This window comes from Mycobacterium paraense (assembly GCF_002101815.1).
Classification (GTDB): Bacteria; Actinomycetota; Actinomycetes; order Mycobacteriales; family Mycobacteriaceae; genus Mycobacterium; species Mycobacterium paraense.
The window spans coordinates 1-365257 of record NZ_LQPM01000006.1 but is presented as its reverse complement, the minus strand read 5'-3'; the positions used below and the strand labels follow the sequence as shown (position 1 = coordinate 365257).

Below are 365257 nucleotides of genomic sequence, written 5' to 3'. Positions count from 1 at the left end.
ACTCGACGGCATCAGGGATGTTCATCGACGACGCCCACATCTTGCGAGCCTCGTCCTCAACGGTCTGAGCGTGGACCTCGAAACGGCCCGCCATCGCCCGCATCTCGTGCGGGTCGGTCATAAAACGTGTTGCCATGTTGCCTTTCTCCTTCTGAATTTAACTTCCTGGATTTCTCATTCAGGTTGGTCTGGATTGCGCGTGAAAACCTCAGCCCGCAGCCGGCGACGTCGGTACCACGCTGGTAGTGCGCGGCAGGTCGAAGCGGGGTTCCGCCTCGGCTTGCCACTCGCTCCACTCGGCCCACTCGTTCCACTCGTCCATGCCCTCGCCGGTCGCCTCCGGGTTGAGCCCGTCGGCCGCCTGCGCGGTGGCATCGGCGCCTTCTTCCGGCTCCGGTGCCCAATGGTCGTAATCGTCCGGGGGAACAGCCACCCCCCACTTCAGCGGAACCGATAAGCCGCCGAGCATCCCTGACTCGCCTCGCTTTGCCGACACCGCATCGTCCGGCAGCGGGGAACCAAGAGGCAAAAGCACGGTGCCCCCTTCCACAGCCGTTTCGTTCAGTTTCGAACCCGGCGGCGAATACAGCACCACCAGGCACTTCGCATCGTAAGTCAATTCTGAGGACAATATCCGGGATTCAGCGATTTCGCCTCTTTTAGAAACAGCGCAAGATCGTGGGCGAAAACCGATGACGGAATCCAGGTGAGAGCAGCATGCTCCGCTTGGCGCGACCGCAGTATGGCCACAGACCCGGGCCCTCGGGCCGCCGATTCGCGGCCCGGCTTATCACCTGCCCTTTCCGACGACCTATCCGACCCCGGTGCGCGGCACCACGCTGGGCCGCGACTGCACGACATGGGTGGGGCTGGCGCCGCCACGGCCCATCATGCCGCCGGGCATGCCCGCCCCGGCGCCCATGCCACCCATCGGCATCGGCATCATCGGCATGCCGCCGCCCATCGGTGCCCCGGCCGCCGCCGCGGCGCCGGCCGGCATCTCGCCCATGCCCGACATGGCCGCGCTGACCATCCGGGACGGCGCCGAGCCCTGCCAGGTCGGTGGCACCGACATCGCCCCGACCAGCCGGGCCTTGCCCAAACCGGCCTCCGCGGCACCCAGGCCGCCCATACCGCCGCCGCCAAGCCCCTTCGGGACGGCGCTGCTGACGAACTTCGCCGGATCGACGGCGCCCGCGGCACCCGTGGCTCCGGCCAGCGCCGCCGAATTCGACGCGCCCATTCCCGCCTGGGCGGCCATCATGATCGGCGACATCATCATGCTCACCGGCATCATGCCGACCTGGGCGACCGTCGACAGCGACGAAATCGGTGCGGCCGAGGCCAAAGCGGAGACCTGCGAAACCGCCGGCCCGGCCACCGCCACCGCGGAGGCCACCGGGGCCGTAATCGCGCCGCCCACAGACGACGCCAGTCCGACGGCCTGCGAGGTGACCCCGGCCAGCGGCGCCGACAACAGCCCGGTCAGACCCGCCAGGTTCACCGGCGGAACGCTGAACGCGGGCAGCGCCGCGGCCACGCCCATCGCCCCGCCGTGGTAGCCCACCATCGCGGCGACGTCCTGGGCCCACATTTCCATGTACTCGAACTCGGTCATGAAGATCGCCGGCGTGTTCTGGCCGAGGATGTTCGTCGCGATCAACGCCATCAGCTGGGCGCGGTTCGCGGCGATCGCGGGCGTGGGCACCGTCGCCGCCAGCGCGGACTCAAACGCCGTCGCGGCGGTGCGCGCCTGCAGGCCCGCCGACTCCGCCTGCCCGGCCGCCGCGCTCAACCACCCCACGTAGGGCGTCGCCGCGGCCGCCATGGCCATCGATGCCGGGCCCGCCCAGGGCCCGTCGGTCAACCCGGAAACCACCGATTGGAACGACGACGCGGCACCGGCGAGGTCCGTCGCCAGGGAGTCCCAAGCGGAGGCCGCCATGAACAGGGGCCCTGAACCCGCCCCGGCGAACATCAACGCCGAGTTGATCTCCGGCGGGAAGAACGTAAAAGCGGGAACCATCACACCCCCAAGCCAGCCAGCCGCATCAACGGCACAGTCCAACGATCAACAGACACCACGGGCCGATCCTAAGTCCATCGCCCATCAAAAATCCGGGGTTTCACCAAACCGTCTAACCCGTCTTGGCGCCGAATTTGCGTCCGAGACCGGTTCTCGTTACCCGCGGGGGCGTATTGGTGTCTTCGAACCCCTCGGGCGTGGGTAACACCGGGGCGTTACCCACGCCCTCGGACGGCTGCTCAGGCCCAGCTGGACCCGACGGCGCTGTCGGTGCTCGCCATGTTGCTGCCGGCGCTTTGCACCTTCTGGCCGTGGGCGTTGGCCTGCTCGTAAATCACCTGGAAGTTGCGACCCAACTGGGTGATGAACTCCTGGCAAGCCACCGAACCGGCGCCACCCCAGAAGTCACCCGCAGCCAACACATCGCGCACGATGGCCTGGTGCTCGGCCTCCAACGACGCCGCCTGCGCGCGAATCGTCGCGCCATGGGCGTCCACATCGCCAAACTGGTAGTTAATCGTCATCGCACAAATCTCCTAACGCCTGAAAGCCACTAACTGCTCAAAATCTGCTGAGAAGCCTGCTCTTGCTGCTCGTAGTTGTTCGCGTCGCGGATCAGCCCGTCGCGCACGCTCTGCAGCATGTTCACGATGTTGTGAAACGCCTGATTCATCTGCCCCATCGTGTTGTACGACGACGCCGAAGCCGCCCCACTCCAACCGGCGCCGGAAATGTTCTGCGACGACGCCCACATCAGGCGCGCCTCATCCGAAACCGTCTGTGCGTGCACGTCGAAACGACCTGCCATCGCCCGCATCGCATGCGGGTCGGTCATAAACCGAGTAGCCACCACGCCACTCCTTCCATCAGAAACCGAAATTTCAGTTAGACGCCGTTGCGGCGCCCACACGCAAGCCCCGACCTATCACCCCCGCCCTACCCCACTCCGACCCGCGGTACGACGCTGGGTCGTGACTGCACGACATTCGGGCTGGCCCCGCCGCGGCCCATCATCCCGCCGGGCATCCCGGCGCCGGCGCCCATGCCGCCCATCGGCATCGGCATGAACGGCATACCGCCGCCCATCGGCGCCCCCGCCGCCGCGGCGGCCGGCACCTCGCTGCCCAGCCCCGACATCGCCGCGCTGACCATCCGGGACGGCGTCGACCCCTGCCACGTGGGCGGCACCGACATCGCCCCGACCAGCCGCGCCTTCCCCATGTCCGCGGACGCGCCGCCCAGGCCGCCCACGCCGCCCAGGCCCTTCATCGCGGGAGCGGCCTCGCTGACGAACTTCGCCGCATCGGCGCCGCCGGCAGCGGCACCCGTCGCTCCGGCCAGCGCCGCCGAATTCGAGGCGCCCATTCCGGCTTGGGCCGCCATCATGATCGGCGACATCATCATGCTGACCGGCATGATCCCGAGCTGAGCGACCGTCGACAACGACGAAATCGGCAGGGACGAGGCCAGGCCCGACACCTGCTGCACGGCGGACCCGGCCACGGTCATCGCGCCCGTCAACCCGACCGCACCCGCCACCGACGACGCCAGCCCGGCGACCTGCGACGCCACGCCGGCCAGCGGCGCCGTCAGGCCCGCCAGGCTCAGCGGCGGCAGGCTGAAGGCCGGCAGCGCCGCGGCGACGCCCATCGCCCCGCCGTGGTAGCCCAGCATCGCGGCGACGTCCTGGGCCCACATCTCCATGTACTCGAACTCGGTCATGAAGATCGCCGGGGTGTTTTGGCCGAGGATGTTCGCCGCAATCAACTCCATCAACTGGGTGCGATTGGCCGCCACCGCCGCGGGAGCCACCGTCGCCGCCAACGCCGACTCAAACGCCGTCGCCGCCGCGCGGGCCTGAGCCGCCGCGGCCCCGGCCTGCCCCGCCGCCGAGTTCAACCACCCCACGTACGGCACCGCGGCCGCCGCCATGGCCGCCGCCGACGGACCGGTCCACGACCCGTCGGTGAGACCCGTCACCACCGAGTTGAACGACGACGCGGCCCCCGCCAGGTCCGACGCCAACCCGTCCCACGCCGACGCCGCCATAAAAAGGGGCCCCGAACCCACGCCTTCGAAGATTCGCGCCGAATTGATCTCGGGAGGCAACCAGGAAAAATCCAACACCATCACGACCCCCGCTCAGCGGCCCGCACCAGCGGCCTCGTCGCCCCCCGGAAATCAACACACACCACGGCCGGATCGTAAGACAAATACCGTGCAAAAGCCCTATTTTTTCCTAAACTTGAATCAATCGAGAACGCAAACTTGATTCAATCCGAAAACGACGGGGCGGACGACCGGCCAGGCGGTCGCGCGTGGCGCGCCAAGACGCCCCTCAGCAGCGCCGATCCGCCCGCACAGCAGAATGCGCGGCAACAAATGCGGTGGGGGCAATTTAATTACTCGACGCATTCAACCGATGACGCCGATTAAGCGAAGACGAATTGTGCGAATCGTTTGTGGCGCGGCGCCTAGCAGCCCTTCAGGCGGGCCGCCAGGTAATCGCCGACGGCGCCGATCGCGACCCGATCCTGCGTCATGGTGTCGCGCTCGCGCACGGTCACGGCGTCGTCCTCGAGCGAGTCGAAGTCGACGGTCACGCAGAACGGCGTGCCGACCTCGTCCTGGCGCCGATACCGGCGGCCGATGGCCCCGGCGTCGTCGAAATCGATGTTCCAGCACTTGCGCAGTTCGGCCGCGAGGTCGCGAGCCTTGGGGCTCAGGTCGGCGTGCCGGGACAGCGGCAGCACCGCCGCCTTGACCGGCGCCAGCCGCGGGTCGAGCCGCAGAACGGTCCGCTTTTCCATGGCGCCCTTGGCGTTGGGGGCTTCGTCCTCGCTGTAGGCGTCGACGAGAAACGCCATGAACGACCGCGTCAGGCCGGCCGCGGGCTCGATGACGTAGGGCGTGTACCGGGAGTCGGTGACCTGGTCGTAGAACGACAGGTCGGCCCCGGAATGCTTTGCGTGCGTTGACAAATCGAAGTCGGTGCGGTTGGCGACGCCTTCCAGCTCGCCCCACGGATTGCCGGCGAAGCCGAACTTGTACTCGATGTCGACGGTGCGGTCCGAGTAGTGCGACAGCTTGTCCTGCGGGTGCTCGTACAGGCGCAGGTTCTGCGGGTCGATGCCCAGATCGACATACCACTGCAGCCGCGTGTCGATCCAGTACTGATGCCAGTCCTTGGCGGTCGACGGCTCCACGAAGAACTCCATCTCCATCTGCTCGAACTCGCGGGTGCGGAAGATGAAGTTGCCCGGGGTGATCTCGTTGCGGAAGCTCTTGCCGATCTGCCCGATGCCGAACGGCGGCTTGCGACGCGCGGTCGTCACGACGTTGGCGAAGTTGACGAAGATGCCCTGCGCGGTCTCGGGACGCAGGTAGTGCAGCCCCTCCTCGGTCTCGATCGGGCCGAGGTACGTCTTGAGCATCATGTTGAACTCGCGGGGCTCGGTCCACTGCCCCTTGGTCCCGCAATCCGGGCAGACGATCTCGCTCATCGGGACCGAATCGGGGTCGGCGATGTTCTTCTTCGCCGCGTAGGCCTCCTGCATGTGGTCCTGGCGGTGCCGGTGGTGGCAGTTCAGGCACTCGACCAGCGGGTCGTGGAAGACCTCGACGTGGCCGGAGGCCACCCACACCTGCCGGGGCAGGATGATCGACGAGTCGAGCCCGACCACGTCGTCGCGGCCGGTAACCACCGCGCGCCACCACTGGCGCTTGATGTTCTCCTTGAGCTCCACGCCCAGCGGGCCGTAGTCCCACGCCGATTTGGTGCCCCCGTAGATCTCGCCCGAGGGAAAGACGAAGCCCCGCCGTTTGGCGAGGTTGACTACGGTGTCGATGACGGACGCCACGGGGCTGTGCACTCCTTCTCGAAGATCCAGGCAGACGGGGCGCCGCCGAGGCGCCGCTCGCAAAACATCAGCCATGGTATCGACCGGCGCGGCGAACTTTGACATGCGTCATTACGCATGTGACAGTGGAAAGCGCCGATCGCGATTCCCGCGGCGGGCCTCCCAGTTCTCGAGGTGATGACTCTCCCATGGCGACGTCCTCAACGTCTTCGGTGCCGGCCGCCGCCGGCGACGACATGGGATCCGAGCTGAGCGTGCTGCCCCACGAGCATGGCGGGGCCGGCCCGGGTGAGCACGCGGAGTTCCCCGAATACCCCGTCCCGCCGCCGCGGGAGATCCTCGATGCCGCGGGCGAGCTGTTGCGCGCGCTGGCCGCGCCCGTGCGGATCGCCATCGTCCTGCAGTTGCGCGAATCGCACCGCTGCGTACACGAACTGGTCGACGCGCTCGGCGTGCCGCAGCCGCTGGTCAGCCAGCATCTCAAGATCCTGAAGGCGGCGGGCGTGGTGGCCGGCGAACGGTCGGGCCGCGAGGTGCTCTATCGGCTGGCGGACCACCACCTGGCGCACATCGTCGTCGACGCGGTCGCCCACGCGAGCGAGGACACACCGTGACGGGCGCCAGCGTGCGCTCCACCCGCCAGCGGGCCGCGATCGCCACGCTGCTGGACACCCTGGACGAATTCCGCTCGGCCCAGGAGCTGCACGACGAGCTGCGCCGCCGCGGCGAGAACATCGGCCTGACCACGGTGTACCGGACGCTGCAGTCGATGGCGGCGACGGGCATGGTCGACACGCTGCGCACCGACACCGGCGAGTCGGTGTACCGCAGGTGCTCGGAACATCACCACCACCATCTGGTGTGCCGATGCTGCGGTTCCACCATCGAGGTGGGCGATCACGAGGTCGAGGAATGGGCGGCGCAGGTGGCCGCCAAGCACGGCTATTCCGACGTCAGCCACACCATCGAGATCTTCGGAACCTGCGCCCAGTGCCGCTCCTAGGCGCGCGGGAAAAAAGTTTCTGAAAAAAGTGTCCGACACGCGTCCGCCGCGTGCTCCTACCCATGAGTGGCCCACGGGCCGAGACAACACCTCAAGGGAAGTGAGCACACGATGCGCAAGGAACTATCGCCCCGTCTGCGGCCGGTCCGCGAGGTCGAGGCCCCGTCACTGCAATTCCGCACGATCCACGGGTACCGCCGTGCCTTCCGGATCGCGGGGTCGGGACCGGCCCTGCTGCTGATCCACGGCGTCGGCGACAACTCCAAGTCATGGGACACGGTGCACGCCAAGCTTGCGCAGCGGTTCACCGTCATCGCGCCGGACCTGCTGGGCCACGGCGAGTCCGACAAGCCGCACGCCGACTACTCCCTGCCGGCCTTCGCCAACGGCATGCGCGATTTGCTCGCCGTGCTCGGCATCGACCGCGTCACCGTCGTCGGGCATTCGTTCGGCGGCGGCGTCGCGATGCAATTCGCCTACCAATACCCCCAGCTGGTGGAGCGCATCGTGCTGGTGAGCGCCGGCGGCGTCGCGAAGGACGTGAGCCTGGCGTTGCGGTTGGCGGCGATGCCGCTGGGCGCCGAGGCGCTCGGCGTACTGCGCGCGCCCGGGGTGATGCCCACGATCCGGCGCGTCGGCCGCGCCGTGCAGTCCGCGCTGGGTTCCACCAGGTTCGGCCGCGATGCCGCCGAGGTCGTCGACCTGCTCGAGGGCTTCCTGGACCGCGACGGGCTGGCGGCGTTCGCGCGCACCCTGCGATCGGTGGTGGACGCGCGCGGTCAATACGTCACCATGCTGGACCGCAGCTATCTCGTGGAATCCGTTCCGGTGCAGATCATTTGGGGCGAGGACGATCTGATCATCCCGGTGGATCACGCGCACACCGCGCACGCCGCGATGCCCGGTTCCCGCATGGAGATCTTCGAGGACTCCGGACACATGCCGTTCCACGACCACCCCGACCGCTTCGTCGAGGTCATTGAGCGGTTCGTCGACTCGACCCGCCCGGCCGTTTACGACCCGAACACGATGCCGGCGCTGCTGCGCACCGGCGGCCGCGAGGAGACGCTCGAGGGCACGCCGACCCAGGCGGCGGTGTCCTAGCGGATCACCGAACGTCTTATCTCCGCGCCCGTGTCGAGCACCAGCAGGATCATGGTGCGCAGCGCGTCGTCGGTCAGGCCGCCGCCGGGAAAGTTGTAGCGCAGCATCACGTCCGCGGTCTTGGCCGCGGCCTTGCCGGAATTGCGTTGCACCGCCTTCTGATTGACCTTCTCGACCACCGTCACGCTGCCGAAGTTGCTGTCGTGCGCCTGCTTGGCGATCTGGTCGCTGATCTTCTTGGTCAGGGGCAGATCCCAGGCCAGGATCTGGGTCAGCGACACCAGGTCGAGGCCCTCGGCGATGTTGACCACCCGCAGCGAGGCCAGCGTGCCGTTGTGGCGCAGCGTCAGCGCGCCGTCGGGCTCCTCCTCGATCGGAAGGGCGTCCCGCAGTATCGAAGCCAGCCGCTCCTGCAGTGATGGCATCAGGCGCTCCCGAACCGTCGATTGCGGTCCGCGTACTCCTCGCAGGCCGCCCACAAGTCGCGGCGGTCGTAATCGGGCCACAGCTTGTCCTGAAAGATGTACTCCGCGTACGCCGCCTGCCACAACATGAAATTGCTGGACCGCTGCTCCCCCGACGTCCGCAGGAACAGGTCCACGTCGGGGATGTCGGGCCGCTGCATGTGCCGCGAGATCGTCGACTCGCTGATCCGGTCGGGCTTCAGCCTGCCCGCCTCCACCAAACGGGCTATCTCCCTTGCGGATTCGGTGATCTCGGCGCGGCCGCCGTAGTTCACGCAGTAATTGACGGTGATGACGTCGTTGCCGTCCGTCATCGCCTCGGCGATCGCCAATTCGTTGATCACGCTGCGCCACAGGCGGGGCCGCGAACCGACCCACCGGATCCGCACCCCGATCGTGTTGAGGTTGACCCGGCGCATGCGCACCACGTCGCGGTTGAATCCCATCAGGAAGCGGACCTCCTCGGGCGAACGCTTCCAGTTCTCGGTGGAAAACGCGTAAAGGCTCAACCACTTGATCCCGATTTCGATTGCGCCGCAGACGATGTCGATGACGACCGCCTCGCCCGCCCGATGGCCGTCGGTCCGGCTGAGACCGCGCTGGGTGGCCCAGCGGCCGTTGCCGTCCATCACAATGGCCACATGATTGGGCAATCGGTCGGCCGGAATCCGCGGCGCGGCCGCCTTGGAGGTGTGCTGCGGGGGGCGGCGCGGGCCGCCGCCGGGCGACGGCGGCAGCTCCGGGAAGGCGACGGGCCAGGTCGATTTGTCGGGAAAGACCGGGTAGTCGTCGGGCGCGGGGGGCAGCTGCGGGAAGTCGGTCGACTTCGGCTTGCGCTCAGCCACAGGCAGTATCCTGCCCGATCAGCGCTGCGCGCCGTTCGGCGATGGTGCGGTCGACCTGGTATGTCCGCTCTACCAGCGGCAACGTTTTGAGCTGCCGTTCCAGATGCCACTGCAAGTGCGCGGCCACCAGCCCGCTGACGTAGCCGCGGTGCGATTGCGGCGACGCCTCGGCGGCCTCCCAGTCCCCGTCGTGCAGCGCGGCCATCAGATCCAGCACACCCGGCGGCGGGGTGGTCGAGCCGGCCGGGCGGCAGTGCGGGCAGACGCTGCCCCCGGCGGCGACGTGAAACGCCCGATGCGGGCCGGGTGTGGCGCACCGGGCGCACTCGGACAGCGCGGGCGCCCATCCGGCGATTCCCATGGCGCGCAGCAGGTAGGCGTCCAGCAACAGGTCACGCGGCCGGCGTCCCTCGGCCACCGCGCGCAGCGCGCCCACCGTGAGCCGGTGCAGCGCCGGGGCGGGCGCCCGCTCCTCGCCGGCGAGGCGTTCGGCGGTTTCCAGCATCGCGCACCCGCAGGTGTACCGGCCGTAGTCGCTGACGATGTCGGTAGCGAACGCGTCGATGGAGACGACCTGGGTGACGATGTCGAGATTGCGGCCGGGGTGCAGCTGCGCGTCGATGTGGGCAAACGGCTCCAGCCGGGCACCGAATTTGCTGCGGGTGCGGCGCACGCCCTTGGCCACCGCGCGGACCAGGCCATGGTCGCGGGTCAGCAGGGTGACGATCCGGTCGGCTTCGCCGAGCTTGTGCTGGCGCAACACCACAGCTCGGTCTCGATATAGCCGCATCACCATAGTTTTGCACCCCGCCGCGACAATGCGGGTATCCGCGCCGTTAGTCTCGTACCCCGTGATCGGCGCTTCCGGGGCGGGCACCGGGTCCATTTCCGGATCCGGCGGTCAGCGCTTGCCTACACTGACTGACCTGCTATATCAGCTGGCCAGCCGCTCAGTGACGTCCACCACACTCGTGAGCCGTTCGCTGCACGCCATCCATTCCAGCCAGCCGACGCTGAACGCCTTCCGGGTGGTGCTGACCGAGTCGGCGCTGGCCGACGCGGCGGAGGCCGACCGGCGACGCGCCGCCGGGGACACCGCGCCGTTGCTGGGCATCCCGATCGCGGTCAAGGACGACGTCGACGTCGCCGGAGTGCCCACCGCCTTCGGCACCCAGGGGTACGTCGCGCCCGCGACCCAGGACGCCGAGGTGGTGCGCCGCCTGAAGGCTGCCGGCGCCGTGATCGTCGGCAAGACGAACACCTGCGAGCTGGGGCAATGGCCGTTCACCAGCGGGCCGGGCTTCGGCCACACCCGCAATCCCTGGTCGCGGCGGCACACCCCGGGCGGATCGTCGGGCGGTAGTGCGGCCGCCGTGGCGGCGGGCCTGGTCACCGCCGCCATCGGCTCCGACGGCGCCGGCAGCGTGCGCATCCCCGCGGCCTGGACGCACCTGGTCGGCATCAAGCCGCAGCGCGGCCGCATCTCCACCTGGCCGCTGCCCGAGGCGTTCAACGGCATCACGGTCAACGGCGTGCTGGCCCGCACCGTGGCCGACGCGGCGCTGGTGCTCGACGCCGCGTCAGGCAACGTCGAGGGCGACCGGCACAAGCCGCCCCCGATCACGGCGTCCGACTATGTCGGCAAGGCGCCCGGCCCGCTGAACATCGCGCTGTCGACCCGGTTCCCGTACAACGGTTTTCGGACCAAGCTGCACCCCGAGATCCTCGCGGCGACGCGGGCGATGGGCAAGCAACTCGAGCTGCTCGGGCACAAGGTGGTGCCCGGCAATCCCGACTACGGACTTCGGTTGTCGTGGAACTTCCTGGCCCGGTCCACCGCGGGCCTGCGGGATTGGGAGGAGCGGCTGGGCGACGGCGTGATCCTGGACCCCCGCACCGTGTCCAACCTGCGCCTCGGCCAGGTGCTCGGGCAGGCGATTCTGCGCAGCGCGCGCCGCCACGAGGCGGCCGACCAGCGCCGGGTCGGCTCCATCTTCGACATCGTCGACGTGGTGCTGGCCCCGACCACCGCCGAGCCGCCGCCGTTGGCGCGCGCGTTCGACCGGTTGGGCAGCTTCGGCACCGACCGCGCCATGATCGCCGCGTGCCCGTTGACCTGGCCGTGGAACCTGCTGGGGTGGCCTTCGATCAACGTGCCAGCGGGATTTACCTCCGAGGGTTTGCCGATCGGCGTGCAGCTGATGGGGCCAGCAAACAGTGAGGGCCTGCTGATCTCGCTGGCCGCCGAGTTGGAGGCCGTCTGCGGCTGGTCCACCAGGCAGCCGCCGGTGTGGTGGCACGCCGGTGCCGACACCCCGCCTGCCGGGGCGCCGCCGTCGCGTATGTGAGCCGCCGCGGCCGCGAGGCCGCGCTCTTAGCCCGCGACAACGCGGGTATCCCCATTGCATGGACCAATCTGACGCTCCCCTGCTGAATGCGGTCGCCGACTATCGGGAAAAGAACCGGTACGGGTTCACCCCACCGGGGCACCGGCAGGGCCGCGGGGCCGACAACCGGGTGCTGGCGGTGCTGGGCCGGGAACCGTTCCTCGATGACGTGCTGGCCAGCGGCGGGCTCGATGACCGCCGGACCAGCAACGGATACCTCAAGCACGCGGAGGACCTGATGGCGGACGCCGTGGGGGCCGACATCGCATGGTTTTCCACCTGCGGCAGCTCCCTGTCGGTGAAGGCCGCGATGATGGCCGTGGCCGGCGGCGACGGCAGCCTGCTGGTGAGCCGCGACAGCCACAAGTCCGTGGTGGCGGGCCTGATCTTCTCCGGCGTGCAGCCCCGTTGGATCACACCCCGCTGGGACGCCGAACGCCATTTCTCCCATCCGCCCTCCCCCGAGCAGGTCGAGGAGGCGTGGGCCAAGCACCCCGACGCCGCCGGCGCGCTCGTCGTGAGCCCCAGCCCTTACGGCACCTGCGCCGACATCGCCGGGATCGCCGAGGTGTGCCACGCGCGCGGCAAGCCGTTGATCATCGACGAGGCGTGGGGCGCTCATCTGCCCTTCCACGAGGACCTGCCGACCTGGGCGATGGACGCCGGCGCGGACATCTGCGTGGTCAGCGTGCACAAGATGGGCGCCGGTTTCGAACAAGGCTCGGTGTTCCACCTGCAGGGCGACCGGATCGACCAGGATCGCCTGTCGGCCTGCGCGGATCTGCTGATGACCACCAGCCCCAGCGTCCTGGTCTACGCCGCGATCGACGGCTGGCGCCGGCAGATGGTCGAGCACGGTCACGACTTGCTCGGTGCCGCATTGGATTTGGCGCACGAGCTGCGCCAGGACATCGAACTGATCCCGGACGTGGAGGTGCTGGACGACGAGCTGCTCGGGGTGGAGGCGTCCCACGACCTGGACCGGATGCAGGTGATGATGGACGTGTCGGCGACGGGCACCTCTGGATATCAGGCCGCCGACTGGCTGCGCTCGCACGCCCACATCGATATCGGGATGAGCGACCACCGCCGCATTTTGGCGACCCTGTCCATGGCCGACGACAAGACCACCGCCGGACGCCTCACCCAGGCGCTCGCCGAATGGCGCAGGGCCGCCAGCGATTTCGACCCTCCGCCGCGGATCGACCTGCCGTCACCCGAGGAACTGCAATTGGACAACGTGTGCCCGCCGCGCGACGCGTTCTTCGGGCGCTCCGAGGCGGTGCCCACCGACCGGGCCGCGGGGCGGATCTCCGCCGAACAGGTCACCCCCTATCCCCCCGGCATCCCCGCCGTCGTGCCCGGCGAGCGCCTCAACGACGCCGTGCTGGACTACCTGTGTTCCGGGGTGAAGGCGGGGATGAACGTTCCCGACGCGGCCGACCCGTCGCTGCAGACGATCCGGGTGCTGGCTTAGCCCGCTATCAGCCCCGCGGCATCGACATGACCCGGTTGCCAACGGCTTTGAGCTGATCGGGCAGCACGCGGTTCGCCATGCCCATCGCCTTGACCAGGACCGATCCCGCGACCACCTTCTGGTCGCCGCGCATCAAGGCCTCGAAGCCCTGCCGCGCGACCTTGGCGGGATCGTCCTTGGGGCCCTTGCCCATCAGCGAGTCGACCATTTTGGCGCGCCCGAAGAAGTTGGTGTCCGTCGGCCCGGGCATCAGAGCCGTGACAGTGATTGACGTGTCGCGCAATTCGTCACGAAGCGCCTCGGCGAACGACTGGACGAAGGACTTCGACGCGTTGTACACCGGCTGATAGGAGCCCGGCATCTGAGACGCGATGGACGACGTGAACAGCACTTTGCCCGTGTCGCGGTTGGCCATGTCGCGCAGCACCAGCTTGGCCAGATGCACCGTCGAGCGCACGTTGAGGTCGACGATGCTGAGGTCGTCGGCGAGCTCGCTCTTGAGGAACATCTCGCCGCGCCCGATGCCCGCATTGAGTGCCGCTGCGGCCAGCACGCGGTCGCCCTCGATCGTGCTCTGGTAGAGGTGCTCCACCCCTTCCGGGGTGCGCAGGTCCACCTGCACCGGCTGCACGGCGGCGCTCCACTGGGAAAGCTTTTCCGGCACGTCTTTGATGGCATCGTCTTCGGCGGCCACGACGAGGTCAAAGCCGTGCTGGGCGAACTGCTTGGCCAGTTCCAGCCCGATGCCGCTGGACGCGCCGGTCACGAGGGCTAACTGTGGTTGCGTCATACGCGACGGCTACCCGCTGCGAGCCGGAGAAAACCTTCTCCTAAAAGCCAAGCCGACCAAGCTGTTTGGGGTCGCTCTGCCAGTTCTTGGCGACCTTGACGCGCAGGTCGAGATAGACCTTGGTGCCCAGCAACTTCTCGATCTGGGCGCGGGCGGCGGTCCCCACTTCCCTCAGCCGCGCGCCGCCCTTGCCGATGACGATGCCCTTTTGGCTGTCCCGCTCGACGTAGAGGATCGCGTGCACGTCGATCAGGTCATCGCGGTCCTCGCGCGGATTGACCTCGTCGATCACCACCGCCAGCGAATGGGGCAGCTCGTCGCGGACCCCCTCGAGGGCGGCCTCGCGGATGAGCTCGGCCATCAGGACCTCTTCGGGCTCGTCGGTCAGCTCACCGTCGGGGTAGTAGGCCGGGCCGGCGGGCAGCGCCGCGGCCAGCACGTCGATCAGGATGTCGACCTGCGCGCCGGTCACCGCCGAGACCGGCACGATTTCGGCCGAGTCGCCGACCAGCTCGCTGACGGCGACCAGCTGCGCGGCCACCCGGTCTTTGGGCACCTTGTCGATCTTGGTGACGACGGCCACCAGCGCGGTCTTGGGAGCGACCGCGCGTATCTGCTCGACGATCCATCTGTCGCCCGGGCCGATCGGCTCGTCGGCCGGGATGCACAGCCCGATCACGTCGACCTCGGCGTAGGTGTCGCGGACCAGTTCGTTGAGCCTCTTGCCCAGCAGGGTCCGCGGCCGGTGCAGGCCGGGGGTGTCGACGAGGATGATCTGAAAATCCGGGCGGTGCACGATGCCGCGGATGGTGTGCCGGGTGGTCTGGGGCCGCGTCGAGGTGATCGCCACCTTCGTGCCGACCAGCGCGTTGGTCAGCGTGGACTTGCCGGTATTCGGCCGGCCCACCAGGCACACGAAACCCGAACGGAATTCAGTCATGGCTTCCCAACGCCGAGCGTGCACTCATGGCGAATTTCTGCGTCATTTTTCGCCGTGAGTGCACGTTCGGCGTCATCGCAGGTCCCCGTCGGTTTCCGCCGGGCTCACCAGAACGGTGTTGATCCGCACCCGGCCCCGGTGATCGGGGCCGCCCTCGGCGCGCAGGCGCAGCCCATGCGAGACCACCTCGGCCCCGGGCAGCGGCACTCGGCCCAATTCCAGGGCAACCAGGCCGCCGACGGTGTCGACGTCGAGGTCGTCGTCGAATTCGACGTCGTACAGTTCGCCGACATCTTCGATCGGCAGTCGCGCCGACACCCGGAATCGCTTGTCGCCCAACTCTTCTACGGGGGCGGTTTCCGCCTGGTCGTACTCGTCGGCGATCTCCCCGACAATCTCTTCCAGCACGTCCTCGATGCTGACCAGGCCGGCTATCGCGCCGTACTCGTCGACCAGCAGGGCCATGTGGTTGCGGTCGCGCTGCATCTCGCGCAGCAACGCGTCCAGCGGCTTGGAGTCCGGCACGAAGACCGCCGGGCGCATGACCTGCGACACCTTGGTGTCCCGGCCCCGATCGGGCGAGGAGAACGTCTGCTGGACAAGGTCTTTCAGGTAGACCACCCCGACGACGTCGTCGACGTTCTCGCCGATCACCGGAATCCGGGAGTGACCGCTGCGCACGGCCAGGTTCGTCGCCTGGCTGGCGGTTTTGTCGCTTTCGATCCAGATCATCTCGGTGCGCGGCACCATCACCTCACGGGCCGGGGTGTCACCGAGCTCGAAGACCGACTCGATCATCCGGCGCTCGTCGGCGGCCACCACGCCGCGCTGCTGGGCCAAGTCGACGACCTCGCGCAGTTCGATCTCGGAGGCGAACGGCCCGTTCCGCAGCCCCCGGCCGGGGGTGAGGGCGTTGCCCAGCACCACCAGCAACCGGCTCACCGGCATCAACAACCACGAAATCACCCGCAGCGGAAGGGCGGTCACCAAGGAAATCGAATAGGCGTGCTGGCGACCGAGCGTGCGCGGGCCGACGCCGATGACGACGAAGCTCGTCACCACCATGATGGTGGCCGCGCCGAACAGCCCCCACCTGATGCCCCAGTTGTCATAGAGGAACACCACCAACAAGACGGTCGCGGTGATCTCGCAGATGATGCGCAGCAGCACCATCAGGTTGATGTAGCGGGGCCGCTCGCTCATCACCGTGAACAGCGACACCGCGCCCGGCCGCTCCTCGCGCACCAATTCCTGCACCCGCGCCAGCGACACCGTGCTGATGGCGGCGTCGATCGCCGCGAAAAGCCCGCCCAGAGCGATCAGCGCGATCGCGCCCAGCAGCTGGGAAACGCCGGTCAATTGTCGAAATACCTTGACTTGTCCAGCAACCGGCGGTCGCGCTCCTCTTGGCGGTCTTTCTGGTAAACCTCGACCTGTTCGGCGACCCATTCCTCGAGCAGCCGGTCCTGAAGGGCGAACATCTCTTTTTCCTCGGCCGGCTCGCCGTGGTCGTAGCCGAGCAGGTGCAGCACGCCGTGAATTGTCAACAGCGCCAACTCATGTCCGAGGCTGTGGCCCGCCGCGGCCGCCTGTTCGGCGGCGAACTCCGGGCACAGCACGATGTCGCCCAGCATCGCGGGTCCCGGCTCGGGCGCGTCGGGGCGGCCGCCGGGCTCGAGCTCATCCATCGGGAAGCTCATCACGTCCGTCGGTCCCGGCAGGTCCATCCAGCGCATGTGCAGGTCGGCCATCGCCGCGGTGTCCAGCAGCACCATCGACAGCTCGGCGCTCGGGTTGACGTCCATCCGCGCGATCACGAACTTCGCGACGCTGACCAACTCCACCTCGGACACGTCGATGCCCGACTCGTTGGAGACCTCGATGCTCATCGGCGGCCGCGGCCGCCCGAGGCCCGCCGGGCCGCCCGGTTCATCCCCGAGCCCGGCTCCTCGTAGCGGGCATAGGCTTCGACGATCTCCGAGACCAGCCGGTGGCGCACCACGTCGACGCTGGTCAGCTCCGCGATGCAGATGTCGTCGACGCTATCGAGGATGTCGACCGCCGAGCGCAGGCCCGATCGTGCGCCGCCGGGCAGATCGATCTGCGTCATGTCCCCGGTGACGACCATCTTCGATCCGAAGCCCAGCCGGGTGAGGAACATCTTCATTTGTTCGGCGGTGGTGTTCTGGGCTTCGTCGAGGACGATGAACGCCGAATTCAAGCTTCTCCCACGCATGTATGCCAGCGGCGCCACCTCGATGACCCCGGCCGACATCAGCTTCGGGATCAGTTCGGCGTCCATCATGTCGTACAGCGCGTCGTACAGCGGCCGCAGGTACGGGTCGATCTTCTCGCTCAGCGTGCCGGGCAGAAACCCAAGGCGCTCACCGGCTTCCACCGCCGGCCGGGTCAGGATGATCCGGCTGACCTGCTTGGTCTGCAGCGCGTGGACGGCCTTGGCCATGGCCAGGTACGTCTTGCCGGTGCCCGCGGGGCCGACGCCGAAGACGATGGTGTGGGCGTCGATGGCGTCGACATAGCGCTTCTGGTTGAGCGTCTTGGGCCTGATCGTGTTGCCGCGCCAAGACAAGACGTCCAGCGTGAGGACCTCGGCCGGGGATTCGTTGCCGGTGCCGACCAGCATGGCGACGCTGTGGCGCACCACCTCCGGCGTCAACGGCTGGCCGCCCGCGACGATGGCGATCAGCTCGGAGACCGCCCGCTCGGCCAGCGCGACGTCGGCGGGCTCGCCGGAGATCGTGACGGCATTGCCGCGCACGTGTAGGTCGGCGCTCAGCGTGCGTTCGAGGGCGCGCAGGTTTTCGTCGGCGGAGCCGAGCAGGCCCACAACGAGGTCGGGCGGAACATTGATGCTGCTGCGAACTTGGGCAGAGCCCGAAGGTGCGCCGGCAGCGCTAGTTTCGCGGGGCGTCACGTGGTTTCCGATACCTGCTTCCTCGGCTTGTCAGGGGTTTGCTCAGCTGACTCAGTCTACGCCGGGGGCACCCGATGGTCAGCCTTCTAGTCACCGTCGCCTGCGGTAAGGGCCCGGATCAACCGATCGATGACCGCGCCGGCTTCCCGGCGTGCCATGTCATGGTCGTCCGCCCTCGCCACGTAGAGGGTCGCCTCACGCATGGCGCCAAGCATCGTCAGCGCGGTCGCGTCGACCGGTTGCGGCGGGATGCGCCCGCTTTCGATGGCGCTGGAGAGCAGCGTCCGCACCAACCCGATGTTGTAGCGGTTGCCGATCTCGGTCCACCGCGTCCAACCGAGCACCGCCGGCGCGTCCACCAGCGCGATGCGCTGGATTTCGGGATCGGAGCAGGCGTCCAGCCAGAAGGCGGCGCCCAACCGCATGACCTCTATGGGATCGGTTTCGCCGGTCGCCGCGATGGCCTCGCCCATCCGGGCGGCGACCTCCGCCTCGACCTGCTCGAAGACCGTCGCGAACAGCTCGGTCTTGTCGGCGAAGTGATGGTAGAGCGCGCCGCGGGTCACGCCCGCCGATCGCACGATCGCCTCCAGGGCCACCTCCGAGAAACCGTGGGCCGCGAACAAGGGCCGCGCCGCGGTCACCAGCGCCTCCCGTGTCTCCGCGGAGCGCTCCGCCTGGGTGCGGCGATCGTCGGTCAAATCGGTTGCCTTTCATACATACTGTATGTAGGTTCATACATACTGTATGAATCTCGCTCTCAAGATAGCAGCGGGACGGCCCCACCACGGAAAGGGACACGGTGCGATGAGTTCAGCGATACAGGCCGTCGAGGCGGACCGGGCGGCGCTGCTGGCGATTTTTCCGCTCCTCGAAGAATCCGCCTGGGCGCAGGCGAGCGGATGCCCGGGCTGGTCGGTGCGGGACGTCGTGTCCCACATGGCGTGCAGTTTCTGGCTGGCCGTCGACCCGTCGCGGCTGCCCGATCCCGCCGGACTGCCCGCCGAGCGGGCGGCCGACCTCTACGTCGAGTCGCGCCGCTCCATGAGCTCGCGGGAAATCGCCGACGATTACGAGTCGGTCAGCCTGAAGGGCCTCGAGGTCCTTGCCGCGGCGGACGGCCAGGACTTCGAGGTGCCGCTCGGGGATGTCGGGACCTATCCCGCGTCGGCGATACCGGCGGCGTTCGCCTTCGAGCATTACGTACACATCAGGCACGACCTGTTGCAGCCGCATGGCCCGCTGCGGGCCGAGCCGCCGGCCTCCGACGGATCGCGGCTGGAGCCGACCGTCGACTGGATCGAGGCAGCGCTGCCCCAGCAGAACGCCGCCCTGCTCGGGCGCATCGACGGCGCGGTGGAGGTTCGCCTGACCGGAGGTTGCGCGCGCACGCTGCGCTTCGGGGACGGGGACGTCACGGCCCAGATCACTTCCGACGCCGACGCATTCGTGCGATGGGTCAGTCAACGCGGAACGTGGGAAGCCCTCGGGGTGCAAGCGGAAGGGGACCGAGCGAACCTCGAGATCGTGCGTCAGCTCAGCGTTTTCTGACGCGGCGCCGCCGAGGCCTCACTGGCCGCCGTCCAAGCCGGCGGCGTCCCAGCGCGGCGTGAGCACGCCGAGCGCGCCCAGCGCCACCGCGGCGGCGGTCGACGTCCTCAGCACCTGAGGGCCCAGCCGGACCGCCACCGCGCCCGCCGCGGTCAACGCGTCGATCTCGTCGGGGGCGATGCCGCCCTCGGGCCCGATCACCAGCAGGACCGAATCCGCTTGGCCGACATGGTGATCCGCGAGCCGGTCGGTCGCCGACTCGTGCAGGGCCAGCACCGCCGACCCGGCCGCGACGTCGTCGCGCACCCGGTGGATCAGGGCCGCGGTGGACAGCACGCCCTCGACGGGCGGGATGTGCGCCCGGCGGGACTGCCGGGCCGCCGAGCGGGCGACGGCGCGCCACCGGCGCAGGCCCTTGTCCACACGGGCGCCCTCCCAGTGGGCCACGCAGCGGGCGGCCTGCCAGGCCAGGAACCCGTCGGCGCCGGCTTCGGTGGCCAACTCGATCGCCAACTCCGAGCGGTCGGACTTCGGCAGCGCCTGCACCACCGTCACCGCAGGGCGACCGGGCTCGACGCTCCAGCGCTCCAGCACCCGCGCCCGCAGCCCGTCGCGCCCGGCGTGCTCGACCTCGCATCGGGCGAGGCCGCCGGCGCCGTCGCCGAGCACCAGCCGCTCGCCGGGGCGGATCCGGCGGACCGTGGCGGCGTGGAAGCCCTCGTCGCCGTCGACGACCGCCAGCGCGCCGGTGTCGGGTAGTGCGTCAACGTAGAACAGCGTCGCCACCATGTGCGGGGCCCCGGCGACTTAGCGCCCGGTGAAGGTCTCGCGCAGCCGGCTGAACAGTCCGCCGCCGGCGTGGGTGGAGCGGACCTCGGCCACCTCACGGCTGCGGCGGTTCTTCAGCTCGCGCAGCAGTTCGGTGTCGTGGTGGTCGAGGCGGGTGGGCACCACGACCTCGACGTGGACGTGCAGGTTGCCCCGGGCGCCCGAACGCAGGTGCGGCATCCCGTGGCCGCGCAGCGTGATGATCGAACCCGGCTGTGTGCCAGGCGGAATGGTGATCTCGCTCTGACCGTCCAGGATGGCGTCGACGGTGACGGTCACGCCCAGCGCCGCGTCGACCATCGGCACCGAAACCGTGCAGTGCAGGTCGTCGCCCTCGCGGACGAAGATGTCGTGGGCCTGCTCGTGCACCTCGACGTACAGGTCACCGGCCGGCCCTCCCCCGGGCCCGACCTCGCCCTGGGCCGCCAGGCGGACGCGCATGCCGTCGCCGACACCGGCGGGAATCTTGACGCTGATCTCCCGGCGCGCGCGCACCCGCCCGTCGCCCATGCACTGGTGGCACGGGTCGGGGATGACGACGCCGACGCCGCGGCAGGTGGGGCACGGCCGGGACGTCATCATTTGGCCGAGCAGTGAGCGCTGCACGGTCTGCACCTCGCCGCGGCCGCCGCAGGTGTCGCAGGGGACGGGGACCGAGTCGCCGTTGGTGCCCTTGCCCTGGCACCGGTCACACAGCACCGCGGTGTCGACGGTGACCTGCTTGGTCACGCCGGTCGCGCACTCCTCGAGGTCCAGCCGCATCCGCAGCAGCGAGTCCGAACCGGGCCGGACGCGGCCGATGGGGCCGCGGGAGGCCCCGCCCCCGCTGAAGCCGCCGCCGAAGAAGGCCTCGAACACGTCGCCCAGGTTCCCGAAGCCGCCGAACCCGCCGCCGGCGGCGGCGTTCTCCAGCGGGTCCCCGCCCAGGTCGACGATGCGGCGCTTCTCCGGGTCGCTCAGCACCTCGTAGGCGACGCTGATTTCCTTGAACTTCGCCTGCGCGGCCTCGTCGGGGTTGACGTCGGGATGCAGCTCGCGCGCCAACTTGCGGTACGCGCGCTTGATCTCCGCATCGCTGGCGTTTCTGCTCACGCCGAGCAGCCCGTAATAGTCGCGTGCCACGCCCTGACCTTCCTTGTGCCGCCGTTATGCGGCCGTCAACAAACACCGGGGTGCGCGGTCATCGGGCACCCAGAACTTCGCCGATATAAAGAGCAACCGCTGCCACGCTGGCGATAGTTCCCGGATAGTCCATCCGGGTGGGGCCCAGCACACCCATACCGCCGTACACGGTATCGGAGGTGCCGTAGGCGGTGGTCACCATCGAGGTGCCCGCCATCTGCTCGACGGCGGTCTCGTGCCCGATACGGACCGTCACCTTGCCCGCTTCCTGCTGGGCCGCCAGCAACCGCAGCACCACCACCTGCTCCTCGAGGGCCTCCAGGATGGACCGCAGCGAACCCCCGAAATCCGCGGCGTTGCGGGTCAAGTTGGCGGTGCCGCCCATCAGCAGGCGCTCCTCGGTGTGCTCCACCAACGACTCCAGCAGCACCGTCGCCGAGCGGCCCACGGCGTCGCTGAGGTTGTTGGCCAGCCCGCTGCGCCCGTGCAGCTCACCGGCGAGGTCGGCGACGGCGGTGGACGCCGCCGCGAGCTTCTTGCCGACCAGGGCCTGGCCCAGCATCTCGCGCAGCTGGGACAGCTGATGGTCGTCGATGACGTCGCCGAGTTCGACGATGCGCTGGTCCACCCGGCCGGAGTCGGTGATGACCACCATCAGCAGCCGGGCCGGCGTCAGCCCGATCACCTCCAGGTGCCGAACGGTCGACGTCGACAGCGTCGGATACTGCACCACCGCCACCTGGCGGGTCAGTTGCGCCAACAGCCGCACGGCGCGGCGCAGCACGTCGTCGAGGTCGACGCCGGACTCCAGAAAGCTCTGGATCGCGCTCCGCTCGGCCGACGACAACGGCTTGACGTCGGCCAGCCGGTCCACGAACTCGCGGTAGCCCTTCTCGGTGGGCACCCGCCCGGAGCTGGTGTGCGGCTGGGTGATGTAGCCCTCGGCCTCCAGCACCGCCATGTCGTTGCGCACGGTGGCCGACGACACGCCCAGGTTGTGGCGCTCCACCAACGACTTGGAACCGATGGGTTCCTGGGTGGAGACGAAGTCGGCGACGATGGCACGCAGTACCTCGAAGCGGCGCTCCTCGGCGCTTCCCATCGGCTCCCACCTCCTTGATCGCGTCCATTTTACGGTGTGACGAGGCCCTGCCCGCCATTCGCGCGGTCTGGGGTGACTCGTCGGGAGCATGCCGTCAGTGGCGATCGCGAGCGCGGCGGAGCCGGGCGAAGCGGGTCGCCACCAGCAGCGCCAGTGGCGATCGCGAGCGCGGCGGAGCCGGGCGAAGCGGGTCGCCACCATCAGCGCCTGTGGCGATCGCGAGCGCGGCGGAGCCGGGCGAAGCGGGTCGCCGCCATCAGCGCCAGTGGCGATCGCGAGCGCGGCGGAGCCGGGCGAAGCGGGTCGCCACCAGGCCGACTAGCCTGTCCCCCATGTACTCGTCGGGCCCGGGGGATGCGTCAGAGACGATCCGCCAATGATTTTCAAGGGCGTGCGCGACGGCAAGCCGTACCCCGAGCACGGGCTGTCCTATAAGGATTGGTCCCAGATACCGCCGCAGCAGATCCGGCTGGACGAATTGGTCACGACCACAACCGTGCTGGCGCTGGACCGGCTGCTGTCGGAGGACTCCACCTTCTACGGCGATCTTTTCCCGCATGCGGTGCGGTGGCGGGGCATCACCTATCTCGAGGACGGCCTGCACCGCGCGGTGCGCGCGGCGCTGCGGAACCGCACCGTGCTGCACGCGCGGGTGTTCGACATGGACATGCCGCTGAGCCAGCAGACGTAATTTTTCTGGCGCGGTCACATTTCTGCGTCGCCGGGTGTCGACGTAGAAAGGACCACGTTCAAGGAGGACCGTCATGCCTCGCATTCAAGGAGTCTCCGACCGCGACGCCGGCCTCGGCGCCAAGATCGCCTTCTTCTTCACCAAGCGCAAGCTGGCGCAGATGGCCGGGCTGGAAACCGCGGGGATGCTCGAACCGCTGCGGATGTATGCGCACATCCCCCGATTGCTCAGCGCCTACGGCAAGCTCGAGCAGGCGGAGTCGAAGCTGGATGTGCTGAGCCCCCGCCACCGCGCGCTGGCGGAGCTGAAGTCGGCGACCACGGTGCGCTGCGAGTACTGCATCGACCTGGGTTCGCAGATCGCGCGCCAGTGGGGACTGACCGACGAGGAACTGCTGGCGATGTCCGATTACCGGCACGCGTCGTGCTTCTCCGAGCTGGACAAGCTGATCCTCGAGTACGCCACCGCGATGAGCCGCACCCCGGTCGAGGTGAGCGATGAGCTCTTCGACGCGCTGCGCGCCCACTTCGACGCCGCCCAGCTCGTCGCGCTGACCCACGTCATCACGCTGGGCAACATGCGCGCCCGGTTCAACATCGCGCTCGGCATCGGATCGTCCGGCTTCTCCGGTGGCCGGGTGTGCGCGCTACCCGAAAAGGACCGCGCGTGACGAGGCCGGACCAGCCGCAGGCCGCGCTGGCCGCGCGTTTCGAGGCGGCGCGGCCCCGGCTGGGCGCCATCGCCTATCGCATGCTGGGCTCGGTCGACGACGCGCAGGACGCCGTGCAGGAGGCGTGGCTGCGGCTCAGCGGCGCCGGCCAGGACATCGCGAACGTCGACGCCTGGCTGACCACGGTGGTGGCCCACATCTGCCTGAACACCCTGCGCGACCGCCACGGACGCGGGCGGGAGGAGCCGGTGGGGCACCTGCCGGACCCGATCGTCGACGCCGACGGGGAATTCGACCCCGAACACCGGGCGATGCTGGCCGACGCGGTGGGGATGGCGCTGTTCGTGGTGCTGGACACGCTGCCGCCCGCCGAGCGACTGGCCTTCGTCCTGCACGACGTGTTCGCCGTCCCCTTCGACGAGATCGCACCCATCGTCGAGCGCACCCCGGAGGCGACGCGCAAGCTGGCCAGCCGGGCGCGCCGGCGCATCGAGCGCGCCGACCCGGCCCCCGACGGGGGCGTCGCCGCGCAACGCGAGGCCGTCGACGCCTTCTTCGCCGCGGGCCGCGCGGGCGAATTCGACCGGCTGGTGTCGGTCCTGCATCCCGACGTCGTGCTGCGCGGCGACTTCGGCCGCGGCGCCGCGCCGTTCCGCGCGGAGGGCGCGGCCGCGGTGGCCAAACTCGCCCGGGGCTACGCGGCTCCGGAGCGCGAGGTGCGCCCCGCCATCGTCAACGGCGCCGCCGGCGCGGTCGTGTTCGTCGACGGGCGGCCCACGGCGATCATGGGATTCGTCGTGCGCGACGGGCGGGTGGCGGCCATCGATGTGCTGGCCGACCCCGACCGGATCGCCAAACTAGACCTGCGCGGCGTGCGCGCCGATCACTGACCGGCGGCCTGCAGCAACTCCATCGCCGAGGAGCGCGACAGCACCCAGCCGCCCTGGTTCACGAACGTGACGTTCTGGGTGACCGGCGACGTGAGCTTGGGACCCGAGACCGCCACGTCGGCCGTCGCGGACCCGGCCGCGGCCGGCTGCACGTTGGTGACGTTGAACGCCAGCGGCAGGTCGCCGTTCTTGGCGGCCTTCTGCAGCTTCTTGTCGGCGACGTGTGCCTCGAGGCCGCTGATGCCGCCTTCGACCAGGTTGCTCTTGTTCGCGAAGGGAACGCTCGGGTCGGCCAGGCTGGTCAGCAGGCCGGTCAGCTGATCGGCCGTCGGCACGTTCACCGCCTGCGGCGGATCCTGCGGCACCGGCGCGCCGACGGCGATCAGCCGCACCGAGGCCGACTCGGGCGCCACGACGGACGTGATTCCGGCCGCCGCTCCCCCGATGATGGCCAGCGCTGCCGCGCCGCCGGCGAAGAATTTGACGGTCTTCATGGTGGTCCCCCCTCAGGTGGGCACGCGTCGACGGACGGTGCCGGTGTGCGTCTTTCCACTTCTCTTTCGCATCTGCGCACCGTGACGTTACGACCACGCGATGTGAGCGGCCTGTGCGCCCACTGTGGGGTGCACAGGCTGCCCGGATTCGCTAGTTCGTCGCCGACGCGGCCTGGATGAGGGCGATCGCGGCGTCGTGCTGCAAGATCCAGTTGCCGCCCTGGTTGACGAAAGCGAGGTGCTTCTCGACCGGTCCGGCGAACCTCGGGCCGGAGATGGCGACGTCGGCCTGGGCCATGTTCGGTCCGGCCGGCGCAATGTTCGTCACGGCGAACGTCTCCGGGAAGTTGCCGTTGCGGTACGCCTTGCGCAGGTCGTGGTCGGCGACGTGGCCCTCGTCGGGGGCGATGCCGTTCTCGACCAGGTTGGTCTTGGTCGTGTACGACACACCGGGATCGGTGGCCTGGTTGCACAGGTTGGCCAACTGGTCCGGGGTCGGCAGCCCCGGCGCCGGCGGCGGATCCTGTGGCAACGGCGCCGCGGCGACGGGAGCGACGGACGTCACGCCGACGGCCGCTGCGCCCAGCGCTATCGCGCTGATGGCCAAGGATTTCAAGGGTTTCGTTCTCATGGTCAGGTCCTCCCCCTGGTGAGTTTGAGATGTGATTCTGCCCCCACCGCCCGCAGTTCTCGGTCTCGGACGGGTCACGGTACGGGCACGCTACGGCGCTGAGTCGGCCGCCATGGCCTCCCGCAGGGCCTTCGGCCGCAGGTCGGCCCAGTTCTCGTCGACGTAGTCCAGGCACGCCGACCGGCTCGCTTCGCCGTACGCCACGCGCCAGCCGGCCGGGACGTCGGCGAACGCCGGCCACAGGCTGTGCTGCTCCTCGGCGTTGACCAGCACGTAGAACGCGCCGCCGTCGTCATCGAAGGGGTTGGTGCTCATCGCTTCTCCTGATTGTTTTCTGCTTGACGGACAGTGCGGGCGAGCCCAGGACCCGGTCGGACAGCAGCCCCAGGCAGCTCAGGTTGGGGAAGCCGGGGCCCTGGGTGAGCCCGGACAGGTTGGGCAGGAACAGCTTTGGGGCGACATCGGTGACGGCCAGGTCGTAGCCGATCGCCTCCTGCAGGCCGTCGGCGGTGAGCGGGCCGCCCAGGCCGAGCTCGAGCAGGTCGAGCGCGTCCTGGCTGAACAGCGAGGTGAACCACAGCGGGTCGGCGCCGGAGCCGTCGATGACCAGATCGAAACCGTGCACGGTCTCGAGGTTTTCGCTGCCACGGTTGGTGGACAGGGTCAACCGGATCTGGCCGTCGCGGCCCACCGCGTGGGCCACCCGGCCGCGCAGGTGGCGGATCCGGTCATCGGACAGCAGCGCTTCCTGCACGTTGGCCGAGAACACCCCGCGGTCGGTGCGGGCCAGCGCGTCGCGGCGTTCGTCGAGGGTCAGCGCGGTCCAGTCGGTGGGATCGGAGAACAGCGAGTTCTCGAAGAAGCCCTCGCCGCGGGTGAACAGCGTCACCTGGGGCGAGATGACGGTGATCGTTGAAACCCGGTGCCGGAACAGCTCGTTGAGCATCGACGCGGCCGTCTCGCCGCCGCCGATCACCGCCACCCGCTCGGCGCTGATCCGGTCGTCGCCCGCGGCGCGGTCCCAGAATTGGGCGATCGACAGCATCCGCGGGTTGCCGGGCAGCAGCGACTTCTCGGCCTGCCCGGGGCCGGTGATCATCAAAGCTTCTGCGCGCACGGTGGTTTCGTGGGTCTGCAGCGCCCAGCGGTAACCGTCGACGGCGAGCCTTTCGACCTCGCCGTGCACCACGTCCAGGCCGACCTGGTCGGCCACCCAACCCAGGTACTGGCTCCACCGGCGATGCGTGGGCGCCGGCCGGCCGCGGTCGATCCATTCGGCGAACGACGCGGTGGCGATGAGGTAGGACTGCCAGCTGTAGCGGGTCATCCGCTCGTCGAGTTCGGCGTTGCGGCGCTGCACGAGCGCCGAGCGGTAGGGGAACCCGACGTCCTTTTCCGGGCTGGTGCCCAGCCGGTGCGCCCCATCGGTCCAGCCGCCGCTGGCCTGCCAGTTGCCCCCGACGCCGATGCGTTCGACCGCGACCACGTCGGGCACCTCGACGCCCATGTCGCGCAGCGCCGATGCCTTGGCCGCGACGGCGACCGCCTTGGCTCCGGCGCCCAGGATCGCAAGCGTGCTCATGTCGCCACCTTCCGGAGGTTGTCCGTCCACAGTTGTTGCAGCGCGGCCATATCGGCGTCGTCGAGGATGTCGGGCAGCGCGCGCCATTGGGTGGCCAGCATCCGCCGCTCCCCGACGGTGAGCACGACGGCGAGGATGGTGAGCTCGTGGCGCACCGCGAGGTCGGGCTCGGGCACCGGTGACACATCGGCGATCAGCCCGCGGTCGAGGCGCAGTGCGGTGCCGCCGATCGCGTGGGCGGCGCCGAGGTAGTTCAGCAGCAGCTGCGGCCCCGGGAAGCCGGCGAGCCGCGCGGCGGTGTCGGCGCGCAGGTAGCGCAGCAGCCCGTAGTCGATTCCGTCGCCGGGGATCTGGGCGAGCTGTTCGGCGACGGGGCGCGCCGGATCGACCCGCATCGGGTAGATGGAGCTGAGCAGCCCGACCGTGTCGCCGGTGTCGATCGCGGGTGCGCCCGGCTCGTCCAGCAGAGCGTCGGCGCGGCCGTGGGTTTCCAGCGCGAGCAGGGGCGGCGGCGTGGCCTGGCCCCGTGCCCGCCGCCAGTCCGTCAGCATCGCGGCGGTCGCGGCCACGAGCAGATTGGGCAGGGGCGCTGGGGAATTCAGCAGGCGGGCGCTCACGTCGGCGTCGACGACGGCGGTGCGGACGACCAGGTCGCGGGCGAGGTCCCGGCCCGGCCGGAGTCGCCGGGCGCCGATGTCGGGATCGTCGCCCTCGAGCTGGGCGCGCCAGAAGCCGACGGTGTCGAGGCGGCGGGCCCGCTCGGCGAGCGCCGCGGCCCAGCGCCGGTAGCTGGTGTGCTCGCGCACCGGCGCGGGTGGGCGGCCGGCGGCCAAAGCCCTGAGGGCGGCGTCCAATTCGCCGAGCACCACTCGCCACGACGCCGGGTCCATCGCCAGCACGTGGGCCGCCAGCAGCAGTACGCTTGCGCCGCTCGGCGGCCGTAGCCACACGGCGGCCAGCAGGGTTCCCCGCTCCGGGTCGAGTCGCTCGACGGCGGCGGCCGCCTGCGCGGTGACCGCCGCGTGCAGGTCCTCGACGTCGACCTCCGTGAGGATGTCGGCGGTCGGGGCTTCCACCAGCGTCATGGCGGCCCGGTCGAGCCGGGTGCGCAGCACCTCGTGGCCCTCGACGATGAGGTCTAGCGCGGCGCGCAGGTGTTCGCGCGTGACGGCGTCGGGCAGCCGGATGGCTTCGGTTTGCGCGAGCCGGCGCGGTTCGCCGTACTCGTAGAGCCAATGCGCGTTGGGTAACACCGGAATTGGGCCGGTCGCCTCGGGCGGCGCGAGCTGTTCGGCGTCGTCGTCGATCGCCGCGGCCAGCTCGCGAATGGTCTCGCACTCCATCATCAGCCGGGCCCGCAGCGGCACGCCGCGCCGGCGGGCGGCCTGGACGACGGAGAGGGCCACGATGCTGTCCACGCCGATCTCCAGAAAGCCGGCGCTGACGTCGACGTCGGCGATTTCCAGCACGTCGGTGAACGCGTCGGCCAGCGCCACCTCGGTCGGCGTCTCGGGCGCGACGGCGCTCTCAGGCGCGAGACCGGTTGCCGCCAGGGCATTTTCGTCGATCTTGCCGTGCGGTGTCAGCGGCAACTCGTCGAGAACGACGATGTGGTGGGGCACCAGGTAGCGCGGCAGCCGCTTGAGCAGCATCGAACGCAAGTCGGCGGCGGCGGGCGGAGGGGGGCCGCCCGCCACGTACGCCGTGAGCCGCGGGCCGTTGGCGTGGTTGCGGGCGGTCACGTGGGCGGCGCGCACCCCGTCGTGCGCGGTGAGCGCCGCGACGATCTCACCGGGCTCGACGCGGAAGCCGCGGATCTTGAGCTGATCGTCGCTGCGCCCGAGGAACTCCAGGCCACCATCGGGCATGCGGCGCACCACATCTCCGGTGCGGTACATCCGGCCACCGCGGCCGTGCGGGTCGGCGACGAAGCGCGCGGCGGTCTCGGCCGCGCGCCCGAGGTAACCGCGGGTCAGCTGGTCGCCGGCCAGGTACAGCTCCCCGGCGGCGCCGTCCGGCACCGGCCGCAACCAGGAGTCCAGCACGTAGGCGCGGGTGGTGCGGGTCGGGCGCCCGATGGTCGGTCGCGCGTGCTCGTCGATGGCGGCGACGACGGCCTCGACCGTGGTTTCGGTGGGCCCGTAGCAGTTGAAGGCGGTCATGGCCGTGCGGGCGCATTCCCGTTGGATCGCGTGCCAGGCCGCGCCGCCCAGCGCTTCGCCACCGAGCGCGAGGACCGCCAGGGGCACCCGACGCAGCAGCCCGGCGGCGTGCAGCTGGGCGAACATCGACGGCGTGGTGTCGATCATGTCCAGGCCGAACCGGTCGATCGCCGCGACCAGCGCCTCGGCGTCGCGTTGGCTTTCGCCGTCGATGATGTGGACCGCATGGCCGTCGAGCAACGCCGCCAACGGCTGCCACGCGGCGTCGAAGGTGAAGGACCAGGCGTGGGCGACGCGCAGCGGTCGCCCGAGTCGCGCGGCGGCCGGTCGCAGCACGCGCTCGATGTGGTCGTCGGCGTAGGCCGACAGCGCCCGGTGGGTTCCGACGACCCCCTTGGGCGCGCCGGTGGTGCCCGAGGTGAACACCGCGTAGGCCGCGTGGTCCGGCGGCACCGTGGCCGCCCGGTAGCCGGCCGGCGCAGGGTTTTCGGTGGCAACGGCGAACCGTTTCTCGTCGATCACGACCGGCGCCGACGTCTGGCGCAGGATGTCGGCCACCCGGTCGTCGGGCATCGCCGGATCCAGCGGCACGATGGTTCCGCCGGCCTTGAGGATTCCCAGCATCGCGGCGACGTAGCCGGGACCCCGGCGCATCATGATCGCGACCGGGGTCTCGCCGCCCCCGCCCTCCCGGGTCAGGGCGGCGGCCAGCCGGTCGGCGAGCGCGTCGAGTTCGGCGTAGGTCAGCTTGCCGGCGGCCCAGCTGACCGCCACCGAATCGGGTTGCGCCGCGGCGATTTCGGCGAACCGGATGTGCACCGCGTCCGGGCTCGCGGTTGTCGCCGGCGGGATCGGGCGGTGCTCGCCGTCGAGCAGGATGTCGACCTCGCGCAGCGGCCGGTCCCAGTTGTCCACCAACCGCTGCAGCGTCGCCAGCACCCGCCCGCCCAGGCCCTCGGGCGCCATCGGGCCCAGCGCGCCGTCGAGCACCTCCACCAGCGCGGTGAGCTCACCCCCACCCAGGTGCACGGCAATGGTCACCGGGAAGTGCGACACGCTCTCCAACGTCGCCGGGCGGAACGTCACCCCGTTCGCCGCGAATTCCGTGGCGCCGACCACGGCGCCGGGAGGGAAGTTCTCGTACACCAACAGGCTGTCGAACATCTCGCCGATGCCACCAAGGGAGCGCAACTCGGCGTGCCCCAGGTAGCTGTGGTCGCGCAACGCGGCGGATTCCCGTTGCAGGGCAGCGCATTGCGCCCCCACCGACTTGCGGGGATCAAGGCGCACCCGCAGCGGCACGGTGTTGATGAACAGGCCGACCATCGTCTCCACGCCCGACAGTTCGTCGGGCCGGCCGGACACCGTCACCCCGAAGGTCACATCGCTGCGGCCGGTCAGCACCGAAAGTATTGCCGCCCAGGCCATTTGCACCAGGGTGTTGAGGGTGACGCCGCGCGCGCGGGCGGCCTCGACCAGCGCGGCGGTGGCGTCCCGGTCGAGGCGCAGAGTGGTGCGCCGCGGGATGCCCGCCTGCGGCGGGATGGCGGTCAGGGCCGGCGACAGCAGGGTCGGCCCGTCGAGGCCGGCCAGGTGCTGGGCCCACAGCGCCCGGCTGGCCGCCTGGTCCCGGGCGGCCAGCCAGCCGATGTAGTCGCGATACGGCCGCGGCGACGGCGGCAGCGCGGCGCTGTCGCCGCCGGCGCGGTACAGGGCGAGCAGTTCGGAAACGAACAGCGGCAGCGACCACCCGTCGATCACGAGGTGATGCGCGACGATCACCAGATGCCAACGCTGATCCGGTAATTCGATGAGCAGAAACCGGATCAGCGGCCCGCGGTCCAGGTCGAAGCGGCGTCCGCGCTCTTCGGCCTCCAGGGCCTCGATGTCGTCGGGCGCGGCCCGGACCTGCCGCCAGGGCACCTCGACGGCGCTCGGGATGACCTGCACGGGGCGGCTGAGGTTGCCGTGCACGAAGCTCGCCCGCAGGTTCGGGTGGCGGGCCAGCATCGTCGCGGCGCAGTCGCGCAGCAGGGAGACGTCCAGCGGACCCGTCACGTCGGCGGCCATCGCGATGACATACGGGTCGCTGGCGCCGGGATCGGTCAGGGTCGCCATCGCGAACAGCCCCTGCTGCAGGGGGCTCAGCGCCATCACGTCCTCGATGGCCGGTCGCTGTTCGGCTCGCGTCACGGCTGACTACCCCACGACGAGGTGAGGGCCGCCAGTTCGTCGGCCGAGAGCCCCGAGGTGCTCATCGGCGCGTGATGCGTGTCGGGCGAGGCGATTTCGGCGCCCGACTTGGCGTCGAGCGCGGCCGCGAGCTCGTGCAGCACCGGGTGTTCGAACACCATCCGCGGGGTCAGCGCCAATCCGGCGTCGCGCGCCCGTGCGGCCACCCGCACCGCGAGGATGCTGTCGCCGCCGAGGTTGAAGAATTCGTCGTGGCGCCCGACCTGCGCGGCGTCGAGCACCTCGGCGAGGATGGCCGCCAGCGCGCGCTCGGTGGTGGTGGCGGGCGGTTCGGCCGGCCCGGTGGCGGGTGCGGCCGGCGCCGGCGGCGCAGCGTTGGCCACCAGCTCGAGTAGGCCGTCGTCGGTCCACACGCCGCGTTCGCCGCTGCGGTAGAGCCGCGAACCGGGTTGCGCCGCAAAGGGATCGGCGACCAAGCGGGTCGCGGTCAGCGACGGTGTTGCCAACCGGGCGATGACGGCGGGGCCGCCCCCGTAGTAGACGTCGCCCACCACGCCGGCCGGGACCGGGTTCAGCCACGCGTCCAGCACGTAGACCCTTGCCACCCCGTCACCCGCGTTGGACCGGTCCAGGATGCGTTGTCGCTCGTGTGCACCGGCGATCTCGATCTCGCGCAGCCGTCGATCGGGATGGTGGGCGAACGCCGCGACGACGCGGACCAGCCATCCGGCGAAGCGGCGGGCGGTGCCGCGTCGATAGAGCTCGGGCCGGAAGATGATGTGCCCGCGGTAGCCGTCCTCGGAGGCGAAGAAGTTGACCGACATGTCGGCGTGTGCGACGTCGAACGTCGGCTCCAGCGCGCTGAACGTGGTGTCGCCGGCCGGGCCGCTGTCGATGACGCTGTCTTGCGGCAGCCGGTCGCGAACGTGCACCACCACGTCGAACAGCGGGTTGCGCGACAGCGACCGCGCCGGGCTGACCGCATCGACCACTCGGTCGAACGGCAGGTCCTGGTGCGAGTACGCGGCCAGCGCCATGTCCCGGGTCCGCAGCAGCACCTCGCGCAGAGTCGGATCGCCCCGTAGGTCGTTGCGCAACACCAGGATGTTGATGAAAAACCCGATCAGCCGATCCAGCCCGGCCTCGTCGCGACCGGCGACCGGCGTGCCGATGGGGATGTCCGGGCTGCCGCCGGCCTTGTGCAGCACGACCGCGACGGCGGCTTGCAGCAGCATGAACTCGGTGATGCCGAGGTCGCGGGCCAGGGAGGTCACCTTGTCGCGGGTCTGCGCCCCGAGGCTGAACTCGACGGCGTCACCGGCGCCGCTGAGCGAGGCCGGGCGCGGGAAGTCCGGGCGCAGGCCGGTTTCGGCCGGCAGCCCTTCGAGTTGGCGAACCCAGTAATCGCGCTGCGGGCCTGCGATGGCCGCACCGTCGTCCAGCAGCGCCGCCTGCCACCTGCCGTAGTCCGCGTACTGCACGGGCAGCGGTTCCCACGACGGGCTCTGCCCCTCGCGGCGGGCCCGATAGGCGGTCAGCAGGTCGGCGAACAGCACCCCCGCGGACCAGTGGTCGCCGGCGATGTGGTGCACCACCAACGACAACACGTGCTGGCCCGGAACGCTGAGCACCGCCGCCCGGATCGGCAGGTCGCTTTCCAGGTCGAAGACGTGCCGCCGCTCGTCGTCCAGTTCGGCCTGCAGCCAGCGCTCGTCGGGTCCGTCGGCGCGCCGCACCGGCACCTCGGCGGGCGGGTGGATGATCTGGTATGGGACGCCGTCGATCTCGCGGTAGGTGGTGCGCAAGATCTCGTGCCGCGCCACGACGTCGGTGATGGCCGCCGCCAGCGCATCGGTGTCGCACGGGCCGCGCAACGCGGCGGCGAACGGAATGTTGTTGACGGCGTTGGGCCCGTCGAAGCGGTAGGTGGCCCAGCTTCGCAGCTGCGACGACGACAGCGGCACCGGACCGTCGTGTGGCGCGGGCGCCAGGCGCGGCCTCGCCGAGTCCCCGTCCCGAGTGTCGATCTGTGCGGCGATCCTGGCCACCGTCGACAGTTCGAAGATCTCGCGCACGCCGAGGTCGACCCCGAACGTATTGCGCACCGCGGCGACCAATTTGGTGGCGAGCAGGGAGTGGCCGCCGAGGTCGAAGAAGGAGTCGTCGGCGCCGACCCGCTCCCGGCCGAGCAGCTCGGCGAACAGCCCGGCAACGCCGCGTTCGGTGGCCGTGTCGGGTTCGCGGAACGCGCGGCCGGAACCGACGTCGGGTTCGGGAAGTGCGGCGCGGTCGATCTTGCCGTGCGCGGTGATCGGAATCTCGTCGAGCACAACGTATGCCGCCGGCACCATGTATTCGGGCAGTGCCGCCACGACTCGGGCCCGGATGCGGTCGAGGTCGACGCCGGACTTCGCGTCGTCGCCGGCCGCCGGGGTCACGTAACCCACCAGGCTCTTGCCCAGCCCCGGCAGGTCGCTGACCACCACGACGGCCTGTCCGACGGTGGGATCGACCGAGATGGCCGCCGCCACGTCCCCCAGCTCGATCCGGAAGCCGCGGATCTTGACCTGTTCGTCGGCGCGGCCCACGAACTCGACGTCGCCGTCGGCGTTGCGGCGCGCCAGGTCCCCCGATCGATACATCCGGGCCCCGGGATTGAACGGGTCGGCGACGAACCGCTCGGCGGTGAGCCGGGCGCGGCGATGATATCCGTGCGCCAGATGCGTTCCGCCAAGGTAGATCTCGCCGATCACGCCGACGGGCACCGGTTGCAGCGAATCGTCGAGGAGGTACATCGCGGTATTGATCTTGGGCCGGCCGATGGGCACGATGCGGGTGCCCTGCGGGCCCTCCACCATGTAGCGGCTGGCGTTGATCACGGTTTCGGTCGGGCCGTAGAAGTTGTGCAGCAGCGCGTCGAAGGTGGCGTGGAACTTGTCGGCCACCTCGCCCGGCAGCGGCTCGCCGCCGATCGGCACCCGCCGCAAGGTCCGCCACTGGTTGACGCCCGGCAGCGACAGGAACAGGCCCAGCAGGGACGGCACGAAATGCATTGCCGTGATGCCCTCGTCGCGCAGCAGGGCGGTGAGATAGCCGATGTCGCTGAGTCCCCCGGGGCGCGGGATCACCATCCGCGCGCCGCAGGCCAGCGTGCCGAAGATCTCGGCGATCGACACATCGAAGCTCGGGGAGGCGACCTGCAGCAGACGGTCCGTGTGGTCGACCCCGTACTCCCCCTTGAACCAGACGAAGTATTCGGCGACGGGGCGGTGAGGCACCGCGACGCCCTTGGGCAGCCCGGTGGTGCCCGAGGTATAGATCAAATAGGCGGTGTTGTCCGGCCGTAGCGGCCGGACCCGATCGGCGTCCGCCGGATCGTCGGCGCGGTATCCGGTCAGGTCGCCCACCGGCTCCCGCAGCACCAGCTTCGCGTCGCAGTCGTCGAGGATGAATTCCAGCCGGTCCGGCGGGTAGGTAGGGTCGACGGGCACATACACCGCACCGGACTTGGCGACGCCCAGCGCGGTGATGACCAGCTCCGGCGACTTGTCGAGCAGCACGGCGATCCGGTCCTCGCTGCCGATGCCCCGCTCGATCAGCCAGTGCGCCAAGCGGTTTGCCGCCTCGTTGACGGCGCGGTAGGTGAGCCGGTGGCCCTGGAAGACGACCGCGACCGCGTCGGGAGTGCGCGCGGCCTGCTCGGAGACCAGGTCGGCGAGGGCCTTGGGCGGGGTGTCGAACGCCGCACCGCGCGACACCGCGCGCAGCCACTCGGCGTCGGCGTCGCCGAGCAGCGCCAACCGGGCCAACGGCTTGTCCGGTCGGGCGAGGGCGTCATCGAGCAGGACGGCGAAGTGTTCCAGCATCTGTCGCGCCAGTGTGGGTTCCAGAATCTCCGGCAGGTGCTCGGCCTCGACCAGCGCGCCGGTGCTTTCGAATTCGACCATGAACCCCAGCGGCAGCTGGGTGAGGTTGCTGCGCAGGTCGTAACGCTCGCAGGCGATGCCGGGCGGGCAGAACCCGCCGCCGTCGGGCTCGCGGAAGCCGAATGACAGCCGGGTCATCCGTTCGGCGCCGTGCCGGCGGTCGGGATTCAGTTCGCGCACCACGCGGTCGAGGTTGACGCGCTGATGGGCGAACGCGCCGGTGGCGACGTCGCGGGTCGACTCCAGCAGCTCGCGGAAACTCATCGCCGGGCGCGGCCGCAGCCGCATCGCCACCGTGTTGCCGAAATACCCGATGGCATCGTCGGTTCCGGCGCCGCGGTTGAGCACCGGCGCGGCGACGAGGAAGTCGTCGCAGTGGGTGTAGCGGTGCACCAGCGCGCCGAATGCGGCCAGCAGCACCATGTAGGGGGTGCAGCCGGTGTCCCGCGCCGTCGCGGTCACCCGCCGGGTGGTGTCGGCGGACAGCCGCAGCGTCGTGCGGGCGGCGCGCCAGGTGGTCGGCACGCTGGTTCCGGCCGGGCCGGGAAGTTCCAGCGGCTCCGGCGGATCGGCCATGACGGCGCGCCAGTAGTCGAGGTCTGCCTCGCCGGTGTCCGGGCCCGACGCGACGGCCCGGCGATGGGGTTCGAGCTGGGCGCCCTGGTAGGCCCGGGTGAGGTCGGAGAAGAACACCCGCCAGGAGCCGTCGTCCCACGCGATGTGGTGGGCCACCAAGAGCAGCACATGCTCGGCGGCCGCCGTGCGCACGACGGTGATCCGCAACGGCGCGTCGGCGGAAAGGTCGAAGGGCGCGCCGAATTCGCGCTGGGCCAGCACTTCGAGGCGGAGCCGGCGGGCGTGCTCCGACAGGTCGGTCAGGTCGTGTTCGGTCCACCCCGGGCGGAGATCGTCGTGCACCGCGGGCCGCGGGTCGCCCTGGTCGCTGAGTGTGTAGGTGGTGCGCAGGATGCGATGACGGCGGGAGACCGCGTTGACGGCGTCGCGCAGCCGGGCGGGGTCGAGGTCCCCGGTGATCCGGTAGGAGACACAGACATTGAGCAGCGTGCCGCTCGGGTCGGCCGATTGCACGAACCACATGCGAGCCTGGCCGTCGGAGAGCCGGTCGTCGTCGGCGGCACGAAGTTCTTCGGCGTCACCGGCCAGACCGCGTTCGGCGAGCCTGCGCCGAAGCAGTTCGAGTCTGGCCGCATCGAGCCGGGCGCCGGTGTCGGCGATGTCAGTCACGCGAAATGTCCACTTTCTGTGCTGTTTCGGGGCGCTCGGCGGTGTTTCCGAGCTGTTCGATGAGTTCGTCGGCGGTGATTTCGCCCATCAGCGTCGCCAGGGACACCGTCCGGCCGATCATCCGTTTGAGGCGTTTGCGCAGCTCCAGCGCCAGCATGGAGTCGACGCCCAGATCGAAGAGCGATTCGGCGAGGTTCACTTCCCCGGGCCGCTCGATGCCGAGCACCGCCGCCAGCTGGCTGCGCACCGCATCGGCCACCGACACGTCGTGTGTGTGCGCAGCGGCTTCCGGCGCCGGCGGCCGGGACCGGCTGCGGTCCAAGAACATCCGCAACCGGGCCGCGTCCGCCGCGAACACCAGCGGGTCCTCGTCCCACTGGCGCAGGCTCGCCTCGATCGCCTCGCGCGGTGCCATCGGGCGCAGCCCGGACCTCTCGATGTCGGCGATCCCGGCCGAATCCGCGATGCTGCGGCCCGATGCGGTCGAGGCCTGCCACAGGCCCCATTTCACCGCGACGCAATGCCGGCCCGCGCCGCGCAGCCGGGCGGCGGCCACGTCCAGCAGTCGGTTGGCCGCCGAGTACGCCGCGTGTCCGCGACCGCCCCACACCCCGGACACCGAGGAAAACAACAGCATTCGCGCGTCGGCGCGCACGGGCCACACCTCGACCAGGTGGGCAAGGCCGCGGACCTTGGCGGCGAAGGTGTCCGCGACAGCGTCGGTCGCCAGCTCGCCCAGCGTGCCGAACGTGGCGCGGCCCGCGGCGTGCACGATCAGCGACGCGCCGGCTCCGCCGTATTCCGCTGCGATAGACGACAACTGGGCTCTATCGGTGAGATCGCAGGGCACCGACACCAGCTCGGTGCCGCAACGGGCGGTCAAGGTCTTCAGCACCTCGGGGTCCGCGGGGCGGCGGCTCAGGAGCACGATGCGCCGCGCGCCGCGCTCGGCGAGATAGCGGACGTAATGCATGCCGATCGCCCCGGCCCCGCCGGTGATCACCACGTCGTCGAGCGCGCCGGGGCCGAGCGGCTCGGGGGCGGGCGCATCGCGCAACGTGCGCTCGAACAACGCGTAGCCGCTTTCGGAGTCGCGCAGCACGGTTGCGCCGGAACCGGACAGCAATCCAGCCACGACCGCGCGCCCCGCGGCGGGCGTCAGCTCCCCGGACGGCAGGTCCAGGTGGGTGAAACTCAGTTCGGGATGGTCGAATCCGATGCTGCGGTGCATCGCGGCCAACGCCGCCTGGCCGGGCGACGGCGGCACGTCCCGATCTCCCACCCGCTCGGCGCCCACGGTGACCAGGCAGACGGTGTGGCAGTGCGGACCCAGTGCGCGCGCATAGCCGAGCTGACCGGACCCGATCAGGCCCGTGAGGTTCCCGGCGGCGTCGAGGTCGTCGAGCGCGGGAGCGACCGCCACGACGACCTCGGCGTCCCGCGGCGCGGCGAGGGTGCCCGCCGGGTGGGCCTCGATCGCCGCGCGCAGGAAACCGATGAGGACGCCGTCACCGCCGAGGCCGACCACCGCGATGCGCACCGGTGGTCCCGCGATCGGTGTGGGCGGCGGTGTTGGTTCCCAGCGCTCGACGGCAATGGTCAGTCCCTGCAACGCATCCAACGGTTCCGGGTGCGCCCACATCGGAATCGAGCGCATGGGCGCGTTCGGGAACCCGCGCGGGCCCACACCGCCGCCGTCGAGGTAGTCGCCCCAGCTGTAGCCGGGATCGGCGACCGCCGCGGTGACGATGTTCGCCGACAGGGCCTCGGCCAACGGCTCGTCGCGGTGCGCCGACCCGACCAGCACCGCCGGGTCCTCGCGGGACTCGAAGACCTGGCCGATCGAGAACAGCAGCGCGGGATGGGCCGACAGCTCGATGAACGAGCCCGCGCCACACCGGATCGCCGACTCGAATGCGCGGTCCAGCCGCACCGTGTTGCGCAGGTTGGCGTACCAGTAGTCGGCGAATCGCGCGCCGGGCGCCACCACGTCTCCGGTGGTGCCGCCGATGAATTGCACCGGGGCCTCGGCGAATTGCGCCGCGGGCAGGCGCCGGTGGAATTCGTCGCGCAGCCGCTCCAGCAGGCTGGTGTGCCCCGGAAAGCCGGCGGTGATCTCGCGCGCGAACCCGCCGCCCGAGCGAACGGCGTCGACGACGGCCAGCACCGCGTCGCGATCGCCCGAGACGGCGACACTCGAGGCGGAGTAGACCACGGACAGCTCGACCCAGCCGTCGGCGCCCGCGATCAGCGCCCCGGCCTCCCCCGCGCCGATGCCCAGCGTTGCCATCGCGTAGCGACCCGGGAGGCGGTCGACCACACCGGCGCGCGCCGCGATCACCGCGACCGCGTCCGGCACCGTGATGCTGCCGGCGACGGCGGCCGCGGCGACCTCACCGAGGCTCTGACCGATGGTGAGGTCGGGAACCACGCCGCACGAGCGCCACACCTGGGCCAGGGCGACCGCGTGGACGAATTGCGCTCCCTGGACCTCGATCTCGGAAAAGGTTCGCGAGTCGTCGCCGGCCGTCAGGTAGCGCAGCGGCGATTCGACGCCGGCGGCCTCGAACGCCGCACCGCAGCCATCGGCGGCGGCCCGGTAGCTGCCGAGCGCCCGGTAGGCGGCGGCGCCCATGCCCGGCCAGTGACCGCCCTGCCCGGGAAAGACGAACGCCTGCCGGGGCGCGGCGCTCAGCGCCGACCTGGCGACCAGCGGGTGCTCGCGCCCGGCGGCCAGCGCGTGCAAGCCGTCGACGAGCTCGGTCCGGTCCGCGGCGCGCACGACCGCGCGGAAGCTGCGGACCCGTCGGGTTGCGCGCAGCTGCCGGGCCACCTGTTCCACCGTCGTTTCCGGAAAGCGGTCGAGATAGTCGGCGATCGCCCGGGCGTCCGCGGGGACGAGTTCGTCGGCGTGGGCGCTGAGCAGCACCGGGATTCGCCCGTCGGGCAGGCGTCTGACGGCCATCAGGCGGCCCCGCGCCCGTCGGGCATCGAGACGATCAGGTGGGTGTTGGTGCCGCTCATCCCGAACGCGGACACCGCCGCGGTCCGCCACCCGTCGACGGCCCGCCACGGCGTGAGCTTGTCGGCCAGACGCAAACCCTGGCTCTCCCAATCTATTTCGCGGCTGGGCTCGTCGACGTGCAGGGTCGGGGGCACCGCGGCGTGTTCGGCGGACAGGATCACCTTGGCCAGGCCCAACGCGCCCGCCGCGGCCTGTGCGTGCCCGATGTTGGACTTGACCGATCCCAGCAGCGGCCCGCGCCCCGGCGGCGCGGTGCCGTAACTGGCCGCCATCGACATCAGCTCCGTGCGGTCGCCGAGCCGGGTTCCGGTGGCGTGGCCTTCGATCATCCCGACGTCGCCAGGCTCCATCCCGGCCCGCGCGAGGGCGCGCCGGAACAGCCGCAGCTGCGCGTCGCCGCTGGGGGCCATCAGCCCGGCGCTGCGCCCGTCCGAATTCAGGCAGCTGGCGCGCACTTCGGCGAGGATGCGACGCCCGTCGGCCAGCGCCCGGGAGCGGCGCTGCAGCACGAACATGGCCGCGCCCTCGGCCCAGACGGTCCCGCTGGCGAGCGCGCTGTAGGGCCGGCAGCGGCCGTCGTCGGACAGGGCGTGCTTCTTGGAGAACTCGACGAAATAGCCGGGGCTGCCCATCACGCACACGGCCCCGGCGATCGCGAGGTCGCAGTCGCCGGCCCGGATCGCGTGCACCGCGGTGTGGAAGGCCGCCAGCGCCGAGGAGCATGCGGTGTCGATCGTCAGCGCCGGGCCCGCGAGGTCCAGGACGTAGGCGATGCGCCCGGAGATGACGCCCAGCGACGTCCCGGTGATCAGATGCCCGCTGTGGTGCGAGAACTCGGAGAGCGGGGGGCCGTATTCGAGCGTGGAGGCGCCGACGTAGCAGCCGACGTCGTGACCGGCCAGGTCGTCGGGGTTGATCCCGCTGTTCTCCACGCTGCGCCACGCCACCCGCAGCCCAACCCGCTGCTGGGGGTCCATGGCCGTCGCTTCCCGCCGGGAGATGCCGAAGAACTCCGGATCGAATGTGGTTGCGCCCGAAAGGAATCCGCCGAGGTTGGGGATGGGCTTGAACCCGTCCCGCCGCGACCCGTCGAAGAGCTCGCGCAGCGCCCAGCCCCGATCGGCGGGGAAGGGGCCCAGCGCCTCCCGCTGCTCGGACAGCAGCGCCCAGAAGGCGTCCGGGGTCTCGATCCCGCCGGGCGCTTCCAGCGCGAGTCCGACGACGACGACCGGGTCGCTATCGGACATCGGCGCTCACCAGCCGGGCCACCGCGTCGAGGTGATCGTCGAGGTAGAAGTGGCCGCCCTCGAATTCATGCACCGTGAAGCGGCCGGATGTGTGGGTTTGCCAGCTGGCCAAGGTTTCTCGGTCGATCCGGTGGTCGCGGTCGCCACCGACCGCGTGGATGTCGGCGTTGATGCGCACGTCCGGGCCGCAGGAGTAGGCGTTCAGCGCGCGGTAGTCGGCCTGCACGGCGGTCACCAGGAGTTCGACGAATTCCTCGTCCTCCAGCAGCACCGGGTCGGTGCCGCCGAGATCCACCATGTCGGCCAGCACGCCGCTTTCGCTGGTCGGCAGCGGTCCATACGCGGCGACGGTCGACGGGGACTGCCCGGCCGAAGCCCACAGCGCGCGCACCGGCACTCCGTTGCTTTCGGCGACGCGGGCGAACTCGAACGCGACCACCGCCCCCATGCAATGCCCGAACAGGCTCAGCGGGGCCGCCGCGGCCCAGTCCCCCGCCTCGAAGAGCTCGCGCGCCAACGCGCCGATGCTTTCCGCCGCGGGGTGATTCCGCCGGTCGGCCCGCTGCGGGTACTGCACCACGAAAGCGTCAACCCCGTTGGCGGACAGCGCTTTGGCCAGCGATCGGTAGGCCGCGGCCGCGCCGCCGGCGTGCGGGAACACGACCGCCGAGCCGCGCGGGACGGCGCAGGTGAATCGCTTCACCCAGGGCTGGAACTCCCGCGGCGCCGGCGCGGCCGGTGTCTCCTGGAGCGCGGACAGCACGTCGACGCTCGACATGTCCGCGATCTCCAGGTACACCTCGGCGACCTGCTCGAGCCGGCCGCCGTCGGCTTCGCGGCCGACGAGCAACTCGGCCAGGGCGGCGACGGTTCGGGCCGCGAAAACGTCGGCGACCATCAGGCTCGGCGAGTCGAGCCACTGCCGGATGCCGGCGACGGCCTGCGTCGCGAGCACGGAATCGCCGCCGAGGGAAAAGAAGTCGTCGTGCACGCCCACGGCGTCGACGTCGCGGTTGAGCAGCTCGGCGACGAGGTGGCACAGCGCCCGCTGCAGCCGCGTGGCCGGCGCCTCGTAGGGCGCCGACGTGTCGCGCGACTGCTCCGCCACCGCCGCGGTCAGCAGCGCGGCGACGGCGCGCCGGTCGATCTTGCCGCCGTCGGTGAACGGGATGCGCTCGGCCACCGAGATGTGCGCCGGAATCATATGGGCGGGAACCAGATCGGCGAGGCCATCGCGAATCCGCCGGGCGTCCGGCTCGACCCCATCGAGGCAGACCTGCGCGGCCAGCACCTCGGCGCCGCCGGGCGCGGGCACCAGCGCGGCCACGGCAGCGCGCACCCCGGGCACCCGCCGCAGCGCGGCCTCGATCTCGCCGACCTCGACGCGATACCCGCTGACCTTGATCCGATGATCGGCGCGGCCGACGAACTCGAGGGTGCCGTCCTGCCAGTAGCGGGCCAGATCGCCGGTGCGGTACCAGGTTCGGCCCTCGTGGGCGACGAAGCGCTCGGCGGTCAGCTCGGGGCGCCCGCGGTAGCCGCGGGCGATGCCGCGGCCGGAGATCCAGAGTTCGCCGGCCACCCAGTCGGGGCAGTCGGCGCCGTCCTCGGCGACCACCCGGCAGGCGATGTTGGGAAACGGCTTGCCGTAGGGCACCGCGGTCCAGTGGTCGGGCAGGTCCGCGGTGACCTCGAAAATGGTTGCGTGGACGGCCGTTTCGGTGGCGCCGCCGAGGCCGGCGAACCGGACGCCGGGCGCCTGCGCCCGCAGCCGGCTGGCCAGGCCCGGGCGCACCCAGTCGCCGCCGGTGGGCACCACCCGCAGCGACGACAGCCTGCCGTCCCCGACCTCGACCAGCATCTCCAGCCAGCCGGGCAGGAAATTCAGCACGGTGACCCGGTGCGCGTCGATCAGCCGCGCCCAGGCGTCGGGATCGCGCCGCTGCGCCTCGTCGACCACCACGATCGCCCCACCGGCGCGCAGCGTGGCGAAGACGTCCAGCACCGACATGTCGCATTCCAGCGTGGACAGCGCCAGGCAGCGGTCGGCGGCGCCGATCTCGAAGTGGCGGGTGACGAATTCGACCGTGTTCATGGCGCCGTCGTGCGTCATCTCGACGCCCTTGGGCTCGCCCGTCGACCCCGAGGTGAACAGCACATAGGCGAGCGCGTCGGGATCCGTTCTGGCGGGCCGGATGTCGGGCGGCGCGCCGTGCAGCAGGTCGGCGATCACCAGCGCCGGCACCGGGCCCTCCAAAGCTGGAGACAGCGGCCGGCCGCCGCAGACCAGCGCCGCGCGCACCCCGCCGGTTTTCAGGATGCGCTCGGCCCGGTCGCGTGGCTGGTCGACGCCGATCGGCAGGTACACGCCGCCGGCGGCCAGGATCCCGAGCAGCGCGGGCACCTGTTCGGCGGTCTTCGGGCCCATCACCGCAACCGTGTCGCCGGCGCGGATCCCGGCCGCCCGCAACGCGGCGGCCACCGCCAGCGCCTGATCGCGCAGCTGCGCATAGGTGAGGTCGCCCGAGCTCGAAAAGACCGCCGGCGCGCCGGGTTGCCGCTCGGCCCGGCGGAAGAACCCGTCGTGCAAAGCCTCGCCGCTGGGCTCGGCGGTGCGGCCGTTGGCCGCCTCGCGCACCGCGCGCTGCGCCTCCGGCAGCGCCGGGGTGCCGGGCGCGTCCCACGCGTCGTCGGCGGCGGCCAGCCGCAGCAGCTCGTCGATGTGGTGGGCGAACATGGCGTCGATGACGCCGGGCGCGAACACCCCGTCGCGCACGTCCCAGTTCACCAGCACGCCGCCGCCGAACTCGGTGACCTGCGCGTCGAGCAGCACCTGCGGCCCCTGGGAGATGATCCAGGCGGGCGTGCCGAATTGCGTTGTGACGTCGGCACCGAACAGTTCCCCGAGGCCGAGCGCGCTGGTGAAGACCACCGGCGCCAGGACCTGGGTGCCGCGATGCCGGCTGAGGTCGCGCAGCACCGACAGCCCCGGGTAGGCGGAATGCGCGGCGGCGGTCCGCATGGCGTCCTGCACGGCGTGCGCGCGCGCCGTCGGGGTTTCGGCCCCAGTCAAGTCGATGTCGAGCAGCAGCGACGAGGTGAAGTCACCGACCAGGAGGTCGACGTCGGGGTGCAGCTCCTGGCGCCCGAACAGCGGGACGTTCAGCAGGAAGCGCGCGGTGGACCAGCGGGCCAGCGCGTTGGCGAACGCGGCGCCCAGCGCCATCGCCGGGGTGACGCCGCGGGCCCGGGCGCGGGCGAACAGCGCGTCGCGGGTGCCGGGGTCCAGCCAGTGCCAGCGCCGCGTGCTGCTGCGCGAGCCCCGGCCGCCGGTCGATGGCGGCGCCGGCGGGTCGGGCAGCTGCGGGATGCGCCCCGCCCACCAGTCCCGGTCGGCGTCGTGATCCGGCCGGGGCTGCGCCTCCTGGCGGGCGATCGCCTGGCGGTATTCCCGGTAGCTGTAACCCAATTCGGGTAGGTCGCGGCCCAGGTAGAGGGCGGCCAGGTCGCCCATCAGGGTGCGGTAGCTCATCGCGTCGGCGGCCTGCATGTCCAGATCGACGTGCAGCCGGGAGCGATCGCCGGGCAGCAGCGTCAGCGTCAGCTCGAACACCGCGCCGTCGAGCTGCTGGTGCGATTTGGCGTCCCGCACAGCGGCCAGCCGCTGCTCGGCGTTGGCGTCGTCGCGCAGGTCGAGCACCGCGACGGGGAAGTCGCCGCAGTCGTCGGTCGGGATGCGCTGCGTGCCGTCGGGCAGAAACCGGACCCGCAGCATGGGGTGGCGGTGCGCCAGCCGGGTGGCCGCCGCGCGCAGGCGATCCGGGTCGACCGGGCCGCCGTCGAACTCCACGTAGAGGTGCCCGGCCACCCCGCCGAACTGCTGATGGTCCTGGCGCCCGACCCACATCGCGTGCTGCATCGGGGCGAGGGGGAACGGGTCGCCGGCGTGCCCGGTCACGGCGGATGCCGGGGCCGGCTGACTGGCGGCGGACTCCTGCGCGCCGGCGGCCACCAGCTCGGACCACGCCTCGATCGTCGGGGCCGCGGCCAGCGCGGCGAAATCGACGGCGATGCCGTCGCGGCGCCAGCGACCGGCCAGCGTCATCATCCGGATGGAGTCGAGGCCTTGGCCGATCAGGTTGCCACCTGGGTCGATGGCGTCGGCGCGGACGCCGAGCAGCTCCGCCACCTCCGCGCGGATGTCCTCCGAGCACGCCGGGGCACGCACCACGAAATCCTCCCAGAATTAGCAAAGGCTGCCCTAAGTTGTTGGTTACCCTATCCTCGATACCTGCGTCGCCGCTACCACCCCCCAGCGAAGGAGTCCGATGGCCCCGAACACGCCGCGGCGCCCGGGGCCGGAGGGCTTCGTGCCGTTCCCGGCCGACCGGGCCGCGTCCTACCGGGCGGCGGGCTACTGGGCGGGACGGACGCTGGACACACTGCTGACCGACGCGGCGCTCCGCTGGCCAACGCGGATCGCGGTGGTCGACGCGCTGTCGGACGGCGGGTTGAGCTACGCCGAACTCGACGAGCGAGCCGACCGCGTCGCGGCCGGGCTGGGGCGGCTGGGCATCGGGCCGGGCGACCGGGTGCTGCTACAGCTGCCGAACGGCTGCCGGTTCGCGGTCGCGCTGTTCGGGTTGCTGCGTGCGGGGGCGATCCCGGTGATGTGCCTGCCCGGCCACCGGGCCGCCGAATTGGCGCACTTCGCCGCGGTCAGCGACGCGACGGCGCTGGTAATCCCCGACACGGCAAGCGGTTTCGACTACCGGGCGATGGCGCGCGGCCTGGTCGACGCACACCCCGGGTTGCGGCACGTCGTCGTGGACGGCGACCCCGCGGAGTTCACCCCGTGGGCGCGGCTGTGCGAGGAAAGCGCCGAGAAGCCCCCCGCGCCGCGGGCCGATCCGGAAACCCCTGCGCTGCTGCTGGTTTCGGGCGGCACCACCGGCACCCCCAAGCTGATTCCCCGCACCCACGAGGACTACCTCTTCAACGCGACGGCCAGCGCCGCGGTCTGCGGCCTGGGCGCCGACGACGTCTACCTGGCGGTGTTGCCCGCGGGCCACAACTTTCCGCTCGCCTGCCCCGGTCTGCTCGGGGCCATGGCGGTGGGCGCGACGACGGTGTTCGGCGCCGATCCCAGCCCGGAGGCCGCGTTCGCCGCGATCGCCCGCCACGGCGTCACCGTCACCGCCCTGGTCCCGGCGCTGGCCAAGCTGTGGGCGCAGGCCTGCGACTGGGAGCCGGTGACGCCAAAGTCGTTGCGGCTGCTGCAGGTTGGCGGGGCGCGCCTGGAGCCGGCGGACGCCCGCCTGGTGCGCGCCGCGCTGACGCCGGGCCTGCAGCAGGTGTTCGGGATGGCGGAGGGCCTGCTGAACTACACCCGCCCGGACGACCCGCCGGAGGTCGTCGAGAACACCCAGGGGCGGCCGCTGTGCACCGGCGACGAACTGCGCATCGTCGACGCAGCGGGCGAGCCGGTGGCGCCCGGTGCGGAGGGCGAGCTGCTGGTGCGCGGACCGTACACGATCAACGGCTACTTCCGCGCCGAGCGCGACAACGAACGCGCCTTCGACCCCGACGGCTTCTACCGCAGCGGCGACCTGGTCCGCCGCCGCGACGACGGCAACGTGGTGGTCACCGGCCGGGTAAAGGACGTCATCAGCCGCGGCGGCGAAACCGTCGCGGCGGCCGAGCTCGAGGAGCACCTGCTGAGCCATTCCGCGATCCGATCGGCGGCGGCGGTGGGTTTACCCGATCCCTATCTGGGCGAGAAGATTTGCGCGGCAGTGGTTTTCGCCGGAGAGCCGATCGAGCTCGCCGAGCTGAACGCGCACCTCGACGAGCGCGGCGTTGCCGCCCACGCCCGGCCCGACATGCTGGTCGCGGTGCCGGCGCTGCCCACCACGCCGATCGGCAAGGTCGACAAGAAGGCGCTCGCCCGCCGGCTCGGCGGTCCCTAGCCCGACGTCAGTGCTGCACCCGCACCGCGAGGTAGTAATCGTGCACTCGGGCGTTGTCGACGGTGTAGCTCACCGCCTTCGCGGCGGCATCGTGGTCGGAACTCAACCAACGCTCGGTGTGCTGGCGCTCAAACTCGGCCCACGATGCCACGGTGAACCTCTCCAGCATGAGCTGGGGGCTCTTGGTGCTGCGGTACAACCGCCAACTGTGGCCACCCGTGCGCAGGCGTGAAAGCCTGACGGCGCTCATCGCCTCGACGAAGCCCTTGAGGTTTTCGGCCGACACTCGGTATTGCACGGTCACCAGCACCGGCCCGTCGTTGGGGCGCGGCTCGAACATGAGCATCGGCGACGTCCAGCACGTGGAAATGTCGCGGCTCAGCAGCCCGGTGGCCGCCCGCAGCGGCAGCACGGTGACGCTGAGGGCGGCCACGGCGAGCAGCGCCGCCGAGCAGGTCAGCGCGATCTCGAGCCCCGCCTCCGTGGCGATGACGCCCCAGCAGTACGAGCCGATCGCCATCGAACCTGTGAAGACCAGCAGGTACACCGACAACCCGCGCGCCCGAACCCATTGCGGCAAGTGCAGCTGCGCCGCGGCGTTCAACGTCGACAGGGTGATCAGCCAGCACATCCCGGCCAACACCAGCACGGGCATCGCCGCCGCGAACGGCAGCCAGGCGACCGCCGCCGGTGCCAGTCCGTAGCCGGCGGCGCAGGCGGCCAGGATCGGGTTGGCCGACACCTTCCTGCGCAGCGGTGTGGCGATCTTCACCGCCAGCGTCGCGCCCAGGCCGATGGCCCCGAGCGTCAGGCCGTAGCCGCTGGCGCCCAGGTGCCACCGATGGTCGGCGGCGACGGGCAACAGGGCCAGCAGGGCGGACGCGGGAAAAAGGAAGAGGCTGGCGCGCAACAGGATTCTGAGAAAGATCGGGCTGTGGGCGACGTATTGCAGCCCGGTGCCGATGGCCTGGCTGATGCGTTCCCGCTCGATGGGGGCGACTTGCTTCGGCCGCCGCCAGCGCCGCAGGACAACGATGATCCCGGCAAACGAGACCGCGTTGATCGCGAAGACGGCGGCGGGGCCGGCCAGCGCCACGGCGACGCCGCCGATCGCGGGTCCCACCCCCTGGCCGACATTCACCGAGACGCTGGACAATGTGGCGGCGGCGGGGATCTGCTCGCGCGGGACGACCTCGGGCTGAATCGCCTGCCAGGCCGGTGCGGTCAGCGCTGACGCGCAGCCGATGGCCACGGTGAACAGCAACAGCGACGTCGGGGTGAGGTGCCCGGCGTAGGTCAGCGCCGCCAGGGCCAGCGCCACCACCACCGCATACGACTGCAGGAAGATCAGCAGCCGTCGCCGGTCGAACAGGTCTGCCAGCACCCCGGCGAACAGTCCGAGCAGCAGCGTCGGGCCCAGGCTGGCCGTCTGGACCAGCGACACGACGGTGGCGCTGCCGTGCTCCTCGACCAAGAACCATTGGGCCGCCACGCTTTGCATCCAGGTCCCGATGTTGGACACGAACTGCGCGATGAACAGGTTGCGGTACAGGCTATTGCGCAACGGCGAGGGCTGCCCGCCGTCGGCGCGCTCGGCGACCTGAGTCACCATCGAACCGATTGACGACGGCCCGCCGCCTCACCGGCAACGCCTTGCGCCTCGTGCACGGCTGAAAAGTCTAGGACACGCGTCCTGCCCGCGCAGCACGCGACAGGCGGCTAGAAGTTCAGCCCGGAGAACATCACCCGGCCGGGGTCGTACTTCTGCCGCACGGCGCTGAGCCGGGACAGGTTGGGGCCGAAGTAGCGCGATGGCGGCTGGTTGGCCTCGATGTAGTTCACGTAGCCGCCCACCGAATACGGTTGCACCGCTTGGTGTGCGGTGCTGAGCCAGTTGGTGGCCGCCGCGGGATCACCCGTTTCGACGTACCACTGCACCAGCGACGCCTGCCGGCGCCACGGAAACGCCGTGGCCCCCGGCGCCACGGTCGCCAGCGCCCCGTCGAGGGCGTGCATGATCGCCAACATGCGCCCCGCGCTCCGGGGAAAGGCGTCGACCGCGGAGGCGATTCCCTGGGCCGCGGCCGGGGTGAGCGTCGTGAACACGTCGGAGCCGCCGACGTAGCCGAGCGGCGCCGGGTTGAGGTTCCCGACCGCCAGATACCGCACCAGATCCATGTAATTGAACGTGTGGTTCTCGGTCCCGCTCGGTTGCAGTCCGACGGCCGAGGTGATCGCGTTCGCCACGCTGGGGCCCGACCCCGCCGGGCAGGTCGCCATGATCCGGCAGTGCGTGCCCATCGCGTCGACGGTGGCGTCGGCCAGTGCCCAGCTGTTTCGGTCGGCGGTGCGCAGCCAGCCCTGCCAACCGAGCAACACCTGGGCGAACGACTGCGGCGGGAAGTTCAGGTTGACCACGTCGACGTCACTGGTCGGAAAAGTGGCGAAGGTCAGCGAGGTCGTCACGCCGAAGTTGCCGCCACCGCCCCCGCGCAGCGCCCAGAACAGGTCCGGGTTGCTGGCGGCGGAGGCCGTGACCGCCTGGCCGCCGGGCAGCACCACCGACGCCGACGTCAACTGGTCGCACAGCAGGCCCGCGTGCCGGGACTGGGCGCCCAACCCGCCGCCCAGGGCGTGGCCCGCGGCACCGACCGACGGGCAGGTGCCCGTCGGGATGCCCCGGCCGGCGGCGGCCAGCGCCTGATGCATCGCGTACAGGGTCGTCGCCGGCGTCACTGTGATCTGGCCGGTGGCCGCGTCGTAATTGACTTCCCCCGGCAGCTGACGCAGGTCGAACACCATGGCCCCGTTGGCCGTGGACGCGCCGATGTAGGAGTGCCCGCCGCTGCGCGGTGCGACCTTGAGGTTGTTGGCGGCGGCAAACGCCATCGCCTTCTGCACGTCCGCCGCCGACGTCGGGGTGACGATCGCCGCCGGCGTGAAGCCGTTGTAGTTGGTGTTGAAAACCTGCTTGGCCGAGCCGAATTGGGGGCTGCCCGGCAACAGCACTTTGCCGCCCAGGACGCTGGAAAGGCCGTCCCAGCCGGACGCGGCCGGGGCGGCGGCGGCCCGGCCCGGCCCGATCCGGCCCGTCCCCAAAACGGCGCCGGCGGCCAACGCGCCGGCGGCGCGCCGCAGAAACGTGTGGCGGGAGATCTCACGCGCCAACGTAGGGCCCCCGCGTTTGCGTCATGCCCGCATTCTCGATGACGAGAAGCGCGGCGCGGCATGACGTGTCGGGGCGACGACCGAAACGTGCCCGAACCGTTACCCGGCCGAGCGCCTACCGTCCGCTGAGCGTCAGCGTCCCTTCGGTTTTGAGCACCCGGCTGGCGGTGATCCGCTCCGCCTTGCGGGCCTCCCGCTCGAGGTAGCGCTGCTTGGATTCGTCGAATTTGTCGCTGGCCACTTCGAGTTCCTTGATCAGCACGGCGAGGTCGTCGCGCATCCGGGCGGCCTCGCCGGTGAAGTCCTCGCGTTCGAAGATGCGCCACTTCTTGAGCACCGGCATGACGACCTCGTCGAGATGGATGCGCGGGTCGTAGACACCGCCGACGGCGATGATCACGGCCTTGCGCCGAAACTCCGGCACGGTGAAGCCGGGCATCTTGAAGTTGCGCAGGATTCGGTGCACCGACCTCATCGCCTGATTGGGCGCGATGTCCAGGCCCGCGGCGCTGACGTCGCGGTAGAAGATCATGTGCAGGTTCTCGTCGTGCGACACCCGCGCCATCAACTGCTCGGCGATGGTGTCGTCGGCGGCCCTGCCGGTGTTGCGGTGCGCGACGCGGGTGGCCAATTCCTGAAACGACACGTACATCACCGAGTCGAACAAGCTGTCAGCGAACATGTTCCCCTGGTGGTTCTGGCCCGGGCTGAACCCTCGCGTCATTTGCTCCATCCGCAGCTTCTCCAGCTCGACCGGGTCGACCGCGCGGGTGACCACCAGGTAGTCGCGCAGCGCCGTGCTGTGCCGGTTCTCCTCGGCGGTCCACCGATTCACCCACTGGCCCCACGGGCCGTCCATGGTGAAGTTCATCGCGATCTCGCGGTGATACGACGGCAGGTTGTCCTCGGTCAGCAGGTTTTGCACCATCGCGACCTGTGCGACGTCGGAAAGCCGGCTCTGTCCCGGCTCCCAGTCCTGCCCGTCCAGGCCGTAGAAGTTCTTGCCGTCCGACCACGGGACGTAGTCGTGCGGGTTCCATTCCTTGAACAACGAGAGGTGGCGGTTGAGCAGCTGCTCGACCACGGGCTCGAGTTCCTGGAGTAGCTGCAGGTTGGTCAAGCTGTCGGACACGGGGCCCTCCCAGTTATCTGTGTCTATCAGTACCTGTGTCATGCAGTTACATCAAGATGGCACGCCGGGGAGAGGGTCGACTAGGGCCAAAAGTCCTTACGGGCCGGGCGACGGGCCTGCTGCCGCGGCGAGATCGACGCCAGCGTGCAGCCCACTCGCACTTCTTCGCGCCGGCGTCGGTCTCGGCGAAACCCCCGGGCGCTAGGGCCGGGCGATCAGGTACGGCGCGAGCGTCGACAGCTTTTCGCAGGTCTCCTCGAATTCGCGCTCGGGCGCGGACTCTTCGATGATCCCGGCACCGGCCCGCAACCACGTCTTGCCGTCGCATTCGTAGGCCGCCCGCAGCGTTAGCGCCGCATCGAGGCCGCCGTCCGCCGAAAACATCACGACCGCACCCGAATACAGCCCGCGCGGGCCTTCATCGAGGCGCAGGATGGCCTCGACGGCGGCGGCCTTCGGGATGCCCGAGGCCGTGACGGCCGGAAAGAGCGCTTCCAGCGCGTCCATCCGGTCGCTCGACGGGTCCAGTCGCGCGGTGACCGTGGAACCCAGGTGCTGCACGCTCCCCCGCTCCCGCACCGTCATGAAGTCGCTGACCACCGCGGTTCCGGGTTCGGCGATCTCGGTGATCTCCTGCAACGAGCTGCGCACCGAAATAGCGTGCTCGACAATCTCTTTGGAGTTCGATTCCAGGTCTTCGCGGGCCTGGCGATCACGCGCCGCACCGCGGCCGAGCGCGCGTGTGCCGGCCAGCGGCTCGGTCACCACGGCGCCGTCGCGGCGCACGGCCGCCACGAGTTCGGGGCTGTAGCCGAGGGCGCGAATCCCGCCGAGCCGCAACAAGAACGACCGCACCGGGGTGTTGTGCCGCCGGCCCAGCCGGTAGGTGGCGGGGAAGTCCAGCGCGAAAGGGACTGCGACGCAACGGGACAGGATCACCTTGTGGTAGCGGCCGGTCGCGATCTCCCGGACGGCCGCGGCCACCCGGTCGCGGTAGCAGGACGGGTCGGCGCTCACGTCGACCGCGCGGGCGTCGGGCAAGCCGCCCACGCCGTCGCCCACCAAGCCGAGCACCGCCTCGGTGTGGCCGGCGTCGGCGCCGTGGACGCGAACCGCCTCGCGGGTCACCTCGATGCGGGTGCGGGGCCAAAACACCCGCGCCAGGGGTGTGCGGGGCGTCAGCCGCTCCTGCAACCCGTAGCGGTGGACGCCGAATTCGAAGGTGACCCAGCCGAAAAGCTGGTCGGTTTCGAGCAGCAGCCGGTCGATCGCTTCGGCCAGGACCGGGCCGGGCCGCCCGGACCATGGTTGCCTCTGGATGACGCCGTCGCGGATCACCCGCAGCTCGTCGCTGTCCAGCTCGACCATCGCCCGCACACCGCTGGCCAGTACCCATTGCCCGCCTTGCTCGTAGAGCAGGTACTCCTCGCCGAGGCGCTCCGGCAGCGCGCCGGCCAGCGCGGCGGCCAAATCGGCCGGATGGACGTCGGGGGGCAACGGAATCGGCGGTGACGTGGAGCCTGCGGGACTCGTCTCGACGCTGACCTCGGTCACGGTTAGTAAATGTAGCCTAACCTATCTAACTCCGCGCAACCCCTCCCCTCGCACCGCGGGACCGGTCTCGCCACGCCCGTGCCGCTCCCACACAGCGAATCACCAGAAAAGTCACAGTGGATTCACGTCAAGCCCAACACACACCGTCCGACCAGCGGCGCTGTGACCATAGGCTTTAGGGAAAATCCGCTCTTTCGATACGGCTGTGTAAAACATGGGCCTTTCGCGCTGTGTCCGAGTGGCGCACCCCTATCGGCGGGGTTAAGTTTTGCACCGGTTTCGGGATGGCGTGGTTGCCCCGGTTGTGCACGGTGCTTCCCCTGATCACCGCTTCAAAAAGAGAGGCACCCCAATGCTGCAAGAGTTCTGGCACAACTTCACCCACAACCTGTTCAAGCCACTCCTGCTGTTCTTTTACTTCGGCTTTTTGATCCCGATCCTGAAGGTGCGGTTCGAGTTCCCGTATGTGATCTATCAGGGCCTGACGATGTACCTGCTGCTGGCCATCGGCTGGCACGGCGGCGAGGAGCTCGCCAAGATCAAGCCCGAGGAGATAGGGACCATCACGGGTTTTGTGGTCCTGGGCTTCGTGCTGAACTTCGTGATCGGGGGGCTGGCGTACCTGCTGCTCGGCCGCATGAGTTCGATGCGACGAATCGACAAGGCGACGGTCGCCGGCTACTACGGGTCCGACTCCGCCGGCACCTTCGCCACCTGCGTGGCCGTGTTGACGGCGATCGGCATGGCGTTCAACGCCTACATGCCCGTGATGCTGGCCGTCATGGAGATCCCCGGCTGCCTGGTGGCTCTGTACCTGGTCGCGCGGCTGCGACACCGCGGCCTGAGCGAAGCCGGGTACATGCCCGACGAGCCCGGCTATGTTGCGCCGGTCAGGGTCGGCATCGGCCCCGGCACCGCCGCGCAACCCCCGCACGGGCAGAGCCTCGCGGACGAGCACGACCGCGGAGTCGAGGCGGAGCTCGAGCTCTCGATGGAAAAACTCGAGCACCCGAACTGGGAGCCGGATCAAACCCCGGCCATCGGTAAGCCCAAGCGGATGCCGATCTTCTCCCGCGAGCTGTTGCAGGAGGTTTTCCTCAACCCGGGGCTCGTCCTTCTGATGGGCGGCATCCTGATCGGCCTCATCAGTGGGCTGCAGGGGCAGAAGGTCGTAGCGGACGACGACAAGTTCTTCGTCCTGGCGTTCCAAGGCGTCCTGTGTCTGTTCCTGCTCGAAATGGGCATGACGGCGTCGCGCAAGCTGCGGGACCTGCGATCGGCCGGACCCGGTTTCATCTTCTTCGGTTTGCTTGCGCCGAATATCTTTGCCCCGCTTGGGATCTTGGTCGCCCATTCCTACGCCTACCTCACCCACAGCGACTTCAAGCCGGGGACCTACGTGCTGTTCGCGGTGCTGTGCGGCGCGGCCTCGTACATCGCCGTGCCGGCGGTGCAACGGCTGGCGATCCCCGAGGCCAGCCCCACCCTGCCGCTGGCGGCATCGCTGGGCTTGACGTTCTCCTACAACGTCACCATCGGAATCCCGCTCTACATCGAGATCAACCGCCTGATCGGGCACTGGTTCACCTAAAGGCTCGACGAGCCGGATCGCTCGCAAGGGCGTTTGCCGCGCACAAACAAGCACGCGCGCGTTGCCGCGGGGTTTGAGTGCGAACGCGTTACGCACTGTTAACGATTCGTAAAGAGGCCTTCACTCGATTGACTCAAGCCCCATGAGTCCCCAAGGTACTAATGATGTTTGTGGACTCCACGGCGTTGGCTGCTGCTTGCCGCACCGCCGAATTGATCGTCGGAGGCGCTAATGCTGCATGAGTTCTGGGAGAACTTCACCCACAATCTGTTCAAGCCGCTGTTGTTGTTCTTCTACTTCGGTTTTCTCATTCCGATCATGAAGGTGCGGTTCGAATTTCCGTACGTGATCTATCAGGGTTTGACCATGTACCTGCTGGTGTCGATCGGCTGGCAGGGCGGCGAAGAACTCGCCAAAATCCAGCCCGCCGACATCGACAACATCGCCGGCTTCGCGCTGATGGGTTTCGCGCTGAACTTCGTCATCGGGGTCCTGGCGTATGTGGTGCTGAAATACACGACGGCCATGCGCCGAGTCGACCGGGCGACGGTCGCCGGCTATTACGGCTCGGACTCCGCGGGAACCTTCGCCACCTGCGTGGCGGTCCTGTCGGGCGTGGGCATCGCGTTCAACGCGTACATGCCGGTGTTGCTGGCCATCATGGAGATTCCGGGCTGCCTGGTCGCGCTGTACCTGGTGATGCGGCTGCGCCACCGCGGTCTCAACGAATCGGGCTATATGCCGGACGAGCCCGGCTACGTCGCGCCGGTTCGGGTCGGGGTCGGCCCGGGCACCGCGGCGCGGCCCCTGCCCGGTGAGACGCTCAGCTCCGAGGACGGCGCCGAGCAGGCGCTGGAACTCTCGCTGGAAAAACTGGAGCATCCCAACTGGGAGCCCGATCAGAGCCCGCCCCGGGGCAAGGCCAAGCGGATGCCGATCTTCTCCCGCGAGCTCCTCCAGGAGGTCTTTCTCAACCCGGGTCTCATCCTTTTGGTCGGCGGCATCGTCATCGGTTTCGTCAGTGCGCTGCAGGGCCAAAAGGTCGTTCACGACCAGAACGAACTCTTCGTCGCGGCGTTTCAGGGTGTGCTGTGCCTGTTCCTGCTCGAGATGGGCATGACGGCGTCGCGCAAATTGCACGACCTCAAGCTCGCCGGGCGGGGTTTCATCCTCTTCGGCCTGCTGGCGCCCAACTTGTTTGCGGCGCTGGGGATCCTGGCCGCCTACACCTACGCCGACCTGACCGACACCCACTTCCAGCCCGGCACCTACGTGCTGTTCGCGGTGCTGTGCGGCGCGGCGTCCTACATCACGGTCCCCGCGGTGCAGCGGCTGGCGATCCCCGAGGCCAGCCCGACGCTGCCGCTGGCCGCGTCGCTGGGCTTGACGTTCTCCTACAACGTGACCATCGGGATTCCGCTCTACATCGAGTTCAATCGCCTTGTCGCGCATTGGTTCCCGGGCGTGTAGGAACTCATCCGAGCAGCGTGCGCACCACCCCGTCGGCCAGCAGCCGGCCGCGCGGCGTGAGCACCAGCCGCTCACCCTCGGCCACCAGCAGCCCGTCGGCCACGGCGGTCTGCGCGTTCTGACGTTCGGCGTCGCCCAGCCGGTCCAGCGGAAGTCCTTGTCTCAACCGGGTTTTCAACAGCACCTCCTCGGTGTGCAGCGCGTCGCCGTCGAGCTGCTCGAAACCCGAGACTGGAAGTGTGCCACCTGCCAGCAGTTCGGCATAGTTGTTGGGGTGCTTGACGTTCCACCAGCGCGTCGCGCCGACGTATCCGTGGGCCCCCGGCCCCGCACCCCACCACTGGCCGCCGTTCCAGTAGCCGAGGTTGTGCCGGCATTCGCCGCCGGGCCGGCTCCAGTTGGACACCTCATACCAGTTCAAGCCGGCCTCGGACAGCCGGGCGTCGACCAGCTCGTAGCGGTGCGCCAGCACGTCGTCGTCCGGCGCGGACAGCTCCCCGCGCCGGACCCGCCGGGCCAGCGCGGTGCCCTCCTCCACGACCAGGGCGTAGGCCGACACGTGGTCGACGCCGGTGCTGACCGCGGTGTCGACGGAGCTCAGCAGGTCGTCGTCGGACTCCCCCGGCGTGCCGTAGATCAGGTCGAGGCTGACGTGTTCGAAGCCCTCGGCCAGCGCCTCGCGGGCCGCGGCCGCCGACCGGTTCGGCGTGTGTATCCGGTCGAGGACCCCGAGCACCCGCGGGGACACCGACTGCATGCCCAGCGACACCCGCGTGTAGCCGGCGGCGCGGGTCGCCGCGAAGAAGTCCGGCCAGGCCGACTCCGGGTTGGCCTCGGTGGTGATCTCGGCGTCGGGTGCCAGGACGAAGTGGTCGCGCACCATGCCCAGCAGCCGGGCGATCCGCTCGCCACCCAGCAGCGACGGCGTCCCGCCGCCGACGAACACCGTGCTCACGGTCGGTCCGTCCAGCCGGGCGGCCGCCAGCCGAAGCTCCGCCCCGAGCGCCTCCATCCACGCGTCGGGGTTGACGCCGCCCAGTTCGGCCGGGGTATAGGTGTTGAAGTCGCAATAACCGCACCGCGTGAAGCAGAACGGGACGTGGACGTAGAGCCCGAAGGGCCGGCCGGGGGTCGGCTGCACGGCGGGCAGGTCGCCCGCGGCCTCGCGAAGTGGCATGCCAAATCCTCCCACGGCGGCCCGGCCGAGCCGTGCGGCGTCCGCGCCGGCGCGCAGATCGCCGCTGGTCACCGCCCATAAGCGCGTTCCAGGCGGGGCCCGCCCGGTTCCCAGGTGATTGGCGGCTCGGTGTGCCCGGGCGCCCAGGGTCGCCACCTACTTTGGGTCAGCGTGAGGAAAAATATGACCTGCTCGCAACCCCCGGCACGGGCCATGGCAGAATGGCCTCCGTGACCGCCAACCGCACCTTGCGCATCGCCCTCGTGGCGCGGCGGCACATTGATCTCAAGCGCGTTTGCAGCTGTTGCTGTCTGCCTTGATCTCGTAGACCCGCCCCCACCTGTACCTCCAGCTGGCTGCCGGATCTGCGCCGCCGGAATAAATCGGTGAACTGCGCTGTCTGACGCCCTTGAGATCCGTGAAGGAGAACCCCGCAATGACAACAGCCCCTCCCGCGAAGTCCCGCAACGAGGGCCAGTGGGCGCTGGGAAATCGCGAGGCCCTCAACCCCAACGAAGAGATGAAGCAGGCCGGCGCGCCGCTCGAGGTGCGGGACCGCATCGAGAACATCTACGCGCAGGGCGGATTCGACAGCATCGACAAGAGCGACCTGCGTGGCCGCTTCCGCTGGTGGGGCCTGTACACCCAGCGTGAACAGGGTTACGACGGGTCCTACACCGGCGACGAGAACGCCGAGTTGCTCGAGGCCAAGTACTTCATGATGCGAGTGCGCTGCGACGGCGGCGCGCTGTCGACGGCCGCGCTGCGCACGGTGGGCCAGATCTCGACCGAGTTCGGCCGGGACACCGCCGACATCTCCGACCGGCAGAACGTGCAGATGCACTGGATCGAGGTGGGCAACGTCCCCGAGATCTGGCGGCGGCTCGACGAGGTCGGGCTGCAGACCGCCGAGGCGTGCGGCGACTGCCCGCGCGTGATCCTGGGCTCGCCCCTCGCCGGCGAGTCCCTCGACGAGGTGCTCGACCCCACCTGGGCGATCGACGAGATCGTGCGTCGCTACATCGGCAAGCCGGACTTCGCCGACCTGCCCCGCAAGTACAAGACCGCGATCTCCGGCCTGCAGGACGTCGCGCACGAGATCAACGACATCGCCTTCATCGGCGTCAACCACCCGGAGCACGGCCCCGGCCTGGACCTCTGGGTCGGCGGGGGCCTGTCCACCAACCCGATGCTCGCCCAGCGCGTCGGCGCCTGGGTTCCGCTGGACGAGGTGCCCGAGGTGTGGGCGGCGGTGACCTCGATCTTCCGCGACTACGGCTACCGGCGCCTGCGGTCCAAGGCGCGGCTGAAGTTCCTGATCAAGGACTGGGGCATCGAAAAGTTCCGCGAGGTCCTCGAGACCGAGTACCTCAAGCGCCGGCTGATCGACGGCCCGGCCCCCGAGCCCGTCAAGCATCCGATCGACCACGTCGGGGTGCAGCGGCTCAAGAACGGGCTCAACTCCGTCGGGGTCGCCCCGATCGCGGGACGCGTGTCCGGCACCATCCTGTCGACGGTGGCCGACCTGGCCGAGCGCGCCGGCTCGAACCGGATCCGGTTCACGCCGTACCAGAAGCTGATCATCCTCGACGTGCCCGACGACAAGCTCGACGAGCTGATCGCCGGCGTGGAGGCGCTGGGTCTGCAGGCGCGCCCGTCGCAGTGGCGCCGAAACCTGATGGCCTGCACGGGGATCGAGTTCTGTAAGTTGTCTTTCGCCGAAACGCGGGGCAGGGCACAGGAATTGGTGCCCGAGCTGGAGCGTCGGCTCGAGGACCTCAACTCCCGGCTGAACGTGCCGATCACGGTCAACATCAACGGCTGCCCCAACTCGTGCGCGCGAATTCAGGTCGCCGACATCGGGTTCAAGGGCCAGATGGTCGACGACGGTCACGGCGGCTCGGTCGAGGGCTTCCAGGTGCACCTGGGCGGCAGCCTCGGCCTGGACAGCGGTTTCGGCCGAAAACTGCGTCAGCACAAGGTCACCAGCGACGAGCTGGGTGACTACATCGATCGGGTAGTGCGCAACTTCATCAAGCACCGGAGCGACGGCGAACGATTCGCGCAGTGGGTCGTTCGCGCCGAGGAAGGCGACTTGCGATGAGCATAGAAACGACCAGCCCCACGGAGGCCGACCTGCGTGAGCTGGCCGCCCGTGGCGCGGCGGAGCTCGAGGGCGCCAGCGCCACCGACCTGCTGCGCTGGACCGACGACCACTTCGGCGGCATCAACGGCCCCCGGGGCTGGGCGACCTGCAACTACGTGGTGGCGTCCAGCATGCAGGAGGCCGTGCTGATCGACCTGGCCGCGAAGGTGCGGCCCGGAGTGCCGGTGATGTTCCTGGACACCGGCTACCACTTCGTGGAGACCATCGGCACCCGCGACGCCATCGAGTCCGTCTACGACATCCGGGTGGTCAACGTCACGCCCGAGCACACCGTGGCCGAGCAGGACAGGCTGCTGGGCAAGGACCTCTTCGCGCGTGACCCCGGCGAGTGCTGCCGGCTGCGCAAGGTCGCCCCGCTCGGCAAGGCGCTGCGCGGCTACTCGGCGTGGGTCACCGGGCTGCGCCGTAGCGACTCACCGACTCGCGCGAACGCCCCGCTGGTCAGCTTCGACGAGGGCTACAAGCTGGTGAAGGTCAACCCGCTGGCGGCGTGGACCGACGAGGACATGCAGAACTACATCGACGAGCACGACGTGCTGGTCAATCCCCTTGTCTACGACGGCTATCCGTCGATCGGCTGCGCGCCCTGCACCGCCAAGCCGGCCGAGGGCGCCGACCCGCGCAGCGGGCGCTGGCAGGGGCACGCCAAGACGGAATGCGGGTTGCACGCGTCGTGACCGCGCCGCGCCGGCGACGATGCAGAGGGAAGCGATGAGGAGGAGCGGCGCCATGACCTTGGTGCTGACCGCGCACGGAAGCAAGGATCCACGGTCGGCGGCCAACGCCCGGGCCGTCGCCGGCGACCTCGCGCGCATGCGGCCCGGCCTGGACGTGCGGCCGGCCTTCTGCGAGCTGAACACGCCCAGCCTGGCCGACGTGCTGCGCGACCTGCCGGGCGGCGCGGTGGTCACCCCGTTGCTGTTGGCGAACGCCTACCACGCGCGCGTCGACATCCCGACCCAGATCGCCCGGTCGGGTGCCGAAGTTGCGCTGGCTCGCGTGCTCGGCGAGGATCCGCGGCTGGTTTCGCTGCTGCGGCAACGGGTTACGGACCTCGGCGTCTCCCGCCACGACGACCGGGTCGGCGTGCTGGTGGCGGCGATCGGTTCCTCCGACCCGCGCGCCAACGCGCGCACCCGGCAGGTGGCGCCCCAGCTGCTGGCGCGCACGAGTTGGGCGGGCGCGACGACGGCGTTCGTGACCCGTCCGGAACCGTCGCTGGCCGAGGCCGCCGGTCGGCTGCGCCGGCAGGGCGCGCGGCGGGTGGTCATCGCTCCGTGGTTCCTGGCGCCCGGCCTGCTGCCGGACCGCGTGCGCGAGTTCGCCGACGACGCCGGCATCGAGCTGGCGGAACCCCTGGGCGCGCACCGCTTGGTCGCCGAGACGGTGCTGGACCGCTTCGACCAGGCGCTGGCGTCTTCCGCCGGCCGCATCGCCGCCTGATTCGCTGGAGTTGCCAGTAAACTGCGTGTCTTGAACACGCCCCGGCGAATTGAAGCGCTGCTGGCCGCGCTGGCGGTGGGGCTGGCGGGGTGTGGCGGCAACCACCCGCCCCCGCCCCACGCGGCGGGTCCGTGCGAAATCGTGCCCAACGGCGCGCCCACGTCGCAGGCCGGCCCCGGTCTATCGTCGTCGAGAAACCTCTCGGCCAGTCCCGAGGCCGCGACCGGGTATCGCAGCGACATGACGGTGGTGCGCACGGCGCACTACGCGGTGGCCACCGCCAATCCGCTGTCCACGCAGGCGGCCTGCCGGGTGCTGCGTGACGGCGGCACCGCGGCCGACGCGATGGTGGTGGCCCAGGCGGTCCTGGGCCTGGTCGAGCCGCAGTCGTCGGGCCTGGGCGGCGGCGGATTCGCGGTGTACTACGACGCGGGCGCCGGCACGGTGCAGGCCTACGACGGCCGCGAAACCGCCCCCGCGGCCGCCACCGAGAACTACCTGCGCTGGCTAAGCGACACCGACCGCGGGGCACCCGTCCCCGACGCGCGCGCCTCGGGCCGATCGATCGGGGTCCCGGGCATTCCGCGGATGCTCGAACTCGTGCACAACGAGCACGGCCGCACGCCGTGGCGCGATCTCTTCAGCCCGGCAATCGCGTTGGCCGACAACGGCTTCGACATCAGCCCCAGGCTGGCCGCCGCCATCGTCGACTCGGCGGCACAGCTGCGGGTCGACCCGCACGCGCGCGCATACTTCCTGAACCCGGACGGCGGCCCGAAGGCCGCCGGCACCCGGCTGACCAACCCCGCCTACTCAAAGACCTTGTCCGCCATCGCTTCCTCCGGCGTCACCCCCTTCTACACCGGCGACATCGCCCGGGACATCCTCGCCGAAGCCGGCGACACCTCCGGCGGGCGCACCCCGAGCCTGATGACCAACGAGGACCTGGCGAGCTACGTCGCCAAGAAGCGTGACCCGCTGTGCACCACGTATCGCGGCCGGCAGGTCTGCGGCATGCCCGCCCCGTCGTCGGGCGGCGTCGCGGTGGCGGCCACGCTGGGAATCCTCGAGCGCTTCCCCATGGCCGACTATCCGCCCACCCAGATCGACCTCAACGGCGGCCGCCCCAGCGTGATGGGCGTTCACCTGGTCTCCGAGGCCGAGCGGCTGGCCTACGCCGACCGTGACAAGTACGTCGCCGACGCCGATTTCGTCGCGCCGCCCGGCGGATCGCTCGCCACGCTGATCGACCCGGGCTATCTGGCCGGGCGCGCCGCGCTGATCTCGCCGCAGCACAGCATGGGAACCGCCAAGCCCGGTGACTTCGGCCTGCCCGGCGGCGCGCCGCCCGGGCAAGAGCACGGCACCAGCCACGTCAGCATCATCGATTCCTACGGCAACGCGGCCGCGTTCACGACGACCGTCGAGTCGCCGTTCGGCTCGTTTCACATGGCCGACGGCTTCGTGCTCAACAACCAGCTCACCGACTTCGCCGCCAACCCCAACGCGGCCGACGGGTCGCCGGTGGCCAACCGCGTCCAACCCGGAAAGCGGCCCCGCAGCTCGATGGCGCCCACGCTGGTGTTCGACGCCGCGCCGGCGGGGCGCGGCCCGCTGTACGCGGTGACGGGCTCACCCGGCGGTTCGACAATCATCCAGTATGTCGTGAAAACCCTTGTCGCGATGCTGGATTGGGGGCTGAACCCGCAGCAGGCGGTGTCCCTGGTCGACTTCGGTGCGGACAACTCGCCGCAAACCAACGTCGGCGGCGAGGATCCGGAGATCAACCGGTCCGACAACGGCGACCACGATCCCCTGGTGCAGGGCCTGCGCGCGCTGGGGCATCAGGTGAATCTGACCGACCAGTCCAGCGGGCTTTCGGCGATCACCCGCAGCTCGGCTCAGTGGACCGGCGGCGCCGATCCCCGCCGGGAGGGTGCGGTGATGGGCGACACCGCCTAGCCCGAGCTCACGCGGACGTCAGCGTGCTGCGGTCCTCGTCGGCGCCCCCGCCGGCCGGGATCGCGACGTCGCTGGGCAGCGGTGGCACGCGGGTCGCCCGCACGTAGACGGTGTCGCCGTCGCGCAGGGCCAGCGCCTCGGCGTCGCCGCGGGTGATCTGCGCGGTGAAGGCGCCGCCGGTGGCCGCGCTGGTCATCTCGACGCGCACCTCGAACCCCAGCGCGACCACCCGGTCCACCGTCGCGCGCACCACGCCGATGGATTCCGCGGTGCCGTCCCCGCCGGCGACGGCCATGTCGGGCTTGCGGCCGACGCGGATGTCGTGCGGGCGCACCAACGCGCCGTTCAGCTCGGAAACCGCGCCCAAGAACGACATCACGAACGCGCTCGCCGGGGAGTCGTAGACCTCGGTGGGCGATCCGACCTGCTCGATGCGGCCCTTGTTCAGCACCGCGATCCGGTCGGCCACATCGAGCGCCTCGGCCTGGTCGTGGGTGACCAGCACCGTGGTGACGTGCACCTCGTCGTGCAGGCGCCGCAGCCACGCCCGCAGATCCTCGCGCACCTTGGCGTCCAGCGCCCCGAACGGCTCGTCGAGCAGCAGCACCTGCGGGTCCACGGCCAGCGCCCGGGCCAGCGCCATGCGCTGTCGCTGCCCGCCGGAAAGCTGGTTGGGATAGCGGGTTTGAAATCCGCTCAGCCCCACCACCTCCAGCAGGTTGTCGACCTTCTCCTTGATCTCGGCCTTGGGGCGCTTGCGAATCCGCAACCCGTAGGCGACGTTGTCCCGAACGGTCAGGTGCTTGAAGGCGGCGTAGTGCTGAAACACAAACCCGATGCCGCGGCGCTGGGGCGGCACCCCGGTGACGTCGCGGCCGTTGATCGTGACGGTTCCGCTGTCAGGCTGGTCCAGGCCGGCGATGGCCCGCAGCAGCGTCGACTTGCCCGAACCGCTGGGCCCCAGCAACGCCGTCAGCGAGCCCTTGGGCACCACGAAGTCCACGTGGTCCAGCGCGACGAAGTCGCCGTACTGTTTGTACGCGTCGTGCACGATGATCGCGTTGTCACCGCGCTCAACTCGGCTGTCGGTCATCACGAGTCTCCTTGTCGCGCTTACCTGGTCGCTCGCGCCCGGCGGGCGTCGAGAACCAGCTGGAAGATCAGGACCAACACGGCCACCCCCATCAGCAGCGTGGACAGCGCGTAGGCGCCGTACTCCGCCCCGCGGTTGTAGCGGTCGGCGACGAGCAACGTCAGGGTCTGCGACTTGCCGGGCAGGTTGGACGACACGATGATCACCGCGCCGAATTCGCCGAGGGTGCGCGCCACGGTGAGCACGACGCCGTAGGTCAAGCCCCACCGAATCGACGGCAACGTGATGCGCCAGAACGTCTGCCACCAGCCCGACCCGAGGGTGGCTGCCGCCTCCTCCTGGTCGGTGCCCAGCTCGTGCAGCACCGGCTCCACCTCGCGCACCACGAACGGCAGGGTGACGAAGATGCTGGCCAACACGATCCCGGGCAGCCCGAAGATGATCTTCAACCCGAGGTCGCGTTCGACGAAGCCGAAGGCGCCGCCCGCCCCCCACAGCAGGATCAACGCCACACCCACGATGACGGGCGACACCGCGAACGGCAGGTCGATGACCGCCTGCAGCACCCCCTTGCCGCGGAAACGGTTGCGCGCCAGCACAAGTGCGGTCGGAATGCCGAACACCACGTTGAGCGGCACCACGATCGCCACCACCAGCAGCGTCAGATTCAGCGCCGAGATGGCCGCCGGCGTGCTCACCCAGTCGAAGAACTGGCCGAGGCCGGGCCGGAAGGTCCGCCACAGGATTAGCGTCACCGGAACAACGAGTAACACGAAGATGTAGCCCAGCGCTACGAATCGGATCAGATAGCGAACCCGGGACGAGGACGTCATGCGGCGAGTTCCTGACGCTTGGCGGCCCGCCCGCCCACGATCCGCAAGACGAGCAGCACGAAAAAGGAGATCGCCAGCAGCACAATGGATATCGCGGCGGCACCGGTGCGGTCGTCGTTTTCGATCAGCGTCCGTATCCACTGCGACGACACCTCGGTCTTGCCGGGGACGGCGCCGCCGATCAGCACCACCGAGCCGAACTCGCCGATCGCTCGCGAGAACGCCAGCCCCGCACCGGATAGCAGGGCGGGCGTGAGGGACGGCAGCATGACCGAGGTGAAGACCTTCGGACCGCTGGCGCCCAGCGACGCCGCCGCCTCCTCGGTCTCCCGGTCCATTTCCAGCAGCACCGGCTGAACGGCGCGCACCACGAAGGGCAGCGTGACGAAGGCCAACGCCACCGCCACACCCCACGCGGTGTGCTGCAGGTGCAGCCCGACCGGGCTGTTGTTGCCGTACAGGGCCAGCATCACCAGGCTGGCCACGATGGTCGGCAGCGCGAAGGGGAGGTCGATGATCGCGTCGACGAGCCGCTTGCCGAAGAAGTCGTCGCGCACCAGTACCCACGCGATCAGCAGGCCGAACACCACGTTGACGGCCGTGACCCCGGCGGAGATGGTCAGCGTCACCCGGAACGACTCCAGGGCGGCGTTCGACGTGACCGCGAGCCAGAAGGCGTGCCAGCCACCGGCGGCGGCCTGCCACGCGATGGCGGCCAGCGGCAGCAGCACGATCACCGAAAGCCACAGCGTCGCAACGCCGACCCGCAGTGACGTCGTTCCGGATCCCCGCAGCCGCCAGGCGCCGGCCGGCGTCTGGTATTCGGGCGTGACAGTGGCCGTCATCCGGTGGCCTGCGTGTAGATCTTGGTGATGCTGCCGGTGTTCTTGTCGAACAGCTGCGGATCCGTTGTCCCCCAGCCGCCGAGGTCGGCGATGGTCCACAGTTTGGCCGGCGCCGGATACTGGTCGCGGAAGTCGGCGGCGACGGCCGGGTCGACGGGCCGGAACCCGGCCTGCGCCCACACCTTTTGCGCCGCGGCGGTGTACTGGAAGTTCTTGAAGGCGACGGCGGCATTGAGGTGGGAGCTGGTGCTCACCACCGCCACCGGGTTCTCGATCTTGAAGGTCTGTGACGGGTTGACGTGCTCGACGGGCTTGCCGGCCCGCTCGGTGGCGATCGCCTCGTTCTCGTAGCTGATCAACACGTCGCCACTGCCCTGGACGAAGACGTCGGTGGCCTCCCGGCCGGACCCGGGCCGCAGTTTGACGTGTTCGCGCACCAGCTTGCTGATGAAGTCGACACCCGCCTGGGCGTTGTTCCCGCCCTGGCTCTTGACGGCGTACGGCGCGAGCAGGTTCCACTTCGCCGAGCCCGAACTCAGCGGGCTGGGCGTGATGACCTCGACGCCGGGCCGCACCAGGTCGTCCCAGTCCCGGATGTTCTTCGGATTGCCCTTGCGCACAACCAGGGTCACCACCGACCCGAACGGGATCCCCTTGGTGGCGTCGGTGTTCCAGTCCTTGGACACCTTGCCGGCCTTGACCAATCGCGCGATGTCCGGCTCGACGGAGAAGTTCACCACGTCGGCCGGCTTACCGTCGACCACGCCGCGGGACTGGTCACCGGAGGCGCCGTACGAGGCGATCACCTGAACGCCCTTGCCCTCCTCCGAGGCGTTGAACGCGGGAATCACCTTGCTCCAGCCCGGTTCTGGGACCGAATAGGCGACCAGGGTGATGCTGGTGCGCGCGTTGCCCGGCCCGCCGCCCCCGACCACGTCGCTGGGGCCGCCCGCGCACGCGGCGGCGACACCGACGGTCAGCGCCAGCGCGCCGACGCACCGGAGAACCGGCCGGCGGCGGGCGCTGCCGATGTCGTTGAGCATTGGTGGCCTTTCGGTGCGGGACTTTGCATCGTGGTCCCGTTGCGGCGGAAAGGCGTTTGGCAAAGCAGGAGAATTCACGACTCCAGACCAGACCGCGCACGGGGTTTGGGAGTCAGCGACAACAGTGCACGAAGGCGGCGCATTCGAAAACACCGGACGCCTCACGCATGTCGCGAAGCCTAACAGGATCCGCCAAGGCCGTCTCGTCAGTGCGTCGCCAGCCACGCGACGATCACCAGCACGACGAGCGTGATCAAAATCAAGGTCACGTGTGACCGGGGCATGCGGGTTACCCGGGCGCCTCATCGGCGTGCCGGACCCGGCGCATCAACTTGATGCCCCGCCCGAGCAGGCCGTCGAGCACGGTCGCCGCGACGTAGGCCACCGCCAGCACGACGGGCATCACGATCAGGGCCTGCAGCACGAACGGCAGGCCGGAAAGCCACAGCTCGTTGCCGTCCCACCAATTCAGGAACGCGCTCACCCGGCTCACCCTATTCGCCCCGGCGCCGTCAAACCAACGTGGCGCGGCCCGCCGGCCGCCCGGCCGGCGTAAAAGTCACGGTGAGGGAAAAACGTCGACGTCGCGCCCGATCCCCGGGCGATGCCGCCGCCACCGGGCAAAACCCGACACCCGTGGCAAACATTGGACGCCGGGCAGGTTGACAGTCGATGATGTCGGGATGGTTCTGCACGCCCAACCCGCCGACCAGCCGGCCGACGGTGCTCCCGGGGAGCCCCCGCTGGAAGCGTTCGACACGGCTCCCGAAGCGGTGCTGCCCTCGCCGATCGATTTCAACGCGCCCGCGCCGCTCACGGCCAGCGCGTCGCTGCGGAACCCGTTTCCGCCGATCGCCGATTACGCGTTCCTGTCCGACTGGGAGACGACGTGCCTGATCTCGCCCGCGGGATCGGTGGAATGGCTGTGCGTGCCCCGGCCCGACTCGCCGAGCGTCTTCGGCGCGATCCTGGATCGCAGCGCGGGGCATTTCCGGCTCGGCCCGTACGGCGTCTCGGTGCCCTCGGCCCGCCGCTACCTGCCGGGCAGCCTGATCATGGAGACCACCTGGCAGACCCACACCGGGTGGCTGATCGTGCGCGACGCCCTGGTGATGGGCAAGTGGCACGACATCGAGCGGCGGTCGCGGACCCATCGCCGCACCCCGATGGACTGGGACGCCGAGCACATCCTGCTGCGCACCGTGCGCTGCGTCAGCGGCACCGTCGAGCTGATGATGAGCTGCGAGCCGGCGTTCGACTACCACCGCGTCGGGTCCACCTGGGAGTACTCGGCCAACGCGTACGGCGAGGCCATCGCCCGCGCCAGTAGGCAGCCGGACGCCCATCCCACGCTGCGGCTGACCACCAACCTGCGCATCGGGCTGGAGGGCCGGGAGGCGCGCGCCCGCACCCGGATGAAGGAGGGCGACGACATCTTCGTCGCCCTGAGCTGGACGAAGCATCCGGCGCCGCAGACCTACGAAGAGGCCGCCGACAAGATGTGGCAGACCACCGAGTGCTGGCGGCAGTGGATCAACATCGGCAACTTCCCCGACCACCCGTGGCGGGCCTACCTGCAGCGCAGCGCGCTCACGCTGAAAGGGTTGACCTACTCACCCACCGGCGCGCTGCTGGCGGCCAGCACCACGTCGCTTCCCGAGACGCCGCACGGAGAGCGCAACTGGGACTACCGCTACGCCTGGGTCCGCGACTCCACGTTCGCGTTGTGGGGCCTGTACACCCTGGGCCTGGACCGCGAGGCCGACGACTTCTTCGCCTTCATCGCCGACGTCTCCGGTGCCAACAGCAACGAGCGGCACCCGCTGCAGGTGATGTACGGCGTCGGCGGGGAGCGCAGCCTGGTCGAAGACGAGCTGCACCACCTGTCCGGCTACGACCACGCGCGCCCGGTGCGCATCGGCAACGGCGCCTACGACCAGGTCCAGCACGACATCTGGGGCTCGATCCTGGACTCGTTCTACCTGCATGCCAAGTCGCGCGAGCAGATCCCGGAGACGCTGTGGCCGGTGCTGAAGAAGCAGGTGGAAGAGGCGATCAAGCACTGGCGCGAGCCCGACCGCGGCATCTGGGAGGTGCGCGGCGAACCGCAGCACTTCACGTCGTCGAAGGTGATGTGCTGGGTGGCGCTCGACCGCGGCTCCAAGCTCGCCGAGCGGCAGGGTGAAAAGAGCTACGCCCAGCAGTGGCGGGCCATCGCCGAGGAGATCAAGGCCGACATCCTTGAGCACGGGGTGGACTCGCGCGGCGTGTTCACCCAGCGCTACGGCAGCGACGCGTTGGATGCCTCGCTGCTGCTGGTGGTGCTGACCCGGTTCCTGCCGCCGGACGACCCGCGCGTGCGCAACACCGTGCTGGCGATCGCCAACGAGCTCACCGAGGAGGGCCTGGTGCTGCGCTACCGGGTCGAGGAGACCGACGACGGGCTGTCCGGCGAGGAGGGCACGTTCACGATCTGCTCGTTCTGGCTGGTGTCGGCGCTGGTCGAGATCGGCGAGGTGGGCCGGGCCAAGCGGCTGTGCGAGCGGCTGCTGTCCTACGCCAGCCCGCTGCACCTCTACGCCGAGGAAATCGAGCCGCGCACCGGGCGGCACCTGGGCAACTTCCCGCAGGCGTTCACCCACCTGGCGTTGATCAACGCCGTGGTGCACGTCATCCGGGCCGAGGAGGAGGCGGACAGCACCGGGGGCTTCCAGCCCGCGAACGCGCCCATGTGACGCGGCGCGTCAGATCAGCGCGCCGACTCTGTCCATCATGGCGCGCGCGATCTCGACGGCGCTGTTGTTGATGCCGCCCGGCGCGTGCGCCGACGCCGACCGTCGTGCCGAGTTGAAGAAGTCCACCTCGACCTCGATGAGGCAATTGCCCCGCACCGCGATGGCGCGCCCCGCCGGGATGGACACCGAATCCTGGTCGGGTGACCGCCACCCCTCCCAAACCGTGGCCGCCACAACGGAATTCAACACCTGCACGTCGGTGATCTTGCCCTTGAGCCGGAACATGCCGCCCGGCAACGACGTCTGCGCGCCATCGCATTGCTGCCATTGCCGAGCAAACGTCGCGAACAACGCGTCGGCGTCGGCGGCGGTGGGCAGGCTGACCACGCCCTCCTTCACGTCCGTCACATCCGCGGGCCGGGTGGCGTGCCGCCACGCCGCGACCGCGACCTCTTCGACATCGCTGGATTCGTAGACGCCCTGCTGCAGCATCGCCGCGACGCCGAGACAGCCGTCGGGCAGAGCCGTTCCGGCGTCCTGCAGTTCCTCGGGGCCGCCGAACTGCGGCGGAAAGCGAAGGTCGAGGTCCAAGGGCTGCTTGAGGATGCGCGACAGCGTTTCATCGCCCAGCAACACATGGTCGACGGCCGGCCCGCCGAGCGATCGCGGCGCCAGGCCCGGCGCCGGCATCGCCTTGCCGCCGATGTGCGCCGCGCAGCCGCCGACGAGCAGCGCGATCGTCAGCGCGACGGCCAAGAATGAGCGGTGTTTCATGCGACCACATCGAGGTTGTCGTTAACCTTTTGTTCACCTTGATTTTAGACTTCGTTTCCCGATGACGGCCCGCGCCGCGCCGGAAACACAGGCCAGCCGCAGCGAGGTCTCAGGCTCTTTTCAGCGCCCGGCTCAGCCCAGGGCGTTGACCCTGTCCAGCATGGCGTGCGCGATGTCCACGGCGCTGGTGTCGACGTTGCCCGACCCCGGGTCGGACGAACGCCGCTCACCGAAGAAGACCACCTCGACCTCGACCAGGCAGTTGGACTGAACCCCGAGCGCTCGCGCCTGGGGCGTGGGCCGCAGGGGCGGCATGTTGGGCAGCGTCGAGGTCGCCGTATTGGTCGCGGCGACAACGGTATTCGAGGCGTCGGCCATCCGGACGTCGCTGATGGCGTTCGTCGTGCTGATGGGGCCGGTCTGTTCGGTCATCGTGGTGCCCGCGCACTGCTGCCACTGCTGCGAGAACTGCGCGAAGAGCGCGGCGGCCTGCGCGGCCGTGGGCAGCGTCACCACGCCCTCGATCACGGTGAGCACCTGCGCCGGCTCGCCGTTGTTCCACCACGACTCCGAGGCAACGTCTTTGACGTCGGCTGGCTGCGGGCCGGACAGGTACACGCTCTTCTGCAGCATCGCGGTCACGCCGAGGCAACCGGCCGGCGACACGGTCTCGTCCTTGTGGTAGAGCGTTTCCGGGCCGCCGAACTCGGGTGGGTTGCGGGCGACGAAGGGCTGGTTGAGCATCCGCGACAGCGTGGCCCCGTCGAGCAGCACCTGCTTGACGGTCGCACCGGAGAGCGGCCGCGGCTTGATATTCGGGGCCGGCTTGGCGGTGCCGCCCACCACCGTGCCGCAGCCCGCCGCCAACGTGGCGGCCAGCAGCAACGCCGTCGCCGACCCGATTCTGCGCACGGCTACTTCTTTCCCTTGTCGCCGGCCGCGTCGGTGGACAGCGCGGCGACGAACGCCTCCTGCGGCACCTCGACTCGGCCGATCGTCTTCATCCGCTTCTTGCCCTCCTTCTGCTTTTCCAGAAGTTTGCGTTTGCGGGTGATGTCACCGCCGTAGCACTTGGACAACACGTCCTTGCGGATCGCCCGGATGTTTTCGCGGGCAATGATTTTCGATCCGATCGCCGCCTGCACCGGCACCTCGAACTGCTGGCGCGGGATGAGCTCCTTGAGCTTGGTGGCCATCTTGTTGCCGTAGGCGTATGCCGAGTCCTTGTGCACGATCGCGCTGAACGCGTCGACGGCCTCGCCTTGCAGCAGGATGTCGACCTTGACCAGTTCGGCCTCTTGCTCGCCGGCCTCCTCGTAGTCGAGGCTGGCGTAGCCGCGGGTGCGCGACTTCAGGGAATCGAAGAAGTCGAAGATGATCTCGCCGAGCGGCATGGTGTAGCGCAGTTCCACCCTTTCGGGCGACAGATAATCCATGCCCCCGAGCTCCCCGCGCCGGGACTGGCACAGCTCCATGATCGTGCCGATGAACTCGCTGGGCGCGATGATGGTCGTCTTCACCACGGGCTCGTACACCGTGCGGATCTTGCCGTCCGGCCAGTCCGAGGGGTTGGTCACCCGCATTTCAGCGACCTCCTCGCCCCGGCCCTCCTTTACGACCCGATAGACGACGTTGGGCGAGGTGGAGATCAGGTCCAGGTCGAACTCGCGCTCCAGGCGCTCACGGGTGATCTCCATGTGCAGCAGGCCCAAAAAGCCGCAGCGGAATCCGAAGCCCAGCGCCACCGACGTCTCCGGCTCGTAGGTCAGGGCCGCGTCGTTCAACTGCAGCTTGTCCAGCGCGTCGCGCAGGTCCGGGTAGTCGGAGCCGTCGACGGGATAGAGCCCCGAGTACACCATCGGCTTGGGCTCGCGGTAGCCCGTCAGCGCCTCGGTCGCGCCGTGCCGGGCGGTCGTCACGGTGTCGCCGACCTTGGACTGGCGGACGTCCTTGACGCCGGTGATCAGGTAGCCCACCTCCCCCACGCCCAGGCCCTCGCTGGGCTTGGGTTCGGGCGAGACGATGCCGACCTCGAGCAATTCGTGGGTGGCGCCCGTCGACATCATCGCGATGCGCTCCCGCGGGGTGATCTTGCCGTCGACCACCCGGACGTAGGTCACCACGCCCCGATAGATGTCGTAGACCGAGTCGAAGATCATTGCGCGCGTGGGAGCGTCGGCGTCTCCCCGCGGCGACGGCACCTGGCGGACGACCTCGTCGAGCAGCTCGGGTACCCCCTCGCCGGTCTTGCCGGACACGCGCAGCACGTCGCTGGGCTCGCAGCCGATGATGTGGGCGATCTCGCCGGCGTAGCGGTCCGGGTCGGCGGCCGGCAGGTCGATCTTGTTGAGCACCGGGATGATCGTCAGGTCGCGGTCGAGCGCCAGGTAGAGGTTGGCCAGGGTCTGCGCCTCGATGCCCTGGGCCGCGTCGACCAGCAGGATGGCGCCCTCGCACGCCTCCAGCGCGCGCGACACCTCGTAGGTGAAGTCGACGTGACCGGGGGTGTCGATCAGGTGTAGGACGTACTGTTCGTCCCCGACCTTCCAGGGCAGCCGCACGTTCTGCGCCTTGATGGTGATCCCGCGCTCCCGCTCGATGTCCATCCGGTCGAGATACTGGGCGCGCATCGACCGCTCATCGACGACGCCGGTGAGTTGAAGCATCCGGTCCGCCAGCGTCGACTTGCCGTGGTCGATGTGAGCGATGATGCAGAAATTCCTGATCTGCGCCGGCGGGGTGAAGGTCTTGTCGGCGAAACTGCTGATGGGAATCTCCTGGTCTGGGCCCGCTCGAGGCCGGGTAGGCGGCGGTTCGCCGGTGTGTCCAGGGTATCCGTGCGGGGTCGTCGGGACCTACTTGGACACAATCGCACCCGGCCGCCCGCGTCTATGCTGCGACTATGGCGTCCCCCCGGAAATCCCAGTGGAAGACGTTGCAGCGGTTCGCCCGCAATGCGGTCATTTACGCGCAGACCGCCCAGGTCGTCGCGCGGGAACTTCAGCACGCCGTGAAAATCACCGCGGACGTCATCGCCGCGGCCGCCCCGCAACCGCCCGTGGCCATCACCGCCGGCCGGCCGGTGACCAGCGCCAGCTTCCCGACCGCTCAGCGGGCGCGCAAGCTGGTCTACGCCCCGAACCTCGACGGCCGCGCCGACCCCGGGGAGATCGTCTGGACGTGGGTGGTCTACGAGGACGATCCCAGCCGCGGCAAGGACCGGCCCGTCCTGGTGGTCGGCCGCGACCGCCGCGTCCTGCTGGGACTGGTGGTGTCCAGCCAGGAGCGGCACGCCAACGACCGGGATTGGGTCGGGATCGGCGCCGGCGCCTGGGATTACGAGGGCCGCGAAAGCTGGGTCCGCCTGGACCGGGTGCTCGACGTGCCCGAGGAGAGCATTCGCCGCGAGGGCGCCATCCTGGACCGCGAGATCTTCGACGTCATCGCCGCGCGGCTGCGCGCGGAATACGCGTGGAGCTAGCTAGCGCTTCGCCGAGCGTGCCACCACGGCGGCAAAACGGCGGAATTTCCGCCCTGAGAGCACGTACGGCGCAGCGGCGGGTCAGCCCTGCGTGATGTAGGACTGCAGCTGCTGCTGCTCGGCCTCGAGCTCTTCCATCCGGGTCTTCACCACGTCACCGATGCTGACGATGCCGATCAGCTTCTTGCCGTCCAACACCGGCACGTGACGCACCCGGTTCTTGGTCATCAGCACGCTCAACGAGTCGACCGTGTCGGATTTGGTGCAGGTGGCCACGTTGGCGGTCATGATCTTCGAGACCGGCCGGGACAGCACGCTGGCGCCGTGCGTGTGCAGTTGGCGCACGACGTCGCGCTCCGAGACGATGCCGACGACGCCGTCGTCGCCGACCACCACCATGGCACCGATGTTTTGCTCGGCGAGGCCGGCGAGCAACTCCTTGACCGTCGCCTCCGGGTTGATCGTCACCACCGCCGCGCCCTTGTTCCGCAAGACGTCCGCAATCCGCATCAGGCCTCCAGCCGGTTGTGATCCGCTTCACACCAGGCTACGGCTTACTCGCGCGCCGGGAAAGCCACCACGAGAACCGGAACCGGACGCTCCCATACCCTCCGATTCCGGGCCCAAACCCGGATCGGTCAATCGCCATTGCGCTCGGTCGCGGCTTGCGAGGATAGGACGATGATCGAGATCACTTTGCTGGGAACAGGAAGCCCGATTCCCGACCCCAACCGCGCCGGGCCGTCCACCCTGGTGCGCGCCGGCGGGCAGGTGTTCCTGATCGACTGCGGGCGGGGCGTGCTGCAGCGGGCGGCCGCGGTCGGCGTCGGCGCGGCCGGGCTGTCGGCGCTGCTGCTCACCCACCTGCACAGCGACCACATCGGCGACCTCGGCGACCTGCTCATCACCCGGTGGATCAGCACGTTCGCGCCCGACCCGGCGCCGCTGCCGATCATCGGACCGCCCGGGACCGCGGAGACGGTGGAGGCGACGCTGAAGGCGTTCGGCCATGACATCGGCTACCGGATCGCCCACCACGCCGACCTCAACGATCCGCCCGCGGTCGAGGTGCACGAATACACCGAGGGCCCGGCGTGGGACCGCGACGGGGTGTCGATCCGGGTGGCGCCGACCGATCACCGGCCGGTGGCGCCGACCGTCGGCTTCCGCATCGACTCCGGTGGCGCCTCGGTGGTGCTGGCCGGCGACACCGTGCCGTGCGACGGCCTGGACGAACTGGCCCGCGGCGCCGACGCGTTGGTGCACACCGTGATCCGCAAGGACATCGTCGTCAACATCCCGCAGCAGCGGCTACAGGACATCTGCGATTACCACTCGTCGGTGCAGGAGGCCGCGGCCACGGCGGCCCGGGCGGGCGTGGGCACCCTGGTGATGACGCACTACGTGCCGGCGCTGGTGCCCGGGCAGGAGGAACAGTGGCGCGCGCTGGCCGCCGCCGAGTTCGGCGGCCGGATCGAGTTGGGCGACGACCTACTTCGGGTCGAGGTCACCCCGCGGCCGTAGCCGTCTTGCGCCGAACGTCGGTGCGCCGCAACGGCAGCAGCGCACCGGCCACCACCAGCCACACCAACGCCGAGACCCGAGCTACGGGCAGGATCGGCCCCAACTGTGGCCACACCAACACGAACGTCGTCGATTCGGCGAGCGCGGCGATCGCCAGTCCGGCCCAGGCCAGCGGGCGCGGCGTCAATCCGAGGATGAGGCTGGGCACCGCCATGCCCGCCACCAGCAGGCCCAGTGCCACGATGTGACCGGGTCCGCCGACCAGGAACACCAGGTAGTAGACGGCGCGAACCAAAGTGGCGTCGGCGCTGACGTCCGGCCTCGACAGCGTCCAACCCAGCAACCCGGCCAGGCCCAGCGCGCCCGCGGCCAGGGTCCCGCCCGCGAGGGCGATCGTGGCGCCCGGGGCGGTGACGCCCAGCTGCCGCAGCCGGGCGCTGGCCGTCGCCGTATAGATCGCCAACGGCACCGACGACGCGAAGACCGCGGTGGCGATCACGTGCACCGCGACGGCCCGGGCGCGGACGTACGCCACGACCGCGGTCGCCGGCCCGTAGGGCAACGGCGGCATGCCGCCTAACGCGACGCCGATCGCAGTGCCGCCGAACAGCAATCCCAGACAAACCACGGAGAGCAACACCAACGGCGGTCCACCCTGCTCGCGGCGGGCGGCGACCGGCCGAGTTCCATCTGTCGGTGAATCGTTCATGACGTGAACGATATGCCGCAGATGTGGACTTTACAAGGCCCGAACGATTCACGCGAAGAATCATTCGCACCCGCTATGATGTGACGGTGTCATCCGCCGCAGGCGACCGTCCCGACGGAGTCGCCTTCCTCTTGGCTCAACTCGGTCATCACGCGGCGGCGCTGTTCGCCGACCAGGTGGCCACGATCGAGTTGACCCCTCCGCACGCCGGAATTCTGCGCGCCATCGCCGCCGAACCGGGCCGCAGTCAGCAGGCTCTGAGCGCTCAGTTGGGGATGTTGCCCAGCCGCGTCGTCGTCTACATCGACGAGCTCGAGGACCGCGGCTACATCGAGCGGCGCCGCAATCCCGACGACCGCAGGCTGCACGCCCTCTACCTCACGGCGGCCGGAAAGAGGTTGATGCGCAAGCTTTCCGAAATCGCGCGCCAGCACGAGCTGCGGTTCGCCTCCGCGCTCGACAGCGAACAATACGACACCCTGCGTGAACTCCTTGCCACGTTGGCGCAGCAGCAGGGCCTGACGCCGCACGTGCACCCCGGCTATGGCACGGTTCGCCCGGCTAGGCCAGCCGGGTGACCTCCACGATCACGTCCAGGTCCGTCGCCCCTTCCCCGGAGTAGATGCCCTTGAGCGGGGAGACGTCGGTGTAGTCGCGCCCGGCGCCCACGCTGACGTACTGCTCGGTGATCTCGGTGTCGTTGGTGGGGTCGAAATTCCACCAGCCCCCGGTCCAGGCCTGGATCCAGGCGTGGCTGCGCCCGTCGACGGTGTCCCCGACGACGGCGTTGCGTTTGGGATGCAGATAGCCGGACACGTAGCGCCCGGGAATTCCCATGCCGCGCAACACCATCAGCGACAGATGCACGAAGTCCTGGCAGACGCCCTTGCCCTCGTTCAGCGCGTCCAGCCCCGACGAGTGCACGCCGGTGGTGCCGGGCAGGTAGTCCAGCTCGTCGCGCACCCACTTGCCCGCCGCGACGACGGCCTCGGCGGGGTCGTAGGACTTGGCGAGCTTCTTGGCCAGGGACACAACGCGTTTGCTCGTCGGGGTGTGCGCGGTGGGGCGCAGCAGTTCGTCGAAGCGGTCGATCACGGCCGCGGAGTGCAGGTCGCTCCAGCTGACCTCCGACAGCGCCGGCTCCCCCCGCTCGGTCTCGACGACCGAGGAGGACGTCACCGTGAGATCGCTGTGCGGGGCGTGCAGGTCGAAAGCCGTGACGGCGGTGCCCCAATAGTCGATGTAGCGGTGCGAGCGCGTCGCGGGGATGGTCTCGACCCGGTTGAGGATCACGTTCTGCCGGGTGTCCGAGCGCGGGGTCAGGCGGGCTTCGTTGTACGAGGCGGTGACCGGCGACTGGTAGGCGTAGCCGGTGGTGTGCACCACCCGCAACCGCCACATCAGGGTTCGCCTTGGCGGGCGACCAGCCGGGCGCGCTGGCCGGCGTCCGACCATGCCACCCACGGGGTGACGTGAAAGTACTGCAGCGACAACGCTTCTCCGACGTCGCTGCAGGTGCGCTGCAGGCCGGCCAGGCGGTTCTCCAGCGACTCGAGCAGCACGCCGGGCTGCACGAATTCCAGTTCGCTGCGGGCCTTCCCGAGCAGGCGCTGCGCCTCGGCGGTGGAGCCGATGCGGCTCTGCGGGTTGTGCAGCAGCTCTTCGAGATTGTGTTCGGCCAGCCGCAGCGAGTAGAACACCGAGCGCGGAAACAGGCGGTCCAACAACATGAATTCGACCACCCGGCCGGCATCGAGCACGCCCCGGTAGGTGCGCAGGTAGGTGTCATGCGCGCCCGCCGAGCGCAACAGCGTGACCCACGCCGGGGACGACGCGCTGTCCCCGACCCGCGACAGTAGCAGCCGCACCGTCATGTCGACCCGCTCGATCGCGCGGCCCAGCAGCATGAAGCGGTATCCGTCGTCGCGCGACAGCGTCGAATCGGCCAGGCCGGCGAACATGGCGGCCCGGCCCTCGATGAACGACAGGAATTCATGGGGCCCAAGGCGTTTGGCGGCGCGTTCGCGTTCGGCTAGGGCGTGGTAGGTGGTGTTGAGGCATTCCCAGATCTCGATGGACGTCACCTCGCGGGCGGACTTCGCATTCTCCCGCGCCGCCGTGATGGCGTCGACGATCGAACAGCCGCCCGAGGCGTTGGTGCTGAAGGCCACCAGGTCGGTCAGCGACCAGACGTCGAGGTCGTGGTCCGGCGGGTCGATGCCCAGCACCCGCAACAGCAGCCGGGACGCCTGGTCCGGGTCGACGCTGGAATCCTCGAGCAGCTGGTGCAGCGCCACATCGAGGATCCGTGCGGTGTCGTCGGCGCGCTCGACGTAGCGACCGATCCAGTAGAGCGCCTCGGCGTTGCGGGCCAGCATCAGCGCATCCTCTGTTGTTGTTGCTGCTGCGGTTGCTCGTCGGGAATGCCCGTCGGCTGCGGCTGCTGCTGGGACAGCCGCGGCGCGCCGTCGAGCACCGGGTCCGGGATGGACTTCGGCAGCGACCGGACGACCTCGGCGGCGCCCAGCTCCCGGGCGCCGGGCGCGGCGCGCGGCGCCAGCACCCAGGTGTCTTTCGAGCCGCCGCCCTGGCTGGAGTTGACCACCCGCGAGCCCTCGACCAACGCGACCCGGGTCAACCCGCCGGGCAGGACCCACACGTCGTTGCCGTCGTTGACCGCGAACGGCCGCAGGTCGACGTAGCGGGGCGCCAGCGTGCTGCCGACCTGCGTCGGCACGGTGGACAGTTCCATCATCGGCTGCGCGATCCAGCTGCGCGGGTCGTCGCGGACCTTCTTGGCGACCGCGGCCAGCTCCTTGTCGGAGGCCTCCGGGCCGAACACGATGCCGTAGCCGCCCGACCCCTCGACCGGCTTGAGCACCAGCTCGTCGATCCGGTCCAGCACCTCTTCGCGTTCGTCGTCCAGCCAGCACCGGTAGGTCTCGACGTTGGCCAGCAGCGGTTTCTCGCCGAGGTAGTACTCGATCATCGTCGGCACGTAGGTGTAGACGAGCTTGTCGTCGCCCACGCCGTTGCCAATCGCGCTGGAGATGACGACGTTGCCGGCGCGGGCGGCGTTGACCAGGCCGGCCACGCCCAGCACGGAGTCGGCGCGGAATTGCAGCGGGTCCAGGAAGGCGTCGTCGATGCGCCGGTAGATGACGTCGACCTGGCGCTCGCCCTCGGTGGTGCGCATGTACACCTGGTTGTCGCGGCAGAACAGGTCGCGGCCCTCGACGAGCTCGACGCCCATCTGCCGGGCCAGCAGCGAATGCTCGAAGTAGGCCGAGTTCGCCACGCCCGGGGTCAGCACGACGACGGTCGGATCGGCCTCGTTGGTGGCCGCGGAGTTGCGCAGCGCGCGCAGCAGGTGCGACGCGTAGTCGTCCACGGCGCGCACCCGGTGGGTGGCGAACAGGTTGGGGAAGACCCGCGCCATGGTGCGCCGGTTCTCCATCACATAGGACACGCCCGACGGTGAGCGCAGGTTGTCCTCGAGGACGCGGAAGTTGCCCTTTTCGTCGCGGATCAGGTCGATGCCGGCGACGTGGATGCGGACGCCGTTGGGCGGGACGATGCCGAAGGCCTGCCGGTGGAAATGCTCGCAGGACGTGATCAGGCGGCGCGGGATGATGTCGTCGTTCAGGATTTCCTGGTCGCCGTAGATGTCGTCGAGGTACATCTCGAGGGCCTTGACCCGCTGGGTGATGCCGCGCTCCAGCCGGCTCCACTCGGCGGCCGAGATCACCCGGGGCACCAGGTCCAGCGGGAACGGCCGTTCCTGGCCCGACAGCGAGAACGTGATGCCCTGGTCGATGAACGCGCGGCCCAACGCCTCGGCGCGGGCCTTGAGCTCGGAGGCGTCGGAGGGCGCGAGCTCGGCGTAGATGCCCTTGTAGGGGCCGCGCACGGTGCCCTGGGCGTCGAACATCTCGTCGAAGGCCTTCGAGTAAACGCCGGCGTAGGCGTCCGACTCGTCGTAGCCGCCGAAGATGCGCTCGGCCCGCGCGTCCGGGCGCCCGGCAGCGCCGCGCGGGCCCCGCCTGGTTTCCTCAAGCTGGCTCGGAAGACTCACTTTGAAGATGCTGCCTCAAATCGACGTTCTGGCAGGCCACGGTTTCCCCTTTTGGGAGAAAACGTAACCGACTGCTAACCTGGGCAGTCGCGATCGGGTGTGGGGCGCCCGAGCAAAACACCGATCTTGAAGAAGGAACTGACGCGTGGCCAACATCAAGTCGCAGCAAAAGCGCATCAAGACCAACGAGCGCGCCCGTCTGCGTAACAAGGCGGTCAAGTCCTCGCTGCGCACCGCCGTGCGCGCGTTCCGCGAGGCCGCCCACTCCGGCGACAAGGAGAAGGCCGCCGAGCTGCTGGTGTCGACCAACCGCAAGCTGGACAAGGCGGCCAGCAAGGGCGTCATCCACAAGAACCAGGCGGCCAACAAGAAGTCGGCCCTGGCGCGGGCCCTCAACAAGATCTGAGCCGCCGCCCCGGCCCGTCAGCGGCCCCGGTCGGCCACCAACTCGGCAACCCGCCTGACCGCGGATTCCAGCGCGTAGTCCGCGTCGGCGACGGCCCCCTTGACGTTGGCGTTGAGCTCCGCCACGACCTTCATCGCGGTGGCCACCGTGTCCCGCGACCAGCGCCGGGCCTGTTTCTGGGCCTTCTGCACCCGCCACGGCGGCATGCCCAGTTGCCCGGCGAGGCGATAGGGGTCGCCGGATAGCGGACCCACCCGGCCGATGCTGTGCACGGCCTCGGCCAGCGCGTCGGCCAGCACCACCAGCGGTTCGCCGCGCAGCATCGCCCACCGCAGCGCCTCGGTGGCCCCCGCGACGTCGCCGGTCACCGCCTTGTCGGCGATATCGAAGCCCTTCACCTCCGCCTTGCCGCTGTGGTAGCGGCGCACCGCGGCGGCATCGACCTCACCGGCGGTGTCGGCGACCAGCTGTGAGCACGCGGCGGCCAGTTCGCGCACGTCGGAGCCGACGGCGTCGAGCAGTGCGGTCACGGTCTCCTCGTCGACCTTGACCCGCAGCTCGCGGAACTCCTTGCGGATGAAGTCGACGCGCTCGCTGAGCTTGGTGATCCGCGCGCAGGGATGGACCTCGGCGCCCAGCGACTGCAGCTGGCCGGCCAGCGCCTTGGCCCGCCCGCCGCCGGAGTGCACCACCACCAGCACCGTGCCCGTGGGGACGTCGGCGGCGGCCGCGGCGATCATCGCGGCCGCCTCCTTGCCCGCTTCGCCGGCCGCCTCCAGCACCACGATGCGCTCGTCGGCGAACAGCGACGGGCTCAGCAGTTCGGCGAGTTCGTAGGTGCTCACGTCGCCCGCCCTCATCCGGCTCACCGGGACGTCCGGGTTGTCGGAGGAGCCGGCGCGCTTGCGGGCCGACCGCAACACGTCGGCCACCGCCCGCTCGACCAGCAGCTCCTCGTCCCCCAACACCAGGTGCAGGTGGTGCACAGCCTCGCTCACCCCACGATGGTGTCACGTAGGTGCGACGAGGGTTGATGGTGGCGACCCGCCGCGCCCGGCTACGCCGCGCTCGCGATCGCCACGGGTCGATGGTGGCGACCCGCCGCGCCCGGCTACGCCGCGCTCGCGATCGCCACGAGGTCGGAGACCGACCAGGCCAGCCAGCACACGGCGAGCGCCGACCCGGCGAGCCCGAGCGCCCGGCGAAACCGGCGCCTCCGCCACAGCAGCGCCGCCGCCAGGAGCGCCAGCGTCGTGCCCGCGGCGACCAACACCACGCCGGGCACACCGGCCGGCACGGGCACCGTCGCCGCCGGCACCCCGGCCGACCACCGGGCCACGTGCAACACCCACCACAGTTCGGGCCCGCTGAACCGGATCAGCAGCTGCGCGCCGGCGGGCCAGAGCAGGCAGCCGACGGCCGCCGCGCTGCCCAGCACGGTGATCGGCGCGATCACGGGCGCCACCGCGAGGTTGGCCGCCGCGGCCACCAAGCTGACCCGGCCCGAGATCCCCGCGACCAGCGGGGCGGTCACCACGTGCGCGGCGCACGCGACGGCGATCGCGTCCGCCAACGGCTTGGGCCAGCCCCTGCCGGCCAGGCGCCGCGACCAGGCTGGGGCGATGACGACCAACGCGGCCGTTGCCAGCACCGACAGCGCAAAGCCGACGTCGACGGCCAGCTGCGGAGCGACCGCCAGCAGGATCAGCACCGTGGCCGACAGCGCCGGAATCGCTTGCCGCCGACGGGAAGACAGCATCGCGGTCAGCGCGATCGCGGCCATCACCGCGGCACGCAGGACGCTTGCCGTCGGCTGCACCACGATGACGAACGCCACCAGGGCGACGGCGGCCAGCACGACGGCGGCGCGCGGGCCGATCAACCGGGCCGAGAACAGCACCGCCGCGCACACGATCGTGACGTTGGCGCCCGACACCGCGGTCAGGTGCGTCATGCCCGCCGCCCGGAAATCGCGGCTGGTCTCCCCGGTGACCGCGGCGGTGTCGCCGAGGACCAGCGCGGGCAGCATCGCGGCCTGGTCCGCCGGCAGGGTGTCGCGGGCCGCGGCGGCGAACCGGCGGCGCACGTGGTGAGCGGCCCGCTGCACCGCGCCGGCGGTGCCCAGCGTCGGGCGGCCCGACGCGTTGAGCACCGCCACCGTCAGGTCACGGCGGGCCGGCCGGCTGATGCGGGCGGTGAAACGCACCGGCTGACCCACCATCAGGTCGCCGAAGTCCGACGCCCGGGCGAAGACCACCACCCGGCCGGACGCCGCGTCGTCGCGCAGCCGACGCAGGTTGGCACGAAACATCACCCGGCCGCTGCCGAGGGACAGCGCGGTCTCGGTGGGGCTGACCGTCACCGGGGCGGCCGTGCCGAAGGCCGCGGTGATCGGGTGGCGACCTACCGCGTCGGCACGCAGCCCGATCGCCAACCCGAATCCCGCCCCCACCACACCGGCCGCGACCACACCCGCGGCGAGCGCGGGTAGCCGCCGCCGGCCGGATCCGCGGGCCGCGCGCCGGGCCAGCGCGGCCGCGGCGACCAGCACGACGCAGCAGGCCGCCAGGGCCCGCCCGATCGGCCACCAGATCCCCGCGGCGGTCACCGCCCAGGCGGTGAGCGCGGGCGCCACCAGCCGCACATCGACGTCCGCGCCGGCCGACTCCTCGCCCGGTCGACGCACCGGCGTCAGACACGGACGAGGGGGCGCAGTTTCTCCAGCCGCGCCGGACCGATGCCGTCGACGTCGGCGAGCTGGTCGACGCTGGTGAACTTGCCGTTGGCCTGCCGCCACGCCACGATCGCGGCGGCGGTGACCGGTCCGACGCCGGGCAGCCCGTCCAGCTGCTCGACGGTCGCGGTGTTGAGGTCGAGCGCCTCGCCCGGCTTCGGCTTCACCGTCCCCGACGCCGGTCCCCGTGGCCCGGGCGCCGGCGAGGTGCCGGAGGCCACCGAACTGCCCAGCGCCGTCGGCTGTCCGGGCGCGGGAGCGAGCCCGACCACGATCTGCTCGCCGTCGCCGACCGGGCGGGCCATGTTCAACCCGATGGTGTCGGCGCCGTTCACCGCGCCGCCGGCGGCCTGCAGCGCGTCGGCGATGCGCGCGCCGGGCGCCAGCGTGACCAGCCCGGGCGCGTGCACCAGGCCGACCACGCTCACCACCACCGGTCGATCGCCACCGGCCGGCTGACCGGCGCCCGGGGTCGCCGAGGATCGCGGGCCGGCCGTCCCGGACTTCTCCACCGGCGGCAGCTTGGCCGACATCACCGGCGCGGGCCGGTCACGCATCAGGGTGAACACCGTGACCAGCACGGCCAGCGCGGCCACGATCGCCAACGCGATCGCGCCCGCGCGGCCGGGGTCGGCGCGCACCCTGGCCATCCAGCCGCGGCTCTCGGCGGTGTCCGGTAGCCACCGCGGCAGCAGCGAGTTCTGGTCGTCCTCGTCGGCGTCGCGGTCCGAGCCCGGTTCGTCCGCGGAGTGGGCGTGGGGGTCGGCGTCCGGGTCCGCGCCGAGCCGGCGCTGCAGCCGCTCGGCGGGCAGTTCTGTTCGCATGCGCCGACCGTAGGCGCGCCGACCGCCACCGCGGCCGCGCACGACGGCGCCGCCCGCCGGCATGTGGACCAATCCGGGGCTGTGCAAAAGCGGTCTCCCGGCGGCCTCCGCCAGGTTTGGCCTGCGCATGCGGGGGTAGCCAGCCGCTATGAGCACGGAGGCAAAGCCGACGTCCGACGCCTCGATGGGCGAGCTGATGAGTCAGCTTTCGGCACAACTGTCGCGCCTGGTTCGGGACGAAATGCACTTGGCACAAAAAGAACTCGAGCAATCGGCGAAACGCGCAGGTGTTGGCGCGGGGCTCTTCGGCGTGGCCGGAATACTCGCGCTAGCGGGGTTTGCCAGCCTGATCGCGTCGGGCATTGCCGCGGTGGCCCTGGCACTGCCGGTGTGGGCGGCCGCCCTGATCGTCGGCGCGGCGCTGTTCGCCGCCGCCGGGGCGGCGGCGCTGCTCAGTAAGCGCCAGGCCGACCACGTCGCACCGGCGGCGCCCCTCACCGTCGCCAACGTCAAGCAAGACGTCCAGAAAGTGAAAGACGCCCGCCATGACCGGAGTTGAACGGCCGCGGGGTCCCGGCACCCCGGCACTCGGTCCTGACGCCAGCGTCCATGACCTACAGGCCGACATCGAGCAGACTCGCGATCAACTCGGCGCCACCGTCGAGGCGATTTCGGGCAAGCTCAACGTCGCCGACAGAGCCCGGGCCGCCGCACCGCGGCTGGCGATGATCGGCGTACTTGCCGGCGCCGCGGTCATCGGCATTGTGTGGTGGCGGCGCCGACGGTGAGGGGGCGGCGCCGGCGCGGCCGGGCCCGGGTGCAGCCCCCGGCTAACGACTGACGGCGCTGTGCGCCTAACGTGCAAGTCAAGACTGCCGGCTCCCCGCCGCCCGCCGGTCGGCGACGCGGGGGTGCGCCCGATCGGCGGTCACCTCGACCAAAGGAGGCTGCCATGCAGTTGGCGCTGACACCGGAGGAAGCCGCGTTCCGCGATGAGCTTCGCACCTTCTACACCACGAAGATCCCCGAGGAGCTCCGCGAGCGGGTGCGCGCCGGGGCGGCGTCGGTGCGCCGCGAGGACATCGTCACCAGCCATAAGATCCTGCACGAGCACGGGCTGGCGGTGCCGAACTGGCCGGTGGAATGGGGCGGGAAGGACTGGACGCCCACCCAGCACCAGATCTGGGCCGACGAAATGCAACTGGCGTGCGTGCCCGAGCCGCTGAACTTCAACACCAAGATGGTCGGCCCGGTGATCGCCGAATTCGGTTCCGAGGAGATCAAACAACGCTTCCTGCCGCCGACGGCGAGCCTCGACATCTGGTGGTGCCAGGGATTCTCCGAGCCCGAGGCCGGCTCGGACCTGGCGTCGCTGCGCACCACCGCGGTCCGGGACGGCGACAGCTACGTCGTCAACGGGCAGAAGACCTGGACAACCCTCGGCCAGTACGCGGACTGGATCTTCTGCCTGGTGCGCACCGACCCTCAGGCGCCCAAGCGGCAGGCCGGCATCTCTTTCCTGCTCTTCGACATGAAGACGCCGGGCATCACGCTGCGACCCATCAAGACGATCGACGGCGGCCAGGAGATCAACGAACTGTTCTTCTCCGACGTCCGGGTGCCCGCCAATCAGCTTGTCGGGCAAGAGAATCAGGGCTGGACGTACGCGAAGTTCCTGCTGGGCAACGAGCGCACCGGCATCGCCGGGGTGGGCCGCACCAAGGTGCGCCTGGCCGAGGTGAAGAAGCGCGCCACCGAAACCGGCCTGCTCGACGACCCCCTGTTCGCGGCGCGCCTCGCGGAGGCCGAAAACGAGGTGCTGGCGCTGGAACTGACGCAGTCGCGGGTGGTCTCGGACTCCGCGGATGGGCAGCCCAACCCGGCGTCGTCGGTGCTCAAGTTGCGCGGCAGCCAACTGCAGCAGATCGCCACCGAGCTGCTGGTCGAGGTGGCCGGCCCGGACGCGCTGCCGGTCAACGGTGATGACATCGCGTCACCGGAGTGGGCGCAGCACAGCGCCCCCCACTACCTCAACTACCGCAAGACGTCGATCTACGGCGGCAGCAGCGAGGTGCAGCGCAACATCATCGCGTCCACCATTCTCGGATTGTGAGGCAGTCATGGACTTTCAGTTGAGCGACGAGCAGGCCCTGCTGCGCGACACGACCCGCGACCTGCTGTCGCGCACCTACGACCCGGAGAGCCGCAACAAGGTCATCGGCTCCGATCTCGGCTGGAGCCGCGAGGTGTGGAGTCAGCTCGCCGACACCGGGATCCTGGGCCTCGGGTTCGAACCGGAAGAGGCCGGCCAGATCGAGATCGCGGTGGTGCTCACGGAGGTGGGCCGCCGGTTGGCCCCCGAACCGATCCTGCACGGTGCGCTCGCGCCGGGTGCGCTGATCGCCGAGCTGGGCAGCGACGCGCAGAAACAACAGCTCGACGAGGTCGCCGCCGGGCAACGGCTGCTGGCCTTCGCCCATCTGGAACCCGGGCACCGCAACCCGACCGCCGCGGTCACCACTGCCGCTGTGCGGCAAGGCGATTCGTGGGCGCTCACCGGGCGCAAGAACCCGGTGCTCGCCGGTGACTGCGCCGACGCGCTGGTGGTCAGCGCCGCGCTGCCCGACGGCGGCACCGGCCTGTTCCTGGTCGACGCGGACGCCGTGCGGCGCCACCCCTACCCCACGTTCGACGGTCAGCGCGGCGCCCAGATCGATCTGGACGGCGCGGCCGCGGAACCGCTCGGCGAAGCGGGAGACGCCTCGCAGGCCATCCGCGACGCCATCGTGCGCATCCAATCGGCGTTGTGCGCCGAAGCCGTCGGGGCGATGGAGGAGGCGCTGCGCCTGACCACCGACTACCTCAAGACGCGCAAGCAATTCGGCGTCACGCTCAACAAGTTTCAAGCCCTCACCCAGCGGGCCGCGGACATGTACGTGTCGCTGGAACTGGCGCGCAGCATGAGCCTGTACGCCGCGATGTCGATCGCCGACGGCAACCTGGACCCGGTGGTCGCCTCGCGCGCCAAGGTCCAGATCGGCCGGTCCGGACGGCACATCGCGCAGGAGGCCATCCAGATGCACGGCGGGATCGGTGTGACGGCGGAATATCCGGTCAGCCACTACGCCGCGCGGCTCACCGCGATCGAGCACACGCTGGGCACCTCCGGAGACCACCTGCACAACCTGATCGACCGCCTCGGCGAATACGACCTGGCCCGGCTGTAGCCGATGGCCGGGCTGTCCGAGAAGGTCGTCCAGTTTCTGTCGGCCGGGACCCGCACCGGGATGCTGGGTTACGTCGCCGCGGACGGCCGGCCGCTGGTCGCCCCGGTGTGGTTCGTGGTCGACGACGGTCAGTTGGCGTTCAACACCGGCCGGGACACCTCGAAAGGCCGTGCCCTGGCGCGTGATTCACGGATCGTTATGTGCGTGGACGATCCCCACCCGCCGTACTCCTTCGTCCAGGTGCAGGGTCTGGCGTCGGTGAGCGAGGACCCGCAGGACGTGCTGGACATCGCGACGCGGACCGGCGCCCGCTACATGGGTGCCGACCGCGCCGACGAGTTCGGCCGCCGCAACGCCGTTCCCGGCGAATTGGTGGTGCGCCTACGACCCACCAAGGTCATCGCCGGATTCGATATCAGCGACTGACCCGCTCGCTTCAACCGGCTCCGGCGCCGCCACCGATTCCGGGCTCGGCGGTTCCGCGCTCGGCTCCTCCGGCGCCGCAACCGATTCCGCCTCGCCCGCGTCCGACTCGGGCTCCGGCAGCTGACCGGCGAGGTACTCGGCGAGGCCGCCGATCGTCGGGTAGTCGAACACCGCGGTTGCGTTGATCGTGAACGCGCCACCGAACTGGCTGTGCAGCCGGTTGCGGAGTTCGACCGCCATCAGCGAATCCGTACCGAGGTCGAGGAATCGGCTGGTTGCGGCGGGTGGTTGCGCAAGCCGCAGGAAACCCTGTACCTCACGCTGCAGGAATTCGGTGATGAAAGCGGCGCGCTGGGCGATCGGTATCTCCTGCAGTTGCCGCAGCAGCTCGCTGTCACCGGCGGTCTCCGAGGCGGCGCTGGGCAGCACCAGGTCGAGGATCGGTGGACGAGAACTACCCAGCACCTTCGCGGCACGCTGCCAGTTGGCCTTGATGACCGTTGCCTGCGCGGCTCCGTTGGCGACCGCCTCGGCGAGGGCGGCCAGCGCGGCCGAGGGCTCCAGCGGAATGAGGCCTTGCGCACCGATGTTGGCGCGTGCGGCCTCCGAGGACGCCATGCCGCCCTTGGCCCAGGGACCGAAGTTGACACCGGTCGCCGGCAAGCCCTGCGCCTGTCGCCGGGCGACCAGCCCGTCGAGCAGCGCGTTGGCCGTCGAGTAGTTGGCCTGCCCCGGTGAACCGAGCAGGCTGGACACCGAGGACGACACGATGAAGAAGTCCAGGTCGTCGCTCTTCGTCAACCGGTCCAGGTAGCAGGCACCGAACGCCTTGGGCGCCAGCGTCTTCCGGAAGCGCTCCAGGTTCTGCTGCGACAGCAACGCGTCGTCGAGCACGCCCGCCAGATGCACCACGCCGGCCAGCGGCGGCAACTCCGCGCGGATCCGCTCCAGCAGCTGTGCCACTTCGGATTCCTCGCCGACATCCGCGGCGATGGTGTGGACGCGGCACCGGTAGCGCTCGGTGATGTCCTCGATCGCGCGTCGCGCGTCGGCGTCGGGTTCGCGGCGGCTGGTCAACACGATGTCGCCGGCACCGAGCTGGGCCAGGTACGCCGCCGTGTGCAGGCCGACTGCGCCCAGCCCACCCGTGATCAGATAGCTCCGATCGCCGCGCGGCTGCAGCGGGTTCGGCATCTGCAGCACGATCTTCCCGACGTGCCGCGCCTGCTGCATCCGGCGAAACGCCGTCTTCGCCTCGGTCAGCGGATAGATCTCCGCGGGCAGCGGCGCCCACTGGCCCTCGGCCAGCCCGGCCGACACCTCACCCAACAAGCCGCGGATGCGCTCGGGCTCCTGGAAGGTCACCGTGTCGAGCGCGACGATCTCGTAGGCGATATCGGGACGGGCCGCCGCCATTTGCTCATGCGTCCAGATGTCCCGCTTCGCGATCTCGGCGAACCGCCCGTTCTGGGCGGTGGCCCGCACGGTCGCTTCGACGAAGCCCTCGTTCGTCAGGCTGTTGAGCACCACGTCGACGCCGGCGCCGTCGGTGTCGGCGAGGATCTGATCGGCGAAGTCCGTTGTGCGCGAGTCGTAGACGTGTTCGACTCCCAGCCTGCGCAGTGTCGCGCGCTTGTAGGTGCTGGCGGTGGCGAAGACGGTCGCGCCGTGCTGCTGGGCCATCTGGATGGCGGCCAGCCCGACGCCACCGCTGGCGGCGTGGATGAGCACCTTGTCGCCGGGCTGCAGCTGCGCCCAGTCGAAGGCGAGCCGGGCCGTGAGCGCCGCGGCGGGAATGGTCGCCGCCTCCACGGCGCTCACCCGAGCGGGAATCGGCGCCAGCAACAGGGCCGGCACGTTGAACCGGCTGGAGAACGCGCCCTGCATGAAGCCGTAGACGCGCTGTCCGACCTCGAGTCCGGTGACGCCGCCGCCCAATTGGGTGACCACGCCGGCGAAGTCGCCACCGATGGGGCCCGGATCGCCCGGGTAGAGGCCGAGCACGTTGAGCACGTCGCGGAAGTTCAGCCCGGCGGCCTCCACGCGCACCTGCACGTAACCGTCGTCCGGTGGCAACACGTCCTTCTCGGTCAGGCGCAGGTTGTCGATCGCGCCGCGTTCGGTGGGCGCCAGCACGTAATCGGTTGCCCGCGGTATCGCGAGGTGGCCGCTGCGCGACCACTGCAACAACCGGGACGCCAGGAACTTCCCTTGGCGCACAGCCAATTCCGGTTCGTCGAACGGTTCGCCGAGCAGACCGGCGAGCGAGCGTACGGCCTGCTCGGATCCGTCGCAATCGATCATCCTGCAGCGCAGGGCCGGTTCCTCGTTGACGATGGTGCGGCCGAGCCCCCACAGCGCAGCCTGCACCGGGTCGACGGCTTCGCCGGATTCGGTCGCGACGGCCCGCTCGGTGACGATCCACAACCCGCCCGGGAGTTTCAGCGCCCCATCGGCCTGCAGGGTGTGAACGGCGCTGAGCAGCTGCGAGATCTCGGTCTCCAGCCGGGTGACGGATTCGGCGGTCGATTCGTCCGCGCTCGGTCCGGTGGCGCGCCAGACGATGCCGGAGAACGGCATGCCGCGCTCCTGCGCCTGCGCCAGCACCTGCCCGAGGGACTCCGCGTCCGGGCCCCGGTCAACGGGGATGCAGCCCGGCACCTGGGCCGCCAGCTCCGCGAATCCGGCGATCAGCCAGGTGCCGATCCCGGCGCCGTCACCGCTCGGTGCCGGTGGCGGAACCTCGTGCCAGCCGAGGGCGTAGAGCAGCCGGGTGGCGTCGCCGCCGAGCCCGCGCAGCAGCGCCTCCCGGGGCGCGCGCTTGACCGTGAACTCGCGAATCCCGCCCAGGCGGCGCCCATCTCGATCGACGAAGTCCAGGTCGAACACCTGGGTTTCGCTGTCCAGGCCGCTGGTGTGCCACTTCGCGCGGCAGTAGAACCGCCGCGGCATCTTCTCCTGCAACTCCACCGCGCCGTAGCGCAGCGGCAAGAACAGCTCGCTCACGCCCTGCTCGGCCGCGAGAAGCGCCGGGAACGCCGGGAAGGCGACACCGGTGCACAGGTCGAGCAGCACCGGATGCATCGGCTCGGTTCCGAGATGTTCGGCGAGTTCGTCGCCGACGGTGATGTCGCCGATCGCCTCTCCCTCGCCGAGCCACAACGACTTCAACGAACCGGACCAGTTCGGCCCCCACGCCAGCTCCATGTCGGCGAAGGTCTCGAAGAGCTCCTGCGGGCGCATGCGGTTCATCCGCTCGATGGCCGCGTCGACGGGCTCCGCGGGGTCCGCCGGATCGGCCTCGACGCCGGTCACGACGGTGCCGTCGGCGTTCAGCGACCATTCGGCGTCGCGGGCGCCGTAGGGGCGGCTGTGCACCTGGAAGCTCCACGCCTCCCCATTTGGCGAGCCGTCCTCCTGGGGATGCAGCGTCAGCTGCACCTCACGAGAGGCCTTCTCCGGCAGGATGATCGGCTCGTAGAAGAAGACGTCCCGCACCCGTCCCGGCGGCCCGACGGCGGCCAGCGCCATGGCGGCGTACGTCGCCCCCGGGACGACGACGGTGCCATAGATGACGTGGTCGGAAAGCCACGGTTGCGACTTGACCGACAGCCGACTGGTGTAGACGCAGTCGCCCGAGGCGAGATCCTTTGCACTGCCCAGGATTCCGGACACGGAGGCGATCTGGCCGTCGAGGCCGGGAACACCGCCGGCCGTCTTGGGCCAGAAGCTGCGCCGCTGGAAGGGATAGGTGGGCAGCTCGAGCCGGCGGCGCGGTTGCCGATGCAGCGCCGCGAACTTCGGTCGATGGCCGCTGACGTACGCCCCGGCCAGCGCCTCGGCGATCTGGCGGCGGTCGGCGACGCCCTTGCGCAGCGAGACGATCGCGCGCGGCGCGGCCAGGTGTTCCGGCCAGACCTGCACCGCGGCACCGGTCAAAACCGGCTGCGGACCGATCTCCATCAACACCGAGCAGCCCAGCGCCGCCACGGTGCGCACGCTTTCGGCGAACTGCACCGGCTGGCGGGAATGCCGCCGCCAATACTGCGCGTCCAGCGGGGTGTCCGCGGTCAGCACCGCGCCGGTGCGGTTGCACACCAGCGGCAACGTCGGCACCGCGAACTGCAAGTGCTCTGCGTACGACTCGAATTCACCGAGCACCGGCTCCAGCAACTCCGAGTGGAAGGCGTGGCTGGTCTCCAGCCAGGTGCACCGGATCCCGTCGTTGCCGCCCCTCGCGACGATCTGTTCGAGGTCCTCCCCCGGCCCGGACAGCACCGTGTTGGGGCCGTTGTACGCGGCGACCGACACGCGCGGGAACTCGCCCGCGATCTCCTCGATGTACTTGGCGTCGGCGAACACCGCCACCATTCGCCCGCCGTCGGGCAGGCTGCCGAACAGCCGGCCGCGCTCGGCGATGAGCCGTGCGCCGTCCTCGAGGCTGAACACGCCGGCCACACACGCCGCCGCGTACTGGCCCACGCTGTGCCCCAGCACCACATCCGGCTCGACGCCCCAGGACTGCCACAGGCGGGCCAGGCCCATCTCGACGGCGAACAGGGCGGGCTGCGCAAAGGACGTGTGCCGCAACAGTTCCCCGGTTTCCCGGTCCGTCGCGAAAAGCACCTCGAGCAACGGCCGCGGCAGGATCGAATCCACCGCGTCCGCGCAGCGCGTCACGGTGTCCGCGAAAACCGGTTCGGCGTCGAACAACTCGCGGGCCATCGCCGGGTACTGGCTGCCCTGTCCGGTGAACAACCATGCCGTCGTGGGCCGGTCGGTGCACTCGCCGCGCACCACCCCCGGCCGCAGCCGGTTCTCGGCCAGCTCGGCCAGCAGCTCGCGGGCGCCCTGGACCGAATCCACCACCAGCGCGGCCCGGTGCTCGAAGTGTGAACGACCGACCCCGGCCGTGCCGCACACGTCGGCGATGTCCACCTTCGGGTGGGCGTTCAGCCATTCCTCGTACCGGTGCGCCAGCGCCACCAGCGCCTCCGGTGACCGCGCGGACAGCGGCAGCAGGCCGACCGTTTCCTCTTGAGCGTCCGATTCCGATGCCGCCGCGACCTCGGAGAAGGCGTCGCCCGTCGAGTATTCGTCGGGCGTCGCCGGCTGCGCCGGCGCCTCCTCGATCAGCACGTGCGCGTTCGTCCCGGTGAACCCGAACGAACTGATGCCGGCGCGCCGGGGTTTGCCGTTGGCCTGCCACGGAGTGGCCTTGTCCACCACGCGCACGGGCAGCGAGTCCCACGGGATGTGCGGTGACGGCTTCTCGAAATGCAGGCTCTGCGGCAGCATTTCGTGCTGCAGCGACAACACGACCTTGATCAGACCGGCGACCCCCGATGCCGATTCGAGGTGGCCGATGTTGGTCTTCACCGATCCCATCAGCAACGGCCGGTCGGCGTCGCGGGCGGCACCGTAGACGGCGGCCGCGGCCTGCACCTCGATCGGATCGCCCAGCGGGGTCCCCGTTCCGTGCGCCTCGAGGTAATCGACGTCCCCGCCGGCCAGACCGGCGCGGGCCAGCGCGGTGTTGATAAGCCGTTGCTGCGCACCGCCGTTGGGCACCGTCAATCCGCTGGACGCGCCGTCCTGGTTGACCGCGGTGCTCGGGATGACCGCGCAGACCCGATCGCCGTCGCGCACCGCATCGCTGAGCCGCTTGAGCACCAGGATCCCGCAGCCCTCGCTGCGGACATAGCCGTCGGCGGAGGCGTCGAAGGTCTTGCATCGCCCGACGGGGGACAGCATTCGGGCGCGGGACGCGGCGATGATGGTCACCGGACTCAGCAGGACGTTCACACCGCCGGCCAGCGCCAGATCGCAGTCACCAGAGTGCAATGCCTGGCAGGCCTGATGGACCGCCACCAGCGACGAGCTGCATGCCGTGTCGACCGCGACCGCCGGGCCCTCGAGCCCCAGCGCGAAGGCGACTCGACCCGAGATGGCATTGAGCGCGTTGCCGGTGATGAACTGCGGCTCGAGCTTGTCGACGGAGTCCGCGGACAGCAGATGCGAATACTCGTTGGCGCCCACCCCGACGAAGATGCCGGTTCGGCTGCCGCGCAAGGCGGACGGCGCGTACCCGGCCCTTTCCAGGCCCTCCCAAGCGGTTTCCAGCATCAGCCGCTGCTGCGGATCGATCCAGATCGCCTCGCGCGGCGAGATGCCGAAGAATTCGGGATCGAATCCGTCGACCTCGTCCAGGAATCCGCCGAAGCGGCTGTAGATCTTGCCCGGAGTCTCTGGATCCGGGTCGTAGAACTCGTCGATGTCGAATCGATCCTCGGGGACCTCCGAGATCGCATCGACCCCGCCGGACAACAACTCCCAGAAGGCTTCGGGATTGGTCGCGCCCGGGAAGTGGCACGCCACCGCGACGATCGCGATCGGTTCGTCGGTGCGCGTCGTGACCGCCGAGGCGAGCTGGAGCCCCGACTGCGCCGATGCCTCGCCGAGGCCGAGCACGTCGCCGAGCAGGTAATCCACCACATCGGACAGCCGCGGGTGGTCCATCGCCAGGGTGGCCGGCACCTCCTTGCCCACCGCTTGCTCGATGCGGCGCCGCAATTCGACGGCCATCAGCGAATCCATGCCCAGATCGAAGAACCCGGCGTCCTCGCGGATTTCCGCGACGTCGACGCGGGTCACCTCCGCCACCGCGTTTCGCAGGTGGTCGGTGAGCAGCTTTTTGCGCTGCTGCACCGGGGCGTTGGTCAGCTGTTCGACCAGCTGGGTCTTCCCGGATTGCGTTGGCGCGGGCGCAGAGTCGGGGAGCTCGCGCTCCAATTCCGCCAGGAACGCTCGCCGTCCGGCTTGCTGGTACAGCGGCAGGAACCGGTCCCAGCCGATCCGGGCCACCACCCCTTGGGTCGCGGAAGCCGCCATGAGGTCGGCCATCCCCGCCAGCGCATCGGCCGCGGACAGCGTCCGGACCCCGCGCTGATCGAGCCGGGCGCGGGCCTGCGCGTCCGCCATGCCCGCCGACCAGGGACCGAAGTTGACGCTGATGCCGGGCACGCCACGCTCGCGCAGCCGCCACGCCAGCCCGTCGAGGAAGGCGTTGGCCGCGGCGTAGGCGGTCTGACCGTATCCGCCCCACACGGAGGCGATCGAGGAGGTGCTCAGGAAGAAGTCCAGCCGCAAATCGGCGGCGGCCTCACTCAAATGCCAAGCGCCCCAGACCTTCCCGGCGAAAACGCGATCGACTTCCTCGTCGTCCAGGGTGCGCAGCGGGGTGGTTCCGATCTCGCCCGCGGCGTGGACGATGCCCGCCAGCGGCGGCAGTTCGGCGTGCACGGTGGCCAACAGGCGCTCGACCTCGTGCATGTCGCCGACATCGGCGGCCACGACCCGGACCTCGCAGCCGTGCTGTTCCCGGATGGCGGCGATGCGCCCCTGCGCGGCATCGCCCGGAGCGCGCCGGCTGGTCAGCACCAGATGCCGGGCGCCGTGCGCCGCCAGGTATCCGGCCATTTCCAGGCCGATCGAACCCAGCCCCCCGGTCACCAGGTACGTGGCGTCGTCGCGCAGCGCCGGCGGTGTGGCGACCGGCTGTTCGGTCCGCCGGACCAGCCGGGGCACATAGACGGCGCCATCACGCACGGCCAGTTGGTCCTCGCCGGCGGCGAAGCCGCGCGGCGCCGTCACGACCTGGTCGATCAACTGCGACCATTCGTCGACGGCCTTGTCCCGGCCGCCCGCCAAGTCCGCCAGCCCGCCCCACACCTGCGGGTGCTCGAGCGAGGCGGCGCGGCCAAATCCCCAGAGGCAGGCCTGATCCGGTGACACGACGTCCGCGTCGGTGACGCGTTGCGCGCCGCGGGTCACCACCCAGATGGGTATGCGCCGTTCGGCGGCGACGACCGCGCGGAAGAGTCGTCGCGTTCCGCCCAAGACTCGGTGCTGCATGCGCAGCAGCGACCGCATCGACGGTGCGGTGTCGGATTCGAGGGCCGCGACGAGCAGGATGCGCAGCGCCGCTTCGTCTTCCGCCGCTTCGCGCAGCGTGGCCTCGAGCCGTTGCTCGTCCGCGTCGGATACCGGCAGCCCGAGGATCCGGTGCTGGTGGCCGCGGGCGGTCAGCGCGTCGACCAATGGTGCGACCGCATCGGCGTCGTCGCCGATGAGCAGCCAGGTGGCCGCCGCGTCCGGCGCCTCCGAAACCCCGCCGCGCCCGGTGGACTGCTCCCAACGGATCTCGTAACGCGCATCCGCGATCGACTGCGTCTTGCGCTGCCGATTGTGCTGGGCTGCAAGCTTGGTCAGCACCCGCAGGGTCTGCTGGTCGGCGCTCTCGCCGTCGACCAGCGCGGCGAGTTCCTCGATCCGGCCGTCCTCGAGCAACTGGACGGCTTGGCTGCTCACGGCGGTGTGCTGTTGCTGGTTCGGGCGCTCCCGATTGTCCCGATACCAGTACTCGCGGTGCTGGAACGGATAGGTCGGTAGGTCGAGCTTGCGCGCGGGCCCGGAAACGACGGCGAAGTCGGGCAGGTGGCCAAGGACGTACGCGTCGGCGAGGGCTTCGGTGATCTGGCGGCGGTCGGCGGTGTTTCGGCGCAACGACGCGATCGCCCGCGGCGCGGCGACCGTGTCGGGCCATGCCCGCAGCGCCGCGGCCGTGAGCACCGGCTGCGGGCCGATCTCCAGCAACACCTTGCAACCCAGATCTGCCAGGGTGCGCACGCTCTTGGCGAATTCCACCGGTTGGCGCGCGTGGCGACGCCAATAGGCGCCATCGAGTTTCACGCTCCGGCCGAGCGCGGCGCCGGTGCGGTTGCACACCAACATCCGTTGCGGCGAGCCGAACTCGAACCGGTTCGCGTACGCCTCGAAGTCATCGAGAATCGGATCCAGCAGCGCCGAGTGGAACGCGTGGCTGGTGTCCAGCCAGTCACACCGGACACCGTCGGCCGTCAACCCGGCCACCGCCTGCTCCAGATCGTGCGCGGGTCCGGACAGGACGGTGTTGGCGCCGTTGTAGGCGGCCACCGACAGGCTCGGGAACTCGTCGGTCAGGCTCTCGACGCGCTCGGCGGCGGCGAAGACCGCCACCATCCGGCCGCCGGCCGGCAGGCTGCCGAACAGGCGGCCGCGCTCGGCCATCAGCAGCATCCCGTCCTCGAGGCTGAACACGCCCGCCACGCAGGCCGCCGCGTACTGGCCGACGCTGTGGCCCAGCACCACGCTCGGTTCGAAGCCCCACGACTGCCACAGCCGGGCCAGGCCCATCTCCACCGCGAACAGGGCCGGCTGGGCGTAGGCGGTCTGCCGCAGCGTCTCTTCGCCGTCCGGGCCGTCCGTGTCGAAAATCACGTCCAGCAAGGGCTTTTCGAGCCGGTCGGCGACCACCGCCGCGCACTGCGTCAACGTCTCGGCGAACACCGGCTCGGTCTCGAACAGCTCGCGGGCCATGCCCGCGTACTGGCTGCCTTGACCGGTGAACAGCCACGCCGTCTTCGGCGTGTCATCGGAGGTGCCGCGGACCAGACCGGGCGCGGGGCGGTCGTCCGCGAGCGCGCCGAGCAACTCGCCGGCGGATTCCTTCGAGTTGACCACCAGTGCGGCGCGGTGCTCGAAGTGCGCCCGCCCCACCCCAGCGGTGAAGCACACGTCGGCCAGCGTGGCCTCCGGGTGGGTGCTCAACCAGCTGCGGTACTGCTCGGCGATCTGCACCAGCGCGGCGGGCGTGCGCGCCGACAGCGGCAGGAGGCTGAACCGCCGGTCCTCGGACACCTCGACCGGTGTCGGGTCGATCTGACCCACCGCATCGGGCGCCTCTTCCAGGATGACGTGCGCGTTGGTCCCGGCGAACCCGAACGAGCTGACACCCGCGATGCGTCGCCGGCCGTTGCGCTCCCACGGTGTGGCCTCCTGCACGACCTGCAGCGCGAGCCGGTCCCACGGGATGTGCGGCGACGGATTGCGGAAGTGCAGGTGCGGCGGCAACAACTCGTGCTCGAGCGAGAGGATGACCTTGATCACGCCCGCGATCCCGGCGGCGGCCTCCAGATGCCCGATATTCGTTTTTGCCGACCCGATCAACAACGGCCGGCCCGGCTCGCGACCCTCACCGAGCACCGCGCCCGCGGCCTGGGCCTCGATCGGATCGCCCAGCGACGTCCCGGTCCCGTGCGCCTCGAGGTATCCGACCTCGCTGGGTGCGACGCCGGCGCGCTGCAGCGCCTCGGCGATAACCCGTTGCTGAGCAACACCGTTCGGCACCGTCAAACCGCCCGATGCGCCGTCCTGGTTGATCGCGCTGCCCCGGATCACGGCCCGGATGCGGTCGCCGTCGCGGAGCGCGTCCTCGAGCCGCTTGACGACGATGATGCCGCAACCCTCGCCGCGCACGTAGCCGTCCGCGGCCGCATCGAACGTCTTGCAGCGGCCGTCGGGCGCCAGCATGTGGGCGTGCGAGAAGGTGATCATGGTCGCCGGGGTGAGCATGACGTTCGCGCCGCCGGCCAGCGCGAGGTCACATTCCCCCAGCCGCAGCGCCTGGCAGGCCTGATGGATGGCCACCAACGACGAGCTGCACGCCGTGTCGACGGCGACCGATGGGCCCTGCAGCCCCAATCGGTAGCTGATCCGGCCCGCGGCGGCCGCGTTCGACGTCCCGATGGCCATGTAGGCCTCGATCTCGGGGAAAGTCAGTTCGCCCGATGCCATTCCCAGGTAGTCGTGGGTGGCCAGGCCGATGAACACGCCGGTGTTGGTGTTCGCCAAAGCCGTTGGCGCGGTGCCCGAATGCTCGACCGCGCGCCACGCCGTCTCCAGCAAGAGCCGGTGCTGCGGGTCCATCAGCCGGACCTCGCGCGTCGACATCCCGAAAAACGGCGCGTCGAAGCCCGTTACGTCATCGACGAAACCCGCGCGACGGGTCACCACCTTCCCGGGCGTGTCCGGATCCGGGTCGAAGAATTCCTCGGCGTCCCAGCGATCCTCGGGCACCTCCGATATCGCGTCCCTGCCGTCCCGCAGCACCTGCCAGAACTCGTTCGCGTCCGCCGCGCCCGGAAACCGGGCCGCGTAACCGACGATCGCGAAGCCCTCAGAACCCGATGCCCCCCGCACCGGATCTTCGGCGGATGTCATGCGGTTGTCCTCCCTGTGTCGATCGGAAGATTCGATGCCCGCGCCCTTGCGGCGCCGTGGTCGTGGTTGCTCCGAACCACGCGCTCGGCCGCTCACTGCACGCACCCAGGAACAGACCTGGCGGAAGTCCCCCCGGCGTACTGGCTCCAGCGACCGTCGTGGCGAATGTACACATGCCGAACCGGTTGCCGCAGCCGAATCACCTCCGACGGCAAGTATGCCAAGTGTGGCTGCTTCCGGCGGCGCATCGCGCAAGTATGGTCGGGGCGTGCCGACCGGCTCGTGTCCCACGCCGGGGCGGTCGTCACTACCGTGCCAGCTGCCTTCGCGGTACGGGACGCGTCCGCGCATACCGCCGACGGTGCCCGCCGAGAGGGTTATCTTGGGTGTCGCTAGCAGCGGCCGTACCAGCCGCGCCAACCGGGGAGAAAATATTGCGAATCGGGAAGATCACGATCGGCTCACTGGGCGATTGGGAGCCGATCCCAGGATCAGTCATCTCCTGGCACCCGACCACCACGGCCGCCGAGAAGGTCCGGCAGGCGCCGGTCAGTTTCGTGCCGGTCAGCTACATGCAGGGCCAGCATCTTCGTAATTACGTCGAGCGGACAGGCGCTGGGCTGGACTTCTCCCGGCAGATCATCGCCACCTGCGAAGTGCCCGGCCAGTGCGACATCTCCGCCATGGACCACGCCGTCAACGCCTACCTGCGCCGGCACGACACGTTCCGCAGCTGGTTCGAACACACCGGCGACGGAGAGTTCCTCAGGCACACCCTGACCGACCCCGCCGATATCGAATTCACGCCGATCGACCACGGCCCGATGGGCGTCGACGAAATACGCGCCCACGTCGTGGCCATACCGAACCCCTTGGAATGGGGCTGCTTCACCTTCGGCATCGTCCAAGGCGAAAAGCATTTCACTTTCTTCGCCGCCATGGATCACGTGCACGGGGACGCCACGCTGATCGGCACCACGATGCTCGAGGCCAACGGAATGTACGCGGCGCTCAGTGGCGGCGGCGAACCCCTCGCGTTGCCCGATGCCGGCAGCTTCAACGAATTCTGCGCCCGCGAACGCCAGTACACGTCGTCGTTGACGGTGGATTCGCCCGGGGTGCGCGCGTGGATCGATTTCGCCGAAAACAACAACGGCGGCTTTCCCGAATTTCCCCTCCCGCTGGGTGACCCGACCGAGCCGAGCGAGAGCAACCTGATCTCCGAATTCCTGATGGATCCGGCGCAGACGGAGCGGTTCGAAGCGGCCTGCGGAGCGGTCGGCGCACGCTTCGTCGGCGGCTTGTTCGCCTGCTTCGCCCTGGTCGAGCACGAATTCACGGGCGCCCTGACGTATTACGGCCTGACTCCGAGGGACACCCGCAGGACTTCCGACAACTTCATGACCCAGGGCTGGTTCACCGGCCTGGTCCCGATCACCGTGCCGATAGCCGCGGCCTCGTTCGGCGAGGCCGCATGGGCGGCGCAGTCGTCGTTCGATTCCGGTCTGCACCTGGCGAAGGTGCCGTATTACCGCGTGCTCGAGTTGGCGCCATGGCTGAACTGGCCGGAGCCGAACTTCCCGGTGTCCAACTTCTTGCACGGCGGCGCGGCTCCCCTCAACGCCGTCCTCGCGGCGGCCGACCTCGGTTATGCGAACAATCTCGGGATCTATTCCGACGGCCGGTATTCGTATCAGCTGACCATTTACGTATTCCGGTACGGCGAGGGCACCGCAATGGCGATCATGTATCCGGATAATCCGGTCGCCCAGAAATCAGTGACCCGCTATATGGAAGCGATGAAGTCCGTGTGCGCGCGGGTCGCGGCCAGCGGGCATTGGGGACGCGTTGCGTAGCGTGGGGTAATCCGGTGGCTCGTGGCGCGGAATTGCACGGTTCGAGGTGAAGGCGAAATGCGACGGCTAGCCGATTTTGTGGTGCGTTGGCCCTGGATGGTGATCGGCCTGTGGGTCGCGGTTGCGGTCGCCCTGCCGCTGACACTCCCATCGCTGAGCGAGATGGCCCAGAAGCATCCGCTCGCCATCCTGCCCAGCGATGCACCGTCGAACGTCACCGCCCGCAAGATGACCGAGGCGTTCCACGAATCGGGCTCCGAGGACCTGATGCTGGTGGTCCTGACCAACGACAAGGGGCTGGGGCCCGACGACGAAGCCGTGTACCGCAAACTCGTCGACGCGCTGCACCGGGACACGCGGGACGTCGTGATGATTCAGGACTTCATCACCACGCCACCGCTGCGTCAGGTCGTGACCAGCGCGGACCACAAAGCCTGGGTGCTGCCGGTCGGCGTCGCGGGCGAATTGGGCACGCCACGGTCCTACGACGCCTTCAACCGGATCAGCGACATCGTCAAACACACGGTCGCGGGAACGCCCCTGACGGCTAACGTCACCGGCCCGGCGGCGACGGTCGCCGACCTCACCGTCGCGGGCCAGCGGGACCGGCTTCCCATCGAGCTGGCGATCGGCGTCCTGGTGCTCATCGTGCTGCTGGTGGTCTACCGCAGCGCCGTCACCATGCTGCTGCCGCTGATAACGATCGGGTTGTCGCTGGTGATCGCGCAGGCGCTGGTGGCGGGATACTCGCAGCTGACGGGCTCGGGCGTGTCGAACCAGTCCATGGTGTTCCTCAGCGCCATCATGGCCGGCGCCGGAACGGACTACGCGGTCTTTCTCATCAGCCGCTATCACGACTATCGGCGGTCGGGCGCGGATTTCGATGACGCGGTCAGGCGGGCGATGAACTCGATCGGGAAAGTGATCGCCGCCTCGGCCAGCACCGTGGGGATCACCTTTCTGGTGATCAGCTTCGCCCGGATGGGAGTGTTCAAGACGGTCGGGGCGTCGTCGGCGATCGGCATCGGCGTGGCATTCCTCGCCGCGGTGACGCTGCTGCCGGCGATTTTGGTGCTCGCCGGGCCGCGCGGCTGGGTCAAGCCGCGGCGCGAACTGACCGCTCGGTTCTGGCGGCGCTCCGGGGTGCGCATCGTGCGCCGGCCCAGGGCCCACCTGGTCGCCAGCCTGCTCGTGTTGATCATCCTGGCCAGCTGTGCCGGCCTGGTGCGTTACAACTACGACGATCGCAAGGCCCTGCGGCCGTCGGCGCCCAGCTCCGTCGGGTACGCCGCGCTGGATCGCCATTTCAACGTGAACCAGTCCATCCCGGAGTACATCCTCGTCCAGTCACCGCGTGACCTTCGCAACCCGCAGGCCCTCGCGGACCTCGAGCAGATGGCGTCCCGCATCAGCCAGCTGCCGAACGTCGCCGCCGTCAGCGGCATCACCCGTCCCACCGGAAACGTCCCGGAGCAGTTCCGGGCCACCTATCAGGCCGGCGCCATCGGCACCATGCTGGCCGGCGGCTCCAACCTGATCAACGACCACACGAGCGACCTCAACCGGCTGGTCGACGGGGCCGGCACGCTGGCCAACAGCCTGCGCGAAGTCCGCGGCCAGGTCAGCCAGCTCACCGCCAGCGTGCAGGAGCTGGAGAACGCCTTCTCCTCGACGAAGAACCAGTACAGCGGCGACACGCTGGTCAAAGAGGTCGACCTGGCGGCCCAGCTCGTCGACCACGTCAACTCGCTCAGCAATGCCATGGGCTGGAACTTCACGGCCGCCAAGAACATGTTCGCCTGGATGGGTCCGGTGCTGACGGCGCTGCAGGGCAACCCGGTCTGCGATGCCGATCCGTCGTGCAGCGCCACCCGCGGCACGTTCGAGCAACTGACCGGCGGGCGCGACCAGGCAGACCTCGACGCGATCAACGACTTGTCCCACCAGCTGCAGGAATACCAGGACAAACGGGCTTTGAAGGCGTCGACGGACCGCCTGCGCGCCGCCCTGACGAAGCTCACCACCGTGCTGCGCTCCATGGGAATCGACCAGCCCGGGGGCCTGCAGGCGAACCTGAACAGCCTGCAAAACGGCGCCGACCGATTCGCCGGCGGCAGCCGGCAAATAGCCGACGCGGTGGCCCAGCTGGTCGACCAGGTCAAACAGCTCGGCGCGGGCCTCAGCGAGTCGGCGCAGTTCCTGTTGTCGCTGAAGCAGGACGCGGCGCAACCGGCGATGGCCGGCTTCAACATCCCCTCGCAGCTGCTGCATCTGAAGGAGTTTCAGCAGGCCGCCAAGGCGTTCATTTCGCCGGACGGCCACTCGGTGCGGTACCTGGTGCAGACCAAACTGAATCCGTTCAGCACCGAGGCCATGGATCAGGTCAACGCGATCAGCGCGACGGCCCGCGGTGCCCAACCGAACACCTCGCTGTCCGACGCCACCATCTCGATGGCGGGATACACCGTCGGCCTGAAAGACACGCGCGACTACTACCAGCACGACATCCGGTTCATCATCGCGGTGACCCTGCTCGTCGTGCTGCTGACCCTGATGGCGCTGCTTCGCGCGATCATCGCGCCGCTGTATCTGGTTGCGTCCGTGGTCATCTCGTTCTTGTCGGCGGTGGGAATCGGTGTCGTGGTTTTCCAGTTGCTGCTCGGCCAGCACCTGCATTGGAGCGTGCCGCCGTTGGCATTTGTGGTGTTGGTCGCGGTGGGAGCCGACTACAACATGCTGCTCGTCTCGCGCATGCGTGACGAATCGCCGCGCAGCGTGCGGTACGGCATCATTCGCACCCTGGGTTCGACGGGCGGGGTGATCACCGCCGCGGGGCTGATCTTCGCCGCGTCGATGGGCGGTCTGTTGTTCTCCAGCATCGGTACCGTGGTCCAGGGCGGCTTCGTGATCGGGGTGGGGATCCTGCTGGACACCTTCTTGGTGCGCACCATCACGGTTCCCGCCGTCGCCGCGCTGATCGGCCGGGCGAACTGGTGGCCGTCACGGGCGTCCGGCCGCAACCCGGTCGGGGCGCACCCATGACGTATGTGAGACTAGAGAAGCCGAGGGGTCAGGGGTAGGGATGAGGAAACTACTCGCAGGAGTGACGGCGCTGGTAACTGTCGGCGCCGCAGGGTGTTTCGGCGCCGGCCGGGTGTCCGCAGACGACACGCCGATCGGCGGACCGCCGACACCGGGCGCGCCGGGCGACCAGACCGCGTTCGCCCTCGGCGGCGCCCACGTGCTCGGCATCCCCTACGACGAATACATCCGCCAGGAGGGCGCCCAATGGTTCCCCGGCCAGCAGCGCGAGATCATCAACTACCCGGCGGGGCAGGTTCAGGGCCACGTGCTCGGGCGGCTCTTCCCGGGGATCGGCAAGTTCGGCGATGAGATCCTTCCCGGCCTGGGCCTGGACGGCCCCAGCGTCGGCGAGTCGGTCGACACGGGAGTGGACAACCTGGTCGGCGCGATCAAAACCGGGCGGCCGGGTACGGCGATCGGTTTGTCCGAGGGCGGGTTCGTGGTCGACGGCGCGCAGGCCCGCCTGGCGACGGACCCCACCGCTCCGCCGCCGAACACGCTGAACTTCGCCACGTTCGGCGACCCGATCGGGCATCACGCCTTCGGTCAGAGCTTTTTGACCGCCATGTTCCCGGTCGGCAGCACCGTTCCCGCGCTCGACTACACGATGCCGCCGCCCTACGAGAGCCAGTACGACACCGACAGATTCGTGGCCGCGTACGACTCCATCGCGGACTTCCCCGACCGGCCCGACAACATGTTCGCGTTCGCCAACACGCTGATGGGCCTGGCCACCGGTCACACCGCGGTGGCCTTCACGAACCGCAGCATGGTGCCGCCGCAGAACATCCGGACGACGATCAACTCCCGGGGCGCGAAAGACACCACGATCATGGTCCCGGAGAAGCACCTTCCGCTGGTCATGCCGCTGAAATACATCGGGATCCCGGAAGACACGCTGAACAAACTGGACGCGATCCTGATCCCCCGGGTCAACGCCGGCTATTCGCGAAACGACGACCCGGCGACCGCCCCGGTTCAGGTGGACCCGGTGCACGGCTTCGACCCGGCGGAAGTCACCGCGCCGGCCAACCAGGCGACCTTCGGCGGTGGCGCCGACCCCTTCTCCCAGATCCTCGCCGGTGCCATGTCCGTGTTGTCGCACGGCGCGGGACAGGCCGACCACTGACGCGATGCGACGCGTTGGACAAACCAGTACGGACGTAACGTGACACCACCGCCCCAGTCATCCGTGCTGTCGATGCTGCACGGGCGCGCCAGCCTGCGACCCGATGACATAGCGTTCACCTTCACCGATTACCACGGCGACTGGGCGGGCGTGCCCGAAAGCCTCACGTGGTCGCAGCTATCGCGCCGAACGCTCAATGTGGGGCGCGAACTCAGCCTGCACGGGTCCGCCGGGGACCGGGCGGTGATCCTGGCGCCCCAGGGCTTGCACTACATCGCGGCCTTCCTGGGATCGATGCAGGCCGGGCTCATCGCGGTTCCGCTGCCGCTGCCGCACCGCGGCGCGACAAACGAGCGGGTGGGCGCGGTGCTGGCCGACACGTCACCGACCGTCGTTCTCACCACGTCCGCGGTCGCGCAGGACATCGCCGAATACGTCGACCAAGCGGGCCTGGACACGGTTCCCGAGATCCTGGAAATCGATGCGCTGGATCTCGACGCCGACGGCGGAACCGGCCTTCGCACAGCCGATTTGCCGAGCACGGCGTATTTGCAGTACAGCTCGGGTTCCACCCGGCTGCCGACCGGGGTCATGATCTCGCACCGCAACCTGCAGGTGAATTTCGACCAGCTGATGCGCAGCTTCTTCGCGGAGTCCCAGATCAAGGTCCCCGCGGACGCCACGATCGTCTCGTGGTTGCCCTTCTACCACGACATGGGCTTGGTGCTGGGAGTCTGCGCCCCGATCCTGGGCGGCTTCCACGGCCAGCTGGCCAGCCCGGTCGCGTTTTTGGAGCGGCCGGCCAGATGGGTGCAGGAATTGGCGCGGAGTCCGCACGCGTTTTCCGCGGCGCCGAACTTCGCCTACGACCTGGCCGCCCGCAAGACGACCGAGGCCGACATGGCCGGGCTCGACCTCGGCGGGGTGCTGGGCATCATCAGCGGTGCCGAACGGGTCGAGCCGGCCACGCTGCAACGCTTCGTTGATCGGTTCGCCCACTTCAATTTCCGCGAGGACATGGTGCGCCCCTCGTACGGCCTGGCGGAGGCGACCGTCTTCGTGACGGCCGGCACCTGGAGCGATTCGTCCGGCGCGGTCCATTTCGACGCCGACGAGCTCTCCGCCGGCCGCGTCCAGCCGTGCGCGGAGGGCACCGGCACGGCGCTGGTCAAATACAAAGTGCCGCAATCACCCTCGCTGCGCATCGTCGACTCCGACACGGGCCGTGAGTGCCCGCCCGGCGTGGTCGGTGAGATCTGGCTGCATGGCCCCAATGTCGCCGACGGCTACTGGGCCAAGCCCCCGGAGGAACAACGCTGCTTTGGCGCGGTGCTCGTCGACCCGTCGCCGGGCACGCCCGACGGGCCGTGGCTGCGAACCGGCGACCTGGGTTTCATCTTCTCCGGCGAGCTGTTCATCGTCGGCCGCATCAAGGACCTGCTCATCATCCGCGGGCGCAATCACTATCCCGAGGACATCGAGGCGACGGTCCAAGAGATCACGGGCGGCCGGGTCGCGGCGATATCGGTCCCGGTGAACAGCACCGAGAAGCTGGTCACCGTCGTCGAGCTCAAGAAGCGGGGCGACTCCGCCGAGGACGCGACGCACTGGCTCACCGGCGTCAAGAGCGACGTCACCTCGGCGATATCCAACGTGCACGGGTTGCACGTCGGCGACCTCGTCCTGGTGCCGCCCGGGTCGATTCCCACCACCACGAGCGGCAAGATCCGCCGCGCCGCCTGCGTCGAGCAATACCGCCAGGACCAATTCACCCGACTGGACGCCTGAGCCCGGACCGCGGTTGAACATAATGGGTCCAACCGCACCGGCAAAGGAGCCATTCGATGAGCACAACCAGCGCAGACCGTCCGTTTCGCGTGATTCAGTGGACCACCGGCAACATCGGTCGCCGCTCGTTGCACGCCATCATCGGCCGGCCCGACATGGAGCTGGTCGGGGTGTACGCGCACGGCGCCGACAAGGTCGGGGTGGACGCCGCCGAGCTGTCCGGATGGCCGGAGCCGACCGGGGTCAAGGCCACCAACGACATCGACGCGCTGCTGGCACTGCGACCGGACGCGTGTTGCTATAACCCGTTGTGGCCCAACGTCGATGAACTCGTGCGGCTGCTGGAGTCGGGCGTCAACGTGTGCACCAGCGCCGCGTGGATCACCGGCGGCAAGCAGACACCGGCGGACCGCGAGCGCATCGTGGACGCCTGCGAGCGCGGCGGTTCGACGATCTTCGGCAGCGGGGCCCACCCCGGGATGACGAACATGGTCGGCATGGTGCTGTCGGCCTCCTGCGAGCGCGTCGACGAGATCCGCATCACCGAGTCGGTGGACTGCTCGACCTACGAGTCGGCCGAAACCCAGACGGCGATGGGCTTCTCGCAGGATCCCGAGACCCCGGGGCTGGCCGAGAGCGTGCGCCGAGAAAGCGAGGTCTTCGCCGAGTCCGCCGCCATGATGGCCGACGCGATCGGGGCGAAGCTGGACCGGATGACCTTCGACGTCACCTTCACCGCCGCCACCGCCGACACCGACCTGGGCTTCATGAAGATCCCCGCGGGGACGGTGGGCAGCGTCTACGGGTACCACCGCGGGTGGGAGGGCGATCGCAACGTCGTCAGCGTCGGATTCAACTGGACCATGGGCAATCACGTGGTGCCGCCCAAGCCGCTCGAGCACGGTCACGTCATTCAGGTGTTCGGCCTGCCCAACATGCGCACCGTGCTGCACTGCCTGCCGCCGAAGGACTGGACGGAGCCGGGATTCATGGGGCTGGGAATGATTTACACCGCGATGCCGGTGACCAACGCGGTCCCGGCCGTCGTCGCCGCGAAGCCCGGCATCGTCACGCTCGCCGACCTCCCGCCGGTCACGGGCCGGGTGGCCCGCTGACCGGCCGGTGTCGGTGATCACAAAGTCGCCACCCCGAGGAACGGTTACGTGCACTACCGTCTACGATGCTTAGCTGAGCAAATGTTCTGTCGACGACAGATGTTGTCACGCGCAGCGGTGAGTGGGAGGCGGTCAGGTGAGGGTTGAACCAAAGACCGGCGCCATAGCCCGCGCCGTCAAGCGGGCGTGGATACCGCTGTTGTTGCTGGTCGTTCTGGCGGTCTCGGGATTGGTCGTGTCGCGGCTGCACAAGATCTTCGGCTCGCAGGACCTCAACGCGAACGCGGGCGCCGGCATCGAGATCGTCCAGTTCAACCCGAAGGTCGTGGTCTACGAGGTCTCCGGTCCCCCCGGCAGCGTCGCGGACATCAACTACTGGGACGAGAACGCCAACACACACCAGGTCAATTCGGCACCGCTGCCGTGGTCGACGACGATCTCCACCACGCTGCCCTCGGTGAGCGCCAACATCATGGCGCAAACCGACGGCAGCCGGATCAGCTGCAAGATCACCGTGGACGGCGTCGTGCGCGAACAGCAGGCCTCCGATGGCCACAACGCCCAGACGTTCTGCCTGGTGAAGTCCGCATGAGCGAGGTGAACACCAGGGCCGTCGACGACACCGCGGACACCGGCCCGATCAAGGCGCAAGGCTCCCGCCGCCCGGAACGCGGCCACTGGCCCTACATCCCGCACATGATCCGCTGGTTCGCGGTGCCGATCATCCTGGTCTGGGTGTTCGTGACGGTGCTCGTCAACGTCATCGTCCCCACCCTCGAAAAAGTCGGCGAGGCGCACTCGGCCCCGATGACTCCGCTGGACGCGCCGTCGATGAAGGCGATGATGCGGATGGGCCATAACTTCCGCGAATTCGACTCCAACAGCACGGTGATGATCGTGCTGGAGGGCCAGCAACCCCTCGGCCCCGACGCACACCACTACTACGACAACCTGATTCGGCAGCTCCGCCAGGACCCCAAGCACATCCAGCACATCCAGGACTTCTGGGGCGACCGGCTGACGGCGGCGGGCGCGCAGAGCGCCGACGCCAAGGCCGCCTATGTGCAGATCAACCTCGCCGGTAATCAAGGCACCACGCTGGCCAACGAGTCCGTGGACGCGGTCCGCAAGGTGATCGACGAGAACAAGGCGCCGCCCGGCGTGAAGGCCTACGTCACCGGTCCCGCGGCGCTGTCCGACGACATGCACATCATCGGCAACGCCAGCCTGGCCAAGATCACGCTTTTCACCCTGGGCGCGATCGCGATCATGCTGCTGCTGGTCTACCGCTCCATCGTCACCACGCTGGTCCAGCTGTTCATGACCTTCGTCGCCCTGGCCTGCTCGCGCGGCGTCGTCGCGGTTTTGGCCTATCACAACGCATTCGGGCTCACCACGTTCGCCGCCAACATCCTGACCATGCTGGCGATCGCCGCGGGAACGGACTACGGCATCTTTCTCGTCGGCCGGTATCAAGAGGCCCTGCGCGCCGGCGAGGATCGAGAAACCGCGTACTACACCACGTTTAAGGGCGTGGCCCCCGTCGTCCTCGGGTCGGGCCTGACGATCGCCGGCGCCACCTACTGCCTGAGTTTCTCCCGGCTGCCGTGGTTCAACACCATGGGCGCACCCGTCGCGATCGGCATGCTGGTCGTGGTCCTGGCCGGCCTGACGCTCGGTCCGGCGGTGATCTTCGCCGGCAGCAAGTTCGGCCTTTTCGAGCGCAAGCGCGCCGCCAGGCAAGGGCGGCTGTGGCGCCGGGTCGGCACCGCCGTAGTGCGTTGGCCCGCACCGATTCTCGCGGTGAGCGCCGCCGTCGTCCTGGTCGGCATGGTCGCCCTGCCGAGCTATGTGACGAGCTACAACGACCGGCACTACTTGCCCGCCTCCGCCCCGTCCAACCAGGGGCAGGAGGCGGCGAACCGGCACTTCTCCGAGGCGCGGATGAACCCCGACCTGCTGATGGTCGAAGCCGACCACGACATGCGCAACACAGCCGACATGCTGGTGTTGGACCGGGTGGCCCGAAACGAGATGCGCACCCTCGGCATCGCCATGGTCCAGGACATCACCAGGCCGCTGGGCATTCCGATCCAGCACAGCTCGATACCGTTCCAGAACAGCATTCAAAGCCAGACCACCATGCAGAACATGGGCTTCCTCAAGGAGCGCATGAACGACATCCTCAAGATGGCCGATGACCTGCAGACCCAGATCGACACGACGCAGCGCCAGTACGAGGTTTCGCTGGACCTGGCCAACGCCGCCGACGACAGCGCCAAGACCACCGCGGTGACCTCGCAGATCACCGACAAGTTGCGCGACCACATCGCGGATTTCGACGACACCTTCAGGCCGATACGCAGCTACTTCTACTGGGAGCGGCACTGCTACGACATCCCGTTGTGCATCGGGATACGGTCCCTGTTCGACACCTTCGACGGGTTCGACCAGCTCGCCGAGCAGTTCCACTACCTCACCGCCGATATCGCGCACACCGCCAAGGCCACCCACGACCTGAATGCGCTGTTCCCGGTGTTGATTTCGACGCTGAAGAACACCAGGGGCATCACGCTGACGCTCTACCAGACGTTCAAGGCGATGATCGACCAGATGGAGGCGATGAGCAACACCGCGATCGTCATGGGGCAGAGCTTCGATGCGTCGAAGAACGACGACTTCTTCTACCTGCCGCCGGAGGCCTTCGACAACCCCGACTTCCAGACGGGGCTGCGCATGTTCCTGTCGCCGGACGGCAAATCGGCGCGGTTCTTCATCACCCACCAGGGCGATCCGATGACGCCCGAGGGCATTTCACGGGTCGAGGCCGAGCGCACCGCCGCGCAGGAGGCGCTCAAGCAGTCCTCGCTGTCGGACGCCAAGGTCTATCTCGGCGGCACCGCCGCCACCTTCAAGGACATGGCCGACGGCGAGAAGTACGACCTGATGATCGCGGTGGTCTCGGCGCTGACGCTGATCTTCATGATCATGTTGCTGCTGACCCGAAGCGTGGTCGCCGCGCTGGTGATCGTGGGCACGGCCGCGAGCTCGATCGCGGCGTCCTTCGGGCTCTCCGTGTTGATCTGGCAGGACCTGTTCGGCATCAAGATCCACTGGATCGTGGCGGCGCTGTCGGTGATCATCCTGTTGGCGGTGGGCTCCGACTACAACCTGCTGCTGGTGTCGCGGTTCCGGGAAGAGATACACGCCGGGCTCAAGACGGGGATCATCCGGTCGATGGCCGGCACGGGCGGGGTGGTGACGGCCGCCGGGTTGGTGTTCGCGTTCACGATGGCCTCCATGCTGGGCAGTGAGCTGCGCGTGCTCGGCCAATTCGGGTCGACCGTCTGCATCGGCCTGCTGCTCGACACGCTGATCGTGCGCACGCTGCTGATGCCGTCGATCGCCGTGTTGCTCGGGCGGTGGTTCTGGTGGCCACAGGTCGTGCACCCCCGCGGCGACAACGCCCTGCGGGCCGGGCGGTTCCTGCCCGCTTCGGCCTGAGGGAGCTAGGACTCGGGTAGTTCCAGGCAGACGGCGACGGCTCCCGCGCCGACATGCAACGCCAGCACCGGCCCCAGCGGGGTGAGGATCGCCGGCTCGCATGCCGGTAGCCGCTCGGCCAGGGCCGCCGCGACCTCCTTCGCGCCGTCCGGGTTGGCGACGTGGTGCACCGCCACGGCGGCGGGGGCGTCGCCGACGACCTCGCAGACCTTCTCGATCATCGCCGCCGTCGCGTGGGTGACGGTGCGAACCCGTTGGGCCAGAACGAGTTTCCCGTCATCGATGCGCAGCACCGGCTTGAGCGCCAGCGCGGTGCCCAGCCAGGCCGTGGCCCCGCCGATCCGCCCGCTGCGACGCAGGTTGTCCAGCCGGTGGACCACGACGAACGCCCGGCCGCGCGACACGGCCGACGTCGCCGCGCCCGCGACCGCGTCCAGGTCGCCGCCGGCGGCCGCGGCCCGGGCGGCGGCCAGCGCGACGAAACCGGTGCCCATCGCCGCGGATCGGGAGTCGACGACGCGGACGTTCGGGTCGAGGTCGGCCGCCGTCCGCTGGGCGGCGCCGCAGGTTCCCGACAGCGCCGACGAGATGTGCACCGCCACCACGCCGTCGCCCCCGCTGTCGGCCAGCGCCTGCTGGTAGGCGTTGGCCAATTCGGCGGGGGTGGCCGCCGCGGTGGTGGCGTGCCGCTGGTAGATGTCGTCGGGAACGTCGTCGATGCCGTCGCGCAGGTCCTCGCCGTCGAGCAGGATGTGCAGCGGAACCACTCGTATCGACCACTTTTCGAGCAGATCGGCGGGCAAGCGCGACGACGCGTCGGTCACCACCACGACACTCATGGCCCTACCCGCGCGGCTTCTCGTTCGGCGCTTCAGATTTTTGCAACGCTTCGGCCAGCGCCTTGAGCATCAGCTCCGCAACCGCCTGGTGGGCCTCGAAATTCCAGTGGATGCCGTCGGGATTGCCGCGGCCGCTCATCACCTGTTCGGCGACGGCGGCCTTGAGGTCCACCAGCGGAATGTCATGTTGCTGCGCCCATTCGGTGATCGCCGCCACCGTCCCGGGCCGGCCGTGATGCGCCTTGCCGTAGGTCTCGGCGATGTGCACCGACGGCAGCGACGCGACGATCGGGATGCCGGGGCGATTGAAATCGATTGCGGCGCGGGTCTGTTCGAGGTATTCGGCGGTCAAATGCGGCGGCAGGGCCGACCGCGCCACCGGCGAAAGCCGGGGCTGCAGCCAGCCGTAGCCGTCGCGGGCCCAGCGCCGCAGCCAGGGCGGCCGGACGTAGCGGATCAGCTCGCGCATCGCGGTCGGCAACACCGACGGCAGCGAATCCATCCCGCTCGTCGCGAAGATCACCGCCCCCGCCCTGGGCAGCGCCGCCCACGCCCGCGGGTCCTGCGTCGCCGCCCACCACACGTCGCGGCAGGTCCAGCCGATGCGGCCGATCAGCTCGACATCCCAGTCGAGCTGTGCCGCAACGATGTTGGGCCAGATGCGCGGGTCGTCGGCGGGCAGTCCGCCGGTCGGCCCGTAGTAGGACAGCGAGTCGGCGAAGATCAGCAGGGTGGGCCGGGGTTCCCGCCTGCTGGAAGGCTCAGAGGACATCGTTGGACACCTGCGCCGAAGCGTTCCACACATCCAGGCGCCAGCGGATGGCGTCGAAATCGGCGCCGGCGCCCCAATCCTCGGAGTGGCCCGACAGCTGCACCCAACTCGCGTTGCCCATGCCGCCCAGGATCGGCCAGTTGTCGACCGGAAGCCGCAGCAGCGCGGCCGACAGCGCGGCGATCAGCCCGCCGTGGGCGACCAGCACCACCGGTCGGTCCGGTTGGTTCGGGTCGCCCCATTCCGGCTCGCCGGATACCAGCTCGGCGATCAACGGCAGGCTGCGGGCGGCCACATCGACCCTGCTCTCCCCGCCGTGCGGCGCCCACGTCGCGTCCTCGCGCCAGGCCAGGCGGGCGCCCGGCGCCTCGACGTCGATCTGCGCGTGCGTCATGCCCTGCCAGTCGCCCAGATGCGTCTCCCGCAGGCGATCGTCCACCCAGACCTTCAGACCCGTCCGCTCCGCCAGCTTGAGCGCGGTGTCGTAGGCGCGCCGCAGATCCGACGACACGATCAGCAGCGGCTGCAGCTTGCCCAGCACCTCCGCGGCGGCCACGGCCTGCGCGCGGCCCAGTTCGCTGAGCTCGGTGTCCAGCTGGCCCTGCATGCGGCTGCCGAGATTGAAATCGGTCTGGCCGTGCCGCAACATCACCAGGCGTCGGGTTCTCATTGCGCGCTCGCCGAGTCGTCGGAGTCGCTTGCGTCCTCGTCGCGCTCATCCAGGTCCACCGGCACCACCGGGCAATCACCCCACAGGCGGTCCAGGGCGTAGAAGTTGCGGTCGTCCTGATGCTGGATGTGCACGACGATGTCGCGGTAGTCCAGCAGCGTCCAGCGCCCCTCCCGGGCGCCCTCGCGCCGCGCCGGCCGGTAGCCCGCTTTGCGCATTTTCTCCTCGACCTCGTCGACGATCGCGTTGACCTGCCGCTCGTTGGACGCCGAGGCGATGACGAAGCAGTCCGTGATCACCAGCTGGCCCGAGACGTCGATGACGAGCACGTCGTCGGCGAGTTTCGAGGCGGCCGCGCTGGCGGCGACGGTCGCCATGTCGATCGCTTCCTGCGTGGCGGTCACGGGTTGTTCCCCGTGGCCACGGTGGCTTGCTCGGCGCGGTACAGCCGGCGCTTGGAGACGTACTGCACGACGCCGTCGGGCATCAGGTACCACAGCGGGCGGCCCTGCTCGGCGCGCTGGCGGCAGTCGGTCGACGAGATCGCCAGCGCCGGGATCTCGACGAGGGTGAGCGCGTCCTCGGTCAGCTCGCCCAGCACGCCGGTGATGTGTTCGCGGCGCAGCTCGTACCCGGGGCGGCTGACGCCGATGAAGCGCGCCAGCCCGAACAGCTCCTCCCAGCCCTGCCAGGACAGGATGCTTTCCAGCGCGTCGGCGCCGGTGATGAAGTACAGCCGCGATTCGGGGTTGAGGGCGTGCAGGTCGCGCAGCGTGTCCCGGGTGTAGGTGGGCCCGCCGCGGTCGATGTCGACCCGGCTCACCGAGAAGCGGGGATTGGACGCGGTGGCGATCACCGTCATCAGGTAGCGGTCCTCGGCGGCGGAGACGTGCCGGCTCTTCTGCCACGGCTGGCCGCTGGGCACGAACACCACTTCGTCGAGGTCGAACAGGTCGGCAACCTCACTGGCGGCAACCAGGTGGCCGTAATGGATGGGGTCGAACGTCCCACCCATCACTCCCAACCTGCGAAGCTGCTTTTGCACGATGTGCCAGCTTACTTGAGCGCGCGACGCCGCCCCATTTCGTCACAGGGGCCACAGCAGCCTCCGCGGGGGACGGCACGTGTTGTGCCCGCCTCCGAGCGACAACGGTCGCGCCTCCCCCAGTTGTCGCTGTGAGGCGGGCACAGAGAGCACCGCCGCCGACGGGGACGCGTGTGGCCGGTGTGAAACGAGGCGACGCCCGCGCCCTCAGACCGGCAGCAGCTGGTCGATCACCGCGGCCAATTGCTTGGCGGACCGGCATTCGTGCATCGTGATGACCTCTTGGTAGCGCGGCACCGCCGAGTCGCCGCTGCCCCACAGGTGCTTGGGTTCGGGGTTGAGCCAGTGCGCGTGCCGGCTCGCGGTCACCATGTGGGCCAGCAGCTCGGTCTCCGGGTTGCGGTAATTGGTGCGGCCGTCGCCGAGCACCAGCAGCGACGCACGCGGCGATAGCACGTTCGGAAACGCCTGCGCGAACGACGCGAACGCGTTGCCGTAGTCGGAGTGCCCGTCGCGGCTGTAGACGCCCGCCTCCCGGGTGATCCGCTGGATCGCCACGGCCAGGTCGGCCTCGGGCCCGAACATGTGGGTCACCTCGTCGGTCGTGTCGATGAACGCGAACACCCGGACCCGCGAGAACTGTTGGCGCAGCGCGTGCACCAGCAGCAGCGTGAAGTGGCTGAAGCCCGCGACCGAACCCGAAACGTCGCACAGCACCACCAGTTCCGGCCGCGCCGGGCGGGGTTTGGCCAGCACCACGTCGATCGGCACGCCGCCTGTCGACATCGATTTGCGCAGCGTCTTGCGCAGGTCGATCACCCCGGCGCGCGACCGCCGCCGGCGGGCCGCCAGCCGGGTCGCCAGGGTGCGGGCCAGCGGCGCCACCACGCGCTGCATCTGGCGCAGTTGTTCACCCGAGGCGCGCAGGAACTCGACGTTCTCGGAAAGCTGCGGAATGCCGTACATCTGGACGTGGTCGCGGCCGAGCTGCTCGGCGGTGCGGCGCTTGGTCTCCGCGTCGACCAACTTGCGCAGCTGCGTGATCCGCTGCGCGGCAAGGGCTTTCGCGATCTGCTCCTGGGTGGGGGTGGGCTCGTCGCCGTACGGGGCGAGCAGGCCCGCCAGCAGCTTGCCCTCCAATTCGTCCAGCGCCATGGCCTTGAGCGCCTGATACGACGAGAACGACGGGCCGCGGCTGGAACTGTATTTGCCGTAGGCCTCGACGATCCGCGCGACCATCGCCACCAGGCGCTCGTCCATCTCCGCGAGGTCGGGGTTCTCGTTGAGCAGGTCCAGCAGCATCTGGCGCATCGCCTCGACGTCGTCGGCCGGCAGCGACTCGCCGCCCGACGCCTCGTCCGCCGCGTCGTCGGTGACCACCGCGCGCGCGCCCAGCGCCGCCGGGAACCACAGGTCGAACATGGCGTCGTAGGTGTCGCGGTGATCGGGGCGGCGCAGCACCGCGCAGGCGATGCCCTCGCGCAGCACCTCGCGATCGCTCAGGCCGAGCGTGGCCATCACCCGGCCGGCGTCCACGGTCTCCGAGGGCCCCACCGAAATGCCCACTCCGCGAAGCGCTTCCACGAACCCCACCAGGTGGCCCGGCAGCCCGTGCGGGGCGAGCGGGCGGGTGGGGCGGACGCGGCGGGCCATCAGTTGAGCCTGAGCTCCCCGGCCGCGCGCTGCTGGTCGGATTGGTGTTTGAGGACCACACCCAGGGTCTGGGCGACCACCGCGTCGTCGATGGTGTCCAGGCCGAGCGCCAGGAGCGTGCGGCCCCAGTCGATCGTCTCGGCGATGGAGGGCACCTTCTTCAGCTGCATCCCGCGCAGCACGCCGATGATGCGCACCAGCTCCTCGGCCAGGTGCGCGGGCAGCTCGGGGACCCGGGACAACAGGATGCGCCGCTCGAGGTCCGGGCTCGGGAAGTCGATGTGCAAGAACAGGCAGCGGCGCTTGAGCGCCTCCGACAACTCGCGGGTGGCGTTGGACGTCAGCACCACCAGCGGCGTGCGCTCGGCGGTGATCGTGCCCAGCTCGGGAACCGTCACCGCGAAGTCGGACAGCACCTCGAGCAGCAGGCCCTCGATCTCGATGTCGGCCTTGTCGGTCTCGTCGATCAGCAACACGGTCGGCTCGGTGCGCCGGATCGCGGTCAGCAGCGGGCGCTGCAGCAGGAACTCCTCGCTGAACACGTCGTCCTTGGTCTGATCCCAGTCGCCGGAGCCGGCCTGGATGCGCAGGATCTGCTTGGCGTGGTTCCACTCGTACAGCGCGCGCGCCTCGTCGACGCCCTCGTAGCACTGCAGGCGCACCAGGCCCGAGCCGGTGGCCTGCGCGACGGCGCGGGCCAGCTCCGTCTTGCCGACGCCGGCGGGACCCTCGACCAGCAGCGGCTTGCCGAGCCGGTCGGCCAGGAACACGGCGGTGGCGGTGGCGGTGTCGGGCAGGTAGCCGGTCTCGGCCAACCGCCGCGAGACGTCGTCGATGTCGGCGAACAGCGGCGCAGGCCGGGCGGGCACACTCACGATCTCAGTTCTCCTAAAGCTTTCTTCTCGGGGCGTCAGGCCGGGCGGGTCTGCCCGTCCCCCCACGCGATCCACTTGGTGGAGGTCAGTTCCGGCAATCCCATCGGTCCGCGCGCGTGCAGCTTCTGCGTGGAGATGCCGATCTCGGCGCCGAACCCGAACTGCTCGCCGTCGGTGAACGCGGTCGACGCGTTGACCATCACGGCGGCCGCGTCGACCCCGTCGGTAAAGCGTTGGGCCGCAGCCATGTTCGTGGTCACGATGGACTCGGTGTGCCCGGTGCCGTACTCGTTGATGTGCGCGATCGCGGCGTCGACGCCGTCGACGACGGCTACCGCGATGTCCATCGACAGGTATTCGCGGCGCAGGTCGGCCTCGTCCGCGTCCGCACCCCGGCCGCCGTGCACGGTCACGCCGGCGTCCTCCAGGGCGTCGATGAGCCGGGGCACCGCAACGCCCGCGATCGCGGCATCGACCAGCAGCGTCTCGGCGGCGTTGCAGACGCTGGGCCGCCGGGTCTTGGAGTTCAGCAGGATCCGCTCCGCCACGTCCAGGTCGGCCGCCTCGTGCACGTAGACGTGGCAGTTGCCGACGCCGGTCTCGATGGTGGGCACCCGGGCGTCGCGCACCACCGCGTCGATCAGGCTCGCTCCCCCGCGCGGGATCACCACGTCGACCAGGCCGCGGGCCTGGATCAGGTGGGTGACGGTCGACCGGTCGGCGGCCGACAGCAGCTGGACCGCGTCGGCGGGCAGGTCCTCGCTGATCAGCGACGCGCGCAGCACGTCGACGAGCGCCTGGTTGGACTTCGCCGCCGACGAGCTGCCGCGCAGCAGCACGGCGTTGCCGGACTTGAGCGCCAGGCCGAAGGCGTCCACGGTGACGTTGGGCCGGCCCTCGTAGATCATGCCGACGACGCCGAGGGGGACCCGCTGCTGGCGCAGGTGCAGGCCGTTGGGCAGGGTGTAGCCGCGCAGCACCTCGCCGACCGGGTCGGGCAGTCCGGCGACCTGTCGCAGGCCGGCGGCGATTCCGTCGACGCGCTTGGGGTTCAGCGCCAACCGGTCGAGCATCGCCTCCGGGGTGCCGGCGGCCCGGGCGGCCTCGAGGTCCTCGGCGTTGGCCGCCAGGATCGCCTCGGTGTGGGCGCCGAGCGCGGCGGCGGCGGACTGCAACGCAGCGTCTTTGGCGACCGTCGGCAACAGGGCCAGCGCGCGGGCGGCGACGCGGGCGCGGCGGGCGGCGTCGTGGACGTCCCGGCGCAAGTCAGGAAGCGATGGAGCTTGCAGACTCATTGAACCAGGGTATCGGGCCTTCGCCGACCAGGTCAGGCTGGCCCACGCGCAGCGCGGCTCACCCCACCCGTTCGCCGCGGCGGGCCTGGCGCACCTTGCTTTGCCGCTCTTCGAGGATGTGGCCGAAGTTCTGCAGCAGCAACGGTTCACGCATCACCAGGTGCTCGATGTGCTCCCGGTCGATCTCCAGCGCGGTCACTTCCTCGAGCGCGTAGGCGCTTGCCATGTTCGGCTGACGAGTCAGCGCGGTCAGTCCGAGGAACGAGCCCTCGACGAGCGTGCTGATCGGCACGATCGAACCGTCGTCGGCCATCGCGGTCAGTTGCACGCGCCCGGTGACCAAAAACGTCATCCCCCTGGGCACCTGGCCGGCGTACTCCACCGTTTCGTCGGCGCCGTACCGGACCAGCTGCGCGCAGGAATGCAGCGACCGCTGCTCGTCGGCGTTGAGCCGCAAAGCCGGCGCCACCACGGTCCGCAGCGCCTTCTCGACCCGTTCGGGGGTCGAGTAATCGTCGTCGCAGTTGTCCAGGTGCAGGCCCTCGCGCCGCGCGGCGTACCAGATCCAGCGCAGGAAGGTCGACTTCGCGGCGCCGTCGTCGGCGGGTGAGCTCAGCCCGAACGAGGTGCGGTATTCGCCGCCGCCAGCGGGCACCGAGCGGGGCACGCTGTCGGGCCTGAGCTGGGGCAGGCCCAGCGCGACGCGCGAGAGCATGGCGCAGACCCGGTCGGGCGCGTCGGCGGCCGCGAACGTCGTCGTGATCGCCAGCTTGTGGGTGCCGGGAGGGCGACTGAGGTTGGTGAACGCCGTCGTGGCCAGCACCGAGTTCGGCGTGACCCGCATCCCGCTGCCGGTGTCGATGTGCACCGCGCGCCAGTTCACCTCGACGACGCGTCCCCGCACCGTCCCGGTGTCCAGCCACTCGTTGATCCGGAACGGCTGCTCGAACAGCATGAACAGGCCCGACACGATCTGCCCGACGGAGTTCTGCAGCATCAGGCCGATCACGACCGAGGTGACACCCAGCGCGGTGAACAATCCGCCGACGCGGACGCCCCAGATGTAGGACAGGATCACGACCAGGCCCACGCCGATCAGCGCGAAGCGCGCGACGTCCAAGAAGATGGCCGGCATGCGGGCGCGCCAGCTCTCTTCCGGCGCGCCTTCGAACACCGTGGCGTTGAGCCCCGACAGCATGAGCACCAGCACCAGGAAGCCGAACACCGTGGTGAGCAGCCGCACCGGGACTTCCCCGGCCGGGATCTGCGAGGCCTTGACCAGCAACAGCAGCAGCGCGACGAGCGGCAGCAGGTAGTTGCGCAGCAGGCCCACCTGCCTGGCCACCCGGCTATTCCGGCGGACGAGCGTGTGGTGCAACTCCGTGAGGAAGATCAGCCCGACCGGGAACCCGATCGCGATCCCGATCGCCCAAAAGAACCACGAGGAGTGGAACGCATTCATCATCGCTCCGACAACCGGTACATCGCCTGATCGGTCCCGCCGACCGAGATCGTGCCGGCGGGGGTGAACTGCCGCACGTCGCGCATCGCCTCGTACACCGGGGCGCTGACGTAGATGCCGGGCTGCGGTGCGCCCCTGTGCATTTGGGAGGCCAGGCTCACCGCCGCGCCCCACATGTCGTAGACCAGGCTCGACCGGCCCACCAGCCCGCTGATGACGTTGCCGGTGTTGATGCCCACCCGCAGACCCAGGTCGTGACCGGTCTGATGGTTGAACCGCTCGATGATGCGGCGCATCTCGATAGCGAAGTCGACGGTTCGGTGGATGCTGTCCAATCGCGGCGTGATCACCCCACAGGTCGCGAGGTAGCCGTTGTGGAACGTGCGAATCCGCTCGACGCCAAGGGTTTCGGCCGCCGAGTCGAACTGCCGGAAGAGCTCGTCGACGATCCCCACCAGTTCGTCACCCGGAAGATCGTTGGAGAGCTCGTCGAGCCCGGCGATGTCGGCGAAGATGATCGCGACGTCCTGGTGCTTCTGCGCGATGGTCGCCTCACCCTCGCGATACCGCTGGACGAGCGACTCGGGCATCAACGCCAGCAGCAGGCGATTGTTTTCGTTGCGCTGCTCGTTGAGCAGCTCTTCCTTGATCGCCAGGTTGCGGCTCATCTCGTTGAAAGCGGCAGTGAGGTCGCCGATTTCGTCGCGCGCCATCACCGGAATGTTGACGTCGTAGTCGCCCGAGCTGATCTTGCGCGTGCCCTCCTCCAGGCGCCGCACCGGCCGCATCGCCGTCCCGGCGATGACCATCGAGGCGACGCTGATGACGAAAATCAGCGCGGTCACCGCGATGACGAGCGTCTTGCTGAACCTGCCCAGCCTGGCAAAAGCGTCCGAGTCGTCGCGCGTCGCGAATATCGACCAGTGCAGGTCGGAGTTGGGGATGTCCAGCGGGGCATAGGCTTCCAGCTCCTTATTGCCCAGGTAATCGGTGGCGCTGACGGTGCCGGTCTCCCCGCGCTGAGCGGCGCGAAAACCCGCGGTCTCGACCGGTTGCACCAGCGTCGTGCCACCCAGCCGGATCGCCTTTTCCGCGACGTCGGGCGGGGTGCCGGCGGATATCGCGTCGCGGCGGTATTCCTCTGGGTCTTCCAGGAATTCGCGCGAATCCGAACGCATCAGGCCGTCAGGTCCGGCCAGATACGTCTCGGTGGCGGCACCCATGCCGGCGGCCTGCCAGTGCTTGTTGGCCGTCATGATGTTGTTGATCTTGGCGATCGGCACCGGCAGGGCCATGACACCGCTCGTCTTGCCGTTCATGCCGACCGGCGAGACCACCCACGCCGTGGGCGTGTCGAGCGCCGGCTGATACGGCTGGAAGTCGGTGATCCACACGAAATCCACGTCGTTGGAGCGCAGCGCCTTCTGGTAGGCGTCCCTCAGATTCGATTCCCGGTACGGGCCGGTGAGGATGTTGGTCCCGAGGTCGGGCCCCTTCCTGACGGAGTAGACGACGTTGCCCTGCAGGTCCAGCAGCAGCGCGTCGCGATAATCGAAGCGGGTGACGATGTTGCGCATGTAGAAGTCGAACCGGGCATTGTCGGCGGACCATGCGCTGCCGTCGCCGGCGTTCTCGACGGGCAGCGAATCGGGGGTGGGCCGCGGCGGCGCCGTGTAGTACGCCTGCACGTATCGCTGCGCCGGGGAACTCGGCAGGACCGCGTTCAGATCGATGACATCGCCGGTCGCCCTTTTGATCGGCGCGATCATGTGGTTGTTGTAGTAGTTGACGAGCTCCTGCTCCTGCGCGGGGTTGATCGTCGCGTTGCCAAGTTGGTTGAACCCCGCCGTCAGCGCCGTGGTGGCCTCGTTGATGCTGAATCCGCCGCTGTAGACGATCAGCGAACTCGTCACCTCCCGGAACAGGGCCTGAATCTGTCTCTTCTGCGACTCGCGCAGCTCGATCAACCGCTCCGACTCGACCTGCCGCAACGCGTTGCGGCCGGAGATGGCCCCGATGAGCCCGATCACCCCGACGCCGAGGATGCCCGACAACAGCATTGCGATCAGGATCTTCGACTGGATACCGAAACGAAAACGGTGCCAGACCAGGGGACGGCGCGCACCCCTGCGCGGCTTTTCGGCCGGGTCGGATTCCGGCGTGGTTTCCGAGGCGTTTTCTGACGTATTTGCCTCGTCCGCTTTAGCGGCCGCTTCGGACCCGTTGAGCTGGGTCGATGTCAATGGCCTTTCCCTCCCTGTGACGGGATGCAGCACCGATCACGCTGCAGACTAACGCGCGGACGTCACGATATTGGGCATTGCCGAAAAAGGATCAGCGTCAATGTGCCGAGCACGGCCATTGTCGGTGTCCCAATTCGGCGCCGACTAACGTCGGCGGCATGGCACGGGTCTGCGTGGTCGGCAGCGTGAACATGGACCTGACCTTCGGCGTCGAGGCCCTGCCCCGCCCGGGCGAGACGGTGCTGGCGTCGTCGCTGACCTCGGCGCCCGGCGGCAAGGGCGGCAACCAGGCCGTGGCGGCGGCGCGCGCCGGAGCGCCCGTGCAGCTCGTCGGGGCCGTCGGCGACGACGCGGCCGCCGCACGCCTGCAGGCCCACCTGCGGGCCAACGGCGTGGGGCTCGAGGGGATGGTCACGGTGCCGGGGCCGAGCGGTACGGCGGTCATCGTGGTCGATGCCGACGCGGAAAACACCATCGTGGTGGCGCCGGGCGCCAACGGGCAGCTGACGCTGGGCGGCGCCGGCGCGCGCGGGGTGATCGCCGACTGCGACGTGCTGTTGACGCAGTTGGAGATTCCGGCGTCGACGGCGTTGGCGGCGGCCCGGGAGGCCCGCTCGGCGGGGGCGGCCGTGATCGTCAACGCCTCGCCCGCCGGCCGGCTCGACGCGGGCCTGGCCGAACTGGCGGCCGCCGCGGACGTGGTGATCGCCAACGAAGCCGAGGCGGAACGATGGCCGTGGCAGCCAACCCATTTGGTGGTGACCCTCGGCGCGCGTGGCGCCCGCTACCGCGGCGCCGACGGCGACTTCGCCGTGCCCGCACCGGCCGTCAAGGCGGTGGACACCGCCGGCGCCGGCGACGTGTTCGCCGGCGTGCTGGCGGCAGGCTGGCCGCGCGACCCGAGCGCGAGTCCCGCGGTCCGGGCCGAGCGGCTGACCGCGCTGCGGCGCGCCTGCGCCGCGGGGGCACTGGCCACCCTGGTGCCCGGCGCCGGCGACTGCGCACCGCGCGCCGCGGCGATCGACGCGGCTGTGCGGGAAGTGTTTGGGTGACCAGAAGCGGTGATGTACCCTCGCTGGCGATGACGGCGGTCATGGGAATACGCATGCCAGCGACAGCCGCTGCCGACATGGCCCTGGTGCTCTTCGCGATCTTCGGATTGCTCGGATTCGGCTGGCGCAACTGGCTGCAATATCGGCGCACCGGCTCCACGGGCTTTCGCGGCATCAAAGCCGGCGGCCCGCTGGAACGCCTCGCCGGCATCGGCTTCGTGGTAGCCCTGGCGGTGGCGGTGAGCGGGCCAATCCTGCAGGAGGCCAAGGTGGTTGGCCCGCTGCGGATGCTCAACGAGGTCTGCATCCAAACCCTCGGCATCGTGCTGGCCACGGCGGGCATCGCGGCGACGGTGTACGCGCAGCTCGAGATGGGCGATTCCTGGCGGATCGGCGTGGACAGCACGGAGACCACGACGCTGGTGCACACGGGCATGTTCGGCCGGATCCGCAACCCCATCTACGGCGCGATGTTCCTGTTCGGGATCGGTATCGTCCTGGTAACCCCGAACGTCGTTGCCTTCGCGGGCCTTATCCTGCTTGTCGCCACCATCCAGCTGCAGGTCCGTCGCGTCGAGGAACCGTACCTGTTACGGACGCACGGTGACGCCTATCGCGCGTATGCGGCCGGCGTGGGTCGGTTCGTCCCCGGGGTCGGACTCCTCCGCTAGCGCCTAACCGAGCAGGGCGTCGGTGAGCGCGCGGGCGAGGAACTCCCCGTAGCGTGCCGCGGACCAACCCCGTTCGACCACCAGCAGCTCGTAGAGCTCGGGGGCGTGGTAGGTCCACAGCACGTCGCGCGCCACGGCGGCGCTGACGCGTAGTTGTCCGGTTTTGGCCAGGTCGGCGGCGAACATCTTCATCGCGGTGAGGGTTTCTTGGCGGATCTGCGCCCAGACCGTTGCCGCGTCCGGGGAGGAGGCGGCTCCGTCGCGCGCGAGCAGCTGGACCGGGGCGCTGCGCGGCATGGTCGACGCCAGGTGCTTGGTGTAGATCGCGATCTTGCGGGCGGCCTCCGGCGCGTCGAGCACCTGCTGAATGACGTCTCGCTGGCTCATGGGGATGGGATCGTCGTCGCCGGCCACGGAGACGTCGAAGAGGGCTTTCAGCAGGCCCGCCTTGGTCGTGAACGTCTTGTACACCGTCTCCACCGACACGCCCGCGTCCCGGGCGATGTCGGCGATGGTCGTCGCCGCGTAGCCCTGGGCGAGGAAGCGTGCGCGGGCGGCCTGCAGCACCCGGTGCCGATTCTGCTGCGCCTGCTGACGGCGCTGCGCCGAGTTGTAGCGCCGCGGCTGCTTCTTGACAGATACCATAATTGAGTACATGCTCCTGTATCGATTACAGTTGACTGTATCAAATTGAGGGAGCCGCCATGACCACCGCCACCCAGACGCCCACCACCTTGTTCGACGGCCAGCGCCCGGCGGCGGTGGCGCGCACGCTCGCGCCCGAAATCACCCGGCGCGCCGACGAAGCCGAGGCGGTCGGGACGATGCCGCTCGATCTGGTCGGGCGGCTGCGGGCGTCGGGAATCTTCCGCGCGTTACAGCCGCGCTCGTTCGGCGGCTTCGAGGTGGCCCCAGGGGAGTTCATCGAGGCGATCGAAGAACTGGCGCGCGCCGACGGTTCGGCGGGCTGGATCGCGGCCATCGGTGCCGGCGCACCGGCATTCACGGCGTGGCTCGAGCCCGCCATCGCCACCCAGCTGTTCGGCTCGGACGCCGATTTCACGGCGGCCACCGTCTTCGCGCCCACCGGGCGGGCCGTGCCCGCCGGCGCCGGCCGCTTCGTCATCGATGGACGCTGGCCGTTCGCCAGCGGTTGCCGCCACGCCGAATGGTTCCTGGCCGGGGCGTTCGTCTTCGACGGCGACGCGCCGCGCCTGGATGCCGACCAGGGCCCGGACTGGCGGCTGGCGTTCTTCCCGGCCGCGAACGCCGAGATCGTCGACAACTGGGACGTCTTGGGGCTGCGCGCCACCGGCAGCAACGACATCGTCGCCCGCGGGCTCGGCGTCGCCGAAGAAAACACGATCAGCCCGTTCTTCGAACCGGCCCGGCACGACGGGCCGCTCTGGCGGCTGCCGTTTTTCACGCTGGTCGGTGCGGCCCTGGTGGGCGTCCCGCTGGGGATCGCGCGGCGCGCCCTCGACGAGTTCACCGACCTGGCGGCCACGAAGGTACGCGCAGGCACGTTCCAGCCGATCGCCCAGGACCCCGCCGCGCAGGTCGCTTTCGCCGGGGCCGAAGCCGATCTCCGGTCCGCACGGGCGTTCGTCCTCGATGAGGCCGGCGCACTGTGGTCCACGGCGTGCGCGGGCGACACGCCACCGCTGCAGCAGCGCGCCCGCTTCCAACTCGCCGCGCAGCACGCGATGCGGGCGGCGCGTCGCGCGGTCGACGTGGCGTTCGACCTGACGGGCGCAAGCGCCGTGCACGCCAGCCACCCCCTGCAGCGGTGCTTCCGGGATCTGCACACCGCCAACCAGCACGTGTACTTCAGTCCGGCCGCGCTGAAGCGCTACGCGAACGCCCGCTTCGGCATCGCCCAGCCGGCCCACCTGATGTGAGAGCCGCCGGCCGGGCCGGCCCTAGTCCTCGGGGACTTCGCGCTGGATCTCGTCGAGCCAGATGCGCGCGGACATGTCGGATGGGGCGCGCCAGTCGCCGCGCGGCGACAGCGCGCCGCCGTGCGACACCTTGGGGCCGTTGGGCAACGCGGACCGTTTGAACTGACTGAACGAGTAGAACCGCTGCACGAAGACGGCCAGCCAGTGCCGAATCTCTTTGAGCGAGTAAGACGGTCGCTTGTCCTCGGGGAATCCCGGGGGCCAGGTGCCCTGCTCGGGGTCGCTCCAGGCGTGCCACGCCAGGAACGCGATCTTCGACGGCCGGAATCCGAACCGCAGCACGTGGAACAGCGAGAAGTCTTGCAGGGCATAGGGTCCGACCTTGTCCTCGCTGCTCTGCAGTTCCTCCTCCTCGCCGCTCGGAACGAGCTCCGGGGAGATCTCGGTGTCCAGCACCGACTGCAGCACGTCGGTCACGTCGGATTCGAACTGCCCCGAGGAGATGACCCAGCGAATCAGGTGCTGAATGAGCGTCTTGGGGACACCGCCATTGACGTTGTAATGCGACATCTGGTCGCCCACCCCGTACGTCGACCAGCCCAGCCCCAGCTCGGACAGGTCGCCGGTCCCCAGCACGATCCCGCCGCGCTGGTTGGCCAGCCGGAACAGGTAGTCGGTGCGCAGGCCCGCCTGGACGTTTTCGAAGGTGACGTCGTAGACCTTCTCGCCGCGCCCGAACGGGTGGTCGATCTCCTTGAACATCAGCATTGCGGTCTCGGTGATGTCGATCTCGGAGAAGGTGACGCCGAGCGCGCGACACAGCTCGATCGCGTTGCGCTTGGTGCGATCTCCCGTCGCGAAGCCGGGCAGCGTGAACGCCAGAATGTCGCTGCGCGGCCGCTCCTCGCGGTCCATCGCCCGCGCGGCGACGATCAGCGCGTGCGTGGAGTCCAGCCCGCCGGAGATGCCGATGACCACCTTCGGGTAGTCCAGCGCGCGCAGCCGCTGCTCGAGCCCGGACACCTGGATGTTGTACGCCTCGTAGCAATCCTGTTCCAGGCGTTGCGGATCGGCCGGCACGAACGGGAAGCGCTCGATCTCGCGGCGCAGCCCGATGTCGCCGCCCGGCGGGTCGAGCCGGAACTCGATGCGCCGGAACGACTCCGCCGACGTCCGGTGGTGGCGCCGGTTGTCGTCGAAGGTCCCCATCCGCATCCGTTCGGAGCGAAGCAGATCGGTGTCGACGTCGGCGACGCTGCGCCGTTCCCCTTTGGGGAAGCGCTCGGACGAGGCGAGCAGGACGCCGTTCTCCCAGATCATGGTCTGCCCGTCCCAGGCCAGGTCGGTCGTCGACTCGCCCTCCCCCGCGGCAGCGTAGACGTAGGCGGCCAGACAGCGTGACGACGCTGAGCGGGCCAGCAGGCAACGGTCCTCGGCGCGGCCGATGGTGATCGGGCTGCCGGACAGGTTCGCCAGGACCGTGGCCCCGGCCAGTGCCGCCTCCGCGCTGGGCGGGATCGGCACGAACATGTCCTCGCAGATTTCGACGTGCAACACGAAGTCGGGTAGGTCGGACGCGGCGAACAGCAGGTCGGGACCGAAGGGGGCCGCCACGTCGCCGATGCGGATGATGCCGCGCTCGTCGTCACCGGGCGCGAGCTGGCGGCGCTCGTAGAACTCCCGATAGGTGGGCAGGTACGACTTGGGCGCCACACCGAGGACGGCGCCCCGGTGGATCACCACCGCGGCGTTGTAGATGCGGTGCCGGTGGCGCAGCGGGGCGCCGACGACCAACACGGGCAGCAGATCGGCCGACGCCGCGACGATGTCGGCGATGGCGTCTTCGACGTCGTCAAGCAGCACGTCCTGCAGCACGATGTCCTCGATGGAGTACCCGGACAGCGTCAGCTCCGGGAACACCGCCAGGCCGACGCCGTCGTCGTGGCAGTCGCGCGCCAACCGCAGGACGGACTCGGCGTTGGCCGCCGGATCGCCGATCGTGGTGTGGTGCGTGCACGCGGCCACCCGGACAAAGCCCTGGCTGTAGCTATTGTAGAAGTCCATCGCACCCCCATTGTCCCCTGAGCAGTGTCAACCCGTGCCCGTCGGGTATCCCCAACGGTATGAGCGATACCGCTGTCGTAGTGGTCGACATGATGAACACGTACCAGCATCCCGACGCTGAAGAACTCATACCCAATGTCGAGAAAATCATGGACCCGCTCGCCGACCTGGTCCGCCGCGCGCGTCAGGCCGACGGCGTCGACCTGGTCTACGTCAACGACAACTACGGCGATTTCACCGCTCAGTTCTCCGACATCGTCGGCTCCGCGCTCGACGGGGCGCGGCCGGATCTGGTCAAGCCGATCCTGCCGTCCGACGAGTGCCGCGTGATGACCAAGGTCCGTCACAGCGCGTTCTACGCGACGGCGTTGGCGTATCTGCTCGGCCGCCTGGAAACCAAGCGGTTGATCCTGACCGGGCAGGTCACCGAGCAGTGCATCCTCTACACGGCCCTCGACGCCTACGTGCGCCACTTCCCCGTCGTGATCCCCACCGACGCCGTCGCCCACATCGACGCGGACCTGGGCAAGGCGGCGCTGAAGATGATGGAGCAGAACATGTCCGCGGAGGTCACCACCGCGGCCGACTGCCTCGGCTAACTCGGTACCCTCGACTGGGTGACCGCCCGCGCCGCCCAATCGCCCGAACTCGTCGCGCTGCTGGCCGGCCGGCGGGTGGCGGTGCTGACCGGGGCCGGGATCTCCACCGACTCCGGCATTCCCGACTACCGCGGGCCCGATTCACCGCCGAGCAATCCCATGACCATCCGCCAGTTCACGTCGGATCCGGTCTTCCGGCAACGGTATTGGGCCCGCAACCACGTCGGCTGGCGGCACATGGACGACACCGCGCCCAACGCCGGGCACCGGGCGTTGGCCGCGCTGGAGCGCGCGTCGGTGGTGACCGGCGTGATCACCCAGAACGTCGACCTGCTGCACACCAAGGCCGGCAGCCGCACCGTCGTCAACCTGCACGGCACCTACGCGCGGGTGGTGTGCCTGGGCTGCGGCTACGCCCTGAGCCGCGCGGCGCTCGCCGACCAACTCGAGGCGCTCAACCCCGGATTCATCGAGCGCGCCGAGGCGGTCGGCGGGCTGGCGGTGGCCCCGGACGCCGACGCCGTCGTTTCCGACACCGCGTCGTTTCGCTACCTCGACTGCCCGCGCTGCGGCGGGATGCTCAAGCCGGACATCGTCTACTTCGGCGAGAGCGTGCCCAAAGACGTTGTGGCCGAGGCGTTCGCGGTGTTGGATCGGTCGGAGGCGCTGCTGGTCGCCGGCTCGTCGCTGACCGTGTTCTCCGGCTACCGATTCGTGCGCCACGCCGCGGCGCGGGGCATGCCGGTGGCGATCATCAACCGCGGGCCGACCCGCGGTGACGACCTGGCCACCGTGAAGGTCGACGGCGGGTGCTCCGAGTTGCTGGCGCTGCTCCTCGACGAGCTGGCGCCGCTGGCCGTCCGCTAGAACGTGCAGGGCATGCTGCGGACGGCGTGGATGAAATTGCCCGCCACGTAGGTCGGCTCGCCCGCCTGGATCTCCGGCAACTGACGCAGCAGCTCGCCGAAGATGGCGCGCAGCTGCGCCCGCGCCACGTGCGCACCGAGGCAGAAGTGCACCCCACCGCCGCCCATGCCCACGTGCGGGTTGGGGCTGCGGCTCAGGTCGAAACGCTCCGGATGGTCGAACGCCTCGGTGTCCCAGTTGCCCGACGAGTAGAACATCACCACCTTCTCCCCCGCCCGGATCTGCTGACCACTCAGCTCGAAATCCGTTGCGGCCGTGCGGCGGAAGGTCATCACGGGCGTGGCCCACCGGACGAACTCCTCAACCGCGGTGCCAATCCGGTTGTCGAAATCCTCGAGCAGCCACGCCCTTTGGTCGGGGAAGTCGGTGAGCGCCTTCATCGCGTGGCTGATGGTCTGCCGGGTGGTGTCGTTCCCGGCCACCGACAGCAACACGAAGAACGCCGCCACGTCCGCGTCGGTCAGCCGGTCGCCGTCCACCTCGGCGTTCACCAGGCTGCTGAACAGGTCGTCGCCGGGCCGTTCGCGGCGCTCCGCGGCCAGGGCGCCGGCCAGCTGGTGCAGATACATCTGGTTCTCGAGGAGGATCTCCATCGGGTGGCGCCCGGCCAGGTAGGCCGGGTCGGCCCAGGACACCATGGCGTCGGTCGCGTGCGCGACCCGCTGCCGCTCGGACTCCGGGATCCCCACCATGTCCGACAGCGTGCGGATGGGCAGCTCCTTGGCGCACAGGTCGACGAAATCGGCACCGCTGCCGGCGGCCCGCAGCTCTTCGACGATGGCCTTGGCGTTCGCCTGGATCGAGTCCTCGATGCGCCGGACCTGCCGGGGCGTGAAGGCGGCGTGGGCGAGCTTGCGCAACGTGGTGTGCCGCGGCGGGTCCATCGCCAGGAAGGACTGCGACGCCTCCAGCAGCTCCACGGGAATGCTTTCGAACATCACGCCCTTGCCGGACAGGAACACCTCGTTGTTGCGGCTGACCGCGACGATGTCCGAGCGCCGGGTGACGGCCCAGTAGCCCGGGTCGTCGGGATCGGACATCAGGGCGTCTTCCACCGGCGGGTGCCAGCTCACCGGGCGTTCGGCGCGCAGCACGGCGAACGACCGTTCCCGCTCGGCCGCGGTCGTGGCCCAGAACGCGCGCGACGACAGGTCGATCGGGTCGTAGGCGCGAGAACCGCCGGCTAAGCCCACCGTCACCGTCATCGTTGCTCCTCTCGGTTATGACCCCGGTCACACGTTGTGATCGACAATATGCCTAGACATGATGTCTAGTCAATGTGTTAACCCCTCGGCTATGCTGGGTAAATGCCGTCGGTCACCCGAAAGGCGCAGGCCAATCGCGAACACGGGCGCCAGCAGCGGCGAGAGCAACTCGAGCGCCGCCTGCTGGAGGCCACCGAGCGGCTGATGCGCGACGGCGCCAGCTTCACCGAGCTCAGCGTGGACCGGCTGTCGAGCGAGGCCGGCATCTCGCGGGCCAGCTTCTACATCTACTTCGAGGACAAGGGCCACCTGCTGCGCCGGCTGGCCGGCCAGGTGTTCGCCGACCTCGCCGACCGGGCGGACCGCTGGTGGAGTGTGGCGTGGCGGCACGACCCCGCCGACGTGCGCGCCGCGACCACGGGCCTCGTCGCCGGCTACCGGCGCCATCAACCGGTGCTCGTCGCGCTCAACGAGATGGCCGGCTACGACCCGGTGGTCGGGGCGACCTATCAGAACCTGCTGACCGCCATCACCGGGCGGGTGGCCCGCGTGATCGAGGACGGCCAGGCCGACGGCTCCATCCGCCCGGAGCTGCCCGCCACCGCCACGGCCAGCGCGTTGACCTGGATGGTCGAGCGGGCGTGCCACCAGAACCTTCCGAGCGCTCCAGACTCCTACGACGCGGAGCTGGCCGAGGCGCTGGCCCAAATCATTTGGGGCAGCTTGTATCTCAAGGCGATGCCGCCGGCGTGATCCGGAGGCACAGGCTTTGTGCCCGCTTCACAGCGACAAAGCGGGTGTTGGGCGTCACGCAACAGAGATGTCGCTATGAGGCGGGCACAAAGAGTGGTCGCCCGCACGGCGTGACTGCTGTGGCGAAACCGCTGTGACCAATGCAATATAGTTAGGGCGCTAATTATTAGCGTACGGTATAAATGTGACCGCAACGACCGCGCCGGACGTCGACCCGCTCGCCCTCGAGCAACAGGTCTGTTTCGCGCTGAGCGTCACCAACCGCGCCGTTCTGGCGGTCTACCGGCCGCTGTTGGAGCCGCTGGGGCTGACCCATCCCCAGTATCTGGTGATGCTGACGCTCTGGGATCATCACAAGACACCAGCGGGACGGCAGAAACCGCTGTCGGTCAAGGAGATCGCCGCCACGTTGCAGATGGATTCGGCCACGCTGTCACCGATGCTCAAGCGCCTGGAGGCGCTCGGGCTCATCACCCGCACCCGCAACACCGCCGATGAGCGCTCGACCGACGTCAAACTCACCGCCGGCGGCACCGCCCTACGCCGGCGCGCGCTGCAGATCCCGCCGGCCGTGGTCGCACGCCTGGGCGTCGACATGGACGAGCTGCGGCACCTGCACGAGGTGCTCACCCGGATCAACGCGGCAGCCCTGGCGGCCGGCGCGTTGCAGACCTGAAACCCCTTAGGAGCCATCATGACCAGCGCCAAACCCAACCCCTGGCAATACATCGCCTACTCGTACGGGCGGCAGCTGCCCGACTCGATGCGCGACTGGGTCGCCAACGACCTGGCCGGCAAGGGCGCCGTGCGCCGGCACATGATCCGGTGGGCCATCCCGCCGCTGTTCGTCCTCGCACCCTTCTGGCTGCTGCCCGCCTCGCTGTACGTGCACAGCGAGATGACGGTGCCGCTCTACATCTGGGCGCTGCTGATTTCGCTTGCGCTGAACAAGGTCTGGCGCCGCCACCGGCTGGCGCAGCACGGCCTCGACCCGAACCTGGTCGACGTGCTCAAAAACAAGAAGCAGGCCAAGATGCACGAGGATTACGCCCGCCGCTACGGGCCGCGTCCCGAATCGGCCGCGTGGCAGGACAACAGCAACCCGTTTACGTAAGCCGCCCTACACCGCAACCAGGTCGTCGGCGTGCACCGCGGGCCGGCGCAACTCGCCGGGCAGGTCGGACGTCGACCGGCCCATCATGGTGGCCAGCTCGGTGGCGTCGTAGGCGACCACGCCGCGCGCCACCATGGTCGCGTCGGGCCCGCGCAGCTCGACCACGTCGCCGGCGTAGAACCGCCCCGACACCGTGGTGATGCCCGCGGCCAGCAGCGAGCGGCGCTGCCGCAGCACCGCGCGCACCGCCCCCTCGTCGAGGGTCAGCGAACCGGCCGCCTCGGCGGCATAACGCACCCAGAACCGGCGGGCCGACATCCGCACCGGCCGGGCGGCGAACACCGTCCCGGTTGAGGCGTCGGTGAGCGCGGTGGCGGCGTCGGACGCGGCGGCCAGCAGCACCGGGACCCCGGCGTCGGCGGCCAGCAGCGCCGAGGACATTTTCGAGGCCATGCCGCCGGTGCCCAGGTCGCTGCCCGGGCCGGCGACCACGCCGTCGAGGTCCGCCGCGCCGGACACCTCGGGAACGAACGTGGCTCCCTTGGTCTTTCGGGGGTCGGAGTCGTAGAGCCCGTCGATGTCGGAGAGCAGCACCAAAGCCTCGGCACCGACCAGGTGGGCCACCAGCGCCGAGAGCCGGTCGTTGTCGCCGAACCGGATCTCGTTGGTGGCCACCGTGTCGTTCTCGTTGACGATCGCCACCGCGTGCAGCGCCCGCAGCCGGTCCAGGGTGCGCTGGGCGTTGGTGTGCGACGCCCGCACCGAGATGTCGTGCGCGGTCAGCAGCACCTGCCCGACCGTGCGCCCGTAGCGGGCGAACGCCGCGCTCCACGAGTTCACCAGCGCGACCTGCCCGACGCTGGCCGCGGCCTGCTTGGTGGCCAGATCCTGTGGGCGACGGGATAATCCGAGCGGCTCGATGCCGGCGGCGATCGCGCCGGACGACACGATGACGACGTCGGTGCCGGCTTTCATCCGCGCCTCGATCGCGTCGGCCAACCCGGCCAGCCGCCCGGCGTCGAACACCCCGGACGGCGTCGTCAGCGCGTTCGTTCCGACCTTGACCACCAGGCTGCGCGCGCTACGGATGGCTTCGCGGTGAGCGCTCACGACCGGTCACCGCGCTCGCGGCGTTGGCGGCGCGCGGCCTTGCGCTCGGCGGCGCCGGTCCGTTCGGTGCGCTCCAGCCGCGCGTCGGTGCCGCGCCCCGACAGCGCGACGTGCTGTCCCGCGGGGGTTTGCGGCTCCCAGTCAAACGTCATCTCCCCGATGGTTACGGCGCAGCCCGGCCGCGCCCCCAGCCGCAGCAGTTCCTCCTCGACGCCGAGGCGCGCCAGCCGGTCGGCCAGGTAGCCCACCGCCTCGTCGTTGTCGAAGTTGGTCTGGCCCACCCAGCGCTCGGGCCGCGCGCCGGTGACCACGAAGCCGCCCTCGCCGTCCGGCTCGACGGTGAAGCCGCTGTCGTCGACGGGCACCGGGCGGATCACCGGGCGCCGCGGCACGATCGGCGGCCGCGCGGCGTTGTACTCCGAAATCATCTGCCACAGCCCGAAAATCAAGGGCTGCAAGCCCTCCCGCGCGACGGTCGACACCAGAAACACCGGCCAGCCGCGCTCGGCGATCTCGTCGCGGACGAATTCGGCGAGCTCGCGGGCCTCGGGCACGTCGATCTTGTTGAGCACCACCGCGCGCGGCCGCTCGGCCAGGTCGCCCAGCGCCGCGTCCCCTTGCAGGGTCGGGGTGTACGTGGCCAGCTCGGCTTCCAGCGCGTCGATGTCGGAGATGGGGTCGCGGCCGGGTTCGGCGGTGGCGCAGTCGACGACGTGCACCAGCACGGCGCACCGCTCGATGTGCCGGAGGAACTCCAGGCCCAGCCCGCGGCCCTGCGACGCGCCCGGGATCAGGCCCGGCACGTCGGCGATCGTGAAGGTGTGCTCCCCCGCCGACACCACGCCGAGGTTGGGCACCAGCGTGGTGAACGGGTAGTCGGCGACCTTGGGTTTGGCCGCCGAGATCGCCGACACCAGCGAGGATTTGCCGGCCGAGGGAAACCCGATCAGCCCCACGTCCGCGACGGTCTTGAGCTCCAGCGTCAGGTCGCGGGACTGCCCCGGTTCCCCGAGCAGCGCGAAGCCGGGGGCCTTGCGGGCCCGCGATGCCAGCGCGGCGTTGCCCAGGCCGCCGCGGCCGCCGGCGGCCGCCTCGAATCGCGTGCCCGCGCCCACCAGATCGGCGAGCAGCCGGCCGTTTTCGTCCAGCACGACGGTGCCGTCGGGCACCTTGACCTCGAGGTCGGACCCCGCGGCGCCGTCGCGGTTGTTGCCCATCCCCTGCTTGCCCGACGGCGCGGTGACGTGCGGATGGAAATGGAAGTCCAGCAGGGTGTGCACTTGCGGGTCGACGACCAGGACGATGCTGCCGCCGCGGCCGCCGTTGCCCCCGTCGGGGCCGCCGAGCGGCTTGAATTTCTCGCGGTGGACCGACGCGCAGCCGTTACCGCCGGAACCCGCCCGAGCGTGGATGACGACGCGATCGACGAACCGAGGCATCGAGGGTCCTCTCAACTACCGCGGGCCGCGATGCGGGCCGCGCATCGGGCCCGGGTGCCGACGCCTAGTCGGTGGTCTGCCCGGCCGCGACGATGCTGACGGTCTTGCGCCCGCGCTTGACCCCGAACTCGACGGCTCCGGACTCCTTGGCGAACAGCGTGTCGTCGCCGCCACGGCCGACGCCCGCGCCGGGGTGGAATTTGGTGCCGCGCTGGCGGATCAGGATTTCGCCGGCCTTGACGACCTGGCCGCCGAACCGCTTCACACCCAGCCGCTGCGCGGCGGAGTCGCGGCCGTTGCGCGAGCTGGAAGCGCCCTTCTTGTGTGCCATGTCTTATCGCCTTTGCTACTTGATGCCCGTGACCTTCAGGACCGTCAGCTGCTGACGGTGTCCCTGACGCTTGTGGTAGCCGGTCTTGTTCTTGAACTTGTGGATGCGGATCTTGGGGCCCTTGGTGTGCTCGAGCACCTCGCCGGTCACCGCAACCTTGGCCAGGGCGGCCGCGTCGCTGGTGACCTTGGCACCGTCGACGACGAGGGCCACCGGCAGCGTCACGTTCGAACCCGGCTCGGAGTCCAGCTTCTCGACCTTGACCACGTCACCGACGGCGACCTTGTACTGCTTGCCGCCGGTCTTGACGATTGCGTAGGTCGCCATCGTTGCTCCTGCCTCTTTCTGCTAGCCGCGCGCGTGCCACCGGCCTGTGCGTGGTGGGTCTGGGGTGCGGGTCCGCCCCCGGTAGAAAACTCCGAGCCCGGTGGTCCCGCCCGCCGCCGGCCACAGTCTGGCCTGACGACAACTGTCCAAGGGTACTTGACCAGCGGCTACAGGGTCAAACCGGCCTCACACGACGGCCGGTGAACACCCCGGGTCGGCGCAGGTCAGTCCACGTGGATCGGCGGGCCGGCCGGCCGGCCCGCGGCGCGGCGGCGGCGCGGACGTCCGCCCGGGGACCCGCCGTTTCCGCCTTGCGCGGTGTCGTCGTCGGAATCCTCGTCGTCCAGATCGTCTTCGTCGTCGTCCAGCTCCAGGTCCTCGTCGTCGCCGAGGTCCTCGTCGTCGAGGTCGTCGTCGTCCTCGTCGTTGTCATTGTCATTGTCGAGGTCGAACTCGTCCTCGTCGTCGCTGTCGTTGTCCTCGAAGTCATCGGTGTCGGCGTCGTCCAGGTCGGCGGCGGGCCGATCTTCGGCCTCGCTGTCGGCCGTCGCGGTGAGCACCTCGCCGGACCCGTCGGATTCGTCCTCGCCCTGCTCGTCTTGGTCTCCCGCCCCGGACGCGCCGGCGGCCATCGCCTTGAACATCGGGTGCTCACCGGGGGCGTGCGCGGGCACCTTCGCCACGGTGGGCTGGTCGGTGGCCTCGTCGGACCCCTTCTTCTTCGAGCGCCTGCCCCGGCGACCACCGGACTCGGACTTGCGGCCGTTCGACGGGGCGGAATCGACCGGGTCGCTGTGCAGCAGGATGCCCCGGCCACCGCAGTGCGGGCACGACGACGAAAACGCCTCGATCAGCCCGGTGCCCAACCGCTTGCGGGTCAGCTGCACCAGGCCCAGGGACGTCACCTCCGACACCTGGTGGCGGGTGCGGTCGCGGGCCAGCGCCTCGGTCAGCCGCCGCAACACCAGGTCGCGGTTGGACTCCAGCACCATGTCGATGAAGTCGATGACCACGATGCCGCCGATGTCGCGCAGCCGCAGCTGGCGCACGATCTCCTCGGCCGCCTCGAGGTTGTTCTTGGTGACGGTCTGTTCGAGGTTGCCGCCGGATCCGGTGAACTTGCCGGTGTTGACGTCGACCACCGTCATGGCCTCGGTGCGGTCGATGACCAGCGTGCCGCCCGACGGCAGCCACACCTTGCGTTCCATCGCCTTGGCGAGTTGCTCGTCGATGCGGTGCACCGCGAACACGTCCGGGCCGCTCGTATCGTCCGGCCCGGAAGCGGGTTCGTACTTGGTCAGCTTCGAAACGAGCTCGGGGGCAACGGAATTCACGTACTCGTTGATCGTGTTCCAGGCCTCGTCGCCGGAGACGATGAGCCCGGCGAAGTCCTCGTTGAACAGGTCGCGAATGACCTTGACCAACACGTCGGGCTCTTCGTAGAGCGAGACCGCGGCGCCCGCCGCCTTCTGTTTGGTCTCGGCCGCCTTGGCCTCGATCTGCTGCCAGCGCTCCTGCAGCCGGGTGACGTCCTTGCGGATGTCTTCCTCTTTGACCCCTTCGGACGCGGTGCGGATGATCACCCCGGCGTCGGACGGCACTACCTCGCGCAGGATCTCCTTGAGCCGCTGCCGTTCGGTGTCGGGCAGCTTGCGGCTGATCCCGGTCGACGACGCGCCGGGCACATAAACCAGGTAGCGGCCGGCCAGCGACACCTGCGTGGTGAGCCGGGCGCCCTTGTGCCCGACCGGGTCCTTGCTGACCTGGACGACGACGTAGTCGCCGGGCTTGAGGGCCTGCTCGATCTTGCGGTCGGATCCACCCAATCCCGCGGCTTCCCAGTTGACTTCGCCGGCGTACAACACGCCGTTGCGGCCGCGACCGATGTCGACGAACGCGGCCTCCATCGAGGGCAGCACGTTCTGCACGATCCCGAGGTAGATGTTGCCCACCAGGGAGGCGGACGCGGCGGAGGTGACGAAATGCTCGACGAGGATGCCGTCCTCGAGCACCGCGATCTGGGTGTAGCGCGCGCCCGGGTGCGGCGGCTCGGTGCGGACCCGGTCGCGCACGACCATCATCCGTTCGACGGCCTCGCGGCGCGCCAGGAACTCGGCCTCGGTGAGCACCGGTGGGCGGCGCCGGCCGGCGTCGCGCCCGTCGCGCCGGCGCTGCCGCTTGGCCTCCAGCCGGGTGGAGCCGTCGATGCCCTTGATCTCGGCGTTGGAGCTCTCGCCGTTCTTGCCGCCGCGGGGCGGGCGCTCGTGCACCACGGTGTTGGGCGGGTCGTCGGGCGACAGGCCCTCGTCGTTGTCGTCGCCGGCCCCCGACTTGCGCCGCCGGCGCCGGCGGCGGCGCCGGGTGGCCCCGTCCGGGGAACCGTCCTCGTCGTCGCCGTCGGAGTCGTCGGACTCGTCGGAGTCGCTGTCCTCGTCGCCGGTGTCGTCGTCGCCGTCGGCTCCGCCCTGCTCGCCGCGACCGCGGCCGCGCCCCCGCCGGCCGCGGCGGCGCCGCCGGTTGGCCGTGCGATCGGGCTGGTCCTCGTCGTCGTCCTCGGAATCGTCGGCGTCGTCGGCCTCGTCGGCGTCGGCGCGGCCGCCAAGCTCCACCGGCTGCGGCGCCACGAACAGCGGCAGGTACTCGGCCGGCTCGGTGGAGCTGCGCAGCAGCAGTGGCTGCTGCTTGGCCGCTGCGTGGCTGAAGCCCGGGATGTTGGGCAGCGGCTTGGCGAAGATCAGGTCACGGACCCGCAGGGCGTCCTCCCGGTCGACGCCGGAATGCACGTTGCTCACCCGGCCGTCGAGCGCGGTGAGCGCCTCGAGCACTTCCCTGTTGGTGCTGCCCAGCGCCCGTGCCAGCTGATGCACCCTCAGGCGATCGGGCAGGTCCTCCCCCTGGACCGGCTCCTGCGGTGGGTTCGAAGGTGGCGCGCTGTCTACCACGTATTCTCCTTAAGCCCCCGGGCGCGTCGCTTCGACGCGGCCACGCGAGGGCTTCACTATGGGCCCGGGTCGCTTCTCCCAGGCTTGTGATGGTCTTGCCCCGAGCGGCTCAAGTAGAACTCGCTCGGCGCCGTGCTGAATGTCGGCCTGACATGCGGCGCAATATCGCGGCTGTGGCGATGGTCGCGCTTGTCTAAGTCTTCATTCGGGTGTCCGAAGCCGGTCCGGCGACGTTCACCCGCTGTCAGTATCCCACATCACCCGGCGTGCCCCGCCACACCCGAGATTCACGCGTCAGCAAACGCCGTCGGGGCCCGGTGCGGCCCCTATCCGGCCAGCGCTAAATCCCGGGAAACCAGAGGGCGATCTCGCGCTTCGCCGAATCGTCCGAGTCGGACCCGTGCACCAGGTTGAACTGCGTTTCCAGCCCGAAGTCGCCCCGGATGGTGCCCGGCGTGGCCTTCTCGACCGGGTCGGTACCGCCCGCGACCTGCCGAAACGCGGCGATCGCGCGCGGTCCCTCGACGACCGCGGCCACCACCGGCCCCGAGGTGATGAACTCCAGCAACGACCCGAAGAACGGCTTGCCCTCGTGTTCGGCGTAGTGCTGCCCGGCCAGCTCTTCGCTGACGTGCCGGAGCTCCAGCGCCGCGATGGTGAGGCCTTTTCGCTCGATGCGGCTGATGATCTCGCCTATCAGGTGCCGCTCGACGGCGTCAGGCTTGATCAGTACCAGGGTCCGTTCGGTCACGGCGGACAGCGTACAGAACCCTTTGCCGATTGGCCCTACTCCTGCCGGCGCCGCACCTCGGCGCGGAAGTAGGCGATCAGCCCCCACAACCCGGTGAACAGCACCCCGATGAATCCCACCCCCGGGTACACGGCGAAGCCGGCCAGCAGCACCACCTGGATGCCCAAGTTCGCCCAGATCGCCCAGGGCCGGCGCTGCAGCCCCGCCAGCACGACCAGCGCCACCGCCAGGCCGATCAGATAGGCCAGCGACGCGCCGGTCAGGCCGCCGCCGACCGCGCCCACCACCGGTATCGCCAGCAGCACCACGATCGCCTCGAGGATGAGCGTCGCGGCCATCACGGCGCCGAAGCTCTTCCACGGGTCGGCGGGCGGGGCCGTGTTGTTGTCGCTCATTGCGGATCACGACCGAACAGGCTGCGGGCGGCCCCGGCGGTGACGACGGAGCCGGTGACGACGATCCCCGTGCCCGAAAACGACTCTGCCGCATCGCTTTCCGTCGCCGCGTCATCGACCAGGGCGGTCGCGACGTCGATGGCGTCGCGCAGGTTCTCGGCGGTGGTGACGCGGTCGGGCCCGAACCGTTCGCCGGCGGCCAGCGCAAGCGACTCGACGTCCAGCGCCCGCGGCGAACCGTTGTGCGTCACGACGACGGAGTCGAACGCCGGCTCCAGCGCCGCGAGGATGCCGTCCACGTCCTTGTCGGCCATCACGCTGATCACCCCGACCAGGAACCGGAAGTCGAACTCGCCGGCGAGCGTCTGCGCCAGCGCGGCCGCACCGGCGGGATTGTGGGCGGCGTCGATGAACACCGTGGGGGCGCTGCGCATGCGCTCCAGCCTGCCCGGGCTGGTGACGGCGGCGAACCCGGCCCGGACGGCGTCGACGTCGAGCTGGCGCTGGGCGCCGGCGCCGAAAAACGCCTCGACCGCGGCCAGCGCCACCGCCGCGTTGTGCGCCTGGTGTTCGCCGTGCAGCGGCAGGTAGACGTCGGAGTACACCCCGCCTAGGCCCTGCAGCTGCAGCACCTGGCCGCCGATGGCGACCTGGCGGCCCAGGACCGCGAACTCCGAATCCTCGCGGGCGACCGCGGCGTCGGCGCGGACGGCCTGGGCCAGCAGCACCTCCATCGCCTCGGGCACCTGGCGCGCGATGACGGCGACGGTGTCGGGCGCGCCGTCGGCCGCCTCGGAGGCCCGAGTGATGATCCCGGCCTTCTCACCGGCGATCCCGGCGATGTCGTCGCCGAGGTAGTCGACGTGGTCGATGCCGATCGGGGTGATCACCGCTACCGGCGCGTTGACCACGTTGGTGGCGTCCCAGCGCCCGCCCATGCCGACCTCGACCACCGCGACGTCGACGGGCGCGTCGGCGAACGCGGCGAAGGCCATCGCCGTGAGCACCTCGAATTTGCTCATGGCGGGCCCACCACCGGCCTGCGACTGCGCGTCCACCATCTGCACGAACGGCTCGATCTCCCGGTAGGTCGCCACGTATTGGGCCGGGCTGATCGGCACGCCGTCGATCGCGATGCGTTCGACGGCCGATTGCAGGTGCGGGCTGGTGGTGCGGCCGGTGCGCCGGTGCAGCGCGGTCACCAGCGCGTCGACCATGCGCGCCACCGACGTCTTGCCGTTGGTGCCCGCGATGTGGATCGACGGATAGCCCAGCTGCGGCGACCCCAGCAGGTCCATCAGGGCACTGATCCGGGTCAGGCTCGGCTCGATCTTGGTTTCCGGCCAGCGCTGGTCGAGCAGGTGCTCGACCTGCAGCAGGGACGCGATCTCATCCGGTGTGGGGGCCGCGCTGGTGCCCGGTCCCCACTCGGGCGGCTCGAAAGTCATTGCAGCGCGGCCAGCCTGGCGTTGATCCGGTCGGTTTCCTCCTGGGCCACGCGCTGGCGGTCACGGATCTTGGCGACCACCTGTTCCGGCGCCTTGGCGAGGAAGTCGGCGTTGTTCAGCTTGGCCGCCGTCGACGCCAGCTCCTTGTGCGCCGCGGCCAGGTCCTTTTCCAGGCGGCGGCGCTCGGCGGCGACGTCGATGGTGCCCGACGTGTCCAGCTCGACGACGACGGTGCCACCGCTGAGGCGCACCTCCACCGACGCCGACGGCCGAAAATCCGGACCCGGCTCGGTGAGCCACGCCAGCGACGTCACCGCGCTGACCTGGCCGCCCAGGCCCGCGCCCTCGACGTCGCCCAGGCGGGCCGGCACCTTCTGCCGGTCCGCCAAGCCCTGTTCGCTGCGAAACCGGCGGACCTCGGTGACGAGCCGCTGCATGTCGCTGATCCGTTGCGCGGCAACCGGATCCAGCGAGATGCCGGACGATTGCGGCCATTCGGCGATCACCAGCGACTCCTGGCCGGTCAGGGCCTGCCACAGCGCCTCGGTGAGGAACGGGATGACCGGATGCAGCAGGCGCAGCAAGGTGTCGAGCACCGCCGCCAGCACGGCGGTGGTATGCGCGAGCCCGTCGGCGAGCTGGGTCTTGGCCAGTTCGACGTACCAGTCGCAGAATTCGTCCCACGCGAAGTGGTAGAGCGATTCGCAGGCCCGGCTGAACTCGTAGCCGTCGAAGGCCGAATCAACTTCGGCGCGAACCTCTTCCAACCGCCCGAGGATCCATCGGTCGGCGTCGGTGAGCGCGGTCTGGGCGGGCAGGGGCGCCAGGGCCGCGCCGTTCAGCAGCGCGTACCGGGTGGCGTTGAACAGCTTGGTGCCGAAGTTGCGTGAGGCCCGGACGGCGTCCTCACCGACGGACAGGTCGCTGCCGGGACTGGCGCCGCGGGCCAGGGTGAACCGCAGGGCGTCCGCGCCGAAGGTATCCATCCAGTCCAGCGGGTCGATCACGTTGCCCTTGGACTTGCTCATCTTGCGGCCGAACTCGTCGCGGATCAGACCGTGCAGGAAGACGTCGGTGAACGGCACCTGCGGGCCGCGCCGCCCGTCGAGGGTGATGGCGTCGTCACCGCCGACGAAGGTGCCGAACATCATCATCCGGGCCACCCAGAAGAACAGGATGTCGTAGCCGGTGACCAAAACGCTTGTCGGATAGAACTTTTCCAGCTCCGGCGTCTGCTCCGGCCAGCCCAGCGTGGAGAACGGCCACAGCCCCGAGGAGAACCAGGTGTCCAGCACGTCGTGGTCCTGCTCCCAGCCCTCGGGCGGCGTCTCGTCGGGCCCGACGCACACCTGTTCGCCGCCCGGCCCGTACCAGATCGGGATGCGGTGGCCCCACCACAGCTGGCGAGAGATGCACCAATCGTGCATGTCGTCGACCCAGGCGAACCAGCGCGGTTCCATGCTGGCGGGATGAATCACGGTGTCCCCGTTGCGAACCGCGTCGCCGGCGGCCTTGGCCAGCGATTCCACCCGGACCCACCACTGCAGCGACAGCCGCGGCTCGATCGGTTCGCCGCTGCGCTCGGAGTGCCCGACGCTGTGCAGGTAGGGTCGCTTTTCCGCGACGACCCGGCCCTGCGCCGCCAGTGCCTCCCGCACGGCGACCCGGGCCGCGAAGCGGTCCATGCCGTCGAATTGCGTTCCGGTGCCGGCGATTCGGCCCTTGGTGTCCATGATCGAGATCATCGGCAGCTCGTGGCGCAGCCCGATCTCGAAGTCGTTGGGGTCGTGCGCGGGCGTGACTTTGACTGCGCCCGTGCCGAATTCGGGGTCGACGTGCTCGTCGGCGACGATGACGAGTTCGCGGTCCAGAAAGGGGTGCGGCAGGGTGGTGCCGACCAGGTCGCGGTAGCGCTCGTCGTCGGGGTGCACCGCGATCGCGGTGTCGCCGAGCATCGTCTCGACCCGCGTGGTGGCGACCACGATGTGGGGTTGCGCGTCGTCGAGTGAGCCGTACCGGAAGGACACCAGCTCGCCCTCGACCTCCTCGTAGTTGACCTCGATGTCGGAGAGCGCGGTTTCGAGCACCGGCGACCAGTTGACCAGGCGCTCGGCCCGGTAGATCAGCCCGGCGTCGTAGAGCCGCTTGAAGATGGTGCGCACCGCGCGCGACAGGCCCTCGTCCATGGTGAAGCGGTCGCGGCTCCAGTCCACGCCGTCGCCGAGCCGGCGCATCTGCCCGCCGATGGCGCCGCCGGACTCACGCTTCCAGTCCCACACCTTGTCGACGAACAATTCCCGGCCGAAGTCCTCCTTGGTCTTGCCGTCGACGGCGAGCTGCTTTTCCACCACGCTCTGCGTCGCGATGCCGGCGTGGTCCATCCCCGGCTGCCACAGCACCTCGTAGCCCTGCATGCGCTTGCGGCGGGTCAGGGCGTCCATCATCGTGTGTTCCAGCGCGTGGCCCATGTGCAGGCTGCCGGTGACGTTCGGCGGCGGCAGCACGATCGAGTAGGCGGGCTTCGAGCTGCTCGCGTCCGCCTTGAAGTAGCCCGCATCTAGCCACTTCTGGTAGATCGCGCCCTCCATCGCGGCCGGTTCCCACGACTTGGGCAGGTCGGCGGCGGCTGAGGGGCTGGCGGTCACCGGTCAATTCTAGGGAGACTCGTTTGCCCGCGTGTAAGCGGCCGAATCCGCCTGGTCACACGGATTCGACCGCTACCACCGTCTCGATGATCAGGGAATGGTCAGCACTTGGCCGGGCTGAATCGAGTCCGGGTTGGGGATGCCGCTGGCGTCGGCGATCGCCTGGAATTTGCTTCCGTCGCCGTAGAAGCGCTCCGCGATGGCCCACAGGGTGTCGCCCGGCTCCACGGTGTAGGTCCGGACGGCGGGTTCCGGCGCCGGCTCCGGGGCGGCCTCGGGCACTTCCTCCGCGGCCGGTTCCGCGACGTCTTCCGAAGCGGCTTGCGGTTCGGCCTCCTCGGCGGCGGGCTCCGGGGGCGGCGCGTCGGTCTCGGTCTTGGTCGACCAGGCCGCCCCGTCGGCGGCGTAGAGCACCAGGTTGCGGTCGTCCTGGAGGACGAGCTTGACATCCTTCTTGCCCTGGGTGTCGGTGTGCCACACCGGCTTGTCCGCCGTGTACACAACGAAATTGCCGTCCGGTTGCACCTCCGCCCGCACCACATCCTGGCCGTCGGTCCCCGTGGCCCAGAGCGTCTGGCCGCGCGCGGCCAGCACCAGGTTGCCGTCGTCCTGCAGCGTGAGGGTGTAGGCGCCGTTATGCGAGGTGAGCGCCTCGCCCCGCACCAGCTTCTGTCCTGCGGTGAGTGTGTCCGACACTGCATTCCCCTCTCGTCGTCGCCGTCCGGCCGATGGGGGTCGGACGTTATTTCCCTTGTCCGATAAGGACAAACCTACTCATCTTGGTTCGCCGTAGGCAGCCCCGAATTCGACGGGATCGGAAGCATCGGCGAACTGGCCGTGAACAATCCGGGTCGACCCGAAAGGCCGCGGCGCTACCTCTTGCCGCCGAGCAGGCCACCGAGGAGATCTCCGAGGGCGCCCCCCTTGCCGCTCAACACGTTGCCGAGGATGCCGCCGAGGGATTTGTCGCCGGAGCCGCTCCCGAGGATGCTGCCCAGCACCTCACCGAGGCCGCCACCGGAGGCCGACTCCTTTTTCTGCGCCGCACCACTCTCGCCGCCGGAGCCCAGCTGTTTTCCGATGTATGCCAGCACGATTGGCAGCACGACCGGCAGCAACTGCCTGAGCAGCTCACGGTTGCCGCCCCCGCTCTCGGCAAGCGCCGAAGCGACGTGGTCGGCGTCGGCACCGCCGAAGAGCGCAGCTACCGCCTGGTGCCCGCTGTCTTCGCCGCCACCGGTGTCGAGCAGGCCGCGGGCGGCCTGGCCGGTCGCCATGGACTCGATCCTGCTCGCGTGCTCGGGATCTTGAGAGTTCTGCTGCAGTCCGCCAAGCAGGGCCGGCACCAGCGTGTGCACAGCGTTGTCGACTTCGCCTTCGTCGGCGCCCAGTCTGCTCGCGATTTCAGAAGTGGGAATTTGCGTATACAGATCATCGAGACCGGCCATCGGTGTCCACCTTCATCAAAAGGATGTAAAGCCAAGTCGATTACGACAGTAGTCCGATCCGGTCTCGGCCAACACCCTTCGGGCAAGGCGGATTTGGGGCCCGACGTCCCCCGCGTCAGTGCAGTCGTTCGGTTTCCAACGACACGCCGGCGGCGGGGAATCGCGCCAGCAACGCGTCGCCCATCGCCGTCGCGGGCGTCAGCACGCCGAGCAGGTCGGACAGTTTGTCCCGGTCCAGCGCGAGGGCCAGGCCGCACTCCCCCAGCAGCACCGCCGTCGCCTTGTAACCGGGGTCACCCTGCTGCGCCATGCGCGCCACGTAGCGGGCGCCGGTGGTCGTTGTGGTGTAGGTCTCGATGCGGTAGTGGCCGCGCTCGCGGGCCGCCTCGCTGGGACCGGTGCCCGGCTTGGGAAGGACCCGCTCGACCAGGCGGCGCGGCAGGAGCCGGAAGTAGCGGCTGCCCAGCCCGAACATCGCATTGCCGACCCCGCTCATCACGGCCGACGCCACCGGCGCGAGGGCCGACGATCCGACGCTCATGTTCTCGTCGTACCGGAACCGCCGGCCGTACGCCCAGTCCAGCAGCGCGTTGCTGCGCCGCACGATGCGGGTGTTGTAGGGCGCCATCAGGAATCCGGCGGTCCACATGCCGGACAGTTCGGGCGCGATCTGGCGCCCGCGGCGCCAGGGCAGGTCGGGCTGGCGGCCCAGTTCGGGCTCCGCGCCGCGGTCGGTGCTCAACGTGTAGGGGTCGAGGAGCTCGCGGCGCACCTCGGGGTGGCGCGATGCGGCGTCCATGATCTCCACGCCCGACGCGATGGTGCCGCCGGAGAGCCCACCCGCCAGGGAGCGCACCACCAGGTGCGTGTCCCCGAGCTCGCCGGCGCCGTCCCGCTGCGCCGCGCGGTACAACGCGTACACGCTCAGGTCCGACGGGACCGAATCGAACCCGCACGAGTGCACGATGCGGGCGCCGGTGTCGGCGGCCTGCTTGTGATGGAGGTCGATGCTCTCGCGAACGAACGTCGCCTCCCCGGTCAGGTCGGCGTAGTCGGTGCCCGCGGCCGCGCACGCGGCGACCAGCGGCAGTCCGTAGCGGCTGTAGGGCCCGACCGTGGTGACGACGACGCGGGTCCGGGCGGCCATCTCGTCCAGCGTCGACGGCTTCGCCGCGTCGGCCACCAGGACCGGCCAGTCTTGCGCGGCGTCGCCCAGGGTGTCGCGAACGGCCCGCAGCCGGTCCGGCGACCGGCCCGCCAGCGCGATCCGCGCGCCCGATCCGGCGCGGGCCAGGTATTCGGCGGTCAGCTTCCCGACGAAGCCGGTCGCCCCGTACAACACGATGTCGAACTCGCGAGGCGTTGCGGTCATCGGCCCGACGCTACCCGACCCCGAGACAAGTAATGCCGGGCCGCAAGGCCCGGCATTACTTACCCCTCAAGAGGTGCGTCTACGGGGATCAGCCGCGCCGACCGCAGACCGGCCACGCGCCGATGCCCTGCGTGTGCAGCACGTTCTCGGCCACCCGGATCTGCTCCTCGCGGCTCGCGCTGGCCGGCGACCCCGAGCCACCGTTGGCGTGCCAGGTGCTCGAGGTGAACTGCAGGCCACCGGAGAAGCCGTTACCGGTGCTGATCCCCCAGTTGCCACCCGACTCGCACTGCGCGATGGCGTCCCAGTTGACGCTGTACGCCTTGTGCACCGGCGGGGGCGGCGGGGCGTCCGGAGGCAGGTCAACGGGCGCCAGGGCGTCCGGCGCCGGCGGCGGCGGAACGTTCGGGTCGAAGCCGGCCGGAGCCGGCGCCGGGGCGTCCGGGGCCGGTGGCGGGGGTGCGTCGGGCGCAGCCCCGGCGGGGGGAACGTTCGGGTCAAAGCCCATCGGTTCCGCGGTGGCGGTGGCGGAAGGCACCGTCACCAGGGTGCCGGTGATCGCGGCGAGGATGAGCGTCTTGCGGACGTTCTTCAAATTTCTTCCTTTCGCGGTGCGCGCGCGCCAAAGCAGACCCACCGGGGTGGGCCGAAGGTCGTGATTGGTGCTCGAAGGTGCTCTGGGACGTGCCGTCTCGTTCAGGCACGCAGCGGCGGGCGTTCGATATGCCCGGCGGGGTAGAACCCCGGGCCGCGAGGCGGCCCTGCCGCCCGCAGCCCCGCTCACACGCGGGTCCGTGATTCGGTTGTCGATTACTTTTCCGTTAACCCGTTTTCGGGCTACCAGGGACCGTACGAAACCGGGCCGCGTTCGTCATCTTCGGAAAACGGATATCTCGGTTCGGTAACGAGCCGATCACGCCGCGGTCGCCTAACGATCTCCGCAGGTCAACCGCGCGTTTTCGAACGGTGCCCAGCCGGGGCCGGAACAATCAAATCGTGAGCCGAATCACGGCGATTTTGTGAGCTGGCACACGCGGTTTCGGCCACGGCCACGGCTCCTTACGGCGCGATGGGTATCGCACCGTGACGGCGAACCGGCGCACAATACAACAAGATACGTGCGGTTGCAGGGCGACACGCCCCCGCACGAGTGGCTCGGCATCTCTCCTTTGATCGAACGAAGCGGTGCTGCAAGGCCTTTCGTTCGACCCCGATGGGATGCTCGCCACTTCAATGGCTTTCACGTCGGACCGTCGATTTCCCGTCAGCCTGACGGCATTCCGTGGCGGGTGACCGCGGGGCTTCCCGGCGCGGCATCCGAATGTTGCTGCGCCTCAAGGGGATACGGGACGGGGCCAAAGCCGCTCAATCCACGGGTTGTCGGCCCATTTGAATGGCTTAAAAATAAGCCGCGCCAAATTGTTCGATGCCGAAACAATGGCAGCGAACGAATTACTTAATCGGACCGGGCAAATGAAGTGCGGGCGCGCGCCCTCAGGCGCCGGTCCGCACCACCGCGCGCAGTTCGGCGTCCGTGTTGACGTTGGTCAGCGGGCGCGAATCCGGCAGCACGATTTGCTGGGCGTCGGAGGCGTCGATCAGGGCGCTCATCTTGCGCTCGCCTGCGGCGACCAGCGCCTCGATCCGATCGGCCAGATCGGTGCGGTACACCGCCGCCAGGTAGTGGCTGCGACCGTCCCACGGCAACACCACCTCGGCGTCGGTCTCGGTGGCGAGGCGGACGAGATCGTCGATCACGTCGGCGTTCAGCAGCGGCATGTCGACGGCGCAGACGAACGCGTACCGCGCGCCCGCCTCCGCGGCCGCGCGCAGTCCCCGCCCGGTCGCCGGCAGCGGTCCCAGCCCGCGCACGTCGTCGCGGATGATGCGGGCCTGCAGCGCAGGCAACGGTTGTCCCGGGGCGGCCATCACGAACACCGGTTCGCAGCGCTGCGCCACGATGCCGACGACATACTCGGCCATCGTGGCGGCTCCCCCGGGGCCCGGCAAGGTGGCCTTGTCGCGGCCCATGCGCCGCGACTCTCCCCCAGCGACTATTACCCCGGCCAGTGACACTGCGTCGGGCATCTGCTCGGCCACGTCAGTCGACGGTCCAGGTGTCGCGCCCGGTCAGCAGCGACTGCAGGGCGGTGGAGTCGAACGGCTTCGATGCCTGCGCGGTGCGGACCTGGGAGCGGGCCGCGTCGTCGTAGGTGGGCCGGCTGATGTTGCGGAAGATGCCCAGCACGGTGTGGTCGAGGTTTTGGTCCGACAGCCTCGACAGCGCGAACGCGTAGGCCGAGTCGTCGGCGTGCGCGTCGTGCACGACGATCTCGTCGACGCTCACGTCGGCGGTCTTGGCCACCTCGAGGCTGAAGCCGGACTTCACCACGCAGTATTCGCCGTTGGCGCCGAACACAATTGGCTCGCCGTGGCGGACGTTGATCACCCGCTCCTCGGCGCCCTCCTTGCGCAGCGCGTCGAAGGAGCCGTCGTTGAAGATCGGGCAGTCCTGCAGGATTTCGACGACGGCGGCGCCGCGGTGTTCGGCGGCGGCGCGGAGCACCTCGGTCAGCCCGGCGCGGTCGGAGTCCAGCGCGCGACCGACGAAGGTGGCCTCGGCGCCCAGCGCCAGCGATACCGGGTTGAACGGCTGGTCGAGCGAACCCATCGGCGTCGACTTGGTGATCTTGCCGACCTCCGACGTCGGCGAGTACTGGCCCTTGGTCAGGCCGTAGATCCGGTTGTTGAACAGCAGGATGGTGATGTTGACGTTGCGGCGCAGCGCGTGGATCAGGTGGTTGCCCCCGATCGACAGCGCGTCACCGTCGCCGGTCACCACCCACACCGAAAGGTCCTCGCGGGCCAGCGCGAGGCCGGTGGCGATGGCCGGCGCGCGGCCGTGGATGGAATGGAAGCCGTAGGTCTCGAGGTAATACGGGAACCGGCTCGAGCAGCCGATGCCGCTGATGAAGACGATGTTCTCGCGGCGCAGCCCCAGCTCGGGCAGGAATTGGCGGATGGTGTTGAGGATGACGTAGTCACCGCAGCCCGGGCACCAACGCACCTCCTGGTCGCTGGTGAAGTCCTTGGCCTTCTGCGGCGGGTCCTCCGTGGACACCGTCGGGACCCCGTCGTTCTTGGTCAGCCTCGGGGTGACCCCGAGGTCCGCGCCAACCAGGTCGGTCATTCGCTAGCTCCCGCTCCAACCGTTGCTGCCGCCATTCTGGCGACCATCTTCTTGTCTTGCTCGATTTCGGCCAGTGTTCCGCCGAGCGCGGCGCGGATGAGGCGCCCGATCTCGTCGGCGAGGAACGCCACACCCTGCACCTTGGTGACCGATTGCACGTCGACCAGGTACTTGCCGCGCAGGATCAGCGCGAGCTGGCCCAGGTTCATTTCCGGGCACACCACCATCGGGTAGCGGCGCAGCACGTCGCCCAGGTTCGGCGGGAACGGGCTGAGGTGGCGCAGGTGGGCGTGGGCGACCTTGATGCCCTTGCGCCGCGCGCGCCGGCAGGCCTCGCCGATCGGGCCGTAGGAGCTCCCCCACCCGATCAGCAGCAGCTCGGCGTCCCCGGTCGGGTCGTCGACCTCCAGTTCGGGAACGGCGATGCCGTCGATCTTGGCCTGGCGGATGCGGACCATGAGGTCGTGGTTCACCGGCTCGTAGGAGATGTTGCCGGAGCCGTTGGCGGCCTCCAGGCCACCGATGCGGTGCTCGAGCCCCGGCGTGCCCGGGACGGCGAACTGCCGGGCCAGGGTCTCCGGGTCGCGGTTGTACGGCTGGAAGGGCTCGTCCGGCTTGGCGAAGGTGTGCGTGATCGGTTGCAGCGAGCCGACATCCGGGATGCGCCACGGCTCCGACCCGTTGGCGATCGCGCCGTCGGACAGCACGATCACCGGGGTGTGGTACGACACCGCGATGCGCACCGCCTCGATGGCGGTCTCGAAGCAGTCGGACGGCGATCGCGGCGCCACCACCGCCACCGGCGATTCGCCGTTGCGGCCGTACAGCGCCTGCAGCAGGTCGGCCTGCTCGGTCTTGGTGGGCAGCCCCGTCGACGGGCCGCCCCGCTGGACGTCGATGACCAGCAGCGGCAGCTCGGTCATCACCGCGAGGCCCAGCGCCTCGGACTTCAGCGAGATGCCGGGGCCGGACGTGCTGGTGACGCCGAGGGCGCCGCCGTAGGAGGCCCCGATCGCCGCGCAGATGCCGCCGATCTCGTCCTCGGCCTGGAAGGTGATCACGTTGAAGTTCTTGTGCTTGGACAGCTCGTGCAGGATGTCCGAGGCCGGCGTGATCGGGTAACTGCCGAGCACGACCTGGATGCCGGCCAGCTGGCCGGCGGTGACGATGCCGTACGCCAGCGCGGTGTTGCCGGAGATCTGGCGGTATTCGCCCGACGGCAGGGAGGCCCGGGACACCTCGTAGGTGGTGCCGAACGCCTCGGTGGTTTCGCCGTAGTTCCAGCCCGCCTTCAGCGCGAGCACGTTGGCCTCGGCGATGTCGGGCTTGCGGGCGAACTTCTCCCGGATGAACTTCTCGCTGGCCTCGATCGGCCGCCCGTACATCCACGACAACAGGCCGAGCGCGAACATGTTCTTGGCGCGCTGGCCATCCTTCTTCGAGGCGCCGATCGCCTCGACGGCCCCGAGCGTCAGCGTCGTCATCGCGACGGAATGCACGACGTAGTCGGACAACTCGTCGGACTCCAGCGGGTTGGTGATGTAGCCCACCTTCGTCAGGTTGCGCTTGGTGAACTCGTCGGAGTTCGCGATGACCATGCCGCCGCGCGGCAGGTCGCCGATGTTGGCCTTCAGCGCCGCGGGGTTCATGGCAACGAGGACGTCGGGGCGGTCGCCGGCGGTCAGGATGTCGTAGTCGGCGATCTGAATCTGGAAGGACGAGACCCCGGGCAAGGTGCCTGCGGGGGCGCGGATCTCGGCGGGGTAGTTCGGCTGGGTCGCGAGGTCGTTTCCGAAGAGCGCCGCCTCCGACGTGAACCGGTCGCCGGTCAGCTGCATCCCGTCGCCGGAGTCCCCGGCGAAGCGAATGACGACCTGTTCTATGCGCTGACGGTCGGATCCGTTCCGAGAGGAGCCATTACCAGAGTCAGACCCGGCTCCGCTGCCGTTCGGATCCACGTCTCCGCCTTCCATTCGTCATCCGGATAGGCACTCTGCTGGAGCTTTAGGGTACGCGCCAAATCAGGCGACTCCCGCGCCTCGAGCTGTGTGTCACTAGCAGTACCAATTATGGCACTTCTCTAAGGGCCGCATGAGCGTCTCGGCCACATTACACATAGCGGATTTTGTGTAAAAAGCCGTAGTCAGGGCGGGAATGGTGGGGCCAACGGGGCAAAACTGTGTTGTTGGTCACGTCGGCCGCCCTGACGTGGCGCGGAGCTTCGCCGGCGCGGTTTCCGGCATCGCGACGGCATACAGGACGAGGCCCGCGGCGGCCAGCGCGCCGAGGAACGCGAAGGCGGCGTTGTAGCCGCCCGCGACCACGATCGAGCCCGCGACCAGGTTCGACACCGAGGCGCCGATGCCCGTCGCGGCCGTCACCGCCCCCAGGCTGACGTTGAACCGGCCGGTCCCGTGCGTCACGTCCTGCACGACGAGGGGGAACAGCGCGCCGAACACCCCGGCTCCCACGCCGTCGAGCAGTTGGACGCCGACCAGCCAATAAGGGTTGCCCGACAACGTGTAGAGGAACCCGCGCGCCGCCAGCACCGCGAAGCCGGCCAGGAAGATCGGCTTGCGGCCCCAGGAATCGGCCTTGGCCCCGGCGAGGTAGGCGACCGGCACCATGACCACCTGCGCGGCCACGATGCAGCCCGCCATCAGCGCGGTCCCGACGTCCTTGTTGTGCAGCGCCAGCAACTGGCCGACCAGTGGAAGCATCGCCGCGTTGGCGAAATGGAAGGCGATGACCGTCGCGGCGAAAATCATCAGCCTGCGGTTGTGCAGCAGCACCGACAGCCGCGACGGTTGCCGGTGCGGCTCGCCGCGGGCGTGGTCCATGCCGCGCGCGACGTCGTGATCGATCGCGTCGCCCGGAATCCGCAGGGTCGCGAGCACGCTCCCGGCGGCCATCGCGGCAAGCACCCAGAACACCACCACGGGTCCGAAGAAGTAGGCCAGGCCGCCGGTGATTGCGGCGGCCGATGCATTGCCCGCGTGGTTGAACGCCTCGTTTCGCCCGACCCGCCGAGAGAAGAGCCGCGGGCCGACGACGCCGAGGGTGATCGCCGCCAGCGCCGGCGCGAACACCGAGCCGGCGATCCCGGTGAACGCCTGAAGGACTGAGATTGAGTAAAAGCCCGGGAACAACGGCATCGCCAGCGATCCGGCGGTGACCGTCAGCGCGCCGCCGATGATCACCGCCCGCTTGGCCGTCGTCCGGTCCACCAGCGCACCGGCCGGGGCCTGGGCCACGATCGCCCCGATGCCGCCGACCGCCATGACGAACCCGATCGACCTCTGGTCCCAATGGTGCGTCAGCAGAAGGTAAATGGAGAGGTACGGGCCCAACCCGTCGCGAACGTCGGCCAGCAGGAAGTTCAGTGTGTCCAGCGCGCGCGCCAGGCGACGGGGAACCGCGTCGGAGCTGTTCAAGCCTCAGGCGGCCGGGATCGAGAAAACGCTAGGCGGTCTTGTCGCGCCGCTCGCTGCGCGACGGCTTGCGCGGCACGATCGTCGGCAGCACGTTGTCCTGCACGGTCTCCTTGGTCACCACGACCTTGGCGACGTCGTCGCGGCTCGGGATGTCGTACATCACCGGCAGCAGGACTTCCTCCATGATCGCCCGCAGGCCGCGGGCGCCCGTGCCGCGGTGGATCGCCTGATCGGCGATCGCCTCCAGCGCGTCGTCGGTGAATTCCAGTTCCACGCCGTCCATTTCGAACAGCCGCGTGTACTGCTTGACGAGAGCGTTCTTCGGCTCCGACAGGATCTTGACCAACGACTCCATGTCCAGGTTGGTGACCGACGCGACGACCGGCAGCCGCCCGATGAATTCGGGGATCAAGCCGAACTTGATGAGGTCCTCGGGCATCACGTCGGCGAAGTGATCGGTGGTGTCGATCTCGGCCTTGGAGCGGACCTCGGCGCCGAAGCCCAGGCCGCGCTTGCCGACCCGCTCGTAGATGATCTTCTCCAGCCCGGCGAACGCACCCGCGACGATGAACAGCACGTTGGTGGTGTCGATCTGGATGAACTCCTGATGCGGGTGCTTGCGGCCGCCCTGCGGCGGGACCGACGCCTGGGTGCCCTCCAGGATCTTCAGCAGGGCCTGCTGCACGCCCTCCCCGGAAACGTCACGGGTGATCGACGGGTTCTCGCTCTTGCGCGCGATCTTGTCGACCTCGTCGATGTAGATGATGCCGGTCTCGGCGCGCTTGACGTCGTAGTCGGCGGCCTGGATGAGTTTGAGCAGGATGTTCTCGACGTCCTCGCCGACGTAGCCGGCCTCGGTCAGCGCCGTGGCGTCGGCGATCGCGAACGGCACGTTGAGCATCTTGGCCAGCGTCTGGGCCAGGTAGGTCTTGCCACAGCCGGTGGGCCCGAGCATCAAGATGTTGGACTTGGTCAGCTCCACCGGCTCGGACCGGGAGTCGCGGCCCTTCTCGCCGGCCTGGATGCGCTTGTAGTGGTTGTAGACCGCGACGGCCAGCGTGCGCTTGGCGGTGTCCTGCCCGATGACGTAGCCCTCCAGGAATTCCCGGATCTCGGCGGGCTTGGGCAGTTCGTCGAGCTTGACGTCGTCGGCGTCGGCGAGTTCCTCTTCGATGATCTCGTTGCAGAGGTCGATGCACTCATCGCAGATGTACACACCGGGACCAGCAATGAGTTTCTTGACCTGCTTTTGGCTCTTCCCGCAGAACGAGCACTTAAGCAGGTCGCCGCCGTCTCCGATGCGCGCCATGGTGCTGAGGGCCTACTTCCTGTTCGCCGTTCGTCGTGCTATCCCGCATGTATTCCCCGACGCTACCCGCTTGCTCGGGCCCCCCGCGACCATTACCGCCGAATCGCGTCTTTGATATTCGAGGGAGTTCGTGGGACGTTCATGCTCTTCCGTCTGAATGAAACATATAGCCAGACGGGCCCCCTCACTCGCCGAGACGCGCATTCCGTGCCTTTGGCGTGTCGCGGTCGTGACCCGAGCGAGTCCGGTCCGCGCCAACAACCCTACATTTACCGAGTGGGATCGGCAGTCGGGTTTTCCGGGCCCGGCGAGTCCGTACTGATCAGCGACGGCGGCCTGGCCACCGAGCTGGAGGCGCGCGGGCACGACCTGTCCGACCCGTTGTGGTCGGCCAGGCTGCTGGCCGACGCGCCGCACGAGATCGCCGCCGTCCACGCCGCGTACTTTCGCGCGGGCGCCGCGATCGCGACGACGGCGAGCTACCAGGCGTCGTTCGAGGGGTTCGCTGCGCGCGGAATCGACCGGCGCGCGGCGACGGCGTTGCTGCGCCGCAGCGTCGAACTCGCCGGGGCCGCCCGCGACGAAGCCGGCGCGCACGGCTTCGTCGTCGCCGCCTCGGTCGGCCCGTACGGCGCCGCGCTGGCCGACGGGTCGGAATATCGCGGGCGCTACGGCCTGTCGGTCGCGGCCCTGACGCGGTGGCACCGGCCCCGGCTGGAGATCCTGGCCGACGCCGGGGCCGACGTGCTGGCGTGTGAGACCGTGCCCGACGTCGACGAGGCCGAGGCGCTCGTCGCGCTGGTGCGCTCGGTCGGGGTGCCGGCGTGGCTGAGCTACACCGTCGACGGGACGCGGACCCGCGCCGGACAACCCCTGGCCGACGCGTTCGCCGTGGCGGCCGGGGTGCCCGAGATCGTCGCGATCGGCGTCAACTGCTGCGCGCCCGAGGACGTGGCGCCGGCGATCGAGGGCGCATCGGCCGTCGGCAAGCCGGTGATCGTCTACCCGAACAGCGGTGAGCGCTGGGACGGACGGGCGTGGGTCGGTCCGCGACGCTTCTCCGCGCGGCTGGCGGCGCAGTGGGTGGCGGCGGGCGCCCGCATCGTCGGCGGCTGCTGCCGGGTGGGCCCGGCCGACATCGCCGACGTCCGCCGAGCGTGCCGTCAGGGCGAATAATCGGCCAAAAGCGCGCCCTGAGGGCACGTTCGGCGAGAGGCGCCGAGGCTAAGCCGTCTGCGCCGACAGCTTGCGGTACTCGAGGACGGTGTCGATGATCCCGTAGTCCTTGGCCTCGTCGGCGGTCAGGATCTTGTCGCGGTCGGTGTCCTTGCGGATGACCGACGCGTCCTTGCCGGTGTGGCGGGCCAGCGTGGTCTCCATCAGCGTGCGCATCCGCTCGATCTCGGCCGCCTGGATCTCCAGATCCGAGAACTGGCCCTGGATCACACCCGACAGCGAGGGCTGGTGGATCAGCACGCGCGCGTTGGGCAGCGCCATCCGCTTGCCCGGCGTCCCGGCGGCCAGCAACACCGCCGCGGCCGAGGCGGCCTGGCCCAGGCACACCGTCTGGATGTCGGCGCGCACGTACTGCATGGTGTCGTAGATCGCCATCAGCGACGTGAAGCCGCCGCCGGGCGAGTTGATGTACATGGTGATGTCGCGGTCCGGGTCCAGCGACTCCAGCACGAGCAGCTGCGCCATGATGTCGTTCGCCGACGCGTCGTCGACCTGGACGCCGAGGAAGATGATGCGCTCCTCGAACAGCTTGTTGTAGGGGTTGGATTCCTTGACGCCGAAGCTGGAGTGCTCGATGAACGACGGAAGGATGTACCGCGCCTGGGGCTGGGTCTGGGGGTGCTGAGGGTTCACTGGGCTTCTCCGTTAACGATGTGGGCGGCGCGGGTGATGATGTGGTCGACGAATCCGTACTCCAGGGCCTCCTGGGCGGTGAACCAGCGGTCACGGTCGGAATCGGCCTCGATGCGCTCGATCGACTGGCCGGTGAATTCGGCGTTCAGCCGGAACATCTCCTTCTTGATGACCGTGAACTGCTCGGCCTGGATGGCGATGTCGGCCGCGCTTCCGGTCACCCCGCCCAGCGGCTGGTGCATCAGGATGCGGGCGTGCGGCAGCGCGTAGCGCTTGCCCTTGGTGCCGGCCGCCAACAGGAACTCGCCCATCGACGCGGCCATGCCCATCGCGTAGGTGGCGATGTCGCACGGCGCAAGCACCATGGTGTCGTAGATCGCCATCCCGGCGCTGATCGATCCGCCCGGCGAGTTGATGTACAGCGAGATGTCCTTGTCGGCGTCCTCGGCGGCGAGCAGCAGGATCTGAGCGCACAGCCGGTTGGCGACCTCGTCGTTGACCTCCGAACCCAGAAAGATGATGCGCTCGGAGAGCAAGCGCTCATAGACGGAGTCCGTGAGGTTGAGGCCCTGCGAGGGTGAACGCATGTCGGTCACGACTGGGTTACCTGCTTTCTCGAGTTCTTCTATGCTCCGACCCTAACCAACCGGCCCGCCGTGTGGCGGCCGCGCCGCCCCCGAAATGGCCGCGTTCGCTCACAGCGTCACGGCGGGTCATTCCGCTTCGTCGTCGGGGGCCTCGGCCCCCTCGGCCCCCTCGGCCTCGTCAGCCTGCGGGCGCTTGCCGAAGAACTCACTGGTGTCGATGGTGTTGCCGTCGGTGTCGGTGACCGTCGCCGCCTCGACCGCGGCGGCGATGGCCAGCCCGCGGCGCACGTCGGCGAACATCGCCGGCAGCTGGTTGTTCTCCTGCAGATACGCGAACAGCTGCTGCGGCTCGATGCCGTACTGCCGGGAGGTCATCACCAGCCGCTCGGTCAGGTCGTCCTGGCCGACCTTGATTTCCAGCTCATCGGCAAGCGCGTCCAGCAACAGCTGCTTCTTGACGTCGGACTCGGCGGCGTTGTGCGCGTCGACCTCGAACTGCTGGCGCGACTTGCCCTGCTCGTGCAGCGCCTCGGCGAGCTTGGCCTCGTCGTGGTCGAAGCCGTGCAGCGCGTTGTGCACGGCGCTGTCGACCTGGGCCTTGACGATGGCCTCCGGCAGCGGCACCTCGACCTGCTCGAGCAGCGCGTCGATCGTGGCGTCGCGGATCTGCTCCGCCTGCTGGGCGCGCTTGACGCGACCCACCTGCTCGCGCAGGTTGGACCGCAACTCGTCGATCGTGTCGAATTCGCTTGCCAATTGCGCGAACTCGTCGTCGGCCTCGGGAAGTTCGCGCTCCTTGATCGACCTCACGGTCACGGTGACCTGCGCGTCCTTGCCGGCGTGCTCGCCGGTCGCCAACTGCGCGGTGAATTCCTTCGACTCGTCGACGGACAGGCCGACCAGCGCGTCGTCCAGTCCGGCGATGAGCCGGCCGGAGCCGACCTCGTGGGAAAGTCCCTCCGCCGCCGCGCCCGGCACCTCCTCGCCGTCGACGGTGGCAGACAGATCGATGGAGACGAAGTCGCCGTCGGCCACCGGACGGTCGACGCCCTTGAGGGTGCCGAACCGGGCGCGCAGCGACTGCAGCTCGGCGTCGACGTCGTCGTCGCTGACCTCGATCGGGTCGACCGAGACCTGCAACGAGCTCAGGTCCGGGAGGTCGATCTTGGGGCGGATGTCGACTTCGGCGGTGAAGGCCAGCTCCTCGCCATACTCCTTCTTGGTGACCTCGATGCTGGGCTGGCCGAGCGGCTCGACTTCCGCCTCGGCGACCGCCTGGCCGTAGCGGGAGGGCAACGCCTCGTTGACGACCTGGTCGAGCATCGCCTCCCGGCCGAACCGGGCCTCGAGCAGCTTGGCCGGCGCCTTGCCGGGCCGGAACCCGGGCAGCCTGACCTGCTTGGCCAGCTCCTTGTAGGCCCGCTGGAAGTCGGGCTCGAGTTCGGTGAACGGCACCTCCACGTTGATGCGCACCCGGGTGGGGCTCAACTGCTCGACGCTGCTCTTCACGGGTGTGCTCCTCGGTGTTCGGTGGATCGGGCCAGTGTTGTCGGGGTGACAGGATTTGAACCTGCGGCCTTCCGCTCCCAAAGCGGATGCGCTACCAAGCTGCGCTACACCCCGCGCTGACCTGGAAATCCTACGGCCCGGGGGCATTGGCCTCGCAGGGGACCGTCAAGACGCCCGGGACCTCACGGAGGCATCACAGAACCGCTTCGATTAGATTTGAAGTTCGCCGCCAGATACAGTCTCGCTCGACTAAAGCTTGCGGGCGTAGCTCAATGGTAGAGCCCTAGTCTTCCAAACTAGCTACGCGGGTTCGATTCCCGTCGCCCGCTCGGGTAAACGCTGACGCGACGCAACAGGGGGGGCCATGAGCCACGCCGCCGTCCAGGGCTCCTGCGCGTCCCAGTTCGACGGGGTGCGCGACGCGTTCGAGCGCAACTTCGCGCAGGGCAAAGAGGTTGGCGCGGCCGTCGCGGTGTGGGTCGACGGAGACCTCGTGGTCAACCTCTGGGGCGGCTGGGCCAACGCCGCCGGCACCCGGCCCTGGCGACAGAACACCCTGACGACGGTGCTGTCCGGCACCAAGGGCCTGTCGGCCACCTGTATGCACCAGCTGGCCGACCGCGGGGAGGTCGATCTGCACGCGCCGGTGGCCCGCTACTGGCCCGAGTTCGGGCAGGCCGGCAAGGAAGCCATCACGCTGGCCATGGTGATGAGCCACCGCTCCGGCGTCATCGGACCGCGCACCCGGATGCGCTGGGAAGACGTCGCCGACTGGGATTTCGTCTGCGAGCAACTCGCCGCCGCCGAACCCTGGTGGGAGCCCGGCACCGCGCAGGGCTACCACATGACCACGTTCGGCTTCATCCTCGGCGAGGTGTTCCGCCGCGTCACCGGCCGCACCATCGGCCAATACCTGCGCACCGAGATGGCCGAACCGCTGGGCGCCGACGTCCACATCGGCCTGCCCCTCGCCGAGCAGCGCCGCTGCGCCGAGCGGGTGAACAAGCCGCACGCCCGGGACCTGCTGGCCGAGGCGCAGGCCCCCGGCTACCCGGCCAGCCTGGCCGAACACCCCAAGGCGGGGCTGTCCATCGCGATGGGATTCGCGCCCGACGACGAGCTGGGCTCGCACGACCTGCGGTTGTGGCGCGAGTTGGAGTTCCCGGGCACCAACGGCCAGGTGTCGGCGTTGGGGTTGGCGACCTTCTATAACGCGCTCGCGCAGGAGAAGCTCCTCAGCCGCGAGCACATGGAGCGGGTCCGGGTGTCGCAGGGCGGCTTCGACACCGATCTGGTGCTCGGGCCCCGGGTCGCCGACCACGGGTGGGGCCTGGGCTACATGCTCAACCAGCGCTGCGTCAACGGGCCCAACCCCCGGATCTTCGGCCACGGCGGGCTGGGCGGTTCGTTCGGGTTCGTCGACCTGGAGCACCGAATCGGCTACGCGTACGTGGCGAATCGTTTCGACGCCACCAAGGCCAACGCGGACCCGCGCAGCCTCGCGCTGAGCAACGAGGTCTACGCCGCGCTGGGCCTCATCGAACGCGCCCACGCATAAACCGCGCCCTGCCGAACGTTCGTCGGCAGGGCGCAGTTGTTTTGATACGGGTCAGTGATGGTCCCACCCGGGGCCGCCGGGGCCGCCGGGGCCACCCGGGCCGCCGGGACCCCAGCCGGGCCCACCCGGTCCCCGGTACGGCTCGGGGTGGGGGTTGGGACCCGGACCGCGCCAATTGTCGTGGCAATGCCCGCGGTCCCAGTTGTCACCCCAGCCCGGGTCCCAGAAGTCCCCGGGGCACCACTGCGGGAGCGGGCCGGGCTGCGCGTGCGCCTCGGTGGCGACGCCGAGGCCCCCCAGCCCGAGACCGACGAATATCGCGAAAACGGTTGCAACTAAACGTGGAAGAGGTTTCACGGTGGCTACCAATACCCGTGCCGAAGCCGCGCCCAAACAATAGACGCCAGCGTTTCTTGCTTAGGGTTTCCTGCCAGCCGCCGCCGGCCCCGCGGACCTGCGCGTTCCCCGGCCGGACGCGGCGGTGAGGTTGGTCACTTCTGGCATGCCGGGCACCAGAACACGTTTCGGCCCTCCAACACCTCCGTGCGCACCGGGCCCCCGCACACCCGGCACGCCTCCCCCGCCCGCCGGTAGACGTATGTCCGCGGTCGCCCGGGCCGGTAGGACGGCGGACCGTGGTCATGCTCGGGCAGCACCACGACGATCTTGCCGCGCCGCAGGCCGACCTTCATCAGCGCCACCAGATCGGTCCACGCCGCGTCGAACTCCGCCTCCCCCATCGCCCGGCCGGGCCGGAACGGGTCGATGCGGTGGCGGAACAACAGCTCGTTGCGGTAGACGTTGCCCACGCCGGCGATGACGGTCTGGTCCATCAACAGCGCGCCAATGGGCCTGCGCGACTTGCTTATTCGTGACCACGCCCACGCAGGGTCGGCGTCGCTGCGCAGCGGGTCGGGGCCGAGCCGCGCCAGCACGTCGCTGACCTGACCCTCGTCGATGACCTCGCACACCGTCGGGCCGCGCAGGTCGGTGCCGTAGCCATGCCCCACCATCCGCATCCGGACCTGCCCGACGGCTTCGGGTAACGGCGCGCCGTCGGGGCGCTCCCACTCGGTGAACGCGCCGTAGAGGCCCAGATGCACGTGCACGATCGGGCCGCCGTCATAGTGATGGAACAGGTGCTTGCCCCAGGCGCTGGTCCGCCGCAGCACCCGCCCGTCCACCAAATCCGCCGCGAACCGCCCCTGCGGGCTGGACACCGCGACCGGCGCCCGGCGGTATCGGCGCTGGTGCAACCGGGCCAGCCGGTGCAGGGTGTGCCCTTCGGGCACCGTCAGCCCTGGGCGCCGGGCACCGGCGGCGCCTGGTGGGTGCGTTCGTATTCGGCGAGGATGTCGATACGGCGTTGGTGGCGTTCGGCTTTCGACCACTGAGCGCTGAGGAAGGCGTCGACGATCGCCAGCGCCTCGGCCTCGGTGTGCATGCGGCCACCGATGCCGATCAGCTGAGCGTTGTTGTGCTCGCGGGCCAGCGTCGCGGTCTCGACGCTCCACGCCAGCGCGCAGCGCGCCCCCGGCACCTTGTTCGCCGCTATCTGCTCACCGTTGCCCGACCCGCCCAGCACGATGCCGAGGCTGTCCGGGTCTGCCACGGTGCGCGTCGCGGCGGCGATGCAGAACGCCGGGTAGTCGTCCTCGGCGTCGTAGGTGAAGGCGCCGCAATCGATCGGCTCGTGCCCGGCCTCTTTGAGGTGGGCGATGATGTGCTGCTTGAGCTCGAATCCGGCGTGGTCAGAGCCGAGGTAGACGCGCATGCCCGCAATCCTTACACGGGATGCCCGCTAATCGAATTCGGGCTTCTCCGTGCGGGTCCGCTTGAGTTCGAAGAAGTGCGGGTAGGACGCGAACGTCACCGACGCGTCCCACAGCTTGCCGGCTTCCTCGCCGCGCGGGATCTTCGACAGCACCGGCCCGAAGAACGCCACCCCGTTGACGTGGATGGTCGGGGTGCCGACGTCGTCGCCGACCGCGTCCATCCCGGCGTGGTGGCTCTTGCGCAGCGCCTCGTCGTAGGCCTCGCTGGTCGCCGCGTCGGCGAGTTCCGCCGGCAGGCCGGCGTCGGCCAGCGCCAGCTTGACGACCTCCTCGAGGTTCTTGTTGTCCTCGTTGTGGATCCGGGTGCCCATCGCGGTGTACAGCGGGTCCAGCACCTTGGCGCCGTGCGCCTGCTCGGCGGCGATGGCCACCCGCACCGGGCCCCACGCGTGCTTCATCATCTCGCGGTACTTGTCGGACAGGCCTTCGCGGTTCTCGTTGAGGATCGCGAGGCTCATGACGTGGAAGTGCACCTCGATGTCGCGGACCTTCTCGACCTCGAGGATCCACCGCGACGTGATCCAGCACCACGGGCACAGCGGATCGAACCAGAAGTCGGCTCGGTTCTTGTCGGGCATAGCGCAGTCCTTTCCTCGGTCAAGACACCTACAGGCACAACCGTAGGCCGCTCGCGGGTGTTCCCGCCCTGCTCGGCACGTAAGTTGGACGCGTGGTCCTTCCTAACCTCACCCGCGACCAGGCCGTCGAACGCGCCGCCCTGATCACCGTCGACGGCTATCAGATCAGTCTCGACGTCACCGACGGCGCCGGGGCGCCCGGCGAACGCACCTTCCGCTCCACCACCACCGTGGTGTTCGACGCGCTGCCCGGCGCCGACACGTACATCGACCTCTCCGCCGAGACGGTGCGCGGCGCCACGCTCAACGGCCGCGAGCTCGACGTGTCGGGGTACGACGAATCGATCGGCATCCCGCTGCGGGCGCTCGAGAGGCGAAACACCCTCGTCGTCGACGCCGACTGCCGCTACTCCAACACCGGCGAGGGGCTGCACCGCTTCGTCGACCCGGTGGACGACGAGACCTACCTGTATTCGCAATTCGAAACCGCCGACGCCAAACGCATGTTCGCCTGCTTCGACCAGCCCGACCTCAAAGCGACGTTCGACGTGCGGGTCGTCGCCCCCAAACACTGGAAGGTGATCTCCAACGGCGCCCCCGTGTCGGTGCGCGACGGGGTGCACACGTTTGCCACCACGCCGCGGATGAGCACCTACCTGGTGGCTCTGATCGCCGGCCCGTACGCCGAGTGGAAAGACTCCTACACCGACGAGCACGGCGAAATCCCGCTGGGCATCTATTGCCGCGCCTCGCTCGCCCCGCACATGGACGCCGAGCGGTTGTTCACCCAGACCAAGCAGGGATTCGGCTTCTACCACAAGAACTTTGGCCTGCCCTACGCGTTCGGCAAGTACGACCAGCTGTTCGTCCCGGAGTTCAACGCCGGCGCCATGGAAAACGCCGGGGCGGTGACCTTCCTCGAGGACTACGTGTTCCGCAGCAAGGTCACCCGCGCGTCCTACGAGCGGCGCGCCGAGACGGTGTTGCACGAGATGGCGCACATGTGGTTTGGCGACCTGGTGACCATGACGTGGTGGGACGACCTGTGGCTCAACGAGTCGTTCGCGACCTTCGCGTCGGTGTTGTGCCAAAGCGAGGCAACCGAATTCACCGAGGCCTGGACCACCTTCGCCACCGTCGAAAAGTCGTGGGCGTACCGTCAGGACCAGTTGCCGTCGACGCACCCGATCGCCGCGGAGATCCCGGACCTGGCCGCCGTCGAGGTGAACTTTGACGGAATCACCTACGCGAAGGGCGCTTCGGTGCTCAAGCAGCTGGTCGCCTACGTCGGGCTGGAGCAGTTCCTGGCCGGGCTGCGCGATTACTTCCGCGCGCACGCCTACGGCAACGCCACGTTCGACGATCTGATCGCGGCGCTGGAAAAGGCGTCCGGCCGCGACCTGTCCGACTGGGGCCGGCAGTGGCTGAAGACCACCGGTCTGAACACGCTGCGACCCGACTTCGACGTCGACGCCGACGGCAGGTTCACCCGATTCGCGGTGACCCAGAGCGGCGCCGAGCCGGGCGCGGGTGAGACGCGGGTGCACCGGCTGGCGGTGGGCATCTACGACGACGACGGCGCCGGCAAGCTGGTGCGGGTGCACCGCGAGGAGCTCGACGTCGAGGGCCCGAAGACGGAAGTCCCTGCGCTGGTTGGGGTTTCGCGAGGCCAGCTGATCCTGGTCAACGACGACGACCTGACCTATTGCTCGCTGCGGCTGGACGCGCGGTCGCTGCAGACCGCGCTGGAGCGCATCGCCGACATCGCCGAGCCGCTGCCCCGCTCGCTGGTGTGGTCGGCGGCATGGGAGATGACCCGCGAGGCCGAGCTGCGCGCCCGCGACTTCGTGGCGCTGGTCGCCGGCGGGGTGCAGGCCGAAACCGAGGTGGGTGTGGCGCAGCGGCTGCTGATGCAGGCCCAGACCGCGCTGACCTCCTACGCCGAGCCGGGGTGGGCGTGTGAGCAGGGCTGGCCGCAGTTCGCCGACCGGCTGCTGGAGCTGGCGCGCGCGGCGCAGCCCGGATCGGATCACCAGCTCGCGTTCGTCAACACGCTGTGCACGTCGGTGCTGTCGACCCGGCACGTCGTGGTGCTGGCCGACCTGCTCGACCACGACCCCGCCGACCTCGGCCTGGCGGGCCTGGAGATCGACACCGACCTGCGCTGGCGGCTGGTGACCGCGCTGGCCGCGGCCGGCGAGATCGACGCCGACGGGCCCGCGACACCGTTCATCGACGCCGAGGTGCAGCGCGACCCGACCGCCGCCGGGAAGCGGCACGGCGCGCAGGCGGCGGCCGCACGGCCCCAGCTTCAGGTCAAGGAGCAGGCCTGGACCACGGTGGTCGAGGACGACACCCTGGCCAACATCACCGCGCGCTCGATCATCGCCGGCATCGCGCCGCCCGGACAGCACGAGCTGCTCAAGCCGTTCACCGCGCGCTACTTCGACGCGATCGCCGGAGTGTGGGCGCGGCGATCCAGCGAGGTCGCGCAGACGGTGGTGATCGGGCTGTACCCGCACTGGGACATCGGCGAGGACGCCATCGCGGCCGCCGACCGGTTCCTCGCCGACCCGGACATCCCGCCGGCCCTGCGGCGCCTGGTGCTGGAAGGCCAGGCCGGCATCAAGCGGTCGCTGCGCGCCCGCCAGTTCGACGCGAGCGGCTAAGCGGGCGAGATCCCGGCGCTGAGCACGCGGATCGCGCTCACCAACCCGTCGACCAGGTGGCCCTGCTCGAACGCCGACGAGGCGGCGGCCACCCCGAGCGGGGCGGCCGACTCGGCGCCGCGGCCCCGTACCGCCGAGCCGTAGACCACCTCGATGACGCTCTGGTCGGGCGAGACCGCGAGCAACACCGCGTTGTCGGGCGTCGGCACCTTGGCCAGGATTTCGCGGGCCCGCGCCGCGGTGTCGCTGCCCAGGTCGCCCAGGTAGATGGCGAACCGCGCCCGCGACGCCCGCGAGCCGTACTTCAGCGCGTCGTCGATGGCGACCAGGTCCTTGGTCGGGAAGGGGTAGTGCACCGACAGCTCGCCGGGCTCGGTCACGCCCGAGACCCGTCCGCTGGTGGTGATCGCCGAGCCCTTGGGCAGTTCGCTGGGCTCGATCGTCGCAACCTCACCACGTGCCACTGGCGCCACCTCCAACCGAGAACTCCGCCGCGCCGTGCCCGCCGTGCGTCCGGCCGACGTCCTCGTCGGTCGCGGCCCACAGGATCGGCGGGTGGGTCCACTTCTCCGACATCTTGTAGGTCGCCGGGTGGGGTCCCTTATGCCGCCAGATCAGCAGGGACAGCACCAGAACCAGCGCCAGCGGGATTCCGATGAAGTACAGGTGAATCTCTCCAAGGCTCACGACGCAAACCGTATCCCACGGATGTTCAGGCCGCGCCCTCACCCAGGTAGCGAGCCCACGCCGGGTCCAGTTCCTTGACCGTCGACAGCAGCCGCCAGTGCTGCCCCGTCGGCGGCAGGGGCGCCCGGCGCAGGGCCCAACCCAGCTCGGCGAGCAGCTTGTCGCCCTTGCGGTGGTTGCAGGTCGAACAGCAGGCGACGCAGTTTTCCCACGAGTGGTCGCCGCCGCGGCTGCGGGGTACCACGTGGTCGACGGTGTCGGCCTTGGCCCCGCAGTAGGCGCAGCAGAAGCGGTCGCGGTGCATCAGCGCGGCGCGGGTCATCGGCACGCGGGCCCGGTACGGCACCCGCACGTAGGAGCGCAGCTGGATCACCGAGGGCACCACGATCGACCTGGTCGCGGAGTGGATGACCGGCCCTGCGGGGTCGTCGTGCACCACGTCGGCCTTGCCGCAGATCACCATGACGATGGCCCGCCGCATGGGCAGCGCGGTCAGCGGCTCGTACGTGGAATTCAGCAGCAGCACCCGCCGGCGGCTCCAGATCGAGGCGGCCTCGTGGCGGGTGGGCGGATGGGTTTCGACGCTATGCAGGCACGACGCGGTTGGGGGCCCGGTCAACCCTGCCGCGGCACCGGAACTGCGGTGGCTGCGGCGTCTCTTGCCATGCGCCATAGATCCTCCGCGGATAGTCCACCATGATTCGCCGCCAAACGCACCCTTATTGCAGGTGCGCGCCGTGTCAATCCGGTGAACACCAGGGTGGGCCCGGCATTGCCGCCGAGGCGATGCACCACAATGGTGGGCGATGGATCAGGTGAGCTTTTACGACGCCGTCGGCGGTGCCGAAACCTTCAATGCGATCGTGTCGCGGTTTTACGCGCAGGTCCCCGAGGACGAGATTCTCAGCCAGCTGTATCCCGCCGACGACCTCGCGGGCGCCGAGGAGCGGCTGCGGATGTTCCTCGAGCAGTACTGGGGCGGTCCGCGCACCTACTCCGAGCGGCGCGGGCATCCGCGGCTGCGGATGCGGCACGCCCCGTTCCGGATCACCCCCATCGAGCGCGACGCCTGGCTGCGGTGCATGCACACCGCCGTCGCCTCCATCGATTCGCAGACCCTGGACGACGAGCATCGGCGCGAGTTGCTCGACTACCTGGAGATGGCCGCCCACTCACTGGTCAATTCAACCTTCTGATTGCCAACCGAACGGAGCAGTATGAGCCACGAGCCGTGGTGGTCCAGCGCGGTCTTCTACCAGGTCTATCCGCGGTCGTTCGCCGACAGCAACGGTGACGGGATCGGCGACCTCGACGGGCTGACGGCCCGGCTCGATTACCTGACTTATCTGGGTGTCGACGCGATCTGGCTCAACCCCGTGACCGTCTCGCCGATGGCCGACCACGGCTACGACGTGGCGGACCCGCGCGACATCGACCCGGTGTTCGGCGGGATGGCCGCCATCGAGCGCCTGATCGCCGCGGCGCATCAGCGCGGCATCAAGATCACCATGGACGTGGTGCCCAACCACAGCAGCTCCCAGCACCCCTGGTTCCAGGCGGCGCTGGCCGCCGGGCCGGGCACCGACGCGAGGGAGCGCTACTACTTTCGCGACGGCCGCGGTCCCCTCGGCGAGCTGCCCCCGAACAACTGGACGTCGGTGTTCGGCGGGTCGGCGTGGACGCGGATCGTCGAACCGGACGGCAATCCCGGCCAGTGGTATCTGCACCTGTTCGACGCCGAGCAACCGGACCTGAACTGGGAGCATCCCGAGGTCTTCGACGACTTCGAGAAGACGCTGCGGTTCTGGCTGGAACGCGGCGTGGACGGCTTCCGCATCGACGTCGCGCACGGGATGGCCAAGCCGTCCGACCTGCCCGACGCGAAGGACGACATCAAGGTGCTGAGCCACAGCGATGACGATCCGCGCTTCAACCACCCGAGCGTGCACGAGATCCACCGCGGCATCCGCGCGATCGTCGACGACTATCCCGGGGCGGTGACCATCGGCGAGGTGTGGGTCATGGACAACGCCCGCTGGGCCGAGTATCTCCGGGCCGACGAGCTGCACCTGGGCTTCAACTTCCGGCTGACGAAGATCGGCTTCGACGCGACCGAAATCCACGACGCGATCGACAACTCGCTGGCCGCCACCGCCCTCGAGAACGCCACGCCGACGTGGACGCTGTCCAACCACGACGTGGGCCGCGAGGTCACCCGGTACGGCGGCGGCGAGGCCGGGCTGCGCCGGGCGCGGGCCATGGCGATGGTGATGCTGGCCCTGCCGGGCGCGGTATTCGTCTACAACGGAGAGGAATTGGGGCTGCCCGACGTCCTGGACCTGCCCGAGGAGGTGCTGCAGGACCCGACGTGGGAGCGCTCCGGGCATACCGAACGCGGCCGCGACAAGTGCCGTGTCCCGATGCCGTGGTCGGGCGAGGCGCCGCCGTTCGGGTTCTCCACCACCGCCGATACCTGGCTGCCGATGCCGCCGGACTGGGCTGCGCTCACCGTCGAAAAGCAACGCGACGACCCCGACTCGACGCTGTCGTTCTTCCGGCGGGCGCTGGAAATGCGCAGGAAGAGAACCGAATTCGCCGGTGACGGCCTGGATTGGCAGGCGGCGACGCGCGACAGCCTGATATTCCGGCGCCGCGGCGGCGGCCTGGTGTGCGCCCTGAACGCCGGCCGCCGCGCGATGGTGTTGCCGCCGGGAGAGCTCATCTTGTCCAGCGCCCCGTTGGTCGACGGCAAGCTGCCGCCCGACGCGGCGGCCTGGCTGGTCTGACCGCGGGCCCCGTCAGCGCAGCACCAGCGCCGCGTGGGCGCGGCGCCGGTACACCGAGCCGAACTTGGCGTCGACCCGCAGCCACGAAGGCTGGACCCGGACGCGCACCATCTCTTCGGCGCCGATGGCGTCAGGCGACGTCGGCAGGAAACCCATTGCGGTCAAGGCGAACACGCAGCGCATGGGCAGCCCGATGCTGGCTTCCGCCGAGCTGACCCGGATGACCTCCTGGTCGAGCAGCGAGACCGGCGGCCCGTGAGGACTGCCGTGTTCCTTGGCAAGTCGCGCCCCGCGCTGCGCCAGGTCCAGCATCACCCGGGCCGGCAGGTCTTCGATGTGGGTGAACCCGGATTCGGGGGGCAGCGCGCCGCGCCACGCCGAGTCCATCGCGAAGCCCGGATCGACATAACCCGAGGCGTCCGCCGCCGACAGGCCGCGCGCCAGCGCGTCCGCGGCCACCGACAGGTCGTCGGGCCGTACCCTGCCGACGACCACCCGGCTGGCCAGCACGTCGAAACCCGTTGCCACCCAGGCGGTCAGCAGGCCGGACGATCGCGCCCGCAGCCGGATGACCGCCGCGTCGTCGAGGCGCATCGCGTGATCGACGAACGTGGCCAGGTCGCCGCGGTGTGCGGCATCGCGCAACCACAGCCCGCGCTCGGCCGCTATTCCCTCAGCCATCGTTGCAAATACTCCCGGTGGTGCGGCGAGAGGCGCACCAGCCGCTGCTCCTCGATATGGACGGCGGCCAACTGCGTCTCGGCGATGACGGCCGGCTTCGACGCCGGGTCGGCGTTGACCGATCGCACCTCGTAGCCAAGCGTGAAGTCCACCGTGCGCACCTTTTTGCTCCAGATGGTCACCTGCAGAGGCGAATCGGTCAGCCGCAGCTGCCCCCGGTAGGTGACCCGCACGTCGGCGATCAGTAACCCGATGGTCGTGATATCGGCCGCGAACGGCTCCTGGAGGAACAGCACCCGCGCTTCCTCGAGGATGGTGACCATGGTGGCGTGGTTGATGTGCTGGTACATGTCGATGTCCGACCAGCGCACCGGCACCGGCGCGACGTACCCGACACTCAACTCGACGACCCTCGTCCGCTGGTGCGGGTCATGCGGCGAATCTGCCGGGCCGCCACCGACAGCGTCGCGAGATCCTTTGCGCCGCTTTCTTGAATCTCGCTGAGCGTGCGACGAGCCCGTTCCACTCGCGAGGCGCTCATCTGTTCCCACTCGCCGATCTTCTCCTCGCCGCTTTCGTCCGGCTCCCCGACCGCCAGCACGTCGAAGGTCAGCGACCGCAGCGAGGCGTAGATGTCGTCGCGAATTGCCAAGCGCGCCAGGGATTGCCAGCGGTCGTGCCGGGGCAGCTCGGAGATCGCGGTCAGCAGGCCGTCGGTGCCGAGCCGGTCCATCAGCGCGAAATAGGTGTCCGCGACGTCGGCGGTCTCGATCTCGGTGATGTCGCCGACGTCGATGATGTCGAGCAGGCTGAAGCGGTACAGGCCCGCGGCGACCATGTACGCGAGGTCTTCCGGGGTGCCCTGCGAGGCGAATTCCGCGGCTTCCTTCTCGACGATCGCCTTGTCGTCACCGCGCAGCCATTGCGACATGCGTGGGGTGAGTTCCTTGACCTTGGCGGCGAATCGGTTGATTTCGGCGCCCACGGCCAGCGGTTGCGGACGGTAGTTGAGCAGCCAGCGCCCGGCGCGGTCGATCAGCCGCCGGGTGTCCAGCGTGAGGCGGTCCGACAGCGCCACCGGGATGTCCGCCGCGCGGATCTGCCGCCAGATTTCGCTGACCCCGAAGATGGCGTCGGTGGCGACATAGCTGCGCACCGCGTCGATCGGCCCGACACCGACGTCCTCGGTGATCCGAAACGCGTAGCTGATGCCCGCGGCGTCGACCAGATCGTTGATCAGCATGGTGGTGACGATTTCCCGGCGCAGCTGGTGGGTCCGGATCTCCGGGGTGAACCGCTGGCGCAACGGTTTCGGGAAGTACAGCGGCAGCCGGGACGCGAAGACGTCCTGCTCGGGCAGCTCGGTGGTCAGCATGTCCTCTTTGAGGGCCAGCTTGACGTGGGCCATCAGGGTGCACAGCTCCGGGGAGGTCAGCCCGATGCCGACGTCGGTGCGCCGGTGGATCTCCTTCTCCGACGGCAGCGCCTCCAATTCCCGGTTCAGGCCGCGGTCTTCGAGGTATTTGATCTGCATCGCGTGCACCGGCAACAGGCTGGCCGCGTTGGCGCGGCTGGTGCCGATCAGGTCGTTCTGGTCCTCGTTGTCCTTGAGCACCAGCTGGGCGACCTCGTCGGTCATCGACTCGAGCAGCGCCTTGCGCTCCCCCGCCTCGACCTTGCCCTCGGTGACCAGCGAGTCGATCAGGATCTTGATGTTGACCTCGTGGTCGGAGCAGTCCACGCCGGCGGAGTTGTCCATCGCGTCGGTGTTGATGCGCCCGCCGGACAGGTCGAACTCGACGCGCCCGAGCGCGGTCACGCCGAGGTTGCCGCCCTCGCCGATCACCTTGGCGCGCACCTGGTTTGCGTTCACCCGCACCGGGTCGTTGGCGCGGTCGCCGACGTCGGCGTCGGACTCGGATTCGGCCTTGATGTAGGTGCCGATGCCGCCGTTGAACAACAGGTCGACCGGCGCCTGCAGGATCGCCTTGATCAGGTCGGGCGGCGACATTTCGGTGGCGTCGCCGTGGATGCCGAGGGCCTCGCGGACCTGCGGGCTGACCGGAATCGCCTTGTGCTCACGGCTGTACACCCCGCCGCCCTCGCTGATCAGCGACTTGTCGTAGTCGTCCCAGCTGGAGCGCGGCAGCTCGAACATCCGCTTGCGCTCGCGCCACGACGCGGCCGCGTCGGGGTCGGGGTCGAGGAAGATGTGCCGGTGGTCGAACGCGGCGAGCAGCCTGATGTGCTCGCTGAGCAGCATGCCGTTGCCGAACACGTCGCCGCTCATGTCGCCCACGCCGACGACGGTGAAGTCCTCGGTCTGGGTGTCGACGCCCATTTCCCGGAAGTGGCGTTTGACGGCCTCCCACGCGCCCTTGGCGGTGATGCCCATGGCCTTGTGGTCGTAGCCCACCGATCCGCCGGACGCGAACGCGTCGCCCAGCCAGAACCCGTAGGACTTGGCGACGTCGTTGGCGATGTCGGAGAACGTTGCGGTGCCCTTGTCGGCGGCCACCACCAGGTAGGCGTCGTCCCCGTCGCGGCGGATCACCTCCGGGGGCGGACTGACCTTTTTTGTTGCGTGGTCGACGTTGTCGGTGACGTCGAGGAGCCCCGAGATGAACAGCTGATAGCAGGCGACGCCCTCGGAGCGGCTCGCGTCCCGGTCGGCGGCGGCCTCACCGGAGGGCAGCGGCGGCCGCTTGACGACGAAGCCCCCCTTGGCCCCGACCGGCACGATGACGGCGTTCTTGACCGCTTGGGCCTTGACAAGGCCCAGGATCTCGGTGCGGAAATCGTCGCGGCGGTCCGACCACCGCAGACCCCCGCGCGCCACCGGACCGAAGCGCAGGTGCACGCCTTCCACCCGGGGCGAATACACGAAGATCTCGTACTTGGGCCGCGGCAGCGGAAGCTCGTCGATCAGCTGGGCATCGAGCTTGAGCGCCAACACATTACGGGCCCGGGCCGAACCCTCGAGGGTGACGAAGTAGTTGGTGCGCAAGGTGGCCTGCACCAGCGACGCGAAGGCGCGCAGGATGCGGTCGGTGTCCAGGCTCACCAGCGCATCGATGTCCGCGGCGACCGCGGCCGCGGCGGCCTGCGCGTCGCGGCTCGTCGGCGACCCGGATGCCCGGGGGTCGAACAGCGCCTCGAACAACGTGACCAGCGACCGCACCGTCGACGGGTGGTCGTTGAGCACCGATTCGATGTAGGACTGGCTGTACGGAAAACCCGCCTGCCGCAGGTATTTCGCGTAGGCGCGGATGAGCACGACCTGCTGCCAGGTCAGCCTCGCCCGCATCACCAGCTCGTTGAACCGGTCGATCTCGACGCGGCCCTGCCAGATGGCGGTGACGGCGTCGGCGAATCGCTCTGCGGTGGAATTACGTTCGGCCGCCGACGTGGCAAACGGGATGGTCGGGTGCGGCTGGATCTTGAACTGGTAGATCCACACCGGCAGCCCGTCCGGCCGGATGACGGTGAACGGCCGCTCCTCGAGCACGACCACGCCCATGCTTTGCAGCATCGGCAGCAGCTGGCTCAGCGACGCGGTGTGCCCACCGAGGAACCAGGTCAGCTGGGCGGCGCCGTCCTCGCCGCGGTCGGAGAACACCAGCTTGACCGAATCATCGGACAGCTCATTGATGATCGCGATGTGCTCGATGGCGTCCTCGGGCGGGACGGCCTGCTTGTACACCTCGGAGAAGGCGGCGGCGTAATGCTCGGCGTCGGCGTGCGAGACGGGCCCGCCAGGGATGTCGGCCGTGGCGGCGATCAGGCGGTCGCCCCAGGTTCGTGCGGCCTCGCTCAGCAGCCCCTGGATCCGCACGCGGGTGTCTTCCGAAACATCCACCGGCACCTCGGATTCGGGCAACCGGACCATGAAATGCATGAGCGCCCAGGGTGATTCGCTGACCCGGGCGGTGAATTCCAGCCGGGTGCCGCCGAACTCGCGGACCAGGATGTCCTCGATCTGCAACCGCACCGGCGTGGTGTAGCGGTCGCGGGGCACATAGACCAGGCACGAGACGAAGTATTGGAGGCGGTCGGCGCGCAGGAACAGCAACGCGCGCCGCTGGGATCCCAGATCCACCACCGCCTTGGCCATCGCCAGCAGCCGTTCGGCGCTGAGCGTGAACAGCTCCGAGCGCGGGACGGTCTGGATGACGTCGAGCAGCAGCTGGCCCGGGTGGATGGGGTCGCTGTCGGCCATCGTGAGCGCTTCGCGGACCCGGCGCGAGATCATCGGGATTTCCAGGACGTCGGCGTTCATGGCCGCCACCGTGAACAGCCCGACGAAGCGGTGCTCGATAACCGCGCCCCCGTCGCCGTTTTCGCGAATGGCGATCGCGTACGGGTAGGCGCCGTAGCGCAGGTAGCTGCCGACCACCGACTGCGCCAGGACCAGCAGGTGGTCGTCGTCGGTCAACCGGGGGCGCGAGCCGGTGCGCGTGCGCAGCACGCCGAGGCCGGGTGATCCGTCCGGGGAAACCATGCTGTCGTGCACGTGGCAGCGTTGGTAGCCCAGCAGCAGGAAGTTTCCGTTGCCCAGCCAGCGCAGCAGCTCCGCGACGTCCTCGCGGTCCGGCGCCGCGTAGCGGTCGTCGGCGTTGGCCTGGACGGCCGCCTCCACCTCGCCCAGGGCGGTGATCATCGCGGCGGCGTCGGTGGCGACCTGCTCGACGTCCGACAGCACCTTGGGCAGCAGCCGGTCCACCTCGGCGAGGGCCGCGCCGTCGACCGACGGCGACAGCGGGACGTAGATCCAGGCCTCGCCGTCGAATTGCGACGTGCCGGGGGCTTTGGGTTCGACGCTGAGCAGGTCACCGGTCGGGCTGCGGTGGACGTCGAAGACCGGGGCCATGATGCCGCCGTAGGCGACGCCGAGCCGGTGCAGCAGCACCGTGACGGAGTCCAGCAGCATGCTGCCGTGGGCGGTGACGACCTGCAGGGCGGGCCCGAATCCCTCGGGGTCGTCGGCCGGGTGGACGCACACGCAGCTTCCGCGTTCGGGTCGGCACTCGCCGAGCCGATAGTGTGCGCGCAGCATGGCCGGGGTCACCAGGGCGGCGGGGTCGACGCGATCGGATCCCGCGGCGCCCGGTTCGTCGCCGCGCGGACCGCGATAGCTCTCGATGTAGGCACTCGCGATCCAGTCGGGAACGTCGTCACTCTTGCTGAACGTGGTCCACGGCTTGAAATCCTGCTTGGCACCGGGATCGATCGCCATGCCGATTGCTCCCAACTCGCATCGTCGCGGGGCTGTGCGCCGGGTCGCCCCGCGGCTTAGCGGGGCAGCCCTGACATTAGTCGCGGGTCAGCTTGCGGTGGGTCACTCTGTGCGGCCTGGCGGCGTCGACGCCCAGCCGTTCCACCTTGTTTTCCTCGTACGCCCCGAAGTTGCCCTCGAACCAGAACCACTTGGCCTCGTTGTCGTCGTCGCCTTCCCACGCCAGGATGTGCGTACACGTGCGGTCGAGGAACCAGCGGTCGTGCGAAATCACCACGGCGCAACCGGGAAACTTCTCCAGCGCGTTCTCCAGCGAGCTCAGCGTCTCGACGTCCAGGTCGTTGGTCGGCTCGTCGAGCAGGATCAGGTTGCCGCCCACCTTCAGCGTGAGCGCGAGGTTCAGCCGGTTGCGCTCGCCGCCGGACAGGACACCGGCCGGCTTCTGCTGGTCGGGGCCCTTGAAGCCGAAAGCCGACACGTAGGCCCGCGACGGGATCTCGTTCTGGCCGACCTCGATGTAGTCCAGCCCGTCGGAGACCACCTCCCACACGGTTTTCTTCGGGTCGATGCCGGCGCGGGACTGGTCCACGTAGCTCAGCTTGACGGTCTCCCCGACCTTGACCGTGCCGCTGTCCGGCTGCTCGAGCCCGACGATGGTTTTGAACAGCGTGGTCTTGCCGACCCCGTTGGGGCCGATGACACCGACGATGCCGTTGCGCGGCAGCGTGAACGACAGGTCCTTGATCAGCGTGCGGCCGTCGAAACCCTTGTCGAGGTGTTCCACCTCGACCACCACGTTGCCCAGCCGCGGCCCCACCGGGATCTGGATTTCCTCGAAGTCGAGCTTGCGCGTCTTCTCCGCCTCGGCGGCCATCTCCTCGTAGCGCTGCAGGCGGGCCTTGCTCTTGGCCTGGCGCGCCTTGGCCCCCGACCGGACCCAGGCCAGCTCCTCGGTCAGCCGCTTCTGCAGCTTGGCGTCCTTGCGGCCCTGCACCGCCAACCGCTCGGCCTTCTTCTCCAGGTAGGTGGAGTAATTGCCCTCGTACGGGTAGGCGCGGCCACGGTCGAGCTCGAGGATCCACTCGGCGACGTTGTCCAGGAAGTACCGGTCGTGGGTCACCGCCAGGATGGCGCCCGGGTACGCGGCCAGGTGCTGTTCGAGCCACTGCACGCTTTCGGCGTCCAGGTGGTTGGTCGGCTCGTCGAGCAGCAGCAGGTCCGGCTTGGACAACAGCAGCTTGCACAGCGCCACGCGGCGGCGCTCCCCGCCGGACAGATTGGTGACCGGCTCGTCGGGCGGCGGGCAGCGCAGCGCGTCCATCGCCTGCTCCAGCTGGGAGTCGAGGTCCCACGCGTCGGCGTGGTCGAGTTCTTCCTGCAGCCGGCCCATCTCCTCCATCAGCTCGTCGGAGTAGTCGGTGGCCATCAATTCCGCGACCTCGTTGAAGCGGTCGAGCTTGACCTTGATGTCGCCCAGGCCCTCTTCCACGTTGCCGCGGACCGTCTTCTCCTCGTTCAGCGGCGGCTCCTGCTGCAGGATGCCGACGGTGGCCTCGGGGGCCAGGAAGGCCTCGCCGTTGTTGGGCTTGTCCAGACCGGCCATGATCCGCAAGACGCTCGACTTACCGGCGCCGTTGGGTCCGACGACACCGATCTTGGCGCCCGGGAAGAAGCTCAACGTGACGTCGTCCAGGATCACCTTGTCGCCGTGCGCCTTGCGGACCTTCTTCATCGTGTAGATGAACTCAGCCATGCCGCGGTTGTGCCTTTCTGGTCTTCGAGAGAGTTCTCGCGACCATCCTAGGCACCGCGCGGGGGCCCGGTTCCCGCAGCTAAGCCGACAGCGGCAGCGGCCCCGTTTCGGCGGACTCGCCGCCGTCGCCGGCGTCGGCCTCCTCACCAGCGGGGTCGGTCGCATCCGGCGCGGCCGCGGTGGCCTCACCGGCAGCCGGACCGGTATAGCCTGGCCGCTCGATCCGCACGATCGCGCGGGACACATCGGGCCCGACGGAGGTCGCCCGCATCTCCAGCGACGAACGGCGGTTGCCGTCACGGTCTTCGTACTCGCTGGTGTAGACGTGGCCCACCACGATCACCGGTGCACCCTTGCCCAGCGCGGCGCCCACGCCGGTGACCAGCTTGCCCCAGCAATTGACGTTGATGAACAGCGAGTTGCCCGGCTCCCAGCCGCCGTCGGCCGTGCGGCGCCGCGAATTGCTGGCGACGCGGAACTTGATGACCTCCTGGGTGCCGACCTGTCGGCGGTCGGGGTTGTTGACGATGTGGCCGACCACGGTAAGCGGGGTTTCGAACATGGGCTGATCCCTTCTCGGTTGCATTTCTCTCCTGTGGTGACCATTGACCTCGCCGCCACCGACGGACCCGGGTCAATACGGGACCCGACCACTGCCCCTGTGGAAAAAACAACGGCTGTGGATAGCTCCGGTTGGTGCGATGCGGGGTTTTCAAAGACGAAATACGAGATTGATGGGCAGGGACCGCCTGGCCGCGCGCGGCATCCGACATGGTGTGTCGTTTCCTTGGATTAAGCAGCGGGGCAATCGATGTCGCGGACCGCAGCCACCATTTTCGCGTGCATCTCGGGCCGTCCCTGTGTTTGTCCGGCCTGATCCAGCACTTCCAGGTTTACAGAAGTCGTTCACTTGGCGGACGCTCGCTGTCATGGATCGCATCTGGCAGTGGGCGTGGGATCGGTATGGGTCGCGATACTCGTGGGCGCTTTGGGCGATCGTGTTCCAATTCTTATTACCGGTCTACGTTGTTCCGTCGTTTGTCGTTGTCACGTTCGAGAAGTCGGATCGCTACCTCGAGGCGGCGGCCATCACCGCTGTCGGCCTGCTGGTGCCGGTGTATGTGACGCTACTTCCCGGCGTTGGAGACATCCGAATTGCGGAGCAGTGCGCCGGGGGCCTTGAGGTCGATCGAGCGAAAGCGCTGGAGGCCACGTACATCTGGGCTCGGCGCACGGTTGTCCGAGCATTGGCGAGCAATGCCGTTTCGCTCGCGGTGATATTGGTAGTTGTCGGTGCGATTGCGGGCGCGACATGGTCGCGATTGGTCCAGTACGGAATTCTGGGCGCGGCCTTCGGCGCTTGCATCCAGCTGATAGCTGTTCACAGCTTTGCAGAAGCCGCACTACGACCTGCCAGGATCGCGATCGCCGGTGACCTGAACATCGGTGATTCGCTGCCGCGCTCCCGCCCGACGTTCGCTGCGTGGTCGGACATGCTAGTGGTCGCAGTCGCATTCGTCTTCACGGTTGCGGGGGCGATGGTGGCCGCTGTGTTCGATCGGGTCAGTGAGGTCCCCATAGTCTGGGTCGCCATCGGATGCGCGTTCACACTTGTCTTCGGGCTGCCCATGACCGTCGGCGCCTCGTTCTCGCCGTCCCTGCGACCAATTCGTGAGCTCACCGAAGGAACGCAACGTGTTGCGGCGGGCGACTACGGCCAGCGGGTGCCGGTCGTGCAGGATGACGACCTCGGTGCGCTGGCGGCATCGTTCAACCGCATGCAGGCAGGTTTGGCTGAGCGACAACGCCTTCAGGCCGCGTTTGGCACCTACGTTGACCCCGCCCTCGCGGCGCGGCTGCTCAAACAGGGTGACGACGTGTTCACCGGTGAGCGCCGTGAGGTGACGGTGATGTTCGTTGACGTCCGCGACTTCACCCCGTTCGCCGAGGCGAACACCCCCGAGGACACTGTCTCTCGCCTCAACGCGCTGTTCGAGATCATGGTGCCGGCCGTCATGGACGCAGGGGGGCATGTCAATAAGTTCCTCGGTGATGGGGCTCTGGCGGTCTTCGCCGCCCCCACTGACCTCGCGAATCATGCCGACGCCGCAATGAGCGCCGCTGTCCTGATTCATCGTCTTGTCGCTGAGCGATTCGGCGGGGCCCTGCAGGTCGGCATCGGGATCAACACCGGCGCGGTGATCGCCGGCACTATTGGCGGCGGCGGCAAACTCGAGTTCACGCTGATCGGTGACACCGTCAACGTCGCCGCCCGCGTCGAGCAGCTCACGAAAATCACCGGAGACGCAACTCTTCTCACTCAGCACTGCGTCGACGCGTTGGTGTCTCGACCGCCCGGACTCATCGACCGTGGGTTCCATGTCCTGAAAGGAAAGTCAGCCGCTGTGCAGGTCTTCGGTCTCGACCGAGGCCATGACCGGCGCGGCTGATGTTGCTGCATCACCCGACCCCGGTTCGCGTGCCCTTACGCGCAGGCGGCAATCCCAATGAGGGCTGGTCGGTAGACCCCGCGGATTCGCGGCATATTGCTTGCGTGCTCTCGCCCGATCGGTCCGAGTGGTACCATATCTTGTACCACTAGCGAGGAGGCCCCCAGTGGCGATCACCGCGAGCGAGGCGCGCAAAAACCTGTTTCCTTTGATCGAGAAGGTGAACGCCGACCGGACGCCCGTTGAGATCACGTCCAAGGCCGGTCGCGCCGTCCTGATGTCCGCCGACGACTGGGAAGCGTGGCAGGAGACGGCGTACCTGTTCCAGTCCCCCGCGAACGCCCGCAGGCTCCTCGACGCCGCTGACGCCCTCGACCGGGGCCGCGGAATCAAGGCCGAACTCGCCGAGTGAATATCGTCTTCTCACCTCAGGCGTTGGAGGACTACCTGCATTGGCAGAGCGCCGACCGTGTGGTGCTCAAACGGATCAACAAGCTCATCGCCGCCGCCTGCCGGTCGCCGCAGGAAGGCATCGGTAAGCCGGAGCCGTTGAAATACGGGCTCGTCGGCGCCTGGTCTCGGCGGATCACGCTGGAGCACCGGCTGGTCTACCGCGTCGTCGGGGACGACCTGCAGATCCTTCAGGACCGGTATCACTACGCGTGACCCATTGCCGGCCGGTCGCCTATTTGCGCGGTTCCGGCGTTTCCCGCCGCGCCAGTTCGGCGAGCATCGCGTTGTAGGCCGTCAGCTCGGCGTCGTCGTCGAGTTCGGCCGCCCGGTCCAGCCGCCGGGCGGTGCGCCTGTCGCTGCGCGCCCACTGCACCAGCAGCGCGATCATCACGATCACCAACGGCACTTCGCCTGCGGCCCAGGCGATTCCGCCGCCCAAGTGCTGATCGCCGATCAGATCGGTGTGCCAGGTCAGGCCGAGCGAGCGGTAGTAGTCGCCGCCGAGCACCTTGCGCCAGCCCATCAGCACCACCCCGAAGAACGCGTGCAGCGGCAGCGACGCGAACACCACGCCGACCTTGGCCAGCGGCGGGATCGGGCGCGGCGTCGGGTCCACCCCGATGACGACCCAATAGAACAGGTAGCCGCTGAGCAGGAAGTGCACGTTCATCGCCAGATGCCCGGCGTGGCTGCTGACGGTGGTGTCGAAGAGGTCGGACAGATACAGCCCGTAGAAGCCGGCGACGAACAGCACGGTCGCGACCACCGGGTTGGTCAGGAACCGCGACAGACGGCTGTGCAGCGCGGCCAGCAGCCATTCCCGCATGCCCGGCGGCTCGCCGCGGCCGGCGGCGGGCAGCGCCCGCAACGCCAGGGTGACCGGGGCGCCCAGCACCAGCAGGATCGGAACCAGCATCGACAGCCCCATGTGCGCGACCATGTGCATGCTGAACATGGCCGGCATGTAGCGCCCGACGCCCGACGAGGTCACGAACAGCAACGCCAGGCAGCCCAGCAGCCAGGCCACGGTCCGCCCCGGCGGCCAGCGATCGCCGCGGCGGCGCAGCCGCACCACCCCCGCCGCGTACAGCGCGGCGAGGACGATGGCGGCGGTGCCGAAGATCAGGTCGAAGCGCCAGTCGAAGAGGATGCGCGCCACGGTGGGCGGCCCGTCGAAGTCGTAGCCGATCTCGGCTTCGGGGATCGTGGGCAGCCGGGCGGGTGGCGGCGGCGGCGGCGTCCGGCCCAGCCCGACGGCGATGCCGAAGGTGAGGCCGAAGACCGCGGCCTCGATGAGCGCCAGCCTGACCAGCGCCCTGCGCGCGACCGCCGGGCCGGCGTCGCCCTGCAACGCGGCCACCGCGGAGCGTCGCTGGCGCCATCCGAGCACGCCCAGCGTGCACAGCGCGATGAACTTGGCGACCACCAGCCGCCCATAGCCGGTCGTCAGCAGGTCGGACGGCAACACGCGCACCAGCGCGTTGACCGAGCCGCTGAGCGCCATCGCGACCCAGCACCAGAGCGCCACCATCGAGAACCGCCGCGCCGCCAGCCCGGTGTGGTCGCCGCTGCGCAGCGCGTGGGCGAGCAGCGCGAGCAGACCGCCCGCCCACAGGCTGGCGGCGACGAGGTGGATCAGCAGGCTGTTGGTCGCCAGGTCGTGCGAGCCCCCGGCCGACGAGTGACCGGTCAACCCGAGCGGCACCAGCGTCACCAGCGACGCGGCGACCAGCACCGGCGTCCAGGACCAGCGCAGCACCGACAGGCTCGCCAACGTGACCACCGCGGCCAGGATCGCGGTCCAGCGCCAGGCCGAGGCGGTGTTGACCAGGCCGGACAGCGACCAGATCGTGCCCGGCTCGAGGTCGGCCAGCCGGTGACCGGACACGTCGGAGATGGTCAGCGGCACCAGCAGCGCGGCACACACCGCCCACGCGCCCGAGGCGACCGTCCCGACGCGAAGCGCGCGGTAGCCGTCGGCGTCGAGGACCCCACTGGCCTGCGGCGGCACCAGGAACGCCGCGAACAGAAACGACCCGACGGCCAGGACCGCGGCGATCTCCCCCGCCGCCCGGACGAAGGGCAGCCCCAGCGTGGTCACCGGCCCCGGATCGGGCAACCCGGTCGCCGACAGGGCGTCCGCCAGCGACAGCGCGCCGATCCCCGCGGCCGTGCAACCGGCCAGCACCGCGACGCCGAGCAGCAGCGGCCACACGAACGCGCGGTGCGTGGCTACCTGCTGGTCGACCGTCATGCACCCAGCGTATTGGGCGCTTTACGCCTACCGACTCTGGCTGTCCAGCCGCGCCCTGGCCTCGCGAGCGACGAACTGGTTCCGCGCGATCCGACCGACGTAGTCGGAATCATGCAAGATGTCCCGCAATTCCCGGCGGAAGGCCGTGCGCCGGTCGGCGAGGTCGTCGGCGGGATCGATAAGATCCTGGTCGACCACCACCTGGTACGCGGTGGCGAACAGCAGCGTCGACACTGACTCACTGCTGCGGACCCGGGTCTGGGCGACGTGCTGCCGGCCCACCCCCAGCGCCATCGCCGTCAACTCCTTCTGCGCGACGCCGGCCGGCGCGTCGCGCAACACGTCGGCGACGATCTCGTACGCCTCGAAGAAGACCCGCAACATGGCGTCGGACATCAACGGACGCTTGGCGAACAGCATCGCCTCGATTTCGTCACCCCCGGCGGCGACGTGCGCCTCCCAGTCGTCGTGCCACGTCATCTCCTCGGCGATGTTGTCCCGGAACGTCGCGGAGTCGGCGAAATAGAAGTCGAACTTCAGCAGGTCGCGGAGCCGCATCGCCTGGGTCCAGAACGCCTCGACGCGGTCGCCCTCGGCCCGCTTGGCGTACGCGAGCGCGAGTTCGACGATGGAGGTCTCCAGAAAGGCGTGGATCACCGAGTTGCGGTAGAACGCCGCGGCGTGTTGCTCGTTGGGCCCGATGAGCCACACCGGCTCCCGGCCGCCGTCGACGCGGGTGATGGGGTGGCCGTTGGACAATGTGTCGACGGCGGCGAGCACGCCGTCGCGGGTGCGCAGCCGCAACGCGCTCGTCGACATCGGGTTGTGCTTGCGCTCGAGGTAGTCGAGCGAATCCTGCAAGGTGTGGTGCAGCTGGCCGAGCGTCAACGCCGCGCCGCGGGTGGTCAGCAGCAGCGCACACACCAAACCCGTCGCCGTCACCGGCGTCGCCTGCAGGATCCGCCACGCCACCTCGAACGACATCTTCTGCAGCGCAAGCCGTTTGGCGTCCGGGTCCTGCGCGAGCGGGCCGTGGGGCGGGCCGAGGTACTGCCGCATCGAGACCGCCTCGGGGAAGCGGACGTAGATCTTGCCGTAGTTGCGTTCGCCCTGCGCCCGGATGAAGTTGTAGAGCCAGACGACGCCTTCGGGTGTCTTCTCACCGCCGCGGGCGTAGGCCGCGTACTCGGCCGTCTCGTGCAGCTGGTCGAATCCGATCGACACCGGCTGCAGCAGGATGTCTTCGCTGCGGCCGTCCAGGTACGCGTCCGCCACATACGACAGCAGACCGAGCTTGGGCGGCAACATCTTTCCGGTCCGCGAGCGCGTCCCCTCGATGGACCAGCTCAGGTTGAAGCGTTTCTCGACGATGTAGCCGACGTACTCGCGCAGCACGTACTTGTAGAGCGGGTCGCTGCCGATGTTGCGGCGGATGAAGATGACGCCCGAGCGGCGCAGCAGCGGCCCCATCACCCCGAACGACAGGTTGATGCCGGCGAACACGTGCACCGGCGGGAGCCGGTTCTCCTGCATCGCCACCGGCACCACCGCGCCGTCGATGTAGGAGCGGTGCGAGAACAGCAGCACCGCGGGATGGGCTTCCAGCGCGGCGCGCATGGCCGCGATCTGATACTCGTCGTAGTCGAGGTCGGGGTCGAACCCTCGGCTGAGCGCCCGGCCGAGCACGCCGACGAGGTCGACGGACACCCGGCTCCAGCCGGTGGCGAGTTCGTCGAGCATCTTCGCGGCTTCCTCGACGGTGGCGCCCGGGATCCTTTTGAGGCCCGCGCGAAACCGCGTGGACGCCAGGATTTCCGGCTTGACCAGCCGCGGCGACTTGTATTGCGGTCCGAGGATTCGGTATTCGGCGCGTTCCAGCGCCAGGATGGCGCGCCGGGTGACGAAATGCGCGAAGTCGTGCTTGTCGTCGCCGACGGTGGTGTCGCGCCACTGCTGGCGAAGCTCGGAGACCTTCGCGGGTTCGCCGGCCACCACCCGCGCCCGTTGCGGGTCGTCGCGCACGATGTGTCGTTGCTGGCGTTGGTTGGGGTGGTAGGGATCCTGGCCGGGAAGCAACCCGGCCAACTGCGCGAGCCTGCCGCGCTGGGCCGGCGGCAGCCAGAACACGCGCACCGGCACGACCGACCGATCGTCGTTCGATTCGGACTCGAGCCGTTCGGCAAGCTCGGACAGCGCCGTCGGCGCCGCCCCGGGTTGCGGCAGCGACAACACCTCGAACGTGGCCTCCGGGTTGCCGGCGCGCTGCTGGCCCACCCAGGCCATGACCAGCTCCCTCTCGACCGGCGAGGTCATGGACGCCAATATCAGCGAATCTTGCGCGGCGAGGACGGCGCTGATATCGGCGACGGGTTTGGTCACGGCCGCCCTCGAGGCTGTTGTGCCTCACCGTCTTTCAACGCGACTTCGGACGCGTTCGGGCCGCCCTTCGCCGGCTTGGCCTTGGCTGTGGCCTTCTTCGCGGCCTTCTTGGCGGGCGCTTTCTTGGCGGGCGCCTTCTTGGCGGGGGCCTGCTTCGCGGGGGCTTTGGCCTTCTTCGCCGCCTTCTTCTCGGCGTACAGGTCGACCTCGGGCAGCTCGTCGACAGGCCAGTTGGCCAGCGTGTCCAGGTACAGCTGCCGCACCTCGGCGATGCGCTCGGGCAGGTTCTCAACCGTCCAGTCCCGCACCGAAATCGGCGGGAACACCGCGATGTCGACGGTACCGGGGTTGACGACGGTGGAGTTCCGGGCGGCGACGATCTCGGCGTTGCGGATGACGATCGGGACGATCGGGATTCCGGCCGCCATCGCGAGGCGGAACGGGCCCTTCTTGAACGGCCCGACTTCGGTGGTGTCGACGCGGGTGCCTTCCGGGGCGATCACGATCGACAGCCCCTTGCGGGCCCGGTCTTCGACCGCGTGCATCGTCTCCACCGCGGCGACGGGGTCGTCCCGGTCGATGAACACGCCGTCGAGCAGCTTGCCCAGCGTGCCCATGATCGGGTCCTTCTCCAGCTCCTTCTTGCCCACGCCGATCCAGTTGTCGCGCACCAGCGCGCCGGCGATGACGGGGTCAACCTGGTTGCGGTGATTGAAGATAAAGACCGCCGGGCGCTGCGCGGTGAGGTTCTCCTCGCCGATGACGTTGAGCTGCACCCCGGCGATCGCCAGCGACAGCTGGGAGAAGGTCGAGGTGAAGAAGTTCACGCCGCGGCGCCGGTTGCGGGTGAGCAGTCCGATCCCCACCGCGCCGGCGGCGACGGGGAACATCGAGCCGAAGCCGGCGAGCGTCCGGATCTGGCGCCGCAGGCCGAGGCGTCCGCGGCTGTCGAACCGCAGGATGGGCCAGCCGCGGCGCTTGGCCACGGCCGCCATCTTCCCCTCGGGGTTGGTCGGCCGCGGATTGCCGACCAGATACATCAGCGCGACGTCCTCGTCGCCGTCGGCGTAGAAGTAGCTGTCCTTGAGGTCGATGCCGTTCTCGGCCGCAAAGCGTTGCACGGCAGCGGCTTTGCCCGGCCCCCACAGGATCGGCTTCTGCACGCCGCCGGTGAGCATCCCGTCCTCGTTGACCTCGAACTTGTTGGTCAGCATGTTGGTGATGCCGAGGAAGCGCGCCACCGGGTTGACCTGGATGGTCAGCGCCGACGAGCTGAGCACCACGGTGTGGCCGCGGGCCACGTGGGCGCGGACCAGCTCGCGCATCTCCGGATAGATCCGCGACTCGATCCGTTGGACGAACAGCCGCTCGCCGATCTCCTCCAGGTCGTCGAGCAGCCGACCGGCCAGCGCCGCGGCGGCCTTGCCGATGAGGTCTTCGAATTCGATGCGGCCCAGCGTGTGGCTCAGGCCGGCCTGCACCATGCTGAGCAGCTCCCCCACCCCCATGTCGCGGCGAAGCAGCCGCTCCTGGGTCAGGATGACGGCGGTGAAGCCGGCGACCAGCGTCCCGTCCAGGTCGAAGAACGCACCGATCTTCGGTCCCGGTGGGCTGGCCATGATCTCGGCGACCGAGCCGGGCAGCCGCATGTCCTGCCCCGGCTTCGGGGCGCCGCGCTCTTCGGATGCGCTCACGAGCCCGCCGCCGATCGCGACGAAACGGCCGGTTCGGTGAACGAGGCGGGCACCGCGCGCGGGGCCGGGTCGCCGGCCAGCGCCAGGATCTCGTCGAAGCCCTCCAGCAGGCACTGGGCGAACAACGCCTCGTTGCGCACGGCCGCCCTGTCGTAGCGCACGGTGATCGTGCACCAGCCGCCGCGAGATATCAGCACCACCATCATCGCCACGCCGGGCAGCGGCCCGATCCCGTACTGCCGCAACACCTTTGCACCGGCGATGTAAGTGTCGCCGGGATAGACCGGGACGTTGCTGGCCTGCACGTCCGAGCCGATGACCGAGCCGGTGAGACCCTCCAGAACCGCCGTGGGCAACACACTCAGCACCGGGGCGATCGACCCGACGATGTTCATCGCCGGCTCGTCGCGCCGCTGCGTCATCTGGGCGCGGATCTTCTTCATCCGCGAGACGGGATCGGCGGTGCCCAGCGGCGCCGCCAGGTTGACGCCGGTGAACCGGTTGCCGCCGGCGGTGTCGGCGTCCGCACGCAGGCTCACCGGCACCGCCATCGGCAGGGTGCTGATCGGCACACCGAGCGCCGTGTGGTAGCGCCGCAGCGCGCCCGACAGGCCGGCGAGGTAGGCGTCGTTGATCGATCCGCCGCCCGCCTTGGCGGCCCGGTGCAGGTCGGCGAGCGGGATGTCGATCGCCTCGGTGCGGGAGGCCAGGCTGCGCCGGCGCAACAGCGGCGACGGCTCGGCGGCGCGGTTCATCACCCGCATGCCGGACATGGCGTAGCCGACGACGCCCCCGACCGTGGACACGGGATCGAGCACCGCCTTGCCGGCCGCGGACACTGCGCCCGCCACGGCGCCCACGACGCCGTTGACGATCGCGAAGGGCAGTCGGTTGATGCCTTGGCGCATCAGGTCGTTGGGCGTCAGGTCCTGCGGGATGGGTTGCGGCGGCGTCGGCCTGGGCGGCGGGTCGCGCTCGAGGTCGTAGATCTCGGCGAACATCTCGACGCCGCCGACGCCGTCGGTGACCGCGTGGCTGACGTGCAGCAGCGTCGCGGCCTTGCCGTCGGCCAGGCCCTCCACCAACGTGGCGGTCCACAGCGGCCGCGAAATGTCCATCGGCGACTGCAGGATCACCTCGGCGAGGTCGAACACCTCGCGCAGCGTGCCCGAGCCGGATACGCGCACCCGGCGCACGTGGAAGTCCAGGTTGAAGTCGGGATCGACCACCCAGCGCGGTGACGCCGTCGGCAGCGTCGGCACCACCACCTTCTGCCGTAGCCGCAGCACCCGCCGCGACGCGTTTTCGAAGCGGGTGCGAAACCGGTCCCAGTCGGGCGTCGAATCGAGGAGTTCGAGCGCCATGATCCCCGACCGGGTGCGGGGATTCGCTTCACCCCGATGCATCAGATAGTCGACGGGTCCGAGCTCGTCGGACAACTGAATGGCTCCGACGGACTCAGCCATGATGAACTCGACGCGCCAACGTTGTCACCGCCGACCAAGCCTCCTGCCTCGGGCCCACGAACCGGATTGCTCACCCAACGCTAGTCGGGATGCCCCGGCGGTGAAAGGCGCGATCCGCTGCGCGAAATTTGGCGCGCGCTCAGCTCGCGGAGGTTGCCGGCACCGGCACCGAGTCGGTCAGCGGGTAGGCGCGGCGGCCGTAGACGACGCCCAGGAAGTCGGCGACGGCGTCGGCGGCCAGCCGCGAGCGGACCGTCGGGGTGATGTCAAAGGCGTGGTGCGCGTTGGCGAGTTCGGCGTAGGCCACGGTGGCGGCCCCGGCGTCGCGCAGCGCCGCGCAGAAGGCGCGGGCCTGCCCGCTCGGCACCAGTTCGTCCTTCTCGCCGTGCAGCACGAAGAACGGTGGGGCCTGCTCGTGCACGTAGGCGATTGGCGACGCCGACCGGAACCGCTCGGGGTTTTCGCTGTAGCGGGTCTTCAGGACGAACTGCTCGAGGAACGGCAGCATCAACTCGTGCATGTTCTCGGCGTCGGTGAAGTCGTAGACGCCGTAGTACGGGGCGACGGCCTGGACCGTCGTGTCCGTGTGCTCGAAGCCGGGCTGAAACGCGGGGTCGTTGGGGGTGAGCGCGGCCAGCGATGCCAGGTGCCCGCCCGCCGACCCGCCGGTGATCGCGATGAAGCCGGGATCGCCGCCGTAGTCGGCGATGTTCTCGCGGACCCAGGCGATCGCCCGCTTCACGTCGATCAGGTGCGTCGGGAACGTGCAGCGCGGGCTCTTGCTGTAGTTGATCGAGACGCAGATCCAGCCGAGTTCGGCCATCCGGCTCATCAACGTGTAGGCCTGCACGCGCTTGTCGCCGATGGCCCAGGCGCCCCCGGGGACCTGGATCAGGACCGGGGCGCGGCGGCCGGGCGCCATGTCGTGGCGCCGCCAGATGTCGAGCAGGTGCTCGACGCCCCCCGGGCCGTAGGAGATGTCGGAGGTTTCCGCCGCGTAGCGGCGGTGCCGCCCGGGCCGGCGCAGCAGCCCCCCGCGCGAGGCGCACTCGGACTGGGCGCAGGCCGGGTGACGCACCAGGTCACGGAAGTCCGGCCCGAAGCACCCCTCCAGGGCGGCGGTGAGGGCCTGGTCGGCCTTCTGCGCGGCCCACGAGGTGCCGACGCGGCCGATGGAAGGCGGCGAGACCCGGGACAACGCGTGGCCGGTCACCACGTGCGGAGGAAATTCGGTGGACAGCCAGCCGGCGACCCAACCCACCGCCGACGGTGAGCCACGCAGCAACAACGCGCCGGCTCGGCAGGTGTCCCTCGCGTCGGCCGCCAGGCGCAGCGCCTGCGCACCCGCCTGCGAGCACCGCGAAGTCAAGTTCAAGGCCACGCTCATTAACGCACCCCTCGACGTTATGCACACGCTTCGTTGCGGTTAACGGCTGCTTATCAACCGGTGTTGTACGTGTGTCGAGGCTCACACGATAACCGATAAGCGCTCCGCTGGAAGACTTTTCGGGCGCGTCGCGCTCGGCGAGTCCTTCCGGCGTGTCGCGTTCGATAGACTGACCTGCACATTGCCTCCGTAGCTCAGGTGGATAGAGCAAGGGCCTTCTAATCCCTAGGTCGCACGTTCGAGTCGTGCCGGGGGCACTCGGTTTGTTGTGTGACCTCGGTTGATGTGTGACAGTTCGTCTTCGGCTGATGGGTGACAGTGTTTCGGCTGATGCGTGACAGTGGTTTTGGTTGATCCGCGACACTCCTTCTTTCGCAGGTCGCTTCTCAGGCAAAACCGCGGCATGGGAGCCGTTCGCTGACGCCCGTCATTGACAGCTGTCAGCGAGCGGGCGTAGCGTGCCGATCATGAAGTCGGTGGCTGAATCACCAGCCAAAAGCGCCCGCGAAGCGCGACGACTCGAAACGCGAGAGCGCCTGTTCGACGCCGCGCTGGACGAGATTTCGCGGCGCGGGCTGGCCGGCGCCGACGTCAGCGCCATCGCGACCGTGGCGGGCGTCGTGCGGGGAACGTTCTATTTCCACTTCCCGACCAAGGAACACGTGCTCATCGAACTGGAGCGCGACGAGGAAATTCGGATCGTCAACGACCTCGGCAAGGTCGAGGGCGACCTGGAATCCGTCCTGACCCGAGTGGTGCGCCACATCCTCGATGCGGAGCGGCGGCTCGGCGAAGTCGTGTTTCGCGACATGCTCGGATTGCACTTCTCCTCGAGTCGCCCCGTCGAAGAGGAGTTGGGACAACACCCGCTCGCGGAATTTGTTATCGGCGTGCTCACCCGCGCACAACAAACTGGGCAAGTTTCCTCGCACGCGAACCCGCAAGAGCTCGGCACCTTCTTCCTCACCGGCCTCTTCGCGCTGCTGGCCACCGGAGCGCACGACGCCGCGTTCCTGGACCGATACGTCACCACCATTGTCAAAGGGATGGAGAAACAATGAGGCGCACAGGAATAGAGGGCTACCGGGATTTCCTGGCCGAGCGTGACGGCGAGGCCGATCTGCTCAACCGGCGGCTGGCCAATCGCGAGAAGTTCTTCAACGAGCTCGAAGCGAACCCCATCCGGTCGGCCCATCCCGCCGACCGGGCGACCTTCCTTCGCAATCTGCGACGTAGGCGCCCCGAGCCAGGCTTGGACGACAAGATGTTGTTCCTCTTGGCGACGGCCAAACTGAACCAGGCGGAACGATTCGGCGTGGGGTTGGGCGAAACGTATGGGCGCAACAGCGATGAGAACCTGCCGCCCGAGAACGTCTACCTCGAGCTCGAGGAGCACTACCACACCAGGCTGCTGGCGTATGTGCTCGACGTGTTCGACCTGACCTTCCAGGTGGTCGCGCCGCCCTTTGTGATGCGGCAGTTCGTCAAGACGGGCGTATTTCTGCCCCAGCGACTCGGCTTCATGTTCGTCGGAGCCGCAGAGATGGCCGGCTGCATCATGTTTGACGAATTGCGTCGAGTCGGCATCAAACTGTTCGCCGATGAACCCGCGGTCGCCGAACGAATTGAATTGCTCTACAACGACATTCTCACCGACGAGATCGGCCACGTCGGCTACTGCGCCTCACGGTGTACATCCGCGGAACGGGCAATCATGCGTCGTATCTATCCGCTCATGGGACGACTCCTCGCGCGCCAAACCGCGGAAATCAGCCTCTTGATCGAGCCGAAAGAGTTGCACGCACGACTCGACCGCCCCTTCGACGTCGACGAACTCACCGCGGGGTTGGACAACGAAACCTATCTCGTCACGCATCCCTGACTTCGCCGCTCCCCTCATCCCTCAGCGGCGTCGGCGGCAGCGGCTAACGCGCCGCTCAGCATCCGCGCTTCGGCGGCGGTGATGACCGGAGTGCAGGCGCCGTCGATGATGATCTCGCGCTCAGCGCGCCCATCCGCATACTGCCGCCCGATAACGGACACCACGATGTCACCTGTATCGGCGCATCGCCCGTGGTTGGCAATCTGCTTGATTCGCCACTCCGGACCGTCGAACACTCTGAAGGCCGCCCCGGCGCTCTCCCATTCGTCGACCCAGATTGCCCCGCTGGGCGCGGCAAGGTCGAGTCGGATGGCCAGGTCGTTGACGCGATCCCCCGCGCGGGCTGTGGTCATGGTTAGGTTCTCCTTGCGTGGTGTAGTCACTTGACTACACCACATGCTCCGTAGTGTAGTCAACTGACTACACCGAGATCACCTCCGCAGCGCACGTGATTGTGCTCACGCCGCCGCGCGGGACGGGAGACAATGGCGGCCATGAACGAAACCGAGAACCTCGGCATCGATCTTTCGCTCTTCTGCCCGGCACAGCATCACGTCGGCAACCTCAGGCAGTTCGCCGCCGAGATCGGCTACCAGCCGAGGGGCGGGCAGCTCGGCGCGTGGCCGCCGCACCGGTCGGACTCGTGGTGGGAAGTCCGGTGCCCCGACGGCTGCCCCGGCGTGTTGGGCGGTGCCGTCGACCCCATCCGCCAAGAGGTGAAGAGGCTCGCCGACGACCCCAAACGGATGACTGCTCACTACACGCTGAAGCGCGTGGGCTGAACACGCCGGCGGCGGCCCCGGTCGGGTTTAACGCCCAATGAACCTCTTGGCAACATCGACGCCCGCCGTCTAGCACCGGCGGCGGCACCGTGGTTCGATCGAAATCGTAAGAGATGCAACGATTTCAGGAGAATTCATGGCAACTCTGCCAGTCCAGCGTCAGCCCAGGACCCTGGTCCCCGATCTCGCCGACCTCTTTGGCGGCACTCCCCTGCTGGCCGGCCTGCGTCCGCTGTTCGACCGCAATGTCCTGCGCGTCGAGGACGAGATAAACGACGGCCGCTACGAGGTGCGCGCCGAGATTCCCGGCGTCGACCCCGCGAAGGACATCGACATCACCGTGCACGACGGGATGCTCACCATCAAGGCGGTGCGCAGCCAGGCCGTCGAATCCCACGGCCGGTCCGAATTCAGCTATGGGGCCTTCGCGCGCTCGGTCCCGCTGCCCGCAGGGGCCGACGTCGACGACGTCCATGCCACCTACGAAAAGGGCATTCTGGCGATCTCGGTGCCGGTGCCCAACGGTGCGCCGGCGGCGAAACGTATCGAGGTCGAAACGCGGGACTGATTTCGCGGCCGCGCCGCCTCGTCAGGGTGGGGGCGGCGGAGGTTGGTCGCGCGGAATCGCCCCGTTGCAGCCGCCGGGCGGCGGCGGGCCCGGGAGAGGTTCGTCGCCGCCGACGCAGTCGTAGTAGAACTGAGGGCCGACGATCCAGGTCTTCATCCACTGGTGCCAAAACGACCCGTCGGGGTACTTGTCGCCGTCGCACACGGCCAAGTTGCCGTAACCCCATCGACCGCCCGGGCAGAAGCCCTTCGTCATGTCCGGCTGGTGCGGGTCGGGCGGGTCGGCGGTGGCAACCGCGGTGGAAAACACAGACACCGCAACACAACCCACGATCGCGGCGCCCAGACGGGTAAGCGTGAACCTCATTCCGACTCCCTTAAACCGTTGCACCAATACAGCCGAGATGCCGATGAGACGTAGTTGGATGGAGCTCCGCAAGGAAATCTAAAGTCCGCTTCGTTCCGATCAAGAGCCGACATTTATTCGTTAGCTGACGACAAAGTTTTCGATAGTTTACGACGCGGCGCATTGGCGATGTCAACTCGAAAACGTATGTGCTCAGAGTCGGTTGAGGTTGACGGCGTTATTTCGGTTGATCTTTGAGGGACAAAGGTGGTTCTCCGAAACCCACCGCCAGCGCCCGACTCGATAGCGTGTGGTCGAGACCGTCACCCGGTCGCCGGTTCAAAAAGGTCGCACAAAAAGTGTCTGTGTCAGACCCGTTCGCCGCTCCTACCCGTGAGCGCAGCCCGCCCGGGCGGCGCCCCGGAAGAAAAGGGAGCACAACATGAACACCACCCGCGGCCCCGACGTGATCGTTCCTGCGGCGCCACGACAACGGGCCACCGGGCGCCCGGCGCTGGTCGAACACCTGCGCCGCCTGCGCGAGAACGCCACGCTCTTCGCAAGCTTGGCGCGAGAGGCCGGCATCGACGCCCGCGACAGTGACGCCAACACGATCCCCTGCATCGTCGGCAGCTCGATCACCGCGCTGCGGCTGTCGGACGCTCTGCTGCGGCGCGGCATCTATGCCGACCCGGTCCTTTTCCCCGCCGTGGCGGAAGACCAAGCGCGTCTGCGGTTCTTTGTCACCAGCTGTCACTCGTTCGAACAGATCCGGATGATGGTCAACGCCCTGGCCGAGGAGCTGGAGTTGTTGAACGGCGTGCGCCGTGCCCTAGACCTAGAGCCTGCCGGCGACGAAGCCGGCGGCCTGATCCACCAGCCCGGAGCCGATGTATGAGGGCTGCAGGTGCGACGGCCAATTCGTCCCCCTGCCGCAGATAGGGTCGCCGGCGGCGCACTGGTCGATCGTCTTGCCGGCGAAGCCCGGGGCCAATCCGTGGGTGCCGTTGCCGAACAACGCGACGGCTGCGATGTGCTGATCCATACCGGGCGGCAGCCCGCCCCACATCGCGCGGTCCACCACCTCGGCGCCCAGTGAGTAGCCGCCCAGGACGATGCGGGTGTTCGGGCAACTCCTGGCCATCGATTCAACGTGTGTCCCTATGTCATTCGCGCCGCTGCCGGTGGTGATATTGGCGGGGTAATTGACCCCATACACGCCGATCGAATTCCGCGTCTTGCCGCGCAGCGAATTGACGAATGCGTCGCCGACCGCGCCGACGCCGGGGGGTTCCTCTCGCCCGCGGGCGAAAACCACTTCGGCGTCGGGGCAGGCCGCCGATGCCACGGGGATCGGCCCCCCGATCGTCGAGGGCGTCGCCGCCGGGCCAACGACCAATGCGGCCGCCAGCGGGGTGGCGGCCGCCAGGCTGATGACACGTTGCGCGCCCGGTCTAATCGCGACAAGCCGCATGACGCGATATTACGGACTGAGTATGTGAGGCGACTTTGACTTTTGAGTTTGCTGGCAGCCGCAGACATGCATCGGTTTTCAGACGGTCGGGGGTGTCGCTCCACCCACTCCGCGTGTCAGCATTGGGGCGTGAACACACACCGATTGGCCCGTTTGCTGGGTGCCGCCGTGATCACAAACTCGGCGGCGCTGCTGAGCGCAACAATGTTCATTGCCCCGGTCTCCGCCGCCCCGTGTCCTGATGCGGAGGTGACGTTCGCCCGGGGCACCGACGAGGCACCCGGTGTCGGCGCGGTCGGGCAGCAATTCATCGATGCGCTGCGCTCGCAGGTTGGGGGCAGATCCCTCGGGGTGTATGCGGTCAACTACCCGGCCGGCGACGATCTCGCCCCGTCCGCATCGGCCGGCGCGGTCGATACCCACGCTCACGTGCGGTCCATGGTCGCCACGTGTCCGAACACCAAACTGGTGCTGGGCGGATATTCCCAAGGGGCCGGTGCGATAGATCTGGCCACCATCGCCCGGGCGCCGGTTGCGGGCCTGGTGCCCGACATCCTCACGGCCGACGAGGCGGAACATGTCGCGGCACTCGCCCTCTTCGGGAATCCGACGGGCAGATTCTTGGGCGCGCCCGTGACGGAGCTCAGCCCCTGGTACGGGGCGAAGACCATCGACCTGTGCGCGCCGGGCGATCCGGTTTGTTCTCCGGGCGCGCTGTTGACGTTGCCGACGCATGACGAGCTGTTCTCCCCCGAGCACCTGTCCTATGCGCACAACGGGATGCCCGGTCAGGCAGCGACTTTCGTGGCGGGCCGCCTTTAACGCGTTCGTTGTGGGCCGCTACGGCGCGAGCCTGACAAAGCCCGGCGATGGATCCGGCTGAACGCCAACGCCGCCCCCGCCGGTGTTACCACCGCCGTTGCCGCCACCTCCGCCGCTAGCACCGCCGCTCCCGCCGCCGGCGCCACCCGGCTGCGGACCGGCCGCCGGAGGCGGCGGCGCTTGCGGCGGCGGCTCCGCCACCTGTCGCGGCGGCGGCGGCTTTTGGGCTGGAGGCGGCGGCTGTTTCGGGGGCGGCGGCGCCGCCACCGGCTGGCGCGGCGCCTGAATCTGCGCCGCGGGCGGTGGCGTCGGAATCTGCGGCGGGTTCGGATCGGTGATCTCGCCGGAGGGAACGACAACAATCCGGCGCGTCGACCCGTTCCATCCCGTGCGGTTGGCCCGGATCGACGCGATCTTGCCTTGGTTGTATGGGCAATACGCCCCCACCGCCGCGGTGATGAACCGGGCCTCGGTGCGCGCGAGGCGACCGGGGGCGTACTCGCGCTCGGCCGGGTCGATGCCAAACGCGTTGTTCACCATGGCGTCCACCAGTCCGGCGGCGGGCATGCCGGCGTCGAGTGTGCGACAAACGTCGTGGGCGGTCTCGATCAGGTTCGGCACCCCCTGCAGGGCAGGGATGCCCTCTTGATCGAGCAGCGCCAGGAACCGATCGTCTTGGTTGGGGTCGGCCGCTGCCGCCGCGCCGCGCAGAATTGCGGCGCCGGTGAGCAACGCAAGGGCCGTTATCAGGACACCGGAGCGGCCGGTGGTGCCGATGAACATGGAGGGGCATCCATTCTGAATCGGGCCGTCATCGACGGGCGAATTGGCATCTGAAACCACGCGTACGCCGCCCCTCCGGTTTCACGGCGCACTGCTACAGCTCGAATCCGTTTACCTTATGTTCATCTTTTGTTCATTATGAGTTTCCATCATAAATCAACACCATTCCGCGGTAAATAGCCGATTTCTCCGGCCACGCCGGCCCGCCCAAACGGACTGTGCCGCAGGAGAAAACGGGCGAGTAAGGCGGCGTACTACACCGTCAGTAGTCGATCTCCGCATGCAAATCGAATTCGGCGAACGCCGCCGAAACGTTCTCGCGCAGGTCTTCTTTGGTATTCGGCCGGTCGAGCAGGTAGGCAGAGATCCTGATGAACATCTTCCCCTGGCCGCGGCCCGAACCCAGGAACAGTTGCCCGCCCATGGCCTCGAGCGTGCTTTTCTTGATGTCCGGCTCGAGGTTTCTCAGGTAGGCATAGTCGGCATCGGTGCCGTCGGGCCGGTTCGCCGCCGGGGACAGGTCACCGACGTTGGAGCACGTGACGGGAAGGGTGGAACCGCCGGCCGCCATCCCCGCCACCTTGCGGGCCGCCCACACGGGTGTCAGCGCCGCGAGCGGCAGCGGCGCCAACCACTCGTTGTCGGGGTCCTCCATCGCGGCGAGGATTCCTTGGGTGATCTTGGCCTGCATGTCCCCGAGGTCTGTCGCCGCGCGCGTGGGGTCGACCGTGACGTCGACGCTCGTAAGCGCGTTGCCGCGGGTGTCGTCCTCGGTCCGCAGCGAGACCAGGAACCGCAGGGTGACCGTTCCGTCCTCCTGGACGCGTCCGACGCGCACCGCAAGCCGGCACGCGATGCCCGCCACGAGCGAGTTGCTGCTTGCGCCAAGGCTTTTCGCTCGGGCATCCCATTCCGCCAGGTCGACGTATGCGGTCAGGGCCGGCACCTCGACCGTCTGATCGCCATTCGACGTCCTCGGCGCTGGTGGCGCCGCCTTCATCGACGACCTGAGCTCCTGGCGGTCGCGCCGCGCCCGTCGAGCGACGGCCCCCAGCGCGTGCGCCACGTCGGGCAGGTCTTTGACGCTCTGCCGGAGGTCTTCGCGCAACGCCCGCCCCAGCGTGCGCGATCCGGCAGGCGGATAACCGAATTCGCGCACGCGGCCCTCGGCGGCATCCTCGATCGCCTGGCCGAACGCGATGGCGTCGACGATCGTGTGCGACGCGACCAGGGTGACCGCCGTTCCACCGTCCTCGAGCGGCAGCACCCCTAGATGCCAGGCGGGTCCCCACTCCGGGTCTAGGGGCAGGCGCGCCCGCTCGTCGGCCCACGCGTTCACCTCGGCGCGCGGACGCGGCGTCGCGGCGAAATCGATGTCGGCCGACTCCGGAGCCAGGACCCAGCGATCACGCGCGAACGGCAGCGCGGACCGTTCGATCCTGCGCCCCAGCAGGCCGCGTCCGAGGTTGCGGTGAAAACGCCGCAACCCCTCGACGTCGACGGGACGGTTGTAGATCCAGGTGACCTGAATCAGCGCGCCGTGCACCGCGCGCAGCGCGAGGAATGCCGCCTGGTCCAGATACGCGAGCCTATCGTCCACCGGCTCAACGCCATTCGTGCTGACCTGCGCCTCCGGGACCGCGGGCGCCGCACCGTCGGTGAGGAGGTCGGCCAGGTGGGACGCCAGCGCCGTGGGGCTCGGGTGGTCCAGCGCCAGGGTCGCGGGCAGGACGAGGCCGGTGCGCTGGTTGAGGGTGTTGCGCAGCTCCAGGGCGGTCAGCGAGTCGATGCCGAGGTCCTTGAAGGGGCGGTCGGGATCGAGCGCGGCCGGGTCGGGGTGCGCCAACACCGCCGCGGTGGTGGCCGTGACCATCGCGGTAAGCGTGTCGAGCCGTTGCCGCGGGGTCTCGGCGGCCAGCCGGGCGGCCAGGCTCCGGGGGCTGGCGGTGGCCGCTTGGCGGCGGACGTGGGTCAGCGCGGACAGGATGGGGTCCAGCGTGTTGTGCCGCGCCTGGCGCGTCAACGCGCCGATATTGAACGGGCTGGCAACCAGATTGGGCCGCTGACTGGTCAGCGCGGCGTCGAACAGGGCGAGGCCGTGCTCGCTGGTGATCGGGGTCAGGCCAGTGGCGGCCAGTCGGGTCAGGTCGCCGGTCGTCAGGTGGGCGGTCATCCCGGACCGGGTCTGCCAATAGCCCCACGCCACACTGGTGGCCGCGCGCTGGGTGTCGTGGCGGCGGCGGGCCAGCGCGTCCAGGAATGCGTTGGCGGCAGCGTAATTGGCCTGTCCGGGGCTGCCCAATATTCCGGCCGCCGAGGAGAACAACACGAACGCGGCCAGGTCGCGGTCGGCGGTGAGCCGATCCAGGTGCCAGGCCGCGTCGGCTTTGGCGGCCAAGACCGCGTCGAGCTGTTCGGGGCTGAGGTCGGTCACGACGGCGTCGTCGAGGACGCCGGCGGCGTGGATGACGGCGGTCAACGGGTGGCCGTCGGCGATGGTGTCGAGCGCCGCGGCCAGCTCGGTGGGATCGCCTGTGTCGCAGGCGATGATCGCAACCTGGGCGCCCAGCGCCGTCAGGCGCTCGTGCAGTTCGCCCGCGCCGGCAGCGTCGGGCCCGCTGCGCGACAGCAGCAGCAGGTGCCGGATGCCGTACCGGCTGACCAGATGCTCGGCGAACAGCGCGCCGAGCATCCCGGTGCCGCCGGTGATCAGCGCCGTGCCCTCGGGGTCCAGCACCGCCGGCGGGATCAGGACGATCTTCCCGGTATGGCGGGCCTGGCTCATGTCGCGGAAGGCCTGCGGCGCGTTCACCAGGCCGTAGCTGGTGGTGGGCAACGGCTTGAGCGCGCCGGCGGCAAACAGCTTGAGCAGGGCGGCCCACGCCGGTTGCAGGGATTCCGGTGGCGCACTGGACAAGTCGTAGACGCGGTAGTCAACTCCAGGATGGGCCGCGGCGATGTCGCCGGCCACCCGGATGTCGGTCTTGCCGATCTCGATGAAAGTGCCTCCGCGGGGCAGCAATTGCAGCGACGCGTCGACGAAATCCCCGGCCAGGCTGTTGAGCACGACATCCATGCCCTGCCCGTCGGTGGCCGCCTTGAAGGTGTCGACGAAGTCCAGCGTGCGCGACGACGCGATGTGCGACGGGTCGATCCCCAGCCCGGCGAGCACATGCTGCTTGTCGGGGTGCGCGGTCGCGAAAACCTCGGCACCGAGGTGGCGGGCGATCTGGATGGCGGCCTGGCCCACCCCGCCGGCGCCGGCGTGGATGAGCACACGCTGCCCGGCCGACAACCCGGCGATCTCGACCAGCGAGATGTAGGCGGTCAGATACACGATCGGCGCGGATGCGGCCTGGGTGAACGACCAGCCGGCCGGAACGGGCACCACCATGCGCTCGTCGGCGATCGCGGTGGGCGCGAACGCGTTGTGCGGGAACAGCCCCATCACCGCATCCCCGCGGCGCAGCGATGTCCCGGGCCCCGCTTCCAGCACCACCCCGGCGGCCTCGCTGCCCAGGCCGTCGTCGGCGATGGCGCCCAGCGCCACGACCACGTCGCGGAAGTTCAGCCCCGCCGCGCGGATCTGGACGCGAATCTGCCCTGGCGCCAGCGTGTTTGGCGGGTCGGAGGGCAGCAGTGTCAGGTTGGCCAGGTCGCCCTTGCGGGTGGTGCCCAACTGCCAGTCGGGCGCATCCGGCGGCGCGAGGATCGGGGTGCGGGCCAGGCGGGGAATGTGGACAGCGCCGTTGCGCACGGCCAGCTGCGGCTCGCCGGCCGGTCGCGCCGAGGCGATGGCCGCCAGCTTCTCCTCGGTGGCGGAGTCGTCGGTGTCGAGCAACGTGATGCGGTCGGGGTGCTCGTTCTGGGCGGTGTGGACCAGCGCCCAGGCGGCGGCGTGCGCCGGGTCGGGGACGCCGTCGTAAGCGCTGACGTTGACCGCATGGCGCGTGACGATCACGAGGTGGGCGTGGGCGGCGTCGGGCCGGACCAGCCAGCCCTGCAGCTGGGCCAACACATCGCCGGTCAGGGTGTGCGCGCGCCGCAGCGGATCGGTTTCGTCCGCGTGCGGTAGCGGCCAGATCACCAACTCCGGGGGTGCGGCCACCGAGGCGAGGTCCTTATCCACCCACGCCGGCGGTTGGCCGCCCGACGGGCCGGCCAGCTCGGGCGCCGACGGCCAGGTCAGCTCGAACAGGCTGTCCGACAGCCCCGCCATCGAGGGCCGGCCGATCTGGTCGGAGACTTCGCGCAACGTCAACGCGCCGATGGTGATCACCGGCGCGCCGGTGGGATCGGTGGCGCGCAGCTCGTACGTGTCCTCGCCGGTGCGGGTCAGCCGCACGTGCAGCTGGCTGGCGGCCGTCGCATACAGGGTCACCCCGGTGAACGCGTACGGCACCCGCAGCGACGCCTGGTCAGTGCCGTCGGTGCGCTCCAACACGGCGGCGAGCGGGTGCAGGGCGGCGTCGAGGAGGGCCGGGTGGATGCCGTAGCCGGCGACATCCGTCCCCGCGGGCAACGCCACCTCGGCTTGGACGACGTCGGGCCGGGCGGGGTCGGTCGCGATGCCCCGCACCGACCGGAACAGGCCGCCGTACTGGTAGCCCCGCTGGGCGAGCCCGTCGTAGAAGTCGTCCTGGTCGAGCGCCTCCACCGGCGGCGGTATGGCCGGGGCCCCGGCGACCGGCTCGTCGGCACTCAGCGTTCCGCTGGCGTGCAGCGTCCACGCGTCGCCAAGCTGACCGCCGGTGCGCGAGTGCACGGTGAACGGGCGCCGCCCCTGCTCGTCGAGCGGTTGCACCAGGATCTGCAGATCGGCCGGGGCCTGTTCCGACAGGATCAGGGCGGTATGCAGCACCAGCTCGTCGATCGCCGGGCAGCCCGCCAGCTCGCCCGCCCGCAGCAGCACCTCGACGAAACCCGTTGCGGGGAACAGCACGGTGTCGTTGACCCGATGGCCGGCCAGCCAGCCCTGGGTGCCGGTCGACAGCCGCCCGCTGACCATGACCTGGTCTTGGTCGGCGAGCCCGACGACGGCGCCCAGCAAGGGGTGTTCCGCGCGGTCCAGGCCGAGCCCGCCGGCGTCGCCGGTCGGGGTGGGGGCCAGCCAGTAGCGGCGGCGTTCGAAGGGGTAAGTGGGCAGGGCGACGGTATGGGCGTGGGGGTACAGCGCCGGCCATGTCGGGCTGTGGCCGTGGTTGTGCAGCTGCGCCAGCGCGGTGGCCAGGCTGTCCTGGTCGGGGCGGTCGCGGTGCAGCGTGATGACGACCGACGACTGGGTCCGCCCGACGGCCTGGGCCAAGGTGTCGGTGAGCGCCGGGGCCAACACCGGGTGCGGGGAGAGCTCCACGAACGTGCACTCGCCGGCGGCCAGGCGCTCCAGGACGCGGTCGTGGAATCCGACCGGCTCGCGCAGGTTGCGATACCAGTAGTCGGCGTCCATGGTGGTGGTGTCCAGCGGTTCGGACGAAACCGCTTGTCCCACGGTCGAATACAGCGGGATGCGCGCGGGTACCGGGACCAGGCCCGCCAGGCCGGCCAGGAGGCGCTCGCGTGCCGGTTCCACCTGGGCGGAGTGCGAGGCGTAATCGACCGCGATCTGGCGGACGTGCAGTCCGTCGCGCTCGCCGGCCGCGGTGAACTCGGCCAGCGCGGTGGGGTCGCCGCTGATGATGGTGTGCGAGGGGCCGTTGATCGCCGCGATGCTCAACGCGTCGCCCCACGGTTGCAGGCGCGGCTGCAGTTGTGCGGCGTCCAGCAACACCGAAGCCATGCCGCCGGTGCCGCGCAGGTCGCTCAGCGCCTGGCTGCGCAGCGCCACCACCTTGACGGCGTCGGGCAACGGAAGGACCCCGGCGATGTACGCCGCGGCGATCTCGCCCTGGGAGTGGCCGATCACCGCGTCGGGCACGATTCCGTAGCCGGCCAACACCTCGGCGAGCGAGACCATCATGGTGAACAGCACCGGCTGGACCACCTCGACGCGATCCAGCGCCGGCGCCGCCGGGTCCTGCAGTAGGACATCGCGCACGGACCAGTCGGCGAAGGGGCGCAACGCCTCGTCGCAGGCGTCCACGGTGGCGGCGAACACGCGGTGGCGTTCATAAAGCTCACGGCCCATGCCCGGGTACTGGGCGCCCTGGCCGGGCAACACGAACACGGTCTTGCTCCGCAGGTGGGCCAGGTAATGGTGGCCGGTCAGGTTCGGGTGGGGCTGGCCGTCGCGCAGCGCCTCCAGCGCCTCCAGCAGGTCCTCGCGCGGGTCGGCGCTCGACGCCGACGCCGTGATGACCGCCCGGTGCGAGTGGTGGGTGCGGGTGGCGCCCAGGCTGTAGGCCACGTCGGTCAGGTCCAGTCCGGGGTGGTCGAGCAGATGCTGGTGCAGCCGCTCGGCCTGCCCGGCCAGCGCCGCCGGGGTGCGTGCCGACACCGGCCACAGCCGCAGGTCGAACTCGGCACCCTCCTCGGTGGGCTCGGCCGCCTCTGGGGTCGGGGCTTGCTGCAGGATGACGTGCGCGTTGGTGCCGCTGATCCCGAAGGAGGACACCGCCGCGGTACGGGGATGGTCGGTGTGCGGCCATGGCACCGGCTCGGTGAGCAGGCGCACCGTGCCCGCCGACCAGTCCACGTGCGGGCTGGGGCGGTCGACGTTGAGCGTCGGGGGCAGGGTGTCGTGGTTGAGGGCCTCGATCATCTTGATCAGTCCGGCGACCCCGGCGGCGGCCTGGGTGTGGCCGATGTTGGATTTGATCGATCCCAACCACAGCGGGTGCTGCGCGTCGCGCGCGGTGCCGTAGGTGGCGATCAGCGCGCCCGCCTCGATCGGGTCGCCAAGGCTGGTGCCGGTGCCGTGGGCCTCGACCACGTCGACCTGATCGAGCGCGATGCCGGCGTTGGCCGCGGCCTGGGTGATCACGCGTTGCTGGGCGGGCCCGTTGGGGGCGGTCAGGCCGTTGGAGGCGCCGTCCTGGTTGATCGCGGAGCCCGCGATGACCGCCAGCACGGGGTGGTGGTGGCGCTGGGCGTCGCTGAGCCGCTCGAGCACCAGCACCGCGGCGCCCTCGCCCCAGCCGGTGCCATCGGCGTTGGCGGAGAACGCTTTACAGCGCCCGTCGGCGGCCAACCCGCGCTGCCGGGCGAACTCGGTGAACACCGACGGGGTGGTCATGACGGTGGCGCCACCGGCGAGGGCGAGGGACGACTCGCCGTTGCGCAGGGACTGACACGCCAAATGTGTGGCCACCAACGACGACGAGCACGCGGTGTCGATGGTGATGGCGGGGCCCTGCAAACCGAGGGCGTAGGCGACGCGGCCGGAAGCGACGCTGGTGGACAGGCCGGTCAGCGCGTAACCCTCCACGCCGTCGGAGCCGCCCGAGCCGTAGGACTGTGACCACGCCCCGACGAACACCCCGGTCTCCGAACGTGCGAGGCCGGCCGGGTCAATTCGCGCCGTTTCCAACGCTTCCCAGCACACCTCCAGCAGCAACCGCTGCTGCGGGTCCATCGTTTGGGCCTCGCGCGCCGAGATCCCGAAGAAGTCCGCGTCGAACTCGGCCGCCTCGGCCAGAAACCCGCCCACGCGGGTGTAGGTCTTGCCCACCGCATCGGGATCGGGATCGAACAGCTCCGCCAGGTTCCAGCCGCGGTCGGCCGGGAACTCCCCCAGCGCATCGACACCGCCGGCCACCAAATCCCACAGCGCCGCCGGCGAATCCACCCCGCCGGGGAACCGACAGGCCATGCCCACCACCGCAATCGGCTCGTCCGACTCCGCCCGCGACCCGACTTGCGGGGCCGCCGCGACCGATCCGCTCATCCGCAGGCCCAGGTGCGTGGCCAACTCGTCGGGGGTCGGGTAGTCGAACGCCAGCGTGGCCGGCAATTCGAGCTTGGTTTCGGTTTTGAGCCGGTCGAGCAACTCGGTCGCTTTCACCGAGTCGAACCCCAAGTCCTGGAACGGGCATTCGGGGTCGATGTCCTGGGGGCTTGCGTTGCCCAACACCGAAGCCACCTGCGAGCACACCACACCCAGCAGCAGGTCGTGCTGCTGCCGGCTCAGCGCGCGCAGGCGTTGCGTCCAATCCGCGTCGGGCTCCGCGCCGGTGTCCTCGGCGACACGCGGTTCCGGCCGGCGGGCCGGCTCGTCCCAGCGGGTGAATTCGTTGCGCAGGTACCGCTGCAGGGAATCCCGCCGCCTCACCTTGCCGCTGGTGGTGAGGGGAATCGAATGAGGCGGCACCAGAACGAGATCCGCCACGCTCAGTTCATGCGCCCTCGATATCGCGGCGGTGATCTCGCGCCTGACGGCGCGCAGCTTTTCTCCGGCCTCCTCGGGATCGCCGCCCGCCTTGAATTCGACGATGGTGACCAGCTTTTCGACGCCGTCGTCGTCCGGAACCGCGATCGCCACCACGCGGCCCGCGGTGATCTCCTGGATCGTCGCCTCGATGTCGTCGGGGGCGTGGTTGCGCCCGTAGACGATCAGGAGGTCCTTGATGCGCCCGACGATGAACATCTCGTCGTCGGAGAAGAAGCCGAGGTCTCCGGTTCTCAGCCACGGCGCTTCGGGTGTGCCGGCCGACGGATTGACAAGCGTTGCGCCGAAGGTGCGTTCGCTCTCTTCCGGTTTCTGCCAGTAGCCGGAACAGACGTTGTCGCCGTGCACCCAGATCTCGCCGACCGTTCCCGGCGCGCACTCGATGCTGGTCTCGGGGTCGACGATGCGCACCGTCTGCGTGTTCGGCATGCCGTAACTGACCAGCGGTATGCCTTCTCCGCCCGCGCATCGCCGCGCGTCACCGGCGGTCAGCTTTTCGGATTCGAAGTAGACGGTCGCCGGCGGTAGGCCGGTGTCCAGCGTGGCCACCAGGAGCGTGGCCTCGGCAAGGCCGTACGAGGGCCGCAACGCCTCGGGGCGAAGGTTGAAGCGGGCGAACCGCTCGGCGAAGCGCCGCAGCGTCGGGGGGTTGACGCGTTCGGCGCCATTGAGGATGTTGCGCACGCCGCCGAGGTCGAGCCCGGCCAGGTCGTCGTCCGACGTTTTCCGCGCGGCCAATTCGAACGCAATGTTCGGCCCGGCCGAAAACGCGTGCGGGTTGCTGGCCAGCAGCTGCATCCAGCGGGCCGGTCGCTGCAGGAACGCCGGCGGGCTGGTGAGCACGGTGCGGAACCCCGCCATGATCGGGAAGCAAATGCTCAGGACCAGGCCCATGTCGTGGAAGAACGGCAGCCACGACACCACGGTGGTGTCCGGCGGGGCGATCCCGTCCACGTAGTAGGAGGCCATGATCTGTTGGCAGTTGACCTGAATGTTCTTGTGCGAGACCACGACTCCCGCGGGCGTGCGGGTCGAGCCGGAGGTGTATTGCAGGTGCGCGACGCTCGGCAGATCCTCGGCGTCGACGGCGGATCCCGGCTCCGCGTCGAGGTCCAGCAGATCGACCTCGACGAGCGATGGCGCGCGCTCGCCGGGCTTCGACTGGATGTACTCGGCGATGTCGCCCGCGACGGGGGAGGTCGTGAGGATGGACGACGGCGACGCGTCCAGCAGGACGGAGCTGACGCGTTCGTCGCCGGCGCCCCGCAGTGGAAGCGGCAGCGGAACCGCGATCTGGCCGGCCTGCAGCGCGCCCAGGAAGGCGAGCAGGTACTCGAGTCCCTGTGGCGCCAAAATCACCGCGCGGTCGCCGTTGGATCCGCACGCCTTGAGCTCCCGCGCGACGTTGCGCGTTCGCCGGTACAGCTGCGACCACGTCAGGCTTTCCGCCACCCCCGCCGGGTCCTGCTCGTAGTCGACGTACGTAAACGCCGTCTCGTCGGGCCGCAGCAGGGCCCGCTCGCGCAGCACAGCGGGGATCGAAGTCTCGAGCACGGCTTGACGATACCGAGGAACGGACAGGGCGTCGCCGAAACCGGCGATTGGCCGCCATCCGCTGGTAATCAAACGCGTGTCGGACAAGCGCGGCAGGGTCGAAATAGTCTGGCGGGCAAGCGCATTGACGGCGATCGTCGGCCCGTGCCGGGGACCGCGACACTGAAAACAATCGTTCCCAGATTTCTTCGAGATCCGGTTGGGTAAACCGGCGGCGGAAGCGCGTTTGCCCTGGCAGTCGGGTCGCGCTCAGGACGCCTGCGCGTACTGCCAGACCACGGCCCCGCCGTCGGCCCCGGGGTTGCACCACATGGTGCGGCCGGCCGCGTCACGGATGGTGGCGTTGCGCACCGAGCAGGGGTGGCCGGCGGACGGGGTGTTGACATAGGCGACGCCCATCCCGAGCGCGACGAGGATGGCGGTAGCGGACGACACCATCGCCAACCGGAGGAATCCGAGTTTCCTGTTCGCCTTCTTCTCCGCCGCAGTGCGCATGGGCTGCTCCTCATGTCAGATGCCGGATCGGTGGTCGAGTCGAGCATCGGCAGGCGGCCTTGAGGGATTCTCAACGGATTCTTGACAGGCGTTCGCGCCGGTCAGCCCGCCAAGTACCCTTAGGTACCCATGACCCAGCCCGATCTCGTCCTGTTCAGCGTCGACGCGCACGTCGCGCTCATCACCGTCAACGACCCGGACCGGCGCAACGCCCTCACCGATGAGATGTCGGCGCTGCTGCGGTCGGCCGTGGAGCGGGCCGAGGCCGACCCCGACGTGCACGCCGTCGTGGTCACGGGCGCGGGCAAGGCGTTTTGCGCCGGCGCCGACCTCAGCGCGCTGGGCGCGGCCGGCGGCGGGGCGGCGGAGTCGGGGCTGCAGCGGCTCTACGACGGTTTCATGGCCGTCGGCAATTGCCGGCTGCCGACGATCGCCGCGGTCAACGGCGCGGCCGTCGGCGCGGGTCTGAACCTGGCGCTGGCCGCCGACGTGCGCATCGCCGGGCCGCACGCGCTGTTCGACCCCCGGTTCCAGAAGCTGGGGCTGCACCCGGGCGGGGGCGCGACGTGGATGCTGCAGCGCGCGGTCGGTCCGCAGGTGGCTCGGGCGGCGTTGCTGTTCGGGATGCGCTTCGACGCCGAATCCGCTGTGCGCCACGGCCTGGCACTGAGCATCGCCGACGATCCGGTCGCGGCTGCGCTGCAGCTGGCCGCAGGGCCCGCCGCGGCTCCGCGCGAGGTGGTGCTGGCGACCAAGGCGACGATGCGCGCCACCATCAACCCGGGCTCGCTGGACAGCGAGCAACACGACCTCGCCATGCGGACCGAACTCGGGCCGCAGGCGTCGTCCATCCAATCTCCGGAATTCGCAAGCAGACTGGCCGCGGCGCGGCGCAAGTAGCCGGCGCTACAGGTCGAGCACGGCGGTCTCGGGCGATTCGATCAGATCTCTCAGCTCGCAGAGGAACCGCGCCACCTGGGCGCCGTCGGCGACGCGGTGGTCGAACACGCACGTCAGCGCCATCGTCGAGCGCACCGCAACCTCGCCGCCGACGACCACCGGGCGGGGCCTGATCGCGCCCATGCCCAGGATCGCCGCCTCGGGGTGGTTGATCACCGGCACGCCGTCGTCCACGCCGAGCGCCCCGAAGTTCGACACGGTGAACGTGGAGCCCGTCAGCTCGGCCGGCGTCAGGGTGCCCTCGCGCGCGCCCTTGATCAACTCGGCGGTCCGGCCGGCCAACTCCCGCGTGGTCATCGTCTGCGCGTCGGCGATCACCGGCACCAGCAGCCCGCGTTCGGTGGCCACACCGAACCCCAGATGCACGCCCCGATGGAGGTGCACCTGCGGGCCTTCGGGCGAGTCAACCCATGTCGAGTTGAGAATCATGTTGTGGCGCAAGGCAATAATGAGCAGCCGAAGCGTGAGCACGAACGGCGTGATATCGGTGTGCGCGGCACGGTCGCTCAGCCGCAGCAACGCGGTGCAATCCACGTCGACGCCGGCCTTCGCCGCCGGGATCTCCCGGTGGGACAGCGCCATCTTCTCCGCCATCCGGGCGTGCACGCCGCGGACCGGCCGAACGTCGTCCGCCGCCCGGTGCGCGGCCGCCAGCACGTCGGCCCGCGTGATCACCTCATCCCCGTCGCGGCGCAGCGAGGCGAGATCGACCGCCAGCTCCTTGGCCAACTTGCGCACCGGCGGGGCGGCGAGCGGGCGCCCGGTCCGCCGGCTGGCGTCGATGCCCGCGTCGGCGCCGTAGCCGACGAGCGTCGGCACCGCGGCCTGCCCGGGTGCGGTGTCGATGCGGACCAGCACCGCGCCCACCTTGAGCACATCGCCTTCGGCGCCGTTGGTTTCGACGATCCGCCCGGCGTACGGGCTCGGGATCTCCACCTCGGCCTTGGCCGTCTCCACCGAGCACAACACCTGGTTGAGCTCGACCTCGGATCCGGCCTCGACGTACCAGCACGACACCGTCACCTCCTCGAGCCCCTCGCCAAGGTCGGGGACGCGGAATGACATCACCCGGTCGTCGGTGCTCATGGCATTGCCAGCGCGCGCTCGACGCAGTCCAGCAGCCGGTCGGGCCCCGGCAGCCACAGCCCCTCCAACCGCGCCGGCGGGTAGGGCGTGTCGAAACCGCAGGCGCGCAACACCGGCGCCTCCAGCTCGTAGAACATCTCCTCCTGGATGCGCGCGGCCAGGCCGGCCCCGTAGCCCAGGCTGCGCGGCCCCTCGTGCACCACCACGCAGCGCCCGGTCCGGTGGATCGACGCGGCGACGGTGTCGAAGTCCAGCGGGACCAGCGACCGCAGGTCGATGACCTCCAGGCTCCAATCACGTTGGTGCTGAGCCTCTTCCGCGGCGGCAACGGCGGTGTTCACCAGGCTGCCGTAGGTGACGACGGTGACGTCGCGGCCGGGCCGGCGCACCGCGGCCTGCCCGATGGGCGGTTCGGGCCGGGTGGTGTCGACCTCCCCGCGCCCCTGGTAGCGCCGCTTCGGCTCCAGGTACATCACCGGGTCGGGGCAGGCGATCGAGTGGCGCAGCAGCCAGTAGGCGTCGGCCGGGCTGGACGGCACCACCACCTTCAGGCCGGCCGTGTGCGCCCAATAGGACTCGGTGGAGTCCGAATGATGCTCGGCCGCACCGATTCCCCCGAACGAGGGGATCCGGACGGTGACCGGCATGTTGATTTCGCCGCGGGTGCGGGTGCGGTACTTCGCCAGATGGCTGACCACCTGGTCGAAGGCCGGGTAGGAGAACCCGTCGAACTGGATCTCGGGCACCGGCACGAAGCCGCGCAGCGCCAGGCCGATCGCGATGCCGATGATGGCGGATTCGGCCAGCGGCGTGTCGAAACACCTTGCCTCGCCGAATGTTTCGGCCAGGCCCTCGGTCACCCGGAACACCCCGCCCTCGACGGAGACGTCCTCGCCGAACACCAGGACGCGGTCGTCGGCGGCCATCGCGTCGTGCAGCGCGCGGTTGAGCGCCTGCACCATGGTCAGCGGCTGCGCGGCGGGCGCGTCGCGGGGCGGCGCGGCCGGGCGGTCCTCGAGCTGGGTCATTCGAGCCGCCCCAGCTCGGCCAGCAGCTGCTGGCGCTGCGCCTGCAACCCGGGGGTGATCTCGGCGTACACCGTGGTGAACACCTCGTCGACGTCGAAGTCGGGCGCGTCGAACACCGCGTCGCGCAATTCGGTCCGCATCCGCTTCGCCCGCGCGGCGACCCGCTCCTCCAGGCGTTCGGACCACAGCCCCTGGCCCTGCAGGTAGGTGCGGTAGCGCGGGATCGGGTCGAGCGCCGCCCACCGGTCCACTTCGTCCTGCGTGCGGTATCGGCTCGGATCGTCGGACGTGGTGTGCGGGCCCAGCCGGTAGGTGACCGCCTCGATCAGCGTCGGGCCGCCACCGGCGCGGGCGCGGGCGGCGGCCTCGGCCATCACCGCGTAGCACGCCAGCACGTCGTTGCCGTCCACCCGGATCCCGGGCATCCCGTAACCAATCGCCTTGTGCGCGAGGGAAGGTGCGGCGGTCTGCCTTGATACCGGGACCGAGATCGCCCACTGGTTGTTCTGCACATAGAACACGCACGGGGCGACGAACACGGCCGCGAAGTTCAGCGCCTCGTGCACGTCGCCCTCGCTGGTGGCGCCGTCGCCGAGGAACGCGACCGTCACCGAATCCTCGCCCAGGCGTTGCGCGGCCATCGCGGCGCCGACGGCGTGCAGCGTCTGGGTGCCGATCGGGATGGACATCGGGGCGCAGCATTTCTTGGTGAATTCCAGTCCGCCGTGCCACGTCCCGCGCCAGGCCGCCCCCACGTGCCCGGGCGGAATGCCGCGCACCAGGTACGCGCCGAGCTCGCGGTATTGGGGAAACAGCCAGTCCGTCTTGCGTAGGCACGCGGCGGCCCCGACCTGGGCGGCTTCCTGGCCGCGGCACGACGCGAACAGCGCCAACTGCCCCTGGCGCTTCAGGTTGACGAATTCGGTGTCCAGCTCGCGGGTGACCACCATCATCTCGTAGAGCCAGCACAGGGTTTCCGGCGGAAGGCCGCGGCCGTAACGGCTTTCGGGCGTCGGCGTGCCGTCGGCGGCGACGAGTTGGATCGGGTCGAGGTCGACGGTCATCGGCGTCTGAGACACATCCGCCATACCGCCTCCTTGGCGATCGCCAGCTACCGGAAGTCTCCACTCGACGCGGGACTGGCGTATCCCCCATTATGCGCCCAAATGCGAAGACGCCGCGTTGATCACGGCGGAGGCGGCGCGCGTGTCGCGCCCTAGCCGGACGCGGGCTCCCCCGCCCGCCGCAGCAACATCGCGGCGTGCTTGAGCACTGGCGAATCGACCATCTGCCCTTCGAACGCGAACACCCCGCGTTCGGATTTCGCCGCGGCCAAGACCCGGCGCGCCCAGTCCAGCTTTTCCTCGGTGGGGCGATAGGCCTCGCGCACGACCGGGACCTGGCTGGGGTGGATGCAGACCGTCGCGTCGAACCCCACGGCGAGGGCGTCGTTGGCCTCGGCCCGCAGGCCTTCGAGGTCACGGATGTCCAGGTGCACGGCATCAAGCGCGATCCGGTCGAACGCCGCCGCCGCGAGCAGGGTCGCCGACCGGACGTGGCGGGCGAAGTCGCGATAGGTGCCGTCGGCCAGCCGGCTGGAGCTGCCGCCGAGCGCGGCGACCAGGTCCTCGGCGCCCCACATCAGGGCGGCGGTGCCCTGGGCCGCGGCGATCTCGGTGACGAACACCGCGCCACGCGGGGTCTCGATCAGCGCGACGACGTCGCGCGGCGCGAGGGCGGTCACCTGCGCGGCCGATTCGGTCTTGGAGAGCATCACCGTGGTGTAGGCGGTGTCGGCCAGGGCGTCCAGGTCGCGGGCGTGCTCGGCGGTGTCCGCCGCGTTGATCCGCACCACGGTCCGCCCGGGATCCAGCGGGGTCTCGCGCAGCGCCTTGCGCGCGGCGGGCTTGTCCGCCTCGGCCACGCCGTCCTCGAGGTCCAGGATCACCACGTCGGCGGCCGCGGCGGCCTTGGCGAAACGCTCGGGCCGGTCGGCCGGGCAGAACAGCCAGCCGGGCCCCGCGGCGCGCAGGTCCATCACGACTCCTCGGTGTCAGGCCGCTTTTGCACCAGCGTGGTTCGCACCGCGCGCGCCACCACGTCGCCGTGCTGGTTGCGGCCGGTGTGCTCGAGGGTCACGATGCCTTCGCCCGGCCGGCTCTTCGACTCGCGCTTGTCGGTGCAGACGGTTTCGGCGTACAGGGTGTCGCCGTGGAAGACGGGCTTGGGGAACGACACCTCGGAGAAACCGAGGTTGGCCACGATGGTGCCGAGCGTCAGCTGCGCCACCGACAACCCGACCAGCGTGGAGAGGGTGAACATCGAGTTCACCAGCCGCTCACCCCGAAAGCCGGGCTGATCGGCGGCCCACGCCGCGTCGAGGTGCAGCGACTGGGTGTTCATCGTCAGCGTGGTGAACAGGACGTTGTCGGCCTCGGTGACGGTGCGGCCGGGTCGGTGCAGGTACGTCGTGCCGACCTCGAACTCCTCAAACCACAAGCCCCGCTGGATGATCGACTTAGCCGTCATGAGAGTCCCAGCGATCGCGCGATGAGCATGAGTTGCACCTCGGTGGTCCCTTCCCCGATCTCCAGGATCTTGCTGTCCCGGTAGTGGCGAGCCACCGGGTATTCGTTCATGAAACCGTAGCCGCCGTGGATCTGGGTGGCGTCGCGGGCGTTGTCCATCGCCGCCTCCGAGGACACCATCTTCGCGATCGCCGCCTCCTTCTTGAAGGGCTTGCCCGCCAACATCTTCGCGGCCGCCTCGTAGTACGCGGTGCGGGCCACGTGCGCGCGGGCCTCCATCCGCGCGATCTTGAAGCTGATCGCCTGATACGAGCCGATCGGCTGGCCGAACGACTGGCGTTCCTTGGCGTACTTGACGCTTTCGTCGACGCAGCCCTGTGCCACCCCGGTCGCCAGCGCCGCGATCGCGATGCGGCCCTCGTCCAGGATGGACAGGAAGTTCGCGTAGCCGGTGCCCCGGGCGCCCAGCAGGTTCTCCTCGGGGACGCGGGCGTCGGCGAAGGTCAGCGGGTGCGTGTCCGACGCGTTCCAGCCGACCTTGTTGTAGACCGGTTCGACGGTGAAACCCGGTGTGCCGCTGGGCACGATGATCGTCGAGATCTCCTTCTTGTCGCCCGCGAGGGTGCCGGTGACCGCGGTGACGGTGACCAGTGAGGTGATGTCGGTGCCGGAGTTGGTGATGAATTGCTTGCTGCCGTTGATCACCCATTCGCCGTCGTCGAGGCGGGCGGTGGTGCGGGTGGCTCCCGCGTCGGAGCCCGCCCCGGGTTCGGTGAGCCCGAACCCGGCCAGCGCGCGTCCGGCCACCAGGTCGGGCAGCCATTTCTGCTTCTGCTCCTCGGTGCCGAACCGATAGATCGGCATCGCGCCCAACCCGACGCCGGCCTCCAGCGTGATGGCCACCGACTGGTCGACCTTGCCGAGTTCCTCGAGCGCCAGCGCCAGCGCGAAGTAGTCGCCGCCCATGCCGCCGTATTCCTCGGGGAAGGGCAGGCCGAACAGGCCCATCTCGCCCATCTTGGCGACGACCTCGTACGGGAAGCTGTGTTCCTCATCGTGTTTGGCCGACACCGGTGCGACGACGGTGCGCGCGAAGTCGGCCACCGTGTCACGAAGGTCCTCGTATTCCTTGGGCAGCGTCCCTCTAATGGATGTCGTCATGTCTCGTCCTTGCTCTCTTCACTCAGCCGGGCCAGCACCTGGTCCACCGTCACCTGGTCGCCGACGGAGACCAGCACCTCCACCCGCCCCGAAACCGGTGCGGCCAGCGAATGTTCCATCTTCATCGCTTCGACGACCACCACCACGTCGCCCTCGGCGACCTCGGCGCCGGATTCGGCCTGGACCGCGATCACGTTGCCGGGCATCGGGCTGACGATCTCGGCCTGCCGGGTCGCGGTGCCGCGGTGGATCTTGTGCTCCTCGGCCTCGCGCAGGTGCCAGGTTCCCCGCTCGTCGGCGATCCACAGGTGCCGGTCGGCCTCGGCCCACCAGTATTCGCGGCGCAGCCCGTCCAGCGTCACGCCCATCCGGGCTCCGTCGAGTTCCACATTGGCGGAACCGATCTCACCGTTCCCCACCTGTACCCTGGCCGCGTCGGGCGGCCCCCACACCGACACCGTCTCGCTACGCAGCGGGGTCTGCATGTCGGTGCGCACCGGGGCCGCGTCGCCGCCGACCCGCCATCCCGTCGGCGCCGCCCATAAGTCGCCCGCGGCCCGGTGCTCCAAAGCCCACTGGCGGAATAGGCCGCCGGCGGCGAGCACGTCGTCGGGCGCCGGGGCCGGCGCGAAGTCCGCCAGCCGCTCGTCCAGCAGCGCGGTGTCCAGGTCACCGGCGCGCACCCGCTCGTCGGCGAGCAGGAACCGAAGGAATTCGACGTTGGTTTGCACGCCGAGGATCACCGTGCGCGCCAGCGCGCGATCGAGTTTCGCGAGCGCCTCGTCGCGATCGTCGCCGTGGGCGATCACCTTGCTCAGCATCGGGTCGTAGTCGCTGCCGACCAGCGTGCCGGCCAGCAGCGACGAGTCCACCCGCACGCCTGCGCCCGACGGTTCGGACACCTGCAGCACCCGGCCGCCGGTGGGCAGGAACCCGCGCGCCGGATCCTCCGCGTACACGCGGGCCTCGATCGCGTGGCCGCGCAATTCGACGTCGTCCTGCGCGAATCCGAGCTTCTCGCCCGCCGCCACCCGCAGCTGCCACTCCACCAGGTCCAGGCCGGTGATCGCCTCGGTGACCGGATGTTCGACCTGCAGGCGGGTGTTCATCTCCATGAAGAAGAATTCGTCGGGACGGGCCGCGGAGACGATGAACTCCACCGTGCCGGCGCCGACGTAGTCGACGCTGCGGGCGGTGTTGCAGGCCGCGGCCCCGATCCGGGCGCGGGTCTCGGCGTCGAGCAGCGGCGAGGGCGCCTCCTCGATGACCTTCTGATGGCGCCGCTGCAGGCTGCACTCGCGCTCGCCCAAGTGCACCACGTTGCCGTGCGCATCCGCGAGCACCTGCACCTCGATGTGCCTGGGCCGCAACACGAACCGCTCCAGGAAAAGCGTGTCGTCGCCGAACGAGGAGCCGGCCTCGCGCCGGGCGCTCACCAGCGCCTCGCGCAGCCGCGCCGGGTCCTCCACCAGCCGCATGCCCTTGCCGCCGCCGCCGGCCGACGGCTTGATCAGCACCGGGTAGCCGACCTCGTCGGCCGCCGCGGCGAGCTCGTCGTCGGTCAAACCGGGCTTGGCCACCCCGGGCACCACCGGCACGTCGAAGGCGGCGACGGCGTTCTTGGCGGTGATCTTGTCACCCATCACCTCGATCGCCCGCGCCGGTGGGCCCAGGAACACCACCCCGGCGCGATCACAGGCCGCGGCGAAATGCGCGTTCTCCGAGAGGAACCCGTAGCCCGGGTGGATCGCCTGGGAGCCGGTGCGCACGGCGGCGTCGATCACCTTGTCGATGTCGAGGTAGCTCTCGCGCGCGGCGGCCGGACCCAGGCGCACCGCCGTGTCAGCCTCGAGCACGTGCCGCGCGGTGGCGTCGGGGTCGCTGTAGACGGCGACAGAGCGGATGCCCAGGCGGCGCAGGGTGCGGATCACCCGCACGGCGATCTCGCCGCGGTTGGCTACAAGTACGGTGTCAAACATTGCGGGTCACATCCGGAATACGCCGTAGGAGACCGGTTCCAGCGGCGCATGGGCGCACGCCGAAAGGGCAAGCCCCAGAATCGTTCTGGTATCGGCCGGGTCGATGATGCCGTCGTCCCAGAGGCGCGCCGTGGAGTAGTACGGGTTGCCCTGGTCCTCGTACTGCTGGCGGATGGGCGCCTTGAACGCCTCCTCCTCGTCGGCCGACCACGGCTTGCCGACCGCGGTCAGCTGCTCGCCGCGCACGGTCGCCAGCACCGACGCGGCCTGCTCGCCGCCCATCACCGAGATCCGGGCGTTGGGCCACATCCACAGGAAGCGGGGGGAATACGCCCGCCCGCACATCGAATAGTTGCCCGCGCCATAGGACCCGCCGATCACGACGGTCAGCTTGGGCACCCGCGCGCACGCCACGGCGGTGACCATCTTGGCGCCGTGCTTGGCGATGCCGCCCGCCTCGTAGTCGCGGCCGACCATGAACCCGGCGATGTTCTGCAAAAAGAGCAGCGGGATCTTGCGCTTGTCGCACAGCTCGATGAAATGCGCTCCCTTCAAGGCGGATTCGCTGAACAGCACGCCGTTGTTGGCGACGATGCCGACGGGATGGCCGTGGATGCGCGCGAAGGCGGTCACCAGCGTCTTGCCGTAATTGGCCTTGAACTCGCTGAATTCGCTGCCGTCGACCAGCCGCACGATGACCTCGTGCACGTCGTAGGGCACGCGCGGATCCGGCGGCACGACGTCGTAGAGCTCGGACTGCGCATGCTTCGGCTCGACCGAGGGCTGCACCTCCCATTGCCCGGGGTCCCGGGGGCCGAAGGTGGCCGCGATCGAGCGGACGATGCGCAGCGCGTGCTCGTCGTCGTCGGCGAGGTGGTCGGTGACCCCGGAAACCCGCGAATGCAGGTCGCCGCCACCCAGTTCCTCGGCCGAGACGATCTCGCCGGTAGCCGCTTTGACCAGCGGCGGACCGCCCAGGAAGATGGTGCCCTGCTCACGGACGATGACGGCCTCGTCGCTCATCGCCGGCACGTAGGCGCCGCCGGCCGTGCACGAGCCGAGCACGGCGGCCACCTGCGGGATTTCCTTGGCGCTCATGGTCGCCTGGTTGTAGAAGATCCGGCCGAAGTGCTCGCGGTCGGGGAACACCTCGTCCTGGCGCGGCAGGAAGGCGCCGCCGGAGTCGACGAGGTAGATGCACGGCAGCCGGTTCTGCAGCGCCACCTCCTGCGCGCGCAGGTGCTTCTTGACCGTCATCGGGTAGTAGGTGCCGCCCTTGACGGTCGCGTCGTTGGCGACGATCACGCACTCGCGTCCCGACACCCGGCCGATCCCGGTGATGATCCCGGCCCCGGGGGACTCGTTGTCGTACATACCGTTGGCGGCCAGCGGGGCCAGCTCCAAAAACGGGCTGCCCGGGTCGAGCAGCCGATCCACCCGCTCGCGGGGCAGCAGCTTGCCGCGGCTGACGTGGCGTTCCCGGGCGCGTTCGTTGCCGCCCAACGCCGCGGCCGCCAGCTTGGCGTTCAGTTCGGCGACCAGCCGGCGGTGCTCGTCGGCGAACGACGGCGCGGTCGTGACGGCGGTGCTCATGAGTGCCTCCCGGTCAACGCAAGGGGCGGTTCGGTTTTCGCGCGCACCTCGTCGACGGAGACCCCGGGGGCCGTCTCGACGAGCTGCAGGCCGTCGTAACACACGTCGATGACGGCGAGGTCGGTGATGATGCGGTCGACACAGCCCACGCCGGTCAGCGGAAGGGTGCACCGCTCAACGACTTTCGGCGAGCCATCCCGCGTGGTGTGCTCCATCATCGCGATCACCTTACGGGCGCCGTGCACCAGGTCCATCGCGCCGCCCATGCCCTTGACCAGCTTTCCCGGGATCACCCAGTTGGCGAGGTCGCCGCTGGCCGAAACCTGCATGGCCCCGAGCACCGCGACGTCGAGGTGCCCGCCGCGAATGATCCCGAACGAGGTCGAGGAGGCGAAGAACGCCGCGCCGGGCATGGTGGTGACGGTCTCCTTGCCCGCGTTGATCAGATCCGCGTCGACGTCTTCGGCCCGCGGATACGGCCCGACACCGAGGATCCCGTTTTCGGAGTGGATGACGACGGTGACGCCGTCGGGGATGTGGTTGGGAATCAGCGTCGGCATGCCGATGCCGAGGTTGACGTATTGGCCGTCCTCGAATTCGGCGGCCACCCGGGCGGCCAGGCCCTCGCGCGTCCAGCTCACCGGACGGTCACCTTCTCGATCGGCTTTTCGGGATCGGGCACGTGGACGACCCGGTGCACGAAGACGCCCGGGGTGTGCACCGCGGCCGGGTCGATCTCCCCTGGCTCGACGAGGTGTTCGACCTCGGCGATGGTGATCCTGCCGGCCGTGGCGCAGTCGGGATTGAAGTTGGCGGCCGACGCCCGGTAGGCGAGGTTGCCGTGCCGGTCGCCCTTCCAGGCGTGCACCAGCGCGAAGTCGGTGCGGATCGCGCGCTCGAGAACGTAGGTCACGCCGTCGAACTCGCGGGTCTCCTTCGGCGGCGACATCACCGCGACCGCGCCGGACGCGTCATAGCGCCACGGCAGGCCGCCGTCGGCGACCGGGGTGCCGACCCCCGCGGGGGTGTAGAACGCCGGGATGCCCGCGCCACCGGCGCGCAGCCGCTCCGCCAGCGTGCCCTGCGGGGTGAGCTCCACCTCGATTTCACCCGCGAGGAACTGGCGGGCGAATTCCTTGTTGTCACCGACGTACGACGCGACGGCCCGGCGGATTCGCTTGTGGCGCAACAGCGCTTCCAGCCCGACGCCGTAGCCGCCACAGTTGTTGGACACCGTCTCGAGATCGCGGACGCCGGTGTCGACCAGCGCCGCGATCAGCGCCTCGGGGATGCCGCAGAACCCGAATCCCCCGACCGCCAGGGACGACCCGTCGGTTATGTCGGCGACCGCGTCGGCGGCCGTCGCCATCACCTTGTCCATCGCCGCAGCAGCCTCCGATTTCAGTTAATCTTCATTAACTCGGGCGAGAATACCACCGTCCAGGCCGCCGAGTCCAGGGCGCGGGCGGCGCTCAGTGCTGGTCACGCAGGTACTCGATGGCTTGCTCGCGCATCTCGGTTTTGCGGACCTTGCCGGTGACCGTCATCGGGAATTCGTCGACGACCCGAAGGTGGCGCGGAATCTTGAAGTGTGCGATCCGTCCGGCGCAGAACTCCCGCAGGCTTTCGAGGGTCAGCGCCGGCGCCCCGTCGCGCAGCATGACCACCGCCATCACTTCCTCGCCGTAGCGCGCGTCGGGCACCCCGATCACCTGGGCGTCGACGATGTCGGGATGGGTGTGCAGGAACTCCTCGATTTCGCGTGGGGAGATGTTCTCGCCGCCGCGGACGATCAGATCCTTGATCCGGCCGGTGATCTGGACGTAGCCGCACTCGTCCATGACGGCCAGGTCCCCGGTGTGCATCCACCCGTCGGCGTCGATGACCTCGGCCGTGCGCTCGGGGTCGTTCCAGTAGCCGGCCATCACCGAATAGCCGCGCGTGCAGAACTCCCCGGCCAGCCCGCGCGGCACGGTCCGCCCGCCGACGGGGTCCACCACCTTGACCTCGAGGTGCGGGCCGGCCCGGCCGACGGTGCCGACGCGCCGTTCCACCGGATCGTCGGTGCGCGTCTGCGTGGAGACGGGGCTGGTTTCCGTCATGCCGTAGCAGATCGAGACGCCCGGCATGTGCATGCGCTCGATCACCTTGCGCATCACCTCGACCGGGCACGGCGAGCCGGCCATGATGCCGGTGCGCAGGCTGCCCAGGTCGTAGTCGTCGAAGTCGGGCAGGGCGAGCTCGGCGATGAACATCGTCGGCACCCCGTAGAGGCTGGTGCACCGTTCGGCCTGCACCGCGCGCAGAGTGGCGCCGGGATCGAAGCCGGGCGCCGGGATCACCATGCAGGCGCCGTGACTGGTGGCCGCCAGGTTGCCCATCGTCATTCCGAAGCAGTGATAGAAGGGCACCGGGATGCAGATCCGGTCGCGCGCGGTGTACTCGAGCAGCTCGCCCACCAGGTAGCCGTTGTTGAGAATGTTGCGGTGGCTCAGCGTCGTCGCCTTCGGGTAACCCGTTGTGCCCGAGGTGTATTGGATGTTGACCGGATCGCGGCGGTCCAGTGTCGCAGCGATCCGCGCCAGCGCGCCGTCGTCGACCTCGGTGCCGGCCAGCCGCTCCCAGCGATCGCCGCCCAGGACCACCACGTCGCCCAGCTCGGGGCAGCGCGGCGCCACCTCGTCCAGCAGGGCGGCGTAGTCCGTGTCCTTGAACCGCGGGGCCGCGACCACCATCGCGACACCGGACTGGGTGAGCGCATATTCCAATTCGCGCGCCCGGTAGGCGGGGTTGAGGCTGACCAGGATGGCGCCGATTTCGGCCGTCGCGTACTGGACGAGCACCCACTCCCAGCGGTTGGGCGCCCAGATGCCGACCCGATCCCCGACCCGGATCCCGGCGCGCACCAACCCGGTCGCCAGCCGCCGCACGGCGAGCAGCAGTTCCGCGTAAGTCCAGCGTCGCCCCTCCGCGACGTCGACGAGCGCCTCGCGCTGCGCGTGCTTGGCGGCGGTGGCCGCCAGGTTGGCGCCGATCGTGGTCTCGAGCAGCCGGGGCTCGCTCGGACCCCGCTCATACGAAAGGTTTGCCACGGCGCCTCCGGCTGGTTCGCCTATCAACCTAAACCACAACCCAACCCGTGCTAAGTTAGTGACGATTAACCGAACGCGCGAGACGGAGGGCGGTCATGACCACGTCGGCGCCAGAGCCCGACGCCCCAAATCGCCGCAGCCGGTTGAAATCCGACCGGCGCCAGCAACTCCTGTCGGCCGCCGAGCGCCTGTTCGCCGAGCGCGGATTCCTCGCGGTGCGCCTGGAAGACATCGGCGCCGCCGCGGGCGTCAGTGGTCCGGCGATCTACCGCCACTTCCCCAACAAGGAGTCGATGCTGGTCGAGTTGCTCGTCGGCATCAGCACCCGGTTGCTCGCCGGCGCCCGGAACGCGCGCGCCCGCAACGCCGACGCGACCGCCGCGCTCGACGAGCTGATCGACTTCCACCTCGACTTCGCGCTGGGCGAACCCGACCTGATCCGCATCCAGGACCGCGACCTGGCGCACCTGCCCGAGTCCGCCGAGAAGCAGGTGCGCAAGGCGCAGCGCCAATACGTCGAGGTCTGGGTGGGCGTGCTGCGCGAGCTCAATCCGAAGCTGGCCGAAACCGACGCCCGGCTGACCGCCCACGCGATCTTCGGGCTGCTCAACTCGACACCGCACAGCATGAAGTCCCCGGACGATGCGCGCGCCAAGCCCGCCGGCGCGGCCCGATCCCGTGCCGTCATGCGGGCGATGACGGTTGCTGCGCTGACCGCCGGCAACCAGTGCCCCTGACTAGCGCCTGTTCAGGCGCGTCCCCGCTCAATCGCGCGGCTTAGGTACCCTTGCAAGCCATGAGGTCGACATGAACGATCCACGTCGACCCGAGCGGTTTAGTCCCCCTCTACCGGGATCGGGAACGGCCGGGCCGCAGGGTTTGCCATATCCGCCGCCCGCCGACCCCGCGTACGCCGACCAGGCCGGGCCCTACGCCCCCACCTACGGCGGATACGGCCCGCAGTGGACGTCCAACCTCAACGACACCAAGCAGCTTCCGCCGTACTGGCAGCAGGAGCTACCGGCGGCCGGCGAGGCGCCGACCGAGGGCGTGACCCCGCCGACGCCCGGCGGCCCGAAGTCGCCGCGCTGGCTGTGGTTGGGCGCCGGGGCCGCGGTGCTTTTGGTGGTCGCGCTGGTGATTGCGCTGATCTTGGCCAACGACGCCATCAAGAACCAGACCGCCGTCCCGCCGCTGCCCGCGATGCCCGGGTCAAGCGAGGAGCAAACCCCGCCGCCGAGCCCGTCGACGCGGACGACGCCGCCGTCGCGCACCTTCCGGCCGTTACCGCCGCCGACCGCGTCGGGCCCGCCGACCGAGTCGACCGCCCCGGGTGCCATGCAAGACGTCGTCTACAGCGTGACCGGCGAAGGCCGCGCCATCAGCGTCGTCTACATCGGCACCGGTGACGTCGTGCAGACCGAGTTCAACGTCGAGCTGCCCTGGAACAAAGAGGTCAGCCTGTCGAAGTCGGCCGCCCACCCGGCCAACGTCACGGTCGTCAACTTCGGCCACAACGTCACCTGCTCGGTCACCGTCGACGGGGTTCAGATGAGCCAGCGGACCGGGGTCGGGCTGACGATCTGCGACGCGCGGGGCTAGCTAGTGACGATCGCGAGGGCGGCGTAGCCGGTCGAAGCGGGTCGTCACCATGGGGCTAGGCCTGCGCGGGCTGTTCGGCGCGGGCCGGCACCCGGACCACCAGCATCGCCAGCAGTCCGGCGAGCAGCACCAGGCAGATCCCGCCGATGCCGGCGCGCACGGCGCCGAACACGTCGACGAAGACGGAGAACAGCCAGGGCGCCACGAACGCGACGGCGCGTCCCGTCATCGTGTAGAGGCCGAACGCGACGCCTTCCCCGCCGTCCTTCGCCAGCTGCAGCAGCAGGGCGCGCGACGACGCCAGGGAGGGACCGACGAACATCGCCAACAGCAGCCCGCACAGCCAGAACGCGTGCGGACCGGACACCAGCATCATGGTGGCCGACACGGCAAGGAGCGCGACCAGCGACCCGACGATGACCGGTTTGGATCCGATCCGGTGGTCGACGAACCCCCCGGTGATCGCGCCGATCGCGGCCACCACGCTGGCCGCCACACCGAACACCAGCACGTCGGCCTGGGACAGCCCGTACACGTTGACGCCGAGCACGGCGCCGAAGCCGAAGATGGCCGCCAGCCCGTCGCGGAACAGCGCGCTGGCCCCCAGGAAGTAGACCAGGTTGCGGTCGCGCCGCCATTCCGTGCGCACCTCGGCCCACAGCTTGCGGTAACCGCCCAGCATGCTCGTCGGATGCGACGCCTCACCGGAGTCCGGCAGCCGGTGGGCGACGAACAGCAGCGGCAGCGCCAGCACCGCGAACCACGCCGCGGTCAGCAGCATCGCCGCGCGGACGTAGAGCCCGTCGTGGACGGGCACGTGCAACAGCCCGCGCACCGGGCCGGTTCCTGCGATGAAACCGAAATAGACCAGCAGCAGCAGGAGCACGCTGCCGGTAAATCCGGAGGCCGCACCCAGGCCGGAGATGCGGCCCGCCGTCTGCGGCGTCGAGACCTGGCGCAGCATGGCGTTGTACGGAACACCGGCGAGATCACCGCACGCCGCCGTGGCCGAGAGCAGCACCAGCCCCGCCCACAGATAGCTGGGATCGTCGCGGATGAGGAACATGGCGCTGGTCGACGCGACCGCGAGAGCGGTCAGCACGGTCAACACCAGCCGCCGGCGGTGCGGGGCTTCCACCCACACCCCCACCACCGGCGCCAGCACCGCAATGGTCAACCCCGCGACCGCGAGCGATCGACCGAGCCAGCTCGCCGGTGAGGTGCCACCGGACATTCCCGCGCCGACGCTGCCGGTCAGGTAGACCGAGAAGACGAAGGTCGCCACGATCGCGTTCATGCCGAGCGAGCCGCAGTCCCACAGCGCCCACGCCGCCACCTGCGATGGCACCGGGGTGGCCGGACGCTGACTCATGCCCGGCACTCTATTGGGTTCGCGGCTGTCTACCATTGGCCGCATGCCGGTACCAGCTCCCAGTCCCGACGCGCGCGCCGTTGTCACCGGCGCTTCGCAAAACATCGGCGAGGCGCTGGCCACCGAACTGGCCGCGCGCGGGCACAGCCTGATCGTCACCGCGCGACGCGAGGACCTGCTCAACGACCTGGCCGCCCGGCTGACCGACAAGTACGGGGTGGCCGTCGACGTGCGGCCCGCCGACCTGGCCGATCCGGCCGAACGGGCGAAACTGTGCGACGAGTTGGCCGCCCGCCCCATCTCGATCCTGTGCGCCAACGCCGGAACCGCGACGTTCGGCCCGGTCGCGGGCCTCGACCCGGCGGGTGAGAAGGCCCAGGTGCAGCTGAATGCCGTTGCCGTGCACGACCTTACGTTGGCGGTGCTGCCCGGCATGGTCGAGCGCAAGGCCGGCGGCATCCTGATCTCCGGTTCGGCTGCGGGCAATTCGCCGATTCCCTACAACGCCACCTACGCGGCCACCAAGGCGTTCGCCAACACGTTCAGCGAATCGTTGCGCGGCGAACTGCGCGGCTCGGGCGTGCACGTCACGCTGCTGGCGCCGGGCCCGGTGCGCACCGATCTGCCCGAGGACGCCGAACGGTCGCTGGTAGAGAAACTGGTCCCGGACTTCCTGTGGATCTCGACCGAGCACACCGCGCAGATCTCCCTGGATGCGTTGGAGCGCAACAAGATGCGCGTCGTCCCGGGCTTGACGTCCAAGGCGATGTCGGTGGCCAGCGGGTACGCGCCGCGGGCCATCGTGGCGCCGATCGTGGGCAGCTTCTACAAGAAGCTCGGCGGCGGGTAGGCGTTACTTCCGGCGGCCGCGGCCGCCACCGCCGAACTTGGCCTTGATGATCTCGCGGATTCCCATGTTTACGGCGCTTTGCACCTCGCGATCGTGCCACAACCTTTCTAACAAGCTCGGCTCCTTCGGCCCCGTCGGCTCGGCGGGCGCCGGCATCGGCGGGGGCACGGAGTCCGCCGGCACCGGCGGATAGTCGGACTGGGCCTGCGGAGCCTGCGGGACGGCCTGGGGCTGCGCCGGTTGTTCGACGGTCTGACCGTACTTCGCTTGCAGCGGACTGGCTTTCGCCGCGGCGGTGATCGCGTCCGTGCCGATCGAGGCCATCAGCGACCGCGGCACCCGCATGCGGGTCCACGCGACGGGCGTGGGCGCGCCCTTCTCGGACAGCACGGTGACGACGGCCTCGCCGATGCCCAGCGAGGTCAGCGCCGACTCCAGGTCGTACACATCGGTTTTCGGGTAGGTGCGGACGGTCTTGGACAGCGCCGCCTGGTCGTCGGGGGTGAACGCCCGCAGCGCGTGTTGGACCCGCGCACCCAGCTGGGACAGCACGTCATTGGGTATGTCGGTGGGCAGCTGGGTGCAGAAGAAAACCCCGACGCCTTTGGAGCGGATCAGCTTGACGGTCTGTTCGACCTGCTCGAGGAAGGCCTTGGACGCGTCGGCGAAAAGCAGGTGCGCCTCGTCGAAAAAGAAGACCAGGTTGGGCCTGTCGACGTCACCGACCTCGGGCAGCCTGGCATACAGGTCGGCGAGGAGCCACATCAGAAAGGTGGAAAAGATGACGGGACGCACTGACTGACCGCTGAACTCGAGCAGCGAGATGACGCCCTGGCCGTGGCCGTCGTCGCGCAGCAGATCGTTCGGGTCGAGCTTCGGCTCGCCGAAGAACGTGTCCCCGCCCTCGCCGGCGAGGTTCACCAGCGCCCGCAGGATCACCCCGGCCGTCGTCGACGAAACACCGCCCAGGTCTTTGAGATCGGCCTTTCCCTCGTCGCTGGCCAGGTGGCTGATGACAGCGCGCAGATCCCCCAGGGTGACCAGAGGGCGCCCCGCCTGCTGGGCCCAATGGAAGATCAGCCCCAGCGTCGATTCCTGGGTGGCATTGAGCCCCAACACCTTTGACAGCAGGACGGGGCCGAAGCTGGCCACGGTCGCGCGCACCGGCACGCCCACTCCCCCGGTGCCCAGCGACAAGAATTCCACCGGAAACCCGGTCGCCGCCCAGTTGTCGCCGGTGTCCTTCGCGCGCGCGGCGGTCTTGTCGTTGGCCTCGCCGGGCCGGGCTAGGCCGGACAGGTCGCCCTTCACGTCGGCCATCAGCACCGCCACACCCGCGGCGCTGAGCTGTTCGGCGATCAATTGCAGCGTCTTGGTCTTGCCGGTTCCGGTGGCCCCGGCCACCAGGCCGTGCCGGTTGATGGTCGCCAGCGGGATGCGGATCTGCGCGGTCGGGTCCGCCTCGCCGTCGACGACGACCGTGCCCAATTCCAGCGCCTGGCCTTGGACGGCGTAGCCGTTCGCGATTCGCTGTGCGGGTGTGGCCGCTGATTCGGTGGTCATCGTGCTCGCCCCTCTTCCCCAGTCGCAAAGCTCACACTACTTCTCCAGGCCAGGCGGGGGCAGGGCCCGCGCAGGCCGGACGCACGCATACGCTGAGCGCTGTGCGCGACGAATTGGTGTGGATCGACTGCGAGATGACCGGGCTCGATCTGAACTCGGACAAGCTGATCGAGATCGCCGTCCTGGTCACCGACGCCGAGCTGAACGTGCTCGGCGACGGAGTGGACGTGGTGATCCACGCCGACGACGCCGCGCTGTCCTCGATGATCGAGGTGGTCGCCGAAATGCATTCGCGCTCGGGGCTGATCGAGGAGGTCAAGGCCTCCACGGTCGACCTGGCGACGGCCGAGGCGATGGTCCTGGACTACATCACCACACACGTCAAGCAACCCAAGACCGCTCCGCTGGCGGGCAACTCGATCGCCACCGACCGGTCCTTCATCACCCGCGACATGCCAAAGCTGGACTCCTACCTGCACTACCGGATGATCGACGTCAGCTCGATCAAGGAACTGTGCCGGCGCTGGTACCCCCGCATCTACTACGGCCAGCCGGCCAAGGGCCTCACCCACCGGGCGCTCGCCGACATCCATGAGTCGATCCGCGAACTGCAGTACTACCGGCGCACCGCGTTCGTACCCCCGCCGGGTCCGTCCACCAGCGAAATCGAGACCATTGTCGCCGCGCTGGAAGGCCCAGAGAACGCCACCCGAACAAACGATTCGGACACCGAGGCACCCAACCGCTAGTATCGGTGGTCGCCGCTCGTTGGCCCAGGGATGGATGCCGGCTCGCGGCAATGGTGGCTGTAGTTCAGCTGGTAGAGCACCAGGTTGTGATCCTGGATGTCGCGGGTTCGAGCCCCGTCAGCCACCCCACTGGTCAGGAAGGGTCTTACGCCCTCCCTGACCTTTTTTTGCAACGCATATGCCGTGTCCTTGTTGGTGTAGGTCACGACGACAGGCGTCTAGAAAGCCGTCCGGTTAGATGCCGAATAGCGGGGGAATGTCAGCCAACAGTAGCTGCGGAACAAAGGGCAACACCTGCGGAAGGGCGTATATAAAGATCGCAAATTCAATAAGCAGGATGAATCCGACGAAAACCAAAATAGCGACGAACGGAAGCAGTTCCGCAGGCAAGTTCTGCAAGACCCCGGCGATGGTGGCAGGGAAGTCCAGCAAGTCCTGGAACAACCCGGCAATGGTGGCGGGGAAGTTCGGCAGGACCAGCAACGAGGCGTTCGTGGCCTCGGCGCTGGCGTAGGAGAACGCACCGGCAGTCAAGTGCTGCACAAACTGGTCGTTAAACGCCGCCGCCTGCCCCGCCAGCGCCTGATAGGTCGCGGCGTGTTGGGAGAACAGGTGCGCAATGCTGGTGGACACCTCATCGGCGGCCGCGGGTATCACCGATGTCGTTCGGGCAGCCGCCACCATATGAGCCGCGTTGACGTTCGACTCGATGGTTGTCAAATCCGATGCCGCCGAGGCCATGATCTCTGGGTCCGCGATCACATAAGCCATGTCCGTCCACCTTCTAGCAACCCCCGAGACGGCTCACCATATGGCGGCGGTGCGGCGCGGCATTAAGTAATCGGCTACCGCACTTCGAGTAACCGATTCCAACCTCAGTCCTGGCCGGTCGTGGTCCCCGAAACCGACAACGTGCCGCGGATATCAGGGCGGTGGCCGCGGCAAATTGCGATTCATCGGCAGACTCTAAGGCGTTTCCCGCCATTCCCCGCTGGCACGCATATCGTCTTCGTACGCCTGGGCTTCGGCCGCGAACTGCCAGTAAGACGTGGCGCTGTCGGGTTTCCGAACTGGTCCCCCAACTCGGCGGTGAGCAGCCGAATGAGCTCCATGACGAATTGCAGACCCCGTCCGCTGCCCAGCGCGCTCTCGATCGAGTCGATCATGTCTTGGAACTGCATGTCGCTGTCGGTGGCCGCGGCAAGTGCGAGTGCCACGGCGGCGCGACGGGTGTCGTCGGGCCAGATGGAATCATCGTGCGGTGGTTTCATTCTCACTCTCTGCCGGCTGAAACTCATTCGGCCGATACGAAAGAATCGTGTTAAAGCCCGACCACTGCCGCCGATGAAGCTTCAGCACGTCGCGGGTTTTCGAGTCCCGTCAGCCACCCCAACGGTCGGCGGAGCCTTGCGCGGTCTGTCCGGGCGCGAGTGGGCGTTTCAGCGTGCAAACGATGCTCCACTCGAAGTAGTGGTCCCCGCCGCTGTCGTATTCCTTGAACCGGCGGGCGACCTGGCTGCGCTGCACCGAGGAGCCCACGATCTCCCAGCCCTGTTCTCCGTAGGCTTTCGACTGGCGACTCGCCTCCTCGATCACCGCCGGCAGAGACTCGTTCGTGTAATGGACGAAGGTGGTTTCCCACCGCTGTGGGTACCAATTGCCGTCGGAGGCCAGCCACCACCCCGGCCCGGGCGAAGGAGTATTCATGGGCGGGCACCCTATCCCATTCAGGTCGCGCTCAAATGAATGAAACGTAACGGGCGTCGCCCCTAGCTGATGTTGGCGTTGCCGGCCTTCCACACCGGCCAGGGGACGTTCCAGTCGCCCAGCCCCTCGGTGCCCGGCAGCGTCGGACCCACGGTGTGGACGACCTCGACGATGTCGCCGCTCTTGCTGTGGTCGTAGTACCACTCCGCGTTGCTGGGGCTCACGTTCAGGCACCCATGGCTGGTATTGGTGTGGCCCTGGGCGCCGACCGACCACGGCGCCGAATGCACGAACACACCGCTATACGAAAGCTGCGTCGCCCATTCGACGTCGGTGCGATACCCGTTGGGCGAGTTGACCGGAACCCCGTAGGTCGACGAGTCCATGATGATGTGCTTGAACCGCCCACCCACGATGTAGAACCCGTTCGCGGTCGGGGTGCTGTCCTTGCCCATCGAGGTCGGCATGGTCTTGACGACTTCTCCGTTGACGCGCACGGTCACCGTCTTGGTGGTGTCGTCGGCGGTGGAGATGACCTCGTCGCCAATCGTGAAGTGCGCCTTGACGTTATCCTCGCCGAACATCCCGTCGCCCAGATCGGCGCCGTAGGTGTTGACCGACACGTCGACGGCCGTGCCCGGCTTCCAGAAATGCTCTGGGCGCCAACGCACTTCGCGGTTGTTCAACCAGTAGAACGCGCCCTCGACGGGCGGGTTGGTGGTGATGACGATCGCCTTCTGCGCCGCGGCGCGGTTGGCGATGTTCTCGTCGAAGCGGATCGCCACCGGCTCACCGACGCCGACCACCTCGCCGTCGCCGGGGTTGACATAGGGCATCGTGAGGTGCGCCGGCGAACTGGTCTGGAAGGTCATCTGGCGGGTCGCGGCGCCGCCGAGCCCCAGCGCCTTCACGCTGAGTGTGTAGCGCCGGTTGTAGCCCAGCTGCTCGGTCGTCGACCAGCGCAGCCCGTCGGGGCTGAGCTGACCGCCGATCGAGCGGCCGTTCTCGTTGACCATGGTGACCGACCCGAGCACGCCGTCGGCGACGCTCACCGTCACGGGCGCATCCACGGTGACGCCCACGGCGCCGTCGTTCACCGAGGCGGTCAGCTTCGGGACCAGCAGGTCGGCAAACGGGGTGCCCTTGTCGAAGATGACCTTCGCCGGCGCGGCGGTGTGGCTGCTGCTGCAGGCCACGCCGGCGACAGCAAACACGACCATGGTGGCAACCAGCCACGGTCGGCGTCTGCGCAAAGGCGTCATCGAGTGACCTTCCAAATTCGATCGACATGGTGTGGTCACCGCTGACCAGAAACAGTGGAAGCATTGTAATGGCTTTTTGGCCGCCCACAATCCGACATTTGCGGGCCCGCTGTCGGGTGTCTACGCCGGCTGGCCCACCGAGTCTTCGCGACGCGCCTCAACCCCGTCACGGGTCGTGGCGGCCTCGACGCGCGCGAGTTTGACGATCGCCGCCGTCGCCACCACCCCGGCCGTCACCAACGCCGCCATCCCGGCGCGACCGGTATTCAGCGTCTCACCGAGAACGACCACACCCAGCACCGCCGCCACGACGGGCTGCGCCATCTGCAGCGTCGGCATCGAGGCGGTCAACGGTCCCGCGCGGAACGCCGCCTGGCTCCACACCACACCGCCCGCCGCGGCCAGGATGCAGGCGTAGAGCTCGGGGGTTCGGGCCACCGCCACCCCGCCGTCGCCGAGCCGGGCGACCACCTCCTTGGTCAACACCGCGAAGACCCCCCACAGCGATCCCGAGACGAACGCGAACAACGCTGCGGCCAGCGCACCTCCCCTGATGCGGCCGACGGCCAGGCACGCCACCAACAGCGGCGCCAGCACCACGGCCACGACCAACCAGGTGCGCAGCGACGCGCCGGACCGGCCGGCCTCCGGATTGCCGACCACCACGATCACGATGACGGCCGCGGTCAGCAGCCCGGCCCAGATCCACTCGCCGCCACTCACGGTGCGGTGCCACACCCTGGCGTTGATGGGCAGCGCGAACAGCAGCGACAGCATCAGCAGCGCCTGCACCAGCAGCACCGAACCCCGTCCGAGCGCGGCCGCCTGCAACGCGATGCTCGCCACCAGCAGCAGCGCGCCCCACCACCACCGCCCGCTGCGCAGCAGCTGGGCGACCAATTCGACGTGGCCGACGGACCGGTCGGTGATGCAGTGCGCCGCCCGCTGCTGCAGCACGTCGCCGATGGCGATGCACAGCGCGGACGCCACCGCCAGCAGGGCCGCGCTAACCATGCTCGCTCACCGCCGTCGTGGGCCACCGCTTGATCACGGGCCGCCGCGGTTGATGCTCGTCGGTGGCCCAGCGGCGCCGCGCCACCGCGGCGGCGGCGGCTTCACCGGTCGCCAACCGCTCACGCAGCCAGGTCAGCGGTTTGGGCGCCCACCAGGTCCACCGGCCAAGGAGGTGGATGAACGCCGGAACCAGGACCATCCGCACCAGGGTGGCGTCGGCCAGCACGGCGAGCGTCAGGCCGACACCGAGCATGCGCATGAACGACACGTGCGCGGGGATCAAGGCGGCGAACGAGATCGACATCACCAGCGCGGCCGTGGTGACCACGCGGCCGATGCCGGCCAGGCCCAACGCCGTGCTCTCGTCGGTGACGGCGTGCACCTCGGCCGGGCTCGGTCGCGCCTCCCGGGCCAGCGGGGAGGCCAGCCAGTACTCGTGGATCCGGGAGACCAGGAACACCTCGTAATCCATCGCCAGCCCGAAGGCGATGCAGAACAACAACACCGGGATGTTGGCGTTCAGCGTCCCGTTGGGCGTGGTCCCCAGCGCGCCGAGGTGACCGTCCTGGAAGATCCACACCATGGCGCCGAACGCCGCGGTCAGCGACAACACGTTGCACACCAGCGCCTGCAGCGGCAGCACCGCGCTACCGGTGAGCAAGAACAGCAGCGTGAAGGTGATGGCGGCGATCAATGCCAGCACCGCGGGCAGCCGAGTGGTGATCGCGTTGACGCTGTCGCGGTTGATCTGCGCCAGCCCGGTCATCTGCACCGACCGCCCCGCCGGTCCGGGGACCGCGTGCAACCGGTCCAGCTGCGTGTTCGACGCTTGCGAGTACAGCGGCGCGGTGGTGCCGACGGTGAGGAACGCGCTGCCGTTGGCCATGCCCGTGGCCGCGGCGGGCGGCCCCGACAGGGATCCGGCCACGAACGTCCCGGTCGGCGCGGTGACCGCGGACACGTCGGGCACGCGTGACAGGTCCGCGGCGTAACGCTCCAGGTCGGCTGGGGTCACGCCCTGAGCGTCGGGGACGACGACCGACACCGAGGTCCCCAGCCCGTTGCCGAAATCGTTATCCAACATGTCGGCGACCTGTCGCGCCGACGCCGAGCGGGGCAACACCCGCTCATCGGGAAAGCCCCACTTCACCCCCAGGAACGGAACGCCCAGCAACAGCAGCAGCGCTACGACGCTCAGGCCGACCGGCAGGGCGTGGCGCAGCACGAACTTCGTCGACCGGTACCAGAACAGCGAATAGACCGGTTTGTGCGCGTGGTCGCGCCACGACGGCGCCCGGGGCGGCACCCGGCGGGCCCACCACCGGCGGACGTCCAGCGCGTCCAGCCGCGGGCCGAGGAGCGCGATCGCGGCCGGGGTCACCACCACCGACGCGATCGCGACGATCACCGCGGTGGCCACGATCGTGTAGGCCGACGATTTCAGGAAGTACATCGGGAACAGCGCCATCACCGCCATCGACAACCCGACGGTGGTGGCGGAGAACAGCACGGTCCGCCCGGCCGTGGCCATGGTCCGGAACAGCGCCCGGTCCCGCTCGCCGGACCGCGCCAGCTCCTCGCGGAAGCGGCTGATGATCAGCAGGTTGTAGTCGATCGCCAGCGCGAGACCCATCGCGATGCTCAGGTCCAGGGCATACGTCGACACGTCGGTGGCGAAGCTGATCAGCCGCAGCACCGACATCGTGCAGACGATGACCAGGCCGCCCATGCCGACCGGCAGCGCCGCGGCGACCACACCGCCCAGCACCCAGACCAGCACCGCGAAGCTCAGCGGAATCGCGATGGACTCCATCAGCAACAGGTCGCGGGCGTTTTGCTGGTTGATCTGGGCATACGCCACGGCCATGCCGCCGGCGCGCACCGTCACGCCGTCGCGATCGTGCACCAACTCCCGGGTGAGCGCGCTGGCGTAATTCTGGGCGTCGTTCTCCCCGCCTTTCAGGCCGGCAACGATCAGCCCCGACGAGCTGTCCTTGCTGACCAGCTGGGCGGCCACCTGAGGCGGCGACGTCCAGGCCGAGGACACATTCAAGACCCAGGGCGATCGTTGCAGGTGATCGACGATGTCGGTGGCGACCCGGCTCGCCCGGTCGCTGCGGGCGCCGGTGGGATCGCTCACCGCGATCACCATCTGCTGGTCCGTCTGGTTGAAGCGGTCCCTGAGCAGGCTCGTCGCGCGCGCGGACTCCGAGGTCGGGTCTTGAAAGCCGCCACCCGACAGGCGGTTGACCACCGGAATGCCGAAGATCGCGGCCCCCAGCAGGAGCAACACGGTGACCGCGATGATGCGCCGCGGCGAGGCGATGGCAAGTCGAGTGATTCCTTGCAGCATGGGGTATCGCTATACCCAGACAAGGCCCGTCTGACCCCCCGAGCGGCAACCGGCCCACGTCAGCTGGGGTTTGACGGTCGAACACCCGGGTATCGGACGAGAGCGGTCCTCAGTAAGCGGATTCGGCGACCAGGGCGTCGGTTTGGCTGGGGTAGAAGCGGATTGGACAAGCGATGAACGCGACCGACGACGCCATCACGATCAGGCATCCAACCGAAGATGACTGGCAGGCGGTTTACGAGAATCAGGCTCGCACGTTCGGGGATCCGGTGGACCCGCGCGCCGTGGAAGCCTGGAAACGCCGGGTCGAGCTGGAGGACATCCTGGTCGCGGAGGACGTTTCCGATCCGGAGCATCCCAGCCTGGTGGGCACATCCATCATTTACCGCGCGCGGCTCACCGTGCCCGGCGGTGGCAGCCTGCGGGCCGCGTGGCTGACGATGATCGCGGTCGCGTCGACGCATCAAGGAACCGGGATTTGGGCGCAGCTGAGCGCCCAGGGGCTGGGGAAACTGATCGAGCGGGGCTACCCGATCGTCTGTGGGGTGCCGACCCAGACCGCGATGTACGACGGTTTTGGCGCCGGTGTGGCGAGCTACGCCCACTGCTACTCCATCGACCGCCGCTTCGCGAAGCTGCGTGAGGCGCCGAGCGGCAACCGGGCGCGAGAGGTCAACGCCGACGAGGCGAGGCGCCTCCTGCCCGAAATCTACGGTCGATGGTGCGCGGTCACCAACGGCGCGGTGGAGCGCGACGACGCATGGTGGGCCGACTTTTTGGAGGACAGGCCCACGCAGCGGGGCAACGGGTCCGCGCTGAACTTCACCGTCCATCCGGACGGTTTTCTGGCCTATCGAGTCATCGGTGCCGGCAAACACGCGTTCCGGCCGCCGTTCGGCTCGGTGATCGTCGAGGACTTCTTCGCCATCACCGACGAGGCGCACACCGAGTTGCTGCAGACCCTCTTGGTCTTGGAGATGTTCGACAACATCGAGATCGACGTGCCGGTCGACGACCCGCTACCGCTGAAGCTGCGTGATCAACGCACCGCGCAAACCACCGGGAAGAGCGATTTCCTGTGGGTGCGGATCAACGACGTGCCCGAGGTGCTCGGCGCCCGGGTGTACGCGGCGGACACCGATCTGGTGCTCGACGTCACAGACCCGCTCAACCTCGCGGGAGGACGGTTCTTGCTGCAGACGCGCGACGGAACCGGCAAATGCACCCCGCATGACGGGCCCGCGGACGTCGAAATCGGCCTGGCCGAATTGGCGACGCTCTACATGGGGGCGCACCGCGCTTCCGAGCTGCTGCGGGCCGACCGCATCACCGAACTGCGCCCGGGCGCGCTCCGCGACGTCGATGCCGCGTTCGCGACCGAGCGGGCACCCTACTGCGGGACGCTTTTCTGATAGCCCTTGCGCGACAAGACCTTTCCGGGGGCTGCCGGGCAACGGCGCGCGGGCCGGCGCGGCGACCTGTATCCTGGTGGACATCGGGATTTCGCTTCGCGGCAGGACGCCTGTTATTGTCGCGTACGCGGTCTCGGCCGTACACGGCGCCGTTAGCTCAGTTGGTAGAGCAGCTGACTCTTAATCAGCGGGTCCGGGGTTCGAAACCCTGACGGCGCACCAATCACATATTCCCCCGCACCAGCGGCCCCTGCAGGTAGTTTCTTCTGCGTCGAAGGAGCTGCACATGGGGTTCATCCGTCCCAACCTGCCCGTCGTCGACATGGCCGAGTGGAGCGGTGCCGCGCGCGCGGAGCGGATCGTGCCGATGGCTCGCCACATCGCCGAGAACGGGTTCGGCACCCCGCTGGTGATGCATCTGATGTACGGCGTCAAGATCGCGCTGTACGTGCTCGGCGGCTGGCTGTTCGCGTGGTCGACGCAGGGCATTGGCGGCTTCACCGAGGTGGGCTCGTGGTGGTCGGAGCCGATCGTGTTCCAGAAGGCCGTCCTGTTCACCATGCTGTTCGAGGTCGTCGGCCTCGGTTGCTGTTTCGGGCCGCTGGCCGGACGCTACTTCCCGCCGATGGGATCAATCCTCTATTGGCTGCGGCCCGGCACTATCCGGTTGCCGCCATGGCCCGACCGGGTCCCGCTGACCAAGGGCAACGACCGGACCCCGTTCGACGCGCTGCTCTACGGCGTCCTGCTGGCGTTGCTGGTGATCGCGCTCGTTTCGGACGGCACCGGCCCAATTCCCGCGCTGGACACCACGATTGGCGTGCTGCCGCGATGGCAGACCGTCGCCATACTGGCGGTCCTGGCCGCGATCAGCCTGCGCGACAAGGTGATCTTCCTGGCCGCCCGCGGCGAGGTGTACGGGCCGCTGGCGCTGGTGTTCCTGTTCGCCGGGGCGGACGTCGTCGTCGGCGCCAAGGTCGTCTTCATGGTGATCTGGCTGGGCGCCGCAACCTCCAAACTCACCCGGCACTTTCCGTTCGTCATCTCCACGATGCTGGCGAACAACCCGTTCATCCCCAGCGGAATTCTCAAGCGGTCGCTGTTCAAGCACTATCCGAATGACTTGCGGCCCAGCGCATTGTCGGGTGTCATCGCCCACTTCTCGACGGCGGTGGAGGGCCTGGTGCCGCTGGTGCTGTTGTTCTGCCACGGCGGCTGGCCGACCGCCATCGCCGCGTTCGTGATGATCGTGTTCCACCTGAACATCCTGCTGGCCTTCCCGATGGGTGTGCCGCTGGAGTGGAACGTGTTCATGATCTTCGGGGTGCTGTCGCTGTTCGTCGCCCACTCGCAGCTCGGGCTGTCCAGCGTCACCAACCCCCTGCCGGTGGCCATCCTGTTCGTGGTGCTCGCCGGCACCGTCGTCGTCGGAAACCTGCACCCGCGCAAGGTTTCCTTCCTGCCGGGCATGCGCTACTACGCCGGCAACTGGGACACCACGCTGTGGTGCGTCAAGCCTTCGGTCGACGACAAGTTCCGCACCGGATCCCGCGCGCTCGGGCCGATGCAACACCTGCAACTCGAGCGCCTCTACGGGTCCAAAGAGGAAACCCTGGTGCCGCTGCACCTCGCAATGGCGTTCCGGGGGATGAACACCCACGGGCGCGCGCTGTTCACCCTCGTGCATCGGGCGCTGGCGGGCTACGACGAGGACGACTACAACATCTGCGAGGGCGAAGTCCTCTGCTCGATGGTGCTGGGGTGGAATTTCGGCGACGGGCACATGCACAACGAGTGCCTCATCGAGGCGCTACAAAAGCGGTGCGGGTTCGCCGCGGGCGACGTGCGGGTGGTGATCCTCGACGCGCAGCCCATCCACCGACAGCGGCAGGAGTACCGGCTCGTCGACGCGGCGACCGGCGAGTTCGAGCGCGGCTACATCGACGTCGACGACATGGTCACCACCCAGCCCTGGGCCGACGACCTGCCCGTGCACGTTGGAAGCGGCGCGGCCGACAGGGTCCGGAAGGTCAGCGGTCCCTGACCCGGCGCACCACCACGATCACCACCACCGACGAGATCCCGACCAGCGACGCGATCACCACGGGCTTCTTCACGAATTCGACCGCCCGCGCCCTCAGGTCGTCGGCGAGGCGGCGCGGGTTGGCGCGCTCGGCAAGCGAATCGACGGTGGCCGCCAGCTGGTCGCGGGCGACATCGATGTCCCGCTTGATGGCCTCGGGGTCCCGGTCCGCCACGTGTCTGTCCTCCAAGTCCGCCTATGCACCTGAGGCACTACCCTAGATCAGCCGGCGATAACCCCAACGCGGCGGTGAACAGAAAGGACGCACGTTGACCGAGACCACGCGGCTCGCCCCGGGCGACAAGGCACCCTCCTTCACCCTGCCCGACGCCGACGGCAACAAGGTGTCGCTGGCCGACTACAAGGGGCGCCGCGTCATCGTGTACTTCTACCCGGCCGCCTCCACACCCGGATGCACCAAGCAGGCCTGCGACTTTCGCGACAACCTGCGCGACCTCAACGACGCCGGCGTGGACGTGGTCGGCATCTCCCCCGACAAGCCGGAAAAGCTGGCCAAGTTCCGCGACGCCGAGAAGCTGACGTTCCCGCTGCTGTCCGATCCCGACCGCAAGGTGCTGACGGCCTGGGGCGCCTACGGCGAGAAGCAGATGTATGGCAAGACCGTCACCGGCGTGATCCGCTCGACGTTCCTGGTCGACGAGAAGGGCAAGATCGCGGTCGCGCAGTACAACGTCAAGGCCACCGGCCACGTCGCCAAACTTCGGCGCGACCTGTCCGTCTGACCCAGGCCGCCCGGCGGCGGCCCCGAAACTCACCAAGTTATCGGCGACACGTCGATCGTGTTCGGCCGCACAGGCCGCGTATGTTGGCATGCTGATCAGTCAATGGGTGATTTCGGGGCAATCGGCGCTTGGCTTTTGTTGGTCGGCGTGATCACCGTGGCAGTTCTGACAGCGGTGGGAAGCGTGCAGCTGGGGAGCCGGGTCCTCTCCGATGAGACCGGGCCCGGGCACAATTCGGCACTCTCGCCCTATGTGACCGTTGTAGGCCTGGTCTATGGCGCTCTCCTTGGCTTCACGGTCGTGGTCGGGTGGCAGGAGTTCCTGTCGGCCGAGGTCAATGTTTCCAGTGAGGCATCCACGCTGACGACGATGTACCGCCAGACCGTCGCCATGCCTCAGCCAGAGCAATCACAGATACGCCAACAGCTGCGCCAATACGCGGAAGGACTGCAGGGCCCGGAATGGGGCAAGCAAGATTTCGGCCGCATAGGCAACAGGGCGCGAGCCGCGATCACGGCAATGTATCGCACGGTTGGCAGTCAGCGATCCGATGCCGCGTCGAGCGCGATCAACCTGGATTTTCTGGGCCGGTTGACCGTCTTGGCATCCGAACGCAGCACGCGGATTCTGGATGCCAAGCCACGAATACCGCCGCTTTTGTGGTCTTCGTTGATCTTCGGCGGGTTAGTACTGATCGCGCTCACCGGCTTCCTGCGCCTAACGAGCAACCGTGGCCACATGGTCCTGACGAGCGCGGTCGCTGTGTTGCTTGGGTTACTGCTGTATCTCGTCTTCGTACTCGATCACCCATTTGGTCCGCTGGGCGTCACGTCGCAACCATTTGCTCACGCGGTCAACGTTTTTGACGAAGTCGACAGCGGTAGCTGACTAACCGCCAACCAATCCGGCGAGCAGCAGCGTCTCGGCGATCGCCGCGCGTTCCAGCACACCCAGGTGCAGGCTCTCGTTGATGCTGTGCGCCTGGGTCGCCGGGTCTTCGACGCCGGTGACGAGGATCTTCGCCTGCGGGAAGGCGGCCGCGAACTCGGCGATGAACGGGATCGAGCCGCCCATGCCCATGTCGATCGGCTCGACGCCCCACGCCTGCCGGAACGCCGCCCGCGCCGCGTCGTAGACGTCGCCGGTGGGCTCGATGGCGTACGGCTGGCCGATCTCGCCCGGCGTGACGGTGACTCGCGCGCCCCAGGGTGCGTGCCGCTGCAGGTGGGCGGTCAGCGCGTCGAGGTGGGCCGCCGCGTCGCCGCCGGGGGCGACGCGCATGCTGACCTTGGCCCGCGCCCGCGGGATCAGCGTGTTCGACGCGGCCGCGACTGGCGTCGTATCGATGCCGATCACGGTGATCGCCGGTTTGGCCCACAACCGCTGCGGCACCGATCCCGAGCCGATCTCGGACACCCCGTCCAGCAGCCCGGAGTCGGCCCGCACCCGCTCGGCCGGGTAATCGGGGTAATTCAGTGCGGCGGAGTCGGTTTCGTGCAGGCCCTCGACCGCCACATTGCCGTCGTCGTCGTGCAGGCTGGCCAGCAACCGGACCAGCACGGTCAGCGCGTCGGGGATCACGCCGCCCCACAGGCCCGAGTGCAGCCCGTGATCCAGCGTGGCGACCTCGACGACGCAGTCGGCCAGGCCGCGCAGCGAAACCGTCAGCGCGGGAACGTCGGTGCTCCAGTTGTCGGAGTCGGCGATGACGATCACGTCGGCGGCCAGCGCGTCGCGGTGCGCGGCGAGCAACCGGCCGAGAGACGGCGAGCCGGATTCCTCCTCGCCCTCCACGAAGACCGTGACACCCACCGGCGGCTGGCCGCCGTGCGCCCGGAAGGCCGCCAAATGCGTTGCGATGCCGGCCTTGTCGTCGGCGCTGCCGCGGCCGTAGAGCCGCCCGTCGCGTTCGGTGGGCTCGAAGGGCGGCGACACCCACTGGGCGCGGTCGCCCTCGGGCTGCACGTCGTGATGCGCATATAGCAGCACCGTCGGCGCGCCGGGCGGCGCCGGATGCCGCGCGATGACCGCCGGTGCGCCGCCCTCGCTGACGATGCGCACATCGCCAAAACCCGCCTGCGACAACAGGTCCGCCACCGCCCGCGCGCTGCGGTGCACCTCGTCGCGCCGGGCGGGGTCGGCCCATACGGATTCGATGCGCACCAGGTCCTCGAGATCGCGGCGCACCGACGGCAACACGTCGCGCACGCGCGCGACAAGATCGCTCATGACCTCTCCTTTTGCCAAGCAGACGCAGAATCGCATGGAATCTCGCGCATTGATGCGATTCTCTGTCTGCTCGCGGTCAGGGCGTCTCCAAGATGGCCACCGCTGCCGCGGTATCCCCCTCGTGCGTCAGCGACACATGGATGGTCACGTCGGCCAGGTGCTTGGCGATGTCGCCGGTCAGCCGGACTCGTGGCCGGCCCCACATGTCGGTGACCACCTCGATGTCGCGGTGGATGTCCTCCGGCAGCATGGGCCGTTGCGCAAACCGGGAACCCGACCACGCCTTGATCACCGCCTCCTTGGCCGCCCACCGGGCGGCCAGGTGACGCGCGGCCGACGAGCTCTTGTCGGAGGCGTCGCGGCGCTCACCCGGCGTGAACGTCTCGGCGAAGACGGTTCCCGGCTGGTCGACCTGCTCGGCGAAATCGGGAATGGAGACGAGATCGATCCCCACTCCGACAATGCCCATGGCTGGCCAGGTTATCGGATGACCGCGCCCGGCGACGATGCGGTCCGCGCGGCGGACCGAGGAGAAGCCGGGCAATAAGGCCAAGTCATCCGACAAAAGCCTCGTCTTCACCGAGCCGGGCGGCCGGATTCAGCAGCATCGCCGCCTCCTGGCGCTTCTCCGGCGCATCGTGGTCGAATCGACGGTCCGGCGGCCGCTGGTACATCGGCGGTCCACCGGCGATGGCCGAAACCAGCCTGCGCTGACCGGCCAGGAGGCGGGCATCCGCGCGCCGCTGGTAGTCGACGCGCTGATCGGCGTCCAGCGCGGCGATGAACGCCTGCGGGTGCACCAGCGCCACCAAGCCCGACACGTGCCCGAACCCGAGGCTCGTGAGCATCCCCGCCTTCAGCGGGAACTTCTCGCCGAGCCGCAGCGTCTCGCGGACCCAGACGAAGTGGGCCGACCCGGCCAGCTCGTCGTCGACGCAGTCCAGGCTGCGGTTGGGCGGAATCACCCCGTCGCGCAGCATCTGGCACAGGCCCATCATCTGGAACACTGCCGCGCCGCCCTTGGCGTGGCCGGTGAGGCTCTTCTGCGACACCACGAACAGCGGCGCGCCCTCGGAGCGGCCCAGCGAGTCCGCCAGCCGCTCGTGCAGCTCGGTCTCGTTGGGATCGTTGGCCAGCGTCGACGTGTCGTGTTTGGAGATCACCGCCACGTCGTCGGCGCCCACGCCGAGCTTGGCCAGCGCCCGCGCCAGCGGCGAGTCCTTGCCACCACGGCCCGCGCCCAGCGCGCCCAGGCCCGGCGCCGGGATGGAGGTGTGCACGCCGTCGCCGAACGACTGCGCGAAGGCCACCACCGCCAGCACCGGCAACCCCATCTTGAGCGCCAGGTCGCCGCGCGCCAGCAGGATGGTGCCGCCACCCTGGGCCTCGACGAAGCCGAGCCGGCGCCGGTCGTTGGGCCGCGAGAACTTGGAGTCGTGGATGCCCCGGCCGCGCATCATGCCGGTGTCGGCGGTGGCCGCCATGTCACCGAAGCCGATGATGCCCTCCAGCGTGAGGTCGTCGATCCCGCCGGCGACCACCATCTCGGCCTTGCCGAGCCGGATCTTGTCGACGCCCTCCTCCACCGACACCGCGGCGGTGGCGCACGCGGCGACGGGGTGAATCATCGCGCCGTAGCTGCCGATGTAGGACTGAACCACGTGGGCCGCAACGATATTAGGCAGCACTTCCTGGAAGATGTCGTTCGGCTTGTTCCGGCCCAACAGGTTCCCGTGGTACATCGTCTGCATCGACGTGCCGCCGCCCATGCCGGTGCCCATCGTGTTGGCCACCATGCTCGGGTGGACGTAGCGCATCACCTCGGCCGGGCTGAAGCCGGCGGACAGGAACGCGTCGACCGTCGCCACGATGTTCCACACGGCAAGCCGGTCAATGGAACTCGCCATGTCCGGGCTGATGCCCCACACCGTCGGGTCGAACCCGGTCGGCACCTGGCCGCCGACGACCCGCGACAGCTTCGTCTTGCGCGGCACCCGAATCTCGGTGCCGGCCTTGCGGATGACCTGCCAGTCACTCGAGTCGGGCACCGGCCGGATGATCGTGTGCTCCGGGTCGAACTCGGCGAAGGCGCGCGCGTCGGTCTCCGACGACACCACGAACGCGAAGTCCTTCTCGAGGAACACCGACACCAGCAGCGGGGACGCGTGATCGGGGTCGATCGCGCCGTCGTCGACGAACTCGCGGATGCCGCAGCGCTCCACCACCGTGTCGTGGTAGCGCTCGATCAGCTCCGACTCGTCGACCAGATCGCCGGATTCGGTGTCGTACCAACCGGGTTGGGGGTCGTCCTCCCAGCGGATCAACCCGGTGGTCCACGCCAGCTCGAGCACACCGGCGGCCGACAGCTCGTTGTCGACCTCCATCTCGAAGCGGGTGCGCGACGAACCGTACGGGCCGAGTTCGGCGCCGCCGACGATCACCACCAGGTCGGCCGGGTCGACGTCGAGGTCGTCCCACTCCGGGGGTGGCGCCGGCTTGAATCCGCGGGGCGGCGACGGCAGCGCGGCGATGGTGCCCTCGGCCGGGCCGTCAGCATCGGCGGCCGCCTCGGCCGACATTTCCTCCCGCGCCTTGGCGGCCAGCTCGGCCATGTCCAGCTGGGCGTCGCCCAGGCCGCCGGTCAGGTCGGCCTCGATCGGCTTGCTCGCCGCGGCCACCTTGGATTCCACGTCGCACAGGGCCAGCAGCATGGCGGCCATCTCGTCGGTGGAGTAGGTGGTGACACCCGCCTCCTCGACGGCATCGACGATGGCGTCGTTGTGGCCCATCAGCCCGGTGCCCCGCGTCCAGCCGATCAGCGCGTGGGCCAGGCTCACCCGGGACGCCCATGACGACTCGGCGTGCCAGCGGCTCACCAGCGCGTCCAGCGCCGACTTGGCCTCACCGTAGGCGCCGTCGCCGCCGAACATCCCGCGGTTCGGCGAGCCGGGCAGCACTACGTGCAGCCGCGACGCGATGTCGCGCTCGGCACCGATCTTCGACAGGCCGCCGATCAACCGCTGCACGGCCCACAGCAGCACCTTCATCTCCATCTCGGAGCGCGAGCCCGCCTCCGACAGGTCCCCGACCACGCGCGGCGCGGCGAACGGGAACAGCAGCGTCGGCGTCTGCGCGTCCTTGATGTGAATCGACTGCGGCCCAAGGCTTTCGGATTGCTCGGTGCCGACCCATTCGACCAGGGCGTCGATGTCGGAGTAGGACGCCATGTTGGCCGCCACCACCCACAGCGCGGCGCCGTAGCGGGCGTGGTCGCGGTACAGCCCGCGATAGAACGCCAGCCGCTCGTCGTCGAGCTTCGACGTGGTGGCGATGACGGTGGCACCGCCGTCGAGCAACCGCGCGACGACCGACGAGGCGATCGAGCCCTTCGAAGCGCCTGTCACCACGGCGGTCTCGCCGCTGTAGGGCCCCGGGTTGGGGTTCTCGGCGCCGGCGGCGATCCGTCCGTACAGCGACGCGTGGATCTGACGGCCGGCGGCCAGCGACTTGCCCTGCCACCAGGTGGCCTGGGTGGCGACGACGTGCCCGGTGCCCTCGAACCGCTCGGAGAGCCGCGCCCAGTCGGCGTCGATGTCGCCCTCGTCGGTCAGCCACAGCTGCACCAGGTCCTCGCGGGCGCTGGCCCAGCGGTCGTCGAACACGACGGCCTTCTTGGCGTCGAACACCGGCGCCACCAAACGCGGCCAGTCCGCGCCCAATTCGGCGGTGACCAGGTCGATGAGCTCGGCATCGGTGGCCGCCGGCGACGCGCTGACAGGATTGTCGTGGCCCAGCTGGCCCAGGATCAGGCGCGCCGCCGAGGCCAGCACGCCGTCGCGACCGGTGATCTGATCGGTGAACTCGCTCAGCGCGGCCGCGTCGATGGTCGCGCCACCGCCACCGCCGGCCGACGGAAGCGCCACCGAGATGCCGCGTCGCGCGGCCACCGCGGTGACCGCGGCGTCGATGACCTTGTCGACGGATGCGCCGTCGGCCAGCGCGCCCTCGTGCAGATGACCCAGCGCGCCACCGCGAACGCTGGTGCCCTCGCGGGTGCCCAGCGCGACCTCGACCGTGACGTGCTTGGCCCAACCGTCGCCCAGCTCCCAGGCCTTCTTGACCCGATCCGCGATGGCCGCGGGGCGCTTACCCGACGGGCCGAGCACCGTGCGCAGCTGGTCGTTGATCGCGTCGGAAAGCACTGGGCCGTAAGGCTTGTACGTGCGCGCCAGCTTGGTGACCTGTGACCGCAGCCCGGCCAGGTCGGCTTCGGCGGCGCCGTCGATGGCGCCCAGGTTCAGCTCCGAACCGAGGTCCACCAGCAACTGGTTGCGCCGCGACGACGCGCCGTCGGTGATGGACTCGATGGAGTCGAGTTCCTCGATCTGGTCGATGCGCATCTTGGCCGACAGCGCGATCAGCGCCAACGTGGCGTCGGCGGCGTCGAACCCGATGTCGTCGGGTCTCGGAGCACCGGACGGAGCTCCGGCGGCAGCCGGAGCGACGGCTGGGGCGACATTGGGGCTGGGCGCACCGTCCGACGCGGCAGCGTCGGAATCGACGGCGACCACCTCTTCCTCCGGCTCCGGCTCGGGGTCGGTGTCGGTGGCGAACAGCACGGCGGCGTCGCGCTCGGCGTTGAGCACTTCCACTGTGCTGTGTGCATATTCGGGCAGCTTGAGGGTGTTGGTGGCCAGCCCGGCGACGGTCGGCGACGACTTGACGCCGATCTCGACGAACCGCTCCACGCCCAGGCCGCCGGCGGCCTCCTCGATGAACAGCAGGTCCTGGGTTTCGATCCAGCGCACCGGGCTGGCGAACTGCCACGCCAGCAGCTCGATGAAGATGGTGCGCGCCATTTCACCCGGCCGCTCGCGCCGCCAGGTGTCGTAGTCGGCCAGGATCGGGTCCAGCGGCTCGGCCGGCACCAAATCCCTTATCTCCTGGATGAAGTCGCGGTCCAGCGTGAACGGCCGCGGGACCAGGTTGGGGATGTAGCGGCCGATGATGAGGTCGGGATCGGCGTCGCGCGGCATGACCCGCTCCAGCGAGCGGCGGAATTCGGCCACGCCGACCCGCAGCACCCGCGAGTGGAACGGCACGTCGATGCCCGGCACCAGGATGAACGAGCGCCGCCCGCCGCTGAGTTCGCGGCGGCGTTCGACCTCGGCCTCCAGGGCCTCCAGACCGCGCACGGTGCCGGCGATCGCATACTGCGAGCCGCGCAGGTTGAAGTTGACGATCTCGAGGAACTCACCGGTGCTCTCGGCGATCCCGGCGACGAAGGCGGGAACCTCGTCGTCGGGCAGGTCGATCTGCGAGGGCCGGATCGCCGCCAGGCGGTAGTTGGAGCGGCCCAGCTCGTCGCGCGGCACGATGTCGTGCATCTTCGAGCCGCGGTGAAACACCATCTCCAGCAAGGCTTCCAGCTCGTAGATGCCCGTCACGCAGGCCAGGGCGGTGTACTCGCCGACGGAGTGGCCGCAGGCGATGGCGCCCTCGACGAAGGCGCCCTGCTCGCGCATCTCGGCGACCTGGGCCGCGGCCACGGTGGCCATCGCGACCTGGGTGAACTGCGTCAGGTAGAGCACGCCCTCGGGGTGGTTGTAGTGCACGCCGCTGGCGATGATGCTGGTCGGGTTGTCGCGCACCACGTGCAGCACCGAGAAACCCAGCGTGTCGCGGGTGAACTTGTCGGCGGTGTCCCACACCTTGCGGGCCGCCTTGGACCGGGCCCGCACCTCCATGCCCATGCCCTTGTGCTGGATGCCCTGGCCGGGGAACGCGTAGACCGTCTTCGGGGCGGCCAGCCGCGCGGTCGCCGACATGACCAGATCCGAGCCGACGCGTGCGGCGACCTCCAAGACCTCTGCGCCCTGGTCGATTCCGACGCGGTCCACCCGGAAGTCGACCTCGTCGCCGGGGCGCACCATGCCGAGGAATCGCGCCGTCCAGCCGATCAGCCGCGCGGGCGGGCGGGCCCGACCGTCGGTGGCGGTCGCGGCGTGCTGCGCGGCGGCCGACAGCCACATGCCGTGCACGATCGGCGATTCCAGGCCGGCCAGCAGCGCGGCCGCCCGATCGGTGTGGATGGGGTTGTGGTCACCGGAGACCACCGCGAACGGGCGCATGTCCACCGGCGCCGCCAGCGTGACGTCGCGGCGGCGGCGGCGCGGGGTGTCCGTCGCGTTCTCCGACACCGCGCCCCCGGCCCGCACCGGATCGGTGAGCTCGGCGGTACCGGTGCGCCCGAGGATCGCGAAACGCTCACCGAGCGTCGCGATCACCGAGCCGTCGTCCGAGGTGATCGTCACCGACACCGGCACCACGCGGCCCATGTCGGTGTCGACGGCCGGCGAAGCCGTTGCGGCGACGGTCAATTGGGCCGGCACCGTCGGCAGCTTGCCGATCACGTGGGCGGCGTGGTCCAGGTGCACCAGGCTCAGCAGGCCCTCGACCACCGCGACGCCGGTGTCGGTGACGGCCGAGCCGATCGCCGCGAAAACGGCGGGCCAGCACAGGCCGACCAGCGCGTCGGGCACGGTGGTGAGGCTGGGCGCCAGCGGCTCCCCGAAGGTGGCGGTGACGCCGGTGTGGTCGGCGACCCGCTCGGGGTCCCAGTCGACCGTCACGGTGGCCGTCCCCTCGGAGACCGGGGGCAAGAAGTCCGGCCCGTCGACGCCCGCGGCGATCGCGAGGACCGCGCGCATGGCGGTGGTGGCGTCCTCGGTGGAGACCACCGGCGTGCCGCCGTCGGCGGTGTTGGCGGGCAGGCGGAAGGGGATGTCGATCCAGGTGCCCGACAGTGGCACGCTCAGGACGACGTGCTCGCCGTCGACCGTGAGCTGCGCGCCGGTGGAAGAGTGTGTGGCGCGGCGGCTTTCGGGTCCGTCGTGCACCAGCCAGTCGGCCGGGTCGGCGATGCGATGCACGGGGTTGGTGGTGGTGCGTCCGGCCCACTGCACGTCTGGCGCGTCGAGCACCACGGCCAGCGGTCCGGCGACGTCCGCGCGGCCCACCCGGCGCGACGTGACGGGCCGCGGCTGGCCGTTGGAGGACAGCACGTCGTCGATGGCGGCCTGCTCGAAGCGGTCCAGCAGCTCGCCGACGGGCTCGTCCATCCGGGTGATGCCGGCCACCGCGGCCGTGCCCGGGATGATGCAGACCTGGTCGGCGTCGTAACGGGCGTCGTGGGCCTGCCACAGCGAATCGCTGCGCCACCAGCGCCGCACGTCCTTGTCGATGACCGGCACGAAGTTGACCGGCTTGCCCAGCGTCTTGCACAGCGTGACGAAGAACGGAACGTCGGCCGGGTGCAGCTGCACCGACTCGGCGTCGGGGTAGTGCGACAGCAGCGTCGCGATCGCCTCGTCGGGGTTCTCCAGCAGGGCCGCATCGTCGAACCGTGTCTCGATCGGCCCGAAATCCTTAGCGTGCAAACGAGCTTCGGCCCGTTGCAGCATCTGCTGGAAGCGGTCGCGCCACGTGTCGGCCAGCCAGGGGCTGCCCGGCGCGGCGGTGTCGGCGGTCGAATTGCCTTCGCCGATGGTCAGTTCGACGTAGCGCCGCAGCCACTGCAGGTAGGTCATCTCGGCCACGTCGCCGAAGTACGGCTTGGCGGTGCTGGCCATCGCCGCGATGATTTCGTCGCGGCGCTCGGCGACCGCGTCGGCGTCGCCGGCGACCTCGTCGAGCAGCCGGCCGCACCGGGAGGCGCTGTTGTCGATCTCGTGGATGTCCGCACCCAGCTGGCTACGGCTGGAAGCCATGCCGCCCTGGGCTTTTCCGGCGCTGATCCATTGGTCGGTGCCGTTGGTTTCGACCAGCATCCGCTTGACCGACGGCGAGGTGGTGGACTCCAGCGTCGCCATCGCCGCGGTGCCGACCAGGATGCCGTCGATCGGCATCAGCGGGAAGCCGTACGACTCGGCCCAGCGCCCGGACAGGTACTCGGCGGCGCGTTCGGGGGTGCCGATGCCGCCGCCGACGCACACGGTGATGTTGGGACGCGAGCGCAACTCCGAGTAGGTCGCCAGCAGCAGGTCGTCGAGGTCTTCCCAGGAGTGGTGGCCGCCGGCCCGCCCGCCCTCGATGTGCATGATCACCGGCTTGGTCGGCACCTCGGTGGCGATGCGGATGACCGAGCGGATCTGCTCGACGGTGCCGGGCTTGAACACCACGTGGCTGATGCCCACCTCGTTGAGCTCGTCGATCAGCTCGACGGCCTCCTCGAGGTCGGGGATGCCGGCGCTGATCACCAGGCCGTCGATCGCCGCGCCGGACTGGCGCGCCTTCTGCACCAGCCGCTTGCCGCCGACCTGGAGCTTCCACAGGTAGGGGTCGAGGAACAGCGCGTTGAACTGGTAGGTGCGCCCGGGCTCGAGCAGCGTCGAGAGCTCCTCGATGCGGGCTGCGAAGATCTCCTCGGTGACCTGCCCGCCGCCGGCGAGCTCGGCCCAGTGGCCGGCGTTGGCCGCGGCGGCGACGATCTTCGCGTCGACGGTGGTGGGCGTCATGCCCGCGAGCAGGATCGGCGACCGCCCGGTCAGGCGGGTGAACTTCGTCGAGAGCTTGACCCGGCCGTCGGGCAGCGACACCACGGTGGGGGCGTAGGTCGACCAGGCCCGCGCGACCTCGGGGACGGCGCCGACGGTGAAGAGGTTGCGCTGACCGCCGCGGGTCGCCGCGGGCACGATGCCGATGCCGAGCCCGCGGATCACCGGCGCGGTCAGCCGGGTCAGGATGTCGCCGGGCCCCAGATCGAGGATCCAGCGCGCGCCGGCGGAGTGAACGCGCGTGATCTCGTCGACCCAGTCGACGCCGTCGACCAGGATGGCCTCGGTCAGCTTCCGGGCCAGCTCGACGTCGAGGCCGACCTTCTCGGCCCAGCCGGCGACGATGTCGATGCCGTCGGCCAGCCGCGGGGTGTGGAAGCCCACCTCCACGCGCACCGGGTCGAAGACCGGCGCGAAGACGTCGCCGCCGCGGACCTTGTTCTTGCGGTCGGCCTCCTCCTTCTCGGAGATCTGCTGGCAGTACAGCTCGAAGCGCGAGAGCTGCTCGGGGGTGCCGGTGATGACCACCGACCGCCGGCCGTTGCGGATGGACAGCACCGGGGGCAGCACGGTGCGCACGTCCTGGGCGAACTCGTCGAGCAGCCGGCGAATCCGATCCGGGTCGGCGTTGGTCACCGACACCATCGGCGGGCGGTCGCCCAGCACGGAGATCCCGCGCCGGCGGGCCACCAGGGTCCCCGCGGCCCCGATGAGCTGCGCCAGCGCCAGCAGTTCGACGTCGCGGGCGCCCGCGGCCCGGAACGCCTCGACGGCCAACACGCCCTGCGAGTGCCCGACGACGGCCACCGGCGGCGTCGCCGACCAGTCCATGCCCTGCCGGGACAGGGCCCGGGCGGCGGCGATCTGGGTGAGCAGCACGCCGGGAATCGACACCGCGGCCGACGTGAGGTGCTTGTCCGACGGGACGGGATCCTCGGCGGCCAGCGCGCGCACCCAGGTCAGCGGTTCGAAGCCGATCGGGCGCACCACGACCAGTTCTTTTGCCACCGGCTCGAGCAGCAGCTCCACCTCGCCGACCAACGTGGCCAGGTCGGTTTCGATCCCCGCCGACGACACCAGCTCCTCGAGGGTCTCCAGCCAGGCGCTGCCCTGGCCGCCGAACGCGATGGCGTACGCCTCGCCGGCCGTCAGGCGGTCGACCAGAGCATCGGTGTTGTGCGGGCCTGCCCCGTCGCGGTCGGCGGACACCCGGTCGTGCTCGTGGATCGTCACCTTCTGTATCTCCCCTGTATGCGTCTTTACGTCTCGGTCGGTTCGGCCGGTCGACCCCGGAGGTGCGGGCCTGGTCGGTTTCAGTCGATTCCGCGTCGAATCACAGCCGGAGGACGGCTGGCCGGTGTGTCGTCGGCGGCGCCCCATCGGGGCGGTCGGACGGCACCGGCTGTACTAAGAGTGTCATAAGGATCAGTGCCCTTTTTGCATGTTGATCGGTTACTGGTGAGTTCTACGCACGAGTAACCGTGTCCTGGGTAACACCCCGTTGAAGCGGCCGCGCGGGCGCCGCGAACAAACCTGCTGCATGCAGGTGGTTACGGTCGAGTAGCTATAACTGCGCTGTTCAAGGCACGATTGTTATGTAATCGTTATGTTAAAAAAATCGGGTCGCTTAGGCGCCGCTGGCGCCGCGTCAGTCGCGCTGCCGGCGTCCGCGGCGCCCGAAAATGAGCGAACGAGTGTTTGCTGGACGCGGGCCGCGGCGAGCCCCTACGCCCACTGTCCGAATTGGGGCTTGAGGATTTCGTTGACGTCCACCCCGACCCCGGCGACGCTGCGCTTGTCGATCTCCACCTGGTGCAGGCTCGCGGCGGGATGGGTGAACCCCTTCGGCGAGCCCCAGTTGTGCTGCCAGAAGTATGAACCCAGGCCGTCCTGCAGCGCCCAATCGATGGTCTTCGAGTTGGCGTACACGCCGGTGCGCTGGTGCCCGATCACCGACTCCCAGGACCGCAGGTAGGGAACGACCTGCTGCTTGTACTGCTCGTAGGACGGGTCGTCATCGATTGACGCGTAGATCGGGGCGTTCGCCGGACCGCCGGCAGCGGCGTGCAGTTGCATGCCTCGCTGCGCGTGCTGCAGCCCGGCGCCGGCGCCGCCCAGCCAGTCGGCGGTGCTGCCCTTGCCGTACTGGTAACAGGAAACGATCTTGAGCCCGTTGCTGCTCAGGTCGCGGGCCTCGGAAACCTGAATCGGCTTACCGAGCATCCAGTTGCCGCCGGGCCGGCGGTCGGAGACGTACCGGATCGATCCGACGGCCCCGGCGGCCCTGATCTGGCTGGCCGGGATGACTCCGGCCGCGTAGTCCAACAGGGTGCCGAGCAACGCCGATGCCGGCGCGGCGCGCAGCGAGGCCGCCCCGACGCCCAGCCCTACCAGAGCTGGCGTCGCGGCCGCGAATTTGAGCACGTCACGGCGCGAGACCGACACATGCCACAGGGTACGACACAAACAACAAATGACACATGAGCAACAGCGGTCACATGCATCACGTTGGCGCATCGGTGGGCAGCACGATGACGCTGACCGCCTGCAGGCCGCGGCGTGCGGTCTGCATCGCGATCTCGTCGAGAAAACGGGCGGCCGCCGGGCTGATCGACCCGGCCCAGGCCCGAAAGCCCTGCACGATCACCGGGTCGTGCGTCAACAGGGGTTGCACCTCGCGCAGCACGGCCACCACGTCGTCGGGCAGCGGGTCGGCCAGCTGCTGGTCGATCCAGCTTTGCGCGAGTTCGGTTGCGGCCGACTCGCGCTCGTCCAGCGCAACGACATCGCCGGCGAGTTTGCGCAGTCGGTCGAAGAACACTTGGTGACCCGGCGTTTCGGCGAGTCGCTCCAGCAGCGTGCTGGCCGCCGGCGGCAGCGCCATCTGCCCGAACAGTGCGGGAACCGGCAGCTCCCATTCGTCGAACAGGTCGGCGTACATCGCGGTGACGGGCGCCGAGAGCGGGGCGGTGAGCCTGCCGATGACGCCGATGCTGTCGCGATGCCTGGTCGCCAGCGCCCGCAACAGGTGCTCGTCGACGTCGGCGGCGCCGGTATCGGTGGCCGCATCGATGGCGGCGATCAGCTGATCCAGCCGGTCGCGCTCGCGCACCAGCAGGGTGCGGTGCTCGTCCAGCAGCTCGGCCAGGGTGGTCTGGCCCCCGTCGAGCAGCCGCTGGATGTCGTTGATGCCGATGCCGAGGCTTCTCATCAGGTCGATGCGCAACAGCTCGAGCACCTGATCGACGTCGAAGACCCGATAGCCGTTGCTCAGATACTCGGCGCGCAGCAGGCCGATTTTGTCGTAGTGGCGGATGCGGCCCGACGCGATCCCGGTCAGGGCCGTGACGTCGCCGATGAGCAACTGCTCAGCCACGGCTTGACCTTACAACCGTCGTAAGGTCTCTACTGGTCGAATGGATCGCGATCAGCTCATCGACCTGACGCGGCGCGCCTTGAAGCTGGCCCGCGACAAGGCGACCGATCTCGCGCCGGGCGTGCATCTCGTCGACGCGGCCGATTACACGTCGATCGAGCGCCACGACCGGGACCGGGCGATGCTGATGGCCAGTCCCCAACTGGTCGGCTACGTTTCGGAGCTGCCCGGTCCGGGCTCCTACTGCACCAAGACGGTGCTGGGCCGATCGATCCTGCTGACCCGCACAACCGAGGGGTCGGTGAAGGCGTTCGAAAACGTGTGCCTGCACCGCCAGTCGCGGGTGGTCACGGGTTGTGGCAAGGCGAAGCGATTCACCTGCCCCTACCACGCGTGGACGTACGACAACAACGGGCGCTTGGTGGCACTTCCGGGACATGAGGGGTTTCCGGAAATCGCCGTCAAGTCCGACGGTTTGACCGAGCTGCCCGCCGCAGAATATGCGGGGTTCCTTTGGGTCGCATTGGATCCCGGCGCGCGCCTGGACGTCGCCGCGCACCTGGGACCGCTGGCCGACGAGCTGGACTCGTGGGGCATCGGGCGGTGGTCTCCGCTGGGCGAGAAGGTGCTCGACTGCCCGATCAACTGGAAGCTGGCGATCGACACCTTCTCGGAGAACTACCATTTCGCCACCGTGCACCGGCAGACGTTTGCCACCATCGCGCGCAGCAACTGCACGGTATTCGACTCGTTCGGGCCGCACCACCGGTTGATCTTCCCGCTCAACACGATCCTCGAACTCGACGGCGTTCCCGAGGAGCGGTGGGACCCGTTGCACAACATGGTCGTGATCTACGCGCTGTTCCCCAACATCGTGTTATCGGTGACCATCGCCAACGGCGAGCTTTTCCGGGTCTACCCCGGCGATGTGCCGGGCAGGTCGGTCACCGTGCACCAGAACTCCACCCCGCTGGACCTCTCGGACGAATCGGTGGCCGCCAGCGCTCAGGCCGTCTTCGAGTACGCGCATGCGACGGTCCGCGACGAGGACTACCGGCTGGTGGAAGGCCTGCAGGCCAATCTGGAGTCGGGCGCCCGCGATCGGCTGATGTTCGGCCGCAACGAGCCGGGGCTGCAGCATCGCCACATCAGCTGGGCTGAGGCGCTGGCGGGCTCAGCCGCGCCGAGCCTGTAAATTCGCAGCAAAAGTGCGGGTAGACGCCTGCGAATTTTCAGTCTCGGTGAGCCATTGCTTCAATCGGCCGCCGACAGGACGGTGATAAGGTCCTCGAGAAGGGTTGCCAGCGCGGCGTTTTCGACCCGCCCCACCCCGGCCAGCAACGAAGCCGCCTCGCCGCGACGCCCGGCCGCCACCAGCGGCACCACTTCATCCACCGCCGCCTGTAGGTCGGGTGCGGGTGGTTCGACGTTCGCGACGGTGGTGGCCAGCACCTCGACCAGCTCCCAGTCCCGGTAGAGCGCCAGCGAGCGCTCGTTGAACGCGAACCCGGAAACCGCTTTGCCCCAAAGCGTTCCGTGGTAGCGGTAGGGGCCCTCCATGTATTCGATCGGCAGGCCGTGCGCCGGGGCCGGCACCATCGGCTCGCCCACGATGTCCAACTGTAATGTGGCGCAGGTGATCCGGTGGCGGTCGGGCATGTAGCGGGCCGGGGCCACCGGCCGCACCAGCGGTCGCATCGTCTCCGGCCAGCGGACGTAGCTGCTGATCGTGACCTCGACGTCCTCGGCGCACTGCGGCGGTATCGCCGGGTCGGGATGGCTCGTCGTCACTCCGGTAAAAGGCTGCAGCGCATTGCCGTTCGTCCGGTCGAACTGGCGCCAGATGCTCAAGTCCACGCCGTTGTCGAAGTTGATGGTGCGCCACTCGTGCGACCTGGCCCGCGGGTCGCCGCCGGATCCCCCGCCGCCGGCGTACTTCGGGAACCACTGCCGGTCGACGTGACCGCCGCCGCCGTAAACCTGCTCGACCACGTCCCCCCAGCGCAGAGTCCCGGTCATCGTCAGGCCGGTCTGGAAATACGAGTACGTCTCGCTTTGGCCGAAGCAGACGATCTTCCCGTTGTAGGTCCCGGCGCCCACCGGTGTCGGTGCGCGCGTTGGGGTTACGGCCAGGTCCAGCCGCATGCGACGGCCGGAGTGGTCCTCGCCGACGAGGCTGACCCGATAGGTGAAAGGCAGCAGCTTCCCCTCGGCGTCCAGGCAGGTGGTCCACGACGCGGTGCCCGCGCCGCTGTGGTAGCTGATGTCAAGATGGCCCGACGCCATGTCGAGCTTGCGCCGGGCTCCCGGTTCCATGTTGGCCGGCGGCATGTCGTAGTCCGTATAGGTGCCGTAGTCGCCGGTGTCCAGATCGAACAGCGCCATCGTGTAGAAGTCCGCGACCACCGTGCCACCCGGCCGGTTCTTGTTGAAGATGGTCAGGAAGGCGAATGACCGGTCGCTGTCGGTCGCGTCGAGCCGGCCGGCGAGGAACCAGGTGTCCGATTCCTGGTCGGGATGTTCGCCCTCGGCCGCGGGGAAATCCAGTTGGGAATCCCCGGGTACCAACTGGAACGGGTAACTGCGCCAATCGCTGGTCATATCAGGCCTCGCTGCTTTTTTCGCTATGTTAGCGTCAATAGCGAAATCACGGTCGCGGCCCCGAGGAAGTGCCCGATGACAGAAAATTCCGCCCATCGCTCCTACGACGAGCTCTTCATCGGGGGGCAGTGGCGCAAGCCGGCCAATCCGCAGCAGCTCGCGGTGATCTCCCCGCACTCCGAAGAACCCGTCGGTCACGTGCAGGCGGCCGGGCCCGAGGACGTCGACGCCGCCGTCGCCGCCGCGCGGCACGCGTTCGACCACGGCCCCTGGCCGCGGATGACGCATGCCGAGCGAATGGCCAAGGTGGAACAGCTCGCCGCGATCTACGGCGGCCACATGGACGAGATGGCCGACCTGATCACCGACGAGATGGGGTCGCCGCGCAGTTTCAGCCGGCTCGGCCAGGGCGCGGCCGCGGCGTCGCTGATCCACCTCGCGCTGGCCGCCGCCCGCGACTTCCCGTGGACCGAACGGCGCCAGGGCGTCCTCGGCGAGGTGCACCTGAGCAGGGCCCCGGTCGGGGTGGTCGGCGCGATCGTGCCGTGGAACGTGCCGCAGTTCCTGATCATGCCCAAGCTGATCCCGGCGCTGATCGCCGGCTGCACGGTCATCGTCAAACCCGCGCCCGAAACTCCGTTGGACGCTTTGTGGTTGGCGGAGATGATCGAGCAGCTCGACCTGCCCGAAGGCGTGGTGTCCGTGCTGCCCGGCGGCACCGACGTGGGTGAGGCGTTGGTGCGCCATCCGGGCGTCGACAAGATCGCGTTCACCGGGTCCAGCGCGGTGGGGCGCCGCATCGCCACGCTGTGCGGCGAGCAGCTGAAGCGCTACAGCCTCGAGCTGGGCGGCAAGTCGGCGGCGATCATTCTCGACGACGCCGACATCGCCAAGACGGCGGCCGGGCTGAAAACGGCCGGCCTGATGAACAACGGCCAGGCGTGTGTCGCCCAGACCCGGATCCTGGTCAGCGATCGCCGCCACGACGAGGTCGTCGACGCACTGGCGGACATGATGTCGGCGCTGAACGTCGGCGACCCGGCCGACGAGGCGACCGACATCGGACCCCTTGTGGCCCAACGGCAACAGCGCCGGGTCCAGGAGTACATCAAGTCCGGCCGCAGCGAGGGCGCCCGCGTCGTCCTCGGCGGTGACAACAGCCCATCGGAGCGCGGTTGGTACGTGCAACCGACGCTGTTCGCCGACGCCACTAACGACATGCGCATCGCCCGCGAGGAGATCTTTGGCCCGGTCCTGACCGTGCTGCGCTACCGCGACGAGGCGGACGCGATCCGGATCGCCAACGAGAGCGACTACGGCCTGGCCGGTTCGGTGTGGACCTCCGACATCGCGCACGGCCTGGAGATCGCGGCCGGCGTCCGCACCGGCACCTACGGCATCAACATGTACACGCTCGACATCGGCGCGCCGTTCGGCGGCTTCAAGCAGTCGGGCATCGGGCGCGAGTTCGGCCCGGAGGGCCTGCACGAGTACGTCGAGCTTCAGACGCTGGTGTGCAAGGGGAAGTTGCCGCCGCTATAGCCGCCAGTATCAACCACTTTCGGGCATCTGCAGGGTGAGCTCCACCGGGCAGCACAGGACCCCGTGCTGATTGGTCACCTGGATTTCGAAGTCGACCAGGCAGCGCGGCGGGTCCACCGAGGTGTCGCGCCGCTTGGCCACCGCCCGCCCCCGTCCGATCATGGTGTCCCCGGCGTAGATCGACCCGGCCAGCCGCATCGAACGGCGCACCACGCGACTGCTCGGGCCCGCCCAGTCGGTCGCGACCCGGTCGGCGAATCCGGCGAGGTGCATGGTGTTGACGTAAATCGTCGGGTTGCCCTGGCTTTGGGCGTAGCCGGGATCGAAATGGCCGGGGAAGTAGTCCCAGGTCGCACCCGCGTTTTCCACGACCCGCTGGTAGCTGATGTGGTCGACGACCTCGGGCAGGTCGACGGGGACGTCTATCGCGTTCCAGTCCTGCTCGATCACGACGGCGCCCCAGGCGTGAAGCGGAACAACGTATTTCGGCAGGTGGCCACCACGTCGCCGTCCTGACGCCGATAGGTCTCCAGCGTCTCGACGAAATGGCCGACGCCCAGCCGCGTCCGCTTTTCCGGCGACACCGACACCAGTTCCTCAACGACCGTCAGCAGATCCCCCTCGACGATGGGCTGCAGAAATTCGACCTCATTCGCCGCGTTGATGAACGTGGTGCCCGGCAACGGCACCCGCAGCACCACCGACGCCACCGGGGGCCTGCCGGCCGGCTCCCACGGCGGCGGTATCAGCCAGCCCATCAGCAGGGCCGGCGGGGCGAGCAGCCCTCCCCACCTCTGCCGGGCGAACTCGGCGTCCCAATACGAGCGATTCCCGTCGTGGACCATCGCCGCGAACAGTTGGATGCGCGCGCCACTGACCGGGGTCGCCGCCGTGCGCGGTTCACTCTTCGCGCCGACCATGCGCAGCGCGTCGTCATAGCTGCCGAAGGCCAGCTGGTAGCTGAGGTCCGGATCCACGTAGCGGTATCGCTCACATGACGAGCGGGTGCCGGCTCGGCACCGAATCCCATGCCAGCACACGGGAAGTGAAGTACCAGCCGCCCCGCTCGTAGATCAGGGTGTCCCGGAAGGTCCCGGTGGCCCGGAGCGTGGTGTCGCCATACATCGCGGCGAACAGCACCGCGACGCAACGCATGCTGGCGTTGACGCCGTCGATGTGGATCTCGTGGTCGACGGTGACCAGCCGCTGCCCGTCGCCGCCGTCGAAGGCCGCGCGCAGATCGGTGAACAGATCGCCGTCGCGGGTGTAGCTGGCGCCGGAATGGCGGAAGGTGGCGATCCAGCGATCGCGGTCGCCGTCGGAGTAGGCCCGGTTGTGCCGGGCGCTCAGGTCCAGGATGGCAGCGCGCCCCGTCACGGCGTGGAGGAACTGCTCTTGCTGATAGGTCAGGGTCATCGTGGCTCTCCAGCCTGTGTCGGAAAATGACGCGAAAATTGCCTCATGTAACACTAACTTAACTTAGCGACTGACGATATAACCATGTTCTTCGCGATCCCACGTGGCCTCATTTACGCCACGACTTCGCAACAAATCTTTACGTATTCGTCCAATGACGTTCTTCGGAAGTTCATTGACGGTCTCGACAAATCGTGGCACACAGAAGTACGGCATCCTGGCGGCGCAGAAGTCGAGCAGCTCCGCGCAATCCAGTGTGGCGCCAGGGCGCAACGTCACGAACAAGAGGATGTCGTCTTCGCCCAACTCGCTGGGGACACCGACCGCCGCGGCTTCGGCCACCGCGGGGTGGCCCAGGACCACGGCCTCCACTTCGACGGAGGAAACATTTTCCCCCCGCCGCCGTAGCGAGTCTTTGATGCGGTCCACATATGTCAAATTCTGTTCGGCATCGAGTCGGCCCAAATCGCCGGTGCGAAACCACGCCGGGTGCGGGTCCACCCGCGAACCCTGGCTGACGTAGCCTTCGCTCATCACGTGCGGGCGCCTGGGCCGGCAGACGATCTCGCCCACGGCGCCGGGCGGCACGGGATCGCCGCGCTCGTCGACGATGCGCACGTCGAAGTCGGGGTTCGGCCGCCCCGACGTCCCGGGCACGCCCTCGTCGGACACGCCTTTGACGGCGATCGGAAACGCTTCGGTCATTCCGTACATCGTGACGATGCGGCACCCGTAACGCTTTTCGATCTCGGGGTAGGACTTCGCGTCGATGGGTGCGGCCGAGATGAATCGCAGCGGCAGCTGCGCGTCGCGCGGGTCCGCGGGCAGGTTCTGCAGCATCGACACCATCGCTCCCGCGCCGGCGAAGCCGACGGCGCCGCGGGCGCGGATGTCGTCCCAGACCTCGCCGGGATGAAAGGCCTTGGCCAGCACGGTCGTTCCGCCGACCAGCATCGGGGCCAGCACGCTGGGCGCCGCGCTGAGGTGAAACAGCGGCATCGCCGTCCACAGCGTCTCCCCCGGGCCGAATTCCCAGGCCGACGCGGCGGTGGCGGCCACACAGAACAGGTAATGCCAGGTCGTGGCAACGGCTTTCGACGGCCCGGTGGTGCCCGACGTGTAGAACAGCACCCCCACGTCCGTCGCCTCGACCGGGCTGTCGGTCAGCGGAACGTCGGCGTCGAGGTGCAACGTGGCGGTCAGCGAATCGTCCTGGACCACAACGCCGGTCACCGTATCGAGCTGCTCGACCACCTCGTCGACGCGAGAGCGCCGCTCGGCATCGGTGAAAATCACCTTGGCCCGCGACAGCCGCAACGTGTGCAGCAGAAACTCGCCCTTGTTGGCCGCATTCACCGCCGCGCTCACCGCGCCGATGCGCGCGGCGCCGAGCCAGAAGTAGACCCATTCCGGGCAGGTGGCGGTGAACAACGCCACGCAGTCGCCCCGGCCGACGCCCAGACCGGCCAGCATGTGCGCCGCCGCCCGGGACCGGCGCCGCATCTGCTCGAACGTCACGTCCACGCCGGCGATCGACATCATCACCCGGTCGGGATACTGCTCGGCCCGCCGGTCCAGCACGGCCGGCACGGTGAAGCTGTCGACCCCGAAGTCGGCGGGTCCCGGCATCAGGCTTTCGCGGCCGCCGGGTCGGGCGCGCCGTCGGCGGTGTAGCCGAAGTCCGACGGCGACGGCCGCTCGCCCGGGTAGAAGCGGTGCGCCCAGCGGCGAAGTGCGGCGTAGTCGTGCGCCTCTTCGGGGGCCAGGTTCGGCTTCTCGAGGTATTTCATGTTCTCCCAGGTGAAGAAGTCCTGTTTGATGACCTCTTGCTGTAGGGCCAGGAACTTGGCGGCGCGGCCGGTGGGCACGTCGCCGGTGTCGCCGGGCTCGCGAATGGAAGCCTGCGTGTAGAAGTAGTCGGTGTAGTCCTCGTCGACGGGTGTCTGCCCCGTCACCTGGACGGTGGCCACCAGCTCGCTCGGGAAGCGCACCAGCCCGAGGCCCAGCGAGTAGTTGTCGTAGATGATCTTGGCGTCGACCGGCCCGTTCGGGGTCAGCCACGTCGATGCGCGGCCGCCCCCGAAATGCGCGTTGACGGTGGCGTGCAGGTGGTAGCCGGACACCTCGAACGACGATGTGGTGGCGGGGTTGGCGGCCTTGTGCACGTATTGAACGTGGTACGGGTCGGCGGCGTTCTCGATGATCATCTGCGGGTGCACCTTGACCCGGTTGAGCATCTGGGTGTGCGGGTGCAGCGGGTAGTACTCGTTGGTCTCCAGCTCGGGCAGCACCGGCGGCTGCCAGTACGGTGCCCGGCCGTGCCGCTCGTGCCAGGCCAGGATGAACCCATACCACTCCATGCTCGGGTAGGTGCGGATCCGGACGTTGTTCTTGCAGCCGATCTTGCTGTAGGGGATCAGGGCATTGGTCCCGTCTCCGCGCCATCGCCAGCCGTGCCACGGGCAGACGATGTTCTCGCCCTCCACGGTGCCGCCGACGCCCAGGTTGGCGCCGAGGTGCTGGCAGTAGGCCTCCATCACGTGCACCTGGCCGGACTCGGTGCGGAAGAGCACCAACTCCTCGCCGAAGTAGTGCGCGCGCTTGACCTGGCCGGCGGCCAGGTCGGAGGAGAACGAGACGATGAACCAACCCGTCGGAAACCGGTAGGTCGACAGCGCGATGCCGGCCTGCCCGAACTCGCGTTCCGAGGGATCTGCGGCCGGATCCGAGGCCGAGTCTGAAATTGTGTCCGTCACGAGCGCTCCAAGTTCGACGATTACGTCTATTTTTACTATCTTAAGCATTGAACGTCAACGCGTGCTCAGCACGTCCGGGAAGCGGGGTTTCAGATGACGGCTGCGGCGGTGGACTTTTCCGATTTCGCGCTGTGGCGCAACGGTTTTCCCGACGAACTGTTCACCGAGCTGCGCCGCAGCAGCCCGCTGTTCCGCCACGACCTGACGCCGGGGGTGGCCGAGACGGTGCACCGCGACTTCTGGGTGGCCACCAAGCACCGGCACGCCGTCCGGCTGCACCGCGACGTCGAGTCGTTCACCGCGGTCGACGGGCCGACCATCCAGCCGGCCGGGATGTTTTCGTCGTATCCGACCATCATCAACATGGATCCGCCGGCGCTGAACAAGCGCCGCAAGCTCATCTCCGGCGCGTTCAACCCGCGCGCCATCGGCAAACTCGAGGACGGCATCCGGGCGCGCGCCGCGGGGATGATCGACCGGCTGCTCGATCGGGGCCGCGGCGACTGGATCGAGGACGTCGCCGACGCCCTGCCGATGACGGTCATCGGCGACATCATCGGCATACCGGAGGACGACCGGCCGCGGATCTTCGATTCCCTGGACCGCATTCTGAAGGCCAATTCGCCCGGGGTGCGGCTGAGCCAGAAGGACTTCACGGATCTGTACGCCACCATCTTCTCCTACGCGATGGAGCTCACCGCGGAGAAGCGGCGCAACCCGACCGACGACATCTGGAGCACCCTGGCGACCGCGGTCATCACCGGCGACGACGGCGAGCAATTCAGCCTGCCCCCTAACGAATTGGAGTTCTTCTTCTTCGTGCTGACGTTCGCCGGCAGCGACACCACCAAGAACGCGCTGGCGATCGGGGCGCAGGCATTCGTCGAAAACCCGGACCAGATCGAGCGATACCGCGAACACGAAGCGCTGCGCGCGAGCGCCATCGAGGAGGTGTTGCGCTGGGCGTCCCCGGTCGCCTACTGGACGCGCACCGCGAAGGTCGACGTCGAGATGGACGGCCAGCACATCGCGAAGGGCGAGCGGGTGGTCTCCATGCTGCGCTCGGCGAACCGCGACGAGGAGGTGTTCTCCTCGCCGTTCACCTTCGACATCGGGCGGCAGCCCAACCCACAGGTCGCTTTCGGCGGCGGCGGACCGCATCACTGCCTGGGCGCGATGCTGGCGCGCGCGGAACTCCGCGCGGTGTTCGACGAACTGTTGCTGCGCTGCGACGACATCACCCTCGGGCCCGCCACCGTGGCTTACCCGAACCTGCTCACCAACATGTCGATCTACGACGAGATGGCGATAACGCTGAACGAGCGACGCTAGCTCAGATTGCCCGACTTCTTACTCGCGCCGTCCCGGCGCTCGCCGTCGTCGGGCTAGCTCAGTCGATCAGCCGCAGCGCGGCCTTGGGGCACTGGTCGACCGCCGCGCGCACGTCGATCTCCAGCCGCGCCGGCACCGGGCCGTCCGCGATCTGCACCACGTCCTCGTCGCCCAGTTCGAATACCTCCGGGGCGAGCGATTCGCAGAAGCCGTTGGCCTCACACAGGTTCTCGTCGACCGTCACGCGCATCAGACACGTCCTCCTCACAGGCCCTTCGGGCGGGTCCCGATCACTTTGCTGCTTGCCAGCTTCACCAGGTCTTCGTCGGTCAGCCCGCACCGATCCCGCAGTACCTCCCCATTGTGCTCGCCCAGCCTCGGCGGCGGGCGCAGCAGCCACCGGTCCTGCCCGGCGAGCTTGGCGAACGGCGGGCAGGGATAGAGGCCCGCACCGGTGCTCGGGTGGTCCAGCGTCTCGAGGAAGCCGCGTTCGCGCAGTTGGGGGTTCTCGGTGACCAGCGACGGGGACACCGCGGGCGCAGCGGGAACCCCCGCCTCGGCCAGGCGCTCCACCGTCGCCTCCAGCGGCTGCCCGGCGAACCAATCGCACAGCCGGCGATCGACGTCGTCGGCGCGCTCGCACCGCCCGGCGACGGTGGCCAGGCCCTCGTCGCACCAGGCGGGGGCGCCCATCACCTCGACCAGCGCCCGCCATTGCCGGTCGTCGCGCACGGTGACCGCGATCCAGTCGTCGTCGCCGGCGCACCGGTAGAGGTTCTGGATCGACCGGCCGTGACCCCGATTGCCGCGCCGGCCCAGCGTCACCCCGAACACCTCGGCTTCGATCGCCTGTATCGCCGTGGCGTTGAGCACCGTCTCCAGCATCGGGAGCTCGACCTGCTGGCCTGAACCGGTGCGTTCGGCGAAGCTCAGCGCGGCCAGCACGGCGAAGGCGGCGTGCACGCCGGCCAGCGGGTCGCAGGCGCCGCGCGGCGTCACCGGCGGGGACTCGGGCAGCCCGGTCACCCAGGCCAGACCGGCGATCTGCTCCATGGTCGGCGCGAATCCGACGCGGTCCCGCCACGGACCGTCCAGGCCGAACGCCGGCATCCGCGCGACGACCAGTTTCGGGTTGACCTTCAGCAGCACGTCGGCGGTGAGCCCGAACTGATCCATCACCCGCGGCGAGAAGTTCTCGATCACGACGTCGGCGCCGGCCACCAACTGCTTGAAGAGCCGACGACCCTCCTCGGAGCCCAAATCCAGTGTGACGGAACGCTTGTTGGTGTTCATCGCGTGGAAGACCCAGCCGTACTCCCACCAGTCGTCCACATCGGTGCGCATCCCGCCCGAGTAGCGGATGCCGTCGGGCCGCTGGATCGACTCCACCTTGATGACGTCGGCGCCGAACGCGGCCAGCAGGTGGGTCGCGGCGGGACCGGCCCAGAAGGCGGTCAGGTCGACGATGCGCACACCCTCGAGCGGCAACCCGCGCCGCGCCGGGTCGGGCTCGGATGCGCTTGCCTCCCAGGGCGGTTCGTCGTCGGCCTCACCGGCCGCGGGGGCGGCGCGCAGCGGCGCGGGGTCGCACGCCGACATCAGCCACGGCGGGCGGGGCTGGTGGAATCCGGCGGGGTTGCGCGCGAAGACGTTTCGCTGCTTGACGTATTCGAGATCGCGGATCGTGGAGCCGTTGCCCAGCGCCGCGATCGGCAGCCGGAACAGCTGGCCGAGCTCGACGATCTCCTCGACGGTCCGCTCGGCCAGCCACGGGCCGATCTGTTCGCGGATCAGGTCGCGGTAGGCCCACCGGCCGATCTGGAAACGAAGCTGTTCGATCTCCTCGAGCTGCGGGCACTCGACCATCGCGCAGAAGTCGAGCCACTGCTGGCCGGTGACCATCGTGATCCCGACGTAGCCGTCCTTGGCCGCCTCGATGGACGGCACTTCGAGGGTGCGACGGATCGGCGGGACGCGCAGCAGCTGCGAATGCAGCCATTCGCTGCTCTGCATCGCGGTCATCGCCTCGAGCATGGACAGGTCGAGGTGCTCGCCGGGCCCGCCGCGCTCGACGCGGCGGCGCACCGCCAGGGCGCCGAATGCCGCGTACACGCCGCCCATGTACTCCCCCAGGTCGCCGCCGATCGCGATCGGGGGCCCCGCCGGATCGCCGCGAAAGCCCGGCGACCCGGCCCACGCTTGCAGGGTGAACTCGCTGGCGGCGCGGTCGGCATAGGGTCCGGTCCAACCGAAGTCGGAGATCGTGACGACGATCGACCGCGGGGAATCCGCCAGCAGCCGCTGCGGATCGATGCCCAGCGCCGCCGCGCGCGACCGGCCCGCGGTGACGACCACGACGTCGGCGGCGGCCAGTTCGGCCCGCCACCGTTCGGAATCCGCGGCGACGGTCAGGCTGCGCTTGCCGGCGTTGAGATAGCCGAAGAACGGCGCGCTCTCCCCGTCGGGCACCGGCGAACACGTGGCCGAGTACCGGCGCAGCCAATCCCCTTGCGGCGGACCGATTTTGCGCACCTGCGCCCCGGCATCGACCAGCAGCTTCCCGCAGTAACTTCCGGCGATCCGGTCGCTGATCTCCACGACACGCAATTCGTCCAGCGGTGTCGGCCGGCTGCCGGGCTCGCGCCTCACCCGGCTATTTATACCATTACTGCTAAAATAGCTAAGCCAGACGAGCACGCGAGGATTGGATGACCGCCCTGGGAATTGGTCCCGACGCCCGGCGCCGACTGTCGGCGCCGCGGATCGCCGAAATCGTAGCCGACGAGTTGCGCCGCCAGATCATCGACGGCGAACTCGCCGACGGCGATCTCCTGCCGCGCCAGGAGGTGCTCGTCGAGCAGTTCAACGTCAGCCTGGTCTCCCTGCGTGAGGCGCTGCGAATCCTGGAAACCGAGGGGCTCGTCTCGGTCCGGCGGGGCAACCGCGGCGGCGCCGTGGTGCACGCGCCCGCCAAGACCAGCGCGGCCTACATGCTGGGCCTGTTGCTGCAGAGCGAGTCCGTCGAGGTCGCCGACCTGGGCACGGCGTTGCGGGAACTCGAGCCGGCGTGCGCCGCGCTGGCGGCCCAGCGGCCCGACCGCGCGGACACGTTGGTGCCGGAGCTCAAGCGGGTCAACGACGCCATGGCCGAGCATCTCGAAGACGGTCGCCTGTTCACCGAAATCGGCCGCCAATTCCACGATCTCATCGTTCGTGGCTGCGGGAACCACACCATCATCGCCGTCGTCGGCAGCCTCGAGACGCTGTGGACCAGCCACGAACAGCAGTGGGCGGACGAGAGCTCCGCGCGAGGCACCTACCCCTCGCTGGCCCAGCGCCGCGCGGTGCTCAACACCCACGTCAAGCTGACCGAAACCATCGCGGAAGGTGATGTCGACCGCGCCCGCCGCATGGCGGGTCGCCATCTCGCCGACACCCAGACCTACGTGCTGTCCGGCCGGCCCGACCAACGCATCTATGCGCTTTCGCCGCAGGCTCTTTCACGGTCGGGATCCCGCCCGCGGGACATCCGGCGCCCCTGACGTTGATGCGCACCGCATTAGTCACCGGCGGCAGCGGTGGGATCGGTAAGGGATGCGGGCGCAAGCTGGGCGAGCTCGGTTACGACGTGGTGCTCGCGGCGCGCCGCGAAGCCCCGCTGCGCGCGGCCGCCGAGGAGCTCGGCGCGCGCCACATCGTGGCCGACGCGTCCGACCCGGACGGGTTCTCCTCCGCCATAAGCGCTTTGGAGCGGCTCGATCTGGTCGTGCACGCGGCGGGCACGCTGGGCGGGACGTACGCGCGCAAGCAGACGTTCGAGCAATGGCGGACCATCCTCTCGGCCAACCTGGATTCGTGTTTCGTGGTGACCGCCGCCGCGCTGCCCCTGATGCGCGCGGGCTCGCGGTTCGTGTTCATCTCGTCGTCGGCGGCGCACGAGCCGATGATGGCGCGGACGGCCTACTCCGCGTCGAAGGCGGGCATGAACGCGTTCGCCCGCGCCCTGGCGCTCGAGGTCGACCGCGACGGCATCGCCGTGCACATCGTGACGCCCGGCCCGGTGGAAACCGAGATGCTGCAGGACGTTCCGTTCGAGATGTACGCGATCCAGGTGTCCGATGTCGCCGAGGCGGTCGCCTGGCTCGACACGGTCGACCCGTCCGTCGACCTGCCGGAGATCCGGCTGTCGGCGGTGCAGCGCGGACCGTACGCCCGGCCGCCGGTGGTGCCTACGGAAGCGCGGCGCCGGCGCCAGCAAACGCCTTGATCACCGATTCGCCGAACTCGTGCAGCGACTCCGGGACGGCGAAATCGGAGAACCACACGTAAAACCGCTCGACGCCCTGGTCGGCCAGGGCGGTGAAGTGCCCGATCAGCTCGCCCGCATCCCCGCAGACCAGCCCCGAACCCAGGTTGCCGAACCGCCGGTTGCTCACCTCGCGCACCTTGTCCGGATCGCTGCCTGTCCGGACAAATCCGACCATCTGCTGGACCGACACCCGGGCCGTTCCGGCAGCGGGGGCCAGCGTGGGCAGCTTGTCCAGGTGGTTGGCCGGCACATTCCACCAATCCGCGTATCTGCGAACGAGTTCCATCATCCGGGGCCCGGTGCCGCCCAGGACCAGCGGTATGGGATGGCTCCTGCGCGGGGCCTGCGCGGGCTTGCCCTCGTCGTCGCCCCAGTACTGCCTGATCAGCTCGAGGTGCCGCCCGAGCTGGGCGACCCTGGCCTTCGGATCCTGCTGGCCCACATCGAATCTGGTGAACTCCGCGGGCCAGGACCCCGCGCCGAGGCCGAGCTCGAACCTGCCCTCCGACGCATCCGAGAGGGTGACGGCCTGTTTGGCGAGCACGGCGGGATGCCGGAAGGCGTCGCAGAGCACCAGGTGGCCGATCCGTAGCCGCTCCGTCTTGGCCGCGACCCAGGTGGCGATGCCCATTGCCTCCCAAATGTTTTCGTCGGCCAGTCCCGGTGCCTCCAGGTGATCGATGAACGCGACCCCGTCGAAACCGCTGGCCTCGGCGTGGCGGGCCCGCGCCGCGATGTCGGCCGCGGACAGCCGCACCTGCGGCAGGAACAGATACCACTCCACCATGGGCCACCTATGCTCGCGTCGATTGCAACAAAGCCGCTAGTTTACTATTTTTATTATGTTAGGGGTCTTATGGATGTCGGTCTGACTTCGGAGCAGCTGTCGCTGCGCGACACCGTGCGCGGCATCCTGCGCGCCGAGTGTCCGCCCGATGCCGCCCGCCAGGCGCTGACGGACCCCGAACGCTGGCGGGCCCCGTGGAAGACGGTCGTCGATCTGGGCTGGACCGAACTCGCGACGTCCGACGGGGGCGACTACGGGCCCGTCGAGACGGCGGTGGTGCTCGAGGAGTGCGGCGCCGCCCTCGCGCCGATCCCGTTGCTCAGCAGCGTCGGCCTGGCCGCCGGGACCTTGCGCTCCAGCGGCCTGGACGCGGTGCTCACCGACATCGCCGGCGGTGTCGTCGCCACCCTGGCCGTCCACTCCAAAGGGTCACGGCTGCCGGGCGCACCGACGACCTTGCGCGGCGGACGCGTGCGCGGACGGGCCGCGTCGGTTCCCAACCTGACCCGCGCCGAACTGGTCGTGACGCTGGCGCACGCCGACAACGGTGTCATGGCCGCGGTGGTGCGCTGCGGCGACGGCGTGACGGTGGTACCGGTCGAGTCGACCGACCCCGCACAGCCGGTGGCCGACGTCGAGATCGACGCCGAGCCGTTGGCCACCGCGGCGGTGGAGCTCGAAGCGGCGCTGGCGGCGCCGCTGGTGGCCGTGGCCGCCGACCTGGTCGGCGTGGCGAGCGGCGCGCTGCACCGCGCGGTCGAGCACGCCAAGGCGCGCCGCCAGTTCGGCGCGCCAATCGGCGCTTTCCAGGGGATCAAACACGCGCTGGCCGACAATCACGTCGCGGTGGAACGCGCCCGCAGCCTCACCTACGCAGCCGCGGCCCGGCTGGCCGATCCGGACGGGGGCGACGCCTGGACCGCCGCGGCGCTCGCGAAGGCGGCGGCCGGCGACGCGGCCGTCGCGTGCGCGCGCACCGCGGTACAGGTGCACGGTGCCCTCGGTCAGACCTGGGAGCACGACATCCACCTCTACGTTCGGCACGCCTGGCAGGGCGCCGCGCTGCTCGGCGACAGTCGCGCGCTCTACCACGAGGTGGGCCGCCGGTTCGCGGGGGGCGCGGGATGAGCGCGGTCGTCGAGGAATACCGCGCGTGGCTGACGGAATTCCTGCCGAAGGATTACTACGAGCGGTACCGCGAGTACCGCTGGGACCTGACGTTGCGGCGGGACTATCAGCGGGCCGCGTTCGAGGCCGGATGGCTCCAGCCGACCTGGCCCCGTGAGCACGGCGGCCGGTCGCTGGGCCTGCGCGACGCGATGGAGGTCCGGATCGAGGGCGCCCTGCGATCCGCTCCGAAGCTGCCCAACATCCAGGGTCCCGGCGTTGCGGCTCCCGGCATCCGTCAGTTCGGCACACCCGCTCAAATCGACCGGCTGCTGGTTCCGCTGCTGCGCGGCGACGAATGGTGGGCGCTGGGCATGTCCGAACCGGAGGCGGGATCCGATTTCGCCGGCCTGCGCACGCGGGCCGAGCGCGATGGTGACGTCTTCCGCGTCAACGGTCACAAGATATGGACCACGCAGGCCCACCTGTCCCGGTGGTGCACGCTGTATGCGCGCACCGATCCGGAGGCGCCGAAGCATCGCGGCATTTCCTGCCTGATCCTCGACCTGCAGTCGCCCGGGGTCAGGGTCGAGCCCATCCGGATGGCCTCGATCTCCGACGAGACGTTCTGCGAGGTCTTCCTCGACGACGTCGAGCTGCCGGCGGAAAACCTGCTCGGGCCGCTGCACGGCGGCTGGAACGTCGCGCTGTCGTCGCTGCACCACGAGCGCCAGATGATCTGGATCATGAACTGGGTCGAAATCAAGCGCGGGCTGGACGCGGTGCGCGAGGCCCGGCCGACCGACGACATCTGCGCCGAGCTCGGGTCGCTCCTCGCCGACGCCGAGGCGCTGCGGGCCACCGGATACCGCGCGCTGGGCAACGAGCTGGCGGGACGGGCGAGCCCGGAGGCCGACATTCTCAAGCTGCTCGGATCGGTGACCTTGCAACGTGTTTGGGAACTGGCCGCCGTCGCCAGGGGTCAGGACGGTGTCAGCGATCCGGATCTGCTGTTCGAACGCCAGGACGCGCTCGCCGCAACAATCTACGGCGGGACGTCGGAAGTGCAGCGCAACATCATCGCCGAGCGGCTGCTCGGGCTGCCGAAGGGATGACGAGAATGGACTATGACCTCGGCGAAGACGCCGCACAACTGCGAAACCACCTGCGCGAGTTGGTGTCCCACCACATCCCCGAGGACTTCCTCGGCGCCTGTACGGAAAACCCGCAGGACCTGGCGACCACCGAGACGTTCTGCAAGCTGCTGGCCTCCGAGGGCCTGCTGGCGCTGGCGTGGCCGAAAGAGCATGGGGGCGGCGGCGGTTCGGTCTGGCAGCAGACCGTGTTGCGCGAGGAGATGTGGGCGCAGCACGAGCCCCGCGGGCCGCAGTACATGGGGATCAACTGGGTCGGCCCCGCGCTGATGCGCTACGGCACGGCCGAGCAGAAGGCCAAGCACCTGGCGGCCATCGCCTCCGGGGACGTGATCTGGTGCCAGGGCTTTTCCGAGCCGGAGGCCGGAACCGACCTCGCCTCGCTGCGCACCCGCGCGGTCAAAGACGGCGACGGCTGGCGCATCACCGGCCAGAAGGTGTGGACGTCGTACGCGCTGATGGCCTCCTGGTGCGTGCTGGCCGCGTGCACCGATCCGGAGGCGCCAAAGCCGAAGCGGCTCACCCTGTTTCTGATCCCGATGGACCGGCCGGGCTTCACCGTGCGGCCCATCGGGTCGATGCTGGGGCCGCATCACCTCAACGAGATGTTCCTCGACGACGTGCAGGCGTTCCCCGGCGACGTCCTCGGCGAGGTCGGCGACGGGTGGCGGGTGATGCGCGAGGCGCTGGCCTTCGAGCGGGTCGGCATCGCGCGCTACGCGCGCTGCGAGTCGCTGCTGGACCGGTTGTGCAGGCAACTCGGTGAGGACTGGGACGCGTTGCCCGAGCCCATCCGAGCCCGCTGGGTCCGCGCGCTGGCCGACCTCCGGGTGGCCAGGCTGCTCGCCTACCGGGCCATCTCGCTCCAGGACGACCCGTCGGCGGGGGCGGCGGCCAGTGCGGCCCGCATCGCCACCACCACCTGCGATCAGCAGGTGGCCGAGCTGCTCTTCGACGTGCTGGGCCCCACGGCGCTCGACAGCGGCACGTCGGCGCCCCTGCACGGGGCCATCGAGGACCACTGGCGCTACGCACAGGCCGCCACCGTGGCGTCGGGCACCATCGAGGTGCAGCGAATGCTGGTGGCACGCGACGTTCTGGGAGAACATAGGTGAAAACCGAACTGCCGCAGGATATCAGCGATTTCGCCGCCGTCGCCACAAAGCGGCTCACCCGGTTGGGTGGTCCGCCGGCGGCGCTGCGCGCCGAGGCCGACGACGGCGTCCGGGACGCGGCGCGCGCGGCCCTGAGTGACGTCGGCGCGTTCGAGCTCGACGTGCGGTCGGCCGACGACGACCTGCTGGCCGCCGCGGTGCTGTGCCAGGCCGCCGGCGCGACCGCGCTGCCCTATCCGGTCGTCGAGGAGCTGCTTGCGATCGACGGTGCGCGACTGGCCCTGGTCAACCCGGAGGCGCCGCGTATCGACCACGGCGACCTGCCGGGCGGCTGGGTTGCCGCCGACCTGGACGGCAACCGCTACCAGCCGCGGGCGGCGACGCGCACCAACGCCAAGCTGGGGCCGTTTCTGGTGCCGGCCACAGTGAGCGCACCCGACGGAAGGGTTCCGGCCGGCGACGTTAACCTTCATCTCGTGCTGGGATCATGGCGGATTCTGGGAGCCCTGCAGCAGTCGCTGCACATCGTCACCGAACACGTGCGTGCCCGGGTTCAGTTCGGCAAGCCGCTGGCGGACTTCCAGGCCGTCAGGTTCGCGGTCGCGGATGCCGCCGTCGCGGTGCGCGGCCTGTGCGAGCTCGCGAAGTTCACCATCTGCCGGCCCGAATCCCTACCGGTGCAGGTGCATTCGGCCGATGCGCTCGTTCTCCGGTTCAAGGCGGCCGACACCGCGCGACAGGTGCTGCGCACCTCGCACCAGCTGCTCGGCGCCCTGGGTTTTTGCGACGAGTCCGACGTCAGCGTTCTCGACCGGCACACCCAGCCGCTGATCCGGTTGCCGCTGGGCGCCGAGGCGCTGGCCCTGCGGCTGGTGCCGGACGCCCGCGACGGCAACCTGGAGACGCTGTTCAGCGGGCCGGTACCCGCGTGAGCACCGAGCCCGTTGAATCCGGGTTGGCCCCCAACCCCCTTGAAGACGGCATCCCGTTCGGAACCAAGCTCGAACAGCTCGCGAAGGAACGGCCCGACGCTCCGGCGGTGACGGTCGTCGCGCTCGACGGCACCGCGGAATCGCTGACCTTCGGTGAACTCGACGCCCGCGCCAACCAGTGGGGGCGTGCACTGGCGGCCGATGGCGCCGGTCTGGGTTTCCTTGTGGCCCTGGCTATTCCGAACTCCGTGCATCTGATGCTCGCCGCGCTGGGGTGCTGGAAGATCGGCGCGGTTCCCGTTCCGATGCATTGGGATCTGCCAGAATGGGAGCGCGACCGGGTGCGCGACGTGATCGACCCCGCCGTCGCTGTCGACGAAAGAACCCGGTGGGAGCTGGACGCGCGCGCGGCCGCCGAATCCGCGAGTCCGCTGCCCCCGGTCGTTTCGCCGCACGCCAACGGAATCTGCAGCAGCGGGTCGACCGGCGTGCCCAAGGTGATCCTCAGCCTGGCGCCGTCGTTGTGGACCCCTCAGCACGGCGAGCCGTTCCTGTCGAACTGGACACCGGTCGCCCAGCCGCAGACCATCATGGTGCCCGCGCCGATGTACCACACCAACGGCTTCGCCACTTTCTTCTTCCTGCTGGCCGGCGACCATCTGGTCGTGCTGGAAAAATTCGACGCGGCACTGGTTTTGGATGTGATCGAACGCTTCCGGATCACCAACTTCACGGCCACACCCACGATGCTGGCGCGCATCGCGGCGCGGCCCGACGTCCGCCAGCGCGACCTGTCCAGCGTGGTCTTCATCCTGCAGGGCGCCGCGGTGATGCCGCCGTCGCTCATGCATACCTGGTTCGAGCTGCTGAGCCCCGAACAGATCGTGTCCGCGTACGGCATGACCGAGAACCTGGGGCTGACCGCGCTGCGCGGCGACGAGTGGCTGGCCCATCCGGGCAGCGTCGGCCGTGGCTTCCGGGACACCGAGATCCGGATCCTGGACGCCGGGCGGACACCCCTAGGGCCGGGCGAACACGGCGAGATCTACCTGCGCTCGCCGATGGCCGCGGGATCGCGCTACCTGGGCGGGGCGGCGCCGCTGCCGACGACCGACGACGGCTTCCGTTCCGCCGGCGACATCGGCTACCTCGACGAGGACGGCTACCTCTACATCGTCGACCGCCGCGTCGACATGATCGTCACCGGCGGGGCCAATGTCTTTCCGGCGGAGGTGGAGTCGGCGCTGGCGGGCCATCCCGGCATTGCCGACGTCGTGGTCATCGGCCTCGCCGACGCGCAGTGGGGCCGCCGGGTGCACGCCGTGGTGCAGCTGGCGGACGGCGCGTCGCTCAGTGAAGAACAGGTGATCGAGTACGCCAAGGGCCGGCTCGCGCATTACAAGGCGCCCAAGACCGTCGAGTTCGTCGACGCGATTCCGCGCACCGCTGCCACGAAGGTCAATCGCTCGGCGATGATCGAAGCCCGGGGCGGCTAACGACCCGGCGGCGGGTCATGGCCCTCGAGGTCGGCTCGGAGGGCAGCGACGATCTCCTGCACGCGTATCTCTTCGTCCTGAGTCAAATGGCAACGGCCTTCAGCAAGCGCTGATGCATAGGCGATCTCGAGCTGACCCCACGGTCGGAGCAACGACTCGGTCCAAGACGGATCCGCGACTTCTTCGAGAGATCGGATTAAGGACTTCAGGTCGCGATCCACCGTTCGAATGCGGCGAATCCACCGCTGTAATCGTCGAGCGAAGCAATTGCCAGCTGCCGGAGGTACGCAACGCGATCGCGGGAATCGTTGTCGACGTCCATAGCGCGGTTCCTCACTACCAGTTCTCAGACATTGACGGTCACGACGGGGACCCCGGCGGTTTGCCACCGCTCGCGGACTGCGTCGAGTTCACTGATCGGAGCGGAGAGCAACAAGCCGAAGGCCGCTGGTGGGCTGAGTTCGTCTCGGTAGTAATCCCTATAGAAGGGCATGGCGTTGGCGAACCAAGAAAAAGCTTTCGGTTCATCAATGAGAAGCAAGTGCGCATCCGCTACGTCGGTCAAGTAGCCGGGTGCGGCTGGTTTACCTTCGGCGGTGTTGATCATGTTATCCAAGTCGCGCATAAAATCATTAAATGCGTTCATATTGCGCCCGAACCAAGGCGGGAAGTGCCACGCCTCGGCGAAGACGTCGTAGAGAGTATTGAGCGTTCGCATGTGCGCCGCGTCGACCGTACGAAGTTCCACGCGGGGCGGAGGCACCAGCGGCGACGGTTTCGACGCGTGTATCCCCACGCACGCATCATGCCCTGCAGCACCTGAGACGAATTCGTCCAAGTTCACGGTCGTGCGCCTCCGCCGACAAAACCAATGGAATGTGCCGTTACGACAGTGGTGTACCGCGCGTATGCGGCCTCAGCGTTTACCGGCATATCGGCCACGCGTCCAAGTAGACACCTATCGCCCGTTCGACCGTCAGGCCATACTCGTTCGGAATGTGTCCAGGTCCGTAGTTGGCACTCAGCGCATCTGATAGCGCGTCCACGACCGCATCGCTCTGGTCATTAGTCGGCCGTTGGGCGTGGCAAAGTTCATCCAACAGCTGTGGGGTTACGGCGCGTCTCCGATCAAGGCACGGTATTCGGATGCCGTGGCCGCAAGAATACCGTTCACGGCTTCTTCCAACCATTGCGGTTGGCTCGCTTACTCCCAGAATTCTGCCGAATAGAGGAACAACCCCCAGCTGAATTCCGCGCCATAACGCTCTCCGTTCCATAGGAATTCGTACCCCTCATGTGCGGGCAGAACCTTGTCGAATAGCGGACGTCGGTCGCCGTTCGTCATGGGACCGAAATGCGCAGCGAATTCGGTCACATCGGTGCTCCACGTTGGCAACTCGGCCGGCGAGTCGACGTTGGGGAAATGCCCTCTAGCGTGCCAGTACCGGGCCGACTCGAGCCGGCCATCTTTATCAGCGGTGGCCTTGAAGTCAAAGTCGGGCCACAATATGCTGGTGTATCCCACCGTTGCACAGGCCGTATCTGTAATCCCAAGCAACTTCTTCATGTTCTCAAACCGCGATGCTTCCCCGTCGAGAGCTTTTGCCACCGTCTCATATATACGTTCCGCATCAGGGAGGGAAAGCCCGTACTCGCCTAGTTTAGCCTGCAACAGCTTAGCTTCTTTTTCACTGCCCATTCTTATCTTCATCGTCATCAGCAGATAGACTTCGAAGTTCACTACTTTAGAGGTTGGGGACATATTCATTGCTTATCCCGCAGCCACGAGCGCAGCACTTCACGAAAAGCCATTGCAACGGGCTTCCGGACCGGAGTCGGCGTTAGGACAGCAGCTCGTCAGCGGCGTCGAGCGCGTCGACTGCATCGTCGTCATAGCCCTGGCCTTGAAACCCCGTCGGCCTGAACGTGCGCACCGTCTCCACGGGGCCGTTGGCGCCGTCAACCTCGACGCGCCACTGGTCCACCGGCTCGTAGTTCTGGTCGATGAAGTAGCCGGTCATCTCGCGCTGCGCGCCGCGCATCGACAGCGCATCCACGTCCAGCTCGTAGGTGCTTTCGTCGGGGTCGACGACAGTGCAAATGACCTCGTCGTCCTCCTGGCGCAGCCACACCTCGATCGGACCAGCACTAGTGTTCACGGCTTGCGACGGTAGCCGCCGACCGCCGCGACCCGACGCAAACGAATGTTTTCGCGCCGCGGCCACGGCGTTCCAGCTGCACGCATATCGCGCCACACGCGGTAACCTCATTCTCATGGCTGAACCGATCGAGGAAGCCGAAGTGACGCGCGGCGACCGCTTCATCAAGACGGCCGTCGCGATCCTGGGCGAAACGGGCCGCACCGACTTCACCGTGCAGGAGGTCGTCGCGCGCTCGAAAACCTCGCTGCGGGCCTTCTACCAGCATTTCGGCAGCAAGGACGAGCTGCTGCTGGCGCTGTTCGACAGGACCATCGCGCAATCGGTGCAAACCTGGCGGGACGAAACCAACGGGCTCGACAGCACCGCCGCGCTGAAGCTGGTGATCGACCGCGTCAGCCAACAACCGGAATCGAGCACGCAGGACAGCCTGAACAGGGCGCTCACCCTCTACAACCAGCACCTCGCCGAGACCCGCCCCCGCGACTACGCCCGCGTGCTCTCCCCCTTGCACCAACTGATCCGCGACATCGTCGGACAGGGCATCACCGAGGGCGTCTTCAACCCGGGGCTCGATATCGGGGCCGCGGCCGCGATCGTCATGCAGACGATCATGGGCGCGCAGCGATTGCACTGGCTCGGGACGGAATTGATCAGCACACCGATCGACGTCGGCCACCTGTACGACTTCTGCAGCCGTGCGCTCGGCATCCGCGACACCGACGAGTCGCCAACGCCGTCACTGGGCGAGCTGTTCGCCCAAATCGGCATGCGACCTGGCATCCACAATGGCGAATTCGCGATGACCATGCCCGTCAGCCCGCACGTCACCAACACGTCCGGCGCGCTGCAGGGCGGGCTGATCGCCACGCTCGTCGACGTGGCGGGCGGACAATTCGGGCTGGAATACCTGCAGCCCGGCACCACCATGACGACCGCCGACCTCTTCGTCAGATACCTGCGGCCGATCAAGCAGGGCGCCGCCCGCGCGGTCCCGCGGATGCTGCGATCGGGTCGCCGGGCGATGGTCATGCAGGTCGACATCTACGGCGACGGCGACGAGCTCGCCGCCACCGCGACGGTCAACTTCGCGATCATCAACGGACCGACGCCGACGGCCGGCCTGCCGGTCGACGATTAGGCGGCTACACCCCGTCGCGCAAAAGTGGTAACGTCATTACCACCTACTGAGAACCCAAGACTTCTCCCAAGGAGATCGCCATGCCGTCTCGCGAACTTTCCTTCCCCGTGTTCGACGCCGACAACCACATGTACGAACCGCAGGAGGCGCTGACCAAGTTCCTGCCGGAGAAGCGCAAGAACGTCATCGACTACGTGCAGGTGCGCGGCCGCACCAAGATCGTGGTGCGCGGCCACATCAGCGAGTACATCCCCAACCCGACGTTCGAGGTGGTCGCACGGCCCGGCGCCCAGGAGGACTATTTCCGCCACGGCGCGCAAGGCAAGAGCTACCGCGAGATCCTCGGTGAGCCGATGAAGGCCATCCCGGCCTTCCGCGAACCGGGCGCGCGGCTGGAGGTCATGGACGAGCTCGGCATCGACTACGCCCTGATGTTCCCGACCCTGGCCAGCCTGGTCGAAGAGCGCATGAAGGACGACCCGGAGATGACCCACGACGTCATCCACGCGCTCAACGAATGGATGTATGAGCAGTGGTCGTTCAACTACAAGGACCGCATCTTCGCCACCCCGGTGATCACCCTGCCCATCGTCGAGCGGGCCCTCGAAGAACTGGAGTGGGTCCTGGAGCGCGGCGCCCGCACGGTGCTGGTCCGGCCCGCGCCGGTGCCCGGCTTCAAGGGCAGCCGGTCGTTCGGCCTCGAGGAGTTCGACCCGTTCTGGCAGGCCTGCATCAAGGCCGAGCTCCCGGTCTCGATGCACGCCTCGGACAGCGGTTACTCCGAATTCGCGAACGTGTGGGAGCCCGGCGACGAGTTCCTGCCGTTCAAGCCGACCGCGTTCCGCAGCTTCGCGATGGGCCACCGCCCGATCCTGGACGCGATGGGTGCGCTGGTGTGCCACGGCGCCTTGTCCCGCAACCCCGAGTTGCGGATCTTGTCCATCGAAAACGGCGCCGACTGGGTGCCCGACCTGTTCAAGGGCCTCAAGGGCGTCTACAAGAAGATGCCCCAGTCGTTCAGCGAGGACCCGATCGAGGCGTTCAAGCGCTGCGTCTACATCACCCCGTTCTGGGAGGACCGGTTCACCGAGATCGTCAAGATGGTGGGCACCGACCGGGTGCTGTTCGGCTCGGACTGGCCGCACCCGGAGGGCCTGAAGGACCCCATCACCTTCGTCGACGAGCTGACCGACTTCAGCGAGGAGGACGTCGCCAAGATCATGGGCGGCAACCTGATGAAGCTGATGAAGGTTTCCGAGCCCGCGAAGAAGCCCGTCTCAGCCTGAGCGGTCGGTTTCGTCGAAGACGGAGACGACGCCCTTGGTCTCGAACACCGCGAGCCGAACGTCCGCGGGTGTTCGATGACCGTGCTGGCGCAGGATCGCGTCCAGGTCCGAATGCGTGAGCCGGCAACGCTTCAGGTTCGCCTCGTCGAGTTCGCCGTCGCGGATCAGCACCCGCACCGGCGGGTCCACTAGTCGGCGCACCCACGGGACGAACCGCAACCGCGCGACCAGGTCGTGCGCGGCGATCAAGGCGACGAGGGCGGCCGCCCCGGTCAACCACGACGTGTCCGCGGCGGTGGCCGTGCGCCCGACGATAGCGCCCACCGCGACGGCGGTGACCCAGTCGAACGGGGTGAACTCGCCGATGGTGCGCCGCAACATGAGCCGGAAAGCCGTTGCGGCGGTGAAGAATAGCGCGAACGCCTTGAGCGCGGCGTAGGCCGCCGGTCGCCACCCGTCGACGAACTGCGGCAGTAGATCCCTCATGTCGCCACCCGGTCAGCGGCGACTGCAGCGCGCCATGGGCGTACCGACGAACCGGAAGTCGTCGCTGGTATCGATCTGCGGATCGACACCTTCCTGAAACAGGACGATGATGTCGGAACCGCCAAACTGGAAGTAGCCGAACTCTTCTCCCTTGGCCATGTGCCGTCCCTCGACCGCAGTCAGCATCACCGACGACACGTGCGCCATCCCCACCGGGATGACGGCCACGACGCCGACGTCCCCGCCATCGGACGCGGCGGTGTCGAGCGTGACGACTCCCCGGTTCTGGGTGAATTCGTAACCGGTGGTGGCGCTGTCGCTCGACTGGAATTCGTGATCTTGCAGGCCGACGCGCATGAAGACCTTGCCGCTGATCAGGAACGATTCCTTGACGTGTCCCGACACCGGCAGGTGATAGCGGTGGTAGGCCGACGGCGGCAGCATGTAGTGCACGAACGTTCCGCCCGCGAAGCTCTCGCGGTAGGCGCTGCCCTCGATGAGCTGCTTGACGTTGCCGTACTTGTGCGTGTTCTTGATGGTGGTTGCCGGGATGTTGGAGTCGGCGTCGATGCCGTAGGTCTGCTGGTAGAAGCAGTCGGCGGGCGAGGTGACGACGAGGTTACTGGTGGGCTCGGCTATCGGCCGCAGTCCGCCGTTGAGTTCGCGCCCGATGAACTGGTTGAACGTCAGCCAGCCGCTGGGCATGTTCGGGACTCCGTGTACCAGTGACTCGTGGATGCGGTACTCCGGCGCGTCGTCGATGAACGACTGCAAGATCTCGGGGCTGAACGATTCGGAGGTGTCGAGGAAACTCCCCCACTGCCGGGTGAATTCGGTCATCCATGCTCGCAATGCCGCTGAGCCCTGGGGTCTTTCGCCGTCGATTTCCTGATCGACCATGAAGAAGAAGTGCGCCGTCCGGTCGTTGAGCTCTTTGGCCTGCCCCTGTTCCTGCCACGCCGGCGCGTCGGACTGGCGGGGCACCCACCTGACGAAGCGCTTGAGATAGGCCTCGTACTCGTCGATGTCGAGCGGCCACTCCAGCGCCTCGAACAGCTCCGGCTTCAACTCCGCTTCCGCCGACTCACGGGCCTTGGCCAGTGACCGCTCGATGAGATCGGCGAGCCCGGATTCCTTGGTCAGCAGCTCGCGCAGCTCTCGAATGACGGCGTCCGGATCGCTCATGCGAGCAGAGATACCCGCCGGAAACCGGCGTAACCGCGAGTCGTACCGGGGACGACTGTTAGCAAACTGATGCAATGGGTACCTAACAGGCGTTGCTAATCTGGGTATCTACGTGTGCAAACGCCATGCATTCGGCCTGGTTTTGTGACGGTGTAGCAAGGTTCCGCAGGAGGGACGGCCAATTGGTCGCCGAAAAGGACTGGGACAAGACCGTTGGTGCGGCCGACGAAGTCCGCCGCACCTTCGAGAACGTCCCCGCGATGCTGGTCGGCCTGAAGGGTCCCGACCACCGGTTCGTGGCGGTCAACGCGGCCTACCGCGCGTTCAATCCGACGGGAAACCCGGTTGGAAAGCTTGCGATCGAGGTCTTCCCCGAGCTGGAGAGCCAGCAGATCTATCAGATGTTCGACCGGGTGTACGAAACCGGCGAATCGCAATCCGGGCGGGAATGGCGGCTGCAGGCCGACTATGACGGTTCGGGCATCCAGGAACGGTACTTCGATTTCGTGGTCAGACCGCGGCGCGGGGACGACGGGTCAGTCGAGGGCGTGCAGATCATCTTCGATGACGTCACCGAGCGGGTGCGGTCGCGGCAGGCCGCCGAGGCACGCATAGAGGAGCTCTCCGAGCGCTACCGCAGCATGCGCGATTCGGCCACCGTCATGCAGCAGGCGCTACTGGCCCCGTCGGTGCCCGTCGTTCCCGGCGCCGACATCGCCGCGGAATATCTCGTTGCCGCGGAAGACACCGCCGCCGGCGGCGACTGGTTCGACGCGATAGCCCTCGGGGACCGGCTGGTCCTGGTCGTCGGCGACGTCGTCGGCCATGGCGTCGAGGCGGCGGCGGTGATGTCACAGTTGCGCACGGCACTGCGGATGCAGATCGCCTTGGGGCACAGCATCGTTGAGGCGCTCGAGGCTCTCGACCGCTTCCGCGAACAGGTGCCGGGTTCCAAGTCGGCCACCCTCTGCGTCGGTTCGCTTGACCTCGCGACCGGCGAATTCCAGTACTGCACAGCGGGACACCCGCCGCCGCTGCTGGTGAGCGCGGGCGCCAACTCGCGGTATGTGGAACCGTCGGGCGCGGGACCCCTGGGCAGCGGTACCGGATTCCCGGTGCGCACCGAGGTGCTGGAGGTGGGCGACTCGGTGCTGCTGTATTCCGACGGCCTCATCGAGCGCCCGGGCAGGCCGCTGGCCTCCAGCACCGCGGAATTCGCCGAGTTGGCGGCGAACATCGCCGGCGGCAGCGGCGGCTTCGTCATCGATGCGCCGGGGCGCCCGATCGACCGGCTTTGCTCGGAGACACTGGAATTGCTGCTGCGGTCGACCGGCTACCAGGACGACGTCACGCTGCTCGCGGCGCAACGGCGTACGCCGCCGCCGCCGCTGCGCATGACGCTGGACGCGACGGTCCACGCCGCGCGCTCGGTGCGGACGCGGCTGCGTGAGTGGCTCACGGAGATCGGGGCGGACGGCGACGACATCTGTGACGTCGTGCATGCGGTCTCCGAATTCGTCGAAAACGCGGTGGAACACGGCTACGCCACTGAGGTTCCCGACGGCGTCGTCGTCGAGGCCGCGCTGTCCGGTGGTGGAAACCTGCGCGCCTCGGTGATCGATCACGGGCAGTGGAAGGACTACCGCGAGGGCGAAGGGGGTCGCGGGCGCGGACTCGCGATGGCCGAGGCCCTGGTGTTCCAGGCCCTAGTCGCGCACGACGACGGCGGCACGACTGCCAGCCTGACACACCCGCTTTCGCGACCGGCCAACTTCATCACCGACACGATGGTCAGCCGCTCACGCCGCCGGCGACCCGTCGACGCCGAGTTCGTCTCCCTGGTCCGCGACGCCGGCCGCATCGTCGTCAGCGGCGACGTCGACACCACCACCGCATCCACCCTGGACCGCCAGATCGCGGTCGAAAGCCGCTCCGGCATAGGGTCTTTGACGATCGACCTTAGCGGAGTCACCCATCTCGGATCGGCCGGCGTCAGCGCGCTGGCAGCCGCCCGCGACCGGGCGCAGACGCAGGGTGGCGCGCTCGTGCTGGTAGCCCCGCCGGGCAGCCCCGCCCATCACGTCTTGTCGCTGGTTCAAATGCCCGTTATCAGCGACGATCCCGATCCTGACCGTGCCGCACCTGACTGAACGGCACCCCGCGATCGGCCGCGTATTCGCGCGGAAAGCCCAGTACGCGCTCGCCGATGACGTTGCGGGCCATCTCGGTGGTGCCGCCCCCGATGGCGACGTTCTGCCGCGACAGGTAACGCAGCCCGGCCTCTAGGCCCTCGCCGAATTCCCCCACGACGCCGGCGCTTCCGGCGATCGCGAGCGCGGTGTCCATGTCGAGGGTCACGGTCTCGGAATGGAAGAGCCGGATGAGCGTCCCGGCGGCGGGCGGCAGTACGCCGTCCCGGACGTTGCGGTACACGTGGTCGATCAATTGCTCGGCCACGGCGCGGTGCACGAGCACCCGGCCGGCCATCTCGTGGACCCGTTCGTCGTCCGCCCGGCCCGTCTTCTCGGCCAGGGCCACGTAGTCGACGGGCTTGGAGGAACCACCCTCGCTGCCGCTGCCGCTGGAGAACTCAGAGCCCTGCCCCACTGCCCGCCGCTCGTGGTACAGCTGCCGCGAGGCCACCGCCCAGCCACCGTTGACCTCACCGACGACGGCGTCGTCGCCCACGTCCACGCCGTCGAGGAACTCCTCGCAGAACTCCTTCGAACCGCTCAGCATGGTGATGCGCCGCAACGTGATTCCCGGATGCGCGATGGGCACCAGGAACATGGTCAGGCCCTCGTGCTTGGGCACGTCCCAATCGGTGCGCGCCAGGCACAGTCCGTAGTCGGCGGCGAAGGCGCTGGTGCTCCACGTCTTCGCGCCGTTGATCACCCAACGATCGCCGCGGCGCTCGGCGCGGGTGATCACACCGGCCAGGTCCGACCCACCGCTGGGCTCACTCAACAGCTGCACCAGCACCTCATCGCCGCGCAGGGCGGCGGCGATGTGCCGCTTCTTCTGTTCCTCGGTGCCGGTGTCGAGCAGCGTGGCACAGCAGATGGTGAACGTGGGCGTGTTGAGAATCAGCGGCATCTCGTAGCCGAACGACTCGGCGTCGAACGCCTTCTGGTATTCGTAATCCAGGCCCAGGCCGCCGTACTCGCGGGGAAAGCAAATGCCCGCGAATCCGCCTTCGTGGAGCCGCTTTTGCAGTTCGCGGGCGCGCTGCCACGATCGCTCCTCGTCGCGCGGGACGGGCGGTGGATGCTCGGGATCGATGGCGGGCATGTTGTCCGCCAACCACTGTCGGGCCCGGGCGGCGAAGTCGGCGACCGATTCGGTTGTCGTCATCCGGCGTTCGTCATCGATCGGGCCGCCTTCTCCGCCTCGTAGACCCTCAGGTTGTGTTCCTCGGGCGTGCCGAACATGGAGCGGTACAACGTGACTCGCCTCAGGTACAGGTGCAGGTCGTGTTCCCACGTCACGCCGATGCCGCCGTGCATCTGCACGCACGCCTGGACGACCCGCACGGCCATCTCACCGACGTAAGACTTGGCGACGCTGGCCGACAAGCCCGCGCTGGGCGAGCGGGCGGCGACGTCGGCCACCGCGGCGGCGGTGGTGGCGCGACAGGCTTCCAGCCACAGCTTCATGTCCGCGAATCCATGCTTGAGGACTTGGTACGACGCCAGCGGGCGGCCGAACGTGTGCCGGTCCAGCGCCCATTGCACGGTGAAGTCGAACACCGTCTGCAGGATGCCGACCACCTCGGCGCACTGCAGCACCTGGGCGATCTGGCTCTGCCGCTCGATCAGGGCGACGGTCTCGGTCGCGGAACCGACCGCCGCGGACGGCCCCACCACCACGCCGTCGAAATGGACCCGCGCGTATTGCTTGACCAAGTCGACCGACTGCTGGGGCTCGACGCGGACGCCCGGCGCATCGGTCGGGACCAGGAACTGCCGAACCTCGCCGCCGCATCGCGCGACGACGAGCAGCACCGCACTCTGGGCGCCGGCCTCCACCCGGTCCTTGGTGCCGTCAATGCGAACGCCGGCGTCCGTCTGGGTGGCCGTCACCGTGGGATCCAGCGGCGCCCAGCCCCGCCCCGGCTCGCTCACCGCCCACGACGCCACCGTTTCACCCGAGATCAGCGACTCGATGGCGTCGGTGTGCGCCTGAGCGTCGGCGCACTCGGCGAGCGCCGCGAGCACGACGCTGACCGGGTACAGCGGTCCCGGCGCCACCGTCTTGCCGAGTTGTTCGGCGACCATGGCCAGGTCCTCGAGGCCGCTGCCCGAAACGCTGCCGCCGCCCAACTCCTCGGGCACCAGCAGCGCGGTCCAGCCGAGTTCGGCGGCGCGCCGCCACCACGCCGGGTCGAAGGACTGGCCCGCCGCGTGCAGTTCCCGGACGCGACGCAGCGGCGCTTCTTTTTGTAGAAAGGCCTGGGTTGTGGAAGCGAAGAGTATCTTTTCGGGAGAGTCGACAGCGGTCATGATGCCGGAGGATTCGGGAGAAGGTGTGGGTGATTGATCATCCGCCTGGTCGGTTCTCGTCGGAGTTCGCTGGGGATTTGATGTTAGCAATGAGCAATACCGTAAGAGATACGGGAGTTCAATCGATAATGGTCGTGACGAGCGGTGATCGCGATGGCTGAGTTGGACCCCGACGCGAAGGCGTTGCTCGAAGAGGCCCAGGCAGCGGAGGCCGCCGCGCAACAGGCGCTGGCCGCCGCGGCGAAGGCCCGCGCCGCCGCGGCACGGCTGCGACGAGAGGCCCTCGCCCAGTCCGAGCCCGCCCACGCGTACGGCGATGACGAGGATTACGAAGAGGACTACGACGAGGAGTACCAGGAATACGACGAGCCCGTCGCGGAGCAACCGGCCTGGCGACGCCGATTGCCGGCAATCGCCGCGGTGGCCACCGTCATCGCCATCTGCGCATTCGTCGCGGTGAGCGCATACATGGTGAGCCAACACCGCGATGCCACCGAAAACCAACAACGGGAAGCCGCATTCATCGCGGGGGCCAAGCAGGGCGTCCTCAACATGATCTCCCTCGACTTCAACAAGGCCAAAGAAGACATCCAGCGCGTGATCGACGGCTCCACCGGGCAATTCAAAGACGACTTCCAACAGCGGGCCAACGACTTCATCTCGGTGGTCACCCAATCGAAAGCGGTCACCGAGGGCACCGTGAACGCCGCCGCCCTCGAGTCCATCAACGGCAACACCGCGGTGGTGCTGGTCTCGGCGACCTCCCAGGTCACCAATTCCCCACCCGGAAAGGACGTGCCACCGTTGGCCTGGCGGCTGCGGGTGACGGTCGCCAAGGTCGGCGGGCAGTACAAGATGTCGAAAGTTGAGTACGTACCGTGACCGAAGACGTGCGCGACATGGATTCAACTGCACCAGAAGGCGATCCGGAACGCGAACCCGCGGCCGACGCCGCCGTGGAGACCGACGCCGACCCCGAAGCCGAAGAGGACGCAGCCGAGGACACCGCCGAACCCGACGGCGACGAGGAGGAGGACTCCCCCGAGCTGGGCGAGCCTCGGCGTCGCGGCCTGCCGCCCGGCCTGCGCAGGATCGTTGCCCCGGTTCTGATTGTGCTGCTGCTGATTTCCGGCGGCGTGGCGACCTGGCTGTACTTCAAGCAGTACCGGCCCGACCAACAGACCGATACCAGCGTCGCCCGAACCGTGGCCCGCGCCGGGTCCGACGGAACGGTGGCATTGCTGTCCTACTCCTACGAGTCGCTCGACAAGGACTTCGCCAACGCCAGGAAGCATCTCACCGGCGACTTCTTGTCCTACTATGACCAATTCAGTCAGCAGACCGTCGCCCCGATGGCCAAGCAGAAGTCGATGAAGACCACGGCCAAGGTGACGGGCGCCGCGGTGTCGGAGCTACATCCCGACTCGGCCGTGGTGCTGGTGTTCGTCGATCAGGTCACGTCGACCAAGGACAGCCCGCAGCCGTCGGTGGCGGTCAGCAGCGTGCTGGTGCGCATGAGCCGGGTCGGCGGCAACTGGTTCATCACCAAGTTCACCCCGATCTAGCCGCCTACATGGCGAAGACACGGCGCAGCGTCTGCGCGTGCAGCGCCCGGTTCTCCTGGGAGACCACCCAATCGGGAACCAACGAGTCGAAGCCGTTGAATGTGGCTGCGATGACATGCAATTCGGTGTGAACGTACGCGTGTAGCAGCCGGTTGGCGTACCCGATGGCCTCGTCGCGGCACGGGTCGATTTCGGAGCAGCTGATGAACGTGGGCGGCAGGCCCTCCAGGTTGGCCCGATGCGCGGGGACGTCTTGACCGCCGGCGGCCGCATGGCCCAGGTAGTGGCTCCACGCGCGGCTCACCGCGGGGCCGTTGAGGCCGGGCGTGCGCTGGAATTCGCGTCGCGACGGCGTGGTGTCGGAGTCGAGCATCGGCTGGTGCAGGATCTGCACCAGGATCGGCGGCCCTTCTTCGTCGAACATCCGCTGGGCCAGGCCCGCCACCAGTGCCGCGCCCGCGTCCCTGCCCATCACCGCGATGCGGCCGGGGTCGGCGTCGAACTCGCCGGGATTCGCGGCGACGTGGCGCAGCGCCGCCTCCACGTCGGCCAGGGCGGCCGGACAAGGGTTTTCGGGTGCGAGCCGGTAGTCGACCGACACCAGCAGGCAGCCGGCGGCGCGTGCCAGCTCCACGCACTGGGCGTGATCGGTGTCCAGGTTGCCCGTCACGAAGCCGCCACCGTGGGCGTAGACCACCAGCGGCGCCGGCGATCCCGTTGCGCCGCGGTAGAGGCGAAGGTCCAGCCGCTGCCCGCCAGGGCCGTCGATCGATCGCGATTCCACGGCGGCGCCGCCGGTGTCGACCGCCGCGGCCCGCTCGGCGGCGCGCAGGTTGGCCCGTTCGCGCTCGGCGGGCAGCGTCTCGGCGCGGAACTCCACGACGCCCAGCTCGGTCGCGGCCTCCCGCAACACCGGGTCGATTCGGTTGAGGCCTTGCGGCCGGGTCAGATTGGTCTGCGTCAGGTCCGCCAACGCGTCACCGTTCCCCGGGAAGCGCCTTGACGGTCGCCGGAAGGCCATAGAGGGCCGTCGCGTTGCCGCGCATGATCCGCTCCCGCTGGTCGGCGGGGAACCGGTTGATCGCATAGGTGGGCGAGTCGTAGCTCCAGTGCGGATAGTCCGTCGAGAACATCAGGTTGTCGCCGAGGTCCATCATCTCGAGGTACTCGCGGAACTGCACGGTGTCGGCGTCTTCCAGCGGCTGGGTGGTGAACCGAACGTGTTCGCGCACATAGTCCGACGGCCGCCGGCGCACGTGCGGCAGGTCGCCGCGGCGCGCTTCCCAGATCCGGTCCATTCGCGACATCACCGGCATCGCCCACGTGAAGCCGCCCTCGACGAAGACCACCCGCAGGTCGGGGTGGCGGTCGAACGCGCCGTCGAAAACCAGGCTCATCAGGTGCGAGACGTACAGCAGCGGCCAGGACGCAAAGAAGTCGTGCCAGTGCGCGGGGTTGCCGACCGGGTAGATCGGGATCAGCTCGAACGGTGTCTGGCCCATCAGGTGCGTGGCCACCGGGAATCCGTTGCGCGAGGCCGCCTCGTAGAGCGGGTCGAAATGCGGGTTCCCGAAAGGGATTCCGCGGGTCTGTGGCGTCATCAGCACCTGGGCCATGTACGGGTGCCCGGCCCACCGCTCCACCTCGCGCGCGGCCAGTTCGGGTGTTTGCGCGCTGATGCTGATCGAGCCGCGCCAGCGGCCGTGTCCGTTGTATTTGCCCAGCCACACGTCGGCGAGCCAGTCGTTGTAGGTCGACTTGAGCACGTGCTCGGCCTGGGGCAGCTGCGCATCGCACATCGGCTCCAGCGTCGCGATGCTCACGCCGGCGTCGAGCAGCAACTGTTTGGCGGCGAAATCCGGGTCGCTGCCGGCGACTCCGCCGCCAGGCGGCCACGCGTCCACGCGCAGCGACGACGTCTTGAACGAATCGGGGGTGTCGTAGAAATGTGGCACCGGGGCAACGGCGTTGCCCGTCGGCCAGATCTTGTCCACCCATTCGGCGGGCGCATAGGACTTGAGCACGTCGACCGAGACCGGCAACGGGTGCACGTCGGTGTCGACGATCGTCACCGCTATCTCGTCCTCGTGGCCGGTGGGCGAATCGACCCGTTCGATCGTCGTCATCACACACGCTCCTTCAGCCCGTAGAGTTCACTGGCGTTGCGCCACAACACCTTTTCGCGCTGGGCGGTATCCAGCCCGTCGGCGACTGTCGCCGGCGCCGAGGTGGACCAGTGGGGGTAGCTCGATCCGTACATGAGCAGGTCGGACTTGCCGGTGAAGTCCATCCACCGCTGCATCGCGTCCGCCTCCGTCGGGCCGTCGAAGGCCGAGGAGCAGAACCGGACGTGGCCGGGCAGGTATTCGCTGGGATACCGGTCGACCCACGGCGTCTGGTCGCGCATCGACAGCCAGAAGGTGTCCAGCCGCCACATCAGCGGGGTGAGGATGTCGTAGCCGCCGTCGGCGAACACGAATTTCAGGCTCGGGTGCCTACCGAACACGCCCTCGATGATGAGCGTGGCCAAATGCACGAAGTAGTTCAGCGGCATGAACGCCGCGTACCCCGGATAGGTGTGCGCGTGGCCGGCGAAGGTGGGCGGGTGGTCGACGCCGTTGCCGCCGTTGATGCGCACCGCAACCGGCAGCCCGTGCGCGGCCGCGGCCTCCCAGATGGGCTCGAACATCGGCTTGCCGTACGGCTCCCGCGACTGCAGGGGAACGCCGACCTGCACCAGCTTCGGATGGCCGGCGAGGCGCTCGATCTCCGCGACGGCGCCCTTGGGGTCCTCGGGGTTGACGCGGATGGTGCCGCGGAACCGGTCGCTGCGGTCGGGCTCCAGCCAACGGTCGAGCAGCCAGTCGTTGACCGCGGCGCAAATTCGGCTGTTGAGCAAGTAGTCGGCGATGTTGCCGCGGGTCAGCGGGTTCAGGATGGCGTAATTGACGCCCAGGTCATCGAAGAGGTGCCGGCTCACGGTCTCGGGATCCGAACCGGGGTAGTGCTCCCCGTAGAGGTCCTCCCGGTAGTCGCCGCCGGGCGCCTGATACCACTGCTGCTCGACGTCGGGGATCGAGCGCAGCTGGTGCGCGGCCGGCAGATAGCGCCGTATCTCCGCGTTGTGGCGGAAGTGAGGTTGCACGCAGGCGTCGATAATCATGCGTTCAGGTACACTTCCCCGTCGGCGACTTCGACCGGGTAGGTGCGGACGCGACGGGTCGGATCGGCCACGTTTTGGCCCGTGGTGACGTCGAATTCCCAATTGTGCCAAGGGCATCGCACGATCTGCCCGTCGCGGACCCGGCGCATCCCGTCGGGCGATTCCGGAGCCGGCTCGTTGGTGCCGCCGAGTAGGCCCAGGCACAGCGGGGCGCCCTCATGCGAGCAGTAATTGACGATCGCGTACAGCTCACCGCGCACGTTGTAGACGCCGACGCCGAACTTTCCGACGTCCACCAGTTTCATCCCGCCGGGCGGCAGTTCGTCCAGGGAGCACACGAATCGCCGGTCGGGCACCTGAGCATCACCGCCTCCCGCAGAGACCACAAGCCGTTGGGCTTCGTTGCTATTTATACTATGATAGCGACATTCCCTCGGCACCTATCCGCCTGTACCCGGCTGCACAGGAGGAGCGCGTATGACGCTCGGCACGGACCCGGACGGCCAGCCCGTCACCCTCGACCTCACCGGGGAGACCAGCCCGTATCCGTTCTTCGAATACATGCGGCGCACCGATCCGGTCTGGCACGGCTCCCTGGCGGACCACTCGCAGATGCCGGAGGAACTGCGGCCGAACGACGAATGGGTCCTGTTCGGCTACGACGGGCTGTTCCAGGCGTTCCGCGACGACCGCGTCTTCACCTCGGCCGCCTACGAGAAAACCATCGGGCTGGTGATGGGCCACACCATCCTGGCGATGGGCGGCAAAGAGCACCACGACCACCGCAGCCTGGTGGCCAAGGCGTTCCGGGCCACCGCCCTGGAGCGATGGGAACCGTCGGTCATCGGGCCGGTCTGCGATCAACTGATCGACGAAATCAAGAACGACGGCCACGCCGATTTGGTCAAGGCCCTCACCTTCGAGTTTCCGACCCGGATCATCTCCGTGCTGCTCGGCCTTCCCGCCGAGGATCTCGACATGTTCCGGCGGTTGTCCCTCGACCTCATCTCGATCCCGACGGACATCATGGCCGGGCTCAACGCCGCGGCCGAGCTGCACGACTACTTCCTCGACCAGGTGGAGCAGCGGCGCCGCAAGATCACCGACGACATCATCGGCGACCTGGTGGCCGCCGAGATCGACGGCGAGAAGCTCACCGACGAGGCGATCATCGCGTTCCTGCGCCTGCTGCTGCCGGCCGGCTTGGAGACCACCTACCGCTCCTCGGGCAATCTGCTGTACCTGCTGCTGACCCATCCCGAGCAGCTGGCGATGGTTCAGCGCGACCGCTCCCTGATCCCGGCCGCCATCGAGGAGGGCCTGCGCGTCGAAACGCCGCTGACGATGGTCATGCGGACCACCACCGAGGCCATCGAAATAGGCGGCAAGACAATACCGGCCGACGCGCAGGTCGACATGTGCATGGGCTCGGCCAACCGTGACGAAAGCCGCTGGCCCGACGCCGACAGGTTCGACATCCGGCGGCCGCGCCTCGCCCACATCGCGTTCGCCGCAGGCATTCACATGTGCCTCGGCATGCACCTGGCCCGGCTGGAGACGAGGGTCATGCTGAACAGCTTGTTCGACCGGGTCCGGCATTTGGCGTTCGTCCCCGACGACGGGACCGGCGAGGAGTCCAAGATCGTGGGCCTGACCTTCCGGTCGCCGAACAAGCTTCCCGTCACGTTCACCCCGGCCGCATGAGGAAGCCGCTTGAAAACTAAGGGAGCGATTCTGCACGACGTCGGCGGCCCGTGGTCGGTCGAGGACTTCGAGCTGGACCCGCCGCGCGCCGGCGAAGTCCTGGTCCAGCTGGCCGCCGCCGGGTTGTGCCACTCCGACGACCACATCCTCAAGGGCGACATGTCGGCGCCCAACGAGGTGATGCGCTCGCTCGGGCTGCCGACGATGTTCCCGATGATCGGCGGCCACGAGGGGTCCGGCGTCGTGCGCGAAGTCGGCCCTGGCGTCACCGATTTCGCCCCGGGCGACCACGTGGTGATGTCGTTCGTCGCGGTGTGCGGGCAGTGCCGCTGGTGTGCCAGCGGGATCGAGTACCTCTGCGACGTCGGCATCGGCACCATGGTCCCGGGGATGCCCACCGACGGCACCTTCCGCCACCACACCGCCGACGGCCGCAATCTCGGCCACATCGCCAAGGTCGGCGCCTTCGCCGAACACACTGTGGTGTCGACGAATTCGCTCGTGAAGATCGATCCACACCTGCCGTTGGTGCCGAGCGCCCTGCTGTCGTGCGCCATTCCGACCGGCTACGGATCCGTCGCGAACCGCTCCAACATGCGCGCCGGCGACACCGTCGTCGTGATCGGCGTCGGCGGAATCGGCACCGGCGCGATCCAGGGCGCCCGGATCAACGGCGCGGCACACATCATCGCCGTCGATCCCGTTGAGTTCAAACAGAAATCGGCGCTCCAGTTCGGCGCGACGCACAGCGCCGCGACGGCCGCCGAGGCGCTGGATCTGGTGCGGGACCTGACCTACGGGGTGATGGCGGACGCCGTGGTGGTCTCGCCGTCGTTGATCACCGCCGACGACGTCCGCGACGCGGTGAAGCTGACCCGCAAGGGCGGGACCTGTGTCCTCACCGGCATGACATCGCAGCTGACCCGGTCGGTCAACATCGACCTGCAGGACTTCATCCTGATGAACAAGACGCTGGCGGGCACCATATTCGGCTCGTGCAACCCGAATGCGGACATCGCCCGGCTGGCCCGGCTCTATCAGACCGGACAGCTGCAACTCGACGAGATGATCACCAAGCGCTATCGCCTCGACGACGTCAACGACGCCTACGACGATCTGCTCAACGGCACGATCGTCAGGGGCGTGATCGACTTCGGGATCTAGGCCTCTTTGGCCTTCTCCCGCTCGTCTCGGATCTGGCGGAGTCGCTTCAGGCGCATCAGCTTCTCCAGTTGGCCGTAGGCGTCGATCGGACTGTGCAGGGCCAGGCCGCCGTCGGCGTGCACCACCTGACCGGTCACCCAGGGTAGTTCCAGGACACCGACGATGGCGCCGGCCACGTCGCTGGCCTCACCCAGGCGTCCGAGCGCGGTCCGCCTGGCCAGGCCGTCCGCCCAGCCCAGCCACGCGTCGGGGTTGGGCAGCATCGGGGTGCGCGTCACTCCGGGCCCGACGGCGTTGACCCGGATGCCGTAGGTGCCCCATTCCACGGCCGCGACCTTGACCAACATGTCGACGCCGGCTTTGGACACGCAATATGCGCCCATGTCGCGATCGACCACCGTCCCGCTGATGCTGGAGACGGCGACGATCGACCCCGGCAACTCGGCGTCGACCATGGCCTGCCCGGCGGCGCGGAGGGTCAGCCAGGTGCCGGTGAGGTTCACCGACAGCACCCGCTCCCAATCGGCGGGCGCTTGCTTGAGCAACAGACCCGACGGGCCCGACGACCCGATGCCGGCCGACGTCACGACCCGGGTCGGCACGCCGTGCTCGCGCACCGTCTGTTCCATGGCCGCCGACACCGCGTCGGGATCGCTGACATCGCAATCGATGTCGGCGCCCGACAGGTCCCACGTGACGACCCGGTGGCCCGCGTCGCGCAACAGGCCGGCGACCTCCAGCCCGATGCCGGACGCGCCGCCGGTCACCAGGGCAGTCGAGGCCGTCATCGCGCGGGACTGGTCAGGTCGAAATCGCTCATGAGCTGCATGTTAGTACCCGCTTGCGGGTCACCGGCCCGGTGGCCGCACCCGCGTGCCGTCAGGCCCCGACCCGGCTCAGCCGGCCCACCTGCTCGGCCAGGTCCGACAGGGCCCGCGCCGTCGCCAGCCCCGGGCCCGCGTCGCGCGCCAGAGCGTCGGCCGGATGGTGATAGGCGATGCCGATCCCGGCCAAATGCGCGCTACCCCAGTGCAACTCGGCCTTCGCGTGCGTTCTTCCGCCGTGCTCGTCGATCGCGATGGTGAGGTCCATGTACGAATCATGCTGCGCGACAGGGCCAATGTCGCGCTCACGCACCGGCGTGGCGCGTTGTGGTGACTTTGGTCCCATTGGTCATGGCCAATGGACACTCCGCGCGGTCAACCGATTGTCGCCACGGTGCGATCCCACAGCTCTCGCGCCAGCGCGGGATCGTAGGCCGCCCGGTTGGCCCTGGCGATCTTGCCCTTCGAGTAGTACTCGCCGGAGGTCCAGTCGACGCCTGGCGTGCCGGACGCCAGCCAGACCAGCTGGTCGGCCGCCTCGTCGGTGGTGGCGGTGAACCGGGCCACCAGCGGCACGCGGTACTTCATGAAGACGAGGAACCGCGATCCCGACGCCTCGCCGAAGTTGGAGTTGACGTAGCCGGGGTGAAACGTCGCGGCCGATAACCCCGCGGGGTGGTAGCGCCGATGTAATTCCCTGGTGAACAAGACGATTGCGAGTTTGGTCACGGCGTAGGCGGAGCTGGGCCGGCGCCCCGTCGTGTCCTGCAGGTCGGAGATTTTCGGGCGTGGGAGCAACTTGTGCGAGGAGCTGGTGGTGTTGATGACGGTGGCGCGGGATTCGACGAGCAGGTCCATCAGCCGCGTCGTGAGCAGGAACGGCGCCAGGTAGTTGACCTGCAAGGTGATCTCGTGGCCGTCCACGGTTTGGTGGGTCTTGGTGAACAGGCCACCGGCGTTATTGGCCAGGACGTCGATGCGCGGGTATCGGGAGCGGATCTCGTCAGCCAGGGCACGCACCGCGGACAGGTCGGCGAAGTCCGCCACGAAATGGTCGGCGCCCAATTCCGCGGCCACCGCGGCGGTCTTGCTGTGCGACCGGCCGATCACGACAATGTTCGCGCCGCCCCGGCTCAGCCGGCGGGCCGCCGCGGCGCCGATGCCGTCGCTGGCGCCGGTGATGACGATCGTCTTGCGCTCCACAGCCTCGAGGCTAGGGAATCAGGTCAGCGAATAGCGCACTGGCAGGTGCTTGAGCCCTCCGACGAAGGTAGTGGCGATGAGTTCGGGGGCGCCGGTCAGCTCGATGGATTTGAGCCTCGGCAGCAACTCGGAAAAGAAGCTGTTGACCTCCATGCGGGCCAGCGCCGCCCCCATGCAGAAGTGCACGCCGTAGCCGAAGGCCAGGTGCTTGTTCGGGTCACGCCCGACGTCGAAGCGGAACGGGTCGTCGAAAACCTCCTCGTCCCGGTTGGCCGACACGTACGACAGCAACACGGAATCGCCCGCGGCGATCGGTATTCCGCGCACGGTGGTGTCCTTGGCGGCGGTGCGCATGAACTCCTTGACCGGGGTGACCCAGCGGATCATTTCGTCGGTGGCCAGCGGCATCAGGTCGAGGTTGTCGCGCAGGCGCTCCAGCTGGTCCGGGTTCTCGATCAGCGCCTGCATGCCCCCGGAGATGGTCGCGCTGGTCGTGTCGTGGCCCGCGGTGGCCACGATGAGGTAGTACGAGACGGTTTCGATGTCCGACAGCGGCTCGCCGTCGATGCGGGCGTTGGCGATCGCCGACGCCAGGTCCTCGGTCGGATGCTCGCGGCGCGCGGCGGTCACCCCGTTGAAGTATTGGAACATGTCGAACAGCGCGGGCAACTGGTCCTCGTTGGTGGTGCCGCGTTTGAATTCCGCGTCCTCGCTGCCGAACAGCTCCTGGGTCAGCTTGAGCATCCGCGGGAAGTCGGCCTCGGGCAGCCCGAGCAGCGACATGATCACGTAAAGCGGGTAATTGACGGCGACCTGCTGCACGAAGTCGCATTCGGGGCCCACCGCCATCATCTTGTCGACGTAGATCTTGGCGAGCTCGTCGACGCGAACCTTCAACGCCCGCATCGCCTTCGGGCGGAACCAGTCGGAGCCGATCGCGCGCACCACCCGGTGCTGCGGGTCGTCCAGGTGGATCAGGGTGCGAACCCCGGCGGCGACCGCTTGCTCGTCGCCCTCCACGGTGGTCAGCACCGGCCGGGGCCAGTTGGTGAACAGCATGTTTTCGCGTTCGATGTCCATGATGTCGGCGTGCTTGGTGATCGCCCAGAACGGCTTGTAGTTCGGCACGTCGACCCACGACACCGGCGCGTGGGCGCGCAGGTGAGTCAGCGCCGCGTGCAGCCGCCGCTCGTCGGTGTACGCCAGCGGATCCGTCAACAGCTTGGCGGCCTCGTCCATCGTCGGCGTGCTCACTCGCGAAACTCCTTCACTACGGCGGTGATACAGGATTGGGAAGCGGTCAAAAAGATGGGCAGGACGCGGTCGACGGCGCCCTCGCAGCGACTCTTCAACCCCGCCGCGATCGTGTCGACAGGACCGACGACGGCGAAAGCCGCCAGCATCTCGTCGTCGATGAGCGAGCCCATGGTGTCCCACTCCCCCGCCAGGGAGAGCCGGTGCAGTTCGGTGTGCAGATCGCCCCAGCCATGCAGCTCGAGGACCTTGCGGTAGGCCGGTGTCGAGCCGTAGAACGCGATCTGCTTGCGCACGGCGGCGCTGGCGAGCGCCAGTTCGTCGTCGTTCTCGCCGGTCGCGACCAGCACCTCGCACGACACCTCGAAGACGCCGCGATCCCGCCCGGAGCGCTGCATCCCGCGCAGCAGGGCGGGCAGCGTCACCTCCTCGAGGTAGCGCTTCGAGACCATCGGGTGGCCGAGGTGGCCGTCGGCGACCTCGCCGCACATCTCGGTCATCATTTCGCCGACGGCGGCCAGGAACACCTTCGGCGCGGAATACGGCTGCGGCTCGGGCGTGAACATCGGCGTCATGATCTTGTGCGTGTAGAAGTCGCCCTCGAAACGCAGCTTCGCGCCGTCGCGCCACGCCGACCAGATCGCGTGCAGCGCGGCGACGAATTCGCGCATCCGCGGCGCCGGATGGCTCCACGGCATGCTGAACCGCTTCTCGATGTGGGGCTGGATCTGCGTGCCCAGTCCGAGGATGAACCGGCCCTGCGAATAGGCCTGCAGGTCCCAGCCGATGTTGGCGACGATCATCGGATTGCGGGCGAACGCGACGGCGATGTTGGTGCCCACCTCGAGTCGGGACGTGTGCTCGGCGGCCAGCAGCACCGGCAGAAACGGGTCGTGGTTGGTTTCGGCGGTCCAGCCGCCGTCATACCCGTCCTGTTCCAGGGCGCCGGCCACCCGCGGCACCCGGGCGAGTTGATTGGGGATGCCCCCGTCGAGCTTGAGGCGGGGGGCGCTACCCATGCGGGCAACTTTACAGTAAGCAATCCAGTATGTGACCCCACTCGGCTAGTCACGACCGATCCGCATGAGGTAGGACTTTAGGCATGAAGAAAGTTCGGGCATGACCAAAGCCCAGGACTGGGAGGAATCGCTCGACGATCTCGAGCGCCGCCGTGAGCATGCGCGGGCGATGGGCGGCCCGGAGCGCCTCGACAAGCACCGCAAGAAGGGCAAGCTGGACGCCCGCGCGCGGATCGAGCGACTCCTCGACCCGGGCACCTTCCGCGAGTTCGGCACGCTGGTCGGCGGCGACGTCGCGGCCGACGCACTGATCGTCGGCTCGGGTTTGATCAACGGATCACCGGTGATGCTGGGCGCCGAGGACTTCACCACCATGGCCGGCAGCATCGGTCCCGGCGGCAACTCCAAGCGGTACCGGATCGCCGAACTGGCGCTGCGCGACAAGATCCCGCTGGTGATGATGCTCGAGGGCGCCGGCTTTCGGCCTACCGGAGGGCATTACGGGCGCAGCCCGACCGATCTGCTCGCCCAGACGCAGTGCTCGGGCAAGGTCCCGACGGTTGCGGCCGTGCTGGGCCCCTCCGCCGGGCACGGCGCGCTGGTGGCCCCGGTCTGCGACTTCCGGATCATGAGCGCCCAGGGCGCGATCTTCACCGCCGGACCGCCCGTCGTCAAAGAGTCGACGGGAGAAGACATTTCGAAGGAGGACCTCGGCGGGCCGAACGTCGCCATCCCCAGCGGCGTCATCCACAACGCCGCCGACGACGACGAGGCCGTGCTCGACGAGGTCCGGCGCTACCTGTCGTATTTTCCGCCGAGCGCGTGGTCGTACCCGCCCTCCCTGCCACCCGGCGAGGCGACCGCACCGCGAGCGACGCCGGAGCTGCTCGACATCGTCTCGCGCGACAACCGCCGGGTCTACGACATGCGCGCGGTGCTCGACGTGGTCTTCGACAGCCCCGACTGGTTCGAGGTGCAACCCCAGTTCGGCAAGGCGGTAATCTGCGCGCTGGCCCATCTGGGCGGTCACCCGGTCGCGGTGGTGGCCAACCAGCCGAAGGTGCTGGCCGGCTCCATCGACGCCGACGCCGCCGACAAGGCGGCGCACTTCATCACGGTGGCCGACTCGTTCCACCTGCCGATCGTGTTCCTCGCCGACAACCCCGGCATGCTCCCGGGCAGCCGGTCGGAACGCAGCGGCGTGCTGCGCGCCGGCGCGCGGATGTTCGCGGCCCAGACGGCGGCCACCACGCTCAAGTTGCACGTGACGCTGCGCAAGGCCTACGGGTTCGGCTCGATGGTGATGTCGCTGCTGAGTTTCGACCACCAGGTCGCGACCTTCGCCTACCCGGGCGCGACGATGGGCGCGATGAGCGCCGCGGCGCTGAGCCGCGCGTCGCACGCCGGCGAGGACCTCTCCGCGAAGCTGCGCAACGCCGAGTTGCAGGCCTCGTATCGGTCGGCCGAGCACATGGGTTTCGACGAGCTCATCGATCCCCGCGAGACGCGCGACGCGCTGCTGGCCTCGTTGCAGCGCGGCCTGTCCAGCCGGCAGGCGGCCGCGGAACCGGTGGCGCGCACCGTCATCATGCCCTGAGGGGGCTCAGGCGCCCGCCCGGTACGCCGCCACCACGGGCTCGAGTTCGTCGGGCGTCGCGCCGTGCATGATCACCGCGTCGGCGCCGTAGTCGAACTCCTTGCGGATGCGCGCGACGCACTGGTCGGCCGACCCCGTGGCAGAGGGCTCCAGCCATTCGTCGGGAAGCAGGGTCGCGATGTGCTCGATCTGCTCCGGTGTGGCCTTGTGATCGATCCCGCCGGCGATCGAGGTCACCACGGTGTCTTCCCGAAAGCGTTGCAGCACGGCGGGATCCCAGTCGTTGGTCCGCACCAGCAGGTCGCCGTAGCCCTGCAGGTAGGTGGCCAGGCGGGCGACGGTCTTCTTCAGCCGCAGCGGTTCGGGAAGGTGATCGCCGACGGTGGCGAAGCACGACCACACCCGCACGCGGTCGGGGTCGCGGCCGGCCTGTTCCGCGGCCGACTTCACCGTCGCCACGCACCGCTGCAACGTCTCGGGGGTGAAGTAGGTGTGCAGGATGACGTCGTCGAAGACCCGGCCGCCGAGCGCGAGCGTGTTGGGCCCGAAGGCCACCAGCGCAAGCCGGATGTCCTCGTTGAAGTCGGGGTCCAGAAACAGGATGGGGTACTTGCCCATCGGGCCGTCGTGGTTGAAGATCAGCTCGCCGTGCCACAGCCGGCGCATGACCTGGGCCCAGTCCTCCATCTGCGCGGTCGTCACCGCCGGGATGCCGAACGCCCCGTAGATGGCCGCGATGCCGCGCCCGATGCCGAGCGTGAACCGCCCGCCGGACAGCCGGTGCATGGTGGTCGCCCACGACCCGGTGATCAGCGGGTGCCGGGTGTTGTGATTGGTTGCGGCGGTGGCGATTTGCATCCGGTTGGTCACCGCGCACGCCGCCCCGACGAGCGACGACGCTTCCTTGACGTTCCAGCGCTCGGAGATGAACGCGGTGCCGAGGCCCAGCTCCTCACCACGGCGGGCCTCGTCCATCAATGTTGCCGGGCCCTCGCCGCCGGCGCCGGCCAGCAGGTAGTAGCCCAGCTCGTCAAGCGTGCGCTCGGTCAATTCCAAACCCCTTGCTTGTAGCCGCAATTCCAAACCTCGGTGATCTTGCCGGCGACCACGCGGAACACCTCGATGCTCGCGACGTTGGTTTCGGTGCCGTCCTTGGTGGTCATCGTCGAGTCGTAGACGATCGCGACGTGCTCGCCGTCGTCGCCGCCGACCACGATGTTCAGGTCGAAGCGCAAGCTGTCCATCAGTTGCCACACGTCGGCGATCCGTTGTACCGCCTGCGCGTGCGTCAGCGTGTGCGCCTCGCCGACCTCATGCCGAATCACGGTGTCCGCGAACAACTCCCCGGCCAACCCGAGGTCGCGCTCGTTCCAGGCGACCAGGTTGTAGAGCTCGACCACCTCGCGCGCCGTCCGCGTGGTCACCCGGCCACCTCCGCCAGGAAGCGTTCGGTCACCTTGAGCACCCGCCGGGAGAAGATGTGACCGACGTGGCTGCCGTCGTACCAATACAGCTGCCCGCCCCAACGTTCCTGTAACGCTTCGGCGGGATCGCGCATCGCCATGCGGTCGTGCCACGCCCCGACGATGAGCCGGCGATCCGGCGGCGGCGCGGGATCGACGCGCAGCGGATCGATCACCGAGGTCAGCTTCGCGACCTCCGGGGACCCGAGCAGTTCGCGGAACTCCGCCCGCGATTGCCCGAAGCGGCCCAGGTGCCGCGCGATCATCGCGTTGAGTCCCAGGATCGGGGTGTACAGCGCCACCGCGTCGACCTGGCGCTCGAGGTGGGACACCAGCGCGGCCACCGAGGTGCCCATCGAAATCCCCGCCACCACAACGGCGATGGCCTGCGGCTCAACCCAGCGCACCACCGCGCGGACCTCCGAAACCGCGCGCATCATGCCCGCCACGTTGCCCAGCGGATCCACGTCCGGGTAGGCCGGCCATTCGCCGCGCCGGCAACCGTGGCCGGGCTGCACCGGCAGGGCGACGTTGAATCCCAGGCCGTGATGGATCCGGCCGATCCGGGACAGCAACAGGTCCTCGGTGCCGCCCTGACCGGCGCCGTGGACCCAGACCAGCCACGGCCGCGGGCCGCCGCGGTGTCGGCACAGGTGCACCACCGCCCGCGCCGGGCCGCCCAGCCCGTCAGCCTCCAGGGTGGCCGGCAGCCTCGGGTCGTGGTCGAATTTCATCCGCTCGTAGGCGAGGCCGGCGATCCGGCGCCGCCGCACCGAGGTGGGGCGCAACGGTTCCGGTGCGGCGTGTGCCCCGTCGATGCCCAGCGCAGACAACTCGTCGGCCGCCGCGGTGCATGCCTCCAGCGCCCGCACCGCAGGGGGGCTTCCGTTCAGCAGCGAAAAGCCGGTCAGCACAAGCTCGTCCAGCAGGACCTCACCGAATTGGCGCGCCCCGCGCGGCGACGCCGGGGCCCAGCCGGTCGATTCGTTGAGGCCGGCCACCGTGCGCGGCAGCAGCATGCCCAGCTCGCGGGTGATGTCGAGCGCGCGGCGCAGCATCTACGCCAGCTTGAAGCCGGTGTAACCGCCGGCCGCGATGCCGTCGCAGCGGCGGCGGTATTCGGGGATTCCGCCGGTATAGCCCATATACATCCGTTTCTTGCCGGGCACGTTGCCACCGTTGTACCAGGAGTTGCACGACGGGTGCACCAGCACCGTCGGCGCGACAAGCGCGGTGGCGTGGTCGATCCACTCCTGCTGAGCGGTGCTCAGCGCCTCGATCGTGCGGATGCCGTTGGCGCGCAGGTGGGCGATGCAGTCGCCGATCCACTCCACATGCTGCTCGAGTGCGGCGACGAAGTTGGTTGCGGCGCTTGGGCTGCCGGGGCCCTGGATGGTGAACAGGTTCGGGAAGCCGGCGACCGCCAGCCCGAGATAGGACAGCGGCCCCTCGCCGGCCCAGAATTCGCCGAGCGACACGCCGCCGCGGCCCCGGATGTCGATGCGGCTGAGCGCGCCGGTCATCGCGTCGAACCCGGTGGCGTAGACGATCACGTCGAGGTCGTACGACTCGCGCTCGGTGCGGATGCCGGTCGGTGTCACCTCGCGGATCGGCGCCGCGCGGAGATCGACGAGGGCGACGTTGTCCCGGTTGAACGTCTCGTAGTAGCCCTGGTCGATGATCGGTCGCTTGCAGGCGAACGGGTGGTCGGGAACCAGGGCGGCAGCGGTGCGCGGATCCTTGACGATCCGGGCCACCGCCTCCCCGTACAGCTTGGCGGCCATCCGGTTGGCCTCGATGTCGAAGAAGACGTCGCCCCAGCTCAGCGCCCCCATTACCCCGCCCTCCTCGATGGCGCGCAGTTGCTCCTCGCGGGTCGCCGACTTCAGCGGCGGCCTGGCCAGCATCTCGAACAGCACCGAGAAGGCGCTCAGCCGCGCCGCGCCAATCGGGTGCGCCCGTTGCGCCGCCCGGATCTCGTCGTAGCGAGCCTTCATCTCGTCCAGCTCGCCGGGCTCGAATTGCCGCACCACCCAGGGCAGCGTGTACGCCGGCGAGCGCTGAAACACCGTCAGCTGCAACGCCTCCCGCGCCACGACGGGGATGAGCTGGACGCCGGTCGAGCCGGTGCCGATCACACCGACCCGCTTGCCGGTGAGATCGCCGCCCTCCCGGGGCCAGCGGCTGGTGAGCAGCGACCTCCCGGTGAATGTGTCCATTCCGGGGATGTCGGGTTCCAGCGGCGCCGAGAGGATGCCGGTCGCGGCGATCACGAACGGGGCCCTGAACGACCCGCCCGCCTTCGTGACGACCTCCCACTCGCCGGCATCCTCGTCGAAGGTCATCGCGACGACCTCGGTGTGGAACTCGATGTCGCGACGAAGATCGAGCCGGTCGGCGACGAAGTTCAGGTAGGCCTCGATTTCGGGCTGGGCCGGCATGGATTCCGTCCACACCCATTCCCGCTGGATCTCGTCGGAGAAGCTGTAGGAGTACTCGATGCTTTCGATGTCGCATCGCGCGCCCGGGTATCGGTTGAACAGCCAGGTGCCTCCGACGTTTTCGGCCCTCTCGAGCACGCGGGCCCGGACGCCGAGCTGGCGCAGCCGATGCAGCATGTAGAGGCCGGAGAAGCCGGCTCCGATCACCAGGGCATCGAAGCGCGCGTCCTCTCCACCCATAGAGCAGCTCCTTGCCCCGAACCGGCCGAACTGCTGAAATCTATACTGTAACGGCCTTAGTATCAATGAGTGCGGGAGGCGGCGGCGTGAAAGTGCCCTTTACCTGGAAGGTAACCGGGTGGTTCATGGTCGGGTGGTCGCCCGAATTCCCCATCGGCGAGCCGCGGCCGCTTCACTATTTCGGCGAGGACCTGGTGGCCTACCGCGACGAGCGGGGCGAGCTGCACGTGCTGGAGGCGCACTGCAAACACCTCGGCGCGCACATCGGTCACGGCGGCAAGGTGGTGGGCGACTGCGTCGAGTGCCCGTTCCACGGCTGGCGTTGGGGCCCCGACGGCACCAACCGGTACATCCCCTACCAACCCGAGCGCCCCAACCGCGCGCTGCGGCTGCGGGTGTACCCGGTGCGCGAGCAGTACGACTGCGTGTTCATCTGGCATCAGCCGGACGGCAAGGAGCCGCAGTGGGAGATGCCGGACATCTTTCACAAGTTTCCGCAATTCGAGACGGATCCGGCGGCGTACTACCGCGCATATCCGGAGTTCTCCCGGCGCGCGGAACGCGAACCGGTGCACCCGCAGATCGTGGCGGAGAACGCCCCCGACAGCGCGCATTTCGAGTACGTGCACCACGCCACGGTGACGCCGCGGGTGTTGGACTGGAAGATCGTCGAGCACGAATGGCAGTTCGTCGCGGGGTGGCCGGACGCGCGCAGCGACGACCCCGAGGATCTGGCGTTGCGCTTCCACAGCCACCTGTTCGGGCTCGGCGGGGCGATCAGCGTCTTCGAGGGCGCGCAGAATCACCGGCTGATCTTCACCTGCACGCCGGTCGACGACGAGTGTTCGGACCTGTTCTATTCGATCTGGTGGCCCCGCATCCCGGGCGACACCGCCGACGTGCCGCAGGGCAAGCTGCGCGAGGTCATCGAAAAGCAGTTCCTGTCCACCGTCTTCGACGACCTGCGGATCTGGCGCTACCAGAAGTACGTCGAGCATCCGGCCCTGTCCAAGGTGGACGCGAAAGGCTATATGGCGCTACGCAAGTGGGCGACCCAGTTCTACGAAGTGCCGGCATGACGGCGCTCGAACACCTCGCGGCGCCCGGGCACACCGCGATCGTCACCCAGGAGTGCCAGGGCGCGGTGATGGGGCCGAACGCCGGCCTGGGCGTGCTGGCCGCCGAGGCGCGCCGCGTGGCACTGCCGAACATCGTGCGGCTGGTGCCCGCCGCGCGCGCGGCCGGGGTGCGGGTGGTGCACTGCCTGGTGCAGCGGCGCCCCGATGGGCTCGGCTCCAACCACAACGCCAAGATCTTCGCCATCGGAGGAGCCGGCGTCGACATCACCCCGGGCACGCCCGGGGCGGCGCTCCTGCCCGAATTGGGCCCCGAGCCAACCGATTTGGTGCTGAGCCGCTGGCACGGCGTCGGGCCGATGGGGGGCACCGACCTGGACGCGGTGCTGCGCAACCTCGGAGTCTCCACCATCGTCGTGGTGGGCGTCTCGCTGAACATCGCGATCCCCAATGTCGTCATGGACGCCGTCAACGCCGCCTACCGCGTGATCGTGCCCAAGGACGCCGTCGCCGGCGTGCCCGCCGAGTACGGGGAGGCGATCATCGCCAACACGCTGTCGTTGCTCGCGACCATCACCACCACCGACGACCTGCTGCGGGCATGGGAGCGCCCATGACCGAGACGGCGCCCGGGGTGCGCGGCGGCTTCCCCGAGATCAAGCCGGCCGAACACGCGCCCGCCGAGCTGGGCCGATTCGTCGCCGCGATGCGCCGGCTGCAGGATCTCGCCGTTTCCACCGACAGCCCGAACTGGGACGCCGCGGCCGAGCACGTCGAACGGGCGTGCGCGCTGCTGGACGGGCATCAGGCGCCGCAGGGCGTGGCGCCGGGCGGCCGGGTCGTCGAGCTGCCCGGGCTGGGACACCCGTTGCTGCCCCCCTGGCTGGTCACCGACTCCGGGCCGGACGGCGTCACCATGGACGGGCACTTCTCCCGTGCCCACGTGGGCGGGAACAACGCCGTGCACGGCGGCATGATCCCCCTGTTCTACGACTGGCTGTTCGGGATGGTCGTCTCGACCGCCGGTTGTCCCCCGACCCGCACCGCCTTCCTGCACGTCGACTACCGCAACATCACCCCGATCGACGAGCCGCTGACCGCCCGCGGCCGGATCACCGGCGTCGACGGCCGGAAATTCTTCGTTGCCGCTAGCATGACCGCTGCCGACGGCACACTGCTCAGCGAAGCCAACGGCCTGATGGTCCGCCTGCTACCCCACCAGCCGTGAGAGGCACGATGTCCGACACCGCAACGCAATTCACCGTGCCCGACGTCGCCAAGGCCGTCGCCGCGGCGATCCCCGACCGCGACCTGGTGATCCAGGGCGACCGGCGCTACAGCTACGCGCAGATCCTCGAGGGGGCCAACCGGCTGGCGGGATACCTGCACAAGCGCGGACTGGGTTGCCACACCGAGCGTTCGGGCCTCGCGGGGCACGAGGTCGGCCAGGACCTGCTCGGCCTGTACGCCTACAACGGCAACGAGTTCGTCGAGGCGCTGCTGGGCAGCTTCCAGGCGCGGGTCGCGCCGTTCAACGTCAACTTCCGCTACGTCAAAAGCGAGCTGCAATACCTGCTGGCGGATTCCGGGGCCACCGCCCTGATCTACCACGCGGCGTTCGCACCGCGCGTCGCCGAGATCCTGCCCGACCTGCCGCAGTTGCGCGTCCTGATTCAGATCGCCGACGACTCGGGCAACGACTTGATCTACGGCGCGGTGGATTACGAGGCCGCCCTGGCGTCCAGCTCGCCGCAACCGCCGACCGTTCAGCACTCGCCCGACGACCTCTACGTGCTCTACACCGGCGGCACGACGGGAATGCCGAAGGGCGTGCTGTGGCGCCAGCACGACATCTTCATGACGTCCTTCGGCGGGCGAAACCTCATGACCGGCGAGCCATCCGCGTCGATCGACGAGATCGTGGCCAGGGTGGGCTCGGGCCCCGGAGCCAAGTTGCTCATCCTGCCGCCCCTGATCCACGGGGCGGCGCAGTGGAGCGTGATGACCGCCATCACGACGGGGCAGACCGTCGTATTCCCTTCGGTCGTCACTCATTTGGACGCAGACGACGTGGTGCGCACCATCGAGCGTGAGCGGGTGCCGGTGGTGACGGTGGTCGGGGATGCGATGGCGCGGCCGCTGGTGGCCGCGATCGAGAAGGGCATCGCCGACGTGTCGTCGCTGGCCGTGGTCGCCAACGGCGGCGCCCTGCTCACCCCCTTCGTCAAGCAACGCCTGATCGAGGTGCTGCCGAACGCCGTCGTGGTCGACGGTGTCGGATCGTCGGAGACCGGGGCGCAGATGCACCACATGTCCGCCCCGGGCGCGGTGTCGACGGGCACGTTCAACGCCGGACCCGACACCTTCGTGGCGGCCGAGGACATGTCCGCGATCCTGGAGCCCGGCCACGAGGGCATGGGGTGGCTCGCGCAGCGCGGCTATGTTCCGTTGGGCTACAAGGGCGATGCGGCAAAGACGGCCAAGACCTTCCCGGTGATCGACGGCGTGCGGTACGCCGTCCCGGGCGACCGCGCGCGCCACCGCGCCGACGGCGCCATCGAATTGCTGGGCCGCGACTCGGTCACCATCAATTCCGGCGGCGAGAAGATCTTTGTCGAGGAGGTCGAAACCGCGATCGCGTCGCATCCCGCGGTGGCCGACGTGGTGGTCGCCGGGCGGCCCAGCGAACGTTGGGGCCAGGAGGTGGTGGCCGTCGTCGCGCTCGCCGAGGGTGCGAGCGCCGACGCCGACGAGCTCGTCGCGCACGCCGCAAAGTCGTTGGCGCGCTACAAGCTTCCCAAGGCGGTCGTCTTCCGTCCGGTGATCGAGCGCAGCCCGTCGGGCAAGGCCGACTACCGGTGGGCGCGCGAGCAGGCGGTGAACGACTGAGCATGCCGGCGCTGCAGAAGGACGAAACGCTGACCGCCTCGACCGAGGTGCGGGCGTCCCCGCAACGGGTGTACGCCGTCGTCTCGGACGTCACGCGAATCCCCGAGTGGAGCCCGGAAACGACGCGCGCGGAGTGGTTGGCGCCGGACCGTTTTCGAGCGTGGAACCGCCGCCGGCTCGGCCGCTGGAAGACCGCCGCCGACGTGGTCGAAGCGGAGCCCGGGCGCCGGTTCTCGTTCGTCGTCCAGGCGATGGGAGGGGACTGGACGCAGTGGACCTACCTCATCGAACCCGGCAGCGCCGCCGGCACCACGCGCCTCACCGAGACTTTCCGCATGTGCGTCCCGCTGCCGCTCGGCGTGGTGGTTTTCGAGCACCTTTGCCTGTTCGTGCGGGACCGCCGCGCGGACCTGCAGCGCAACCTCGAGGCCTCGGTGGACCGGATCCGGGCGATCGTCGAGGCAGGAAGCGGCGCGTGAGGTACCAGGGCCGTGTCGCCGTCGTCACCGGTGCGGGCTCCGGCATCGGGCGCGCGTTGACGCTCGCGCTGAGCCGGGACGGCGCGCACGTCGCGGCATCGGACATCGACGCGAAAAATCTCGCCGAAACCCAAAGAGCTTGCCCGCCCGGCACGGTGACGACCTATCGGGTCGATGTCGCCGACCGGGACGCGGTGCTCGCCTACGCCGACGACGTGCGCCGCGACCTGGGCCCCGCCTCCATGGTGTTCAACAACGCCGGCGTCGACCTGTTCGCCAGCGTGGCGGACATGTCCTGGGCGGACTTTGACTGGCTCACCGGGATCAACATCGGCGGCGTCGTCAACGGGACCAAGGCGTTCCTGCCGCAGCTCATCGAATCCGGTTCCGCCGAGCGCCCGGCACGGTTGGTCAACCTGTCGAGCGCCTTCGGCCTCATCGCGATTCCGTACCAGGGTGCCTACAGCACTTCGAAATTCGCGGTGCGCGGCCTCACCGAGGCGCTGCGCCAGGAGATGATCATCGAACGCCGTCCGGTGACCGTGCATTGCGTCCATCCCGGTGTGGTGCGCACCAACTTCGGCGCCAACATGCGCACCGCGGCCACTGAGGATCCCGACCTGGCGGCGAAGCTTTTCGGCCGCGCGGCGCTCACCTCGCCGGAGAAGGCCGCCCGGGTGATTCTGCGGGGAGCCGAGAAGAACCGGGCCAGGATCCTCATCGGCCCCGACGGGCGCGCCATGGCGGCGATGCCCCGCGTGCTGGGCGTGGGGTACGCCGCCCTGCTGGCCCGCACCGCCCGCCTGACGCGGTAGCCGCCGCCCATATTGTCTACTGTAAGAATTACAGTACGATCTTACGCATGGCGACCAACGTCCACGCCGGCCCCCAAACCGGGCAAGAGACCGTCAGCCTGCGTGACCCCTACCCGTTCTTCGCTCACAAGCGGCGGCGGGCCGGCGTGTTCCGCGGCACCGTCATGGACTACTCCAAGACGCCGGAGTCGCTGCTGCCCAAGCGGGAGTACTCCGCGGTGTCGTTCGACGCGGTGAACACCGTGTTCCGCGACGGCCGGGTGTTCAGCTCCGCCCCGTACGACAAAACGATCGGCCTGTTCATGGGGCCGACCATTCTGGCGATGGAGGGAAAGAAGCATCGCGACCATCGCAACCTGGTGTCCGCGGCGTTCAAGTCCAAGGCGCTGGCCCGGTGGGAGCCCGCCGTCGTGCGCCCGATCTGCAATGCGTTGATCGACGAATTCATCGACAGCGGCGAGGCCGACCTGGTCCGGCAGTTCACCTTCGAATTTCCCACCCGGGTCATCGCCGAACTACTGGGGCTGCCGGCCGAGGACCTGCCGATGTTCCGCAAGCGCGCCGTCGAGTTGATCAGCTACCACGTCAACTACGAGCGGGCCTTCGAGGCGTCGGCGGCGCTGAAGGATTACTTCGTCGAGCAGATCGAGCAGCGCAAGTCCAAGCCCACCGAGGACATCATCGGCGACCTTGTCAGCGCAGAGATCGACGGCGAAAAGCTCAGCGACGAGGCGATTTACTCCTTCCTGCGCCTGCTGCTGCCGGCCGGTCTGGAGACCACGTACCGGTCGTCGGGAAACCTGCTGTACCTGCTGCTCACCCATCCGGACCAGTTCGCGGCGGTGCAAGCCGATCGCGAGCTGATCGGCCAGGCGATCGAGGAGGGGCTGCGCTACGAGACGCCGCTGACCACCGTGCAGCGGTTCGCCACGGAGGACACGGAGCTGGAGGGGGTCGAGATCCCGGCGCGGGCCGTCATCGGCGTGTGCATCGGCGCGGCGAATCGCGACGAGCGGCGCTGGGAACGGGCGGAGGAATTCGACATCTTCCGCAAGCACCTGCCGCACATCTCGTTCGCGGCCGGCGAGCACACGTGCCTGGGGCTTCACCTGGCGCGGCTGGAAACCCGTGTGGCGCTCGAATGCCTGCTGAATCGGCTGACCAACATCAACCTGCGCACCGAGGGCGACCCACACATCCACGGCCAGCCGTTCCGGTCGCCGACCGCGCTTCCGGTGACGTTCGACGCACAGTAGGGTCCGGGAATGGTTAAGGTAATGGCGGGCTTTCGGGTCCTAGAGCTTGCGCAGTTCACTTTCGTCCCGGCGGCGGGAGCGATCCTCGCCGACTGGGGCGCGGACGTCATCAAGGTCGAGCACCCGGTGCGCGGCGACACGCAGCGCGGCTTCCTCAACATGGGCGGCATTCAGGTCGATCCCGAGCGGCACCCGTTGATGGAGCATCCCAACCGCGGCAAGCGCAGCGTCGGGATCGACGTGTCCACGCCGGGCGGGCAGGAAGTGATCTACGAACTGGCCAAGGCCTCCGACGTGTTCCTGACCAACTACATGCCCGCGGTGCGGCAGAAGCACAAGTTCGACGTGGAACACATCCGCGCGGTGAACCCGAACATCGTCTATGCCCGCGGGTCGGCGTACGGCGACAAGGGACCCGAGCGCAACGTCGGTGGGTACGACGGCACCGCATTCTGGACGCGCAGCGGCATCGGCTACGCGCTGACGCCGGAGGAGCTGGGCGGCGCGCTGGGACAGGGCATTCCGGCGTTCGGCGATTCCATCGGCGGCATGTTCATCGCCGGCGGCATCTCGGCCGCGTTGCTGCACCGCGAGCGCACGGGCGAACCCGTCGAAATGGACGTGTCGTTGCTCAGCACGGCCTGGTGGGCGGCGGGCGCCAGCGTGACCCAGGGCATGGAAACCGGCGAGGTGATGCGCACCCCCATGCCGGGCTCGGCGGCGATGTCGGTGAATCCGTTCATGGGCAACTACGAAACGTCCGACGGCGGCACCATCAACCTGTGCATCATCAGCCCGACCGGCTTGATCCGTGACACCTTCGAACACCTAGGCATCCCCGAGGCCGCCGACGATCCGCGCTTCTCCGACGTCCTCCCCCTGATCCAAAACGCCAACGCCGCTGCCGAACTGATCGCGAAAGCCTTCGCCGGCAAGCCCTTTGAGTACTGGCGCCAGCACCTCAAGACGATGAAGGGCCAGTGGGCGCCGTTCCAGAGCCTCCTCGATCTCGTCGACGACGAGCAGGCCATCGCCAACGACATGATCGCCGAGGTCGAGGTCGCCAGCGGCGGAAAGCCGTTCCGCGTCGTGCGGGGGCCGGTCCAGTTCAACCATGAGCCGCTGGTGACCACCCGCGCTCCGCAAGCCTCCGAGCACACCGAAATCGTGTTGATGGAACTCGGCATGGACTGGGACCGCATCGAACAGCTCAAGGACGCGGGGGCCATCGCTTGACCGACGCCTACTACGAGCTGGCGGATCCGCACGATCCACTCGGCGAGAGGTTCAGCGCCTCGGATCATGTCATCAGCACCTGGTCGCCGACGATGCAGAACGCCGCGCCCGTGTCGGCGCTGCTGGTGCGCGCGCTGGAGCGGTGCGGGCCACGCGACGACGCCCGGTTGAGCCGCGTCGTCGTCGACCTGCTCGGACCCGTCCCGGTGGCCGGGCCGCTGTGGGTGCGTGCCCACGTCGAGCGCCCGGGGACCAAGATCGAGCTGCTCAACGCCCAGATGCTGGCGCCGGGCCCGGACGGGCGGCCGCGACCGGTCGCCAACGCGATCGCGTGGCGATTTCAGGTGGGCGATGCGGCGGAGCTGTTTTTCACGCCCGCTCCCCCGCTGCGACCGGTCGGCGAGGGGCGGCTCCGCCACCCCGACAACGACGCCAACCAGACGTACATCCAGAGCCTGGATTGGCGCTGGCTGAACGACATCCTCAACGACGTGCCCGGCGAGTGCTGGGCCAGGCCGATCGTCGACCTCGTCCAGGGCGAATCGATGACCCCGATGCAGCGCCTGTTCGCGGTGGCCGACATCGCCAACGGCATGGGCAGCCGCCTCAGCGTCGCCGAGTGGCTGTTCCTCAACACCGACCTCACGGTACACATCCACCGCGTCCCGAACGGGGAATGGGTCGGCGTCAGGGCCGAAAACCACTACGGCCGAGACGGAGTCGGCGTCTCCATCGCCACGCTTTTCGACCAGCGCGGAGCGGTGGCCGCCCTCCAGCAGGCGCAACTGGTGCGCCGCCGTTAGCGCCCCCGAAGACAAGGAGATACGGATGACGAACGAGGTCGCCATCATCGGGGTGGGTCTGCACCCGTTCGGCCGATTCGAGGGCAAGTCCGCGATGCAGATGGGCGTCGACGCGATCTTCGCCGCGGTCGCCGACGCCGGCGTCGCGTGGCAGGACGTCCAATTCGCCACCGGCGGCAGCTGGACGGTGGCCAATCCCGACGCGATCGTCGGCATGGTGGGCCTGACGGGCATCCCGTTCACCAACGTGTTCAACGCGTGCGCGACCGCGGCCAGCGCCGTCAAGGCCTGTGCCGACGGAATCCGGTTGGGCGACTACGACATCGGCATCGCCATCGGCCTGGACAAGCACCCGCGCGGAGCGTTCACCGAGGACCCGGCGCTGGTGGGCATGCCGAGCTGGTATGCCGAGAACGGGCAGTACCTGACCACGAAGTTCTTCGGGATGAAGGCGAATCGCTATCTGCACGAGCACAACATCTCCACCGAGACGCTCGCCAAGGTCGCCGCGAAGAACTTCCGCAACGGTTCGCTGAACCCGAACGCGTTCCGCCGCAAGGCGATTCCCGAGGACCAGATCCTGAATTCGCCGGTGCTCAACTACCCGCTGACCCAGTACATGTTCTGCGCGCCCGACGAGGGCGCCGCGGCCGCGGTGATGTGCAAGGCCGACATCGCGCACCGCTACACCTCCAAGCCCATCTACCTGCGGGCGGTGGAGGTCCGCACCCGCCGCTACGGTGCGTACGAGGTGAACACCACCTTCGCGCCGGTCGAGGAGGACGTCGCGCCCACCGTCTACGCCGCGCGGGCCGCATTCGAGAAGGCCGGTGTCGCGCCCGACGACGTCGACGTGATCCAGCTGCAGGACACCGACGCCGGCGCCGAGATCATCCACATGGCCGAGTGCGGGTTCTGCGCGCACGGGGATCAGCAGAAGCTGCTGGCCGACGGCGCCACCAAGATCGGCGGCGCCATGCCGGTCAACACCGATGGCGGGCTGATCGCCAACGGTGAGCCGATCGGCGCCTCGGGGCTGCGCCAGATCCACGAAATCGTCCGCCAGCTCCGCGGCGAGGCGGGCGACCGGCAGGTCCCCGGCGCTCCGAAGGTTGGCTTCACCCAGCTGTACGGGGCGCCGGGCACCGCCGCCGCGACGATCCTGACCACCTGAGCTTCGCGGCGGCCGTAACTTTCGCCCGGCCCGTTTCGTCGTAGTGGCGAACGGGAGGAGTTCTCATGCACATCGTGATCTTCGGAGCGAACGGAGTGACCGGGCGGCTGTTGACCCGGCGCGCCCTGGACGCCGGCCACTCGGCCGTGGCGGTGACCCGGCGACCCGGCGAGTTTCCCATCACCGATCCGCGGCTGACGATCGCCGCCGCGGACGTGCGCCTCGCCGGCCTCGCCGGGATCGTCGCCGGCGCCGACGCCGTGCTGTCCACGCTCGGTGTGCCGTTCACCCGCCGGCCCGTCGACACCTATTCCGTCGGCACCCGCAACGTCGTCAACGCGATGCGACAGGCGGGTGCCAATCGGCTTGTCGTCGTGAGCAGCACCGGCGCCCACCCCGCCCCCGGCCGGCGCGGCGCACCGCTGGCCTTGCGGCTGTTCGAGCCGATCATCGCCCGCACCATCGGCAAGACCGTCTACGACGACATCCGGCAGATGGAGGCGTTGGTCCGAGACAGCGACCTGGCCTGGACGATCGTGCGGCCGTCGGGCTTGTTCGATCTGCCGGAGGTCACGAATTACCTTGCGGGGGAAGTCGAACCCGTGGGCGCGTTCACGGCCCGCATCGACCTGGCGGACTACCTGGTCAAGCTCGCCCAAGACGGCGCGGCATCCCGGAAGACTGTCGTCGTGTCGACAACCGAGCGCACGCCGACGGTGTGGGAAATGATCCGCCGGGAGGCGTTCAAGGGCGAGGCGCCGCACAACGTCTCGGCTTAACAATCGCTGTAGCTCGGGTTGCTGCGAGGTGCCCGCGCGGCGACGCCGGGGTTAATTTAATTTCCCGGCTGAAATCGCACTGCTGTTGTCATCGGGTTTGCTCGTAGGCTGACGCCGAAAAGCCTGCTCATGTCGAGGTCAGGAGTCGCGATGTCCACTACCGAGTTTCCCTCCGAGGACGTCCCATTAGCCACCGGTGAGCGTTTCGTGACCATCCAGGACAGCCCCGAGTTCGCCGAACTGCGGCGCAAACTACGCCGTTTCGTCTTCCCGATGACGGCGCTCTTTCTGGCCTGGTACGCCAGCTATGTGTTGCTGGGCGCCTTCGCGCACGACTTCATGGCGGCCAAGGTCTTCGGGAACGTCAACGTCGGATTGCTGATCGGACTGGGCCAGTTCCTGACCACCTTCGTCATCACGGGGCTCTACGTGCGGTTCGCCGATCGGGAGCTTGATCCGCGAGCCGCCGCCATTCGCGCGGAAGCCCAGGCATCATGACGCTGCTGGCCGCCGGGCAGCAGACGATCGGGAATCCCGTCGCCAACATCGCCATCTTCGCCGTTTTCGTCCTGATCACCCTGTACGTGGTGATCCGGGCCAGCCAGCGGAATGCCACCGCGACCGAGTTCTTCACCGCCGACCGCGCGTTCACGGGTCCGCAGAACGGCATCGCGATCGCCGGCGACTATCTGTCGGCGGCCAGCTTCCTCGGCATCGCCGGGGCGATCGCCGTCTACGGGTATGACGGGTTCCTGTATTCCATCGGGTTCCTGGTGGCCTGGTTGGTGGCGTTGCTGTTGGTGGCCGAACTGATCCGCAACACAGGGAAATTCACGATGGCCGACGTGCTGAGCTTCCGGCTCAATCAGCGGCCGGTGCGGCTGGTCGCGGCGGTATCCACGCTCACCGTGTCATTGTTCTATCTGCTGGCGCAGATGGCCGGCGCGGGCGGTTTGGTCGCCCTGCTGCTGAATGTCAAAGGCCGCCTTGGTGAGTCGATCGTCATCGCGGTCGTCGGTGTCCTGATGATCGTCTACGTCCTGGTCGGCGGGATGAAGGGCACCACGTGGGTGCAGATCATCAAGGCCGTCCTGCTGATCCTTGGCGCGGCCACGATGACGGTGATGGTGCTGGCGAAGTTCGGCATGAACTTCTCCGACATCCTGGGGGCGGCGCAGTCGGCGGTGTCGCACGCCACCACCAAGGGCGTCGCCAGCCGCAACGTGTTGGCCCCGGGCGCGCAATACGGCGGGTCGACGACGTCGAAGATCAACCTGCTGTCGCTGGGCCTTGCGCTGGTGCTGGGCACCGCGGGCCTGCCCCATGTCTTGATGCGCTTCTACACGGTGCCCACCGCGAAAGAGGCGCGCCGGTCGGTGGTCTGGGCGATCGGGCTCATCGGCGCCTTCTATCTGTTCACGCTGGCGCTGGGCTACGGCGCCGCCGCCATCGTCGGGCCCGACCGGATCCTCAAGGCGGCCGGCGGGCAGAACTCGGCGGCGCCGTTGCTGGCGTTCCACCTCGGCGGTGTGGTCCTGCTCGGCGTCATCTCGGCGGTGGCGTTCGCGACGATCCTCGCCGTGGTCGCGGGCCTGACGATCACAGCGTCGACGTCGTTCGCCCACGACATCTACGCCAGCCTGATCAAGCGCCACAAAGTGACCGAGACCGAACAGGTCCGGGTGTCCCGCATCACCGCCGTCGTGCTGGGAGTGCTGGGCATCGCGCTCGGGATCCTGGCCAACGGCCAGAACGTCGCCTTCCTGGTGGCGCTCGCGTTCGCCGTCGCGGCGTCGGCCAACCTGCCCACGATCCTGTATTCGCTTTATTGGCGGCGGTTCAACACCCGCGGTGCGCTGTGGAGCATGTACGGCGGCCTGATCTCGACCATCGTGTTGATCATCTTCTCCCCCGCGGTGTCGGGCGCCAAAACCGCGATGCTCCCCGGCGCGGACTTCGCCTGGTTCCCACTCGCAAACCCCGGAATCGTCTCGATCCCACTGGCGTTCGTCCTCGGGATCGTCGGCACGCTCTCCTCGCGTGACCGCGGCGATCCGGTGCGCAACGCCGAGATGGAGGTCCGCTCACTGACCGGCATCGGCGCGGAGCAGGCCGTCGGCACGCACTAGCGAGCGATCCCGACTCGCCGCTTCGCCGAACGTGCAATGACGGCGACGACACGCCGAACACGACCGCCGTCATTGCACGTTCGGCGAAGGGAGTTACGACGTCTTCGTCAGTGGCGGTGAGTAATTCGGCTTGCCCAGCCCGAGCGCGTACTGGCCGATCATGTTGCGGAACACCTCGAGCGTGCCGCCGTAGATGCCGACCAAAGGCGCGAACCGGAAGGCGTATTCGGCGCTGCCGTCGTCGGCTGCGCCATCGGTGCCGAACGGGAGCGTCGATGCGGCCCCGAGGATGTCCATCAGGTCCGGGGAGATGTCGCGCATCGTTTGGGCGATCGCGACCCGGCCGTAGATGCTCGGGGACGACAGCGCGACCTCCAACCGGGCGGCGCTGCGGCCCAGCCGATACACCACGGATTTGTCGTCGATCAACCGGCGCCCGTCCGGGCCCGGCCGGGTCACCGATGCCGCCGCGTTGTCGACGGCCTCGGCCAGAGACCCGGCCTGGTGCATCATGATCGAAGTGTCCTGCAGCCCATCAGGAGCCGCCGCGACGGCACCGTGCTCGACGTTGAGCGGCTCACGCAGCACCGTCCAGCCGGCGTTGACGTCACCCAGCCGGTACTTGTCATCCACGCGGACGTCGCTGTAGTAGACGATGTTGGTGCGGTCGCCGTCCACGGTCCGGAGGCCCTGGATCTCGATGCCCGGCGAATCCAATGGAACCAGGAACATGGTGAGGCTCTTGTGTTTCGGCGCCTCGGGGGCGGTGTTGGTGATCAGAAACACGTACTGGCAGTTGTGTGCCCCGGTGGTGAACATCTTGGAGCCATTAATGATCCAAGCGTCACCGTCACGCACCGCACGGGTCTTGCACGTGGCGACGTCGGAGCCGCCTTCGGGTTCGGTGTAGCCCAGGCACAGCCGGACCTCGCCGCTGAAGACCTTGGGCAGCACCTCGTCGCGCACCTCGGGCCTCCCGAACTTCGCCACCGAGCGCGCCACCATCGCGGTGGTCCCCCACGTCACCCAGGGCACGTGGGCCCGCCGCTTCTCCTGCTCCCAGATGCGGCGCCGGACCCGGCTGAACCCGCCCTCGGATTCCGGCCTCCACTCGGCCTCCAAATAGCCTGCGGCGCCGAACTTCAGGTGCAGGCCCTCGTCGAAGTTGTCGCCTGTCTCGCGGTCGCGACGGCGGACCTCGTCGGTCATGTGGGTGCTCAGGAAATTCCGCGCCTCGTCGCGGAAGGCATCGTCTTCCGCCGACAGCTCGACCCGGGAGAAGTCCATTGTTGTTCGCTCCTGTCCTAGGCCGGCTGGGGTGTGCTCTCACGGGCCGCGACGATCTCGCCGACGCGCAGGGCGGTGGCCCCCGGGTCGCCGCCCGCCAGCGGCCATCCCCGGGCGCGCACCAGGTACGCGGTGGCCGCGGCCTCGGACGAAACCCCGAGGCCGCCCTGGATATGCACCGCCATCGTCGCGGCCTTGGCGGCCTCCTCGGCCATGAAGACGAAGGCCGACGGCGCCAGGTCGGGGCGTTCGTCGGGTTCGTTGTCCAGGAACCAGGCGGCCCGCCGGGCGAGGTTACGCCCGCCCTGAACGGTGATGGCCATGTTGGCCAACGGGTGCGAGATGGCCTGCAGCGTGGAGATCGGCACGCCCAGCGTGTAGCGCGTCTTGGCGAACTCCGCGGCGATCGTCATCGTCTCCTCGACCAGGCCCACCAGGGCCGCCGCGGTCAGCAGCCGCCATTCGTCCAGGGCGCGTTGGTAATTCGCCACCGCGTCCGGCCCCTCGGCCACGACCGTGCGGGTGTCCGCCGCGGCGGGATCCACCCAGGCCATCGGCAACCGGCCGATGTTATCCACCTTCGCCGGCCGGGTGCCGAAGGTCAGCCGCACGACCCGATCGCCGTCGCGGACGATGATGTGGTCGGCGATCGCGCCCGTCGGGATCAAGCGGACACCCGGCGAGGCGTCGATGCGCGCGTCGAGCGCCGCGAGCTGTTCGCCACTGGCCACGCCCGCGGTGTCGGCGCCCAGCGCCCCCAGTCGTCCCAGCAGCCGGGCGGCGCACACGTGGTCGATCCACGGAACCGGCGCCAGCGACCGGCCGATCTCCTCGGCCACCAGGGTGAGGTCGACCAGCGTCGCACCGTCGCCGCCGCATGACTCCGGCAGCGCCATGGTGGTGGCGCCCATCGCGCACAGCCGTTCCCACAGGCCCTCGTCGAAACCGGATCGCTCTGCCGCGCGCACCGTTTCGATCGAGCAGTGCGTCTTGAAGAACTGCTTGTACGCGTCCTGCAGGGCCACGTGGTCTTCGGACAGGCTGTAATCGAGTCTGCGCAGTTCGAAGCGGTCCATCGTCAATGTTCCTTCCCGAAGAAGAATTCCTGCGCGTTGTTGTACAGGTAGTTGTCCAGCACCTGGGGCGGCAGGTCCAGCGCCCGGGCTTCGGGGATCACCCGGCGCATCCGCAGCACCGGCCAGTCCGACGCGTAGATCACCTTGTCGGGCCCACGCGTCCGCATGTAGTGCAGCAGGCTTTCGGGCAGCCGCTTGGGCGACCACGCGGACGTCATCAGGCGCAGGTTGGCGTACTTGAGCAGCAGCCGGATGGCGACGTCCCACCATGGGTCGGCCCCGTGGATCATGCACAGCTTCAACTCCGGAAACCGCACGCAGACGCGATCCAGGTGCATCGGATGCTGCACCTCGCCAGGAATCGGCGGGCCCGGGATGCCGGTGTTGACGCACAGCGGCAGCTCGAGCTCCGCGCACTTCGCGTAGAGCGGGTAATACACGGCGTCGCTGGGCGGATATTGCCCGTCACCCCAAAAGCTGGGTCCCACAACGGCATACGCGACCGGCAGGTCGCCGGCGACGGCGGCCAGCTCCCGCAACGACCGCACCGGGCGCAGCAGGTTGACCCCACCCATCGCCAGGGCGAACCGGTCCGGCCTGGCCTCGATGAACTTGCGCGCGGTGGTGGACGGGCTGGCGATCGAGTCCATCAGGATCGCCTTGCGCACCCCTTGCTCATCCATCTCGTCGAGCAGCTCGGACAGATCCACCGGGGCGAACATCGACTCCGGGCCCTTGAAGTAGTCGTCGCGGACCTTGAGCATCCAGGTCGGCTGGGAGTCGGCCTCCCCGAAGTGCACGTTGATCAGGCAGTCGATCGCTTGGGCGTTCATGACACCTTCTCTTCGGCTTGCTCCCGGGCCCATCGGTAGTTGGGCTTGCCGTTGCCGAGGCGCTGGATCTGCTCGACGAAGATGAACGCCTTGGGTGCCTTGAAATGCGCGAGCTGCGAGGTGCAGAAGGTGTAGAGCGCCCGCCCGTCGGCGCTCAGATCGGCGCCCGGGTGGGGAGCAACGAGCGCGACCACCTCCTGCCCCCACCGCTCGCTCGGCCGTCCCACCACCAGGGCATCGGCGACGCTCGGATGCGCCCGCAGCACCTCCTCGACCTCCTCGACGAACACCTTTTCGCCGCCGGTGTTGACCACCAGCGAGTCGCGGCCGAAAAGCCTGATGGTGCCGTCCTTTTCGAGGGACGCCCGGTCACCGGGTATCACCACGCGCCGGCCGTCGATCTGCGGGAAGGTAAGCCGGGTGGCCTCGGCGTCGCCGAAGTACCCGAGCGGAATCCGGCCCGTCCGCGCGGCCCAGCCGACCTCCTGCTCGCCGGGGCGCAGGAATCGCTTGCGATCAGCGGACACGACGGTGGCCCCGTCCCTGGGCTGGAAGGTCTCGCTGGCCGTTCCCTCGCGGCTGTGCCCGAACGCCATGTTGCCGCTCTCGGACGAGCCGTAGCCCTCGATGATGGTGATGTGCGGCAGGCATTCCATCAGCGCCCGTTTGTATTTCGCGTTGGTGGCGGCGCCCCCGGTGCCGATGGCGTTCAGCGAGGACAAGTCGTACCGGCGGGCGCGCAGCTCGGCGATCAGCGGCCCGGCGTACGCGTCGCCGACCATCGTCATCATGCCGACCTTCTCGCGCTCGGCGGTCTCCCACACCGACCGCACGTCGAGCTTGTTGCGGTCGTCATAGAGCACCACAGGCAGCCCGGCGCACAGCGCCGCGAAGGCGGTCCACATGCCCGCCGCGTGCATCAACGGCGAGACCGCGAACCAGGCCGGGCCGCCGCCGCGTACCTTGTCGTGGATCTCGGTGACGCTGTCGTGGTCGGCACCGACCATGGACGACACATACATGTCGCTCTGGCGCCACAGCACCCCCTTGGGGCGCCCCGTCGTCCCTCCGGTGCACATCATGATCAGGTCGTCCGGCGACCCCACCGGGTACGCGTCCGGATCACCGGCGGCCAGGGCGTCGTCCAGCGATACGGCGCCCGGCAGTTCGGCAGCGCCGCTGCCGTCGTCGATGGACACCAGCAGCTCGGTCCCGTCCGGGGGCAGCACGTCGGCGAACCGGGCGCCCAGGGCGCGGTGGTAGATGATCGCCCTGGGCCGGACGTACGCGAGCAGGTCGGCGATTTCGCGCGGCGAGTAATGATGGTTGACGTTGACCGGGACGGTGCGCGCCTTGAGGCATCCGATCACCATGTCGGGGTACAGGTCGTTGTACATCAACAGCGCGACACGGTCCTGACCGCATTCCCAGGGTTCGAGCTCCGCGCGCTCGGCGTGCGCCCCGAAACCCTTGCCGCCGAGGAAGTTCGCCAGCCGGGTGGTGCGGCGCGCCGATTCGGCGAACGTGCTGCGGCGGTCGCCGCAGACCGTCATCACACGGTCTCCGACGACGTCGGCGATGGCGTCGAGAACGGCGCCCACGGTCCATTCGCTCATCGTGGCAGCGGCTACGCGGACGATCCGACTTGGACACCGAGGAGGTCGAGGGCGTTGTCGCGCATGATTTTTCGGACGTCGGAGTCGCTGAACCCGACGAGCTCCTCGGTGAAGGACACCGGCGACTCGAGGCCTTCGCCGTGCGGCCAGTCGGATCCGAACAGGATCTTGTCGATGCCGATCGCGTTGGCCAGCTCGGGCAGGTCGTCCTCGTAGTAGGGCGCGATCCATACGTTGTTGCGCAACTGCTCGACCGGGTCCTCGGGAAAATGCTTCGGATAGTTGTTGGCCACCTTCTTCAGGCGCTTGATCAGCCGGTGCACGAAGTACGAACCGTTTTCGATGCTGACCGCCTTGAGCTTCGGGTGGCGGGTGAACACGCCGTGCACGATCATCGAGGCCATCGTGTCGTGGATCGCGCGGTCGTCGAGGAGCACCTGATCCAGCGGATCCTTTTCGCCGAACCCCTCGAAGGTCGCCTTGCCGCCCCACTGCGCGGCGATGTGCAGATAGCCGCTGTCGCTGAGGTGGAAGCCGACGGGGACGCCCGCCTCGGCCAGCCGGGCCCACACCGGGTCGTGGCTGGGGTCGCCCAGCGATCGCGGCTTGACCACGCCGGGCACCGGCGCCGGCCGGACCAGCACCAGCTTGGCGCCGCGCGCCAACACGAACTCGACCTCTGCGAGCGCCTTGGCCGGATCGGCCAGCGAGATGATCGGCGCGGCAATGATTCGGTGATCGGGCCGGTCGAAACCCCAGTCCTCGTCGAGCCAGAGGTTGAACGCGTGCACCGAGGCCATCGTCGCCTCGATGTCGTGCTTGAGCGCCTCCTCGACGCCGCATCCGAACGTCGGCAGCATGAACACCGTCTCGATGTCCTGCGTGTCCATCACCGTGATCCGCGCGTCGCGGTTCTGGTATTCGGGATGATCGGCCAGTCGCTCGACTTTCATCAGCGAGGCCGGATCGACGCCCTCGGGGATCTCGCCGCGGAACAACAAGTCGAGACAGCCCGGCACGATGATCGGGTCGAAGGTGACGTTGGGGATGAAGTGGTTGACGCGGTCCCCGATCACGGCCCAGGTGCGCTTGCCGTCGCTGACCATCTGCACGCCGCGGCGCTTGAACCTCTTGTCCAGGTGGCGGGTGAAGGCGTCCAGCGGCTCGTAATAGTGGTTGTCGACGTCGATCGCCCGGTAATCCAAGTCGGCCATGATCATCCTTTCCGGTGTCACCGGCAAAACTAAGCTTCGGTCGAAGTGAGCGAAGGGAATTGGGGCGGGCGCTTCTCCAGGAAGCTGGTGATCCCTTCGATGACGTCCGGCCGCGGCATCGCCTCGTGCAGCAGGACCTCGGCCCGCGCGGTGGCGTCGACGACGTCGCGGGTGGCGTCGCCGTAGACCTGCTGTTTGATCACCGCCATCGCGGCCGGCGAGCAGTTGCGTGCCATGTCCTCGGCGTATTCGAGGGCGCGCGCCATCAGGTTCTCCGGGGCGACGACCTCTTTGACGAGGCCGAGCTGGGCAGCCTCCTCGGCGAGAAAGGTGCGGCCGCTGAGCAACAGGTCGAGGGCCACTCCCCACGTGGTCAGCCGGGGAAGTATCCAGGAGACGCCGAATTCGGCGATCAGCCCCCGGCGAGCGAACACGGCGGCGAACTTGGCCCCGGCGGCCGCGAAACGGACGTCGCACATCAGGGCCTGGGTCAGGCCGATGCCGACGCAGGCGCCGTTGATCGCCGCGACGACGGGCTTGCGCAGCGTGGTCACGAAATGCGGTGGGCGCTCGCCCACCAACGCGGACAGGTCGGTCTGCGCCGCCTTCTCCATGGTCTTGCCGTAGGTGGGCGCCGAACTCGGCGCGCCCAGATATGCGCCGGCGCAAAATCCCTTGCCCCGACCGGTCACCACGATCACCCGGATGTCGGGGTCTTGCTCGGCGCGGTCGATCCCGGCATAGAACGCGGCGGCGATGTCGGGGCCCCAGGCGTTCAGGCGGTCCGGACGGTTGAAGGTGAGGATGGCGACGCCGCTCGCGGTGGCCTCGTAGAGCACGGCGTCTTCGGAAGCACCGTCGCTGCCGGACATCTCCCGCGGCACCTCCTCACCCTCGACGTGCCGGAAAATCACCCCGACTTTGTACGCATACTGTATACCTATCGGTAGCGCATTCCACAACCGCCGCCACGCCCGCGTGAACCGCAACCAAACAGCGATTTTCGGCGCGCTGAGCCGCCCACGGCAAACCTAGATCGCCGACGGGATTGTGCGTCGGTCCCGGTAACCGCGGCGAGGGGGTTTGGGATGGCGATGCGGGGGTTATCGATGACTCGTGAAAACGACGTTGAAGGCGCTGATGCACCGCCTGCGCCAGGCGCGCGCGATGGCGCTGCGGGCCGAGCTTGCGGTCACAGGCGCGCAGATCCTGTTCTGGGCGGCTCTGATCGGCGTTCTCGCCGGTCTCGCGCTGCGGCTGCGGCGCCGTAGCCAAATCCCGCCGCAACAGCCGAGTTCGGCGCAATCCGCGCCCGCCGTGGCCGGGGACTAGGGCTGTGGCCTGCGCCACGTGGCTCAGATGTTTGCGCTGATCCCGTCCCCGGGAACCCCTTAACTCAAGCCATCCATCAATGGGAGGGAGATGCAATGGTGGACGTCAAGAGCGGTCCGGTCCAGGCCATTCGAGGCATTGTCGAAGGCGTGTTCGGTAAGACGAAGGAATTCATCGGCACGGTCATCGGCAGCAACGACCTGGTCAATGAGGGCGAAGCCCAGCAGGACAAGGCTGACGCCCAGCGCAGCGTCGCACGCAAGGAGGCCGCAGCCGAGAAGGCGCGCGGCAAGGCGAAGGCGGCCGAAGCGCGCGAGCGGGCCGAACAGAAGAAGTAAACGTCCGAATTGGAGCGGGCCCGGTGACGCACCGGGCCCGCTTCACGGTTTGAAAGCCGTTCTACTGCACTGCGGTTTCGAGCAGACCGACCCGCCGGTAGGCGTTTTCGATCTGAGCCTTGGCCTCCGGCGGCAGCTCGGCCTGCGGGGGCCGCGAATGCGGATAATCGCCGATCGGCAAACCCAGCAGCGAGGCGGCGTACTTGAAGGCGCCGCCCCAGTGGGTGAAGTAGTCGGCCCGCCCCGGGTAACACGTCCACCACGACCCGATGTCGAGGTCGAACTGATCCATCCCGGATTCCCGCCCGTAGTCCATCGCTTCGAGCAGTTTGTCGTTGAGCACCAGCTCCCAGTATTCGGAGAACAGCCGCCGTTGCGGGGTCTCGAACAGATAGCCGGCGGTGCCCAATTGCGCAGGGCACACGATGCCGGCGCGCAGCCACCCGGCGCGGTAGACGGTCCGGTCGCATTCCCAGACCGCGAGGTCGGGCGCCAGTTCGTGCAGCCGCCGGCTCGCCTCCGGCCGGAACGCGCCCTCCTTCGTGGCGCACACCGCGGGCACCTCGTCATAGATCCGCGCACTTTCCGCCGGGGTCAGCACGTAGCCGGAGGACGGAGAATTGAACATGCCCAACGCGATATCGGTGCGCGCGGCAACGTAGTTGAAGAACCGCAACACGCCCTCGCCGCCGTGCGCCTCCATCATCGGCGTTTGGATGTAGGCGATGTCGGCACCCACCTCTTGGGCGTGCCGCGTCAATTCCAGACAGTCCTTCGCGGACATCGCGGCCGTGCAGGCCTGGACGACGACATCGGGATTCAGGCCGCGCGCCTCCTCGATCGCCACCTCCAGCAGGCGCTTGCGCTCGTCGAGGGTCAGCGACCAAAACTCGGCGATGCCGCTGGTACACCACAACATCGGGTGCCCGAGATCGCCGACGCAGTACCGCACCAGGGTCCGGTAGGCGTCCCAGTCGATGTCGTCGCCGTCGGGGCCGCAGAACGGCGTGTAGAGGGAGTCGCCGATCCCCCGCAATGCTCCGCGCGCCCAGCTGCGCGCCTCGGTCGCCGTTGCCACAATCGACTCCTTCTGTCGGCCAAACGATTTCGGGTCAGGTGAAGTCCGAACCACCGTCGACGTTGATGTTGGCGCCGGTCATGTAGGAATTGCGCCGCGACGCGAGAAAGGCGGCGACCGGCCCTATCTCTTCCGGCAGGCCGGCCCGCGGCATCTGCGCGGGATGCCCGAAATGCTCGGCGATCGCGTCCATCAGCGCGTACGGGTCGTTGCCGTCGACGCCGACGGACTTCGCCCAGCCGACCAGTGACTCGGAGGCAATGCTGCCCGGCGACACCACGTTGACCAGGATTTCGTCCTTGGCCAGCAGCAAGGACAGGTTTTTCGAGACGCTCGTCAGCATCGACTTGGCGGCGGTGTAGGCGGGCAGCATGACGCTTTGCCGCTGGGTCGAGTGCGCCGAGAAGTTGACGATCCGAGCCCATTCCGCCTTGCGCAGCAGCGGAAGTGCCGAGCGGACGCAGCGGACCATGCCCATGACGCCGTCCTCGACGGCCCGGTGCCACTGCTCGTCGGTCAGATCCTCGAAGCTGCCCGCCGCGCCCGGCCCGACGGTATTGATGAGCACGTTCAGTTCGCCGCCCCAGCGCGCGGCCACGTCGGCGAACACCTTGTCGACCGCGGCGGCGTCACCGATGTCGGCCGTCAGGCCGAGGGCATCGGGGCTCCCGCGCCCGGCCAAATCGGCGGCGGCGGAATCGAGCGCGTCGCGGCTGCGGCCCACCACCGCCACCCGGGCCCCGTCGTCGGCCAGGCAGCGTGCCGTCGCCAACCCCATGCCGCGACTACCACCGACCACCACCGCCGTGGCATTCGCCAGCCCTAGATCCATGTGTCCAGCCGTTTTACCAAAAAGCCTACGATAGGTATTACAGTAGCAGACGGAAAACGCGACGACACGCACGCATATGCGCAGGTCAGAGAAGAACCGCGGGTAGATTCCACTCTACCGGTGGCACGGCTAGATCCTGATGGAGGTGCCCGTAGTGGCAAAGCAGGCAACCGCCGAGAAGCGTCAACGACGCGAACGCGGGTCCATCAATCCCGACGACATCATCAGTGGCGCATTCGAACTCGCGGAGCAAGTGTCGATAGACAACCTGAGCATGCCGCTGCTGGGCAAACACCTCGGCGTGGGCGTCACCAGCATCTACTGGTACTTCCGCAAGAAGGACGACCTGCTCAACGCCATGACCGACCGCGCCCTGAGCAAGTACGTCTTCGCCACCCCCTACGTCGAAGCGAGCGATTGGCGCGAGACCCTGCGCAACCACGCCCGCCTGATGCGTAAAACGTTCATGGGCAACCCAATTCTGTGCGACCTGATTCTGATTCGCGCCGCCCTGAGTCCGAAGGCCGCCCGGGTGGGCGCTCAGGAGATGGAGCGCGCGATCGCCAACCTGGTGGAGGCCGGCCTGTCGCCCGAGGACGCCTTCGACACCTACTCCGCGGTCTCGCTGCATGTCCGCGGTTCGGTGGTGCTGCAACGGCTCTACGACAAGAACCAGACGCCGGACAGCGGACCGCGCGCCATCGAGGACGCGGTGGCCATCGATCCGGCCACCACCCCGCTGATCGCCCAGGTGACCGGGCAGGGGCACCGCATCGCCGCTCCCGACGAAGCGAACTTCGAGTTCGGCCTCGACTGCATCCTCGACCACGCCAGCAGCCTGATCGAGAAGCGCGCCAAGGCATCGGGCCCGTCGCGGCAGCGCAAGGCGGCCAAGTCGCGCTGAGGGCGCCGGCCGACGTCACATCCGCAACACGCGTCCCCGCTGGCGCCGGCACGTGTTGTGCCCGCCTCATAGCGACAACATCCGTTCGAAACGAAAAGCGCCCCAGGTTGTCGCTCAGAGGCGGGCACATTGCCGATTCCTCCGCCGCTGATTCTTTTGTGGCAAAAGTGAATTGACGCGCTACTAGGCTTCCGGTTCGGGCACGTGGAAATGCTCGTCACGGAGCCGGAACGCCTCCTTGGCGCCGTGTTGCGCGCGGGTTTTGACGAAGTTGAACTCGCCGGGGGCGAATTGCAGGTTGGTCCCGAAGGCGTGAATCAGATAGCTCGCGACTTCCTCGCCGTTGTAGGCCTGCGTCTGCTCGACGAGGCGGAACGCCTCCTTGGCGATGACGACCCCGTCGGCGGGCATCTTCGCCGCCTTCTCGGCCCAATACCGCGCCCGCGCGGCCACCGAGCCGGGATCGCATGTGTCGGTGAAGATTCCGAGGTGCTCGACCTGGCCGGCCTCGATGATGTCGCCGGTCAACAGCAGGCGCCGCGCCAGCACCGGGCCCAGCCGGTGGAAGAACATGTGCAGGCTCCCGAGCGCGGGGCCGAGGAAGCGGGTCGCGGGCATGCCGATCTTCGTGTCGCGCGCGATGACGGAGATGTCGGTCATCAGCGCCATCTCGAAGCCACCGCCCAGCGCGTAGCCGGCGATCTCGCCGACGGTTACCTTCGGGAAGCCCATCAGGTTGTGATAGAAGCCAAACGACTTGCGGTCGACCGTAAGTCGGCGCCGCTGGCTGGGCCGGCGCTTGGCCTGGTCGTCGCCGGCCGAGCCGTACCAGCCGTACGCGTTGTTCATGTCGGCGCCGGTGGAAAATACTCCCTCGGCCCCGCGCAACAGCACTACGGTCAGGTCGTCGTCGTCGGCCACCCGATCCAGGCAGCGGGCGACGGTCTCGCGCATCGTGGCGTCGTAGGAATTGCGCTGCTTCGGGTTGTTCAGCGTGATGGTCGCGATTCGCCGATCGGGGTCGATCTCGAAGAGCACTCGTTCGTCGGCAATGTTGGAGGAGCTCATCCGTCGGATTCCTTTCGCCGCCTGCCGAATTTGAATCCGGTCAGCTTCTCCGGCGGCGACGCCAGCGTGGTGACCTCGCCCGTGCAGAGCACCTCGTCGCCGAGCAGCAGCCGCGCCGTCGACGCGATGCCCCTTTCGACCTGCGACCGGTCGATGTCGAAACGCAGCTCGGTGAGCACCGGGGTCGGCCGCCGGAAGTTGACCAGCAGCGACCGCGTCTTGCCGGAAAGGCCGGTGACGCAATTGTGGTGCTGGATCACGCAGTCGAAGAAGACGCCGAGGAAGCCGCCGTGCACCAGCCCGGGCGGCCCCTCGTAGACGAGCGGGAAGCACACCACCCCGCCGGCCTTCTCGGCGTCGAGTTGCTCGAATCGGTATTCGGGAAAGCTGGGGTTGTAGGCGCCGATGTCGGTGGCGTGGTTGAGGTAGACCCGCCGGCGATCACCGGGGACCTCGCCGATCCGCGGAGCCGGGTCCGCCGCGGCCGCGGGGACCAGCTCGCGCTCCCATTCCGCGAACTTCGCGAGCATGGCATCCACCGTCGGGTGCGGGTGTTCGAGTGACAGCAGCAGCGAGCTGAGGCGACGCATGGCGCCGGCGGCCGCCACCGTCTGCGCAAGGGGCGCCTCGCCGAATTTCGCGTCACCGACCATGCTGCCCGCTTTCACCGGGCCTCACCCGGTTGTTCCGTCGTTAGCGATTCCTTGCTAACTTATACCTCGGATCAATCGTATTGCCTACTGTATGGGTAACCGTATCGGCGGAGAAAGGCCGGGTACGCGGTGAATCACCAGGCCGATGCGGCCGGCGCCGAGGGTTCGGTGATGGCGTGCCGGGATGGCGCGGTCCTGCGGATCACGCTCGACCGCCCCGCACGGCGTAATGCGTTGACTCACTTGATGATCGACGCTCTGGTCGACGCGCTCACCGGTGCAGCCGCCGACGATTCGTTGCGCGCGATCCACATCGCCGGGGCCGGCGACGACTTCTGCGCCGGTGCCGACTGGGTGGCAGCCAACGATCCCGGCGGCCGACGCCCGCGCGCCGGCGATCTGGTGCGACGGATCCCCCACGCCGCCCACCGCGTGATCGAACTCGTGACGAGTGTCCAACTGCCGGTCGTCTGCAGCGTGCGGGGCCGGGCGGTGGGGTTCGGCTGCAATCTCGCGCTGGCCGCCGACTTCACCGTCGCCGCCGACGACGCGGTGTTCTGGGAACCGTTCGTGGAACGCGGCTTCAGCCCCGATTCGGGGTCCAGCTGGCTGCTGCCGCGGCTGGTCGGCCTGGCGCGGGCCAGGCGGATGCTGTTGCTCGGCGAGAAGGTGGGCGCGGCGGATGCGGCGGACTGGGGGCTGATCCACCAGGCGGTGCCCGGGGCCGAACTCGACGAGGCCGCCGCGACGCTGGTGGAGCGGCTGGCCGGCGGTCCGACGGCGGCGATCGGGCTGGCCAAGCAGGCGCTGAGCTTCGGCCAGCACGCGACGCTGGGCCAGGCCATGACGCAGGAACTGTTCAACCTGGAACTCTCTTGCCGGACGGGCGATTTCAAAGAGGGGCTGGAAGCGTTTCGGCAACGACGCACACCGAGATTTGAGGGCCGATGACCATGTCGACGTTCGACACCATCAAATATGAACTCGACGGGCATACCGCCACGATCACGCTGAACCGTCCCGAGGCGCTCAACGCCCTCAGCCCGCACATGATCACCGAACTGCGCGCCGCATACGACGAGGCCGAGAACGACGACAGGGTGTGGCTGCTGATCGTCACCGGCGCCGGCCGCGCGTTCTGCACCGGCGCCGACGTCAAGGAGATCCCCGAGGACGGCAAGGTGATCTACGAGCGGCCGTACCTGTCGACGTACGACCAGTGGGAGGCCCCGCAGGAGGGCACTCCCCCGTTTCGCACGATGGCCAAGCCGGTGCTGACCGCCGTCAACGGGCTGTGCTGCGGCGCCGGCATGGATTGGGTCACGACGACGGACATCGTCATCGCGTCCGAGCAGGCGACCTTTTTCGACCCGCACGTCAGCATCGGGCTGGTGGCCGGGCGGGAACTGGTGCGGATATCCCGGGTGTTGCCCCGCTCGATCGCGCTGCGGATGGCCCTGATGGGCAAGCATGAACGGATGAGCGCGCAACGCGCCTACGAGCTCGGACTGATCAGCGAAATCGTCGAGCACGACCGCCTGCTGGACCGGGCCCGTGAGATCGCCGACATCGTCAATTCCAATGCGCCGCTGGCGGTTAGGGGAACCCGGCTGGCCATACTGAAGGGCCTCAACGTGCCGCTGCACGAGGCGGAGATCCTCGCCGAGACCTTCCGCGAGCGGGTGCTGCGGACGGAGGATGCTCAGGAGGGCCCCAGGGCCTTCGTCGAAAAGCGTCAACCCAATTGGAAATGCCGGTGACGCCGCCGCGTTTCGAAACGATCCTCCTCGACGTCGACGCGGGCGAGCACGTCGCCACGATCACGCTCAACCGGCCCGGGCAGCTCAACGCGTTCAACCGGACCATGTGCGAGGAGATGGCCCGCGCCTGGCGCGCGGTCAAGCTCGACGAGTCGGTGCACGCGGTGGTGCTGCGGGCAGCCGGCGACCGGGCGTTCAGCGCCGGACTCGACATCAAGACGCCGTACGGCCAGCCCGAAAACGTCTGGAATCACGAGGATCCGGGCGAAGCGCTCAGCCCCAAGTGGCAAAAGATGTGGAAGCCGGTGGTGTGCGCCGTTCAGGGGATGTGCACGGCGGGCGCCTTCTACTTCGTCAACGAATCGGACGTGGTGATCTGCTCCGAGGACGCAACGTTTTTCGACTCCCACGTTTCGGCCGGGCTGGTGTGCGCGCTGGAGCCCATCGGCCTGATGCGGCGCATCGGACTGGGCGAAACGTTGCGGATGGCGCTGATGGGCAACGACGAACGAGTGAGCGCCGACACCGCGCTGCGCATCGGATTGGTGACGGAGGTGGTCCCCGCCGACCAACTGTGGCACCGCGCCCACGAGATCGCGGCGACGATCGCCGCCAAGCCGCCGTCGGCGACCCAGGGCACCGTGAAGGCGATCTGGGAATCGCTGGACAAGCCGTACCGCGCGGCCATGGAGCAGGGGCTCATCTATACCCGGCTGGGCAACCCCGTCGGCATCGCCGAGCTGGCCGCCCGGCAGGGCGAGGTCGGTGCGCGCGAGCCGAAGATCCGCTGATGCACCCGCTCAGTCGGCGCATCGCCGACGTGCTGGATCTGCGGCCGGACGCGCACGCGATCGAGTATGAGGGGCAATGGGTTTCGTGGCGGCGGCTCGCCGACGCGGCGCGGAGCATCGCGCCGCTCGCCGGTGACGGCGGGGGCGTCGGGATGCTGCTGCGCAACCGGCCCGGCCAGGTGGCCGCGTTCCTCGGGGTGCTGCTGGGTGGCGGAACCGTCGTCACCATCAACCCCGCCCGCGGCGACGAGCGCACCCGGGCCGACATCGCCGCGCTGCGGCTGCCCCTGGTCATCGGCGAGGCCGACGACCTGGCCGCGCTGGTGCCACCGGGGACCGCGACCCTCGCGATTTCGGCTTCGCTCGAAGGCGAGCCGGCCCGCGTCGGCGACGGCCCCGGCGCTCGCCCCGGTGTGGCGGTGCGGATGCTGACCAGCGGAACGACCGGTCCGCCCAAACGGATCGACCTGAGCTACGACATGCTGGCGCGCAGCGTCATGGGCCCCGATCCGGGCGCCGCGCCGGCGCCCACGGAGCTGCGGCGCGGCGTCGCGATCGTCAACTCACCGCTGGTGCATATCGGCGGCGTCTTCCGCGTCCTGCAGTGCGTCGCCGAGGCGAGACCCTTCGTGCTGCTGGAACGATTCGAGCTGAGAGCCTGGGCCGAGGCGGTGCGCAAGCACCGGCCCCGCACCGTGTCGCTGGTGCCGGCCGCGCTGCGCACGGTGCTGCACTCCGATCTCACGCGGGCCGACCTGGACAGCATCCGCGCCGTCACCTGCGGCACCGCACCGCTGTCGGCCGAGGACGCCGACGCGTTCACGGACAAGTACGGTATTCCGGTGCTGACCTCCTATGCCGCAACCGAATTCGGCGGCGGCGTGGCCGGCTGGACCCTCGCCGACCACCGGGAGTACTGGCACGCAAAGCGGGGCAGCGTCGGCCGGGCCAACCCGGGCTCGCAGCTTCGGGTGGTCGACGACGAGGGCGCGCCGCTCGGGCCCGACCGGGTCGGCCTGTTGGAGGTCAAGCCGGGACAACTGGGGACCGCGGCGAGCTGGATGCGGACCACGGACCTGGCGCGCATCGACGCCGACGGCTTCGTGTGGATCGTCGGGCGGGCCGACCAGGCCATCATCCGCGGCGGGTTCAAGGTGATGCCCGACGACGTGCGCATCGCGCTGGAGGGTCACCCCGCGGTGGCGGGTGCCGCCGTGGTCGGGCGGCCCGATCAACGCCTCGGCGAGACGCCGGTCGCGATGGTGCAGCCGCGCGAGGGAGCCTCGGCCGATGCCGAAACGCTGGCGGATTACCTGCGGACCCGATTGGCCGCGTACGAAATCCCGACCGAGATAGCGATCGTCGACGCCATCCCCCGGACTCCCTCGGGCAAACCCGACCTCGCGGCGGTCAGGCTCTTCTTCGGCGGAGCCGCCGCCCGGCGCCACCATGCCCGGTGACTCTCCGACGGTCGCGGAAACCCTGCGGCGCCAAGCCCGCTCGCGCGGCGATCACCCGCTGCTGGTCTGTGACGACGACCGCCTCGGCTACGCCGAGGCGGACCGCCGTTCGGCCGAGCTGGCCCGCGGACTGATCGCCCGCGGGGCGGGCAAAGGCACACATGTCGGGCTGCTCTACCCCAACGGCACGGAGTTCGTCGTCGGGATGCTCGCGGCCGCGCGGATCGGCGCGGTGGTGATCCCGTTCTCCACGTTCGCCACGGCCCGCGAACTGCGCGAACAACTGGTCCACAGCGACACCGAGATCCTGTTGGCCACCACAACGTTCCGCTCCCACGACTACGAGCGGCGACTGGCCGAGGTGCTGTCGCGCGCCGACCTGGACGGCGACGACCGGCTGCTCGTCACCGCCACACCGCAATTGCGCCACGTCATCCTCCACCCCGACCGGGCGGACGCGCCGAGCGTCGGCCCCGCGCTGCTGGCGGCGATGGAGGACGACGTCGACGGCTGCGACCCGCTGGCCATTGTGTACACGTCCGGCTCCACCAGCACCCCGAAGGGCGTGGTGCATACCCACGCGGGCCTGCTCACCCATCAGCGCCACCTGAACGAGATCCGGGGCCTGACGCCGGCCGACAAGCTGTTCTGCAACTCACCGTTCTTCTGGATCGGCGGCTTCGCGTTCGGCCTGCTCGCCACGCTGGTCGCCGGATCGACGCTGGTGTGCTCCAACGCCAGCGATGCCGGCCAGACGCTCGACCTGCTGGAAGCCGAAAGGCCCACGATCACCAACGGTTTCGTGGCCGGGATCGCTCACCTGGCGGAGCACCCGAGCTTTCCCGGGCGCGACCTGTCGTCGATGCGTCGGGGCAACCTGTACCCGGTCATGGCGCCCGACGTGCGGCCGGCCGACCCGGAGCTGCGGCACAACATGCTGGGGCTGACCGAAGCCGGCAGCGTGGTCTTGCTGAGCGGCGACGAATCCGACCAACCCGAAAGCCGCCGCGGGTCCTTCGGCAAGCCGGCGCCCGGATTCGAGACCATGATCGCGGACCCGGACGCGTCCGGCGTCGGCGAGCTGTGCATCCGCGGACCGTCTATGATGCAGGGCTATTACAAGCGGAGCCGCGAGGAATGCTTCGACGCCGACGGCTGGTTTCACACTGGCGATTTGGTGCGCGCCGACGCCGACGGGTTCTTCTATTTCGCCGGCAGGCTCAGCGGGATGATCAAGACCGCGGGCGCCAACGTCTCCGCGGCCGAGGTGGAGAAGGCGATCACCAAGGTTACCGGGGCGGACGCTCACGTCCTGGGCATCCCTGACGCCAAGCGGGGAGAGCTGGTGGCCGCGGTCGTCGTCCAGCCCGGCCTCGACGAGTCGGCGCTGCGCGAGCGGCTCCGGGAAACGCTGTCGGCGTACAAGATTCCCAAGCGGATCGTCGCCGTGCCGCCGGCCGACGTCCCGCTGTTGTCCAGCGGCAAGGTCGACCTGCAGCGACTGCGGAAGCTGTTCGATGCCTGAGCGCACCATCGACGAACTGGTTCGTTCCCGCGCCGCCGAGCATGGTGCCAAGCCGGCGGTGATCGACCCGGGGGCCCGCATCGGCTACCGCGAACTGGACACCGCCACAAGAGATCTGGCCGCCGTCTTTGTCGAGGCCGGGGTGGGCAAGGGCACGCGCGTCGGGCTGATCATGCCCAACAGCGTCCGGTGGGTGCTGGTGGCGATCGCCCTGGCCCGCATCGGCGCCGTGCTGGTTCCGTTGAGCACCCTGCTGCGGGCCGGCGAGCTGGTCGCGCAGCTGCGCACCGCGTCGGTCCAATTCCTGGTCAGCGTCGAGGAATTCCGCGGCCACCGCTACCTGGATGACCTGTCACCCGTGCCGTCACCCGACCTTCCCGCCCTGCGCCAGGTCTGGCCGGCCGACCGGCTGACGGGAACCACCGCCGCGGACGAGGCCCGCCGGATCGTGGACGCCATGGCCGAAACGGTCAGCCCCGCCGACCCGTTGGTCGTCATGTTCACCTCGGGCAGCAGCGGAACTCCTAAGGGGGTCATCCACTCTCACGGCAGCGCGTTGGGCGCGGTGCGCTCGGGCCTGGCGGCGCGTTGCATCACCTCCGACACTCGCCTGTATCTCCCGATGCCCTTCTTCTGGGTGGGCGGATACGGCAGCGGGATCCTGTCGGCGCTGCTGGCAGGCGCCACCCTGGTGACCGAGGAGATACCGCGGCCCGAGACGACCCTGCGGCTGCTGGAAGCCGAGCGGGTCACGCTGTTTCGCGGCTGGCCCGATCAGGCCGAGGCGCTGGCGCGGCACGCCGAAACCGTCGGCGCGGACCTTTCGGCGTTGCGCCCGGGCAGCCTGGAGGCCCTGCTGCCGCCCGAGCGGCGGGCCCAACCCGGCGCCCGCGCCACCCTTTTCGGCATGACGGAGGCGTTCGGGCCGTACTGTGGGTACGCCGCCGACACCGACATGCCCCGGTCCGCGTGGGGCAGTTGCGGGAAACCGTTCCCCGGCATGGACGTCCGCATCGTCGACCCGGATGCCGGAGAGCCGGTCCCGCCGGGATCGGTCGGGGAGATCCAGATCCGGGGCCCCCACACGCTGCGCGGTATCTGCCGTCGCAGCCGCGAGGAGCTGTTCACCGCCGACGGCTTCTACCCCACCGGCGACCTCGGCCGCCTCGACGAGGACGGGTTCCTGTTCTATCACGGCCGGTCCGACGACATGTTCAAGGTCAGCGGCGCCACCGTCTACCCCAGCGAGGTGGGGCGGGCGCTGCGTTCCCTCGATGGCGTCCAGAACGCCTACGTCACCAATGTGCCGGGCGCACAAGGCGAACGGGTGGGCGCGGCGGTGGTGTGCGACGGCGCGTTGACCGCGGATCGGCTGCGTGCGGCGGCCCGGGAGTTGTTGAGCGCCTTCAAGGTCCCGACGGTCTGGTTGGTGCTCGAATCCGACGACGACGTTCCGCGCGGTGCCACCGGCAAGGTCGACACCAAGCGGCTGCGCGAGCTGTTGATCGAAGCGAAACGGCCCTAGGGGACCCGCGTCCAGGGTTGGCAGTTCTGCGACTCGAACGCCTTGACCGACGTATTGATGTTGGCGAACATCGGGCCGATAGAGGTATTCGTCTGCAGCACGTGGTCCTTGCTCGCATCGGGTGTGCTGTACGTGAACCACGAGCACATCGAATCCTGGGTCGGCACGTTGTTGATCCAGACGCCGAAGGCCGACCCCGAGCCGCCCGTGTGGTACAGGCCCGGCGCGATGTCGGGCCCTACGACGAAAACACCGTTGCCGGGGATCGGGTCGAGCGGATCGGCAACCGCGGGCGGCGCAAGGGCGATCGCCACCGTGAATGCAACGGCCGACGCGCAAATCGTTCGGGGCACGCTACCTCGCTCTACGTTGTCGCCCCCTTGAGATGGCAGCCTATGCCCAGGCGTGCCTCGGCAACAACTAGTCCGGCGCCGAATGGCTGCCGTCGACGACCACCCCCCGCGCGGTGAGGTGCTCGATCAGGGGAACCGCACCGGCGGCGAGGTGTTGCGACATCGCCGCGCGCGCGAGCTCATCGTCGTGCTTTTTGAGCGCGGACAGGATTCGCCGGTGATCCTTCATCGACTGCTCCGGCCAGCCTTCGATGGCGGGAAACACCGATTCCGGTGCGTAGCGCGTGATCTGCGACATCAGCTGGGCGAGTTTGGGTGAGTCCGCGGCCACGTTGATGGCGCGGTGAAACTCGTGATTGAGGCGGACGGTCCGTTCGTTGTCGGCGCCGGCATAGGCCTCTTCGAGTTCCGCCTGGATCTGTTTGAGTTCGCGGAGCTGGTCGTCGGTGATGTTGACCGCGGCCCGCGCGGCGAGCTCGCCGCCCACGTAACCCTGCACGTTCGCGACGTCGGCGACGTCGCGCCCGGTCACCGGCAACACCACGAAGCCGCGGTGCGGCTGCTGGGCGATCAACCCCTCGGCGCGCAGCGCGAACAGCGCCTCACGCACCGGTGTGACGCTGATCCCGAGCTCCGCGGCCAGTTGATCAAGCCGGACGTAGGAGCCCGCGGCGTAGACCCCGTCGAAGATCCTGCCGCGGATCAGGCGCGCGACGTCGTCGGAAAGTTGCGTCCGCGCAGCGAAATCCGGAACTGTCATTTCACACCTGATACTCGGCCAGCAGTCGCTTGCTGATGATCGACTTCTGGATCTCGCTGGTGCCCTCGCCGATGAGCAGGAAGGGGGCGTCGCGCATCAGCCGTTCGATCTCGTATTCCTTGGAGTAGCCGTAGCCGCCGTGGATGCGGAAGCTCTGCTGCGTGACCTCCGAACAGTATTCGCTGGCAAGGTATTTGGCCATGCCGGCCGCGACGTCGTTGCGCTCACCGGAATCCTTCAACCGCGCCGCGTTGACCATCATGAGATGCGCCGCTTCCACCTTGGTCGCCATTTCGGCCAACTGGAACGCGATGGCCTGGTGCTCGGCGATCGGCTTGCCGAAGGTGTGCCGCTGCTGGGCGTACCGCACCGCGAGCTCGAAGGCGCGGATGCCGATGCCGCATGCCCGGGCCGAGACGTTCACCCTTCCGACTTCGATGCCGTCCATCATCTGGAAGAAGCCCTGACCCGGCGTGCCACCGAGGACGTCGTCGGCGCTGGCCTGGTAGCCGTCGAAGATGAGCTCGGTGGTGTCGATGCCCTTGTAGCCCAGCTTGTCGATCTTGCCGGGTATCACCAGGCCGGGCACGACTTCGCCGAAGCCGGTGGGCTTTTCGACGAGGAACGCGGTGAGGTTGCGGTGCGGCTTGTCGGCGCCCTCGTCGGTGCGGACCAGCACGGCGATCAGCGTCGAGCTGCCGCCGTTGGTCAGCCACATCTTCTGCCCGTTGATGGTGTAGTTGCCGTCCGGGTTGCGCGCCGCCCGGGTCCGGATGGCGGCGACGTCGGAACCCAGCTCCGGCTCGGACATGGAGAACGCGCCGCGGGACTCGCCGGTCGCCATCCGCGGCAGGAATCGCTGCTTCTGCGCGTCGGTGCCGTGCTGGCGCAGCATGTACGCCACGATGAAATGCGTGTTGAGCACCCCGGATACGCTCATCCAGCCGCGCGCCAGCTCCTCGACGCACAGCGCGTAGGTCAGCAGCGACTCCCCCAGCCCGCCGTACTCCTGGGGAATCATCAGCCCGAACAAGCCCATTTCGCGCATCTGGTCGACGATGTGTTGCGGGTAGGTGTCGCCGCGTTCGAGCTCCGGCGCGTTGGGGATGACTTCCTTGTCGACGAATTGGCGCACCGTGGCGATGATCTCGGTCTGGAACTCGGTGAGGCCGAGGGTCTGGGCGAGCTTGGTCATGCGCTGGCTTCTCCTATCGTCTGCGCGCTCGTCAGGCGCGCGATGTCCGCTCGGGTCAGCCCCAGACATTGAGTGAGGACTTCGGCGGTGTCCTGTCCCAGCGCGGACGCGGGCGCGCCGGCGGGATGGGCGCCGTCGAACGCGACGGGCAGCCCGGGAGCGAAGTACTCCCCGACGCCGGGCTGGTGCAGCCGGGAAAACAGCGGATTGGCGGTCACCTTGGGGCCCGCCGCGACGTCGCCGAAGGTGCGGTAGCGCTCGAACAACACGGTGGTGCCCGACAGCGCGGCGGTGATGTCGTCGGCAGTGTGGTCGGCGAACCACGTGGCGAACAGCCCCGACAGCGCGTCGCGGTAGCGGTAGCGGTCGCCCTCCGACCCGAAGTCCACACCCAGCGCCCCCTCGAGCGCCGCGACGGCGGCGCCGGTGCCGGTGACGTCGACGAGGTCGCGAAAGTGCCTGCGCGTCAAGGTGACCACCATGAACGCGGCGCCGTCGCTGCTGGTGAAGTCCTGACCGTACTGGCCGTAGATCGCGTTGCCCAGCCGCTGCCGTTGCGTCCCGTTGACCTGGGGCTCGGTGAGCAACCCGAGGTTTCCCGCCGTGGCCAGCGCCACGTCCTCCAGCGCCAGGCTGACCCGTGCACCCACCCCGGTCCGGTCCCGCTGGCGGACGGCGCTGACGACGGCCAGCGCCGCGTACAGGCCGCAGCACACGTCCCAGGCGGGCAGCACATGGTTGATCGGGCCGGCATGCCCGGCCGGACCGGTGACGAGCGGGTACCCGACGCCGGCGTTGACCGTGTAGTCCACCGCGGTGGATCCGTCGCCGCGCCCGAGCAGCTGGACGTGGATGACGTCGGAGCGCTTGGTGGCCAGCACCTCATGGCCCAGCCAGGACAGGCCGGCGGCATTGGTGACCACGATGCCGTCGCCCTCGACGATGAGGCGCTGCACCAGCTCCTGGCCCTCGGCCGAGCGCAGATCGATGGTGGCCGAACGCTTTCCCTTGTTCAGTCCGGTCCAGTAGATCGACGCGCCGGCGGCGGCCAGCGGCCAGCGCTGGACGTCGGAGGCCCCGCCGATCGGGTCGATGCGGATCACCTGCGCGCCGAGCTGGCCCAGCGTCATGCCGCACAGCGGTGCCGCGACGAAGCTCGACACCTCGACGACGGTGAGGCCGCTCAGGGGGCCGGTCATGCCGGGGCGACTCGTTCGAAGATCGCGGCGAGCCCCTGACCGCCGCCGATGCACATCGTCTCCAACCCGTAGCGCGCCTCGCGGCGGTTGAGTTCGCGCGCCAGGGTGGCCAGCATCCTGCCGCCGGTCGCCCCGACGGGATGGCCCAGCGAAATCCCGGATCCGTGCACGTTGGTGCGGTCGTGGTCGGCGGCGCCGAACTTCCATTCCCGCATCACCGCAAGCGCCTGCGCGGCAAAGGCTTCGTTGAGCTCGATGAGGTCGATGTCGGAGAGCCGCAGGCCCGCCTTGGCGAGCGCGGCCTCGGTCGCGGGCACCGGACCGATGCCCATGATGTTGGGCGCCACGCCCGCCGACGCCCAGGACACCGGGCGGACCAGCGGCGTCAGACCGCATTCGGCCGCCTTTTCGGGCGTGGTCACCACGCACATCGACGCGGCGTCGTTCTGCCCGCTGGCGTTGCCGGCCGTGACCGTCGCCTCCGGATCCTCGCCCAGCAGAACGGGTTTGAGCTTGCCCAACGACTCCACCGAGGTATCGGCGCGCGGATGTTCGTCGGTGTCGATCAGTTCCTCCCCCTGGCGCGTGCGCACCGCCACGGGGATGATCTCCTCGGCCATCAGGCCGTCCTTCTGCGCGGCCACCGCGCGCTGGTGCGAGCGCACCGCCAGCTCGTCCTGCTCGAGACGCGAAATCCCGTACTGCCGGCGCAGATTCTCGGCGGTCTCCAGCATCCCGCCCGGCACCGGGTAGTGCCGGCCGCCGGCGGTCGTGCGCCCCCGCGCGAGCCCGTCGTGCACACGGATGCCGCCACGCGCGCCACCCCAACGCATGTCGGTGGAGTAGAACGCGACGTTGCTCATGCTTTCGCAGCCGCCGGCGATCACGAGGTCGTTGTCGCCGTTGCCGACTTGCAGGCACGCCTGGATCACCGCCTGCAGGCCCGACCCGCAGCGCCGGTCGACCTGCATCCCCGGAACCGTCACCGGCAGGCCGGAATCCAACGCGACGACGCGCCCGATCGCGGGCGCCTCGCTGCTGGGGTAGCAGTGCCCGAGGATGACGTCCTCCACCGCCTCGGGCGAAATCCCGGTCCGCTCGAGCAGCCCCTTGAGGGCGGCGACGCCGAGGTCGACGGCGGTCAGCGACTTGAACATTCCGCCGTAGCGGCCGATCGGCGTGCGTACGGGCTCGCAGATGACGGTTTCGCGCATGGCCACTCCTCAGCTCAGATGTGCCGGCCGCCGGTGACTTCCATCACGGTGCCGGTCATGTAGGACGACAGATCGGAGGCCAAGAACAAGGCGACGCCGGCGACCTCGCTGGGCTCACCGGCGCGACCCATCGGGATCTCGGCCACCTTCTCGTCCCAAATGCGTTGCGGCATGGCCTCCGTCATCGCCGAGCGAATGAGGCCGGGCGCGATCGCGTTGACCCGAACGCCCAGGTACGCAAGCTCTTTGGCCGCGGCCTTGGTCATCCCGACGATCCCGGCTTTGGCCGCCGAATAGTTGGTCTGGCCGATCATGCCGACCTTGCCCGACAGCGACGACATGTTCACGATGGCGCCGCGCTTGTTCTCGCGCATGACCGCCGCCGCCAGCCGGGTCCCGTTCCACGTCCCCTTCAGGTGCACGGCGATGACCTGATCGAACTGCTCCTCGGTCATCTTGCGCATCGTCGCGTCGCGGGTGATTCCGGCGTTGTTGACCATGATGTCGAGGCCACCGAAACGTTCGACCGCGGTCTGGATCAGGGCTTCGACATCGGCCACCTGCGTCACGTCGCAGCGCACCGCCAAGGCGACGTCGCTGCCGCCCAATTCCTTGGCCGCGACCTCGGTCGCCTCCAGGTTCAGGTCACCGAGCACCACCCGGGCGCCCTCGGCGACGAATCGCTGCGCGATCGCGAAGCCCAGCCCTTGCGCACCTCCCGTGACGACCGCCGTCTGACCGTTCAGCAACGACACCTGAATCACGCCTCCCTTGGGTTCGTTTCCGCCGTGGGGTACCCGACGTTCGAATATCATATTTCATATAGGATCGCTTCCGGCGCCGGGTGGGTGCACCCGGCGCGATTGAGTGCTACAGAGGAGCGTCCGCGATGACCACCGCCGAAGTTCAGGAAGTGCCCGACGACGATTTCCGGGACATCCTTGCCCAGACCCGGCACTTCGTACGCACCGCCGTCGTCCCCCGCGAGCAGGAGATCCTGACCGACGATCGGGTGCCGGACGACCTGCGCGAGCAGGCCAAGAAAATGGGCCTGTTCGGGTACGCGATCCCGCAGCGGTGGGGCGGCTTGGGCCTGAACCTGGTCCAAGACGTCGAGCTGGCAATGGAATTGGGCTACACCTCGCTGGCGGTGCGGTCGATGTTCGGCACCAACAACGGCATCGCCGGGCAGGTCCTGGTCGGCTTCGGCACCGACGGGCAGAAGCGCCGCTGGCTGGAGTCGATGGCGTCCGGCGAGGTCGTCGCGTCGTTCGCGCTGACCGAACCCGGCGCCGGATCGAACCCGGCCGGCCTGCGCACCAAGGCGGTGCGCGACGGCGATCAGTGGGTGATTTCCGGCGACAAGCGCTTCATCACCAACGCGCCGGTCGCCAACCTGTTCGTGGTGTTCGCACGCACCAGGCCGGCCGACGACCAGGGCCCCGGCATCGCCGTGTTCCTGGTGCCGGCGGACGCCGCGGGCGTCCAGGTGGGCGCCAAGGACGCGAAGATGGGCCAGGAGGGCGCGTGGACCGCCGACGTCAGCTTCAACGACGTCCGCGTCGGGAGCGACGCGCTGATCGGCGGCAGCGAGGACATCGGCTACCGGGCGGCGATGACGTCCCTGGCGCGCGGACGGGTCCACATCGCCGCCCTCGCGGTCGGCGCCGCCCAGCGCGCGCTCGACGAGTCCGTGGCGTACGCCGCCACCGCGACCCAGGGCGGGACGCCGATCGGCAGCTTTCAGTTGGTGCAGGCCATGATCGCCGACCAGCAGACCGGGGTGCTGGCCGGGCGCGCGCTGGTCCGCGACGCCGCGCGGCTGTGGGTCACCAATTCCGACCGCCGGGTCGCGCCGTCGGCGGCCAAGCTGTTTTGCACCGAAATGGCCGGCAAGGTCGCCGATCTCGCGGTGCAGATCCATGGCGGCAGCGGCTACATGCACGGCGTCCCCGTCGAGCGCATCTACCGCGACGTGCGGCTGCTGCGGCTGTACGAGGGCACCAGCGAGATCCAGCGCCTGATCATCGGGTCGAACCTGGTCAAGGCGGCCCAGCGATGAGCGGCCGGCTGGAGGGAAGAGTCGCGTTCATCACGGGCGCGGCGCGCGGCCAGGGCCGGGCGCACGCCGTGCGGATGGCGCGCGAGGGCGCCGACATCATCGCCGTCGACATCGCCGGCAAGCTGCCGTCGTGTGTCCCCTACGACTCGGCCACTCCCGACGACCTCGCCGAGACCGTCCGCCTAGTGGAGGCGACCGGCCGCCGAATCCTCGCCAGCGCCAACGACGTTCGCGACTTCGACGGGTTGCGTCGGGTGGTCGACGACGGCGTCGGCGCCCTGGGCCGCCTCGACATCATCGTCGCCAACGCCGGCATCTCTGTTCCGCAGGCCTGGAACGACATCACGCCCGAAACGTTCGCCGACGTGATGGAGATCAACGTGACCGGCACCTGGAACACCGTGATGGCCGGCGCGGACAGGATCATCGAGGGCGGCCGCGGCGGTTCCATCATCCTGATCAGTTCCGCGGCCGGCATGAAGCTGCAGCCGTTCATGGTGCACTACACCACCAGCAAGCACGCCGTCGCCGGGATGGCGCGCGCGTTCGCCGCCGAGTTGGGCAAGCACTCGATCAGGGTCAACAGCGTCCACCCGGGTCCGGTGAACACCCCGATGGGATCCGGCGACATGGTGGCGGCGGTGGGCAGGGCCATGGAGACCAACCCGCAGTTGGCCCACATGCTCACGCCGTTCCTGCCCAAGTGGGCCGCCGAGCCGGAGGAGGTGGCCGACGCGGTGTGCTGGCTGGCCAGCGACGAATCGCGCAACATCACCGCCGCCCAGATCCCGGTGGACCAGGGCTCGACGCAGTACTGATCAAGGCACACCTCGGCAGCGGTGGGGACCAAAAGGGAATAGCCCTCGCGGTCCGGCGTTCGTAGTGCGCATGAGGAGTTTCAGCGAAGCCGAACGTCAGGAGTTTCTCGCCGCCAAGCACGTCGCGGTGCTGTCCGTCGCCGCCGATGGCCGGCCGCCGGCCAGCGTCCCGATCTGGTACGACTACACGCCCGGCGGCAACATCCGGATCATGACCGGTTCCTCCACCCGCAAGGCCAAGCTCATCGAGCGGGCCGGTGCGGTGACGCTGGTGGTCCAGCGCGAGGAGCCGCCGTATCAGTACGTCGTCGTCGAGGGCAGCGTCGTCGACACCACCACTCCCGCCCCGGCGGACGTGCAGGAGGCCATTGCCATCCGCTACCTCGGCGAGGAGGGCGGCCGCGCGTTCGTCCGCAGCATGGAGGGCGTCGAGGAGGTGCTCTTCACCATCCGGCCGGACAAGTGGTTGTCCGCCGACTTCACCGGCGACCTCTAAGCGATCAGCTCCAGCGTGCCCAGCTCGCGGATGGCCTGACAGCCGCGGCTGAGCATGGCCAGCACCATGTCGTCGCCGCGCTCGGTGGCGGCCGCGAAGGCGAACCCGAGCGCCGAGATCAGCGGCGCCTGCAGCACCCCGAGCCGGTAGTCACGCCAGCAGGCTTCGCGGTCGTAGTCGGTGACCCCGGACCGCGACAGCTCCCGGTGGTAGGCGGTGACGAGGTCTTCCTCGATGCTCGCCCGCAGTTGCGGATTCAGGCTGGTCGCGGTGAAGTAGGCGAGATCCCTGGCCGGCAGGCCCACGCCGAGCGTCTGCCAGTCGACCACGCTGACCCGCGTCCGGTCCGGGTCGAACAGCATGTTGTCCAGCCGATAGTCGCCGTGCAGCAGGGCGAAGCGGTCGTACTCGGCCAGCAGCCACGGCGCCACCAAACCCATTGCCGCGCTGAAGGTGTCGCGGTCCTCGGGGCTCATTCGATCGCCCAGCTTCTCGAGCGTGATGTCGGCGCTCATCTTCGCCACCTCGCCCATGCCGTCGGCGCCGGCTTCGTCCGGTCGGCCGAAACCGATGCCCTCGAAATCCAGCCAGACCGGATCGCACCAGCTGGGCGCGTGCAGCCCGGCCAGGGCGGTCACCGCGAGGTGCGCCTCGGCTTCGCCGCAGCCGGCGAGCTGATCGCCCTGGACCGCCGGCGCCTGATCGGCGAGCAGCAACGCGAAATCCATTGCGTCCTCGCTGATCTCGCAGTAGAAGCATTCCGGCGTCGGCACCCGCACGCGATCGGCCACCGACGAATAGAAGGCGCATTCGCTGCGATACCCGATGACGACGCGGTCGCGCACGGTGTCGTCCTGGGCCGGCAGCTTGATCACATAGGTCTGCGGCAGGCCGCCCGGGTCCGTCGCGTAGCTGGCCGCGACGCGGTAGGTCGCGCCGGTCTGGCCTGTGCCGATGGCGGCCACCTCGACGTCGGACACCTCGACGGGTGTGCCGCGCCCGGACAGCGCCGCGGACAGCCATTCGGGGGTCACGTCGCCGGGGTACCGCGGAATCGACACCACAGCACTCATTTGCACGCCTCCAGCGGTCCGGACGGTCGACTGACCGCCTAACTGTAAGGCATACGGCAAGCGCCGCGGTCGAGCACGCCGACCTAGTCGGCGACGATCCGCCATTCCGCCGCGTCATGCTGCTGTCGCCAGAATTCGTCGAACCGCCCGCCCGCGGCGAGCAGCTCGTCGACCGTGCCGTCCTCGACCACGCGGCCGTTGTCCAGGAACAGAACTCGGTCGGCGTGGCGGATGCTGGCCAGCCGGTGGGCGACGATCACCCGGGTGCGAACCCGCGGGTCGGCGGTGAGCGCGTCGACCACCGCCGCCTCGTTCTCGGTGTCCAGGGCGCTGGTCGCCTCGTCGACCAGCAGGATCGGGGCGGCCTTGAGCAAAGCGCGCGCGATGCTGACCCGTTGCCGCTCGCCGCCTGACAGCGTCGACCCGGCCTCACCGACGATCGTGTCGGCGCCATCGGGCAGCCGGCCGGTGAGTTCGTCGACCCGCGCCAGCGCGGCCGCCCGCTCGAACTGCGCGTCGCCGGCCGACGGGTTTCCGGCGAAGACGTTTTCGCGGATTGTCCCGTGGAACAGGTACGGGTGCTGGAAGACGACGCTGGCGGCCGCGCGCCGTGCCTCGGCATCCAGCGTCGCGGCGTCCACGCCGTCGATGAGCACGCGGCCACGGGTCGGCTCGTGCAGGCCCGCGATGAGCGCCAGGACGGTGCTCTTGCCCGAGCCGGAGGGGCCGACGATCGCCGTCGCGCTGCCCGGCCGCAACGAGAAGCTCACCCCGTCGAGCACCGGCTGGGCGGAATCCCCGTAGGCGAAGGTCACGTCGTCGAACTCGATGCTCGGCGCCGCGGCGCCGTCGGGCAGCGTTGCGGCACCGGCCTTCATGACGGGAGCGGTGAGCACGCACCGGATGCGGTCCAGGCTCGCGCGGGTGCTCTCCAGGGCCGGGGCGAGCTCGCTGATGGTGGTGAACGGCTCGAGGTAGCGGGCGATCACGACGATCAACGCGATGGCCTCCGGCACGGTGAGCGTGGCGCCGACCGTCAGCGCCGTGGTCGCCCCCGCCAGCAGGATGAGGGCCAGCTGGCTGGCCAGGCTGAACAGCAGCTGGCCGGGCACCTGCATGGACAGCAGCCGCATCGTCGCGCCACGCTGCGCGGCCAGCGCATCGCCGACCAGGCTGCGGGCCGGCTCGGCGCGCCGCGCGGCGCGCAACGCCTGCTGGGTGCGGGCGAACTCGATGATGCGCTCGGTGAGCGCGGTGTTGGCCTCGGCGGCGGCGCCGTCGGCGCGGCGCGCCAGGCGCGCGGAGCCCCACAGCGCGCCCAGCAGCAGCGGCACGCCGGCCAGCGCGGCCGCACCGAGCTGCCAGGACACCGGCAGCAGGGCCAGGCCGATGGCCGCCGGCAACAGGATCGCGGTGGCCAGCGGCGTCAGCAGGTTGACCACCAGGCCGACGAGCTCGGGTCCCGTTGCCGCGATCGCCTGCCGCGCGGCCGCGGTGTTCTCGGCGGTGAACCAGTCGAGCCGGACGGCCGGAAGGCGGTCCGCCACGTCGTGCTGGCTGTGATCGAGCACGGCGAAGCCCAGGTCGAAACCGATGCGCGCGGTCGCGGTGTCGATGACCCACCCGGCCACGGTCGCGACGGTGAGCCAGCCCAGCCACGCCGGCGCGCGGTGCGGCGCGTCGAACAGCGCGCCCACCAGGGGCACCAGCAGCACGGTGGCCACGGCCCGCACGGCCACCGAGGCCAAAGCGAGCGCGGTGTAGGCGATCAGCTTGCCGCGGCGATCCGGTGGGACGAGCCCGATCCAGGTCCTGATCATCGCGCCGCCTCGGGGGCCGCGGCCGCCGGAACCCGGCCGCTGTCCCACAGCCGCCGGTAACGCCCGTCCGCGGCGAGCAACTCGTCGTGGGTGCCGCGTTCGGCGATCCGGCCGTGATCGAGCACCACGATCTGGTCGGCTCGGGTGACGGTGTGCAGCCGATGGGCGATGACCAACACGGTGCGCTCCCGGGTGAGCCGGTTGAGCGCTTGCTGCACAAGGTATTCCGACTCGGGGTCGGCGAACGCGGTCGCCTCGTCGAGGATCAGCACCGGGGTGTCGGCGAGGATGGCGCGGGCGATGGTGAGCCGCTGGCGTTCCCCGCCCGACAGCCCGGTGCCGGCGCCGAGCACGGTGTCGTAGCGCTGGGGCAGCCGCATGATGCGGTCGTGGATTTGCGCCTGGCGCGCCGCGGCCCCGATCCGTTCGGCGGTGGCGTCCGGAACGGCCAGCGCGATGTTCTGCGCGACGGTGCCGTGCACGAGTTGCGTTTCCTGCAGCACGAAGCCGACGCGCGTGTAGAGTTCGTCGGCCGTCAGCGCTCGAATGTCTTGCCCGCCAACGCGTATCGCGCCCTGCTCGACGTCGTGGAACCGGGCGAGCAGCGCCGCCAGGGTCGACTTGCCGGAGCCCGACGGGCCGACGAGCGCGGTGACGGTGCCGGGCCGCAGTGTCAGCGACACGTCCCGGATCACCGGGACGCCGGGGCGATAGCCGAAGCTGACCCGATCGAACACCACCGTCGCGGCGTCGGCCTCTGGCGCTTCGCCCGGTCGCACTTCGAGTTCGGGTTCGTCGAGGGTGTTCTGCAGCCGTCGGGCCGCCAGCGTCCCGGCGCGGATGCCACCGAGCCCGTAGGCGATGCCGAGCAGGCGCGCGCCGAAGGTGGTGCCCAGCAACAGGAATGGCAACAGGTTGACCGGATCCATCCGGCCTGCGACCACCAGCAGGGTGCCCGTGAGCGCGATGAGCCACAGGAACGTCGCGGGGCGGGTGACCAGATCCATCAGCGTCTTCTTCCCGGCGAGGGGACGCTGCCAGGCCACCAGGAAACCGACGTACTCGTCGAGGCGGCGGCGGAAGCTGGACGCCGCGGCGCCGCCGAAGACGCGAATCACCGGCTGCCCCTCGAGATACGCGCCGGCCTCGCCGCTCATCCGCTCCGCCCAGCGCTGCGATTGCGGGATCCGCGGGCCGGATTGGATGGTGATCGACGACGTCAGCACCAGGTAGACGAGGACGGGCAGGAACAGGACCAGCGCCACCCGCCAGTCGACGACGAACAGATAGATCAGCACCGCCACCGGGGCGACGACCGCGGCGACCGCGTCCGGTATCGCGTGGGTGACCAGATAGTGCAGGGACAGCGTGTCGTCCTGCAGCAGCTGCTTGATCGACCCCGATCCGCGCGCGGTGAACCAGCCCAGCGGCAACCGCGAAAGCTTGGTCAAAAGCCTTGTCCGCAAGTCGTTTGCGAAACGCGCGTCGATGACGTGCAGCCACAGCGTCAGGGCGGCGCCGAGCACGGTACCGGCGCCGAGCAGCGTGACGGCCGCGATGCCCACCGTCCACAGGCGGGGCGCCCCGGCGCCCGCCACCAGGAGCCGGGGGAGCTCGACCAGGAGCACGAACGGCGCGAGCTGCAGCAGCGTGATCACGGCCTGCAGCGCACCGGAGAGGATCAGCGCCGAGCGCAGCGGCGCGAGCAGGCGGCCCGCGGCCTGGGCGCGCCAGTTGCCCTTGGGGGGCGCCGCGGCCGCCGGTGGCGATGGTTCGGGTTGTGGCGCAGCGCTTTCCGGCTCGTCACCGCGGGTGGTGCCCATCGCTCGCCCGGCGCTCCAATAGGCCTGGGCGTGGATCTCGGACTTGGGAAACCCGAACTCGTCGCGGAGCCTGGTCCGCACATGTTTGAGCGTGGTGGCCTCGGGCGTGGCCCACGCATACCAGTTCGACCAGTCGCGGCTCTCGATCGCCGCGGCCAGCGATCTCTCGTCGCGGCGCGCCACCCAATGCACCCGCAGGCGGGGGTGTTGCGCGAGCGGGATCAGCGTGTCGTTGTCGTCGTGCTGCTCGAGGTACAACTCGATGGGGACGTCGTCGGGGACGGTGCCCACGATGCCGTTGATGCCGGGGATCGACGCCGAGTCGCCGATCAGCAGGTAGCCGGCCGGTTGCTCGTCGGGCGGGTCGAAACGCGACGAGCCCATCAGGGACATCATCGCGATCGTCGCGCCGGGCGCCACGGTGCGGGCCCACAGCGACGCGGGTCCCGCCGGCTCGTGCAGCACGACATCGACCGCGAAGCGGCCGGTCGCGGCGTCCGCCTCCGAGATGGTGTACGCGCGCTGGAACTCGGTGCTCGACCCGTCGGGGTCGGGAAACCAGAACCGCAGCCACGCCGCGGGTTCGGCCTCCGCGTCCTGAAACAGGGTGGGTGACTCCATCCGAATCCGGACGAAATGCGGTGCGATGCGCACGGTTTCGATCACGGTCGCGATGTGGTCGCGGGCGCCGAAGCTGCGCAGCATCACGCCCTGGAAGCCGCGGGCCATCAGTGGTCCTGCCCGGGGACGCGTTCCGTCCGGCCGCCCTGACGAGACGCAACCGACTGCATTCAGCACCCTCCGAGTAGGTAAGTTACCCACAAACTAAGGGTTGCCTTACCAAAGGTCAAACTCGGGTGCCGGTTACGCCGCGTGGCCGGGCCCCTTCGCGCGTCGAGATCGACGAAACCGTGACCTCTACTCGAACTTTTTCGCGCTGGCGTCGATCTCGGCGAGTCTCTTCGTCAAACTCGGGTGCCGGTTACGCCGCCTGGCCTGCCCCCCGCAGCTCCCGCAGGGCCGTGCGCAGGCCGCGCCGTTTGCCGGTGGCGGGATCGATGAAGCTTTCCCGCAGCCCCTCGCGGACGCGGAACTTCAGCTCCGACCGCGTTTCGCGGGCGTCGTCGGGCGTCGCCTGCAGGAGCTTGTCGGGCAGGGCGAGTTTGAGGATCGTCCAGAACGTCTGCAGGTATTGGCGGCCAAGGGATCCCGTGGTGTAGGGCAGGTCGTACTTGTCGCACAGCTCGCGCACGCGCACCGAGATCTCCGCGTAGCGATTGCTGGGCAGGTCCGGGAACAGGTGGTGCTCGATCTGGTAGCAGAGGTTGCCGCTGACGAACGCCATCAGCGGGCCGGCGTTGAAGTTGGCCGAGCCGAGCATCTGGCGCAGGTACCACTCCCCCTGGGTCTCGTTCTCGAACTCCTCGACGGTGAACTTCTCGGCGCCGTCCGGGAAGTGGCCGCAAAAGATGACCATGTAGGCCCAGATGTTGCGGATCAGGTTGGCCGTCATGTTGGCCTTGATCGTGCGCTTCCAGTTGGGCCCGCTCAGGGCGGGGAAGATCAGGTAGTCCTTGCCCTCCTGCCTGACGACCTTCTTCATGATCACCCGCATGTCCTTGGCCGCCTCGGCCCAGCTCTTCTGCTTCTTGCGCAGCTTGGCCGTCTCGATGTGGTGCAACGCGACGCCGTACTGGAAGAACGTGCCCAGCAGCATGTTGTAGATCGGGTTGCCGAGCATCCAGGGTTCCCACGGCTCGTCGCGGGTGACGCGCATGATGCCGTAGCCGACGTCGGCGTCGAGCCCGACGACGTTGGTGTACTTGTGGTGGACGAAGTTGTGGGAATGCTTCCACTGGGCGGCGGGGCAGGTGGTGTCCCACTCCCACTCCGTCGAGTGGATTTCCGGGTCGTTCATCCAGTCCCACTGGCCGTGGATGATGTTGTGGCCCAGCTCCATGTTCTCGATGATTTTCGCCATCGCGAGCATCGCGGTGCCGGAGACCCATGCCAGCTTCTTGTGGCTGGCGAACAAGACGATTCGCCCGCCGGCCGCCAAGGCGCGCTGCAGCTGGACGGAGCGGCGAATGTAACGGGCGTCGCGTTCGCCGCGGGACTCCTCGATGTCGGCGCGGATCGCGTCCAGTTCCTGGGCGAGCTGCTCGACGTCTTCGGCGGTCAGGTGCGCGTATTCCTTGATGTCGGTGATTGCCATAGGTTTTCCCCTAGATCTTGATGGTGCAGTTGCCGGATGCCGTGGAGATGCAGGTCTGGATGCGGTCACCCGCGCCGTGTTCGGTCCCCGACCGGAAGTCGCGGACGTGGCCCTCCTCCAGCGGGAGCACGCAGGTCTGGCAGATGCCCATCCGGCACCCGAACGGCATCTGGATGCCCACCTTTTCGCCGGCTTCCATAATCGATGTGGCGCCGTCGATTTCGATGGTCTTGTCCGAGATGGCGAAGGTGACGGTTCCGCCTTCGCCGCCCTTGTCCGTGGCGGCGATGGTGAAGCGCTCCATGTGCAGTTGATCGCTGCGGTCCGCGGCTTTCCATACCTCTTCGGCGGCGTCCAGCAGGGCGGACGGGCCGCATACCCAGGCCGGGCGGTCCTGCCAGTCGTCGACAATCTCGTCGAGGTGCTCGAAGTCGAGATGGCCCTGAGTTTCGGTGAGCTGCAGGTGAAGTCGGTAACCGGGCTGAGACTTTTCCAGCTCGCGCAGCTCGTCGTGGAAGATCACGTCGTCGGCGGTGGGCGCCGAGTGGATGTGCACGATGTCCGTCTGTTGGCCGCGGGACTTGAGAGTGCGCAGCATCGCCATCACCGGCGTGATCCCGCTGCCGGCGGTGATGAACAGGACCTTGGCCGGCGGCGGGTCGGGCAGCGCGAAGTCCCCCTTGGGCGACTGGAGCCGCACGACAGTGCCCGGTTTGACCCCCTTCACCAGGTGCGTCGACAGAAAGCCCTCGGGGGTCGCCTTGACGGTGATGGTGATGTTTTTGTTGTCGCGGCGCGGGATCGACGTCAACGAATAGGAGCGCCAGTGCCATCGACCGTCGATCCGCAGGCCGATGCCGACGTACTGGCCCGGCTGGTATCGCCCCGAAAAGCCCCACCCGGGTTTGATCGTGACGGTCGCGGAGTCGGCGGTTTCGGGCCGAACGTCGACGATGAGGCCGCGCAACTCCCGCGCCGACCACAGCGGGTTGAGCAGCTTGAGGTAGTCGTCGGGCAGCAACGGGGTGGTCGCCCGGGCGGCCAGCCCGCGCGGCACATTGACCCAGGATTTGGCGGTCTGCACGCCCTTCGCGGGCGCGGTGCTCCATCGAGTGAAGCTGCGAAGCGGAGAAACCATTAGTCATTCCAGTGGTTTGATCGGGTTTCCGTGAGCCGGCCGGCTCACGCTTCCCCATCGGCTTCCCAACCGCCTCGTTCGATAAACACGTGTTCTCTGAGCCGCCGGCGTCGCGGGAGCCAAACGAGCGCTGACTGCGCGTTTACACCTGTCGACAGCTGTCCGCCATTCGACACGAGATCAATCGGTGTATACCGAACCGCGCCTCGGCTGAGCGCTATCGGTCGGTGTCCAGAGACAGGTCCGCCTCGGACTCTCTCCGCTTCTCCTCGGCCAGCTTGCGATCATCCGCGGCCGCTTGGCGGTGGCGCAGCGCGGACTCGCGGTGCACGTTCGGGTGCGAGACCCCCTGCGCGACGGTGACGTCTTGCACCTTCGCGATGTGTTCGTGGTGGCGTGCGGATTCCTCGATGCTGCGGGCGGCCGAGAGCCCCGCGTGTGCGGCGCGTTCGCGCGCTTCTGCGGCTCGGCGTTCCGCAAGGTCAACATCGTCTGCGGTGAAAGCTTTTTCCGGTGGCTCGGCTGCGGCGGCCATGACGCCTCCTTCAGATGGAGTGCATCGCGCTTACCCGCACAGCGAGCGGTGAAACCTCGGCGCCAAATCGTGCGGGCGGAGGGATTCGAACCCTCACGCTCTTTCGAGCAATGGCACCTAAAGCCATCGCGTATGCCATTTCGCCACGCCCGCAGCGTTGCCGATCGTACCGCGCGCCTCGACGAATTCGTCGGCCCCAAATCGTGAGCGGTACCTTCAAGGTGTGCCAACTACCCGCCGTCGCAGGCCCGCGCTGATCGCCTTGGTGATCGTCGCGGCGTGCGGCTGCCTGGCCCTGGGCTGGTGGCAGTGGACCCGCTTCCAATCCGTTTCGGGCACCTTCCAGAACCTGGGCTATGCGCTTCAGTGGCCGCTGTTCGCGTGGTTCTGCGTCTACGCGTACCGCAAGTTCGTCCGCTACGAAGAGGCGCCACCGGAGCCGCACCGCAGCGGCGAGATGACCGAGATACCCGCCGGCCTGCTGCCCGAGCGGCCCAAGCCGGTGCAGCCGCCGCCCGACGATCCCGCGCTGCGCGAGTACAACGCCTACCTGGCCGAGCTCGCCAAACACGATGCCGAGAAGCAGAACAGGACCACCGCATGACCACACCCGAGACCCCCGGGGCGCCGGCGCCTGCCTTCCCCGTCGAGAAGATCCGCACCGCGTTGCTCGGCTACCGGATCATGGCGTGGACGACGGGTCTGTGGCTCATCGCGCTGTGCTACGAGATCGTCTCGCACCTCGTTTTCCACCACGAGATCCGGTGGATCGAAGTGGTGCACGGGTGGGTGTATTTCGTCTACGTGCTGGCCGCGTTCAACCTCGCGATCAAGGTCCGCTGGCCGATCGGCAAGACCATCGGGGTGCTGCTGTCGGGCACCATCCCGCTGCTGGGCATCATCGTCGAGCACTTCCAGACCAAGAACGTCAAGGCGCGCTTCGGCCTCTAGGGCGCGAACCACATCCGCCACAGCCGTCGCTATTCCGGGCGGCACCCTTTGTGCCCGCCTCATAGCGACAAGGTGGCCGCGGGGCCGTGCCGAACGATCCCGTTGTCGCTATGAGGCGGGCACAAAGCCAACCGCCTCCCGCGCCGGGACGCGTGTGGCGGAAGTGACCAGCCCGGTTCAGGCGAGCTCGCGCAGCGCGGGCAGCAACAGCGCCAGCGCGCGACCGCGGTGCGACACCGCATCCTTTTCCGCGGGGCTGAGTTGCGCCGCGGTGCGCTCCTCCCCGCGCGGAATGAACACCGGGTCGTAGCCGAACCCGCCGTCGCCGCGGGCCTCCCGCGCGATGGTGCCGGGCCACTCGCCGCGGACGACGACCTCGCCGGACGGCGACACCAGCGCGCAGGCCGACACGAACGCCGCGCCGCGCCGGTCGTCGGGAACGTCGCGCAGCTGCGCCAACAAGAGTGCCGTGTTGCCGACGTCGTCGCCGTGGTTACCGGACCAGCGCGCCGAGAGCACGCCGGGCATCCCGTTCAACGCCGCCACCTCGAGACCGGAGTCGTCGGCCACACACGCCAGCCCCGTCGCGGCGAACCCATCCCGCGCCTTGGCCAGCGCGTTGTCCTCGAACGTGGCGCCGGTTTCGGGCGCTTCCTCGAACGGCGCGACGTCGTTGAGCGATACCAGCGTCAGCCCCGACAGGCCGGCGCCGTCGAGCACCCGGCGCAGCTCGGCCAGCTTCTTGGGGTTGCGGCTGGCGACCAGCACCCGACTCAGGTGCCGAACGCCTTCGGCGGTGGCGGTCCCTCCGGCAGCACGCGCGGGTACGGCAGCTCCAGCGCCTGGCGCTGGATGGCGAACAATTGATCGCACGCCGCCAGCGCCACGTCGAGCAACTTGTCCAGCGTCGAGCGCGGGAACGTCGCGCCCTCCCCGGTCCCCTGGATCTCCACCAGGGTCCCGGTGTCGGTCGCGACGACGTTCATGTCGACCTCGGCGCGCGAGTCCTCTTCGTAGGGCAGGTCCACCCGAATCCGGCCGTCGACGACGCCGACGCTGACCGCCGCGATGGCGCACGACAGCGGCCGCGGGTCGGACAGCTTGCCCGCCGCCGACAGGTAGGTCACGGCGTCGGCCAGCGCGACGTAGGCGCCGGTGATCGCAGCGGTGCGGGTGCCGCCGTCGGCCTGCAATACGTCGCAGTCGACGGCGATCGTGTTCTCCCCCAACGCCCTCAGGTCGATGCATGCCCGCAGCGACCGCCCGATCAGCCGGCTGATCTCCTGGGTGCGCCCGCTCAGCCGGCCCTTCACCGATTCGCGGTCGGAGCGGGAGTGGGTGGCCGAGGGCAGCATCGCGTATTCGGCCGTCAGCCAACCCAGGCCGGAGCCCTTGCGCCAGCGCGGCACGCCCTCGGTGACGCTGGCGGTGCACATGACCTTGGTGTGGCCGAATTCGATCAGTACCGAACCCGCCGGGTGGTCGGTGAATCCGCGGGTGATGACTACGGGGCGAAGCTCGTCGTCGAGGCGGCCGTCTTCTCGTTTGGACACCCAGTAACCCTAGCCAACGCCGGGTGCTCAGACCCTTTCGGAGCGGCGGACATCGAAGGTCTCACCGCAGACCACCGCGTGCACGGGACCGTCGAACTCGGCCTTGGCCTCGGTGATCACGTCCTCGCGCGAAGTCCACGGCGGGATGTGCGTCAGCAGCAGCTCGTGCACCCCGGCCTGCCGTGCCACCCGGCCGGCCTCCGTGCCGGACATGTGCAGCGCGGGCGGGCGATCGGGCGCGTGCGTCCAGGAGGCCTCGCAGAGGAAGACGTCGGCGCCGCGGGCCAGCTCGACCAGCTGATCGCACAGGCCGGTGTCGCCGCTGTAGACGAACGACGCACCGCTGGGATCGGTGATCCTCAAGCCGTACGACTCGGTGGGGTGCGCGACGACGCGTGGCGTCACCGTGACCGCGCCGAAGGTCACCGGCTCACCGTCCACCCAATGATGAACGTCGAATATGTCCGAGCAGTCGTCGATCTCGCCGCCGTACGGCGATGACGCGGCCCCCAACCGCGACCAGGTGTCGCCGGGGCCGTACAGCAAAGCCTTCCCGAGCGGCTTCGACGGGTGGTAGCGGCGCCAGACGAATAAGCCCGGCACATCCAGGCAGTGGTCGGCGTGCAGGTGCGACAGCAACACGTGGACCGAGCCGGGGTCGGCGTAGCGCTGCAGCGCGCCCAGCACACCACCGCCGAAGTCGAGAACCAGCGGCGGGGTGTCCGGTGCCCGAAGCAGATAACCCGATGCCGGCGAATCCGGACCGACCACGCTGCCCGAGCAGCCGAGCACGGTTATTCGCACAGGCACTACTGTGCCATGCCCGATCGCACGATGGAGAAAACATCGCCGCTTTGATGTGACCAGAATCTCCCCATGGCGTTAGCGGGCACGCGATTGCTGCACCGGCTGAACACCCGTCACCGCGGGACCGAGGAAGCGCGCCGCCAGTTTGGTGAACGCCTCGGGGTCGCCCGTCGCCTCGAACACGCGGGTGGCCGGCGGCGTGTCATGGGGGCGCAGCAGGTCGTGTTCGGTGAGCACCCGCAGCACTTCCTTGGCGGTCTCCTCGGCGCTGGAAACCAGCGTCACGTTCTCGCCCATCGCGAGCTGAATCAGCCCGGAGAGCAGAGGGTAATGCGTGCACCCCAGCACCAGCGTGTCGACCTGCGCGCGCTGCAGCGGCTCCAGATAGCCCTCGGCCAGCCCGAGCACCTGACGGCCGCTGGTCACCCCCCGCTCGACGAAGTCGACGAACCGTGGGCAGGCCACCGCGGTGATCTCCGTGTCGCGGGCGGCGGCAAAGGCGTCCTGGTAGGCGTGCGAGTTGATGGTCGCCCGGGTGCCGATCACGCCGATGCGTCCGTTGCGGGTGGTGGCGACGGCGCGCCGCACCGCCGGCAGGATCACCTCGACGACGGGCACGTCGTAGCGCTCGCGGGCGTCGCGCAGGCAGGCCGCCGACGCCGTGTTGCACGCGATCACCAGAGCCTTGACACCGCGCTCGACCAGATCGTCGCCGATAGCCAACGCGTGGGCGCGAACCTCGGAAATGGAGAGCGGGCCGTAGGGGCCGTTGGCGGTGTCGCCGACGTAGATCATGTCCTCGTCGGGCAGCTGGTCGATGATCGCGCGGGCGACGGTCAGCCCCCCGACGCCGGAGTCGAAGACCCCGACGGGCGCTAACGGCGCGTTCATGCCCTGGGGCGCCGTGCGCCGGCCTTCTTCGATGCGCGCGCCTTGCGCTCCGGGCCGGACAGGAGATAGGCGGCAAGGACGCCCGCCAGCGCGCCACACAGGTGGCCCTGCCAGGAAACGCCGCCGCACTTGTCCAGGACGGGCACGGCGCTCACCAGGATCCCGCCGTAGGCGAACAACACCACCAGGCCCGTGACGATGTCCCAGAACCGGCGCACGAAGATGCCGAACACCAGCAAGAACGTCAGCCAGCCGAAGATGAGGCCGGAGGCCCCGATGTGGTCGGACTCAAAGCGGCAGCCGCCCCAATTGCCGATCAGCCAGGTGCCGAAGCCGCCGACGATCCACACGATCGCGGTGGCCCAGACGAATCGGGACATGCCGGCCAGCGTCATCAGGAAGCCCAGCACCAGGGCGGGCACCGTGTTGGCCAACAGGTGCGTCCAGCTCGCGTGCAGGAAGGGCGCCCACAGGATCCCCCACAGCCCGTCGGCCTCCAACGGCCTGATGCCGTTGCGGTCCAGCGAATGGTTCATCAGCTGATCGATCAGCTCGATGAGGTACAGCAACGCCACGAAGGTGAGGATCGTGGCGCCGCCGACCGCCCACTGGGGTCGCTTCTTCGACGGGTTCGCCGGCGCCCGCGGATGTCCTTGGGTCATAGCTGCCCTTCTCACGCATTCTCGGCATCGTCAAGGCTACCGGCGCAGTTGCCGGGCTCAGCCGAACGCCCCGGGCAGAACGTCGCGGTAGGCCGGTATCCCGGCCACCGCCTCGGCGGCGAACACCCCGACCAGCACCGCGCGGGCCAGGCAGTCGGCCGCGGCCGCCCCCACCTCGGCGATCAGCGCCGTCTCGGGCGAGAACGCGGCGGGCACCGGTTTGGCATCGACGGCCGGGGCCACCTCGACCGCCCCGGTGGCGAGCGCGAACACGGTGTCGCCGTCCAGCGGCGTGTGCGCCGGGCGGATGGTGCGCGCCAGGCCGTCGTGGGCGGCGATCGCGACCCGCCGGCACGCGGCGGCGCTCAGCGCGGCGTCGGTCGCGACGACGGCGATGGCGGTGTTCAACGGCTTCAGCGCCGTTGGCAACTCCGCGTACGCGGCGATCTGTTCGGCCGGCGGCGGCGTCAGGCCGAACTCGTCGCTCAGGCTCGCCATCCAGGGCATGCCGGTCGCGCGGTCGGCGACGTCGCCGGCGGAGTTGACGACGACGATCGCGCCGACGGTGACGCCGGGAGCGGCGGGCGTTTGCAACGTCACCGAGGCGGTCCCGAGCCCGCCCTTGAGGACGCCTGCGCGCGCCCCCACCCCCGCGCCGACGGTCCCGACGGCTATCTCTCCGCCGGCGCCTCCGCCGCCGGAAGCGGCCTCGCACGCCGCGTAGCCGAACTCCGCCGTCGGCCGGCGATCCCAGCCGCCGACCGGCAGGTCGAAGATCACCGCCCCCGGCACGATCGGCACCACGCCGCCGTCCATGCGCACGCCGCGGTCGTGCTCCTCCAGCCAGCGCATCACGCCGTCCGCGGCCGCCAGGCCGTAGGCGCTGCCGCCGGCGAGCAGCACCGCGTCCACGAAGCGCACGGTGTTGGCCGGGTCCAGCAGATCGGTCTCGCGGGTGCCGGGCGCACCGCCGCGGCAATCGACCGCGCCGACGGTGCCGGGCGGGGTGAGCACGACGGTGACGCCGCAGGCCCAGCCGGCTCCCAACGACGCGTCGGGGTCCAGTCGCTGGTGGTGACCGACGCGGATGCCCCCGACGTCGGTGATGGAGTTCATCCGGCCGGCTTTCCCATCAGCGCCAGGACCAGGTACTCCTGCAGGACGGTCAGCCACTGATAGACGTCGAAGTGCACCGCCAGCGGATGGTCGGCCGGGAGCCGCTCCGGGCCCTCCGGCCCGATCTCGAGCATGACCCCCAACGTCAACCGGATGTCGTTGACGGCCGCGATCCAGGCGTTCGCTTCTTCCTCGGTCAGCTCGAACCGGCCGCCGTTGCCCGGAATGGTATCCAGAAGCTTTTGCGCGGCAACGCGTTTCGCGTCGATGATCTCCGGCTCGTGCAGGCTGCGCAGCGCGGCGTTGAGGCTGTCGGGAGTGTCGGCGCCGGACGCGACCTCGTCGTCATCGCCGCCGTCCGTGTCGTCCGGCCTGTGGAAATCCGGGAGCAGCCGGCGCAGCGTCGGATCGCGCGGCGGTTCGGCGTTTCCCGTCTTGATGCCGGTGATCTCCTCGAGTTCGTCTGTGGGCGCGGAAGATTCACGCTCGTCGAGCAGGCCGATCATGGCGCTGACGAGGTTCTTGAGCAGGGCGGCCTCGTGGGAGGCCAAGCCGGACCGAAAACGGGGACCGCTCGCGGTCTCGACGCGCTTCCATTTGCGCACAAGGAATCCCGGACGACCTCGAGTCTCACCGGTCCTGCTGCATCGTCGCCCACAAACCGGCGGCGTGCAGCTTGGACACGTCAACTTCCATGGATTCGCGGCTACCCGCCGTGACGACCGCCTTGCCCTCGTTGTGCACCTGCAACATCAGCTTGGTGGCGTGCGGCTCGCTGTAGCCGAACAACTTCTGGAAGACATACGTCACATATGTCATCAGGTTCACCGGGTCATCCCACACGATGGTGACCCACGGGGTGGCCGTGACGTCTACCGGAGCCGACTCGCGTTGCCCGGTAGTGCCCGGCTTGGTGGGCGCTGACGCAACAACCATGGCCCCTACGATACCGAGACACACCCCCGCCGCCGCCAGCCGTTACCGTTGCGGAATGAACGAGCCGGTGCTGACCGGGTTGCTGACCGACAAGTACGAGCTGACCATGCTGGCGGCGGCGCTGCGCGACGGCACCGCGAGCCGCCGGACCACGTTTGAACTGTTCGCCCGCCGCCTGCCCGACGGCCGCCGCTACGGCGTCGTCGCCGGAACCGGCCGGCTGCTGGAAACGTTGCCGCAGTTCACCTTCGACGACGACGCCTGCGGTTTGCTGGCGCAGTTCCTCGACCCTGACACGGTGAGCTACCTTCGCGATTTCCGGTTCGGCGGCGATATCGACGGCTACGCCGAGGGCGAGCTGTACTTCCCCGGTTCGCCGGTGCTGTCGGTGACCGGCAGCTTCGCCGAATGCGTGGTGCTCGAGACGCTGGCGTTATCGATCTTCAACCACGACACCGCGATCGCCTCGGCGGCGGCGCGCATGGTCAGCGCCGCCGGCGACCGCCCGCTGATCGAGATGGGCTCGCGCCGCACCCACGAGCGGGCGGCGGTCGCCGCGGCCCGCGCCGCCTATATCGCCGGCTTCGCCGCCACCTCCAACCTGGGCGCGCAGCGCCGCTACGGGATACCCACCGAGGGCACGGCCGCGCACGCGTTCACGATGCTGCACACCCACCGAGACGGCCCGGACGAGCTGGCGGCGTTTCGCGCCCAGGTCGACGCGCTGGGCGCGGGCACCACGCTGCTGGTGGACACCTACGACGTGACGACCGGCGTGGCCAACGCCGTGGCCGCCGCCGGCACCGAACTCGGCGCGGTGCGCATCGACTCCGGCGAACTCGCGGTGCTCGTCCGGCAGGTGCGCGAGCAGCTCGACGGGCTGGGCGCCGCGCAGACCCGCATCGTGGTGTCGGGCGACCTGGACGAGTTCGGCATCGCCGCCCTGCGCGCCGAGCCGGTGGACAGCTTCGGCGTCGGCACGTCGCTGGTGACCGGCTCCGGCGCGCCGACCGCCAACATGGTCTACAAGCTGGTCGAAGTCGACGGCATGCCCGTGCAAAAGCGGAGCAGCCACAAGGAATCTCAGGGCGGGCGCAAGGAGGCGCTGCGGCTGGCGCGCCCGACGGGAACGATCACCGAGGAGGTGGTGTACCCGGCGGGCCGCGCGCCGCAGACCGCCGAACCGTGCCGGGCGCTGACGACGCCGCTGGTCCGCGGCGGCCAGGCGGTGTCGCGCCCGGACCTGTCGGCGGCCCGCGAGCTGGTGGCCTCCGGGCTGCGCAGCCTGCCGTGGGAGGGTCTGAACCTGTCGCACGGCGACCCCGCGATCCCGACGACACACGTCCGGGCCTGAGCTCCAGGGGATGACGACGTCCGACGTGTCCATGTCCGTGCCCGAGCTGCTCGCCGTCGCCGTGGCCGCGCTCGGCGGCAGCGAGCGCCCGGGCCAAGTGGCGATGGCCACCGCGGTCGAGCGGGCCTTCGAGACCGGCGAGCACCTCGTCGTGCAGGCCGGCACCGGCACCGGCAAGTCGCTGGCGTACCTGGTGCCCGCGATCGTGCGCGCGGTCGGCGATGAGGGGCCCGTCGTGGTGTCGACGGCCACCATCGCGCTGCAGCGTCAGCTCGTCGACCGCGACCTGCCCCGGCTGGCCGATTCGCTCGCCGGGGCGCTGCCGCGCCGGCCGCGCTTCGCGCTGCTGAAGGGGCGGCGAAACTACCTGTGCCTGAACAAGATCCACAACGGCGGCGCCGCCGACGACTCCGACGACGAGCGGCCGCAGGAGGAGCTCTTCGATCCGGTGGCGGCGACCGCGCTGGGCCGCGACGTGCAACGGCTCACCGCCTGGGCGTCGACGACCGATTCGGGCGACCGCGACGACCTGAAGCCCGGCGTGCCGGACCGATCCTGGTCACAGGTGAGCGTGTCGGCGCGGGAATGCCTGGGGGTGGCGCGGTGTCCGTTCGGCTCCGAGTGCTTCTCCGAGCGGGCGCGCGGAGAGGCCGGCCGCGCCGACGTCGTCGTGACCAACCATGCGCTGCTGGCCATCGACGCCGTCGCCGACTCGGCGGTGTTGCCGGAGCACGCGCTGCTGGTGGTCGACGAGGCGCACGAGCTGGTCGACCGGGTGACGTCGGTGGCCACCGCCGAGCTGACGTCGGCCGCGCTGGGCGTCGTCGCGCGGCGCATCAACCGCCTGGTGGACCCGGAGCTGACCCAGCGGCTGGAGGCGACGACCGCGAACTTCGCCGCGGCCATCCACGACGGCACGCCGGGCCGCCTCGATCGCCTCGACGACGAGATGGCGACCTACCTGACGGCGCTGCGGGACGTGGCCACCGCGGCGCGCTCGGCGATCGACACCAGGGGCGACACCAAAAGCGACCCCAGGGCGGCGGCGGCGCGGGCCGAGGCCGTCGCGGCGCTGGGCGAGGTATCCGACACCGCGTCGCGGATCCTGACGTCGTTCGCGCCGGCCATCCCGGACCGCAGCGACGTGGTCTGGCTCGACCACGAGGACAACCGGGGATCGGTGCGGCCGGTGTTGCGGGTGGCCCCGCTGTCGGTCGCCGGCCTGCTGCGCAGCGAGGTGTTCGCGCGGTCGACGACGGTGTTGACCTCGGCGACCCTGGCGATCGGCGGGTCCTTCGACGCGATGGCCGCGGCGTGGGGGCTGACCGGCGGGGAGGACGGCGACGCCCCGTGGCGCGGCCTGGACGTGGGTTCGCCGTTCGACCACGCCAAGGCCGGAATCCTGTACGTGGCAGCGCATCTGCCGCCGCCGGGCCGCGACGGCACCGGCTCGGCCGAGCAGCTGACCGAGATCGCCGAGCTCATCACCGCGGCCGGCGGGCGCACCCTGGGGCTGTTCTCGTCGACGCGGGCCGCCCGCGCCGCCACCGAGGCCATGCGTTCTCGGCTGTCGATGCCGGTGCTGTGCCAAGGCGACGACAGCACCTCCGCGCTGGTCGAGCAGTTCGCCGCCGACGAGGAGACCTCGCTGTTCGGCACCCTGTCGCTGTGGCAGGGCGTCGACGTGCCCGGGCCGTCGCTGTCGCTGGTGCTGATCGACCGCATCCCGTTCCCGCGGCCGGACGACCCGCTGCTGGGCGCGCGGCAGCGCGCGGTGGCCGCGCGGGGCGGCAACGGCTTCATGGCCGTCTCGGCCAACCATGCCGCGCTGCTGCTGGCGCAGGGCTCGGGCCGCCTGCTGCGCCGCGTCACCGACCGCGGCGTGGTCGCGGTGCTGGACTCGCGGATGGTGACCGCCGGCTACGGCGGCTACCTGCGCGCCTCGCTGCCGCCGTTCTGGGCGACCACCGACGGCGCGCGGGTTCGCGCCGCGCTGGAACGGCTGCGCACCCGGGCTAGCGAGCCAGCGTGACGAGGCCCAGCTCGTTGCCGGCGGCCAGCATCGGGTTGTTGGGCAGCACGCGCACCGTGTAACCGACCGCGCCGGCCATCGGCAGCGGCGTGGTGGTCGAGAACACCTGGTTGCCGCCCTCGGCGGTGCCCGTGTACGACATCTCGACGGTGACCGGCTCCAGCAGCGCGTCGCCGGCGTCGACCCGGCCCACCAGCGCCTGGACCGTGACCTCGTCGGGCGCCAGCCCGTCCAGCTGCACGGTCGCGGTCAGCGTCAGCTTGGAGCCGAGCACCGGGGTGTCCGGCAGGCCGGTGCTATCCACGTCGGTGATGGTGATCTTGGGCCACGCTTCCTGCGCGCGCCGCCGGTAGGCGGCCAGCTCGCGCGCCGCGTCGAACTTTGCGCCGCCGTCCTCGGCCGCGGTGGTCTTGCGCAGCGACGCCGCCGCCGGCGTGTAGTACTGCTCGACGTAATCGCGAACCATGCGCGAGGCCAGCACCTTCGGGCCGAGCGTCTGCAGGGTGTGGCGCACCATCTCGATCCACCGCGGCGGCACGCCGTGTTCGTCGCGCTCGTAGAACTTCGGCGCCACCGCCTGCTCCAGCAGGTTGTACAGCGCGGTGGATTCCAGGTCGTCGCGGCGGCCCTCGTCGGCCACGCCGTCGGCGGTCGGTATCTCCCAACCGTTTTCGCCGTCGTACCACTCGTCCCACCAGCCGTCGCGGATGGACAGGTTCAGCCCGCCGTTGAGCGCGCTCTTCATCCCCGACGTGCCGCAGGCCTCCAACGGCCGCAGCGGGTTGTTCAGCCAGACGTCGCAGCCCCAATACAGCAGCCGGGCCATCGACATGTCGTAGTCGGGTAAAAAGGCGATGCGGTGCCGCACCTCCGGCCGGTCGGCGAACCGCACCACCTGCTGGATCAGCGCTTTGCCGCCGTCGTCGGCGGGATGCGATTTGCCGGCGACGATCAGCTGGATCGGCCGCTCCTCGTCGAGCAGCAGCTGTTCGAGCCGATCCGGGTCGCGCAACATCAACGTCAGCCGCTTGTACGTCGGCACCCGGCGGGCAAACCCGATGGTGAGCACGTCGGGATCGAAAGCCGTTGCTATCCAGCCCAATTCGGCGTCCGGCGCGCCGCGCTCCTGCCACGAGCGGCGCAACCGCCGCCGGACATCCTCGACCAGCAGCGACCGCAGCTGCGAGCGGATCCACCACAGGTGGCCGGCGTCGACCTCCTGCAGCCGCAGCCACACGCCGGGATCGCCGAACGAATCCGAGCCGGCCAGCTCGCGGCCGAGCTGCAACCACTGCGGCGCCGCCCAGGTGCGGGCGTGAACGCCGTTGGTGATCGAGCCGATCGGCACCTCGCCGGGATCGAACCCCGGCCACAGCTCGTTGAACATGGCCCGGCTGACCCGGCCGTGCAGCAGCGAAACGCCGTTGGCCCGTTGGGCCAGGCGCAGGCCCATGTGCGCCATGTTGAACTTCGTCGGGTCGTCCTCCGCGCCGAGCGCCATGATTCGCGCGGTCGGCACGCCCGGCAGCAAGGCGGGCCCGCCCTTGGCCTTTGGCGCCCCATCGGCGCCGTCGTCCACGCCGTCGTCGAAGTAGAGCCGCACCATCTCGACGGGGAACCGGTCGATGCCCGCGGGCACCGGGGTGTGGGTGGTGAACACGGTGGCCGACCGCACGACGGTCAGCGCGGTGTCGAAGTCCAGCCCGGAGTCGGTGATCAGCTCGCGGATGCGTTCGGCCCCGAGGAACCCCGCGTGCCCCTCGTTCATGTGCCACACCTCGGGCGCGGGCAGCCCCTCGATGGCGGTGAACGCGCGGATGGCCCGCACCCCACCGATGCCGGCCAGGATCTCCTGCCGCATCCGATGCTCCTGGTCACCGCCGTACAGCCGGTCGGTGACGCTGCGCAGTTCGTGCTCGTTCTCGGGGACGTCGGAATCCAGCAGCAGCAGCGGAACGCGCCCCACCTGCGCGACCCAGATCCGCGCCCGCAGCTGCGCCGAGTCGGGAAGCGCCAGTTCCACCAGCACGGGTTCCCGTGCGGCGTCGGTGAGCAGCCGCAGCGGCAGCCCCTGGGGGTCCAGCGACGGGTAGGTCTCGTGCTGCCAGCCGTCGGCGGTGAGCGACTGCCGAAAGTAGCCGGAGCGGTAGTACAGGCCCACCGCGATCAGCGGGACGCCCAGATCGGACGCGGACTTCAGGTGGTCGCCGGCGAGGATGCCCAGGCCGCCGGAGTAATTGGGCAGCACTTCGGCGACGCCGAACTCCATCGAGAAGTACGCGATCGCGGCGGGCATCGCGGCACCGGCGTGCTGGCGCTGCTGGTACCACAGCGGACGGCTCAGGTAGTCGTTGAGGTCGGCGGACAGCGCGTCGAGCCGGCCCACGAATTCGTCGTCGAGCGCCAGCTCGTCGAGCCGCGCCGGGCTCACCGCGCCGAGCAGCGCGACCGGGTCGCAGCCGCACCGCGCCCACAGCGTCGCGTCGATGGCCGCGAACAGGTCTTGCGTGGGCTTGTCCCACGACCACCGCAGGTTGGTCGAAAGCTGATCCAGCGCGGCGAGACGCTCGGGCAAATGAGCACGGACGGTAAAGCGGCGAAGGGCTTTCACACGTCATTACCTTACTGAGGATTCCGGCGCCCGCAGGGCGACCGAGTGACCGTCCGGCCTCGGGCGTGTGTGACGGCGCACTAGGGTGGGTATCGGTTAGTTGTTGGGGCCGCAACGCAGCGGTCCGTCAGAGAAAGTCCCCACGACAGGAAGTTTCTGAGAGGCGAGGCATTCCGCGACGAAGCACCGCGCGGTCTCGCCACACAATCGAAACGGAGTGTTTGTGCCCGGTCGTGTCGAGATCGATAACGTCCAGCCCGTCGTCTCCTGCGGCGCGTACCCGGCCAAGGCCGTGGTCGGCGAGATGGTCCCCGTCAGCGCCGCGGTGTGGCGAGAGGGCCACGAGGCCGTCGCAGCAACCCTCGTCGTGCGCTACCTCGGGCAGCGCTACCCGCAAGTCGGCGAATCCCGCCGGATCAAGGCGGTTCAGGCCCCCGAACGTCCCGCGCCCGCCCTGGACGGCAAGGCGGCCGAGCAGCGGATCAAGCCGCTGCTGCTGCCCATGACCGAAGGCGTGGAACCGTACGTCTTCCACGGCGTGTTCACCCCCGACCGGGTCGGGCTGTGGACCTTCCGGGTCGACGGATGGGGCGACCCGATCCACTCCTGGCGCCATGGGCTGGTCGCCAAGCTCGACGCCGGCCAGGGCGAGAAGGAACTGTCCAACGATCTGCTGGTGGGCGCCGCGCTGTTCGAACGCGCGGCGACCGGCGTGCCGCGGGGGCGCCGCGATCCGCTGCTGGCGGCCGCCGAGGCGCTGCGCACCCCCGGGGACCCGGTCACCCGCACCGCGCTGGCCCTGAGCCCGGAAATCGAAGAACTTCTGGCCGCTTACCCGTTGCGGGATTTGGTCACCCGCGGCGAACAGTTCGGCGTGTGGGTCGACCGGCCGCTGGCCCGCTTCGGCGCCTGGTACGAGATGTTCCCGCGGTCGACCGGCGGGTGGGACAAGAACGGCAAGCCCGTGCACGGCACCTTCGCCACCGCGGCCGCGCAGCTTCCGCGGATCGCCGACATGGGCTTCGACGTGGTTTACCTGCCGCCCATCCACCCGATCGGCAAGGTACACCGCAAGGGCCGCAACAACTCCCCCACCGCCGCTCCCGGGGACGTGGGATCCCCGTGGGCGATCGGCAGCGACGAGGGCGGCCACGACGCGATCCACCCCGACCTGGGCACGATCGACGACTTCGACGACTTCGTCGCCGCGGCACGCGATCTGGGCATGGAGGTGGCCCTGGACCTGGCGCTGCAATGCGCACCCGACCATCCGTGGGCCCGCGAACACCGGCAGTGGTTCACCGAATTGCCGGACGGCACCATCGCGTATGCGGAGAACCCGCCCAAGAAGTATCAGGACATCTACCCGATCAACTTCGACAACGATCCCGCGGGTCTCTACGACGAGGTGCTGCGCGTGGTCCGGCACTGGATCGACCACGGCATCAAGTTCTTTCGCGTCGACAACCCCCACACCAAGCCCCCCGACTTCTGGGCCTGGCTGATCGGCCAGGTCAAAGACGCCGACCCCGACGTGCTGTTCCTATCCGAGGCGTTCACCCCGCCGGCCCGCCAATACGGCCTGGCCAAACTGGGCTTCACGCAGTCCTACAGCTACTTCACCTGGCGCACGGCCAAATGGGAGCTCACCGAATTCGGCAACGACATCGCGGCCCTCGCCGACTTCCGGCGGCCGAACCTGTTCGTCAACACCCCCGACATCCTGCACGCGGTGCTGCAGCACCACGGTCCCGGCATGTTCGCCATCCGCGCCGTGCTGGCGGCGACCATGGGCCCGGCGTGGGGGGTCTACTCGGGCTACGAGCTGTTCGAGCACCGCGCGGTGCGCGAGGGCAGCGAGGAGTACCTGGATTCCGAGAAGTACGAGCTGCGCCCCCGCGACTTCGAGGGCGCGCTGGCCGAGGGCCGGTCGCTCGAGCCGTTCATCAAGCAACTCAACACGATTCGCCGCCTGCATCCCGCGTTGCAGCAGCTGCGCACGATTCACTTCCACGGCGTCGACAACGACGCGCTGCTTGCCTACAGCAAGTTCGACCCGGCCACCGGCGACTGCGTGCTGGTGGTGGTGACGCTCAACGCGTTCGGGCCCGAGGAAGCGACCCTGTGGTTGGACATGGCCGCATTGGGTATGGAGCCTTATGAACGGTTTTGGGTGCGCGATGAGATCACGGGTCAGGAATTCCAATGGGGGCAGTCGAACTACATCCGCCTCGATCCGTCGCGGGCGGTCGCGCACATCATCAACATGCCGCTCATACCGTACGAATCCCGAATCACGCTGCTGCGTAGGAGGTGACGGGCCTTGAGCCGAACCGACGAACTCGCTGGGCTGGATCTGGCGCCCGATCCAGCTGATCTGGCGCGCCTGGTGGCGGGCGCGCATTACAACCCGCACGGCATCCTGGGGGCCCACGAGTACGGCAATCACACCGTCATTCGCGCGTTGCGACCGCACGCGCGCGAGGTCGTCGCGCTCGTCGGCGATGACCGGTTCCCGTTGCAGCACATCGAATCCGGCCTGTTCGCCGTCGCGCTGCCCTTCGTCAACCTCATCGACTACCGGCTCGAGGTGACCTACGAGGGCGCCGACCCCCACGTCGTCGCCGACGCCTACCGCTTCCTGCCCACCCTGGGCGAAGTCGACCTCCATCTCTTCGGCGAGGGTCGCCACGAACGGCTCTGGGAAGTCCTCGGCGCCCATCCCCGCTCGTTCACCACGGCCGACGGCACGGTGACCGGGGTGTCGTTCGCGGTGTGGGCGCCCAACGCCAAGGGCGTCAGCCTGATCGGCGAGTTCAACGGCTGGACCGGCAACGAGGCGCCCATGCGGGTGCTGGGCTCGTCGGGGGTGTGGGAGCTGTTCTGGCCCGATTTCCCCGTGGACGGCCTGTACAAGTTCCGCGTGCACGGCGCCGACGGCGTGGTGACCGAGCGGGCCGACCCGATGGCCTTCGCCACCGAGGTGCCGCCGCACACCGCGTCGCGCGTGACCCGCAGCAGATACACCTGGTCCGACGGCGACTGGATGACGCGGCGCGCGCAGCGCAACCCGGTGTTCGAGCCGATGAGCACCTACGAGGTGCACCTGGGATCCTGGCGTCCCGGGCTGAGCTACCGCCAACTGGCCCGCGAGCTCACGGATTACGTGGTGGAGCAGGGGTTCACCCACGTGGAGCTGCTGCCGGTCGCGGAGCACCCGTTCGCCGGCTCCTGGGGCTACCAGGTCACGTCGTACTACGCGCCCACGTCGCGATTCGGCACGCCGGACGACTTCCGCGGGCTGGTCGACGCCCTGCACCAGGCCGGTATCGGCGTCATCGTGGACTGGGTCCCGGCGCACTTCCCGAAGGACGCCTGGGCGCTCGGCCGGTTCGACGGCACCCCGCTCTACGAGCACGCCGATCCCAAGCGCGGCGAGCAACTCGACTGGGGGACCTACGTCTTCGACTTCGGCCGTGCGGAGGTGCGCAACTTCCTGGTGGCCAACGCGCTGTATTGGCTCGAGGAATTCCACATCGACGGCCTGCGGGTGGACGCGGTCGCATCGATGCTCTACCTCGACTACTCGCGTCCGGAGGGCGGCTGGACGCCGAACATCTACGGCGGCCGGGAGAACCTGGAGGCGGTGCAGTTCCTGCAGGAGATGAACGCCACCGCGCACAAGGCCGCCCCCGGCATCGTCACCATCGCCGAGGAGTCGACGTCGTGGCCGGGCGTGACGCGGCCGACAAACCTTGGCGGGCTTGGCTTTTCGATGAAGTGGAACATGGGCTGGATGCACGACACGCTCGACTACATCAGCCGCGACCCGATCTATCGCAGCTTCCACCACCACGAGATGACGTTCTCGATGCTGTACGCGTTCAGCGAGAACTACGTGCTGCCGCTCAGCCACGACGAGGTGGTGCACGGCAAGGGGACCCTGTGGGGCCGGATGCCGGGCAACAACCACGTCAAGGCCGCGGGGCTGCGCAGCCTGCTCGCCTACCAATGGGCCCACCCGGGCAAGCAATTGTTATTCATGGGACAGGAATTCGGTCAGCGCGCCGAGTGGTCCGAACAGGGCGGTTTGGATTGGTGGCAGCTCGACGAACAGGGTTTCTCCAACGGCGTTCTGCGCCTGGTGCGCGACATCAACGAGATTTACCGCAGCCACCCCGCGCTGTGGAGCCAAGACACCATTCCCGACGGCTATTCCTGGATCGACGCCAACGATTCCGCCAACAACGTGTTGAGTTTCCTCCGATATGGAAACGACGGGTCGGTAATGGCGTGCGTATTCAATTTCGCGGGTGCGGAGCACAGCGGCTACCGCCTCGGCCTGCCCTACGCCGGCCGCTGGCGCGAGGTGCTCAACACCGACGCGACCATCTATAACGGCTCGGGGATCGGCAACATGGGCGGGGTCGACGCGACCGAGGACCCGTGGCACGGACGGCCGGCGTCGGCCGTGATGGTCCTGCCGCCCACGTCGGCCTTGTGGCTAGAACCCGAATAAAAAGCGATCCGCGGGGCTTATACCGCCTGCAATGCGATAAGTAAAGCACCATTTAAACGCCACTCCAGCAATGGCGAGCTACTTTCCGGATTTCGGAAAGTCTGGATATGATCCAATCCCCAGGCGTCACCGCCGACTCGCCGTACTCGCTGGGAGGCATGCATGTCGTTCGTGTTCGCGGTACCAGAAATGGTTTCGGGGGCGGCGTCGGATTTGGCGAATATCGGTTCCACAATTAGCGCGGCCAGCGCGACGGCGGCGGCGCCGACGACGGGAATGGTGGCCTCCGCCGCGGACGAGGTGTCGGCGAGCGTCGCGGCGTTCTTTTCCGCACATGCCGCGGAGTACCAGGCGATCAGCGCGCAGGCGGAGGCCTTTCATTCGCAGTTCGTGCAGGCGGTGGCGTCCGGCGCGATGTCGTATGCCGCCACCGAGGCCGCGAACGCCTCACCGCTGCAGGGCGTCGAGCAGCAGCTGCTCGGCCTGATCAACACGCCCACCGAGCTGCTGCTGGGCCGACCACTGATCGGCAACGGCGCCAACGGGGCGCCGGGCACCGGGGCGCCGGGCGGCGCCGGCGGCATCCTGCTCGGCAACGGCGGCGCCGGCGGATCCGGGGTACCCGGCGGGCCCGGCGGTAACGGCGGGCCCGCGGGCCTCTTCGGCGTCGGCGGGGCCGCCGTTACCG

At 69.1% G+C, this 365257-nt stretch carries 303 protein-coding genes, 6 tRNA genes and 5 pseudogenes; 121 read left to right on the top strand and 193 right to left on the bottom strand.

The window, feature by feature from the left end; translation table 11 throughout:
• The 7 genes and pseudogenes from AWB89_RS04995 to AWB89_RS04965 all read right to left on the bottom strand — a co-directional run.
• Positions 1 to 136: pseudogene (locus AWB89_RS04995) on the bottom strand (WXG100 family type VII secretion target); the annotation flags it as partial.
• Positions 137 to 208: 72 nt separating this feature from the next.
• Positions 209 to 469 (bottom strand): hypothetical protein, encoded by a 261-nt coding sequence (locus AWB89_RS28390; RefSeq protein ID WP_085104147.1) that lies wholly within the window; start codon positions 467 to 469, stop codon positions 209 to 211.
• A 342-nt stretch (positions 470 to 811) separates the two neighbouring features.
• A complete protein-coding gene (locus AWB89_RS04985) occupies positions 812 to 2026 on the bottom strand; it encodes a PPE family protein (protein WP_085171976.1) in 1215 nt (404 codons plus the stop codon).
• A 239-nt stretch (positions 2027 to 2265) separates the two neighbouring features.
• The gene (locus AWB89_RS04980; RefSeq protein WP_068226688.1) at positions 2266 to 2550 is read right to left on the bottom strand and encodes a WXG100 family type VII secretion target; all 285 of its coding nucleotides are present in this window, start codon (positions 2548 to 2550) and stop codon (positions 2266 to 2268) included.
• A 29-nt stretch (positions 2551 to 2579) separates the two neighbouring features.
• Positions 2580 to 2876, bottom strand: a complete 297-nt coding sequence (locus tag AWB89_RS04975; protein ID WP_085104235.1) for a WXG100 family type VII secretion target — start codon at positions 2874 to 2876, stop codon at positions 2580 to 2582.
• 86 nt (positions 2877 to 2962) lie between these two features.
• Positions 2963 to 4156 (bottom strand): PPE family protein, encoded by a 1194-nt coding sequence (locus tag AWB89_RS04970; RefSeq protein WP_085171974.1) that lies wholly within the window; start codon positions 4154 to 4156, stop codon positions 2963 to 2965.
• Between the two features lie 344 nt (positions 4157 to 4500).
• Positions 4501 to 5898 (bottom strand): glycine--tRNA ligase, encoded by a 1398-nt coding sequence (locus tag AWB89_RS04965; protein ID WP_162293296.1) that lies wholly within the window; start codon positions 5896 to 5898, stop codon positions 4501 to 4503.
• 176 nt (positions 5899 to 6074) lie between these two features.
• On the opposite strand from AWB89_RS04965, the gene AWB89_RS04960 reads away from it, so the two are divergent.
• The 3 genes from AWB89_RS04960 (at position 6075) to AWB89_RS04950 (ending at position 7993) form a co-directional block, all read left to right on the top strand.
• Positions 6075 to 6500 carry an ArsR/SmtB family transcription factor gene (locus AWB89_RS04960; RefSeq protein WP_139830888.1) on the top strand — a complete coding sequence of 142 codons (426 nt, stop codon included), beginning with the start codon at positions 6075 to 6077 and terminating at the stop codon, positions 6498 to 6500.
• Positions 6497 to 6889: a Fur family transcriptional regulator gene (locus AWB89_RS04955; RefSeq protein WP_085171972.1), complete on the top strand. Its 393-nt coding sequence runs from the start codon at positions 6497 to 6499 to the stop codon at positions 6887 to 6889. Before AWB89_RS04960 ends, AWB89_RS04955 begins: the two co-directional genes overlap by 4 nt.
• A gap of 111 nt (positions 6890 to 7000) precedes the next feature.
• Entirely contained in the window at positions 7001 to 7993 is a 993-nt protein-coding gene (locus tag AWB89_RS04950) for an alpha/beta fold hydrolase (RefSeq protein ID WP_085171970.1), read from the top strand.
• On the opposite strand, the gene AWB89_RS04945 is transcribed toward AWB89_RS04950, so the two are convergent.
• Genes AWB89_RS04945 through recO form a run of 3 tightly spaced genes read right to left on the bottom strand, consistent with a single transcriptional unit; the run spans position 7990 to position 10092 of the window.
• The gene (locus AWB89_RS04945) at positions 7990 to 8418 is read right to left on the bottom strand and encodes a hypothetical protein (RefSeq protein ID WP_085104162.1); all 429 of its coding nucleotides are present in this window, start codon (positions 8416 to 8418) and stop codon (positions 7990 to 7992) included. The genes AWB89_RS04950 and AWB89_RS04945 overlap by 4 nt on opposite strands.
• Complete coding sequence (locus AWB89_RS04940) at positions 8418 to 9302, bottom strand: decaprenyl diphosphate synthase (RefSeq protein ID WP_085104164.1); 885 nt, start codon at positions 9300 to 9302, stop codon at positions 8418 to 8420. Before AWB89_RS04940 ends, AWB89_RS04945 begins: the two co-directional genes overlap by 1 nt.
• Positions 9295 to 10092, bottom strand: a complete 798-nt coding sequence (gene recO, locus AWB89_RS04935) for a DNA repair protein RecO (RefSeq protein ID WP_085104237.1) — start codon at positions 10090 to 10092, stop codon at positions 9295 to 9297. The genes AWB89_RS04940 and recO overlap by 8 nt, the downstream gene beginning before the upstream one ends.
• 61 nt (positions 10093 to 10153) lie before the next feature.
• Between recO and AWB89_RS04930 the strand changes: the two genes are divergently transcribed.
• Together AWB89_RS04930 and AWB89_RS04925 are read left to right on the top strand one after the other, a co-directional pair.
• Positions 10154 to 11650 (top strand): amidase, encoded by a 1497-nt coding sequence (locus AWB89_RS04930; protein WP_085171968.1) that lies wholly within the window; start codon positions 10154 to 10156, stop codon positions 11648 to 11650.
• Between the two features lie 58 nt (positions 11651 to 11708).
• Complete coding sequence (locus AWB89_RS04925; RefSeq protein WP_085171966.1) at positions 11709 to 13166, top strand: aminotransferase class I/II-fold pyridoxal phosphate-dependent enzyme; 1458 nt, start codon at positions 11709 to 11711, stop codon at positions 13164 to 13166.
• 7 nt (positions 13167 to 13173) lie between these two features.
• Here AWB89_RS04925 and AWB89_RS04920 read toward each other — a convergent pair whose 3' ends face one another.
• The 6 genes from AWB89_RS04920 to AWB89_RS04895 all read right to left on the bottom strand — a co-directional run bounded on the left by AWB89_RS04920 (position 13174) and on the right by AWB89_RS04895 (position 18532).
• A complete protein-coding gene (locus AWB89_RS04920; RefSeq protein WP_085104170.1) occupies positions 13174 to 13956 on the bottom strand; it encodes an SDR family NAD(P)-dependent oxidoreductase in 783 nt (260 codons plus the stop codon).
• 40 nt (positions 13957 to 13996) lie between these two features.
• Positions 13997 to 14896, bottom strand: a complete 900-nt coding sequence (gene era / locus AWB89_RS04915) for a GTPase Era (RefSeq protein WP_085171964.1) — start codon at positions 14894 to 14896, stop codon at positions 13997 to 13999.
• 72 nt (positions 14897 to 14968) lie between these two features.
• Positions 14969 to 16255: a hemolysin family protein gene (locus AWB89_RS04910; protein WP_085171962.1), complete on the bottom strand. Its 1287-nt coding sequence runs from the start codon at positions 16253 to 16255 to the stop codon at positions 14969 to 14971.
• Positions 16252 to 16785, bottom strand: coding sequence for an rRNA maturation RNase YbeY (ybeY, locus tag AWB89_RS04905; protein ID WP_085104176.1), 534 nt, complete (start codon positions 16783 to 16785; stop codon positions 16252 to 16254). Before ybeY ends, AWB89_RS04910 begins: the two co-directional genes overlap by 4 nt.
• Entirely contained in the window at positions 16782 to 17831 is a 1050-nt protein-coding gene (locus AWB89_RS04900; protein ID WP_085104178.1) for a PhoH family protein, read from the bottom strand. Before AWB89_RS04900 ends, ybeY begins: the two co-directional genes overlap by 4 nt.
• 86 nt (positions 17832 to 17917) lie before the next feature.
• Positions 17918 to 18532, bottom strand: a complete 615-nt coding sequence (locus tag AWB89_RS04895) for a TetR/AcrR family transcriptional regulator (RefSeq protein ID WP_085171960.1) — start codon at positions 18530 to 18532, stop codon at positions 17918 to 17920.
• 106 nt (positions 18533 to 18638) lie between these two features.
• Here AWB89_RS04895 and AWB89_RS04890 point away from each other — a divergent pair, with 106 nt between their 5' ends.
• Positions 18639 to 19382: a maleylpyruvate isomerase family mycothiol-dependent enzyme gene (locus tag AWB89_RS04890; RefSeq protein ID WP_085171958.1), complete on the top strand. Its 744-nt coding sequence runs from the start codon at positions 18639 to 18641 to the stop codon at positions 19380 to 19382.
• 18 nt (positions 19383 to 19400) lie between these two features.
• Here the strand turns inward: AWB89_RS04890 and AWB89_RS04885 are convergent, their stop codons facing one another.
• Genes AWB89_RS04885 through hrcA form a run of 3 tightly spaced genes read right to left on the bottom strand, consistent with a single transcriptional unit; the run spans position 19401 to position 22434 of the window.
• Positions 19401 to 20171: a 16S rRNA (uracil(1498)-N(3))-methyltransferase gene (locus AWB89_RS04885; RefSeq protein WP_085171956.1), complete on the bottom strand. Its 771-nt coding sequence runs from the start codon at positions 20169 to 20171 to the stop codon at positions 19401 to 19403.
• An 18-nt stretch (positions 20172 to 20189) separates the two neighbouring features.
• Complete coding sequence (gene dnaJ, locus AWB89_RS04880; RefSeq protein ID WP_085171954.1) at positions 20190 to 21332, bottom strand: molecular chaperone DnaJ; 1143 nt, start codon at positions 21330 to 21332, stop codon at positions 20190 to 20192.
• A 58-nt stretch (positions 21333 to 21390) separates the two neighbouring features.
• Entirely contained in the window at positions 21391 to 22434 is a 1044-nt protein-coding gene (gene hrcA / locus AWB89_RS04875; protein WP_085104189.1) for a heat-inducible transcriptional repressor HrcA, read from the bottom strand.
• A 94-nt stretch (positions 22435 to 22528) separates the two neighbouring features.
• Between hrcA and AWB89_RS27840 the strand changes: the two are divergent.
• The 4 genes and pseudogenes from AWB89_RS27840 to AWB89_RS04855 form a co-directional block, all read left to right on the top strand.
• Positions 22529 to 22756 (top strand): annotated as a pseudogene (locus AWB89_RS27840) (2-isopropylmalate synthase); the annotation flags it as partial.
• Positions 22757 to 22810: 54 nt separating this feature from the next.
• Positions 22811 to 23125: a type II toxin-antitoxin system VapB family antitoxin gene (locus AWB89_RS04865; protein ID WP_077103566.1), complete on the top strand. Its 315-nt coding sequence runs from the start codon at positions 22811 to 22813 to the stop codon at positions 23123 to 23125.
• A 73-nt stretch (positions 23126 to 23198) separates the two neighbouring features.
• A complete protein-coding gene (locus AWB89_RS04860; RefSeq protein WP_085171952.1) occupies positions 23199 to 23795 on the top strand; it encodes a carboxymuconolactone decarboxylase family protein in 597 nt (198 codons plus the stop codon).
• Positions 23792 to 24685 carry a sigma-70 family RNA polymerase sigma factor gene (locus tag AWB89_RS04855; RefSeq protein ID WP_085171950.1) on the top strand — a complete coding sequence of 298 codons (894 nt, stop codon included), beginning with the start codon at positions 23792 to 23794 and terminating at the stop codon, positions 24683 to 24685. Before AWB89_RS04860 ends, AWB89_RS04855 begins: the two co-directional genes overlap by 4 nt.
• On the opposite strand, the gene AWB89_RS04850 is transcribed toward AWB89_RS04855, so the two are convergent.
• The 9 genes from AWB89_RS04850 to AWB89_RS04810 form a co-directional block, all read right to left on the bottom strand.
• Entirely contained in the window at positions 24679 to 25179 is a 501-nt protein-coding gene (locus tag AWB89_RS04850; protein WP_085104195.1) for an MTB12 family secreted protein, read from the bottom strand. The two genes, AWB89_RS04855 and AWB89_RS04850, sit on opposite strands and share 7 nt — an antisense overlap.
• A 151-nt stretch (positions 25180 to 25330) precedes the next feature.
• A complete protein-coding gene (locus tag AWB89_RS04845) occupies positions 25331 to 25810 on the bottom strand; it encodes an MTB12 family secreted protein (RefSeq protein WP_085171948.1) in 480 nt (159 codons plus the stop codon).
• A gap of 90 nt (positions 25811 to 25900) precedes the next feature.
• Positions 25901 to 26125, bottom strand: a complete 225-nt coding sequence (locus AWB89_RS04840; RefSeq protein WP_085171946.1) for an MbtH family protein — start codon at positions 26123 to 26125, stop codon at positions 25901 to 25903.
• The gene (mbtG, locus tag AWB89_RS04835; RefSeq protein ID WP_085171944.1) at positions 26103 to 27392 is read right to left on the bottom strand and encodes an NADPH-dependent L-lysine N(6)-monooxygenase MbtG; all 1290 of its coding nucleotides are present in this window, start codon (positions 27390 to 27392) and stop codon (positions 26103 to 26105) included. The genes AWB89_RS04840 and mbtG overlap by 23 nt, the downstream gene beginning before the upstream one ends.
• A complete protein-coding gene (locus tag AWB89_RS04830) occupies positions 27389 to 31708 on the bottom strand; it encodes a non-ribosomal peptide synthetase (RefSeq protein ID WP_085172016.1) in 4320 nt (1439 codons plus the stop codon). The genes mbtG and AWB89_RS04830 overlap by 4 nt, the downstream gene beginning before the upstream one ends.
• Positions 31709 to 31743: 35 nt before the next feature.
• Positions 31744 to 36918: a non-ribosomal peptide synthetase gene (locus AWB89_RS04825; RefSeq protein ID WP_085171942.1), complete on the bottom strand. Its 5175-nt coding sequence runs from the start codon at positions 36916 to 36918 to the stop codon at positions 31744 to 31746.
• On the bottom strand, positions 36911 to 39883 hold the full coding sequence (gene mbtD, locus AWB89_RS04820) for a mycobactin polyketide synthase MbtD (protein WP_085171940.1): 2973 nt from the start codon (positions 39881 to 39883) through the stop codon (positions 36911 to 36913). Before mbtD ends, AWB89_RS04825 begins: the two co-directional genes overlap by 8 nt.
• On the bottom strand, positions 39883 to 41190 hold the full coding sequence (locus AWB89_RS04815) for a beta-ketoacyl [acyl carrier protein] synthase domain-containing protein (protein WP_085171938.1): 1308 nt from the start codon (positions 41188 to 41190) through the stop codon (positions 39883 to 39885). The genes mbtD and AWB89_RS04815 overlap by 1 nt, the downstream gene beginning before the upstream one ends.
• Positions 41180 to 45421: a non-ribosomal peptide synthetase gene (locus AWB89_RS04810; RefSeq protein WP_085171936.1), complete on the bottom strand. Its 4242-nt coding sequence runs from the start codon at positions 45419 to 45421 to the stop codon at positions 41180 to 41182. Before AWB89_RS04810 ends, AWB89_RS04815 begins: the two co-directional genes overlap by 11 nt.
• 97 nt (positions 45422 to 45518) lie before the next feature.
• On the opposite strand from AWB89_RS04810, the gene AWB89_RS04805 reads away from it, so the two are divergent.
• Positions 45519 to 47159 (top strand): (2,3-dihydroxybenzoyl)adenylate synthase, encoded by a 1641-nt coding sequence (locus tag AWB89_RS04805; RefSeq protein WP_085104210.1) that lies wholly within the window; start codon positions 45519 to 45521, stop codon positions 47157 to 47159.
• 7 nt (positions 47160 to 47166) lie between these two features.
• Here AWB89_RS04805 and AWB89_RS04800 read toward each other — a convergent pair whose 3' ends face one another.
• The 4 genes from AWB89_RS04800 to AWB89_RS04785 form a co-directional block, all read right to left on the bottom strand.
• The gene (locus tag AWB89_RS04800; RefSeq protein ID WP_085171934.1) at positions 47167 to 48771 is read right to left on the bottom strand and encodes an MFS transporter; all 1605 of its coding nucleotides are present in this window, start codon (positions 48769 to 48771) and stop codon (positions 47167 to 47169) included.
• 107 nt (positions 48772 to 48878) lie between these two features.
• Positions 48879 to 50327, bottom strand: a complete 1449-nt coding sequence (locus tag AWB89_RS04795; RefSeq protein WP_085171932.1) for an FAD-binding oxidoreductase — start codon at positions 50325 to 50327, stop codon at positions 48879 to 48881.
• 115 nt (positions 50328 to 50442) lie between these two features.
• Entirely contained in the window at positions 50443 to 51459 is a 1017-nt protein-coding gene (locus AWB89_RS04790) for an acyl-ACP desaturase (RefSeq protein WP_085171929.1), read from the bottom strand.
• A 201-nt stretch (positions 51460 to 51660) separates the two neighbouring features.
• The gene (locus AWB89_RS04785; RefSeq protein ID WP_085171927.1) at positions 51661 to 53013 is read right to left on the bottom strand and encodes a salicylate synthase; all 1353 of its coding nucleotides are present in this window, start codon (positions 53011 to 53013) and stop codon (positions 51661 to 51663) included.
• A 352-nt stretch (positions 53014 to 53365) separates the two neighbouring features.
• Here AWB89_RS04785 and AWB89_RS04780 point away from each other — a divergent pair, with 352 nt between their 5' ends.
• Both AWB89_RS04780 and AWB89_RS04775 read left to right on the top strand, forming a co-directional pair.
• Entirely contained in the window at positions 53366 to 54604 is a 1239-nt protein-coding gene (locus AWB89_RS04780) for a sodium-dependent bicarbonate transport family permease (RefSeq protein WP_085104220.1), read from the top strand.
• A gap of 231 nt (positions 54605 to 54835) precedes the next feature.
• On the top strand, positions 54836 to 56074 hold the full coding sequence (locus AWB89_RS04775; protein ID WP_085171925.1) for a sodium-dependent bicarbonate transport family permease: 1239 nt from the start codon (positions 54836 to 54838) through the stop codon (positions 56072 to 56074).
• 4 nt (positions 56075 to 56078) lie between these two features.
• On the opposite strand, the gene hemW is transcribed toward AWB89_RS04775, so the two are convergent.
• Positions 56079 to 57251 (bottom strand): radical SAM family heme chaperone HemW, encoded by a 1173-nt coding sequence (hemW, locus tag AWB89_RS04770; protein ID WP_085104241.1) that lies wholly within the window; start codon positions 57249 to 57251, stop codon positions 56079 to 56081.
• 221 nt (positions 57252 to 57472) lie between these two features.
• Between hemW and AWB89_RS28425 the strand changes: the two genes are divergently transcribed.
• The 5 genes from AWB89_RS28425 (at position 57473) to AWB89_RS04750 (ending at position 62823) form a co-directional block, all read left to right on the top strand.
• Entirely contained in the window at positions 57473 to 57571 is a 99-nt protein-coding gene (locus AWB89_RS28425) for an Ms4527A family Cys-rich leader peptide (RefSeq protein ID WP_372515287.1), read from the top strand.
• A 116-nt stretch (positions 57572 to 57687) separates the two neighbouring features.
• Positions 57688 to 59355 carry a nitrite/sulfite reductase gene (locus tag AWB89_RS04765; protein ID WP_085104224.1) on the top strand — a complete coding sequence of 556 codons (1668 nt, stop codon included), beginning with the start codon at positions 57688 to 57690 and terminating at the stop codon, positions 59353 to 59355.
• Positions 59352 to 60095, top strand: a complete 744-nt coding sequence (locus AWB89_RS04760) for a phosphoadenylyl-sulfate reductase (protein ID WP_085104226.1) — start codon at positions 59352 to 59354, stop codon at positions 60093 to 60095. The genes AWB89_RS04765 and AWB89_RS04760 overlap by 4 nt, the downstream gene beginning before the upstream one ends.
• 19 nt (positions 60096 to 60114) lie before the next feature.
• Entirely contained in the window at positions 60115 to 60861 is a 747-nt protein-coding gene (locus AWB89_RS04755) for a sirohydrochlorin chelatase (RefSeq protein WP_085171923.1), read from the top strand.
• A gap of 30 nt (positions 60862 to 60891) precedes the next feature.
• Positions 60892 to 62823: a gamma-glutamyltransferase family protein gene (locus AWB89_RS04750; RefSeq protein WP_142282440.1), complete on the top strand. Its 1932-nt coding sequence runs from the start codon at positions 60892 to 60894 to the stop codon at positions 62821 to 62823.
• Positions 62824 to 62830: 7 nt separating this feature from the next.
• Here the strand turns inward: AWB89_RS04750 and AWB89_RS04745 are convergent, their stop codons facing one another.
• The 5 genes from AWB89_RS04745 to AWB89_RS04725 form a co-directional block, all read right to left on the bottom strand.
• Positions 62831 to 63916 (bottom strand): sulfate/molybdate ABC transporter ATP-binding protein, encoded by a 1086-nt coding sequence (locus tag AWB89_RS04745; protein WP_085171921.1) that lies wholly within the window; start codon positions 63914 to 63916, stop codon positions 62831 to 62833.
• A gap of 20 nt (positions 63917 to 63936) precedes the next feature.
• Positions 63937 to 64749, bottom strand: a complete 813-nt coding sequence (gene cysW, locus AWB89_RS04740) for a sulfate ABC transporter permease subunit CysW (RefSeq protein ID WP_085094516.1) — start codon at positions 64747 to 64749, stop codon at positions 63937 to 63939.
• Entirely contained in the window at positions 64746 to 65594 is an 849-nt protein-coding gene (gene cysT, locus AWB89_RS04735) for a sulfate ABC transporter permease subunit CysT (RefSeq protein WP_085094514.1), read from the bottom strand. The genes cysW and cysT overlap by 4 nt, the downstream gene beginning before the upstream one ends.
• Entirely contained in the window at positions 65591 to 66637 is a 1047-nt protein-coding gene (locus tag AWB89_RS04730) for a sulfate ABC transporter substrate-binding protein (protein ID WP_085094512.1), read from the bottom strand. The genes cysT and AWB89_RS04730 overlap by 4 nt, the downstream gene beginning before the upstream one ends.
• A 289-nt stretch (positions 66638 to 66926) precedes the next feature.
• On the bottom strand, positions 66927 to 67121 hold the full coding sequence (locus tag AWB89_RS04725) for a hypothetical protein (RefSeq protein WP_066960619.1): 195 nt from the start codon (positions 67119 to 67121) through the stop codon (positions 66927 to 66929).
• Between the two features lie 199 nt (positions 67122 to 67320).
• Between AWB89_RS04725 and AWB89_RS04720 the strand changes: the two genes are divergently transcribed.
• Positions 67321 to 69372, top strand: coding sequence for a glycoside hydrolase family 15 protein (locus tag AWB89_RS04720; protein ID WP_085094510.1), 2052 nt, complete (start codon positions 67321 to 67323; stop codon positions 69370 to 69372).
• Between the two features lie 9 nt (positions 69373 to 69381).
• Here the strand turns inward: AWB89_RS04720 and AWB89_RS04715 are convergent, their stop codons facing one another.
• From AWB89_RS04715 to lepA, 3 genes and pseudogenes are all read right to left on the bottom strand, one after another.
• Complete coding sequence (locus AWB89_RS04715) at positions 69382 to 70146, bottom strand: sensor domain-containing protein (RefSeq protein WP_193791358.1); 765 nt, start codon at positions 70144 to 70146, stop codon at positions 69382 to 69384.
• A gap of 132 nt (positions 70147 to 70278) precedes the next feature.
• Positions 70279 to 71058, bottom strand: coding sequence for a sensor domain-containing protein (locus AWB89_RS04710; RefSeq protein WP_085171919.1), 780 nt, complete (start codon positions 71056 to 71058; stop codon positions 70279 to 70281).
• Positions 71059 to 71060: 2 nt separating this feature from the next.
• Positions 71061 to 73016, bottom strand: a pseudogene (gene lepA, locus AWB89_RS04705) (translation elongation factor 4).
• A gap of 32 nt (positions 73017 to 73048) precedes the next feature.
• Between lepA and AWB89_RS04700 the strand changes: the two are divergent.
• Positions 73049 to 73627, top strand: a complete 579-nt coding sequence (locus AWB89_RS04700; RefSeq protein WP_085094502.1) for a type II toxin-antitoxin system PemK/MazF family toxin — start codon at positions 73049 to 73051, stop codon at positions 73625 to 73627.
• 81 nt (positions 73628 to 73708) lie between these two features.
• Here AWB89_RS04700 and AWB89_RS04695 read toward each other — a convergent pair whose 3' ends face one another.
• A complete protein-coding gene (locus AWB89_RS04695) occupies positions 73709 to 74137 on the bottom strand; it encodes a CBS domain-containing protein (protein WP_085094500.1) in 429 nt (142 codons plus the stop codon).
• A 171-nt stretch (positions 74138 to 74308) separates the two neighbouring features.
• On the opposite strand from AWB89_RS04695, the gene AWB89_RS04690 reads away from it, so the two are divergent.
• Positions 74309 to 75151, top strand: a complete 843-nt coding sequence (locus AWB89_RS04690; protein WP_085171915.1) for a ribonuclease Z — start codon at positions 74309 to 74311, stop codon at positions 75149 to 75151.
• Here AWB89_RS04690 and AWB89_RS04685 read toward each other — a convergent pair.
• Positions 75135 to 75860 (bottom strand): hypothetical protein, encoded by a 726-nt coding sequence (locus AWB89_RS04685; RefSeq protein ID WP_174627807.1) that lies wholly within the window; start codon positions 75858 to 75860, stop codon positions 75135 to 75137. The two genes, AWB89_RS04690 and AWB89_RS04685, sit on opposite strands and share 17 nt — an antisense overlap.
• Before the next feature lie 86 nt (positions 75861 to 75946).
• Between AWB89_RS04685 and AWB89_RS04680 the strand changes: the two genes are divergently transcribed.
• Positions 75947 to 76438, top strand: coding sequence for a MarR family winged helix-turn-helix transcriptional regulator (locus tag AWB89_RS04680; RefSeq protein WP_085172009.1), 492 nt, complete (start codon positions 75947 to 75949; stop codon positions 76436 to 76438).
• On the opposite strand, the gene AWB89_RS04675 is transcribed toward AWB89_RS04680, so the two are convergent.
• Genes AWB89_RS04675 through AWB89_RS04665 form a run of 3 tightly spaced genes read right to left on the bottom strand, consistent with a single transcriptional unit; the run spans position 76422 to position 79944 of the window.
• A complete protein-coding gene (locus AWB89_RS04675; RefSeq protein WP_085171912.1) occupies positions 76422 to 77261 on the bottom strand; it encodes a transglutaminase family protein in 840 nt (279 codons plus the stop codon). The genes AWB89_RS04680 and AWB89_RS04675 overlap by 17 nt on opposite strands.
• Complete coding sequence (locus AWB89_RS04670) at positions 77261 to 78238, bottom strand: alpha-E domain-containing protein (protein WP_085094495.1); 978 nt, start codon at positions 78236 to 78238, stop codon at positions 77261 to 77263. Before AWB89_RS04670 ends, AWB89_RS04675 begins: the two co-directional genes overlap by 1 nt.
• The gene (locus AWB89_RS04665; RefSeq protein WP_085171910.1) at positions 78238 to 79944 is read right to left on the bottom strand and encodes a circularly permuted type 2 ATP-grasp protein; all 1707 of its coding nucleotides are present in this window, start codon (positions 79942 to 79944) and stop codon (positions 78238 to 78240) included. The genes AWB89_RS04670 and AWB89_RS04665 overlap by 1 nt, the downstream gene beginning before the upstream one ends.
• A gap of 136 nt (positions 79945 to 80080) precedes the next feature.
• On the opposite strand from AWB89_RS04665, the gene rpsT reads away from it, so the two are divergent.
• The gene (gene rpsT, locus AWB89_RS04660; protein ID WP_085094491.1) at positions 80081 to 80341 is read left to right on the top strand and encodes a 30S ribosomal protein S20; all 261 of its coding nucleotides are present in this window, start codon (positions 80081 to 80083) and stop codon (positions 80339 to 80341) included.
• 17 nt (positions 80342 to 80358) lie between these two features.
• On the opposite strand, the gene holA is transcribed toward rpsT, so the two are convergent.
• From holA to AWB89_RS04645, 3 genes are all read right to left on the bottom strand, one after another.
• Entirely contained in the window at positions 80359 to 81339 is a 981-nt protein-coding gene (gene holA / locus AWB89_RS04655; RefSeq protein WP_085171907.1) for a DNA polymerase III subunit delta, read from the bottom strand.
• Positions 81340 to 81452: 113 nt separating this feature from the next.
• Positions 81453 to 82985 (bottom strand): ComEC/Rec2 family competence protein, encoded by a 1533-nt coding sequence (locus AWB89_RS04650; protein WP_085172007.1) that lies wholly within the window; start codon positions 82983 to 82985, stop codon positions 81453 to 81455.
• Between the two features lie 47 nt (positions 82986 to 83032).
• On the bottom strand, positions 83033 to 83899 hold the full coding sequence (locus AWB89_RS04645; RefSeq protein ID WP_085172005.1) for a ComEA family DNA-binding protein: 867 nt from the start codon (positions 83897 to 83899) through the stop codon (positions 83033 to 83035).
• A gap of 148 nt (positions 83900 to 84047) precedes the next feature.
• On the opposite strand from AWB89_RS04645, the gene AWB89_RS04640 reads away from it, so the two are divergent.
• The 5 genes from AWB89_RS04640 to AWB89_RS04620 all read left to right on the top strand — a co-directional run bounded on the left by AWB89_RS04640 (position 84048) and on the right by AWB89_RS04620 (position 87552).
• Positions 84048 to 84458 carry a phage holin family protein gene (locus tag AWB89_RS04640; protein WP_085094485.1) on the top strand — a complete coding sequence of 137 codons (411 nt, stop codon included), beginning with the start codon at positions 84048 to 84050 and terminating at the stop codon, positions 84456 to 84458.
• A complete protein-coding gene (locus AWB89_RS04635; RefSeq protein ID WP_085094483.1) occupies positions 84445 to 84687 on the top strand; it encodes a DUF3618 domain-containing protein in 243 nt (80 codons plus the stop codon). Before AWB89_RS04640 ends, AWB89_RS04635 begins: the two co-directional genes overlap by 14 nt.
• Positions 84688 to 84851: 164 nt before the next feature.
• Positions 84852 to 86012: an acyl-CoA dehydrogenase family protein gene (locus tag AWB89_RS04630; protein ID WP_085171905.1), complete on the top strand. Its 1161-nt coding sequence runs from the start codon at positions 84852 to 84854 to the stop codon at positions 86010 to 86012.
• A gap of 7 nt (positions 86013 to 86019) precedes the next feature.
• A complete protein-coding gene (locus tag AWB89_RS04625) occupies positions 86020 to 87126 on the top strand; it encodes an acyl-CoA dehydrogenase family protein (RefSeq protein WP_085171903.1) in 1107 nt (368 codons plus the stop codon).
• Positions 87127 to 87129: 3 nt separating this feature from the next.
• Positions 87130 to 87552: a PPOX class F420-dependent oxidoreductase gene (locus tag AWB89_RS04620; protein WP_085171901.1), complete on the top strand. Its 423-nt coding sequence runs from the start codon at positions 87130 to 87132 to the stop codon at positions 87550 to 87552.
• Here the strand turns inward: AWB89_RS04620 and AWB89_RS04615 are convergent.
• A complete protein-coding gene (locus AWB89_RS04615; RefSeq protein ID WP_085171899.1) occupies positions 87508 to 98652 on the bottom strand; it encodes a type I polyketide synthase in 11145 nt (3714 codons plus the stop codon). The two genes, AWB89_RS04620 and AWB89_RS04615, sit on opposite strands and share 45 nt — an antisense overlap.
• Positions 98653 to 99086: 434 nt before the next feature.
• On the opposite strand from AWB89_RS04615, the gene AWB89_RS04610 reads away from it, so the two are divergent.
• From AWB89_RS04610 to AWB89_RS04580, 7 genes are all read left to right on the top strand, one after another.
• Complete coding sequence (locus tag AWB89_RS04610; protein ID WP_085171897.1) at positions 99087 to 100508, top strand: condensation domain-containing protein; 1422 nt, start codon at positions 99087 to 99089, stop codon at positions 100506 to 100508.
• Positions 100509 to 100565: 57 nt separating this feature from the next.
• A complete protein-coding gene (locus tag AWB89_RS04605; RefSeq protein WP_085171895.1) occupies positions 100566 to 103550 on the top strand; it encodes an MMPL/RND family transporter in 2985 nt (994 codons plus the stop codon).
• A gap of 40 nt (positions 103551 to 103590) precedes the next feature.
• A complete protein-coding gene (gene pe / locus AWB89_RS04600) occupies positions 103591 to 104721 on the top strand; it encodes an acyltransferase PE (RefSeq protein WP_085094470.1) in 1131 nt (376 codons plus the stop codon).
• Between the two features lie 39 nt (positions 104722 to 104760).
• On the top strand, positions 104761 to 106509 hold the full coding sequence (locus AWB89_RS04595; protein WP_085171893.1) for an AMP-binding protein: 1749 nt from the start codon (positions 104761 to 104763) through the stop codon (positions 106507 to 106509).
• Positions 106510 to 106565: 56 nt separating this feature from the next.
• Positions 106566 to 107624 carry an NAD(P)H-dependent amine dehydrogenase family protein gene (locus tag AWB89_RS04590; RefSeq protein WP_085171891.1) on the top strand — a complete coding sequence of 353 codons (1059 nt, stop codon included), beginning with the start codon at positions 106566 to 106568 and terminating at the stop codon, positions 107622 to 107624.
• Positions 107625 to 107760: 136 nt separating this feature from the next.
• The gene (locus tag AWB89_RS04585; RefSeq protein ID WP_139830509.1) at positions 107761 to 108216 is read left to right on the top strand and encodes an MmpS family transport accessory protein; all 456 of its coding nucleotides are present in this window, start codon (positions 107761 to 107763) and stop codon (positions 108214 to 108216) included.
• Positions 108213 to 111128: an MMPL/RND family transporter gene (locus AWB89_RS04580; protein ID WP_085171889.1), complete on the top strand. Its 2916-nt coding sequence runs from the start codon at positions 108213 to 108215 to the stop codon at positions 111126 to 111128. Before AWB89_RS04585 ends, AWB89_RS04580 begins: the two co-directional genes overlap by 4 nt.
• A 5-nt stretch (positions 111129 to 111133) precedes the next feature.
• Here AWB89_RS04580 and AWB89_RS04575 read toward each other — a convergent pair whose 3' ends face one another.
• The 10 genes from AWB89_RS04575 to AWB89_RS04530 form a co-directional block, all read right to left on the bottom strand.
• Positions 111134 to 111967 (bottom strand): DegV family protein, encoded by an 834-nt coding sequence (locus AWB89_RS04575; protein ID WP_085171887.1) that lies wholly within the window; start codon positions 111965 to 111967, stop codon positions 111134 to 111136.
• A 4-nt stretch (positions 111968 to 111971) separates the two neighbouring features.
• A complete protein-coding gene (octT, locus tag AWB89_RS04570; protein WP_085171885.1) occupies positions 111972 to 112739 on the bottom strand; it encodes a diglucosylglycerate octanoyltransferase in 768 nt (255 codons plus the stop codon).
• Entirely contained in the window at positions 112729 to 113409 is a 681-nt protein-coding gene (gpgP, locus tag AWB89_RS04565; protein ID WP_085171882.1) for a glucosyl-3-phosphoglycerate phosphatase, read from the bottom strand. Before gpgP ends, octT begins: the two co-directional genes overlap by 11 nt.
• Positions 113406 to 113813 (bottom strand): ribosome silencing factor, encoded by a 408-nt coding sequence (rsfS, locus tag AWB89_RS04560; RefSeq protein WP_085171879.1) that lies wholly within the window; start codon positions 113811 to 113813, stop codon positions 113406 to 113408. The genes gpgP and rsfS overlap by 4 nt, the downstream gene beginning before the upstream one ends.
• Positions 113810 to 114454, bottom strand: a complete 645-nt coding sequence (nadD, locus tag AWB89_RS04555; protein WP_085171876.1) for a nicotinate-nucleotide adenylyltransferase — start codon at positions 114452 to 114454, stop codon at positions 113810 to 113812. Before nadD ends, rsfS begins: the two co-directional genes overlap by 4 nt.
• A gap of 207 nt (positions 114455 to 114661) precedes the next feature.
• On the bottom strand, positions 114662 to 116110 hold the full coding sequence (locus AWB89_RS04550; RefSeq protein ID WP_139830508.1) for a vWA domain-containing protein: 1449 nt from the start codon (positions 116108 to 116110) through the stop codon (positions 114662 to 114664).
• Complete coding sequence (locus AWB89_RS04545; RefSeq protein ID WP_085094450.1) at positions 116107 to 116982, bottom strand: AAA family ATPase; 876 nt, start codon at positions 116980 to 116982, stop codon at positions 116107 to 116109. Before AWB89_RS04545 ends, AWB89_RS04550 begins: the two co-directional genes overlap by 4 nt.
• Before the next feature lie 35 nt (positions 116983 to 117017).
• Entirely contained in the window at positions 117018 to 118277 is a 1260-nt protein-coding gene (locus AWB89_RS04540) for a glutamate-5-semialdehyde dehydrogenase (protein WP_085094448.1), read from the bottom strand.
• Between the two features lie 58 nt (positions 118278 to 118335).
• A complete protein-coding gene (locus tag AWB89_RS04535) occupies positions 118336 to 119739 on the bottom strand; it encodes a mechanosensitive ion channel domain-containing protein (protein WP_085171873.1) in 1404 nt (467 codons plus the stop codon).
• On the bottom strand, positions 119739 to 121850 hold the full coding sequence (locus AWB89_RS04530) for an adenylate/guanylate cyclase domain-containing protein (protein ID WP_372515291.1): 2112 nt from the start codon (positions 121848 to 121850) through the stop codon (positions 119739 to 119741). The genes AWB89_RS04535 and AWB89_RS04530 overlap by 1 nt, the downstream gene beginning before the upstream one ends.
• A gap of 290 nt (positions 121851 to 122140) precedes the next feature.
• Between AWB89_RS04530 and AWB89_RS04525 the strand changes: the two genes are divergently transcribed.
• Both AWB89_RS04525 and AWB89_RS04520 read left to right on the top strand, forming a co-directional pair.
• Positions 122141 to 123034 (top strand): ribokinase, encoded by an 894-nt coding sequence (locus tag AWB89_RS04525; protein ID WP_085171868.1) that lies wholly within the window; start codon positions 122141 to 122143, stop codon positions 123032 to 123034.
• A gap of 53 nt (positions 123035 to 123087) precedes the next feature.
• Positions 123088 to 123705 carry a methyltransferase family protein gene (locus AWB89_RS04520; protein WP_085172003.1) on the top strand — a complete coding sequence of 206 codons (618 nt, stop codon included), beginning with the start codon at positions 123088 to 123090 and terminating at the stop codon, positions 123703 to 123705.
• 3 nt (positions 123706 to 123708) lie between these two features.
• Here the strand turns inward: AWB89_RS04520 and AWB89_RS04515 are convergent, their stop codons facing one another.
• Positions 123709 to 124350, bottom strand: a complete 642-nt coding sequence (locus AWB89_RS04515) for a TetR/AcrR family transcriptional regulator (RefSeq protein WP_085171866.1) — start codon at positions 124348 to 124350, stop codon at positions 123709 to 123711.
• A gap of 59 nt (positions 124351 to 124409) precedes the next feature.
• On the opposite strand from AWB89_RS04515, the gene AWB89_RS04510 reads away from it, so the two are divergent.
• A complete protein-coding gene (locus tag AWB89_RS04510; protein ID WP_085171864.1) occupies positions 124410 to 125606 on the top strand; it encodes an acyl-CoA dehydrogenase family protein in 1197 nt (398 codons plus the stop codon).
• A 21-nt stretch (positions 125607 to 125627) separates the two neighbouring features.
• Here AWB89_RS04510 and AWB89_RS04505 read toward each other — a convergent pair whose 3' ends face one another.
• Entirely contained in the window at positions 125628 to 127670 is a 2043-nt protein-coding gene (locus AWB89_RS04505) for an NAD(+) synthase (RefSeq protein ID WP_085171862.1), read from the bottom strand.
• 59 nt (positions 127671 to 127729) lie between these two features.
• Between AWB89_RS04505 and AWB89_RS04500 the strand changes: the two genes are divergently transcribed.
• The gene (locus tag AWB89_RS04500) at positions 127730 to 128269 is read left to right on the top strand and encodes a cysteine hydrolase family protein (protein WP_085094436.1); all 540 of its coding nucleotides are present in this window, start codon (positions 127730 to 127732) and stop codon (positions 128267 to 128269) included.
• An 18-nt stretch (positions 128270 to 128287) separates the two neighbouring features.
• Positions 128288 to 129136, top strand: coding sequence for an SIR2 family NAD-dependent protein deacylase (locus AWB89_RS04495; RefSeq protein WP_085171859.1), 849 nt, complete (start codon positions 128288 to 128290; stop codon positions 129134 to 129136).
• Here the strand turns inward: AWB89_RS04495 and AWB89_RS04490 are convergent.
• Positions 129133 to 130401: a cytochrome P450 gene (locus tag AWB89_RS04490; protein ID WP_085094432.1), complete on the bottom strand. Its 1269-nt coding sequence runs from the start codon at positions 130399 to 130401 to the stop codon at positions 129133 to 129135. The genes AWB89_RS04495 and AWB89_RS04490 overlap by 4 nt on opposite strands.
• 102 nt (positions 130402 to 130503) lie before the next feature.
• On the opposite strand from AWB89_RS04490, the gene AWB89_RS04485 reads away from it, so the two are divergent.
• The 3 genes from AWB89_RS04485 to AWB89_RS04475 all read left to right on the top strand — a co-directional run bounded on the left by AWB89_RS04485 (position 130504) and on the right by AWB89_RS04475 (position 132268).
• Positions 130504 to 131154, top strand: a complete 651-nt coding sequence (locus AWB89_RS04485) for a TetR/AcrR family transcriptional regulator (protein ID WP_085171857.1) — start codon at positions 130504 to 130506, stop codon at positions 131152 to 131154.
• 184 nt (positions 131155 to 131338) lie between these two features.
• Positions 131339 to 131830, top strand: a complete 492-nt coding sequence (locus AWB89_RS04480) for a MarR family winged helix-turn-helix transcriptional regulator (protein WP_085094428.1) — start codon at positions 131339 to 131341, stop codon at positions 131828 to 131830.
• An 18-nt stretch (positions 131831 to 131848) separates the two neighbouring features.
• Entirely contained in the window at positions 131849 to 132268 is a 420-nt protein-coding gene (locus AWB89_RS04475) for a DUF5313 domain-containing protein (RefSeq protein WP_085171855.1), read from the top strand.
• A gap of 6 nt (positions 132269 to 132274) precedes the next feature.
• On the opposite strand, the gene proB is transcribed toward AWB89_RS04475, so the two are convergent.
• The 18 genes from proB to clpX all read right to left on the bottom strand — a co-directional run bounded on the left by proB (position 132275) and on the right by clpX (position 154409).
• Positions 132275 to 133378 carry a glutamate 5-kinase gene (proB, locus tag AWB89_RS04470; RefSeq protein WP_085171853.1) on the bottom strand — a complete coding sequence of 368 codons (1104 nt, stop codon included), beginning with the start codon at positions 133376 to 133378 and terminating at the stop codon, positions 132275 to 132277.
• Positions 133375 to 134817, bottom strand: a complete 1443-nt coding sequence (gene obgE, locus AWB89_RS04465) for a GTPase ObgE (RefSeq protein WP_085171851.1) — start codon at positions 134815 to 134817, stop codon at positions 133375 to 133377. Before obgE ends, proB begins: the two co-directional genes overlap by 4 nt.
• Positions 134818 to 134881: 64 nt before the next feature.
• The gene (rpmA, locus tag AWB89_RS04460; RefSeq protein WP_085094420.1) at positions 134882 to 135148 is read right to left on the bottom strand and encodes a 50S ribosomal protein L27; all 267 of its coding nucleotides are present in this window, start codon (positions 135146 to 135148) and stop codon (positions 134882 to 134884) included.
• 15 nt (positions 135149 to 135163) lie between these two features.
• Entirely contained in the window at positions 135164 to 135475 is a 312-nt protein-coding gene (gene rplU / locus AWB89_RS04455) for a 50S ribosomal protein L21 (protein WP_067007977.1), read from the bottom strand.
• A 224-nt stretch (positions 135476 to 135699) separates the two neighbouring features.
• Complete coding sequence (gene rne / locus AWB89_RS04450; RefSeq protein WP_085171849.1) at positions 135700 to 138417, bottom strand: ribonuclease E; 2718 nt, start codon at positions 138415 to 138417, stop codon at positions 135700 to 135702.
• 340 nt (positions 138418 to 138757) lie between these two features.
• Complete coding sequence (gene ndk / locus AWB89_RS04445) at positions 138758 to 139168, bottom strand: nucleoside-diphosphate kinase (RefSeq protein WP_085171847.1); 411 nt, start codon at positions 139166 to 139168, stop codon at positions 138758 to 138760.
• Between the two features lie 35 nt (positions 139169 to 139203).
• Positions 139204 to 139563 carry a DUF4233 domain-containing protein gene (locus AWB89_RS04440; protein ID WP_085171845.1) on the bottom strand — a complete coding sequence of 120 codons (360 nt, stop codon included), beginning with the start codon at positions 139561 to 139563 and terminating at the stop codon, positions 139204 to 139206.
• Positions 139560 to 141011, bottom strand: a complete 1452-nt coding sequence (folC, locus tag AWB89_RS04435) for a bifunctional tetrahydrofolate synthase/dihydrofolate synthase (protein WP_085171844.1) — start codon at positions 141009 to 141011, stop codon at positions 139560 to 139562. Before folC ends, AWB89_RS04440 begins: the two co-directional genes overlap by 4 nt.
• Positions 141008 to 143656 carry a valine--tRNA ligase gene (locus AWB89_RS04430; protein WP_085171842.1) on the bottom strand — a complete coding sequence of 883 codons (2649 nt, stop codon included), beginning with the start codon at positions 143654 to 143656 and terminating at the stop codon, positions 141008 to 141010. Before AWB89_RS04430 ends, folC begins: the two co-directional genes overlap by 4 nt.
• Positions 143657 to 143746: 90 nt before the next feature.
• Positions 143747 to 144352, bottom strand: a complete 606-nt coding sequence (locus tag AWB89_RS04425) for a LysM peptidoglycan-binding domain-containing protein (RefSeq protein WP_085171840.1) — start codon at positions 144350 to 144352, stop codon at positions 143747 to 143749.
• Between the two features lie 176 nt (positions 144353 to 144528).
• Positions 144529 to 145104, bottom strand: coding sequence for a DUF937 domain-containing protein (locus AWB89_RS04420; RefSeq protein ID WP_085094407.1), 576 nt, complete (start codon positions 145102 to 145104; stop codon positions 144529 to 144531).
• A 115-nt stretch (positions 145105 to 145219) separates the two neighbouring features.
• The gene (locus AWB89_RS04415) at positions 145220 to 146476 is read right to left on the bottom strand and encodes a saccharopine dehydrogenase family protein (protein ID WP_085171838.1); all 1257 of its coding nucleotides are present in this window, start codon (positions 146474 to 146476) and stop codon (positions 145220 to 145222) included.
• An 88-nt stretch (positions 146477 to 146564) separates the two neighbouring features.
• Positions 146565 to 147071 (bottom strand): transglycosylase family protein, encoded by a 507-nt coding sequence (locus AWB89_RS04410; protein WP_085171836.1) that lies wholly within the window; start codon positions 147069 to 147071, stop codon positions 146565 to 146567.
• A gap of 899 nt (positions 147072 to 147970) precedes the next feature.
• Positions 147971 to 148564 (bottom strand): molybdenum cofactor guanylyltransferase, encoded by a 594-nt coding sequence (gene mobA / locus AWB89_RS04405; RefSeq protein ID WP_085172002.1) that lies wholly within the window; start codon positions 148562 to 148564, stop codon positions 147971 to 147973.
• 13 nt (positions 148565 to 148577) lie between these two features.
• The gene (locus AWB89_RS04400) at positions 148578 to 149666 is read right to left on the bottom strand and encodes a 2-oxoacid:ferredoxin oxidoreductase subunit beta (RefSeq protein ID WP_085171835.1); all 1089 of its coding nucleotides are present in this window, start codon (positions 149664 to 149666) and stop codon (positions 148578 to 148580) included.
• On the bottom strand, positions 149663 to 151624 hold the full coding sequence (locus AWB89_RS04395; protein ID WP_142280157.1) for a 2-oxoacid:acceptor oxidoreductase subunit alpha: 1962 nt from the start codon (positions 151622 to 151624) through the stop codon (positions 149663 to 149665). Before AWB89_RS04395 ends, AWB89_RS04400 begins: the two co-directional genes overlap by 4 nt.
• A 231-nt stretch (positions 151625 to 151855) precedes the next feature.
• On the bottom strand, positions 151856 to 153100 hold the full coding sequence (locus AWB89_RS04390; RefSeq protein ID WP_085171831.1) for an MFS transporter: 1245 nt from the start codon (positions 153098 to 153100) through the stop codon (positions 151856 to 151858).
• A gap of 28 nt (positions 153101 to 153128) precedes the next feature.
• Entirely contained in the window at positions 153129 to 154409 is a 1281-nt protein-coding gene (clpX, locus tag AWB89_RS04385; protein ID WP_067320664.1) for an ATP-dependent Clp protease ATP-binding subunit ClpX, read from the bottom strand.
• Between the two features lie 276 nt (positions 154410 to 154685).
• Between clpX and mmuM the strand changes: the two genes are divergently transcribed.
• Entirely contained in the window at positions 154686 to 155585 is a 900-nt protein-coding gene (gene mmuM / locus AWB89_RS04380) for a homocysteine S-methyltransferase (RefSeq protein WP_241520424.1), read from the top strand.
• Between the two features lie 48 nt (positions 155586 to 155633).
• Here mmuM and clpP2 read toward each other — a convergent pair whose 3' ends face one another.
• The 4 genes from clpP2 to AWB89_RS04360 form a co-directional block, all read right to left on the bottom strand.
• Positions 155634 to 156278 (bottom strand): ATP-dependent CLP protease proteolytic subunit ClpP2, encoded by a 645-nt coding sequence (clpP2, locus tag AWB89_RS04375; protein ID WP_085094391.1) that lies wholly within the window; start codon positions 156276 to 156278, stop codon positions 155634 to 155636.
• Positions 156275 to 156865 carry an ATP-dependent CLP protease proteolytic subunit ClpP1 gene (gene clpP1, locus AWB89_RS04370; protein WP_085094545.1) on the bottom strand — a complete coding sequence of 197 codons (591 nt, stop codon included), beginning with the start codon at positions 156863 to 156865 and terminating at the stop codon, positions 156275 to 156277. Before clpP1 ends, clpP2 begins: the two co-directional genes overlap by 4 nt.
• A 126-nt stretch (positions 156866 to 156991) precedes the next feature.
• Positions 156992 to 158374: a trigger factor gene (gene tig / locus AWB89_RS04365; RefSeq protein WP_158089802.1), complete on the bottom strand. Its 1383-nt coding sequence runs from the start codon at positions 158372 to 158374 to the stop codon at positions 156992 to 156994.
• A gap of 40 nt (positions 158375 to 158414) precedes the next feature.
• A tRNA-Pro gene (locus AWB89_RS04360) sits at positions 158415 to 158488 on the bottom strand.
• A 144-nt stretch (positions 158489 to 158632) separates the two neighbouring features.
• Between AWB89_RS04360 and AWB89_RS04355 the strand changes: the two genes are divergently transcribed.
• Positions 158633 to 158703, top strand: a tRNA-Gly gene (locus AWB89_RS04355).
• Positions 158704 to 158738: 35 nt separating this feature from the next.
• On the top strand, positions 158739 to 159932 hold the full coding sequence (locus tag AWB89_RS04350; RefSeq protein ID WP_085171825.1) for a serine hydrolase domain-containing protein: 1194 nt from the start codon (positions 158739 to 158741) through the stop codon (positions 159930 to 159932).
• Between the two features lie 51 nt (positions 159933 to 159983).
• On the opposite strand, the gene AWB89_RS26860 is transcribed toward AWB89_RS04350, so the two are convergent.
• The 4 genes from AWB89_RS26860 to AWB89_RS04330 form a co-directional block, all read right to left on the bottom strand.
• On the bottom strand, positions 159984 to 160289 hold the full coding sequence (locus AWB89_RS26860; RefSeq protein WP_142282439.1) for an Mtp family mycobacterial-type pilin: 306 nt from the start codon (positions 160287 to 160289) through the stop codon (positions 159984 to 159986).
• Between the two features lie 134 nt (positions 160290 to 160423).
• Positions 160424 to 161224, bottom strand: a complete 801-nt coding sequence (locus tag AWB89_RS04340; protein ID WP_085171822.1) for an Fpg/Nei family DNA glycosylase — start codon at positions 161222 to 161224, stop codon at positions 160424 to 160426.
• Positions 161225 to 161226: 2 nt separating this feature from the next.
• Complete coding sequence (locus AWB89_RS04335) at positions 161227 to 161706, bottom strand: ribose-5-phosphate isomerase (protein WP_085094380.1); 480 nt, start codon at positions 161704 to 161706, stop codon at positions 161227 to 161229.
• A 27-nt stretch (positions 161707 to 161733) separates the two neighbouring features.
• On the bottom strand, positions 161734 to 162345 hold the full coding sequence (locus AWB89_RS04330) for an Rv2466c family mycothiol-dependent reductase (protein WP_085171821.1): 612 nt from the start codon (positions 162343 to 162345) through the stop codon (positions 161734 to 161736).
• Positions 162346 to 162437: 92 nt separating this feature from the next.
• Here AWB89_RS04330 and pepN point away from each other — a divergent pair, with 92 nt between their 5' ends.
• Positions 162438 to 165014: an aminopeptidase N gene (pepN, locus tag AWB89_RS04325; protein WP_085171819.1), complete on the top strand. Its 2577-nt coding sequence runs from the start codon at positions 162438 to 162440 to the stop codon at positions 165012 to 165014.
• On the opposite strand, the gene AWB89_RS04320 is transcribed toward pepN, so the two are convergent.
• From AWB89_RS04320 to AWB89_RS04310, 3 genes are read right to left on the bottom strand one after another with little or no spacing between them, the layout of a single operon-like run.
• Positions 165011 to 165478 carry a DUF5130 domain-containing protein gene (locus AWB89_RS04320; RefSeq protein ID WP_085171818.1) on the bottom strand — a complete coding sequence of 156 codons (468 nt, stop codon included), beginning with the start codon at positions 165476 to 165478 and terminating at the stop codon, positions 165011 to 165013. The genes pepN and AWB89_RS04320 overlap by 4 nt on opposite strands.
• Positions 165465 to 165701: an aa3-type cytochrome oxidase subunit CtaJ gene (ctaJ, locus tag AWB89_RS04315; protein ID WP_085171816.1), complete on the bottom strand. Its 237-nt coding sequence runs from the start codon at positions 165699 to 165701 to the stop codon at positions 165465 to 165467. The genes AWB89_RS04320 and ctaJ overlap by 14 nt, the downstream gene beginning before the upstream one ends.
• A 25-nt stretch (positions 165702 to 165726) precedes the next feature.
• Positions 165727 to 166374 (bottom strand): HNH endonuclease, encoded by a 648-nt coding sequence (locus tag AWB89_RS04310; RefSeq protein WP_085094371.1) that lies wholly within the window; start codon positions 166372 to 166374, stop codon positions 165727 to 165729.
• 133 nt (positions 166375 to 166507) lie between these two features.
• Between AWB89_RS04310 and AWB89_RS04305 the strand changes: the two genes are divergently transcribed.
• Positions 166508 to 166897, top strand: coding sequence for a globin (locus tag AWB89_RS04305; RefSeq protein WP_085094369.1), 390 nt, complete (start codon positions 166508 to 166510; stop codon positions 166895 to 166897).
• 21 nt (positions 166898 to 166918) lie between these two features.
• Complete coding sequence (locus AWB89_RS04300; protein ID WP_085171814.1) at positions 166919 to 168487, top strand: glycoside hydrolase family 13 protein; 1569 nt, start codon at positions 166919 to 166921, stop codon at positions 168485 to 168487.
• A 12-nt stretch (positions 168488 to 168499) separates the two neighbouring features.
• Here AWB89_RS04300 and AWB89_RS04295 read toward each other — a convergent pair whose 3' ends face one another.
• The 5 genes from AWB89_RS04295 to AWB89_RS04275 form a co-directional block, all read right to left on the bottom strand.
• Positions 168500 to 169168: a DUF8010 domain-containing protein gene (locus tag AWB89_RS04295; protein WP_085171812.1), complete on the bottom strand. Its 669-nt coding sequence runs from the start codon at positions 169166 to 169168 to the stop codon at positions 168500 to 168502.
• Complete coding sequence (locus tag AWB89_RS04290) at positions 169153 to 169569, bottom strand: acyl-CoA thioesterase (RefSeq protein ID WP_085094364.1); 417 nt, start codon at positions 169567 to 169569, stop codon at positions 169153 to 169155. The genes AWB89_RS04295 and AWB89_RS04290 overlap by 16 nt, the downstream gene beginning before the upstream one ends.
• Positions 169566 to 174404: an NAD-glutamate dehydrogenase gene (locus AWB89_RS04285; protein WP_085171810.1), complete on the bottom strand. Its 4839-nt coding sequence runs from the start codon at positions 174402 to 174404 to the stop codon at positions 169566 to 169568. Before AWB89_RS04285 ends, AWB89_RS04290 begins: the two co-directional genes overlap by 4 nt.
• Before the next feature lie 76 nt (positions 174405 to 174480).
• Positions 174481 to 176157, bottom strand: coding sequence for an energy-dependent translational throttle protein EttA (gene ettA, locus AWB89_RS04280; RefSeq protein ID WP_085094360.1), 1677 nt, complete (start codon positions 176155 to 176157; stop codon positions 174481 to 174483).
• Between the two features lie 79 nt (positions 176158 to 176236).
• Entirely contained in the window at positions 176237 to 176719 is a 483-nt protein-coding gene (locus AWB89_RS04275) for a single-stranded DNA-binding protein (RefSeq protein ID WP_085171808.1), read from the bottom strand.
• A 367-nt stretch (positions 176720 to 177086) separates the two neighbouring features.
• On the opposite strand from AWB89_RS04275, the gene AWB89_RS04270 reads away from it, so the two are divergent.
• The 3 genes from AWB89_RS04270 to AWB89_RS04260 all read left to right on the top strand — a co-directional run bounded on the left by AWB89_RS04270 (position 177087) and on the right by AWB89_RS04260 (position 179273).
• Positions 177087 to 178607, top strand: coding sequence for an adenylate/guanylate cyclase domain-containing protein (locus tag AWB89_RS04270; RefSeq protein WP_085171807.1), 1521 nt, complete (start codon positions 177087 to 177089; stop codon positions 178605 to 178607).
• A 166-nt stretch (positions 178608 to 178773) separates the two neighbouring features.
• On the top strand, positions 178774 to 179019 hold the full coding sequence (locus tag AWB89_RS04265) for a type II toxin-antitoxin system Phd/YefM family antitoxin (RefSeq protein WP_068238990.1): 246 nt from the start codon (positions 178774 to 178776) through the stop codon (positions 179017 to 179019).
• Positions 179016 to 179273 carry a Txe/YoeB family addiction module toxin gene (locus AWB89_RS04260; RefSeq protein ID WP_085171805.1) on the top strand — a complete coding sequence of 86 codons (258 nt, stop codon included), beginning with the start codon at positions 179016 to 179018 and terminating at the stop codon, positions 179271 to 179273. The genes AWB89_RS04265 and AWB89_RS04260 overlap by 4 nt, the downstream gene beginning before the upstream one ends.
• 19 nt (positions 179274 to 179292) lie before the next feature.
• On the opposite strand, the gene AWB89_RS04255 is transcribed toward AWB89_RS04260, so the two are convergent.
• The 5 genes from AWB89_RS04255 to lipQ form a co-directional block, all read right to left on the bottom strand.
• Entirely contained in the window at positions 179293 to 181314 is a 2022-nt protein-coding gene (locus tag AWB89_RS04255) for a bifunctional copper resistance protein CopD/cytochrome c oxidase assembly protein (RefSeq protein WP_085171804.1), read from the bottom strand.
• A gap of 27 nt (positions 181315 to 181341) precedes the next feature.
• Positions 181342 to 183693 (bottom strand): glycerol-3-phosphate 1-O-acyltransferase, encoded by a 2352-nt coding sequence (locus tag AWB89_RS04250; protein ID WP_085171802.1) that lies wholly within the window; start codon positions 183691 to 183693, stop codon positions 181342 to 181344.
• Positions 183690 to 185342: an HAD-IB family hydrolase/lysophospholipid acyltransferase family protein gene (locus AWB89_RS04245; RefSeq protein WP_142280165.1), complete on the bottom strand. Its 1653-nt coding sequence runs from the start codon at positions 185340 to 185342 to the stop codon at positions 183690 to 183692. Before AWB89_RS04245 ends, AWB89_RS04250 begins: the two co-directional genes overlap by 4 nt.
• A 41-nt stretch (positions 185343 to 185383) precedes the next feature.
• Positions 185384 to 186853, bottom strand: a complete 1470-nt coding sequence (locus tag AWB89_RS04240) for a WS/DGAT/MGAT family O-acyltransferase (RefSeq protein WP_085171798.1) — start codon at positions 186851 to 186853, stop codon at positions 185384 to 185386.
• A 139-nt stretch (positions 186854 to 186992) separates the two neighbouring features.
• The gene (gene lipQ / locus AWB89_RS04235) at positions 186993 to 188240 is read right to left on the bottom strand and encodes an esterase LipQ (protein ID WP_085171796.1); all 1248 of its coding nucleotides are present in this window, start codon (positions 188238 to 188240) and stop codon (positions 186993 to 186995) included.
• A gap of 183 nt (positions 188241 to 188423) precedes the next feature.
• Between lipQ and AWB89_RS04230 the strand changes: the two genes are divergently transcribed.
• The 3 genes from AWB89_RS04230 (at position 188424) to AWB89_RS04220 (ending at position 190122) form a co-directional block, all read left to right on the top strand.
• Positions 188424 to 188497: transfer RNA gene (locus AWB89_RS04230), tRNA-Arg, on the top strand.
• Between the two features lie 210 nt (positions 188498 to 188707).
• Positions 188708 to 189301, top strand: a complete 594-nt coding sequence (locus tag AWB89_RS04225) for a TetR/AcrR family transcriptional regulator (protein WP_085172000.1) — start codon at positions 188708 to 188710, stop codon at positions 189299 to 189301.
• Complete coding sequence (locus AWB89_RS04220) at positions 189298 to 190122, top strand: hypothetical protein (RefSeq protein ID WP_085171793.1); 825 nt, start codon at positions 189298 to 189300, stop codon at positions 190120 to 190122. The genes AWB89_RS04225 and AWB89_RS04220 overlap by 4 nt, the downstream gene beginning before the upstream one ends.
• 14 nt (positions 190123 to 190136) lie before the next feature.
• Here the strand turns inward: AWB89_RS04220 and AWB89_RS04215 are convergent, their stop codons facing one another.
• Complete coding sequence (locus tag AWB89_RS04215) at positions 190137 to 190475, bottom strand: hypothetical protein (protein ID WP_085094339.1); 339 nt, start codon at positions 190473 to 190475, stop codon at positions 190137 to 190139.
• Positions 190476 to 190616: 141 nt separating this feature from the next.
• On the opposite strand from AWB89_RS04215, the gene AWB89_RS04210 reads away from it, so the two are divergent.
• Both AWB89_RS04210 and AWB89_RS04205 read left to right on the top strand, forming a co-directional pair.
• Positions 190617 to 190904: a hypothetical protein gene (locus tag AWB89_RS04210; protein ID WP_139830504.1), complete on the top strand. Its 288-nt coding sequence runs from the start codon at positions 190617 to 190619 to the stop codon at positions 190902 to 190904.
• Positions 190905 to 191040: 136 nt separating this feature from the next.
• The gene (locus tag AWB89_RS04205) at positions 191041 to 191472 is read left to right on the top strand and encodes an Hsp20/alpha crystallin family protein (protein WP_085094335.1); all 432 of its coding nucleotides are present in this window, start codon (positions 191041 to 191043) and stop codon (positions 191470 to 191472) included.
• Positions 191473 to 191493: 21 nt separating this feature from the next.
• Here AWB89_RS04205 and AWB89_RS04200 read toward each other — a convergent pair whose 3' ends face one another.
• A complete protein-coding gene (locus AWB89_RS04200; RefSeq protein WP_085171791.1) occupies positions 191494 to 191838 on the bottom strand; it encodes a hypothetical protein in 345 nt (114 codons plus the stop codon).
• Positions 191839 to 192259: 421 nt separating this feature from the next.
• Between AWB89_RS04200 and AWB89_RS04195 the strand changes: the two genes are divergently transcribed.
• Positions 192260 to 192715, top strand: coding sequence for an aminotransferase class I/II-fold pyridoxal phosphate-dependent enzyme (locus AWB89_RS04195; RefSeq protein ID WP_085171789.1), 456 nt, complete (start codon positions 192260 to 192262; stop codon positions 192713 to 192715).
• Here the strand turns inward: AWB89_RS04195 and AWB89_RS04190 are convergent.
• Complete coding sequence (locus tag AWB89_RS04190) at positions 192656 to 193291, bottom strand: cutinase family protein (RefSeq protein ID WP_085171787.1); 636 nt, start codon at positions 193289 to 193291, stop codon at positions 192656 to 192658. The genes AWB89_RS04195 and AWB89_RS04190 overlap by 60 nt on opposite strands.
• Positions 193292 to 193420: 129 nt before the next feature.
• Here AWB89_RS04190 and AWB89_RS04185 point away from each other — a divergent pair, with 129 nt between their 5' ends.
• A complete protein-coding gene (locus AWB89_RS04185; RefSeq protein ID WP_241520423.1) occupies positions 193421 to 194113 on the top strand; it encodes a cutinase family protein in 693 nt (230 codons plus the stop codon).
• A gap of 18 nt (positions 194114 to 194131) precedes the next feature.
• Here AWB89_RS04185 and AWB89_RS04180 read toward each other — a convergent pair whose 3' ends face one another.
• The 3 genes from AWB89_RS04180 to AWB89_RS04170 form a co-directional block, all read right to left on the bottom strand.
• Positions 194132 to 194896 (bottom strand): DUF732 domain-containing protein, encoded by a 765-nt coding sequence (locus AWB89_RS04180; protein ID WP_085094328.1) that lies wholly within the window; start codon positions 194894 to 194896, stop codon positions 194132 to 194134.
• Between the two features lie 262 nt (positions 194897 to 195158).
• Entirely contained in the window at positions 195159 to 204773 is a 9615-nt protein-coding gene (locus AWB89_RS04175) for a type I polyketide synthase (RefSeq protein ID WP_085171782.1), read from the bottom strand.
• A 249-nt stretch (positions 204774 to 205022) separates the two neighbouring features.
• Positions 205023 to 205268, bottom strand: coding sequence for a hypothetical protein (locus AWB89_RS04170; protein ID WP_085094324.1), 246 nt, complete (start codon positions 205266 to 205268; stop codon positions 205023 to 205025).
• A 129-nt stretch (positions 205269 to 205397) separates the two neighbouring features.
• Between AWB89_RS04170 and AWB89_RS04165 the strand changes: the two genes are divergently transcribed.
• Positions 205398 to 206168 (top strand): enoyl-CoA hydratase, encoded by a 771-nt coding sequence (locus tag AWB89_RS04165; protein ID WP_085171780.1) that lies wholly within the window; start codon positions 205398 to 205400, stop codon positions 206166 to 206168.
• 6 nt (positions 206169 to 206174) lie between these two features.
• Here AWB89_RS04165 and AWB89_RS04160 read toward each other — a convergent pair whose 3' ends face one another.
• The 11 genes from AWB89_RS04160 to AWB89_RS04110 form a co-directional block, all read right to left on the bottom strand.
• Positions 206175 to 207314, bottom strand: a complete 1140-nt coding sequence (locus AWB89_RS04160; RefSeq protein ID WP_085171778.1) for a dihydrolipoamide acetyltransferase family protein — start codon at positions 207312 to 207314, stop codon at positions 206175 to 206177.
• Positions 207311 to 208342 (bottom strand): 3-methyl-2-oxobutanoate dehydrogenase subunit beta, encoded by a 1032-nt coding sequence (gene bkdB, locus AWB89_RS04155; protein ID WP_085171776.1) that lies wholly within the window; start codon positions 208340 to 208342, stop codon positions 207311 to 207313. Before bkdB ends, AWB89_RS04160 begins: the two co-directional genes overlap by 4 nt.
• On the bottom strand, positions 208339 to 209430 hold the full coding sequence (pdhA, locus tag AWB89_RS04150) for a pyruvate dehydrogenase (acetyl-transferring) E1 component subunit alpha (RefSeq protein WP_085171774.1): 1092 nt from the start codon (positions 209428 to 209430) through the stop codon (positions 208339 to 208341). Before pdhA ends, bkdB begins: the two co-directional genes overlap by 4 nt.
• Before the next feature lie 128 nt (positions 209431 to 209558).
• On the bottom strand, positions 209559 to 210380 hold the full coding sequence (locus AWB89_RS04145) for an HpcH/HpaI aldolase/citrate lyase family protein (protein WP_085171772.1): 822 nt from the start codon (positions 210378 to 210380) through the stop codon (positions 209559 to 209561).
• Positions 210380 to 210871, bottom strand: a complete 492-nt coding sequence (locus AWB89_RS04140) for a MaoC family dehydratase (RefSeq protein WP_085094311.1) — start codon at positions 210869 to 210871, stop codon at positions 210380 to 210382. Before AWB89_RS04140 ends, AWB89_RS04145 begins: the two co-directional genes overlap by 1 nt.
• The gene (locus AWB89_RS04135; protein WP_085171770.1) at positions 210868 to 212031 is read right to left on the bottom strand and encodes an acyl-CoA dehydrogenase family protein; all 1164 of its coding nucleotides are present in this window, start codon (positions 212029 to 212031) and stop codon (positions 210868 to 210870) included. The genes AWB89_RS04140 and AWB89_RS04135 overlap by 4 nt, the downstream gene beginning before the upstream one ends.
• Positions 212028 to 214010, bottom strand: coding sequence for an acetyl/propionyl/methylcrotonyl-CoA carboxylase subunit alpha (locus tag AWB89_RS04130; protein ID WP_085171768.1), 1983 nt, complete (start codon positions 214008 to 214010; stop codon positions 212028 to 212030). Before AWB89_RS04130 ends, AWB89_RS04135 begins: the two co-directional genes overlap by 4 nt.
• A gap of 6 nt (positions 214011 to 214016) precedes the next feature.
• Complete coding sequence (locus AWB89_RS04125) at positions 214017 to 215603, bottom strand: carboxyl transferase domain-containing protein (RefSeq protein WP_085171766.1); 1587 nt, start codon at positions 215601 to 215603, stop codon at positions 214017 to 214019.
• Positions 215600 to 216244, bottom strand: a complete 645-nt coding sequence (locus AWB89_RS04120) for a 3-oxoacid CoA-transferase subunit B (protein WP_085171764.1) — start codon at positions 216242 to 216244, stop codon at positions 215600 to 215602. The genes AWB89_RS04125 and AWB89_RS04120 overlap by 4 nt, the downstream gene beginning before the upstream one ends.
• Complete coding sequence (locus AWB89_RS04115) at positions 216241 to 216984, bottom strand: CoA transferase subunit A (protein WP_085171763.1); 744 nt, start codon at positions 216982 to 216984, stop codon at positions 216241 to 216243. Before AWB89_RS04115 ends, AWB89_RS04120 begins: the two co-directional genes overlap by 4 nt.
• 91 nt (positions 216985 to 217075) lie before the next feature.
• Entirely contained in the window at positions 217076 to 218695 is a 1620-nt protein-coding gene (locus tag AWB89_RS04110; protein WP_241520422.1) for an AMP-binding protein, read from the bottom strand.
• A 95-nt stretch (positions 218696 to 218790) separates the two neighbouring features.
• On the opposite strand from AWB89_RS04110, the gene AWB89_RS04105 reads away from it, so the two are divergent.
• Positions 218791 to 219432 (top strand): SACE_7040 family transcriptional regulator, encoded by a 642-nt coding sequence (locus AWB89_RS04105; RefSeq protein ID WP_085171761.1) that lies wholly within the window; start codon positions 218791 to 218793, stop codon positions 219430 to 219432.
• Between the two features lie 70 nt (positions 219433 to 219502).
• Positions 219503 to 220297 carry an MmpS family transport accessory protein gene (locus AWB89_RS04100; protein ID WP_085171759.1) on the top strand — a complete coding sequence of 265 codons (795 nt, stop codon included), beginning with the start codon at positions 219503 to 219505 and terminating at the stop codon, positions 220295 to 220297.
• A gap of 55 nt (positions 220298 to 220352) precedes the next feature.
• Here AWB89_RS04100 and AWB89_RS04095 read toward each other — a convergent pair whose 3' ends face one another.
• A complete protein-coding gene (locus tag AWB89_RS04095; protein ID WP_085171757.1) occupies positions 220353 to 221669 on the bottom strand; it encodes an MFS transporter in 1317 nt (438 codons plus the stop codon).
• A gap of 43 nt (positions 221670 to 221712) precedes the next feature.
• Here AWB89_RS04095 and cmrA point away from each other — a divergent pair, with 43 nt between their 5' ends.
• Entirely contained in the window at positions 221713 to 222519 is an 807-nt protein-coding gene (cmrA, locus tag AWB89_RS04090; protein ID WP_085171755.1) for a mycolate reductase, read from the top strand.
• A 3-nt stretch (positions 222520 to 222522) separates the two neighbouring features.
• Here the strand turns inward: cmrA and AWB89_RS04085 are convergent, their stop codons facing one another.
• A complete protein-coding gene (locus tag AWB89_RS04085) occupies positions 222523 to 224082 on the bottom strand; it encodes a helicase HerA-like domain-containing protein (RefSeq protein WP_085171753.1) in 1560 nt (519 codons plus the stop codon).
• A 101-nt stretch (positions 224083 to 224183) separates the two neighbouring features.
• On the opposite strand from AWB89_RS04085, the gene orn reads away from it, so the two are divergent.
• On the top strand, positions 224184 to 224831 hold the full coding sequence (gene orn / locus AWB89_RS04080; protein ID WP_085171751.1) for an oligoribonuclease: 648 nt from the start codon (positions 224184 to 224186) through the stop codon (positions 224829 to 224831).
• Positions 224832 to 224884: 53 nt separating this feature from the next.
• Positions 224885 to 224960: transfer RNA gene (locus AWB89_RS04075), tRNA-His, on the top strand.
• A 105-nt stretch (positions 224961 to 225065) separates the two neighbouring features.
• On the opposite strand, the gene AWB89_RS04070 is transcribed toward AWB89_RS04075, so the two are convergent.
• From AWB89_RS04070 to AWB89_RS04045, 5 genes are all read right to left on the bottom strand, one after another.
• Positions 225066 to 225602 carry a PE family protein gene (locus tag AWB89_RS04070; protein WP_085171748.1) on the bottom strand — a complete coding sequence of 179 codons (537 nt, stop codon included), beginning with the start codon at positions 225600 to 225602 and terminating at the stop codon, positions 225066 to 225068.
• Positions 225603 to 226211: 609 nt separating this feature from the next.
• Positions 226212 to 226538 (bottom strand): hypothetical protein, encoded by a 327-nt coding sequence (locus tag AWB89_RS04060; protein WP_085094278.1) that lies wholly within the window; start codon positions 226536 to 226538, stop codon positions 226212 to 226214.
• Between the two features lie 62 nt (positions 226539 to 226600).
• On the bottom strand, positions 226601 to 227800 hold the full coding sequence (locus AWB89_RS04055; protein WP_085094276.1) for a L,D-transpeptidase: 1200 nt from the start codon (positions 227798 to 227800) through the stop codon (positions 226601 to 226603).
• A gap of 120 nt (positions 227801 to 227920) precedes the next feature.
• Positions 227921 to 228814: a DMT family transporter gene (locus AWB89_RS04050; RefSeq protein ID WP_085094274.1), complete on the bottom strand. Its 894-nt coding sequence runs from the start codon at positions 228812 to 228814 to the stop codon at positions 227921 to 227923.
• On the bottom strand, positions 228807 to 231167 hold the full coding sequence (locus AWB89_RS04045; RefSeq protein WP_085171744.1) for an MMPL family transporter: 2361 nt from the start codon (positions 231165 to 231167) through the stop codon (positions 228807 to 228809). Before AWB89_RS04045 ends, AWB89_RS04050 begins: the two co-directional genes overlap by 8 nt.
• Positions 231168 to 231340: 173 nt before the next feature.
• Here AWB89_RS04045 and AWB89_RS04040 point away from each other — a divergent pair, with 173 nt between their 5' ends.
• The 3 genes from AWB89_RS04040 (at position 231341) to AWB89_RS04030 (ending at position 234623) form a co-directional block, all read left to right on the top strand.
• Entirely contained in the window at positions 231341 to 232579 is a 1239-nt protein-coding gene (locus AWB89_RS04040; protein WP_085094270.1) for a GNAT family N-acetyltransferase, read from the top strand.
• A gap of 146 nt (positions 232580 to 232725) precedes the next feature.
• Positions 232726 to 232801: transfer RNA gene (locus tag AWB89_RS04035), tRNA-Lys, on the top strand.
• 64 nt (positions 232802 to 232865) lie between these two features.
• The gene (locus AWB89_RS04030; RefSeq protein WP_085171742.1) at positions 232866 to 234623 is read left to right on the top strand and encodes a DUF3556 domain-containing protein; all 1758 of its coding nucleotides are present in this window, start codon (positions 232866 to 232868) and stop codon (positions 234621 to 234623) included.
• Here the strand turns inward: AWB89_RS04030 and AWB89_RS04025 are convergent.
• Positions 234610 to 234837, bottom strand: coding sequence for a DUF3618 domain-containing protein (locus tag AWB89_RS04025; protein WP_066914420.1), 228 nt, complete (start codon positions 234835 to 234837; stop codon positions 234610 to 234612). The genes AWB89_RS04030 and AWB89_RS04025 overlap by 14 nt on opposite strands.
• A gap of 94 nt (positions 234838 to 234931) precedes the next feature.
• Here AWB89_RS04025 and bcp point away from each other — a divergent pair, with 94 nt between their 5' ends.
• Together bcp and AWB89_RS04015 are read left to right on the top strand one after the other, a co-directional pair.
• A complete protein-coding gene (gene bcp, locus AWB89_RS04020; RefSeq protein WP_085171740.1) occupies positions 234932 to 235405 on the top strand; it encodes a thioredoxin-dependent thiol peroxidase in 474 nt (157 codons plus the stop codon).
• A 102-nt stretch (positions 235406 to 235507) separates the two neighbouring features.
• A complete protein-coding gene (locus AWB89_RS04015; RefSeq protein WP_085171738.1) occupies positions 235508 to 236293 on the top strand; it encodes a bestrophin-like domain in 786 nt (261 codons plus the stop codon).
• Here the strand turns inward: AWB89_RS04015 and AWB89_RS04010 are convergent.
• The 5 genes and pseudogenes from AWB89_RS04010 to AWB89_RS03990 form a co-directional block, all read right to left on the bottom strand.
• Positions 236294 to 237714: pseudogene (locus tag AWB89_RS04010) on the bottom strand (M20/M25/M40 family metallo-hydrolase).
• Complete coding sequence (gene acpS / locus AWB89_RS04005; protein WP_085094260.1) at positions 237711 to 238103, bottom strand: holo-ACP synthase AcpS; 393 nt, start codon at positions 238101 to 238103, stop codon at positions 237711 to 237713. The pseudogene AWB89_RS04010 and the gene acpS overlap by 4 nt, the downstream one beginning before the upstream one ends.
• An 85-nt stretch (positions 238104 to 238188) precedes the next feature.
• Positions 238189 to 247422, bottom strand: coding sequence for a type I polyketide synthase (locus AWB89_RS04000; protein ID WP_085171734.1), 9234 nt, complete (start codon positions 247420 to 247422; stop codon positions 238189 to 238191).
• A 492-nt stretch (positions 247423 to 247914) separates the two neighbouring features.
• Positions 247915 to 248634: a DUF1906 domain-containing protein gene (locus AWB89_RS03995; protein ID WP_085171732.1), complete on the bottom strand. Its 720-nt coding sequence runs from the start codon at positions 248632 to 248634 to the stop codon at positions 247915 to 247917.
• 58 nt (positions 248635 to 248692) lie between these two features.
• Positions 248693 to 249565 carry a MerR family transcriptional regulator gene (locus AWB89_RS03990; RefSeq protein ID WP_085171730.1) on the bottom strand — a complete coding sequence of 291 codons (873 nt, stop codon included), beginning with the start codon at positions 249563 to 249565 and terminating at the stop codon, positions 248693 to 248695.
• 40 nt (positions 249566 to 249605) lie between these two features.
• Between AWB89_RS03990 and AWB89_RS03985 the strand changes: the two genes are divergently transcribed.
• Positions 249606 to 250760: an aromatic ring-hydroxylating oxygenase subunit alpha gene (locus AWB89_RS03985; RefSeq protein WP_085171728.1), complete on the top strand. Its 1155-nt coding sequence runs from the start codon at positions 249606 to 249608 to the stop codon at positions 250758 to 250760.
• Between the two features lie 59 nt (positions 250761 to 250819).
• Here the strand turns inward: AWB89_RS03985 and AWB89_RS27465 are convergent, their stop codons facing one another.
• On the bottom strand, positions 250820 to 252166 hold the full coding sequence (locus tag AWB89_RS27465; protein ID WP_085171726.1) for a secreted hydrolase: 1347 nt from the start codon (positions 252164 to 252166) through the stop codon (positions 250820 to 250822).
• Between the two features lie 75 nt (positions 252167 to 252241).
• Between AWB89_RS27465 and AWB89_RS03975 the strand changes: the two genes are divergently transcribed.
• Positions 252242 to 253708: an aldehyde dehydrogenase gene (locus AWB89_RS03975; RefSeq protein WP_085171724.1), complete on the top strand. Its 1467-nt coding sequence runs from the start codon at positions 252242 to 252244 to the stop codon at positions 253706 to 253708.
• 9 nt (positions 253709 to 253717) lie between these two features.
• Here AWB89_RS03975 and AWB89_RS03970 read toward each other — a convergent pair whose 3' ends face one another.
• The 5 genes from AWB89_RS03970 to AWB89_RS03950 all read right to left on the bottom strand — a co-directional run bounded on the left by AWB89_RS03970 (position 253718) and on the right by AWB89_RS03950 (position 257880).
• On the bottom strand, positions 253718 to 254158 hold the full coding sequence (locus AWB89_RS03970) for a MaoC family dehydratase (protein WP_085171722.1): 441 nt from the start codon (positions 254156 to 254158) through the stop codon (positions 253718 to 253720).
• Positions 254155 to 254628: an FAS1-like dehydratase domain-containing protein gene (locus AWB89_RS03965; protein ID WP_170929060.1), complete on the bottom strand. Its 474-nt coding sequence runs from the start codon at positions 254626 to 254628 to the stop codon at positions 254155 to 254157. Before AWB89_RS03965 ends, AWB89_RS03970 begins: the two co-directional genes overlap by 4 nt.
• Before the next feature lie 70 nt (positions 254629 to 254698).
• A complete protein-coding gene (locus AWB89_RS03960; protein WP_085094242.1) occupies positions 254699 to 255124 on the bottom strand; it encodes a nuclear transport factor 2 family protein in 426 nt (141 codons plus the stop codon).
• Positions 255125 to 255187: 63 nt separating this feature from the next.
• Positions 255188 to 256753: an AMP-binding protein gene (locus AWB89_RS03955; protein WP_085171720.1), complete on the bottom strand. Its 1566-nt coding sequence runs from the start codon at positions 256751 to 256753 to the stop codon at positions 255188 to 255190.
• The gene (locus AWB89_RS03950; protein ID WP_174627806.1) at positions 256753 to 257880 is read right to left on the bottom strand and encodes a Rieske 2Fe-2S domain-containing protein; all 1128 of its coding nucleotides are present in this window, start codon (positions 257878 to 257880) and stop codon (positions 256753 to 256755) included. The genes AWB89_RS03955 and AWB89_RS03950 overlap by 1 nt, the downstream gene beginning before the upstream one ends.
• A 93-nt stretch (positions 257881 to 257973) precedes the next feature.
• Here AWB89_RS03950 and AWB89_RS03945 point away from each other — a divergent pair, with 93 nt between their 5' ends.
• Positions 257974 to 259212 carry a cytochrome P450 gene (locus AWB89_RS03945; RefSeq protein ID WP_085094236.1) on the top strand — a complete coding sequence of 413 codons (1239 nt, stop codon included), beginning with the start codon at positions 257974 to 257976 and terminating at the stop codon, positions 259210 to 259212.
• A 58-nt stretch (positions 259213 to 259270) separates the two neighbouring features.
• Here AWB89_RS03945 and AWB89_RS03940 read toward each other — a convergent pair whose 3' ends face one another.
• The gene (locus tag AWB89_RS03940) at positions 259271 to 259462 is read right to left on the bottom strand and encodes a ferredoxin (protein WP_085094234.1); all 192 of its coding nucleotides are present in this window, start codon (positions 259460 to 259462) and stop codon (positions 259271 to 259273) included.
• A 14-nt stretch (positions 259463 to 259476) separates the two neighbouring features.
• Positions 259477 to 261861 carry a CaiB/BaiF CoA-transferase family protein gene (locus AWB89_RS03935; RefSeq protein ID WP_085171716.1) on the bottom strand — a complete coding sequence of 795 codons (2385 nt, stop codon included), beginning with the start codon at positions 261859 to 261861 and terminating at the stop codon, positions 259477 to 259479.
• A 59-nt stretch (positions 261862 to 261920) separates the two neighbouring features.
• Between AWB89_RS03935 and AWB89_RS03930 the strand changes: the two genes are divergently transcribed.
• Positions 261921 to 262754, top strand: coding sequence for a FadR/GntR family transcriptional regulator (locus AWB89_RS03930; protein WP_085094230.1), 834 nt, complete (start codon positions 261921 to 261923; stop codon positions 262752 to 262754).
• A gap of 5 nt (positions 262755 to 262759) precedes the next feature.
• Positions 262760 to 263479, top strand: a complete 720-nt coding sequence (locus AWB89_RS03925) for an SDR family oxidoreductase (protein ID WP_085171996.1) — start codon at positions 262760 to 262762, stop codon at positions 263477 to 263479.
• Here the strand turns inward: AWB89_RS03925 and AWB89_RS03920 are convergent.
• Positions 263442 to 264308 (bottom strand): LLM class flavin-dependent oxidoreductase, encoded by an 867-nt coding sequence (locus AWB89_RS03920; protein ID WP_085171714.1) that lies wholly within the window; start codon positions 264306 to 264308, stop codon positions 263442 to 263444. The genes AWB89_RS03925 and AWB89_RS03920 overlap by 38 nt on opposite strands.
• A gap of 69 nt (positions 264309 to 264377) precedes the next feature.
• Here AWB89_RS03920 and AWB89_RS03915 point away from each other — a divergent pair, with 69 nt between their 5' ends.
• From AWB89_RS03915 to AWB89_RS03895, 5 genes are read left to right on the top strand one after another with little or no spacing between them, the layout of a single operon-like run.
• Positions 264378 to 265436, top strand: a complete 1059-nt coding sequence (locus AWB89_RS03915; RefSeq protein ID WP_085171712.1) for an acyl-CoA dehydrogenase family protein — start codon at positions 264378 to 264380, stop codon at positions 265434 to 265436.
• Complete coding sequence (locus tag AWB89_RS03910; protein WP_085171710.1) at positions 265433 to 266530, top strand: acyl-CoA dehydrogenase family protein; 1098 nt, start codon at positions 265433 to 265435, stop codon at positions 266528 to 266530. Before AWB89_RS03915 ends, AWB89_RS03910 begins: the two co-directional genes overlap by 4 nt.
• Positions 266527 to 267684 (top strand): acyl-CoA dehydrogenase family protein, encoded by a 1158-nt coding sequence (locus AWB89_RS03905; RefSeq protein WP_174627805.1) that lies wholly within the window; start codon positions 266527 to 266529, stop codon positions 267682 to 267684. The genes AWB89_RS03910 and AWB89_RS03905 overlap by 4 nt, the downstream gene beginning before the upstream one ends.
• A complete protein-coding gene (locus AWB89_RS03900) occupies positions 267681 to 268616 on the top strand; it encodes an acyl-CoA dehydrogenase family protein (RefSeq protein ID WP_085171708.1) in 936 nt (311 codons plus the stop codon). Before AWB89_RS03905 ends, AWB89_RS03900 begins: the two co-directional genes overlap by 4 nt.
• Positions 268613 to 270112: a class I adenylate-forming enzyme family protein gene (locus AWB89_RS03895; protein ID WP_085171706.1), complete on the top strand. Its 1500-nt coding sequence runs from the start codon at positions 268613 to 268615 to the stop codon at positions 270110 to 270112. The genes AWB89_RS03900 and AWB89_RS03895 overlap by 4 nt, the downstream gene beginning before the upstream one ends.
• Positions 270113 to 270458: 346 nt before the next feature.
• Here the strand turns inward: AWB89_RS03895 and AWB89_RS03890 are convergent, their stop codons facing one another.
• The 3 genes from AWB89_RS03890 to AWB89_RS03875 all read right to left on the bottom strand — a co-directional run bounded on the left by AWB89_RS03890 (position 270459) and on the right by AWB89_RS03875 (position 272271).
• A complete protein-coding gene (locus tag AWB89_RS03890) occupies positions 270459 to 270956 on the bottom strand; it encodes a barstar family protein (protein WP_142282438.1) in 498 nt (165 codons plus the stop codon).
• Between the two features lie 360 nt (positions 270957 to 271316).
• Positions 271317 to 271853 carry a hypothetical protein gene (locus AWB89_RS03880; RefSeq protein WP_241519265.1) on the bottom strand — a complete coding sequence of 179 codons (537 nt, stop codon included), beginning with the start codon at positions 271851 to 271853 and terminating at the stop codon, positions 271317 to 271319.
• Between the two features lie 100 nt (positions 271854 to 271953).
• Entirely contained in the window at positions 271954 to 272271 is a 318-nt protein-coding gene (locus tag AWB89_RS03875; protein WP_085094214.1) for a hypothetical protein, read from the bottom strand.
• 115 nt (positions 272272 to 272386) lie between these two features.
• On the opposite strand from AWB89_RS03875, the gene AWB89_RS03870 reads away from it, so the two are divergent.
• Together AWB89_RS03870 and AWB89_RS03865 are read left to right on the top strand one after the other, a co-directional pair.
• On the top strand, positions 272387 to 273412 hold the full coding sequence (locus AWB89_RS03870; RefSeq protein ID WP_085171702.1) for a hotdog fold thioesterase: 1026 nt from the start codon (positions 272387 to 272389) through the stop codon (positions 273410 to 273412).
• Between the two features lie 80 nt (positions 273413 to 273492).
• Positions 273493 to 274698, top strand: coding sequence for an amidohydrolase family protein (locus AWB89_RS03865; protein WP_085094210.1), 1206 nt, complete (start codon positions 273493 to 273495; stop codon positions 274696 to 274698).
• Here the strand turns inward: AWB89_RS03865 and AWB89_RS03860 are convergent.
• Positions 274690 to 275184, bottom strand: a complete 495-nt coding sequence (locus AWB89_RS03860; protein ID WP_085171700.1) for a DUF421 domain-containing protein — start codon at positions 275182 to 275184, stop codon at positions 274690 to 274692. The two genes, AWB89_RS03865 and AWB89_RS03860, sit on opposite strands and share 9 nt — an antisense overlap.
• 12 nt (positions 275185 to 275196) lie before the next feature.
• The gene (locus AWB89_RS03855; RefSeq protein ID WP_085171698.1) at positions 275197 to 276369 is read right to left on the bottom strand and encodes a phosphatidylserine decarboxylase; all 1173 of its coding nucleotides are present in this window, start codon (positions 276367 to 276369) and stop codon (positions 275197 to 275199) included.
• A gap of 182 nt (positions 276370 to 276551) precedes the next feature.
• On the opposite strand from AWB89_RS03855, the gene AWB89_RS03850 reads away from it, so the two are divergent.
• Positions 276552 to 278519, top strand: coding sequence for a SpoIIE family protein phosphatase (locus AWB89_RS03850; protein WP_085171696.1), 1968 nt, complete (start codon positions 276552 to 276554; stop codon positions 278517 to 278519).
• Here AWB89_RS03850 and AWB89_RS03845 read toward each other — a convergent pair.
• The gene (locus AWB89_RS03845) at positions 278479 to 279723 is read right to left on the bottom strand and encodes an acyl-CoA dehydrogenase family protein (RefSeq protein WP_085094202.1); all 1245 of its coding nucleotides are present in this window, start codon (positions 279721 to 279723) and stop codon (positions 278479 to 278481) included. The genes AWB89_RS03850 and AWB89_RS03845 overlap by 41 nt on opposite strands.
• Positions 279720 to 280871: an acyl-CoA dehydrogenase family protein gene (locus AWB89_RS03840; protein ID WP_085171694.1), complete on the bottom strand. Its 1152-nt coding sequence runs from the start codon at positions 280869 to 280871 to the stop codon at positions 279720 to 279722. The genes AWB89_RS03845 and AWB89_RS03840 overlap by 4 nt, the downstream gene beginning before the upstream one ends.
• Before the next feature lie 153 nt (positions 280872 to 281024).
• Here AWB89_RS03840 and AWB89_RS03835 point away from each other — a divergent pair, with 153 nt between their 5' ends.
• Positions 281025 to 281753, top strand: a complete 729-nt coding sequence (locus tag AWB89_RS03835) for a hypothetical protein (RefSeq protein WP_085171993.1) — start codon at positions 281025 to 281027, stop codon at positions 281751 to 281753.
• The gene (locus AWB89_RS03830; RefSeq protein ID WP_241520421.1) at positions 281750 to 282436 is read left to right on the top strand and encodes a hypothetical protein; all 687 of its coding nucleotides are present in this window, start codon (positions 281750 to 281752) and stop codon (positions 282434 to 282436) included. Before AWB89_RS03835 ends, AWB89_RS03830 begins: the two co-directional genes overlap by 4 nt.
• Positions 282437 to 282440: 4 nt before the next feature.
• Here the strand turns inward: AWB89_RS03830 and AWB89_RS03825 are convergent, their stop codons facing one another.
• From AWB89_RS03825 to AWB89_RS03810, 4 genes are read right to left on the bottom strand one after another with little or no spacing between them, the layout of a single operon-like run.
• Complete coding sequence (locus AWB89_RS03825) at positions 282441 to 283400, bottom strand: alpha/beta hydrolase (RefSeq protein WP_085171989.1); 960 nt, start codon at positions 283398 to 283400, stop codon at positions 282441 to 282443.
• Between the two features lie 13 nt (positions 283401 to 283413).
• Positions 283414 to 284562 carry an amidohydrolase family protein gene (locus AWB89_RS03820; protein WP_085171692.1) on the bottom strand — a complete coding sequence of 383 codons (1149 nt, stop codon included), beginning with the start codon at positions 284560 to 284562 and terminating at the stop codon, positions 283414 to 283416.
• Positions 284562 to 285599: an amidohydrolase family protein gene (locus tag AWB89_RS03815; protein WP_085171690.1), complete on the bottom strand. Its 1038-nt coding sequence runs from the start codon at positions 285597 to 285599 to the stop codon at positions 284562 to 284564. The genes AWB89_RS03820 and AWB89_RS03815 overlap by 1 nt, the downstream gene beginning before the upstream one ends.
• Positions 285596 to 285955, bottom strand: coding sequence for a Rieske (2Fe-2S) protein (locus tag AWB89_RS03810; RefSeq protein ID WP_085094195.1), 360 nt, complete (start codon positions 285953 to 285955; stop codon positions 285596 to 285598). The genes AWB89_RS03815 and AWB89_RS03810 overlap by 4 nt, the downstream gene beginning before the upstream one ends.
• Positions 285956 to 286076: 121 nt before the next feature.
• Here AWB89_RS03810 and AWB89_RS03805 point away from each other — a divergent pair, with 121 nt between their 5' ends.
• Entirely contained in the window at positions 286077 to 287303 is a 1227-nt protein-coding gene (locus tag AWB89_RS03805; protein ID WP_085094193.1) for a cytochrome P450, read from the top strand.
• Positions 287304 to 287312: 9 nt separating this feature from the next.
• Complete coding sequence (locus tag AWB89_RS03800; RefSeq protein ID WP_085171688.1) at positions 287313 to 288467, top strand: Zn-dependent alcohol dehydrogenase; 1155 nt, start codon at positions 287313 to 287315, stop codon at positions 288465 to 288467.
• Here the strand turns inward: AWB89_RS03800 and AWB89_RS03795 are convergent.
• The 5 genes from AWB89_RS03795 to AWB89_RS03775 all read right to left on the bottom strand — a co-directional run bounded on the left by AWB89_RS03795 (position 288464) and on the right by AWB89_RS03775 (position 292767).
• Positions 288464 to 289255: an SDR family NAD(P)-dependent oxidoreductase gene (locus tag AWB89_RS03795; protein WP_085094189.1), complete on the bottom strand. Its 792-nt coding sequence runs from the start codon at positions 289253 to 289255 to the stop codon at positions 288464 to 288466. The two genes, AWB89_RS03800 and AWB89_RS03795, sit on opposite strands and share 4 nt — an antisense overlap.
• A 91-nt stretch (positions 289256 to 289346) precedes the next feature.
• Positions 289347 to 289559, bottom strand: a complete 213-nt coding sequence (locus tag AWB89_RS03790; protein ID WP_158089801.1) for a dsRBD fold-containing protein — start codon at positions 289557 to 289559, stop codon at positions 289347 to 289349.
• 107 nt (positions 289560 to 289666) lie between these two features.
• Complete coding sequence (locus tag AWB89_RS03785; RefSeq protein ID WP_085094187.1) at positions 289667 to 290494, bottom strand: SDR family NAD(P)-dependent oxidoreductase; 828 nt, start codon at positions 290492 to 290494, stop codon at positions 289667 to 289669.
• An 18-nt stretch (positions 290495 to 290512) separates the two neighbouring features.
• Positions 290513 to 291733 (bottom strand): cytochrome P450, encoded by a 1221-nt coding sequence (locus tag AWB89_RS03780; RefSeq protein ID WP_085094532.1) that lies wholly within the window; start codon positions 291731 to 291733, stop codon positions 290513 to 290515.
• A gap of 11 nt (positions 291734 to 291744) precedes the next feature.
• Positions 291745 to 292767, bottom strand: a complete 1023-nt coding sequence (locus AWB89_RS03775) for an LLM class F420-dependent oxidoreductase (protein WP_085094185.1) — start codon at positions 292765 to 292767, stop codon at positions 291745 to 291747.
• A 100-nt stretch (positions 292768 to 292867) separates the two neighbouring features.
• Here AWB89_RS03775 and AWB89_RS03770 point away from each other — a divergent pair, with 100 nt between their 5' ends.
• On the top strand, positions 292868 to 294364 hold the full coding sequence (locus AWB89_RS03770; protein WP_085171684.1) for an acyl-CoA carboxylase subunit beta: 1497 nt from the start codon (positions 292868 to 292870) through the stop codon (positions 294362 to 294364).
• A 6-nt stretch (positions 294365 to 294370) separates the two neighbouring features.
• Here AWB89_RS03770 and AWB89_RS03765 read toward each other — a convergent pair whose 3' ends face one another.
• From AWB89_RS03765 to AWB89_RS03750, 4 genes are read right to left on the bottom strand one after another with little or no spacing between them, the layout of a single operon-like run.
• Entirely contained in the window at positions 294371 to 295414 is a 1044-nt protein-coding gene (locus tag AWB89_RS03765; RefSeq protein ID WP_085171682.1) for a TIGR03857 family LLM class F420-dependent oxidoreductase, read from the bottom strand.
• Positions 295411 to 295788, bottom strand: coding sequence for a nuclear transport factor 2 family protein (locus AWB89_RS03760; protein ID WP_085171680.1), 378 nt, complete (start codon positions 295786 to 295788; stop codon positions 295411 to 295413). The genes AWB89_RS03765 and AWB89_RS03760 overlap by 4 nt, the downstream gene beginning before the upstream one ends.
• The gene (locus tag AWB89_RS03755; protein ID WP_085171678.1) at positions 295785 to 296885 is read right to left on the bottom strand and encodes an alpha/beta hydrolase family protein; all 1101 of its coding nucleotides are present in this window, start codon (positions 296883 to 296885) and stop codon (positions 295785 to 295787) included. Before AWB89_RS03755 ends, AWB89_RS03760 begins: the two co-directional genes overlap by 4 nt.
• Entirely contained in the window at positions 296886 to 298508 is a 1623-nt protein-coding gene (locus tag AWB89_RS03750) for a flavin-containing monooxygenase (protein ID WP_085171676.1), read from the bottom strand.
• Between the two features lie 86 nt (positions 298509 to 298594).
• On the opposite strand from AWB89_RS03750, the gene AWB89_RS03745 reads away from it, so the two are divergent.
• The 13 genes from AWB89_RS03745 (at position 298595) to AWB89_RS03685 (ending at position 311144) form a co-directional block, all read left to right on the top strand.
• Positions 298595 to 299587: a Rieske 2Fe-2S domain-containing protein gene (locus tag AWB89_RS03745; protein ID WP_085171674.1), complete on the top strand. Its 993-nt coding sequence runs from the start codon at positions 298595 to 298597 to the stop codon at positions 299585 to 299587.
• On the top strand, positions 299584 to 300201 hold the full coding sequence (locus AWB89_RS03740; protein WP_085171672.1) for a cysteine hydrolase family protein: 618 nt from the start codon (positions 299584 to 299586) through the stop codon (positions 300199 to 300201). The genes AWB89_RS03745 and AWB89_RS03740 overlap by 4 nt, the downstream gene beginning before the upstream one ends.
• Complete coding sequence (locus tag AWB89_RS03735; RefSeq protein ID WP_085171669.1) at positions 300198 to 300812, top strand: PaaI family thioesterase; 615 nt, start codon at positions 300198 to 300200, stop codon at positions 300810 to 300812. Before AWB89_RS03740 ends, AWB89_RS03735 begins: the two co-directional genes overlap by 4 nt.
• 8 nt (positions 300813 to 300820) lie before the next feature.
• The gene (locus AWB89_RS03730) at positions 300821 to 302473 is read left to right on the top strand and encodes an acyl-CoA synthetase (RefSeq protein ID WP_085171667.1); all 1653 of its coding nucleotides are present in this window, start codon (positions 300821 to 300823) and stop codon (positions 302471 to 302473) included.
• A 2-nt stretch (positions 302474 to 302475) separates the two neighbouring features.
• The gene (locus AWB89_RS03725; RefSeq protein WP_085171666.1) at positions 302476 to 302952 is read left to right on the top strand and encodes an SRPBCC family protein; all 477 of its coding nucleotides are present in this window, start codon (positions 302476 to 302478) and stop codon (positions 302950 to 302952) included.
• Entirely contained in the window at positions 302949 to 303767 is an 819-nt protein-coding gene (locus tag AWB89_RS03720) for an SDR family NAD(P)-dependent oxidoreductase (protein WP_085171664.1), read from the top strand. The genes AWB89_RS03725 and AWB89_RS03720 overlap by 4 nt, the downstream gene beginning before the upstream one ends.
• 47 nt (positions 303768 to 303814) lie before the next feature.
• Positions 303815 to 305023 carry a cytochrome P450 gene (locus tag AWB89_RS03715; RefSeq protein WP_085171662.1) on the top strand — a complete coding sequence of 403 codons (1209 nt, stop codon included), beginning with the start codon at positions 303815 to 303817 and terminating at the stop codon, positions 305021 to 305023.
• Positions 305024 to 305044: 21 nt separating this feature from the next.
• Positions 305045 to 306259, top strand: coding sequence for a CaiB/BaiF CoA transferase family protein (locus AWB89_RS03710; RefSeq protein WP_085171660.1), 1215 nt, complete (start codon positions 305045 to 305047; stop codon positions 306257 to 306259).
• Positions 306256 to 307062 carry a thioesterase family protein gene (locus tag AWB89_RS03705; protein WP_085171659.1) on the top strand — a complete coding sequence of 269 codons (807 nt, stop codon included), beginning with the start codon at positions 306256 to 306258 and terminating at the stop codon, positions 307060 to 307062. Before AWB89_RS03710 ends, AWB89_RS03705 begins: the two co-directional genes overlap by 4 nt.
• Positions 307063 to 307087: 25 nt before the next feature.
• Positions 307088 to 308236 (top strand): thiolase family protein, encoded by a 1149-nt coding sequence (locus AWB89_RS03700; RefSeq protein ID WP_085171657.1) that lies wholly within the window; start codon positions 307088 to 307090, stop codon positions 308234 to 308236.
• 65 nt (positions 308237 to 308301) lie between these two features.
• The gene (locus AWB89_RS03695) at positions 308302 to 309015 is read left to right on the top strand and encodes an NAD(P)-dependent oxidoreductase (protein ID WP_085171655.1); all 714 of its coding nucleotides are present in this window, start codon (positions 308302 to 308304) and stop codon (positions 309013 to 309015) included.
• A 150-nt stretch (positions 309016 to 309165) separates the two neighbouring features.
• A complete protein-coding gene (locus tag AWB89_RS03690; RefSeq protein ID WP_085094156.1) occupies positions 309166 to 309513 on the top strand; it encodes a DUF485 domain-containing protein in 348 nt (115 codons plus the stop codon).
• Positions 309510 to 311144 carry a solute symporter family protein gene (locus tag AWB89_RS03685; RefSeq protein ID WP_085171653.1) on the top strand — a complete coding sequence of 545 codons (1635 nt, stop codon included), beginning with the start codon at positions 309510 to 309512 and terminating at the stop codon, positions 311142 to 311144. The genes AWB89_RS03690 and AWB89_RS03685 overlap by 4 nt, the downstream gene beginning before the upstream one ends.
• A gap of 93 nt (positions 311145 to 311237) precedes the next feature.
• Here AWB89_RS03685 and AWB89_RS03680 read toward each other — a convergent pair whose 3' ends face one another.
• From AWB89_RS03680 to AWB89_RS03655, 6 genes are read right to left on the bottom strand one after another with little or no spacing between them, the layout of a single operon-like run.
• On the bottom strand, positions 311238 to 312431 hold the full coding sequence (locus tag AWB89_RS03680; RefSeq protein WP_085171651.1) for an acyl-CoA dehydrogenase family protein: 1194 nt from the start codon (positions 312429 to 312431) through the stop codon (positions 311238 to 311240).
• 17 nt (positions 312432 to 312448) lie between these two features.
• The gene (locus AWB89_RS03675) at positions 312449 to 313507 is read right to left on the bottom strand and encodes an acyl-CoA dehydrogenase family protein (protein WP_085171649.1); all 1059 of its coding nucleotides are present in this window, start codon (positions 313505 to 313507) and stop codon (positions 312449 to 312451) included.
• A 2-nt stretch (positions 313508 to 313509) separates the two neighbouring features.
• The gene (locus AWB89_RS03670) at positions 313510 to 314340 is read right to left on the bottom strand and encodes an amidohydrolase family protein (RefSeq protein WP_085171646.1); all 831 of its coding nucleotides are present in this window, start codon (positions 314338 to 314340) and stop codon (positions 313510 to 313512) included.
• Entirely contained in the window at positions 314337 to 315956 is a 1620-nt protein-coding gene (locus AWB89_RS03665) for an acyl-CoA synthetase (RefSeq protein WP_085171645.1), read from the bottom strand. Before AWB89_RS03665 ends, AWB89_RS03670 begins: the two co-directional genes overlap by 4 nt.
• An 11-nt stretch (positions 315957 to 315967) precedes the next feature.
• The gene (locus tag AWB89_RS03660) at positions 315968 to 317170 is read right to left on the bottom strand and encodes an amidohydrolase family protein (RefSeq protein WP_085171987.1); all 1203 of its coding nucleotides are present in this window, start codon (positions 317168 to 317170) and stop codon (positions 315968 to 315970) included.
• 29 nt (positions 317171 to 317199) lie between these two features.
• On the bottom strand, positions 317200 to 318042 hold the full coding sequence (locus tag AWB89_RS03655; protein ID WP_085171986.1) for an enoyl-CoA hydratase: 843 nt from the start codon (positions 318040 to 318042) through the stop codon (positions 317200 to 317202).
• Between the two features lie 244 nt (positions 318043 to 318286).
• On the opposite strand from AWB89_RS03655, the gene AWB89_RS03650 reads away from it, so the two are divergent.
• Both AWB89_RS03650 and mbp1 read left to right on the top strand, forming a co-directional pair.
• Positions 318287 to 318502 carry a hypothetical protein gene (locus AWB89_RS03650; RefSeq protein WP_085171643.1) on the top strand — a complete coding sequence of 72 codons (216 nt, stop codon included), beginning with the start codon at positions 318287 to 318289 and terminating at the stop codon, positions 318500 to 318502.
• A 95-nt stretch (positions 318503 to 318597) separates the two neighbouring features.
• On the top strand, positions 318598 to 318840 hold the full coding sequence (gene mbp1, locus AWB89_RS03645; RefSeq protein WP_085094142.1) for a microaggregate-binding protein 1: 243 nt from the start codon (positions 318598 to 318600) through the stop codon (positions 318838 to 318840).
• A gap of 61 nt (positions 318841 to 318901) precedes the next feature.
• Here mbp1 and AWB89_RS03640 read toward each other — a convergent pair whose 3' ends face one another.
• Both AWB89_RS03640 and AWB89_RS03635 read right to left on the bottom strand, forming a co-directional pair.
• Complete coding sequence (locus tag AWB89_RS03640; RefSeq protein WP_085171641.1) at positions 318902 to 319918, bottom strand: dihydrodipicolinate synthase family protein; 1017 nt, start codon at positions 319916 to 319918, stop codon at positions 318902 to 318904.
• A 34-nt stretch (positions 319919 to 319952) separates the two neighbouring features.
• The gene (locus AWB89_RS03635; RefSeq protein ID WP_085094138.1) at positions 319953 to 320750 is read right to left on the bottom strand and encodes an SDR family NAD(P)-dependent oxidoreductase; all 798 of its coding nucleotides are present in this window, start codon (positions 320748 to 320750) and stop codon (positions 319953 to 319955) included.
• A 139-nt stretch (positions 320751 to 320889) separates the two neighbouring features.
• Here AWB89_RS03635 and AWB89_RS03630 point away from each other — a divergent pair, with 139 nt between their 5' ends.
• Positions 320890 to 321654, top strand: coding sequence for a TetR/AcrR family transcriptional regulator (locus tag AWB89_RS03630; RefSeq protein WP_085094136.1), 765 nt, complete (start codon positions 320890 to 320892; stop codon positions 321652 to 321654).
• Positions 321655 to 321837: 183 nt separating this feature from the next.
• Here the strand turns inward: AWB89_RS03630 and AWB89_RS03625 are convergent, their stop codons facing one another.
• Together AWB89_RS03625 and AWB89_RS03620 are read right to left on the bottom strand one after the other, a co-directional pair.
• Positions 321838 to 322722, bottom strand: coding sequence for an enoyl-CoA hydratase/isomerase family protein (locus AWB89_RS03625; RefSeq protein ID WP_085171640.1), 885 nt, complete (start codon positions 322720 to 322722; stop codon positions 321838 to 321840).
• Positions 322719 to 323375 carry a hypothetical protein gene (locus tag AWB89_RS03620; protein WP_085171985.1) on the bottom strand — a complete coding sequence of 219 codons (657 nt, stop codon included), beginning with the start codon at positions 323373 to 323375 and terminating at the stop codon, positions 322719 to 322721. Before AWB89_RS03620 ends, AWB89_RS03625 begins: the two co-directional genes overlap by 4 nt.
• Before the next feature lie 129 nt (positions 323376 to 323504).
• On the opposite strand from AWB89_RS03620, the gene AWB89_RS03615 reads away from it, so the two are divergent.
• From AWB89_RS03615 to AWB89_RS03590, 6 genes are read left to right on the top strand one after another with little or no spacing between them, the layout of a single operon-like run.
• On the top strand, positions 323505 to 324326 hold the full coding sequence (locus AWB89_RS03615) for an enoyl-CoA hydratase/isomerase family protein (protein ID WP_085171638.1): 822 nt from the start codon (positions 323505 to 323507) through the stop codon (positions 324324 to 324326).
• Positions 324323 to 325135, top strand: a complete 813-nt coding sequence (locus tag AWB89_RS03610; RefSeq protein ID WP_085171636.1) for an enoyl-CoA hydratase/isomerase family protein — start codon at positions 324323 to 324325, stop codon at positions 325133 to 325135. Before AWB89_RS03615 ends, AWB89_RS03610 begins: the two co-directional genes overlap by 4 nt.
• Positions 325126 to 325926 carry an enoyl-CoA hydratase/isomerase family protein gene (locus tag AWB89_RS03605; RefSeq protein ID WP_085171635.1) on the top strand — a complete coding sequence of 267 codons (801 nt, stop codon included), beginning with the start codon at positions 325126 to 325128 and terminating at the stop codon, positions 325924 to 325926. The genes AWB89_RS03610 and AWB89_RS03605 overlap by 10 nt, the downstream gene beginning before the upstream one ends.
• Positions 325926 to 327386 (top strand): class I adenylate-forming enzyme family protein, encoded by a 1461-nt coding sequence (locus AWB89_RS03600; RefSeq protein WP_085171633.1) that lies wholly within the window; start codon positions 325926 to 325928, stop codon positions 327384 to 327386. The genes AWB89_RS03605 and AWB89_RS03600 overlap by 1 nt, the downstream gene beginning before the upstream one ends.
• On the top strand, positions 327376 to 328911 hold the full coding sequence (locus AWB89_RS03595) for a class I adenylate-forming enzyme family protein (protein ID WP_085171632.1): 1536 nt from the start codon (positions 327376 to 327378) through the stop codon (positions 328909 to 328911). The genes AWB89_RS03600 and AWB89_RS03595 overlap by 11 nt, the downstream gene beginning before the upstream one ends.
• Positions 328904 to 330436: a class I adenylate-forming enzyme family protein gene (locus tag AWB89_RS03590; protein ID WP_085171630.1), complete on the top strand. Its 1533-nt coding sequence runs from the start codon at positions 328904 to 328906 to the stop codon at positions 330434 to 330436. Before AWB89_RS03595 ends, AWB89_RS03590 begins: the two co-directional genes overlap by 8 nt.
• Here the strand turns inward: AWB89_RS03590 and AWB89_RS03585 are convergent.
• The 6 genes from AWB89_RS03585 to fabG all read right to left on the bottom strand — a co-directional run bounded on the left by AWB89_RS03585 (position 330433) and on the right by fabG (position 335921).
• Entirely contained in the window at positions 330433 to 330789 is a 357-nt protein-coding gene (locus AWB89_RS03585; protein WP_085094121.1) for a hypothetical protein, read from the bottom strand. The two genes, AWB89_RS03590 and AWB89_RS03585, sit on opposite strands and share 4 nt — an antisense overlap.
• 67 nt (positions 330790 to 330856) lie before the next feature.
• Positions 330857 to 331549, bottom strand: a complete 693-nt coding sequence (locus tag AWB89_RS03580) for a GntR family transcriptional regulator (protein ID WP_085171629.1) — start codon at positions 331547 to 331549, stop codon at positions 330857 to 330859.
• Position 331550: 1 nt separating this feature from the next.
• Positions 331551 to 332744, bottom strand: a complete 1194-nt coding sequence (locus tag AWB89_RS03575) for an acyl-CoA dehydrogenase family protein (protein ID WP_085171627.1) — start codon at positions 332742 to 332744, stop codon at positions 331551 to 331553.
• Positions 332741 to 333943, bottom strand: a complete 1203-nt coding sequence (locus tag AWB89_RS03570; RefSeq protein WP_085171625.1) for a CoA transferase — start codon at positions 333941 to 333943, stop codon at positions 332741 to 332743. Before AWB89_RS03570 ends, AWB89_RS03575 begins: the two co-directional genes overlap by 4 nt.
• Positions 333940 to 335157 (bottom strand): acetyl-CoA C-acetyltransferase, encoded by a 1218-nt coding sequence (locus AWB89_RS03565; protein WP_085171984.1) that lies wholly within the window; start codon positions 335155 to 335157, stop codon positions 333940 to 333942. The genes AWB89_RS03570 and AWB89_RS03565 overlap by 4 nt, the downstream gene beginning before the upstream one ends.
• A 14-nt stretch (positions 335158 to 335171) precedes the next feature.
• Positions 335172 to 335921: a 3-oxoacyl-ACP reductase FabG gene (gene fabG / locus AWB89_RS03560; protein WP_085171982.1), complete on the bottom strand. Its 750-nt coding sequence runs from the start codon at positions 335919 to 335921 to the stop codon at positions 335172 to 335174.
• Between the two features lie 125 nt (positions 335922 to 336046).
• Between fabG and AWB89_RS03555 the strand changes: the two genes are divergently transcribed.
• The 3 genes from AWB89_RS03555 (at position 336047) to AWB89_RS03545 (ending at position 338533) form a co-directional block, all read left to right on the top strand.
• Positions 336047 to 337219 (top strand): acyl-CoA dehydrogenase family protein, encoded by a 1173-nt coding sequence (locus AWB89_RS03555; protein WP_085171623.1) that lies wholly within the window; start codon positions 336047 to 336049, stop codon positions 337217 to 337219.
• Complete coding sequence (locus AWB89_RS03550) at positions 337216 to 338037, top strand: mycofactocin-coupled SDR family oxidoreductase (RefSeq protein ID WP_085094109.1); 822 nt, start codon at positions 337216 to 337218, stop codon at positions 338035 to 338037. Before AWB89_RS03555 ends, AWB89_RS03550 begins: the two co-directional genes overlap by 4 nt.
• A 70-nt stretch (positions 338038 to 338107) precedes the next feature.
• Positions 338108 to 338533: a pyridoxamine 5'-phosphate oxidase family protein gene (locus tag AWB89_RS03545; RefSeq protein ID WP_085171622.1), complete on the top strand. Its 426-nt coding sequence runs from the start codon at positions 338108 to 338110 to the stop codon at positions 338531 to 338533.
• Here the strand turns inward: AWB89_RS03545 and AWB89_RS03540 are convergent.
• From AWB89_RS03540 to AWB89_RS03510, 7 genes are all read right to left on the bottom strand, one after another.
• Positions 338530 to 339606 carry a phosphotransferase family protein gene (locus AWB89_RS03540; protein ID WP_085171620.1) on the bottom strand — a complete coding sequence of 359 codons (1077 nt, stop codon included), beginning with the start codon at positions 339604 to 339606 and terminating at the stop codon, positions 338530 to 338532. The genes AWB89_RS03545 and AWB89_RS03540 overlap by 4 nt on opposite strands.
• A gap of 83 nt (positions 339607 to 339689) precedes the next feature.
• Positions 339690 to 341426 carry an ABC transporter ATP-binding protein gene (locus AWB89_RS03535; RefSeq protein WP_085171980.1) on the bottom strand — a complete coding sequence of 579 codons (1737 nt, stop codon included), beginning with the start codon at positions 341424 to 341426 and terminating at the stop codon, positions 339690 to 339692.
• Positions 341423 to 343978 carry an ABC transporter ATP-binding protein/permease gene (locus AWB89_RS03530; protein WP_085171618.1) on the bottom strand — a complete coding sequence of 852 codons (2556 nt, stop codon included), beginning with the start codon at positions 343976 to 343978 and terminating at the stop codon, positions 341423 to 341425. The genes AWB89_RS03535 and AWB89_RS03530 overlap by 4 nt, the downstream gene beginning before the upstream one ends.
• A 253-nt stretch (positions 343979 to 344231) precedes the next feature.
• Entirely contained in the window at positions 344232 to 345464 is a 1233-nt protein-coding gene (locus tag AWB89_RS03525) for a fatty acid desaturase family protein (protein ID WP_085171617.1), read from the bottom strand.
• 10 nt (positions 345465 to 345474) lie between these two features.
• Complete coding sequence (locus tag AWB89_RS03520; RefSeq protein ID WP_085171615.1) at positions 345475 to 346602, bottom strand: ferredoxin reductase; 1128 nt, start codon at positions 346600 to 346602, stop codon at positions 345475 to 345477.
• A gap of 217 nt (positions 346603 to 346819) precedes the next feature.
• The gene (locus tag AWB89_RS03515) at positions 346820 to 347137 is read right to left on the bottom strand and encodes a hypothetical protein (RefSeq protein ID WP_085094098.1); all 318 of its coding nucleotides are present in this window, start codon (positions 347135 to 347137) and stop codon (positions 346820 to 346822) included.
• Positions 347138 to 347207: 70 nt separating this feature from the next.
• Positions 347208 to 347290: transfer RNA gene (locus AWB89_RS03510), tRNA-Leu, on the bottom strand.
• Between the two features lie 70 nt (positions 347291 to 347360).
• Here AWB89_RS03510 and AWB89_RS03505 point away from each other — a divergent pair.
• Positions 347361 to 347741: a hypothetical protein gene (locus AWB89_RS03505; protein WP_085094096.1), complete on the top strand. Its 381-nt coding sequence runs from the start codon at positions 347361 to 347363 to the stop codon at positions 347739 to 347741.
• Positions 347738 to 348088 (top strand): DUF3817 domain-containing protein, encoded by a 351-nt coding sequence (locus AWB89_RS03500; protein ID WP_085171613.1) that lies wholly within the window; start codon positions 347738 to 347740, stop codon positions 348086 to 348088. Before AWB89_RS03505 ends, AWB89_RS03500 begins: the two co-directional genes overlap by 4 nt.
• A gap of 177 nt (positions 348089 to 348265) precedes the next feature.
• Here AWB89_RS03500 and rdgB read toward each other — a convergent pair whose 3' ends face one another.
• From rdgB to clpS, 8 genes are all read right to left on the bottom strand, one after another.
• Positions 348266 to 348865: an RdgB/HAM1 family non-canonical purine NTP pyrophosphatase gene (gene rdgB / locus AWB89_RS03495; protein ID WP_085171978.1), complete on the bottom strand. Its 600-nt coding sequence runs from the start codon at positions 348863 to 348865 to the stop codon at positions 348266 to 348268.
• Complete coding sequence (gene rph / locus AWB89_RS03490; RefSeq protein ID WP_085094092.1) at positions 348862 to 349641, bottom strand: ribonuclease PH; 780 nt, start codon at positions 349639 to 349641, stop codon at positions 348862 to 348864. Before rph ends, rdgB begins: the two co-directional genes overlap by 4 nt.
• Before the next feature lie 27 nt (positions 349642 to 349668).
• A complete protein-coding gene (locus AWB89_RS03485; RefSeq protein WP_085094090.1) occupies positions 349669 to 350451 on the bottom strand; it encodes a cyclic nucleotide-degrading phosphodiesterase in 783 nt (260 codons plus the stop codon).
• Between the two features lie 72 nt (positions 350452 to 350523).
• Positions 350524 to 351339: a glutamate racemase gene (murI, locus tag AWB89_RS03480; protein ID WP_085171611.1), complete on the bottom strand. Its 816-nt coding sequence runs from the start codon at positions 351337 to 351339 to the stop codon at positions 350524 to 350526.
• Positions 351336 to 352001 (bottom strand): rhomboid family intramembrane serine protease, encoded by a 666-nt coding sequence (locus AWB89_RS03475; RefSeq protein WP_085094086.1) that lies wholly within the window; start codon positions 351999 to 352001, stop codon positions 351336 to 351338. Before AWB89_RS03475 ends, murI begins: the two co-directional genes overlap by 4 nt.
• Before the next feature lie 57 nt (positions 352002 to 352058).
• Complete coding sequence (locus AWB89_RS03470) at positions 352059 to 353117, bottom strand: P1 family peptidase (protein WP_085171609.1); 1059 nt, start codon at positions 353115 to 353117, stop codon at positions 352059 to 352061.
• Entirely contained in the window at positions 353114 to 353722 is a 609-nt protein-coding gene (gene aosR / locus AWB89_RS03465; protein ID WP_085171607.1) for an oxidative stress transcriptional regulator AosR, read from the bottom strand. Before aosR ends, AWB89_RS03470 begins: the two co-directional genes overlap by 4 nt.
• Before the next feature lie 25 nt (positions 353723 to 353747).
• Positions 353748 to 354053 carry an ATP-dependent Clp protease adapter ClpS gene (gene clpS / locus AWB89_RS03460; RefSeq protein ID WP_085094080.1) on the bottom strand — a complete coding sequence of 102 codons (306 nt, stop codon included), beginning with the start codon at positions 354051 to 354053 and terminating at the stop codon, positions 353748 to 353750.
• A 55-nt stretch (positions 354054 to 354108) separates the two neighbouring features.
• Between clpS and AWB89_RS03455 the strand changes: the two genes are divergently transcribed.
• Together AWB89_RS03455 and AWB89_RS03450 are read left to right on the top strand one after the other, a co-directional pair.
• On the top strand, positions 354109 to 355407 hold the full coding sequence (locus AWB89_RS03455) for a nicotinate phosphoribosyltransferase (RefSeq protein WP_085094078.1): 1299 nt from the start codon (positions 354109 to 354111) through the stop codon (positions 355405 to 355407).
• A 10-nt stretch (positions 355408 to 355417) separates the two neighbouring features.
• Complete coding sequence (locus tag AWB89_RS03450; RefSeq protein ID WP_085171605.1) at positions 355418 to 357439, top strand: ATP-dependent DNA helicase; 2022 nt, start codon at positions 355418 to 355420, stop codon at positions 357437 to 357439.
• On the opposite strand, the gene glgP is transcribed toward AWB89_RS03450, so the two are convergent.
• Positions 357423 to 360050, bottom strand: coding sequence for an alpha-glucan family phosphorylase (gene glgP, locus AWB89_RS03445; protein WP_085171603.1), 2628 nt, complete (start codon positions 360048 to 360050; stop codon positions 357423 to 357425). The two genes, AWB89_RS03450 and glgP, sit on opposite strands and share 17 nt — an antisense overlap.
• Before the next feature lie 223 nt (positions 360051 to 360273).
• Between glgP and AWB89_RS03440 the strand changes: the two genes are divergently transcribed.
• The 4 genes and pseudogenes from AWB89_RS03440 to AWB89_RS27820 form a co-directional block, all read left to right on the top strand.
• A complete protein-coding gene (locus AWB89_RS03440; protein WP_206601242.1) occupies positions 360274 to 362367 on the top strand; it encodes an alpha-1,4-glucan--maltose-1-phosphate maltosyltransferase in 2094 nt (697 codons plus the stop codon).
• Between the two features lie 6 nt (positions 362368 to 362373).
• Positions 362374 to 364569: a 1,4-alpha-glucan branching protein GlgB gene (gene glgB / locus AWB89_RS03435; RefSeq protein ID WP_085171599.1), complete on the top strand. Its 2196-nt coding sequence runs from the start codon at positions 362374 to 362376 to the stop codon at positions 364567 to 364569.
• A gap of 162 nt (positions 364570 to 364731) precedes the next feature.
• Positions 364732 to 364953: pseudogene (locus tag AWB89_RS27825) on the top strand (PE family protein); the annotation flags it as partial.
• 99 nt (positions 364954 to 365052) lie between these two features.
• A partial coding sequence (locus AWB89_RS27820; RefSeq protein ID WP_338152737.1) for a PGRS repeat-containing protein occupies positions 365053 to 365257 on the top strand: 205 nt, incomplete at its 3' end.

Excerpts from the sequence above, each read along its gene's own strand:
- AWB89_RS03725 (WP_085171666.1), top strand. The coding sequence starts at position 302,476 with ATGCCGGCGCTGCAGAAGGACGAAACGCTGACCGCCTCGACCGAGGTG.
- AWB89_RS04525 (WP_085171868.1), top strand. The coding sequence starts at position 122,141 with ATGGCACGGGTCTGCGTGGTCGGCAGCGTGAACATGGACCTGACCTTC.
- AWB89_RS03940 (WP_085094234.1), bottom strand. The coding sequence starts at position 259,462 with ATGCGCGTGACGGTCGACGAGAACCTGTGTGAGGCCAACGGCTTCTGC.
- ybeY (WP_085104176.1), bottom strand. The coding sequence starts at position 16,785 with ATGAGCATCGAGGTCTCCAACGAGTCGGGCATCGACGTGTCCGAGGTG.
- AWB89_RS04215 (WP_085094339.1), bottom strand. The coding sequence starts at position 190,475 with ATGACCACAGCCCGCGCGGGGGATCGCGTCAACGACCTGGCCATCCGA.
- AWB89_RS03775 (WP_085094185.1), bottom strand. The coding sequence starts at position 292,767 with ATGGGTAGCGCCCCCCGCCTCAAGCTCGACGGGGGCATCCCCAATCAA.
- mbp1 (WP_085094142.1), top strand. The coding sequence starts at position 318,598 with ATGGTGGACGTCAAGAGCGGTCCGGTCCAGGCCATTCGAGGCATTGTC.
- AWB89_RS03710 (WP_085171660.1), top strand. The coding sequence starts at position 305,045 with ATGGCGGGCTTTCGGGTCCTAGAGCTTGCGCAGTTCACTTTCGTCCCG.
- AWB89_RS03845 (WP_085094202.1), bottom strand. The coding sequence starts at position 279,723 with ATGACGACAACCGAATCGGTCGCCGACTTCGCCGCCCGGGCCCGACAG.
- cmrA (WP_085171755.1), top strand. The coding sequence starts at position 221,713 with ATGCCGGTACCAGCTCCCAGTCCCGACGCGCGCGCCGTTGTCACCGGC.
- AWB89_RS03470 (WP_085171609.1), bottom strand. The coding sequence starts at position 353,117 with ATGAACTCCATCACCGACGTCGGGGGCATCCGCGTCGGTCACCACCAG.
- AWB89_RS04755 (WP_085171923.1), top strand. The coding sequence starts at position 60,115 with ATGCAGAGGGAAGCGATGAGGAGGAGCGGCGCCATGACCTTGGTGCTG.
- AWB89_RS04140 (WP_085094311.1), bottom strand. The coding sequence starts at position 210,871 with ATGACGGCTAAGTCGATCATCCAGCGGGGCTTGTGGTTTGAGGAGTTC.
- clpS (WP_085094080.1), bottom strand. The coding sequence starts at position 354,053 with ATGGTTGTTGCGTCAGCGCCCACCAAGCCGGGCACTACCGGGCAACGC.
- AWB89_RS03735 (WP_085171669.1), top strand. The coding sequence starts at position 300,198 with ATGACCGAGACGGCGCCCGGGGTGCGCGGCGGCTTCCCCGAGATCAAG.
- AWB89_RS03820 (WP_085171692.1), bottom strand. The coding sequence starts at position 284,562 with ATGACGACGATCGAACGGGTCGATTCGCCCACCGGCCACGAGGACGAG.
- AWB89_RS04300 (WP_085171814.1), top strand. The coding sequence starts at position 166,919 with ATGAGCCACGAGCCGTGGTGGTCCAGCGCGGTCTTCTACCAGGTCTAT.
- AWB89_RS04760 (WP_085104226.1), top strand. The coding sequence starts at position 59,352 with ATGAGCATAGAAACGACCAGCCCCACGGAGGCCGACCTGCGTGAGCTG.
- pe (WP_085094470.1), top strand. The coding sequence starts at position 103,591 with ATGAGGAAACTACTCGCAGGAGTGACGGCGCTGGTAACTGTCGGCGCC.
- AWB89_RS04690 (WP_085171915.1), top strand. The coding sequence starts at position 74,309 with ATGATCGAGATCACTTTGCTGGGAACAGGAAGCCCGATTCCCGACCCC.
- AWB89_RS03530 (WP_085171618.1), bottom strand. The coding sequence starts at position 343,978 with ATGGCCCGCGGCTTCCAGGGCGTGATGCTGCGCAGCTTCGGCGCCCGC.
- AWB89_RS04225 (WP_085172000.1), top strand. The coding sequence starts at position 188,708 with ATGAAGTCGGTGGCTGAATCACCAGCCAAAAGCGCCCGCGAAGCGCGA.
- AWB89_RS03910 (WP_085171710.1), top strand. The coding sequence starts at position 265,433 with ATGAGCGCGGTCGTCGAGGAATACCGCGCGTGGCTGACGGAATTCCTG.
- AWB89_RS04960 (WP_139830888.1), top strand. The coding sequence starts at position 6,075 with ATGGCGACGTCCTCAACGTCTTCGGTGCCGGCCGCCGCCGGCGACGAC.
- pdhA (WP_085171774.1), bottom strand. The coding sequence starts at position 209,430 with ATGGCGGATGTGTCTCAGACGCCGATGACCGTCGACCTCGACCCGATC.
- AWB89_RS04040 (WP_085094270.1), top strand. The coding sequence starts at position 231,341 with ATGAACGCGACCGACGACGCCATCACGATCAGGCATCCAACCGAAGAT.
- AWB89_RS03525 (WP_085171617.1), bottom strand. The coding sequence starts at position 345,464 with ATGGCAATCACCGACATCAAGGAATACGCGCACCTGACCGCCGAAGAC.
- AWB89_RS04645 (WP_085172005.1), bottom strand. The coding sequence starts at position 83,899 with ATGCGAACAGAACTGCCCGCCGAGCGGCTGCAGCGCCGGCTCGGCGCG.
- AWB89_RS03685 (WP_085171653.1), top strand. The coding sequence starts at position 309,510 with ATGACGCTGCTGGCCGCCGGGCAGCAGACGATCGGGAATCCCGTCGCC.
- octT (WP_085171885.1), bottom strand. The coding sequence starts at position 112,739 with ATGTCCTCTGAGCCTTCCAGCAGGCGGGAACCCCGGCCCACCCTGCTG.
- folC (WP_085171844.1), bottom strand. The coding sequence starts at position 141,011 with ATGACTTTCGAGCCGCCCGAGTGGGGACCGGGCACCAGCGCGGCCCCC.
- era (WP_085171964.1), bottom strand. The coding sequence starts at position 14,896 with ATGACTGAATTCCGTTCGGGTTTCGTGTGCCTGGTGGGCCGGCCGAAT.
- AWB89_RS03860 (WP_085171700.1), bottom strand. The coding sequence starts at position 275,184 with ATGAGGGATCTACTGCCGCAGTTCGTCGACGGGTGGCGACCGGCGGCC.
- AWB89_RS04350 (WP_085171825.1), top strand. The coding sequence starts at position 158,739 with ATGAGCCACGCCGCCGTCCAGGGCTCCTGCGCGTCCCAGTTCGACGGG.
- AWB89_RS04270 (WP_085171807.1), top strand. The coding sequence starts at position 177,087 with ATGGATCGCATCTGGCAGTGGGCGTGGGATCGGTATGGGTCGCGATAC.
- AWB89_RS04415 (WP_085171838.1), bottom strand. The coding sequence starts at position 146,476 with ATGACCGCAACGCCTCGCGAGTTCGACATCGTGTTGTACGGGGCGACC.
- AWB89_RS03590 (WP_085171630.1), top strand. The coding sequence starts at position 328,904 with ATGCCTGAGCGCACCATCGACGAACTGGTTCGTTCCCGCGCCGCCGAG.
- AWB89_RS03625 (WP_085171640.1), bottom strand. The coding sequence starts at position 322,722 with ATGAGCTCCTCCAACATTGCCGACGAACGAGTGCTCTTCGAGATCGAC.
- mobA (WP_085172002.1), bottom strand. The coding sequence starts at position 148,564 with ATGCCCGACGCAGTGTCACTGGCCGGGGTAATAGTCGCTGGGGGAGAG.
- AWB89_RS03960 (WP_085094242.1), bottom strand. The coding sequence starts at position 255,124 with ATGACCCTGACCTATCAGCAAGAGCAGTTCCTCCACGCCGTGACGGGG.
- AWB89_RS03660 (WP_085171987.1), bottom strand. The coding sequence starts at position 317,170 with ATGGCCGACTTGGATTACCGGGCGATCGACGTCGACAACCACTATTAC.
- AWB89_RS04590 (WP_085171891.1), top strand. The coding sequence starts at position 106,566 with ATGAGCACAACCAGCGCAGACCGTCCGTTTCGCGTGATTCAGTGGACC.
- AWB89_RS03815 (WP_085171690.1), bottom strand. The coding sequence starts at position 285,599 with ATGATTATCGACGCCTGCGTGCAACCTCACTTCCGCCACAACGCGGAG.
- AWB89_RS03945 (WP_085094236.1), top strand. The coding sequence starts at position 257,974 with ATGACGGCTGCGGCGGTGGACTTTTCCGATTTCGCGCTGTGGCGCAAC.
- AWB89_RS03680 (WP_085171651.1), bottom strand. The coding sequence starts at position 312,431 with ATGGACTTCTCCCGGGTCGAGCTGTCGGCGGAAGACGATGCCTTCCGC.
- AWB89_RS04830 (WP_085172016.1), bottom strand. The coding sequence starts at position 31,708 with ATGGCGCTGAGCCCCCTGCAGCAGGGGCTGTTCGCGATGGCGACCCTG.
- AWB89_RS04620 (WP_085171901.1), top strand. The coding sequence starts at position 87,130 with ATGGCCGGGCTGTCCGAGAAGGTCGTCCAGTTTCTGTCGGCCGGGACC.
- AWB89_RS04850 (WP_085104195.1), bottom strand. The coding sequence starts at position 25,179 with ATGAAGACCGTCAAATTCTTCGCCGGCGGCGCGGCAGCGCTGGCCATC.
- AWB89_RS03565 (WP_085171984.1), bottom strand. The coding sequence starts at position 335,157 with ATGCGCGAAACCGTCATCTGCGAGCCCGTACGCACGCCGATCGGCCGC.
- AWB89_RS28425 (WP_372515287.1), top strand. The coding sequence starts at position 57,473 with ATGGCCTCCGTGACCGCCAACCGCACCTTGCGCATCGCCCTCGTGGCG.
- AWB89_RS03915 (WP_085171712.1), top strand. The coding sequence starts at position 264,378 with ATGGATGTCGGTCTGACTTCGGAGCAGCTGTCGCTGCGCGACACCGTG.
- AWB89_RS03600 (WP_085171633.1), top strand. The coding sequence starts at position 325,926 with ATGCACCCGCTCAGTCGGCGCATCGCCGACGTGCTGGATCTGCGGCCG.
- gpgP (WP_085171882.1), bottom strand. The coding sequence starts at position 113,409 with ATGAGAACCCGACGCCTGGTGATGTTGCGGCACGGCCAGACCGATTTC.
- rplU (WP_067007977.1), bottom strand. The coding sequence starts at position 135,475 with ATGGCGACCTACGCAATCGTCAAGACCGGCGGCAAGCAGTACAAGGTC.
- AWB89_RS04720 (WP_085094510.1), top strand. The coding sequence starts at position 67,321 with ATGGTTCTGCACGCCCAACCCGCCGACCAGCCGGCCGACGGTGCTCCC.
- AWB89_RS04145 (WP_085171772.1), bottom strand. The coding sequence starts at position 210,380 with ATGGACCTGCGCGCCGCGGGGCCCGGCTGGCTGTTCTGCCCGGCCGAC.
- AWB89_RS03655 (WP_085171986.1), bottom strand. The coding sequence starts at position 318,042 with ATGTCCGGCAGCGACGGTGCTTCCGAAGACGCCGTGCTCTACGAGGCC.
- AWB89_RS03450 (WP_085171605.1), top strand. The coding sequence starts at position 355,418 with ATGACGACGTCCGACGTGTCCATGTCCGTGCCCGAGCTGCTCGCCGTC.
- lipQ (WP_085171796.1), bottom strand. The coding sequence starts at position 188,240 with ATGAGCGTGGCCTTGAACTTGACTTCGCGGTGCTCGCAGGCGGGTGCG.
- AWB89_RS04285 (WP_085171810.1), bottom strand. The coding sequence starts at position 174,404 with ATGGCGATCGATCCCGGTGCCAAGCAGGATTTCAAGCCGTGGACCACG.
- AWB89_RS04540 (WP_085094448.1), bottom strand. The coding sequence starts at position 118,277 with ATGAGTCTGCAAGCTCCATCGCTTCCTGACTTGCGCCGGGACGTCCAC.
- AWB89_RS03475 (WP_085094086.1), bottom strand. The coding sequence starts at position 352,001 with ATGACCCAAGGACATCCGCGGGCGCCGGCGAACCCGTCGAAGAAGCGA.
- AWB89_RS04510 (WP_085171864.1), top strand. The coding sequence starts at position 124,410 with ATGACCACCGCCACCCAGACGCCCACCACCTTGTTCGACGGCCAGCGC.
- AWB89_RS04695 (WP_085094500.1), bottom strand. The coding sequence starts at position 74,137 with ATGCGGATTGCGGACGTCTTGCGGAACAAGGGCGCGGCGGTGGTGACG.
- AWB89_RS03695 (WP_085171655.1), top strand. The coding sequence starts at position 308,302 with ATGCACATCGTGATCTTCGGAGCGAACGGAGTGACCGGGCGGCTGTTG.
- AWB89_RS03540 (WP_085171620.1), bottom strand. The coding sequence starts at position 339,606 with ATGAGTGCTGTGGTGTCGATTCCGCGGTACCCCGGCGACGTGACCCCC.
- AWB89_RS04580 (WP_085171889.1), top strand. The coding sequence starts at position 108,213 with ATGAGCGAGGTGAACACCAGGGCCGTCGACGACACCGCGGACACCGGC.
- AWB89_RS03500 (WP_085171613.1), top strand. The coding sequence starts at position 347,738 with ATGACCACACCCGAGACCCCCGGGGCGCCGGCGCCTGCCTTCCCCGTC.
- clpP1 (WP_085094545.1), bottom strand. The coding sequence starts at position 156,865 with ATGCGTTCACCCTCGCAGGGCCTCAACCTCACGGACTCCGTCTATGAG.
- AWB89_RS04125 (WP_085171766.1), bottom strand. The coding sequence starts at position 215,603 with ATGAGCACCGCCGTCACGACCGCGCCGTCGTTCGCCGACGAGCACCGC.
- AWB89_RS04135 (WP_085171770.1), bottom strand. The coding sequence starts at position 212,031 with ATGACGACATCCATTAGAGGGACGCTGCCCAAGGAATACGAGGACCTT.
- AWB89_RS04920 (WP_085104170.1), bottom strand. The coding sequence starts at position 13,956 with ATGACGCAACCACAGTTAGCCCTCGTGACCGGCGCGTCCAGCGGCATC.
- AWB89_RS04885 (WP_085171956.1), bottom strand. The coding sequence starts at position 20,171 with ATGGTGGCGACGCTGTTCTACGTTGACGCACTACCCGACACCGGCGCG.
- AWB89_RS04275 (WP_085171808.1), bottom strand. The coding sequence starts at position 176,719 with ATGTTCGAAACCCCGCTTACCGTGGTCGGCCACATCGTCAACAACCCC.
- mbtG (WP_085171944.1), bottom strand. The coding sequence starts at position 27,392 with ATGAGCACGCTTGCGATCCTGGGCGCCGGAGCCAAGGCGGTCGCCGTC.
- AWB89_RS04840 (WP_085171946.1), bottom strand. The coding sequence starts at position 26,125 with ATGAGCACCAACCCCTTCGATGACGACGGCGGCGCGTTCTACGTGCTG.
- AWB89_RS03985 (WP_085171728.1), top strand. The coding sequence starts at position 249,606 with ATGGATCGCGATCAGCTCATCGACCTGACGCGGCGCGCCTTGAAGCTG.
- AWB89_RS03750 (WP_085171676.1), bottom strand. The coding sequence starts at position 298,508 with ATGGGTGGAGAGGACGCGCGCTTCGATGCCCTGGTGATCGGAGCCGGC.
- AWB89_RS04115 (WP_085171763.1), bottom strand. The coding sequence starts at position 216,984 with ATGGACAAGGTGATGGCGACGGCCGCCGACGCGGTCGCCGACATAACC.
- AWB89_RS03955 (WP_085171720.1), bottom strand. The coding sequence starts at position 256,753 with ATGCCGGGACCCGCCGACTTCGGGGTCGACAGCTTCACCGTGCCGGCC.
- clpX (WP_067320664.1), bottom strand. The coding sequence starts at position 154,409 with ATGGCGCGCATCGGAGACGGCGGCGACCTGCTTAAGTGCTCGTTCTGC.
- AWB89_RS04515 (WP_085171866.1), bottom strand. The coding sequence starts at position 124,350 with ATGGTATCTGTCAAGAAGCAGCCGCGGCGCTACAACTCGGCGCAGCGC.
- AWB89_RS04775 (WP_085171925.1), top strand. The coding sequence starts at position 54,836 with ATGCTGCATGAGTTCTGGGAGAACTTCACCCACAATCTGTTCAAGCCG.
- AWB89_RS04055 (WP_085094276.1), bottom strand. The coding sequence starts at position 227,800 with ATGACGCCTTTGCGCAGACGCCGACCGTGGCTGGTTGCCACCATGGTC.
- AWB89_RS03840 (WP_085171694.1), bottom strand. The coding sequence starts at position 280,871 with ATGACCGCTGTCGACTCTCCCGAAAAGATACTCTTCGCTTCCACAACC.
- AWB89_RS03690 (WP_085094156.1), top strand. The coding sequence starts at position 309,166 with ATGTCCACTACCGAGTTTCCCTCCGAGGACGTCCCATTAGCCACCGGT.
- AWB89_RS03620 (WP_085171985.1), bottom strand. The coding sequence starts at position 323,375 with ATGGTCGGTGACGCGAAATTCGGCGAGGCGCCCCTTGCGCAGACGGTG.
- AWB89_RS04060 (WP_085094278.1), bottom strand. The coding sequence starts at position 226,538 with ATGAATACTCCTTCGCCCGGGCCGGGGTGGTGGCTGGCCTCCGACGGC.
- AWB89_RS03925 (WP_085171996.1), top strand. The coding sequence starts at position 262,760 with ATGCGCACCGCATTAGTCACCGGCGGCAGCGGTGGGATCGGTAAGGGA.
- AWB89_RS04640 (WP_085094485.1), top strand. The coding sequence starts at position 84,048 with ATGAGCACGGAGGCAAAGCCGACGTCCGACGCCTCGATGGGCGAGCTG.
- AWB89_RS04130 (WP_085171768.1), bottom strand. The coding sequence starts at position 214,010 with ATGTTTGACACCGTACTTGTAGCCAACCGCGGCGAGATCGCCGTGCGG.
- AWB89_RS04980 (WP_068226688.1), bottom strand. The coding sequence starts at position 2,550 with ATGACGATTAACTACCAGTTTGGCGATGTGGACGCCCATGGCGCGACG.
- AWB89_RS04015 (WP_085171738.1), top strand. The coding sequence starts at position 235,508 with ATGGGTGATTTCGGGGCAATCGGCGCTTGGCTTTTGTTGGTCGGCGTG.
- AWB89_RS03870 (WP_085171702.1), top strand. The coding sequence starts at position 272,387 with ATGGCTGAACCGATCGAGGAAGCCGAAGTGACGCGCGGCGACCGCTTC.
- AWB89_RS04505 (WP_085171862.1), bottom strand. The coding sequence starts at position 127,670 with ATGGACTTCTACAATAGCTACAGCCAGGGCTTTGTCCGGGTGGCCGCG.
- AWB89_RS03965 (WP_170929060.1), bottom strand. The coding sequence starts at position 254,628 with ATGGTCGGCGCGAAGAGTGAACCGCGCACGGCGGCGACCCCGGTCAGT.
- AWB89_RS04485 (WP_085171857.1), top strand. The coding sequence starts at position 130,504 with ATGCCGTCGGTCACCCGAAAGGCGCAGGCCAATCGCGAACACGGGCGC.
- AWB89_RS04780 (WP_085104220.1), top strand. The coding sequence starts at position 53,366 with ATGCTGCAAGAGTTCTGGCACAACTTCACCCACAACCTGTTCAAGCCA.
- AWB89_RS04255 (WP_085171804.1), bottom strand. The coding sequence starts at position 181,314 with ATGACGGTCGACCAGCAGGTAGCCACGCACCGCGCGTTCGTGTGGCCG.
- bkdB (WP_085171776.1), bottom strand. The coding sequence starts at position 208,342 with ATGACCCAGCTCGAGGACCGCCCGGCCGCGCCGCCCCGCGACGCGCCC.
- AWB89_RS04200 (WP_085171791.1), bottom strand. The coding sequence starts at position 191,838 with ATGAGGTTCACGCTTACCCGTCTGGGCGCCGCGATCGTGGGTTGTGTT.
- ettA (WP_085094360.1), bottom strand. The coding sequence starts at position 176,157 with ATGGCTGAGTTCATCTACACGATGAAGAAGGTCCGCAAGGCGCACGGC.
- AWB89_RS03535 (WP_085171980.1), bottom strand. The coding sequence starts at position 341,426 with ATGATCAGGACCTGGATCGGGCTCGTCCCACCGGATCGCCGCGGCAAG.
- AWB89_RS04205 (WP_085094335.1), top strand. The coding sequence starts at position 191,041 with ATGGCAACTCTGCCAGTCCAGCGTCAGCCCAGGACCCTGGTCCCCGAT.
- AWB89_RS04945 (WP_085104162.1), bottom strand. The coding sequence starts at position 8,418 with ATGCCATCACTGCAGGAGCGGCTGGCTTCGATACTGCGGGACGCCCTT.
- AWB89_RS03795 (WP_085094189.1), bottom strand. The coding sequence starts at position 289,255 with ATGACGGCCTCGACTGCCCTGGTGACCGGCGGCGCGTCCGGCATCGGG.
- AWB89_RS04160 (WP_085171778.1), bottom strand. The coding sequence starts at position 207,314 with ATGAGCACCGACGACCGGGTGATGTCATTCCGCGTCCCCGACCTTGGC.
- AWB89_RS04095 (WP_085171757.1), bottom strand. The coding sequence starts at position 221,669 with ATGAGTCAGCGTCCGGCCACCCCGGTGCCATCGCAGGTGGCGGCGTGG.
- AWB89_RS04865 (WP_077103566.1), top strand. The coding sequence starts at position 22,811 with ATGATTTTCAAGGGCGTGCGCGACGGCAAGCCGTACCCCGAGCACGGG.
- AWB89_RS04985 (WP_085171976.1), bottom strand. The coding sequence starts at position 2,026 with ATGGTTCCCGCTTTTACGTTCTTCCCGCCGGAGATCAACTCGGCGTTG.
- AWB89_RS04180 (WP_085094328.1), bottom strand. The coding sequence starts at position 194,896 with ATGTTCATCGGCACCACCGGCCGCTCCGGTGTCCTGATAACGGCCCTT.
- hemW (WP_085104241.1), bottom strand. The coding sequence starts at position 57,251 with ATGCCACTTCGCGAGGCCGCGGGCGACCTGCCCGCCGTGCAGCCGACC.
- AWB89_RS04475 (WP_085171855.1), top strand. The coding sequence starts at position 131,849 with ATGACCAGCGCCAAACCCAACCCCTGGCAATACATCGCCTACTCGTAC.
- AWB89_RS04520 (WP_085172003.1), top strand. The coding sequence starts at position 123,088 with ATGCCAGCGACAGCCGCTGCCGACATGGCCCTGGTGCTCTTCGCGATC.
- recO (WP_085104237.1), bottom strand. The coding sequence starts at position 10,092 with ATGCGGCTATATCGAGACCGAGCTGTGGTGTTGCGCCAGCACAAGCTC.
- AWB89_RS03610 (WP_085171636.1), top strand. The coding sequence starts at position 324,323 with ATGACCATGTCGACGTTCGACACCATCAAATATGAACTCGACGGGCAT.
- AWB89_RS03665 (WP_085171645.1), bottom strand. The coding sequence starts at position 315,956 with ATGAGCGAATGGACCGTGGGCGCCGTTCTCGACGCCATCGCCGACGTC.
- AWB89_RS03930 (WP_085094230.1), top strand. The coding sequence starts at position 261,921 with ATGACCGCCCTGGGAATTGGTCCCGACGCCCGGCGCCGACTGTCGGCG.
- AWB89_RS03770 (WP_085171684.1), top strand. The coding sequence starts at position 292,868 with ATGACCAAAGCCCAGGACTGGGAGGAATCGCTCGACGATCTCGAGCGC.
- AWB89_RS04925 (WP_085171966.1), top strand. The coding sequence starts at position 11,709 with ATGGACCAATCTGACGCTCCCCTGCTGAATGCGGTCGCCGACTATCGG.
- AWB89_RS04335 (WP_085094380.1), bottom strand. The coding sequence starts at position 161,706 with ATGCGCGTCTACCTCGGCTCTGACCACGCCGGATTCGAGCTCAAGCAG.
- AWB89_RS04240 (WP_085171798.1), bottom strand. The coding sequence starts at position 186,853 with ATGGCTGAGTCCGTCGGAGCCATTCAGTTGTCCGACGAGCTCGGACCC.
- AWB89_RS04845 (WP_085171948.1), bottom strand. The coding sequence starts at position 25,810 with ATGAGAACGAAACCCTTGAAATCCTTGGCCATCAGCGCGATAGCGCTG.
- AWB89_RS04670 (WP_085094495.1), bottom strand. The coding sequence starts at position 78,238 with ATGCTGGCCCGCAACGCCGAGGCGCTCTACTGGATCGGTCGCTACGTC.
- AWB89_RS04685 (WP_174627807.1), bottom strand. The coding sequence starts at position 75,860 with ATGAACGATTCACCGACAGATGGAACTCGGCCGGTCGCCGCCCGCCGC.
- AWB89_RS04050 (WP_085094274.1), bottom strand. The coding sequence starts at position 228,814 with ATGGTTAGCGCGGCCCTGCTGGCGGTGGCGTCCGCGCTGTGCATCGCC.
- AWB89_RS03455 (WP_085094078.1), top strand. The coding sequence starts at position 354,109 with ATGAACGAGCCGGTGCTGACCGGGTTGCTGACCGACAAGTACGAGCTG.
- AWB89_RS03975 (WP_085171724.1), top strand. The coding sequence starts at position 252,242 with ATGACAGAAAATTCCGCCCATCGCTCCTACGACGAGCTCTTCATCGGG.
- AWB89_RS03715 (WP_085171662.1), top strand. The coding sequence starts at position 303,815 with ATGGCGACCAACGTCCACGCCGGCCCCCAAACCGGGCAAGAGACCGTC.
- AWB89_RS04635 (WP_085094483.1), top strand. The coding sequence starts at position 84,445 with ATGACCGGAGTTGAACGGCCGCGGGGTCCCGGCACCCCGGCACTCGGT.
- AWB89_RS03595 (WP_085171632.1), top strand. The coding sequence starts at position 327,376 with ATGCCCGGTGACTCTCCGACGGTCGCGGAAACCCTGCGGCGCCAAGCC.
- hrcA (WP_085104189.1), bottom strand. The coding sequence starts at position 22,434 with ATGGGAAGCGCCGAGGAGCGCCGCTTCGAGGTACTGCGTGCCATCGTC.
- AWB89_RS04305 (WP_085094369.1), top strand. The coding sequence starts at position 166,508 with ATGGATCAGGTGAGCTTTTACGACGCCGTCGGCGGTGCCGAAACCTTC.
- AWB89_RS04310 (WP_085094371.1), bottom strand. The coding sequence starts at position 166,374 with ATGGCGCATGGCAAGAGACGCCGCAGCCACCGCAGTTCCGGTGCCGCG.
- AWB89_RS04535 (WP_085171873.1), bottom strand. The coding sequence starts at position 119,739 with ATGAATGCGTTCCACTCCTCGTGGTTCTTTTGGGCGATCGGGATCGCG.
- AWB89_RS03555 (WP_085171623.1), top strand. The coding sequence starts at position 336,047 with ATGACCACCGCCGAAGTTCAGGAAGTGCCCGACGACGATTTCCGGGAC.
- AWB89_RS03905 (WP_174627805.1), top strand. The coding sequence starts at position 266,527 with ATGACGAGAATGGACTATGACCTCGGCGAAGACGCCGCACAACTGCGA.
- AWB89_RS03545 (WP_085171622.1), top strand. The coding sequence starts at position 338,108 with ATGAGGAGTTTCAGCGAAGCCGAACGTCAGGAGTTTCTCGCCGCCAAG.
- AWB89_RS04165 (WP_085171780.1), top strand. The coding sequence starts at position 205,398 with ATGACCCAGCCCGATCTCGTCCTGTTCAGCGTCGACGCGCACGTCGCG.
- AWB89_RS04245 (WP_142280165.1), bottom strand. The coding sequence starts at position 185,342 with ATGCGGCTGCCCGGCTCGGTCGCCGAGATCATGGCCAGCCCACCGGGA.
- AWB89_RS04715 (WP_193791358.1), bottom strand. The coding sequence starts at position 70,146 with ATGAAACACCGCTCATTCTTGGCCGTCGCGCTGACGATCGCGCTGCTC.
- AWB89_RS04500 (WP_085094436.1), top strand. The coding sequence starts at position 127,730 with ATGAGCGATACCGCTGTCGTAGTGGTCGACATGATGAACACGTACCAG.
- acpS (WP_085094260.1), bottom strand. The coding sequence starts at position 238,103 with ATGGGCATTGTCGGAGTGGGGATCGATCTCGTCTCCATTCCCGATTTC.
- AWB89_RS04950 (WP_085171970.1), top strand. The coding sequence starts at position 7,001 with ATGCGCAAGGAACTATCGCCCCGTCTGCGGCCGGTCCGCGAGGTCGAG.
- AWB89_RS04100 (WP_085171759.1), top strand. The coding sequence starts at position 219,503 with ATGAACGATCCACGTCGACCCGAGCGGTTTAGTCCCCCTCTACCGGGA.
- AWB89_RS28390 (WP_085104147.1), bottom strand. The coding sequence starts at position 469 with ATGCTCGGCGGCTTATCGGTTCCGCTGAAGTGGGGGGTGGCTGTTCCC.
- AWB89_RS04745 (WP_085171921.1), bottom strand. The coding sequence starts at position 63,916 with ATGACCGACAGCCGAGTTGAGCGCGGTGACAACGCGATCATCGTGCAC.
- AWB89_RS03740 (WP_085171672.1), top strand. The coding sequence starts at position 299,584 with ATGACGGCGCTCGAACACCTCGCGGCGCCCGGGCACACCGCGATCGTC.
- AWB89_RS04440 (WP_085171845.1), bottom strand. The coding sequence starts at position 139,563 with ATGAGCGACAACAACACGGCCCCGCCCGCCGACCCGTGGAAGAGCTTC.
- AWB89_RS04700 (WP_085094502.1), top strand. The coding sequence starts at position 73,049 with ATGGCGTCCCCCCGGAAATCCCAGTGGAAGACGTTGCAGCGGTTCGCC.
- AWB89_RS04170 (WP_085094324.1), bottom strand. The coding sequence starts at position 205,268 with ATGCGCACTGCGGCGGAGAAGAAGGCGAACAGGAAACTCGGATTCCTC.
- AWB89_RS03635 (WP_085094138.1), bottom strand. The coding sequence starts at position 320,750 with ATGGATCTAGGGCTGGCGAATGCCACGGCGGTGGTGGTCGGTGGTAGT.
- AWB89_RS04605 (WP_085171895.1), top strand. The coding sequence starts at position 100,566 with ATGCGACGGCTAGCCGATTTTGTGGTGCGTTGGCCCTGGATGGTGATC.
- AWB89_RS04815 (WP_085171938.1), bottom strand. The coding sequence starts at position 41,190 with ATGTCCGATAGCGACCCGGTCGTCGTCGTCGGACTCGCGCTGGAAGCG.
- cysT (WP_085094514.1), bottom strand. The coding sequence starts at position 65,594 with ATGACGGCCACTGTCACGCCCGAATACCAGACGCCGGCCGGCGCCTGG.
- AWB89_RS03630 (WP_085094136.1), top strand. The coding sequence starts at position 320,890 with ATGGAGGTGCCCGTAGTGGCAAAGCAGGCAACCGCCGAGAAGCGTCAA.
- AWB89_RS04085 (WP_085171753.1), bottom strand. The coding sequence starts at position 224,082 with ATGACCACCGAATCAGCGGCCACACCCGCACAGCGAATCGCGAACGGC.
- AWB89_RS04105 (WP_085171761.1), top strand. The coding sequence starts at position 218,791 with ATGACCACGTCGGCGCCAGAGCCCGACGCCCCAAATCGCCGCAGCCGG.
- AWB89_RS04045 (WP_085171744.1), bottom strand. The coding sequence starts at position 231,167 with ATGCTGCAAGGAATCACTCGACTTGCCATCGCCTCGCCGCGGCGCATC.
- AWB89_RS04800 (WP_085171934.1), bottom strand. The coding sequence starts at position 48,771 with ATGGTGACTCAGGTCGCCGAGCGCGCCGACGGCGGGCAGCCCTCGCCG.
- mbtD (WP_085171940.1), bottom strand. The coding sequence starts at position 39,883 with ATGGCCGTCAGACGCCTGCCCGACGGGCGAATCCCGGTGCTGCTCAGC.
- AWB89_RS03575 (WP_085171627.1), bottom strand. The coding sequence starts at position 332,744 with ATGACCAAGCTCGCCCAGACCCTCGGCCTCACCGAGTTCCAGACCGAG.
- cysW (WP_085094516.1), bottom strand. The coding sequence starts at position 64,749 with ATGACGTCCTCGTCCCGGGTTCGCTATCTGATCCGATTCGTAGCGCTG.
- AWB89_RS27465 (WP_085171726.1), bottom strand. The coding sequence starts at position 252,166 with ATGACCAGCGATTGGCGCAGTTACCCGTTCCAGTTGGTACCCGGGGAT.
- AWB89_RS04490 (WP_085094432.1), bottom strand. The coding sequence starts at position 130,401 with ATGACGGTGACGGTGGGCTTAGCCGGCGGTTCTCGCGCCTACGACCCG.
- AWB89_RS03865 (WP_085094210.1), top strand. The coding sequence starts at position 273,493 with ATGCCGTCTCGCGAACTTTCCTTCCCCGTGTTCGACGCCGACAACCAC.
- AWB89_RS03550 (WP_085094109.1), top strand. The coding sequence starts at position 337,216 with ATGAGCGGCCGGCTGGAGGGAAGAGTCGCGTTCATCACGGGCGCGGCG.
- AWB89_RS04765 (WP_085104224.1), top strand. The coding sequence starts at position 57,688 with ATGACAACAGCCCCTCCCGCGAAGTCCCGCAACGAGGGCCAGTGGGCG.
- AWB89_RS04220 (WP_085171793.1), top strand. The coding sequence starts at position 189,298 with ATGAGGCGCACAGGAATAGAGGGCTACCGGGATTTCCTGGCCGAGCGT.
- AWB89_RS04970 (WP_085171974.1), bottom strand. The coding sequence starts at position 4,156 with ATGGTGTTGGATTTTTCCTGGTTGCCTCCCGAGATCAATTCGGCGCGA.
- AWB89_RS03730 (WP_085171667.1), top strand. The coding sequence starts at position 300,821 with ATGTCCGACACCGCAACGCAATTCACCGTGCCCGACGTCGCCAAGGCC.
- AWB89_RS04890 (WP_085171958.1), top strand. The coding sequence starts at position 18,639 with ATGAGTTCAGCGATACAGGCCGTCGAGGCGGACCGGGCGGCGCTGCTG.
- AWB89_RS03920 (WP_085171714.1), bottom strand. The coding sequence starts at position 264,308 with ATGGTGGAGTGGTATCTGTTCCTGCCGCAGGTGCGGCTGTCCGCGGCC.
- AWB89_RS04615 (WP_085171899.1), bottom strand. The coding sequence starts at position 98,652 with ATGACATCCGCCGAAGATCCGGTGCGGGGGGCATCGGGTTCTGAGGGC.
- AWB89_RS04730 (WP_085094512.1), bottom strand. The coding sequence starts at position 66,637 with ATGCTCAACGACATCGGCAGCGCCCGCCGCCGGCCGGTTCTCCGGTGC.
- AWB89_RS03570 (WP_085171625.1), bottom strand. The coding sequence starts at position 333,943 with ATGACCGGCCCCCTGAGCGGCCTCACCGTCGTCGAGGTGTCGAGCTTC.
- AWB89_RS03515 (WP_085094098.1), bottom strand. The coding sequence starts at position 347,137 with ATGGCCGCCGCAGCCGAGCCACCGGAAAAAGCTTTCACCGCAGACGAT.
- AWB89_RS04295 (WP_085171812.1), bottom strand. The coding sequence starts at position 169,168 with ATGGCTGAGGGAATAGCGGCCGAGCGCGGGCTGTGGTTGCGCGATGCC.
- AWB89_RS04210 (WP_139830504.1), top strand. The coding sequence starts at position 190,617 with ATGAACGAAACCGAGAACCTCGGCATCGATCTTTCGCTCTTCTGCCCG.
- AWB89_RS03835 (WP_085171993.1), top strand. The coding sequence starts at position 281,025 with ATGGCTGAGTTGGACCCCGACGCGAAGGCGTTGCTCGAAGAGGCCCAG.
- AWB89_RS04190 (WP_085171787.1), bottom strand. The coding sequence starts at position 193,291 with ATGCGGCTTGTCGCGATTAGACCGGGCGCGCAACGTGTCATCAGCCTG.
- AWB89_RS04400 (WP_085171835.1), bottom strand. The coding sequence starts at position 149,666 with ATGACCGACCTGGTTGGCGCGGACCTCGGGGTCACCCCGAGGCTGACC.
- AWB89_RS04805 (WP_085104210.1), top strand. The coding sequence starts at position 45,519 with ATGGCCCCGAACACGCCGCGGCGCCCGGGGCCGGAGGGCTTCGTGCCG.
- AWB89_RS04575 (WP_085171887.1), bottom strand. The coding sequence starts at position 111,967 with ATGAGTGTCGTGGTGGTGACCGACGCGTCGTCGCGCTTGCCCGCCGAT.
- AWB89_RS04630 (WP_085171905.1), top strand. The coding sequence starts at position 84,852 with ATGCAGTTGGCGCTGACACCGGAGGAAGCCGCGTTCCGCGATGAGCTT.
- AWB89_RS04860 (WP_085171952.1), top strand. The coding sequence starts at position 23,199 with ATGCCTCGCATTCAAGGAGTCTCCGACCGCGACGCCGGCCTCGGCGCC.
- AWB89_RS03780 (WP_085094532.1), bottom strand. The coding sequence starts at position 291,733 with ATGGACGAGGCCGCCAAGCTGTTGACGGATCCGCTGGCGTACACCGAC.
- rpmA (WP_085094420.1), bottom strand. The coding sequence starts at position 135,148 with ATGGCACACAAGAAGGGCGCTTCCAGCTCGCGCAACGGCCGCGACTCC.
- AWB89_RS04330 (WP_085171821.1), bottom strand. The coding sequence starts at position 162,345 with ATGCCCGACAAGAACCGAGCCGACTTCTGGTTCGATCCGCTGTGCCCG.
- AWB89_RS03855 (WP_085171698.1), bottom strand. The coding sequence starts at position 276,369 with ATGAGCGATCCGGACGCCGTCATTCGAGAGCTGCGCGAGCTGCTGACC.
- AWB89_RS03700 (WP_085171657.1), top strand. The coding sequence starts at position 307,088 with ATGACGAACGAGGTCGCCATCATCGGGGTGGGTCTGCACCCGTTCGGC.
- AWB89_RS04420 (WP_085094407.1), bottom strand. The coding sequence starts at position 145,104 with ATGGCCGGTCTCGATGATCTGTATACGCAAATTCCCACTTCTGAAATC.
- AWB89_RS03580 (WP_085171629.1), bottom strand. The coding sequence starts at position 331,549 with ATGACAGTTCCGGATTTCGCTGCGCGGACGCAACTTTCCGACGACGTC.
- AWB89_RS04675 (WP_085171912.1), bottom strand. The coding sequence starts at position 77,261 with ATGTGGCGGTTGCGGGTGGTGCACACCACCGGCTACGCCTACCAGTCG.
- AWB89_RS03675 (WP_085171649.1), bottom strand. The coding sequence starts at position 313,507 with ATGGACCGCTTCGAACTGCGCAGACTCGATTACAGCCTGTCCGAAGAC.
- AWB89_RS03670 (WP_085171646.1), bottom strand. The coding sequence starts at position 314,340 with ATGAACGCCCAAGCGATCGACTGCCTGATCAACGTGCACTTCGGGGAG.
- AWB89_RS04195 (WP_085171789.1), top strand. The coding sequence starts at position 192,260 with ATGAACACCACCCGCGGCCCCGACGTGATCGTTCCTGCGGCGCCACGA.
- AWB89_RS03520 (WP_085171615.1), bottom strand. The coding sequence starts at position 346,602 with ATGGTTTCTCCGCTTCGCAGCTTCACTCGATGGAGCACCGCGCCCGCG.
- obgE (WP_085171851.1), bottom strand. The coding sequence starts at position 134,817 with ATGCCTCGGTTCGTCGATCGCGTCGTCATCCACGCTCGGGCGGGTTCC.
- AWB89_RS03805 (WP_085094193.1), top strand. The coding sequence starts at position 286,077 with ATGACGCTCGGCACGGACCCGGACGGCCAGCCCGTCACCCTCGACCTC.
- murI (WP_085171611.1), bottom strand. The coding sequence starts at position 351,339 with ATGAACGCGCCGTTAGCGCCCGTCGGGGTCTTCGACTCCGGCGTCGGG.
- AWB89_RS04625 (WP_085171903.1), top strand. The coding sequence starts at position 86,020 with ATGGACTTTCAGTTGAGCGACGAGCAGGCCCTGCTGCGCGACACGACC.
- AWB89_RS03605 (WP_085171635.1), top strand. The coding sequence starts at position 325,126 with ATGCCGGTGACGCCGCCGCGTTTCGAAACGATCCTCCTCGACGTCGAC.
- AWB89_RS03790 (WP_158089801.1), bottom strand. The coding sequence starts at position 289,559 with ATGGACCTCACCATCGCGATCGACGAGCACGGCGGAAGAACGCACGCG.
- AWB89_RS04070 (WP_085171748.1), bottom strand. The coding sequence starts at position 225,602 with ATGGCTTATGTGATCGCGGACCCAGAGATCATGGCCTCGGCGGCATCG.
- AWB89_RS04030 (WP_085171742.1), top strand. The coding sequence starts at position 232,866 with ATGGGGTTCATCCGTCCCAACCTGCCCGTCGTCGACATGGCCGAGTGG.
- AWB89_RS03755 (WP_085171678.1), bottom strand. The coding sequence starts at position 296,885 with ATGCTGCGCCGCGCGCTCGACATCACCCGCGAGCTGGGCATGCTGCTG.